Source organism: Variovorax sp. J22G73 (genome assembly GCF_030317035.1).
Taxonomy (GTDB): Bacteria; Pseudomonadota; Gammaproteobacteria; order Burkholderiales; family Burkholderiaceae_C; genus Variovorax.
The window spans coordinates 1121209-1567727 of sequence record NZ_JASZYK010000001.1 but is presented as its reverse complement, the minus strand read 5'-3'; the positions used below and the strand labels follow the sequence as shown (position 1 = coordinate 1567727).

The window sequence follows — 446519 nt, the reverse complement described above, 5'->3', positions numbered from 1 at the left end:
TCATCGAGCACAGCATGCCGCTGGTGATGTCGATCTCGGACACCATCACCGTCATGCACAACGGCGCCTTCCTGGCGCAGGGCTCGCCGCGCGAAATCGAACAGAACCCGGCCGTGGTCGAGGCCTATCTCGGAGGAGGCAAGAGTGGCAAACGCCGTTGAACCCCCAAAGCGCGGCGAGCCCTTGCTGCGCGTGGACAACCTGAGCGCGGCCTACGGAAAGATCCGCGCGCTGCACGGCGTGTCGCTCGAAGTGCCGGCCGCGGGCATCGTGTGCGTGCTGGGCGCCAACGGCGCGGGCAAGACCACGCTGATGCGCGCGCTCTCGGGCCTGCTGCCGGTGGCGGGGGGCACCGCCGTCTTCGACGGCCGCAGCATCGCCAACGTGCCGGCGGAGCAACTGGTGCGCCGCGGCGTGGTGCATGTGCCGCAGGGCCGCATGGTGTTCGCGCAGCTTTCGGTGAAGGAAAACCTGGTGCTCGGCGGCTACACCCGCCCGGCCGGCGAGGTGCGCGAGGACATCGACCGCGTGCTGGGCTACTTTCCGCGGCTGAAGGAGCGCATCACCTCGCGCGCCGGCACGCTGTCGGGCGGCGAGCAGCAGATGCTGGCCATTGCGCGCGGCCTGCTCGCCAAGCCCCGCCTGCTGATGCTCGACGAGCCTTCGATGGGCGTGGCGCCCATCATGAAGGACGCCATCTTCTCGACGCTGCGCGACATCCGGGACCGCGAGCGGCTCACGCTCCTGATCGTGGAGCAGGACGCAGACATTGCGCTGGACATTTCCGACGAAGGCTATGTCATCGAGACCGGCCGCGTCGTCATGCACGGGCCGGCGGCCGAGCTGGCCGGCAACGAAGACATTCGCCGCGCCTACCTGGGCGGCTGAGCCAGGCACCGATTTCCCACTCAATGACAGGAGACAGACCCATGACCATGACCCACTCCGCTCCCCGCCGCACCGCGCTCGCCACCGGCGCCGCGCTGCTCTTCGCAGCCGCCCTGCCGCCGCTGGCCTTCGCCTTCGAGAACAAGGCCGAAGGCGTGCTCGACAAGGAGATCGTGCTCGGCTCGTCGCAGCCGATGTCGGGCACGCTGGCCTACATGGGCAAGGCGGTGGACGAAGGCATTCGCACCTACTTCGACATGGTGAACGAGCAAGGCGGCGTGAACGGCCGCAAGCTCAAGCTGATCACCTACGACGACGAGCTCAAGCCCGCGAAGTCGGTGGCCAACGCCAAGCTGCTGGTGGAGCGCGACAACGTGCTGGCCATGGTGGGCAACATCGGCCACGCCACCAACATCAGCGCCTACGAGTACAGCTCCACGCGCAAGGTGCCGACCATCGGCGCCCTGAGCATCTCCGACCTGACCAGCACGCCGCCGCGCGAGCTGCTGTACGTGCTGCCCTCGCCGCAGTCGACCGAGACCGCCGCCTACATCGACTACGCGGTGGAGAAGCTCAAGGCGAAGAAGATCGCCATGCTTTACCAGAACGACGGCTGGGGCAAGCCGGCCTACGACATCGCCATGAAGCAGCTCGACAAGCACGGGCTGAAGCTGGTGGAGGCGCAGAGCTTCGAGCGCTTCGCCACCGACATCACCTCGCAGGTGTTCAAGCTCAAGCAGGCCGAGCCCGATGTCGTGATCGTCTATGCGCTAGGCCAGGAGGCGGTGCTGTTCTTCCGCGGCGCGGAAAAGCTCGGCTGGAAGCCGACCGTGTTCGGTGCCGGCGGGCTGAACGACCCCAAGTTCGTGGAGCTGCTGGGCAAGAGCCCAGCCAAGCTGTACGTGGCTTCCTACTACGACGCGGTGGAAGGCGACAACCCGGCCATCAAGGCCTTCTTCGCGCGCTACACCAAGCTGTACCCGAAGTCGGCGCCATCCTCCACCGCGCTCATGGGGTACTCGGCCGCGGCCGTGGCGGTCGAGGCGCTCAAGCGCGCCGGCAACGAACCCAGCCGCGCCAAGGTGGTGGCCGCGCTGGACGGCATGAGCGGTTTCGACCAGAAGATCGGTCCGAAGATTTCCTTCCAGCCCCTGAGCGCCGGCGGCTACGCGCGGCGCGGCCAGACCGGCGTGGCGCTGATGGAACTCAAGGAGCAGAAGTTCGTTTCGCTCGGCGGGTACATCGACCCCGTGCAGCGCTGACCCTCCCCCCTCGTCAAGGAACAATTCGCATGACTTCCACAACCTCCCTTCGCAAGACGATGCGCGCGCGCATCACCTCGGGCCCCACCTTCTGGATGGCCGGCGCACAGGACGCGCTCTCCGCGCTGCTGGTCGACCAGTCGGGCTTCGACGGCATCTTCACCACCGGCTTCGGCATCTCGGCCTCGCTGCTGGGCCAGCCCGACGTGGAGCTGTACACGCTGACGGAAAACGTCGGCGTGGTGAACCGCATCGCCAACATCGTGAAGAAGCCGATCTTTGCCGACGCAGACACCGGCTACGGCAACGTGATCAACGTCGCGCGCACCGTGCGCGAGTTCGAGAAGACGGGCGTGGCCGCCATCTCCCTGGAAGACCAGTTCAGCCCCAAGCGCTGCCCGGCCGCGGCCAGCACGATGCCGCTGGTGCCGGTGCGCGACGCGGTCGCGAAGATCCGCGCCGCGGTGGACGCCCGGCAGGACCCCGACTTCCTGATCGTGGCGCGCACCGACGCCATCGACCCGTCGGAGGCCATCGACCGCGCCTGCCAGTACGCCGAGGCCGGGGCCGACCTGATCCAGCCGATCTCGCGCACCTTCAAGGGCTTCGACGACCTGGTGAAGCTCAAGGAAGCCACGGGCCGCCGCCTGTCGCTGCAGCTGATGCAGGGCTTGTGGATGGCCAGGCTGAGCCATGCGCAGATCGAGTCGGTGGCGGCCTTCGCGACCTACCCCATCGTCGCGCTCATGAGCACGGTGCATGCGTTGCAGGCCAACCTGCAGGTGCTGTCGGAGCGCCGCACCGGCGACGTCGACGGCCTGCCGAACGGGCAGACGACGATGCCGGCGTTCAAGGAAGTCATCGGCTGGAACGCCATCGAGGAACGGCAGGCGTACTACGAGCTGGACGCGCCGGCGCTGAAGCGCGCAGCCTGAAGGCCAGGGCCAGGCCTGGAGGACGTAAGGCCCCCAAAAAGCCCAAAGGGCCGGGCGGCTGGCGCGCGAGAATCGCCAGCCTGTCCGGACCTTCGAGGGCCTATTCATGCGACTCCTCCCGCGCCTGTGCGCGACCTCACTGCTGCTGCTCACCCTGGCCTTCACCGCCCCCGCGCCGGCCAGCGCGCAGCCCGCTGCCGACGTGCAACGGCTCGCCGACGTGCCCTACGGCCCTGACGCCGCGCAGCGCATGGACGTCTACCTGCCCAAGCCCGCCCAGCACACCGCCGACACCCGCGGCGCGCCCGTGGTCGTGATGGTCCACGGCGGCGCCTGGATGTTCGGCGACAAGGAGGCCGCCAGCGTGGTGGACCTCAAGGTCGCGCACTGGGTGCGCGAGCAAGGCTTCGTGCTGGTGTCGGTGGGCTACCGCTTCGTGCCGCGGGTCGACGTGATGCAGCAGGCGCAGGACGTGGCGCGCGCCGTGGCGGCCGTGCAGGCGAACGCGGCCTCGTGGGGCGGCGACGCGGCCCGCGTGGTGCTCATGGGCCATTCGGCCGGCGCGCACCTGGTCGCGTTGCTCAGCGCATCGCCCGACATCGCGCGGCAGCAAGGCGCGCGCCCCTGGCTCGGCGCCATCGCGCTCGACAGCGCCGCACTGGACACCGCGGGGCTAATGCAGCGCCGCCACCTGAACTTCTACGACCGCGTCTTCGGCAGCGACCCCGCCTTCTGGCGCAGCGTGTCGCCCACCGACGCGCTCGCGCCCGGCGCGCCGCCGATGCTGCTGGTGTGCTCCACGCAACGTCGCGACGGTTCGTGCACGCAGGCGCAGCAGTTCGCGGCGCGCGTGACGGCCACCGGTGGCCGCGCCGAGGTGCTGCCCGAAGACCTGTCGCACGCGCAGATCAATGCCGAACTGGGCCAGCCGAGCACGTACACGGCGGCGGTGGACGCGTTCGTTCGCTCCGTGGGTGTGGCGGGCCACGTCGCCAAGCCTTGACGCCAGCAAACCCCGATCGAAGCCATGCCCAAGCAGACCGCACTCGACGCCTTGCAACCCCTGTTCGAACTCACCAACGCCGAGCGCGAAAGCGTCGGCCTCGACGCGGTGCCGCCGCATTGGGAGCGCGTGCTGTTCAAGGACACCGTGGCCTTCTTCGAAGGCGACACGCTGCGCAAGTTCTTGCGCGCCAGCGCCGGCGGCTACCTCGAAGTCGACACGGCGCTTGCCACCCGCGAGCGCGCCTGGCTGCTGCCCAAGACCGAGCGCGGCAAGGAGCGCAAGCTCACGGCGGCCGTGCTGCTGGTGGCGGAGCGCGCGAACGGTCGCTGGTTCCAGGCCTCGTTCATCGGCGAGCGGCTGACGCAGTCGAGCGTTGCGGCGCTGAACACGGCGAACATGCGCGCCATCGACTTCTGGAACGACGACGCCCTGCCCGACCACGCCGGTCTGCGCGACTACCTGCGCGCGCGCCTGCAAGGCATGCCCGAGCGGCTGCGCGAGGACATCGCGCTGATGAAATCGGCCCCGCGCCAGCAAGTGAAATACGCCGCGGGCGACGTGTTTCGCTTTCGCATCGACGACATGCGCTACGGCTTCGGCCTGCTGCTGGGCAGCCTGAAGGAGATCCGCGCGGCGGGCCTGCTGCCGGACGGGCATCCCTGGCACCACGTGATGACGGTGCCGCTGGTCGTGCGCCTGTTCGGCGGCGCCTCGAGCGAACCGGCGCCGGGCATCGACGCGCTGTCCGCCTGGCCGCTGCTGCCGGCGCAGACCATGATGGACAACCAGCTTTTCTGGGGCAACTTTCCGGTGGTCGGCCGCAAGATGCTGGTGCCTGGCGACATCGAATTTCCGTGCGGCGTCGGCAATGCGCCTGCGCAGGACCGGCAGGCCTTTTTCTACTGGGGCTTCGGCTGGCACCGGCTTGCGGATGCCGCCATCGGCGGCGGCACCGACAGCGGTCTGGGCATCGGGCAGCTCGACCGCACGCCGTTGCAGGACGCACTGGCAGGCGCGACGCCGATGCGGTCCCGCAGCCTGCGGCACCCCGATCACGCGGAGGCATTCGCAAGCGTGCTGGGCAAGATCGGCTGCGGCGATGTGCCTGACTACGCCACGTACGCGCGATGGGCCGGATGCCTGTCGCCCGAGGCGTTCATCGCGCACGTGCAGCCAGGCGTGCCGGCGGGCCGGGCCAAGGCCAAGACCAGATCGAAGGCCGCCGCCGGCGACCGAACCGGCTAGCTCGCCAGCTGGCTGGCCAGCTCGGCCAGTACCTCGCCCACCGGGCGTTCGACCTTCAGCGTCAGCAGCTCGTCGGCGCGTGTGCGCCCCAGGTTCACCGCCGCCACCGGCTTGCCCGCGGCGGCGGCGGCCTGCACGAAGCGAAAGCCCGAATACACCATCAGCGACGAGCCGGCAACGAGCACCGCGTCGGCCTCTTCCAGCGCCGCGAAGGCGGCGGTCACTCGCTCCTTGGGCACGCTCTCGCCGAAGAACACCACGTCGGGCTTGAGCAGTCCGCCGCAGTGAGTGCAGGCGGGCACGTCGAAACCGGAAAAGTCGTGGCCCTCGAGGTCGGCATCGCCGTCGGGCGCGGCGCGGGCTTCGAGCGCGGCCCAGCGCGGGTTGCGTTCGCGCAGCGCCAGTTGCAGCTCGGCGCGCGTGCTGCGCCGCTCGCAGCCCATGCAGCGCACGGTGTCGATGCGCCCGTGCAGGTCGATGGCGCCCTGGCTGCCGGCGGCTTCGTGCAGTCCGTCGACGTTCTGCGTCAGCAGCAGCCCCACGCGGCCCGCTGCCTCCAGTTGCGCCAGCGCACGATGCGCCGCACCGGGCCGGGCGCCGGCCATGGTCGGCCAGCCGATCAGGCTGCGGGCCCAGTAGCGGCGGCGCGTGCTGTCTTCGCCCATGAAGGCCTGGTAGGTGACGGGAGAAGGCCGCTTCCACTCGCCCTTGGCGTCCCGATAGTCGGGAATGCCCGATTCGGTGCTGCAGCCCGCGCCGGTGAGCACGAAGAGCTTGCGGTGGCGGGTGGCGAAATCGGCGAGCGCGGCGGTGTCGGCTGTCATGCGGGCAGCATAAGTCTGCGGCCCGATTCCTGCTAAGAGCCTCGTTCTTACCCGTCTGCGGAGAACGCCATGCACCACCTTCCCGATCAGCGGCCCACGCGCCGCGCCGCGTTGCAACTGCTGGCCGCCGGCGCCGCCGCGGCCGCCCTTCCTGCGTTCGCAGCCCCTGCGCAATGGCCCGACCACGCGATCAAGATCGTCGTGACCTTCCCGCCCGGCGGCTCCAGCGATGTGCTGGCGCGCGTGATGGCCGAGCAGCTGGCGAAAAAGCTGGGCCAGCCCGTGGTCGTCGACAACAGGCCCGGCGCGGGCGGCACCATCGGCGGCGCGCAGGTGGCCGCGTCGGCGCCCGACGGCTACACGCTGATGCTGTCGAACACCACCCCGATCGCCCTGGGCCCCTTCACGCTCGACAAGCAGCCCTACGACCCGGTGGCGGGCTTCAGCCATGTCGCCTACCTGGGCGCCGCGCCGCTGGTGCTCATGGCGAGCAAGGCCTCGGGCCTGAAGACGTATGCCGAATTCGAGGCCATGGGGCGCAAGGAAGGCCGCATCGACTTCGGCTCCGGCGGGCCGGGCTCGGTGGGCCACATCCATGGCGAGCTGCTGAAGAAGACCACCGGGCTCAACATGGTGCACGTGCCCTATCGCGGCGGCGCCCCCATGACCACCGACCTGATCGCCAACACCATTCCGGTCGGCATCGACGTGATCACCGCCTACGTGCCCTTTTTCAAGAGCGGGCAGCTGGTGCCGCTGGCGGTGACGGGCGCCGCGCGCTCACCGCTGATGCCCGACGTGCCGAGCATGGTGGAGCTGCATCAGCCGAAGCTGGTGCTGGAGAACTTCTTCGGCCTCTCCGGCCCGGCCAAATTGCCACCCGACGTGGTGGCGCAGCTCAACGCTGCGTGCAACGAGGTGCTGGTGATGCCCGAGATCCAGAAGAAGCTGACCGAGCTGGGCATCGTGGCCCAACCCGAAACGGTGGTCATGTTCAACCGCTTCGTGAAGGACCAGGTCGATGTGCTCGGGCCGACGGTGAAGGGCGCGGGCATCAAGCTCTGAGGCTGGCGGCAGCGTCCGGCAGCAGCGGCAACAGCAGCAGCAGCAGCAGCAGCATCAGCAGACGGCCGAATCAGGCCTCGGGCGCGATGGCCTCGGCGTACTCGTAGAGCGCGCCGAGAATTTCCTCGCCGCGCTCGTCGGCCGTCTCGGACAGCGCATCGACCTCGCTGAACAGCATCTCGATGGTGCGCGCCCCGCCCTCGCCCTTGAAGAGCCGCGCCACGCGCAGCGCTTCCCAGCGCTCGGTCTCGTCTTCGTTCAGCAGCTCGGGCCAGTTGCGCGCGCGGTAGCGGAACAGAATTTCGTCGAGCCGGCCGTCGTCGAAGCCGGTGCGGTCCTTGGCCAGTTCTTCGGGCGACAGCGTGCGCAGCTGGTTCAGGCGGCGACGGTCGCCGTTGCCGACGAAGCCGCCGTACAGGTCTTCGTCCACATCGGGCGCGGCCTCTTTGGGGCGGGCGTACACCTGCGACCAGATGGCGCTCATGTCGGGCAGGTCGCGCGCGATGGCGGCGTTGCGCAGGGCGGCGTCCAGGTCGATGTTCCAGCGCTCGGCCATGGCCGGCGCCAGGGTGCGCAGGTTGCCGACCACCATGGGCGACTTGTTCAGGTGAACGCCCTTCACCGGCAGCCGGGTCACGCCTTCGGGCAGGTCGGCGGTGCGGGTGAACAGGCGCAGGCGCAGCGTGTCGGCGTCGAGGTCGCGCAGTTCGCTGGGGTCGTGCGCCAGGTCCCAGGCGAGCAGCTCGTTCTTGTTGGTCGGGTGGCTGGCCAGCGGCCACATCACGGCGATGCAGCCGCGCTCGACCGGGAACATGCCCGACACGTGCAGGAAGGGCTTGGCGGTCTCGCGCATCGCGGGCAGACCGAGCTCGCTGGCCACGCGGTCTTTCTTGTGCAGGCCGAAGGCAAAGTCGAACAGCTTGGGTTGCTTGTCGCGAATGAGCCGGGCCAGCGCGATGGTGGCGCGCACGTCCGACAGCGCGTCGTGCGCCGACTCGTGCAGCAGCCCGTTGGCGCGCGCCAGGTCTTCGAGCTTGAAGCTGGGCTTGCCGTCTTCCTTCTTCGGCCACTCGATGCCGTCGGGGCGCAGCGCGTAGGTGAGCCGCACCACGTCGAGCAGGTCCCAGCGGCCGCAGTCGTTCTGCCATTCACGCGCATACGGATCGATCAGGTTGCGCCAGAACAAAAAGCGCGTGACCTCGTCGTCGAAGCGGATGGCGTTGTAGCCCACGCCGATGGTGCCGGGCTGCGAGAAAGCCTTTTCGATGTGCCCGGCGAACTCGTGCTCGGGAATGCCGCGCTCCAGGCACACCTGCGGCGTGATGCCGGTGATGAGGCAGGCCTCGGGGCTGGGCAGGTAGTCGGGCGCGGGCTTGCAATAGACCATCAGCGGCTCGCCGACTTCGTTCAGGTCGGCGTCGGTGCGGATGGCGGCGAACTGCGAAGGCCGGTCGCGGCGCGGCACGGCGCCGAAGGTTTCGTAGTCGTGCCAGAGAAAGGTGTGGTTCATTCAGAGCAAGGGTGAAGACAAACGCGCAATCGCATCGCCAAGGCGACGCCAGAAACTTTGGGGCCGGTGGGCGCGCACCGCGCCGGCACTGTGCAGGTCGGTCTCGAACTGCGCCGCCAGCGGCCGGGCCAGCTCGGGACCATAGACCACCGCGCACACCTCGAAGTTGAGGCGGAAGCTGCGGTTGTCGAAATTGGCGGTGCCGATCATCGCGCAATGGTCGTCGACCACCAAGGTCTTGGAATGCAGCATGCGCGCCTTGTACTCCCAGACTTTCACGCCGGCGGCGATGAGCTCGTCGTAGTACGAGCGCGCGGCGGCGCTGACGATGGCCGAGTCGCTGCGCCGCGGCACCAGCAGCCGCACGTCGACACCGCGCAAAGCGGCGCTGGTGAGCGCCATGAGCGCGGGCTCGCCGGGCACGAAGTACGGCGTGGTGAGCCAGGCCCGCGTGGTGGCCGAATGAATGGCCTCCACGTGCATGCGGTGGATGGCCTCGAGCGCGTTGTCGGGGCCGCTCGTCACGATCTGCACCGGGATGTCGCCCGCTTCCAGCTGCGGCAGCATGGCGCCCAGGGTGTCGTCCATGCCGCGCGGGTCTTCGCCGGTGGCGTAGGTCCAGTCTTCGAGAAAGGTGGTCTGCAGCCAGCGCACCGCGCTGCCTTCGATGCGCAGGTGCACGTCGTGGTATGCGTCGGGGTTGGTGCGCTTGTCTTCCTCGTCGGTGATGTTCACGCCGCCCGTGAAGCCCACCCGGCCGTCGCACACCACGATCTTGCGGTGGGTTCGGTAGTTGGTCACCGGGCGCAGGCGGCGGCCGATCTTGGTGTCGTGGAACAGCGCCACCTTCACGCCCGCCTCGTGCAGCGGCGCCATGAACTTGCGGCCGATGCGCTTGGAGCCCAGCGCGTCGATCAGCAGGCGCACCGTGACGCCTTGCCGCGCGCGCTCGACCAGCAGGTCGCGCAACGCGGTGCCGATCTTGTCGGGCTCGAAGATGTAGTACTCGAGGTGGATGTGGTCCTGCGCGGCGCGCACGGCCTCGAAGATGGCGTCGAAGGTGCGCGCCCCGCCCGAGAGCAGTTCGACGTCGACCGCGCTCGACACCGGCAGCCCGCAGGTCGCGGTGCCCAGCCTGGCCATCTGCTGCAGCGCCGGCGGCGCGTTCTGCGCCACGTCGCGCAGGCGTGCGACATCGGCCTGTGCGAAGGCGCTCGCGCGGCTGCGCAGCCGCTTGATGCGCTGCTTGCGCAGGCGCTGCGGCCCGAGAAAGTAATAGATGACGAAGCCCGCGAACGGCAGCAGCGCCAGCGACAGGATCCAGCTCATGGTGGACACGGGCGCGCGCTTTTGCATCACGATCCAGATCGACAGCACGGCGATGTAGCCGCTCCAGGCCAGGGAGAGGCCGGTCTTCCATTCGGGGCTGAGGACGGGGAGGATCAAGGCGGAGGAAGCGGTGAGGCGGTTGAGGCTGGCGTGGCGAAGGAGACGGAAGCGAAATCAGGCGCAGGCAGGAGCAGGCAGAAGCGGGAAGGAACAGGAGTGCGGCCCAAAGAAAAAGGCCGGCAGCGCGATGCTACCGGCCTTTGATGGCGCCTTCGAGGGGGGCGGCGGCCTCATCAGCCGCGCGCCGCCCGCCTCTTTCAGCCCGTGGCGGCTTCTTCCGCTTCGGGCTTCGACTTGCCTTCCTTCTTCGGAAGTGGCTGGATGTCGAGCAGCACCTCGTCCTTGTCGTCGAGGTCGACTTCGAGGCGGCCACCGTCGGTCAGGCGACCGAACAGCAGTTCGTCGGCCAGTGCACGACGGATCGTGTCCTGGATCAGGCGCTGCATCGGGCGCGCGCCCATCAACGGATCGAAGCCCTTCTTCGCCAGGTGCTTGCGCAGCTTGTCGCTGAACGTGACTTCCACCTTCTTCTCGCTGAGCTGGGTTTCCAGTTGCAGCAGGAACTTGTCGACCACGCGCAGGATGATGTTCTCGTCCAGCGCCTTGAAGTTGACGATGGCGTCCAGCCGGTTGCGGAATTCAGGCGAGAACAAGCGCTTGATGTCGCCCATTTCGTCGCCCGCCTGGCGCGGGTTGGTGAAGCCGATGGTCGCCTTGTTCATGGTCTCGGCACCCGCATTCGTCGTCATGATGATGATGACGTTGCGGAAGTCGGCCTTGCGTCCGTTGTTGTCCGTCAGCGTGCCGTGGTCCATGACCTGCAGCAGCACGTTGAAGATGTCCGGGTGCGCCTTCTCGATTTCGTCGAGCAGCAGCACCGAATGCGGCTTCTTCGTGACGGCTTCGGTCAGCAGGCCACCTTGGTCGAAACCGACGTAGCCCGGAGGCGCGCCGATCAGGCGGCTCACCGCGTGACGCTCCATGTACTCCGACATGTCGAAGCGGATCAGCTCGATGCCCATGATGTAGGCCAGCTGCTTCGCCGCTTCGGTCTTGCCGACGCCCGTGGGACCGGAGAACAGGAACGAGCCGATCGGCTTGTCGCCCTTGCCCAGGCCCGAACGCGCCATCTTGACCGCGGAGGCCAGCACTTCGAGTGCCTTGTCCTGGCCGAACACCACGCTCTTCAGGTCGCGCTCGATGGTTTGCAGCTTGCCGCGGTCGTCGTTGCTGACGTTGGCCGGGGGAATGCGCGCGATCTTCGCGACGATTTCCTCGACCTCGGTCTTGCTGATGGTCTTCTTGCGCTTGCTCGGCGGCAGGATGCGTTGCGCGGCACCGGCTTCGTCGATGACGTCGATGGCCTTGTCGGGCAAATGACGGTCATTGATGTACTTGGCGCTGAGCTCGGCCGCGGCCTGCAGGGCGGCCACGGCGTACTTCACGCCATGGTGTTCCTCGAAGCGCGACTTCAGGCCCTTCAGGATGTCGACGGTTTCCTGCACCGTCGGCTCGACCACGTCGACCTTCTGGAAACGACGCGACAGGGCCGCGTCCTTCTCGAAGATGCCGCGGTATTCCGTAAACGTGGTGGCACCGATGCACTTCAGCTGGCCGCTGGAGAGCGCCGGCTTCAGCAGGTTCGACGCGTCCAGGGTGCCGCCCGAGGCAGCACCCGCACCGATCAGGGTGTGGATTTCGTCGATGAACAGGATGGCGTTCGGCTTGTCCTTGAGCGACTTGAGCACGCCCTTCAGGCGCTGCTCGAAGTCGCCGCGGTACTTGGTGCCGGCCAGCAGCGCGCCCATGTCGAGCGAGTAGACCTGCGCCTCGGCCAGGATCTCGGGCACGTCGTTCTGCGTGATGCGCCAAGCGAGGCCCTCGGCAATCGCGGTCTTGCCGACGCCGGCTTCACCGACCAGCAGCGGGTTGTTCTTGCGCCGGCGGCACAGGATCTGGATCACGCGCTCGACCTCGTACTCGCGGCCGATCAGCGGATCGATCTTGCCGTCCTTGGCAAGCTGGTTGAGGTTTTGGGTGAACTGCTCGAGCGGCGATGCCTTCTCGTTGCGTTCGCCGCCGCCCTCCTCGCCTTCGCCCGAGGGAGCTTCGCCCGCGCCCTTGACGGCTTCCGGCGGATCGCTCTTCTTGATGCCGTGGGCAATGAAATTGACCACGTCGAGGCGGGTGACGCCCTGCTGGTGCAGGTAGTACACGGCGTGCGAGTCCTTCTCACCGAAGATCGCGACCAGCACGTTGGCGCCGGTGACTTCCTTCTTGCCGTTGCCGGTGGACTGCACATGCATGATGGCGCGCTGGATCACGCGCTGGAAACCCAGGGTGGGCTGGGTGTCTACATCGTCGGTACCCGCCACTTGGGGCGTGTTGTCCTTGATGAAGTTGGTGAGCGACGCCCGCAGGTCGTCGACGTTGGCTGAGCAGGCGCGCAGAACTTCCGCGGCGCTCGGGTTGTCCAGCAAAGCGAGCAGCAGGTGCTCCACGGTGATGAACTCGTGGCGCTGCTGCCGGGCCTCGACGAAGGCCATGTGCAAGCTGACTTCCAGTTCCTGGGCAATCATGTGATTTCCTTTTGCCTTGCTGTAAATAAGTTCTCAGATGGGTTGGAGCTTGCGCAATTCAACTGGTTCATGCAACCGGTTCGCTGACGCATTGCAGCGGATGCCCGGCTTGCTGGGCCGCTTCCATCACCTGGTTGACCTTGGTGGCCGCCATGTCGCGGGAATAAACCCCACAGACGCCGCGGCCATCGAGGTGGATCTTGAGCATGATCTGGGTCGCGGTTTCGCGGTCCTTGCTGAAATATTCCTGCAAAACGACGATCACGAACTCCATGGGGGTGTAGTCGTCGTTCAGCATGACCACCTGGTACATCTGGGGCGGCGCAGTTTTCTGCGGCCGGCGCTCCAGGACGACCGAATCTCCGTCGTCCCCGGCCGGTTTCTGGGCCGGTGGGGTGTTGGGAGTCTTGGGAATTCTCGTTGCCATGAAAAAGATTCTATAGAGCGTGCAAGCACCGTGCCGGCGCAGAAAGACTTGGTGGCGCGTATTCGACAAATCAAGAGCCTTGCGGCGCGTGCGACAACGGAATTGCATATAAAAAAACCGGCTGGCAGCCGGTCGTTTATATATTGCGCAGCACAGCGCCCTTGGGGGCTGGTAATTTCCTGGTGCGTGGCGGTGCGGGCGCCGGGAGATCGGGCGGCAAGGCGTCGATTTCTTCGTCGGTCAATTCCCGTTCGGGCGGTTGAGGGACGACCGCGTGCTCCGGCTCTCGTCGCGGTTCCGGATCAGGCTCGGCTTCCGGTTCATGCCGAAGTGTCGGGCTTGGCCTTGGCGAGCGAACAAGCGTGGGTGCAGGGGCCGCCGGCAGCGCCGTCCTGCCGGCGGTCACCGGCCCGGCGGGCCCTGGTGCCGGGCTGCGCCGCCCGGGCCACTCCGCCAGCAAGGCCTGCCACTCGAGCCGACGCAGCGTTTCCTGCCCCGACTGCCAATGCTGCTGTTCCTGCGCCAGTTCCTTCCACCGCTCCGTTTGCTGCCTGCCCAACAACTCGAACTCCACGCGAACCGCTTGCTGCATCCACTGGGGAACATACGACAAAGCCCGTTGCAAGTCGTGCTCGGCCTTTTGCCGGGCCAGTTCGAAGGCTTTGCGTTGCGCTTTGAAGCGCTCCTCGTAGCCGCGCATGCAGAGCCAGGCACCCAGCACGACGCCCAGCATGCCGACGACGAAGCAGATGATCGGCAATTCGTAAGCGAGGCTCGCGATCACGTCGGCTCCCCTCCCGCATCCCATTTGCGCACCAGGTCGAGCGGAATGGCGTCCGCCACCTCGGAAAACCGCCGACCGACCATCCGCTCGGCCTGCCTGAGGAGGATCGCGACAGGGCTGCTGGGCTCATGGGTTTCGAACCATTCGCGCGCTGCACGGATGTCGTCGCGGACGCCGTCGCGCGAGCGCGTGGAAGAACTGGAAGCCCGCTGTGCCGGCTCGACGGGTTCAAAGCGTTCCCGGGGTTCGGCATCCTCCAGCAATTCGGACTGTTCAAACAGCTTTAGCACCGCCAGCAATGTCTGGAGGCAAGGCGCGTCGTCGCCCAGATGACGCACGCACCACGCGTCGATCTCTCGCAGCGACTTCAACGCTGCCGCAAGCGCTGTCAGCGGCAGCTCGGCGTTGCCCGCGGCCGACCGATGCAATCCGTCCAGTTGCAGTGCCACCGATTCGGGGCTGGAAGCACCAGCCGGCCGGGGCACGGCGTGGGCGCGCTCGACTTCCCTCACCGTCAGGTGCCGGGCGGCATTCGTCGCCACCACGATCTCGCGCACATCACCCAGCAGTCCCTCGGGGTCGGCCAGCGCGGCCAGCGCATTGGCCCGTACCGCGGGATCGCGCTCGCCCTCGACAACCAGCTGCGGGTGGATCGCATCGGGCCAGGCTTGCAGCGCCTGCGCCAGCCCGGCAAGGCACCGGGCAAGCCCCGTCGCCTGGGCGAGCCGTGTGCGGGCGCGGCACAGCCAGACGAGCACGTTGATGTCCCGGGTCCTCGTCAGCAGGCGCCGGCAGTCGCGTTCGATGTCGGTCCAGTTCGGCGCATCCGCCAAGCCGACGAATTCACCGTACTGCGCGTCGGCGCGCGGCGCCATGCGTGCGAGCAGAACCGCGTATTCGGCGTCGTATTCGAGGCTCGGGCCGCACGGCTGCGCAGCATCGAAGGGAGAAAGATCGAACCGGGAATCGGCAGTAGTGATGGCGGGAGCGCTCATGGGTAGGCAAAGAATCCGGATCAGATTGCGGGATGCGGCTGCTCGCCGGAGAAGGAAGCCCGTACGTATTGCTCGGGCTCGAAAACCATGCCGACACTGCAATCGGCGGCCGGCGCGCTGCCTTCGGCACCACCCAGCCAGGTCGACCACCCGAGCTTTTCGCCGTCCTCGAGCCGCGCCGGCGGCGTGCTGTCGTTTCGCACGCGCAGCTCGACCTCCCAGACGAACTCATAGCCGACGAAGGCACGCACCCATTCGACGAGCGCGGGCAGGTCGCGACCTTGGGGCGTAAAGCGCAGGTACTGGCCCAGGTCGAGCGGCCCGAGCACCAGCCGGAACTTGTTCTGCCGGTCGGCCACCACCTCCCCCGCGATCGCCCCCACGCCCATGACGCTCGAAGCACGCGCTTGGCCCAGATGGCTGCGGTCGTCGTCGTCGATGCGAATCCAGTGCAGCACGAACTCCTGCAGTTGCACCGGCACCGCGAAGAATCGGGCCAGCGTGGCGGCGAGCCCGTCCGGGTTGCGCGCCTCCCGCACCAGGTGCGTCGACGCCGCGAGCCGGGCATGGGCTGGGAGCACAGAGTCGCGAATCTCCAGCGGATCGTGTCCCGTCAGGCGCGCGACATAGCAACTGAACACCTCGTCATCGGCCCGGTCGAGCCCCGCCGCAGCCTGGCTTTGCGCCCATGCCCGGTACATGTGCGTGAGGTAGCGGTGGTGGAACAGGTCGAGAAAGTCCGCCAGCGTCGTGTCGCTGTGGTTCTCACTGCGGTCGCGCACGATTTCCGTGTAGTGAAGCGGCAGCGGACCGTTCGGTCCCAGCATGCCCAGGCCGTACACGCGCACCATCGGAAGCAGCGGGTTGTTTCCTGATCGCCGACTGGCGCTGCCGGGGGGCCGGTCGTCTGCCTCGCCGGGCAGCACGGCCTCGGCAATCTCGCGAGGCGCGAAGATCAAGGCAGCCGCCTGCCCCAGCCTGAACGGCTCCTGCTGCGGGCGGCTCGCCAGCCCGATGGGAGGATGTTGGGCGTTCGACGCGCCGAATCGCCGCAACAAGGAAAAAAAGCCAAACCGCCACGGCGCCTGACGCAACCGAGCCAACATCGGTGAAAGAACGTGCGTGGCGTCGGAACTCACGCTGCGCCTTCGCTATCGGAGGTTTTCGTTTCGCCGGAGCGGACGCGCGGCGGACCGATACGCACATGGCTGCCCGACGCTGCTCGCGCCGATGTCGGCTTGCCCTGTGACGACTTCGCGAAGCGCGGCGAAGCGGTTGTCCACGATCTGCTTTTCGAGCCGCTCTTCGGCACGAATGCCAAGACCCCCGCCGATGGCGCTGGTCTGCTTGTTGAGCTCGTCCGTGGCCTTGTCGAGAAAGCCCTTCTCCTCCTGCGCCCGAACAGCCAATGGCCGCGACAGTGTGGTCTCCCGGGCGGCCGCGCGCACCAGCCGCGCCAACGGCGAATCGGGCGCGGCAAACTGCCGCAGCACGTTCAGATCGAAGCCCAGGCTGGTACCGGTGGTGTCGCTACCGCTCACGGTGCGCACCGACTCGAGGAAAGCCTCCCAATGGCGGGCGTACTCGGTGAGGTACTGGCGGCGGACATCTTCCAGCAAGAGATCGTTCTGCTGCTTGCGCGTCGGGTCGTCCACCAAGGCTTCGTTGGGCAGCGACACCGACTGTGCGGGACGCTCGCCGGAGAAAAGGGCCGTCACATGGCCGACCATCGACGCGCGCCCGCCGAATGCTGCGGCGCTGTCGGCCGCCTCCCAGTCCTTGAGCACCCAGTTGCGAACGTCTCGCGCGCCACCACTCATGTACCGATCCCGGTCGTGCAACAGCTTGTAGACCCGCAGCGCTTCATAAGCCGTCTTGGCGTCGCCGTCTTTCACGCTCTGCGTCAACACCGCCTCCATGCGCTTCAGGATCGAGGGCATCAGCATGTGGTCCTGCAACTGGGCGTAGGTTTCATGCGTCGCCTCGAGCACCGGCGGCACCGTGTACAGGCCGTACAGAAAGCCACCCGGCGGATGCGCGATGTCGAGGCCTGGGTAGCCCGGCAGCTCGCTGGCGCCGTTGAGCACATCGGGAACGCCCATCGGCTTGAAGCTGGCGAACAGCGCGCGAACCTGACCGGACAGCAAGTCGACGCGTTGGCCCACCGTGCTCAGGTATTGCTTGTTGTTGCCGAAGCTCAGCGCGAGCGCACTGGCCAACCACAGAAAAATCACGATGCAAAGCGCGTGCCCCGTGAAGCGCAACAGGCGAAACCGGAACTCCCAGCGCAGGTTCGGCCTCACGAGATGAGCCTCGGGAATGATCACCTTGGTCAGCACGTCCTGGAGAAAGTAGCTCTGCCCGCCGCGCGCAGGCGTCGCGCCATCGGCTCGCGACGACGAAATACCCAAGCCGCGTTGAAGCCGCTGGAACACGGTGCCCGGCACGGCCGGCAGGTCCGATTCGGCCTGCGAGCCGCTGGTGAAATAAACACCTCGCAGCATGTCCTGCACCTGCGTGCGGTCGAAGCGCGAGGCCAGGAAAATTTCGTCGAGCATGAGCACCAGCGGCTCGGCCAGGCCGGCGAGTTCTTGCGGTAAGGCGAACAATCGCTTGCGGCGGTCGACGTCGAATTCCTCGTTCAGCCGCGAATGCAACCCGGCGGCCAGTCGGTCGTTGAGCAACGCCAGTTCGGTTTCGACCTGGGCTCTCAAGCCCTCCCGACCCTGCGCTGCAGAACGCTGTCCCTTCATGCCTTGAAAGGCCTCGATGGTCAGCCGCGTGCCGGCCACCAGCAGGTCTCCGGCGCCAACGCAGTTGCGGAACACCACCTCGCCAGTGCAGCCGATTCCCTCGTAGCCGGCCGGCGTAGCGTCACCGCCGGCAAAGGTGCAACCCTCGAACGCCACGCCGGTGCTTCCGTCGCGACCGCCGAAGATCGAGCGGCCCGTCGATCTGCATTGGCTGAAACGCACATTCGCCATCACGCCGAAGTCGTGCCTCGGCGCCAGGAACCTGCAGTCGATGAACGTGCAGTCGGTCATCGAGCTCAGCTTGATGTTTCCGTCACCCGCGAAGTCGCATCCGGTGAACGTGAGGTTCCGCCAGGCAACGCCGACGAAGGCCCCGGGGGCGATGTCCGCGCCGGCAATCGTCATGGCAGCGGCGCTGCCGTCGAGCAGACGGATGTATTCCTTCTGCAGGCTGGTGATGGGGGTCGTCATTGGCGTCTTTGCTCCGTCATTTCTCTCGCACGCCCCAGAGCTCCAGCCGCAGTCCCGGGAACTCTTCCGCGACATGCAATGCCAGGCCACCGTGCTTGACCATGTGCTCCCAGAGCGGGCCCCGCGGGTCGATCTGGAAGTAGACAAAGCCCGCGTTGAAAGGAATCTGGCGCGGCGGCACAGGGAGCGTCTGCAGCGGAATCCCCGGCAGGTGCGAGCGGATGAGCTCGGCGAGCCGGTCGCTCGGACCGACCTTGCAGCGGTCAGGAAACTGGCTTGCAAGTTGCTCGGGAGGCGTGTGTGCCGCCACTGCGAAAACCAGGCTCGAGAAGCTCTGAAGCTCGGACGGTTCGACACTGGCAACACGCACGCCATTCGCACGGTTGGCCAGAGGAATGCTTTGAGCGCTGCGCACCAGCACGTCGTTCAGCATGGCCTGCACGTCGCCGATCAGCTCCCGGAAAGACAGGTACGGGTCCGCATGCTGGTAGGCCGGATGCGCAGCGGGCCGTCGCGTGCTCGGTCGCACGAAGGTGGCAAGTTCCGCACTCAGCGTCCGCAGTGCCGTGTAGACCGCTTCCGGAGAAGTCTCCCGAACGCGTAGCCAGTGCTCGAACAAGGATTCGTATCGATTGAGTATCTGCAGCAGCAGGAAGTCGGACACCTCCGCCGATTCACTCGACTTGCCATCGTTGCCGCTGAGCCGGGCCGCCAGCGACTGGGCGCGCAGCCGGCACAGGCCGTGCAGGTTGGTGACCCAGTCCGTCAACAACGGGCTTGCTCCGTAGCCTGCGACCGGAGGAATCAGGTGCGGATCGATGGCGACGCTGCCGTCGGAGCGAAGCACCGTGATCCTGGCGAGCGGAAGGCCGATCCAGGCGTCGGTGAGTTCCCGCTGCGGCAACAGCCGCAGGCGCAGCCTGGAAAGCTGCACCGTCTTCGGTCCTTGCCCGAGCGAGTTCGCATCGCGCAGTTCGGTGTCGAACACCGAAAAGCGTGCGAGCGACGCCGTCGCATCGTCGAAGGAGGTCTCCTCGCCACTGCGGACAGTGAGCTTCGCTTCCTGCACGTGCTTGCCGGTGAGGCAGTACTTCATGAGGTTGGGGCTTGACCGGTCCACGTAGTGGTCGAACTCCAGGTCTTCCACCGTGGCCTTGCCGGCGCCGCCGCCCGAGCCGGCATGCATGGTTGATTCCTGGAAGGCCTTCCAGTTAAAGGCCAGGACCTCGATCTCGTTCTTGTGGTCGCTGTCCTGCGACTCACCCTCGATGCCGTTGATCTTCAGAAAAATGTCTTGTGCCATGAAAACTCCCTGAACTTTGTTGTGATGTGACAGATGCTCGAGCGCTCTGGTCGGCGCACTGAGCGGTTGGGTCGGAGGCATCTGCGTGCCTCTTCCTCGAATGACGTGCGGTGCCTGAGATCAGCTCAGGCCGCTTCCTTGAGCGACGGCAGCTTGGCGACGAGTCGCAGCGAGACGGTGAGGCCTTCGAGCTGGAAGTGAGGCCGCAGGAAGAACTTGGCGCTGTAGTAGCCCGGGTTGCCCTCGATGTCCTCCACCACGACCTCGGCGGCGGCGAGCGGCCTCCGCGCCTTGGTTTCCTGCGAGGAATTGGCGGGGTCGGCATCGACGTAATGCATGATCCATTCGTTGAGCCAGCGCTGCATGTCCTCGCGCTCCTTGAACGAACCGATCTTGTCGCGCACGATGCACTTCAGGTACCCACGCGCGCTCCACGGCGGCTTCGATGTGATGCGAGAAGTCACTCAGCGAGGTCGCCCCCGAAGGCAGCGTCATCAGTGAAGACGCCAGGTCTTTCTCGACCGTTTGCGAATCGACCTTGTAGTGGCGGCACATCCGATGCAGATCGCTGTCGTTGAGCTGCCAGAGTTGGTGGATCCAATGCGTCAGTTCAACGTAGGGATTGCCTCGCAGCCTCGCGAACGCCGTCGCGGATTCGATGCCGCGAAACAAGGTGAGGTTGAGCTTGCCGAACAAGGCTCGGCGCGCGATCGTCATGGGGCGATTCCCGACACGGCGACCCGGGTCGGCATGCCGGTCGAACGCCGCACCGACGAACCTGCGTTTTCGCTTTTCTTGTCCACTCCGCGCTCCCTATGCTTTCTGGAATGAGCGCGATTCTGGTGGTCTTCCGGTGGTGCAAACCATGCACAATTTCAAGCAATAGTGTCCTCAGGCCGGGAGCAAATCGATCTGTGACGTTTGCCCATTTCCGCCCCTTCCGACCTATCACTAAAGTACTGTTTCAATGCAAAACGAGACAGTCGAGCAGCAAAAGAAAAAGCCCCTGAATTTCCTTTCGGGAATTCAGGGGCTCGGCGGACACCCGAAGGTGTCGGCAAATGCAGGGGCAATTACATGTGGTCGATCATGACCTGGCCAAAGCCGGAGCAGCTCACTTGCGTCGCGCCTTCCATCAGGCGTGCGAAGTCGTAGGTGACCTTCTTGCTGGCAATCGACTTCTCCATCGCACTGATGATGAGGTCCGCGGCTTCCTTCCAGCCCATGTGGCGCAGCATCATTTCTGCGGAGAGGATTTCGGAACCAGGGTTCACGTAGTCCTTGCCGGCGTACTTGGGGGCTGTGCCATGCGTGGCTTCGAACATGGCGACGGTGTCGCTGATGTTGGCGCCGGGCGCGATGCCGATGCCGCCGACCTGCGCGGCCAGTGCGTCGGATACGTAGTCGCCATTCAGGTTGAGCGTGGCGATCACGCTGTACTCGGCCGGGCGCAGCAAGATCTGCTGCAGGAACGCGTCGGCGATGCTGTCCTTGACGGTAATGTCCTTGCCGGTGCGCGGATTCTTGAACTTCATCCAGGGGCCGCCGTCGATCAGCTCGGCGCCGAACTCCTTGGCTGCCAGGTTGTAGCCCCAGTCACGGAAGCCACCTTCGGTGAACTTCATGATGTTGCCCTTGTGCACCAGGGTCACGCTCGGCTTGTCGTTGTCGATGGCGTATTGCAGCGCCTTGCGCACGAGGCGCTCCGTGCCTTCGATGGAAACGGGTTTGACGCCGATGCCCGACGTGTTGGGGAAACGGATCTTCTTGACGCCCATTTCGTCCTGCAAGAACTTGATGAGCTTCTTGGCCTTCTCGCTCTCGGCCTCGAACTCGATGCCGGCGTAGATGTCTTCCGAGTTCTCGCGGAAGATGACCATGTTGGTCTTGTGCGGCTCGCGCACCGGGCTGGGCACGCCCTTGAAGTACTGGATGGGGCGCAGGCACACGTACAGGTCGAGTTCCTGGCGCAGCGCGACGTTCAGCGAGCGGATGCCACCGCCCACGGGCGTGGTCAGCGGGCCCTTGATGGAGATGACGTAGTCGCGCACGGCGTGCAGGGTTTCCTCCGGCAGCCAGACGTCGGGGCCGTAGACCTTGGTCGACTTTTCGCCGGCGTAGACCTCCATCCAGTGGATCTTCTTCTTGCCGCCGTAGGCCTTGGCCACGGCCGCGTCGACCACTTTCAGCATGACGGGGGTGATGTCCAGGCCGGTGCCATCGCCTTCGATGAAGGGAATGATCGGTTCGTCAGGCACATTGAGCGAGTTGTCTGCGTTGACCGTGATCTTCTGACCCTCGGTCGGGACTTTGATGTGCTGATAGCTGGACATGTGGGGGATTGACTCCGGGATTGACTTAATTTTGACAACTGTCAGCGAATTCAGACACGGGGTGGATTCGCTGTACAGCCCGTGAACAAATCGCTGTACATTTTAGACGCAACCCATCAGCAAGCGTTTGTCAACCGTAGGGCCATCGGCCTCGTTAGTGGCTGACCTTCTGCTCGCCGGGAGGCGTTTCCAACCAATTCTCGATAGAGGAATCTTCAATGAGCAAAATTCTCGCAGTCATGATCGCTGGCCTGTTTGCCGCTGGCGCCTATGCACAAAACCCGGCCGGCACCACGCCCGAACAAGGTAACGCCACCAACAGCAAGTCGCAGCAACGTGCCGAAGCCAAGAAGGCTTCCAAGCCCGCTGGCAAGGTTGCAGCTCCCGCTGGCGACGAAGCCAAGACGCCCGAAGGCGGCGCCATCGGTGGCGACAAGGCTGCTGCTTCCGGCGAGAAGCGCGCTGAATCGCGCGACCAACGTCGTCGTAACAAGGACGGCAGCGTGAAGCGCAAGTCGACCCAAGGCGGCACCCCGAAGTAATTCGGCCTGCTCAAAAGAAAGCGCTCCTCGGGGCGCTTTTTTTTCGCCTGTAGTCGTTGTCCGACTGTCAACCACGCGCCGCGGCTTCCGTTGAATGTCTACCTTCCGCGGGAAGGGCAATCCAAATCAACGAATTTCAAAGGATCTCTTCATGAACAAGCTGCTCGCAGCCCTGGTCGCCGGTCTCTTCGCTGCCGGTGCTTTTGCTCAACAAGCCGAACCCACCACGGCCGCTCCCGCCGCCGCGAAGGTTGCCAAGCACGCTTCTGCCAAGAAGCACGTTGCCGCCAAGAAGCACAAGGTTCGCCACGTGGCCAAGGCCCACACGGCCACCGCCAAGAAGGTGTAAGCTTTCTCGCTCTCCGGCAATGCCCGCATCAGCGGGCATTTTCATTTGGCTTTCAATCAGCTTCAATTTTGACTACGGGCCGGGCACCGACCCCACCCTGAAAGAGTTGTCCGATGTTCCAGCGTCTCGCCGCCCTGCTCCTCGTGTCCGCGTCGTTCATGATGTCGGCGCAAGCCCAGCAGCAACCCCAGACCGACCTGCCACGCACGCAGTTGTCGGTCGGCCTCTACAAGATCGACACGCAGATTGCGCAAACGCCTCAGCAGCGCGAGATCGGCCTGATGTTCCGCAAGGAAATGCCGCAGGCCGAGGGCATGATCTTCGTGTTCGAGCAGCCCGCCACCCAGTGCTTCTGGATGCGCAACACCATCCTGCCGCTCACCGCCGCCTTCGTGGCCGACGACGGCCGCATCGTGAACCTGGTCGACATGCAGCCCATGACCGAGAACTCGCATTGCTCGCTGGAGCCCGTGCGCTACGTGCTCGAAATGAACCAGGGCTGGTTCGCCAAGAAGAACATCAAGAAGGGTGCGAAGCTGGGTGGCGAGCTGTTCGCAGCCACCAAACGCTGAGCATTCGCTGGCTGCAGCCCGCAAAAAAGCCGACCCGCGGGTCGGCTTTTTCATTGGCGGAGCGTGTGCTCAGCCACGGTCTTTTCAGCCGAAATTCTTGGCCGCGAAGTCCCAGTTGGCCAGCTTGGCCAGGAAGGTCTCGACGAACTTCGGGCGCAGGTTGCGGTAGTCGATGTAGTAGGCGTGTTCCCAGACGTCCACGGTCAGCAGCGCGGTGTCCGCAGTCGTCAGCGGCGTGCCGGCGGCGCCGGTGTTCACGATGTCCACCGAACCGTCGGCCTTCTTCACCAGCCACGTCCAGCCCGAGCCGAAGTTGCCCACGGCCGACTTCACGAAGGCTTCCTTGAAGGCGTCGTAGCTGCCCCACTTGGCATCGATGGCCTTGGCCAGCGCGCCGGTCGGTGCACCGCCGCCTTGCGGCTTCATGCAGTTCCAGAAGAAGGTGTGGTTCCAGATCTGGGCCGAGTTGTTGTAGATGCCGCCGCTCGACTTCTTGATGATCTCCTCGAGCGTCATCGATTCGAACTCGGTGCCCTTCTGCAGGTTGTTGAGGTTCACCACATAGGCGTTGTGGTGCTTGCCGTAGTGGTACTCGAGGGTTTCCTTCGAATACTCGGGTGCCAGTGCGTCTAGGGCGTACGGCAGGGGTGGGAGCACATGTTCCATGGTTTTTTCTCGTGGGTTGGTTGTGGGGAATCAAGGATTCTAGGAATTAATCATCGAGGACGCGTCGGACGCGTTCCCGTCGCGTCGCCCGGCGTGACGGTCATGTCGACCTCGCCGTCGGCGAGCCGTGCGGTGACCGCATCGCCGGGCGCCAGTTGCGTCGCGCTGACGATCGCATGACCGTCTGTATCGGTGAGCCATGCATAGCCGCGTTGCAGCACCAGCGCCGGGTCGAGCAGCCGCAGGCGCAGCGCGACGCGCTCGAGGCGCTCGCGACGCTGCGTCAACGCCCGGTCGAACTTCACGGGAAAGTCCGCGGCGATGGAGCGCGGCACCTGCGCCAGCCGCTCGCGCCGCGACAACACCGCGTAGTGCAGCCGCTGCGCGTGGTGCGCCAGGCGAAGCTGCTGGCGCGCGACGAGGTTCGACGGACGGCCCAGCCGGCCCGCCGCCTGGTCCAGCCGCTGGCCCAATGCATCGAGCCGCCCGCCCAGCGCATCGCTCAGCCGTTCGTCGAGCAGGTCGATGGCCCCGAGCCACAGGTCGCGCGGCGCGCTGACGAGTTCGGCGGCCGCCGTGGGCGTGGGCGCGCGCAGGTCGGCACAAAAATCCGCGATGGTGAAGTCGGTTTCATGCCCCACGCCGCTGATGAGCGGCACCGGGCTCTGCACGATCGTACGCGCCAGCGTTTCGTCGTTGAAAGCCCAAAGGTCTTCGATGGAGCCGCCGCCTCGAACCAGCAGGATGACGTCCACAGCCGGCTCGAGTTCATAGAGCGATTGCAATGCACGCACCAGGTCCGCCGGCGCGTTGGCACCCTGCACGGCCGCCGGCGCCAGCACGACCGGAATGTGCGGCACGCGACGTCGCAGCGCCGTGACCACGTCGTGCAAGGCCGCCGCGCCCAGCGACGTGACGACGCCGACGGCGCGCGGCATGGCCGGCAACGGCCGCTTGCGCGCGGGATCGAACAGGCCTTCGGCTTCCAGCCGTGCCTTGCGCTGCATGAACTGCTCGAACAGCGCGCCCTGCCCCGCGCGCCGCAGGCTCTCGACCACCAGTTGCAGATCGCCGCGCGGCTCGTAGACCGCGAGCCGGCCGCGCACCTCGACCTGGTCGCCGTCACGCGGCGAAAAGTCGAGCAGGCCGGCTGCGCGGCGAAACATCGCGCAACGCAATTGACCGAATTCGTCCTTGAGCGAGAAATAACAGTGTCCGCTCGTAGCGCGCGAAAACCCCGAAATCTCGCCACGAACCGTGACCGGATTGAAACGCGCGTCGAGCGCATCCGCCACCGCGCGGCACAGCGCGCCCACGGCCCACACGCGAGGGCCTGGCGCGGAATTCGGTTCACGCAGGTTCATGACGCGCACGCACGGCCCAAAGCCACTCTTCCACAACGCGCCTCAAGACGCGTGCTTTGCGCGCTTGCGGCGGAACAGGCGCACGGTTCCACGTGCAAGCCATTGATTTCATTGAAAAAAGTGCTGCTCAAAATTCAGTCGTTCTAGCGAAAAGGCCGTCCCATGCGGGTTCGGACGCCTTGCGCAGCAGGTTAGTCACAAAGTTATCCACAGAATCTGTGCGTCTGTGCCGACATCCAAACAAGGCGCGTGCCGATGGTGGGCTCAGTGGATAATCGCCGCGCATTTGCAGTCTACGGGCCGGAGGATTTTCTTGTTTTCCATCATAGTTGCCGCGGGTTGGCCGATCTGGCCCTTGCTCGCTTGTTCGGTCATTGCGCTCGCGCTGGTTATAGAACGTTTCACGAGTCTGAAAACCGTGAAGGTCCTGCCACCGAAGTTGCTCGACGAAACCATTACCGTGTCGCATACCGCCATTCCGGGGCCCGACGTGGTGACCAAGCTGGAACGCAACTCGATGCTCGGCCAGGTGCTGGCCGCCGGCCTGCGCGCGCTGAACGCGAACCCGCGCTGCACTGAAGACGACCTTCGCGCGGCCATGGAAGCCTCGGGCCGCACCGTGGCGCACAAGCTGGAGCGCTATCTCCCTGCCCTGGCCACCATCGCTTCCGCCGCCCCGCTGCTCGGGCTGCTGGGCACGGTGATCGGCATGATCGAGATCTTCGGGTCGCAGTCGCCCGGCAGCGGTGCCGTCGGCGCGGGCAACCCGGCGCAGCTGGCGCATGGCATCTCGATTGCGCTGTACAACACGGCCTTCGGCCTGATCGTGGCCATTCCGACGCTGATCTTCTGGCGCTACTTTCGCAGCCGCGTCGACGAATACCTGCTGAACCTCGAACTCTCGGGCGAGCGCTTTGCCCGGCACCTGAACGCACTGCGCAAATGACGACGTCCATGCTCGCCACCGCGTGTGCCGCGCTGCCCTGCGAAGGGGCCGCCGCCTCCTTGGGGCAGCTTGGCGGGGGCCTGTCATGACCCGTGCCCGCATGCAGTTCCGCCACGGCGCGCGCGACGAGCCCGAGATCAACCTGATCCCGTTCATCGACGTGCTGCTGGTCATCCTGATCTTCCTGATGCTGTCGACCACCTACAGCAAGTTCACGGAAATGCAGCTGCGGCTGCCGACGGCGGATGTCGATGCGCAGCGCGACTACCCGAAGGAAGTGATCGTGACGGTGTCGGCCGACGGCCGCTACGCCATCAACAAGACCCCGCTGCCCGACCGCAATGTCGAGACCGTGGCCGCCGCGCTCGCCGCAGCAGCCACCGGCGGCAAGGACAGCGTGGTGATCATCAGCGCCGACGCCACCAGCCCGCACCAGGCCGTGATCACGGTCATGGAGGCCGCACGCCGTGCCGGCCTGATGCAGATCACCTTCGCCGCCCAGTCGACGGCACAAGCCGGGCACTGAGTGCCGTCTTCCGAAGGCCACGGCAGCAGCGCCGCGCCGCCGGCCTCGCGGTTGCAGAGTGCCTGGCTGCGGCGTGGCCCCATGGCCTGCCTGCTGTGGCCACTGTCGCTGCTGTACGCCGCCATCTTCGCTGTCCGCACGGGGCTCTATCGCCTCGGGTGGCTGCGAACGGAGCGGGTGCCGGTGCCCGTCATCGTGGTCGGCAACGTGATCGCGGGCGGCGCGGGCAAGACGCCGGTGGTGATGGCCGTGGTTCAGCACCTGCGTGCACGCGGGCTGCAGGTGGGCGTGGTCTCGCGCGGCTACGGGCGACGCACCGACGACTGCCGCGAAGTGCTCGGCGACAGCGATCCGCTGGACGTGGGCGACGAGCCCGCACTGATTCATCACGCAACCCGAGCGCCCGTGTTCGTGGCGCGCAAGCGCATCGAAGCGGCGCGTGCGCTGCTTGCCCGGCATCCGGCCACGCAGGTGATCGTCAGCGACGACGGGCTGCAGCACCTGGCGCTGGCGCGCGACATAGAGATTTGCGTGTTCGACGACCGGGGCATCGGCAATGGCTGGCGGCTGCCTGCCGGGCCGTTGCGCGAAGCCTGGCCGCGCAAGGTCGACCTGGTGCTGCACAGCGGCGCGCGGCCAGCCTTTGCCGGCGGGTTCACCGCGACGAGGCGCCTGGCGAACGAGGCGCTGGCACACGACGGCTCGCGCGTGCCGTTGGATTCACTCGTCGGGCGCCCGGTGATTGCCTTGGCGGCCATTGCGCGGCCCGAGGCTTTCTTCGACATGCTGCGCGCACGCGGCCTGACGCTCGCCGAGACCATCGCCTTGCCCGACCACCACGACTTCGACGGTTGGCAACGCCCGGACGCACCCGGCCACACGCTCGTCTGCACCGAAAAGGACGCCGTCAAACTCTGGCGCCGGGCGCCCGACGCGCTGGCCGTGCCGCTGGAGTTCGCGCCCTCCCCGGAATTCTTCAACGCGCTCGACGCAAAGCTATCATCGCCCGATGGATACCAAGCTGCTTGAACTGCTCGTCTGCCCCGTCACCAAAGGTCCGCTGACCTGGAACCCCGAGAAGCAGGAGCTCTGCTCGCGCAGCGCGCGTCTCGCCTACCCGGTGCGCGACGGCATTCCGGTGCTGCTCGAAAACGAGGCACGCACGCTGTCCGACGAAGAGCTCGGCCTGTGAGCTTCACCGTCCTGGTGCCGGCGCGCCTGGCGTCGACACGGCTTCCCAACAAACCCCTGGCCGATATCGCCGGCCTGCCCATGGTGGTGCGCGTGGCGCAGCGCGCGGCCGAATCGGGCGCCGCGCGCGTGGTGGTCGCCGGCGACGACGCCTCGATCATCGAAGCCTGCAAGGCGCACGGCGTCGAAGCCGTCCTCACCCGCCAGGATCACCCCAGCGGCACCGACCGGCTGGCCGAAGCCTGCGAGCAACTGGGCCTCGACGGCGACGACATCGTGGTGAATGTGCAGGGCGACGAACCGCTGATCGACCCGGCGTTGATCGACGCGGTCGCCTCCACGCTGGCCTCGCACAGCGAAGCGGCCATGAGCACCGCGGCGCACGAGATCGATTCGATCGCAGACTTCATGAACCCGAACGTGGTGAAGGCCGTGCTCGACGCACAAGGCAACGCCATGTACTTCAGCCGCGCCCCCATTCCGTGGTGGCGCGACGGCTCGACGCAGGGCGATGCGCCCGCCGTGCTGCCCACGCCGGCGCCGCTGCGTCACATCGGCATCTACGGCTATCGCGCGGGCTTCGTGCGCAAGTTTCCGTTGCTGCCGGCGGCGCCCGTCGAGGGCACCGAGGCGCTGGAACAGCTGCGCGCGCTGTGGCACGGGCACCGGATCGCGGTGCATGTGAGCCATGTCGCGCCCGGCCCGGGCATCGACACGCCAGAAGACCTCGCGCGCGTGCGCGCCGTCTTTGCCGCTCGGACCAGCGCCTGAGAAAGCCGCCCGGCCTGCGGGAAGTGCGGAGATTTTCTCGAGGGCACGCATGCTATCCTCGAAGCAATTCCGCCTGGCCCAGCCATGAGGCCGACGCTGGGTGCGACACAAAATCTAAGAACCGTCCGAGGACACCATGAGACTAATTTTGCTGGGCGCGCCCGGGGCGGGCAAAGGCACGCAAGCGGCCTTCATTTGCCAGAAATACAGCATTCCGCAAATCTCGACCGGCGACATGCTGCGCGCCGCGGTCAAGGCCGGCACCCCCCTGGGACTGCAGGCCAAGGCCGTCATGGATGCGGGCGCACTGGTCAGCGACGACCTGATCATCAACCTGGTGAAGGAACGCATCGCGCAGGCCGACTGCGCCAGCGGCTTCCTGTTCGACGGCTTCCCGCGCACCATTCCGCAGGCCGACGCCATGAAGGCGGCGGGCGTCAAGCTCGACTACGTGCTCGAGATCGATGTGCCCTTCGGCGACATCATCGAACGCATGAGCGGCCGCCGCTCGCACCCGGCTTCGGGTCGCACCTACCACGTCAAGTTCAACCCGCCCAAGGTGGAAGGCAAGGACGACGTGACCGGTGAAGAGCTGATCCAGCGCGAAGACGACAAGGAAGAAACCGTGCGCAAGCGCCTGGACGTGTACAGCCAGCAGACGCGTCCGCTGGTGGACTACTACTCGGCCTGGGCCAACACCGACCCGGCCGCCGCGCCGAAATACCGCGCCATCAAGGGCGTGGGCACGGTCGACGAAATCACGCAGCGTGCGCTGGCCGCACTGAGCAGCTGATCTCGCAGCCGCCCTCTCGCAGGGCGGCTTTTTTTCGTTACCCGAGCAGTTCCAGCATCAGCGCGATGCGCGCCTTCACGGGCGTCAGCGCGCCCGCATCGCGGAACTGGTCGCCTGCCTTCGGCAGGATGCGCCCGTTCACGCAACGCGTCGCACGAACGATGGCAATTCCGTCGGCCTGCGCCTTCAATGCCGCTTCCTCCAGCGCGTGATGCACCGTGCCGTTGCCGGTGGCGGCCAACACCAGCCCTCGCAGCGGATCGACGCCCTTAGCCTGCACCAGCGCCTCGACCACGGCCCCGCTCGCACCGGCGTGGCTCATCACGATTTCCACGCGCGGCCATTGCACGGCGGCGGCATCGAAGATCTTCGACACCTGCGATGCAGCAGCCTCGGGCCACGCGCGAACCAACCGCACCTCGCCCTCTTCCACGTAGCCCAGCGGCCCGGCATCGCCTGACGCGAACGCATCGAGCCGGTAGGTGTGCGTCTTCTGGATGTCCAGGCCGCCGTGGATCGTTCCGGCGCACACAGCCATCACGCCCCGCGCACCCGGCGTGGATGCGACGCTGATAGCGTCGCGCACGTTCTGAGGCCCGTCGGGCGCCAGCGCCGTCGCGGGCCGCATCGCGCAGGTGAGGACCACCGGCTTGGTCGCGGAGAGCACCGAGTGCAGGAAGAACGTGGTCTCCTCCAGGGTGTCCGTGCCGTGCGTGATGACGATGCCCGCCACGTCAGCCTGCGCCAGCCAATGCGCGCAACGCTGCGCCAGCTTCTGCCAGGTATCGAAGGACATGTCCTTGCTGTCGAGCTGCGCCACCTGCTCCGCCACCAATGCCACGCCCGTGGGTGCATCGATGCCGCCCAGCAGGTCCGCAACACCCACTTGCCCCGCCGTGTAGCCGATGTTGTCGCCGCTGCTGGCGGCCTTGCCGGCGATGGTGCCGCCTGTGCCCAGGACCACCACGCGACGCACTTCAGGCGAAAGGGAATTGACCATCACTTGTCAACTTTAAAAAACTGGTTAAAAATACAGGTACTGGATATCTAGCCAGTGCCGCAAGGAACCACATATGCAGTTCGCAGTGAAGCTTACAGCCCGCCAGCAGCAGATCCTGGACTTGATCCAGAGCGCCATCGCACGCACCGGTGCGCCACCCACGCGCGCCGAAATTGCCAACGAGCTCGGATTCAAGTCGGCCAACGCCGCCGAAGAACACCTGCAGGCGCTGGCGCGCAAGGGTGTCATCGAGCTCGTCAGCGGCACCTCGCGCGGCATTCGCCTGAAGGGTGACGCTCTGCGCTCGCTGAACGAAACACGCCATCGTGAAGGCAGCCAGTTCTCGCTGTCGCTGCCCGGCATGGCCCAGCTGGCGCTTCCGCTCATCGGCCGCGTCGCAGCCGGCTCCCCCATCCTCGCGCAAGAGCATGTCGACCAGACCTACTACGTCGAGAACACGCTGTTCCAGCGCCAGCCCGACTACCTGCTGAAGGTGCGCGGCATGTCGATGCGCGACGCCGGCATCATGGACGGCGACCTGCTCGCCGTGCAGGCCACCAAAGAAGCGCGCAACGGCCAGATCGTGGTGGCGCGGCTGGGCGAAGAAGTGACCGTGAAGCGCCTGAAGCGCAACAAGCAGGTCATCGAGCTGCACGCCGAGAACCCCGACTACCCGACCATCATCGTCCAGCCGGGCGAGCCTTTCGAAATCGAAGGCCTCGCTGTCGGGCTCATTCGCAACACCATGCTGATGTAGGCCTCACGGCTTGCTGCCAGCTGCACCTCATCCGGCCGCGACAGGTGGCGGGCGTATGGCGAAGAGTCGCCATCACCCTGTCGCAGCCGATTCAAGAAATCCTGCCTGTGTTCAACCTCATACTTTTTTGGAGTTCACATGGGAATCGCCCTCCTCGCCATCGCTGATTTCTGGATGCCGCTGCAATCGCTGGCCAACAGACTGATCCCGGCACGCCGGCCCCACGCCAGGGACCATCTCGACCACAACGACAGCTCCGCCGGCTTGCGCTACGTTGCGGTGCGCCCTGCCTGTGCCTCTCGCAACGGTGCCGGCATGACCACGCCTGCGGTGGCCACCGCCCCTGCGCGTCCGCTGCGCGTGGTTCGCGTGGTCGACGGCAAAGGGCAGCAACGCAATGACCGCGTGGTGATCTCGGGCCGCATGGCCGACGTTTGCGCCGAACTCGACCGACTGGCCGCGCTCGAGACCGCGGAAACCCTGGCCACGGCCCACCGCTCGACGCGCCTGCACTGAGCTGGCACCGAGCCAGCACTCGGCCCGGCATTGGGCGGCACTGCCCGCCAAATCCGCAGCGCAAGCGCCCGTGAAGGCGCACGGCAAGCCGCTTGGCAAGGCGTGCGGGCCGGGTATCCAAACGTTCACAGGTGCGTCATGCCGATGCTGCGAGGCACAATGGCACGCCATGAACATTGTGATCCTCGACGACTACCAGGACGCGGTGCGCAAGTTGCGCTGCGCAGCCAAGCTGGACGCGTACGCGGCCAAGGTCTATACCAACACGGTGAAGGGCATCGGGCAGCTGTCGGTCCGCCTGAAAGACGCCGACGTGATCGTGCTGATTCGCGAGCGCTCCCAGATCTCGCGCCAGCTCATCGAAAAGCTGCCCAAGCTCAAGCTCATTTCTCAGACCGGACGCATCGCCGGTCACATCGATGTCGCGGCCTGTACCGAACGCGGCGTGGCCGTAGCAGAGGGCTCCGGCTCGCCGCAGGCCCCGGCCGAACTCACCTGGGCGCTCATCATGGCCGCCATGCGCCGGCTGCCGCAGTACATCAGCAACCTGAAGCACGGGGCCTGGCAGCAGTCGGGGCTCAAGTCGGCGTCGATGCCGCCCAACTTCGGGCTCGGCTCGGTGCTCAAGGGCAAGACGCTGTGCATCTGGGGCTACGGCCGCATCGGCCAGCTGGTGGCGCGCTACGGGCAGGCCTTCGGCATGCAGGTCGTCATCTGGGGCCGCGAAGCCAGCTGCGCCAAGGCGCGCTCCGACGGCTTCCAGGTGGCGCAGAACCGGCACGAATTCTTTGCCGCCGCCGACGTGCTGTCGGTGCACCTGCGGCTCAACGATGAAACCAACGGCCTCATCACGCTGGAAGACCTCTCGCGCATGAAGCCGACGGCGCTGTTCGTCAACACCTCGCGCGCCGAACTGGTCGAAGCCGATGCCCTGCTCGCCGCGCTCAACCGCGGCCGCCCCGGCCTCGCCGCCATCGACGTGTTCGAAAGCGAGCCGCCGCTGCAGGGCCACGCGCTGCTGCGCCTGGAGAACTGCATCTGCACGCCGCACATCGGCTACGTCGAGCAGGAAAGCTACGAGAGCTACTTCGGCCAGGCGTTCGACAACGTCGTGAGCTACATCAACGGCAACCCCACGAACATCGTGAACCCGGGCGCGCTGCAGGTCCGCCGTTGAGCCCGGCCGCGCCACGGCGCGCGTCGCAACGCGCGCTCTGGGCGCTGCTCGTGGGAAATTTCGTGATCGGCACCGGTGTGATGGTGGTGCCGGGCACGCTCAACGAAATCAGCAGTTCGCTGTCCGTCAGCGTTGCCACGGCGGGCCAGTTGATCACGGCCGCCGCGGCGGTGATGTGCGTCGGCGCGCCGCTGCTGGCCGCCGCGGTCGCGGGCTGGGACCGCCGCCAGCTGCTCGCGCTCACCATGCTCTGGTACGCCGCCGGGCACATGCTCGCCGCGCTGATGCCGAGCTTTGGCGCCCTGCTCCCGGTTCGCATGCTCACGGTCATCGCACCGGCCATCTTCACGCCGCAGGCGGCGGCCTGTGCCGGCCTGCTGGTGCCGCCCGAGCAGCGCGGGCGCGCCGTGACCTTCGTTTTTCTCGGCTGGTCGATCGCGTCGGTGCTGGGCCTGCCCATTGGCGCGCTCATCGGCGGGCACCTGGGCTGGCGCGTGGCGTTCATGGTGATCGCGGCACTCAGTGTCGCGAGTGCGACATCGATCTGGCTCACCCTGCCGAACGCCATTCGTCCCGCCGTGCTGAGCGCCGCCGCCTGGTCGCGTGTGCTGCGCAGCCCGGTGCTGATGGGCATCGTCTGCGTCACCGCGCTGCAGGGCACGGGGCAGTTCGTGCTGTCGAGTTATTTCGGGCCGATCCTCAAGCAGAACTACGGCGCGGACGCGACCTCGCTGAGCGTGGTGTGGGCGCTGTTCGGTGCCTTCGGCCTGATCGGCAACATGGTGGTCAGCCGCTACATCGACCGGGTAGGCGCCGGGCGCATGGTGCTGGCGACGACTGCCTTGATCACGCTGAGCCTGCTGCTGTGGCCGCTGGCCTCCTCGCTCGCCTGGCTGGCCGTGGTGCTGGTGCCCTGGGGGCTGGGCTGCTTCGCGACCAACTCGGCCCAGCAGGCCCGACTCGTGGGCCTGGCGCCGGCGCTGGCGCCCGGCTCGGTGGCGCTGAACAGCTCGGGCATCTACACCGGCCAAGCGGTGGGCGCGGCGCTGGGCGGCTGGCTGCTGGCCAACGACGCGGACGCATGGATGAGCTGGGTCGGCTTCGGCGTGCTGCTGGTCGCCATGGTGCTGAGCGTGGCCATCGACCGCAGCGGCCGCACGGCCTGAACCTGCCGAGCCGCTGCCCCTCCCGGGACCCCGGAACAGTGTCCCCGCCAGCGCCTCCTCGTAACACCCGTCACGCCCCTTGCGCGCGGGGCTGCAAAATCGGGGCTTCGCCAGCCACATCGCGGCACCCGCACCGGTGCCCCGTGCGGCGGCCCCGGATACCACTCAACCATTGAAACCCTCCAGCAAATGACAGTGAACTACACCCGAATCGGCGTCATCGGCGCCGGCGCCATGGGTCGCGGCATCGCGCAGATCGCCGCCCAGGCAGGCAGCGAAGTGCTGCTGCTCGACAGCTTCGCCGGCGCCGCCGAGCGCGGGCGCGAAGCCCTCGCCGCCCAATGGAACAAGCTGCACGAGAAGAACAAGATCGACGCCGCCACGCGCGACGCGTACATCGCCCGCGTGAAGGCCGTGGACTCGGCCCAGGCGCTGGCCGGTTGCGACCTGGTGGTCGAGGCCGTCATCGAAGACCTCGAAGTCAAGCGCACGCTGTTCCGCGAGCTCGAAGGCATCGTGGGCGACACGGCCACGCTGGTCACCAACACCTCGTCGCTCTCGGTCACGGCCATTGCCGCCGGCCTGAAGCACCCCGAGCGCTTCGCGGGCTTTCACTTCTTCAACCCCGTGCCGCTGATGAAGGTGGTCGAGGTGGTGGCGGGCTTCAAGACCTCGCCCGAGGTCTGCGCGCAGCTCGCGGGCTACGCCAAGCAGATGGGCCACAGCGCCGTGCAGGCGCAGGACACGCCCGGCTTCATCGTGAACCACGCCGGCCGCGGCTACGGCACCGAGGCGCTGCGCATCGTGGGCGAAGGCGTGGCCGATTTCGCGACCATCGACCGCATCCTGAAAGACCAGGCCGGCTTTCGCCTCGGCCCGTTCGAGCTGCTGGACCTGACCGCGCTCGACGTGTCGCACCCGGTGATGGAGTCGATCTACCACCAGTACTTCGAAGAGCCGCGCTTTCGCCCCAGCGTGATCACCGCGCAGCGCCTGGCCGCGGGCGCGCTGGGCCGCAAGACCGGCGAAGGCTTCTACCGCTACACCGACGGCGTGATACAGCAGACGCCCGAGGCGGCCGCACCCGTGGTCGAGGGCACGCCCTCGGTCTGGGTGTCGCCGCGTGCCGCGCGCCGCGCCGAGCTGCTGCGCCTGGTGAACACGCTGGGCGCGCAGATCGACAGCGGCGCCACGCCCGCCGCGCATTCGCTGATCCTGGTGGCCCCGCTGGGCTTCGACGTGACCACGGTGGCCGCGGTCGAGCGCCTGGACGCCACGCGCACCGTGGGCATCGACATGCTGATCGACGACGCCGCCACCAAGCGCCGCGTGCTCGCCACCAACCCGGCCACGCGCCGCGACATGCGCGACACCGCGCACGCCCTGTTCGCGCGCGACGGCAAGGCTGTGAGCGTGATCCGCGACAGCGGCGGCTTCGTCACGCAGCGCGTGATCGGCGCCATCGTGAACATCGCCGCCGACATGTGCCAGCAGCGCGTGTGCACGCCAGCCGACCTGGAAACCGCCGTGCAGCTGGGCCTGGGCTACCCGCGTGGCCCACTCGCCATGGGCAACCTGTACGGCCCGACCAACATGCTCGAGGTGCTGTTCAACCTGCAGACGGTGTACGGCGACCCGCGCTATCGCCCGAGCCCGTGGCTGCGCCGCCGCGGCGCGCTGGGCCTGAGCCTGCTGCACGAAGAAGAATAAAAGCCGAGGACCACCACGCAATGACCGCCGAACTGAAGAGCACGAGCGAAGGCAGCACCATGGTGCTGACCATCGCCAACCCGACCCAGCGCAACGCCCTGGGCCCCGAGATCTACGCCGCCGGCATCGAGGCGCTCAACGGCGCCGAGGGCAGCGCCGAGATCCGCAGCGTCGTCATCGTGGGCGAAGGCGCATGGTTCTGCGCCGGCGGCTCGCTGCAGCGGCTGCTGGCCAACCGGCAGCTCGACCGCTCGGTGCAGGCCGAGAGCATCGAGGGCCTGCACAACTGGATCGATTCGATCCGTACCTTCCCCAAGCCGATCATCGCGGCGGTCGAAGGCGCTGCCGCCGGCGCGGGCTTCTCGCTCGCGCTGGCCTGCGACTTCGTGGTCGCGGCGCGCGACGCGGTGTTCGCGGCCTCGTACAGCAACGTGGCGCTGTCGCCCGACGGCGGCCTCAGCTGGCACCTGGGGCAGCAGCTGCCGCGCCAGCTGGCCAGCGAATGGCTCATGAACGGCGAACGCATCGGCGCGCAGCGCCTGCATGCGCTGGGCCTGGTCAACGAGCTCACCGAGACCGGGCAGGCGCTGCAAGGCGCGCTGGCCCTGGCCGCCAAGCTCAACGCGCGCGCGCCCAACTCGCTGGCGAGCATCAAGGAGCTGCTGAGCGATGCGCGCGGCGCCACGCTCACCTCGCAGCTCACGCAGGAGCGCGACCACTTCGTGCGCAACCTGCACCACGCGAACGCAGGCATCGGCATTGCCGCGTTTCTCGACAAGAAGCCACCGCAATACGAGTGACGCCCCCCGCGTCGCTCCCGTGACACCCCCCGCCTTTTCAGTCGCCGAGAGGACAGACCAATGGACGACCCCATTCTTACTATCGAAGAACGTGAAGCGATCAACAGTGGTCGCTGGTTTTCTTCCCTATCCCCATCGCTACGGCACGACATCCTCCGATGCGCTTTCGTCAAACGCTACAAGGACGGCGACCTGATCGCTGCCCGCGGCGACCCGCCCGAACACTGGATCGCCTGCGCCAAGGGCGCGGTGCGCGTGAGTTCGACGGCCGTCTCGGGCAAGCAGGTGACGCTGACCTACGTGGAGCCGGGCATCTGGTTCGGCGACGTGGCAATGTTCGACGGGGACCGGCGCACGCACGATGCGTATGCGCATGGGGACAGCACCATCCTGTGCGTGGCTCGCGCCGACTTCCAGAAGATCCTGGCGTCGCACGTGGAGCTGTACGAGGCGCTGATGCGGCTGCAGGCGCGGCGCATCCGCACGCTGTTCGGGCTGGTGGAAGACCTCAACACCCTGCCCCTGCGGGCACGGCTGGCCAAGCAGCTCATTCACCTGGTGCGCAGCTACGGCGTGCCCAACCTGGACGACGGCAGCCAGATGCGCATCGGGCTGCAGCTTGCGCAGGAAGAACTGGCGCAGCTGCTGGGCGCGTCGCGCCAGCGGGTCAACCAGGAGCTGAAGACCATGGAGCGCGAGGGCACCATCCGCATCGAGACGAGCGGGCTCGTCATCCTGGACCGCGCGGCGCTCATGCGCGTGTCGGAAGCTGAAGACTAGAACGCGCACCTGCAAGAAGACCACCGACAAGAACAGACAAAAGACAAGCACCGACATGAGCCAGGACTTCTCCAACTTCATCGGCACCCGTGCCGTCTCGCAACAGCACGCCTTCGACGTCGACGCGCTTGCCGCCTGGCTCGAGAAGAACCTCGAGGGGTTCAAGGGGCCGCTGACGGTCGAGATGTTCAAGGGCGGCCAGTCGAACCCGACCTACAAGCTGGTCACGCCGTCGCAAAGCTACGTGATGCGCGCCAAGCCGGGCCCGGTCGCCAAGCTGCTGCCCTCGGCCCATGCGGTGGAGCGCGAGTTCAAGGTGATGAGCGGCCTGGCCGGCACCGACGTGCCGGTGCCGCGCATGTACTGCCTGTGCGAGGACGAAGGCGTCATCGGGCGGGCCTTCTATGTCATGGAATTCATGCAGGGCCGCGTGCTGTGGGACCAGTCGCTGCCGGGCATGGGCAACGACGAGCGCGCGGCCATCTACGACGAGATGAACCGCGTGATCGCCGCGCTGCACTCGGTGAAGTTCGCCGAGCGCGGCCTGGCCAGCTACGGCAAGCCGGGCAACTACTTCGAACGCCAGATCGGCCGCTGGAGCAAGCAGTACGTGGCGTCCATCACCCAGCCCATTCCCGAGATGGACAAGCTGATGGAATGGCTGCCCGCGCACATGCCGGCCAGCGCGCGTGACGAGAGCATGGTGTCGATCGTGCACGGCGACTTCCGCCTGGACAACATCATGTTCCACGCCACCGAGCCGCGCGCCATCGCCGTGCTCGACTGGGAGCTGTCGACGCTGGGCCATCCGCTGGCCGACTTCAGCTACCACTGCATGTCGTGGCACATCTCGGGCGCCACATTCCGCGGCATCGGCGGCCTGGACCACAAGAGCCTGGGCATTCCGACCGAGAGCGAATACATCCGCAAGTACTGCGAGCGCACCGGCCTCACCACGCCCGAGGCGCTGGCGCCCGACTGGAACTTCTACCAGGCCTACAACCTGTTCCGCATGGCCGCGATCCTGCAAGGCATTGCCAAGCGGGTCGAGGCCGGCACCGCATCGAGCGAGCAAGCCGTGGCCTCGGGCCGCGGTGCACGCCCCATGGCCGAAATGGCCTGGCAGTTCGCCCAAAAGGCGTAACCGCCGTCCTTCAGCGCCACCCCACTCACACAGGACCCACCAGGAGACACAAGATGGACTTCGAATACTCGGCCAAAACCAAAGACCTCCAGAAACGCGTCAAGGCGTTCATGGACGAGAACATCTACCCGGCCGAAGCCGAGTACAGCGCCGAGCTGGCCGCCAACACGGTCGCCGGCAAGCGCTGGAGCGCGCTGAAGACCGTCGAGAAGGTCAAGGAAAAGGCCAAGGCCCAGGGCCTGTGGAACCTGTTCCTGCCGGTCGACAGCGCCTCGGCGTCCGGCTATGCCGGTGCCGGCCTGACCAACCAGGAATACGCGCCCCTCGCCGAAATCATGGGCGCGGTGCCATGGGCGAGCGAAGCCTTCAATTGCTCGGCGCCCGACACCGGCAACATGGAAACCATCGCGCGCTACGGCTCCGAGGAAATCAAGGCACGCTGGCTCAAGCCGCTGCTCGAAGGCGAAATTCGCTCGGCCTTCGCGATGACCGAGCCCGACGTGGCCTCCAGCGACGCCACCAACATCGCGACGCGCATCGAACGCCAGGGCGACGAGTACGTCATCAACGGCCACAAGTGGTGGATTTCCGGTGCGGCCGACCCGCGCTGCGCGGTCTACATCACCATGGGCAAGACCGACCCCGACGCACCCCGCCATTCGCAGCAGAGCATGGTCATCGTGCCGGCGGACGCCAAGGGCATCCGCATCGTGCGCCCGCTCAACGTGATGGGCTACGACGATGCGCCGCACGGCCACGTCGAGATGTACTTCGAGAACGTGCGCGTACCGGTGGGCAACATCCTCCTGGGCGAAGGCCGCGGTTTCGAAATTGCGCAAGGCCGCCTTGGCCCGGGACGCATCCACCACTGCATGCGCCTGATCGGCCTGGCCGAGCGCGCGCTCGAGCTGATGTGCAAGCGCGCCTCGTCGCGCGTGGCCTTCGGCAAGACCGTGGCCTCGCAGACCGTGACGCAGGAGCGCATCGCCGAAGCGCGCTGCAAGATCGACATGGCGCGCCTGCTCACGCTGAAGGCCGCCTGGCTGATGGACGTGGCCGGCAACAAGGTCGCCAAGAACGAGATCGCCATGATCAAGGTCGTCGCTCCGACGATGGCCTGCCAGGTGATCGACTGGGCCATGCAGGTGCATGGTGGCGGCGGCATGTGCGACGACTTTCCGCTGGCCAACGCCTATGCCCACGCACGCACGCTGCGCTTCGCGGACGGTCCGGACGAAGTGCACCGCAACGCGATCGCCAAGTGGGAGCTGGGCCGCTACGCGCCGAACAAGGCCGACGCCGACATGCCGGTGACGCGCTTCTGATCGTTGTATTGCTCCCTCTCCCTTGCGGGGAGAGGCTTGCGACAAGGGCCGACGGCGTTCAACACGCCCCGGCCCTTTTTCTTTGTCAGAGCTTCTTCTGGAGAAAGACAGCGTGGCCGAAGGCCGGGTCGAGCTGGTAGCCCGCGAATCCCTCGCGCTCGTACGCGCGCAATGCGGGCGCGTTGCCCGACAGCACCTCGAGCGTGAGCTTGCAGGCGCCACGGCGGCGCGCCTCCTGCTCCACCAGCGCGAACATCTGCTGGGCCACGCGCTGGCCGCGGTGGCTGGCCAGCACCACCACGTCGTGCACGTTCACCAGCGGCTTGCAGGCGAAGGTCGAGAACCCCTCGATGCAGTTGACCAGGCCCACCGCATGTTCGCCGTCATAGGCCAGCACGCTGAAAGCCTGCGGACGCGCCGCCAACGCGGTGGGGAGCCCCTGGCGCACCGCCGCATCGAGCGGCGTGCCGCCGCCAGCAGGGTCGCGGGCATAGGCATCGAGCAGGCCGACCAGGGCGGCGGCCTGCGCCGCGTCGCGGTAGTCGACGAGACGGACGTCGATCGGCATCACCACATCACTTCGCCGGTTCGAGCGTGGCCGCCAGCCGCTTCGCGCTCGATTCGGCCTGGGCCGCGTCGCGCGCCTCGACCATCACGCGCACCAGCGGCTCGGTGCCGCTCGCGCGGATGAGCACACGGCCCGCGTCGCCCAACTCGGCCTCGATGCGCTCGGTTTCGCTGGCCAGGGCCTGGTTGTCCTTCCAGTTCTGCTCGGGCGCGAGGCGCACGTTGATGAGCGTCTGCGGGAACAGCGTGACGCCGTCGAGTAGCTGCGCCACGGTCTTGCCGCTGCGCACGCAGGCCTGCAGCACCTGCAGCGCGCTGACGATGCCGTCGCCCGTGGTGTGGCGGTCGAGGGCCAGCAGGTGGCCGGAGCCCTCGCCGCCCAGGATCCAGCCGCGCTTGTCGAGCTCTTCGAGCACATAGCGGTCGCCCACCTTGGCGCGCACGAACTCGATGCCCTGCTTGCGCAGCGCGACCTCGACGGCCTTGTTGGTCATCAGCGTGCCGACCACGCCGACCGGCTTTTCGCCGCGCGCGATGCGCTCGGCCACCATGAGGTACAGCAGCTCGTCGCCGTTGAACAGGCGGCCGCTGGCGTCGACCAGCTGCAGGCGGTCGGCGTCGCCGTCGAGGGCGATGCCGTAGTCGGCCCGCTGCGCCGTCACCGCACTCACCAGCGCCTGCGGGTGCGTGGCGCCCACGCCCTTGTTGATGTTCAGGCCGTCCGGCGACACGCCGATGCTGGTCACCTCGGCGCCCAGCTCGTGGAACACGTTGGGCGCCACCTGGTAGGCCGCGCCGTGCGCCGCGTCGACCACCAGCTTCATGCCGCGCAGCGTGAGGTCGTTGGCGAAGGTGCTCTTGCAGAACTCGATGTAGCGGCCGGCCGCGTCGTTGAGGCGCCGGGCCTTGCCCAGGGCGGCGGAGTCGGCCCACACCGGGGCTTCTTCCAGCGCGGCTTCCACCGCCAGTTCCCAGGCGTCGTCGAGCTTGGTGCCCTGCGCGCTGAAGAACTTGATGCCGTTGTCGGGGTAGGCGTTGTGGCTCGCGCTGATCACCACGCCGAGGCTGGCGCGCTGGGCCCGCGTGAGGTATGCCACGCCGGGCGTGGGCAGCGGCCCGAGCAGCACCACGTCGACGCCAGCCGAGTTGAAGCCCGATTCGAGCGCCGACTCCAGCATGTAGCCCGAAATGCGGGTGTCCTTGCCGATCAGCACCGTCGGGCGGGCCTGGGTTTTCTTCAGCACGCGGCCCACGGCGTGCGCCAGGCGCAGCACGAAGTCGGGGGTGATGGGGGCCTGGCCGACCGTGCCACGGATGCCGTCGGTGCCGAAATATTTGCGGGTCATGGTTGTCCGATCTCGTTTTTTGTTTGTTGTGGTTCTTGCGCCTTCATGGCGCGCCATACGGCGATGGCGGCGACCGTGTCGTGCACGTCGTGCACGCGCACCACGGCCGCGCCGCGGTCCACGGCCAGCAGCGCCGCGGCCACGCTGGGCACGATGCGCTCACCTGCCAACTCGATGCCCGTGACCGCGCCGATGGACGACTTGCGCGACCAGCCCAGCAGCAGCGGCAAACCGCCCGCGAGCAGTTCGCGCTGGCGCGCGAGCAAGGCGAAATTCTGCGCCACGGTCTTGCCGAAGCCCACGCCCGGGTCGAGCGTGATGCGCGACGCATCCACTCCGAGCGTACGCAGCAGCTGCAATTGCGCTTGCAGGAAGGACAGCACTTCGGGAATCACATCGCCGGCCATCGGCACGGCCTGCATGGTCTGCGGATCGCGGTGCATGTGCATCAGGCAGATGCCGCACGAAGGGTGCGCCGCCACGGCCTCGCGCGCGCCCGGTCGGCGCAGCGCCCAGATGTCGTTGACGATGTCCGCGCCCAGGTCGAGCACCGCGCGCATGACCTCGGGCTTGTAGGTGTCGACGGAGACCGGCACGTTCAGCTTCACCGCCTCGCGCACCACGGGCAGCACGCGGGCAAGCTCGTCGTCGAGCGACACCGCCGGGCTGCCGGGACGGGTCGATTCGCCGCCGATGTCGAGGATGTCGGCGCCCTCCTCCAGCAACTGTTCGCAGTGCCGCAGCGCGGTGCCGGTGGAGGCGTGGGCGCCACCGTCGGAAAAGGAATCGGGCGTGACGTTGACGATGCCCATCACCCGCGGCAGGGACAGGTCGATGCGAAAGCGCGAGGTTTGCCACACCGGCGCGGCGGCGGTCGGCTCGCCATGAAAAACGGGGCCAGAGGCCCCGTTGTTGCTTGCTTGCAAACCCACCTCAGGCTGCGGTCGGCGCCGGGTCGGGATTGACCGCCGGCGTGCCGCCGCTGCCACCACTGCCCGAAGGCGGAATGCGCGGCGTCCAGTCCTTGGGCGGGCGCGGTGCGCGGCCGGCCATGATGTCGTCGAGCTGTTCGCTGTCGATGGTTTCCCATTCGAGCAGCGCCTTGGCCATGGCGTGCATCTTGTCGCTGTTCTCTTCGATCAGGCCGCGCGCCAGGGCGTACTGCTCGTCGATGATACGGCGCACTTCGGAGTCGACCTTTTCCATGGTCTGTTCGCTCATGTTGGTCGTCTTGGTGACCGAGCGGCCCAGGAACACTTCGCCTTCGTTCTCGGCGTAGACCATCGGGCCCAGCGCATCGGTCATGCCGTAGCGCGTGACCATGTCGCGGGCGATGGAGGTCGCGCGCTCGAAGTCGTTGCTGGCGCCGGTGGTCATCTGGTGCATGAACACTTCTTCAGCGATGCGGCCACCGAACAGCATGCTGATCTGGTTGAGCATGTACTCGCGGTCGTAGCTGTAGCGGTCCTGCGACGGCAGGCTCATGGTCACGCCCAGGGCGCGGCCACGCGGAATGATCGTCACCTTGTGCACCGGATCGCACTTGGGGAGCAGCTTGCCGATGAGGGCGTGGCCGGACTCGTGGTAGGCCGTGTTGCGGCGCTCTTCCTCGGGCATGACCATGCTCTTGCGCTCGGGGCCCATGAAGATCTTGTCCTTGGCCTTCTCGAAGTCCTGCATCTCGACGACGCGCGCATTGCGACGCGCAGCCATCAGGGCGGCTTCGTTGCACAGGTTGGCCAGGTCGGCGCCGGACATGCCGGGCGTGCCGCGGGCGATGACGCTCGGGTTCACGTCCTGGCCCAGCGGGACCTTGCGCATGTGCACGCCGAGGATCTGTTCGCGGCCACGAATGTCGGGCAGCGTGACGTAGACCTGGCGGTCGAAACGACCCGGGCGCAGCAGTGCGGCGTCCAGGATGTCAGGGCGGTTGGTGGCCGCCACCACGATCACGCCGAGGTTGGTTTCGAAGCCGTCCATCTCGACCAGCATCTGGTTGAGCGTTTGTTCGCGCTCGTCATTGCCGCCGCCGAGGCCGGCGCCGCGCTGGCGACCCACCGCATCGATTTCGTCGATGAAGATGATGCAGGGTGCGTTTTTCTTGGCGTTTTCGAACATGTCGCGAACGCGGGCAGCGCCCACGCCGACGAACATTTCAACGAAGTCGGAGCCCGAGATCGAGAAGAAAGGGACTTTGGCTTCGCCCGCGATCGACTTGGCCAGCAAGGTCTTGCCAGTACCGGGAGGGCCGACCAGCAGCAGGCCGCGAGGAATGCGGCCGCCGAGCTTTTGGAAGCGCTGCGGGTCTTTCAGGAAATCGACCACTTCACGGACTTCTTCCTTGGCCTCGTCGCAGCCTGCGACGTCGGCGAAGGTGACCGTGTTGTTGTTCTCGTCCATCATGCGGGCCTTGCTCTTGCCGAAGCTGAACGCCCCGCCCTTGCCGCCGCCCTGCATCTGGCGCATGAAGTAGATCCAGACGCCGATCAACAGCAGCATCGGACCCCAGCTGACCAGCAGCGTCATGAGGAGCGAGCCCTCTTCGCGCGGCTTGACGTCGAACTTGACGTTGTGGTCGATCAGGTCGCCCACGAGGCCGCGGTCGAGCACCGTGGCGGTCGTGCGGATCTTGCGGTCGTCGTTGGTGACGGCGACGATCTCGCCGCCGCCGGCGCCTTCAGGAATGACGGCGCTCTTGACCTGGTTGTTGCGAACCTGGTCCAGAAACTCGGAGTAGCTGACTGCGCCAGAGCCGACGCCACCGCGGGTGTCGAACTGCTTGAACACAGTGAACAACACCATGGCAATGACGAGCCATACGGCAACTTTGGAAAACCACTGATTGTTCAAACGAAGCTCCAGTCGAAAGCGCGTGACGAGGATATGAAAAAACGCGCTATGGGTACGCAATTGCGCCCCATTTTAGGCTTTTCAAGCTGCGAAAAGCGGGCATTTCCCTAATGCAGCCATAGGCTGACAGGGGTTTGCGCCCCGGGCGCACCCTTTGGACGCCTGATTCGGCAAGGTATCAATGCGTATCCTGGGCCTTCAAGCCCGTGCCGACGAGGAAGGTCTCGGACGATTTGTCCCGCGACGCCTTGGGCTTGAAGGGCTTCACGGTGCGGAAATTCGCCTTGAAGAGCTTCACCAGGTCGTCATACCCGCTGCCGTGGAAGAGCTTGGCCACCAGCGCCCCTTCGGGCTTCAGGTGGTGCTGCGCGAAGTCGATGGCCAGTTCGATCAGGTGGGCCACCCGGGCCGCATCGGCCGAATGGATGCCTGAAAGATTGGGTGCCATGTCCGAAACCACCAGGTCGGCCTTGCGGCCTGCCAGCACGCCGAGCAACTGTTGCAGAAGCGCATCTTCCCGGAAATCGCCCTGCAGGAAGGTCACGCCCTCGATCGGCTCCATGGCCAGCATGTCCAGCGCGACGATGGTGCCGTTCAGCGCCCCGGCGGCAGCGCCGTCGGGCGACATGCGCCGGCGCAGGTACTGGCTCCAGGCGCCGGGGGTGGAGCCGAGGTCCACCACCAGCTGCCCCGGCTTGACGAGACCGAGCGACTCGTCGATTTCCTTCAATTTGTAGGCGGCGCGCGCCCGGTATCCCTCCCGCGTGGCGAGTTTCACGTAGGGGTCGTTGATATGGTCGTGAAGCCACGCTTTATTGACTTTTTTGCTTTTGGCTTTGGTGCTCATGAGGGTCTTCGTGTACGCGTCGATAATACGGGGATGCCCGCCATTCAACTTACCCCTGCCGAGCGCAAGGTGCACCGCGCCGAAGCTCACCACCTGGATCCGATCGTCATGGTCGGTGGAGACGGGCTCACCCCTGCCGTAAAAAAAGAAGCCGACGCGGCGCTGAAGGCCCACGGCCTGATCAAGGTCCGCGTTTTCTCCGACGACCGCCTCGCCCGCGACGCCATGCTGCGCGAACTGGCTGACGAACTCGACGCCGCCCCCATCCAGCACATCGGCAAGCTGCTGGTGCTGTGGCGCCCGAAGCCCGAGAAGGAACGCGTGGTCGATGAAGACCGCATGCCCGGCCCGCGCGACGTCAAGATCGTCAAGTACAGCAAGCGCGGCGGCCAACGCCCCGAAATCAAGACCCTGCGCGTGCTCGGCAACCAGCGCCTGACCCCCGGCGGCACCATCAAGCGCGCCAAGGCCAAGCGGCCGCTGTCGGCCAAGAAGCGCAACCAGGCAGACTGAGCTTGGCGGCAGTGCAAGGCGCCCAGCGCCATATCCTCTGCATGAAGTGGGGCACGAAATACGGCCCCGAATACGTCAACCGGCTCTACGCGATGGTGCGCCGCAACCTCCGCGGCGACTTCAAGTTCGTGTGCCTGACGGACGACGGCAACGGCATCCACCCCGAGGTGACCTGCCTCCCCATTCCGCCGCTGAACCTGCAACTGGCCCCCGGCCAGCGCGACGGCGCCTGGAAGAAGCTCACCACCTTCGAGCAGGACCTGCATGGCCTGCGGGGCACCGCACTGTTCCTCGACCTGGACGTGGTGGTCGTGGGCAGCCTGGACGCCTTCTTCGAGCAGCCCGGCGAGTTCCTGATCATTCACGACTATGCGCGCCCCTGGCGCCGCGGCCGGATCACGGGCAATTCGTCGGTCTACCGCTTCGAGCTGGGCGCGCATGCCGACGTGCTGGCGTACTTTCGCGCCAACATGGACAAGGTGCAGGCGGAGTACCGCAACGAGCAGGCCTACCTGTCGGACGTGCTCCACCAGCAAGGCAAGCTCGCCTACTGGCCCGACGGCTGGTGCCCCAGCTTCAAGTACCACGGCATTCCCACCTGGCCGACCAACTACTGGGAAGAGCCCTTCGTGCCCGAGGGCGCACGCATCATGGTGTTCCATGGCGAGTGCAATCCGCCGGACGCGCTGGCGGGTCGCCGCAACCGCGCCTTCCGGTCCATCCGGCCGGCGACGTGGGTCGCCAAATACTGGAAAGAGTAAGGGTGGAGGCGGCAGCTGCCGCCTCTGTCGTTCAGGCGGGCTTGCGCGAGCCCATGCGCCACAGCAGCACGCCGGCGCAAACCCATTGCACCAGGTACATGCCGCTTCCCACGGCATGCCACAGCTTGAGGTTGTCGCGCGCCAGGATGCGCGGCGCCACGGCGTATTGCTGAAGCAGCGCCAGCAGCAGCGCGGCCAGGATCAGGAACATCGACGTCATGACCGGCCCGTCCATGCGCTCGTCCGCCTTGGTCCGGTAGTGAATCAGCAGGATCAGCCCGCAGGCAATCGCGATCCAGCTCTGCGCCTCGAACAGCTGGCCGGCAAAGTTGCCGGCCACCGACGGGTTGCCGAGCCTGGCGAACAGCATCGGCACGACCAGAAAGCCGATCGTGGTTAGGCTGCCCCACCAGAAGGCAGCCAGCATCAGCGCGATACGGTCCTTCATCGAGCGGATCAGATGTAGCGGACGGCCACGATTTCGTAGCGCTTCAGGCCGCCGGGCGCCTGCACTTCGGCGGTGTCGCCCTCTTCCTTGCCGATGAGCGCACGCGCGATGGGGCTGGAAATGTTGATCAGGCCGAGCTTCAGGTCGGCTTCGTCCTCGCCGACGATCTGGTACTTCACCGCCTCGCCCGACTCTTCTTCCTCGAGCTCGACGGTCGAGCCGAACACCACCTTGCCGCCGGCATCGAGCTCGCTCGGGTCGATGATCTGCGCGGCCGACAGCTTGCCTTCGACTTCCTGGATGCGGCCTTCGATGAAGCCCTGGCGGTCCTTGGCAACCTCGTACTCGGCGTTTTCGCTCAGGTCGCCCTGCGCGCGTGCTTCGGAAATTGCATTGATGACCCAGGGACGCTCCACCGTCTTGAGCTGGTGCAGTTCGGCGCGCAGTTTTTCAGCGCCGCGCTTGGTGACAGGTACGGTTGCCATGTTGTTGTTTCTCCATAAAGCGAAACCGCCGAACGCTGCCGTTCGGCGGTCGAGTGAGGGACAGGATCAGACGAGCGTGCGTCCGGTCAGCCGGCTCAGGATCGCGAGCGGGCTCGAGTCGGGATTGTATTGCTTCGATGCAGCCAGATGAAGCGTCTGCTCGAGCATGTACTGCCCCGCCATCACGGCGTGCGAGGTCTGGTCCGAGAAGCACACCCACACCGAACCCGGAGGGAATTTCGCGGTTTCCTGGAGCGACGTTTCCTGGTACGCAATGTCCGACTTCATACCGTCGTGCAGCTGCAGCATCAAGTGGTCGTACTCGCTGCGGAACGACTTCGTCACGCGCAGTGCGCGCAGCAGCTTGGCCTGCCAGCGCGCGTAGGGCTTGGCGCGCGGCAGAAAGCGCTTGGCGATGTCCTCGAAAGGCTCACCCACGCGCCACACGCGCGGCGCGCCTTCCGGATTCACATTCGTGAACACACGCAGGATGCGTTCGCCGTAGTTGGGCCGCGAGGGGAACGCATCGACGTGCAAGCGCCGGTCGTCCGCGCGCCACGACTGCACGCGCGTTTCGACCTGGGCCGGCCGGTAGCTGGTGGGGGCCAGCCGCAAGGCCGGCGTGTAGTGAGGCAGCAGCCCATGGATGAGCTGCTGCGCCTGCGCCCGAAAGCGCCCCACCATCGCCGCTGTCGCGCGCTGCACCGCCTCGTCGCCCACGGCGCCCTTGAGCTTGCCGTTGGCATCGAGGCTGATGTTGCGCACGTCGGGCGACAGCAGGCTGGGCGTGAGCAGGCTGCGCTCTTCAGGCAGCAGCTCGAAGCCCAGGCGCGGAAAGTACAGCACCTTGCCCGCTTCGAGCTCCGCGATCCACGCCTCGTTCGGCGTGGCCGCGGCCCAGTCCGTCAGGCCGAGTTCAACGAGCTGCGTTTCCATGGGGGCGCTCAGGCCGCGGCCGCTTCCAGCTGCGCGTGCATTTCCTGCACCGAGATCACGCCGAGCTCGTCCATGAAGCCCATGCCTTCGACCGCCGCTTCGGCGCCGAAGATGGTGGTGAACGTGGTCACGCGCGCCAGCAGCGCCGACGTGCGGATCTGCCGCGAATCGTTGATGGCGTTGCGGCGCTCTTCCACCGTGTTGATGACCAAGGCAATCTCGTTGTTCTTGATCATGTCCACGATGTGCGGGCGGCCTTCGGTCACCTTGTTCACGGTCGCGCACTCGATGCCGGCGGCGCTGATCGCGGCCGCCGTGCCCTTGGTGGCGGTCAGCACGAAGCCGAGCTTCACCAGGCCGCGAGCCACTTCCACCGCACGTGCCTTGTCGTTGTTCTTCACCGAGATGAAGACCTTGCCCGACTTCGGCAGCAGCGTGCCCGCACCCAGTTGCGACTTCACGAAGGCTTCGCCGAAGGTCTTGCCCACGCCCATCACTTCGCCGGTCGACTTCATCTCGGGGCCGAGGATGGTGTCCACGCCCGGGAACTTGACGAACGGGAACACGGCTTCCTTCACGCTGAAGTACGGCGGCGTGACTTCCTTCGTGACGCCCTGCGACGCCAGCGACTGGCCGGCCATGCAGCGTGCCGCCACCTTGGCGAGCTGGATGCCGGTGGCCTTGCTCACGTAGGGCACGGTGCGCGAGGCACGCGGGTTCACTTCGAGCACGTAGATGACGTCCTTGCCGTCCTTCTGCTGGATGGCGAACTGCACGTTCATCAGGCCGACCACGTTCAGCGCCTTGGCCATGGCAGCGCTCTGGCGCTTCAGCTCGGCGATGGTGTCGGCGTTCAGGCTGTAGGGCGGCAGCGAGCAGGCGGAGTCGCCCGAGTGCACGCCGGCCTGTTCGATGTGTTCCATCACGCCGCCGATCAGCGTGCCGCCTTCGGCGTCGCGGATGCAGTCGACGTCGCACTCGACAGCGTCGTTCAGGAAGCGGTCGAGCAGCACTGGCGAGTCGTTACTCACCTTGACGGCCTCGCGCATGTAGCGCTCGAGGTCGCGCTGCTCGTGCACGATTTCCATCGCGCGGCCGCCGAGCACGTAGCTCGGGCGCACCACCAGCGGGTAGCCCAGTGCCGCGGCCTTTTCGAGCGCTTCGGGTTCGGTGCGCGCGGTGGCGTTCGGCGGCTGGCGCAGGCCCAGTTCGTGCAGCAGCTTCTGGAAGCGCTCACGGTCTTCGGCCGCGTCGATCATGTCGGGCGAGGTGCCGATGATCGGCACGCCGTTGGCCTCGAGGTCGAGCGCGAGCTTCAGCGGCGTCTGGCCGCCGTACTGCACGATCACGCCGAGCGGCTTTTCCTTGTCGACGATTTCCAGCACGTCTTCGAGCGTGAGCGGCTCGAAGTACAGGCGGTCCGAGGTGTCGTAGTCGGTCGACACGGTCTCGGGGTTGCAGTTGACCATGATGGTCTCGTAGCCGTCTTCGCGCATGGCGAGCGCGGCGTGCACGCAGCAGTAGTCGAACTCGATGCCCTGGCCGATGCGGTTGGGACCGCCGCCGAGCACCATGATCTTCTTCTTGTCCGTCGGGTCGGCTTCGCACTCGTCTTCATAGGTCGAGTACATGTAGGCCGTGTTGGTCGCGAACTCGGCCGCGCAGGTGTCCACGCGCTTGTAGACCGGGCGCACGCCCAGGGCGCGGCGCTTCTCGCGGATGGCCGTGTCGGTGGTCTTCAGCTGGCGCGCGAGGCGGCGGTCGGAGAAGCCCTTCTTCTTCAGCGCGAGCAGCGTGTCCTTGTCGATGTCGTCCAGCGACTTGGTTTCCAGCTCGAGCTCGATCTTCACGATTTCTTCGATCTGCACGAGGAACCACGGGTCGATCTTGGTCAGCGCGAACACTTCGTCGACGCTCAGGCCCATGGCGAAGGCATCGCCCACGTACCAGATGCGCTCGGGGCCGGGCTCGCCCAGTTCCTTCTCGAGCACTTCGCGGTCCTGCGTCTTCTCGTTCAGGCCGTCCACGCCCACTTCGAGGCCGCGCAGCGCTTTCTGGAACGATTCCTGGAAGGTGCGGCCCATGGCCATCACCTCGCCCACCGACTTCATCTGCGTGGTGAGACGCGAGTCGGCCTGCGGGAACTTCTCGAAAGCGAAACGCGGAATCTTGGTGACCACGTAGTCGATCGACGGCTCGAACGACGCGGGCGTGGCGCCGCCCGTGATTTCGTTGCGCAGCTCGTCGAGCGTGTAGCCCACGGCCAGCTTGGCCGCGACCTTGGCGATCGGGAAGCCGGTGGCCTTGGAGGCCAGCGCCGACGAACGCGACACGCGCGGGTTCATCTCGATGACGACCATGCGGCCGTCCTTCGGGTTGATGGAGAACTGCACGTTCGAGCCACCGGTGTCCACGCCGATCTCGCGCAGCACGGCCAGCGAGGCGTTGCGCAAGATCTGGTATTCCTTGTCGCTCAGCGTCTGCGCGGGGGCCACGGTGATCGAGTCGCCGGTATGCACGCCCATCGGGTCGAGGTTTTCGATCGAGCAGACGATGATGCAGTTGTCGGCCTTGTCGCGCACGACTTCCATCTCGTACTCTTTCCAGCCGAGCAGCGATTCTTCGATCAGCAGCTCGTTGGTGGGAGAGGCTTCAATGCCGCGCTTGCAGATGGTCTCGAACTCGTCGGGGTTGTAGGCGATGCCGCCGCCGGTGCCGCCGAGCGTGAAGCTGGGGCGGATCACGGTCGGGAAGCCGAGCGTCTTCTGCACGGCCCAGGCTTCGTCCATGGTGTGCGCGATGCCCGAGCGAGCGGAACCGAGACCGATCTTGGTCATCGCGTCCTTGAACTTCAGGCGGTCTTCGGCCTTGTCGATGGCTTCGGGCGTGGCGCCGATGAGCTCGACCGGCTTGTTGGTGGACGCGCCCGTGTACTTGTCGAGCACGCCGTTGCGCCACAGGTCGAGCGCGCAGTTCAGCGCGGTCTGGCCACCCATGGTCGGGAGGATGGCGTCGGGGCGTTCCTTGGCGATGATCTTCTCGACCGTCTGCCAGGTGATGGGCTCGATGTAGGTGACGTCGGCCGTGGCCGGGTCGGTCATGATCGTCGCGGGGTTGCTGTTGATCAGGATGACCTTATAGCCCTCTTCGCGCAGCGCCTTGCAGGCTTGCACGCCGGAGTAGTCGAACTCGCAGGCCTGGCCGATGATGATCGGGCCGGCGCCGATGATGAGGATCGATTTGAGGTCTGTGCGCTTAGGCATTCTTGTTCTCCGTCTTTTCCGTCTTGTTCTTTTCCATGAGTGCCGTGAAGCGATCGAACAGGTAGCCGATGTCGTGCGGACCCGGCGAGGCTTCCGGGTGGCCCTGGAAGCAGAACGCGGGCTTGTCGGTGCGCGCCAGGCCCTGCAGCGTGTTGTCGAACAGGCTGATGTGGGTGGGACGCAGGTTGGCCGGCAGCGACTTCTCGTCGACCGCGAAGCCGTGGTTCTGGCTGGTGATGCTCACGCGGCCGTTGTCGAGGTCTTTCACCGGATGGTTCGCGCCGTGGTGGCCGAACTTCATCTTGAAGGTCTTCGCGCCCGAGGCCAGCGCCATGATCTGGTGGCCCAGGCAGATGCCGAAGGTGGGAATGCCGGTCTCGATCAGTTCCTTGACCGCGCTGATGGCGTAGTTGCAGGGCTCCGGGTCGCCAGGGCCGTTGGCCAGGAAGATGCCGTCGGGCTTCAGCTTGAGCACGTCGGCCGCGGGCGTTTGCGCCGGCACCACCGTGATGCGCGCGCCGCGCTGGGCGATCATGCGCAGGATGTTCTTCTTGACGCCGTAGTCGAAGGCCACCACGTGGAACCGAGGCGTGATCTGCACGCCGTAGCCCGCGCCGAGCTTCCACTCGGTTTCGGTCCATTCGTAGGTCTGCTTGACCGACACCACCTTGGCCAGGTCGAGGCCGGACATGCTCGGCGCGGCCTTGGCGGCGGCGATGGCCTTGTCGATCAACGCCTGCGTCACGGTCTCGCCCTGCGCCAGGCCCAGGATGCAACCGTTCTGCGCGCCGTGGGTGCGCAGGTGTCGCGTGAGCTTGCGGGTGTCGATGTTGGCGATGGCCACGGTGTTGCCCGACACGAGGTACTCGCTCAGCGTGGCGGTCTTGCGGAAGTTGGAGGCGACGAGGGGCAGGTCCTTGATGATCAGGCCCGCGGCATGGATCTTGTCGGCTTCGATGTCTTCCCCGTTGACGCCGTAGTTGCCGATGTGCGGATACGTCAGGGTGACGATCTGCTGGCAGTAGCTCGGGTCGGTGAGGATTTCCTGGTAACCGGACATGGCGGTGTTGAACACCACCTCGCCGGTCGTGGAGCCGGCGGCTCCGATCGAATTGCCTTGAAAGACCGTGCCGTCTGCGAGCGCCAGGATGGCGGGCGGGAAACTTCCCTTGAGAGACAAAAGCACTGGGTTCTCCGAATGGTTACGGTCGCCCGGAGCCCCAGGCGCGTTGCCTGCGGACTGCTGCTTAAGGGGATTTTGGCGTTGAAGGCGGCCGGGCGACGCTATTGCGAGTAAGCCCCCGATTGTAGCTCGGCCGCGTCGCCCTCCTGCCGCAAGGGGGCTGAACGTTACGTGTTCATGCGTGAAAGGCATCGGCAACAAGCGCGCAGCGGCAATCTGGCCGTTGGCGGACCTGCCGCGTGGGCCTACGCCTGGCGAGCCGCCCCGCTTGCATGCAAGCAGATGGCCGCGGCGGCGGCCACGTTGAGCGACTCTTCGCCGCCCGGCTGCGCGATGCGGATGTGGTGCGTCGCCCGGGCCTCCAGCGCGGCCGAAACACCCTGCCCCTCGTGGCCCATCAGCCAGGCGCACGGGTACGGCAGCGCGACCTTGTGCAGCCACTCGCCACGGTGCGAGCTGGTCGCGACCAGCGGCACCTGCAGCGCATCAAGCGCCTCCGCGTCCAGGCCCTCGATCAACCGCAGCCCGAAATGGGCGCCCATGCCCGCGCGCAGCACCTTGGGCGCCCACAGCGCGGCCGTGCCCTTGAGCGCGATCACCTGGGTGAAGCCGAAAGCCGCGGCGCTGCGCAGGATGGAGCCGGCATTGCCGGCGTCCTGCAGGCGGTCGAGCACGACGCTGGGGGCGTCGGGAATCAGCTCGGGCCGCGACGGCAGGTCGAGCACGAAACCCATGGGCGCAGGCGACTCGAGTCCGCTGACGCCGCGCAGCAGGTCGTCGCTCACCACCACGGTCTTGGCGGCACTCTTCGACCACTCGGCCGGCGCACCCGGCCAGAAAGACTCCGAAAACACGGCCACCGCAGGCTTGACGCCCCGTGCCAGCGCCGCGCGGCAGAGGTGGTCGCCCTCGAGCCAGATCCGGCCCAGCTTGCGGTAGGCGCCCGGGTCCTGCGCGAGCTTGCGCAGATCCTTGAGCAAGGGGTTGTCGCGCGAGCTGATGTGGCTCGCGCCGGTGTCGGAGGTCATCGAAAGAGAATGTTCAAGGCGCCGCGCGCAGGTCGAGCCGCACGGGCTCGGCGACGCCGATCACCATGTCCGCAGTCACGCCGCTCACGCCATTCATGCCGTCCACGACCTGCACAGGCAGCATCACGTTCAGCACGCCACCGGTGCGCGCCAGCGCCGCCGCCACCGGACTGAAAGACCGGCGGTGGTGCACGCAGGCGCCGTGGCGCTGCAGCGCCTCCAGGTGTTCCGGCGTGCCGTAGCCCTTGTGGCCGGCAAAACCGTAGTGCGGAAATTCGGTATGCAGCTGCTCGCAGAGTCGGTCGCGGTGCACCTTGGCCAGGATCGACGCGGCGGAAATCGCCTTGACCCGCGCATCGCCCTTGACGATGGCCTCGGCCAGCACGTCGAGCGTGGGCAGGCGGTTGCCGTCGACCAGCACCTTCACGGGCTTCAGCCGCAAGCCTTCGACCGCGCGACGCATCGCGAGCATGGTGGCCTGCAGGATGTTGTGCGTGTCGATTTCTTCGACCGTGGCCTGCGCGATGGAGCAGCACAGCGCCTTGGCCAGGATCTGGTCGTGCAGGCGCTCTCGCTGCAGGGCGGTCAGGGTCTTGGAGTCGGCCAGCCCGCGGATGGGCCGCAGGTCGTCCAGGATGACGGCGGCGGCGACCACAGGGCCGGCCAGCGGCCCGCGGCCGGCCTCGTCGACGCCCGCCATCAAGCCGGGCGCGTCCCACACCAGCGGGGCCTGCTCAGCCTTCAAGAACTTTCTGGATCGCATCGGCGCAAAGTGTCGGCGTATCGCGCTGCAATTGCACATGCAGCTCTGAAAATCTTTGTTGCAGGGCCAGCGTCTTCTCGGGGGCGTCGAGCCAGGCCAGCGTGGCCTGGGCCAGCGCCTCGGGCGACGCGGCTTCCTGCAACAGCTCGGGCACCACGAAGTCGCGGCACAAAATATTCGGCAGCCCCACCCAGGGCTGAAGCTGCTTGCGCTGCATGAGGCGCCACGACAGCGCGTTCATGTTGTAGGCGATGACCATCGGCCGCTTGAACAGCGCGGCCTCGAGCGTGGCGGTGCCGCTGGCGATCAATGTGGCGTCGCAGGCGGCCAGCGCGGTGTGCGACTGGCCATCGAGCAATTTGACCTGGCCCGCCATGCCGCTGGCTTGCAGCAGCGCTTCGACTTCGGCGCGCAGGCTCGGAATGAGGGGCGCGACGAACTGGATGCCCGGGCGCTGCTTGTGCATGAGCGCGGCAGCCGCGAAGAAGCGCGCAGCCAGGTAGCGCACTTCGGAGCGTCGGCTGCCGGGCAGCAAGGCGACGACCTGGGCATCGGGCGCCAGGCCGATTGCGGCGCGTGCGCCGGCGCGGTCGGGCGTCATCGGAATCACGTTGGCCAGCGGATGGCCCACATAGCTGCCCGCCACGCCGTGCTCGGCCAGCAACGCCGGTTCGAACGGAAAGATGCACAGCACATGGTCGGCCGCGGCACGGACTTTTTCGATGCGCTCCGGCCGCCATGCCCAGACCGACGGGCAAATGAAATGCACCGTCTTCATGCCACGGCTGCGCAGGCCGGCTTCGAGATCGAGATTGAAATCGGGCGCGTCGACGCCGATGAACAGCTCCGGCCATTCGCGCAGCAGCCGCGCCTTGAGCTGGCGGCGGATGCCGGCGATCTCGGCGTAGTGCCGCAGCACCTCGACGTAGCCGCGCACGGCAAGTTTTTCTTGCGGCCACCAGCTCTGCAGACCATGGGCCAGCATGCGCGGGCCGCCGATGCCCACGGTTTCGAGTCCGGGCCAGCGGGCCTGCAGCCCATCGAGCAGCAGCCCGGCGAGCAGGTCGCCGGACGCTTCGCCCGCGACCAGCGCGAACCGCCGCTGTCCGTCTTGCTGCATCGCCGTCACGTCAACGCGCGATGCCGCGCGTCGAACTGGCGAGGAAAGCGTCCATCAGCGCGATGTCGCCAGCGGCTTCGGGCATGTCGGTTGCGAGCGCGGCAATGCCGGCGCGCGCTTCGTCCAGCGTCTTGCCCTGGCGGTACAGCAGGCGGTGCATCTGCTTCACGGCCGCGAGCCGCTGCGCCGAGAAATCGCGCCGGCGCAGGCCGACCACGTTGAAGCCGCGTACCGCGAGCGGGTTGCCGTCGACGAGCATGAAGGGGGGCACGTCCTGCGACACCGCGCTGGCGAAACCGACCATGGCATGCGCGCCGACCGAGACGAACTGGTGGATGCCGGTGAGCCCGCCCACCGTCACCCAGTCGCCCAGGTGCACATGGCCGGCCAGCGTGGTGTTGTTGGCCAGCGTGGTGTGGTTGTCGACATGGCAGTCGTGCGCGATGTGCGTGTACGCCATGATCCAGTTGTCGTTGCCCACGCGCGTCACGCCGCCCGCCCCCGGCACGCCGAGGTTGAAGGTGCAGAACTCACGGATCACGTTGCGGTCGCCGATGACCAGTTCGGTCGGCTCACCGGCGTACTTCTTGTCTTGCGGAATCGCGCCAAGCGACGAAAACTGGAAGATTCGGTTGTCGCGCCCGATGGTCGTACGCCCTTCGATCACGCAGTGCGCGCCGATGGTGGTGCCCGCGCCCACCCGCACATGCGGGCCGATCACGGTATAGGGGCCGACCGACACCGAGGCGTCGAGTTCGGCCTGGGGGTCGACGAGTGCTGTCGAATGAACCTGGGTCATGCCTTGTGGTGAGTGCGGCCGGATCAGTTGATCTGGCGCATCGCGCACATCAGCGTCGCTTCGCAAGCGAGTTCGCTGCCAACCAGGGCCCGGCCCTTGAATTTCGAGATGCCCGCTTTCATGCGTTCGATCTCGACTTCGAGCGTCAGCTGGTCGCCGGGTTCCACAGGCCGCTTGAAACGCGCGCCATCGATGGCGGCGAAGTAATAGACCGTGTTGTCGTCGGGCACGATGTCCAGCGAATGGAACGACAGCAAGGCAGCGGCCTGGGCCATTGCCTCGAGCATCAGCACGCCCGGCATCACCGGACGGTGCGGGAAGTGGCCGTTGAAGAACGGCTCGTTCATGGTCACGTTCTTCAGCGCCGTGATGCGCTTGCCCTTTTCCATGTCGAGCACACGGTCCACCAGCAGGAACGGGTAGCGGTGGGGCAGCAGCTTGAGGATTTGGTGGATATCGAGCGCTATCGCTGGCTTTGTCATGATGTTCTGTTCCTGCATCGTCGTCATTTTTTCGAGGGAGCCTTCTCCAGCGCCTTCAGTCGTTCGCGCAGGCTGTGCAACTGCTTGAGCGTTGCCGCATTTTTTTCCCAGTTCACATTGTCATCGATGGGAAACATGCCGGTGTACTGCCCGGCCTTGTGGATCGAACGGGTAACCGTCGTGGCGGCGGACACGTGCACGCCGTCGGCCACCGTCAGATGGCCCAGCACGATGGCACCGCCACCGAAAGTGCAGTTGGCGCCGATGGTGGCGCTGCCGGCCACGCCGACGCACCCCGCCATGGCGGTGTTCTTGCCGACGCGCACGTTGTGGCCGATCTGGATCAGGTTGTCGAGCTTCACGCCGTCTTCGATGACCGTGTCGTCGAGCGCGCCGCGGTCGATGCAGGTGTTGGCACCGATTTCGACGTCGTTGCCGATGCGCACCGCGCCCAGTTGCTCGATCTTGACCCACTGCCCCTCGTGCAGCGCCAGGCCGAAGCCGTCAGCGCCGATGACCACGCCGGGATGCAGCAAGCAGCGCTCGCCAAGGGTGCAGTCTTCGCTGACCGTTACACGCGACTTCAGCACGGTGCCCGCGCCGATGCGTGCGCCCCGCTCCACCACGCACAGCGCGCCGATGCGCGCCGTCGGGTCGACGTGTGCCTCGGGATGGATCACCGCGCTCGTGTGCACCAGGTCTGCATCCGGACGCGCGTGGTTCGCCTTCCAGAGCTGTGTCAGGCGGGCAAAGTAGAAATAAGGATTGGGCGTGACGATGAACGCCCCGCGGGCCTCGGCAGCTTCGCGCATGGCGGGCGACACGATGACACAGGCGGCTTTCGAGGCCGCGAGCTCTTGCTGGTATTTGGGATGGCTCAGGAAACTGAGCGCATCGGGCTGTGCATTCTGCAGCGGCGCAAGCCGCGCGATGGACAGCGCCCTATCGCCATGAAGCTCGCCCCCGAGGGCGTCAACGATGGCTCCAAGCTGCAATGACACGCCGGCTCCCGGCGTTACTTGCCAGCCGCAGGCGCAGAAGAGCTGACCGACGCGTTCAGCGCCTTGATCACCTTGTCGGTGATGTCGTGCTTCGGGTTGATGTAGATGGCCTCCTGGAGGATGGCATCGTACTTTTCGGCCTCGGCCACCTGCTTGACCACGCGGTTGGCTCGCTCGTAGACCTGCTGCAGCTCTTCGTTCTTCCGCGCGTTCAGGTCTTCTTGGAACTCACGGCGCTTGCGTTGGAAGTCGCGGTCCTGGTCGACCAGCGCACGCTGGCGAGTGACGCGCTGGCTTTCCGACAGGGTCGGCGCTTCGCGCTCGAACTTCTCGGACGCGGCCTTCAGTGCATCGCCCTGGCCGGTCAGGTCTTTTTCGCGCTTCAGGAACTCGGCTTCGAGCTTGGCCTGGGCGGCCTTGGCCGGTTGTGCCTCTCGCAGCACGCGGTCCGGATTCACGAAACCGATGCGAAAGGTTTCCTGTGCTTGCGCCTGGGCGGGCGCAGCAACGAACAGCGCTGCGGGAATCAACAACGCGCCGGCCGCGGCGCGAATCAAATGCTTCATTTAGAAAGACGTTCCGATCTGGAATTGGAGGCGCTGGATTCTATCCTTGGGGATGGTGATGAACCCGGTGCTCGGGTCTGTCACTTCCTTCTGGGACTTGATGGGGAAGGCATAGGCCAGGCGCAGCGGGCCCAGCGGCGAGATCCAGCTGACGCCCAGGCCGACCGATGCGCGCAGCTTCTTCTCAGCCTTCCATTGCTCGTCGGTCGAACCGGCCGAGCGCGAACCGAAGACGTTGCCGACGTCGAAGAAGCCGTACAGCCGCAGCGTGCGGTCGTTGCCGGCGCCCGGGAACGGCGTGCTCAGCTCGGCGTTGAAAATCGCCTTCTTGGTACCGCCGATGGCCGCGCCTTCGGTCTGGCCGAACAGCGGCACGTCGCGCGGACCCAGCGAGTTCTGCTCGAAGCCACGGATCGAGCCCAGGCCACCCGCGTAGAAGTTCTTGAAGATCGGGTAGACCTTGCCGCCCAGCGCCTTGGCATAGCCAACTTCGCCGTTGATCGAGAAGGTGTACTGCTTGTTGATCGCGAAGAACTGCTGGTACTGGTAGTTCGTCTTGACGTACTTCATGTCGCCGGCCGCACCCACTTCGAGGTTGGCGCGTTGCAGGCGGCCAGTGGTCGGAATCAACGCGCTGTCGCGGTTGTCGCGGCCCCAGCCGATGCTCAAAGGAACGCCCCAGACGCTCTTCTGGTCGCAACCGATCACCAGGATGCCGGTCGGGTCCTTCTGGCATTGGAAGTACCGCAGGTACGAAGGTGGCGTGGTCAGGCCGGAGAAGGCAGTTGCGCTGTTCGCGTCGAACGCGTAGCGCTCGAGGCCGATGCCGAAGAACACCGTGTCGATTTCGCTGAACGGCACACCAAAGCGGATCGACCCGCCCTGGTTCACCAGCTTGTAGTCGCCGTCGATCGACGAGGAATAAGGGCGCGTGGTGGTGTGGTACAGGCTGATCGTGCGCGAGATGCCGTCCTGCGTGAAATACGGGTCGGTGGTGGTCAGCGACAGCGTGCGGTTGTACTTGCTGGTGTTGACCTGCACGCCCAGGAAGTTGCCCGAGCCGAACACGTTTTCCTGCGAGATACCGAAGGTCAGCGCAACCTTTTCAGCGCTCGAGTAACCGGCGCCCAACTGCAGGCTGCCGGTGGGCTTTTCGGTCACGTTGACAGTCAGGTCGACCTGGTCGGGCGAGCCGGGGACTTCCTGCGTATCGACATTCACTTCGGTGAAGAAGCCCAGGCGGTCCACGCGGTCGCGCGACAGCTTGATCTTGTCGCCGTCGTACCAGGAGGCTTCGAACTGGCGGAACTCGCGGCGAATGACTTCGTCGCGGGTCTTGTTGTTGCCGCCGACCGAAACCTTGCGCACGTACACGCGGCGTGCAGGTTCGGCTTGCAGCGTGAGTGCCACGCGGTTGTTGACACGGTCGATCTCCGGACGCGCCTGCACGCGAGCGAAGGCGTAGCCGAAGGTGCCGAAATAGTCGTTGAAGGCCTTGGTGGTCTCGGTGACCTGGTCGCCGTTGTAGGCCTCGCCGGGCTTGATGGTGATGAGCGACTTGAACTCGTCGTCACGGCCGAGGTAGTTGCCGTCGAGCTTGACGCTCGACACCACGAACTTCTCGCCTTCGGTGATGTTGACCGTCACCGTCAGGTCCTTGCGGTCCGGCGAGATGGCGACCTGGGTCGAATCGATGCGGAACTCGAGGTAACCGCGGGTGATGTAGTACGAGCGCAGCGTTTCGAGGTCGGCGTTGAGCTTGGCGCGCGAATACTGGTTCGACTTGGTGTACCAGCTCATGAAGCCGCCGCTGTCCTGGTCGAACAGGCTCAGCAGGGTCGATTCGCTGAAGGCCTTGTTGCCGACCACATGCACTTCGCGGATGCGGGCCGACTCGCCTTCGGTGACCGTGAACGTCAGGTTGACGCGGTTGCGCTCGATGGGCGTGACCGTGGTCACGACCTGCGCGTTGTAAAGGCTGCGGCTCACATACTGGCGCTTGAGCTCTTGCTCGGCGCGGTCGGCCAGCGCCTTGTCGTAAGGACGGCCATCGGTCAGGCCGACTTCGCGCAGAGCTTTCTGCAGCGCAGCCTTGTCGAATTCCTTGGTGCCGACGAAATCGACGTCGGCGATGGTCGGGCGCTCTTCGACGATGACCACCAGCACATTGCCGTTCACGTCGATGCGCACGTCCTTGAACAACCCCAGGTCGAACAGCGCACGGATCGCGGCCGAACCGCGCTCGTCGCTGTAGGTATCGCCCACGCGCAGCGGCAGCGATGCGAAGATCGTGCCGGCTTCGACGCGTTGCAGGCCTTCGACGCGAATGTCGCGCACCGTGAAAGGCTCGACGGCCCAGGCTGCAGTGGCTGCGAGCGCACTGACAACCACCGCGGCAACGCTACGCAGGCGAAAGCGACTGAAGTTTTTGTTCATCTGTGAATTGAGCCGGCACGGAAAGGGCCGGCAGAAAGTTAACCAAAGAGCCGCGTGACGTCGTTGAAGAGTGCGACCGACATCATGACCAGCAGCAGGGCGACACCCCCGCGCTGAAGCCGTTCCATCCAGGCGTCAGAGACGCTCTTGCCGGTCAGGCCCTCCCAAAGATAATACATCAGGTGCCCCCCATCGAGGACCGGCAGCGGCATGAGATTGAGCACGCCCAGGCTCACGCTGATGAGCGCCAGGAACACCAGATACTGCGTGAAACCGAGGCTCGCCGACTTGCCCGCGTAGTCCGCGATGGTGAGCGGGCCGCTCAGATTCTTGAGCGATGCCTCGCCGATGACCATCTTGGCCATCATGCGCACGGTCAGTGCCGACACCTCCCAGGTGCGCACCACGCCACGCCAGACGCCGTCGACCGGACCCTGGCGCACCGTCAACATCTCGGGGGCGGTGCCCACGTAGGCACCGATGCGCCCGACCTTGGCGCCGCCCTCTTCCCGAACCTCGGGCTTCACGTCGAGCGTGAGCGGCTGGCCGCCACGCTCGAGCTGCCAGGGCTGGATGCGCGGCTGGTCGCCATCGACCGAGGCCCGGATCACTTCGCGCAACTGCTGTCCGTCGACGATGGCCGTGCCACCGATGCTGCGCACCACATCGCCGCTGCGCAGCCCCGAACGCTCGGCCGCGCCGCCAGCCATGACTTCGCCGATTTCGGGGCGCGTCAGGGGTGCGAGCACTCCGATCTTGCGGAACATCTGCGGGTCGGCGTCCCGGGTCTCCATGCGGCTCAGGGGCAGCACGACCTGGCGCGCGGGCTTGCCGCCCTCTCCCGCGATTTCGAGCGTCAGGTCGTGGCCGTCGAGCGCGCCGCGCGTCATGCGCCAGCGCAGGTCTTCGAAGGATTGAACGGGCGACAGGTCGCCGTCGAAGCCGGCCTGGGTGATGTGTTCGCCGCCACGCAAGCCCGCGGCCTCGGCCAGCGACGCCGCCACTGGCCGCGCCAGCTTGGCCACCGGCTCCTGCACGCCGATCCAGTTGACTGCCGTGTAGAGCACCACGGCCAGCAGCAGGTTGGCGATAGGCCCTGCAGCCACGATGGCCGCGCGCGAACGCAAAGGCTGGGTGTTGAAGGCGCGATGGCGCTCTTCAGGCGCGACCGGCCCTTCGCGCTCGTCGAGCATCTTGACGTAGCCACCGAGCGGAAATGCGCCGATGACGAACTCAGTCGATTGCCCCGGATGCTGGCGCTTGGGCTGCCAGCGGATCAGCGCCTTGCCGAAGCCGACCGAGAAACGCTCCACCTTGACGCCGCAAGCCACGGCGACGCGGTAGTGGCCGTACTCGTGCACCGCAATCAGGACACCGAGCGCGACCACGAAGGCTATGACAGTGAGCAGCATCGGAATCCTTGGTTTCCAGGGGGAGCGTCAGGCCGCGAAACGCAGCGCCGCGGCATTGGCCGCCGCGCGCGCGCTGGCATCGAGCGCCAGGAGGTCGGCGAGCGATGCGGGCTTGGAGGGAGAGACCGCCTCCAAAGTTTCCATGTTGACCGCATGAATGCGATCGAAACGCAAACGGCGGTCCAGAAAGGCTTCGACCGCCACCTCGTTGGCCGCATTCAGCACCGCGGTGGTGCCGGGCGCGGCGCGCAGTGCATGCCAGGCCAGGCCCAGTCCCGGGAACAGCGCCGGGTCGGGCGTGTTGAAGGTCAGCGCCGACATCTCGCGGAAATCGAGCCGCGCCGCGCCGCTTTCGATGCGCTCCGGCCATGCCAGGCCGACGGCGATCGGCACCCGCATGTCGGGCGTGCCCAGCTGGGCCATGACCGAGGCGTCGGTGAACTGCACCATCGAATGCACCACGCTCTGCGGATGGATGACCACCTCGATCTGCTCCGGCGACACGCCGAACAGATGGCGCGCCTCGATCACCTCGAGCGCCTTGTTCATCATGGTGGCCGAATCGACCGAAATCTTGCGGCCCATGACCCAGGTCGGATGGGCACATGCCTGCTCCGGCGTGACCGAGCCCAGCGTTTCGGGCGCGCGCGTGCGGAATGGGCCGCCCGAGGCCGTCAGGATGATCTTGTCGATGCGCCGTGCCCAGGTGGACGGGTCTTCGGGCAGCGACTGGAAAATGGCCGAGTGCTCGCTGTCGATGGGCAGCAGCGTGGCGCCGCCCTCGCGCACCGTGCGCATGAACAACTCGCCGCCGACGACGAGCGCTTCCTTGTTGGCCAGCAGCAAGCGCTTGCCGGCACGCGCAGCCGCCAGGCAGGGGCCAAGGCCCGCGGCGCCGACGATGGCCGCCATGACGGCGTCGACCTCGTCGTGCGACGCTATCGTTTCAAGAGCATCGGCGTCGGTCAGCACGACGGTCTTCAGGCCGCTTTGGTTGAGCTTTTCAGCCAGCAAGGCGGCATGCGGCGGGCTTGCCATGACTGCGAACCGTGGCGAGAACTGCGCGCATTGCGCCAGCAGCTCGTCGACCCTGGTGGCCGCGGAAAGCGCGAAAACCTCGAAGCGCTCGGGGTGCCGCGCGATGACGTCGAGCGTGCTCACGCCGACCGAACCGGTCGATCCGAGCACCGTGACGCGTTGTCTGGGAGTGTTCACAGGAAGGCCAGCATCATGGCAATGGGCAGCGCGGGCAAGAGGGCATCCACGCGGTCGAGGACCCCGCCATGGCCCGGCAACAACCGGCTGCTGTCCTTGGCGCCGGCGCTGCGCTTGATCAGAGATTCGACAAGGTCGCCGACGACGCTCATCGCAGAAAGAAACAGCGCGCCCAGCAGCAGGAGCCACCAGCCGCGCTCGTTGAGCCGGGTGTACAGGCTGGCGACTGTCGCGCCGGCGGCCTTGTCGGCCCACACCCAGGCAAAGGCCAGCACCACCACGCCGATCATCCCGCCCCACACGCCTTCCCAGCTCTTGCCGGGGCTGATGGCCGGAGCCAGCTTGTTGCGGGTGAACTTCAGGCCGAAGGCGCGGCCGGCGAAATACGCGAACACGTCGGCCACCCACACAAGCACCAGGATCGACAGCAAGAAATTGATGCCGATCATGCGGGCCTGCACCGCCGCGAGCCACGCGACCCACAGCGCCAGCAGCCCCCCGACCAGTCGCAATCCACGCGGAATGCGCGGCCAGCCCGGCACCGCCACCCTCAGCAACGCCGCGCCGCCCAGCACCCAGGCCGCGCTGGCCAAGGTCCACATGAGCGCAAGCGGCTGCTCCAGCAGGCCCAGCCACCAGGACAGCCCGCACAGCACCACCGTCTCGATGCCCAGGAACACCGAGAGCCGCTGGCCATAGCCGTTCAGCCGCCCCCACTCCCATGCCGCCGCGCCGATCAGCACGAGCATCACGCAGGCAAAGGGAATGTGGTTTCGGTAGAACAGCGCCGGCAGCAGGATCGCGAGCAGCACGATCGCCGTGAGGATGCGTTGTTTGAGCATGCGGGGAAGTGTGTCAGGCCGTGAGGCCTTGTGGGGCCGAGACCTGTGCCGACGTCTGGCCAAAGCGGCGCTCGCGGCCCTGGAACGCGGCAATGGCCTCGTCCAGCGCGGCTTCGTCGAACTCGGGCCACAACTTGGCGCTGAAGAAAAGCTCGGCGTAGGCACTCTGCCAGAGCAGGAAGTTCGACAGGCGCTGCTCGCCCCCGGTGCGAATGAACAGGTCCGGGTCGGGCACATGGGCCAGCGCCATGGCGCGGTCCAGGCTGGCCTCAGTGATGGGCTCGCCCTGCGCCGCTAGCTTGGCTGCGGCCTTTGCGATGTCCCAGCGACCGCCGTAGTTGAAGCACACGTTGAGCTGCATGCGCGTGTTGTGCGCGGTGGCTTCCTCGGCGTCGACCAGGCCCTTCACCATCTTGGGCGAAAGGCCCGCGCGTTCGCCGACGAAACGCAGCCGCACGCCATCTTTGCTGAGCCGGGGCACTTCACGCGCGAGCGCGCCGACCATCAGCTCCATCAGCCCGGAGACCTCTTCGACGGGGCGGTTCCAGTTTTCCGAGGAAAACGCGAACACCGTGAGCACGCCCACGCCGCGGTCGGCGCAGGCCTTGACACAGCGGCGCAGCGACTCCACGCCCTGCTTGTGCCCCGCCACGCGAGGAAGAAAACGCCGCGTCGCCCAACGGCCGTTGCCGTCCATGACGATGGCAACGTGGTGCGGAATGCGCGGCGATGTGGAGGCCATGGCAGGCCTCAAACGGCCATGATCTCCGCTTCCTTGGCCGCGATCAGGCGGTCGATTTCCGCGATGTGGCGGTCGGTGACCTTCTGGATCTCGGCTTCGGCGCGCTTCTGGTCGTCTTCCGAGGCCAGCTTGTCCTTCACCAGCTTCTTGACCGACTCATTCGCGTCGCGGCGCAGGTTGCGCGTGGCGATCTTGGCGCTCTCGCCTTCGTTGCGGACCAGCTTGGTCATTTCCTTGCGGCGCTCTTCGCTCATGGCGGGCAGCGGCACGCGGATCAGGTCGCCCATCGAGGCCGGGTTCAGCCCCAGGTCGCTTTCACGAATGGCCTTCTCGATCTTGGCGCCCATGCCCTTTTCCCAGGGCTGGACGCTGATGGTGCGCGAGTCGAGCACCGACACGTTGGCCACCTGGCTCAGCGGCACCTGCGAGCCGTAGTACTCGACATGAATCGAGTCGAGCAGCGCCGAGTTGGCGCGGCCGGTACGGATCTTGGTGAGGTTGTTCTGGAACGCCGCGAGTGATTGGTTCATCTTCGCGTCGGTCGTGCTCCGAATGTCTGCAATGGTCATCTTATTGGCTCCTAGGCATGCACCAGCGTGCCCTCGTCCTCGCCCATGACGACGCGCTTGAACGCGCCGTTCTTGAGGATCGAGAACACCTTGATCGGCAGCTTCTGGTCGCGGCACAGCGCGAAGGCCGTGGCGTCCATGATGCCGAGATTCTGCGCAATCGCCTCGTCGAACGTGAGCGAGGAATAGCGCGTTGCATTGGGGTTGGTCTTGGGATCGGCGGTGTACACACCGTCGACCTTGGTCGCCTTGAGCACCAGCTCGGCGCCAATTTCGGCACCGCGCAGCGCCGCGGCCGTGTCGGTCGTGAAGAACGGGTTGCCCGTGCCGGCCGCGAACACCACGACCTTGCCCTCTTCGAGGTACTGCAGGGCCTTGGGGCGCACATAGGGCTCGACCACCTGCTCGATGGCAATGGCGGACATCACGCGGGCCACCAGGCCCTGCTTGTCCATCGCGTCGGCCAGGGCGAGCGAGTTCATGACCGTGGCCAGCATGCCCATGTAGTCGGCCGTGGCGCGGTCCATGCCGACGGAGCCTCCCGCGACGCCGCGGAAGATGTTGCCGCCACCGATCACGACCGCCACCTGGACGCCCATGTTCACGACCTCGGCCACCTCCTGGACCATCCGCACGATGGTGGCGCGGTTGATGCCGAAGGCGTCGTCGCCCATCAGTGCCTCTCCCGACAGCTTCAACAAGATTCGCTTGTGGGCTGGGCGGGGATCAGACATGGGCAATTTCCTTTGGTTGGCGGGGGCGAGTGTAAAACGTGGCGGTGAAAAAGCGGCGGCACGCTCTTGCGCACCGCCGCTGTAGTGGCTGCGAGATCAGGCAGCAGCCTTGGCAGCGGCGACTTGCGCGGCCACTTCGGCAGCGAAGTCGTCGACCTTCTTCTCGATGCCTTCGCCGACCACGTACAGGGTGAAACCCTTGATCGAGGTGTCGGCGGCCTTGAGCATCTGCTCGACGGTCTGCTTGTCGTTCTTCACGAACGGCTGGTTGTGCAGCGAGACTTCCTTCAGGTACTTCTGCACGCCACCTTCGATGCGCTTGGCAACGATGTCGTCGGGCTGCGGCTTCTTGCCTTCGGCTTCGGCAACCTTGCGGTCTTCGGCAGCCTTGCCGGCAGCCACGGCGCGTTCTTTTTCGATCAGCTCGGCGGGCACGTCCGATGCCTGGATGGCGACAGGCTTCATGGCGGCGATGTGCATGGCCACGTCCTTGGCGGAGGTGTCGTCGCCTTCGAACTCGACCATCACGCCGATGCGCGTGCCGTGCAGGTACGAAGCGAGCTTGCCGTTGCCGGCGAAGTGCTTGAAGCGGCGGAAGCTCATGTTCTCGCCGATCTTGCCGATCAGGCCCTTGCGCACGTCTTCGAGCGTGGGGCCGAAGCCGTCTTGCTCATAGGCCAGCGCGCCCAGGGCGGCGATGTCAGCGGGGCTGTTCTTCGCGACCAGCATGGCGGCCGCGTTGGCCATGGCCAGGAAGCTGTCGTTCTTGGTGACGAAGTCGGTCTCGCAGTTGATTTCGATCATGCCGCCGGCAGCGCCGTCGACAAAAGCCGTGACCACGCCTTCGGCCGTGATGCGACCCGATGCCTTGCCAGCCTTGTTGCCCAGCTTGATGCGCAGCAGCTCTTCGGCCTTTTCCATGTTGCCTTCGGCCTCGGTGAGAGCCTTCTTGCATTCCATCATGGGCGCGTCGGTCTTAGCGCGCAGTTCGCCAACCATGCTTGCGGTGATTGCAGCCATTTGTGTATCTCCGAAAATCCAAAAATCAGGTTAAAAAAAAGGGGCACCAAGCCCCTTCTTCAGGCGCGTGAAGGCACCCGCTCAGGCCGAAGCGCTTTCTTCGACTTCGACGAATTCGTCGCTGCTGCCTTCGGCAACGGCCTTGACCACATCACCACCGGCGCTGTTGCGACCTTCGATGATCGCGTCGGCGATGCCGCGTGCATACAGCGTGACGGCCTTCGACGAGTCGTCGTTACCGGGAATCACGTAGTCGATGCCTTCGGGCGAGTGGTTGGAGTCGACCACGCCGATCAGCGGAATGCCGAGCTTCTTGGCTTCGGCGACGGCGATTTTGTGGAAGCCCACGTCGATCACGAAGATCGCGTCCGGCAGCGCAGCCATGTCCTGGATGCCACCGATGTCCTTTTCGAGCTTCGCGATTTCGCGCGAGAAGGTCAGTTGCTCCTTCTTGCTCAGCGAGTCGAGGCCGGCTTCTTGCTGGGCCTTCATGTCTTTCAGACGCTTGATGGAGGTCTTGACGGTCTTGAAGTTGGTCAGCATGCCGCCGAGCCAGCGGGTGTCGACGAAAGGCACGCCAGCGCGACGGGCTTCAGCCGCCACGATTTCACGGGCCTGGCGCTTCGTGCCGACCATCAAGATCGTGCCGCGGTTGGCGGTGAGCTGCTTGGCGTACTTCATCGCGTCCTGGAACATCGGGAGCGACTTTTCCAGGTTGATGATGTGGATCTTGTTGCGGTGACCGAAGATGAACGGAGCCATCTTGGGGTTCCAGAAGCGGGTTTGGTGACCGAAGTGGACACCGGCTTCCAGCATTTCGCGCATGGTGGTAGACATTAGAAATTACTCCAAAGGTTGGGTCTAAAATCCAGCCCGTTTTGTGCTCTTTTGAACTGAGTCACAACACCTTGATTGGGCCGGTTTGCGGATGTGTCTGGCTGGATGCAACGGGAGCCGTTGCTCGACCAGCGAAACCCAAAGAGTATAGCACGCCTCCCGCCCTCTCTTTCCTGAACCCGAGCCGCCCGCGCGGCATCTGCAGCCACCCATGAACGACCTCCACGCCACCCGTCTCACCCTTCTGGCAGGTGGCAACGATGCACGCACCGAAATGGAGCGCGTCATCGACATCGCCCGGTCGCCGGCCTGCGACCACGTCTTCACCCGCCCGATGTTCGACGAGGCCCGCCAGGCCGCCGCCGAATCGAACCCGGACAGCCGGCTGTCCGGCCTGGCCTTCACCGCCAAGGACCTGTTCGACATCGAGGGCCAGCCGACCCCGGCCGGCTCGGTGGTCCTGAGCCACGCTCCCGCCGCCCGTTCCGACGCCCTCGCCGTGGCACGGCTGCGTGCAGCCGGCGGGGTGCTGACCGGTCGCACCAACATGACCGAATTCGCCTTCTCGGGCGTCGGCGTCAACCCGCACCACGGAACGCCCGCCAACGTGAGCGACGCCGCCACGCCGCGCATTCCCGGCGGATCGTCCTCCGGCGCCGCGATTTCGGTCGCCAGCGGCGCCGCTTTCATCGGGCTGGGATCGGATACGGGCGGCTCGATCCGCATTCCGGCGGCGCTGAACGGCATCGTCGGGTTTAAGAACACGGCCAGGCTCACCCCCGCCGACGGCGCGCTGCCGCTGTCGACCACGCTCGACACCGTCTGCGCCATGACCCGTTCGGTGCGCGACGCCATCACAGCGCACGAAATCCTGGCCGCCCGGCGCGTCACTGCCGGCAACGCCCCGCTCGCCGCTTACCGCTTGGCCGTGGTGAAGAACGTCTTTTTCGACGCCATCGAGCCGGCTGTGGCCAACGCCTTCGAGCGTTCGCTGAAAACGATGCGCGCCGCCGGCGCCCGCATCCAGGAAATCGAGCTGCCCGAGCTCGCCGAGCTGTCCACCATCAATGCTACCGGCGGCTTCTCCGCTGCCGAGGCCCACGCCTGGCACCGGCTGCTGCTGGAGCGCAGCGGCGCCGGCTACGACCCGCGCGTGGCGCAACGCATCCTGCGCGGCGCCAGCATGAAGGCGCACGAATACATCGACCTCGTCAACGCCCGCCGCGACTGGATCGCCCGCGTCGAGGCCAGGCTGGCGCCCTTCGATGCCGTGCTGTCGCCGACGGTGCCCATCACCGCGCCGTCGATCGCCAGCGTGGCACCGGGTGCCAAGCGCGACGACGAGTTCTTCCGCGTCAACGCCCTGCTGCTGCGCAACCCGTCGATCGTCAACATGCTCGACGGCTGCGCCCTCTCGCTGCCCTGCCACGCTGCCGGTGAATTGCCGGTCGGCCTCATGCTGTGGCACGCCGCGCTGCACGACGACGCCGTGCTGGCCGTGTCGCTCCAAACCGAGCAAGCGCTGCAAAAATAACAGCTGCCGCCGCCGCACCCAATGGGCTTCGGGGCGTCGGCCATCTCCTTTATCTAGAACACTCAATGAAAATCGCGATCGTGGGCGCCGGCATCATCGGCGTCACCACCGCCTGGGAACTGGTTTCCGACGGTCATGAAGTGACCGTGTTCGAGCGCCGAGGCGCCGCCGCAGAAGAAGCCAGCTTCGCCAACGCGGGCGTGGTCGCACCCGGGTATGTCACGCCGTGGGCCGCCCCCGGCATGCGCGGCAAGGTGCTGCGCTCGCTGCTCTCCTCGCACGGCGCCATCAAGCTGCGCTGGCCGCTGAATTCGCGCGACATCGGCTGGATGTCGCGCTGGCAGAAGGCCTGCAAGCTCGAAACCTACCTGGCCAACCGCGCCCGCATGCAGCGCCTGGCCTTCTACAGCCGCACCCGGCTGCACGAGGTGACCGAGGCGCGCGAGCTCAGCTACGAGCGCAGCGACGGCTATCTCGTGCTGCTGCGCTCCAAGCGCGAGAAAAAGCTGGTGCAGCCCGGGCTCGACGTGCTGCGCCAGGCCGGGAGCGTGTTTCGCGAGGTCGATGCCGACGAGGCCCGCCTGCTCGAACCCGCGCTCAACCCCGACACCCCGCTGGCCGGCGCCATCCACCTGCCGGAAGACGAAGTGGCCAACTGCCGCCAGTTCGCGCTGCTGCTCAAGTGGGAGGCGGAGGCCTTCGGCGCGCAATTTCATTTCAACTGCGACATCGCACCGCTGAGCCGCGCAGCCCCCACCTCGCTGTCGCTGGCGAGCGGCTCCGAGCCCGTGCGCTACGACGCGGTCGTGGTGTGCGCCGGCCTGGCGTCCGCTTCGCTATTGCGCCCACTGGGCCTGCGCATTCCGATGGCGCCGGTGTACGGGCATTCGGTCAGCGCGCCCATTCGCGAGCCGCTCAACGCGCCGCGCAGCGCGGTGATGGACGAGCGCTACAAGGTCGCCATCTCTCGCCTGGGCCAGCGCGTACGCGTGGCTGGCAGCGCCGAAATCGGCGGTTCGCTGGACACCATGAGTCCCGCCGCCATCCAGACGCTCTACAAGGTGCTGCACGACTGGTTTCCGGGCGCGGCCACGCTGCAGTCGGGCGTCCAGCAATGGAAAGGCGCGCGTCCGATGCTGCCGGACGGCCCGCCCGTGCTCGGCGCCAGCGGCATTCCGGGCGTGTGGCTCAACCTCGGACACGGCTCGAGCGGCTGGGCGCTGTCGTGCGGCAGCGCACGCGTGCTGGGCGACCTGATCGGCGGGCAGGACCCGGGCGTCGATCTCGAAGGCCTGGGCGTCGAGCGCCTCAGTCTCTAGGGCCCCATCGGCGCAGGCGCTCCGGGCTGGCCGGCTGCTCGACCGGCAGTTCAGGCTCGGGTGCCGGCATCCACTTGCCGGCGATCCATGCCAGCAGCGCCGGAGCCACCAGGCCGAAAAACACGAGGCACAGCAGGCTGGCGCCCATCGCCAGCCAGCGCACGGCGCCTGAACCCGCTTCCGCCGGCACGTCGAGCCAGCGCATCACGCCGAAGCCGTAGCCGAGGTTCGCGGCCCAGGCAATGTCGCGCAGCGGCACGCGGCGCAAGGTCACGGCCAGCAGGAACAGCCCCCACACCACCGCGAGCAAACCGAGCGCCCACCCCGCGCCGCCGATCAGCGCCATGCCCATGCCGGCGAAGCCGGCAAACCAGGCCAGCAGAAGGACCAGCAGCCAGCCAAGGGTCTTGAGCATCATCGTTCGATGATAGGAGGCACGGCGGCACAATGGCTCGATGCACCGCATCACGTCCGCCACAGCCGCCGATCTGTTCGACATCGCCGCCACGCGCCGCATCGAGCAGGCCGCGGCCGCCGCCTTGCCCGCCCACACGCTGATGCAACGCGCAGGCCTCGCGGTCGCGCGGCTCGCGATGGCGATCGCGCCACATGCGCGGACGATCTGGGTGGCGTGCGGCCCGGGCAACAACGGCGGCGACGGTTTCGAGGCGGCGGCGCAGTTGCGGCATCGGGGCTTCTTTCCGGTCGTCACCTTCGCCGGCGACGAAGGCCGCTTGCCACCGGACGCCAAGGCGTCGCTGCAACGGGCTCGCGACGCGGGCGTCACCATCGCAGCACAGCCGCCTTCGCATTGCGACCTGGCGATCGACGCGTTGCTCGGCATCGGCTCGAGCCGACCGCCCGAAGGCGCGATGGCCGAATGGCTCGCGACGATGCATGCCGGTGCACACCCGGTGCTCAGCGTCGACGTGCCCTCGGGACTGAATGCGGACACCGGCACGCTGGCCCATGGCGCCGACCCTGCGCAAGGATCCAGCCGCTCCTGCATCACCTTCCTCACGCTCAAGCCCGGCCTGTTCACCGCCCAGGGCCGCGACGCCGCAGGCACCGTCTGGTTCGACGACCTGGGCTGCGGCACCTCCAAGGACCAACCCACCGCACGCCTGGCCGGCGCGCCCGAGGCGCAGCCGCGCACCCACGCGTCGCACAAGGGCAGCTATGGCGATGTGGCGGTGGTCGGCGGCGCGTCGGGCATGGCGGGTGCGGCGCTGCTGGCCGGCTCCGCGGCCCTGCATGCGGGTGCGGGCCGGGTGTTCGTCGGGCTTCTCGATGCGAGCGCGGCACCGGTCGATGTCTCCCAGCCCGAGCTGATGCTGCGCGACGCCCGCGCGCTGGACCTGTCGGCCATGACCGCCGTTTGCGGCTGCGGCGGTGGAGAGGCGGTGCGCGAACTGCTGCCGCGCGTGCTGTCGACGGCGGCAGCGCTGGTGCTCGATGCGGATGCGCTCAATGCCATCGCGGCCGATGGCGCGCTGCAGGCGCAGCTGGTGTCACGCGGCAAGCGCGCGGCGCCGACCGTGATCACGCCGCATCCGCTGGAAGCGGCGCGATTGCTGGGGTGCACCGCATCCGAGATTCAAGCCGACCGGCTGGCGGCGGCACGTGAGCTGGCGGCACGCTTCGGCGTGGTAGCGGTGCTCAAGGGGTCGGGCACGGTGATTGCCGATGCAGGCAAGGCGTTGCCCGTCGTCAACCTCACCGGCAATGCCCGGCTGGCAACGGCCGGCACCGGCGACGTGCTGGCCGGCATGATCGGCGCGGCACTGGCCGCACTGACCGCACTGGAGGCGCGTCGGCCCGCATTCGACGCGGCGCGCGAAGCGGTCTGGCAGCACGGCCATATCGCTGACACGTGGCCAAGCGATGCGGCCCCGCTCACGGCGGGCACGCTGGCCCGCCGCGCGCCCGTCTGAAAACCGCCTAGCCGCGGCCGACGAAGGGCATCTTCGTCGCCATGATCGTGTGGAACAGCACGTTGGCTTCCAACGGCAGGTTCGCCATGTAGAGCACCGACTGGCCCACGATCTTCACGTCGATCAGCGGCTCGATGGCGAGTTCGCCGTTGGCTTGCGCCACGCCCTTGGCCATGCGCGACGCCAGCTCGGTCATGGCGTTGCCCACGTCCACCTGGCCCACGGCGATGTCGTACTTGCGCCCGTCGAGCGACGCGGTCTTGGTCAGGCCTTCGACCGCGTGCTTGGTGGACGTGTAGGCGGCCGAGTTGGGCCGCGGCGCGGTGGCCGAGATGGAGCCGTTGTTGATGATGCGCCCACCCATCGGGGTCTGCGCCTTCATCGTGCGGAACGCCTGCTGGATGCAGAAGAACATGCCCGTCAGGTTGATGTCGACCACGCCCTGCCATTGCTCGGGCGTCCAGTCCTCGAACGGGCCCGGCGGGTTGCCCACGCCGGCGTTGTTGAACAGCAGGTCGACGCGCCCGAAGCGCTCGACGGTGGCGGCGAACAGGGCCTGCACCGACTCGGCCTTGGCCACGTCGGTGGGCACCGCGAAGGCACGCGCGCCCGCGCCCGATTCCTCGGCCACCTGCTCCAGCGGCTCCAGGCGGCGTCCGGCCAGCACCACGCTCCAGCCGTCGCCCAGCAACGCCAGCGCCGCGGCGCGGCCGATGCCGGAGCCCGCTCCGGTGACGATGGCGATGCGGCCCTTGTTGTCTTCAGCGCTCATGCTCTGTGTCTCTTTCTCTTTTTTCAGGTTGTCGATGTGTCATGCGGCAAGGCTTCAGCGGCGCGGCTTGCGCCCCTTCATCTTGTTGGCGGCCTTCTTGACCGCCGACTTGAAGGCCTGCATGGCCGACTGCGGCCCCACCGCGGCCGAGCCGCCATGGTCCGAGCGCTCCACGCGATCGCCGCGGTCGCTGCGGTCGCCGCGCGGCTCCGCGCCGCCGGCCTCGCCCTTGTGGCGCGACCCGCGCTTGGCCGACGCCTTCACCGTCACGCCGGATGACGTGGCGCCCTTGTCCTTCATAGCGCGCGAGGTCAGGTCCTCGCCTTCGCGCACGAGGCGGAAGTCGATCTTGCGGCCGTCCAGGTCGACGCGGCTCACCTGCACCCGCACGCGCGTGCCGATGGCATAGCGGATGCCGGTGCGCTCGCCGCGCAGCTCCTGGCGCATCTCGTCGTACTTGAAGTACTCGCCGCCGAGCTCGGTGATGTGCACCAGCCCTTCGACATACATCGCGTCGAGCGTGACGAAGATGCCGAAGGTGGTGGCCGCGGTGACCACGCCGCCGTATTCCTCGCCGAGGTGCTCGCGCATGTACTTGCACTTGAGCCAGGCTTCGACGTCGCGGCTGGCCTCGTCGGCGCGGCGCTCGTTGGCGCTGCAGTGCAGGCCGGCGGCCTCCCATGCCAGCACTTCCTTGCTGGGCGCGATGGTGGCTTTCTGCGGCTTGTTGGTCGGCGCCTTCACGCGCGACGCGAGCCGCTTGGCCAGCTTGGCATGCGCCTCGCCAGGGGTGGGCAGCATCGGCAGCTGGTAGCGCGTCTTCGTGAGAATCGCCTTGATCACGCGATGCACCAGCAAGTCGGGATAGCGCCGGATCGGGCTCGTGAAGTGCGTGTAGGCCTCGTACGCCAGCCCGAAGTGGCCGCTGTTGAACGGCGTGTAGATCGCCTGCTGCATGGAGCGCAGCAGCATGGTGTGGATCTGCTGCGCGTCGGGGCGGTCCTTGGTGGCCGTTGCAATCGCCTGGAACTCGCCCGGCTTGGGGTCGTCGGTGATGCTCAGGCCGACACCCATGGCCTTGAGGTAGCCGCGCAGGATTTCCTTCTTCTCCGCCGTCGGGCCTTCGTGCACGCGGAACAGGCCCGGGTGCTTGCCTTCGGCGATGAAGTCGGCGCTGCACACGTTGGCCGCCAGCATGGCTTCTTCGATGAGGCGGTGCGCCTCGTTGCGCGTGCGGGGCACGATCTTCTCGATGCGGCCGGCGTCGTCGCAGATGATCTGCGTCTCGGTGGTCTCGAAGTCGACCGCGCCACGCTTGCCGCGCTGCTTGAGCAGCGCCTTGTAGACGTCGGCGAGGTTCAGCAGGTCCTTCACGCGGTCCTTGCGCTTGGCCGCTTCGGGGCCGCGCGTGTTGCCGAGGATGGCCGCCACTTCGGTGTACGTGAAGCGCGCGTGGCTGAACATGACGGCCGGGTAGAACTGGTAGGCGTAGATCTCGCCGTCGGCCGCGACCAGCATGTCGCACACCATGCACAGGCGTTCGACCTCGGGGTTCAGCGAGCACAGGCCGTTCGACAGCTTCTCCGGCAGCATCGGAATGACGCGACGCGGAAAGTAGACGCTGGTGGCGCGGTCGTAGGCGTCGATGTCGATCGGCGAACCGGTCTTCACATAGGCGCTCACGTCGGCGATGGCCACCAGCAGGCGCCAGCCCTTGCCGCGGCCCACTTTCGCGGGCTCGCAGTACACGGCGTCGTCGAAGTCGCGCGCGTCTTCACCGTCGATGGTGACGAGCGGAATGTCGGTGAGGTCGACACGGCCTTTTTTGTCGGCGGGGCGGACCTTCTCGGGCAGCGCCTTGGCTTCGGCCAGGCACTCCGCGGAAAACTCGTGCGGTACGCCGTACTTGCGCACGGCGATTTCGATTTCCATGCCGGGGTCGTCAATTTCGCCCAGCACTTCCTTCACGCGACCCACGGGTTGGCCGAACAACGCCGGCGGCTCCGTGAGCTGCACGACGACGACCTGCCCCACCTTCGCGGGACCGGTCGCGCCCTTGGGAATCAGGACGTCTTGCCCGTAGCGTTTGTCTTCGGGCGCGACAAGCCAGATGCCGCCTTCATGCAGCAAGCGGCCGATGATCGGTTGCTCGGGGCGCTCGACGATTTCCACGACGCGCCCCTCGGGGCGGCCGCGGCGGTCTTGTCGCACGACGCGCGCCTTGACGCGGTCCTTGTGCAGCACGGCCCGCATCTCGTTCGGGGGCAGATAGATGTCTGCTTCGCCGTCGTCGCGCTGTACGAAACCGTGGCCATCGCGATGACCTTGAACGGTTCCTTCGAATTCATCCAGCAAGCCGCTGGAAGTGACATTATTTTTGATATGATCTCCTTCTTTCCTGAAATTCAAAACATAACTGCTTCGGCAGTTCTGTGGGCCCAGATGGCGGAATTGGTAGACGCACTAGTTTCAGGTACTAGCGAGTAACATCGTGGAGGTTCGAGTCCTCTTCTGGGCACCAAGTTTAAACAGACCTTTACCAGGTCATTCGATTGAAGCCACCGGTCTCCGGTGGCTTTTTTCATGCCCGCTCGATTCATCATCGAATGGACAATGCAGCCAAGTTGCAACACGCCACGCACAAACAAGTGCACGCGAGCGAACTCAGCAGCGAATTTGCCGCAAAAAGTTTGATATGATTGCAGTCTTTGCTGAGAAGCAAAAAAACATGAAAGCTTCGGCTGACATGAAGCCCAGATGGCGGAATTGGTAGACGCACTAGTTTCAGGTACTAGCGAGTAACATCGTGGAGGTTCGAGTCCTCTTCTGGGCACCAAATTCAAGCTGACCCCCGCCAGGTCATCCAAAGAAAGCCACCGGTCTCCGGTGGCTTTTTTCTTGTCCGTTCGAATGCGCATCAAACGGGCAGTGCGATCAGGTCGTGGCCCTCGGCGCCCACGATGCGCGCACGAGTGAATTCACCAACCTTCAACGTCTTGCTGATCTTCTCGGGCGGCAGCAGGCGAACCGTGCCGTCGATTTCCGGAGCATCCGCGTAGGTGCGCCCCACTCCACCCTTGCGGCCCATGCCCGGCGCCGAATCGACCAACACCTGCATCGTGGCACCCACGCGCTTTTGCAGCTTGGCGATCGACACGGCCTCGGCCACTTCCATGAAGCGTGCACGGCGCGCTTCGCGTTCGGCCTCGGGCAGCATGCCTGGAATGTCGTTGGCGGTGGCGCCCTGGACCGGGCTGTAGGCAAAGCAACCGGCGCGATCGATCTCGGCTTCGCGAATGAAGTCGAGCAGGTGCTCGAATTCCTGTTCCGTCTCGCCAGGGAAGCCGGCGATGAAGGTGCTGCGAATCACAAGCTCCGGGCACACCTCGCGCCAGCGCGCCAGCCGCTCCAGGTTTTTTTCACCGCTGGCCGGGCGCTTCATGCGCTTGAGCACGTCAGGATGACTATGCTGCAGCGGCACGTCGAGGTAAGGCAACACGAGGCCGCTGGCCATCAACGGAATGATCTCGTCAACGCTCGGGTACGGGTACACGTAGTGCAGGCGAACCCAGGCGCCATACGGCTCGGCGATTTCGCCCAGCGTGCGCACGAGTTCGAGCATGCGGGTCTTGACGGGCTTGCCGTCCCAGAAGCCGGTGCGGTACTTCACGTCGACACCGTAGGCCGAGGTGTCCTGGCTGATCACCAGCAACTCCCTGACGCCGCCTTCGAACAAGGCCTTGGCCTCGCTCAGCACATCGCCGACCGGCCGCGACACGAGGTCGCCGCGCATCGAAGGAATGATGCAGAAGGTGCAGCGATGGTTGCAGCCCTCGCTGATCTTCAGGTACGCGTAGTGGCGCGGCGTGAGTTTCAGGCCGGCGACGCCGAAAGTGTTCGGCACCAGGTCGATGAAAGGGTCGTGCGGCTTGGGCAGGTTCGCGTGCACCGCATCCATCACCTCTTGCGTGGCGTGAGGGCCGGTCACGGCCAGCACGCTCGGATGCATCTGGCGCACCAGGTTACCGCCCTGGTCGCCGGTCTTGGCACCCAGGCAGCCCGTGACGATCACGCGGCCGTTTTCGGCGAGCGCTTCGCCGATGGTGTCCAGGCTTTCCCTGACCGCATCGTCGATGAAGCCGCAGGTGTTGACGATCACCAGATCGGCACCTTCGAAAGTCTTGGCAGTTTGATAACCCTCGGCACTCAGCCGGGTCAGTATCAATTCGGAATCGGTCAGGGCCTTGGGGCAGCCCAGGCTCACGAATCCGACCTTGGGGGCGGTCGGCGTGGCTGTACGTTCGGGGGAGGCAACTTCGCTCATATGCCTCTATTGTCCCAGCTATCTGCGACAGCCGGGAAACCATTGGACAACCTCCCCTCCGGGTTGCCGTGCACTCGCTTTCGAAGCGCCGAGCGGCGCTCAGGGACGCTTGATGCCAAAGGCCCCCAGTACCTGTTCGGTGTTTTTCTGCATCTGCTCCTGCATCTGGAGAAAAACGTTCTTCGATTGCTCGACGTAGTTGCCCATCAGCCCCTGCAGCATCGGCGACTGCATGCTCATGAAGCGCGACCACATCTCGGGCGTCAGGCCCTCGGCCTTGTCGGCCAACTGCGCCTGCACCTCGGTCATGGCCTGGATGTTCTTCTCGAGGTAAGGGCCCATGTAGCCCTGCATCGCCTGTCCGTAGAAACGGATGATGTGCGAGAGCACCTGCTCGGTGAACATCGGCGCGCCGCCCGCCTCTTCTTCGAGAATGATCTGAAGCAGGATGCTGCGCGTGAGGTCGTCGCCGGTCTTGGCGTCGCGCACCACGAACTGCGCGTTCTGGATGACCAGTTGCTTCACCTCTGCCAAGGTGATGTACGTGGATGTCTCGGTGTCGTAGAGCCTTCGGTTGGGGTACTTCTTGATCACACGCTGTACCGGCTTGACCCCGGACTTCTTGCTCTGCACTGCGGACTCCTTCACATGGACGCCCATGTCATCGGATGATTCTAGGGAGCGGTTTTGCTGCGCCGCGACAAGGTTTACCCTGACCGCGCGTTTTGCACTCAGTCCGGAGATGTAGCGTACTCCGCGCCGCACGAATGGCAGGAGCCCGTTTCGGGCCGCTCATCGACCGCATCGCGAAAATAAAGGGGCGTCTTTTGCCCATAGACCACCCAGCAACGCGGGCAATGCTCTTGCCCGATGGTCGGGAGGTAGGCGCGGGCACGCTGTTCGGCGCGCTCTTCGGTCAACGGTACGCCCTGCCGCTGGGCACGCGCCACTTCGCGCGCCGCCATGGTTTCGGTGCGACCGCCGGCATGGTCGTTGATGCCGTAGACGGCACGCGCAAACTCGAGGGGAGCCTGCTTCAACAATGCGGCAAGGCGCTTGTCGGCATGAGCCCGATCAACCAACGTTGATCGCGTATTCATCAGATCGCTTGTCAAGAAAATTGGAAATGGTTTGCAGTGAGATCAAGGTAGCACAACAAGATGTACCATGGTCTTTTGCTGCATCACCACTGAGGACGATATGGACACCGGGGAACCCGGTGTCTGCTCTGTTCAACTGATCCGGTGGTTGGCCGGGACTGAACAGAAATTGGTAGGCGCGATTGGACTCGAACCAACGACCCCCACCATGTCAAGGTGGTGCTCTAACCAGCTGAGCTACGCGCCTAAGGATGTGTCCGAGAAGCACTTATTGTAGCAGTAGAAATCGCACTTTTTAGCGGCGACGTGCAGATCGCACACCAATTACTGAAATCACTATTCCAAGCACCTGAGTGAGCCGCGCAGCGTCCGCGATTTCGACAGTGAACGTCATCCATGCCGTGCCCTTGATCGACTGCGTCTGCACGCCGATCACATTCATCTTCTCGCGTGCGAACACATCGGAGATATCACGCAGAAGACCCTGGCGATCGGCCGCTTCCACGGACACGTCCACCGCATACACCGGTGCGTCCGCGCCCTTCTTCGGCACACCCCATTCCACCTCGATCACGCGTTCGCTGTTCTTCGACGCCATCGTGCGAAAGTTGCTGCAGTCGCCGCGGTGAACGCTGACGCCATGGCCGCGCGTGACAAAGCCGCGAATCGCGTCCGGCGGCGCGGGCTTGCAGCACTTGGCGAGTTGCGTCATCAATGAAGACACGCCCACCACCAGCACACCGCCCTTGCCCGACTTCTCGCTGCCGCGCGCCTTCTTGATAAGCACGCCATCGTCAGGACCGGGCGCGGGCTCCGGCGGACGCAGCAGCGTCTCGATGTTGCGCAGCGAAAACTCGTCCTTGCCCACCACTTCGAACAGGTTGTCCGCCGACTTGAAGCCCAGCTGTGAAGCGAGGTCTTCCAATCGCACAGACGTCTTCCCCTCGCGCTGCAACAGCTTCTCGACGGCCTCACGTCCGCGCGCCACCGTCTCGTGCGTGATCTGCGCGTTGAACCATGCGCGCACCTTCGCGCGCGCACGGTGGCTGGCCAGATAACCGAGCTCGGCGTTGAGCCAATCGCGCGACGGGCCACCTTCCTTCGCGGCAATGATCTCGACCGTCTGCCCGTTCGACAGCGGCGTGTTCAGCGGCACCATCGCGCCGTCGACACGCGCGCCGCGGCAACGATGGCCCAGCGTGGTGTGCACGGTGTACGCAAAGTCGACCGGCGTCGCGCCCTGCGGCAGCTCGACGATCGCCGCGTCCGGCGTCAGTACATAGATGCGGTCGTCGAACAGGCCCTGCCCTTGCAGGCCGCCCGACAGATCGCGCTCCCACGCCAGCAGCTGGCGCAGCACCGCGATCTTCGCGTCGTACTCACCGCTGGCCCACACACCGGCGTAACCCTTGTGGCCCGCTTCCTTGTAAGCCCAGTGCGCCGCCACGCCATGCTCGGCGTGGTCGTGCATTTCGTCGGTGCGGATCTGGATCTCTATCGGCTTGCCCGCCTTGCCGTCGACCAACTCGCGCACCACGGTGTGCAGCGACTGGTAGCCGTTGGGCTTCGGCCGCGCGATGTAGTCGTCGAACTCTTCGTCGATCGGCTGGAAATGCGAATGCACCCACGCCAGCGCCGCATAGCAGTCCTTGACGTCGCTCACCACCACGCGCAGCGCAAGAATGTCGAAGACCTGCGCGAAGTCGAGCGACTTGCCGCGCATCTTCTTCACGATGCTGTAGATGTTCTTGGGCCGCCCCTGCACGGTGGCCTTGACGCCCTCTTGCTGCAGCTCGCGCTCCAGTTGCGAACGCAGTTGCTCGATGTGCCCTTCGCGCTCGATGCGCTTCTCGTCGAGCAGCCGCGCAATCAGCTTGTAGGTCTCGGGTTCGAGAAAGCGGAACGAAAGATCCTCGATTTCCCACTTCACCTGCCAGATGCCCAGGCGGTTGGCCAGCGGCGCGAACACCTGCAGCGACTCGCGCGCCACGCTCTCGGGCGCCGGTTGCTTGCTCGCGGCCGCGTGCCGCAGCGTCTGCAGGCGCGAGGCCAGGCGCAGCATCACCACACGCAGGTCGCGCGAAAACGCCAGCAGCATCTTGCGCACGTTCTCGGTCTGCGCGCCCGCACCTTCTATCTTGTGGCCCTGCGCGGCCGAGCGCGCCTGCTCCTGCACGCGCACCAGCTTGGTGGTCTCGACCGCGAGCGCCGCGAAGTTGTCGCCGAACACCTTGGCGATCACCTCCTGCGGGCGGTTCAGGTGCTGGCAGGCATACACCAGGTAGCTCGCGGCCTGCATGGCTTCGGAGCCGCCCATCTTGGCGACGATGGCGGCCACCGCGTCGGCGTGCGCCAGCGTGTTTTCGCCGGTGTCCAGCGTTTCATCGGCAATCAGCGGCTCGGCGAACGCACGGGCGCGCGCCAGCATGTTTTCCATCACCGGCGTGCGATCGGCCGTGGCCGCGGACAACGGGTAGTCGACCATGCTCGCGTCGGACAGGGGTGCCGTCTGGAGGCTCGATGAATCGCGCTTCACTCTTCACTCAATCGAACAGGAAGTCGGTCACTGCGGCAATCTGCGCAGGATCGACGAAGGTGGGTGCATGGCCCACGCCATCGAACTCGACGAGTGCGGCATGCGGACCGCGCTGCGTCATGGCCAGGGCCGTGTCGCGCGACAGCAGATCGGACACCGCGCCGCGCGTGACGAGCGTGCGTGCCTCGATGGCGTCGTAAAGGCCCCACATGATCGCGCCGCCCTGCGCCGCCGCCTCGGGGGTGATGGCGCGCAGCGCCACGCCGATGGCAGGGTCGTAATGCAGCACCCAAGCACCGTCAGCGACATCAGCTTGATTGCCAGCGCCTTCGACCTTGGCCGCCCCATCGGCGCTGCGCTGCGACGCCGGCACCACCATGTGCTGCGACAGCGCCAGCCATTGCGCCGGCGTGTGCGGGCCGAAGGTGGTCGACAGCGCCCACATCGCATCGGCCGCCGCCTGCACGCTCGCGTACTGGCCGCTCTTGCCCACGTAGGCGCCAATGCGCTGCACCGCGGCCGGCTCGATGGTCGGACCCACGTCGTTGGCGACAAAGCGGCGAATGGGCCGCGCCAGCGGCAATTCCTTGTGGCCCGCCAGCACGAAGCCGATGAGCCCGCCCATGCTGGTGCCGACGTAGTCGAGCGTGTCGATCGGCTGATCGCGGTGCAATTGCGCTATCAACGCCACCATGTCGGCCGCGTACACGGGCACCTGATAGAAGGTTGGGTCGCGCAGCCAATCGCTGCGCCCGCGGCCCACCACGTCGGGGCAGACCACGCGCACGTCGCCGCCCGCGCGCGCGACGATGGCCTGGGCCAGCGCGTCGAAGTCGCGACCCTGCCGGGTCAGGCCGTGCACGCAGACCACGACCCGGGCGCTGCCGGCGTCGCCCCATTGCCAATAGGCCATGCGATGGCCGCCCTGGGCGTCGTCGCACGCCACGTAATGAAGCGTCGGTTCGGTCATGAAAAACGGGGCGTTCTGGTGCGGATAATGGGTTCGTCGCATCCTAATTCATCCGGAGATTGATCTACATGCTCAAAGGCAAAACCGCGCTTGTCACGGGGTCCACCAGCGGCATTGGCCTCGCCATCGCCAAGTCGCTCGCGCAACAGGGCGCGCACATCGTGCTCAACGGCTTCGGCGACGCCGAAACACCCAGGTCCCAGGTCGAGGCGCTCGGCGTGCGCGCCGAATACCACGGCGCCGACATGAGCAAGCCCGAACAGATCGAGGACATGATGAAGTTCGCCGCGGCCAAGTTCGGCCGCGTCGACATCCTGGTCAACAACGCCGGCATCCAGCATGTCGCCAAGGTCGAAGACTTTCCCACCGAACGTTGGGACGCCATCATCGCAATCAACCTCACCAGCGCGTTTCATACGACACGCCTGGCGATCCCCGCGATGCGCGAGGCCAACTGGGGCCGGGTGATCAACATCGCGTCGGCGCACGGGCTCGTGGCGTCGGCGCAGAAGTCGGCCTACGTGGCGGCCAAGCACGGCATCGTCGGGCTGACCAAGTCGGTGGCACTCGAAACCGCGACCACCGGCGTCACCGCCAACGCCATCTGCCCCGGGTGGGTGCTGACCCCGCTGGTGCAAAAGCAGATCGACGACCGCTCCGCGCGCGACGGCATCTCGGCCGCGCAGGCGCAGAACGAACTGCTGGGCGAAAAGCAGCCTTCGCTGCAGTTCACCACCGTCGAGCAACTGGGCGGCCTGGCCGTGTTCCTGTGCTCGCCGGCAGCCGACCAGGTCCGCGGCGTGGCCTGGGCCATGGACGGCGGCTGGACTGCCCAGTAAGGGTTAGCCCAGCGGTAGGCAGCAGCGTGCGCCGCTGCTGCCTTCAGCTTCTCTCTACTTGAGCTGCACCGAGCCCGACACGCTCACCACCACGCTGGTCTTGCCGGCTTCCACCGGCACTGCCGCATCGGCCGAGAACGACTTGGCCTGCATGGCCATCATGCGCGGACGGATCGGGCCGTTGTCGCTCGCATTCACCGACACCTCGCGCAGCGTGTAGCCGCCGAAGCCGAAGCCCTTGGCCAGTTCGTTGGCCTTCTGCTTGAAGTTTTCGATGGCGATGTTCTGCGCCTCGGTCTCGGTCTTGGCGCGTTGTTCGCGGCTCAGGCCGAAGCCCACGTTGGCCACGGTGAGCGTGTTGATGCGCCCGGCCACCTGGGTGATGCGCGGAAAGTCGCGCCCCTCGAGCACCAGCTCGCTCGAGCCCTGCCAGCCGTTGATCTTGCCGTCCTTGCTGTAGCGCGGCGACAGGCTGAAGTTGCCCGTGTGCACATCGAGCTGGCCCGGCTGCGCGCTCTTCTTCGCTTCGGCCAGCGCGGCATCGAGCGCGGCCTTCAGCTGCGTCTGCACGGTGGCGGCATCGGTCGCGTCGCGCGTGGTCGACAGCGTCATGCTCAGCAGGTCCTGCTGGACCTCGACCGTGCCGGCAGCGGTGAGCTGCAGCACGTTCTGCGGTGCGGGCACGACGGCGTTCTGGGCCATTGCGGTACCGGCGACGGCCAAGGCGGCGCAGGCCGCGAGCAATTGGATTTTCTTCAAGCGAATACTCCCTGGATTGGTATGAAAAGACAGGCCCGCGGCAGCGGGCCGACCGGCGCATTCGCAGTGCCTTCGCACCGCGTGCTTACCGCGTACTCACGACTTCAGCGGCGCTGGCTGCGCGGCGCGGTGAGCGGGTTGGCCACGCTCGACGGCACCGGCGTCGGCATGAGGCGCTCGGCGGGTTGCGATTCTGCAGAATGGCCGAGAGCCCCCGCCGAAGTCGGGGTCGGCGCCAGGCTTCCCGCGGATGGCGGGGTCCATTGGCCGCGCACCTGCTGGCGCAATTCGAACAGCTCGGCCGCGGTGAGCCGGCGCCCCGCGGCGGCCTCTTCGCGCTGCACCTCTTCGCGTTGCGCGGCGCGGTGGGCCGCCACCGCATCCCGGACTTCGTTGCGGCGCACCTCGCCCACCCTGAGGAAATCGCCGGACACCGCCTGCGACGGGCCGCAGGCGAAAACGAGAAGAAATGGCAGTGCGGAAAAAGTGGGTCTCATTGAGCAGAAGTCATAAGGCAAGGGGAACTTTGCCACCTCTGCGCTAACGTCGGATGACCAGACCGCGAGCGTCCGCAAGTTTTGTAACTTAGTGTCAAACCATAAGTAAATCCGGCTCTGCGAAGGCACAACGCCTTCAGAATCGGCGCTGTTACAAATTCATCGTTGTAGAAATGACTCAAGTTCCCGCTCGCACCGACAAGATCGTGATCGTCGACGACGACGCCCGCATCCGCGACCTGCTGCGCCGCTATCTGACGCAGGAAGGATTCGAAGTGATCGTGGCCGAGGACGGCAAGGCGCTCAACCGCATCCTGTTGCGCGACACGGTCGACCTGATCGTGCTCGACCTGATGATGCCCGGCGAAGACGGCCTCTCGGTCTGCCGCCGCCTGCGCGCCGCCAACGACCGCACCCCGATCATCATGCTCACCGCCAAGGGCGAGGACGTCGACCGCATCGTCGGCCTCGAGGTCGGTGCCGACGACTACCTGGGCAAGCCTTTCAACCCCCGCGAACTGCTGGCCCGCGTGCACGCCGTGCTGCGTCGCCGTCCGCCGCTCGAGGCGCCCGGCGCCCCCTCCACGGAGAACGAGACCGTCACCTTCGGTCCGTTCGCCTTCGATCTCGGCTCGCGCACCCTGAAGAAGGATGGCGAAGAACTCTCGCTGACCACCGGCGAGTTCGCGATGCTGAAGGCGCTGGTGCGCCATCCGCGTCAACCGCTGTCGCGCGAAAAGCTGGCCCAGCTGGCGCGCGGGCGCGAGTTCGAGCCCTTCGACCGCAGCCTGGACGTGCAGATCTCGCGCCTGCGCAAGCTGGTCGAGTCCGACGCCGCGGCGCCGCGCTACATCCAGACCGTCTGGGGCGTGGGCTACGTGTTCGTGCCGGACGGCACGGCCTGACGACCCGCTGAAAGGTGGCCATCGGCCAATCCGCCAGACCCGGCTCCGCGCAGGAGGACGGTGCGCAGGTCACGATGCCCAGCCCGCTCGAGGCGAGCGCGCAACGTGACCGCCGCCCCGGCCTAAAGCTCGGCTTCAGCCTTTTCTGGCGCACCTTCTTCCTGCTCGCGCTGCTGCTCATCGGCTGCACGGTCGCCTGGCTGCAGACCTTCCGCTCGCTCGAGTACGAGCCGCGCGCCATCCAGACCGCCCACCAGATCGCCTCGCTCGTGAACCTCACGCGCGCGGCGCTGGTGTATTCGGACGCCATCACGCGCGTGTCGCTGATCAAGACGCTGGCCGACCAGGAAGGCGTGCGCATCCTGCCGCGCGAACCCAACGACCGCTTCGAGCCCTACACCAGCGGCGCGCTCGACCTGCGCGTGACCGACGAGCTCATCGAGCAGCTCGGCGAAGGCACCACCGTGGCCAGCCGCGTGAACGACGAAGCCGGCCTGTGGATCGGCTTCACCATCGAGAGCGACACCTACTGGCTGCTGCTGGACCCCACGCGGTTCAGCCGGCTGGGCGGGCGCACCTGGCTGGTGTGGCTGAGCATGGCCATGGCGCTGTCGCTGGCTGGCGCGGCACTGATCACGCGGCTCATCAACCTGCCGCTCAAGCAGCTTTCACGCGCGACCATGCAGGTGCGCGAGGGTGAATACGAGGCGCACCGGCTCGACGAGCGCGCCCGCACCAACGAGATTCGCGCGGTGAACATCGGCTTCAACCGCATGGCCGACCAGCTCGCCAAGATCGAGCAGGACCGCGCCATCATGCTGGCCGGCATCTCGCACGACCTGCGCACGCCGCTGGCGCGCCTGCGGCTGGAAACCGAGATGAGCGTGGCCGACGAAGACGCGCGCGACCACATGGCGGCCGACATTGCGCAGCTCGACGCGATCATCGACAAGTTCCTGGACTACGCGCGGCCCGACCATGTGGACCCGCGCCCGGTGCTGCTGCGCGACGTGGTCGACGCCTGCACCTACGCCGTGCAGGACTACGAAGAGATGAACATCAAGGTCGAGGTGCCCCCCGACCTGCGCGTGATGGGCGACGAAGTCGAGCTCACGCGCGTCATCAGCAACCTGGTGGAGAACGCGCGGCGCTACGGCAAGACGCCCGCCACCGGCGTGGCCGACGTCACGATCCAGGCGCAGGCCAATAACGACGCGGTGCTCATCAAGGTGCGCGACCATGGCGCGGGCGTGGAGCCCGCCCTGCTCTCGCAGCTGACCAAGCCCTTCTTCCGCGGCGACGCGGCGCGCACTTCGGCCGCGGGCGCGGGCCTCGGGCTGTCGATCGTGGCGAAGAACATCGAGCGCATGGGCGGCACCTTCGCGCTCACCAGCACGCCGGGGCGCGGGCTGGCGGCGCATATACGGATGCCGCGCGCCATGGCGGCGGGCAAGCCGGGCGAGCCTCAAGCGGGCAGGAAGCCGCCGCTGGGCTGACCCCCAGTCAGCTCAGCGGTGCAGCAGCACGGCCGCGCGCGCTTCCATCGCGCGGCCCTCGCCCACCGGCCCCAGCTTCTCGGCCGTCTTGGCCTTCACGTTCACCTGTTCCAGCGCCACGCCCAGCGTGTCGGCGATGCGCTGGCACATCAGCGGAATGTGCGGTGCCAGCTTGGGCGCCTGCGCGATCACGGTGCTGTCGACGTTGCCGATTTCCCAGCCCGCCGCGCGCACCCGGCGCGCCGCCTCGGCCAGCAGCACCGACGAATCGGCGCCGCGAAACTGCGGGTCGGTGTCTGGAAAGTGGCGCCCGATGTCGCCCAGCCCGGCCCCGCCCAGCAGCGCGTCGGTGATGGCGTGCAGCAGCACGTCGGCGTCCGAATGCCCCAGCAGGCCGGTGGTGTGCGGCACCTCGATGCCGCCCAGGATCAGCTTGCGCCCGGCCACCAGCTGGTGAACGTCCCAGCCCTCGCCCACGCGGATGTTGAAAGCGGCCGTCATGCCATGTCCTTCTTGCGGGCGAGCAGCACGGCTTCCGCCAGTGCGAAGTCCTCGGGGAAAGTGACCTTGAAGTTCTGTGCGCTGCCCGGCACCAGCAGCGGCGACAGGCCGATGGCCTCGATGGCGCTGGCCTCGTCGGTCACGGCGTCGCCGGTGCGCTCCAGCGCGTCGAGCAGCATGCCGATGCGGAACATCTGCGGCGTCTGCGCCAGCCATTTGTCGGCGCGCGACAGCGTCTGCGACACCCGGCTCTCGGCGGTCGACACCTTCAGCGTGTCGGCCAGGCGTTGCGCCAGCAGGCCGCCGACGGCGTCGTGCTCGCAGGCGGCGATCAGCGCCTCGACCTGGCTCGACGTGACCAGGCACCGCGCCGCGTCGTGCACCAGCACCCAGTCGTGCGCCCCGGCGCCCTTCTGGCGCAGCGCCGCCAGGCCGTTGCGCACCGTGGCCGCGCGGCTCACGCCGCCCACGCGCAGCAGGTACTCGTTCTCGGCCGGAAAGCGCGGCAGCGCGGCGTCCACCTCGCGGTCGTCCGGCGACACCACCAGCGCCAGCCCGGCGAAACGCCCGGCCAGCGCGCGAAAGGCGTCCAGCGTGTGGGCCACCATCGGCGCGCCGGCAATGCGCCTGTACTGCTTGGGCACGGTGGACTGCGCATGGCCCGCGCGGTGGCCGGAGCCGGCGCATGGGATCAGCACGAAAAGTCGGGAAGAGGACATGGGGGCCCGGCGTCGGCAATGGCCGACAAGCGAATAAAGGGCCGCCATTCTAGAATTGCCCGCTTCGCACACCCCTCGCCAGCCGGCGCGGGGTGTTGTGCATTTTCTAAGCGTTCCATGGACCTCCCCCACCTCACGGCGGGCAAGCGTTTCACGCTGCCGCGTCCCCCCCTGTCGGCCGATGCACTGCTGCTGGCGCAGCTGGCCATGCGCGAGAAAGCCGCAGGGCGCGCCACGGCGATGTTCACGGCCGACGCCAACGACGCCCAGCGCCTCATCGACGAAATCGCGTTCTTCGCGCCCGACCTGCGCTGCGCCCTGTTCCCCGACTGGGAAACGCTGCCCTACGACAGCTTCTCGCCGCACCAGGACCTGATCAGCGAGCGGCTGGCCACGCTCTGGCGCATCAGCCAGAAAGAGGCCGACGTGGTGCTGGTGCCCGCCACCACCGCGCTCTACCGGCTCGCGCCGCCCGCCTTCCTGGCCGGCTACACCTTCCACTTCAAGGCCAAGCAGAAGCTGGAAGAGTCCAAGCTCAAGGCCCAGCTCACGCTGGCCGGCTACAGCCACGTGACGCAGGTGGTGAGCCCGGGCGAATACGCAGTGCGCGGCGGCCTGATCGACCTGTTCCCCATGGGCTCGCTGGTGCCGTTTCGCGTCGACCTGTTCGACGACGAGATCGACTCCATTCGCACCTTCGACCCCGACACCCAGCGCAGCCTGTACCCCGTGCCCGAGGTGCGCCTGCTGCCCGGGCGCGAGTTTCCGATGGACGACGACGCGCGCGGGCGCTTTCGCAGCCGCTGGCGCGAGCTGCTCGAGGGCGACCCGACCAAGAGCCGCATCTACAAGGACATGGGCAACGGCGTGGCCACCGCCGGCATCGAGTACTACCTGCCGCTGTTCTTCGACGAGACGGCCACGGTGTTCGACTACCTGGGCGCCGACGCCACCGTGGTGCTGCACGGCGACCTCGAACCCGCGTTCCAGCACTTCTGGCAGGACACCAACGAGCGCTACCGGCTGGTGCAGGGCGACCCCGAGCGGCCCGCCCTGCCGCCCGAGGCGCTGTTCCTGAGTGCCGAGCAGTTCTACCAGCGCGCCAAGCCCCATGCGCAGCTCGCCATTCGCGGCGACGCGCCCACCGAGGCGCCCTACGCCGAGTTCGACAAGCTCCCGCCCTTCGCCGTGGTGCGCGGCGCCGAAGACCCGCTGGTCGGCCTGAAGGCCCACATCAAGTCCACGCCGCACCGCGTGCTGCTGATTGCCGAAAGCGACGGCCGCCGCGAGAGCCTGCTCGACTTCCTGCGCGCCAGCGGCGTGAGCCCGCCGGCCTTCGACTCGCTGGCCGAGTTCGAAGCCTCCGCCGACGAGAAGATCGGCATCGCCACCGCCGCGCTGGCCTCGGGCTTCGCATGGCGCGAACAGGGCATCGACCTGGTCACCGAAACCGAGCTGTTCGCCACCGCGCCCACCACGCGCCGGCGCAACAAGAAGCAGGAGCAGGTCAGCGACGTCGAGGCGCTCATCAAGGACCTGTCGGAGCTCAACGTGGGCGACCCGGTGGTGCACAGCGCGCACGGCATCGGCCGCTACCGCGGCCTGATCCACATGGACCTGGGCCAGGGCGTGGACGCCGAAGGCAAGCCGCTGCTGCAGGAAATGCTGCACCTGGAGTACGCCGACAAGGCCACGCTCTACGTGCCCGTGAGCCAGCTGCACCAGATCAGCCGCTACACCGGCGTGAGCGCCGACGAGGCCCCGCTGCACAAGCTGGGCTCCGGCCAGTGGGAAAAGGCCAAGCGCAAGGCCGCCGAACAGGTGCGCGACTCGGCCGCCGAGCTGCTCAACATCTACGCCCGCCGCGCCGCGCGCGAAGGCCATGCCTTTCGCTATTCGCCGGCCGACTACGAGGTGTTCAGCAACGACTTCGGCTTCCAGGAAACGGCCGACCAGAAGGCGGCCATCCATGCCGTGGTGCAGGACATGATCTCGCCCCAGCCCATGGACCGCCTCGTGTGCGGCGACGTGGGCTTCGGCAAGACCGAAGTGGCGCTGCGCGCCGCCTTCATCGCCGTCACCGGCGGCAAGCAGGTGGCGTTCCTGGCGCCGACCACGCTGCTGGCCGAACAGCACTACCAGACCCTGGTCGACCGCTTCGCCAAGTGGCCGGTGAAGGTGGCCGAGATGAGCCGCTTTCGCTCGGCCAAGGAAATCACCGCCGCCGCCAAGGGCCTGGCCGAGGGCCAGGTCGACATCGTGGTGGGCACGCACAAGCTGCTGTCGCAGTCGGTCAAGTTCAAGAACCTGGGCCTGCTCATCATCGACGAGGAGCACCGTTTCGGCGTGCGCCACAAGGAGGCGATGAAGGCCATGCGGGCCGAGGTCGACGTGCTCACGCTCACCGCCACGCCCATTCCGCGCACGCTGGGCATGGCGCTCGAAGGCCTGCGCGACCTGAGCGTGATCGCCACCGCGCCGCAGCGGCGCCTGGCCATCAAGACCTTCGTGCGCAACGAAGGCACCGGCGTGATCCGCGAGGCCGTGCTGCGCGAGCTGAAGCGCGGCGGGCAGGTGTACTTCCTGCACAACGAGGTCGAGACCATCGAGAACCGCCGCCAGAAGCTCGAAGAGATCCTGCCCGAGGCGCGCATCGCCGTGGCGCACGGCCAGATGCCCGAGCGCGAGCTGGAGCGCGTGATGCGCGACTTCGTGGCGCAGCGCTACAACCTGCTGCTGTGCTCGACCATCATCGAGACCGGCATCGACGTGCCCACGGCCAACACCATCGTCATGAGCCGCGCCGACAAGTTCGGCCTGGCGCAGCTGCACCAGCTGCGCGGGCGCGTCGGGCGCTCGCACCACCAGGCGTATGCGTACCTGATGGTGCCGGACACCGAGGGCCTGACCAAGCACGCCGCCCAGCGGCTGGACGCCATCCAGCAGATGGAAGAACTGGGCTCCGGCTTCTACCTGGCCATGCACGACCTGGAGATCCGCGGCACCGGCGAGGTGCTGGGCGAGAACCAGAGCGGCAACATGATGGAAATCGGCTTCCAGCTCTACAACGAGATGCTCAGCGAGGCCGTGCGCGCGCTCAAGGCCGGGCAGGAGCCCGACCTGCTGTCGCCGCTGTCGGTCACCACCGAAATCAACCTGCACGCCCCCGCCCTGCTGCCCGACGACTACTGCGGCGACGTGCACCTGCGCCTGTCGTTCTACAAGAAGCTCGCGACCGCGAAGACGCCCGACCAGATCGACACGCTGCTCGAGGAAATCGTCGACCGCTTCGGCAAGCTGCCGCCGCAGGCGCAGACGCTCATCGACACGCACCGCCTGCGCGTGCTCGCGCGGCCGTACGGCGTGGTGAAGGTCGATGCCGCGCCCGGCATCATCAACATCACCTTCAAGAAGGACCCGCCGGTCGACTCGATGGCCATCATCCAGCTGATCCAGAAGAACAAGCACATCAAGCTCGCCGGCAACGAGAAGCTGCGCATCGAGCGCGAGCTGAAGGAGCCGAAGGAGCGGGCGCAGATGGTGCGTGATGTGCTGCGCAGCCTGGGGCAGCCGCTGGTGAAGGAAAGCACTGCCGCCGCCATATAAGTGCGCGGCACTTATATAATTGCGGGTGTAATTTTCGCCAAGGAGAACCCCAATGTCGCAAGTCACCATCTATCTCGAGGACGACACGCTGGACGCGGCCAAGGGCGCCGCCGCCCGCGCCGGGCTGTCGCTGAGTCGCTGGTTCGCGCAGTTCGCCGAGGCTGAAAAACGGCAGCTTGGCAGCGATCGTTCCGCGTTCTGGGCCGAAATCGACCGGCTGCGTGCCGAGGGCGGCGACGATGGGCTGGACTTCTTGCTGGGTCCCGACCGCCACAGCGACCTGGGCGTCGACGCGCCGCGCGAAACGCTCTGATGTTCCTGCTCGACACCAATGCGTTGATCTACGCGTTCAAGGGTCAAGGACGCTATCGGGAGCGCATCGATGCCACCGATCCGGCACGGCTGCACGTCAGCAACATCAGCCTGTTCGAAATCGAGTTCGGCCTGGCGCGCTCCAGCAATCCTGCGCCGATGCGCATCTTCATCGAAGATGCGCGCCGGCGCCATGTCTGGCTGCCGCTGGACCCCACGAGCGCCATTCGCGCCGGGCAACTGCGCCAGGCACTTTCTGAAACCGGGACGCCCATAGGCCCCTACGATCTGCTGATCGCCGGCACGGCGTTGGCCCTCAACCTGATCGTCGTTACTCGCAACATCCGGGAATTCACACGAGTGCCCGGCCTGCGTGTCGAAAACTGGTACGACTGATGACCACTCTTTCACCCTCCGCGGAGCTCGCCTCCGGCCTCGTCCTCCAGCGCGTCACCCCGCCGCTGAAGCTCACCGACTTCAAGCTGATCGCGTTCGACATGGACTCGACGCTCATCAACATCGAGTGCATCGACGAAATCGCCGATGCCGTCGGCAAGAAGGCCGAGGTGGCCGCCATCACCGAGGCCACGATGCGCGGCGAGATCAAGGACTTCAAGGAAAGCCTGCGCCGCCGCGTGGCGCTGCTGCAGGGCGTGCCCGTGGCCGCGCTGCAGCAGGTGTACGACGAGCGCCTGAAGCTCAACCCCGGCGCGGCCGAACTGGTCGCGGCCTGCAAGAAGGCCGGGCTGAAAGTGCTGCTGGTGTCGGGCGGCTTCACCTTCTTCGCGAACCGCGTGAAGGACCGCCTGGGCATCGACTTCGCGCGCTCCAACCTGCTGGACGAAGCCGACGGCAAGCTCACCGGCCAGGTCGTCACGCAGAGCTGGGGCGACATCTGCGACGGCGCCGAAAAGCGCCGCACGCTGCTCGAAGTGGCCTCGCTCATGGGCATCTCCGCGCAGGAAACCATTGCCGTGGGCGACGGCGCGAACGACCTGCCGATGATGGGCGAGGCCGGCCTGTCGGTGGCGTACCACGCCAAGCCGAAGGTGCGCGAGCAGGCCATGGTGGCCATCAACGAAGGCGGGCTCGACCGCGTGCTGGAGATTTTGAAATGACCGACACCCCGGCAGACACGCCCCTCTACCGCGCCGACGCGCTGCGCGACTACGCCAGCGCCCTGCTGCAAAAGGCCGGCCTCGCCGCATCGATGGCCGACAGCGTCGCGCGCACCCTGGTCGAGGGCGACCTGCTGGGCCACGACACGCACGGCCTCGCGCTGCTGGCGGGCTACGTGAAGGAAATCGAGTCGGGCGGCATGGCGCGCGACGGCGCGCCCGAGGTGCTGTCGGACCGCCCCGCCGCCGTGCTGTGGGACGGCAAGCGCCTGCCCGGCCCGTGGCTCATGGACCAGGGCATGGACCTGCTGGTGCCGCGCGCCCGCGAACTGGGCACGGCGTCGCTGGTCATCCGGCGCAGCCACCACATCGCCTGCCTCGCGGTCTACATGCTGCGCGCGCTGCAGGAAGACATGCTGATGCTGCTGGCCTGCTCCGACCCCAACGCGGCCAGCGTCGCGCCCTTCGGCGGCACGCAGGCGGTGTTCACGCCCAACCCGCTGGCCATGGGTTTCCCGCTGTCGCAGGGCGGCGTGATGGTCGACATCTCGGCCTCCATCACCACCAACGGCATGAGCAACCGCAAGCGCGCGGCCGGCGAAACCTTCGCCGAAGAATGGCTCATCGACGCCACCGGCAAGCCGAGCAACGACCCGCAGGTGCTGTTCGACCAGCCGCCCGGCACGCTGCTGCCCGTGGGCGGCCTGAGTCACGGCCACAAGGGCTACGGCATGGCGCTGCTGGTGGAAACGCTCACGGCCGGCCTTGCGGGCCATGGCCGCGCGGACCCGCCCGAGGGCTGGGGCGCGACGGTGCACATCACGCTGCACGACCTGAACGCCTTCGGCGGCAAGGCCGCCTTCCTGCGCCAGATGGACCACGTGGCCGCGCAATGCCGCGGCAATGCGCCCATCGACCCGGCGAGGCCGGTGCGGCTGCCGGGTGAAGGCGGGTTGAAACGTCGGGATGCGCAATCTGCGAACGGGGTGCGGCTGCACCCGTCGATCGCGCGCTCGCTGCAGGATGCGGAGCAGCGGCACGGGCTGGCGCTGGCCCGTGCGCTCTTGAGCTGAAGACTCAGTCCGGAGGCTCAGTCCTCGTCGGACGGGGCTTCGGTTTTTTCGCCTGCCGGGCGCGGCGCGCGCTTGGCCGGCCTGGCGACCACCTCGATGTAGAACTGCTTGCCGGCTTCCTTGACCACGCCGTCGATCAGCCCGGTGATGGCCGACAGGTGGACGACTTCGGCCGATTCCTCGGCCGCGCCGAACTTGCAATCGAAGTCCCAGAAGTCGGAGCCTTCGGGCAGAACGCGACGGCGTTCGCGCTTGATGTACTTGCGGATCTCGTGCTTGATGGCTTCGAGGTGACGGTCGGGGTGCTTGCCCTCGACTTGAAGCTGAAAGGTTTTTCTCATGGGTGATCGTAACTCTGTAGCTCGCCCCGCCGTCCTGTGTACAGTCGGCGGCTCTATGGAAAGCAGGTGAAAGACATGGCGCGCGCAAACGACTGGGCAAGCAAGGTGATGGCATTGATCAACGGTGGCAACCCCACGGCGGCCATCGCGCAGATCAAGGTGGCGCCCACGGTGAAGGACCTGAAGGCGCTGCAGACCATCATGACGCTGTCCAAAATGAAAGGCCGCTATCCGAACGTGGATGCGGCCATTGCGGACAACCTGGACCTGCTCGCAGCGCCCAGGCTGCACCGGTCCCCCTGATACCTCGTACCTGATGCCTGAAACCCCGTCGCCGGGGTTTCAGCGCTCAGAGCGCCTGGCCGAGGCGCTTCACGCCTTCCTCGATCTTGGCCACGTCGGCCGTGGCAAAGCTCAGGCGCAGGGTGGCCACGTCGGGGTTCTCGGCGAAGAACGGCGCGCCGGGCACGAAGGCCACCAGCTTCTCGATGGCGCGCTTGGCCAGCACGTTGGCATCGGCCAGCTTGCCGTTGGCGCCCGTGAGGCGCGCCCAGAAAAACAGCCCGCCGTTGGGCTGCACGAAGCTCACCGCGTCGCCCAGTTCGCGCTTCAGCGCACTGCCCATGGCCTGCGCGCGCTGGCCGTACACCTCGCGCACATGCGCCAGCGTGCCCGGCATGCGGCCGCTCTTCAGGTACTGCGCGGCCGTGGCCTGCGAGAAGGTGCTGGTGTGCGCATCGCTGAACTGCTTGCACATGGTGGCCTTGGCCAGCAGCTCGGCCGGGGCGATCATCCAGCCGATGCGCAGGCCGGGGCTCAGTACCTTGCTCAGGCTGCCGCAATGGGCGATGAGCTCGCGGCTGCCGGGCACGTCCTTGCTGAGCGCCATGATCGACGGCGGCGGTGCCTCGCCGAAGTACAGGTCGCCGTAGGGGTCGTCCTCGACCACCAGCGTCTTGTACTTCACGGCCAGCTCCAGCACCTTCTTGCGGCGCTCCAGGCTCAGCATGGCGCCGCTGGGGTTGCCGAAGGTGGGAATCAGGTAGACGAACTTGGGCTTGTGCTCGGCAATGAGCTTCTCGAGTTCGTCGGTCTTCACGCCGTTCTCGTCGATGGGCGCGCTGATGAGCTGCGCGCCGTACAGGCGAAAGCACTGGATGGTGGCCAGGAAGGTCGGGCCTTCGACGATGACCTTGTCGCCGGGCGAAATCATGGTCTTGCCCAGCAGGTCGAGCGCCTGCTGGCTGCCGGTGGTGACGATGAGGCCGCTGGGGTCGACCTCGACGCCCTTGGTCTTCATGAAGGCGCTGAGCTGCGTGCGCAGCGGCTCGTAGCCTTCGGTGGCGCCGTATTGCAGCGCGCCGCCGGGCTCCTCGGAAAGTGCCTTCTGGCTCGCCTCCTTCAGGCCCTCGACGTCGAACATGGCGCTGTCCGGGAAACCGCCCGCGAAACTGATGATGCCGGGCGTGCCCAGCAGCTTGAAGAGTTCGCGGATGGCGGAGGTTTCGACGTTGTCGAGGCGGGAGGCGAATTGCATGGTCAGTCTCACTTTCTGGGCGCCATTGTCGCGAAAGCGGCTGGCAATAAAGCTGCGTAGGGCTATCGGCTTTCAACGATATATTGCGCTACAGCTGACCCCCGTCCCATGAAAAAAGACAACATTCCCCTCTTCTTCGCCACCCTGCAGGCGGCCAACCCCGAGCCCCGCACCGAGCTCGAATACACCACCCCCTTCGAGCTGCTGGCCGCCGTGCTGCTGTCCGCGCAGGCCACCGACGTGGGCGTGAACAAGGCCACGCGCAAGCTGTTTCCGGTGGCGAACACGCCGCAGGCCATCTACGACCTGGGCGTGGAGGGGCTGGAGGAATACATCAAGACCATCGGCCTGTACCGCAGCAAGGCCAAGCACCTGATCGAGACCTGCCGCATGCTGGTGGAGCTGCACGGTGGCGAGGTGCCCCGCACCCGCGCCGAGCTGGAAGCCCTGCCCGGCGTCGGGCGCAAGACCGCCAACGTGGTGCTGAACGTGGCCTTCGGCGAGGCGACCATCGCGGTGGACACGCACATCTTCCGCATGGGCAACCGCACCGGCCTGGCGCCGGGCAAGACGCCGCTGGACGTGGAACTCAAGCTGGAGAAGCGCGTTCCACTGGAGTACCGCCTGCACGCGCACCACTGGCTCATCCTGCACGGGCGCTATGTGTGCGTGGCGCGCAAGCCGCGCTGCTGGGAATGCGCGGTGCACACCTTCTGCGCGTACAAGCCCAAGACGCCGGCGCCCAAGACAGCATGACCGGCAAGACACCGAACACAGAATGAAGACACAGACAAAGCCCACCGCCACCCTGCTCGCCGGCGCCTTGCTCGGCCCCTTGCTCGCCGCCCTGCTCTGCCCCGCCGCGGCCTGGTCGCAGCAAGCGGCCGGCCCCGACGGCCTCAAGCCCGACGCCATGAACCTCTACGGCGGGCGCTGGTCCACCGCCTGCGCCGACGCCGGCGCACCCACCCTGCAGGTGCGCCAGGACATGCTGATCGCCGAAAGCGGCAAGCGCCGCGTGGTCGGCCGCGCGCCGCAAACGGCCTACAGCTTCTTCGGCAACAGCCCGCCGCCCGCGGGTTTCGACGTGGCGCTGATAGGCGATGCCGGCAAGGCCGGCGCGATGACCTTCCTGGTCTACCGCGACGGGCGCGGCCAGTCGATCACGCTGGACGCCGACAAGCCCATCGCCGGGCAGCTCGGCCCCGAGATGATGAAGCTGCGCTACTGGCGCTGCGACGGCGCCGCCCGCGCCGCGCCACCACCTGCCGAGGCACCGGCCGCCAAGGTGCCGCCGCCGCCCACCGGCAGCCCCGCCGCGCTGGCCCAGGGCCCCGCCATGCAGAAGGCCTGGCGCACCGCGCTGGGCCCGCGCGAGAACGACCGCTGGCTGGTGCGCCGCGAAGGTCCCGCGCCCGAGCCGCAGTGGGTGACGGTCGATGGCACGCGCTACCTGCTGCACGCCTTCTGCAAGCCGCACGACTGCTACGACAACAACGCCATCGCCCTGTACGACCAGGGCTCGGGCCGCATCTACGGGCTGGTGCAGCGCGACGGGCGCAACCGGCTGGTCGGCGCGCCGCCGGCCGCGCTGGCGCCCCAGCTCGACAAGCTCTGGCGCGAGCAGTGGCGCAAGAAAAGTTAAAGGCAGAGCTAGAGCTAAAGGCGCCGAGCACCGCCGTGCGTGAAACCGGCCGCGCGCTCAGCGCAGCTTGAACATGCTCACCGCGTCCACCAGCCCCGCCGCCTGATCGTTCATCGACTGCGCCGCGGCCGAGGCCTGCTCCACCAGCGCCGCGTTCTGCTGCGTGGTGCGGTCCATCTGCTTGATGGCGTCGTTCACCTGCTCGATGCCGGTGGACTGCTCCTGGCTGGCCGAGGTGATCTCGGCCATGATGTCCGTCACCCGCCGCACGCTGCCCATGATTTCCTCCATGGTCTTGCCGGCCTCGTTGACCAGCGCGCTGCCCGCGTGCACCTCGCTCACCGAGTCGCCGATGAGCGTCTTGATTTCCTTGGCCGCCGCCGCCGAGCGCTGCGCCAGGTTGCGCACCTCCGAGGCCACCACGGCAAAGCCGCGCCCCTGCTCGCCGGCGCGGGCCGCTTCCACCGCGGCATTCAGCGCGAGGATGTTGGTCTGGAAGGAAATGCCGTCGATCACGCCGATGATTTCCACCACCTTGCGCGACGACGCGTTGATCGACGCCATTTTCTCCACCACCTGCTCCACCACCGCGCCGCCGCGCGAAGCCACCTGCGAGGCCGAGTCGGCCAGCTGGTTGGCCAGGCGGGCGTTGTCGGCGTTCTGCTTCACGGTGGAGGTCAGCTCCTGCATGGAGGCGGCCGTCTGCTCCAGCGAGCTGGCCTGCTCCTCGGTGCGCGAAGACAGGTCGCGGTTGCCCGTGGCGATCTGGCCGGAGGCCGTGGCGATCGAGTCGGTGCCCGCGCGCACCTGCCCCACCACCTTGGCCAGCTCGTCGTTCATGGAGCGCAGCGCGTTCATCAGCATGCCCGACTCCGAGCGGTCGGCCACCTCGATGCGCGCCGTGAGGTCGCCCGAGGCCACCTGCTGCGCCACCGTCACCGCCTGCCCCAGCGGCAGGGTGATCGAGCGCGTCATGCGAAACGCCAGCAGCAGCCCGCCCACCAGCGACGCGCCGCTGATCGACAGGATGATCCACTTCGCCCGCTGGTAGGCCGCCTGGGCCGAGGCCGCGCTCTCGTCGGCGCTTTTCTTCAGCACCTGCTGAAACGCCGACACATGCGCCAGCACCTGGTTGAGCAGCGGCATGCATTCCTGCGTGAGCACCTTCACCGCCGCCTCGGTCTGGTTGGAGGTGGCCAGCGTCAGCACCTTGGTGGCAATGGGCAGGTACAGCGCCTCCAGCGCGCGCAGCTTCTCCAGCATCTGGCGCTCCTCGGCGCTGGCCGAGGCCGGGTCGGCCATGACGGTGCCCAGCGCCTGCAGGCCGGCGTCGATCTCGCGCTGCGAGCGCGACACCAGCTCGACGTCGCCCTTCTGCGCCGCGGCGTCCGTCACCAGCGCGAGGTTGCGCGCCGCGATGGCCCGCTTGCCGATGGCCGACTGCACGTTGTTCAGCTGGTCGAGCTTGCGCGCCCCGACCTCGGTCGCGAACGCGATGCGGTCCGACAGGTTGGCCATCTCGTGCAGGCCGATGCCCGCGATGACCAGTTGCAACAACAGCAACAGCGCAAAACCCAGTCCGAGGCGGGCACCGATTTTGAGATTCGAGAGATCGAACATATGCAGGGCTCCATGGTGGTTCATCACCTCATCGGCGCCCTTTGTGCGCACCACCCCGCCCTTGAAGGGTGGGGTGGGCAAACCCTCAAATATGGGATACATCTTGCCGGCTGGATGACTGAGAATGCCCGGCAAATGCAACCAGCCCCATTTGCAGGTTCAGCCGCAAGTTCACACGCAGGTGCGCACGCCGGCTCGCTCCCTGGCTCGCCGGCAGTGTCGGCCGGCACGCCCGCGCTGCGCACCCGGAGCCGCCGGCTGCTGGTTCGCCAGGCGCTGCTCCAGCGGCTTTCTCCGGTGCCCGGGCGGCGCTGCATCGTGCTGCGCGCGCCGGCCGGGTTCGGCAAGAGCTCGCTGCTGCTCACCTGGCAGCGCGAGCTGGTGGCCGAGGGCATCGACATCGCCTGGGTGCGGCTGGCCGAGCTTGCCGAGCTGACGGTCAACGGCGAAGGCGACCTGCACTTCATGACCGCGCTGATGGGCGCGCTGGCCGCCGTGGACGCCGCCATCGCGCGCCACGCCGTGGCGCACGCCCAGCCCGACGCCGACGCCATCGAGCGGCTGGTCATCGCCCTGGTGCGCGGCATTGCCGCCCATGGCCGGCAGATCGTGCTGGTGGTGGACGACGTGCACAGCGCGCAAAGCGAAAACGTGCACATCGCCCTGCAGCTTCTGGTCGCGTACGCGCCCCCCAACCTGCTGTGCGTGTTAGCCAGCCGCAACAGCCTGCCCATGACGCTGGCGCCCGCCCCGGGCGCGGGCACCGTGCTGACGCTGGAAAGCGACGACCTGCGCTTCAGCCTGCAGGAGTCGGTCGACTACCTGCGCATGCGGCTGCCCGACCTGGACGAGCGCAGCGCCGCCGCCCTGCACCGTCTGGCCGACGGGTGGCCGGCGCTGCTGCGGCTGGCCAGCGCCGACCTGCGCCGGCGGCGCGGCGCACGGCCGCTGCCGCCCGAAGGCGTGCCCGACCTGGCGCCCTTTGCCGCGTACTTCGGCGCCCACGTGTTCCCGCGGCTCTCCGTCACGCAATTGCGTTTGCTCACGCTGTGCGCGGCGCCCACCCGCTTCAGCGCCGCGCTGTGCGCCGAGCTGGCCGGCACGGGCTACAGCGCGGCCCAGTGCGCGGAGCTGCTCGTGCCCGCGGCGCGCGAGGGCCTACTGCGTGGGGTGACCCCAGGTGCCACGGGCGCCCCAGGTGCTATGGACGCAACGGGCGACCCAGCCGAACCGGGTAGCCCCGTCGGTGCACCGCAGGCCCCGGCCGACGAACGCTGGTGGCAGCTGCACCCGCTGCTGCGCCGCGTGCTGCTGGCGCGCCTGGCATCGTGGCCCGAGGCCGAGCGGCAGAAGCTGCACGCCAAGGCCTGGCCGTCGCTGGCATTGCGCGGCATGCACCACCAGGCCGTGCGCCACGCGCTCGCCGCCCACGACCACGCGGCCGCGGCCCGGCTGGCCGAGCGCGGCGCGGTGGCGCTGTTCGTGCAGGGCAAGCTCATCGAGGCCATCGCCCTGGTGCGCCAGCTCGACCCGGCCACGCTGGGCGACAACCCCAACCTGCGCCTGTGGGCCGCCTGGGTCGAGCTGGCCGACTACCGGCTCGACGACTGCGCCCGCAGCATTGCCGCCCTGCGCGCCGAGCCGGGCGGCATCGAGCCCGCCATGCGCTACCGGCTGACCCTGCTGGAATGCCTGCTCGCCATTCGGCGCGACGACAGCGACGCGCTGCAGCAACTGCTATCGCAGCTTCTGGCGCCACCGGCAGCGGCGGACGATTTCGCGCGGGCCGGGCGGCGCAACGTGCTCACCTGGCTGCACCTGCGCAACGGCGAGTTCGAGCGCGCCCGGCAGATCCAGCGCGACGAGCCGCTGGCCATGATCGGCGCCGAACCCGTGGTCGAGACCCTGTTCGGCTCGCTGGTGGGCCAGTGCCTGGTCGGGCTGTCGTATGCGGCCGAGGGCCAGGTGCACGGCGCGGAGCGCATCTACCGCAACGTGCTGCGCGAGATGCACGAGCGCGGCACCCGCTGCACCGAGGTGCGCCGGCTCACGGCGCAGCTGCTGGCCGAGGTGCTGTACGAGCGGCACGGCCCGCTGGTGGCCGCGCGCTCCATCGAGGAGCAGCCGGGCACGCAGAGCGGCCTGATTCCCGACACCACGCTGCGCATGATCCTGGTGGCGAACCGCGCGCTGCAGGCCGCCGGCCGGTGGCGCGAGGCGCTGGAGCACCTGGCGCAGGCGGCCGCCTTCCTGCAGCGCCAGGGCATCGACCGGGGGCTGGCCTGCGTGCTGCTGGAGCAGTTGCAGGTGCAGCTGACGCGCAACGACGCCGATGCCGCACGCGCCACCCTGCAGGACCTGGAGGCGTTGCACGCGCTGCACCCCGACGTGGAATCGGGCGCGCTGCGGCAGGTGGCCGATTCAATGGCGCAGGCGCGCATCCGGCTGGCCATGCACGACAACCAGCCCGCCCAGTTGCCGTTGCTGCTGTCGCACATCGAGGCCCTGGCGCTGCGCTACCGGCAGCGCGGACAGGTGGGGCTGGGTGTCGCGCTGCAGTTGCAGGCAGCCGAAATCGAACGCCGGCTCGGGCGCACCGAGGCCTCGGGCGCGCGGGTGCGCGCCGCGCTTCGGTTGGGCCACCGGCTGGGGCTGATGCAGACGCTGCTGGGCGCGCACGACAACGCCCTGGCATTGATCCAGGCCGCGCGCGCGGTGCCCAACCTCGACCCGGTGCTGGTGTTCTTCGCCGAGCGCATCGAGGCGCTGGCCAGGCCGCCGCAGCCGCGCGACGAGCACGCCGGCCAGCGCGCCTCGGCGATTTCGCGCGACGACCGCGGCCTGGTGCGCCTGCTCACGCTGCGCGAGGCCGAGGTGGTCGAGCTGCTGGTGCAGGCCATGCCCAACAAGAAGATCGCGCTCACGCTCGGCCTGTCGCTGGACACGGTCAAGTGGCACCTGAAGAACATCTACCTGAAGCTGGACGCGCACGGCCGCGACGCCGTGGCCAAGCGCCTGCGGATGGAGCGCGAAGGCAAGTAGCGAGCGGCGGCCGGCGACACGTGCGCCGCGGCCCGCCCTGCTCAGGCTTGTTCAGCCGGGCGAACGCTCGAAAGTCAGCCAGCCCCCGAAGGCCAGCTCGCCCACGGGCCAGTCCGCCGCGGTCTGCACGCAGCGCATGCCGCGCTGCAGGAGCGTCACCGCGCGCAGCACGCCGGCATGCGTGACCCACAGCGCATCGCCCTCGCCGGCTTGCCATTCGTCATGCGCAGCGGCCACGCGCTGCATGAAGCCGCGCACGCTCTCGCCGTGCGCGCCGGCGGGCGCATCGGCGAAATCGGCCGTCCACGCCTCGAAGTCCTCGCGCGGAATGTCGGCCCAGGGCCGGCCTTCCCAGGCGCCGAAATCCATCTCGGCCAGGCGGGCGTCGTGCCGCACCTGCAGGTCGGGCCGCAACGCGACGATGGCGTCGGCCAGTTCCGCGCACCGCCGCAGCGGCGAGCTGAGCAGGACAAGGCCGGCCGGCAGCAGCGGCGCGATGCGCTGCGCCGCGTCGCGCGTGCCCTGCGCGTGCGCCTGCAGGTTGGTGGCGCCGTAGCACAGGCCGGGTTCGGCGACCACCGGTGCGTGGCGCTGGAGCCAGAGCGTCCTGCGGGCGGTGTTCATACCAGGCGCGGTCATGCGTGTGCCTGCCAGGCCAGCGCGAGGTAGATCGCCAGCTCGCACACCTGCTGGGTCGCGCCCAGGCCGTCGCCGGTAAAGCCCTGCAGGCGCCGCAGGAAGAGCCGCGCCATCCACAGCGCCGCGAGCGCCGCCGCCGCCAGCGCCGCGAGCACGTGCGCCGCGTCGTGTGCCTGCAGCAGCAGCACCACGGCCGGCACCGCCCACACGAAGGCGATGGCCAGGGCGCCGCGGCTGATGGCGTCGGCCAGCGGCTTCGCCTTGCTGGCGCCGCTGTCGCCCACATAGGGCAGCCAGCGAATCAGGAACAGCGGCATCAGCCGCGACAGCACATGCGCGCCGACGATGGCCAGCGCCGCCGCCTGCAGCCCGCGCGCGGCCAGCGCGGCGAGCAGCGCAAACTTCAGGCCCAGCGCCAGCACCAGCGCCACCGCGCCGAAGGCGCCGATGCGCGAGTCCTTCATGATCTCCAGCGCCCGCTCGCGCTGGGCGGAGCCGCCCAGCCCGTCGGCCACGTCGGCCAGCCCGTCTTCATGGAAGGCGCCGGTCAGCATCACCGTGGCGATGGTGCTCAGCACCGCGGCAACCAGCGCGCCCGCCACGCCCGGCAGGCCCATGCCGACGCCCGTGAACACCAATGCGGCCACCGCCCCCACCAGCCAGCCGATGCCCGGCAGGTGCGCCGCGCTGGCGCGCAGCATCTGCGGGCTGAAGCCGACCCACGCCGCGAGCGGCCCGGTGACCGGCACGCGCGTGAAGAACTGCAGCGCCAGGAGAAAGTGTCGAACGCCGTTCATTCGTGGCGTCCCTGGATTTCCGGGGACCTGACCTCAGGCATCCTTGCGCGACACGCCGGCCGCCTCGAAGCTCGCCATCTCGCGCAGGATGCGGCAGGCCGACTCCAGCAGCGGCCACGCCAGCGCGCCGCCCGAGCCCTCGCCCAGGCGCAGCTCCAGGTTCAGCAGCGGGTCCAGCCCCAGGCGCGCCAGCAGCAGCACATGCCCCGGCTCGGCCGAGCAGTGCGCGGCCACGCAGCGCTGCACCACCATCGGCTGCAGCGCCTGCGCCACCAGCACGGCCGAACTGGCGATGAAGCCGTCGACCACGATCACGCGGCGCTCCTCGGCCGCCTGCAGCACGGCGCCCACCAGCGTGGCGATCTCGAACCCGCCGAAGGCGGCCAGCGCCTCCAGCGGCGCCGCCGCCGCCGCCGCCGCGTGCAGCGCCAGCACCTCGCCGAGCACCTCGCGCTTGCGCGCCAGGCCCGCGGCGTCCAGCCCGGTGCCGATGCCGATGCAGTCGTCCAGGTGCAGCGCGCCCAGCCGCGCCAGCAGCAGCGCCGCCGACGAGCTGTTGCCGATGCCCATCTCGCCCAGCAGCAGCGCGTTGCCCGGCAGCGCGCGCACCACCTCGCGGCCGTTGGAGATGGCCTGGGCGCATTGCGCCGCCGTCATGGCCGGGCCGGTGGACGCGTCGGCCGTGCCCGCGGCGATGCGGCGCGACACCAGCCCGGGGCGCGGCTGGAAGTCGCGCCGTACGCCGCAGTCGACCACCGTGAGCGCCAGGCCGTGCTGGCGCGCGAGCACGCTCACGGCGGCACCGCCGGCCAGGAAGTTCTCCACCATCTGCCAGGTCACGTCGCTCGGATACGCCGACACGCCGCGCGCCGCCAACCCGTGGTCGCCCGCGCACACCAGCATCTGCGGCGCCTCGAGCACCGGCTGCTCGCTGCCCAGGATGGCGCCGATGCGCAGCGCCAGCGCCTCGAGCCGGCCGAGCGCGCCCAGCGGCTTGGTCTTGTTGTCGAGCACGTGCTGGAGCCGGGCGACGAGTGGCGCGTCGTACAGGTCGGCGATGGTCGGAATGGCGGGAATGGCGGGAATGGCAGGAGTGGAAAAGGAGGAATCGTTCATGCAATCAGTCCGGCGAGCACGCCGGCGTCGAAGTGGGTGTCGATGAAGTCGGCCAGGCCGTCGAAGGTGGCGTCCAGCGTGGGCGTGGCGGCACCGAACAGCGCGTGCAGCGCGCCCGGGTCTTCGAACAGGCCGTGCAGGTAGATGCCCAGCACGTTGCCGCGCGCGTTCTGCCAGGCCAGCCCGTCGGGCATCACGGCCTGGCCGTCTTGCGCCATCTGCGGGTGCTCGGCGGTCTGGCCGTGATGGATCTCGTAGCCGGCGACGGTGACGCCGGAGAGCGCGCCCCAGGCGCCGCTCTGTTCGCCGTTCAGCTCCCCGCCCAGTTTGTCGAAGCGCGCCGTGCGGTGTCGCACCGTTTTCTCGCGCGCGAACACCGTCACCAGCGGCAGCAGGCCGAGCCCCGGCGCGTTGCCGTCGATGCCGTGCGGGTCGACCAGCGCCTCGCCCAGCATCTGCAGCCCGCCGCAGATGCCCAGCACCGCGCCGCCGCGTTCGGCGTGCGCGGCCACGGCACGGTCCAGCCCCTGCGCGCGAAGCCAGGCCAGGTCGCCGCTGGTGTGCTTGGAGCCGGGCAGCACGATCCAGTCGGCCGCGGCCACGTCCGCCGGCGCGCGCGCCCAGACCAGGCGCACGCCCGGCACGTTCTTCAGCGCCTGGAACTCGTCGAGGTTGCTGATGCGCGGGTACGCCACCACGGCAACGGTGCAAGACACGGCACCGCTGCTGCGGCTGCGGTCGTCGAACACGCCGTCTTCTTCGGGCAGGCCGTGCTGCCACCACATGGGCAGCGTGGCCACGGTGGGCACGCCGGTCAGCGCCTGCAGTTGCTGCGGCGCCGGGGCCAGCAGCGAAGCGTCGCCGCGGAACTTGTTGAGCACGAAGCCGCGCAGCAGCGCGCGGTCGGCTTCGGGCAGCAGCGCCCAGGTGCCGTACAGGTGGGCAAAGGCGCCACCGCGGTCGATGTCGGTCGCCAGCAGGCAGCGCGCCTGCGCATGCCGGGCGATGCGCATGTTGACGATGTCGCTGGCCATCAGGTTGATTTCGGCCGGCGAACCGGCCCCTTCGATGACGACCACGTCGTTCTCGGCGCGCAGCTCGTCCAGCGCCTGCGCAATCTGCGGCCATACGCGCTCGCTGCGCCCGCGCCAGGGCAAGGCCGAGAGTTCTTCGCTGACCTGCCCCATCAGCACCACCTGGCTGTGGGTGTCGCGCTCGGGCTTGAGCAGCAGCGGGTTCATGCGCACGTCGGGCACGGCGTGGGCGGCCAGGGCCTGGAAGTACTGGGCGCTGCCGATTTCGCCGCCGCCCACCACGCGGGCGTTGTTGCTCATGTTCTGCGCCTTGAAAGGCGCCACTTTCAGGCCGCGCCGCGCATACCAGCGGCACAGCGCGGTGGCCAGCCAGCTCTTGCCGGCCCCGCTGGTGGTGCCGAGCACCATGACGCACAGCGCCGGCCCGTTTTTCGCCTTTGAACTCATCGGCGGATTGTCGTTGAGGCCGATTCCTGACGATGGATACCGACGAAATGCGACATTTTTCACACCTGACGCATTGCAAATGCAGTCGATGAATCCAAAAGTACCTGTTGTTGCGTAGACAGGGCATCACACACAACGCATTGCACCCAGGGACCCATGCCAGCTTTGAACGATTTGGCTCTTGCCGTCGAAGAACGTGAACCCGGCCAGTTTTTCTGGACGCTGCTCGAAGCCCACCACGGCGGCGACTCGTCGGAAACGCTCGACTACCGCGTGTACCGCACCGCCACCAAGCCCCAGGCCAGCTACTCGAACGCGCTGGCCATGGGCGTGTCGGAACTGCAAAAAATAAGCGCCGCCGCAGGCCCAGCCTCTCACGGCTGAACCCACGGCGGCGCAAAGACCGCCTTCTCTGGCGTTCAGGCTTTCAAACTTTTCCTTGATTCCTTCGCTTCTTCCCTAGCCGGCCACGGACCACAGACCGCTCAGCGCGCGGCCACGGTCTGCGCGGGCGCGTCCCAGCCCCCGCCGATGGCGCGGATCAGCCCCACGGCCGCCTGGTACTGCGCCGACTTCACCTGCAGCGCCTGGCGGCGGTTGCGCAGCTCGCTGCGGCGCGCGTCCAGCAGGTCGAGCTGGCTGATGTAGCCGTTGCGGTAGCGCGTGTCCGACAGGCTGGTGGCGCGCTGCGCCGACGTGACCGCCTGCGCCTGCACCACCGACTGCTCCTGCAGGATGCGGATGGACGACAGCTGGTCTTCCACTTCCTGGAACGCGGTGAGCACCTGCGTGCGGTAGCTGGCCAGCGCGCCGTCGAGCTGCGCATTGGCGCCCTGCACGCTGGCCTCGCGGCGCCCGCCGTCGAAGATGGGCAGCGACAGCAGCGCGCCCACGCCCCACGAGCGGGCCGACCACTTGAAGAGGTCGCCGATTTCGGGCGAGGCGTAGCCGGCCGCGCCGGTCAGCGAAATGTCCGGAAACCACGCGGTCTGCGCCACGCCCACGCGGGCCTGCGCGGCCATCACCGCGCTCTGCGCGGCCGACACGTCGGGCCGGCGCGTGAGCACGGTGCCGGGCACGCCGGGCGGAATCGACGGCAGGGCCGTCGACCATTCGTCGCTGCGCAGCGCGAAGCTGGAGGCCGAATCGCCCACCAGCACGGCGAGCGCATGTTCGACCTGGGCGCGCTGGCGGTCGAGCGCCAGTGCGTCGGACTCGGTCGACGACACCTCGGTCTGCACGCGCGCCACGTCGAGCTCGGCGATGTCGCCGGCCTGCTCGCGGCGCTGCGACAGGCGCAGGGTGTCGCGGTAGGCCTCGACCTGCTCGCGCACCAGGGCGCGCTCGGCGTCCAGCGCGCGCAGCTGCAGGTAGGTTTGCGCCACCTCGGCCTGCACCGCCAGGCGCGTGCTCTGCAGCAGCGCCTCGCGGCCGGCCGCGTCGAGCTGGGCCGCGTTGCTGGCGCCCGACAGCCGGCCGAACAGGTCGACCTCGTACGAGAAGGTGGCGCCGATGTTGGTGATCGTCGCCGGCCGGGTGCTGGCCGTGGCCTTGTCCAGGCCCGCGCCGCGGTTGGCGCCGGCCCCCAGGCCTATCTGCGGCAGGCGGTCGGCATTGGCGCTGCGCGCCAGCGCGCGGGCCTCGGCCAGCCGCGCGGCCGCGGCCTGGATGTTGTTGTTGTTCACGTCGGCCTTCTCGACCAGCGCATTCAGCGCCGGGTCGTTGAAGGCCAGCCACCAGGCGCCGCGGGCCTTGGCCTCGGCGGGCAGGGCCCGCGTGAAGCCGGCCGGCGGCGTGGCGCCCTGTTCCTTGAACTGCGCCGTGGTCGTGATTTCGGGCACGCCCGAAGGCACGGTGGCACAGCCGGCCAGCACCAGGGCGGCCATCAGCGGCAGCAAAGCCGTGCGGAGCGGTCTCACCAGAGGTTGTACTGAGAATTTCATGATCAGCTTTCTCTTTCTTGTCGATCAGGCGTCATGCGAGGGGCGCGGCGACGCGGGCACCGGGTGCAGCCCGCCACCACCCGAACCACCGTGCGGGCCTTGCGATGCAGGCGCCGCCGGATGCTCCGCCGACACGAACTCGTCGCCATGCGGCACTTCGCCATGCAGCTTCAGCGGCTTGTTGCCCGCCAGGCGGCGCAGCAGCACATAGAACACCGGCGTCAGGAACAGGCCGAAGGCCGTCACGCCGATCATTCCGGCGAACACCGCCACGCCCATGGCCTTGCGCATTTCCGAGCCGGCGCCGGTCGACAGCACCAGGGGCAGCACACCCATCACGAAGGCCAGCGAGGTCATCAGGATCGGGCGCAGGCGCAGGCGGCTGGCCTCGATGGCGGCTTGCACCGGCGTTCGCCCGGCAAACTCCAGCTCCCGTGCGAACTCCACGATCAGGATCGCGTTCTTCGCACTCAGCCCCACCAGCACGATCAGCCCGATCTGCGTGAAGACGTTGTTGTCACCCCCCGATATCCATACGCCCGCCATCGCGGCCATGATGCCCATCGGCACGATCAGGATGATGGCGATCGGCAGCGTCAGGCTCTCGTACTGCGCGGCCAGCACCAGGAACACCAGCAGGATGGCCAGCGGGAACACCAGGAAGGCGGAGTTGCCGGCCAGGATTTCCTGGTACGTCAGCTCCGTCCACTCGAAGCTCACGCCCTTGGGCAGCGTTTCGGCGGCAATCTTGGTGATCGCGTCCTGCGCCTGGCCCGAGGAATAGCCCGGTGCCGGGCCACCGTTGATGTCGGCGGCCAGGTAGCCGTTGTAGCGCATGGCGCGTTCCGGCCCGAAGGTCGAGTTGACCTTCATCAGCGCGGCCAGCGGCACCATCTCGCCCGAGGTCGAGCGCACCTTCAGCAGGCCCACGTCCTCGGCACGGGCGCGGTAAGGCGCGTCGGCCTGCACCCGCACGCTGTACGTGCGGCCGAACTTGTTGAAGTCGTTCGCATACAGGCTGCCCAGGTAGATCTGCATAGTGTCGAAGATGTCCGTCACGGGCACCCCGAGCTGCCGCGCCTTGGTGCGGTCGATGTCCGCGTACAGCTGCGGCACGTTGACCTGCCAGCTCGTGAACATGCCGGCCAGCTCGGGCGCGGCCTGCGCCTTGGCCATGAAGGCCTTCACCGCCTGGTCCATCTGGTCGTAGCCGACCGAGGCGCGGTCTTCCAGTTGCAGCTTGAAGCCGCCCGTGGTGCCCAGGCCCGCCACCGGCGGCGGCGGGAACATGACGATGAACGCGTCCTGGATGCCCGCGAAGGCACCGTTCAGCTGGCCGGCCACCGCGCCGCCGCTCTGGTCGGGGCGCTTGCGCTCGTCGAAGGGCTTGAGCGTGGCGAACACGATGCCCGAGTTGGAGCTGTTGGTGAAGCCGTTGATCGACAGGCCCGGGAACGCGATGGCGTCCTGGATGTTCGGGTTCTTCTTCATGATGTCGCCCATGCGGGTGATCACGTCTTCGGTGCGGTCCAGCGTGGCACCGTCGGGCAGTTGCGCAAAGCCGATGAGGTATTGCTTGTCCTGCGCCGGCACGAAGCCGCCGGGCACCGCCTTGAACAGGCCGAAGGTCACGGCGATGAGCGCCACGTAGATCACCAGCATCAGCGACTTGCGCGAGATGACGCTCTTCACGCCGCCGCTGTAGGCCTCAGAACCGCGATGGAACATGCGGTTGAAGCCGCGGAACAGCCAGCCGAAGGCCTTGTCCATGCCGCGCGTCAGCGCGTCCTTGGGCTGGTCGTGGCCGCGCAGCAGCAAGGCGGCGAGCGCGGGCGACAGGGTGAGCGAGTTGATGGCCGAGATCACCGTCGAGATCGCGATGGTCACCGCGAACTGGCGGTAGAACTGGCCCGTGAGGCCGCTGATGAAGGCCAGCGGCACGAACACGGCCACCAGCACCAGCGCGATGGCGATGATGGGGCCCGACACCTCGCGCATGGCGCGGTAGGTTGCCTCACGCGGCGAGAGTCCCGCCTCGATGTTGCGCTCCACGTTCTCCACCACCACGATGGCGTCGTCCACCACGATGCCGATGGCCAGCACCAGCCCGAACAGGCTCAGCGCGTTGATCGAGAAGCCCAGCACATGCAGCACCGCGAAGGTACCGATCACCGACACCGGCACGGCCAGCAGCGGAATGATGGAAGCACGCCACGTCTGCAGGAACAGGATCACCACCAGCACCACCAGCATGATGGCTTCGAGCAGCGTGTGGATCACCGACTCGATCGACGCGCGCACGAACTGCGTGGGGTCGTAGGCGATGCGGTATTCCAGGCCCTCGGGCATGTTCTTGTTGAGCTCTTCCATGGTCTTGCGCACGTTCGACGAGATGTCGAGTGCGTTCGAGCCCGGTGCCTGGAACACGCCCATGCCCACGGCCGGGTCGTTGTTCAGCAGCGAACGCAGCGAGTAGTCGGCGGCGCCCATTTCGAGGCGGCCGATGTCGCGCAGCCGGGTCACGGCGCCGTCGGTGCCGCTCTTGACGATGATGTCGCCGAATTCTTCTTCGCTCTGCAGGCGCCCTTGCGCATTGATGGAGAGCTGCATGTCCACGCCCGACAGGCCCGGAGAAGCACCCACCACGCCGGCCGCGGCCTGCACGTTCTGGCCACGGATGGCGGCCACCACGTCGCTGGCCGAGAGGCCGCGCTGCGCGACCTTCTGCGGGTCGAGCCACACGCGCATCGAGTAGTCGCCGCCGCCGAAGATCTGCACTTGGCCCACGCCTTCGATGCGCGCGAGCGGGTCCTTCACGTTCAGCACCGCGTAGTTGCGCAGGTAGTTGATGTCGTAGCGGTTGTTCGGCGAGACGAGGTGGACCACCATCGTCAGGTCCGGCGCGCTCTTCACGGTCGTGATGCCGAGCCGGCGCACTTCCTCGGGCAGGCGCGGCTCGGCTTGCGAGACGCGGTTCTGCACCAGCTGCTGCGCCTTGTCGGGGTCGGTGCCCAGGCGGAAGGTGACGGTCAGCGTGAGCACGCCGTCGGTGGTGGCCTGGCTGCCCATGTAGAGCATGCCCTCGACGCCGTTGATCTGTTCCTCGATGGGCGTGGCAACGGTCTCGGCGATCACCTTGGGGTTGGCCCCGGGGTACGTGGCGCGCACCACCACCGAGGGCGGCGCGACTTCGGGGTACTCCGAGATCGGCAGCCCGCGCAGCGCGATCAGGCCGGCTATCAGCATCAATAGCGACAGCACGCCGGCAAAGATCGGCCGGTCGATGAAGAATTTTGAGAGATTCATGTTGGTTCTCCGGCGGGCGCGAAAGCGCCCTCCTCCGAAATCAGGACTTCGCGGCCTCGGCCACGCGTTCCGGTTGTTGTTGCTTGGGGTCGGCCTTGGCGTCCATGGTCACTTGCTGCGGCGCCACCAGCGCACCCGGGCGGATGTGCTGCAGGCCGTTGACCACCACGCGGTCGCCCGCCTTCAGGCCCTTGCTCACGACGCGCAGGCCGTTGATGGAGGCGCCCAGCGCCACTTCGCGGTAGACGGCCTTGTTGTCTTCGCCCACGACCATCACGAACTTCTTGTTCTGGTCGGTGCCGATGGCGCGTTCGCTCACGAGCAGCGCCGTGTCGTTGCGCGCCTGGCCCATGCGGATGCGGGCGAACTGGCCCGGAATGAGCGCGCCGTCCTTGTTGTCGAACGAGGCACGCACGCGCACCGTGCCGCTGCGGGCGTCGACCTGGTTGTCGATGAGCTGCAGCTTGCCGGTGAAGGGCGTGCCCTCGAGGCCGGCGGTGCCCATCTGCACGGGAATGGTGTCGATCAGGCCGCGGGCGCTGGAGCCGCTCGGCAGGTCTTTCAGGGCACGGGTGATGACCTGCTCGTCGGCGTCGAAGCTCGCGTAGATCGGGCTCACCGACACCAGCGTGGTCAGCACCGGGGCGCCCGGACCGGCCGCCACCAGGTTGCCCACCGTGACCTCGATCTTGCCGATGCGGCCCGACACCGGGGCGCGAACCTGGGTGTAGCCCAGGCTCAGGCGCGCCGTTTGCAGCTGGGCCTGCGCCGCGCGCAGGTTGGCGTTGGCCTCGCTGCCGGCGTTCACGCGCTCGTCGTACTCACGCTGGGCAATGGCCTTGTCGTCCCACAGGCGCTTGGCGCGCTCCTGCTCGCTGCGGCTGAACGACTGGCGGGCCTGGGCGGAGGCCACCTGTGCTTCAGCGCGCTCGACCTCGGCCGCGTAGGGCGCGGGGTCGATGGTGACCAGCAGGTCGCCCTGCTTCACCAGCGCGCCTTCACGGAAGTGCACCGACTGCACGGCGCCCGCCACGCGGGAACGCACATCGACGCGCTCCACGGCTTCGAGCCGGCCCGAGAACTCGTCCCAGGCGTTGATTTCGCTCGAGGCCACGGTGGCCACCGACACGGGCGTGGCCTGCGGCGCCGCCGGTGCGCCGGTGGCTTCGGCCTTGAAACTGTGCATGCCCAGCACGGCGGCGGCCACGGCCAGCACCGCGGTCAGGCCGGTCACGGCGGGCCACAGCGCCTTGGGGGCGGTGGAAGACAGCTTTTTTTCGTTGTTCGACATGATGTTTCGTCCTTCTCGATGACTTTTGGGATGCAACAGGCCAGCCCGGCGCTTTTCGGCACCAGGAGGCGAAATTCAGGAAAAAAAGGGCCCTCGCACGCTGCCGCGCTGGCAGCGTGTCGATCAGGCAGCCGGGGCGGGCCGGGTGTTAACTGGGGTGGTTGGGGGCCGTGCGCGAAGCAGCGGCCGATGGCTTGGCAGCGGCCGATGCCGTGGTGCTCGACGCCGCCTGTGGCGAGGTGGCGCTGAAGAACTCACGGAAGTGCCGCTGCACCGTGGCCTCACAGGCCACGCAAGCCGTGTTCTCGGTGTCGTACAGCGCCTTGGGCCAGTTCGAGGCGCTGGGCAGCACGCTGCTCGTCACGTCGATGCCGGCGCCGCGCAGGCGGTTGGCGAAGGCCATGGCCTCGTCGTGCATCGCGTCGTCCGCGCCCACCAGCACCAGGGCCGGTGCCAGCGCCGCCAGCCGCAGCGAACCGCTGGGCACCGCGTAGGGGTGCGTGGCGTTCGAGGGGCAGCTCAGGTACTTTTCCCAGCCGCTGGCCCAACGGCACTCGGGCGCGTCGTTGGTGGCCTTGCGCAGCGAGGCGGTGCCGGCGCACGGGTCGAGCATGGGCGACAGCAGGATCTGCCCGGCGATGGGCGGATGGGCCCGGTCACGGGCAATCAGCGCCACCGCGGCGGCCAGGTTGCCGCCGGCTTCCTCGCCGGCCAGGTACACCTGGGTGCCCTTGCCGCCGAGCTTGGTGCGTTGCTTGTAGAGCCATTCGAGGGCGGCGTAGCCCACCTCGATGGGTTCGGGGAACGGCACCAGCGGGTAGGCCAGCGAAACCACCACCGCGCCCGCGCCCGACAGCAGCCGGGCCACGTTGCGCCCGTTGTCCAGGCCGCCGCACGTGAAGGTGCCGCCATGGAAATGCAGCACCAGCGGCACCACCTCGCCCTTGGCCCGCTGCCCGTACACACGGGCGGCGACCGGCTCGCGGCCGGGCAGCTCGATCGAAAGATCGGCTTCCACGCCTTGCGTGGCGGCGCGGACGGCAGCTTCGGCAGAAAGGGACGATGGAGCGGGTGACATGGGCGACCTCTGGGGAATAGGGTGATCGGACTATTGCGCGATGGATGAAATATAAGGCGCGGGCTGTGACGTTAAACAGGGTTCATGCCCCTACTCTGTTTCCAATCCGCTAACAATCGGATGGTCACTAGGGAAATGCCCTTGCTGTGTAAGAATCCGCCTCCCCCGGTGTGGGCCGGGTACCCCAGAACAGGCATTCGATGGATCAAATCCAGGCCATGCGGATCTTTGTCCGCGTCGTGGAGGCCGGCACTTTCACCCGGGCGGCAGACTCTCTCGCCCTGCCCAAGGGCACGGTCACCAAGCAGATCCAGGCGCTGGAATCGCGCCTGCGCGTGAAGCTGCTCAACCGCACCACGCGGCGCGTCACGGTCACGCCCGACGGCGCGGCCTACTACGAGCGCGCGGCGCGCCTGCTGAACGACTTCGACGACATGGAAGCCAGCATGACCAATGCGCAGGCCAACCCCACGGGGCGGCTGCGCATCGACATCGGCACCTCGGTGGCCAGGCTCATCATCCTGCCCCACCTGGCCAGCTTCTGCGACCGCTACCCCGACATCCAGGTCGACCTGGGCGTGAGCGACCGCACGGTCGACCTCATCAGCGACAACGTCGACTGCGTGATCCGCGCCGGCGAGCTCAACGACCAGTCGCTGGTGGCGCGGCGCATCGGCACCCTGCACTTCGTGACCGTGGCCTCGCCCGCGTACATCAAGCGCTACGGCATGCCGCAGCACCCGAACGACATCGAGAAGCGCCACGTGGTGGTGAGCTACTTTTCGGGCACCACGCGGCGCGTGTACCCGCACGAGTTCAAGAAGGGCGACGAGCACATCGAGCTGAACGGGCACTACCGCGTGTCGGTCAACGAGAGCAACGCGCACATCACGGCGGTGCTGGGCGGCTTCGGCATTTCGCAGTGCATCACCTTCATGGCCGAGCCGCTGCTGGAAAGCGGCGAACTGGTCGAGGTGCTGCCCGACTGGGAGCGCGACCCGCTGCCCATCCACGTGGTGTACCCGCCCAACCGCCACCTGAGCGCCAAGGTGCGGGCCTTCGTGGACTGGGCCGCCGAGCTGTTCGCCAAGAACCCGCGGCTGCAGCGGCGCTGAAGGCCCAGGGTGTCGAAAAGGGGGCGATGAAGCAAATATTTCATCGCCGCCCCCTAAACTTTCGCCCGCCGGTGCCGCTATTGATAGAGAGCCAGACCCGAGAGCGCACCGCCCCGCAATCTCCGGCACGAACGCGCGTGCCGCGGCTTCGCTGAAGACCGCGCACGCAAGAAACTACCTTCCCGCAAACCCATGGAAAACCAGTCGAACGGCCAGGCCGAAGCGCCCGCCCAGACGCACACCCCGCCGGACGAGACCGTCACAGAGAGCGCCAATGAGAGCGCCCACGAAGGCGCCAAGGAGCGCATCGACGAAGGCGCCCACGAATTCGGCCGCCGGAACCCGCTGGAAATCGGCGCGCGGCTGCGCGGCCTGGTCAACGGCAGCGACTTCCTCACCGTGCAGTACGCCGGCGGCCAGCTCGTCACGCAGCTGCTCGACGTGGACGTGCGCGCGCGCACCTTCACCTTCGACTGGGGCTCGTCGCCCGAACAGAACCAGGGACTGCTGGCGGCCACGCGCTGCCAGTTCAGCGCCCAGCCCGAGGGCGTGCGCGTCGAGTTCGCCACCGCCACCCCGCGCGAGACCCGCTTCGAAGGGCTGCCCGCCTTCGAGGTCGACTTTCCCGAGGTGCTGTTCTACCTGCAGCGCCGGGAGTATTTCCGCGTCGACACGCCGCTCGACTCCTTCACCTGCACCGGCCGCTGGCCCAAGGGCGACGCCTTTCGCTTTGAAGTGAACGACCTGTCGCTCGGCGGCGTCGGCATGCGCACCATGGACGAGCGCGTGCTGCACCTGTCGATCGGTACCTTCCTGCGCAACTGCGAGCTGTCGCTGGGCACGATGGGCAAGCTGTCGATCGACCTGGAACTGGTGTCGCGGCGCCACACCACGCTGCCGAACGGCAAGCTGCGCTACCAGCTCGGCTTTCGCTTCATGGCGCTGCCGGGCAGCGTGGAAGGCCGGCTGCAGAAGCTGATCACGCAGCTTGAAATGAAGCGCAACGCGCTGGTGCGCTGAAGCGCTCGTGCGTTTACGCGCTGACACGCTCGTGCGCTGACGCGCTTCGAAAGCTGCTCGCTGCGCCCGGTCAGAACACCGGCTCGCAACGCACCTCGGTCTTCACCGAATTCGCGATGAAGCATTCTTCATGCGCCCGGTGGTGCATGTGCGCTACCTGCTCCCGCGTCGGCAGGTTCTCGCCCGAAAACCTCACCTCGGGCCGTAGCGTGACCACCGTCATCGCCAGCTTGCCCTCGGCGTTCTTTTCCATCACGCCGCTGGCCGCGTCGAAATAGCGGTCGACCACGAACTTGCGCTTCACCGCCATCGTGAGGAACCACAGCATGTGGCAGTTCGACAGCGAGGCGACGAACATCTCTTCGGGGTCCACGGCCGAGGCGTCGGACATGGGCAGCGGCACCACATGCGGCGACGACGAGCCCGGCACCTCGGCGCCGCCGTCGAAGCGCAACGAATGCCGGCGGCTGTAGGTGTTGGCCAGAAAGTCCTGATCGCCCCGTTCCCAGAGGATTTCCGCGGTGTAGTGAGCCATGTGCGTGCCTCGCTAGAAGGTGTCAAAAGGGTGTCAAAGGTAGATGAAGTAGCGGTACTTGGTCAGGCTGCCCTGGCTGGGCAGCGTGAGAAAGCTCTCGGCCAGCACGCCGCCGTTGGCCTCGATCACCTTCCGCGAGGCGATGTTGCCGGGGCTGGTCGTGACCTCGACGCGGCTCAGGCCTTCGCCGGCCGCCAGCGTCAGCATGGCATTGAGCGCGCGCGTGGCGTAGCCCTTGCGCTGCTTCCAGGGCACGACGCTGTAGCCGATGTGGCCCAGGCAGTACGCCGGCAGCGCGATCGTGCCGGGCTGCCAGCGCAGGTCGATGCTGCCGCAGAACTCGCCGTCCCACATCCAGCACTTGTAGCCCGGCAGCCGCGGCACCTGGGTGCCGTCGGGCATGGTGACGGGCGCGCCCCGGGCCTCGCGGTCGACCAGGCTCGCCAGGAACAGCGCGGCATCGGCCTCGATGGCGGCGCGATCCTCGGGGCCCGATTCGGGCCGCGATTCGTCGCGCGCCCAGCCCCGGTTCAATGCCGACACGTAGCTGGGCAGATAAGGCCTGGCCGGCCACACGAGCTCCATGGGTCGCGGGTCGGTGACGGGACGGGAACGGTACAGCGGCATGCGGTTTCGCTCCTTCAGGCGCCCATGAGCTTCACGACGAGCGGCACCAGCAGCGCGGTCGCGATGCCGTTCAGCCCCATGGCCAGCGCCGAGAACGCGCCCGCCGTCTCGTTCACCTGGATGGCGCGCGCCGTGCCGATGCCGTGCGCCGCCATGCCGACCGCGAAGCCGCGCACCGCGGGCTCCTTGATGCGCAGCAGGTTCAGCAGCCCGGTGGCCATGATCGCGCCCGAAATGCCGGCCACCGCCGCCGCCACGGCCGCGAGAGAAGGCAGCCCGCCGATCTTCTCGGCCACGCCCATGGCGATGGGCATGGTGGCCGACTTGGGCGCGAGCGACATCATCAGCTCGTGCGAGCCGCCCAGCACCCACGCGATGCCGATGGCCGACACGATGGCCGCCACCGAGCCCACCAGCAGCGCCACGCCAATGGGCAGCCACAGCCGCCGCAGGCGCCCGACCTGCCCGTACAGCGGCACCGCCAGCGCCACCGTGGCCGGCCCGATGAGGAAGTGCACGAACTTCGCGCCCTCGAAGTAGGTGGCGTACGGCGTGCGCGTGAGCAGCAGCACGCCCACGATGACCACCACCGAGATCAGCACAGGGTTGACCACCGGGTTGCGCCCGCTGCGCGTGTGCAGCCACAGCGCGCCCAGGTAGGCCAGCAGCGTGAGCGACAGCCACAGCAGCGGCGACTGCGCAAGAAACACCCAGATGTCGGCAAGCCTGGCGGGCGCGGTCATTCGGCGTTCTTTCCGGTGACGCGGATCATCCAGCGGAAGGTGAGCGCGGTCACGGTCATGGTGAAGGCCGCGCCGACGATGCCCGCCGCCAGGAAAGGCAGCCACTCGCGCCCCACCCGCTCGAAATGCAGCATGACCCCGGCCACCGCCGGGATGAACAGCAGCATCAGGTTGCGCAGCAGGTGGCCCGAAGTGTCGGCGAGCGCCTGCGGCACGCTGCGGCGCACCAGCAGCCCGGCGAACAGCAGCACCATGCCGATCAGCGGACCGGGAATGGGCAGCCCCAGCCACTGCACCAGCAGTTCGCCGGCAAGCTGGCAGAGAAAGAGCGTGGTGATGGCATAGAGCATGGTCTGTCTCCCTGTGCGGAATGGTGGGCGGAATGGTGTGCGGTCAATGGTCGGCGCGAGCGGCCGCGCGTGTCCATCCCTCTTTCAAGGCGCGCTGGCTCGCGGGCGGCAGCACGCCCAGGCGCACATGGCCCGGCAACCCGAAGGAGGCGCAGTCGCGCAGCTTGATGCCGTCGGCGCGCAAGGCGGCGGCCAGTTCGGGGTACGGGCGCTCTGTGCGTGCGCAGAAAAAGTTGGCGTCACTGGGCAGGCAGTGCCAGCCGAGCGATTCGCAGAGGGCACGTTGCTGCGACTTCCATTCGCCCAAGGTCTGCAGGCTCTGCGCGAGCCAGCGCCGGGCTTCGTCGCCGACCCAGGTGTGGAGCAAGGCCACGCCGTGCGTGCCCAGCGGCCATGAAGGAGCGAGGCGTTCGATGCGCTGCAGCAGGTCGCCCTCCGCCGCCGCCTGCACGGGCGCGATGGCGTAGGCGGCGCGGATGCCGGTCAGGCCCATGGCCTTGTTGGGGGTCCACATCTGCCAGACGCGGTCGCGTTGGGCGGCATCGAGCGACGGGCTTCCTTCCAGGCGCAGCGGCTCGTACGCGAGATCGAGCACGCAGACGCCGCTCTCGCTCGCGGCCTGTTGCGGCAAGTCGGCCTGCGGCTGGCCCAGCGGGCTCGATGGTTCGCAGCACCAGCGCAGCGCGGCTCCCTCCGGTGCCTGCGGCGCGCGCAGCACCTGCAGGCCCCAGGCCCGCGCCGCGCGTTCGTAGTCGCCGTAGCTGTGCGCCGGCAGCCAGGCGGTGCGGCCGCCCTGCTGCATCACGGCGGCGCTGATGCGGTGGATGAATTCGCTGGCGCTCGCCGCGACGACGATGCGCTCGACGGCCACGCCATGGAAGTCCGCGAGCCTCGCGCGCAAGGCCGTGTAGTGCGGGTCGGGGTAGTGCGCGGCGTCGGCCTGCCGCAGCGCGTCCACCGCGACCGGACAAGGCCCGACCGCATTGCCGTTGGTCGAGAAATCGTGCGGTGCCGCGCCAGATGCGTCGGGCCCGCCGTGCATCGCCGTGCTCATGCCCAGCGCCATCCCGTGGTCGCCACGATGAGCAGCGACGCGCCCACGCCCAGCGCCAACGCCGCCCGCTCGCCAAGCTGCGCGGTGCGCTGCATGTCGGCGGCCGAAGGCGCGCGCCCCTCGGCGTTCAGCGCGTACACGCCCGGCTTGGCCAGCCGCACGCCGAGCAGCAGCGCCATCGCCGCCATCGGCCAGCCGCTGTTGGGCGACGGCGTGCGGCGCGCCTCGCCAGACAGCCCCGCGGCTCCGGTGGGCCAGCGCCATGCCGCCAGCGCCAGCAGCACGACGGTGATGCGCGCCGGCACCCACGAGAGCACGTCGTCCGCGCGCGCGGCCCATTTGCCCAGCCAGGTCCAGTCGCGGCCGTTGCGCTCGCCGCGGTAGCCCCACATGGCGTCGGCCGTGTTGGCGAAGCGATAGAGCGCCGCGCCCGGCAGCCCGAACAGCACGAACCAGAACACCGGCGCCACCAGCGAGTCGTTGAGGTTTTCCGCGAGCGATTCGATGGCGCTTTCGCGCACCTCGCGCTCGCTGAGCGAAGACACGTCGCGACTCACCAGCCGCGCGAGCTGCTTGCGCCCGGCATCAAGCGACACGGCCAGCGCGGCCTCGACTGCCAGCACCTCGTCGCGCAGCATGCGCCAGGCGAACAGCGGCTTGAGCAGCAGGCCCAGCAGCAGCGCCACGGCCCACGGCGCGAGCCATTGCACGACCAGCGTCTGCAAGGCCATCGCCACGCCCCAGGCGCAGGCCGCGCCCACGCACCAGGTCAGCGCGCCGATGAAGAACATCGGCAGGTCGACAGGCCGGGCCGCGTGCATGCGCGGCGCCACGCGCGAACCGATCGCGCCGAGGTAGTTGCCCATCCACACGACCGGGTGCAGCGCCGCGGGCGGCTCGCCCAGCCAGCGGTCGACGGCCAGCGCGGTCCACAGCGCGGCGGCCACGGCAAGGGCGTATTCAAGATTCGGGTGGAGCATGGGAGCCGCCATTCTCGCGAATCAGGCGGCCTCCCTGCCCCGGCGCCACTGCACCAGCGCGCCGAATGCGACGAGCAATGCGGCACCGAATGCGACCCACAGCCGCAGCACGACGGTCTCGGGCTGCGGGGCCGGTGCGGCGGCGGGCGTGGGTTCGAGCTTGAGGCCGCTGACCGGCTGGGTGTTTGCCGGCGCGGGCTCAGGCGCGGGCGTTTCAGCCGGTGCGGGTGCAGCAGAAGATTCAGGAGCAGGTACGAACGAAGGCGCCGCAGCAACCACCGGCTCAACCACGCGCCGCGGCTGCGCCTGCACAGGCGCTGTCGCTGTAGCCGGTGCCAGTTCAGCCTGCACAAACCGCTGCACACCCGCATTGCGCTCACGCAGCCCGCTCGCACGCGCGGCCTGCGCATAGGCCTGCGCCAGCTCGCGCCGCGTGTCGGCATCGGGCTTCCAGTAGTTCAGCCGCACCGCGTCGAGCATGCGCTCCAGCGTCTGCGCGAAGGCGGCGCGGTTGTCGCCTTCGAGCCATTCGCGCGTGCCCAGCTTGTATCGATCTCGCACGTACACGTCGTGCAGCGACTGCCACTGGTCTTGCCGCACCGCGGCCGGCGCCGTCACCTGCCAGCCCCAGAGGAACTGCGCGGTCTTCAGCACCTGCAGCGTGCCGCTGTACCCCTCGGCCTTCTGCGCGGCGATCCATTGCGGGTGCAGGTAGCGCGTCTGCATCTCGCGCGCGATGGCGCCGGCGGCGGTGTCGGTGCGCACGGCGCCGCCGTCGCGCAGGTTCTGCACGTAAAGCGCCGGGTCCTTGCCGGTGAGCTGTCGCACCGCCTGCGCGATGCCGCCCAGGTACTGGAACGGGTCGTCGTTGGTCAGCACGCCGTACAGGTTGGAGCTGCGCGCCATCAGCGCCGCATCGACCTGCGCCAGGTTGCCCGCGTACGCGCCGGGCCGCGCCGCGCCGTCGAGGCCCTTGCCGTAGGCGTGGCCCATGCGGTCCATGTAGAGCTGCGCCATCTGCGCGTCTCCGCCGCCGCGCTGCTGGCCCTTCCACATGTCGGTGGCCAGCGCGGCCTCTTCGAGCCCGGCGCCGTAGCTGCCCTGCTCGTTGGAGAACACGCGCGCCGTCGACCAGCGCTGCGCCTCCTGCGCGGAGGCGCCTTGCGCGCGCAGCCTGGCGGCCAGGGCCTCGCTGTGCTGCGCGACCGCATTGACCGCATTGACCACATTGACCGGATCACCGGACCCAGTGGATTCGTGAAGGGCCGCCACCTGCTGCACCGCCTCGTCGAGCCAGCGCATCACGTTCGGGAACTGATCGCGGTACGAGCCGGTGACGCTGACCAGCACGTCGATGCGCGGCCGCTTCAGCACCGCCGCCGGAATCACCTCGATGCCCGCCATGCGCCCGCCTTCGTCCCAGCGCGGCTTCACGCCCAGCGTGTAGAAGGCCTGGCTCTCGAGCACGCCCTGGTGGCGCGAGGCCTCGCCGGCCCAGAGCGTGAACGCGATCTTTTCGGGCGCCTTGCCGCCATGGCTTCTGGCGTGGTCGGCGAGCCAGGCGTCCATCGCGGCCACGCCGGTGTCCCATGCCGCGCGCGTCGGCACGCGGCTGGGGTCGAAGCCGTACAGGTTGCGCCCGGTCGGCAGGCTGTCGGGGTTGCGCACCGGGTCGCCGCCATAGCTGGACTTCAGGTAGCGCCCGTCGAGCGCGGTCAGCAGGCCCTCGATTTCCTCGTTGTGCGCGAGCACCTCGTCCAGCTTGCGGGCGCGCTCGGCCAGCACCTTCAGGCTCTGCCTGTCGTCAGCGGTCTTGCCCATGTCGCTGGCGGCCTGCGCATCGGTGAGCGCCAGTTCGATCCAGCGCGCGGGCCGCGAGCGGGCCACGTTGTTCGCATCGACCAAAAACACCTCGTCGATGTCTTCGCCCAGCGCCTCGGCCAGCGGCTTGCCCAGGATCTGCAGGACCGTCATGCGCCTGCGCTCGGCGCTCGGCGCCTGCCCGAAGGTCGCCAGGCCCAGCGGTTGCGCGGTCTGCGCGAGTTCGTCCAGGTACGGGTGCAGCACGGCGATGAAGCCTGCGAAGTCGGCGCGGATGCGCGCGGGCGTCCACTTCAGGTCGCGGTCGAAATGCTGCGCGGCGAAGTCGGCCGCCAGCTGCCGCTCCATCGCGGCCTTCACCGGCCCGGGCGACAGCGTTTCCCAGTCGTGCATGCGCTCGTGCATCCGCTGAACGCCGGGGCGAAAGCCGGCGGGCGCGAACATCGGTGTCGAGTGGCTCACCATGGTCGCGCGGCCGCGTCGCTTGGCGGTGGTCGCCTCGCCCAGGTTGTCCATGATGTACGGGTACACGTTGGGCAGGTCGCCCAGCGCGAGCAAGGGGTCGTCCTGCACCGACAGCCCGCGCTCCTTGCCGGCGGACCACTCCACGGTGCCGTGCGTGCCCACGTGCACCACCGCGGCGGCGCCGAACTGCGTGCGCAGCCACAGGTAGGTCGCTAGGTAGCTGTGGCTCAGCGGAATGGCCGAGCGGTGGTACACCTGCGCGGCCTTGTCGGCCACCTGTGTGCCGGGCTCGAAGCGCGGCGGCTGGCGCAGCACCACCACGTTGCCGTAGCGCACCCGCGGAATCACGAAGGCCCGCTGGCCCGCGACGTCTCGCAGCAGCGTCGATTGCTCGGGCGGGCCCCAGTAGCCTTCGATGCGGCGTTGCGTTTCAGCCGGCAGCGCGCGGAACCACGCGAGGTAGCGCGCGAGCGGCAGCGCGTCGGCCAGGTTGCCGTCGAGCAAGGGCTGCAAGGCATCGCCCTGCCCGGTCGGGTAGTAGGCCTTCATCGTCGCCTGCACCTGCGCGATGAGCGCGTCGGTGCCCGGCAACTCGGTGCGGTAGCCGGCCGACTGCATCGCCGCCAGCATGTTGTTCACGCTGCGCGGCACGTTCAGAAAGGACGCGCCGAAGTTCGCCTCCCCCGGCGGGTAGTTGTAGACCAGCATCGCCACGCGGCGCTCGGCCGGCGGCGTGCGCTGCAGCCGCAGCAAGGCAGCGGCCTTGTCGGCCACCGCGTCGATCTGCGCGGGCAGCGGCGCCAGCGTGCCGGCGGCGGCATCGCGCGCGCTGACCAGCATCGGGTCGGTCATGCCGGCCAGCTCGCTCGGGCTGTAGTACGCGGCGATGTCGGTCTGCGAGAGGCCGTCCTTGCTCTGCGCCCATTGCGCCGCGTCCATGGCCAGCGAAGGCAGCGTCTGCAGCACCGGCACGCCGATGCGTTCCAGCTCGACCTTGCGTTCGTTCGGGCTGAAGACCAGCGCGGCATTGACGATGGCATCGGCCACGCGCCGCTCGCCGGCATGCGTCATGCGAAAGAACAGGTCTTTCTGCTGGCGCGGGCCGTAGAAAGCGTAGGCGCGCAGGCCGCGCTGCTCGAGCGAGGCGATGAGCGTGTCGAGCCAGCCGGTGTCGTCGCCGGTGACGGTGGCGCTGTTGATGGCGATGGCGATCGTGCCTTTGTCGTTTCCATTGCCATTTCCCTTTCGATTGCCATCCCCTGCACCGGGCAGCCTGTCGATGGCGGTGATGTCGGTCTCTATGCGCGGCCAGCCCGGGTGATACAGGCCCGCCAAGGGCAGCGGAACAGCCGCCGGCAAGCCCGCGAGCTGGCCGGGTTGCGACAGCGCCTTCATCGCCGCCCCCAGGTTGGCCGCCCCGGAAAAGCGCCAGTACTCGCGCAGCCGTTGCGCCCACGCGGGATCGACGCCGCGCTCCGACGCCAGCGGTGGCGCGGCAGACGCCTGGCCCTTCGCCACCAACGCGAATTCGCCGACCAGCACATACGGCGTGGCGCTGCGCGACACCGTGTCGCCGAAGCGCGCCGCGGCGGCCTGCGCCACGCTGATGTGCGGCGCGTCGACGACCAGCAGCCGCGCGCCGTCGAGCGCTGCGGCCAGCGCATCCGGCGAATCCGTGGTGGCCGACACCACCTGGAGCGGCACGCCAGCTTCTCGCGCAGCAGCCTGCAGTCGCACCACGCGTGCCGGCGACACCAGCGAGGTGCTCAGCACCACGACGCGAGACGGCGCCTGTTGCGCGTGCGTCGGTGCGAGCAGCCCCAGCGCCGCGCACGACGCCCACAGCAGCCAAAGGAAAAGCCGCGTCACTTCCCGCCCTGCGCGGGCGGGATTCCCGCAGGCACCGCATCCGCCGGCACATACACCATCGTGCCGTCCTTCAGCCGCCACGCGGTGCCGGCCTTCTCGCCGTCGCCCTGCCCCGTCGCGCCGCTGGCCTTGAAGCGCGTGATCTTCCGGCCCTCGCGCGTGATGATCTCCATGTTCGGCTGCCCCTCGTTGCGGATGACCGTCACCTTGTCCTGCGCGAACGGGTTCATCGGGTTGTTGATGACCGCGATCATCAGCATGCCGATGACGACCATGAACACGTCGATCAGGTTGATGGTGGAGAGCACCGGGTCGTCGTCGTCGCTGTCCAGGCTGCTCAATATCGAGAACTGCCTGCGGCTCATTGGTGCACCCTTGGCGCTGCGCGCCTTCCCGCCAAGCGGGAGCGAGCTTGCTTGGGGCGGCCCGGCGCAGCGCTCATGAGAGGCGATCCCGCGCGTCCAGCACCGTCACCAGTTCACGCATGAGCCAGCGGCGCCGCACGGTGTAGACCACGAAGGTGATCGAGGCCGACGCCAGCGCCACGATCACGCTGGCGAACGCCGGTGCCAGGCTCTGCGCCACGCCTTGCGATTCGCCCGAGGCCACGGCCACCAGCGCGGGGCCCATCGGGATCATGGTGGCGATCAGCCCCAGCATCGGCGCCACGCGGCTGCACAGGCGCACGCCTTCGAGCTGCTTGAGCACCACCAGCTCCATCTGCTCCTGGCTGGCGCCCGCGTGGCGCTGCAGCACCAGCGCGCGCAGCGGGTCGCGGCGGCGCTGCAGGTATTCGATGCCGAAGGCGCCCAGGCAGTACACGGCATACACGAAGGACAGCAGCACGCCCAGCGTCACGGGCCAGAGGAACAGCCGCGCGAGCTCGAAGAGAACGGTGTCGAAAGCGAGCATCAGGTCGGCTCCATGGGAATGGAAGAAGGGGAAGACGAAGAAGAAGAAAGAGGCGAAGCGTCGAACAGGTCCGAAGCCCGCCCCCAGCCTTCGTCGAACACCAGCGACGACAGCGGCGCGCGGCGCGCCCAGCGTTCGCGCTGCAGCATGGGTTCTTCGTAGAACGCGTCCACCGGCCCCAGGCACAGCAAGGCGATGGGCTCGGCGCCTTCGGGCAGGCCGAGCAGCACCGACACCTCGGCCGGGTCGAACAGCGACACCCACCCCATGCCCAGCCCCTCGGCGCGCGCCGCGAGCCACAGGTTCTGGATGGCGCAGGAGGCGGAGGCCAGGTCCATCTGCGGCAGCGTGCGTCGGCCGAACACGTGTTTTTCGCGTCCGTCGGCCAGCGACACCGCCAGCAGCTCGGCCGCGTCGAGCAGGCCCTGCACCTTCAGGCGCATGAACTCGTCTTCGCGCTCGCCGAGGGCGCGGGCCGTGAGCACGCGCTCGTGCTCGACCACGCGGTGCAGTTGCTCGCGCAGCGCCTGGCCGCGAATGCGAATGAAGCGCCAGGGCTGCATGAAGCCGACGCTGGGCGCGTGGTGCGCCGCACCGAGCAGCCGTCGCAGCACCTCGGGCGCGACCTGCCCGCCCGCGAAGTGGCGCATGTCGCGCCGCTCGTGGATGGCGCGGTAGACCGCGCTGGCGTCGCTCGCCTCGAACGCGTGCGCCATGCCGTTCAGTCTTCGATGCCGCGCTGCGCGGGAATGCCGGCCTTGAACGCGTGCTTGACCAGCGTCATTTCGGTGACGGTGTCGGCCAGCTCGATGAGCTCGGGCGGGCAGCGGCGCCCGGTGAGCACCACGTGCACGTGCTTGGGGCGGGCGCGCAATGTTTCGAGCACGCCGTCGAGCGGCAGCCAGCCGTAGATCAGCGGGTAGGTGATCTCGTCGAGCACCACCAGGAAGAACTCGCCGGACATGATCGTCGCCTTGGCCTTTTCCCAGCCGTCGCGCGCCAGTTGGCCGGAGCGTTCGAGGTCCTGGCTCTTCCAGCTGAAACCGTCGCCCAGCCCTTCGATGGGAATGCCGATCTGCTCGAACATGCGATGTTCGCCAAACCGTGCGCTCGGCACTTTCATGAACTGGTAGATCTTCACGGCCTTGCCGCGGCCGTGGGCCCGCAGCGCGAGGCCGAAGGCGGCGGTGCTCTTGCCCTTCCCGTCGCCGGTGTTGACGATGACGATGCCCCGGCGTTCGCCTTCGGGCTTTTTGTACGGCTTTTCGCTGGGAGGGGTTTCTATTTGCATGCTGCTTCCAATTTCAGTGTTCTGTGTTCGGCGGTTTGTTGGGGACGCTGCTGCTGTTCGGGACGGGTGCACTCTTGGTGAACCGCGATCAACGACCGCTGCGCACAACGATCGCGCCCTGAACAGCCAACGCCAAACGCAAAGGCAGTCATCGCGGCAACGCAATCCACTGGTCCGCCACCCGATGCACCCGGATGCGGTGGTCGAACACCTGCTCCAGCGCCGTGTGGGTCGCAGGGTCGCTGCAACCGCCGTGGTGCACGACACGGCCGTGGTTCATCACGACCAGTTCGTCGGCCGCCAGCGCCATCGGCAACTCGTGCAGCACGCTGACCACCGTCTTGCCTTGGGCGACGAGCGCGCGGGCGGTCTGCATCCAGTCGGCCTGGTGCGGCGGGTCGAGGTTGGCGAGCGGCTCGTCCATCAGCAGCAGCTCGGCCTCGACCGCGAGGGCTCGCGCCAGCAACACGCGTTGACGCTCGCCACCCGACAGCTGGCCCAGCGGGCGGTCGCGCCAGTCCCAGGCCTGGGTGCTGCGCAGGGCGCGTTCCACCGCCTCGCGGTCGGCCACGCTGGGGGCGGCCAGCCAGCGCTGGTGCGGCAGCCGGCCGAGCATGGCGACGTCGTAGACCATCAGGTCGTCCGCGCTGCCCTCGCCCGTGCCGCTCTGGCCCAGCCACGACAGGCGTTGGGCACGCACACGCGCCGGCACCTTGCCCTGCATCTCGCCGAAGAGCAACACCTCGCCACGGTGCGCCAGCAGGCCCGCCATCGCTTTCAGCAAGGTCGACTTGCCCGCGCCGTTGGGCCCGACGATGCTGGTCCATCGACCTGCGGACAGCCGCAGGTCGATGTGGTGCAGCACCTCGGTCGCGCCCAGCGTGGCGCTCACGCCGCGGGCTTCGAGCGCGGGGGTGGTGCTGGTGCCGTTCAGGGTGTTCGGGTTCATGCAACGCCGCTCCGCGCGCCGCGCCGGTGCATCAGCCACAGCAGGTAGCTGCCGCCGAGCACCGCGGTCAGCACGCCCACCGGCAGCTCCTGCGGCGCGATGAGCCAGCGCGCCAGCAGGTCGGCGGCCATCAGCAGCAGCCCGCCCATGAGCGCCGACAAAAGAATCAGGCGCGCATGCGTGGTCTTCACGACCGAGCGCACCAGGTGCGGCGCGGCCAGGCCGACGAAGGCGATCAGGCCGGTCTGCGCCACCGCGGCGCCGGTGGCCAGCGCCAGCACCACGACCAGCGCCGCGCGCATCGCGCCCAGCGGCAGGCCCAGGCTGCGCGCGGTGGCCTCGCCCAGCGCCAGGCCGTCGAGCACCGGCGCCAGCGCCCAGGCCAGCAGCAGGCACACGGCGCCGACCATGGCCATCACCGCGCAGGCGCTCCAGCCGACCAGGCCGGTGCTGCCGAGCACGAAGCCCTGCAGCGCCTGCAGGATGTCCGCCGAGGCGATGGTGATCAGGTCTTTGGCGGCGCCCAGCACCACGCCGACGATCACCCCGGCCAGCAACAGGCGCAGCGTCTGCTGCACGCCGCGCGCGAGCATCAGCGTGAGCATCACCGCCAGCACCGCACCGACAAAGGCCGCGCCCGTGAGCCCGAGCCGCATCACCCACTGCGCGCTGGCGGCCGAGCCGCCGAACATCAGCAGCGCCACCGCCACGCCCAGCGAGGCGCCCGACGCGCTGCCCAGCAGGTAAGGGTCGGCCAGCGGGTTGCGGAACAGGCCCTGCGCCACCGCGCCCGCCAGGCCCAGCAGCGCGCCGGCCAGCCACGCGCCCAGCGTGCGCGGCAGGCGGATGTCCCACACGATCTGCAGCGCCACCGGGTCGTGCCGCGCCGACAGCAGGCTTTCGAAACCCGTGCTGCCGATGCCCAGGCCCAGCAGCATCAGCGCGGCGCCCAGCACCAGCAGGCCGGCGCCCAGCAGCACCACGCGTTGCAGGTGGGCCGTGTGCCTGGCCGCCGCGTTCACCGCGGGCCCTTCGCGCCCTGCTCGGCGATGCACTGCGCCATCAGCCGCGCGGCCTCGTCCATGCGCGGGCCGGGGCGCACGAGCACGTCGGACTGCTCGGCGCTGAAGCGGCAGATGCGCCCCTCGCGCACCGCGCGAATGCCGGCCCAGCCGGGGCGCTGCTCCAGCCCCTGCGCGCTGCGCACGCTGACCATGATGAGGTCGGGGTTGGCGCGCACCACGTACTCGGGGTTGAGCTTGGGGAACGGGCCGAGCGCGGCCGGCACGATGTTCTTCACGCCCAGGCGCGCCAGCGTCTCGCCGATGAACGACGACTCGCCCGCCGCGTAAGGTGCGTTGTTCACCTCGAAGTACACGCGCAGGCCCCTGGCACTCGCGGGCAGCGACTGCGCGGCGGCCGACACGCTGGCGTCGATCACCCGCCACACCCTGGGCGCGTCGTGCGTGCCCAGCACCTGGTCGAGCTTGTCGAGCACGCGCCGCACGTCGGCGTGGTTCTTCGGCTCGAGCACCAGCACCTTCATGCCCAGCGCCTCCAGCCGCTGCGTGACGCGCGACGACTTGGCCAGCAGCACCGCGTCGGGCTTCAGCGCGACGATGGCCTCCACGTTGGGGTCGAGCCCGCCGCCGACCTGCGGCAGCGCCTTCACCTGCTCGGGAGAATTCGAATAGCGGTCGATGCCCACCAGCCGGTTGCAGGCGCCCAGCGCGCACACCGATTCGGTGAGCGACGGCAGCAGCGTGACGATGCGTTGCGGCGGCTGCGGCAGGCTGACCGTCACGCCGCGCTCGTCGACCACGTCGAGCGCATGCGCGGCCAGGGCGGACAGTGCCAGGCCCAGGGCGGCCAGCGTCGTGCGTGTCTTCTTCATGCTCATGTCGGTGCGGCGGGCGCTTTCAGGGTCAGGGGCAGGCCTGCGGCCATCAGCGTCACGCGGTCGCACACGGCGGCCACTTCCTGGTTCAGGCGGCCGAGCGCGTCGACGAAGGCGCGCGTTTCGCGGCCCAGCGGGATCACGCCCAGCCCGATTTCGTTGCCCACCAGCACCACCGGGCCGCGCGCCTCGCGCAGCGCCACCAGCAGCATGGCGATGTGCGCCGCGGGCGTGCGCGTGGCGGGCCGTGCAGCCTCGCTGGGCATGGGCATCATCAGGTTGGTGAGCCACAGCGTGAGGCAGTCGACCACCACCAGCGTCTCGGCCGTGCTCTGGGTGACGATGGCGCGCGCAAGCTCGATGGGCTCCTCGATGGTGCGCATGCCCGGCAGGCGCTCGGCGCGGTCGGCCTGGTGGCGCACGATGCGCTCGAGCATCTCGTCGTCGTAGGCCTGGGCGGTGGCGATCATCACGGCGCGGTGGCGCGGCGCGGCGGCGAGCCAGTCGAGCGCGCGCTGCTCGCCGCGGCGCGACTTGCCGCTCTTCTGGCCGCCCAGGATGAACTCGTGCGTGGCGGTCTTCGGCTTATTCGACAGAGGCATGGCGCTCCAACTCGATGGGCATGGCGCTGAACAGGCGCGCGGTCGCTTCCGGGCTGGACGCGAACCACGCATGAAAGTAGCTGGCGCGCACGGGCCCGTGCACGTACAGCGCCTCGCCGCCGCGTGCGCCCACGGCCTGGGTCAGGCCGGGCCGCGCGGTGTGGGCGACGGGCGCCAGCGGCGTGTCGCACAGCGAATAGTGGAAGGTGTGGCCGCGCAGCGTGTGCGCGCCCAGCGTGAGCTGCTGCGGGCCGAGGCCGGCGAGCCGCTTCTGCATGGTGACCTTGCCGGGCAGCAGGCCCCACATGCGGTGCGCACGCGCGCCATTCGGCGTGGCGAGCTCGTCGAACAGCGCCATCATGCCGCCGCACTCGGCCCACACCGGCTTGCCGGCCGCGGCATGCGCGGCGAGCGCCTCGCGCAGCGGCACGCAGGCCGACAGCGCCTCGGCGTGCAGCTCGGGGTAGCCGCCGGGCAGCCACACGGCATCGCAGGCGGGCAAGCCGTCGCCCGCAAGCGGGGAGAAAAAGGAAAGCCGCGCGCCCAGCGACACCAGCACGTCGAGGTTGGCGGGGTAGATGAAGGAGAAGGCCGCATCGCGCGCGATGGCGATGGTGCGGCCGGCGAGCAAGGGCGGCACGGCGTGCGCCCCTTCGTTCTCAGGTTGGGGCTCAGGTGCCCCGAAGCTCGCCTGCGGAAGCTGCGATGTCCGCAGCCGGCCGAGCGGCGTGTCGGCCAGCACGTCGGCCACGGCATCGAGCCGCGCCATTGCATCGCCGAGCTCGGTCGCCAGCACCAGCCCCAGGTGGCGCTCGGGCAGCGTGAAGCCCGCGTCGCGCGGCAACGCACCCATCCATTGCGCGGGCTCGCGCAGCGCGTCTTTCAGCATGCCCGCGTGCCGCTCGCTGGCGACACGGTTGGCCAGCACGCCGGCCCACGGCAGGCCGGGGCGAAAGTTCTGCAGGCCATAGGCCAGCGCGCCGAAGGTGCCGGCCATGGCGTGCGCGTCGATCACGGCCAGCACCGGCAGGCCGAAGCGCTCGGCCAGGTCGGCCGCGCTGGGCGTGCCGTCGAACAGGCCCATCACGCCCTCGACGATCAGCAGGTCGCACTCGGCCGCGGCGGCGCGCAGGCGTGCGCGGCAGTCGGCCTCGCCGGTCATCCAGAGGTCCAGCGAATGCACCGGCGCGCCGGTGGCCAGCGCCAGCCAGTGCGGGTCCAGGAAATCGGGCCCGCACTTGAAGGCGCGCACGCGGCGGCCCTGGCGGGCGTGCAGCCGCGCGAGCGCGGCGGCAACGGTGGTCTTGCCCTGCCCCGAGGCAGGGGCGGCCACCAGCACCGCGGCGCAGGTGAGCGCCGCGGCACCGGAGATGCCGTGGGTTTGCGAAGCTTGGTTTACTGAGGCGTCCACTTGAGGCCGACGTACGCGGTGCGGCCTGCATTGGCGTACAGCCGCGCGTACTGGTAGTCCTTGTTGCCCACATTGTCGACGCGCGCCACCAGGTTCAGGTCGCGCGTGATCTTGGTGCTGGCCGACAGGTTCAGCAGCGTGTAGCCGCCCAGCTTCACGGTGTTGGCCGTGTCGTCGTAGCGCTGGCTCGACGCCTGCACCTCGGCGCCCAGCGTCCAGCCCGCCACGCGCCAGTCGGCGCCCACGGTGCCGTGGCGCTTGGCGCGGCGCGCGAGCAGGTTGCCGGTGGACACGTCCTTCGGGTCCTGGATGTCGAACGAGGCGCGCAGCGTGACGTCGCCCAGGCGCTGGCTGGCCGACAGCGTGGCGCCCTGCAGCGTGGCGCGGCTCACGTTGGTGTAGCAGCCGAACGCCGAGGCGCAGCCCTTGGCGGTGCCCACGAAGTTGATCAGGTCGCGCACGCGGTTGCGGTACACCACGATGCCGGCGGTGGTGTCGGCCTGGGCGTAGTTCAGGCCCAGCTCCACGTTCTGGCTGCGTTCGGGGCGCAGCGTGCCCACGCCGTATTCGCTGAAGCGCTGGTACAGCGTCGGCACGCGAAACGCCGTGCCGGCCGAGGCGCTGAAACGCAGCGCCGGGGTGATGGCGTAGCCGTACGCGGCGCTGCCGGTGGTCTTGCCGCCGAACTCGCTGTCCTTGTCGTGGCGCGCATGCAGCTGCAGCGAATGCGGACCCTGCACGAAGCCGTAGCCCAGCGAGAGCGCGTCCTGTGCGCGGTCGCGCGAGAGCAGCTTCGACGAGGTGGTGGGCGCGTTTTCGAGCGCGTCTTCGCGGCGCTCGAAAGTGGCCGTCACCAGGTGCGGGCCGAAGCGGAACTCGTTCTGGAACAGGTAGCCGCGCAGGTTGGTCTGCGTGCGATAGAACGAAGGCTGCGTCTTGTAGACCGACTGCGAGTCGGTCACCTGCACGCGGGTGCTGTAGACCTCGTTCCACTTCGACGACCAGGTCAGCCCGGCGGTGCGCAGCGTGTTGTTGGAGATGTCGTTGGCGAACAGGATGGGGAGCCGGGTCCGGTACGACACGCTGGCGTCGTAGCCCGCGCTGATGTCGCTTGCGAGCAGCGTGGCGTCAAGGCGCTGGTCGGGCGTGAGCTGGAAGCCCAGCTTCAGGTTGCCCGAGGTGCTGTGGTAGCCGTCGCGGTCGGGGCTGGTGAAGCCGTCCTTGCTGACGGTGCGCTTGTCCACGGGCTGCACGTTGAAGCCCTTGCTCTCTTCGTGCTCGACGCCGAACGAGTAGTCGAGCAGGCCCGACTTGCCGCTCACGCCGCCTTCGATCTTGCGCAGCCCCTTGCTGCCGAAGCCGATGCCCGCGTAGGGGCGCACGCCCTCTTCGCCGCGCCGGGTGAACAGCTGGATCACGCCGCCGATGGCGTCCGAGCCGTACACCGCGGCGGCCGGGCCGCGCAGCACTTCGATGCGGTCGATCTGCGACAGCGGAATACCTTCCCAGCCGGCGCCGCCGGTCGATTGCGAGTCGATGCGCACGCCGTCGAGGTACACGGCGGTGAAGCGCGTTTCCGCACCTCGGATGAACAGGCTGGTGGTGTTGCCCACGCCGCCGTTGCGCGTGATCTCGATGCCGGGCACGCGCGCGAGCACGTCGGCAACGCCGGTGGCGCCGCTGCGCTCGATGGTCTGGCGGTCGATGACCGACACGTCGCCCACCAGTTCGGACAGCGCCTGCGGCGTGCGGTTGGCCGTGACCACCGTTTCGCTCAGGGCCGCGGCCTCCTGGGCATGGGCCGGGCCGCCGAAGGCGGAAGCCAGCGCCACCACCATCGGCAAAGGCAGGCAGGCGAAGCGAACACGGCGCGCGGGTGCGCGGCCGCTGGAAAAGCAAGCGTGGGAAATCATTGAATGGACCGAACGAACGTCTATACCCCTCGCCGGCCTCCCGCCAGCGCCATGGGCACCATGGCCGCCTCATGCGTGTTGCGCATGCGGCGGCCGCCTTGTTGGCCGGTATCCGGGCTGGCAGAGCACCCCTCGCCGCCTTCCCAGGCACCTGTTTCAGGGCGCCCAGTGGCTTGGATGGAAAGGGGGTGGCGCCTTGCGGCGCCGTCTGCTTGACCGTTGCGGGGGCAGCGCAGGTGGCTTCGGCCATGTTCCGACCTGCGTGAACGCGAAGGTCGGGCGGGCTTTGACTCCTGCTTCCCGTTGAACTGCGCCGTGCGAACCACGCCGCGAGCACCAACGGGCGGCATTTTAGGCCCTGCGGACTCGTCTTTAAGTCGAAAGTTGCGCCCCGCCGCTAACATCGGCCGCCATGATGCGGCCTGCCTCGATGTTCCTGAATCTTCGTTCGGCGTTGCAGCGCCTCTTTGGTGTTTCCGGCTGGCAATCGATGCTGCTGTGGTCGATCGTGGCGGGGCTGCTCGGCACGCTGGCCACCGAGCTTTTTCGCGCGGCGCTCTACCACTTCGAGCACCTGCTGCTAGGCCCCGGCGAAGGGCTGGTGGCCATGGCCAAACACCTGCCGTGGTGGGCGCGCATTGCCTGCCCCACGCTCGGCGGGCTGGTGGCGGGCCTGCTGCTGGTGGCGGCACGTCGCGTGGCGGTGCGCAGTGCCACCTCCGACTACATGGAAGCCATCGTGCTCGGCGACGGCCGCATTCCGGTGGCGCAGACGCTGGTGCGCAGCGCCTCGTCGCTGGTGAGCATCGGCACGGGAGGCTCCATCGGGCGCGAAGGCTCGATGGTGCAGCTCGCTGCGCTGGCCGCGTCGCTGCTGGGGCGGGTGTTCCGCTTTCCGGCCGAGCGGCTGCGGCTGCTGGTGGCCTGCGGCGCGGCGGCGGGGCTCACCGCCGCCTACAACGCGCCCATCGCGGGCGCCTTCTTCGTCGCGGAAATCGTGCTGGGCTCCATCGCGATGGAAAGCGTGGGGCCGATCATCATCGCCTCGGTGGTCGCCAACGTCGCGATGCGCGCGCTGCCCGGCTACCAGCCGCCGTATGCGATGCCGGCCTTTCCTGAAACGCACGGCACCGAGGTCGTGCTGTTCTGCGTGCTCGGGGTGCTGCTCGGGTTTGCGGCCATCGGCTTCCTGCGCGCGCTGCAGGGCAGCCGCGCGCAGTTCTCGCGGCTGCCGCTGGCGCTGCCGTGGCGGCTGGCGCTGGGCGGGCTGCTGATGGGCGCCATCTCCGTGCCCATGCCCGAGGTGTGGGGCAACGGCTACAGCATCGTCAACGGCGTGCTGCACACGCCGTGGCCGTGGACGCTCATTGCGCTGGTGCTGGTCGCGAAGCTCGCCGCCACGCTGGCCACGGCCGGCTCGGGCGCGGTGGGCGGCGTGTTCACGCCCGCGCTGTTCTTCGGCTGCATGGTGGGCGCGCTGTTCGGCCAGGGGGTGCAGGCGCTGTGGCCGGCCGCCACGTCGGCACCGTTCGCCTACGCCATCGTCGGCATGGGCGCGTTCCTGGCGGGCGCCACGCAGGCACCGCTGATGGCGATATTGATGATCTTCGAGATGACGCTGAGCTACCAGGTCATGCTGCCGCTGATGGCGGCCAGCGTCATCGCGTACTTCGTGGCGCGCTCGGCCAACGCGGGGTCGATGTACGAGATCACGCTGCGGCGCAACGAGCAGCGCGACACGCAGTTGCGCCTGCGCGGCCTGCACATGCGCGACCTGGCGCAACCGGCCGAAACGGTGGTCGGGCCCGAGGCCGACCGCGAGGCGATGAGCAAGCTCTTCCTGCAGCACCCGGTGAAGTACCTGTACGTGGTCGATGCCGGCAACCGCTACCTCGGCGTGGTGCCGCTCGCGGCGCTGGGCAGCGCGCCCACCGAGACCAGCGCGGGTGCCCTGCTGTCGCAAGCCATCCTGCCGGTCACCGCGGACACCGGGCTCGGCGAGGCGCTGCAGCGCTTTCTCGACCACCTGGGCGAGCGGCTGCCGCTCATCGAGAGCGCCAGCAACCCGGTGCTGCTGGGCGTGGTCGCCAAGAGCGCGCTGCTGGCCACCTACGTGCGGCTGAGCGAAGCCTGAAGACACCACGAAAGCACTGCGCAAGGTTTGATCGGCGGGCCGCGAAGCCGCAGAATCCGGAGCACGCCGGGCACCGCGCCCAGCCTCGGCAGGACCGCTTTCCCAGGAAACTACAATCGCCAACCATGCCCGCCTCCAGCCCCATCGACCAGATCGCCGAGCGCGTCGAACGCCTGCTTGTGCGTCACGAAGAGGTGCAGCGCACCAATGCGCTGTTGCAGGAACAGGTCGATGCGCTCACACGCGAACGCGACGCCCTGAAGTCGCGGCTCGCCGCGGCCCGCACGCGCCTCGATGCGCTGCTCGAACGGTTGCCGGCTGAACCACCTTCCGAAGATTCCCCCGCATGAAGCAGATTGAAGTACAGATCATGGGCCAGAGCTATTTGCTCGGCTGTCCCGACGGCGGCGAGGCGCAGCTGCGCGAAGCCGTCGACCGCGTGGACGCGGCCATGTGCAAGATCCGCGACGCCGGAAAAGTCAAGGCCCGCGACCGCATCGCGGTGCTGGCCTCGTTGAACCTGGCCTTCGACCTGGCCGCGCAGCAGGCCACACAACAGGCCGCCTCACAGGCCACCCCACAGGCCGCCGCGGCAGCGCCGGCCCCCGCGGTGGCGGCCGCCACCGACGCGCAAGCCAGCGCCGAAGCCGACCCCAGGGCCGCCCAGCTCATTCAAAGACTCGATCAGGCCCTGGCCGGCGATGGACATTTGCTCTGAATGAGCGCGGCGGACACATACGGGGCGTAAAATCCGCCTTGTCTGCAGACGTGTCGGGCTTAATATTTCCTTGTTCCAATGCTCTCCGGAGCCGGGCTTGGTACATCGCTAGACGGGCGTGATCATCTCGCGTCAGATGAACCCGAAGTCTTGCTGCCCTCGCCCACCTGAACCCTGGTTCAGGATGCGGGTCCGGCACACCATCTGCAGACACCTTTTCCGGCCACGGCCCCCAGCACCAGTTGCTCGGGGCCGTTGCTTTTTCCAGCATCCGTTTTTTCCGACGCCGACGTGAACCTCTCCGCCTTGCTCGACCCCCTGCTCATCGCCGAACTCGCCGCCCTCGGCCTGGGCACCGGTTTTCTCGCGGGCCTGCTGGGCATCGGCGGCGGCATGCTGATGGTGCCGTTCATCACGATCATCATGGGCCAGCGCGGCGTGCCGGCCGACCTCGCGGTGAAGATGGCCATCGCGACCTCGATGGCCACCATCATCTTCACCTCGGTGTCCAGCGTGCGCGCCCACCACAAGCGCGGCGCGGTGCGCTGGGACATCGTGCAGCGGCTGGCGCCGGGCATCGTCATCGGCAGCCTCGCGGGCAGCCTGGGCGTGTTCGCGCTGCTCAAGGGCACGGCGCTGGCCATCTTCTTCGCGCTGTTCGTGGGCTTCTCGGCCACGCAGATGTTTCTCGACAAGAAGCCCAAGCCCACGCGGCAGATGCCGGGCACGGCCGGCCAACTGGGCGCGGGCGGCGCCATCGGCTTCATCTCGGGGCTGGTGGGCGCGGGCGGCGGCTTTATCAGCGTGCCGTTCATGACGTGGTGCAACGTGGCCATCCACAACGCGGTCGCGACCAGCGCGGCGCTGGGCTTTCCGATCGCGGTGGCCAACGTGCTGGGCTACGTCATCGCGGGGCATTCGGTCGAAGGCCTTCCGGCCGGTTCGTTCGGCTACATCTGGCTGCCCGCGCTGGCGGTGATTGCCGCGTGCAGCGTGTTCACCGCGCCGCTGGGCGCCAAGGCGGCGCACAGCCTGCCGGTGAAGAAGCTCAAGCGGGTGTTCGCGAGCATTCTTTACCTGCTGGCGGCCTACATGCTCTGGAAGGGGCTGCACGGCTGAGGCCGCGCCGGGCGCTGCATCAGTCGCGGCACCGATCACGGCATCAGCTACTGCACCCGCTGCTGCCGCCACTCGCGCGGCGAGCAGCCGAAGCGCTCGCGAAATGCGCGGCTGAAATGCGCCGCGTCGTTGAAGCCGCGGCCATAGGCAATCTCCGCCACCGGCCTTCCCGCGAGGCGCGGCTCCAGCAGGTCGCGGCTGCATGCCTCGAGCCTGCGCTCCCAGATGTACTGCGAGGGCGTGAGCGGCTCGCTCTTGAACACGCGGTGGATGTGGCTCACCGACACCCCCAGCTCCGCCGCCAGCGTGCCCACCGACAGCATCGGGTCGGCCAGCTGCTCGTCGATGCGCCGCTTCACGCGCGCCAGGTGGTACGCCGTGAGGTTGCTCAGCGCCGGCGCGCGCGCCGCCGGCAGCGTCTGCAGCCCCGCCACCAAAATGTTCTGCACCCCGTGCGCCACGGCTAGCGCCGAGGCGGGCTGCAGCGTGTCGATGTCCTCGCGCAGCGTGCGGATCATGCCCAGCAGCAGGTGCCCCGCGCCTTCGCGGCCCGACACGGTGGTGGCCGTCAGCGCCTCGGTGTCGCGCAGCTCGCTGCGCAGGCGCTCGCCGGGCAGCTTGAGCACGATCTGCTCGAACGACTCCTCGAACAGCAGCTCGTACGGCCGCGTGCTGTCGTACAGCGCGAAGTCGCCGGCCGACAACACCGCGTCGCGGCCGTCCTGGCGCACCACGCCATGGCCGCGCGCCTGGATGCTGACCAGGAAGTAGTCGTCGCTCGAATGCGCGATGTGCCCCGGCGTGCGCATCACCCGCTGCGGCCCTGAGGTGACCACCGACATGTCGAGGCTGGGCAGCGTGTGCTGGCGGATGCTGCCCTCGAAGTTGCCGGTGTCGTCCTGCTGCACCGCGTCGCATTCGAGCTGCACGTAGACGTTGCAGATCATGTCGGTCCAGTAGGCGAGCCGCTGGTCGCGCGAGACGGCGTCGGTGCTGAGCAACTGGGTCATCGGAATTCCTCGAAAGGCTACGTATGGCTGAGACGGGCTGTGAGAGCCCGGGAACACGGCATGCAACGCTGGAGCAAGAACGCCGCGAAGCCGGGTCAAGGCGTTCCGGCGGCGCGAATCTACGCTTCAAGCAACCCGCATGCCACAGCGCAAACCCGGTGCGTGCGGCGGGTGACCCGTTACGTCGCTTTCGCTTTCATTGCACTTTCACCGCCCCATTTTTGCGTTTGGAGAAACCACCATGCCGACCACCGTCCACCCCAAGCTGCGCGTTGCTGCCGTGCAGGCCGCGCCCGTGTTCCTCGACCTCGATGGCACCATCGACAAGACCATCGACCTGATGGCGCAGGCCGCCGCGCAAGGCGTGCAGCTCATCGCGTTTCCCGAAACGTGGGTGCCGGGCTACCCGTGGTGGATATGGCTCGACTCGCCGGCCTGGGGCATGCAGTTCGTACAGCGCTACCACGACAACTCGCTGGTCATCGGCTCGCCGGAGTTCGACCGGCTGAAGGCCGCGGCGCGCAAGCACCGCATCTGGCTGTCGTTCGGCTACAGCGAGAAGGCCGCGGGCAGCCTCTACATCGCGCAGGCGCTCATCGACGACCAGGGCAACACCGTGCAGACGCGCCGCAAGCTCAAGCCCACGCACGTGGAGCGCACCGTGTTCGGCGAAGGCGACGGCGCCGACCTGCACGTGGTGCCCACGCCCATCGGCAACATCGGTTCGCTGTGCTGCTGGGAGCACCTGCAGCCGCTGAGCAAGTACGCCATGTACGCGCAGAACGAGCAGATCCACTGCGGCGCGTGGCCCAGCTTTTCGCTGTACCGCGGCGCGGCCTACGCGCTGGGGCACGAGGTGAACAACGCGGCGAGCCAGGTGTACGCCGTGGAAGGCGGTTGCTTCGTGATCGCGCCCTGCGCCACGGTGTCCAAGGCCATGAGCGAGCTGATGTGCACCGACGCGGGCAAGCAGCAGATGCTGGGCACGGGCGGCGGCTACGCGCGCATCTACGCGCCCGACGGTTCGCCGCTGGGCACGCCGCTGGCCGACGACGCCGAAGGCCTGGTCGTTGCCGATATCGACCTCGGCATGATCTCTCTCGCCAAGGCCGCCGCCGACCCGAGCGGCCACTACGCGCGGCCCGACGTCACGCAGCTGCTGCTGAACAAGACCCGCCGCGAGCCCGTGGTGGTGCAGCTCACGCCGGAGCCCGAGGCCAGCGTGCCGCAGCCAGAGCCCAAGGCCAGCGTGCCGCAGGCCGAGGCCGAATCCGCGTCCGTCGCGGCTTGACGCCCGACCCCAGGAGCCACGCCATGGAATCCGCCATCGCCGACCACCTGAAGTGCCCGCGCACGCGCCACCGCCGCGTGGAAGACGACTACACCCCGCCCTACCCCGTGTGGTCGGCCCGCGCGCCCGTCGCCGTCAAGCAGGTGGTGATGGGCTACTTCGGCGTGCAGTCGCGCGGCGCCGCGCTGCAGGGCCGCGCCTGCGCCGCGCTCATGAAGATCGCGCGCGACTTCGCGCTGCCCGACGGGCCGGGCCACCACGACCTGGCGCACTACGTCGACGCCGACGGCTTCGACAACATGGTCGCCATCGCCTACTGGCACGACGCCGCGGCGTACGCACGCTGGTGCGCCACGCCCGAGGTCGATGCGTGGTGGCGCTCGGAAGAACGGCTGTCGGAGGGCCTCGGCTACTTCCGCGAAATCGCGTCGCCGCGCGTCGAGCACTTCGAGACCATGTTCAACACGCCCGACCGCTTCGAGGGCGTCGGCGTGGTCATGGGCGAGCTCAGCGGCGAGCTGCAGGAGCACGGCTACTGGGGGTCGATGCGCGACCGCATCGCGCTGTCGCAGACAGATGCGATGGCGCCCTCGGGCACGCGCGCCGTCATCGCCGGCACGCCGGCGCCGGGCCAGCGCGTGCGCGTGGCCGGCCACGAGAACATCGCGATGATTCGCTCGGGCCAGGAATGGACCGAGACCACCGGCCAGGAGCGCACCCTGTACCTCGACGACATGGAACCGGTGCTGCGCGAAGGCATGGACTTCCTGCGCGACCAGGGGCTGGGCATCGGCTGCTACAGCAACCGCTACATGCACCACCTGGATGCGCAGGGCGCGCCGCTGCAGAAGTCGTTCGGCCTGAGCTACTGGCGCTCGCTGGCCGACATGGAGCGCTGGGCCGAGTCGCACCCCACGCACGTCGCCATCTTCGGCAGCTTCATGCGCTACGTGCAGGCGCTGAACTTCCAGCTGCAGCTGCGCGTGTACCACGAGGTGTCGGTGCTGAAGGCGGACGAGCAGAGCTATGAGTACATCAACTGCCACGCGCGCAGCGGGTTGATGAACGGGCTGGCGCCGGTCGCCTAACGCGGCAGTGTCAGGCGTCAGCCCCCGAACAGCCCCTTGTGCTCCGCCCGCAGCAGCGCCTTCTGCACCTTGCCCATGGTGTTGCGCGGCAGCTCGGGCACCACGAAGCAGCGCTTGGGGATCTTGAAGTTCGCGAGCTTCGACTTCAGGTCGGCCACGATGGCCTCGGCGTCCAGCGACGCGCCCGCCTTCGCGATGACGATGGCCACGCCCACCTCGCCGAAGTCGGGGTGCGGCACGCCGACCACGGCGCTCTCGGCCACGCCAGCCATCTCGTTGATGTAGCCCTCGATCTCGGCCGGGTACACGTTGTAGCCGCCGCTGATGATCAGGTCCTTGCTGCGCCCGACGATGGTGATGTAGCCCAGGCCGTCGATCTTGCCGACGTCGCCGGTCTTGAAGAAGCCGTCGGCGGTGAACTCCTCCTTGGTCTTCTCGGGCATGCGCCAGTAGCCCGCGAACACGTTGGGGCCGCTGACCTCGATGTTGCCGATCTCGTCGGTGGTGCAGTCGCGCCCGCTGTCGTCGCGCACGCGCAGTTGCACGCCCGGCAGCGCGAAGCCCACGGTGCCGCCACGGCGCTCGCCCTGCTCGGGCTTGTACGGGTTGGAGGTGAGCATGGCGGTCTCGCTCATGCCGTAGCGCTCCAGGATGGTGTGGCCCGTGCGCTCGCGCCATTCGTCGAAGGTCTCTATGAGCAGCGGCGCCGAGCCCGCGATGAACAGGCGCATGTTCGCCACCGCCTTGCGCGTGAGGCCGGGCTCCGCCAGCAGCCGCACGTACAGCGTGGGCACGCCCATGAACACGGTGGCCTCGGGCAGCTTCTGCACGATGCGCTTCGGGTCGAACTTGGAAAACCACAGCATCTTGCTGCCGTTGAGCAGCGCGCCGTGCAGCGCCACGAACAAGCCGTGCACATGGAAGATGGGCAGCGCGTGGATGAGCACGTCGCCTTCGGTCCAGCCCCAGTAGTCCTTCAGCACCTCGGCGTTCGACAGCAGGTTGCCGTGCGACAGCATCGCGCCCTTGCTGCGGCCGGTGGTGCCGCTGGTGTACAGGATGGCGGCCATGTCGTCGGCCTTGCGCCGCGCGGGCACGTGCTGGTCGCTGCACAGCGCGGCCACTTCGAGCAGCGTGCCGGTGCGGTCGTCGTCCAGCGTGAAGACGTGCTTCGTGCCCGCCGCGGTGGCAATCGGCGCGACCCACAACGCATTGCGGCTGGTGCACACCACCACGGCCGGCTCGGCGTTGCCGATGAAGTACTCGATTTCGGCGCTCTGGTAGGCCGTGTTCAGCGGCAGGAACACATAGCCAGCGCGCAGCGTGGCCAGGTACAGCAGCATGGCCTCGACCGACTTCTCGACCTGCACCGCGATGCGCGCGCCGGGCTCGAGCTTCAGCGCGTCGAGCAGGTTGGCGATCATGGCGCTCGCGCGTTCGATGTCGCGCCACGAATAGAACAGGCCGCTCTCGGTCTCGACGGCAATGCTGTCGAGCTCGGCGGGGAAAGCCGCGCGCAGGGCGGCGAACAGGTTGGCGTTGGCGGTCTTCTTCATCACTTCTTTGAGCGGGTACTTCAGAAATTCGGGGTGCGCTTGGCAAGGAAGGCGGCGATGCCCTCGCGGTGCTCCGCGGAGTCGGCGTAGTCGTAGGCCGTGGCCAGCAGGCCGTGGAACGCGGGGCTGCCTGCGTTCAACGCGGAAAGGCCGGAAAGGGGGGAAAGAGCGGCAAAGGTCTTCTTGTGCAGGCGCGCGGTCTGCGGCGCCAGCACCGCGATGCGCTCGGCATGGGCCTGCGTGGCGGCGGGCACCTCGTCGTCGGGCAGCACCTTCAGCAGAAAGCCCGCGTCGTACAGGCGCTGCGCGCCGTGCACGCCGGCGGCCAGCAGCATGTCGCGCGCGAGCACGTCACCGATGGCGCCATGCACCAGCGCCGCTTCGCGCGGCGCCATCGGAAAGCCCAGCCTGGCAATGGGCGCGCCGAACCTGGCGGAGGCACCGGCCAGGCGAATGTCGCAGCAGCTCGCCATCTCGACGCCCGCGCCCATGCACGCGCCTTCGATCTGCGCGACCAGGGGCAGCGGGCAGTCGAGCATGGCCTGCAGCGCGGCCCACACCTCGTTCTCGTGGAACTCGCGCAGGCTGGGCTCTTCGAAACGGAACGACGGGTACTCGGAAATGTCGCCGCCCGCGCAGAAGGCACCGCCCTCCCCGCGCACGACAACGCAACGCAGGCCCGCGTCGTCGGTGCGAAAACCGTCGAACACCGCGCGCAGCTCGCGCCACATGGCGCGCGTCATGGCGTTCAGCCGCCCCGCGTTGGCCAGCGTGACGAACGCGATGGCGCCCTCTCGGTGCAGGTCGATGCGGCTCGCGAGCGTCATTCGATCTTGGCGCCCGAGGCCTTCACCACCGTGGCCCAGCGCTTGATCTCGGCGCTGACGAAGCTGCCGTAGGCGGGGCCGGTCAGCGTCGGGATCTCGGAGCCGTTCTGCGCCCAGATGTTCTTGATGTCGTCGGCCGCCAGGATCTTCTTCATCTCGTCGATGATCTGCGGCTGCACCTCGGCCGGCGTGCGCCGGGGCGCCCACAGGCCGTACCAGGTGGTCACGGTGTAGTCGGGCAGCCCGACCTCGGCGGCGCAGGGCACGTCGGGGAACGCGGGGTTGCGCTTGGCGCCGGCGACCATCAGCGCCTTGATGCGGCCGCTCTTGATGTACTGGGCCGACGAGCCCAGGCCGTCGAACATCAGGTCGACGTTGCCGGCAATCAGGTCGGCCAGCGCCGGGCCCGCGCCGCGGTACGGAATGTGGGTGATGAAGGTGCCGGTCTGCAGCTTGAAGAGTTCGCCCGCCAGGTGGTGCGAGGTGCCCGCGCCGGCCGAGCCGTAGTTCAGCTTGCCGGGGTTGGACTTGGCCAGCGCGATGAGCTCCTTGATGCTCGTGGCCTGCACGCGGCGCGGGTTGACCACCACCACCTGCGGCACGTTGGCCAGCAGCATGAGCGGCACGAAGTCCTTCTCGATGTCGTAGTCCAGCCGCGGGTACACCGACGGCGCGATGGCGTGGTGCACCGCGCCCATGAACAGCGAGTAGCCGTCGGCCGGCGCCTTGGCCGCCACGCTGGCTCCCAGCGTGCCGCCGGCGCCGCCGCGGTTGTCGATGATGAGCGACTGGTTGGTCAGCCGCGAGAACTGCCCCGACAGCGGCCGCGCGAACGCGTCGGTGCCGCCGCCGGCCGGGAACGGCACGACCATGGTCACGGGCTTGGTCGGCCAGCTTTGCTGGGCGCGCGCGGCGCCGCTCAGAACAGCGGCACCGGCGGCGGCCACGCGCAGGACGTCGCGGCGTTGAAAACCTGGGTTCATTTGTCTCATCTCCTGTCGTTGTGGATTTTGCCGCCCCGTGCGGCTCTCTCTGACGCGGCCGCCAGCGTGCTGGTTGTTGTAGTGCACGGCTGCCGGCCTGGCGAACGCCCTCAGCCTTTCTTGAAGTACAGGCTTTCGATGTCCCCCGATACAGCGACCTTGCCGTCGGCCAGCCAGGTGCGGTGTTTGTCCAGGCGCTTGAGGTCGTACAGGTAATTGACCATGAGCCCGTACGACTGCTTGTGCCCCTTGGGCGACGGGTCGCCGGCCCAGTTCAGCCGCTCGACGCGGGCGCCGTTGCCCAGGTGGAAGCGCGCGACCGGGTCGGCCGGCGTGCCGTCGACCAGCGCGCGGCCCAGGTACTCGGCCGCGGCCTGCAGCAGCCATTGCCGCAGCGGCGACCTGGCGTCGAGGCTGGTGGCTGCGTCCACCGCCGCGAGCAGGCGCTCGGCGGTCGGCGGCAGCGAGCCGACGAGGCGGCCGATTTCGGCCTCGCGCTTCTCGTCCAGGCGCGGCAGCAGCTCGGCGGCGTTCTTGGCGAGCCAGGTGCGAAAGCCCGGAATCGGCGACAGCGTGGCAAAGGTCTTCAGCCGCGGCAGTTCGTCCTGCAGGGTCTCGACCACGCGCTTGATGAGCGAGTCGCCGAAGCTCACGCCGCGCAGGCCGTTCTGCGTGTTGCTGATCGAATAGAAGATGGCGGTGGTGGCCTTGGCCGGCAGCACCGGCACGGCCGCCTCGTCGAGCAGCGGCGTGATGCCGTCGCTGATGCGGTCGACCAGCGCCACCTCCACGAAGATCAGCGGCTCGTTGGGCAGGCGCGGGTGGAAGAAGCCGTAGCAGCGGCGGTCGCTGTCGTCGAGCCGGTTCTTCACGTCGGACCAGCTTTTGATGTCGTGCACCGCCTCGTAGCGAATGAGCTTTTCGATGAGCGACGCGGGCGAGTCCCAGTCGATGCGGCGCAGCTCGAGGAACGCCACGTCGAACCAGGTGGAAAAGAGCTGCTCCAGCTCGGCGTCGAGCGAGAGCAGGCGCTTGTCGGCCTTCAGGTGCGGCAGCAGGTCGGCGCGCAGGTCGACCAGAAAGCGCATGCCCTCGGGCTCGACCGCGAAGCGCTGCAGCAGCCGCATGCGCGGCGACACCAGCGCGCGGCGCAGGCGCAGCTCGGCCTGGCCTTCGTCGGGCGTGCCGACGGCCGACTGGTGCTGGTCGCGTGCGGTCTTGAGCTTTTGCGCGTCGGCGGCAAAGTGCTCGCTCATCAGCGCCCAGTAGTCGCGCCGCTCCTCGGTGGTGGCGGCGCGGTAGGCCTCGGCGATGGCGTGGGCCCGGCGACCGCCCTCGACCTCGCTCACGCGCGGATCGATCACGGCCTGCAGGTCGGCCAGCACACGGCGCAAGGCGCGCGGCGACAGCGCTTCGTCGGCCTTGCGCAGGGTGACCAGCAGGCGCTCGGCGGTCGAGCGCGCGCTGGGCTTGGGGGCATTCTTCGGCGCGCTCCTGGCCGCCGCTTCAGGCGCCACGGGCACCTTCGACTTTTCGCCGGAACGCAGACGCGCCTGGAACCATTCGGTCGCACTCATCGGGACACCTTCATGTAGAGGGGCGAGCTCATGGCATCACCCTGGATTTTTGCTGGCGCATCACTTCGCGCAGCGCCTCGCGCTGGCGCGTCATGTGCGTGCGCATGGCGGCGTCGGCACCCTCGCTGTCGCGCGCCTTCAGCGCGGCGAACACGGCCAGGTGCTCCGACAGGCTCTGGTCGAGCCGGCCCGGCGCATGCAGCTGCTGCAGCCGCGCGAGCTTCAATATCTTGCGCAGGTCGCCGATCACCTGGGCCAGCCACTTGTTGTCGGCCAGCTGGATGATGGCCTCGTGAATGATGTGGTTGGTGGCGTAGTAATCGTTGATGCGCCGCGCCTTGGCATGGCGCACCAGCCGCTCGTGCAGCGCATCGAGCTCGTGCAGCTCGGCATCGCTGGCGTTGCGCGCCGCCTCGTAGGCGCAGCGCCCTTCGAGCAGCGCGATGACCGGAAAGATCTCGTCGAGGTCGCGCTCGGTCACCTCGTTGACGAAGCAGCCGCGCCGCGGCTCGTGCCGCAGCAGGCCTTCGGCGGTGAGCACCTTCAGCGCTTCGCGCAGCGGCGTGCGCGAGATGGAAAGGCGCTCGCACAGGGCGGCCTCGTCCACGAAGCTGCCGGGCGCCAGAGTGCCGTCGAAGATCTGCTCGCGCAGCGTGGCGGCGACTTCGTCGTGCAGGGAGTTGGGGACCAGGCGCATGGGAGGACTCGTGAGGACTCGTCGGAACGGGCAACGTCGGAATTGAAACCGCGTAATTTCCTGTAATTACGCGTAATTCTGAGCCCGCATCCCATGCGGCGCAAGGGCCGCGCACCCCGTGCGCGGCTGGGATTTACCCTGCGAACTAACGAATCAGGCGCGCGCGGTGCTCGTCTTGGTGGCCGTGCGGCCGAACCAGAACCACAGCGCGATGCCGGCGACGACCATCGGCACGCTGAGCCACTGGCCCTGGCTCAGGCTGAGCGCGCGCAGGCCGAGGAAGTCGTCGGGCTCGCGGAAGTACTCGGCCACGAAACGCAGCACACCGTACCCGATAAGGAACACCGCGGCCACCTGCCCCTGCTTGCGCTCCTTGCGCGCGTAGAGCCACATCACCGCGAACAGCAGCAGCCCTTCGAGCAGGAACTGGTACACCTGCGACGGGTGGCGCGGCAGCATCGAGCCGCTCTGCGGAAACACCATGCCCCACGGCAGGTCGGGGCTGCTGAAGCGGCCCCACAGCTCGCCGTTGATGAAGTTGCCCACGCGGCCCGCGGCCAGGCCGGTCGGCACGCAGGGGGCGACGAAGTCCATCACCTGCCAGAACGGGCGCGCACGCGAATGCGAGAACCACACCATCGCGCCGATCACGCCGAGCAGCCCGCCATGAAAGCTCATGCCGCCCTGCCACACATAGAGAATTTCGAGCGGATGCGTCAGGTAGAACTCGGGCTTGTAGAACAGGCAGTAGCCCAGCCGCCCGCCGACGATGACGCCCATCACGCCGAGAAAAAGAATGTCCTCGATGTCCTTGCGCTGCCAGGCGCCGGCGCCGACCAGCGAGCGGTACGGCTCGTGGCGCAAGCGGCGCGTGCCGAGAAAATAGAACAGCGCGAAGGCGGCCAGGTAGGTCAGGCCGTACCAGTGAATGGCCACCGGCCCGAGTTGCAGGGCGATGGGGTTGATCTGCGGATACATGAGCATGCGCGGATTGTGCCCCGGCCGCGTGTCGGGACCGGCGCGGGGATATTCAGGCCGAATTCAGGCCGAATTCACGGCCGAACCTGGCGCCCGAAGCGCCACCACAGCAGCCCCGCCACCACGGCTGGCACCGCGAAGATCAGCAGGAAGATCGGCAGCTCCTCGGCCACCGAATAGCCCGCCGTGAGCACGCCCACGGCCATGTTGATGCCCGCGCCGACGAACCACGCCGGAACGAACCACTTCGCCGCCGCGGCCAGCGCCACGGCAGAGCCGTCGCCCACGAAGCGCGCGGCCAGCAGGAAAACCGCCAGCAGCACGAAGCCGCCGCCCATCACCAGAACCGTGTGCATGTCGTTTGCCCTCCTGGGGCGCATCTTGCCGGATCAGCGCGCCGGCGCCCTGGGCTCTTGCCGCCCGCGCTCGCGCACGAAGGCCACGAAGCGCGCGAGCGCCGGGTTGTCGGCATCTTCGGGCCACACCAGGCTGGTCTCGCAGGCGGGCAGTACCGGCGCGCTGCGGTGGCGCGCGGCTGGCGCGAATTCGGCGGCACGCCGGTACACCACGCCCGCGCGGCGGAACTGCGTGACGCTCTCGGGCACCCAGGCCACGCCGATGCCGCCCGAGACGAGGTTGACGATGGTCTGCATCTGGATCGCCTCCTGCCCAAGCAGCGGCGTGCGGCCGGCCGCGTGGTACAGGTCGAACACGGCGTCGTGCAGCGAGGGCACGATGCGGCGCGGAAACATCACCAGCGGCTCTTTCAGCACGTCGGCCAGCAGCAGCTTTTTCGTACTCGCCAGCGCGTGCCGCTCGGGCAGCGCGAGCACCAGCGGCTCCTGCGACACCGGCAGCCGCGCGAGCCCCGGCGGCGCGGCGCCGGGCGAATGCAGCATCAGGCCCGCATCGATCTCGCCGCGCGCGAAGGCTTCGAGCTGCACGTCGCCGGTGGCCTCGACCAGCTCGAGCGCCACCTCGGGGCACAGCACGCGAAACTCGCGCACCCAGGCCGGCAGCTGCTCGAAGCCGACCGTCGACACGAAGCCGATGCGCACCCGCCCCACCTGCCCCGCCGCCGCGGCCCGCGCGCGCGCCGGCAGCGCCTGCGCGCGCGCCAACAGCTCGCGCACGTCGGGCAGCAACGCCTCGCCGGCCGGGGTGAGCGCCACGCGCCGTCGGGTGCGGTCGAACAGCACCACGCCCAGCGTTTTCTCCAGCTGGGCAATGGCCTGCGTGACCGGCGGCTGGGTCATGTGCAGGCGCAACGCGGCGCGGCCGAAGTGCAGTTCCTCGGCCACGGCGACGAACTGGCGCCAGGCGCGCAGGTCGATCAGGCTTTCTTTCATATGCCGAGCATATCAATGCACACCCCAAATCGGATTGGAACCAATCAATCAGAAGTCCGATACTTGAGCCCGTCGCGCGCCTGCCGCACCGCGGGCGCCGCGATCCCCACACCCCACGACAGAAGAGACACCATGGACACCAAACCGATCCAGATCAACCGCCGCAGCGCCAACATCGTCGAAGGCAAGAGCCGGGCGCCCAACCGCTCCATGTTCTACGCCATGGGCTACGAGGAAAGCGACTTCAAGAAGCCGATGGTCGGCGTCGCCAACGGCCACAGCACCATCACGCCCTGCAACTCGGGCCTGCAGAAGCTGGCCGACGCGGCCATCGCGGGCATCGAGGAAGCCGGCGGCAACGCGCAGGTGTTCGGCACCCCCACCATCTCCGACGGCATGGCCATGGGCACCGAAGGCATGAAGTACTCGCTGGTGAGCCGCGAAGTGATCTCCGACTGCATCGAGACCTGCGTGGGCGGCCAGTGGATGGACGGCGTGCTGGTGGTCGGCGGCTGCGACAAGAACATGCCCGGCGGCCTGATGGGCATGCTGCGCGCCAACGTGCCCGCCATCTACGTGTACGGCGGCACCATCCTGCCCGGCCGCTACAAGGGGCAGGACCTGAACATCGTGAGCGTGTTCGAGGCCGTGGGCCAGAACGCCGCCGGCAACATGAGCGACGAAGACCTGCACGAGATCGAGAAGCGCGCCATTCCCGGCACCGGCTCGTGCGGCGGCATGTACACGGCCAACACCATGTCCAGCGCGTTCGAGGCGCTGGGCATCTCGCTGCCCTATTCGTCCACCATGGCCAACCCGCACGACGAGAAGGCCAACTCGGCCAAGGAATCGGCCAAGGTGCTGATCGAGGCCATCAAGAAGGACCTGAAGCCGCGCGACATCGTGACCAAGAAGGCCATCGAGAACGCCGTGGCCGTCATCATGGCCACGGGCGGCTCGACCAACGCGGTGCTGCACTTCCTGGCCATCGCGCACGCGGCCGAGGTCGAATGGTCCATCGACGACTTCGAGCGCATGCGCAAGAAGGTGCCGGTGCTGTGCGACCTGAAGCCCTCGGGCAAGTACCTGGCGGTCGACCTGCACCAGGCCGGCGGCATTCCGCAAGTGATGAAGGTGCTGCTGAAGGCCGGCCTGCTGCACGGCGACTGCATCACCATCTCGGGCCAGACCATCGAGGAAGTGCTGAAAGACGTGCCGGACGTGCCGCGCGCCGACCAGGACGTGATTCGCCCCATCGACAAGCCCATGTACGACGAAGGCCACCTGGCCATCCTGAAGGGCAACCTGTCGCCCGAAGGCGCCGTGGCCAAGATCACCGGTCTGAAGAACCCTGTCATCACCGGCCCGGCGCGCGTGTTCGACGACGAGCAGTCGGCGCTCAAGGCCATCCTGGACGGCAAGATCGTCGCGGGCGACGTGATGGTGCTGCGCTACCTGGGCCCCAAGGGCGGCCCGGGCATGCCTGAAATGCTGGCGCCCACGGGCGCGCTCATCGGCGCGGGGCTGGGCGAGAGCGTGGGCCTGATCACCGACGGCCGCTTCTCCGGCGGCACCTGGGGCATGGTGGTGGGCCACGTGGCGCCCGAAGCCGCGGCCGGCGGCACTATCGCGTTCGTGAACGAGGGCGACTCGATCACCATCGACGCGCACAAGCTGGTGCTCGAACTCAACGTGCCCGAAGCCGAGATCGCCAAGCGCCGCGAAGGCTGGAAGGCGCCGGCACCCCGCTACACGCGCGGCGTGCAGGCCAAGTTCGCGTTCAACGCATCGAGCGCCAGCTCGGGCGCGGTGCTCGACAAGTTCTGATGAGGTGAAGGCCGGGCGGCCTTGCGGTCGCCCGCGCGTGCCCCTGCGCCCGCCCTGCTCCGGCTCAGCGCCCGCCCTGCTCCGTCTCCGTGCCCGCCTGCGCTCAGCGGCGCGGGCCGTTGCTGGGCTTCACGCCCATGTTGGTCTTCTGGCGGTTGATGCGGTCTTGCTTGCGCTGCTCTTCGCGCTCCATGATCCGGCGCTTGGTGTAGCCCGACGAATCGGCCCACGCCCACCAGGCGAGCGCCATCGCGAACGGTGACAGCACGATCCACCAGCTCCAGCCGGCGACCATGCCCACTTCGAAATACTTGAGGCCGATACTGAGCAGGCCCAACGCCAGAAACCACATCGCGAATCCCTCCGGGTTGTATTGGCAACGCATCCGGACGCCATGTGTGGCGCTACCTACAATCGCGTTGAGACGAATGTAACTCAGCCTTTAACAAATATTTCCCCATGAAAAGAGTCTTGTTGTCCGCAGCCCTGGGCCTTGGCCTGGTGGTGCTCGCCGCGCCCGCATTCGCCGACCTGGCGCTGGCGACGTCGAAGAACTGCATGAGCTGCCATGCGGTCGAGCGCAAGGTGCTGGGGCCGTCGTTCAAGGACGTGGCCGCCAAGTACAAGGACGACAAGGGCGCGGTCGACACCCTCGCCACCAAGATCATGAAGGGCGGCTCCGGCGTGTGGGGACCGGTGCCGATGCCGGCGAACAACCAGGTCAGCGAAGCAGACGCCAAGAAGCTAGCCGCCTGGGTGCTGTCGACGAAGTAGCGGGAGCCGGAGGGGCACCTCGCCCCTGCCCCGCCGAGCTCAGGCCTGCGGGTTGATGTCCACCGGCAACGGCCGGCGCTCGATGCGGTCCTCGAGCTGGCCGATGTGCGCGGCCACCGTGTTGTCGGTCTGGTCGGAGCGCAGGCGCACCGCGGTCTCCAGCTGGTCCAGGCGCGCCAGCAGCGCGGTCTGGCGGTCGGCATTCTGCCCCATGTGCTTGTTTTCCTGCGCTTCGAGAAAGTTGCGCAGCTCGGTGAAGCGAGAGGCCTCGGCCTTGTCGGCGAGGTCGCGCTGGACCTGCATTTCCCTGGTGTGGCGCTTGGTGTCGATGAGCACCGAGCTATGCAGGTACAGCACGTACACCAGGAAGAACGCGGCCAGCACCACGGTGAGGCCCAGCATGATCAGCCCCAGCGGCGCCGTCACGGTCATGAAGCCCAGCCACACCTCCGAGGGCGCCGACAGCGCGCCCCAGTTCAGCGCGGCGAGCGCCGCGATGAGCAGCACGATGACAAAAAGAAAAGCGGATCTCACGCCCATGGGGGGCCTCCTTCGTAGGGATCGAACACATCGGCAAGGCGCCGCGCGCGTCCGGTAGCGTCCGGGCGCACGGCGTGCCGACCAGTTTTACCCCAGCCGAAGGGTCGCTTCGCCCGCCCGGGGCGAACGGGCGGCCACGTCCTACAGTCGTTCGGACAGCTGGTCGAGGATGGCGGGGTTTTCCAGCGTGGACGTGTCCTGCGTGATCGCCTCGCCCTTGGCGATGCTGCGCAGCAGGCGCCGCATGATCTTGCCGCTGCGCGTCTTGGGCAGGTTGTCGCCGAAGCGGATGTCCTTGGGCTTGGCGATGGGGCCGATTTCTTTCGCCACCCACGCGCGCAGCTCGTTGGCGATCTGCTTGGCCTCTTCGCCGGTCGGGCGGCCGCGCTTGAGCACGACGAAGGCACACACCGCCTCGCCCGTCACGTCGTCGGGCCGGCCCACCACGGCGGCTTCGGCCACCAGGTCGGTCTTGGACACCAGGGCCGACTCGATTTCCATCGTGCCCAGGCGGTGACCCGACACGTTCAGCACGTCGTCGATGCGCCCGGTGATGCGGAAGTAGCCGCGGTCTTCGCTGCGCACCGCGCCGTCGCCGGCCAGGTAGATGGTGCCGCCCATCTCTTCGGGGAAGTAGCTCTTCTTGAAGCGCTCGGGGTCGTTCCAGATGGTGCGGATCATCGAGGGCCAGGGCCGCTTGATGACCAGCATGCCGCCCGCGCCGTTGGGCAGGTCCTTGCCCGTCTCGTCGACGATGGCGGCCATGATGCCCGGCAGTGGCAGCGTGCACGAGCCCGGCACCAGCGGCGTGGCGCCCGGCAGCGGCGTGATGACGTGGCCGCCGGTTTCGGTCTGCCAGAAGGTGTCGACGATGGGGCAACGCTCGCCACCGATATTGCGGTGGTACCACATCCAGGCCTCGGGGTTGATCGGCTCGCCGACCGAACCCAGGATGCGCAGGCTCGTGAGGTCCCAGTTCTTCGGGTGCACCTTCTCGTCGCCCTCGGCCGCCTTGATGAGCGAGCGGATCGCCGTGGGTGCCGTGTAGAACACGCTGACCTTGTGCTTCTCGATCATCTGCCAGAAGCGGCCCGCGTGCGGGAAAGTCGGGATGCCCTCGAACACCACCTGCGTGGCGCCGGCCGCGAGCGGGCCGTAGGCGACGTAGGTGTGGCCGGTGATCCAGCCGATGTCGGCGGTGCACCAGAACACGTCTTCAGGGCGGATGTCGAAGGTCCAGTCCATCGTGAGCTTGGCCCACAGCAGGTAGCCGCCGGTAGCGTGCTGCACGCCCTTGGGCTTGCCGGTGGAACCCGAGGTGTAGAGGATGAACAGCGGGTGCTCAGCGTTCACCGGCACGGGCGCGCACTCGGTGCTCTGGCCCTTCAGCGCTTCGTCGAAGGTCTTGTCGCGGCCTTCCACGCGCGTCCACGCGGTGGGCGTGCGCTCGTACACGAACACGGTCTTGATCGACTCGCAGCCGCCCAGCGCGATGCCGTCGTCCACGATGGCCTTCAGCGGCAGTTCCTTGCCGCCGCGCAGCTGGTAGTTGGCGGTAATGACGGCCACCGCGCCCGCGTCGATGATGCGTTCCTGCAGCGCCTTGGCCGAGAAGCCGCCGAACACCACGCTGTGGGTGGCGCCGATGCGCGCGCAGGCCTGCATGGCGATGACGCCCTCGACCGTCATCGGCATGTAGATGATGACGCGGTCGCCCTTGCGGATGCCCGACGCCTTCAGCGCGTTGGCGAACTGGCTCACGCGCGCGAGCAGTTCCTTGTAGGTGACGTTGGTGACGGTGCCGTCGTCGGCCTCGAAGACGATGGCCGTCTTGTTCTCGACCGGGGTGCCGATGTGCTTGTCGAGGCAGTTGGCGCTGGCGTTGAGCTCGCCGTCGCCGAACCATTCGTAGAACGGCGCCTTGGACTCGTCGAGCGTCTTCGTGAAGGGCTTGGTCCACTGCAGGTTGCCCTGGGCCAGGCGGGTCCAGAAGCCTTCGAAGTCTTGCTCGGCCTCCTTGCACAAGGCGTCGTAGGCGGCCATGCTGGCAATGCGTGCGCCCTGGGTGGCGCGGACGTCGGGCGGGAACACACGGTTCTCGACCAGGACGGATTCAATGTTCTTGGATGCGCTGCTCATGTCTCTTGTCTCCTGGATGGATGCGGCCGTAATGTCGGCTGGCCCACTTACGGGTCACTGACGGTCCGATGTTAGTTCGCAGGGTTATCACGAGTGCGACTTGGGGACACCCCTAGAATCTTTCGTCCTCCACCACCGGCCTGCCGATGTCCGCTCCCGACCCTTTCGACCCCAGGAACCCGCCCACCCCCCGGACCTTTCCGATGGGGCCTTTGCCGCGGCTGATCTTTGCGAGCCGCTGGCTGCAACTGCCCCTGTACCTGGGGCTGATCGTGGCGCAGGCCGTGTACGTGGTGCACTTCCTGGTCGAGCTGCTGCACCTGGTCGAGGCCGCCTTCGGCAGCCAGACCGCGCTGCAGGCGCTCATTACCAGCATCGGCTACAAGACCACCGTGCCGGTCGCCTCGCTGAACGAGACGGTGATCATGCTGGTGGTGCTGGCGCTGATCGACGTGGTCATGATCTCCAACCTGCTGATCATGGTGATCGTGGGCGGCTACGAAACCTTCGTGAGCCGCATGAACCTCGAAGGCCACCGCGACCAGCCCGAATGGCTGAGCCACGTGAACGCCTCGGTGCTGAAGGTGAAGCTGGCCACCGCCATCATCGGCATCAGCTCCATCCACCTGCTGAAAACGTTCATCAACGCGGACAACTACACCGACCGCGTGCTGATCGCGCAAACGGTGATCCACATCACCTTCCTGTTCTCGGCCATCGCCATTGCCTACACGGACAAGCTGATGACCGCGAACGCGAGCCAGGGCGGCGCGCCCCACTGACGGAAGCAGCCCGCGCGCCTCACGCGGTGACGGCAGCGATAGCCGCTGCCGCCGCCGCAGCGGCGCACCGGGCGTCCCACGACGGCACGTCGCTGAAGCGCCCGGCCAGAAAATCGAGCATGGTGCGCAAGGTGGCCGGCATGTGCTTGCGAGATGCGTACACCGCGTACATGCCCACCACCTGCGGCTCGAAATCGTCGAAGAGCCGCACCAGCTCCCCCGCCTGCAGCAAGGGCGCCGCCAGGTAGGTCGGCAGCATCGCCACGCCGGCCCCGGCGCGGGCCAGGTACATCAGGCTGGCCGCGTCGTTGGCCGACACATTGCCCCCCACGGCCACCGAGGCCGGCTCCCCCGTCTCCTTGCGCGTGAAGTTCCACAGGCTGCGCCCGAAGTACGAGTGCGTGAGGCAGTTGCGCTGCGCCAGCTCTTCCACCCGCAGCGGCTGGCCGTGCTCCTTCAGGTACGCCGGCGACGCGCACACCACCGAGCGGCAGTCCGTGAGCCGGCGCGCGATGAGGTTCGGGTCGATTTCGGCGGCCACGCGAATGGCCAGGTCGATGCGCTCGTCCACCAGGTTCACCGCGCGGTCGAGCAGCACCAGGTCGACCGCCACGCCCGGGTACAACCGCACATAGTCGGCCACCGCGTCGGCCAGCTGCGCCTGCGCGAACGAGGTGCTGGCGGTGATGCGCAACTGCCCGCTCGGGGCCTCGGCCGGGTGCCGCACGGCGGCCTGCATGTCGAGCGCCAGCTCCAGCACCTGGCGGCAGCGCGGCAGCAGCTCTTCGCCGGCGGCGGTGAGGCTCAGGCGGCGCGTGGTGCGGTGGAGCAGCCGCGCGCCGGTCCATTGCTCCAGCTCGGCCACATAGCGCGTCACTACGGGGCGGGACATGTCGAGCTTGTCGGCCGCGGCAGAAAGGCTGCCCGCGTCGACCACGTTCACGAACACCCGCATTGCATTCAGTCGGTCCATTCGAACGATTCTAGAAATAAACAAACGCGCAAATCGAGGTATTTCTTTCGGAATCAGAAACCTAAGATGCGGTTCATTCCATCCACTTTCGTCTTTTTCGACAGGAGTTCCTCATGAGCCACATCGCCATCATCGGTGCCACCGGACGCGCCGGCGGCCGCCTTCTGGAAGAAGCGCTGCGCCGCGGCCACACGGTCACGGCCATCGCGCGCAAGGCCAGCGCCAAGCTGGCCGGGCGCGACAACGTGAAGGCGCTGGACCTCGACGTGCTCGACGCCCCCGCGCTGGAAAAAGCCCTCGCCGGCCACGACGCCGTGTTCAGCGCCGCGCACTTCGCCACCGTGCCGCCCGCGGCCATCATCGAGCCGGCCAAGCGCGCCGGCGTGAAGCGCCTGCTGGTGGTCGGCGGCGCCGGCAGCCTGTTCGCCGCGCCCGGCCTGAAGGTGATCGACACGCCGAACTTCCCCGATGCCTACCGCGCCGAAGCCTCGGCCGGCGGCGTGTTCCTGGACGCGCTGCGCAACGAGAAGGACCTCGACTGGACCTTCTTGTCGCCCTCCGCCGAGTTCGTCGACGGCGAGCGCACGGGCAAGTTCCGCCTGGGCAAGGACGACCTGCTGGTGAGCGCCGAAGGCCGCAGCTGGATCAGCTTCGAGGACTACGCGATCGCGTTCATCGACGAGCTGGAAAAGCCCGCGCACTCGCGCCAGCGCTACACCATCGGCTACTGAGCGGACGGCAACGAAAAAGGACCCTCGCGGGTCCTTTTTTCATTGGGAGGCTGAACGGATCAACGACCGGTCATGTTCTCCGGCACCACCCACTGGTCGAACTGCTCGGACGTCAGGTGGCCCGAGGCGATCGCCGCTTCGCGCAGGCTGGTGCCTTCCTTGTGCGCCTTCTTGGCGATGTAGGCCGACTTGTCGTAGCCGATGTGCGTGTTCAGCGCGGTCACCAGCATCAGCGAGCGCTGCACCAGCTCGGTGATGCGTTCGCGGTTGGGCTCGATGCCCACGGCGCAGTGGTCGTTGAAGCTCACCATGCCGTCGGCCAGCAGGCGCACGCTCTGCAGGAAGTTGTGCGCGACCATCGGGCGGAACACGTTCAGCTCGAAGTTGCCCGAGGCGCCGCCGATGTTGATGGCCACGTCGTTGCCGAACACCTGCGCGGCCAGCATCGTGACGGCCTCGCTCTGGGTCGGGTTGACCTTGCCCGGCATGATCGACGAGCCGGGTTCGTTCTCGGGAATGCTCAGTTCGCCGATGCCGCTGCGCGGGCCGCTGGCGAGCCAGCGCACGTCGTTGGCGATTTTGTTCATGCTGGCGGCCAGCGTCTTCAGCGCGCCGTGGGCGTGCACCAGCGCATCGACGCTGGCCATGGCCTCGAACTTGTTCGGCGCGGTGATGAAGGGCAGGCCCGTGAGCCTGGCCAGTTCGGCCGCCACCTGCTCCGCGTAGCCCTTGGGCGCGTTCAGCCCGGTGCCGACGGCCGTGCCGCCCAGCGCCAGTTCGCTCAGGTGCGGCAGCGCGGCGCGCACGTGCGCTTCGCCATGCGCCAACTGCGCCACGTAGCCCGAGAACTCCTGGCCCAGCGTGAGGGGCGTGGCGTCCTGCAGGTGGGTGCGGCCGATCTTCACGATGTCGGCGAAGTCCTTGGCCTTCTGGTCGAGCGTGCCGCGCAGCTTGGCGATGGCGGGCAGCAGCTTGTGCGTGATGGCTTCCACGGCGGCCACGTGCATGGCGGTGGGGAACACGTCGTTGCTCGACTGGCTGCGGTTGACGTCGTCGTTCGGGTGCACAAGGCGCCCTTCCCCGCGCTCGCCGCCGAGGATTTCGCTGGCGCGGTTGGCCAGCACCTCGTTGACGTTCATGTTGGTCTGCGTGCCCGAGCCCGTTTGCCACACCACCAGCGGGAACTCGCCCGGGTGCTTGCCGGCGATGACTTCGTCGGCCGCGGCCACGATGGCCTGGGTCTTCTTCTCGTCCTGCAGGCCCAGCGCGTGGTTCACCACGGCCGATGCGCGCTTCACCTGGGCCAGCGCCTTGATGATCTCGCGCGGCTGCTGCTCGCCCGAGATGTCGAAGTTCTGCAGCGAGCGCTGCGTTTGCGCGCCCCACAGCTTGTCGGCCGGCACGTCGATCGGGCCGAAGGTGTCACGCTCGGCGCGGGTCTTGGGGGAAGTCGTCATGGAAAAAAGCTCCGGGGATCATGAAAGGTCGCGCCCGTGCGGACGCGGTGCCGAGTATCGGCCAATACGAGTAGCTCGCATCTGACGGGGCCATTGCCTCTCCGCTGACATGACGATACGCCTTGCGCCTTGACTTTCATCATGCCGAAAAGTTATGATCAAAGGCTTACGACGACCCACAAGTCATGATGATTCTTCATGGCGACGCGGGCCGGTCACCCCTTCACTACTCGCGGATCCCTGAATCCCGTCGCGGTGCAAGGTGCTTTTGCCGCCGGGCCCAGCCCGGCAAACCGGGCGGATTTGTTCTGCCCCCATTGCCACGTCACGCTCATCCAGGCGGCGCCCCTCGACCAGGCCCGTTGACCTGCGAATGAAGCATCCGGCGGGCACTGGCTTCGTCGCCATGTCGTCTTCAGTGCCTGTCGGCAGCCCTCGAGGCTGCCGGGCCATTGCGCGCGTCTGCCGTCGTCATTTACGACGTTCACGACGTTCACGACGTTCGCGCGCTCCCCCCGGCAACCCATCGGCTGATGGCGCGGTCGCTGTCGCCCTTTCACTTTCGTGAAGAGCGGCGTTCCGTCCACCCTTCAACAAGGAGCCCCTCGCATATGGCCAAAGGAATTCTCATCGACCACGTCTTCAAGGTCTTCGGCGACGAGCCGGAGCAAGCCCTGGAGTTGGTCCGGCAAGGTTTTTCAAAGAAAGAAATCCTCGCGCGCACCGGTCAGTCGATCGGCGTGTTCGACGCCACCTTCGAAATCCAGGCTGGAGAAATCTTCGTCATCATGGGTCTCTCGGGCTCCGGCAAGTCCACGCTGGTGCGGCTGCTGAACCGGCTCATCGAGCCCACGGCGGGGCGCATCGTGATCGACGGCGCCGACATCAACGAGCATTCCGACGCCCGGCTGCGCGCCCTGCGCCGCAAGGACATCAGCATGGTGTTCCAGTCGTTCGCGCTGATGCCGCACATGACGGTGCGTGAGAACACCGCCTTCGGCCTCGAGCTCTCCGGCACCAGCAAGAAAGACCGCCTGGCGCAGGCCGACAAGGCGCTCGCGCAGGTGGGCCTGGCGGGCTGGGGCGCGAGCTACCCCGACGAGCTTTCGGGCGGCATGCAGCAGCGCGTGGGCCTGGCGCGCGCGCTGGCTTCGGACCCGTCGATCCTGCTGATGGACGAGGCCTTCTCGGCGCTCGACCCGATCATCCGCACCGAGATGCAGTCGGAGCTGCTGCGCCTGCAGCAGGAGCAGCGCCGCACCATCGTCTTCATCTCGCACGACCTGGACGAGGCCATGCGCATCGGCGACCGCATCGCGATCATGAAGGACGGCCAGGTGATCCAGGTCGGCACGCCCGACGAGATCCTGCGCAGCCCCGCCGACGACTACGTGCGCAGCTTCGTGCGCGGCGTGGACGCGGCGGCCGTGTTCAAGGCGGCGGACATCGCGCGCAAGTCGCTCACGGTGGTGTCGGAGCACCCCGAGCGCGGCGCGCGCGCGGCGCTGAAGCTGCTCGAGGACCAGGACCGCGACTTCGCCTACGTGACCAGCCCGACCAAGCGCTTCCTGGGCGTGGTGTCGGCCGACACGCTGCGCGGCGCGCTCGACGGGCATTCGGGCCCGCTGGGGCTGCAGCACGCGTTCCTGGCCGACCTGCCGCGCATCGATGCCGAGGCACCGGTGGCCGGGCTCATCGGCCAGCTCGCGCAGGCGCCCTGCGCGCTGCCGGTGGTGGCGAACGACGGCCGCTTCTGCGGCGCGATCAGCAAGACGACGCTGCTGAAGTTCCTCGACCGCGAGACGCCGCCCATCGAGCCCGTGTCGCCGCACGCCGCCCCCGCGCTCGCCGCCGAGCCGCACTGAATCACGAAGGACCCTGAACGATGAACGACACCACATTTCCTTCCGAGCTGGCCACGCCCGACCTGGGCGCGCCTGCGTTGAACACGCCCGCATTGAGCACACCCTCCGCACCTGCTACACCCGACGCCTCTGCCTTCGTCGATCCGTGGCAAGCCATCTCGGCCGCGCCCGACACCTCGGCCACCAGCGCCTGGCTCGACGCGCCGGTCGGCGCCGCGCACCAGCTCGCCGGGCAGGCCGACAGTGCGGCCAGCGGCTTCCAGCTGCACCGCCTGTGGGACGGCTCGCTGCCCATCGAAAGCTGGATCAACCAGGGCCTGGGCTGGGTGGTCGAGCACTTCCGCCCCTTCTTCCAGACCGTGCGCCTGCCCATCGACAGCACGCTGAACTGGGTGCAGGGCCTGCTCACCGGCCTGCCCACGCTGGCGATGATCGCCCTCATCGGCCTGTTCGCCTGGCAGTTCGCCGGCCGCGCGCTGGCCATCGGCACCACCGTGGCGCTGCTGCTGGTGGCCATGCTGGGCATCTGGCCCGAGGCCATGGTGACGCTGTCGCTGGTGCTGACCTCGCTGGTGTTCTGCATGGTCATCGGCCTGCCGCTGGGCGTGCTGCTGGCCAGCAGCGACCGTGCGCAACGCATCATGCGGCCGGTGCTCGACGCGATGCAGACCACGCCCGCCTTCGTGTACCTGGTGCCGGTGGTGATGCTGTTCGGCATCGGCAACGTGCCGGGCGTGATCGTGACCATCATCTTCGCGCTGGCTCCGCTGGTGCGGCTGACCAACCTGGGCCTGCGCCAGGTGCGCCCCGACCTCATCGAGGCCGCGCGCGCCTATGGCGCCTCGCCCTGGCAGATGCTGGTGAAGGTGCAGCTGCCGCTGGCCATGCCGTCGATCATGGCGGGCATCAACCAGGCGCTGATGCTGTCGCTGTCGATGGTGGTCATCGCCTCGATGATCGCCGTGGGCGGCCTGGGCCAGATGGTGCTGCGCGGCATCGGCCGGCTCGACATGGGCCTGGCCACCGTGGGCGGCCTGGGCATCGTGCTGCTGGCCATCACGCTGGACCGCCTGACGCAGGCCATGGGCAAGTCGCGCCGCAGCGCCGGGCGCCGCTGGTGGCACACGGGGCCGGTCGGCTTCGTGCTGCGCCAGCTGCAGCGCCTGGTGAGCCCGACCTCGAGCGAAGGTGCGCAAGCCGCGCCCGCCCTGTCCACGCAAGCCCATTGAGCACCGAAGGAGGAACCCGACGCATGAGAAAGATCAATGCCATCGCGCGCGGCCTGGTGGCCGCCGGCTTCGTCGCCCTCGGCCTGGCCGCGAACGTGGCCCACGCCGCCAACGAGCTGCCCGGCAAGGGCGTGACCGTGCTGCCGCTGAAGAGCTCGCTCGCCGAAGAGGCGTTCCAGACGCTGCTGGTGATGCGCGGGCTGCAGAAGCTCGGCTACACCGTCGAGCCCATGAAGGACCTGGAGCCCGCCACCGAGCACCTGGCCATCGCCAATGGCGACGCCACCTTCATGACCAACCACTGGAGCCTGCTGCACGCCGACTTCTACAAGAACAGCGGCGGCGACGCCAAGCTGTGGCGCAAGGGCGTGTATTCCGACGGCGCGGTGCAGGGCTACCTGATCGACCGCAAGACGGCCGAGCAATACAACATCACCAACATCGCGCAGCTGAAGGACCCGGCCATCGCGAAGCTGTTCGACGCCGACGGCGACGGCAAGGCCGACCTGACGGGCTGCAACCCGGGCTGGGGCTGCGAGCTGGCCATCGAGAACCACCTGGGCGCCTACCAGCTGCGCGACACGGTCACCCACAAGCAGGGCAGCTACGCGGCGCTGATGGCCGACACCATCGCCCGCTTCAAGCAGGACAAGCCGGTGCTGTACTACACCTGGACGCCCTACTGGGTGAGCGCGGTGCTGCGCCCGGGCACGGACGTGGTGTGGCTGCAGGTGCCCTTCTCTTCCTCGCAGGAAGGCGCCGCGGACACGCAGCTGCCCAACGGCAAGAACTACGGTTTCCAGGCCAACCAGGAACAGATCGTCGCCAACCGCGCCTTCGCCGAGAAGAACCCGGCGGCGGCCAAGCTGTTCGAGGTGATGAAGCTGCCCATCTCGGACATCAACGCGCAGAACCTGCGCATGAGCCAGGGCGCGAACACGCAGCAGGACGTGGAGCGCCACACCGACGGGTGGATCCGGGTGCACCAGCAGCTGTTCGACGGCTGGATAGAGCAAGCCCGGGCCGCGGCGCGGTAGGCGCGTCGGCTGAGATAATCGGGGGGCGTTTTCACATTCATAAAAAACTCCCCCCACCATGACGACCACGATCCAGCAGGCCGACCTGATCGAATCGATCAGCGCCGCGCTGCAGTACATCAGCTACTACCACCCCGCCGACTACATCGCCCACCTGGCCAAGGCCTACGAGCGCGAGCAGAGCCCCGCGGCCAAGGACGCCATTGCGCAGATCCTCACCAACAGCAAGATGAGCGCCACGGGCCACCGCCCGATCTGCCAGGACACCGGCATCGTCAACGTGTTCCTCAAGGTGGGCATGGACGTGCGCTGGGGCGGCTTCACCGGCAGCCTGGACGACGCCATCAACGAAGGCGTGCGCCGCGGCTACAACCACCCCGACAACACGCTGCGCGCCTCGGTCGTGGCCGACCCGCAGTTCGACCGCAAGAACACCAAGGACAACACGCCCGCGGTGATCTTCACGGAAATCGTTCCGGGCAACACCGTCGAGGTGACCGTGGCGGCCAAGGGCGGCGGCAGCGAGAACAAGAGCAAGCTGGTCATGCTGAACCCCGGCGACAGCGTGGTCGACTGGGTGCTGAAGACCGTGCCCATCATGGGCGCCGGCTGGTGCCCGCCGGGCATGCTGGGCATCGGCATCGGCGGCACGGCCGAGAAGGCCGCGCTGATGGCCAAGGAAAGCCTGATGGACGACCTCGACATGCACGAGCTGCAGGCCAAGAAGGCCTCGGGCGCGGAGCTGAGCAAGGTCGAGGCGCTGCGCATCGAGCTGTATGAGAAGGTCAACGCCCTGGGCATCGGCGCGCAGGGCCTGGGCGGCCTGGCCACCGTGCTCGACATCAAGATCAAGATGTACCCCACGCATGCGGCCAGCAAGCCGGTCGCGATGATCCCCAACTGCGCGGCCACCCGCCACGCGCACTTCGTGATGGACGGCAGCGGCGCGGTGTACCTCGACCCGCCGTCGCTCGACCTGTGGCCCAACGTCAACTGGGCGCCCGACGAAAAGAAGAGCAAGCGCGTCGACCTCGACAAGCTCACGCCCGCCGAAGTGGCGAGCTGGAAGCCGGGCGACACGCTGCTCCTGAACGGCAAGATGCTCACCGGCCGCGACGCCGCGCACAAGCGCATCCAGGACATGCTGGCCAAGGGCGAGCAGCTGCCGGTAGATTTCACCAACCGCGTCATCTACTACGTCGGCCCGGTCGACCCGGTGGGCGACGAGGCCGTGGGCCCGGCCGGCCCGACCACCGCCACGCGCATGGACGGCTTCACCGAGATGATGCTGGCGCAGACCGGCCTGATCGCGATGATCGGCAAGGCCGAGCGCGGCCCGGTGGCCATCGAGGCCATCAAGAAGCACAAGAGCGCGTACCTCATGGCCGTGGGCGGTGCCGCCTACCTGGTGAGCAAGGCCATCAAGACCGCCAAGGTGGTGGGCTTTGCCGACCTGGGCATGGAAGCCATCTACGAGTTCGACGTGGTCGACATGCCCGTGACGGTGGCGGTCGATGCCGGCGGCACCAGCGCGCACATCACCGGCCCGGCCGAGTGGCAGAAGCGCATTGCCAGCGGCGAGTTCAAGACCATCATGATGGAAGAGGCCTGAGGCCTTGAACCCGATCGGCGTGTTCGACAGCGGCGTGGGCGGGCTCAGCGTGCTGGCCGCGCTGCGCGCCGAGCTGCCGCGCGAGAACTTCGTGTACTTCGCGGACACCGCCTACGCGCCGTACGGCGAGCGCGGGGACGCCTACGTCATCGAGCGCTCGCGCGCGGTGGTCGAGCACCTGGTGCGCGAACACCGCATCAAGGCGCTCGTGGTGGCCTGCAACACGGCGACCACCGCGGCCATCCACCTGCTGCGCGCGGAAAACCCCGCGCTGCCCATCGTGGGGCTGGAGCCCGGGCTGAAGCCGGCGGTGGCAACGAGCCGCACCGGGCACATCTCGGTGATGGCCACGCGCGGCACGCTGGCGAGCGCCAAGTACGCCGCGCTGCGCACCTCCTTCGCCGGCTCGGCCGAAGTGCGCCCGGTGCCCTGCGACGGGCTGGTGAAAGCCATCGAAGGCTTCGACGCCGCGGGCATCGCCGCGCTGTGCGAGCGCTACATGAACGAGGCCGGGCCCTTCGGTGACGGCGCGAACGACGTCGACACCGTGGTGCTCGGTTGCACCCACTACCCGCTCGTGAAGGACGAGTTGCGCAAGCACGCCCCGGCCGCGCTGCGCTTCATCGACACGGGCGTCCCCGTTGCGCAGCACACGCGGCGGCTGCTCGCAGCGGCGGGCCAGCTCGCGCACGACAACCAGGGCGTGGGCATGCTGCGCCTGGAAAGCAGCGGCCAGCTCGCCGTGCTCGAGGTCGCCGCTGCGCGATGGCTCGGGCTGACCGCAAGCGCGACCCCGGCGTCGGCTTGAACCCATTTGCCTTCATGCGCTTTCTTCGCCACGCCGCCCTTCTTCTGTGCCTCTCGGCCGCCGGCCTGAGCCACGCGGCCTGCGAGAGCGGCCTGGCCGAGCGCATGCACGCCAAGCTGCACCCGAACCGCCCGCTCGACGAGCGGCTCGCGGCCTGCAAGATCTGGCCGGCGTTTCCGGGTCGCAGCATCGTCGTGCTGCCGATGCCGCGCGAAACCACCGACCGCGGCGCCAAGGTCTTCGACCTGGAGATCCTGCTGATCCAGCGCCCCGACAACGGCAACACCGAGCGCGACACCGTCATCGGCCGGCTGATGCAGCCCGAAGCGCTCGACGAAGACGCGACCACGTCGATCCAGGACATCCGCATCGACACCTCGCGCTATGTGCTGTCGAGCGAGGCCCGGGCCTTCGGCGTGCGCGTGCGCTACCGCGGCACCAGCGCGCCCGGCAGCCCGCTCGCGAGCGAGACCGTGCGGCTGTACGTGCACCACGGCAAGCAGTTTCGCCAGGTGCTGCAGGAAGTGGAGCTCGACCACGACAACGGCGGCTGGGACGCGACCTGCACCGGCCACTTCGAAAAGCTGCGCACCATGCTCTCGGTGGGCAAGGCCACGAGCAACGGACTGGCCGACCTGCAGCTGTCGCGCACCCTGGTGCAAAGCCGTGCGCAGCAGGAAGAAGACCAAGGCTGCGTCGAGAAGACGCTGCCCGCCAGGTTCAGCACCGTGGTGCTGCGCTACGACGGCGAACGGTACAAGGTGCCGAAGCAATTGCGCCAGCAGACACCCTGAACAGAGCCTGACTTGCGCACGGTCTTTCACGGACCTGTCATGTGCAATCAACAGCATGCGCGGTTTCCTACAGAGAACCACCGCGCACAATGAACCCGCTTCCCAACTCGCTTTCGAGCTCGCTTTTTTCGGCCCGCATTCCCTTCAAGCCCATGCTGCTCGCCAGCACCCTCTCCCTGTTGCTCGCCGCTTGCGGCGGCGGCAGTGACGCCGGCAGCATCGGTGGTTTCTTCCCGCCCGTGGCGACCACGCCGCCGGCCGTGCAGCCCGAACCCGAACCCGTCGTTCAGCCCGAGCCCGACCAGCTCGTTTCCAAGGCGCGGTTCACGCCCAATGCCGGCACCACCGAAGGCTCGTCCGACGCATCGACCGCGCTCGCCCTGCCCGACAAATTCATGATCGTCGCGGACGATGAAGCCAACGTGCTGCGCGTGTACCCGCGCGGCGGCGGCGCGGCGGTGAAAGAGTGGAGCTACAAGCTCGAAGGCCCCAAGCTCGCGAAGGAGCTCGACCTCGAGGCTGGCACGCGCATCGGCGACACGCTGTACTTCACCGGTTCCAACAGCAACAAGAAGGACGGCGGCGACGCCGCGGCCGACCGCTCGCACCTGTTCGCGGTGAAGGTCACGGGCACCGGCGCGAACACCGCGTTCGACTACGTGGGCCAGTTCTCGCTGCTGGAGGCGCAACTGATCGCCTGGGACACCGGCAACACCCACGGCCTGGGCGCCAACCACTTCGGCTTTGCCGTGTCGGCCGCGGCCGGCATCGTGCCCGAGCGCGTGGACGGCTTCTCCATCGAGGGCATGACCAGCTCGCCCGGCGACACCGCCCTGTGGCTGGGCTTTCGCGCGCCGCAGACGGGCGCGCTGGTGCGTGCCAAGGCGCTGATCGTCCCTCTGCAGAACTACGCCGCGCTGATGGCCGGCACGGCCACCCAGGCCAGCTTCGGCGCGTCCATCGAGCTGGAGCTGGGCGGCCGCGGCATCCGCTCCATCGACAAGGGCAGCGACGGCAACTACCTGATCGTGGCCGGTCCGGCGGGCGCCAGCGTGCCCGAGGTCGACCGCAACTTCGCGCTGTTCGCGTGGAACGGCAACGCGAACACCGCGCCGGTGGAGCTGTCGAACGACCTCGAGGCGCTGCGCAAGGAAACGGGCGGCAGCTTCGAGTCGACGGTCGAGGTGCCGGGCCCGGTCAAGGCCGGCACCCAGGTTCAGCTGCTGCTCGACAACGGCGACACCAAGTGGGACGGCAAGACCGCCTCCAAGGACCTGCCCGCGGCCGAGCAGAAGTTCGACGGCTTCGTGGTCCGCCTCGGCGCACCCTGGGTGGACACCGCCGGCCCGACGCTGAAGAAGGCATCGCCGGCGGCAGGCCGCGTGGGCGTGAACCTCGACACCTCGATCACGCTGTCGTTCAACGAAGCCGTGCGCCTGGGCTCGGGCAGCATCGTGCTGCACAAAGCCGACGGCAGCGTGGTCGAGCGCTTTCACACCAACAGCCCGCCCGCGCGCATCCAGGTGGCGTTCAACACGGTGAAGCTGGTGCCGACCGCGAAGCTCGCGATGAGCACGGGCTACTACCTCACCGTGGAGACCAACGCCGTGATGGACGCGGCCGGCAACGCCTTCGCGGGCATCGCCGATGCCACGCAGCTGAGCTTCACGACCGCAGGCACGCCCACGCCGCTGGTGGCCGGCGACCTGCTCTTCATGGCCGCCAACGCCGAAGCGCCCGACGCCTACGCCTTCGTGCTGCTGAAGGCCGTGAACGGCGGCACGCAGGTGCTGTTCACCGACCGCGACCGCAAGGCGGGCGCGGCCGAGTTCGGCGGCATCACCAATGAAACGGCCTTCTTCTGGACCGCGGACCAGAACCTGCCGGCCGGCACCATCGTGACCATCCAGACCGACGTCACGGGCAACCCGATCGCGGACAAGGGCTTCACGCTGGGCTCGCCGGGCGGCATCGGCAAGTCGGAAACCGTCTACGCCATCGCGGGCGGCACCATCGCGGGCCTGGGCGACGGCAAGGCGGGAGAGATCACCGCGGTGGGCAACTACCTGGCGAGCATCACGCTCGGTGGCGCGGCGGGCAGCATTCCCGATGCGCTCACCACGGCGGGCACGGCCTTCAGCTTCACGGTGTCGCCGGCCAACCAGACCAACGCGATCTACACAGGCTCGCTCGACCGCTCGGACCTGGCCGCATTCGCTGCACGCGTGAAGAACCCGGACAACTGGACCAAGCGCTATGCGCCGGAGGTCGGCTACCCGCTGACCAACGACAGCCTGTTCGGCGACAAGCTGCCCTGACCGGCGCCTTGCAGGTCTAGGTGCGCAGCGCGGCCTGCCGGCCGCGCTGCATGTCGATGGGCAGCAGCAGCAACAGCCCCGCCACGAACAGCACCGCCGTCGAAAGAATCGCGATGCGCTGGTTGCCGCCAGTCATCCAGGTGATCGCGCCGAAGCTCAGCGGGCCGATGATGCTGGCGAGCCGCGTGGCGAAGGTCCACAGGCCGAAGAACTCCGCAAGCTGCCGCGGCGGCGCCAGGTAACCGGTCATGGCGCGGCCGGCCGACTGGCTCGAGCCCATCGACAGCCCCGCGATGGCCGCGGCCCACCAGAAGCCGCCCTTGGTGGTCACCAGCGCGGCAATCACGCACACCGCGATCCACGCGACCAGCGTGCCCGCGAGCGAGAGCTTGTGGCCGACGCGGTCCTGCACGTAGCCGAAACCGAAGGCACCCACCGCCGCCGCGATGTTGAGCACGAAGATCAGCACCATCGTCTCGCTGGCGACGAAGCCGATCACCTGCTCGGCGTAGATGGCCGCCAGCGTGATCGCGACCGCCACGCCGCCCTGGTAGAACACCGTGCAGGCCAGCAGCCACATGAAGTCACGGTAGGCCCGCGCCTGGCGGAAGGTGTCGCGCAGTTGCCGCCAGGCGCCGGCTTCGGCATCAGCTTCGAAATTGGCGCTGATTGTTCGCGGCTTGGCGCGCTCGGGCAGCAGCGCGAAGGTGGCGCAAGCGGCGGCGCCGTAGATGGCGGCGGTGATCAGCATCGTGACCGGCACGAAGTGCGCGGCCGGCAGCCCCTTCGATTGCGACCACAGCACGTAGGCCAGGCACACGCCCAGCGCCAGCATGCCGCCGACATAGCCGAAGCTCCAGCCCCAGCCGCTCACCTTGCCCATGCCGTCGGCCGTGGCCAGCTCGGGCAGGAAGGCGCCCGTGAGCGATTCGCCGTAGGAATAGAAAGCGTTGGAAACGATGACCAGCGCCATCGCCAACGCGACGCCCGACGTACCGGTGAAGCGCGGCGTGACGGCCAGCGCGGCGGTGGCCAGCACGCAGCCGAGGGTCGCGAAGACCAGCACGCGCTTCTTGGCGGCGTGCTGGTCGGCCCAGGCGCCGATGGCGGGCATCGTGAGCATCACGATGGCATAGGACACGCTGAGCGCCGCGGTCCATGCAAAAGCGGCCCACGGCGCGCCCTTGGCGATGCCACCCACGAAGTAGGCGGCGAACACTGCGGTGATGACGACGGTGGTGTAGCCCGAGTTGGCGAAGTCGTACATCGCCCAACCGAACACCTCGCGCTTGCGCACGCCAGGGCGCAACGCGGAGGCTGGAAACAGGGCCATGCGGCCTGGTTCTGGAAGAGAGTCGAAGTTCTCAGTGCAGGTGGCGCGGACGGCGACCGCCGCCATGACCACCACCGCTGCCGCCACTGCCGGGGCCGCCCGTGCCGCGCGGGCGCTTGCCGATTTCGAGCGAGTTCACCAACGCGTCGAAACGGTCGCTGAAGAGGCGATCGATCTCGGAGACCACGCCACCCAGCTCGGCGCCATCGAAGTGGCGCTCCATGAGGTTGACGACGTCTTCCACCAGCAGGTCGCGCTGCACCTGCATGATCGCGGCCGGGTTGGGGCCGACGAAGAGCATCAGGAAATCGTCGCGCGATTCTTCGTCGGGGTCGCCCTCTTCCTCGTCGAAATCGGTGTCGTAGAAGGTGACCTCGATGGCCGCGCCGCGGTCCGACAACTCGTTCAGGGCCATGCACATCTCGTCGAGCGCCTGGCGGAAGTCTTCGTCGCCCGGCACGGTCCAGCAGATCTGCAGCGTGTGGTCTTTTTGCTCGAAGCGGATGCCCGGCTCTTCTTCGTAGGTGCTCGTTGCGCCGTCGGCCAGCGACTTGGCGCCGGCATAGGTCCACAGGGGCTTGAGCGCCTCCTGGATCTGGTCGAAGCTCACGTCCGAACGCAACGGCACATCGCCGTGAACGTGGATTTCAAATGGAGCGTTGTAGCGAGGCATCGAGTGCTCCCATGTAAGTTTGGTACCCGGAACGGGGGTCGAACCCGTATGCCCCGATCAAGGAAGCGGCGGATTTTAAGTCCGATGTGTCTACCAATTTCACCATCCGGGCGTCAGGTTGAACATCGACGATAACCCAAACAAAACAAGCCCCGGCAACGTCGGTTGGCGGGGCTTGAAAGTCGGAGTCGAATCTAGTTGAACGAGAAGGTGGAGGCGCGACCCGGAGTCGAACCGGGCTACACGGATTTGCAATCCGTTGCATAACCGCTTTGCTATCGCGCCACGCAGAAATACGAAATCGAACTAGCGAAAAAAAGGGAAGCTGGCGCTTCCCTTTTTCAAAACTGGAGCGGGAAAAGAGTCTCGAACTCTCGACCTCAACCTTGGCAAGGTTGCGCTCTACCAACTGAGCTATTCCCGCGTTTCGAGCCTCAAATTATATACCAATATTTCGAGGCTTCTCAAACTTTCTCTATCGATCAGTGCTTCACCGAGCCTTCGGAAGCAGGAGCCCCTGCCCGCTGCTTTGCCAGCTCGGCCACGGCAGCGGCCGATGCGGCCACTTCTTCGTCGGACAGCGGCACAGGCATCTTCTCGAGCGCAATCTCGAGCACCTTGTCGATCCACTTCACCGGCACGATCTCGAGGCCGTTCTTCACGTTCTCGGGAATGTCCTGAAGGTCCTTGGCGTTCTCTTCCGGGATCAGCACGGTCTTGATGCCGCCGCGCAGTGCGGCCAGCAGCTTTTCCTTCAGCCCGCCGATGGCCGTCACCTCGCCGCGCAGCGTGATTTCGCCGGTCATCGCGACGTCGCTGCGCACGGGAATGCCCGTGAGCGCCGACACGAAGGCCGTCGTCATCGCCGCGCCCGCGCTCGGGCCGTCCTTGGGCGTGGCTCCGTCGGGCACGTGGATGTGGATGTCGCGCTTCTCGAACACCTCGTCCTTGATGCCCAGGCGGCGCGAGCGGCTGCGCACAACCGTGCGCGCGGCCTCGACCGATTCCTTCATCACGTCGCCCAGTGAACCGGTGCGGCTGATCACGCCCTTGCCGGGCATGGTGACCGCCTCGATCGTCAGCAGGTCGCCGCCGACTTCCGTCCACGCCAGACCGACCACCTGGCCGACCTGGTTCTGCTTTTCCGCGAGGCCGAAGCTGTACTTGCGCACGCCCAGGAACTCGTTGAGGTTTGCACCGTCGACGGTCACCTTCGGCTTCAGTTGCTTGAGCAGCAGGCCCTTCACCACCTTGCGGCAGATCTTGGAGAGTTCGCGCTCCAGCGACCGCACGCCGGCTTCACGCGTGTAGTAGCGCACGATGTCGCGCACGGCCTCTTCGGTGACGAGCAGCTCTTCTTCTTTCACGCCGTTGTTCGTCATCTGCTTGGGCAGCAGGTACTTGATCGCGATGTTGGTCTTCTCGTCCTCGGTGTAGCCCGAGAGGCGAATGACTTCCATGCGGTCCAGCAGCGCCGGCGGGATGTTCATCGAATTCGAAGTGGCGACGAACATGACGTCGCTCAGGTCGAAGTCGACTTCCACGTAGTGGTCGCCGAAGGTGTGATTCTGCTCGGGGTCGAGCACTTCGAGGAGCGCGCTCGAAGGGTCGCCACGGAAGTCGGTTCCCAGCTTGTCGATTTCGTCGAGCAGGAACAGCGGATTGCGCGTGCCGATCTTGCTCAGACCCTGCAGCACCTTGCCCGGCAGCGCGCCGATGTAGGTGCGGCGGTGGCCGCGAATTTCGGCTTCGTCACGCATGCCGCCCAGCGCCATGCGGGTGTACTTGCGGCCGGTCGCCTTGGCGATCGACTGCCCCAGCGAGGTCTTGCCGACACCCGGTGGGCCCACGAGGCACAGGATGGGTGCCTTCACCTTGTCGACGCGTTGCTGCACCGCGAGATATTCAAGGATGCGGTCCTTGACCTTCTCGAGGCCGTAGTGGTCGGCGTTGAGCACGGCTTCGGCATTGGCCAGGTCGTGCTTGATCTTTGTCTTCTTGCTCCAGGGCAGCGCAATCAGCACGTCGATGTAGTTGCGCACCACGGTGGCTTCGGCCGACATGGGCGACATGAGCTTGAGCTTCTTCAGCTCGCCCTCGGCCTTCTTCAAGCCTTCCTTGGACATCTTGGCGAGCTTGATCTTCTTCTCGATCTCCTCGATGTCCGCGCCCTCTTCGCCTTCGCCGAGCTCCTTCTGGATGGCCTTGACCTGCTCGTTCAAATAGAAATCGCGCTGGTTCTTTTCCATCTGGCGCTTCACGCGGCCACGGATCTTCTTGTCGACGTTCAGGATGTCGACTTCGCGCTCGAGCTGACCGAACAGGTTTTCCAGGCGCGCCTTGACGTCGTCGAGGTCGAGCACGGCCTGCTTGTTGTCGAGCTTGAGCGGCAGGTGCGCGGCGATGGTGTCCGCCAGGCGGCCCGGATCGTCGATGCTCGAGATCGAGGTGAGGATCTCGGGCGGAATCTTCTTGTTCAGCTTGACGTACTGGTCGAACTGCTGCATCACCGCGCGGCGCAGCGCCTCGACCTCGGTGCCCTTCTCGCCGCCTTCGGACACCGCCACGGGCGTCACGTTGGCCGAGAAGTGGGTCTCGCCGTCATCGATGCGGTTCACGCGGGCGCGCTGCTGGCCTTCGACCAGCACCTTGACGGTGCCGTCGGGCAGCTTGAGCATCTGCAGGATGGTCGAGACGCAGCCGACCTCGAACATGTCCTCGACCGAGGGCTCGTCCTTGGCGGCGGCCTTCTGGGCCACCAGCATGATGCGGCGCTCCGCTTCCATGGCCAGTTCGAGCGCCTTGATGCTCTTGGGGCGACCCACGAACAGCGGGATCACCATGTGGGGAAACACCACGACGTCGCGCAGCGGCAGTAGCGGCAGGTCGAGTGCTTCGGGAGGCAATGGGGTGTGGCCAGACATGCAGATCCTTCGCGTCTTTGGCTTTAGGCCTTTTTCGCCGCTTCGCGGTACACGAGCAGCGGGGGCTTGTTTTCGTCGATGGTCGATTCCTCGACCACCACCTTGTCGACATTGGTCGCGTTCGGCAATTCGAACATGGTGTCGATCAGCGACTGTTCAAGGATCGAACGCAGGCCGCGTGCACCGGTCTTGCGTGCCAGCGCCTTGCGAGCGATCGCCTTGAGCGCCGCGGGGCGAATCTCGAGGTCCACGCCTTCCATCTGCAGCAGCTTGGTGAACTGCTTCACCACGGCGTTCTTGGGCTCGGTCAGGATCTGGACCAGCGCGTCCTCGCTGAGTTCGGCGAGCGAGGCAACCACCGGCATCCGGCCCACCAGCTCGGGGATCAGGCCGAACTTGATCAGGTCTTCGGGCTCCACTTCGCGGAACACCTCGGTGATGCTACGTTGCGCCTTGCTCTTCACCGCGGCGCCGAAGCCGATGCCCGAGGCCTCGGTGCGGTTTTCGATGACCTTCTCGAGGCCCGCGAACGCACCGCCGCAGATGAACAGGATGTTGGTCGTGTCGATCTGCAGGAAGTCCTGGTTCGGGTGCTTGCGTCCGCCCTGGGGCGGCACGCTGGCCATGGTGCCTTCGATGAGCTTCAGCAGCGCCTGCTGAACGCCCTCGCCCGACACGTCGCGCGTGATCGAGGGGTTGTCGGACTTGCGCGAGATCTTGTCGATTTCGTCGATGTAGACGATGCCGCGCTGGGCGCGCTCGACTTCGTAGTTGCAGCTCTGCAGCAGCTTCTGAATGATGTTCTCGACGTCTTCGCCCACGTAGCCGGCTTCGGTCAGCGTGGTGGCGTCGGCCATCACGAAGGGAACGTCGAGCATGCGCGCCAGCGTTTGCGCCAGCAGCGTCTTGCCCGAGCCCGTGGGGCCGATCAGCAGGATGTTGCTCTTGCTGAGCTCCACGTCCTCGCCCTTGGCCTTTTCCTTGTGGCGCAGGCGCTTGTAGTGGTTGTAGACCGCCACCGACAGCATGCGCTTGGCCGGCTCCTGGCCGATCACGTAATTGTCGAGGTTGGTCTTGATCTCCAGCGGCGTCGGGAGGTCGCTGCGCGCGTCGCGCGCTTCTTCGCCCGCGGGGAGTTCGTCGCGGATGATCTCGTTGCAGAGGTCGATGCACTCGTCGCAGATGAAGACCGAAGGGCCCGCGATCAGCTTCTTGACCTCATGCTGGCTCTTGCCGCAGAACGAGCAATAAAGCGTTTTTTCGCTGGAAGAGCCTTTTTTTTCGGCCATGGACTTTTGCCTCGTGACAGGGTGTGGACAATGATAACGAAAGAAAAACGGCGTTTCCCGTGTGGAAAACGCCGTTTTTTGCCATTTGGCGCCATCGGCGCCGGGCGATCTCAACCGCGTTGGCGGCCCGTGGCCACCCGGGCGGGTTTAACCGCGCTTGGCCACGACCTGGTCGACCAGCCCGTAGTCCTTGGCTTCGTCGGCGGTCAGGAAGTAGTCGCGCTCGGTGTCCGACTTGACCTTTTCCAGCGGCTGGCCGGTGCGTTCGGCCAGGATGCGGTTCATCTGGTCCTTGGTGCGCAGGATGTCGCGCGCATGGATCTCGATGTCGGTGGCCTGGCCGCGTGCGCCGCCCAGCACCTGGTGGATCATGATCTTCGAGTTGGGCAGCGAGAAACGCTTGCCCTTTTCGCCAGCCGCCAGCAGGAACGCACCCATGCTGGCCGCGAAGCCCAGGCACATGGTCGACACGTCGGGCTTGATGAACTGCATGGTGTCGTAGATCGCCATGCCGGCGCTCACGCTGCCGCCCGGGGAGTTGATGTAGAACGAAATGTCCTTGTCCGGATTTTCGCTCTCGAGGAACAGCAGCTGCGCCACCACGAGGTTGGCCGTCTGGTCGTTCACCTCGCCCACCAGGAAGATGATGCGCTCCTTGAGAAGGCGCGAGTAGATGTCATAAGACCGCTCGCCGCGGCCCGATTGCTCGATGACCATCGGAACCATGCCGAGGCCTTGAATTTCGTTTGCGATCATGAATTTTCTCTCCGGAAGATGGGATCGTTCACTGCTGTGTGCACTGTACGCCTGAGTGAAATGGGGCTCGTGCCGCAAAGCACAAGCCCCATTGGCGTTGCGGGCGGCTTGGAGAATCAGCCTTGCTGTTGCGCCATCAGTTCGTCGAACGACACCGACTTCTCGTTGACCTTGGCCTTGCCCAGGACGAAATCGGTCACGTTGTTCTCGATGACCACGGCCTCGACTTCGGCCAGGCGGTTGTTGTCGCTGAAGTACCAGCGCACCACGTCGGCCGGCTTTTCGTAGCTGGCGGCCAGCTCGTCGATGTGGGCCTTGATCTGCTCGGGCTTGGCCTGCAGGTCGTTGGCACGCACCAGCTCGGCGACCACCAGGCCCAGGCGCACGCGGCGCTCGGCTTGCGGACGGAACACTTCGTCGGGAATCGGTGCCTTGTCGGCGTCCTTGATGCCGCGTTGCTTCAGCTCGGCGCGGGCGCCTTCGACCATGCGGCTGACTTCCGACTGCACGCTGGCGTTCGGCAGGTCGAGCTCGGCGTTGGCCACCAGGGCGTCCATCACGGCGTTCTTGTTGCGCGCCAGCAGGCGGAACTTCACTTCGCGCTCGAGGTTGCGCTTGATGTCGGCGCGCAGGCCTTCCACCGTGGCTTCGGCGATGCCGAGCGACTTGGCGAGCTGTTCGTTGACTTCGGGCAGGTGCGAGGCTTCGATCTTCTTCACGGTGACCAGGAAGTCGGCTTGCTTGCCGGCCACGTCCTTGCCGTGGTAGTCGGCGGGGAACGACAGCGGGAAGGTGCGGCTGTCGCCCGACTTCATGCCGCGCACGGCGTCTTCGAATTCCTTGAGCATCTGGCCTTCGCCGACGATGAACTGGAAGTCTTCGGCCTTGCCGCCCTGGAAGGGCTCGCCGTCGATCTTGCCTTCGAAGTCGACGGTCACGCGGTCGTCGTCTTGCGCGACGGCGTCTTGCGCGCGCTGGGCGAAGGTGCGGCGTTGCTTGCGCAGGATGTCCAGCGTCTTGTCGATGGCGTCGTCGCCCACTTCGGCCGAGAGCTTCTCGACTTCAGCGCCAGCCAGGTCGTTGATCTTGACTTCGGGGAACACTTCGAACACCGCGTCGAACGCCAGTTCGCCTTCGGGCGACTCTTCTTTTTCGGTGATGCGGGGCTGGCCGGCCACGCGCAGCTTGGCTTCGTTGGCGGCTTGCGAGAAGGCTTCGCCGACCTTGTCGTTCATGACTTCGTAGTGCACCGAGTAGCCATAGCGCTGGGCCACGACGTTCATCGGCACCTTGCCGGGACGGAAGCCGTCCATCTTGACGGTGCGCGCGAGCTTCTTGAGGCGCGAATCGACTTCGTTCTGGATGGTGCCGACCGGCAGGGTCAGCGTGATCTTGCGTTCGAGCTTCTCGAGAGTTTCAACGGTCACGGTCATGATGTCTTCCTGGTAAGGGGGCTGGTGCGCGGGGCCTGCATCTTTTTTTATCAATACAGATCAAGGACTTACACGCGCTGGCGGGATTTATGCGGAGGCACACGTGTGCCGCCTGTAAAACTGGGCAACCTGCGATTCTAATCTGGCGGAAAAGCGGGTTTTCACGGGGTCTCGCCGTGTCGCCGGCGGCGGTCAGGTTTGGCCAATATTGCGCGCCTAGAGTGGATCCATACCGTCCTTACACGCAGGACTGCAGAGGAGATTTTTCATGCTTCAGCGACTGTTCACCGCCCTCGCCTTCACCCTCGTCGTGGCATTCGGGATGCCTTCGCTCGCACAGGCGAAGACCGACGCGCCCGCCTCTGGCGATCCCACCATCCGGCAGATCTACGACACCGCGAACGGCGGCAAGATGGCCGACGCCGACGCGATGATCGCGAAGGTGCTGAAGGACCACCCCAACAGCGCCAAGGCCCATTTCGTGCAGGCCGAGTTGCTTGCGGCGCAGGGCAAGCTCGACGGCGCCCGGAGCGCGCTGGTCAAGGCCAAGGAACTGGCGCCCGACCTCTCGTTCGCCAGGCCCGAAGCGGTCGAACGGTTGACGGCCAAGCTCGACAGGCCCACGGCCGCCCCCGCCCGAACCGAGCCGACCCGTGCCAGCACGCCTGCGGCCCCAACCGTACAGACGCAGGCCAGGACCGGCTCCATCCCCTGGCTGCCGATCGCGCTGGTCGGGCTGCTGGCCGTGGGCTACCTCGCTTTCCGTCGCCGGGTGGCGCCGCCCGCCGCCCCGGCGCAGTCGTACGCGCCTCAACCAGGCACATACGGTGCACCCGGCGCACCCGCTGCACCCGTTACGCCCGGCGGCTACCCGAGCTACGGCCCCGGCGGCGGCAGCTGGATGCCCGCAGCGCCTCCCGCGGCCGCACCAGGCATGGGCCTGGGCTCCGCGCTGGCCACCGGCGCGGCGGTCGGCGTGGGCGCGATCGTGGCGCAAGAGGCCGTGCGCCACTGGATGCACGACCGCTCCGACACCAGCATCAACAACACCACCGAGCGCAACGACACGTCCCACATCAACGACAGCGGCAACGCCGACATGGGCCGCAGCCTGTGGCCGTCGTCTTCGCCCCAGGAGCCCGAGCGCATCGTGGACAACGACTTCGGCATCACCGACACGAGTTCGTGGGACGACGGGGGCAGCGGCGGCGGCAGCGACAACAACGACTGGTAGGCGCCGCCGACACCGCGCACGCTGCACGTACCGGCCAAAGAAAAAGCCCCCGTCTCTTTCGAAACGGGGGCTTCTTCACTGCGCGATAGAACAGGCTATGTAGCAGAGGGCTGGTGCGCGGGGCCGGACTCGAACCGGCACGTTCTTGCGAACGTCAGGACCTAAACCTGGTGCGTCTACCAATTTCGCCACCCGCGCGATGCCAATCTTTCAGGTGAATGCAAAAGCGGACGGCCCCTTTGCGCCATGAGGTTGCATGGGCCAAAGACCATCCGCTTGAAATCGGTCAGCTTTCAATTTTAAACACTAATCGGGGCCACTTTCGGCGCCGGCGATGCGGGCGACGTCTTTGGTTCGTCCGGTTCACGCTTGACGCGGAACGCCGCCGCGTACATCGCCGGCAAGGCGAGCAGCGTGAGCACCGTCGCCACGATCAGCCCGCCCATGATCGCCACCGCCATCGGCCCCCAGAACACGCTGCGCGACAGCGGAATCATCGCCAGCACGGCAGCCGCCGCGGTCAGCACGATCGGCCTCAGCCGCCGCACCGCGGATTCGACGATCGCGTCCCACGCCGGCACGCCCGCCGCGCGGTCGAGCTCGATCTGGTCGATCAGGATCACCGCGTTGCGCTGGATCATGCCCATCAGCGCGATCACGCCCAGCAGCGCGACGAAGCCGAAGGGCCGGTTCAGCAGCAGCAGCGCACCGGCCACGCCGGCGATGCCCATCGGCCCGGTGATGAACACCAGCAGCGAGCGGCTGAAGCTGTGCAGCTGCAGCATCAGCAAGGTGAACACCAGGAACAGCATGATCGGCACGCCCGCCACGATGGACGCCGAGCCCTTGCTGCTTTCCTCCGCCGCGCCCGCCACCTCGATGCGGTAGCCGCCCTGCCCGGCCGCGGCCCAGCCGGCTTCCACCTCGCGCAGCTTCGGCAGCAGCTGCGTCGTCACCGTGGCGCCCTGCAGGCCCTCGATGACGTCGCCCTGCACCGTGATGGCGTAGTCGCGGTTTTCGCGCCACATCACGCCCGGCTCCCAGGTGAACACCGGCTTGGCGATCTGCGTGAGCGGAATCGAACGGCCCGAGCTCGTCGGGATGTAGGCGTTGCCGATGTCCGAGATGGCCTGGCGCTCGTCGGGCGCCTGGCGCAGCACGATGTCGATCAGCTGGTCGTTCTCGCGGTACTGGCCCACGGTGGTGCCGCTGAACATCGTCTTCGACGCCTGCGCGATGGCCTGGCTGGTCACGCCCAGCGCGCGCGCCTTGGCCTGGTCGATTTCCAGGCGAATGACCTTCACCGACTCGTTCCAGTTGTCGTTCACGCCGCGCATGTTGGCGTTGTCGCGCAGCACGGCCTTCACCTCGTCGGCATGGCCGCGCAGCAGCGCCGGGTCGGGCCCGATCACGCGGAACTGCACCGGGTAGGCCACGGGCGGCCCGTTGGGCAGCAGCTTGACGCGGCCACGCACCTCGGGAAACTCCTGCGCCAGCAGCTGCGGCAGCTTCAGGCGCAGCGTTTCGCGCACCTTCAGGTCCTTGGACAGCACGATGAGCTGCGACACGTTGGTCTGCGGGAACACCTGGTCCAGCGGCAGGTAGAAGCGCGGCACGCCCGAGCCGATCCAGGTGCTGACGGTCTTCACGCCCTCTTCCTGCATGAAGCGCTGCTCCACGCGCTTTGCCACCTCTTCGTTGGCCGCGAACGAGGTGCCTTCGGGGAACCAGATGTCCACCAGGATTTCCGGCCGGCTCGAGTCCGGGAAGAACTGCTGCTGCACCTTGCCCATGCCCACGATGCCCAGTGCGAAGATCAGCACCGTGGCGCCGATGGTCGTCCAGCGGTGCGCCACGCACCAGTTCACCGTGCGGCGAAAGGCGTTGTAGAAGGCCGAGTCGAAGAGTTCGTGCGGCGGCGCCTCGGGAGCCGACGGGTCATGCGGCTCCTGCGAAGCCGCGTGCGGCTTCACCTTCAGCAGCAGCGTGCCCAGGTAGGGCACGAAGTACACCGACACGATCCACGACAGCACCAGCGCGATCACCGTCACCGCGAAGATCGCGAAGGTGTACTCGCCCGTCACCGACTTGGCCAGCCCGATGGGCAGGAAACCCGCCGCCGTGATGAGCGTGCCCGTGAGCATCGGCTTGGCTGTCACGTCGTAGGCGTAGGTGGCGGCGCGGGCCTTGTCGTAGCCCTCTTCCATCTTTCGCACCATCATCTCGACCGCGATGATCGCGTCGTCCACCAGCAGGCCCAGCGCGATGATGAGCGAGCCCAGCGATATCTTGTGCAGCCCGATGCCGAAGTAGTTCATGGCCAGGAAGGTCACGGCCAGCACCAGCGGAATGGTGATCGCCACCACCAGCCCCGGCCGCACGTCGATGTACCAGCCGAAGCGCCCGCCCTTGTGCAGCCCGAGCGAGATGATGCTCACCGCCAGCACGATGGCCACGGCCTCGATCAGCACGCCGACGAACTCGTTCACCGAGCTCGCCACCGACACCGGCTGGTCTTGCACCTGCGCCAGCTTCACGCCGGCCGGCAGGCGCTGGTCGATGGTGGCCGTGGTGGCCTTCAGCGCCTTGCCCAGCGCGATGATGTCGCCGCCCTTGGCCATGGACACGCCCAGCGCGATCACTTCCTTGCCCTGGTGGTGCACCTTCACGGCCGGCGGGTCGACGTAGCCGCGGCGAATGTCCGCGATGTCGCCCAGCTTCAGCTGGTTGCCCGAGCTGCCGCGAATGGGCATGTCGCGCAGCTGGTCGACGCTGGTGAACTGGCCCGCCACGCGCACCTGCACCACGTCTTGCGGCGACTGGATGGTGCCCGCGCTCTCGATGGCGTTCTGCGAGCCCAGCTGCGAGAGCACCGCGTTGAAATCGAGCCCCAGCTGCGCCAGGCGCTTCTGCGAAATTTCGATGTAGACCTTCTCGTCCTGCACGCCGAACTGGTCGACCTTGGCCACGTCCTTCACGCGCAGCAGCTGCTGGCGCACGTCGTCGGCCAGCGTCTTGAGCTCGGCGTAGCTGAAGCCTTCGCTCTCCAGCGCGTAGATCACGCCGTACACGTCGCCGAAGTCGTCATTGAAGAACGGGCCCTGCACGCCGGCCGGCAAGGTGGCGCGCATGTCGCCGATCTTCTTGCGCACCGTGTACCAGACGTTGGCCACCTCGGCGGACTTCGACGAGTCCTTGATGTTGAAGATGATCTGCGACTCGCCGGGCTTCGAATAGCTGCGGATCTTGTCGGCGTACGGCGCCTCCTGCAGCGTGCGCTCCAGCTTGTCGGTGACCTGCTCGGCCACCTGCTGCGCCGTGGCGCCGGGCCAGTAGGTGCGCACCACCATCGCGCGGAAGGTGAAGGGCGGGTCTTCGTCCTGGCCGAGCTGGAAGTACGCGAAGGCACCCAGCACCATCAGCACCACCATCAGGTAGCGCGTGAGGGGCGCGTGGTCGAGCGCCCATTTGGAGAGGTTGAAACCGGCGGGCTTGTCGTGGGGGTCTGCTGCGCCGCCGCTCATTTGGAGGCACCCGCGGCGGCCGGAGCGATTTCCTTCTGCGTTGCGGCAACGGCGGAAACGGGCTGCGCCGACTCCTTCGCACCGGCGACGGCGGCGGCATTGGCGGCGGCCGCGGCCGCCTCCTTCGACTGGTAGATGGTGACCTTCTGCCCCGGCGACAGCACATGCACGCCGGCGGCCACGACCATCATGCCGGGCGCGATGCCCGAGGCGATGACGGCTTCATTGCCGTCGGCGGTGGCCACCTGCACCGGCTGCGAGCGCACGGTCATGCTCGCCTTGTCGAGCACCCACACGGCCGAGCCCTTGCCTTCCTGGCGCAGCGCGCTGGTCGGCAGCTTCATCACCGCGGTGCTGGCATGGGCCAGCGCCTGCGGGCGGGCGTACACCGTGGCGCCCAGCGGCGGCGAGGTGGCCGCGTCGATGGCCACCTTGACCGAATACGTGCGCGTGACCGCGTCGGCGCTGGCCGCCACTTCGCGCACCTGGCCTTGCAGCTCGCTGCCGCCCGACCAGCCGCGCACGGCGACGGGCGAGCCGGTCTTGATGAGCGTGGCGCGGTCTTCGGGCACCGCGAACACCACGTCGCGCGCGCCGTCCTGCGCAATGCGAACCACCGGCGTGCCGGCCTGCACCACCTGGCCCGGCTCGGCCTCGATGGCGGTGATGACGCCGGCCACGTCGGCCACCAGCGTCGTGTAGTTGGCCTGGTTGCCCTGCGAGGCGAGTTGTGCCTGCGCCTGCTCGAGCTGGGCCTGCGCGGCCTTCCAGGTGGTTTCGCGGCGCTCGAGTTCGGCGCCGCTGATGAAGTTCTGCTGGCGCAGCTCGGCGTAGCGCTTCAGGTCGGCGGCAGCCAGGTCGCGGTTGGTGAGCGCGGCGGCCTGCTGGGCGCGCGCGGCGTCGGCGGCGAGCTTGTAATCCTGCGGGTCGAGCTGGGCCAGCACCTGGCCGGCCTGCACGCGCTGGCCGAGCTCGGCCTGGCGCCGGGTGATCTTGCCCGCCACGCGAAAGCCCAGGCGGGACTCGACGCGCGCGCGCACCTCGGCCGAGAACTCGGGCTGGGCATCGAAATCGCTGGTGCCCACGGTCACGAACTTGACCGCGCGAACGGGCTCCTCGGCCACGGGTTTCGGCGAACAGCCGGCCAGGACAAAGGCGGGAAGCAGCAGCCAGGCGGCGCTGCGGGCACGAGAAAAAACGGCGGAGGCGGTCATGAGACACCCTAGGGAGGACGAACCAGGTCATTACTGACCCACTGGTTAGTAATCTAGGGTAAACGTTAAATACTGTCAATGACCCGCCGGTCACTAGGCGCACGCCCGCGCCTCGAAAACGCGCTGGCGCTAGGTGCGCTGCCCCATCTCCACCAGCCGGTTGTCGGGCAACTCGAAGTAGTCCGACGCCCGCCCCGCGTTGCGCTGCAGCCAGCCGAACAGCGCGCGCCGTATCGGGTTGAGCCCCGGCAGGTTCTCCTCGCCCACCGAGGCACGCGAGACGAAGTACGAGGTCTTCATCGAGTCGATGGCCAGCGTCTTCTGGTACGCCAGGATGCGGATGAACTCCGGCACGTCGGGCCGCTCCATGAAGCCGTGGCGCGCGGTGACCACCCAGATGCCCTCCATCAGCTGCTCGGCCTCGATGCGGACGCGCGCGTCCACGCGCGGCGTGTCGCAGGGCAGCACGCGCAGCACGATCACCTGCTCGTGCAGCACCTGGTTGTGCTTGAGGTTGTGCAGCAGCGCGTGCGGCACCGCGGTGGCGTCGGGGTTCAGGAACACCGCCGTGCCGCTCACCCGGTGCGGCATGTGCAGCGCCAGCGATTCGATGAAGGGGCGCAGCGGCAGGCTCTCGGCCGCCGCGGCCTCCAGCCCCAGCCGGCGGCCCTTGGCCCAGGTGGTGAAGAGCACCATCACCCCGGCCGCCACGGCCAGCGTGAGCCAGCCACCCTCGGCAACCTTCAGGCTGTTGGCGACCACGAAGGTCAGGTCAACCACCGCGAAGGCGGCCACGCCCACCACCACCGCCACCTTGTTCCAGCGCCACAGCCCCCAGGCCACGATGCCGGCCAGCAGCGTGGTCGTGACCATGGTGATCGACACCGCGATGCCGTAGGCCGCCGACAGCGCGCCCGAGCTGCGAAAGCCCAGCACCAGCAGCAGCACGCCCACCATCAGCAGCCAGTTGACCGCCGGCACATAAATTTGCCCGATGGCCGTGCCCGAGGTCTGGATCACCCGCATGCGCGGCAGATAGCCCATGCGCATGGCGTGCGCCGTGAGCGAGAACGCGCCCGAAATCACCGCCTGCGATGCAATCACCGTCGCCATGGCGGCCAGCACCACCATCGGCAGCACGCCCCATGACGGAAACAGCCGGAAGAACGGGTTGTCGACGGCCGCCGGGTTGCCCAGCACCAGCGCGCCCTGCCCGAAGTAGTTCAGCACCAGCCCCGGCAGCGCGATGAAGATCCAGGCCAGCCGGATCGGCTTGGCACCGAAATGCCCCATGTCGGCGTAAAGCGCCTCGCCGCCCGTGAACGCCAGGAACACCGCGCCCAGCACCGCCAGCGACTGCGCCCGGTGCTCGAACAGGAAGCCCACGGCCCGGCGCGGGTCGAGCGCCGCCAGCACCTGCGGCTGCTGCAAGATCTGCCACAGCCCGGCCGCGGCCAGCACCAGGAACCACAGCAGCATGATCGGCCCGAACACCTTTCCGACCACGCCCGTGCCCTTCTTCTGCACCGCGAACAGCGCCACCAGAATCACCACGGTGATCGGCAGCACCGCGCGCTGCAGCATCGGCGCCTGCACCTCCAGGCCCTCGACCGCCGACAGCACCGAAATGGCCGGCGTGATCAGGCTGTCGCCGTAGAACATGGCCGCGCCCACCAGGCCCAGCATGCCGATCACGTTCCACACCCACGGCTTGGTCTTCGGCCCGGCGACCCCGCTGCGGGCCAGCGCCTGCAGCGCCAGGATGCCGCCTTCGCCGTCGTGGTCGGCGCGCAGCACGAACACCACGTACTTCAGCGTCACCACGAACATCAGCCCCCAGAAGATCAGCGACAGCAGCCCCAGCACCGAATCGGGCGAGAACGGAATGCCGTGCTCGGGGTTCATCGTCTCCTTGAAGGCATAGAGCGGCGAGGTGCCGATGTCGCCGAAGACCACGCCCAGCGCCGCGATCATGAGCGTGGGCCCTGCCGGATGTGCCGCCTCGCCGTACGCGGGAACCTGGGACCCTGGGGCCGGAGCGGATGCTTTCATGAAGCGGGAGTTCGTAGTGGCGACGCTGCGAGCATAGTGCGGGGGCATGGCGTGGTGGCGGACAATCGTGGCGTGTCCGCCACTCCCCCCCACCTCGCCGCCCCGCCGGCCCACTACGAGAACTTTCCGGTCGCCTCGTGGCTGTGCCCGCCGCACCTGCGCCCGCCCATCGCCGCGATCTACCACTTCGCGCGCACCGCGGACGACATTGCCGACGAAGGCGATGCCTCCCCCGACGAACGCCTGGCCCAGCTGCGCGCCTACCGCGAAGAACTCGCTGCAGCGGCGCGAGGTGAGGCGGCGCACGGCGAAGTGGCGTCGTCGTCCCGCTGGCCGCAGGTGTTCGGCCCGCTCGCCTACAGCATCGCGCAGTACGGGCTGCCCGAAGCCCTGCTGGCCGACCTGCTGAGCGCCTTCATGCAGGACATCGAGAAAACCCGCGACCGCGGCACCTACGCCGACCGCGCCGAGCTGCTCGACTACTGCCGCCGCTCGGCCAACCCCATCGGCCGGCTGCTGCTGCACCTGTACGGCGTGCACGACGCGCAGGCGCTCGCGCAGAGCGACGCGATCTGCAGCGCGCTGCAGCTCATCAATTTCTGGCAGGACCCCAGCGTCGACCTGCCGCGCGGGCGCTTTTACTTTCCGCTGACCGATTGCGCCCGCCGCGGCCTGACGCCCGAGAACTTCAAGGTGTTCGCGCCGCTCTCGCGCGCCGAGCCGCCGCAGGAGGCCATCAACCTGGTTTCTGTGCTGTCGCACTGGGCCCGCGAGCTCATGACCGAGGGCGCGCCGCTTGTGCACCGGCTGCCGGGCCGCATGGGCTGGGAGCTGCGCCTGGTGGTGCAGGGCGGCCTGCGCATCCTCGACAAGATCGACGACCTGGGCTTCGACACCTTCTCGCAGCGCCCCACCATCGGCAAGTTCGACGCGCCCGTCTTGCTCTGGAATGCCCTGCGGATGCGGAGACAATGGCGGCCCATGAAAGCAGCGCCTCCCCGATGACCCCCGAGCAATACGTGCAAGACAAGGCCGCCGCCTCGGGCAGCAGTTTCTACTACGCCTTCCTGTTTCTTCCCAAGCCGAGGCGCGCGGCGATCACGGCGTTCTATGCCTTCTGCCGCGAAGTCGACGACGTGGTCGACGAGGTGACCGACCCCGGCGTGGCCGCCACCAAGCTCGCCTGGTGGCGCACCGAGGTCGCCCAGGCCTTTGCAGGCACCCCGCGCCACCCGGTGATGCAGGCGCTGATGCCGCACGCCGCGGCCTACGGCATCGAGGCGCGCCAGCTGCTCGAAGTGATCGACGGCTGCCAGATGGACCTCGACCAGACCCGCTACCTCGATTTCCCCGGCCTTGCGCGCTACTGCCACCTGGTGGCCGGCGTCGTCGGCGAAGTCGCGGCGCGCATCTTCGGCCAGACCGAGGCGCAGACCACCACCTACGCGCACAAGCTGGGCCTGGCGCTGCAGCTGACGAACATCCTGCGCGACGTGGGCGAAGACGCATTGCGCGGGCGCATCTACCTGCCGGTGAACGAGCTGCAGAAGTTCGACGTGAAGGCGCACGAGATACTGAACCGCGTGCACTCCGAGCGCTTCGTCGCGCTGATGAAGTTCCAGGCCGAGCGCGCGCACGCCGCGTACGACGAAGCCTTGTCCCTGCTCCCCCTGGCCGACCGCCGCGCGCAGAAGCCGGGCCTGATGATGGCCAGCATCTACCGCACGCTGCTGCGCGAGATCGAACGCGACGACTTCCAGGTGCTGAACCAGCGCGTGAGCCTGACGCCGGTGCGCAAGCTGTGGCTTGCGTGGAAGGTGCAGGCGCTGGGGCGGATATGAGCGGCACCCGCGCCTTCTCTTGCCTCGCCGCCCTCCGGGGCAGGGTTGGAACGACGGCAACCGCACTCGCCGGGCTCCCGGCCTGACCCGGCGGCCATGAAACTCGCCGTCATCGGCGCCGGCTGGGCCGGCCTCGCCTGCGCCATCGAAGCCACGCGCCTCGGCCATACCGTCACCCTGTACGAGGCCGCTCCCACGCCCGGCGGCCGCGCCCGCCGCGTCGACCACATGCACGGCATGGCGCTGGACAACGGCCAGCACATCCTCATCGGCGCGTACACCGCCACGCTGAAGCTCATGCGCGACGTCGGCGTCGATGTCGACGCCGCGCTGCTGCGCCTGCCGCTCTCGCTGCGCTTCGCCGATGGCGGCGGGCTCAAGCTGCCGCGCCTGCCCGCGCCGCTCGACCTGCTGGCGGGCATCTTCACGGCGCGCGGCTGGACGTGGCGCGACAAGTCGTCGCTGCTGCGCACGGCGGTGGGCTGGCGGCTGGCGGGTTTTCGCTGCGCCGCGGAAACCAGCGTTGCCGACCTGTGCACCGGCCTCACGCCGCGGGTGATGCGGGAGCTGATCGAGCCGCTGTGCGTCTCGGCGCTGAACACGCCCGTCGGCCAATCGAGCGGCCAGGTTTTCTTGCGCGTGCTGAACGACGCGCTCTTCAGCGGCAGCGGCGGCGCCGACCTGCTGCTGCCACGCGCCGACCTGGGCGCCCTGCTGCCCGATGCGGCCGTTCGGTGGCTGGCGGCGCATGGCGCGGCCGTGCGCATCGGCCACCGGGTGCGCGCGATCGCGCCCGAGGCGGGTTCATGGCGTGTGGACGAAGAAAGCTTCGACCACGCCGTGCTGGCCTGCGCACCGTGGGACGCCGCACGGCTGGTCCGCGCGTCAGGCCTGCCGGCGGACGCCTGGTGCGCCACCACCGAAGCGCTGCGCTTCGAAGCCATCGCCACGGTCTACGTGCGCGGCGCCACGCCGCTGGCCGAACCCATGCTCGCGCTGCGCAGCGACACGGCCACGGCGCCCGCGCAGTTCGCGTTCGACAAGGGCCAGCTCTGCGGCCTGCACGGCGTGCTCGCCATGGTCGTCAGCGCCAACGAGACATCGCGCGAGCTGCTGGAAGAACAGGTCATCGCGCAAGCCGCCGAGCAACTGGGCCAGACGACGCTGCAGCTGGTGCAGACCGTGGTCGAGAAGCGCGCCACCTTCGCCTGCACACCCGGGCTGGCGCGCCCGCCCGCCGCCATCGCCCCGGGCCTGCAGGCCTGCGGCGACTACACCGAAGGCCCCTACCCCGCCACGCTCGAAGGGGCGGTGCTCAGCGGGCTGGCCGCCGCCAAGGCATTGACGGCATAAAACGATCACCATGACCACCGAACTGCGCTACCTGGATTTCGACTACAGCGAAGACACCGAAGGCCACGGCACCTTCGACGCGATGGCATCGACCCCGCCCGAAAAGTCGCCGGAGGTGCAGGCCGAGATCGCCCGGGTGCTGGCCTGGGCCGAAGCCGCCTTCCCCGGTGCGCGCGGTGCCCTCGACGAAGGCGCCGTGTGGGACTTCGACCTGCAGCAAACGCGCGAGGACAACCCGCGCTTCGACACCTTCACGCTGTCGCTGAGCGGCACCGAAGACTTCTGCGCGGCCTTGCGCGAGCAGTTCGCGCTGGACTGAAACGGAAAGCGGAAAGCGACCGGAAGGCGCCCCGAGAACGATCAGGCCGTCTTGTTGCGCAGGCGCAGCAGGCTCAGCCCCAGCAGCACGAACGCACCACCCGACAGCTTGTTGAACAGCCGCGTGCGGCGCGGGTCGGCCAGCTGCTTGCGCAGCAGCCGCGCCAGCAGCACGTAGAACGCATGCGACAGCACCGAGGCGGTGGCGAAGGTGGTTGTCAGCACCACGAACTGCATGGCCAGCGGCGCGTCCTGCGTGAGGAACTGCGGGAACAGCGCCGAGAAGAAAAGTATGCCCTTGGGGTTGGTCAGCGCCACCGTCAGGCCGTGGCCGAACAGGCGCCAGCTCGAACGCGGCGAGCCCGCCACCGACGAGCCCTGCACGTCGGCGAACACGCTGCCCTGGCTGCGCCACTGCTTCACGCCCAGGTAGATCAGGTAGGCCGCGCCCGCCACCTTCAGCACCATGAAGGCATGCGCCGAGGTCGACAGCACCACCCCCAGCCCGGCCATGGCGGCGGCCGACACCATGAACAGCCCCGTCGCATTGCCCAGCGAACTGATCATGGCGCGGCGCGGGCCGACCGACATGGAGTTCGACACGGCGAGCAGCACCGCGGGGCCGGGCGTGAACGCGACGAGCAAGGTCACGCCGCAGAAGAGGAGCCAGTTGGAGAAGTGCACTTGGGGTTTCCTGCGCGCCGCGGCGCCGCTAGAGAGTGGGGCTGAAACTATAGTCAGCCCGGCGGATCGCCGCAGCGAGCCGCCTCATTAACCCCCAAAAAGCCTCAACCCCAAAGCCGAAGCAACCCATGGTCACCTGCTACCTGCGCTACATCGTCGACGCCTACAAGCTCAAGGAATTCGAGCACTACGGCAAGCTCTGGATTCCGCTGGTCGAGAAGTTCGGCGGCCAGCACCACGGCTACTTCCTGCCCTCGGAAGGCACCAACAACGTGGCGCTGGCGATGTTCACCTTTCCCAGCCTCGCGGCCTACGAGAAGTACCGCGCCGACTCGATGAACGACGCCGACTGCCAGGCCGCATTCCGCTATGCGGAAGAAACCCGCTGCATCGTGAGCTACGAGCGCAGCTTCTTCCTGCCCGTGTTCAGCTGAGCGCCGCCCAGCAGATCGTTCAGGCGCCCAGCGCCACGCACAGCGCGTGCAGGTTGGGCACGATGAGCTGCGGGCGCGCGTCGTGCGTCCAGGGGCGCTCGTCGCGCACCAGCCATGCGGTCTGCATGCCAGCGTTGAGCGCGCCGACCACGTCCAGCTCCGCGTCGTCGCCCACGTGCAGCACGTCCTTGGGCAGCAGGCCGACCGAGGCGGCCGCGGCCCGGAAGATGGGTGCGTGCGGCTTGCCGCTGCCGAAGGCGCGCGCATTGAAGGCGGTGCGAAACCAGCGGCCCACGCCGGTCTTGTGGATGTCGGCGTTGCCGTTGGACACCGCCACCAGCGGATAGCGTTCGCTGAGCCACTTCAGCGCCGGCAGCGCGTCGTCGTACAGCGTCACGCGCTGGCGCTCCTCGAAGAAAGCCTCGAAGGCCGGGTCGGCCAGCGCCGGGTCTTCGCCCGCGCGCCGCAGCGCGGTGCGTATCGATTCGCGGCGCAGCGCGCTCAGGTCGTGCGCCAGGTCGGAGCGCTCCTTGGCGGTGGCCTCGCGCAGCTCGCGCAGGATGCCGGGGGTCAGCAGCAGCGACGCCGTCTTGGGCGCCTCGCGCAGCAGCCAGGCCTGCAGCACGCCTTCGGCGCGTTCGATGGTCGGCCAGATCGGCCACAGGGTGTCGTCGAGGTCCAGCGTGATCGCGCTGATGCGTTTCACATCGAGCGGCACGAAGCCCGTCGACGCAGGGGGAGCGAAAGTCATGCCCGAGAATATCGCAATGCCTTTTATCCCCGAGACCGCCCTGCCCGGTAACCCTGCACCAGCGTCTGCGTCCGCACATGTGCCCGCGCCTGCGTCCGCGCAAAGCCCGCGCACCGCCGTGCTCTGGTGCAACCTGGGCTCGCCCGACGCGCCCACCGCCGCGGCCGTGCGCCCCTACCTCGCGGACTTTCTCGGCGACCCGCGCGTGGTCGAGATCCCGCGGGCGATCTGGGCGCTGATCCTGCACGGCATCATCCTGCGCACGCGGCCCGCCAAGTCGGCCGCCAAGTACGCCAGCGTCTGGACGCCCGAGGGCTCGCCGCTGAAAGTCTTCACGCAAAAGCAGTCCACGCTGCTGGCCGGCTGGCTCGGGGAGCGCGGCCACCGCGTGGCGGTGCGCGACGCCATGCGCTACGCCAACCCGTCCATCGCCTCGCGCCTCGACGCATTGCAGGCCGAAGGCGCCACGCGCGTGCTGGTGCTGCAGGCCTACCCGCAGTACTCGGCCACCACCACGGCCAGCGTGATCGACGCCGTGAACGACTGGAGCCGCAAGCAGCGCCGCCTGCCGGAGTTCCGCTTCGTCAACGACTACCACGACGACCCCGCCTACATCGACGCACTGGCCCAGGGCATCGAGAAGCACTGGAAGACCGAGGGCCGCGGCGAGGTGCTGCTGATGAGCTTCCACGGCATTCCCGCGCGCAACATCGCGCTGGGCGACCCCTACCAGGCGCAGTGCCTGCAAACCGCGCGCCTGCTCGCGGCGCGGCTGGGCCTGTCGGCCGCGCAGCACCGCGTGACCTTCCAGTCGCGCTTCGGCCGCGCCAAGTGGCTGGAGCCCTACACCGAGCCCACGCTGCGCGAGCTCGGCGCGTCGGGCGTGAAGCGCGTCGACGTGGTGTGCCCGGGCTTTCCGGCCGACTGCCTGGAGACGCTGGAAGAAATCGCCATGGAAGGCCGCGAGGCCTTCATGCACGCCGGCGGCCAGGCGTTCAGCTACATCCCCTGCCTGAACGACAGCCCGGCCTGGATCACCGCGCTCGCGGGCATCGCCGAGCGCAACCTGGCCGGCTGGCCCACGCAGGCGGTGCAATAGACGCGACCTGCGCCTGAATGCAACAGCTGCATCAGGCACATCAGGCACATCAGGTGCATCAGGTTGCAGCCTTGCGCGCCAGCAGCGCCTCGATGGCCGCTTCCATCTCGGCATACTCCCCTTCGCCGAAATGCTGGCGCATCACCTGGCCCTTGCTGTCGACCAGGTAGAACGCCGGCCAGTACTCGTTGTCGTAGGCCTTCCAGGTCGCGAAGCTGTTGTCCTGCGCCACCGGGTAGCGGATGTGGAAGCGCTCGATGGCGTCCTGCACATTGCGCGTGAGCTTCTCGTAGGCGAACTCGGGCGAATGCACGCCCACCACGGCAAAGCCCTGGTCCTTGTACTTCTCGTGCCAGCGCACCACGTGCGGCAGCGTGCGGATGCAGTTGATGCACGAGTAGGTCCAGAAATCGACCAGCACCACCTGCCCAGCCAGCGCCTTCAACGTGAGCGGCGGCGAGTTGAGCCACTTGTCGATGCCCGCGAATTCCGGCGCCTTGCCGTAGTCGCGCAGCCCCGGCGACGCGGCGGCGAATGCGGTGCGCACCGGCCAGCCACCACCGGCCGCCGCAGCGAGCGCGGACGCTCCGGCGGCGAGCCCCGAGAACGCCCTTCTGGACAACATCGTCTTCATGATCGCAACCCCATTCGTGTCAGACCGACAGCGGTCAGGGCGCGATTGTTTGCGGCGCACGCGGGGCGTGCGCATGTGTCACGGCAATTTGAAGTCTGTCACGGCGCCGTGACTGGCGTCGTGTCGGCGCCAACCCTTCAGAACTTGCCCAGGTAATCCAGCTTGCCGATGGGCATGCCCTTGTGGCGCAGCACGTCGTAGGCGGTGGTCACGTGGAAGAAGAAGTTGGGCAGCGCGAACTGCAGCAGGTAGCGCTGCGCGGTGAAGTGCGCCTCGCCACCACCGGCCTTGATGACCACGTCGCGTTCCTCCTGTCCATCGACCTGCGCGCGCTCGACGGTCTTCAGGAAGTCCTGCGTCTTGGCGATGCGCGCCACCAGGTCGTCCCAGGTTTTTTCTTCGTCGGGAAAGCTTGGCGCGGTAAGGCCGGCGATGCGGGCCACGCCCAGCTTCGACGCGTCGCTCGCACGCTGCACCTGGCCGGCCAACGTGAGCATGTCGGGCGCCAGCCGTGCATCGACCAGCGTGGCCGTGTCGATGCCGTTGGCCTTGGCGTGCGCCAGGCTCTTGTCGAGCAGGTGGGTCAGTTGGCCGAGTCCGCGGGTGAAGACGGGCACGGACAGGTCGTACAGCGAGATGGACATGGTGTTCGAAGGCCTTGAGGCTCTGGGTGGGTGAGGGTCGGCGCGATTGTCACGCCGCCCTGCCTCAGGCGCCGGCCGCGCGAATAAACCCTTCGATCGGCTGCAGTTGTTCCAGCACGTTCAGCGCCGGCGCGTGTCCGCAGGCAGGCACTTCGATCACCTGCAGCCTGCCGGCGGCGCCCGGGCCGCGCCCCTGCATCCGCGCGATCACCTCGGGCAGCACCAGGTCCGACTCGGCGCCGCGCAGGCACAGCACCGGCACCTCGATGGCGTCGTAGTGCGGCCAGATCAGGTAGTCGTTGTCGTGCGCGCTGAACTGCCGAACCATGGCCGGGTCGTAGTGCGGCGTGACGCGGCCGTCCGCCAGGCGGCGCGTGGAGGTCTCGGTCAGCCGGCGCCACTGCGCGTCGCTGAGCCAGCCGTAGGGCTTGTAGACCGTGCGAAAGAAGGCCTCCAGCTCGACCACCGTGTCGAACGCCGGCGGCTGGCCGGCATAGGCGCGGATGCGCTCGATGGCCGGCTGCGCCAGCTCGGGCGCGTTGTCGTTGAGCACCAGGCTCGCGATGCGCGCCTTCATGCGCGGCTCGAACAGGCCCGACGCGCACACCGTGCCGATGGCCCCGCCCATCGACGTGCCGACCCAGTGCACGCGCCCCAGCCGCAGCTCGTCGCACAGCGCATTGGCGATGCGCGCGTAGAACTGCAGCTTGTATTCCTCGTCGGGCAGCGGGCTCCACTGGCTCAGGCCGCGGCCGATGGTGTCGGGGCAGATCACGCGAAAGCCGCGCGCTGCAAAGTGCTGCGCCAGCTCGTCCATGTCGCGCCCGGTGCGCGCCAGGCCGTGCCAGGCGATGACCACCGGCGCGTCCTCCGCGCCCCATTCGACCCAGTGGACCTCGCGGCCCGCGAGCTGCGCATAGCGCGACAGTGGCATGTGGTGTTCGCTCATCGCGCGGCCCTTGCTCGCAGTTTGCCGACGATGCCCGTCGGGAAGTAATACACGGACAGCACGAACAGCACGCCCAGCCACAGCAGCCAGCGGTCGGGCGACAGCAGCGCGGCCAGCCATGGCAGGCCGCTGGCGGCCTCGCTGCCCATGCGCAGCAGGTCTTGCAGGTAGCTCTGCGCAATGACGAACAGCACCGCGCCGATGGCCGCGCCGTAGATGGTGCCCATGCCGCCGATCACCACGATCAGCAGCACGTCGATCATGATCTCGAAGCTCAGCGAGGTGTCCGGCCCGTTGTAGCGCAGCCAGATGGCCAGCATGGCGCCGGCCAGCGTGGCGAACAGCGCCGACAGCACGGCCGCCGTGGTGCGGTACACCACCACGCGGTAGCCGATGGCCTCGGCGCGGAACTCGTTCTCGCGAATGGCCTGCAGCACGCGGCCGAAGGGCGAGTTCACGATGCGCAGCAGCGCCAGCACCAGCACCACGGCCGCCACGAACAGCAGGTAGTAGCACAGCAGCCGGCCGTCGAGCGACACGCCCAGGAACGGCTCTTCGGCGAACTCGAAGCTCGGCGAGATCAGCTCGGGCAGCTTGAAGGTCAGGCCGTCTTCGCCGCCGGTGAAGTCCGACAGCTGCGAGGCCAGCGTCTGGAACGCCGAGGCCACGGCCAGCGTGATCATCGCGAAGAAAATCGCGCGCACCCGCAGCGAGAACAGGCCGATGGCGAACGAGAGCACCAGCGACACCGCCAGAGAAGCACCCAGCCCCACCAGCACCGCGCCCCAGTTCGGGCCCAGCCGCGAGGCCGAGATGGCGATGCCGTAGGCACCGATGCCGAAGAACATCGTGTGCGCGAAGCTCACGATGCCGGTGTAGCCCAGCAGCAGGTCGAAGCTGGCCACCAGCACCACGAACACCAGGATCTTGGCCGCGACGCTGAGCGCCTTCACGCCCGGGAAGATGAACGGCGCGAACGCCAGCGCAATGAACAGCACCACCAGCAGCAGCGCCAGCAGGCGGCTGCGCGGCATGTCGTTGGAGAGAAGTCGTTTCAGGAACATGACGGCTTTCTCCTCAACGGTTCGCCACGGGGTACACGCCCTGCGGGCGCCACAGCAGCACGGCCACCATCAGGAAGATGCTCGCGAACTGCGTGAGCGTGGGCACCAGGAAGCCGATGTAGTTGGTCATCAGCCCCACCAGCAGCGCGCCGATGAGCGCCCCGCCCGTCGAGCCCAGCCCGCCGATGATGATGACGATGAAGATCAGCACGTTCACCTGCGCGCCCATCTGCGGCACCAGGTTCTGCTGAAAGAGCCCCCACATCACGCCGCCCAGGCCGGCCAGCGCGCTGCCCACCACGAACACGCCCACAAAGAGCCGGCCGATGCGGTAGCCCAGCGACTCGACCATCTCGCGGTCCTGCACGCCGGCGCGAATGAGCAGGCCGATCTTGGTGCGGCCCAGCGTCCAGGCGAGCACGCCGAACACCACCACGCCGACGGCCACCGCGAGCAGGCGGTACTTGCTGATGGCGGCGTCGCCGATGAGCAGCGAGCCGCGCAGGGCCTCGGGCAGCGGCAGCGGAACCTGCGCCGGCCCCCAGATCACCTTGATGAGCTCCTCGCCGATGATCATGCCGCCCATGGTGATGAGGATCTGCTTCAGGTGCTGGCCGTACACGGGCCGCACGATGAAGCGCTCGAACGCCAGGCCCACGGCGCCGGCCACGAGCATCGCGACCAGCATGGCCGGGAACACCGCCACCAGGTTGCGCCACAGCTCGCCAGAGCCGGTCCAGTCGCCCATCAGGCCGAGCACGCTGCTGGCCACGAAGGCGCCCAGCGCGATGAACACGCCATGGCCGAAGTTCAGCACGTCCATCAGCCCGAACACCAGCGTGAGACCCGAGGCGATGATGAAGATGATCATGCCCATGGCCAGGCCGGCCACCGTGAGCGTGAGCCAGGTCGAGAAGGAGCCGGTGAGGGGCAGCGCGACCAGGGCGAGCACGGGGGCGAGCAGGAGGGGCTTCCAGTCGAAGTCGAGCTTGGTCATGCGCGCGCCCCCTGCTGGTCTTGCTCCCTCTCCCCTTGCGGGGAGAGGGTTGGGGTGAGGGCCAGCGGCACCCACGCGAGGGCGCGGCCATTGCACAGGCCGCCTGCCCTCACCCTAGCCCTCTCCCGCAAGCGGGAGAGGGAACAAGTCATCGAATACGTCATAGCGCCAGGCCCAGAAGAGATTGCTGCAACTGCGCGTCCTCGGAGAACGCCGCCATCGACCCCGCATGCACCACGCGGCCGTTGTCCATCACCGCGACGGAGTCGCCCAGGCGCTGGGCGAAGTTGATGTTCTGCTCGACCAGCAGGATGGTCACGCCGCTGCGCTTCAGCTCCGCGAAGGCGTCGATCATGTTGTTGATCATCACGGGCGCCAGGCCCTTGCTGGGCTCGTCGATGATGAGCAGCTCGCGCGGCTCCACGATGGCGCGCGACACGGCCAGCATCTGCTTCTGCCCGCCCGAGAGCTTGCCCGCCGGGTGGTTCCAGAACTTCTCCACCGCGGGGAACAGCTTGAAGATCCACTTCAGCCGCGTGTCGTCGATCTGCTGCGCGTTCTTGGCGCCGCGCGCGGCCAGCAGCATGTTCTCCTTCACCGTGAGGTCCGAGAAGATGCCCATGTTCTCGGGCACGTAGGCAATGCCCAGGCCGGCGATCTGCGGCGTGTGCTGTGTCGTGATTTCCTTGTCGCCGAAGCGCACCCTGCCCTGCGACGCATGCCACAGGCCCATGATGGTTCGCAGCGTGGTCGTCTTGCCCGCGCCGTTGCGCCCCAGCAGCATGGTGAGCTGCCCGCGCGGCACCGCGAGGTCGACGCCGTGAAGGATGTGGTACGCCCCGATGTGCGTGTGCACGCCCTCGAGGGTCAAGAGGTTGTCGGTGCTCATGCGGCCTCCTTCGCGATGCCCAGGTAGGCCTCCTGCACCACCGGCGAGGCGATCACCTCCGCCGGCTCGCCGTCGGCCACCAGCGTGCCGTTGTGCAGCACGATGATGCGGTCGGCCAGCTCGCGCACCACGTCCATCTTGTGCTCCACCAGCAAAATGGTCTTGGTCTTGTCCTGCTTCAGCTTGCGGATCAGGTCGAGGATGACCGGCGCCTCGGCCGCGTTCATGCCGGCTGTGGGCTCGTCGAACATGAACACCTTCGGCTCCAGCGCCATCAGCAGCGCCACCTCCAGCTTGCGCTGATCGCCGTGCGGCAGGCTGGCCACCGTGGCGTGCTCGCGCGACTTCAGGGCCACATCGGCCAGGATCTGGTCGGCCCGCTCGGTCAGCGCCTTGTGGTCGCTCCAGATGCTCCACAGGTTCAGCCCGCGCCGGTGCGCGCCCTCGCGCGTGGCCTGCACGGCCAGGCGCACGTTCTCCAGCACCGTGAGGTTGGGGAACAGGTTGGTCAGCTGAAACGCACGCCCCAGCCCCGCGTGCGTGCGCGCGGACGGCGACAGGCCCGACAGCAGCTGCCCGTCGAGCGTGACCGTGCCGGCGCTCGCCTTGAGCTGGCCCGAGATCAGGTTGAAGTAGGTGGTCTTGCCCGCCCCGTTGGGGCCGACGATGGCCGTCAGCGTGCCCGGCGCGAAGGCGCAGCTCACGTTGTTGACGGCCACGTGCCCGCCGAAGCGGATGGTCAGTTCTCGGGTCTCAAGCATCGTTGGTCATGCGAATCAGCAAGTCGATAAAAACAAAAGGTGCGCGGCCTCAGCAGCTGCCGATCACGTAGTAGTTGGGGCCGGTCTGCTTCAGCGTGGTGGTCGCGTAGATGTTCCACAGGCCCATCGACTGGTTCGAGCCGTAGGCGTACGTGAGCCCGTACAGCGCGTAGGCCCGCCCGGCGATGGTGTGCGTGTAGTTGCTCGCGGTGAAGCAGGTGCCTCCACCCCCGCCACCGCTGCCGGCCAGCGTGCTGCCGGTGGCCGCGGCGGACATGGCGCCCTCGGCATTGCTGGCGTTCAGCGCGGCCACGGTCCAGCTGTAGGTGGTCGACGCGGCCAGGCCGGTGTCGGTGTAGCTGGTGGCCGTGACGGGCGACGCGTTCACCTTGCTGCCGCCGCGGTACACGTTGTAGCCGGTGGCGCCGCTCACGCCGGCCCAGCCGATCACCATGCTGCTGGCGGTCGCGCCCGAGGTGCCCACGCCCACCGGCGCCGGCAGGCCGCTGCCGCCCGACGTGCCGGTGACGCGGTCGATCATGGCCTTCATGGCCGCCATCTGCGGGCCCGACTTCTTCGAGTAGTTGGCGTTGTCATAGCCCCACCAGTCCCAGCAGCTGTTGGTGGCCGCGGTGCTGGTCTGCGGGTAGACCAGCACGATGTTGTTGGTGTCGGCCCAGCGGTTGTAGCCGGTCTTCTTCACGTACTGGTCGCCCACGTCGGTGTAGTTCTGCTTGCAGCCGTGCAGCACCAGGTGCACGCGGCACGAGGTGGTGGTGCAGGCCTGCGGCACGTAGAGCCAGCCCGTGGCGGCCATGCCGTGGCCGGTGATGAACTCCGACTGGTTGAACTCGGTGAAGGTGCCGCCCAGCGCGCCGTTGTTGCGCGGGTTCAGCGGCCCGTAGAGCTGCGTGAGGATCTCGCCCGCCAGGTCGAGCCCGCAGTTGTTGATGTACGGCGAGGCCGTGGTGCTGCAGGCGCCGCCGTAGTCGTCGGTCACCATGGCGTGGCCCGCGCCCACGTTGTTCCGGTAGACCGTGTTGGCCGCGGGCACGAAGCTCTGGTAGTAGGTCTTCAGGTCGTCCATGACGGCCTGCTTCACCGTGTTGTCGGAGGTGCCCGAGAACAGGTACACCTTGGAGCCGCTCAGGTTCGACACCGGGTCGATCGCGCCGCTGGCGGCCCAGCTGTTGGTGGTGCTCACCAGCGAGGCCACCGGAATGCTCGTGCTGTGCGTCATGCAGCGCCCCGTGGCGTTGAGCACCGAGCCTTCGGCGCAATAGAACGGGCCGCCCGCCACCACGCCGGCGCCGCGCTTGAAGGTGGCCGAGTAAGCCACGTGCAGCTGCACCGACATGAAGCCGCCGGCCGACAGGCCCGACACGCTCACCTCCGCCGGGTTGGCGCCCAGCGCCGGCAGCGGCACCGCCGCCGTCGCGGCATGCGCCGCCACCGCCATGGCCGCGGCTGCGGCAAGTCCCTTCCAGTTGAATCTCATCGCTGGCATCGCTGTCTCCTTCTGTTGTGGGTATAGAACGCTTGCTCTGCAGACTGACGAATCGACCGTGGAAACACGCCGCGCACGCGAACGCACATGGGGATGCGAACGCACATGCGGATGCGAACGCTGGCGCTTCGCCCGGCGGCCATCCGGGGCGAAAGGAAAGCGGCGAAAAGAGGCGGCGCCTTCCGTGCGCCGCGGGGTTCAGTTGGCTTGAAGCGCCGTGGTCAGCGCTTGTTCTTGATGGGAATGTCCATCTCTTCGGGCTTGATCTCGTGCACCAGTTCAGGCACGCCCCAGGCGAACGCCGGGTCCACCTTGATCTTGAAGTGGTACATCGACTGCATGGCCTGGTGGTCTTCCTTGCGGAAGGTCATCTTGCCCTTGGGCGTGTCGAAGCTCATGCCTTCCATGGTGCTGATGAGCTTGTTGGTGCTGGTGTCGCCGTTGGTCTTCTTCAGCGCCGTCACCACCGCCATCGCGGCCGAGAAACCGCCGGCCGTGAAGAAGTCCGGCGGCGTCTTGAATTCCTTGTAGTGCGCCGACACCATCGCGTCGTTCACCGGGTTCTTCGGAATGCCGAAGTAGTAGTACGCCGCGCCTTCCATGCCCGGCAGGCTCTTGTAGGCGGCCATGGCCGGCAGGATGTTGCCGCCCGTGGCGATCTCGATGTTGTAGCGCTTCAGGTCGAGGTCGACGATCTTGAACGGGTTGCCCGCGCCGGCCCACACGATCCAGATGATCTTGCGGCCCGGCTGGTCCTTCAGCTTGTCGATCAGGCGCTGCGCGCCGGCGGTGAAGTCGGTGGTGGCGGGCGGCAGGTATTCCTCGTGCACCAGCTTCGCCTTCTTCAGCGCGGCACCGAAGGCCTTCACGCCGTCGCGGCCGAAGGCGTTGTCCTGGGCCAGCGTGGCCACGGTAACGCCGGCCTTGTCGACCGCCACCGCGTTGGAGATCGCGTCCTGGCTCGAATTGCGGCCGGTGCGGAAGATGTACTTGTTCCACTTGTCGCCGGTGATCGAGTCGGCCACGGCGGGCTCGACCAGCAGGATCTTCTTGTACTCCTCGGCCACCGGCAGCATGGCCAGCGCCACGCCCGAGGCGGTCGGGCCGACGGCCAGCGCGGCCTTGTCGTCGGAGTAGGCGGCAGCCAGCAGCGACTTGCCCAGGTCGGGCTTGCCCTGGTCGTCCTTCTCGATGACCACCAGCTTCTTGCCGGCCACGGTCATGGTGCCTTCGGTGGCGTAGTTCAGGCCCATCATGAAACCGGTCTGGGTCTGCTTGCCGTAGGCCTCCAGCGCGCCGGTCTTGCTGTAGATGTGCGCGATGCGGATTTCGTTGGACTGGGCCCAGGCGGGTGCGGCAGCGGCACAGGCGGCGAGTGCGGCCAGGGCGACGAGGTGGCGACGGTTCATTCTTTGTCTCCTGATAAAGGTGACTGAATATTGCACACTTCGTGCCACCCGGTAACCTATTGATAACAAACGCTTCTTCGCTGGAGGAAAGCGCTCTTCGCCTGAATCCAGAACACTTGCCGTGTCTGAATTTCAGTCGACTGTCTATTTATCAGTCAGGGTTTTCGCGGAGGCTTGGCGTTCGGCGATCCACTGCCTGAACTGCCGCTCGGCCTGCAACCTGAACTCGTTGCGCGCGTGGTTGCAGGCGGCGTGCGCCAGGCGGCGGTGCTTCTGCGAGCGCAGGCCGCCCAGCGTGGCGTCCAGCAGGTGCTCGATGGTCGCGGACTCGGGCCGGCCGTGCGGCTCGTCGAAGTCCATGGGCAGGCCGCACCAGTGGCAGTTGGGCCCGAAGGTGGAGCGCAGGGCCTTCACGCTCACAGGCTTGCGTACTCCAAAATTTCCTGGCCCATCAACGTGCAGTCGTTGCCCGACACGTAGTAGATGAGCCGCATGCGGTAGTCGCCCTTGTAGATGCTGCCCCACACCTCGAGCACCTTGAACTGCTGCTTCTTGTTGGCGGGGTTGCGAATGGGCGCCATCTCCTTCACGTCGGGGCTGATGCGGATGCGGTCGTCCTCGCCGAAGTGGAAGGTCAGCAGCTTCCTGGCGCGGGCGACGGCCTCGCTGGCGCATTGGGGGGCGGCGCTGGCGAGGCTGGAAAAGCCGGCGGTGGCGCAGAAAACGAGGCAAACGGCGGGCCGGGCAATGTGGGCAAGGGCCTTCATGGGTCGTCGGGTCTGGGTTGGGTTTGTGTTCAGGGGCGGGAGTATCGCCCGCTCGATGCGGCCGGGCCGACCCGTGTTCAGACGCTCAGGCATTCAGGCGTCTTGGCTCGTCATGCGCTCATACAGCGTCGCGCGCGAAATGCCCAGCAGCCGCGCCGTCGCCAGCTTATTCCCGCCGTTCGACGCCAGCGCCGCCGCGATCGCCTTGCGCTCCAGCTCGGCCACCTGCTGCGCGAGCGGGCGCAGCAGCGCGGCCTGCTCATCGGCGTCGTGCGCGCTTTGCAGCGTGGCGGGCAGCTCGATCTGCTCCAGCCCGGCCTCGCGCAGGATGCGCTCGAGTTGCGCGGCGTCGATGCGCTGCGAGTCGCTGCGCATGGTCACCTGCTCCAGCACGTTGCGCAGCTCGCGGATGTTGCCGCGCCAGTGCTGGCCGGCCAGCAGGGCGAGCGCGTCGGGCGTGAGCTCGGGCGGGGCTTCGCCGCTGCGCAGGGCCATGTCCTCGCCCAGCGCCTCGACCAGCGCGGGAATGTCGGCGCGCCGGTCGCGCAGCGGCGGCACGCGCAGCGGCAGCACGTTGAGGCGGTAGTACAGGTCTTCGCGGAACTGGCCGCGGCGCACCAGCTCCGGCAGGTCGCGCGAGGTGGCGGCGATCACGCGGGCGTCGAAGGGCACGAGCTTGTTGGAGCCCAGCGGCTCGATCTCCCCCTCCTGCAGCGCGCGCAGCAGCTTGGCCTGCAGGCCCAGCGGCATGTCGCCGATCTCGTCGAGAAACAGGCTGCCGCCGTCGGCCAGCTTGAACTTGCCCTCGCGCCCTCGCCTGTCGGCGCCGGTGAAGGCACCGGGCGCGAAGCCGAAGAACTCGGCCTCCAGCAGGGTGTCGGGCACGGCCGCGATGTTCACGCTGACGAACTGCCCCTTGGCGCGCGCCGACGACGCATGGATGGCATGCGCCAGCAGCTCCTTGCCCGTGCCGGTCTCGCCCAGCAGCAGCACCGGGCTGGCCGACTGCGCGGCGCGGCGCGCATGGCGCTTCACCTCGACCGCCGCGGGGCTGCTGCCGATGAAGCTCGCAAAGGTGTACTTGGAGCGGCGCTGCCCGTCGGCCGCGTGCTGGTACAGCGGGTTGGCGCGCTGGCTCGCGAGCTCGCGGCGCGCGTCGTCGAGGTCGCGCTGCAGCAGCGCGAACTTGCTGATGAGCGGCTGCAGCGTGGTCTCGGGCTGGTCGAACAGCACGATGCCGATGGCGCCGATGACGTCGCCCATTCCCCTTTCGGCGCCTTCGCGCTCCTCGCGCAGCGGAATGCGGCTGACCACGAAGGTGCCGGCCTTGTTGGTCAGCAGGTCGATCAATATCGGCTCGCCGGTCTCGAGCACGCGGCGCATCTGGGTGTTGGGGATCACGTCTTCCACCATGTGCCCCATGAACTGGTCGATGGACGAGAAGCCCAGCGCCGGCAAGAAGCGCCGATAGCCCTCGTTCACCCACACGATGCGCCCGCCCCGGTCGACCAGGAACATGCCCTGGCTGATGCTGGAGAACAGGTGGAACATCGAGCGCGCGGCGAGCGCGAGGATGCCCTCTGCATCGAGGGGCAAGGCGGGCGGTGCGGTGGAGGCGGCGGGCATGGCGGGATCGTAGCGCCCTCGCCCGCCGCCAGCGCCCATGACAAACTGCGGCGCTTCCCCCTCTTTTCTTTCAGGCCGCACGGCCCCGCCTTCCATGAGCACATCCGAGATCTTCCTGATCGCCATGCTGATCATCTTCACCGCGCCCTACCTCGTGTGGCGGCTCGGTCGCACCGAGTATTTCGCGCCGCTGGTGGTGGTGCAGATCGTCACGGGCATCGTGCTCGGGCCGGGCGTGCTGGGCGCGGTGTTTCCGGAGTACTACAAGTTCGTCTTCAACGCGCCGGTGATCCAGTCGCTCAACGCCATCGCGCAGTGGGCGGTGATGCTGTTCGTGTGGATCGCCGGCATCGAGCTCGACCTGCGCAAGGCCTGGGAGCACCGGCGCGAAAGCGGCGTGACCGCGGGGCTGGCGCTGGGCGTGCCGCTGGTGTTCGGCAGCATGGCGGCGCTGGGGATGCTGGCGTTTCCGGGCTGGATGGGGGCGAAGGCGCAGACCTGGCAGTTCGTGCTGGGCATCGGCATGTCGTGCGCGGTGACGGCGCTGCCGATATTGATCCTGTTCATGGAGAAGCTGCAGATCCTGCGCCAGCCCATCGGCCAGCGCATCCTGCGCTACGCGAGCCTGGACGACATCGCGATCTGGGGCGTGCTGGCGCTCATCCTCATGGACTGGGAGCGCGTGGGCAGGCAGCTCGCGTTCCTTGCGCTGTTCGCCGTGGCGAGCGCGGCCTTTCGCTGGGCGATGGTGCGCATTCCCGAAAAAGACCGCTGGTTCCTGGGCCTGGTGTGGCTCGCGGCGTGCGGGCTGGGGGCGGACTGGTCGGGCCTGCACTACATGGTGGGCGCCTTCATCGCCGGCGCGGTGATGGACGCCGACTGGTTCGACCAGAAGCAGCTCGACGGCCTGCGCCACAACGTGCTGCTGGTGGCGATGCCGGTGTTCTTCCTGAGCACGGGCCTGCGCACCAACTGGGAGGTGGGCGGCGCCGCGGTGTTCGTGGCGGCGGCGGTGCTGCTGGTGGCGTCGGTGGGCGGCAAGCTCATCGGCACGCTGCTGGCCGGGCGCATCCTGCGCTGGCAGCCGGGCGAAGGCGCGCTCATCGGCTGGCTGCTGCAGACCAAGGCGCTGATCATGATCATCTTCGCCAACGTGCTGCTCGACAAGGCGCTCATCACCAACGAGGCCTTCACCGCCTTGCTGCTGATGGCGGTGGCGAGCACCATGCTCACGGTGCCGGTTGTTGCGCCGCGGCTGCAGCGGATGAAAGAGATTGTTTTCCGCGCCAGGTAGCGTTGGTGAAGCGTTTGCAGAAAGCGCTTCAGCAAGCCTTAAGTAAATCAATCGTTTGATTTTGTGCGTGGTTTAATGCCACGCATGAAAGCGAGCGATTCCCTCACCGCGGGCAGCCCGGGAAGCCCGGCCCCCCAGCCTCCCCCCCGCCGCGCACCGCGCAGCGACGGCGCCGAGGCACGCCACCGGCTGCTGCACACCGCCTTGCGGCTGTTCGCGCGGAAGGGCTTCGCCAAGACCTCCACGCGCGAGATCGCCCGCGAGGCCGAGGTCAACATCTCGGCCATCAGCTACTACTTCGGCGACAAGGAGGGGCTGTACGCCGCCACCTTCTGCGAGCCGATGGGCGGCGACGCCAACGACCTGATGGCCGCCTGCAGCACGCCCGGCCGGTCGCTGGAAGACACGCTGCGCGTGTGCATGGTGACGATGATCGACCCGCTCAAGCAGGGCGAGATCGTGCGGCAATGCATCCAGCTGCACATGCGCGAAATGCTGGAGCCCACCAGCCGCTGGGCCGAGGAGCTCGACCGAGAAATCAAGGGCCCGCACCGCGCCATCGCCGAGCTGCTGTGCCGCCACCTCGGGGTGGAGCGCGCCGACGACGACATCCACCGCCTGACCTTCGCCATCACCGGGCTGTCGATGCAGCTCTACGTGAGCCAGGACTTCATCGAGGCGATTCGCCCGTCGCTGCTGCGCACGCCGCGCGCCATCGACACCTGGGCCGACCGCCTCACGGGCTATGCACTGGCGCTGGTGGAGGCCGAAGCGGCCCGCCGCCGCGCCGAGAGAAAGCTGAAGAAATGAAAAGAAGCCGACTGAAACTGATCGCCACCTTGTTACTGCCCCTGGGCCTGGGCCTGGCGGGCTGCTCGCTGACGCGACCGCCCGCGCAGGTGGCCGCGCCCTTCCCCGCGCAATGGAACGCGCCGCTGCCGCACGGCGGCTCGCTGGCCGTGCTGGCCGACTGGTGGCGCCAGCTGGACGACCCCTTGCTGGTCGAGCTCATCGGCGCCGCCGAGGCCGCGAGCCCCAACGTCGCCAGCGCCGCGGCGCGCGTGGCCGAGGCGCGCTCCACGCGCGTGCAGGCCGGCGCCGCCCTGCTGCCCAGCCTGGACGGCACGGCGTCGGCCAGCCGCGGCACCTCGGGCTTTTCTTCGGGCGCGCCGAGCACGGGGGGCAGCGCAAGCAGCGGCGAGCTGTCGGCCAGCACGCCCGTCACCACGCTGCAGGCCGGCCTGCAGTCGAAGTGGGAGGTCGACCTGTTCGGCCGCCTGCGCGCCGACCGCGACGCCGCGCAGGCCAAGCAGAACAGCGCCAACGCCAAGTGGCACGACGCCCGCGTGGCGGTGGCCGCCGAAACGGCCAACGCGTACTTCGCCGAGCGCGCCTGCCAGGAGCAGCTGCGCGTGTCGGAGTCCGATGCGCGCTCGCGCTCGGAAACCTCGCGCCTCACCGAGCTGTCGGCCAAGGCCGGCTTCACCGCGCCGGCGGACGCCGCGCTGGCCCGCGCCAGCGCCTCCGACGCCTCGGGCCGCCTGACGCAGCAGCGCGCCACCTGCGCCGTGCAGCGCAAGGCGCTGGTGGCGCTCAGCGGCATCGAAGAGCCCACGCTCGCGCAGAAGCTCGCCGCCGCGCCCACGCAGCGCGTGCTGCCGGCCGTGGGCAGCATCGCCAGCGTGCCGGCCGAGGCGATCTCGCAAAGGCCCGACGTCTACGCGGCCGAACTCGGCGTGGCCTCCGCCAGCGCCGACGTGGGCTCCGCCGAGGCCGAGCGCTACCCGAAGCTCACGGTGTCGGGCAACATCGGCCGCTCGCAGATTCGCGTGAGCGGCTTTCGCCAGTCGCTGGAAACCTGGACCGTGGGCCCCGTGTCGCTCACCGTGCCGCTGCTCGACGGCGGCGCGCGCCAGGCCAACACCGACGCCGCCAAGGCCCGCTACACCGAGGCCGTGTCGCTATACCGCGCCAACGTGCGCCAGGCGGTGCGCGAGGTGGAAGAAGCGCTGGTCAACCTCGACGCCACCGACGCCCGCACCACCGACGCCGACAGCGCGGTGAAGAACTACCAGGCCTCCTTCGACGCCACGCAGGCCCGCTACAGCAGCGGCCTTGCCAGCCTGTTCGAGCTGGAGGATTCGCGGCGCACGCTGTTCACCGCGCAGACCGCGCGCGTCTCGCTGCAGCGCGAGCGCACCGAGGCGTGGGTGGCGCTGTACCGCTCGATGGGCGGGGGCTGGAACCGGGCTGTCGACGCATCTGCGGACGCTTCGGCCGAAGTTCCGTCCACTTCCCCCACGTCCTCCACGTCTTCCTCCTCTTCCGAATCGTCCTCAATGACCACCACCCCGGCCGCCAAGGTCGCGACGTCGCCATGAAATCAATGAAGCGTTCCACCCTTGCCATCGCGCTGATCGCGCTCGTCGCCGTGCTTGCGGCGGTCTTCTTCATGACGCGCAAGCCGGCCGACAAGGCAGGCGAAGCCGCGACCGCCGCCAAGACGAAGGACGGCGCCAACGCGCCCAAGCCCGCGCTGACCGTCACCGTCGCCAAGCCCGAAGCCACCGAGCTCATGCTCACGCTCGCGGCCAACGGCAACGTGGCCGCCTGGCAGGAGGCCGTGGTCGGCTCCGAGTCGAACGGGCTGAAGCTGGCCGAAGTGCGCGTGAACGTGGGCGACGTGGTGAAGAAGGGCCAGGTGCTGGCCGTGTTCTCGCCCGAGACGGTGCGCGCCGACATCGCGCAGAGCCGCGCCTCGCTGGCCGAAGCCCGCGCCACCGCGGCCGACGCCGCCGGCAACGCCGCGCGCGCCCGCACGCTGCAGGCCACCGGCGCGCTGAGCCAGCAGCAGATCAACCAGTACCAGACCACCGAGCAGACCGCCAAGGCGCGCGTCGAGGCCGCCGAGGCCGTGCTGGCCGCGCAGGAAGTGCGCGGGCGCAACACGCAGGTGCTGGCGCCCGACGACGGCGTGATCTCCGCGCGCACCGCCACCGTGGGCAGCGTGGTGTCGGCCGGCACCGAGCTGTTCCGGCTGATCCGCCAGGGCCGCCTCGAATGGCGCGCCGAGGTCACCTCGGCCGAGCTGGGCCGCGTCGCGGTCGGCACCACCGCCTTCGTGGTGAGCGCCAGCGGCGCGCAGGTGCGCGGCAAGGTGCGCAGCATCGCGCCCACGGTCGACCCGCAGACGCGCGCGGCGCTGGTGTATGTCGACCTGCCCGCGGTGCAGCAGAACACCGGCATCAAGGCCGGCATGTTCGCGCGCGGCGACTTCGAGCTGGGCCGCAGCACGGCGCCCACCGTGCCGCAGAGCGCCATCGTGCCGCGCGACGGCTTCAACAACGTCTTCGTGCTCAAGCCCGACAACAAGGTGATGCAGCTGAAGGTGCAGGTCGGCCGTCGGCTGAACGACCGCATCGAGATCACCAGCGCGCTGCCCGACGGCGCGCGCGTGGTGGTGCAAGGCGCGGGCTTCCTGAACGACGGCGACTTCGTGCGCGTGGTGGATGCGCCCGCGCCCGCCGCCGCTGCGCAACCCGCAACCACCGCTGCCCCCGCGGCCCAGCCGGCGGCCTCCGCCGCCGCGGCCAAGTAACCCCTTCAAGGACACGCCATGAACGTTTCCGCCTGGTCCATACGCAACCCGATTCCGGCGGTGATGCTGTTCGTGCTGCTCACCTTCGGTGGGTTGCTGTCGTTCAACGCGATGAAGGTGCAGAACTTTCCGGACATCGACCTGCCGACCGTCACGGTCTCGGCGTCGCTGCCCGGTGCCGCGCCTTCGCAGCTGGAGACCGACGTCGCGCGCAAGCTCGAGAACTCCATCGCCACCGTGCAGGGCCTGAAGCACATCACCACCAAGGTGCAGGACGGCGCCGCCACCCTCATCGTCGAGTTCCGCCTCGAAAAACCCGTGCAGGAGGCCGTGGACGACGTGCGCTCGGCGGTGCAGCGCGTGCGCGCCGACCTGCCGGCCGACGTGCGCGACCCGGTGGTCACCAAGCTCGACCTGGCGGGCCAGCCGGTGCTGGCCTTCACCATCGCCTCCTCGCAGATGGACGACGAGGCGCTCAGCTGGTACGTGGACAACGACATCACCAAGAAGCTGCTCGCGCTGCCCGGCGTCGGCGCGGTCAACCGCGTGGGCGGTGCCACGCGCCAGGTGCACGTGGACCTCGACCCGGTCAAGCTGCAGGCGCTGGGCGCCTCGGCCGGCGACATCTCGCGCCAGCTGCGCCAGGTGCAGACCGAGAGCGCGGGCGGCCGCTTCGACCTGGGTGGCAGCGAGCAGCCGGTGCGCACGCTGGCCACGGTGCAATCGGCCGACCAGCTGCGCGACATGCAGATTGCGCTGAGCGACGGCCGGCGCATCCGGCTCGACCAGGTGGCGCGCATCAGCGACACCATCGCCGAGCCGCGCGCGGGCGCGCTGCTCAACGGCAAGCCGGTGGTGGGCTTCGAGGTGGCGCGCAGCCGCGGCGCCAGCGAGGTCGAGGTGGGCCACGCGGTGCAGAAGGCGCTGGCCGACATGCGCGTGCAGCGCCCCGACATCGAGCTGACCGAGGCCTTCAACTTCGTCGACCCGGTGGAAGAGGAATACAACGGCTCGCTGCACCTGCTGTACGAAGGCGCCATCCTGGCGGTGATCGTGGTGTGGCTGTTCCTGCGCGACTGGCGCGCCACCTTCGTGTCGGCCGTGGCGCTGCCCATGTCGGTCATTCCGGCCTTCATCGGCATGCACCTGCTGGGCTTCTCGGTGAACGTGATCTCGCTGCTGGCGCTGTCGCTGGTGGTCGGCATATTGGTGGACGACGCCATCGTGGAGGTCGAGAACATCGTGCGCCACCTGCGCATGGGCAAGACGCCCTACCAGGCGGCCATGGAGGCGGCCGACGAAATCGGGCTGGCGGTGATCGCCACCACCTTCACGCTCATCGCGGTGTTCCTGCCCACGGCCTTCATGAGCGGCGTGGCCGGCAAGTTCTTCAAGCAGTTCGGCTGGACGGCGTCGCTCGCCGTGTTCGCCTCGCTGGTGGTGGCGCGGGTGCTCACGCCGATGATGGCGGCCTACATCCTGAAGCCCATCGTCACCAAGGAGGTCGAGCCCGGCTGGCTGCGCTGGTACATGCGCGCGGTGGGCTGGACCACGCACAACCGCTTCAAGACCATGGTGCTGGCCACCCTGTTCTTCTTCGGCTCGCTGGCCATGATTCCGCTGCTGAAGACCGGTTTCATTCCGCCGGACGACAACTCGCAGACCCAGATCTACCTGTCGCTGGCGCCCGGCTCCACGCTGGCGCAGACCACGGCCGCGGCCGAGGAAACGCGCCGCCGCGTGATGCAGATCGCGCACGTGAAGAGCGTGTACACCACGGTGGCCGGCGGCAGCGCGGGTGGCGACCCGTTCGCGAGCTTCGGCACGCCCGAGACGCGCAAGGCCACGCTCACCATCAAGCTGGACCCGCGCGGCGACCGGCCACGCAAGCAGGTGATCGAGAACCAGATCCGCACCGCGCTCGAGACGCTGCCCGGCGTGCGCAGCACGGTGGGCCTGGGCGGCTCGGGCGAGAAGTACATCCTGGCGCTCACCGGCGAAGACCCGGTGGCGCTGGCCACGGCCGCCAGCGCGGTCGAAAAAGACCTGCGCACCGTTCCCGGCCTGGGCAACATCACCTCGACCGCGAGCCTGATCCGCCCGGAGATCGCGGTGCGCCCCGACTTCGCGCGCGCCGCCGACCTGGGCGTGACCAGCTCGGCCATCGCGGAAACGCTGCGCGTGGCCACGCTGGGCGACTACGACCAGTCGCTGGCCAAGCTCAACCTCGCGCAGCGGCAGGTGCCCATCGTGGTGAAGCTGGAAGACTCGGCGCGCCAGGACATCGACCTGCTCGGGCGCCTGTCGGTGCCCAGCGCGCGCGGGCCGGTCATGCTGAACCAGGTGGCCTCGCTCACCATGGAAGGCGGCCCGGCCGTGATCGACCGCTACGACCGCTCGCGCAACGTGAACTTCGAGATCGAGCTGTCCGGCGTGGGCCTGGGCGACGCCAAGGCCGCGGTGACCAAGCTGCCGTCCATCGTCAAGCTGCCGCCGGGCGTGCGCATTGCCGAGGTGGGCGACGCCGAGGTCATGACCGAGCTGTTCGCCAGCTTCGGTCTGGCGATGCTCACGGGCGTGCTGTGCATCTACATCGTGCTGGTGCTGCTCTTCAAGGACTTCCTGCACCCGGTGACCATCCTGTGCGCGTTGCCGCTGGCGCTCGGCGGTGCATTCGTGGGGTTGCTGATCGGGCAGAAGGCGCTGTCGATGCCCTCGCTCATCGGGCTCATCATGCTCATGGGCATCGCGACCAAGAACTCCATCCTGTTGGTGGAGTACGCCATCGTGGCGCGCCGCGACCACGGCATGAGCCGCTGGGACGCGCTGCGCGACGCCTGCCACAAGCGGGCGCGGCCCATCATCATGACCACGCTGGCCATGGGCGCGGGCATGCTGCCCATCGCGGTCGGCTTCGGCGCGGCCGACTCCAGCTTCCGCTCGCCGATGGCGATGGCGGTGATCGGCGGGCTCATCACCTCGACCGTGCTGAGCCTGCTGGTGGTGCCGGCGGTGTTCACGTACATCGACGACATCGAGCACTGGATCAAGCGCACGGTGCGCAAGCTGCGCGGGCAGCCGGCGGACCCGCACCTGGACGACGACCTGGTCGAGGAGCCGCGGCCGGCGGCCTGACCGTCGGTTTGCTCGCTCGCCGCCGCGAGGCAGTGAGCGGAAAGTTCAGGCGAAGGTCGTGTCCAGCCAGTCGCCGATGCGCGCCATCGCCAGCCGCTGGGCGCCCACGTGGCAATGCGCCCCGGCACCCAGCGTGTCGTCGAGCGCCATGAAGGTCTTGGGGCAGGTCAGGTGCGCATGCAGCATCTCGGGCTGGCCCTTGAAGAACATGTCGTTCGAGGCGGCGCACACCAGCGTCGGGCACTGGATGCGCTCGGCGATGCCGTCGGCCACGTGGTAGTCGAGCAGCGTCGACAGGTAGCCGCGCGCCGTGCCCTTGCCCGTCACCCATGCGCCGTGGCTGAAGGCCCAGCGCGCCTGCGAGTCGTGCGCGGCCATCTGGGCCAGCGCCTTGTCGATGTCGGGCGCCGAGGGCGCGGTGAGAACGCGCCGCGCCACCTCGCGCTGCCCGCCGAACATCGGCAGCGTCTTCAGGCCCATGTCGTAGATGCCGTCGAGCGCCACCAGCGCACGGATGCGCGGCTCGAACGCCGCCGCGCGCGGCGCCAGCACGCCGCCCAGGCTGTTGCCCAGCAGCGCGACGCGGCGCGCATCGACGTCGGGCCGCGCCAGCACATGGTCGAGCACCGGGCCCACCACGTGTTCCCAATCGGGCCGTAGCACCAGGCCTTCGCGGTGCATCGGGCCGGGCTGGCCGGGGCCGTCGAAGCTCAGCACGTTGTAGCCGCGCTCGGCCAGCGCGACGGCGGCGACGTAGTGCATCTCCTCGACCGAGCCGTCGAAGCCGTTGTGCATGACCACGGTGGGCCGACGCCTGGCCGTGGACTTGCCTGTTGCCTTGCCCTGCCCCTGCCCAGCCGCGCGATAGAAGTAGCCCGGCAGGCTGGTGCCTTCGTAGCGGATGCGCACCGGCTCCACGGCCCCGCCCGTGAGCCGGGCCGCGGCGCGAAAGCTTTGCACGCTGCGGTCGTAGGCCGACGCGATGCGCGGATCACCCGGGTTGCCGTGCAGGAAGAATTCCGCGCTGCGGTAGTAGTTGGAGGCGCGAAGGAAGGCGTCTCGCGCGCTCACGGCGTGGCCGCCGTCCTGGCTCTTCTGCGCTTCGGCGGCGACGCGGTCGGCGGTGAGCTTCCATTCGTCGTGCCAGCTGTCGTAGTCGCCGCTGCGGATACGTTGCGCGGTGGCCAGCACTTCGCCGAAGTCAGCGCCGCCGTAGGCGATGTGGCCGAAGGAGCGAAGCGTTTCGAACCAGAAGGTCTCGTCCTGTTCGAAGACGAAGGGCTTCAGCGTGGGGGATGCGGCCGCCGGTGCGGAAGCGGATGCAGGCGCGGCCTGCGCGGCGGGTGGGAGCGAGCTGCCGGAGGCCTCTTCGGCGGCCCTGGCGCCGAGGGCCAGTGCGCCGGTGGCGGCGAGCAGGGAGCGGGCGAATTGACGGCGTTCCATGGCGTGGTTCCTTTCGTTGGGCCGGTTGCCGAAGACGGGGGTGTCTTCGGAAACGGACTCTAGAAAGGAGCGCCACGCGGCGCAGCCGCGATGCGACGAAACGCCGCCGAGGGGACGCGAGGCGTCGCCTGGCGGGGGTCAGGCGTCAGGCGTCCAGCTGCGCCAGCCGCTTCAGCTTGCGTTCGCTCATGCGCTTGGCCAGTCGCGGCAGCACCAGCACGGCCACCACGATGACCACCAGCGTGATCGACATCGGGCGCTGGAAGAACACCGCGGCGCTGCCCTCGCCGATCGACATGGCGTTGCGCAGCTGCGCTTCGGCCAGCGGGCCCAGGATCATGCCGACCACCACGGGCGCCGTGGGAAAGTCGAAGCGACGCATCACCACGCCCAGCAGGCCGATGGCATACAGCAGGAACAGGTCGAACGCGCTCTGGCGCATGCCGTAGGCACCCACGGTCGCGAAGATCAGGATGCCGGCGTAGAGCTGGGGCTTCGGAATCTTCAGCAGCTTGACCCACAGGCCCACCATCGGCAGGTTCAGCACCAGCAGCATCACATTGCCGATGTACAGCGACGCGATCAGCGCCCACACCAGCGCGGCCGAGGTGGTGAACAGCTGCGGGCCCGGCTGGATGCCGTAGTTCTGGAACGCGCCCAGCAGGATGGCGGTGGTATTCGAGGTGGGAATGCCCAGCGTGAGCAGCGGAATCAGCGCGGCCGTCACCGTGGCGTTGTTGGCGGCCTCGGGGCCGGCCACGCCTTCGATGGCGCCCTGGGTGCCGAACTCGGCCTTGGCGTCCTTGTCCTTGGCGAGCTTCTTTTCCATCGCGTAGCTCAGGAAGGTCGGAATCTCGGTGCCGCCGGCCGGAATGCAGCCGAAGGGCGTGCCGATGGCGGTGCCGCGCAGCCAGGCCGGAATGGAGCGCTTCCAGTCGCGCTTGGTCATGTGCACGCGGCTGAGCTTGTTCTGACCCTCGACCACCTTGCCCTCGTAGAGCACGGCGTACAGCACCTCGGCCACCGCGAACAGGCCGACCGCGACCAGCACGATCTCGATGCCGTCGAGCAGCTCGGGCACGCCGCCGGTGTAGCGGCCCTGGCCCGAGATCTGGTCGAGGCCCACGCAGCCGGCCGCGAGGCCGACGAACAGCGCCGTCATGCCGCGCAGCGTGCTCTTGCCCAGCACCGCGCTCACCGTGGTGAAGGCCAGCAGCATCAGCAGGAAATACTCGGGCGGCCCGAGCTTGACCGCGAACTCGGCCACGAAGGGCGCGAACAGCGTGACGATGACCGTGGCGATGGTGCCGGCCACGAAGGAGCCGATGGCGGCGGTGGCCAGCGCGGCGCCCGCGCGCCCGCTCTTGGCCATCTTGTTGCCTTCCATCGCGGTCACCATGCTGGCGGTTTCGCCGGGCGTGTTCAGCAGGATGGAGGTGGTCGAGCCGCCGTACATGGCGCCGTAGTAGATGCCCGAGAAGAAGATCATCGAGGCCGTGATGTCGACCTTGCCGGTGATGGGCAGCAGCATGGCCACCGCCACGGCCGGGCCGATGCCGGGCAGAACGCCCACGGCGGTGCCCAGGGCGCAGCCGACCAGGCACCACAGCAGGTTGATGGGAGTGATGGCGGTGGCGAAGCCCGCCATGAGTGCGTTGAAGATTTCCATGTCAGAACCACCCGGTCGAGGTCAGGCCCGGCAGGCTGATGGCCAGGAACTGCGTGAACATCCAGAACACCGGGGCGGAGATGAGCGCGCCGGCAATGAAGTCGGTGGCCCAGGTGCGCGGCGAGTTCACGCCGGCCTGCCCGCTCGCGCGGCGCAGCCCCTGCACGGCCAGCACGTAGCACAGCGTGCAGCTCAGGATGAAGCCGAGCGTGGTGATGAGCGCCGCGTTGAGCAGCAGCCCCGCCGACACCCAGATGAAACCGGGCCAGTACGCGTGCTCGGCGCCCGAGGGCGCGTCGAGTTCGCGGAAGCCGCCGGTGCGCGCCTCCCACAGGATCCAGGCGCCGCACAGCACGAGCACCACGGACACCAGCCAGGGCAGGAAGTTGGGGCCGACGCCGCCGTAGCCGGCTTCGGAAGAAATGCCGATGGCGCCGAAGGCCAGCGCCAGGCCGGTCAGCAGCACGCCGGCGCCGACCAGGGTCTGCGGCCATGTGACCGCGGGCTGCGGGGCGACCGAGGAGTCTGGAGTTGTCATTTTTTGTCCCGGGTGTGGCGCCGAGTGCGGAGCCGGATTTGAAAACGGCACGCTGTCCGCTCTTGCGAGGACAGCGCGCCGTGGGCGAGCCAGTGGTGCGCGCGGGGGGTCAGACCATGCCGGACTTGGTCATGATCGCGCGCAGGCTGGCGAAGTCGTCGTCGACGAACTTGGCGAAGGCGTCGCCCGAGATCACGGCCGGCGTCCAGTCGTTCTTCTTCAGCGACTCGGCCCACGAAGCGCTCTTCATGGCGGCCAGCACCATGTCGGTCAGCGCCTTGCGTTGCTCGGCCGAGATGCCGGGCGCGCCGTACACGCCGCGCCAGTTGCCGATCTCGACGTCGATGCCCTGCTCCTTCAGCGTGGGCACGTTGATGCCCGGCAGGCGCTGGGCCGAGGTGACGGCGATGGCCTTCATCTTGCCGGCGGCGATGTATTCGGCGAACTCGCTGTAGCCGCTGCCGCCGATGGTGACGTTGCCGCCCAGGATGGCGGCGGTGGCTTCACCGCCTCCGCGGAAGGCCACGTAGTTGATCTTCGAGGGGTCGGCGCCGACCTTCTGCGCGATCATGGCCGCGGCGATGTGCTCGGTGGAGCCGCGCGAGCCGCCACCCCACTTCACGCTGCCCGGGTCTTTCTTGAGCTGCTCGACCACGTCCTTCATGGTCTTGAAGGGCGAGTTCGACGGCAGCACGAACACGTTGTATTCGGTGGTCAGGCGGGCGATGGGCGTGGCCTGCTCGAGCTTGACCGGCGGCTTGCCGGTGATGATGCCGCCCAGCATGACCGAGCCCATGACCATCAGCGCGTTGGCGTCGCCCTTGGAGCCGTTGACGAACTGGGCCAGGCCCAGCGCGCCGGCGGCACCGCCCTTGTTGTCGTAGGTGACCGTGTCGGCCACCTTGGCGTCGCTCAGGGCCTTGCCCAGGGCGCGGCCGGTGGTGTCCCAGCCGCCTCCGGGATTGGCCGGGATCATCATCTTGACGTTGGCGGCGGCACGGGCCGACAGTGGCAGGGCTCCGGCGGCGGCCAGGGCGGCCAAGGACTTCAGAAAGGTATCGCGACGCATTGTTGTCTCCTGGAAACTGGAAGGAACTTGAAAGGAACCTGACTTGAACCTGAGCGCTATCATGCGCCGCCCCGCTGTCAGTTGGCTGTCCGCCAGACTGGGGAAAACACCGAAGAACGCGTTGCTGCGTACCGCCTTTTCCATCGCCCTGCCCCCCTTATGAAGCTGCTGCTGGTCGAAGACGACCCCTCGATGCAAATCACCCTGCAGCGCACCCTCGGGCGGCGCCGGATCGACGTGCGCATCTGCGGCGACGGCGCCGAGGCCGTGGCGCAGTGGCGCGCCATCGAGCCCGACGTGGTGGCGCTGGACCTGAGCCTGCCCAACCTCGACGGCCTGCAGGTGCTGGCGCAGGCCCGCGCCGAAGGGCTGCGCACGCCCGTGCTGCTGCTGACCGCGCGCGGCACGGTGGGCGACCGCATCGTCGGCCTGAACGCCGGCGCCGACGACTACCTGCCCAAGCCCTTCGACCTCGACGAGCTGGAGGCGCGCATTCGCGCGCTGCGCCGGCGCAGCCATGGCGTCACCGGACAGGACGCGGGGCTGAACCCGCAGGAAATCGGCGGCCTGCGCTTCGAGCCCGACAACGGCGCCATCTACAACCGCGCCGAGCTGCTCGAGCTCACCCCGCGCGAGCTGGCGCTGTTGAAGGCGCTGATGATGAAGCCGGGCCATGCGGTGACCAAGGAGCGCCTGTTCGAGCTGGTGTTCCCGGGCGAGGCCGACGTGCAGTACGAGGCCATCGAGGTGGTGGTGTACCGGCTGCGCAAGAAGCTGGTGGGCACCGGCGCCGTGCTCATGACGATGCGCGGGCTCGGTTACCTGCTGCGCCCCGAGGCGTGAGCGGCCCGGCATGACCCACGTTTCGTCGCTTCGCGCGCGGCTGCTGCTCGGCATCCTCGCGCCGATTGCCGTGTTCATCGTGATCAACAGCGTGAGCCTGTACCGCCAGAGCCTGGCGGCCGCCACCACGGCCTACGACCGCACCCTGCTGGCCTCGGCCAAGACCATCGGCGAGCAGCTGGACGTGGAGGGCTACGACGAGCTGGCGCAGCTGCGCGCCATCGTGCCCTACTCGGCGCTGGAAGCCTTCGAGGCCGACAACCGCAGCCGGCTGTTCTACCGGGTGTCGGCGCTCGATGGCGAAATGGTCTCGGGCTTTGCCGAGCTGCCGTTCTGGCGCGGCCGCATTCCCGACCGCAGCGCCTACGCCGCGCTGGTCGACTTCTACGACGCGCAGTTCCGCAACCAGCCGGTGCGCGTGGCGGTGCTGCTGCAGCCGGTGGCCAGCGCGCGCGGGCGCGGCATGGCGGTGGTGCAGGTGGCCGAGACGCTGGAAATCCGCGAGACGCTGGCGCGCAAGCTGCTGCTGGACACGCTGTGGCGCCAGTTGCTGCTGATGGGCGTGATCGCGCTGGCCACCATCTTCGTGGTGCAGCGCGCCACGCGGCCGGTGCGCGAACTGGGCGAGGCCATCGAGCGGCGCCCGGCCGACGACCTCTCGCCCATCGACGCGCCCGACGCCCCGCGCGAACTGCGCCCGCTGATCGACGCCACCACCCAGGTCATGGGCCGGCTGCAGCGGCTGCTGGACCACCAGAAGCGCTTCGTGCGCGACAGCGCCCACCAGCTGCGCACGCCGCTGGCGGTGCTGAAGGCGCAGGTGCAGTCGGCGCGCCGCGGCGACGTGGCACCGGAGCAGGCGCTGGGCGAGATCAGCCAGACGGTGGAACGCGCCACCGCGCTGGCCAACCAGATGCTGTCGCTCGCCAAGGTCGAGCAGCTGCGCCAGCAGCCCGAGTCGGTAACGTTGGACCTGGGCGAGGTGGTGCGCAACATCGCGCTCGACCTGTCGCCGCTGGTGGCCGACAAGGCGCTCGACTTCGAGCTGGCCATCGACCAGCCGGTGCGCGTGCAGGCACACCAGTGGATGCTGCAGGAGCTCGCGCGCAACCTGCTGCACAACGCGATCAAGCTGAGCCCGGTGGGCGCGGCGCTGTCGGTGTCGGTGCGGCCCGAGGGCGACGAGGCGGTGCTGACCGTGCGCGACAGCGGGCCGGGCATTTCGCCGGAGCTGCGCCAGCGGCTGTTCGCGCCCTTCTCCGCCGGGAGCGCATCGAGCGGCTCGGGGCTGGGGCTGGCGATCTGCCGGGAGATCGTGCTGGCGCTGGGCGGGCGCATCGCGCTCGAGAACCGGGAAGCCACACAGGACGGTGCCGTACAGGTCATCGGGCTCGATGCCGTCGTGCGACTGCCCTTGTCGCGGCACAATTCCTGAATTCCACTCCCGGACCTTTATGGAACGTCTGCGCATCGACAAATGGCTCTGGGCCGCCCGCTTCTTCAAGACGCGCTCGCTGGCCGCGGAGGAAATCGGCAAGAACCGCGTGCAGGTGAACGGCGACATCGCCAAGGCCTCGCGCGAGGTCAAGGCCGGCGACACCGTTGCCATGCGCATGGGCCCGCTCACGCGGACCGTGACGGTGCGCGGCGTGAGCGGCCAGCGCGGGCCGGCGCCGGTGGCGCAACAGCTCTACGAGGAAACGCCCGAGAGCCTCGCCGCCCAGGCGGCGTTTCGGGAGCTGCGCCGCTCGGGCACCGAGCCCGCCCTGGCCATCGAGCAGGGCCGCCCCACCAAGCGCGACCGCCGCGACCTCGACGGTGCGGTGCGCCATGCCGAATGGGACAACCGCTGGAGCGCCTCGCTGGACACGGACGACGACGAGCGCTGACGGCAGAGCGCTGACTGCAGAACGCTTGCTGTGGATCGTCGGTTGCCGATGGCTTAGGCTGTGGGCTTCCTTCGTTCTTCACGGGAGTTCCGCTTCATGGCCAGCTTCAAGAAATACCGCGTCGGCAGCAAGTTCAAGCTGTCGCACATCGACCCCGACGACACGCCCTTCTGCGAAGGCGACGAGGCCTCGCAGCGCACCGAGGTCGAGGCGCTGGCCGTCGAGCTCGACGAACTGCAGGACGTGCTGCACGCCGAGGGCCGGCGCAAGCTGCTGCTGGTGCTGCAAGGCATGGACACCAGCGGCAAGGACGGCACCGTGCGCTGGGTGTTCTCGCGCACCTCGCCGCTGGGCGTGCGCGTGACCGCCTTCAAGGCGCCGAACGACGAGGAGCGCGCGCACGACTACCTGTGGCGCTGCCATGCCGCCGTGCCGCGCACCGGCGAGATCATGGTGTGGAACCGCAGCCACTACGAAGACGTGCTGGTGCCGGTGGTCGAAGGCTGGATCGACAAGGCGGAAGCCAAGCGCCGCTATGCGCAGATCAACGACTTCGAGCGCCTGCTCACCGAGACCGGCACCGTGGTGGTGAAGTGCATGCTGCACATCGACAAGGACGAGCAGCGCGAGCGCCTGCAGTCGCGCATCGACACGCCGGGCAAGCAATGGAAGTTCAGCATAGACGACCTCTCGGTGCGCACCAAGTGGAGCGCCTACCAGCAGGCCTACCAGAGCGCGCTGGGCGCCACCTCGACCGACCACGCACCCTGGCATGTGATACCGGCCAACAGCAAGCGCCACCGCAACGTGATGATTGCGCAGCTGCTGGTGAAGACGATGCGGGCCATGAAGCTCAAGCCGCCGGCACCCGACCCGGCGCTGAAGGGGTTGATCATCAAGTGAGCCGCGCAGGGCCTGCGCAACGGGCCTTCGTGTCCTGTTTGTAAAGTGCGGCTTCGCCTACGGAGCGGGCCGCGGCAGCTCACTTAAGCTGGCCCGCGTACCGATTCAGGTGCACCTGTGCAACCACTCAGAGGACAACTCCAACATGAAAAAAACCATCTTCGTTCTTGCAGCCTGCCTGCTCGCTTCCACCGCCGCCCTCGCCCAGCCGGGCCCGCGCCACGGCCCCGGCCCTGGCTACGACCGCGGCCACCATCGCCCGCACAAGGTGTGGGTGCCGGCGCACCGTGAACACGGTCGCCTGGTGCGCGGCCGCTACGTCTGGCGTTGAACTGCCTGGCGCTCACAGTATTGAACGTTGAACGCCTGCATGCGGAGGCCTTCTTCTTTCCTGGAAGAAGGCCTCTGACATGCCCCGGCTGCTGAGCCTGCGCGAAGCCGTCGAAACACTGGCGGGCTGCCTCGACGACGAGGACATGTACCGCCGCTTCAGCTGGGTCTACGCCAGCGAAGACCTGCCACTGCACCAAGCCCGCTTCTACCTCTCCAGCGACGAAGAGGAAGAAGACCCTGTGGAAGACGAGCTGGGGCGAGAGATGCCCGAATTTGCCGTCGCCCACAAGCTCACGCACTACCTGGAGGCCGCGACCTTCGTCTCCGTGTTGACGGTGCAGAAGGAGCAGCAGCCGCTGTCGTCGCTCGACGATTTTTCCAAGGCGCTGAAGCACTATCACGAGGAAGACGCTTTCCTCGACCTCGGCCATTTCGCAAGCGACGACTGGACGGCCAGGGCGCCCGTCATCGCGGGCATCTCGCGTGAGCTGTTCGCCGAATACGACCTGTGGCTGGAAGACTGCCCTGCGGACCGCGTGGGCGATGCCGCGCGCGCCACCGCGGCGGTGCGCAAGATCAATGTGGGTGCAGCGCTGGCGCTGTGCCGCCAGCTGCCGGTGTCGCTGGGCGCGCGCATCGGCGGACGGGAAAGGGAGCAGATCGAGGAGCGCTTCTCTGCGCTCTCACTGCCCCTGAAGCGAACGACGCACCGGTCGCTCGCATGGTTGCCGTCGGACGACGGCAACTGAATCGAACTGCAGGACGGCGCTTCAGGAACGGCGGATGAGCGCCTGCGCAAGCACCCGGCACTTGCCGAATTCGCAGCGCACGGCCCAGGTGCCGCCGTTGTCGCACGGCACGTTGTAGGTTTCGTAGCCGGGGCCCTTGGCCGTGAGTTCGGCGCGCGGCTGCAGGTTGCAGCGGCCGGCCTTGGCCAGCGTTTCCACGTTGTACGTATCGACGCCGGTGCGCCGCGGCTTGGCGATCACGCCGGGGTCGAAGGTGTTGCCGTAGAAGCTGTCGCGCACGTTGGCGTCGAGGTTGTGATACCCGCGCTTGGCCATGCAATGCACGATGGCGATCTGCTGGTGCTCGGCGATCAGGTCGGCGTCGGGGCGGCCGTTCCAGTCGATGATGGCCGCGGTGATGCCGGTGTAGGAGGCCGCGGCCACGATGCCCTGGCCGTGCACCGTGATCAGCCCGAGGCCCAGCGCGCCCCACATGGCGTCGCCGGTTTCGCTGCGCGCGGTGATGCGGTTGGCCGCGGTGCGGCACTCGGCCACGTCGCTGTCGTAGCGCACCTTGTCCACGCCCTGCATGGCGACCATGGGCACATAGGCCGTGCCCCGGCCCGTTCCGGGCTCGGTGGGGGTCGGTGGCGCGCTGGCACAACCGGCCAGGGCCATGGCAGCGAACGCAATGCTCAGCAACAGCTTCATGCAATCCCTCGTCTTCTTCGCGATAGTTGCGCGGATTTAACCATACATATAGTTACTCTTGTTCGCACTTGTCGCGGGCGCACGACGAAGAGCGAAAGCCAGCGGGGCTACGATCTTCCGCCTGTCAGAGCCCTCATGTCCAAGAACTTCCACGAAAAGCGCTTTCCTCCACTGTTTGCGATTGCTTTGGCATTGTTATCTCTGGCCTTGCATGCCGCCGGTGCCGCAGCGCAGTCGCCGCCCGCCGAACTGGCCGGCAGGAACGGATGCATGGCCTGCCACGGGCTGGTCCACAAACAGGTCGGCCCGGGCTTCGCGCAAATCGCCCAGCGCTACCGCAACGACGGCGAGGCACCGGCGCGCCTGGCCGCGAAGATCCGCAGCGGCAGCGTGGGCACATGGGGACGGGTCATCATGCCGCGGCAGCCCCAGGTGTCGGAGGCGGACGCGCGGTCGCTGGCGCAATGGGTGTTGTCGCAGCCTGCCCCGCCTTGAACCATCGAGGAAAGAGGCCTTTGGCCGGCGTCGGCGCTATTCGTTACAGAATGCGAAAATAGGTTACATCGCCTCAGTGCCTCCCTTGGCGCAACCTATTTCCAGCCTGCGTGAACTACCGACTTGCACCCTTCATCGCCAACGTGGTGCTCGTCCTGTCGATGGCACTGCTGGGCGTCATCGGTGCCTTCTTCGGTGGAACTGCCGGCTTGCGACATGCGGAGTCGGTGCTGCACCTGACGCAGGCCGACTGGCAGGTCGACGACTCGGCCGGCTTCAGCACCCCGCCGCTGAAGCAGGACAGCAGCGCGCTGCCCGCGACCTGGAAGCAGGTCGAGTTGCCGCTGGCGTTGCCCATCGCGCTGTTGCGGCAGGCGGAATCCGCCAAGGCTTCCGACTCCGCAGCGACGACGCGCACCACCTGGGTCCGGCTTTCCACGCGCGACCTGCCGCCCTCGCCTGGCCCGCTGGCGCTGTACGGCATTCGCATCAAGACCGACGGCACCATCGCCGTCTACGTCAACGGGCAGCTGGTTCAGCGGGCGCAGCCGTCGGGGCCGCTGTGGAACAGCACCCGCACCCCGCTGTGGGTGCCGTTGGACCACAGCGCCGACAGCACGCCGCCGCGCGAAATCCTGCTGCGCCTCGAACACACGCAAAGCGCCCAGGTGGCGCTTTCGTCCTTGTGGATCGGCCCCACCGACGCACTGCGCGGGCGCTACGGCATGCGCCAGTGGCTGCAGCAGGAGCTGCCCGCGATGCTCAGCGCCGCGTTCATGGCGGTGGGCGTGTTCGCGCTGTTCGTGTGGTTCCGGCGCCGCGACGAAACCGGCTACCTGCTGTTCTTCAACCTCTCGGCCACCTCCTTCATGCGAGGGCTGCATTTCTACGTGGCGCAGCCCGTGGCCAACGACTGGTTCGCCTGGCTGACAGTCAACTCGCTGTTCTGGCTGGTGATGGTGGTGCACTTCTTCCTGCGCCAGTTGCACGGGCGCCGGCTGAAGTGGCTGAGCCGCGGCGTGGTGCTGGCCACCGCCGCCATCGGCATCGTGACGATGCCCGGGCTGGACCTGGTGGCGAACACGCCGCAGGTCACGCCGCTGATCTACGCGGTCGCCGCGCTGATGGGCATCGCGGTGTGCCTGGTGGGCGGCGTCAGCGCGTGGCGCCGCTCCAATGAAGGCCGGCTGGTGGCGGTGGGCATCGGCATCTGCGTGCTGCTGGGCATCACCGACTGGCTGCTGCAGAACAACTTCATCAGCCCCGAAGGCTGGTACCTGGGGGCGTACACCAACGCCGTGACCTTCAGCGTGTTCGGCGCGCTGATGTACCGCCGCTACGTGCAGGCCATCGGCGCCGTTGAGCAGCTCAACGCGAGCCTGGCCGAGCGCCTGCGCGCGCGCGAAGCCGAGCTCGAGGCGAGCCACCGCAAGCTGCGCGACATCGAGCGCCTGCAGACCATCAGCGACGAACGCCAGCGACTGATGCAGGACATGCACGACGGGCTGGGCTCCTCGCTGATCAGCGCCATCCGCTCGGTGGAAGGCGGCGGCATGAGCGACGACAAGGTCTCGCAGATTCTGAAGAGCTGCCTCGACGACCTGAAGCTCACGCTCGATTCGCTGGAGCCGGTCGAGGCCGACCTGCTGCTGCTGCTCGCCACGCTGCGCTATCGGCTCGAGCCGCGACTGGAGGGCACGGGCGTGTCGCTGCGCTGGGAGGTGCAGGAGCTGCCCGCGCTGGCGTGGCTGGACCCGTCGAGTGCGCTGCACATCCTGCGCATCGTGCAGGAGAGCATCTCGAACGTGCTGCGGCACACGCGCGCCACGGAAATTCGCGTGGGCACGTCGATGGCGGGCGCGGGGGTTCAGGTGACGATCGAGGACAACGGCCAGGGGTTCAACGTGCAGCGCGCAATGAGCGGCAATGCGCCGATGGCGTCGGGGCGCGGGCTGCAGAACCAGCGGCGGCGGGCGCTGGCGATACGAGGCACGGTGAGCTGGGAATCGCGCTCGACGGGAACGAAGTTTGTGCTCTGGCTGCCGCTGGACCGGGACGCGTTGGTGGCGTAGCGGTTGCCGCGTAAGTCAGGCGGCAATGCAAAGACAGAAATGAAAAACGGCCCCGTGAGGGGCCGTTTTTTGCTATCTGGCGGAACCGGAGGGATTCGAACCCTCGATGAGGCTCTACACCCCATACTCCCTTAGCAGGGGAGCACCTTCGGCCACTCGGTCACAGTTCCTGAAAGAAGCCACGATTATGCCATTACTTAGGCGCTCGGTTGGTCCAGATCGAAGGCTTTGTGCAGTGCGCGCACTGCCAATTCCATATATTTTTCATCGATCACGACCGAGGTCTTGATTTCGCTGGTCGAGATCATCTGGATGTTGATGCCCTCTTCGCTCAGCACGCGGAACATCTTGCTCGCCACGCCCACATGGCTGCGCATTCCGATGCCCACGATGCTGACCTTGCAGATCTTGGTGTCGCCCACGATCTCGGTCGCGCCCAGCGACGGCATCACCTTCGACTGCAGCAGGTCGATGGTCTTCGCGTACTCGTTGCGGTGCACGGTGAAGCTGAAGTCGGTCTTGCCGTCCTTGCTGAGGTTCTGGATGATCACATCGACTTCGATGTTGGCATCCGCCACGGCACCGAGGATGTGGTACGCGATGCCCGGCTTGTCGGGCACGCCCAGCACCGAGATCTTGGCTTCGTCGCGATTGAATGCGATGCCGGATACGACGGCTTGTTCCATGTTTTCGTCTTCCTCGAAAGTGATCAGCGTGCCGGACTTGGCCTCTTCATTGATGTCGATGTCCCACGGCGTGAAGCTCGAAAGCACACGCAGCGGCACCTTGTACTTGCCGGCGAATTCCACCGAGCGGATCTGCAGCACCTTGGAGCCCAGGCTGGCCATCTCGAGCATCTCTTCGAAGCTCACGGTCGAGAGGCGGCGTGCGTCGGGTTCCACGCGTGGATCGGTCGTGTAGACGCCGTCCACGTCGGTATAGATCAGGCATTCGTGCGCCTTCATGGCCGCGGCGATGGCCACGGCGGAAGTGTCGCTGCCGCCGCGCCCCAGCGTGGTGATGTTGCCTGCGTCGTCCACGCCCTGGAAGCCGGTGATGACCACCACCTTGCCGGCGTTCAGGTCGCCCATGACGCGCGCGTCGTCGATGCTCTCGATGCGGGCCTTGGTGTACGAGCTGTCGGTGCGCACCGAAACCTGCCAGCCTGCGTAGCTGACCGACTCGACGCCCTCGGCCTGCAGCGCGATGGCCAGCAGCGCCGACGAGGCCTGTTCGCCGGTGGAGGCGAGCATGTCGAGCTCGCGGCTGTGGGCCACGCCGGGCTTGCTGGGCGCCAGTTCCTTGGCCAGGCCGAGCAGGCGATTGGTTTCGCCGCTCATGGCACTCGGAACCACGATCATCTGGTGGCCTGCGCGTGCCCACTTGGCAACGCGCTTGGCGACATTCTTGATGCGCTCGGTCGAGCCCATCGACGTACCGCCGTATTTGTGAACGATCAATGCCATGGGTGAAATCAGAGAAAGAAAAAGGGCCGCTTGAAAGGCGGCGCCCTGCAAGCTGTCAGAGCGAAGTCTTCGGCGAGGGCGGGGCATTGTACCAATGCAGGAAGTCGCCCCGCCGCTCGGCGAAACCGGCCGCCACCTTGAGATGGATCCGGCGGCCCCGCGTGGTGCATGCGCGGAGCTGGTCGAGCAACTGGTCGAGCTGCGCGGCGCTGGGGGCGCAGCCGTGCGAGCGCATCAGCCAATGGCGCAACACGTTGGCCTGCCGGGCGCGCGAAAGCGCCTGCAGCGCGGCGATGCGGGGCGGGTCCCCCACGGCGAGCAGGTCTTGCGCGCCGAGTTCGGACAGCAGCTGCTGGGCCTGCGCGGCATGCCCGGCGCTGCGCGCGAAAGTGGACTGGAACTGCGGAAAAGCCTGCGCCAGCGCGGGCAGCAGCACCGAGCGGATCCGGTTGCGCGTGTAGCGCGCATCGGTGTTGGTCGGATCTTCGATCCATGGCAATTCGCGCCCGGCAAGCCATTCGCGCACCTCGGCACCAGGCACGGTCAGCAGCGGCCGGTAGATGTCGAGCCCGTTGCGTTTCGCATGCGCCGGCATCGCGGCCAGACCCGGAAGACCCGCGCCGCGCGACAGCGCCAGCAGCAGCGTCTCCACCTGGTCGTCGGCGTGATGGCCCAGCGCCACCGACGTGACAGCGGCACCTGCATTACCGGTGCGCGCCATCTCGGCGAATGCTTCATAACGCGCACGGCGCGCAGCGTCTTCAGGGCTGTCGCCCGGCGCATGCCGCGCGTCGACACGGTGCACGACCAGAGGCACGCTGAGGCGCTCGCACACCGCGACGCAATGCTGCTCGAAATCATCGGCTGCAGCCTGCAGCCCGTGGTGCACGTGAAAGGCGACCACCTGCCCCGGCCAGCGCGCTGCGCAGGCGGCCAGCAAGGCGGTCGAATCCGCGCCGCCGCTGAACCCCACCGCCAACGGCCGTTGCGCCGGCTCGAACGCGGCCATGGCGCGTTCGAAGGCGGAGGCCATGGTCGGGGGCGGCCTATCGGCCGTTGTCGGCCTTGGTGTCGTTGAAACGGCCGTAGCTCTGCAGGCGCTCGTAGCGGCGGTCCAGCAGTTCCTTCGGCTTCAGGTCGCTGACCTGGCGGAAGGCGTCGTTCAACGCACGCTTCAGGAAAGCGGCCATCTGGCGATGGTCGCGGTGCGCGCCACCCACCGGCTCGTTCACGATCTTGTCGACGAGGCCCAGCGCCTTCAGGCGATGCGCGGTGATGCCCAGGGCATCGGCCGCTTCCTGTGCCTTCTCACTGGTCTTCCACAGGATGGAAGCGCAGCCTTCGGGGCTGATGACGGAGTAGATCGAGTACTGCAGCATCACCAGCTGGTCGCCGACCGAGATCGCCAGCGCACCGCCGGAACCGCCCTCGCCGATGATCGTGACGATGATCGGCACCTCGAGCTGCGCCATCTCGAAGATGTTGCGGCCAATGGCTTCCGACTGGCCGCGCTCTTCCGCGTCGATGCCGGGGTAGGCGCCGGGCGTGTCCACGAAGGTGAACACCGGCAGCTTGAACTTCTCGGCCGTCTTCATCAGGCGCAATGCCTTGCGGTAGCCCTCGGGCTTGCTCATGCCGAAGTTGCGCGCGGTGCGCTCCTTGGTGTCGCGGCCCTTCTGGTGGCCGAGCACCATGCAGGGCACGCCATTGAAGCGCGCCAGGCCACCCACGATCGACAGGTCGTCGGAGAAGTGCCGGTCGCCGTGCAGTTCGACGAAATCGGTGAAGATTTCGTTGACGTAGTCCAGCGTGTAGGGCCGCTCCGGATGCCGGGCGATCTTGGTGATCTGCCAGGGCGTCAGGTCGCTGTAGATGTCCTTGGTGAGCTGCTGGCTTTTCTTGCCGAGCTGGTCGATTTCTTCAGAAATGTCGACCGCCGATTCGGTCTGCACATAGCGCAGTTCTTCGATTTTGGTTTCGAGTTCAGCAATGGGCTGCTCGAAGTCGAGGAAGGTTCGTTTCGCCAACGTCTTCTCCTGTTATTCAATACGCGACTGGAACCGGGTCCAGCGATCGCCAAATATACCAAGTCGCCACACTGCAATACGGCGCCCAGGCCACGGCGACATCGCGGGCATCGCTGCGGCTGACCGGGTCGCCCGAAAAATAGTTGACGCTGATGCCGTTGAGCAGCCCCACGTCGTCCACAGGCAGCACGTTCGGGCGCATCAGGTGGAAGATGAGGAACATCTCGGCCGTCCAGCGGCCAATGCCGCGGATCGCGACCAGTTCCTCGATGATGAGTTCGTCCGCCATGTCCTTCCACGAATCGACGTGGGCCACGCCGGAATCGAAATGAAGGGCCAGGTCGACGAGGTATTCGATCTTGCGCGCCGACAAGCCAGCCGCGCGCATGTCGTCGACCTTGAGCTTGAGCACGTTGGCCGGCGTCAGCTTGCGCGGCAACGCCACGAACTTGTCCCACACGGTTTGCGCGGCCTTCACCGAGATCTGCTGGCCGACCACGCTGCGCGCGAGCGTGGTGAACGCGTCGCCGCGCGACTCGAGGCAGGCGTTGCCGAACTTGGGAATCAACCGCTTCATGACGCGGTCTTTCTTGGCCAGGTGCTTGCAGGCCTCTTCCCAATAGTCCGGCGTGTAGATCTGGACGCTGGATTTCTTGGTGGCGGGCATGGGGTTGGTCGTGCCGTTCACTGCGCGGCCGCCCAGGTCGTGCCGGTGGGCGAGTCCTTGAGCACGATGCCCTGCCCCAGGAGTTCCTGGCGAATGCGATCGGCCTCGGCGAAATTCTTCGCGGCCTTGGCCGCGGCACGTGCATCGATCTGCGCCTGGATGGTGGCCTCGTCGAGCGTGGTGCCCGCGCGCAGGAACGCCTTCGGGTCGTCCTGCAATATCTGCACGCAGGCGCCCAGCGCCTTCAGCAAGCCGGCCTGCTCGGACGACTTGGTGCGGTTCACTTCGCCGGCCAGGTCGAACAGCACGGCCACCGCTTCGGGCGTCGCGAAGTCTTCGTCCATCGCGGCCTTGAAGCGCGCGGCATAGGGGTCGGCCCAGTCGAGCTTCACGTCGGCCGGCGTGACGAGGTCGAGCGCGGTGTACAGGCGCTTGAGCGAGGCACGCGCGTCGTCGAGGTGCACGTCGCTGTAGTTCAGCGGGCGACGGTAGTGCGCGCGCAGCACGAAGAAACGGATGGTCTCGGCGTCGTACTTCTTGAGCACATCGCGGATCAGGAAGAAGTTGCCCAGGCTCTTGGACATCTTCTCGTTGTCGGTCACGATGAAGCCGTTGTGCATCCAGGTGTTGGCCAGCGGCTTGCCGGTGGCGCCTTCGCTCTGGGCAATCTCGTTCTCGTGGTGCGGGAACTGCAGGTCTTCGCCACCACCGTGGATGTCCAGCGTTTCGCCGAGCAGTTCGCAGGCCATGGCCGAGCACTCGATGTGCCAGCCCGGGCGCCCTGCACCAAACTCGCTGGCCCACTTCACCTCGTCGGGCTCGCTGGCCTTGGCGCTCTTCCAGAGCACCGGGTCCAGCGGGTCGTCCTTGCCGTCGAGCACGGCCACGCGCTCGCCCGCATGCAGTTCGTCGAGCGACTTGCCGCTGAGCTTGCCGTAGCCGGGAAACTTGCGCACCGCGTAGTTCACGTCGCCGTTGCTCGAGCGATAGGCCAGTCCCTTCTTCTCGAGCGTGCCGATCATCGACAGCATCTGCGGGATGTAGTCGGTGGCGCGCGGCTCGTGCGTGGGGCGTTCGATGCCGAGCGCGTCGGCGTCTTCGTGCAGCGCGTCGATCATGCGATCGGTCAGTGCGCGGATGCTCTCGCCGTTTTCGACCGCGCGGCGGATGATCTTGTCGTCGATGTCGGTGATGTTGCGCACGTAGGTCACGGCGTAGCCGCTCACCTTGAGCCAGCGCTGCACCACGTCGAACGCGATCATCGAGCGGGCATGGCCGAGGTGGCAGTAGTCGTAGACCGTCATGCCGCAAACGTACATGCGCACCTGTCCGGGATGCAATGGGGAGAATTCCTCCAATTCACGCGACAGCGTGTTGTAGATGCGCAGACTCATGAGATTCGGAAAGCGTCATTTCGCGCACGTGCGGCACGGGCGACAGACGGTGTTTTTCAGGGGTGACGGGGCTGTGGCGGCAAGGGGTTGGACATGGCCCCTCGGCTACAATCCGGCCAAGTATAAACGGCTGCCGCCGCGCGGCGTCGGGGTGTTCCCCAAGCCCGCATTCCCCCATTTCCAGATCTCCGGATCTCTGCCGAGGCTTCATGAAGCACGCCGCGTTCTCCAGACTCTCCATCGCTTTTGCACTGCCACTGCTGTTCAGCCTGTGGGCACCCGCGGCGTACGCGAACGACTACGACGAGGTCAACCTGCTGCTGCGCCAGGGCAAGCCCACCGAGGCGCTGGCCAAGGCCGACACCTACATCGCCGGCAAGCCGCGCGACCCGCAAATGCGCTTCCTGCGCGGCGTGATCCTCACCGAGCAGAACAAGCAGGCCGACGCCATCGCCGCGTTCACGCAGCTCACGCAAGACTTCCCCGAGCTTTCCGAGCCCTACAACAACCTGGCCGCGCTGTACGCCTCGCAAAGCAAGTTCGACCAGGCCCGTGCCGCGCTCGAGCAGGCCATCAAGCTCAACCCCAACTACGCCACGGCGCACGAGAACCTCGGCGACGTGTACGCCCGCCTCGCGGCGCAGGAATACGTGCGCGCGCAGCAGTTCGCCAGCACCAACGCCAGCGTCGCGCCCAAGCTCTCGCTGATCCGCCAGATCTTCACGTCGAAGGCCGAGGCCGAAGCCGCCGCCCTGCCCGCCGCGCCCGCGGTCATCCGCAAGCCTGTCGGCCGCACCAGCAAGTAGCCGACATGGCCGCCGTGGGTGCCCGCGGCGGCATCCATGCACGGCCACCGCCCCTCACCTGCACATTCGCACGTTCATACATTCGCACTCGGAGCTTCTCTTGACGATCCACGCCTCCTCCAAGTTCAGCCTGCTCAGCCGCCGCGGCGCCCTCGTGCTGGCCGCCGCGCTCACGTTCGCCGCCACCGGCCACGCACAAACGGCCTCCCCTCGCGTCAAGCTGGCCACCACGGCCGGCGACATCGTCATCGAGCTCGACGCGGCCAAGGCGCCCAAGTCCGTCGAGAACTTCCTGCAGTACGTCAAGGACAAGCACTACGACGGAACGGTGTTCCACCGCGTCATCGACGGCTTCATGATCCAGGGTGGCGGCTTCACGGCCGACATGCAGCAAAAGCCCACGCGCGCCGCCATCCCGCTGGAAGCGAGCAACGGCCTGAAGAACGACAAGTACACCGTTGCCATGGCGCGCACCGGCAACCCGAACTCCGCGACCTCGCAGTTCTTCATCAACGTGAAGAACAACGACTCGCTGAACGCGCCGAACCCCGACGGCTACGGCTATGCCGTGTTCGGCAAGGTCGTGGCCGGCACCGACGTGGTCGACAAGATCCGCGGCGTGGCCACCGGCAACAAGGGCGGCATGCAGAACGTGCCGCTCGAAGCCGTCACCATCAAGTCCGCTTCGCTGCTGGCGAAGTGATCCCTGTTTTCCGAAGAAGGAGTCCCTCATGAGCAACCCCCAAGTCGAACTGCACATCAAGAACTACGGCGTGATCACGCTCGAACTCGACGCTGAAAAGGCGCCGAAGTCGGCCGAAAACTTCGTCTCGTACGTCAAGAAGGGCCACTACGACAACACGGTGTTCCACCGCGTGATCCCCGGCTTCATGGTGCAAGGCGGCGGCTTCGAGCCCGGCATGCAGCAAAAGCCCACGGGCGCCGAAATCGAGAACGAGGCCAACAACGGCCTGAAGAACGACAACTACACCGTGGCCATGGCCCGCACCAGCGCGCCCCACTCGGCGACCGCGCAGTTCTTCATCAACGTGTCGAACAACGGCTTCCTGAACCACACCGCCCCCTCGGCCCAGGGCTGGGGCTACGCCGTGTTCGGCAAGGTCATCAACGGCACCGACGTGGTCGACAAGATCAAGGCCGTGAAGACGGGCCGCAAGGGCTTCCACGACGACGTGCCGCTCGAAGACGTGGTGATCGAAAAGGCTGTCGTCATCGCTGAATGACGACCCCGGCGGGTCGGCGTGAAGTTCGCATGGGGCTCGCATGAGCACGGTGGCTAGCCCGGCTTTTCCCGAGTTGGTGGCGCCGCCCGCGTGGCGCACCGTCGACCTCATCTCCGACCTGCACCTGCAGGCCGGCGAGCCCGCCACCTTCGAGGCCTGGCAGGGCTACCTGCAGACCACGCCGGCCGACGCGCTCATCATCCTCGGCGACCTGTTCGAGGTGTGGGTGGGCGACGATGCGGCCGCCCAGCCCGGCTTCGAGGCGCAGTGCGCGGAGCTGCTGCGCCGCACTGCCCAGCGCCTGCCCGTGTTCTTCATGCACGGCAACCGCGATTTCCTGGTCGGCCCCGCGCTGGCGGCGAAAAGCGGCTTCACCCTGCTCGACGACCCGACGGTGCTGGTGCTGCATGGCCAGCGCTGGCTGCTGAGCCATGGCGACATCCTCTGCCTGGAAGACACCGAGTACCTCAAGTTCCGCGCGCAGGTTCGCACGCCTGAATGGCAGGCCGCGTTCCTCGCCAGGCCGCTGGAAGAGCGCCGCGCGCTCGCGCGCTCCATGCGCGTGCAGAGTGAAGACCGCAAGCGCAATCCCTCGACGGTCTGGGCCGATGTCGACAGCGACGCCGCGCGCAACTGGCTGCGGCAGGCCGGCGCCCATGCGCTGGTCCACGGCCACACGCACCGCCCCGCCGACCACGACCTGAGCGATGGCAATGGCGACGGCAATGCCGACGGCCAGGCATTGCGCCGCATCGTGCTGAGCGACTGGGACGCCGCGGCGCACCCGCCGCGCGCGCAATTGCTCTGCCTTTCCCCCGCCGGCGCGCAGCGCGTCGACCTGCGCTAGCCGCGCCGCCGCCACCGATGTTCAAGTGGCTGCGCCGGTTGCGCGCCCTGCCCCCGATCCCAGAAGCCGCCTGGCAGGCGGCGCTCAGGCGCTACGCCTTCCTGGGCGCCCTGCCCGAGCCCGACCGCCAGCGCCTTCGCACCCTGACCGCCGAATTCCTGCGCGACAAGGAATTCCACGGCGCCAAGGGCTTCACCATCACCAACGAAGTGGCGCTGGCCATCGCGGCGCAGGCCGTGCTGCCCGTGCTGCACCTGAAGGGCGGCCTGGACTGGTACGACGATTTCGTCGGCATCGTGGTGCACCGCTCCGAAGTGGTGGCGCGGCGCAAGGTAGTCGACGAGGCCCAGGTGGTGCACGAATACGGCGAGGTGGTCGCCGGCGAGGCGATGGACCGCGGCCCTGTCATGCTGAGCTGGGACGACGTGCTCGCGAGCAGCGTGAGCACCGAGCGCGGCTACAACGTCGTCATCCACGAGTTCGCCCACAAGATCGACATGCGCAACGGCGACGCCAATGGCTGCCCGCCGCTGCCCGCCGGCTTCGCGGGAACGCGCAGCGCCCGCGAGGCCCGCGCCGCCTGGACGGGCGTGCTGCAGCGCGCCTACGACGGTTTCCGCGAGAAAACCATCATGGCCGAACGCTTCGGCGCAGAGCCTCCCTGGCTCGATGCCTACGGCGCCACCTCGGTCAGCGAGTTCTTCGCGGTGGCCTGCGAGGCCTACTTCGTGAACCGCCCGAACTTCGCACGAGACTTCCCGGAAATGCTGCGGATTTTCGATGAATTCTTTCTGCCTAAACGGGCCTGAAGGCCGGCGGATACTGGCTCTCTAGCTATCAATTAGATAGCTGTTCAACCTTTACGATTGACGGGTTATCAACTCGTTCAAAAAGGTAAACAACATGAGGGATTGGATCTATCAGCTCACGGGCAAGGCGTGGCTGGCACTTGTGATCGGCATCGGCATCCTGGGGTGGGCAGGCTATGCGCAGTTCAAGGCCAGCGCGGACACGCATGGCACCGCCGTCGAAGACCTGGTCGCCAAGAGCGGCACCATCGTCGGCGGCAGCGAAGTCACCGAGACCACCAAGCGCCGCCGCGGCGGCAGCAGCACGCGCCGCTACTTCGTGCTCGATGCCAAGGTGGCCGACGGCAGCACCGAGAAGTGGCGCGTCGACTACGCGGTCGGCCGCAAGAAGCTGGAGCCGCTGATCGACGAAGCCGTCGATGTGCGCCTCGATCCGTCCGACAACAACCTGGTCTACGAAGTGAAGCTCAAGGGCCAGCCTGTGGTGACGCTGGCGGAAGTGCAGCAGATCATGGAGGTCAAGGACAAGGCCGCGGCGTCGAGCGCCACCGACAAGGGCACGCTCATCGTGGGCGCCGTCGCGTTGCTGCTGGGCATCGGCGGGCTGTTCCTGCGGCGCAGGATCGCGGCCGGCCACGCCACCGAACAGGCCGGGGCCGTGCAGACGCCTGTGATCGGCGAGCAGGTTTAAGCCGGTCCAGGCTTCTTCGTTTCGAGCTTCCAAAAAAAAGACGCCCCGCGGGGCGTCTTTTTCATGGCCGCTCTCTGCGGCTTACTTGCGCAGCAGCGCCTTCAGCGCGTTCTGCAGGCGGCGTGCGCTGGTGGCGTCGTGCGGCGCAGCCAGCACCTTGCCGGCGTCCTGGCCCCAGGTCTGCACCGGCGCCGGATCGCCGCGCTTGGTCAGCAGCTTCAGTTGCAGCGCGCGGCGCGCGTCGAGTTGCTCGGCAGGCGTCGGCACTTCGGCGGCCATTTCGAGGCGCAGCAGCGCTTCGGCGGCATCGCCGGCAGCAGCCGACGGCGCGGTGCCGATGGCTTGCGACCAGCCGGTGCGCACGGCGGGCGACACCGCACGACCCAGTTCCTGCACGCTCGGCAGGCGGCTGGCATCACGCTGCTCCCAGGCGCCCAGCACCTGTGTCAGCGCTTCGCCGTGGGCTTGCGCCTGCAGCTTGCGCAGGGCCATGTCGGCACGCTCGAGCGCCTCGCGCTGTGCGCGGAAGGCAGCGTCGCCAAGGCGGGGACCGCGATCTTCGAAGCGCGGCGGACGGTCGCCGAAGCGGCCGCCACCCGGCGCGCCGCGATCGCCGCGTGCATCGCCACGAGGCGCACCGCGATCGCCGCGGTCACCACCGGGGCGACCCGGGCCACCGGCACCGGGACGGCCTCCATCGCGGCGGTCGCCGAAACGGCCACCGGCGCCACGCGCCGCGGGTGCGGGCTCGCCCTTCTTGCTGCTCGGGCGGTCGTCGCCGCGCATCGCCACGACGGGCTTGGGCGCGGGCTTCGGCGCTGCGGCCGGTGCTTCGGCGGCGGCGGGCTCGCCGGCGTCGTGCGCTTCGCTGTCGGCGCGGGCCGAGGCATCGGCGCCGTCGGCGGGCGCCACCAGGTCGGCCGAGGCTGCGGGCGCAGCATCGCTGTGGGTGCCGGGCGAGGCTTCCGCGTCGCTCGGGCTCGGGGCCTGCTCGGCGCTTTCACCGAACTCGGCGGCGGCCTGGCCGGGCGCCTCGACTTCGGTCGCGCCGACCGACGGGCCGTCGCTCGAAGCAGCGGCCTTCGGTGCCGGAGCCGGAGCCGGAGCCGATGCTGGCGGCGGTGCTTCACCGCGCAGCGCGCCTTCCAGGCGGGCGATGGCGGCACGGATCTTCTGCGCGTCGCCGCCGGCGTTGGCCGCGTCGAGCGCCTTCGAGGCGTCGAGCACGTAGCGGTCGTGCTCGCTCATGGCGGCCGAGGCCTTCTCGCGCTCGGCGGTCTTGCGGTTGAAGGCTTCGTCGATGGGCGCGCGGAACGCGTCCCACAGCTTCTGTTCATGGCGGCGGTCGAGCGGCACACCCTGTGCCTCGGCCTGCCAGCGCTGCTGCAGCGCCTTCACTGCATCGATGCGCAGCATGGGCTGGGCACCGAGGTCGATGGCCTCGGCGATCATGGCCTGGCGGCGTTCGACGCTGGCCTTCTGCGCCGTTTCGAACGGTGCACGGGCGGCACCGAAAGCCTCGTTCCACTGCGGTTGCAGTTCGGCGAACACCTTTTCGCCCACATGGCCGGCATCGCGCCAGCGGTCGGCGAACTGGTGCAGCGCGCGGTTGTGCGCCTTCAGGTCGGAGGCGCCAGCATGCTCGGCAGCCCAGGCCTTGACCTCTTCGATCAGCGCCACGCGGTGCGCGCGGTGCTCGGCCGCGTCGGCGCGGACCTTTTCGAGCCAGGCCTCGACGACCTTGTGGGCTTCGTTGCACGCTTCGTCGAAGCGCTTCCACAGTGCATGGTTCGGAACGCCGCCCTGGTCGGCCTGCTTCCACTGGTCGCGCAGCGCGCGCAGCGTTTCCTGCATCTTGCGGCCGCCGAGGGCCTGGCCTTCGGGGCGCTTGAGCAGGCCTTCGGCCTTGGCGACCAGGTCTTCGCGGACCTTGTCGGCGCTCCAGCGCTGCCAGCCTTCGAGCTCGCCAGCAGCAACCAGCGCGGCATGCACGCGGGCTTCGAGCGGGGCATCGACCATCTTGCCGTGCTCCTTGAGCACGGCACGCAGCGCAGCGGCGGCGCCGGCGCTGGCCTTGCCGTGGCCTTCGGCGGTTTCCTGCTCGAGCTTGGCGAGCGCGGCCTGCACCGCGTCTTGCGCGGCGGCGCGCACGGCCGGGTCGACCTTGGGAGCGGCCGGGCGCGCGGGCGCGGCAGCGGCCTTGGGGGCGACGACTTCGCCGCGCGCGGCGCGCAACTCGTCGGCCCACACGGGCACGGGCGGCAGCGGGGCCGCGGCATCGGCAGCGGCGGCAATGGCCTGGGCCAGCGCGCTATGGAACGAATCCGACACCACCAGCAGTTGCGACTTCGAGGCTTCGAGCTGCGGAGCGAACTTGGCGTCCAGGCTGGTCCAGTTGGCGTCCGAGGTGATCTCGGTGGCCTGCTGCTGCCAATGCGTGACGTCGGCGCGCAGCGATTCTTCCGCGCCCTGGGCGTCCTGCCAGCCCTTGGTGGACAGCACTTCGAAGCGCTGCGCCAGCAGCACGGCGGCTTCGCGGTGCACCTGCGCGCGGTGCTGCAGGTCTTCGATGCCCTTCACGCGCTCGGCCAGCCTGGCCTTCAGGCCGGCCAGCGGTTCGCGCGACAGCGGTGCGCCGGCCTTGGCGGCATCACGCTGCCAGGCCAGTGCGTCGGCGATGTTGAGCTTGGACTGGCCCAGCAGGGCCTCGGCCTTTTGCGCCCATTCGGCGGCAATGGCCTCCTGGCCCTTGGCGCGCTTGAGCTCGTCGAGCTTTTCGCGCAGCAGGCGCGCGGCGCCCTTGTCGCGACCGCTCAGCTCCTTGAAGACCTCCTGCATCTGCTCGGGCGCGGGGTTGCCCGCGAGCCAGTCGCGGATGCGCGCGGAACGCTCGCCGGAGGTTGGCGCGGTGAAGGCGCCGCCGGTGAGCGTGTCGAGGGCTTGAAGATCGTGTGGCTTGGAAGAAGTAGAGGTCACTGCGCGAAATCGTTGTCTTGGTAGAGAAAGCGAAGGCGCCGGCAAAGGCCGGCGCACATCGACATTTTCACCCACTTGCGGTTGGCCGCTGAATTTCGCCCTGGATGAGGGCGAATGCGGGGTTGTGGGCGGGGAGCTTAACGGACTACATATATAGCAAGCCAGAGGAAAAAACCAAGCCCCCTGCCTGTCCGGCCCTCTTCCGCCCTTCGGTTCTGGTCATTTCATTGTCAGGCTGAGCTCCGCGCCCGGCTTCCAGTCGTTGCCGCTGGCCGTGGTGCGCACGGCCCCGAGGAACAACCGCTCGCTCGGCACGTTCTTGGCGAGCAGGTAGTCGCGCACCGCGGCGCCGCGCTCGACGGCCAGTTGCCGCATCGATTCCTCGTCGACCGGCACGCTGGCGAACAGCAGGTTCTCCATGTCCTTCAGCGGCAGCTCCTTGGCCAACCCCACGAGGTTGCGCGGCTTGGTGATGTCGGCGCGCTTGTACACGGCCGTCAACAGGTCGGGGTATTCGGCATCGGTGACCGGCGGCACTTCGGTGCCGGTCTGGCCGCCGCGCACCGCCACGCGGCGCTTCTCGGCGTAGGTCAGCTGGCGCACGCGCTGGCGCTGGTAGGCGTCGCGCTCCTTGTCCAGGCTGGAGGTGCCGACCACCGTCATCTGCAGCGTGGGCCGGTCGGTCAGGGCCTTGGCGACCTTGTCCAGGCTTTCCTTCGCGGCCGGGCTCAGGTCGGAGCCGCCGGGCTCGAAGGTGATGGCGCTCGACTCGCCGCTGCCGCCGCCCAGGCCGCCGGTCAGCAGGCTGAAGGGCGCCGTCACGGCCTTGACGATCAGGTTGACCACGGCCTTCCAGATCAGCGGGCCGACGCTGAACTGCGGGTCGTTCAGCGAGCCGCTGAGCGGCAGGTCGACGTCGATCACGCCGTTGCGGTCGGCCAGCAGCGCCACGGCCAGCTTCACCGGCAGGCTGGCGGGCGCACCCGCGACCTCGTCGCCGAACTGGAGCTGGTTAAGTACGAGCTTGTTGGTGGCCGTGAGCTGGCCGTCGGGCGCCACCTTGTAGTTGACGTCCATGCTCATCTTGCCGCGCTCGATGCCGTGGCCGGCGTAGCGCACCGAGTACGGCGACAGTGGCGCCAGGTCGAGGTCGCGCATCTTGGCGGTGATGTCGAGCTCGATGGGCTTGACCAGCGGGTTGAGCTTGCCGGTGATTTCCAGCGCGGCGGTCTGCTGCGCCTTGCCGCGCAGTTCGAGGTCGGCCAGCGCGGGCCGGCCGCCCTCGCCCTTCGGCGGGTTCGACGAGAAGGAGCTGAGCTTGCCGGTCAGCTCGCTCAGGTCGGCCGAGTAGTTGGGCTTGACGAACAGGTCGGTGAAGTCGATCTTGCCGTTCACCAGGCTCATCGGGCCGAAGTTGATGACCGGTGCAAGGCCCGCGTCGGCGGCCGGCGCGGCGGCGGGTGCAGCCTGGGCCGTGGCCGCCGGCCTGGCGGGCTCGGGGCTCCCGCCGACCATGGCCTCGGCAGACACCGGCGCACCGCCCGAAGGCCGGGCCGGCGCCGCCCGGGTCGTGGTCGTGGTGCCGCCCGGGCCCTTGCGGGTGGTGGCATCGCCTGTGGCGGCCGCGGAAGCAGCCGCGGCGTTGCCTTCGGCCTCGCCCTTCTTGGTGAGGCTCAGCAGGTTGAGCCGGCCGGTGGGGTCGACGATCACGCGGGCGAAGAAGTCGGTCAGCGTGGTTTCGCGCACGTCGACGCTGGGCGCCGCATTGGGCGCCAGGCTGACCTGCAGGCCGCGCAGGCTCAGCGTCTTCCAGCTCAGCAGCTGGTTGGTGTTGCGGTCGAAGCCGGGCGACTGGGTGAGCGACACGCTGTTGGCGCGGAAGTCGTCCAGCGCGGTGTCGCCGGCCAGCTTGATGCTCATGCCCGCCGGCAGAGTGGCGTAGCGCACGGTGCCGCGGTAGCTCGCGAAGGCACGGCGAATGTCGACGTTGAGCGCGTCGGCGTAGTAGGCCTTGAAGGCATGCGCCGGGAACGACGCCACCTCGAGCCGGCCCTCCGCCGCGAGCGGCTTGAGCACGATGTTGCCCTTGTAGTCGAAGCGGCCCGGGTCGGCCGAACGCCCGGCGGAACCGATGCGCCCCGACACCTGCAGCGGCGAAACGGTGTTGGTGTCCGGCGCGATCTTCTGGGCGTTGAGCTTGAACGCCGTGACCTCGACCGCCACCGGCGTGGTGCTCGCCTTGTCCGAATAGGAAAGGCTGCCGTTGTCCACCGCCAGCGTGCCGATGGTCAGCGCCCACGGCTTGGTGTTGGCGCCGGGCTGCGGCGTTTCGGCGGCGGCGGGCTTGGGCGCGGCGACCTTGGCTTCGGTTTCCCTGGTGCCGCCGCCGGCCGGCGTCTTGAGCCAGCGCTCGAACATCCAGTGCTTTTCGTTGTCGCGCTCGATGCGCACCTTGGGGTTGGTGGCGGTGAACGAGGCCACATTCAATGTGTGCTTCGTCATGTCGGCTTCGGCATCGACCAGCTCGAAGCGCCCGACGCTGGCCAGCGCGGTCTTGGCCTGGGTCAGCGCCAGGCCGTCGGCGGACAGGCGACGCGCCTTGAACTTGAGATCGGGCTGGGCCCAGGCGATGTCGATCTGCCCGCTGAGCTTGCCGTCGAGCGTGGGCTCCAGGCTTTGCGCCAGGTAAGGGGCCGCCAGCGACAGCGGCAGCGCATCGACCTCGGTCTGCACGTCGGCCACCTTGTCGGTGGCGGTGCCGTTGAACTTGAGCGAGGCGCCGGCCACGGCGGTGCTGCCGCTGAACTGGGCCGGCTTTTCCATTGGCCAGGTGACACCGGTGACGTCGAAACCGAGCGCGGTCACGTCGATGGCCGCCGCGGGTTTGACGGTTTCGTCGCGCCAGCCGATGCGCCCGCCGCTCAGGGCGAGCTTGTCGACCTGCACCTTCAGCACGGGCTTTTCGACCGGCTTGCCGGCGGGTGCGCTGGCGGCGGCAGCGGGCAATTGCGCGGCCTTTTCGGTCGCACCGGTCGTGGGGTCGGTCGCCAGCAGGTTGAGCTGGCCGGCCGCGTCGCGCGCCACCGCCAGCTGCGGATTGACCAGGGCAATTTCGCTCAGATGGAACACCGATTCGAGCGGACGCACATCGGCCAGTGCCAGCTTGAGCGACTCGAAGCCCAGCAGGTCGCGGCCGCGCGCGTCGGCCACCTTGGTGGTGTGCGCCTCGACCGTGCCGGTGATCTTCAAGCCGTTGGTGGCGCCATGCTCGAAGGCAATCTTCAGGTCGGCGTCCAGGCTGCCCGCCTGCAGGCGAACCGGCAGGCCGCCGGGGATGTAGCCCAGGTACGGCACCAGGTCCAGGCCCTTGAACTGCACCTGCGCATCGGTCTTGCGGCTGTCTGCAAAGGGCGTGGTGAAGGCGGCCGAATCGAACTTGCTGCCGTTGAGCACGAAGGCCAGCTTGGGCTCGGTGTTGATATCGCGCTTGGAGTCGAGGTTGCTCAGGAACGGCACCTTCAGCACGAAGTCGCGCAGCTCGTGCTTGCGCTTGACGGTCTGGTCGTCGAAGTCGACCGAGCCGCCGTTGATGGCGATGTTGTAGATGGCGAAGCGCGCGGGCTTGGCGTTCGGATCGGCCGGCGGGCCGGCGGAGAGCTTCGCGAGGATGTCGTCGATGTCGTACTTGCCGTCAGCCTGGTGCGTGAGCAGGACGGCCGGCGCATCGATGGTGACGGCGTCGATCACGGGCGCGAGACGCAGGATGGACTGCAGTTCGGCGTCGGCGTAGATGCGTCCGATGGCCAGTTGCGACTTGGCGCCGTCGGCTGTGGCGATGCGCAGGTCGCTCAGCGTGAGTTCGAGCGTCCAGGGCTTGAAATCGATCTTGCCGACGGTCACCTGCCGGCCGAGTTTTTCACTCGCGATCTTCTGGATCTGGCTCTTGGCGATGGGGGGTACCACCAGCCAGGCGATGACCCAGAACGCCAGCAGAACCAGCACCGCGACGATCCCACGTCGCACCCATTTGTTTTGTTTGATCGAAGCTACGTCCATCGCGGGAGTGTGCCGCAAAGAGGTGCGCGCCAGAAGGAAGAAAGGCTTGTCACCCAGGCACGCAAACAAGAAAGCCCGGCGACGCGACTGAATGTCTCGTCGTCGGGCTTGATGGCGGGCACAAGACCCATGCCATCGATTCGCGCGACGGGAAGTCGATGGTTCCCACCGTGCTGGCAGCAAGAGATTGCCACCGTGGTTCCTCGGACGCTGAGCCCTTGACTTGCACCTCGGACTGCGGGACCTCGGAAAAACGCCTGAAACCTCAGGCCCGTTCAGATTAGGCTGCGCACCCTCCGATTGCAAACGCGTTTTACAAAGGGATTTCCCCTAAGCAGAAACGCCTCGAAACTGTCACGTTTTTAGGCATTCATTAGCATAAAGATTCAATTCGTTATGCTTGACCGTGTATTAACCCACGCTAGAATCCGCCCTGCTCCGACCGCCCGACGCGGCGGAGCCTCCCCTGAATCCGCTGCCGAATCCCAACCGGCTTGATCAGGTCGCCGCGCTCCCAACCCCCTTCACTCCATGCGCGGAGCCTGATTCGTACCAATCCAAGCGCCGCTGCCTTCATCCCTCGCCCTCACCGGCGTTGCGTTTCGGGTGCCGCACAGAAAGGAAGAGCGATGAACAAGGCGTTCGATGCCACAGCCCGCGGGCTACGGACCTTCGTGTCCGATGTGGCAGACGGCTTTTTTGAGATCACCCACAACGGGTTTGCACTGGTTGGCCTTGCCATCGTGTTCGCGGCCCTCGCCCTCGTGGCGCGGCCCGATCTGCGCAAGACCGGCGAGGAGCAACTGATGGGCTGGCTGCAATCGCGCAAGCCCGCGCCGGAAGCCACCGACCTGGAGCCGACCGCCATCGAGCGAACCACGGCTGCGAGCCCGAGCGAGCTGCCCAAGCAGCAAGCCGCGGTGGCCTACTGGCTGAGCAAGAAGTACCGCGTGGCCGCAGAGCCGCTGAGCGTGCTGGTGGCCGAGGCCTACGGCATCGGCAAACGCACGAAGATCGACCCGACGCTGATCCTCGCGATCATGGCGGTGGAGTCGAGCTTCAACCCGTTCGCCCAGAGCCAGGTCGGCGCGCAGGGCCTGATGCAGGTCATGACCCGCGTGCACGGCGACAAGTACGAAAGCGCGGGCGGCACGCTCACCGCCTTCGACCCGGTGACCAACATGCGTGTGGGCGTCAAGGTGCTGCAGGAATGCATCGCCCGCGCCGGCTCGCTGGAAGGCGGCCTGCGCTACTACGTGGGCGCGGCCAACCTGCAGGACGACGGCGGCTATGCCAGCAAGGTCATCGCCGAGCACGAGCGCCTGCTGCAGGTGGCCAACGGCCGCGCGCCGTCCACCACCACCGTCACGCCGCCGCCTCCGGGCATGCGCGCGCAGCCGCTGCCCGTGGTGGCGCCGGCCAAGCCCGAAGAAGGCGCCGAGCCGGCCAAGGTCGCCCTGCTTTCCTCGGTGTCCTGACATTCTCCTTGCCGGGTTGCCCGCCGGATGCGGTGCGCTACACTCGGCGGGTACGCGACTGGCGATAGGCGCAGCACCCGAACAAGGTGCCACGCGCTGACGTGGAATACCACTGGGAAGCGTGCCGCCTGACCTCAACAGGCGTTCAGCCGTTCGCCTGGGCAGCCCTTGTTTTGGTTGAAGAACAAGGACCTCGTCTTCAAAGGACTGCCATGTACCAACGCAACATCCTGGTCGAACAGACCGATCCCGAAATCTGGGCCGCGATCCAAGCCGAAAACGCGCGCCAGGAACATCACATCGAGCTGATCGCCAGCGAGAACTACGCCTCGCCGGCCGTCATGGCCGCCCAGGGCTCGCAGCTCACCAACAAGTACGCCGAAGGCTACCCGGGCAAGCGCTACTACGGCGGCTGCGAGCACGTCGACGTGGCCGAGCAGCTGGCCATCGACCGCGTGAAGCAGATCTTCGGCGCCGATGCCGCCAACGTGCAGCCGCACTGCGGCGCCTCGGCCAACGAAGCCGTGATGCTCGCCTTCCTGAAGCCCGGCGACACCATCATGGGCATGAGCCTGGCCGAAGGCGGCCACCTGACCCACGGCATGCCGCTGAACATGAGCGGCAAGTGGTTCAACGTGGTGAGCTACGGCCTGGACGCCAACGAAGCCATCGACTACGACGCGATGGAACGCAAGGCGCATGAGCACATGCCCAAGCTGATCATCGCGGGCGCCTCGGCCTACTCGCTGCGCATCGACTTCGAGCGCTTCGCCAAGGTGGCCAAGGACGTGGGCGCGATCTTCATGGTCGACATCGCCCACTACGCCGGCCTGGTGGCCGCGGGCGTGTACCCCAACCCCGTGCCGCACGCCGACATCGTCACCTCGACCACGCACAAGAGCCTGCGCGGCCCGCGCGGCGGCATCATCCTGATGAAGTCGCAACACGAGAAGGCGATCAACAGCGCCATCTTCCCCGGCCTGCAAGGCGGCCCGCTGATGCACGTGATCGCCGCCAAGGCCGTCGCGTTCAAGGAAGCCATGACGCCCGAGTTCAAGGCCTACCAGCAACAGGTGGTCAAGAACGCGCAGATCGTTGCCGACACCCTCACCCAGCGCGGCCTGCGCATCGTGAGCGGGCGCACCGAAAGCCACGTGATGCTGGTCGACCTGCGCGCCAAGGGCATCACCGGCAAGGAAGCCGAAGCCGTGCTGGGCGCCGCCCACATGACGATCAACAAGAACGCGATCCCCAACGACCCTGAAAAGCCGATGGTCACCAGCGGCGTGCGCATCGGCACCCCCGCCATGACCACGCGCGGCTTCAAGGACGAAGAGGCCCGCGCCACCGCGAACCTGGTCGCCGACGTGCTCGAGAACCCGCGCGACGCGGCGAACATCGATGCCGTGCGCGCCAAGGTGCACGCGCTGACGAGCCGTTTCCCTGTCTACCGCTGATCGTCCCCAAGACCTGACCGCATGAAATGCCCTTTTTGCGGTCATCTTGAAACGCAGGTCGTCGAGACCCGCGTTTCGGAAGACGCCGACTTCGTTCGCAGGCGCCGCCAGTGCAGCGCCTGCGACAAGCGCTTCACTACCTACGAGCGGCCCGACGTCAATTTTCCTGTCGTCGTGAAGAAGGACGGCAGCCGCGCCGACTTCGACTCCACCAAGGTGCGCGCCTCGATGATGCTGGCGCTGCGCAAGCGGCCGGTGAGCATCGAGCAGATCGACAACGCCCTGCTGCGCATCGAGCAGAAGCTGCTGGCCAGCGGGCTGCGCGAAATCGAATCGACCAAGGTTGGCGAACTCGTCATGCGCGAACTCAAGAAGCTCGACAAGGTCGCCTACGTGCGCTTCGCCTCGGTGTACCGCAGCTTCGAGGACGTGGACGAGTTCAGGCAGTTGCTGCGCGACATCTGAGCGCCGGCCGCCGCGGCGTTCGACGCCTGCGCGTTATCGGTTCCAGCAGAGCTGCACCAGCGCTTCCGACGCGCTGGTCTTGTTGCCGGCCAGCTTCACTCCCTGCTGGTTCACCGTGAGCTTTCCGCATTCATCCATCACCGACCCGCCTTGCGGCACTGCTTGCAAGGTGTACGTCGTTTCACTTCTGTCGGCATAGCTGACAAGGTAGTTGGCGGTGCCCGAGGCTGGCGCCTGGCGCAGTCCGTCAGGCAGCGCGACGCTGGCGGGTGGATAGCGGCCGTTGGCGGTCAGGTAACGCTCGCTCCATTGCGCCGCCTGCAGCAGTTGCTGCTTCGCGTCGGCCCGCTTGGCCCGCAGCACATAGCGTGTGTAGCTCGGGTATGCGATGGCGGCGAGGATGGCGATCACCGCCAGCACGATCATCAGTTCGATCAGCGTGAAGCCACGCAGGCGGCCTCGCACGTCGGCCCGTACGTCGGCCCGTACACCGTCCCGCCCCGCGGCCTGCTGGTTCATGCGTTGTCTCGATGCCATGGGTCAGTCCGTTGAAATGAGGTTGCGCCAGCCGAAGCGGCGCACCGCGTCGGGCCGCGTCGTCGTGTGGCATTCGCCCGCGGCGTTGCAGATCACATCCTTCCCCTTCTGGCGGTCCTGAGGCACGAAAACGATGTCGTCCTTGCCCGAGCGGTTGCGAAAGCCGAGAAAGGCATCCGCCGTGCCAGTGCCGTTGTAGGCGATGCCCTGGGGGGCCGAGCCGCTGAAGAAGTCGGCCACCATCGACCAGCCGTCGTCGTCGCTGCCGGCCGTGCAATCGAGCGCGTTGCTGCTGGTGCCGGGAACGGTGGCCGCGAACGTGCCGGCGCTGTTGCTCAGCGCCTTGCCCGGGTAGACGATGCGCTCGCCGCCGGCCGGCAATTGAAGGGACCAGCCACGCCTGGCCTCGGCGCCGGTGTAGCTCACGCTGTGGCGCGAGACGGTGCGGTACTCGGCTGCGTCTCTCTTGACCGGCCGCGTGCCGGCGGTCTGCGCCACCAGGTCGGCCAAGGCCGCAGTTCCGGACGTGCCGTTGGCCGGGTCCCAGATGCCGTACAGGTGATGAGGGGTCGTGGTGCTCTCGTCGCCGACCGCAAACAGCCGCCCGGTGCCGAACGCCACCATGTAGCCGCCTCGCGGGTGGCCGACGACGACCGGCGCCGCTGTGATCGGCTGGCTCGCGCCGGCGGCGAACAGGGGAACGCCATCGAAGTTCACCGCAGCCGCGGGTGCAGGTGCGGATGCAGCAGCAACCGGCGCCAGGTTCATCGTGGCTTTCCATCTGCCGCTGTCCGCATTGCTCAGGTCGAACTTCCACATGTTGCCGAGCAGATCGCCCGCGTAGACGAAATCCGGCTTGCCGTCGCCGTTGCGGTCCACGGGCCTCGGGGCCGAGAGCCCGTTGCCTGCAGCGACGCCCGGCGTGGGGGATGTGGGAATCTTCAACACTTCCCTGTTGCCGTCGAGGTACTGGATCCACAGCACCGCTTTTTCGCTCGCGCTGTTGTAGCCGTTGCCCAGGATCAGCGCCGTGCGGCCGTTGTTGAGTTTTGCCACCTGCACCGCCCGACCGGAGGCGACGTCGAGCGCGGGTTGCTGAAACTGGTGCCCCAGGTCGCGGTCGGGCAACGCTGTGGTGTCGATCAACACCACGTTGGCGGCGTTCTGCTCGGCGACGGACTCGGGCTTGGTCACGTCGAGCACGAAGTAGCCTTTGCCCCCTGCGCCCAGCGTGCCCACCAGCAAGGACTTCCAGCCTGCCGCCTTTTCGGCAACCGTGGCCGTCGGGGCCGCTGTGCCGCCCATGTACGCATCGGCCACGAAGGCGCTGCCATCGACGAAGTAGCGGTGCACGTACGCCCCTTCGCTGAGCCGCTTGAGGATCGGCACCGCCGGCGTGCCGTAGACGCCTTCGGGCACATAGGCGAACGCCTCGTTGCCGGTGCCGGCGTCGAAGGCATGCAGCATGCCGTCGTTGGCGCCCACGTAGACCATCGGCTTGCGCACGGTCGCGGCGAAAGCGGCGTAGCCATCGTGGGTGAAGCCGCTCTGGGGCTGCCCTGCGTACCAGACGCTGGAGCCCACGATGTCGCCGAGCACGTGGCCGCGCTGGCGCAGTCGCATGCCGGCCCCCTCGTTGCTGCGGTCGCCTCGCAGGAAGTCGAGCACGGCCTTGCCGAACGCGATGCTCTCGGTGTCAGTGCCGGTGCGCCCCTGGAGCGCCGTCTTCTGCGCGTCGCTCAAGCGGTCCCAGCGAAAGGGAATGCCCGAACCGACGGTCGTGGTCGTGGTGGCCGTGGCCGCCGCGGTCCCCGAGAAGCTGAGCACCTTGCGGTCGGTGGCATGCGCCCCCACCACCGCCATGCGCCGGTCGAGCAGTTCGCGTGCCGACCAATCGGGCTCGCCTGCAGGCCTGGCGTTCGCGCCGAACTTGGAGGCAGTGAGCTTGCCCGACCAGTCGGCCGTGTCGTAGCCCGCCTGGTAGACCGCGTTGCCGGTCGACAAGCGGGAACTGTTCGCCGATATGGACGTGAGCGGAATGCTGGTGTTGAACAGGATCTGCGACAGGATGGACTTGAAGGCCGCATTCAGCGCCTGGGAATTGGAAGCGGGCGTGAAAGTGCCACGGCTGTTGAGCGCCGCGTGCCAGAGGTCCATGCGCACGGCGGCGGTATCCGCGGGCGGGCTATAGACGTAGCCTAGGTTGGAGCTGTTCCACCCATAGAAGTCCGTGGCCACCAATGGATTCCTCCAACCGATCGTGCCCTCGACCAGGCCCGTATAGCCGCCGCTGTACGTGGGCTGAGCCAGGTTCGTAGACATGGCCGGCGCACCGGACCACGACGAGGCGGCGCCGAAGCCGATGGTGTGGGTGGTCAGGTGCTGCCAGGTGGCCGGGTCGTTCTTGGGATTCCAGTACTCGGGAACAGTGGCCGTGCCGACCCGTGCCTGGCCTGGCTCGACAACGACCTTCTTGAGGTTGTTCGCGATGCCGGGCTGCAGGTCGCTGGCCCAGTAGTGAAAGGCCATGTCGGCCAGCGTCGGACGGTACTCGGCGATCGGCGCCCAGGTGCCGGACGTGCTCTTCCATTTGGCCGGGCCGTTGACGGTGCCCGCGCCGTCCTTGTAAGGCGCCACTGGCGTGTAGACCTCGGCGTCGGGTAGGACGCGGCGCGTTCCGTCCTCGTTGCCGATGTCCGGCATGTTGAGTTGATTCGGCTCCATGTCGAAGCCGAAGAGGTTGTAGTCGCCATCCGTCATGAAGATGTGGAACGACTTGCGGCAGCTCGACTCGGTGGCGTCCTTGATGCCCGGATCGTCCGAATAGGGGCTGTACTGGCCGGAGGTCTTCATGTACTCGCCGGCACGGGTCATCATGGCGTGCAGCGGCGTTCCGCCGTCCGCGATCATGGAATCCACCCAGGTCATGAAATTGGCACGATGCGTCGCGTCGAGCGAACGCATCAGGTTGGCGTTGGCGCGGCCGCCGATGTTGCAGGTGCCAGCCCGATAGCGCCCCGGCGCTGTGTCGCCGAAAAACCCGACGCAGCTGTTCTGGTTGACCTGTACCGCGCCGACATTCATCGCCTGCCAGGCAAGGCGAATCCGGTCATCGGGGATGTTGGCGGTGGAGAAGTTGTCCTTCAACGCGGTCTTCAGTGCCTCCATGCGGTTGGGCGCTCCGAGAGGCGGCGCCTTGTCCCCTTCCGATGCAATCGACGAAAAGGCCATGCTTCCTGAGTTGTCGACCGACACGATCACGTTCGGCGCCGGCTCCCTGACCGCCGCGTTGCGTGGCGTCTGCGCCAACGGGTATTGCGCGGCGTGGCCGACGCTGTGCGCCAGCACCAGGGCGCACGCCATGACACTCCTCGACAGCCCGGTGAATGTCATATCTCTTGTTCTTGCCATGTTCAATTCACCTTGGTGACGGGATCAGGGTCGAAGGCCACCTGCAGCTCGACCCGTGTGCCACCCGCGCTCCCCGCACTGCGGGCGCCGGTGGCCACGGCAGTGATGCGGTACAGCGGGTGCTTGCTGTTCGGGCGGTCGATGACCTCGATCCAGTACCTCGCCTTTTCCAGCGCCGGATTCCCGGCGCCGGGTGCGCCGGTGAACGCCCCGTACAGCGCGTGCTTGTCGGCGTACGCCCTCCGGGACCAGAACCGGTACGCCTCGCTTTCGGAAGCCGCCGCCACCGAATCGATCGCGGCGAAGTAGCAGATGCCCCGCTCGCAGCTGTTCTCTCCGTTCGCCACGTAGGCCGTGACCCAACCGGTGTCGCGGTCGGGAAAGACGCGGCCTTGCTCGGCCTTGCGGCACGGCGAGACCGCGAGCGCGGAGCAAGGCACGTAGCTCTGCTTCGTGGCGTCGAAAGCCAGTTGCCGGATGTCGCGCTCCGCGTCCAGCAGCGCGGCTTCCGCGGCCTCGAAGGCGCGCTGGTGTTCGCGCTGGTTGCCCGCCACCGACTCGAGCAACTGCGCCATGTGCGCACCACCGACCGCGAGCAGCGCCGAGAGCACCAGCATGAGCATCACGATGAACAGCGAAAAGCCGTGCTGCGCCTTGCGAGTGCGGGCAGCTGCAAGGGCACGGCGCGCGCGAAGCCATTCGTCGCGATTCATGGCGCGCCCAGGTTGTTTCGCAAGGCGAACACGGCGGCGTAGACGCGCCGCAGCTTTCCGTCGACGCTCGCCCGCTCGGTGCCGTCGCAGTCGGTGTACCTGCCGTGCGGATTGCCCCTCGAACTGCCAGCGAGCTGCAGGCACACGCGCACCGTGCGGACCAGATCGAAGTTGGCGACGTCGTTGGCGGTCACATAACGCGCGACATGGTCGCCTCCGGTCGCCGCGCCCACGCCATACATGACATCGAAGCGCTCGACGCCGTCGACGATAGGCATCGGCGTGTCACCGCCGCTGCCCTTGCATCGGAGAGTTCCCCTCACAACATCGAACTCGCTGGTGATCAGGCGAACGTTGCCCGGATCGGAGGGTGTCGTGGGGACGTATCCCTGGCGCCCGGCGCTTCGTCCTGCCTGCCCCAGGCAATCCGCGAAGTAGTTCGGATTCGGCGCATACCCGAGCTTCAAGCTGTCATTGCCGGAGCCTCCAGCGGCTTCCGCGCCTTTGACCGCGAAGAAGGCCCGTTCACCCGCAAGATTCGTGGCCCTGTTCGCGTTGGCGTCGAAGTAGAACAGCGGCTCGGTCGGGTCGATCGGGATGTAGCCGGCCTGCCGGATCTGCTGGCCCAGCAGCCTGAACGCAAATGCAGAAGACTGGTGCAGCGCGTTGACGTCGTCGCCCACCATGGCAACGCTGCGCGTGCCGAGCATGCTGGCGATGGAGGCCAGCACCACCAGCATGCCGACGATCATCGCGACGAGCAATTCGACCAGCGTGAAGCCGGCCTGCCGCAGGCGAAATGCGTGGGCGTGCTTCATGGCTGCGGCACCGCGACGGCCACTTCGAGGCAGGCCTTGCGATCAGGGCAGTTCCAACTCGGATCCGGCGGAATCGGGTGCGCGACGGCAGGCTCGTCCCACGCGACGTGCACGAACAGCAAGCCGCCGGCCATCGCCTTACGCTGGATGTTGCTCGCCCCGCCTGGCAGCGCGCTGGCCACCGCGCGCTGCCAGCGGCGCACGTCGTCGGCCGCGAGCTCGGCCGCACTGCAAGTGATCTGGGCGCCCGTGCATGACTTGCCGGAGCCAGCGGAGCCCGCTGGCGTCCAGTCGGCCACGTAGGGTGTTCCGGGCGCGGCGACCGCCACGGGATTGGCGCGGATGCGATCTGCCATGTCGCCAGCCAGTTGCACGGCCATGTTCTGGTTGCTCGCGCTCGAACTGTCGGCGAGCACGCGCAACTGGAAACCCGCGAGCGCCAGCAGCCCGAAAGAGAGCACCAGAACCGCCACCATGGCCTCGATCATCGAGACGCCGGCTTGCGCGATGCGCGAGCCATGGGGATGCAGGCGGTGCATCAGGTTGGACATGTGGTGGTCCCCTTGACGAGCTTGGCGCGCCCGCCCAGCGCGATGCACAACGTGGCGACGTTGGTCGAATTGCTCACGCCCGCGGGCTGGAAGTCAAAGCTGACGAAGCTTGCGGATTGACCCATGGCATCGAACGACAGCGAACCGTGCTTGCTCTTGGTGACCTTCACCCGCGTGTCGGGTTCTTGCCGCCTGAGCGTTTCGATGTCGTCGTCATCGCCGACAACCGTGTCCCAACCGCAACTCCAGTCCTTGGTTGCGCAATTCGTGCGCTGCTGCACGGTCACAGTCTTGCCACGTCGGGCCGCTTCCGAGCGCGCGTGGCTCATGCTCGCCACCAGCGCCGAGGCCATGCCCTCGACGCGGAGCTTTTCGGTCATGCTGCTGAAGCTCGGCAACGCCATCGCCAGCAGGATCGCCATCAACGCGATGACGACCATCAGCTCGACGAGCGTGAAGCCCTTGGGCTTTCCGACGCGGCGCGAGTCCGCCTGCGCGCACGCGCAAAATCCGTGATTCATGTTGTGTTGCGCCGGCCTCGCATCTCTGTGCGTCGGCGAGCGCTGCTCCCTTTTTGCAATACCAAAAATTCTATTTCCCGCTGTCCTCCGATATTCGCAATTGCGACAGACGGTTGAATATCAATAGCTCAACGGTTTCAATCTTCAATTGACCTGCAATTAGCTTTCAATTGACCATTCAAATACACCTTGATTAACAAGAAGAAATGGCAAAGACATCTGTGAATTTCATGACCGACGCGTTGAATCTCGCGCGCCAGGCCGGCTACGACACCGACCCGAACCCCCGCGTCGGCTGCGTGCTGGTCGCCCCCGACAACACCGTGATCGGCCAGGGCCACACACAGAAAGTCGGCGGCCCGCACGCCGAAGTCATGGCCTTGCGTGATGCCGCGGCCCAAGGCCATTCGGTCGAAGGCGCCACCGCGTACGTCACGCTCGAGCCCTGCTCGCACCACGGCCGCACCGGCCCGTGCTGCGACGCGTTGATTGCGGCCGGCGTGCGCCGCGTGGTCGCCTCGCTCGCCGACCCGAACCCGCTGGTCGCGGGCCAGGGCTTCGAGCGGCTGCGCGCGGCGGGTGTCGAGGTCGAGGTCGGCCCCGGCGCGGCCGAGGCGCGCGAGCTGAATCTCGGCTTCTTCAGCCGCATGGTCCGCAAGCAGCCCTGGGTGCGCATGAAGGTGGCGGCGTCGCTCGACGGCAAGACCGGCCTGGCCAACGGCGTGAGCCAGTGGATCACCGCCGAGGCGGCCCGCACCGACGGCCACGCCTGGCGCGCCCGGGCCAGCGCGGTGCTGACCGGCGTCGGCACGGTGCTCGAAGACAACCCGCGGCTGGACGTGCGGCTGGTCGACACGCCACGGCAGCCGCACCTGGTCGTGGTCGACAGCCGGCTGCAGACGCCGCCCGACGCTCACATATTCATAGGGGGTCGCCAGGTCTGGATCTACGCGGCCCACCGAGACGACGAAAAGGCCGCGGCCCTCGAAGCCCGCGGCGCCACCGTCACCTACCTGCCCAACGCCGAGGGCAAGGTCGACCTGCCGGCCCTGCTGAAAGACCTGGCGGCGCGCGGCGTGAACGAGCTGCACGTCGAGTCGGGCCACAAGCTCAACGGCTCGATGCTGCGCGAAGGCTGCGTCGACGAGCTGCTGGTGTACCTGGCGCCCAAGCTGATCGGCAGCGGGCTCGACATTGCGAGCCACCTCCATGCGGCCGGTCCGCTCACGTCACTCGAAGGCGTCGTGCCGCTGGAATTCAGGTCGGTGGACCTGCTCGGCCCCGACCTGCGCGTGGTGGCCCGGGTCGCGGGAAGGGACGCGTTCTAGCGTTTACCCCGAACACCCCGCGTTCTCTGCGAAAATGCGGGAATGTTTACCGGAATCATCACCGGCGTGGGGCGCATCGCCGCCATTCACGACCTCGGCACCTCCTCCTCCTATGGCAAACGACTCAGCATCGCGGTGCCCGACGGCTACCTCGATGACGTCGGGCTCGGCGACAGCATCGCGCTCAACGGCGCCTGCATGACGGTCACCACGCTCGTCCCCGAGCGACAGCTGTTCACCATCGACATTTCCGCGGAGTCCCTCGACAAGACCGCCGGCCTGACCGACGAAGGCAGCCGCATCAACCTGGAGAAAGCGCTGCGCGCCAGCGACCGGCTGGGCGGGCACATCGTGTCGGGCCACGTGGACGGCATCGGCAGCGTGAGCTTCTTCGAGCCGATCGGCGAAAGCTGGGAGCTGCGCGTGGTCGCCCCGCCGGCGCTGGCCCGCTTCCTGGCCTACAAGGGCTCGATCACCATCAACGGCGTGAGCCTCACGGTCAACAGCGTGAGCGACATTGCCGACGGCGCCGAGGTCAGCATCAACCTGATCCCGCACACCGTCGAAAACACCTCCCTCGGCGCCCTGAAGGCGGGCTCGAAGGTCAACCTCGAAATCGATACCGTGGCGCGCTACGTGGAGCGCATGCTCCAGGCCGGCGTGCTGGTGCCCCCCACATCCACGCCCACATCCCCGTATTCCAAGGACACAGCCGAATGAACGCCTCCGTCACGCCGATCGGCGCCCCCCGCGCCGCGCGCGCCCCCGCCCCGATCTCGCCGGTCGAGGAGATCGTGGCCGAGCTCGCCGCGGGCCGCATGGTGATCCTGGTGGACGAGGAAGACCGCGAGAACGAAGGCGACATCGTCGTCGCGGCGGACCACATCACGGCCGAGTCCATCAACTTCATGGCGCGCCATGCCCGCGGCCTGATCTGCCTGACGCTGTCGCGCGAGATGTGCGAGCGGCTGCAGTTGCCGCCCATGGTGCAGCGCAACGGCGCCAAGCACTCGACCGCGTTCACCGTGTCCATCGAGGCGGCCGAAGGCGTCACCACCGGCATCTCGGCCGCCGACCGCGCCCGCACGGTGCAGGCCGCCGTGGCGCCCAACGCCGTGGCCGCCGACCTGGTGCAGCCCGGCCACATCTTCCCGCTGCAGGCAGTGGACGGCGGCGTGCTGATGCGCGCCGGCCATACCGAAGCCGGCTGCGACCTGGCCGCCATGGCCGGCTGCTCGCCCGCCTCGGTGATCTGCGAGGTGATGAACGAAGACGGCACCATGGCCCGGCTGCCCGACCTGCAGATCTTCGCGGCCGAGCACAACCTGAAGATCGGCACCATCGCCGCGCTTATCGAGCACAGGAGCCGTGTCGAGTCGCTGGTCGAAAAGGTCGGCTGCCGCGAAATCCAGACGGCCTGGGGCGCCTTCACGGCCCACGCTTTCGTCGACAAGCCCAGCCGCGGCGTGCACCTGGCATTGGTGCGCGGCAAGTGGAGCCCCGAAGACACGGTGTCGGTGCGCGTGCACGAACCGCTGTCGGTGCTCGACGCGCTCGAAATCAACCGCTCGCTGCACTCGTGGAGCCTGGACGCCAGCCTGTCGCACATCGCCACCGAGGGCAAGGGCGTGGCCGTGCTGCTGAACTGCGGCGAGACCGCCGGCGAGCTGCTCGCGCAGTTCGACGGCACCGCGCGCCCCGCGCAAGCCCCCGAGCGCGGCCGCATGGACCTGCGCAGCTACGGCATCGGCGCGCAGATTCTTCGCGAATGCGGCGTGCACAAGATGAACCTGCTGGGCACGCCGCGCCGCATGCCGAGCATGGCGGCGGGCTACGGGCTCGAGATTGCCGGCTACCTCACGAAAGACTGAACGACCATGCAAGCTGCAAACAAGGGCGAGACCAAGCCGCTCAACGGAAAAGGGCTGCGCATCGGCATCGTGCAGGCGCGCTTCAACGCCGACATCACCGACGCGCTGGCGTCGGCCTGCCTGTCGGAGCTCGAGTCGCTGGGCGTGAGCGCCTCCGACATCCACCACCTGCAGGTGCCCGGCGCGCTCGAAGTGCCCATCGCGCTGCAGGCGCTGGCCGAGCGCGGCGGCTACCACGCGCTGGTGGCGCTGGGCTGCATCATTCGCGGCGAGACCTATCACTTCGAGCTGGTGGCCAACGAATCGGGCGCCAGCGTGAGCCGCGTTTCGCTGGACTACAAGCTGCCCATCGCCAACGCGATCATCACCACCGAGAACCTCGAGCAAGCCGTTGCCCGGCAGACCGACAAGGGCCGCGACGCGGCCCGCGTGGCTGTCGAGATGGCGCAACTGCTGGCCACCCTTTCATGACCGAAGACACCTCCAAGCCCCTGAAGCCAGCCGGCACCAAGCCCCGACAATCGCGCGTCGGCCTCACCAGCACCGGCGCGCGCAAGGCTTCGGCCAAGTCCAACCGCAGCCGCGCGCGCGAGTTCGCGCTGCAGGCGCTCTACCAGCACCTGGTGGGCCACAACGACCCGACCGACATCGACCACTTCACGCGCGACCTCGCCGGCTTCCACAAGGCCGACGCGCTGCACTACGACGCGCTGCTGCACGGCTCCATCGAAGGCGCCGAGCAGCTCGATGCGCTGATCCGCCCGCTGCTGGACCGCAAGTTCGAAGAGATCTCGCCCATCGAGCACGCCGTGATGTGGATCGGCGTGTATGAATTCCAGAACTGCCCCGACGTGCCCTGGCGCGTGGTGCTCAACGAATGCATCGAGCTGGCCAAGGAATTCGGCGGCACCGACGGCCACAAGTACGTGAACGCGGTGTTGAACGGCCTGGCCCCGCAGCTGCGTCCGCTCGAAGTGGAGGCCGACCGGGCTTCGGGGAAAGCGAAGGCATGAGGATCTCGACGCGCGCCCAGCGCATCGAGCCGTTCTACGTGATGGAAGTGGCCAAGGCGGCCGGTGCGCTGGCGCGAGAAGTCGCCCACACCGACCGGCCGATGATCTTCCTGAACATCGGCGAGCCCGACTTCACCGCCCCGCCCCTGGTGCAGGAAGCAGCCGCCCGCGCGGTGCGCGCAGGCGCCACGCAGTACACGCAGGCCACCGGCCTGGACCTCCTGCGCGAACGCATCAGCGCCTGGTACCGCCAGCGCTTCAACGTCGATGTGCCGGCGCGCCGCATCGTGGTCACTGCCGGCGCATCGGCCGCGCTGCAGCTGGCCTGCCTGGCGCTGATCGAATCGGGCGACGAAATCCTCATGCCCGACCCCAGCTACCCGTGCAACCGCCATTTCGTGAGCGCGGCGGACGGCAAGGCGGTGCTGGTGCCGACCACGGCCGAAGAGCGCTTCCAGCTCACGGCCGACAAGGTGAAGGCGGCGTGGACCGACAAGACACGCGGCGTGCTGCTGGCCTCGCCGTCGAACCCGACGGGCACCTCGATCGCGCCCGACGAGCTGCGCCGCATCCACGAGGTGGTGTCGCAGCGCGGCGGCATCACGCTGATCGACGAGATCTACCTGGGCCTGTCCTACGACGACGCCTTCGGGCAGACGGCACTGGCCATCGACGACAACGTCATCAGCATCAACAGCTTCAGCAAGTACTTCAACATGACCGGCTGGCGCCTCGGCTGGCTGGTGGTGCCCGAGGCGCTGGTGCCGGTGGTCGAGCGCCTGGCGCAGAACCTCTTCATCTGCGCGAGCACGGTGTCGCAGTACGCGGCGCTCGCCTGCTTCGAAGACGCCAGCATCGCCGAGTACGAACGACGCCGCGCCGAGTTCAAGGCGCGCCGCGACTGGTTCATTCCGCAGCTCGACGCCCTGGGCCTGAACGTGCCGGTGATGCCCGACGGCGCCTTCTACGCCTGGGCCGACTGCACCGGCTTTGCTGAGAAGCTCGGCATCGAGGGCAGCTGGGACTTCGCGTTCGAGACCATGAAGCGCGCGCACGTCGCCATCACGCCAGGCCGCGACTTCGGCACGGCCGAGACGGCGAAGTTCGTGCGCTTTTCCACCGCCAGCTCGATGGCGCACCTGCAGGAAGCCATCGAGCGCCTGCGCGTCATGGCGAACCAGGCGGACCAGACGAATCAGGCAGGCCACAAGGCGCAATGAGCTACGCGTTCGCCATCCGCGTCTACTGGGAAGACACCGACGCCGGCGGCATCGTGTTCTACGCCAACTACCTGAAGTTCATGGAGCGCGCCCGTACCGAGTGGCTGCGCTCCCTGGGCATCGAACAGCGCAAGCTGCGCGAGGACACCGGCGGCCAGTTCGTGGTGAGCGAAACCCAGCTCAAGTACCACCGGCCCTCGCGGCTGGACGACGAACTGCTGGTTACAGCCGATCTCCAACAATTGGGCACCGCGTCGTTGATAATCGGTCAGCGCGTGCTATCAAAAACAGAGCAAGAGCGAACAGGGGCCGCGGCACCTGTCTTGCTGTGCGAAGGCACGATCCGCATCGGCTGGGTGGATGCCGCCACACTGCGTCCCGCACGCATACCGAAGCAAGTCACGGGAACCCTCGAGCGCTACAGCGGCTCCATGACACAACCTATCAAGCCATGAACCAAGATCTCTCCATCATCAATCTCCTGCTCCATGCGAGCTTCGTGGTGCAGCTGGTCGTGCTGCTGCTCGTGATCGTCTCGATTGCCAGCTGGGCCGCCATCATCCGCAAATACTTCGCGCTGCGGCGCATGCGCGCGCTGAACGACGACTTCGAGCGCGAGTTCTGGTCGGGCACCAGCCTGAACGAGCTGTTCGCCTCGGCCGCGCAGAACGCCAAGTTCGCCGGCCCCATGGAGCGCATCTTCGCCTCGGGCATGCGCGAGTATCAAAAGCTGCGCGAGCGCCACGTGAGCGACGCCCCCACCCTGCTCGACGGCGCCCGCCGCGCCATGCGCGCGAGCTTCCAGCGCGAGCTGGACGCGGCCGAGCAGAACCTGTCGTTCCTGGCCACCGTGGGCTCGGTGTCTCCGTACGTGGGCCTGTTCGGCACGGTCTGGGGGATCATGCATGCCTTCACCGGCCTGGCCGCCCTCACGCAGGTGACGCTGGCCACCGTGGCCCCCGGCATCGCCGAGGCGCTGGTGGCCACGGCCATCGGCCTGTTCGCCGCCATTCCGGCGGTGGTGGGCTACAACCGCTTCGCCCGCGAGATCGACAAGATCGCCATTGCCCTGGAGACCTACATCGAGGAGTTCTCCAACATCCTGCAGCGCAACCTCTCGGCCAACCCGAACGCGGGTGGCGCCGCGTCGTCGGTTTCGCCGGCCAACCGCTGAGCGGAGGCGCAACGCATGCCCGCCGTTTCTTCCCGGGGCCGTGGACGCCGGACGATCAACGAGATCAACATGGTCCCGTTCATCGACGTGATGCTGGTGCTGCTGATCATCTTCATGGTCACCGCGCCGCTCATCACGCCGAGCGTGATCAACCTGCCCACGGTCGACCGCGCCAACAAGCAGCCCGACAAGCCCATCGAGATCGTCATCAAGAGCGACGACGAGGTGCAGATCAAGAAAGACCCGTCCACCGGCACCGGCGGCACATCGATCCCCATGACGCAGATCGGCGCCGCGGCCAAGCAGGCCCAGGGCGGCGACAACGACCGCCCGGTGGTCATCAGCGCCGACAAGTCGGTGAAGTACGAGACCGTCGTGAAGGCCATGAACCAGCTCAAGCGCAGCGGCGTGGAGCGCGTGGGCCTGTCGGTGACGACCACGGGCGGCAAATAAGGCATGTCGCTCGCACTGGATCGCCCCGAGTTCGCGCCGCCGCCGCAGCGCGGCACGCCGCGTGCCGTCGTGCTGGCCCTCATCGCGCACGGCTTGCTGATTGCCGCGCTCACCTGGGGCGTGCGCTGGAAGAGCGAGGCCGACGAAGGCGCCGTCGATGCGGAGCTGTGGTCGTCCACGGTCCAGCAGGCCGCGCCGCGGTTGCAGGCACCGCAGGCGCCTACCCCCGTTCCCACCCCGCCGCCGCCCGTGCCCGCACCCGTGCCGCCCACACCGGCGCCCACGCCCGCGCCGCCGCCTCCACCGCCGCCCCCGGTGGCGAAGGCGCCAGAGCCCGCGCCCGCACCGAAGGCCCCCGACATCGCCCTGGAGCGTGAAAAGAAGCTCAAGGAGCAGAAGGAACAGAAAGAGCGCGAGCTCGAAAAACAGCAGCAGCAGAAGAAGAAAGAGCTCGAGGCCAAGCAGCGCGCCGAGGACGAGGCCGAGAAAAAGCAGGCCCAGCTGAAAGAGCAGCAGAAGAAACTGGCCGATCAGAAAAAGCAGCAGGAAGCCGACGCCAAGCAAGCCGAAGCGAAGAAGGCCGAGGCCGCCGCCAAGCAGGCCGCGGCCGACCGCGCCGCCACGCTCAAGCGCATGCAGGGCCTGGCCGGTGCCAGCGGCGCCGACGACGCCAAGGGCACGGCGCAGCGCACCTCGGGTCCGTCGAGCGGCTATGCCGGGCGCATCGCTGCCGCCGTGCGTCCGAACATCACCTTCCCCGATGCCGACACCGTCAACGGCAACCCGGCGGCGGAGTTCGAGGTGAGCCTGGCGCCCGACGGCACCATCGTCGGCGTCAAGCTCAGCAAGTCGAGCGGCCTGCCGGGTTGGGACGAAGCTGCCGAGCGCGGCCTGCGCAAGACCGACAAGCTGCCGCGCGACACCGACGGGCGCATCTTTCCGTCGCTGATCGTGTCGCTGCGACCCAAGCGCTGATCTTGGCGCGCGCCTGCCGAGCGTTGGTTCTCCCCTAACGCGCAGCTAAGAAAACGGCCCCGTTCCGGGTGACTTGCACGTCACCCGGAACTCGATAATCGGGGCTCATGAATCCCACCGGCCGCATCCGCTACGGCAGCAGTCCACTGCTCGCCAGCCCCACCCCCGTGTGGCGCAGCAAGTTCATCGTGGCCAGCATCGCCTTCGGCTTCACGCTGCTGGCGGCCCGCGCGGCCTACGTGCAGATCTTCAACAACGACTTCTTCCAGCACCAGGGCGAGGTGCGCTATCAGCGCACGCTGGAGCTGCCGGCCAACCGCGGGCGCATCCTCGACCGCAACGGGTTGATCCTGGCGTCGGACATGCCCGCGCCCAGCATCTGGGCCATTCCGGAAGACATCGAGCGCGACGACCCGGCCACGCAAGACAAGCTCAGGCAGGCCGCCAAGCTGCTCGGCATGCCGCTGAAGGACATCGACAAGAAGCTCGAGGACGAGGACAAGAGCTTCGTGTGGCTCAAGCGCCAGGTCGACGAGCCCGTCGCCAAGCAGGTGGCCGCGCTCGGCATCAAGGGCGTGTACCTGCGGCGCGACTACCGGCGCCAGTACCCCGAGGGCGAAGCCGCGGCCCACCTGGCCGGCTTCACCAACGTGGAAGACATCGGCCAGGAAGGCGTGGAGCTGGCCTTCAACAAGGAGCTGGCGGGCAAGTCGGGCTCGCGCCATGTGCTGAAAGACCGGCTGGGCCACATCGTGGAAGACACCGAGGACCAGGTGCCGCCCACCCCGGGCCACGACATCCAGCTGAGCATCGACGACCGCGTGCAGTTCGTGGCCTACGAGAAGATCCGCGACGCCGTGGTCGCGAACAAGGCGCGCGCGGGCAGCGTGGTGGTGGTCGATGCGCAGACGGGCGAGCTGCTGGCCATGGCCAACTACCCGAGCTACGACCCCAACGACCGCCACGCCCTCACCGGCGAGCAGCTGCGCAACCGCGCCATGACCGACGTGTTCGAGCCCGGCTCGACCATGAAGCCCATCACCGTGGCCACCGCGCTGCAGCTGGGCCGCGTCACGCCCAACACCATCATCGACACCAACCCGGGGCGCATCACCGTGTCGGGCGCGACCATCCACGACGACGAGAACTTCGGCGTGCTCACGGTGCAGGGCGTGATCCAGAAGTCGAGCAACGTGGGCGCCACCAAGATCTCGCAGCGCATGTCGGCGCAGGAAATGTGGAACTCGCTCACCGCCGTGGGCATCGGCCAGAAGCCGCAGACGCCGTTCCCGGGCGCGGTCACCGGGCGGCTGCGGCCGTGGAAGTCGTGGCGGCCCATCGAGCAGGCCACCATGTCGTACGGCTACGGGCTGTCGGCCTCGCTGTTCCAGATCGCGCACGCGTACACCGCCTTCGCGCACGACGGCGAGGTGATTCCGGTGAGCCTGCTGAAGAACACCGGCGAGGAGCCTGCCGGCATGCGGGTGTTCTCGCCGCTGGTGGCCAGCGAGGTGCGCCAGATGATGCACCTGGCCGCCGCGCCTGGCGGCACCGCGCCGCTGGCGCAGACGCAGGGCTACTCGGTGGGCGGCAAGACCGGCACGGCGCACAAGCAGGTCGGCAAGGGCTACGCGAGCAACAAGTACCGCGCCTGGTATACGGGCATGTCGCCCATCGACAAGCCGCGCATCATCGTCGCGGTGATGGTCGACGAGCCCGGCGCGGGCAAGTACTTCGGCGGCCTGGTGGCCGCGCCGGTGTTCAGCCAGGTGGTGCAGCAGACGCTGCGCATCCTGAACGTGGTGCCCGACCTGGCGGTGGCGCCGATGGCGCATTGAGCTTGTTGCCCTGAGCCTGCACATCTGACCGGCCCCGGCCTGGCGCTGTCAGCCGAAAGTGGCTGGAATGCACACGCGCGGATAGAATGCGAACTATTCTCATCTTCTCGCATTCCGCCGCAGCCCCGTGTCCGCACTCCCGCTTCCGTCCGAGCCGGCATCCATCGATGCGATCTACCGCGAACACCACGGCTGGCTGCTAGGCTGGTTCCGCCGCCGGCTGGGCGGTGCGTCGTGCGCGGCCGACCTGGCCCACGACACCTTCGTGCGGCTCATGGTGTCGCGCGATTCGCCGATGCTGAAAGAGCCCCGCGCGTTCCTGCGCACGCTGGCGCACGGCGTGGTGGTGAACCACTGGCGCCGCATGGACATCGAGCGGGCCTGGCTCGAAGCCTTGGCCGTGCTGCCCGAGCCGCTGGCGCCCTCCCCCGAAGAACGCCTGCTGGCGCTCGAGACGCTGTGCCGCATCGACGCCATGCTCGACCGCCTCAACCCCAAGGCGCGCACCGCCTTCCTGCTGTCGCAGCTCGACGGGCTGGGCTACGCCGAGATCGCCGCCCACCTGAAGGTGTCGCAGCGCATGGTCAAGAAATACATGGCGCAGGCCATGCTGCAATGCCTGCTGCTGACGAATTCATGAGGGGCCTGGCCCTCCCCGCCGCCGAAGCCGCGCAGCTGCCGGCCTTCGAAGACCTGCAGCAAGCCGCTGAATGGTTCGCCGTGCTGCAGGCCGGCGCCGTGAGCGAGGCCGACCGCCGGCGCTGGCAGTCGTGGCTCGATGCCGGTCCGCGCCAGCGCGCGGCATGGCGTCGGGTGGAAAGCATCTCGGGCGAGTTCAGCGGCCTTGCCGGCGTGGCCAGCCTGCCGGCGCGCCGGGTGCTCGAACGCGGCGGCGCCGCCGCCAACCGCCGGCGCTCCGTGCTGCGCGCCCTGGCGCTGGTGCCGGTCGCGGGCCTCACGGGCTGGCTGGCTTCGCGCCACGTGCCCTGGCACGGCTGGGTGGCCGCGCACCGCACCGAGACCGGCGAGCGCCGCGAGGTCGTGCTGTCCGATGGCAGCCGGCTGTGGCTCAACACCGGCACCGCGCTCGACGTCGATTTTTCGCCCCGCCTGCGCCGCATCGTGCTCTACAAAGGCGAGGTGCTGGTCACGAGCGGCCCGGACGATGCCAACCCCTCGAGCAGCCATCGCCCGCTCGTCGTCGACGTGCCCCAGGGCCGGCTGACCGCGCTGGGCACGCGCTTTGCCGTGCGCCATGAAAACGATGACGCGGTGCGTGTCGCGGTGCTGGAAGGCGCCGTCGAGTCGCGTCCCGCCAGCGGCGATTCGCTCACGCTGGTGGCCGGCCAGCAGACGCGCCTGTTCTCCGACCACGTCGAGCCGCCCGAACCCGCGGCGGGCTACGGCGACGACTGGACCCGCGGCATGCTCGTGGCCGACGGCATGCGGCTGGGCGACTTCATCGCCGAGCTGGGCCGTTACCGCACCGGCTACCTGGGCTGCGCGCCCGAGGTGGCCGACCTGCGGCTCGTAGGCGCCTACCCTTTGGCCGACACCGAGCGCATTCTGTCGGCGCTGCAGGCCACGCTGCCGGTGCGCGTGCGCCGGCCGCTGCCGTGGTGGACGGTGGTCGAGGCGAAGCCGCACGCGGCTGCACGCTGATTCGAAAAAAATTTCTGAAAAACCCAGGCGCGCAGGTTCCCTTTTCGCGGCGTCGGTTGGCAACACAGGTACCAACCCTTTCTTCTTGCCCGAAAGCCGCCATGCCCGCGCCCCTGCCGAACCGTTCTCCTTCCAGCCTTTTCAGCCCTTCTTCGCGCCGCCGCCCGCGCACCACGCGCCAGCTCGCGCGCGCCCTGCGCGGCGCCATGGCGGTGCTCCCCGTGGCCGCCGCGGTGCAGGCGCTGCCCGCCATGGCCCAGGCGCAAGCGCAAGCGCAGGCCCAGACGCAAGCCCAGGCCACCGCCCGTGACTACGCCATCCCCGCCGGCCCGCTCGGCACGGTGCTGAGCCAATTCGCCAGCCAGGCCGGCATCCTGCTGTCGAGCGACGCCGCATTGACCGCGGGCCTGAACGGCTCCGGCATCCGCGGCCGCTTCACCGTCGACGAGGGCTTCGCCGTCGCGCTGGCCGGCACCGGCCTGCAGGCCGTGCGCGGCGCGGGCAACGTCTATGCGCTGCAGCGCAACGCCACTTCCGAGACCCTGTCCGAAGTGCGCGTGACGGGCCAGCGCGCGGGCTCGCTCGCGCCGGTCACCGTCACCGCCAGCGCCGAGGAAGAAAGCGGCAAGGGCCCCGGCAAGGGCTTTGTCGCGCAGCGCAGCACCGGCGGCACCAAGACCGACACCCCGCTGCTGGAAACGCCGCAGTCCGTGTCGGTGGTCACGCGCGACCAGATGGACTCGCAGGGCGCCACCACGCTGGTCGAAAGCCTGCGCTACACGCCCGGCATCGTCGCGCAGTACGGCAACACCGACCTGCGGCTGGACTGGCTCACGCTGCGCGGCTTCACGCCGCCGGCGCGCTACCTCGACAACCTGCGCCTGCCCTTCGGCGCGCGCGGCTACTCGCAGCCGCGCATCGAGCCCTGGGGGCTGGAACGGGTCGAGGTGGTGAAGGGGCCGTCGTCGGTGCTCTACGGCCAGTCGACGCCCGGCGGCCTGGTGAACATGGTCAGCAAGCGACCCACGCTGGAAACCGTGCGACAGGTCGAGGTGCAGCTCGGCAGCCACAACCGCCGCCAGACCGCCTTCGACTTCGGCGGCGCGATCGACGACGAGGGCGTGTGGAGCTACCGCCTGGTCGGCCTGCACCGCGAGGCCGACACGTCGTACGACTACGTGTCGGAGAAGAAGAGCTACTTCGCGCCCTCGCTCACCTTCCGCCCCTCCGACGCCACCCGCATCACCCTGCTGGCCCACTGGCAGACGCTCGACTCCCCCGGCGGCGGCGGCGCGCCCGCGCTGCCTTCGGCCGGCACGCTGGACACCAGCCGCTACGCCGCGCTGCCCACGCGCGCCTTCGTCGGCGAGCCGGGCTACGACCGCTTCAACAACCGCCAGCACTTCGTCGGCTACGAGGCCGAGCACAAGCTGGACGACACCTTCACGCTGCGCCAGAACCTGCGCTACGGCAAGGTCGATGCGTACACGCAGCGCGTGCAGGCCTTCTGCCTGGCGGCGTGCAACCCGTCGTCGCTGCTGCGCTATGCGTGGGCCTTTCCCGAAACCGCGAAGCTGCTCACGGTCGACACCCAGGTGCAGGCCGACTTCCACACCGGCCCCGTGCGCCACACGGCATTGGTGGGCGTGGACTACTCCGACGAGAAGTCGGCGTTCGACGAGACCAACCTGCGCATCATCACCACGCCCTTCAACGCCTACCTGCCGGTGTACGGGCGCGACAGCGGCCAGGTGCCTTCGGTGGCCACGCACATCGACCAGCAGCGCCGCCAGACCGGCTTCTACCTGCAGGACCAGATGCACTGGGACCGCTGGAGCCTGGTGCTCGCCGGGCGCACCGACCGCGCCATCACCGACACCCGCACGCTGAACATGGCGCCGCTGCGCCTGGCCAACGCCGACCAGCGCGACGGCAAGTTCACCGGCCGCGCCGCGCTGATGTACAGCTTCGACAACGGCGTGGTGCCGTACGTGAGCTACTCCACCTCGTTCCAGCCCGCCGCCGGCACCGACCGCCAGGGCAACGTGTTCCAGCCGACCACCGGCAGGCAGACCGAGGTCGGCGTGAAGTACCAGCCGGTGGGCTCCAAGGCGCTGCTGACCGCGGCCGCCTACGAGCTCACGCAGCAGAACGTGCTCACGCCCGACCCGCTGAGCCGCGCCTTCAGCGAGCAGACCGGCGAGGTGCGCGTGCGCGGCCTCGAGCTCGAGGCGCGCGGCCAGGTGCTCAGGGGCCTGGACGCCATCGCCTCCTACGCCTACACCGACAGCCGCGTGACGCGCGCCAACCCGAACGCGGCGGGCGTCAGCATCCGCGGCAACCGGTTCGCGTACGTGCCGCAGCGCCAGGCCGCCTTCTGGCTGGAGTACGCCTTCCAGAACGAGGCGCTGGCCGGCCTCACGGTGGGCGGCGGCGTGCGCCACACCAGCGCCACCTACGGCGACAACGCGAACCTGTTCCGCATTCCGGGCGTGACGCTGTTCGACGCCGCCGTGCGCTGGGACCTGGGCCGGCAGTCGCCCGCGCTGAAGGGCGTGCGGCTCGCGCTGAACGTGGCCAACGTGTCCGACAAGACCTATGTGGCGACCTGCCTGTCGTCCACCGGCTGCTACTACGGGGAGCGGCGCAGCGTGTACTTCACGGCGGGCTACAGCTGGTAGGGGCGAGGCACCTGGCGAGCGACTTGGCGAGTGACTTGGCAAGTCGTTCGGCAGGGCGCTCGGCAGGCTGTGCGCCCGCTCGCGGGGGCCGCTCGTTTAGGATCGTCGGCCACCCACCGACAACGGCGCTCCCGACATGGTCGACACCTCCCTTGCCACCGACGCCACCCCTGCCGTCCGCCTCGAAGACCTGACCCCGCTGCCCTACCAGCAGGCCCTGGCCGCGCACCTGCAGGCACAGGAGCCCGAGGTCTGGCAATGGGCCGCCTCCGCGCAGGCGCGCGAGCAGCACGCCGCGGCGGTGCGCACCGAGCTGCTGCGCAACTCCTATCGGCTCGACGCAGCCGCGCATCCCGACCTGCACGCCCATGCGCAGCTCGCCGCGCAGCGCCTGGGGGTCACCGCAAGCATCACGCTGTACCAGGCCGGCGACGGCGCGATGAACGCGGCCATCCACTGCGTGCCGGGCGAGGCGCACATCGTGCTCTCGGGCCCGCTGCTGGAGCGGCTCCAGGGCCCCGAGCTGCAGGCCGTGCTCGGCCACGAACTGGCGCATTACCTGCTGTGGGCGCTCGACGGCGGCAAGTACCACGTGGTCGACCGCCTGCTGCACGCCACCGCGAGCGACCCGCGCGCCGACGCCAGCCACCTGCAGGCCGCGCGGCGCTTCGCCCTCTACACCGAGGCCTTCGCCGACCGCGGCGCCTGCGTGGCCTGCGGCGCGCTGGAGCCCGCGGTGAGCGCGCTCATCAAGATCGAGACCGGACTCACGCAGGTCAACGTGGCGAGCTACCTGGCGCAGGCCGAGGAGATCTGCGCCGACCCGACCGCCCGCAACACGCAGACCCGCGGCACCAGCCACCCCGAGGTGTTCGTGCGCGCCCGCGCCCTGCGCCTGTGGACCGAGCTGCAGCACGACGCCCAGGACTGGCTCGCCGCCGCGCTCGAAGGCCCGCTGGCACTGGACACGCTCGACATGCTCGGCCAGCAGCGCGTGAGCGCCGTGACGCGCGCCACCATCGCGCAGTTGCTGCAGCGGCCCTTCCTGCAGTCGGAGCCGCTGCTGGCGCATGCGCGCCGCTTCTTCCCCGACTTCGCGCCGGCCCGATCTCCCACGTCCCTCACCTCTCCCGTGCCGGCGCTGCCGCCACCCGACCCCGTGCCCGCCGGCCTGCACGACTACCTGGCCAGCGTGCTGGTCGACTTCGTCGCGGCCGACCCCGAGCTCGACGACCTCGCGCTCGCCGCCGCGCTCGGCCTGGCCGATGCCCTGGGCTGCGCCGAGCCTTTCGAGCAGCGCGTGCTCAAGGACCTGCGCGTTCCCAAGCGCAGCCTCGCACGCGTGAAGCGCGACGCCGCCGCCCTGCTCGACAAGGCCGCCACCGAACACACCAAGGCCGCCGCCGCATGACCAACGTCACCCCCAACGTCACCCCCAACGCCACCCCCAACGTCACAGCCACCGCCACCGCTCCCCTGCTGCAGCTGCTGGACACCGCCGACGCCCACGGCGGCCTGCAGACCGACGACGTGCTCAAGCTCGTGCTGCCGCTGCTGCGCGAGGTCTCCGCATTGCACGAGCAAGGCAAGGTGGCCGCGCTCGGCAATGTCTTCGCCTACCGCGTGACCGAGGCACCCGCCGCACCGGCCCTCGCCCTTGCCAACCCCGAAGGCGCTGAGCCGCGCCGCCACCCCGAGGCCATCGCGCCGCTGGAGCAACCCGTGGCCTCCGTGCTGCGCGTGGTGGGCGAGCAGCGCGTGACCATCGACGCCGATGCGAGCGTCGCGGTCGAGAACCTCGCGGTGATGGCAAACGCCACGCCCGACACCGTGCCCACGCGCCCCGTCTACCTGCCCGGCTACACCGCGTGGGAGCTGCGCCTGGGGCACCACGACGCGCTCGGCGACATCCTGTGCCTGGGCCAGGTGCTGGCCAGCCTGTCGTGCGGGCTGGACTTCACGCTCGGCGAAGAGCTCGCCCGCTTCGCAGCGCACCGCAGCAACCTGTTCGAGCTGAACCGCCGCCTGCACCCGGTGGTGGCCGCCGTGGTCTTCGAGATGACCGCGCTCGACCGCCACGAGCGCGCGCGCGACCTGCCCTCGGTGATCCGCCGGCTCGAAACCTACCGCGACCAGCCGCTGGACCTGAACTTCGGCCTGGGCTTGGGTATCGGGCACGTCGCCCCCGCGAAGGACGGCGCCAGCCAGCGCCGCCAGGCCATCCAGCTGCACCTGCGCGACCGGCTGTTCGACCTGTCGCGCCGCAACCGCCTGCTGTACTTCAAGCCGACGCAGGCGCACGTGAACCTCACCATCGCCAGCGTGCCGCTGGTGGTGGACATGCACAGCATCCGCGTCGACCAGCTCTGCGTGTGGGACGGCCGCTTTGCCGCCGACATCGCCAGCTGCGACCCGGTGCCGCTCGCGCGCTGGCTGCGCTTCGAAGACCAGCCCTACCTGCCGGGCGCGCTCGACCGCATCCTGCAGGAAGCGCGGCGCGACCGGGCCGAGTACGGCCTGTCGCAGCTGTCGCTGGTCATCGCGTTCCTGCGCTGGCACAACCTGAAGGAAGGCGCGCCCGGCGGGCCCGAGCAGGCCGAGCGCATCGCCTCGCCGCTGCTGATGCTGCCGGTGGAGCTCACGCGCAAGAAGGGCGTGCGCGACCAGTACCTGCTCGAAGCCGCCACCAGCGAGGCGCAGGTCAACCCCACGTTGCGGCACCACCTGCGCCAGCTGTACGGCATCGTGCTGCCCGAGACGGTGGACCTGCGCGAGACCCCCATCGAGCAGTTCCACGCGCAGATCGCGGCGCAGATCGCGCAGAGCGAACCGGGCGTGCAGCTGCGGCTGGTGAAGCAGCCCGAGATCGCGGTCATTCACCAGCGCGCGCGCCAGCGGCTGGAGCAGTTCAAGTGCCGCACGCGGGTGCGCACGCCGTCCGCCGTGCCGGTGGCCGCGCAGGACTTCAGCTACGCGCAGGACGACTTCCGCCCGCTCGGGCTGCAGCTCTTTCATGCGCGCGTGCGCCCGGTGCCCTTGCCGCTGCGCGACGCCGTCGGCGCGCCGCCGCAACCGCGAGCGCCGCAAATGACAGGCACCGCTGCCGCGGAAGAAACCGAGCGCACCACGCTCGCGCTGCGCGAGAGCAGCGGCAACCCCTACCAGTGGGACATCGACCTCACCGCCGTGACGCTGGGCAACTTCAACCACCGCAAGATGTCGCTGGTGCGCGACTACTCGGGCCTGGCCGAAAGCGAACTCGCGAGCGAGGCCTTCGACCGCGTGTTCTCGCTGCAGCCGCGCCAGGTCGATGCCGAGGCGCCCCCCGCGCTGCCGCTGGCCGCGCAGTGGCCGGTGGTGCAGGCAGACGCCACGCAAACCGCCGCCGTGGCGCTGGCGCGCACGGGCACCAGCTACATCATCCAGGGCCCGCCGGGCACGGGCAAGTCGCAGACCATCACCAACCTGATTGCCGACTACGCGGGCCGCGGCCAGCGCGTGCTGTTCGTCTGCGAGAAGCGCGCCGCCATCGACGTGGTGTTCCACCGCCTGCGCCAGCAGGGGCTGGACGAGCTGTGCTGCATGATCCACGACTCGCAGGGCGACAAGAAGTCCTTCGTGCAGAACCTGCGCAAGACCTACGAGCAATGGCTGGAAGCGCCCGAGGCGCTGACGCAGGAATCGGCCGAGCGCACCCGGGTGCTCGATGCCATGGCGCTCGACCTGCAGGCGCTGGAGCGCTTCGACGCCGCCATGCGCGACGTGCCCGCGCACATCGCGGTCACGCTGCGCGAACTGGTCGCGCGGCTCATCGCGCTGAAGGCGCACGACCCCGCGCTCACGCCGCTGCAGGCCGAGGCGCTGCCCACCTATTCAGCCTGGCGCCAGCATGCGGAGCTGGTGTCGCGGCTGCATCTGGCCGTGACCGAAAGCCTGGGCGCGCCCAGCCTCGCGCAGCATGTGTTCGCGCAGCTTGCGCCTGCGCTGCTGAAGCAGGAGAAGCCGCTTGCGCGGCTGGTCGAGCTGAGCGAACGCGCCACCGAGCTGAGTGGTGTTTGCCGCGACGCGCTGGCCGATGCATGGCCACCGCTGGCCGGCGACAAGGTGCTTTGGCGCGACGCACTGGCCGTGGTGGCCGACGCGCGCCGCGTCGCCTCGCTGGCGGCACGCGGCCAGCTGGCCCTGCTCGACGGCACGCACCCGAGCAGCGTGGCGCTCGGCAACGCACTGGCGCAACGCCGCAGCCTGCAGCAGGCGCTGGACGACACGCTGCAGCGCACCGGCCATTGGCGCGACAAGCTCTCGCCCGGCGACACCGAGGCCGGCCTCGCGCAGGCCCGCGCGCAGCAAGGCTCGCTGCTGCGCTGGCTGCAGCCGTCGTGGTGGCGCCTGTCGGGCGAGCTCAAGCGCCGCTACGACTTCGCGGCGTATGCCGTGCGCCCGCAGCCCAGCCAGCTGCTGGAAGACCTGCTGGCCGAGCACAACGCCCGCGCCGCGCTTCAGAAGCAGGCCGCGCAGATCGAGGCCGACTACGGCTGCACCGACGCCGAGGCCTTCGCGCAACAACTGCAGGCGATGCGCCACGCGGACGACAGCACCAGCCTGCGCGCCGAGTTCCAGGTGCACCTGCGCACCGACGCCGCGGGCGCTGCCGGCAAGACCGTCGAAAAGCTCGCCGCGGCCGGCGCGCGCACCGACACGCTCGACGCCCTGTGGCACCAGCTGCTGCACGACGCCGGCGCGCAGCCCTTGAACGCCCTCGAGGCCCTGGCGCGCACGCTGCGCGACCAGGCCGACGCCCTGCCCTCCGTGCTGGTGCCGTTGCAGGAACTGGCCGATGCCGACGCGGCCGTTTCCACCGCGCTGCGCACCCTGGCGCTGCCGCCCGACGCCATCGAGTTCGCCGTGGCGCGCGAAGGGCTGGAGCGCGTGTACCGCGCCGAGCGCTGGCTGCCGCGCTTCGACGGCGCCGTGCTCGCGCGCCATGCGCAGCGCCTGGGCGATGCCGAGCGCCTGCTGCTGGCGCACAACGCACGCACGCTCGCCGCCGCGGTGCGCCAGCGCTTTCGCGACCATGTGCAGAAAAGCGCCCTGCCCGCCAGCCAGCTCGACGCCGACGGCAAGCTCTTCAAGAAGAGCTACAACGCTGGGCGCCGCGAGCTGGAGCACGAGTTCGGCAAGACCATGCGCTACAAGGCGATTCGCGAACTGGCCAGCGGCGACACCGGCCGCGTGGTGCGCGACATGAAGCCCATCTGGCTCATGAGCCCGCTGTCGGTGTCCGACACGCTGCCGCTCGCGGCCGATCTGTTCGACGTGGTCATCTTCGACGAGGCCAGCCAGATTCCCGTGGAAGAGGCCGTGCCCGCGCTGTACCGCGCGCCGCAGATCATCGTGGTGGGCGACGAGATGCAGCTGCCGCCGACCAGCTTCTTCTCGTCGAGCCGCGACGCGGAAGACGACACGATCTCCGTGAGCGGAGACGATAGCGAGGACAGCGAAAGCGGCGAACGGGGCGACCGCATCGCCGTGGTGCTCGACGCCGACAGCCTGCTCAACCAGGGCGCGCGCAACCTGCCGGCCACGCTGCTGGCCTGGCACTACCGCAGCCGCTACGAGTCGCTCATCGGCTTCTCGAACGCGGCCTTCTACGCGGGCAACCTGTACACCATTCCGGACCGCAGCCTGCCCGCGCCCGAGCGCGGCGAGATCGTGGTGCAGTCGCGCAGCCCGACCGACGAATCGGTGAAGGCGCATGCCGATGCGCTGCTCTCGCGCGCCATCAGCTTCCACCGCGTGAGCGACGCGGTGTACGAGAACCGCGTGAACGACGGCGAGGCGCGCCACATCGCACAGCTGGTGCGCGAGCTGCTGAAGCGCGAGACCGGGCGCAGCCTGGGCATCGTGGCTTTCTCCGAAGCGCAGCAAGGCGAGATCGAGGACGAGCTGAACGCGCTCGGCGCCACCGACCCCGACTTCGCGGCCCGCCTCGAGGCCGAGTACGTGCGCGAGGAAGACGACCAGTTCTGCGGCCTCTTCATCAAGAACCTGGAGAACGTGCAGGGCGACGAGCGCGACATCATCATCCTGAGCATCTGCTACGGCCCCAACCCCGAAGGCCGCATGCTGATGAACTTCGGCCCCATCAACCAGCGCGGCGGCGAGAAGCGGCTGAACGTGATCTTCAGCCGCGCCAGGCACCACATGGCGGTGGTCTCGACCATTCGCCACGAGGCGATCACCAACGACCACAACGAGGGCGCGGCGGCGCTGAAGAACTTTCTGCGCTACGCGGAGTGCCTGTCGCGCGGCGACGCCGAGACGGCGCGGCGCGTGCTCGAGGGCATGAACCCGCTCACGCGCGGCGCGGGCGCGGCGGCAGGTCGTTCGCGTCATGCGCACGCTGACGACGTCGCGTCGCAGATCGCGCAGGCGCTGCGCGCGCGCGGGCACGCGGTGGACGAACAGGTGGGCCAGTCGCGCTTTCGCTGCGACCTGGCGGTGCGCGTGGAAGGCAACGGCCACTACGCGCTGGGCGTGCTGGTGGACACCGCCACCCACTACGAGAACCGCAACGTGCTGGAGCGCTACGTGTCGCGCCCGCGCATCCTGGGCGCCTTCGGCTGGCAGGTGATGCAGGTGCTGGCCAAGGACTGGCTGCATGCGCCTGAAGCGGTGCTCGAGCAGATCGAGCAGGCGCTCAAGAAGGCGCTCTGAAAACGGAAGGCCGGCGTCAGCGGACGACGCTGAGCCGCTTCACGTCGAGCTCGGCCTTGCCCACGAGGTCCTTGTCGAATTCGCCCGAGACCTCGACGCGCACCTTGTCGTCGATCTTCACGCCGGGCGGAAAGTGCTTGGCGTCGATCTCCACCTTCATGCGGCCGGTGTCGTCGGCAAAGGTGTAGTGCTCGCCGCCGTCGTGCGAGACGATGAAGCCGCGCAGCGTGGCGTGCTGGTCGTCCTTGCCGGTGTCCAGCAGCTGCTTGACGGTCATGGCGGGCACCGAGCTGGGGCCGACGTACTGGGCCGAGGCCGCGAGCGGCAGGGCCAGCACCGTGGCCAGGCCCAGCGCGCAAACGAGTGACGGTTTTTTCTTCATGGCGAGTTCCTCCTTGAACTGCAGGGGTTGCAATGCGGGAGGAATCGTAGCCAGCGCCCCAATGGGCCCACGCCGGCGAAGCACATGGGACGTACTCGGGAAGTACTTGGGAAGGGCTTGGGAAGGGCTTGGGCCCGATCAGTCGTAGACGATCAGCGCCTTGCCCGCTTCCGCCTGCGCGGTCCAGCTGGCCAGCGCCGCGTCGGTCGGGAAGAACTTGGCGCGCTCGCCCAGTTGCAGCTCGACCTGCGCACCCGCGCGCGCCATCGACAGGCGCACCGGCAGGCCCTGCACCAGGTCGCCCACCTCGGTCTGCTCGGTGCGCGGCGGAAAGGCCTTCAGCAGCCGCGCGATGTCGGGCGCCTTGCCGTTCACCGCCACGCGCAGGAACTTGCCGAAGCGGCAGCGCGCCGTGGCCAGGTCCCACACCTGCTGCACCTGGAAGCGCGCCTCGAAGCCGCCGCGCGCGGGCTGCAGCCGGCCGCTGACGATGACCAGCTCGTCGTCCTTCAGCGTGTTGCGGTTGGCGTTGATGAGCGCCTCGTCGGCGGTGGCGTCGATGGACTCCGACTTGTCGTCGAGCTTGAAGATCGCCAGCCGGCCGCGCTGGCCGTTGATGACGCGAAAGTCGCTCACGATGCCCGCGATGACCTGCTGGTCGCGGCTGTCGAGCAGGTCGCCGATTTCGCGCTTGCAGAAGCGGCGCACCTCGTGCGACACCTCGTCGAACAGGTGGCCCGACAGGTAGAAGCCCACGGCCGTCTTCTCGAGCGTGAGCCGCTCCTTCACGCCCCAGGGCGTGGCGTCGACCAGGTCGGGTTCGGCGGTGGCCGAGCCGTGCTCGGCGTCGCCGAAGATGTCGACCTGCGCCGCATTGGCCGCGGTGGCGTTGGCGAACTCGAAGGCGCGGTCGACCGAGGCAATGAGCGAGGCGCGGTTCTGCTGGATGGCATCGAACGCGCCGGCCTTGATGAGCGCCTCTACCGTGCGCTTGTTGATGCGCTGGCGGTCGATGCGCACGCAGAAATCGAAAAGGCTCTTGAACGGGCCGCCCTCTTCGCGCGCGCGCACCACGGCTTCCACCGCGAGCTGGCCGGTGCCCTTCACGGCGCCCAGCCCATAGCGGATCACCTTGTCGGTGACGGGCTCGAAACGGTAGTTGCCGCGGTTGACGTCCGGCGGCTCGAAGGTGATGCCGAAGTTTTTCTGGGCGTCTTCGAACAGCAGCTTCAGCTTGTCCGTGTCGTCCATTTCCACGGTCATGTTGGCGCAGAAGAACTCGGCCGTGTAGTGGACCTTGAGCCAGCCCGTGTGGTACGCCAGCAGCGAGTACGCGGCGGCGTGCGACTTGTTGAAGCCGTAGCCCGCGAACTTCTCCATCAAGTCGAAGATCTCGTCGGCCTTGTCCTGCGGAATGCCGTGCGTGGCCAGTGCGCCCGCGCGGAATTTCTCGCGGTGCTCGGCCATTTCCTCGAGCTTCTTCTTGCCCATGGCGCGGCGCAGCAGGTCGGCGCCGCCGAGCGAGTAGCCGCCCAGGATCTGCGCGGTCTGCATCACCTGCTCTTGGTAGACCATGATCCCGTAGGTCTCGGAGAGCATTTCGGCCACGGCCGGGTGCGGGTACTCCACGTCTTCGCGGCCGTGCTTGCGCGCCACGAAGCTGGGAATCAGGTCCATCGGGCCGGGGCGGTACAGCGCGTTCAGCGCGATCAGGTCTTCCAGCCGCGTGGGGCGCGCGTCTTTCAGCATGCCCTGCATGCCGCGGGATTCGAACTGGAACACGGCCTCGGTCTTGCCGTCGGAGAACAGGCGGTAGGTGGCCGCGTCCTTCAGCGGAATGTTCTCGAAGGCGAAGTTCTCCTGGCCCTTGTGGCGCTTCATGATGAACTCGCGCGCAATCTCCAGGATGGTGAGCGTGGCCAGGCCCAGAAAGTCGAACTTCACCAGGCCGATGGCCTCCACGTCGTCCTTGTCGTACTGGCTCACGGCCGATTCGCTGCCGGGCTGCTGGTACAGCGGGCAGAAGTCGGTGAGCTTGCCCGGCGCAATGAGCACGCCCCCGGCGTGCATGCCGATGTTGCGGGTCATGCCTTCGAGCTTTTGCGCCAGCTCGACCAGCATGCGCACTTCTTCTTCCTTCTCGATGCGCTCCGCGAGCTGCGGCTCCATCTCGATGGCGTAGTTGTTCTTGTCGCCCTCGATCTTCTTCTCGGGCGGGTACTGCAGCGTGACCGACATGCCGGGCTTGTTCGGAATCAGCTTGCTGATGCCGTCGCAGAACATGTAGCTCATGTCCAGCACGCGGCCCACGTCGCGGATGGCCGCGCGCGCGGCCATGGTACCGAAGGTGGCGATCTGGCTCACGGCGTTGCGGCCGTACTTGTCCTTCACGTAGTCGATCACGCGGTCGCGGTTGCCCTGGCAGAAGTCGATGTCGAAGTCGGGCATCGAGACGCGTTCGGGGTTCAGGAAGCGTTCGAACAGCAGCTTGTATTCGAGCGGGTCCAGGTCGGTGATCTTCAGCGCGTAGGCCACCAGCGAGCCGGCACCCGAGCCCCGGCCCGGGCCCACCGGGCAGCCGTTTTCCTTGGCCCACTTGATGAAGTCGCCCACGATCAGGAAGTAGCCCGGGAACCCCATGTTCAGGATGGTGTTGATCTCGAACTCGAGACGCTCCACGTAGCGCGGCCGTTCGGCGTCGCGCTTGGCCGCGTCGGGATACAGGTGCGCCAGGCGCACCTCGAGGCCCTCGAACGACTCCTGGCGGAAGAAGTCGCCGATCGGCATGCGCACGCCTTCGGCGATGAAGGGCGTCGGAAAGTCGGGCAGCTGCGGCTTGCCCAGCACCAGCGTCAGGTTGCAGCGCTTGGCGATCTCGACCGTGTTGGCCAGCGCGCTCGGCACGTCGGCGAACAGCGCCTGCATCTCGGCGGTCGACTTGAAGTACTGCTCGTCGGTGAACCTGCGCACGCGGCGCGGGTTGCCGAGAATCTCGCCTTCGGAAATGCACACGCGCGCCTCGTGCGCCTCGTAGTCTTCGCGGGCGGCGAACTGCACCGGGTGCGTGGCGACCACCGGCAGCTTCAGGCGGGCCGCGAGCTTCACGGCAGCGATCACGTGCGGCTCGTCTTCAGGACGGCCGGCGCGTTGCAGCTCGATGTAGAAGCGGTGCGGGAACATGCCGGCCAGGCGCAGCGCCAGTTCGGCCGCGCGTTCGTCCTGGCCCTGCAGCAAGGGCTGGCCCAGCGGCCCGGCCTGCGCGCCCGACAGGGCGATCATGCCGCCCGAGAGTTCCTCGAGCCAGTCGAGCTTGCAGGCCGCCTGCGACTGGCCGCGGCTCACGTTCTGCGTCCAGGCGCGCGCCAGCAGCTCGGACAGGTTCAGGTAGCCCTCGGTGCTTTGCACCAGCAGCACGATGCGGGTCAGCGCGCCGGGCTCCTTGCCCAGGCCGTCCACGAACACTTCGGCGCCGATGACGGGCTTGACGCCCTTGCCGCGCCCCTGCTTGTAGAACTTGAGCGCCCCGAACAGGTTGTTCAGGTCGGTGATGGCCAGCGCGGGCTGGTTGTCGGAGGCGGCGGCCTTGACGGCTTCGTCGATGCGGTTGGTACCGTCGACGACGGAAAACTCGGTGTGAAGGCGCAGGTGAACAAACATGGCCTCATTGTAGAAACCAGCGCCTCCACCATGTGGGTTGACGATGGAAACTTCAGCCCCCCGGCTTGCCGCTTGGTGTGCTTCGCCACCCCCCAGGGGGAGGCTCGGCGGCTTGGGGCGGCCCGGCGCCGCCTAGAATCGCCCCCCGTGCAAGAGATTTTGAATATCGCGGCCTACAAGTTCGTAGGCATAGACGACAGCCCCGTGCTGCGTGAAGACCTGCGCGCCCGCGCCCAGGCCCTGGACCTCATGGGCACCATCCTGCTGGCGCCCGAGGGAATCAACCTGTTCCTGGCCGGCTCGGCCGACGGCGTTCGGGCCTTTCTGGCCCATTTGCGCGCCGATGCGCGCTTTGCCAACCTGGAAGCCAAGGAAAGCTGGTCGGCCACGCAGCCGTTTCGCCGCATGCTGGTGAAGCTCAAGCGCGAGATCATCCGCATGGACCACCCCGCCATCCAGCCCGCCGCAGGCCGCGCGCCCGGCGTGGACGCGCCCACGCTCAAGCGCTGGCTCGACCAGGGCCACGACGACGCGGGCCGCGAAATTGCGTTGCTCGACACGCGCAACGACTTCGAGGTCGACGAAGGCAGCTTCGACGGCGCCATCGACTGGCGCATCACCAAGTTCACCGAATTCCCGCCCGCGCTCAAGGCGCACCGCGCCGACTTCGCGGGCAAGACGGTGGTGAGCTTCTGCACCGGCGGCATCCGCTGCGAAAAAGCCGCCATCCTGATGCGCGAAGAAGGCGTGGAAAACGTGCTGCAGCTCGAAGGCGGCATCCTGAAGTACTTCGAGCAGGTCGGCGGCGCGCACTACCACGGCGACTGCTTCGTGTTCGACGGCCGGCGCGCCCTGGCGCCCGACCTGAGCGCGCGCGCGGCCGATGCCAGCGCGCGTGCCGCGGAAGACACCGAACTCACCCTCGGCCTGAAGAAATAAACCGGCAGCCTCCCATGCGCATCCTCCTGGTGGAAGACGAACTGGACATGGCCTCATGGCTGATCCGGGCGTTGACCCAGAGCGGCTTCGTGGCCGACCACGCGCCCGACGCGCGCACCGCCGAGGCCTTCATGGCCGGCACCGAATACGACGCCATCGTGCTCGACCTGCGCCTGCCCGACAAGCACGGCCTGAGCGTGCTGGCCGACATGCGCAACGCCGACGACCGCACGCCGGTGCTGATCCTCACCGCGCAGGGCGCGCTGCAGGACCGGGTGCGCGGGCTGAACCTGGGCGCCGACGATTTCCTGACCAAGCCCTTCGAGCTGGTGGAGCTGGAGGCGCGCCTCTCGGCACTGGTGCGGCGCAGCCGCGGCAAGCAGCACCCGCGCCTGCAGTGCGCGTCGCTCTCGTACGACAGCGAAAGCCACGCCTTCACGCTGCGCGGCACGCTGCTGTCGCTCACGCCGCGCGAGCAGGCCGCGCTCACCGCGCTGCTCATGCGCAGCGGCTCGCCGGTGGGCAAGTCGCAGCTGTTCGCCAAGGTGTTCACCAACGACAGCACCGCGGGGCCCGACGCCATCGAGGTGGTGCTGCACCGGCTGCGGCGCAAGCTGGCCGACAGCGACGTGCGCATCGTGACCGTGCGCGGCCTGGGCTACATGCTCGAGAGCATTGCCGATGGATCTTCAGCGCCCGCCGCCGACCTCGCCGACACCGACTGAGGCCACGGTGCCTGGCGTGGCCGCCACGGCGGCCGAACCCCAGCGCTTCGGCATCCGCGCGCGCCTGCTCGCGCTGCTGCTGCCGGGCATGGTCGCGCTGCTGGCGCTGGACAGCTGGAACGACTACCGCGCCCTCACCGACTCGCTGGTGGTCGCCTACGACCAGAGCCTGCTGGAGCCCGTGCAGGCGCTGGCCAACGGCATCGTGGTGGCCAGCGACGGCAGCGTGCGGGTGCAGGAGCCGTTCTCGATCCAGGCGATGTTCGAGTCCACGCACCTGCGCTACAAGTACCTTCACGTGGGCGTGCAGCGCATTCCCAAGGGCGAGACGCTGGACGTGAACTCGCCCGAGACCACGCTGATGGGCGTGCCCGGCCTGCCCCGCCCGCCCGAGCCGCTGCGAGCAACCCAGCCCGACGGCACGCCGGTGTTCTACGACGCGGTGCACGAGCAGCACCCGGTGCGCGTGGCCGCGCTGCGCCAGACGGTGTTCGACAACGTGCACCCCGGCGTGTCGTACAGCGTGCTCATCCAGGCCGCCGAAGGCACCGGCCCGCGCACCGAGGCACAGGCCGAGTCGCTGCGCCAGGAGCTGCTGCGCGACACGCGCATGGTGCTGGTGATGGCGCTGCTGGTGTGGCTGGGCGTGGCCTGGACGCTGCGCCCGCTGGACCGCCTGCGCCGCTCGCTGCGCGAGCGCTCGCGCGACGACCTGAAGCCGCTGGACGCCGGCGGCGTGCCGCAGGAAGTGGCGCCGCTGGTCGATGCGGTGAACCACCACATCGCGAGCCATCGGCGCATGGTGGCCGAGCAGTCGCAGTTCCTGGCCGATGCCTCGCACCAGCTGCGCACGCCGCTGAGCATCCTGTCGATCCAGGCCGGCTACGCGGTGCGCGAGACCGACCCTGCGCGCATGCGCGAGTCGCTGCACGCCATCGTGGCGCAGCTGTCGCGCACGCGCCGCCTGAGCGAGCAGCTGCTCGCGCTGGCCCACGCCACCACCGAGGACGAGGTGGCGCCCGCCGCGCCCGCGGTGGTCGACCTGAACGCCATTGCGCGCGGCGTGGTGCTGCAGTACCTGCCGCTGGCGCACGAGAACGACCAGGACCTGGGCTGGGTCGACGCGCGCAGCCTCGCGGACGAAGGCGGCGGCGAAGGCCATGACGACGACGACGCGCTCGTGCTGCCAGTGAAGGCCAACGCCGCCGAGCTGCACGAGGTGCTCGCCAACCTCGTGCACAACGCCATCAAGTACACGCCGCGCGGCGGCAACATCACGGTGACCGTGCGGCGCGACGGCGCGCAGGCGCTGGCCGAGGTGTGCGACAGCGGCCCCGGCATTCCGCCCGAGCGGCGCGAGAGCGTGTTCGAGCGCTTTCACCGCGACCCCGCCACGGGCAACGGTTCCGCGCAGGGCGCGGGCCTGGGCCTGACCATCGCGCGCGGCTATGCGCGGCGCAACGCGGGCGACATCGCGCTCGACAGCGCGGGCACGCCGGAGCGTGCGAACGGCGGCGGTTTGCGCGCCACATTGCGACTGCCCTTGCACGTCGCTTAAGCCGACAACCGCTGCGCTCCGCTTGAGCGACATCGCAGCCCCGTTTTTGCAAGGGTTTCACCGGATACGCCGGTACGTGATTACACGTATTTTGAAGCCGCGCAGGGCCTTTGCGACGGGTCCGAAAGGGGATTGAAAGCCTCGATTCCTAGACTCCGCTCCTTCCCAACGAAGGAGACTTATGCAGCACCCGCACGGTGAAGATCCGGCCTCGCACGCGCTTCGGCCCGCATCGAAATTCAAGAAAGACTACTACGGCGGCGCGCTGCTGATCGTCGTCGGCCTGGCCGCCGTCTATGCCGGCATCGGCTACCGCGTCGGCGAGCTCGCGCACATGGGACCGGGCTTCTTCCCGGTCGCGCTCGGCGCGCTGCTGGCGCTCACGGGGCTGCTCATCGCGGTCTCGGCGCGCGGCGACAAGAGCAGCGAAGGCGCGAGCGAAGAAGCCGCTTCGCACGGCCATCCGGGCGGCATGCCCGACATTCGCGGCGGCGTCTGCATCATCCTGGGCATCCTGGCGTTCCTGCTGTTCGGCGAGTACGGCGGCCTGCTGCCCGCGACCTTCGCCATCGTGTTCATCTCGGCGCTCGGCGACCGCGACAACACGCTGACCGAAGCGCTGCTTCTGTCCCTCGCGATGTGCTTCATCGCGGTGGTCGTCTTCTGGTGGGCGCTCAAGTTGCAGCTCCCCCTGTTCCAGTGGGGAGGCTGAAATCATGATCGGTCAATCGCTACACGACCTGTGGTTCGGCTTCGGCGTGGCCTTCCAGGGCTCGAACCTGATGTGGTCCTTCTTCGGCGTGCTGGTGGGCAACCTGATCGGCGTGCTGCCGGGCATGGGCGCGCTGCAGGCCATCTCCATCCTGCTGCCGCTCACCTACGTGATGCACCCGGTGCCCGCCATCCTGATGCTGGCCGGCATCTTCTATGGCTCGCAGTACGGCGGTGCCATCGGCGCCATCCTGATGAACATGCCCTCGCACCCGCCGCATGCGGTCACCTGCCTGGACGGGTACCCCATGACCAAGCAGGGCAAGGGCGGGGTCGCGTTGGGCATCACGATGATCGCGTCGTTCTTCGCGGCGTCGTTCGGCATCATCGTGATGATCTTCGCCTCGCCGCTGCTGGTGCAGATCGCGTTCAAGTTCGGCCCGACCGAGATCTTCTCGATCATGATGCTGGGCCTGCTGGCCGGCTCCACCATGTCGCGCGGCTCGCCGCTCAAGGGCGTGGCCATGACGATCTTCGGCCTGCTGTGCGGCGTGGTCGGCACCGACGTGAACAGCGGCAGCTTCCGCTTCGCGTTCGGCCTGCCTGAACTCAGCGACGGCCTGGAGCTGGTGGCGATCTCGATGGGCCTGTTCGGCGTGGCCGACTTCCTGCTCAACGTTAACCGCATGAAGGCCATCGGCGACACCGGCACGCTCAAGCTGAGCGACATGCGCCCGAGCAAGGAAGAGCTCAAGCGCGCCTTCCCCGCCATGATCCGCGGCACGCTGGTGGGCACGGTGTTCGGCGCGATGCCGGGCACGGGCCCGACCATCACGACCTTCATCGCCTACGCGGTGGAACGCAAGATCTCCAAGACGCCGAACAAGTTCGGCACCGGCATGATCGAAGGCGTGGCAGGCCCCGAGGCCGCGGCCCACTCGAAGACGCAGGTCGACTTCATTCCCACGATGAGCCTGGGCATTCCGGGCGACGCGGTGATGGCGCTGATCCTGGGTGCGCTGCTGATCCAGGGCATCCAGCCCGGCCCGCAGCTCATCACCGAGCATCCGGACATCTTCTGGGGCCTGATCGCCTCGTTCTGGATCGGCAACGTGATCCTGGTGGTGCTGAACGTGCCGCTGATCGGCGTGTGGGTCAAGCTGCTGAAGGTGCCCTACAAGTACCTGTTCCCGGCCGCGATGTTCTTCATTGCCACCGGCGTGTACAGCACGCAGAACAGCCTGTTCCAGATCTGGGAAGTGCTGGTGTTCGGCATCGTCGGCGCCTTGCTGATGTCGCTGGAGTTCTCGGTCGCGCCCATCCTGCTGGGCTTCGTGCTCGGGCCGATGGTGGAAGAGAACTTCCGCCGCGCCCTGCTGCTGTCGCGCGGCGACATGTCGGTGTTCGTCACCCGCCCGATCAGCGGTACCTTCATCGGCCTGTGCGTGCTGCTGCTGGCCGGCGTGGGCTTCTCGGCCTGGCGTGCCCGCGGCGGCCGCAAGGCGGTCGTCGAGCTGCCGAAGGCACCCGCGGGTGCGTCGCCGTCGGAGACCGTGGCCATCGGCAACGAGTGATGCGCTGACAGGGCATGGCGCGCCACTGCGGGCGCCATGCCAAAAGAAAAAAGGCCCGATGCATCGAATGCATCGGGCCTTTTTCGTTGGCGCGAAGCCGGAAATTTCAGACCGGCGTGGTCCCCGTGTCCGGCTCCCGCACGCCGAAGGGCTTGCCCGGCAGCGGAATGAACTCGGTCTCGCCGGGCACGTGGCCCATGCGCTGGGCGGCCCAGTCGGCGCCGGCCTCGAGGATGCGCTCGCGCCGGCTGGAAACGAAGTTCCAGGTGATGTAGCGCGGGCCGTCCAGCGGCGCCCCGCCGATGACCATCAGCCGCGCGGCGGCGGCCGACGTGAGCACCGCGCCCTGCCCGTCGGGCAGCACGGCCATGGTGTGCGCCTGCACCGGCTCGCCGTTCACGGCGATGTCGGCATCGACCGCGTAGACGGCCAGCTCGGGCGCCAGCGCGGGCAACTCGAAGCGCCCGCCGGCCGGCAGCGCGATGTCGAGGTACACGGTCTGCGACAGCGTCTTCACCGGCGAGCGCGCGCCGAAGGCCTCGCCCACCAGCACGCGCACGTCGACGCCCTGCTCCACCAGCTCGGGAATGGCATCGGCCGGCGTGTGCTCGAAGCTGGGCTCCGCTTCTTCATGCGCCTGCGGCAACGCGGCCCACAGCTGCAGGCCGTGGTTGACGTAGGTGTCGGCCTTCAGGCGCTCGGGCTTGCGCTCGGAGTGCACGATGCCGCGGCCCGCCGTCATCCAGTTGATGGCGCCGGGCAAGATTTCCTGCACGCTGCCCAGGCTGTCGCGATGCATCATCGCGCCCTTGAACAGGTAGGTGACGGTGGACAGGCCGATGTGCGGGTGCGGCCGCACATCGTGCTCGCCGCCCGGCTCTTCCGTGGCCGGGCCGAAGTGATCGAAGAACACGAAGGGGCCGACCGAGCGGCGCTGCGCCGCGGGCAGCAGGCGCCGCACCTTGAAGCCCCCGCCCAGGTCCTTGTCGTGCGGGGTGAGCAACTGGGTGTCGTGGGTGGGGTCGGTCATCGTGTTCTCCGTGGCGGGTCTTTGGAATCAGCTGCGCGATCTTGCCACCGTGGCAATGCGTTCGCCGAACGCGCGGGCCGTGTCGAGGTCGCCCTTGGGGATCTCGGCCGGGCTCGCGTCCGACGGCGACTGCGTGAGCAGGCCGCCGTAGCCGCCCACGTAGTTCGTGGAGTCGCGCGTGGCGGCCTTGTTGTTGGTCGGCAGGATGCCCATGCTGACCCAGATGCCGCTGTGCTGCATGGCCAGCGTCCACAGGTAGCCCATGGTGGTGACCTTGTCGCCGTTCATGGTCGCGCTGTTGGTGAAGCCGGCGAAGAGCTTGTCCTTCCAGCCCTGCGTGTACCAGACCTTCGACGACGCATCGGCGAACTTCTTGAACTGCCAGCTCACGCCGCCCATGTAGGTGGGCGAGCCGAACACGATCATGTCGGCCGCGCCCAGCAGCTCCCAGCCGCCTTCGGGCAGGTTGCCGTCGGCGTCGATGGCGAGCAGCTGCGCGCCCGCGCTGTCCGCCACGGCTTGCGCCACGCGTTGGGTGTGGCCGTAGCCGGAGTGGAAGACGACGACGATGTTTGCCATGGTGAAGAGCTCCTGGGTGGGTGGATCGATGGGTCTGTGGGTCAGCAGGTCAGCGAGTCAGCGGTCGGTCAGCGCTTGTCGATGCTGAAGCGGCCGGGGCCGAAGGCGGCGAAGGAAAGCAGTCCGCCGGCGATGGCCATGTTCTTGAAGAACTGGATATTTTGCGTCGCGTCGGCCCAGAACTTGTGGAAGAACAGCGCCGTCGCCACCGTGAAGATCGCCATGATGAGCGCGGTCCAGCGCGTCTTGAAGCCGACCAGCAATGCAATGCCCAGGCCCAGTTCCACGACGATCGCGATCGCCGCGGCCACTTCGGGCAGCGGCAGGCCGGCCACCTTGGTGATGTAGCCGACGGTGCCCGCGAAGCCCATCAGCTTGCCGAAGCCGGCGGGGATGAACAGCGTGCCGATCAGGATGCGGCCGACCAGTGCCAGGGTGTCCTGGGCGGCGGAAAGCGCGGGGGTGGTGTTGTTGGTTGCCATGATTGAAAACTCCTCGGTTGTTGAAATGAAAAAGCGGACAGGGGAACAGGAAAGAAGCCAGGTGCGCGCGGCACCCGGCAGGGGAAACATCAGGCGGCCAGGTCGAACACCAGCACTTCGGCGTCCTTGCCGCCGGCCAGCGCCAGCTGCGACTCGCCTTCGAGCATCGCGGCGTCGCCGCCCACGAGCTTCTGGCCGTTCACTTCGAGCTCGCCGCGCACCAGGTGCACGTAGCTCTTGCGCGCCGGGTCGAGCGCCAGGCTGGCCTTTTCCTCGCCGTCGAGCAGGCCGGCGTACAGGCGGGCGTCGGCATTCACCGTCACCGAGCCGTCGCTGCCGTCGGGCGAGGCCACCAGGCGCAGCTTGCCGCGCTTCTCGGCGTCGCTGAACTGCTTTTGCTCGTAGCCGGGGGCAATGCCGCGCACGTTCGGCTGGATCCAGATCTGCAGGAAGTGCGTGGTCTCGTCGGCCTTGTGGTTGAACTCGCTGTGCATCACGCCGCGGCCCGCGCTCATGCGCTGCACGTCGCCCGGCGGAATGCTTTCCACGTTGCCCATGCTGTCCTTGTGGGCCAGTTCGCCCGACAGCACGTAGCTGATGATTTCCATGTCCTTGTGGCCGTGGGTGCCGAAGCCGGCGCCCGCCGCCACGCGGTCTTCGTTGATCACCCGCAGGTTGCCGAAGCCCATGTGGGCCGGGTCGTAGTAGCCGGCGAACGAAAAGCTGTGGAACGAGCGCAGCCAGCCATGGTCGGCATAACCGCGTTCCTGTGATTTACGGACTTGCAACATCGTGAACTCCTTGGTGGCCCTGCCCCTGGGGGGCGCGTCGGGCCTTCTTCGTATGCCGCGCCGGATGCGCAGCGGATGTAAAGAACTTTAGGTCTGCGCCCCCTTCTGAAAGACGCCGCGCTTTGATGGCACCATTCAAATAATTTGATCAATGGAGCCGCCATGCCCAGCCCCCGCGACGTGCTGACCCCCGACGCCCTCTCGATGCTGCAGACCGTGGCCGCCACCGGCAGCTTTGCCGCCGCCGCCCGCGCGCTCGACCTGGTGCCCAGCGCGCTGAGCTACCGGGTGCGCCAGATAGAAGACGCGCTCGACGTGCTGCTGTTCGACCGCAGCACCCGCCAGGCCAAGGTGACCGAGGCCGGCGCCGAGCTGCTGCGCGAGGCCGACCGCCTGCTGGCCGAAATCGACGCCGTGGCCAACCGCGTGAAGCGCGTGGCCACCGGCTGGGAGCCGATGCTGACCATCGCGGTGGACAGCGTCATCGCGCGCGACCCGCTGCTCGACCTGGCCACCGCCTTCTTCGCGCTGGAGCCGCCCACGCGCCTGAAGCTGCGCGACGAGACGCTGCTGGGCACCATCGAGGCGCTGACCACCGGCGAGGCCGACCTGGCCATCGGCGCGGTGCTCGACGCGGCGGGCCTGGCCTTCACCGCCACGGGCATCCGCAGCCGGCTGATCGGCGAGCTGCGCTTCGTGTACGCGGTGGCGCCGCACCACCCGCTCGCGCGCCTGCCGCAGCCGCTGAGCGACACGGTGCTGCGCCAGTACCGCGCGGTGGCCGCCGCCGACTCGGCCCGCCACGGCACGCCGATGACGGTGAACCTCATGGGCGGGCAGGACGTGCTCACGGTGCCCAGCATGCAGGCCAAGATCGCCGCGCAGCTGCACGGGCTGGGCGGCGGCTTTCTTCCCGAGCCGATGGCGCGGCCGTACATCGAGGCCGGCCACCTGGTGGAGCTGAAGACCGAGCGGCAACCGCCGATGGGCACCATGCATTGCGTATGGCGCGCGCGCAGCAAGGGCAAGCCGGGGCGCGCGCTCGAATGGTGGCTGGCGCAGTTCGAGCATGAAGCCACGCGGCGCGCGCTGCTGGAGCGGCACCGGGGTCGATGAGGATGACGCACATTCGGCACCGCCGCGCTAGGGGTGTGCCCTCAGGCGAAGCCCCTGCCCGACCGATGTAGAGTGCAGACACATCCAACCGCATTCCCTCCAGAAGAAAAGAGTCCGTCATGAGCACTCGCGCCAAAGCCAAAACGGAAAAGTCGGCCAAGCCGGCTGACCGCCACCGAACCTCTTCCACAGCTTCCACCCCACGCCACTTCGCCGTCGTCGGCGCCGGCATCGCGGGCGTGGCCTGCGCCCGCACGCTGGTGCAGGCCGGCCACAAGGTCACGCTGTTCGAACGCGAGAGCGCCGCCGGCGGACGCATGGCGAGCGTGGACACCGCCTTCGGCAAGTTCGACAGCGGCGCGCAGTACTTCACCGTGCGCGACCCGCGCTTCGCGTTGGCGCTGGAAGCCACGCCCGGCCTGTGCAAGCGCTGGAGCGCCAACCTCGTGCGCGTGCTCGACGCCCACGGCCGCGTGGCCGAGGCCGCCCTGCCCTCGCTCGAGCCGCATTGGGTGGCCCAGCCCGGCATGGATGCGCTGGTGGCCCACTGGGCGTCGCCGCTGGGCGCCAGCCTGGTCACCGGCACGCAGGTGACGCAGATCGAGCCCGATGCGCTCGCCCCCCAACGCTGGCAGCTGCGCACCGCGGGCGCCGAAGAATCGCAGCATGTGTACTCCGGCTTCGACGCCGTGCTGCTCGCCGTGCCGCCGTCGCGCACCCGCGCGCTGCTGGGCGACGGCAAGCTGTCGGCCACGCTCAGTCGCAAGGTGGAGCCCGTGCGCATCGCCCCCTGCTGGACGCTGATGGTCGCCTACCCGCAGGCCAACCAGCCCACCATGTCGCACCTGGGTCCGCAATGGAATGCGGCGCGCAGCACCCACCACCGCGTGGCGTGGCTGGCGCGCGAGCCGTCCAAGCCGGGCCGCGAGCCCATCGAACGCTGGACGCTGCAGGCCAGCGCCGCCTGGTCGCAGGAACACCTGCGCGACGCGCCCTCGCGCATCGAGGCCAAGCTGCTGCGCGCCTTCGCTGAAATCACCGGCATCCACGCCACGCCCGCGCACGCCCAGGCGCTGTGCTGGAACGAAGCGCAAACGCAGGTGCCGCTGGGCACCACCCACCTGTGGGACGCCAAGGCGCGCATCGGCGTGGCGGGCGACTGGTGCACCGGCCACCGCGTGGAAGACGCGTTTCTCTCGGGGCTGTCGCTGGCGCTTGCCGTGATCTGACTGCGCGATGGGGGAGACCGGCCGTTTCGCGCCCTCGCCCACCGGGCCGCTGCACGCGGGCTCGCTGGTGGCCGCGCTGGCCAGCTGGCTCGACGTGCGCGCCCGCGGCCCGCGAGCGCGCTGGCTGGTTCGCATCGAAGACGCCGACACCGAGCGCTGCCTGCCCGGCATGGGCGAGCACATCCTCCGGCAACTGGCCGCCTGTGGCCTGCTGCCCGACGAAGCCCCGGTGTGGCAAACGCAGCGCACCGCGCGCTACGAGGCCGCGCTGGCCGCCCTGCAGGCGCGCGGGCTGGCCTACCCCTGCGGCTGCTCGCGCAAGGACATTGCCGAGGCCCTGGCACGGCTCGGCCAGACGCCCGAACGCCACGGCGAGCGCGTGTACCCCGGCACCTGCCGAGACGGCCTGCACGGCAAGCCCGCGCGGGCCTGGCGCTTTGCGACTTTCAAGCTCGATGTCGTTGATGTCGTCCATGCCGCTGATGTCATCGATGCCGTCCATGCCGACGTGCGCTGGACCGACCGCCGCCTGGGCCCGCAACGACAAGACGTGCAGCACGAGGTCGGCGACTTCGTGCTGCGCCGCGCCGACGGCCCGTGGGCCTACCAGCTCGCGGTGGTGGTCGACGACGCCGAACAGGGCGTGAGCGACGTGGTGCGCGGCGAAGACCTGGCCGACAACACCGCGCGCCAGGTGCTGCTGCAGCGCGCGCTGGGCTTTCCCACGCCCAGCTATCTGCATACGCCGCTGGTGCGCGGCGCCGACGGCGACAAGCTGTCGAAGCAGAACGGCGCCACAGCGATCGACACCGGCACGCCCGAGGCCGCGCTGAAGGCCCTGGACCGCGCGGCGCAGGTGCTGGGCCTCTCGCCCATCTCACCACCCGCCTCATCCACCACAGCCAGCGATTGCGCCGCCGCACTGGCCGCCTGGGTGCCCGAATGGCGCGCTCTCTACAATTCGCGGCCCTCATGAACATTCCCGACACCGTGTCCCACGCCCCCCAGAACAGCCACGACCACAGCGAAGACCATGGCGACGGCCACGCTGGCGACGTGCCCGCCCCCGACAACGGCGATGCCGGCGACAGCAGCCCCGACGCGTCCAAGCCGCACCCGCTGCACCGCCGCCTGAAGAGCTTCGTGAAGCGCGCCGGCCGCACCACCGACGGCCAGGCGCGCGCCTTCGCCGAGCTGGGCCCGCTGTTTCTGCTGCCCTACACGCCCGAGCCGCTCGACCTGACGGCGGCCTTCGGCGGACGTGAAGCGCCCACGGTGCTGGAAATCGGCTTCGGCATGGGCGAGGCCACCGCGCACATCGCCACGGTGCGGCCGGACACCAACTTCCTGTGCTGCGAGGTGCACGAGCCCGGCGTGGGCGCGCTGCTGAAGCGCATCGGCGAGCAGTCGATTTCGAACATCCGCATCTGCGCGCACGACGCGGTCGACGTGCTCGACCACATGCTGCAGCCCGGCACCCTGGCCGGCGTGCACGTCTTCTTTCCCGACCCGTGGCACAAGAAGCGCCACAACAAGCGCCGGCTGATCCAGCCCGAGTTCGTGACCAAACTGGCGCAGCACCTGCGCCCCGGCGGCTACATCCACTGCGCGACCGACTGGCAACCCTACGCCGAGCAGATGCTCGAGGTGCTGGCCGCCGAGCCGCTGCTGCGCAACACGGCCGAAGCCTACGCGCCCAAGCCCGAGTACCGCCCGCTCACCAAGTTCGAGAACCGCGGCATCAAGCTGGGGCACGGCGTGTGGGACCTGGTGTTCGAGCGCACCGCCTGACCCACCCTGACTTACCTTGCTTGAAGCGCCGCGAGCCGCTCAGTCTTCCTGCAGGAACCTGAACGGCACGCGCATCCGCTGGCGCACCACGCGGCCGGCGGCATCCCGGGCCGGGTCGTAACGCCACTGCGGCAGCACCGCCTTCACCTCCTTGGTGAACATCGGGTGCGACGACGATTCGATGCGCACGTCTTCAGGCTGCCCCTGCGCGCCGAGGGTGAAGCTCACCACGACGGTGCCGCCCAGTCCCGTTTTGGCGAGGTCGGGTGGATACCGCGGCACGGGCCTGCGCCGCGGAACGGGCTGGGTGACCGCTTCGGATGTGACTTGCGAAGGTGCCGGCGCCGGCACGGCGGGCGCTTCGGCCGCCGGCATGCGAATCGTCGGCGCCACGGCCTCCTGCTGCTGAACGGGCGGCTGCGCGACCTCCAGCGTCTTCGTCGCCGGCACCGGTGCCGTGCAACCGGCCACTTGAATGGCCACCGCGATGGCGAGCGCCGACCCCACCCCCTCGCAACACCATCTGTTTGTATTTGTGAACTGCATGGCGCCGATTCTGTGACAGCGCGTTTTCCTCGCCTTTCGCTTTGGCCTCGAAATTGCTACACTTTTTTACTACTGTTTAAGAAAGTGTCCAATGAGCACATCGCGCAGGGAATGGTTGGCCAAGGCCTTCGGAGCGACGCTGCTGGGAAGCGGCATCGGCGGTATTTCACTTTCGGCGATGGCCCAGGCCACCCGCGCCGCCGCTGGCGGCGCGCCGCGCGTGGTGCTGCTGGGCCAGTCGGTGCCGCTCACGGGCAGCGCCAGTGAAATCGGCAGCGCCTTCGCCGCCGGCAGCCGGCTCGCGGTGACCGACTTCAACGAACGCAACGCCGCCACCGGCCTGCAGCTGAAGCTGCTGCAGCTCGACGACGGCTACGACGCCGCCCGCGCCACCGCCAACGCGCGCACGCTGCTGGGCGCCAACAAGGCCGACATGCTGTTCGGCTTCGTCGGCACGGCCAGCAGCGAGGCCGGTGCCAACGTCGCCACGCAACAGGGCAGCCTGCTGTTCGCGCCCTTCGCGGCGTCGGACAACCTGCGCGGCGCCGACCATCCCAACGTGTTCCATGTGCGCCCCGGCATGATCGACGAGGCCCTCAAGATCGTGCGCCAGTGCGCCACCGTGGGGCAGACCCGCGTGGCCCTGGTGGGCGACGACGACGCCATGGGCCGCGCCGGCCTGGCGGCGGTGGAGCAGGCCATCGCCGAGCTGAAGCTGCCCGCGCTGGTCGCCACCGCGCTGGTGCCGCCCAACGGCGACAAGCTGGACGCCGCGTTGAAGGGCGTGCAGCAGAAGTCGCCGCAGGCCATCGTGCTGGTGTCGCTGTCGGGCACCACGGCCAACGCCATCCGCACGCTGCGCAAGAACGGCTACACGGGCAACTTCATGGCCTTTTCCATCGTCGGCATCGACCCGCTCTACGCCACGCTGGGCAAGGACATCGGCGGCATCGTCATCTCGCAGGTGGTGCCCTCGCCCCGGCCCTCGGCCATTCCCATCGTCAAGGAATACCTGGCCGCGGTGGACACCTCCGACCAGACCGCGTCGTACGAAGGGCTCGAAGGCTTCATCGCGGCCAAGGCGGCCGGCGAGGCGGTGCGCCGCGCGGGCCGCGGCTTCAACACCGCGACGCTGCAGCGCACGATGACCGCCATGACCGACTACGACGTCGGGGGCTTCCGCATCAACCTGCGCCCCGGGCTGCGCGACAACGTGCGGCGCATCGACCTGATCAGCATCTCGGCCGACGGGCGCGTGCTGCGATAGGTCAGTTCGGCGTCTGTTCGGGGCCTGTTCAGGCCCTGCCCGGGCGCGGCTCAGGCCCCGCTCTCGACGAGCAGCTCGGTGAAGCGCTGCTGCACGTACAGCGCCGTCGCGCCCGGCTGCCGCCCCTGCAGCCACAGCATGCGCACCGACAGCCTCGGCAGCGCCAGCGACGGGCAAGGCACTTCGCGCAGCGCCTTGCGGTAGCCCTCGTAGTGCGCGATGTTCACCGGCAGCACCGCCCACCCCAGGTTGTCCGCCACCATCTCGGCGGTGGTGTAGAAGCTGTCGGAGCGCCACACGCGGGGGCTGTAGGCCACCTCGTGCACGTCGTCCGCATGCATCAGCAGCTGGCGGTGGCGCGCCAGGTCCTTGCGGCGCACGGTGCGGCCATCGGCCAGCGGATGGTCCACCGCCACGAACACGCCCTGCGGCACGGTGCCGATGTGGCGCTGGTCGAAGCAGGCGCGCGCCGGCCCGCGGTCGATGTGAAAGGCCACGCTCGCGCGCTCCTGCTCCACGTAGTCGGCCACCTCGGTGGCCGTGCCGTTGAGCAGCGTGAGCTCCAGGCTGGGGAATTTCGCCGAAAGCTCGCGCATCAGCGTGGCGATGGCGGTGTACGGCAAGGCTTCGTCGAGCGCCAGCGACAGCGCCGCCTCGCTGCCCGCGTTCAGGTCGCGCGCCCGCTGGTCGAGCTGCTCGGCCTGCCGCAGCAGCTCGCGCGCCTCCAGCAGCAGCACCTGCCCCGCTGCCGACAACTGCGCGTTGCGGCGCGAGCGGTCGAACAGCGCCACGCCCAGGTCCACCTCCAGCAGGCCGATGGCGGTGCTCACGGCCGACTGGGCCTTGCCCAGGTGGCGCGCCGCGGCGGAGAACGAGCCGCAGTCGGCGGTGGTCACGAACTGGCGGAGCTGTTCGACTGTCCATTCCATGCGGGGCCCTTTCTCGCTCTTATCATCAATTATTCAGATGGATTTCATCTTTATTCATCCATTTTAATGGCGCAACATGGCGCCATGTCCATTACCCGCAATCCCCTCATCCCCGCCACTCCCGCCGCATCCTTCGCCATCACCTGGTGCCACGACCCTGCCCAGGCGCAGGCCATCGTCGATCTGTTCCTGCGACAGCTCAGCCCCCGCTACATCTCGCACGGCGAACTGCAGGGGCCACGCGCCGTCGCCCCCGGCGAATGGCGCACCGACTTGCCCGAGGTGCTGCTGGCCCAGGTGCGCAACGCCCTCGCCCAGCCGGCGCACGGCGCAACCCAGCTCATCGCGACCGCGCACAGCGCCGGTTCGCTCGCCGGCATCGCTTTCGTTTCCATCGATGAAGCCAAGGTGGCCGCGCGCGCCTTCGCCACGCTCGACGACCTTGTGGTCGATGCGCCCTTCCAGCGCCACGGCACCGGCCGCGCGCTGTTCGACTGGGTCTGCGCCGAGCTGCGCCTGCGCGGCGTCGCGCGGCTCTTTCTCGAAAGCGGCATCGACAACCAGGACGCGCATCGCTTCTTCGAGGCGCGCGGCTGCACGCCCGTGTCCGTCACGATGCTCAAGGAACTGGAGCGCTGAGCCATGACGAACCCGACAAGAAAGTGGCTCACGCTGGCCATCGTTTCCATGGCGCTGCTGCTCATCGTGGTCGACATGACCGTGCTGTACACGGCGCTCCCCACGCTCGTGCACGACCTGGGCGCATCGGCCTCGACGAAGCTGTGGATCGTCAACGCCTACACCGTCGTGGTCTCCGGCTTCCTGCTGGGCATGGGCGCGCTGGGCGACCGGCTCGGCTACCGGCGCATGTTCGTCGCGGGGCTGGCCGTGTTCGGCGTGGCGTCGCTGTGCGCGGCCTATGCGCCCAGCGCGGGCGTGCTCATCGCGGCGCGCGCGCTGCTGGGCGTGGGCGCCTCGATGATGATGCCGGCCACGCTGGCCATCATTCGCCTGACCTTCTCCGACGAACGCGAGCGCGCCGTGGCCATCGGCGTGTGGGCCTCGGTGGCCTCCGGCGGTGCCGCGCTGGGGCCGGTGGTCGGCGGCGTGCTGCTGGAGTACTTCTGGTGGGGGTCGGTGTTTCTCATCAACGTGCCGGTGGTGGTGGCGGCGCTGGTGCTCACGCTGTGGCTCATTCCGGCGCACCGCAAGAGCGCCGACGCACCGCGCCGCCCCTGGGACTTCATCGGCTCGTTGCAGGCGCTGGCGGCGCTGGTCTGCCTGGTGCTGACCATCAAGGAATTCGCCAAGGCTTCGCCCTCGTTGGCCATGGCCGCGGCCACCGGCGCGCTGGCGCTGATCGCCATGGTGCTGTTCGTGCGGCGCCAGCGGCGCAGCGCGGCGCCGCTGGTGGACTTTCGCTTGTTCCGCAACCCCTACTTCTCGGGCGGCGTGATCGCGGCCATCGTCGCCTCGGTGGCGCTCATCGGCGTCGAGCTGGTGTTCAGCCAGCGGCTGCAACTGGTGGCCGGCTTCACGCCGCTGCAGGCGGGCCTGGCGATCCTGCCGATTCCGCTGGCCGCGTTCGTGGCGGGGCCGCTGGCGGGCCTGCTGCTGGCGCGCACCGGGTCGCGCCCGATCATCCTGGCCGGCCTGCTCACCACCGCGTTGGCGCTGTGCGCGCTGGCATCGAATGCCGACGTGCAAGGCCTGGGCAAGCTGGCCGTGCTGGTGCTGCTCGGGCTGGGCGTGGGCGCCACCATCACGGCGGCGTCCAACGCGGTGATGAACAACGCGCCGCTGGAAAACGCGGGCATGGCCGCCTCCATCGAAGAGGTGTCGTACGAGCTGGGCGGCGTGCTGGGCGTGTCGCTGCTCGGCAGCGTGCTCTCGTGGCGCTACACGGCCGCGCTGGCCATTCCCGACGGGCTGGGCGCGCCCGCGTCCGCCAGCGACGGCATCGACGCGGCGCTGCTCGCGGCGGAGTCGATGCCGGCGCACGCGGCAACGCAGCTCGTCGCGCTCGCGCACACGGCGTTCGACCAGGCGTTCTTCGCCGTGATGGTGGTGGCCGTGCTGATCGTCGTGGCCGCGGCATGTGCTGTGGTGGCGCTGGGGTGGCGGGCCCGACCGCGGCCGTCGGCGGCCGAAGGGTGCGCGTGACGGTACATCCCGAGCGGCGCGACGCGGCCTAGGCCTGGGCGGCCTTCGCGTCGAATGCGCGCCGCGCGCGCTCGACTTCCTCGAGGTTGTCCGACGCCCACACCCACACGCCGCAGAACGCGCCGCCCAGGCTCAGGCCGAGCGGCGTCAGTTCGTATTCGACACGCGGCGGCACCACCGGAAAAATGGTGCGCGTGACCAGCCCGTCGCGCTCCATCTGGCGCAGCGTCTGCGTGAGCATCTTCTGGCTCACGCCGGTCACTTTTTCGGCGAGGCGGCTGAAACGCAGCGGCGCGTCCTCGGTCAGCACCTCAAGGGTCAGCATCGTCCACTTGTCGGCCACGCGATCGATCAGGTCGTGCGCCAGCATGGTCAGGCGCGGGTCGATCGGGCCGGCGGGGCGCTTCACGGCGTACGACCTGGCGCGGGAGATTTCCTCCTTGGTGAAGCGCGATTTGACAGATGAAGACGTAGTCGGCGCAGCTTTCATTTCACACTCTCTTTTGGGTGGGTATCAAATTTTCCGGTGCCTTCTGTTCATCGGAGAGCATTAATTCTAGGATGCAGCCATCCCCCTCCACCAGCGTCCACCAGCGATACACACCATGCAACTGCGTCAACGAACCATCCTCATCACCGGCGGCACGAGCGGCATCGGCTTCGAGCTGGCGCGCCAGCTGCTGGCCCGCGGCAACACAGTCATCATCACCAGCCGCGACGCCGCCCGGCTCGCCCAGGCGCAGCAGCGGCTTCCTGGTTTGCACGGCTTCGTGAGCGACGTTGCAGACCCCGCCTCCATCGCGGCGCTCTGCGCGAGCGTGACGGCACGCTTCCCCACGCTGGACGTGCTCGTGAACAACGCCGGCATCATGCGCAAGCTGGTTCTCAACGAGGCGCGCCGGCTCGAAGACGTGACGCGCGAGCTCGACGTGAACGTGCGCGGGCCCATGCAGATGGTGCAGCAGTTCCTGCCGCACCTGAGCGCGCAGCCCGCGTCGGCCATCGTCAACGTGTCGTCCGGACTGGCCTTCGTGCCGCTGGCGATATCGCCCATCTACAGTGCCGCCAAGTCGGCCCTGCATGCCTACACGCGGGCATTGCGCATGCAGTTGTCGGGCGGCACGGTGAGCGTCTTCGAGATCGCGCCGCCGGGCGTGGAAACGCCGCTGCTGCGCGGCGAGTTCGAAGCCGAGATGCAAGGCACCAAGGGCATGCCGGTGGCGCAGCTGGCGCGGCGCGCCATCGAAGGCATCGAGCGCGGACAGCCGGAGATTCGCCCCGGCCTGGCCAACGTGCTGATGCTGATGAGCCGCCTCGCGCCCGAGTTCATGTTCCGGCAGATGGCGCGGATGATGAAGCCCAAGGCGGCCGCGCCCGCATCGGCGTAAGCAACATGGCACAGGCCGCGCCACGCGCCTACCCCGTGCTCACCAGCGCCTGCAGCGCGTCGAGCGACAACAGCTCGATGCGCCCGTAGCCCAGCGAGATCACGCCTTCGCTCGCCAGCGCGTTGAGCTCCTTCGACAGCGTTTGCCGCGTCACGCCGAGCATCATCGCCAGCGCCTCCTGCGACAGCTTCACCACATGCCGCAGCAGCACCGACTGCGTGGCGTCGCCGCGCGCCAGCACCAGCAGCCGGTGCGCCACCCGCGCGCGCAGGCTGCGCAGGGTCGCGTCTTCGGTGAGGCCGTAGAGCATGCGCACGCGCGCGGCCAGCATCGCGGCCATGGCGTTGGAGAAGACCACGTCGCGCATCTGCCGGGCAAAGGCCTCGGGCGGCACCACCAGCAGGTCGAGCGCCTCCAGCGCGGTGGCGTCGTGGGTGCGCGGCGAGCCGTCGATGAGCGTGATCTCGCCGAACCAGATGCCCGGCTCCAGCATGGCGAGGATGGCCTCGCGCCCGTCCTGGCGCAGCGACGAGATCTTGATGGTGCCCGCCACCAGCCCGTAGAAGCCGCCGCCGGCCGCCTCGATCGAATCGCCCTGGCGGAACACCATGGCGCCGCGGCGCACGTGGATGAGCTCGGCCGACGCCACCAGCGCGTCGCGCTGCGCGCGCGGCATGCTGGTGAACCAGGGGTTGCGTTCCAGCGCGGCGCGGTGCGGGGCCGACAGGCGCGGCCTGATGGAAGCAGAAGCTGAAGCTGAAGGGGGTGGGGAAGAAGGCATGTCAAAGCGTGCGCCGTCTCCCTGGCGACAGGGGTTAACGAGCACCCCGCATTGTCAAATTTTTGACAGTTGAGCGTCAAGCCGGGGTCTACAGTGACCGGCACCCCACGACACACAAGAACGGAGACCCTCCCGATGAACGCACGCGCAAGTTTCAAGAGCATGCAGGAAAGCACCCGCGAAGACTGGCAACTGATCGGCGGCGAATTCATGCAGTTCACCACCGGCCTGCCCGCGCGCGTGATCAAGCACCTGCAGATCCTGGAGGGCGACTACGGCGGCTTTCCGGTCGACCGCTACACCCATTCGCTGCAGACCGCCACGCGCGCGCTGCGCGACGGCCGCGACGAGGAGTACGTGGTGTGCGCGCTGCTGCACGACATCGGCGACACGCTGGGCAGCTTCAACCACCCCGACATCGCCGCGGCCATCCTGAAGCCCTTCGTGAGCGAGGCCAACCACTGGATGGTGCAGAACCACGGCATCTTCCAGGGCCACTACTTCTTTCACCACATCGGCCTGAACCGCGACATGCGCGACAACTTCAGGGACCACCCGCACTACGAGCGCACGGCCGAGTTCTGCGCGCTCTACGACAACCCCGCCTTCGACCCACAGGCCGAGACGCTGCCGATCGCGGAGTTCGAACCCATGCTGCGCCGCGTGATGGCGCAGCCCAAACAGAGCATCTACAAGGCCGCGCTCTCCGAACCCGCCGCGGCCTGAGCCCCACCACGAAGGACATCCCCGCCATGAACGCTTTTTCCCAACCCGAAGTCCAGAAGCTCGTCTCCGCCGAAGAGTGGCAGCTTCGCGTCGACCTTGCCGCCTGCTACCGCCTGGTGGCGCTGTACGGCTGGAGCGACCTGGTGTTCACCCACATCAGCGCGCGCGTGCCCGGCCCCGAACACCACTTCCTGATCAACCCGTACGGGCTGATGTTCGACGAGATCACCGCCTCCAGCCTGGTGAAGGTCGACCAGCAGTGCAACAAGGTCATCGACTCGCCCTACCCCGTGAACCCCGCGGGCTTCGTGATCCACAGCGCGGTGCATGCCGCGCGCGAAGACATCCAGTGCGTGCTGCACACCCACACCAAGGCCGGCATCGCCGTGAGCGCGCAGAAGAACGGCGTGCTGCCCATCAGCCAGCAGTCGACCTTCGTGCTGGCCTCGCTGGCGTACCACGACTACGAAGGCGTGGCCTTCCGCGACGACGAGAAGCCGCGCCTGCAGGCCGACATGGGCCACGCCAACTTCCTCATGCTGCGCAACCATGGCCTGCTGACCTGCGGCAAGACCATCGCCGACGCCTTCCTGTCGATGTACACCTTCGAGAACACCTGCCAGATCCAGATCGCGGCGCAGTCCGGCGGCAGCGAGCTCACGCACGTGAACCCGAAGATCGTCGAGGGCGTGGGCCAGGCCATGAAGGTGCAGACCGGCGGCCTGGGTGGCAGCTTCGTGTGGCCGTCGCTGATTCGCAAGCTCGACCGCGTGGACGACAGCTACAAGCAGTAAGCGCCGCTCGTTTTTTCGATGGCTGCCGGTGCCTCCGCGACGGGTGCCGGCGGCTATTTTTTTGGGGCGATTCGCTTTCGGCCCAAAATGATGCGCCATGAGCGTTCGAAACCTTGGCTTCGCCGGCCTGATTGCGCTGGCCTCCGTCTCCTTCTCCCCCACCCTTCCCGCCGCCGAAAAAGCCCCTGCCGGGGCACCGCTACAGCCTGTGCCGCCTGCGCCGCCTGCGCTGCCCGCGCTCCCGCTGGCGGCCGGCGTGCGCAGCGAAGCCGACATCGACGCGCTCATCGCCCGCATGACCGTGCAGGAAAAGGCCGGCCAGCTCAGCCTGTACGGCCCCGCCGACATCGACACACCCAACAACCCGCAGGCCGGCTGGCGCAATGCCCAGCAGGAAACGCAGGACGTGCGCACCGGCCGCCTCACCGGCCTCTTCAACAACGCCGGCCTCGAAGGCAAGCGCCGGCTGCAGCAGATCGCGGTGAAGGAGTCGCGCCTGGGCATTCCGCTGATCTTCGGCGCCGACGTGATCCACGGTTTTCGCACCATGTTCCCGATGCCGCTGGCCGAGGCCTCCAGCTGGGAGCCCGCGCTGGCCGAGCGCACCGCGCGCGCGGCGGCGGTCGAGGCCACGGCCGACGGCTTCAGATGGACCTTCGCGCCCATGGTCGACATCGCGCGCGACGCGCGCTGGGGCCGCGGCCTCGAAGGCGTGGGCGAAGACGTGTACCTGGCGCGGCAGTTCGCCGCGGCGCGCGTGCGCGGCTTCCAGGGGCCCGACCTCGCGCGGCCCGATGCCATGCTGGCCACGCCCAAGCACTTCGCGGCCTACGGCGCGGCCGAGGGCGGCCTGGACTACAACGTGAGCGACATCTCGGAGCGCACGCTGCGCGAGGTGTACCTGCCGCCGTTTCGCGCCGCGCTGGACGCGGGGGCGCTGTCGATCATGAGCGCGTTCAACGAAATCGGAGGCGTGCCCTCCACCGCCAACCCCGCGCTGCTCACCGGCGTGCTGCGCGACGAGTGGAAGTTCCAGGGCTTCGTGGTCTCCGACTACACCGCCGACGAAGAGCTGGTGGAGCACGGCTACGCCGCCAACCCGCGCGAGGCCGCCAAGCAGGCCTTCATGGCCGGCACCGACGTGAGCATGCAAAGCGGCCTGTACATGCGCTACCTGCCCGACCTGGTGGCCTCGGGCGAGGTGCCGGTGTCGCGGCTCGACGAGGCCGTGCGCCGCGTGCTGCGCGTGAAGATGAAGCTGGGCCTGTTCGACGACCCCATGCATGGGCTGGACGGCCCGCCCGCCGCGCAACGCGCGGAGAACCCCGCCTTCATCGAACTGGCCCGCGAGAGCGCGCGGCGTTCCATCGTCATGCTGAAGAACGAGCGCATGCTGCTGCCGCTGCCCAAGGCCGGCACCAGGATCGCGCTGGTCGGCCCCTTCGCCGAAGGCACCATCGACCTGATGGGCGCCTGGAGCCTGTTCCCGGGCCAGTCGGCGCCGGTGGGCATCGACCAGGGCCTGCGCGCCGCGCTGGGCCCGGGCTCATCGGTGAACGTGGTGCGCGGCTCGGGCATCGAGAGCGCGCTGCCCGGCGGCATCGACGCGGCCGTGGCCGCCGCGCGCGACGCCGACGTGGTGCTGCTGGCCGTCGGCGAGAGCCAGAAGATGTCAGGCGAGGCCCGCTCGCGCAGCGACATCGGCCTGCCGCAGGCGCAGCAGGACCTGGCCGAGGCCGTGGCCGCCACCGGCAAGCCGGTCGTGGTGCTGCTGAGCAACGGCCGCGCCATGGCGCTGAAGGGCGCGGTGCGCAACGCGCGCGCCGTCCTGGTCACGTGGTTCCTCGGCGTGCAGACGGGCAACGCCATTGCCGACGTGTTGTTCGGCGACTTCAACCCCTCGGGCCGCCTGCCCGTGAGCTTTCCGCAGACCGCCGGCCAGGTGCCCTACTACTACGGCCACAAGCGCACCGGCCGCCCCACGCCCGAGAACGCACCCGACACCGCCTTCAAGGCGCGCTTCATCGACACGACCAACGAGGCGCTGTACCCCTTCGGCTTCGGCCTGGGCTACGCGCCCGTGCGCTACGACAGCGTGGAGCTGAGCCAGGAGCGCATGACCCTGTCGGACACGCTGCGCGTGCGCGCGACCGTGACCAACACCGGCCAGCGCGAGGCCGACGAAGTGGTGCAGCTCTACATTGCCGAGCGCGCCGCCAGCGTGACGCGCCCGGTGCGCGAGCTGAAGGGCTTTCGCAAGATCAGCATCGCGCCGGGTGCCTCGCAGCAGGTGGAGTTCACGCTCACGGCCGACGACCTGAAGTTCATCGGCCGCGACATGAAGCCGGTGGTCGAGCCCGGGGAGTTCGACCTGTGGGTGGCGCCCTCGGCCGCGAGTGGCATCCGCAAGCGCTTCGTGCTGACGCGCGACTGAGCTGCGGCCCGGCCGCGACTGAAGCGCAGGCCCCTCAGTCGAACACGCCCGTCAGCGCCACCCGCGTCACCACGCCCGAGCTGTTCGCGCCCACGCCCAGCGTGACGCTGTAGCGCCCGTCCTGCGTGGTGTGGCGAATGGAGCCGCCCAGCGCGCTTTCGCTGCGGTAGTTGCCCAGGCCCACCGCGTAGCTCAGCTTGCCCGGCACCATCGGCGCGGCTTCCATGGCGGCCACGCTGGCGATGCCGGCGTAGGCGCGGCGTGCGTTGTCGTCGATCTGGCCCTGCAGGCGGGCCGCCGTGGCGTCGGTGTAGGCCTTGCCCAGCGGCAGGCCCTGCGCGGCGATGGTGTCGGTGTAGGCATTGGCCGAGGCCACGCCGTCTTTCACCATGCCCTGCACTTGGCCGACGTTGGTGGCGTCGGTGGCCGCGCTGCCGGGCGCCACGCCCGTGAGCTGCCGGTTGCCCAGCGCCACCTCGCCCACCGACGACTGCACGCTCGCCAGCCCGATGGCCGTGTACGCCGCCTGCGCACCGCGCGTGGTCGTGCTGCCCGCGCCCAGCGCCACGCTGTTCTCGTGGCTGGCCGTGGCGTTGCTGCCCAGCGCAATGGCGTTGTCGGCGCTGGCGCGCGACGACGCGCCCAGCGAAATGCCCTGGCTCGCGTTCACGTACACGCCCGCGTCGTTGCCGATGGCGATGTTGCCGCTGCCGCTCACGTGCTGGCCGGCGCCGTTGCCCTGCGCCAGGTTGCCGTTGCCCACCACGCCCTGGCCGGCCGCGTTGCCGAACGACAGGTTCTGGCTGCCCTGCACGCCGCCGCCGGCGGCCTGGCCGGTCGCGACGTTGTTGTTGCCCGAGACCTGCGCGCCGGCCTGCATGCCGCTGGCCTGGTTGCCCGAGCCCGTCACGCCGGCGCCGGCGCCCTGGCCGGAGGCGATGTTGTTGCTGCCGTTCACGTTGCCGCCCGCGCCGTTGCCGTAGGCCTGGTTGGCGTTGCCCGTCACGTTGCTGCCGGCGCTGGTGCCGTAGGCCTCGTTGTCGGAGCCGCTCACGTGCTGGCCCGCGTTGCTGCCGGTGGCGTCGTTGCGGTTGCCGGTGACGAACTGGCCGGCCGCGTAGCCGGTGGAGTTGTTGTAGTCGCCGGTCACGTTCTCGCCCGCGCTGCGGCCCATGGTCTGGTTCCAGCCGCCGACCACGTTGGTGCCCGCGTAGTAGCCGATCGCCTGGTTGGCGTTCTTGCCCGACACGTTGGTGCCCGCGCCCTCGCCGATGGCCAGGTTCCAGTTGGTGCTGACGTTGTTGCCCGCGCCGTTGCCCAGGCTCACGTTGCTGCTGCCGGTGACGGTCATGCCGGCGTTGGTGCCCATCGCGTTGTTGTCGGAGCCGGTCACGCCGCTGCCGGCGTGAAAACCCATGGCGTTGTTGTGATCGCCGGTGACGTTGTCTCCCGCGCTGCGGCCGATGGCCTGGTTCCAGCCGCCCTTGACGTTGTCGCCGGCCTGGAAGCCGATGGCCTGGTTGGCGTTGCCGCCGCTCACGCCCACGCCCGCACCGTCGCCGATGGCGAGGTTGAAATTGGTGCTCACGTTGTTGCCGGTGCCGGTGCCCAGCGCCTGGTTGTTGGTGCCGGTGACGCCGGTGCTGCCGGTGCCCGTGCCGATGCCGAGGTTCGACTTGGCCGGGTCCCAGGTGGTGGTCTGGGCCTGTACCAGCCCGCTGCCCGAGCCGAGCGCGACGGCCAGCCCGAGCAGGGCTGCGCTGCGCGTGGCGCGCTTGTTGTGCTTCATGGTGTCTGTGCGGGTGAAGGTGGCGGTGCTCAGCCCTTCAGGTGCAGCGCCATCGCGGGGTCGCTCACGCCGGGCTTGCCGGTTTCCACGCGGCCCGAGAAGCGGCGTTCGAAGTTGGCGCCGCTCACGGTGAAGTCGTACCAGTGGCCGCTGTCGTCCAGGTTCCAGTGCAGCGTGCCGGTGCCGCCCGCCGCCACCTCCAGCGGCCAGGGGCCGTCGCCGCGGTAGGCGTTGGAGGTGACCGTGACCGTGCCCGCCGCCGTGCCGGTGTTGTGCACCTTCAGGTAGACCTGGCCGGTGGCCGGCTCGTAGCAGACCTGCGCCTCGGGCTTGAAGGCCGCGGCGTCGGCCGCGAGCGCCTCGCCCTTGAAGGTGCGCACGAAACCGTTGCTGCTGTACACCCACAGCTCGTACTTGCCGCTGTCGGTGGCGCCGGTGTTCCAGTAGTCCGAGAGCTGCTTGCCGGCTTCCACCGTGTAGCGGCGCGGAATTCGGTCGAGGTGCAGCTTGTCGTACACATGGAACACGGCGCCCTGCGTGCCGGTGTTCGAGAAGATCAACTGCAGCATGCCGCGCGCCTCGACGCGCGCGCTGGTGTGAAGCTCGTAGGGCAGCGCGCGAGAAAATCGCGTGCCGGTCTCCTGGAACAGCGGCTGCGGCGTGGTGGGCGCGGTGGTGACCGGAGCCGTGGGCAGCAGCTTTTGCGCCGCATTGATCGCGGGGAAGTTGCTGGTGTCGGGCAGCTTGGGCACCACCGGGTCGTTGGGGCTCACGAAGTCGAAGCACGAGGTCAGGTCGCCGCACACCGCGCGGTGCCACGGGCTGATGGCGTCCACCGTGATGCCGAAGCGCTGCTCCAGGAAGCGGCCCAGCGAGGTGTGGTCGAACACCTGCGAATTGACCCAGCCGCCCTTGCTCCACGGAGACACCACGTACATCGGCACGCGCGAGCTCAGGCCCCAGGGTCGCACCTTGCCGCTGGTGGTGTCGGCCGCGTTCAGGTAGCTGCCCACCGAGGCGTCGAAGTACTCGCCGTCCAGCGGCACGGTCGACTTGCCCATCAGCGTGCCGCTGGCGTCGTACGAAGGCACCGCGGGCATCGCCAGGTGGTCGAAGAAGCCGTCGTTCTCGTCGAACGTGACGAACAGCGCGGTCTTGCTCCACACCGTGGGGTTGGACGTGAGCGCGGCCAGCACGTCGGAGATGAAGTCGGCCGCGCCGGCCACGCCTTCGCTGCTGCCCGGGTGCTCGGCCAGCGCCTGCGTGGGCAGCACCCACGAGACCTGCGGCAGCGTGTCGTTCATGACGTCCTGCTTGAGCTGGGCCAGGAAGTTGACGGCGCCGTCGGCCGCCGCCGGGCCGCCCGTGAGGCCGTGCTCGTAGTTGGGCGAGCCGGGCTGCGCGGTGCGGAAGCTCTCGAAGGCCAGGCAGCCGTTCATGGCGCCCGTCCAGTTGTTGTTCATGTTCTGGTAGATGTGCCAGCTGATGCCGGCCTTCTGCAGCACGTCGGGCAGGGTGTCCCACTTGAACGAGTTGTTGACGTACTTGTAGTTGTACGCGCCCGTGCCCGGGTCTTTCTGGCCGGTGCCGTCGGCCTGCTGCGCGCGGCCCGCGACCCAGTTCGACGGGCTGGGCCAGCAGCGCGAGTTGACGGGCTCCGAGTCGGTGTCGGTGCTGTTGATGCCCTTCTTGCGCAGCTCCGGGTTGAAGTTGGAGCCCGACCAGAACACGATGCGGTTCGGGTCGGTGCCGGTGAGGATGGAGCAGTGGTAGCCGTCGCACAGCGTGAAGGCGTCGGCCAGCGCGAACTGGAACGGAATGTCGTCGCGCAGGTAGAAGCCCATGGTCGCCTGGTTCTTGAACTGGATCCAGCGATCCATCTTCCCCTGGTTCCATGCGCCCTGCATGTCGGGAAAGTTGTGCGGCGTGCCCGAGCCGATCAGCGCGTTGCCCACGCGCGAGTCGCGCCGGAAGGGCTGGATGTCGGGGCCGCCCACGACGGAGTTGGGCTGGTAGTACACCGGCTTGCCGCTGGCCAGCGGAATCGGAAAGCGGTCGCCGAAGCCGCGCACGCCGCGCAGCGTGCCGAAGTAGTGGTCGAAGCTGCGGTTCTCCTGCATGAGGATGACGATGTGCTTCACGTCCTTGATGGTGCCGGTGTCGACCGCGGCCTCGACGGCCAGCGCCTTGCGGATCGACGGCGGCAGCAGCGTGAGGGCCGAGGCCGCGCCGACGGCGCCGGCCGACTTGCGGAAGAAATCGCGACGGTTGGTGGTGTTCATGGGGAGCCTTTCAACGCGGGCAAAAACAAAAAATGGGAGGCAGGTCGATGGATGAAGGCGAACGGCTCAGTGCGCAGAGTTCAGGGCGCGCACTTCAGGGCCGGCGCGGCCGGCTGGTCGGGTTGCTGCGGTGCGGTGGTCGGCGGCGTGGTGCCGGCGGGCGGCAGCACCGGCACACCGCCACCACCCCCGCCGCCGCCACAGGCGGCCAGGCTCAGGCACAGCAGGAGACCGGCCGCGGCCGAAGCGACGAAGCCATGGCGGGAGGCACGTGGGGTCATGACAATTTCCTTTGATCGAAGAGGGGACGTGGGACGAACGACGGGCGAGGCGGGGCCGAGCAGCCCCCTGGGGGTTGCACCGGCGTGAAGAAATTCAGGGGTGTGGCGCGCTGTGGCCCACGGCGACCGTGGGCACTTCCGGCGCGCGAGGACGTCAGGGCTCAGGCATAGCGGCTGCGCAGGCGCGCTGCGAGACGGTCGAGCACCAGCACCGTGAGGAAGATGGCGATGAGGATGGTGCCGACGTGCGCGTAGTTGTACATGTCGTAGCGGCCCTTCAGCTCCTGCCCGATGCCGCCCGCGCCCACCAGCCCCACCACCGTGGCCATGCGCACGTTGCGGTCGAGCACGTACAGCGTGTAGGCGATGAACTGCGGCATCACCTGCGGCAGCACCGCGAAGCGCATCACCTTCAACCTGTTCGCGCCGATGGCGCGCAGTGCTTCCTGCGGCTTGTCGTCGGCGGTCTCGATGTCTTCCGCGTAGAACTTGCCCAGGAAGCCCGCCGAGTGCAGCGCCAGCGCCAGCACGCCGGCGATGGGACCGAAGCCGTAGGCCAGCACCAGGAACAGCGCGCTCACCAGCTCGGGCACCGCGCGGCACAGGCCGACCACGCTGCGCGCCAGCGTGTACACGACGCGGTTCGGCGTGTAGTTCTTCGCGCTGCACCAGGCCAGCGGCGCGCTCAGCACGATGGCCAGCAGCGTGGCCCAGATGGCGATCTCGAAGGTCTCCAGCATCTTCACCGCCACGTGCCAGAGGTAGCCGAAGGGCTCCACCAGCTCTTCGCGGGTGTCGACGCGTTCTTCCATCTGCAGCGTCTGCGGGTTGAGCTTGGGCTCGCGCGTTTCCACCGTTTCCACATGCGAGAACCAGGGCAGCCGGTTGCGGTCGAAGCCCTCGATGCGCGCGACCTCGGTGCGCTCCGAGACCTGCGGCGGAAAGAGCGAGCGCGCGATGGTGCCCAGCCCCGAGAGCACCTGCGACTGCTCGCGCAGGCCGACCGCCGCGAGCACGCCTTCGCCGGTGAGCGACAGCATGCGGCCCATTTCCACGCGCTGGCCGGCGAAGTAGCCGAGCACCAGCACGAGCAGCAGCACGGCAAGGCTGCGCGCGCCGTAGGGGCGCGGCAGGTTCCAGGCGGATGCGGGGCGGTTCATTGCGCCAGCTCCAGGGCGCCGGCGTGCAGCGGGAGCGCGGCCTCGGGTTCCGCGGCATGGTCGCCGGACCTCACGGCAGGTACGGGCACGGGCATGGGCACGGGCACGGGCTCGCGTCCATAGATCGCATCGAACACCTGCGGATCGAAGGCGCCCGGTGCCCCGTCGAACACCACCGCGCCGTGGCGCAGCGCGACGATGCGGTCGGCGAACTCGCAGGCCAGCTCGATCTGGTGCAGGCTGCACAGCACCGTGGTGCCGCGCTCGCGCGCCTGCGTGCGCAGCAGCGAGAGCACGTCGTGGCTGGTCTGCGGGTCGAGGCTGGCCACGGGCTCGTCGGCCAGCACCAGCGGCGGCTCGAGCATGAAGGCGCGCGCAATGCCCACGCGCTGCTGCTGCCCGCCCGAAAGCTCGCTCACGCGGCGCAACAGGTGCTGCTCCTGCAGGCCCACCGATTCGACGAGCTCGCAGGCCTTGCGGCGTGCTTCGTCGGTGAACAGCCCCAGCAGCGCGCGCCAGGTCGGCATGGCCGGCAGCGCACCGGCAAGCACGTTGTCGGCCACCGACGAACGCATGACCAGGTTGAACTGCTGGTGGATCATGCCGATGCGCGGGCGGATGCGGGCCAGCGAATCGGCCGCGATGCGCACGCCCTCGACCTGCACCGTGCCGCGCGTGGGCTTCACCAGCCCGTTGGCCATGCGCAGCAGCGTCGACTTGCCCGCGCCCGAAGAGCCCAGCACCACGCAGAACTGCCCCGCGGGCACCTGCAGCGAGACGCCGCCGAGCGCCTGCGTGCCGTCGGCATAGCGCATGGCGACCGATTCGAAATTCAGCATGGCGTGCCCTGCCCGCTCAGCGCTGCGCGGCCTTGGCCAGGATGCGGCCCTTGAGCTCGTCGGTGAGCAGGCCCAGTTTCTCGGCCGCCACGTTGAACTCGTCTTCGGAAAATTTGGTGTCGTAGCCGTCGATCTTGCCGCCGCCGTAGCCGCGGATCATGTCGGGCGTGATGCCGGGGGCCTTGTTCACGGTCTGGAAGGCGTCCTTCAGCTTCGCCTTCAGCGGCTCGGGCAGCTTCGAGTTGAGCGCGAGCGGCGGGTACGGAATGGCCATGCTCCTGGCAATGACCTTCACCGTCTTCGGATCGACCGCGCCCTGCTTCACCGCCTTCTCGTAAGAGTCGAACGACAGCGAGGCCACGTCGACCTGGTCCTGCACCAGCGCGGCCAGGCTGCTGGCGTGGCTGCCGGTCATGCGAATGGCCGACAGGTCGCGCGCCGGGTCCATGCCCGCGTCCATCAGCATCGCGACCTGGAAGGTGAAGCTCGACGCCGAGTTGACGTCGCCGAAGGCCACGCGCTTGCCCTTCACGTCGTTGATGCCCGCAATGGGCGCGCTCGCCTTGGCGAACATGCCCGCGTAGTACACCGAGGCGCCCTTCTCGACACCCACGGCCAGCAGCTGCGCGCAGCCGCGCTTGTGGGCCTGCACGTAGGCCACCGGACCGAAGAAGGCGATGTCCGCGAGCTGGTTGCACATGCCCTCGACCACGGCGCCATAAGACTGGCCCACCTTCAGGTCGAAGTTCAGGCCCGTGGTGCGCGTGATGGCGTTGAACACCGGCGCGTAGTCGGCCTTGGTGCCCGACTCGGTGCCGCCGTCGGCCGGAATCAGCAGCACGCGCAGCGGATGCGCGGGCGAGCCGTCGGCCACGGACTGGGCCTGCGCCGGCAGGGAGAGCGCGGCGGTCAGCGAGACGGCGGCGGAGGCAAGGGCCAGGAGCTTTTTCATGGTGCGTTTCTTTCGTTTCGGGGGCTGGTTCGGTAGCCGATGCCCGGAACTTTAGAAAACGAAGATGACAAGCAAATGAAATTTGCTCACTCCAAATTCAATAAACCACTGAGCAATGTTCAATACAATCCGCCGCCATGAGCACGAACCCCCTTACACCCGGGACCACCGCAGCCCATGACAGCCGAGGCAGCGTGGTCACCCATGCCCGCCTGGCGCGGGCCCGCCACCTGCTGGTCGACCTCGACGGCACGCTGGTGCGCCAGCAGGAGCCCATTGCGGGCGCGGCCGAGTTGCTGGCGCATTTCGACGGGCGCTACGCCATCGTGTCGAACAACTCCACGCACACCGCGCCAGGCCTGGCGCAACGCCTGCGCCGGCTCGGGCTGCGCGTGCCGCCCGAGCGCATCGTGCTGGCGGGCGAACTGGCGGTGCGGCAACTGGCGCGCGAGCACCCCGGCGCGCGCGTGCTGCTGGCCGCGAGCCCGGCGCTGCAGCGCTTCGCGCGCTCGCTGGGCTGCCAGCAGGTGCAGGCCGGCGCCGAGTTCGTGCTGCTCGCGCTCGACATGCAGTTCAGCCACGCGCGGCTCGCGCTGGTGGTGAACGAGCTGCTGCGCGGCGCGCGCCTGGTCGTGAGCAACGCCGACGCCACGCACCCGGGCCCGCAGGGCCGCGTGGTGCCCGAGACCGGCGCACTGCTCGCGGCCGTGGTGGCGGCCAGCGGCGTGCAGCCCTGGCGCGTGGTCGGCAAGCCCGCGCCGCTGCTGTTCGAGGAAGGCCTGCGTTGCCTGGGCGCAAGCGCCGAAGACACCGTGGTGGTCGGCGACAACCCGCTCACCGACGCCGAAGGCGCCGCGCGGCTGGGCATGGCGTGCGTGCTGGTGGGCACGGCCAGCGGCGCGGTCGCGCCTTCGGTGGCGGGGCTGTTCGCCATGCCGGCGGAAAAAACGGAGGCGGAAAAAACGGAGGCGGTCGAGGCGCCGCCCCACTACCGCTTCAGTCCCGCTTCAGTACCGCTTGAGCGATAGCACGTCGAAGGTCTGGCGCAGCGTGCGCACCGAGGCGTCGTAGTCCGACAGCGCCAGGCAGGCGATGAGCACGTCGATGATGGCCAGCTGCGCGAGCCGGCTGGTCATCGCCTCGGTACGAAAGTTGGTTTCGCGCGCCATGGTGAACAGCAGCACGTCGGCATAGGCCTGGATCGGCGACTTGCCGAAGTTGGTGATGCACACCGTCGACGCGCCCGCCTCCTTCGCCAGCCGCGTGGCCGTCACCGTCTCGTGCGAACTGCCCGAATGCGAAATGGTGAGCACCGCCGTCTTCGCGTCGGTGAGCGATGCGCTGATGGCCTGCACGTGCGAGTCGACCGCCAGCTTCACGTTCAGGCCGATGCGCAGCATGCGGTAGTGCGCGTCCTCGGCGATGGTGGCCGAGCTGCCGATGCCGTAGATCTCGATGCGCTCGGCCTTGCGAAACAGCTTCACCGCGCGCTCCATCGCCTTGGCGTCGAGCGTGGCCTCGGTGTCGTGCAGCGTCTGCACGTTGCTGTTGAAGATCTTGCGGATCACCGCCGTGGCGTTGTCCTGCGGGTCGAGGTCTTCATGAATGAACTGCACCGGGCGCACCAGCTCCTGCGCCAGCGCGATCTTGATCTGCTGGAAGCCGGTGGCGCCCAGGTTCTTGCACAGGCCGACGATGCTGCCTTCGCTGGAGCCCGTGCGCTCGGCCACTTCGCTTACCGACATGTGCACCACCTCGCGCGGGTTCTTCACGATGAAGTCCGCGATGCGCTGGCCCACCGGGCCCAGCGAGGACCACAGGGCCTGGATGCGCGCGAGCACGGCGGACACCTGCACGTCGGGCCCGTCGGGCGATGCCGGGAAAGCGGTGGGGTAAGGAGCGGCGGCGGTCGTCGATGCCGCCGCCGAATTCTTGCTGCTGGCGGCTGATGCCTTGCTGCCGACGGCAGCTGCCTTGCCGCTGGAAGATGCGGGAGTGCCGGGGGTGCTGTTGCGCTTCATGGGCCGCGAGCTTACCCGCCCTCGATGGCGGTTTCGTGCACCGCGGCACCCTGCCGCGGCGCCCTCGCGGCCCTCTTGCGTCGCTCTTGCGCGCAGCCCGCCTATTCGCCGCTGTTGCTTGCCGGCAGGCTTCCCGATGCCACAGGCGCCTGCACCTGCGACTCCAGCACCTCGGTCGGATGCATGCTGTTGTTCGCACGAACGGCTTCGGCCTGCACCTGCGCGCGGTCCAGCCCCGAGACCGGCGTGGCCACTTGCGACTCGAGCACTTCGGTCGAATGCATGCTGTTGTTCGCGCGCATGGCGTCGGCGGCCACCGCGTCGCGCGACATCGTCGAATGCGAGGCCTGCGGATAGTCGGGGTCGGCGAAGCCGTTGGCATGCGCGAACGACGCGAGCACCAGCGCCGGCACGGCGGCGATGCACAGGGTTGCGGTACGGACTCTCATGGTTGTCTCCTTGAGTGATGACGGTGTTTTCACTCTAGGACGCCGCTCTTACCGGCCCGTGAGTGGCAGCTTAGGCACGGGTGACGATTGCATTACGCGCGCGTGACGGAACGCTTAGGCCAGCGTGAGCGGGCCAGAGTGCTGGACCAGGGCGCATACTGGCCCACCTTTGCAGCACTGGGGCCTCGCACGCGAGACCCCGCACCCCTTCGATGCCGGGCTATCTACTCAAGCTGGAGCGCATCGCCATCGCGGGTGCCGACGACCTCGTCATTCGCTCGCTGCTCGACCGCCAGCAGTTCTCCGACCCCCTGGGCATGGCCGCCGCGCAGGGCATCTCTTCGGCGTCGTGGCCCATGTTCGGGCTGCTGTGGCCCTCGGGCGCGCAACTGGCCGCGCGCATGGCCGCGCACCCGGTGGTGCGCGGGGCGCGCGTGCTCGAGATCGGCTGCGGCCTGGGGCTGGCCAGCCTGGTCGGCCACCGCCGCGGCAACGACATGACCGCCAGCGACTGCCACCCGCTCGCCGCCGGCTTCCTGCTGGAGAACCTGCGACTGAACGCCCTGCCGCCCATGAAGTACCGCCGCGGCCACTGGGGCATGCGCGAGACCGGCGCCGACGGCGACGTGCACGGCCTGTTCGACCTCGTGATCGGCAGCGACCTGCTGTACGAGCGCGACGCCAAGGGCCTGCTCGCCGCCTTCATCGGCCGCCACACCAGCCCAGCCGCCGAGGTGTGGATCGTCGACCCCGACCGCGGCAACCGCCCCGCCTTCAACCGCCAGATGGCCGACGAGGGCTTCGGCATGTGCGAGGAGCGGCTGGACCAGCTGGCAAGCGTGAGCCAGGCGGCGTACCGGGGGCGGTTGCTGACGTACCGGCGGGTCGAAGGCTAAAGCCTGAGTGGTCGACGGCTGAAGCGTCGAGCGGTCGAGGGGTGCCCTATATTCCGCAAGGTTCAGCCATGCCGGACCCTCAACGAAAGCACGCATGACCCTCACCCCCCTCCCCCTCCCCTTGCTCGTCGACCACACCTTCGACCTCGTCTCCGACACCCTCGTCAACATCTACCACTTCAACGCCGCCGGCCGCGTGACCGCCATCCTCGGCGAGAAGAACGGCCCCGTGGCAGCGCCGCTGCTCGACTACCGCGTGGTGTCCGAAGACAGCGTCGAGATCCTGCATGGCAACGAACGCGTCGAGCGGTGGAGCCGCATCCGCATCGAAGACGGCCTGCTCCATGTCGAGCGCGACGGCCAGCCGCAAACCTTCGCCATGACGAAGCCCGAGCAATGAAAGTCAAACGCATCGTTGCCAACATCGCGGCACCCGATCCGGCACGCGCCGCCGTGTTCTACAAGGACGTGCTCGGCCTCGACCTGCTGATGGACCACGGCTGGATCCAGACCTATGGCTCGCAGGCGGACATGACGGTGCAGCTCAGCATCGCGTCCGAAGGCGGCTCGGGCACGCCGGTGCCCGACCTGTCCATCGAAGTCGACGACGTGGACACTGCTTTGGCGCGGATGAAAGCGGCAGGCTTCGCGATCGAATACGGCCCCGTCGACGAGCCATGGGGCGTGCGCCGCTTCTACGTGCGCGATCCGTTCGGCAAGCTGGTCAACATCCTCGCGCACGCCTGAAGCGAACCGCACGCCCGCTTAGCGGCGGGCCTCAGTCGAGCCCGTGGAACACGCTGTCGTCCGGCCCGATGTGCGAAGGTGGCGTCCACGCGGCGTCGCGCATCGAGCGGCTCACCAGCTTGTCCACGCCCAGCAGCGTGGCGAAGATGGCCATGCGCACCGGAATGCCGTTGTCGGTCTGGCGAAAGATGGCCAGGCGCGGGTCGTTGTTCAGGTCCACGCTCAGGTCGTGCGAACCGGGGCGGCCGTCGCGCGGCAGCGGGTGCATCACCACCACCTCGGGCTTGCAGGCCGACTCGACCAGCGCAAGGCTCACCTCGAAGGCGTTGTCGAAACCTTCGAGCACCTCGTCGTGCGCGAAGCGCTCCTTCTGGATGCGCGTGGCGTAGATGATGTCGGCGCCGGCCAGCGCCTTCGCCGGCGTGGCGGCCACCTCGACCACGTGCCCGTTGCGGCTCACGGCCTCGACGATTTCCGCGGGCATGGCCAGCGAAGGCGGCGAGATGAGCGTGAACTTCAGCCCCTTGTACAGCGCCAGCAGCTTGATGAGCGAATGCACCGTGCGCCCGTACTTCAGGTCGCCCACCATCGCGATGTGCGCGCCGTCGACCAGCTTGCCCAGGCGCGAGAACTCGCGCTGGATGGTGTACAGGTCGAGCAGCGCCTGGCTCGGGTGCTCGCCCGGCCCGTCGCCGCCGTTGATGACCGGCACGTTGGTGGCGCGCGCGAACTCGGCCACCGAGCCCTGCTCGGGGTGCCGCACCACCATCGCATCGACATAGCCGCTGATGACGCGGCTGGTGTCGTAGATCGACTCGCCCTTGGCCATCGACGAGAAGGTGAAGCCCGTGGTGTCGCACACCGAGCCGCCCAGCCGGCAGAAGGCCGCGCCGAAGCTCACGCGGGTGCGCGTGCTGGCCTCGAAGAACAGGTTGGCCAGCACGGCGCCCTCGAGCACGCGGCTCACCTTGCGGCGCCGGGCAATGGGCTGCATCGCGTCGGCCAGCTGGAACAGCTCGTCGATGGCGTCGCGGTTGAACTGGCTGACCGACAGCAGGTGGTGCGACCCGTCCACCGCCGTGGCCTTGCGCAAGGCACCTTCATGTGCGCTTTGCGTATATTCGCCGCGCAACCCGTCGGACGCCATGATTTCGCTGACAAAGCGCCGCGCCACCTCGGGCATGGCCCGGAATTCGTTCGATTCGTCGGGCAGCAGCCAGGCGTCCAGCGCCCGCCTGCGGCTGCCGATGCGTTCCGCGAAGGCGTCGCGCGTCATGTTGAGTTGACGCATCGCGTCACGGAGTAGCACCTGTTGCGGCATGTTCATGGGCGGCGAATATATACTCAATGCGTATATTTTGAAAGCGCCGACGAAAAAAGCTGCTTCCCTTCGGAGCGCAGCAGCGTCACCAGTCGGCGCGCCGCGGGCGACAGGTAGCCCTCCTTCCGGTAGGTAACGCCCAGGTGGCGGCGCAGCGTGGTCGCCTTCAGCGGCACCTCGCGCAGCGTGCCCTCGCGCCCGGCCGCGCCCAGCGTGTGGCGCGACAAAAAGCTCAGCATGTCGCTGCGCGAAATGAGCCGAGGCAGCAGCGGAATCGAGTTGGCGTTGACCTGCACCGTGGGCAGCGGCAACCCGCGCGACTGGAAGGCCGCGTCCAGCCACTGGCGGCTGGGAATCGGGTCGGCCGGCAGCACCCAGCGCCACTGCAGCAGCGCCTGCATGCTGATCTTCGGCATGTCGAACACCGGGTGCTGCGGGCTTGCGGCCACCACCACCACGTCTTCGACGATGGAATGCGTGACGAAGGCCGGGTCGTGCTCGGGCATGAGGCCGATCAGCAGGTCGATGGCACCTTCGCGCAGCCGCTCGCGCAGCGCCATGCTGGGCGCCACGGTGATGTCGATGCGCGTGTCGCCCGCCTCGGCCAGCAGCAGGTTGCACACTTCGGGCAGCACATGGTCGGCCGCGATGGGGCCGCTGCCGATGCGCACATGGCCCGCGTTGCCCTTGGCGAAATCGCTCACCTCGCGCAGCGCCTCTTCCGTAGCGCCGCGCAGCAGCCGCGCCCGCGCCAGCAGCACCTCGCCCACCGCCGTGAGCTGGATGCCGCGCCCCTTGCGCTCGAACAGCGCGCTGCCGAAAGCTTCTTCGAGCCGCTGCACGGCCTTGGTGAGCGCGGGCTGCGTGCGGCCCAGCTTGTCGGCGGCCTGGCCCAGGTGGCCGGTGTCGGCCACCACCTCGAAGTACTTCAGGTCGCGCAGCTGGATGTCCATTCATAGCTCCGAGGAATCGTTGGATGAACATTATCGATTGGACGGAATGAATGGCGCTTTTCACAATCCGCCTCACATCGAAGACCGAACCTTCAGGAGACACATGAAACCCACCGTCCTGGTGACGGCGCCGAAGCTCGCCAAAGCCGGCGCCGACCTGCTCGCCGAAGCCGGCGCGCGCGTCATCTACCTCGCGAACCCCGACAGTGCCGAGAGCACCGCAGAAGTCGAGCAGCTCATGGCCCGCGAGCCCATCGACGCGGTCATCTCGCGCACCGTGCAGCTGTCGGCCAGGGCCATTGCCGCGTGCCCCACGCTCAAGGTCATTTCCAAGCACGGCGTGGGCGTGAGCAACATCGACGTCGACGCGGCCACGGCGCGCGGCATTCCGGTGTACGTCACGCCCGGCGCCAACGCGCAGTCGGTCGCGGAGATGACGCTGGGCCTGATGCTCGCCGCCGCCCGCCGCATCGGCTGGATGGACCGCGAACTGCACGAAGGCCGCTGGTCGCGCGCGCAAGACGGCGTGGAGCTGCAAGGCAAGACGCTGGGCCTGGTCGGCTTCGGGCAGGTCGGCCAGCGCGTGGCGCGCGTGGGCCTGGCGCTGGGCATGCAGGTGGTCGCCTTTGATCCCGCTGTCCGCCCCGCCCTGCACTCCACCACCGGCGACGGCGTTTCGCCCGTGGCCGGCGTGCGCCTGCTGCCCTCGGTCGATGCGCTGCTGCCGCTCGCCGACGTGCTGAGCCTGCACGTGCCGCTGAACAGGCACACGCGCCAGATGCTCGGCGCGGCGCAGTTCGCGGCGCTGCCGCGCGGCGCGATCGTGGTCAACACGGCGCGCGGCGAAGTCATCGACGAGCCCGCGCTCGTTGCCGCGCTGCAAAGCGGCCACCTGTACGCCGCCGGCCTCGACACGATGGCCGACGAACCCCTTCCCGCGCACAGCCCGCTGGCCGCGCTGCCCAACGTGGTGCTTACGCCGCACGTGGGCGGCTCCACGCCCGCCGCGCTCGCGGGCATGGCCAGCGGCGCCGCGCGCAACGTGCTGGGCTGGCTGCAAGGGCAACCGGCAGACGCTTCCGCCTGCGTGAACCCGCAGGTTCTTTCTTCACACGCAATCGTTCACGGAGTTACCGCATGACCACGCCTCTTCAATGGCCGCCCGGCTACCGCATCAACCCGCGCGCCGCCGGCCCCGACGCCGCCGTGGTCGACGCCTTCAAGACGATGCCCGTGGCCGCCATCGGCGACGCGATGAGCCGCAACATCGGCACCGTCGGCCTGCGCCAGTACCACGCGCGGCTGGACACGGTGCTGTGCGGCCCGGCCGTCACCGTGCGCGTGCGCCCCGGCGACAACCTGATGATCCACAAGGCGCTGATGATGGTCGAGCCGGGCGACGTGCTCGTCATCGACGGCGGCGGCGACCTCACGCAGGCGCTGGTCGGCGGGCTGATGCGCACCACCTGCATCGCGCGCAGGCTGGGCGGCCTGGTCATCGACGGCGCGGTGCGCGACCTGTGCGAATGGGCCGAAGACGGCATGCCCATCTTCGCGCGCGGCCACACCCACCGCGGCCCCAGCAAGGACGGCCCGGGCGAGGTGAACGTGCCCGTGTCCTGCGCGGGCCTGGTCGTGCTGCCGGGCGACCTGGTGGTGGGCGACGCCGACGGCGTCATCGCCGTGCCGGCCGCCGAGGCGGCCAGCGTGCTCGAGAAGACGCGCGCGCACCTCGCCAAGGAAGAAAAGATCCGCGAGACCAACCGCGCCGGCACCGCCGACCCCGAGCGCTTTGACGCCGTGCTGCGCGCCAAGGGCCTGCCGGTCTGACCCGGCGGCGCCACCCGAACCCGACAAGAAACTCAAGGAGACAAGACATGAACCGCAGAGACTTCCTGCAGGCCACCTCCCTCGCCTCGCTCGCCGCGCTGGCGCAGGCCGCCGGCGTGGCGCACGCACAAGGTGGCTGGCCGCAGAAACCCGTGCGCCTGGTGGTGCCCTTCACCCCCGGCGGCGGCACCGACGCCACCTCGCGCCTGATCGCCGAGCGGCTTACCGTGCTGGAGCACTGGACCGTCATCATCGACAACAAGCCCGGCGCCGCCGGCAACATCGGGCTGGACGCCGTGGCCAAGGCCACGCCCGACGGCTACACGCTGGGCATGGGGCAGACGTCGAACCTCACCATCAACCCGTGGCTGTACCCGAAGATGCCCTTCGAGGCGCTGAAAGACTTCACGCCCATCGCAGAAGTGGCCGCGCAGCCGGTGGTGCTTTCGGTGCGCGCGGACTCGCCGATGCGCACGCTGGCCGACTTCATCGCCGCGGCCAAGGCCAAGCCGGGCGAGTTCAGCATCGCGCAGGCCGGCAACGGCACGGTGGGCCACCTGGCCGGCGAAATGCTCGCGCGCCGCGCGGGCATCAAGGTGCTGCAGGTGCCGTACAAGGGCGCGGGCCCGGCCATGACCGACCTGCTCGGCGGGCAGATCGGCCTGTACTTCGGCAGCAGCGTGTCGGTGATGCCGCAGCTCACGGGCGGCAAGGTGCGCGCGCTGGCCGTGACCTCGGCGCAGCGCCTGCCCGCGCTGCCCAACGTGCCGACCGTGGCCGAGCAAGGCTTCCCGGGGTTCGAGGCGACGACATGGGTCGGCCTGGTGGGGCCGGCGGGGTTGCCTGCCGACGTGGTCGCGCGCATCAACGCCGCGGTGGTGAAGGTGGTGGCGCGCAAGGACGTGCAGGACAAGCTCGCGCTGGAGGGCAGCGTGCCCGCCACCGGCACGCCGCAGCAGTTCGACGCCTACATCCGCGCGGAGCACGCCAAGTGGGGCGCGCTGATTCGCGAAGCCAACGTCAAGCTGGACTGAAGCGCATGGACAAGATCGATTGCGTCGTCATCGGCGCCGGCGTGGTGGGGCTGTCGGTCGCGCGCTCGCTCGCCATGGCGGGGCGCGAGGTGGTGGTGCTCGAGGCCGAGAACGCCATCGGCACGCAGACCAGCGCGCGCAACTCGGAGGTGATCCACGCGGGCATCTCGTACGCGCCCGGCTCGCTGAAGGGCCGGCTGTGCGTGGCAGGCAAGGCCGCGCTGTATGCATACTGCGCCGAGCGCGGCATCGGCCACCAGCGCATCGGCAAGCTGATCGTGGCGGTGCAGGAAGCCGAGCTGCCCGAGCTCGACAAGTACGTGAAGCTGGGCGCGGCGCACGGGGTGACCGACCTGCGCATCATCGGCGCGGCCGAGGCGCGCGACATGGAGCCCGAGGTGGCCTGTGTGGGCGCGCTGCATTCGCCATCGACCGGCATCGTCGACAGCCATGGGCTGATGCTGTCGTACCTAGGCGATGCCGAGCGCGCAGGCGCTTCGCTGGCGTTGCAGAGCCGCGTGCTGGCGGCGCGGCCCACCGCGGACGGCATCGTGCTCGACGTGGGCGGTGCCGAAGAAACGAGCGTGCTGTGCAACACGGTGGTGAACGCGGCCGGGCTGGGCGCGCAGCAGGTCGCATCGCGCATCGAAGGCATGCCGGCCGAGCATGTGCCGCCGCTGTACTACGCGATAGGCCACTACTTTTCGCTGGCGCGCAAATCGCCGTTTCGCCATCTCGTGTACCCGACCGGGCGCGAAGGCGCCCTGCGCGCGCACGTGACGCTCGACCTGGGCGGCCAATGCAAGTTCGGTCCCGACCTGAGCTGGCGCGATGGCATCGACTACAGCTTCGACCCGTCGCGCGAGGCGGCTTTCTACCAATCGGTGCGTCGCTACTTCCCCGGCCTGCGGGACGGCGAGCTGCAGCCGGGCTACACCGGCATCCGCCCGCGGCTCGCGGGGCCGGGCTCGTCGATGCACAACACGGCGACGGACTTCGTCATCCAGGCGCCGCAGGTGCACGGCATCGCGGGGCTGGTGAACCTGTTCGGCATCGAGTCGCCGGGGCTCACCGCATCGCTTGCCTTGGGCGCGCATGTGGCACAGCTCGTGTCGAACATGCAGGCGTAAAAAAACGGGCCTTCGCGGTTGCGCAGGGCCCGTTCTTCATGCAGCCGGCGTGCCACGCATCAAGCGTCGCGCATCGGCTTGCCGGTGTGGCTTACAGGCCAGCTTGGCGCGTGAACGACACGCTGGGCTTCTTGTAGGCTTGCGGCACTTCGTCGCGGTAGAAAGCGCGGCGGTCGAGGCTGGCGAGCGGGTCGTGGGCCTTGGCAACGGCTTCGGCTTGCACGGTCGCGCGGTTGGCGGTCGACGTGAAGGCTTGGGCACCGGCGCCGGAGGCATCGCTGTACTCGTTGCCGGCGCGGGCGGCGGCAGCGGCTTGCGGTGCGACTTCGGAGCGCGACACGGAAGAGTTCACGACGTGCACGCCGTCGTAGGTTTCTGCATGGGCTCCGGCGGCAGCCAGGAGCGAGAGAGCAGCAGCGGCGAGGATCTTCGAGGCATTCATTTCAATCTCCTTCAGGTGTTTGGTTGGTGAGGAGAAGTTTGATCCTGAAGACCCCGAATAAACCGCCGCAAAAGGAACCGCGGCGTTCACGGTATTGAAACAATGCCGGGTCTTGAAATTCGACCCGTCAACAGGGTTTGCCCCAAAAAAGCGGCTATCCACCCGTCGTTTCAGCGCCTTCCCGGTTCCACCATCCCCCGCCCAGCGCCTGGAAGAGCGCCGCGGTATCGCCCAGCCGCGTGGCCTGCGCCTGGGCCAGCGCGAGCGCGGCCTGGTGGTGCGCCTGTTCGGCATTGAGCAGCGCCAGCCGGTCGACGTAGCCCTTGCCGAGCTGGCGGCGAATCAGCTCCATCGACGTGCGCGTGGTGCGCTCCAGCGCCAGCGCGGCGGCCAGGGAGCGTGCGTCCGCGTGAATGGCCTGCAAGGTGTCCGCCACGTTCTGGAAGGCGGTGATGACGGTGGCGCGGTATTGCGCGTCGGCCTGGCGCAGGCCCTCTTCCGCGGCGCGCTGGCGGTGGCGCAGCACGCCGCCGTCGAACAACGGTTGCGCCACGTTGGCCGCCAGGCTGAAGAAACGCCCCGAGTCCAGGAACATCTGGCCGAAGCGGCTGGCCGCCCCGCCCCAGGTGGCGTCGATGGAAAACTGCGGCAGCCGGTTGGCAATGGCCACGCCGACCTGCGCGCTGGCGGCATGCAGCTGCTCTTCCGCCGCGCGCACGTCCGGGCGCTGCGCGACGAGCTGCGACGGCAGGCTCAGCGGCAGCTCGCGCGGCAAGCTCAGCGAGGCGAGCTCGAAGGACTCGGGCAGCTCCACGTCCTGCACGCCGCCGGTGAGCGCACGCAGCAGGTTGCGGGTCTGCTCGAACTGCTTTTCCAGCGGCGGCAGCAACTGGCCGGCCTGCGCCAGAGCGCTCTCCTGCACCGCGAGGTCCAGCCGCGAGGCGTAGCCGGCCTTCAGCTGGCGTTGCAGCAGCGCCACCGACTGGGTGTTCGCCTCGACGATCTCGCGCGTGGTGGCGATCTGCTGGCGCAGCGAGGCCTCCTGGATGGCCGCGGCCACCACGTTGGCAGCGAGCGTGAGGTACGTGGCCTCCAGCTGCAGCTGCTGGTAGGTGGCCTGCGCCTGCAGGGCCTCGACCTGGCGGCGGTTGCCGCCGAACACGTCGGGCGCATAGCCCACGGTGAGCTGCGCCGTCTGGAAGTTGTAGATCACCGGTGCATTGAAGGGCGCGCTGCCGCCCTCGCTCGCGGGCGGGTTCTCGGTGGTGGCGATGACGGTGCCATTGCCTTGCACGCCGGGCAAATTGCCGCCCAGGTTGCCCGCGATCTTGGTGCGCGACGGCGTGTAGCTGGCCTGCACCGAAGGAAAGAAGAAGCCGCGTTGCGCGCGCACGTTCTCCTGCGCCACGCGCAACGCGGCCTGCGCGGACGCCAGCGTCGGGTTCGCCGCGAACGCCTTGCGCACCACGGCGTCCAGCGGCTTGGAGCCGAACAGCGTCCACCAGTCGGCGCGGATGTCGCGCGCGGGCACGAAGTGCTGCGCCGTGCCAGCCGTGGTGTCCGCCGCGGCAGTCGCCAGCGGCAACGGCACCGGAGAAAAACCCTGCGAAGCCGGCAAGGCCGGGCGCGTGTAGTCGGGCCCCACGGCGCAACCCGCGAGCAGCACGGCGCACGCCAGGGCCGTCGCGCGCCGAAGGGCCGCAGGAACGGCGAGCACGGCAGGCTCGGCACGGGTGGTGTGGTTCGCTCTTGTCATCGCGCGCCCTCCGGCAGCTGCACGGCCGATGCATCCGGCGCGTCCTGCATGCCCCGCACGTCCTGCACGTCCTGCGCCTCGTCGTAGAAATTGCCGAACAGCCAGATCGCCAGCGGCAGCACCAGCAGCGTGAACAGCGTGCCGCTCACGATGCCGCCCACGATCACGCACGCGAAGGGCCGCTGCGTTTCGCTGCCGATGCCGTGCGACAGCGCCGCGGGCAGCAGCCCCAGCCCGGCCATCAGCGCGGTCATCAAGATCGGGCGCAACCGCACCGCCGCGCCTTCCACGATGGCGCGCGTCACGGCCGCGCCGTCGCGCACGCGCTGCGTCACCTCTTCCACCAGGATCACGCCGTTCTGCACCGAGATGCCCGCCACCGCGATGAAGCCCACCGCCGCCGACACCGACAGGTGCAGCCCCGCCAGGCCGAGCGCCGCCAGCCCGCCCACCAGCGTGAACGGGATCATGCCGAGCACCAGCCCCGCCAGCCGCACCGAGCGAAAGGCCCAGAACAGCAGCGAGAAGATCAGCAGCGCCGTCAGCGGCACGATCACCATCAGCCGCTTGGCCGCGCGCTGCGAGTTCTCGAACTGCCCGCCCCACGCCAGCTCGTAGCCCGGCGGCAGCTTCACCTGCTCGGCCACGGTACGCTGCGCCTCTTCCACGAAGCTGCCCTGGTCGCGCCCCAGCAGGTTGACCTTGACGATCACCATGCGCGAGCCGGCTTCGCGAAAGATGCGCGACGCGCCTTCGCGCACCTCGATGGAAGCCACGTCGCCCAACGCGATGGTGCCCGGCCCGTTGCCGCTCTGCGTGCCGGGCAACGCGAGCTGCAGGCCCGCGATGGCGTCCACGCTGTTGCGGTGCTTTTCGCCCACGCGCACCACCACGTCGAAGCGCTTGTCGCCGTCGTAGAAGCCCGTCACCGAGGTGCCCGACATGGCTTCGTTCACCAGCGTGTTCACGTCGTTGATGGCCAGGCCGTAGCGCGCCAGCCGCGCGCGATCGGGCGTGACGACCACTTCGGTCTGCCCGCCGATGCGCGTGGCGTCCACGTCGCTCGCGCCGCGGATGCCCTTGATGACGGCCGCCACCTGCGCCCCCTTGTCGTCGAGGATGTCCAGGTTGTTGCCGATGATCTTGGCGACGATCTCGCCGCGAAAGCCCGACAACGCCTCTTCCACGTTGTCCTGGATCACCTGAGAGAAGTTCGCGCTGATGCCTGGAATCGCCTCCAGCTTGGCCGACATGCTGGCCACCAGCGCGTCTTTCGATTCGAAGCGCCATTGGTCGCGCGGCTTCAGGTCGACCAGTATCTCTAGGTTGTTGGGCCCCTTCGGGTCGGAGCCGTCGTCGGGCCGACCGACCTGCGCAATGACGCGCGCCACCTCGGGGTAGCCCAGCAGCCGCGCGCGCACCGCGTGCTCCACCTCTTGCGTGGTCTCCAGCGCGGCCGAGGTCGGCAGCGTGATGGTCAGCCAGATGTTGCCCTCGTCGAGCTTCGGTAGAAATTCGCTCCCCAGCCGCGGCGCCAGCAGCAGCGCCAGCACCACCGGCAGCGCCGACAGCGTCAGCGTCGCGCGGCCGCGCCGCATGGTGAACATCACCAGCCGGCGGTAGCGCAGCTGCAGCCAGTCGAGCCAGGGCTTGTGCTTCTCGGCCAGCGTGCCGCGCTGCAGGGCGTACGACAGCAACGTGGGCAGCAAGGTGAAGGTGAGCAGCACCGCGCCCAGCAGCGCGAAGCTCAGCGTGAGCGCCACCGGCGTGAAGATCTTTCCCTCCACGCGCTGGAAGGTGAAGATCGGCACGAAGGCCAGGATGATGATGGCCTTGGAAAACAGCACCGGGTGCGCCAGCTCGCCCAGCGTGCGGTGCAGCACGCCCATGCGCTGGTGCCGCGCCGCGCCCGAGGCCAGGTCGGCCATGCCGAATTCGGACACTTTCCTGGCGGCCAGCCGCACCATGAGCGCCTCCACGATCACCACCGCGCTGTCGATGATGATGCCGAAGTCCACCGCGCCCAGCGAGATCAGGTTGGCCGACACACCGCGTGCGTTCATCAGGATGAAGGCGAACAGCAGCGCCAGCGGAATCACCGTGGCCACGATGAGCGCGGCGCGCCAGCTCGACAGGAACACGATCAGCACCGCCATCACCAGCAGCGCGCCCACCACCAGGTTCTCGGCCACGGTCGACACCGTGTGGCGGACCAGCTCGGTGCGGTCGTACACCGGCACGATGCGCACGCCCGGCGGCAGCTTGCCCTGAAGCTGCGCCACGCGCGCCTTCAGCTCGGCGTTGATCTTGGCGGGGTTGCCGCCCTTGGTCATCGAGACGATGCCCTCGACCACGCTGTCGCGGGCGTCCACCGCCACGATGCCGAAGCGCGGGCGCACGCCCGCGCGCACCTCGGCCACGTCGGCCACCGAGATAGCGCGGCCCTGGCGCGAGGCGATCACCACGTTGCGGATGTCAGCCAGGCTCGCGAACAGGCCGGCGGAGCGCACCACCAGAGACGCGTCGCCCTGGCGCATCAGGCCGCCGCCGGCGCTCCCGTTGCCGTTGCCCACGGCCTGGTTGAGCTGGTCGAGCGTCACCTGGTACTTGCGCAGCGCGAGCGGGTCGACCTCGATCTGGTACTCGGTGATGGCGCCGCCGAAGCTCACCACGTCGGCCACGCCCGGCGTCATGCGCAGGAAAGGGCGCACCGTCCAGTCCTGCAGGGTGCGCATCTGCGCGTCCGACAGGCCGCCGCCCTCGATGGTGTAGCGGTAGACCTCGCCCACCGCGGTCGACAGCGGCGCCAGCTGCGGCTGCACGCCGGTGGGCAGGCTCACGGTCGAGAGCTTTTCCGTGACCTGCTGGCGCGCGAAGTAGTCGTCGGTGCCGTCGGCGAAGGTGAGCGTGACGATCGACAGGCCGGTCATGGTCACCGAGCGCACGTTCGAAAGCTTCGGAATGCCCGACACCTCGCGCTCGATCGGCAGCGTCACCGTGCGCTCCATGTCCTCGGGCGCCTGCCCCGGCAGTTGCGAAATGACGCGCACCTGCACGTCCTGCACGTCCGGAAAGGCCTCGATTGGCAGGTTGGACAGCGCATAGGCGCCGAAACCCACCAGCGCCGCCACGAGCACCAGCACGAACACCCGCTGCGTGAGCGAGAACGCGATGAGCCGGTCGATCACGTCTTGTCACCCGCGCGCGCGGTGAGCTCGGCGTCCAGCAGCAAGGCTCCCTTCACCACCACCTGCTCGGTGCCGCGCAGGCCCTCGCCCACGTAGCTGGCCTCCCCGCCCTGCGTGATCAGCGCCACCTTGCGGCGGCGGAATTCGCCCGGCGCCTCCTGCACGAACAGGTAGGCATACACGCCATGGTTGACGATGGCGCTGTTGGGCACGCGCACGCCCGAGCCCTCGGCCTGCAGCAGGCGGGCGCGCACGAACATCTCGGGCAGCAGCGCCATGCGCGGGTTGTCCAGCACGGCGCGCACGGTGGCGCGGCGGGTGTTGGTGTCCATCACCTGGCCGAGCTGCACCACCCTGGCGGCGAACTGCTCGCCGGGGAAGGCGTCGCTCTCCACGCTCACGTCGCTCTTCAGCCGCACGCGGCCCAGCAGCTTCTCGGGCAGGTCGATCATCAGCCACAGCCGCTTCGGGTCGCTCACCACGAACAGCGGCGCGCCCGCCCCGGGGCTCACCTCGAGCGCGGGCGTGGCGGTGCGGTCGGTCACCACGCCGTCGATGGGGCTGGTGAGCTTCACGCGCTGGCCGCTGATGGGCAGGCCGCGCGGGTTCAGGTTGCGCAGGCGCTGCTCGGCGCGCTGCGTTTCCGCGCCGGCCTGCGCCAGGTCGGACTGCAGCGACTCCCATTCCTTGACCGGAATCGCGTCGCCCGAGACCAGGTCCCTGGCGCGCTCCACGGCCAGGCGCTTGCGCTGCTCGTCGGCCTTGGCCTTGCGCAGGTCGGCCGCGGCGGTGCCGAAGTCGGGCGAGTCGATTTCGGCCAGCACCTGCCCGGCCTTCACGCTGTCGCCCGGCGCCACCTTGATGTCGACGACGCGGCCCGACACACCCACGCCGATGCGCGCCGTCACGTCTTCGTCGTAGGTGACGCGCGCGCTCAGCACGTCACCCAGCGGCACGCGCGACGGCGCGATGACGCGCGCGCCGATCATCGCCAGCTGCGGCGCGCCGTCGGCATAGCGCAGCGTGTCGGGGGCCAGTTGGCCGGCGGGCGGCGCGGGCTTGGGCGTGTTCGCGCGCGCCTCGGCCGGGCCGTGCGCCGCTGACGACCATGCGAACAGGCCTGCGCAGATCACGACGAAAAGCCCCGACAGGGCCAGCGCGGTCCATTTCTTTGTCATGCGAATTGCGGGCACCGCGGCTCGGCACGGCACCGTTAAACTGAAAGTGCACGCGAGCCTAGGTTTGCAAGCTTGCAAGAACCTATCAATCCATTTCCGCCGAAGCGATGCGCCTGCTACTGGTCGAAGACGATGCCGTCATTGCGCATGAACTGGTCCTTCGCTGGGAACGCCACCCCTGGGCGGTGGACGTCGCAGGCACGCTGCAGGCCGCCGACGCGGCGCTCGCGCAACGCGCGGTCGACCTGGTGGTGCTCGACCTGGGCCTGCCCGACGGCGACGGCCTGCAATGGCTGGCCCAGCTGCGCCGCGCCGACCGCACGACCCCGGTGCTGGTGCTCACCGCGCGCGACCGCGTGGTCGACCGCGTCGAGGGCCTGCGCACCGGCGCCGACGACTACCTGGTGAAGCCCTTTGCCGTGGAAGAGCTCGACGCGCGCGTCGAGGTGCTCACGCGCCGGGCCCAGCGCGCGCGCGACGACCGCGTGCAGTACGGCCCCCTCAGCTGGTACGGCGACGAGGGCCGCGTCGACATCGCGGGCCAGTCGCTGGTGCTACTGCCGCGCGAGTTCGAGGTGCTCGGCCTGCTGGTGCGCCGCGCGCCGCGGCTGGTGCCCAAGCGCGCGCTCATCGACGCATTGGCCGAGCGCAACCTGGAGCTGAGCGACAGCGCCGCAGAGGTGTACGTGTCGCGGCTGCGGCGCAAGCTCGCGGGCTCGGGGCTGGCGATTCGCACGTTGCGCGGCTTCGGCTACGTGCTGGAGATGGAGGCGCAGGCGTGAGCACCGGTACGAGCACGAGCACGAGCAGCGGCACCGCCACGCGCTCCGCGCCTCGCCGCGCCTGGTGGCTGCGCCGCGACCTGCTGGTCTGGCTGATGCTGCCGCTGCTCGCCGTGGTGGCGGCCACCGGCGCGGTGGGCACCTTCACCGCGCAGCGCCTCACCGACAAGGCCTTCGACCGCTGGCTGCTGGACACCGCGCGCTCGGTGGCGGCGCAGGTGCGCATCAGGGACGGCAAGTCCAGCCTCGACCTGCCCGCCGCCACCGAGGCGGTGCTGGGCTACGACGAGATCGACCAGGTGTATTTCAGCGTGAACGAGGCCGGCCGCCTGCTGGCGGGGCAGCCCGGCATTCCGCAGTCGGGCACGCGCGAGTCCAGCTACCGCGCCGGCCTGGCCTATGACGCCTTCTATGCCGGCCACGCCGTGCGTGTGGCCGCCGCCACGGTCAGCGGCGCGAGCGACGGCGAGGTGCTGGTGCTGGTCGCCGAAACCACGCGCAAGCGACAGCGCGCGCAGGGCGAGGTGCTGATGATGCTGCTGCCCGTGGGCGGCCTGCTGCTCGCGGCCGCAGCGGCCATCGGCTTCGCGGTGCGCCGCACGCTCGACCCGCTGGAGGCGATCGCCGCGCGCTGGAACGAGCGCTCCCACGCCTCGCTGCAACCCATTGCCGCCGACGACATGCCGCGCGAGCTGATGCCCTTCGCCACCGCGCTCAACGACCTGCTGGCACGCATCCGCGCGATGCTGGCACGCGAGCAGCAGTTCGCGGCCACGGTCGCGCACCAGCTGCGCACGCCGCTCGCGGGCCTGCAGCTGGGCGTCACGCGCGCCGCCGAGGCCGGCACCCTGGCCGGCAGCCGCGAAGTGCTCGGCGAGCTCGGCCACACGGTGCAGCGCACGGCGCGCCTGGTGCAGCAACTGCTGGCGCTGGGCCGGCTCGACCCCGAGGTGCGCGGCAGCCTGGCGTTCGTGCCGACCGACATCGCGGCGCTGGCGCACGACGTGGGCAGCACCTTTCTGGAGTTCGCGGCCGCCAGGTCGGTCACGCTGGAGCTCGACGCGCCCGCGCAGGCGCTGGTGGTGCCGCTGCAGCCCGAACTCTTCAGCGAGGCGCTGGGCAACCTGCTGGACAACGCGCTGCGCTACACGCCGCCGGGCGGACAGGTGTTGATCGGCTTCGACGCCGCGCCGCCCGCCATCCGGGTGTCGGACACCGGCCCCGGGGTGCCCGACGAGCTGCGCGACACGGTGTTCGAGCGCTTCGTGCGCGGCCAGCATGCGGACGGCCAAGGAAGCAACCAGGGCAGTGGCCTCGGCCTGGCGATCGTGCGCGACATCGTGGCGCTGCATGGCGCCACGGTGGCGCTGTCGCGCAGCGCCTCGGGTGGTGCCTGCGTCACCATCCGCTTCAGCGCCGAAGGCGTGGTCAGTGGCTGATCATCCAAGGCCGCCTCGACGGCGCCGACTTCGCGCCGCTCGGCGCCGTCACCGTGGCGCCGCGTTTCGATGAAGACCCGCAGCAGCCGCACCCCGCCGGGTGCTTGAACCGCGCGTAGTCCCGCGAGCTGCCCGGCTCGTGCCGCGCGCGCTCGTTCGTTTCCATGGCGCGGCGCGTGCCCGAGGCCATCAGCGCCAGCCGCGGCGCCGCGGTCAGCACGCGCGGCGAGGCGCATCCGCAATCGGGGCAGGCGGCGGGCTCGTCGCGCAGGCCCGACGGCCGCAGCGCCTCGAAGCCGCCGCACTGCCCGCAGGCGTAGTCGTAGGTGGGCATGGCGCGTGCCGCCTTCAGCGCAGGTCGGGCGACAGCGGCATGTCGACGCTGCCGTCGAGCATCTTCACCGGGCCCAGCGCGTTGGGGTTGATGTCGAAGTCGAAGATGCCCGTGGGCAGCCACAGCGTGGCGCACGAGTTGGGCACGTCGACCACGCCGCTGATGTGGCCCTGCACAGGCGCGGTGCCCAAAATGGAATAGGCCTGCGCGCCCGAGTAGCCGAACTTCTTCAGGTACTCGATGGCGTTCAGGCAGGCCTGGCGGTAGGCCACGTTCACGTCGAGGTAGTGCTGCTTGCCGCTCTCGTCGACCGAGATGCCTTCGAAGATGAGGTAGTCGTTGTACTGCGGCGTGATGGGGCTGGGCTTGAAGATGGGGTTCTTGATGCCGTACTTGGCCATGCCGCCCTTGATGAGCGTGACCTTCATGTGCACCCAGCCCGCCATCTCGATGGCGCCGCAGAAGGTGATTTCGCCGTCGCCCTGGCTGAAGTGCAGGTCGCCCACGCTCAGGCCCGCGCCATCGACGTACACCGGAAAGAACACCTTCGAGCCGCGCGACAGGTCCTTGATGTCGCAGTTGCCGCCGTGCTCGCGCGGCGGCACGGTGCGCGCGCCCTCGGCGGCGGCTTTGGCGCGCGCGTCGCCCGTCATCTTGCCCATGTGCGCGGTGCCGGCGAAAGGCGGGTTGGCCAGGCCGGGCACGCGGTCCGGGTCGGTGGCGATGAGCTTGCCTTCGCGCTCGTTCCACATGTCGAGCATGGGCTTGTCGGGCAGGCAGCCGATGAGGCCGGGGTGGATCAGCCCCGCGAAGTTCACGCGCGGAATGTGGCGCGAGCTGGTGAACATGCCCTTGAAGTCCCAGATCGATTTCTGCGCTTCGGGAAAGTGGTCGGTGAGGAAGCCGCCGCCGTTCTGCTTCGAGAAAAATCCGTTGAAGCCCCACAGGCTGTCCTGCTTGGCGCCGATGTCGAGCAGGTCGACCACCAGCAGGTCGCCCGGCTCCGCGCCCTTCACGCCCACGGGGCCCGACAGGTAGTGCACGGTGCTCAGGTCGATGTCGCGCACGTCGTCGGCGCTGTCGTTGTTCTTGATGAAGCCGCCGGTCCAGTCGAAGGTCTCGAGAATGAAATCGTCACCCGGGTTGACCCAGCAGGCCATCGGAATGTCGGGGTGCCAGCGGTTGTGGATGTTCTCGTTCTCGGTGGGTGGCTTGGTCAGGTCGACCTTGATCAGCGTGTCCGTCATGTGCAGTGGCTCCTGGTGGGTGGTGGTTAAACGGAGAGATAGGCCTTGATGTGGTCCACATCGGTCTTGTCGCGCGCGGTCTCGTGCACGAGCCGCCCGCCTTCGATGACGAACAGCCGGTCGGCCACGTCCATCGCGAAGCTCAGCACCTGCTCGGACACGACGATGGTGATGCCGCGCAGCTTGCGGATCTCGTTCAGCGCCTTGGCGATGTCCTTGATGATCGAAGGCTGGATACCCTCGGTGGGCTCGTCGAGCAGCAGCACCTTGGGGTCCGTGACAAGTGCGCGTGCAATGGCGAGCTGCTGCTGCTGCCCGCCGGAAAGGTTGCCGCCCTTGCGGCCCTTCATGTCCCACAGCACAGGGAACAGGGCATAGATTTCCTCGGGGATGCGGCGCGTCTTGGAGTTCTCAAGCCCGGTCTGGATGTTCTCTTCCACTGTCAGCGTCGGGAAAATCATCCGGCCCTGCGGCACGTAGGCGATGCCCTTGGCCACGCGCCTGAAGCTCTCGTCGCGCGACACGTCCTGCCCCGCCACTTCGATGCGCCCGCTCTTCAGCGGCAGGATGCCCATGAGGCTCTTGAACAGCGTGGTCTTTCCCATGCCGTTGCGGCCCATGATGGCGATGGTCTCGTTGGCCTGGCCCTCGAACGAAATGCCGTGCAGGGCCTCGCTCTGGCCGTAGGCTACGTGCAGGTCTTCGACCTTCAGCATGGTGTTGCTCATCTTCATGGCTCCTGGATGCGTTCTTGATGCTCTTGTTCAGGGCGTGTGATCTGCGCTCAACGACTGCACTGCCCAACGATCACGACGGCGGGGTATCTGCGTCACTCAATGCCCCAGGTAGACATCGATGACTTTGGGATCCGCCTGCACCTTCTCCATCGGCCCTTCGGCGAGGATCTTTCCCTGGTGCATCACGGTGACCTTGTGCGCGATCTGCTTCACGAACGCCATGTCGTGTTCGATGACGATCACCGCGCGGTTCTGGCAGATGCGCTTGAGCAGGTCGGCGGTGAGTTCGCGCTCGCGCGCGCTCATGCCGGCAATGGGTTCGTCGAGCATCAGCAGCTCGGGCTCCTGCATCAGCAGCATGCCGATCTCCAGCCACTGCTTCTGTCCATGGCTCAGCAGGCCGGCCTCGGCGTCGAGGCGGTCGGCCAGGCCGATCTCCATGGCAATGGCCTGTACCTTGGTCTTGACCTCGTCGTCGCACCTGAACGCCAACGCGCCGAACACCGAGCGGCCCTTGGGGAAGGACACCTCCAGGTTCTGGAACACGCTGAGGTTCTCGTAGATCGATGGTGTCTGGAACTTGCGGCCGATGCCCAGCCGCACGCGCTTGTGCTCGGCCATCTTCGTGAGCTCGGTGTTCTTGAACTTGATGCTGCCGGCGCTCGCGCGGGTCTTGCCGCAGATGAGGTCGAGCAGCGTGGTCTTGCCCGCGCCGTTCGGGCCGATGATGACGCGCAGCTCGTTGCGGTCGATGTACAGCGTGAGGTCGTCGATGGCCTTGAAACCGTCGAAGGACACGGTGAGGTCTTCGACAGCGAGCGCGAAGTCTGTGTTGCTCATGGGGGTGTGGCTCCGGGTCAGGCGCGCTGGCTGCCGACACCGTCGGGCAGTTCATGCAGCGCGGGTTCGGGTGGCTGTGTCGCCGGTAGAGCGACCGCTGCCATGGTGGCCGGCGGCTTCACCGCCGCATCGCGCAACGCCTGCCGGCGCGACTTCCACCACGGGCGGATCTTTTCTTCCCACACGCCGGCCAGCCCCATCGGAAAGGCCATGGTCACGCCGATGAACAGGCCGGCCATCAAGAACAGCCACAGGTCCGGGAAGCTCTCGGAGAACAGCGTCTTGCCCGCGTTGACCAGCAGCGCGCCGTACACCGCGCCCACCAGGCTCATGCGGCCGCCGACGGCGCAGAAGATCACCATCTCGATGGAGGGCACGATGCCCACGAAGCTCGGCGACATGAAGCCCACCTGCAGCGCGAACATCGCGCCGCCGATGCCCGAGAGCCCGGCCGCCAGGCAGAAGGTGAACACCTTGAAGTTGGACACGTCGTAGCCCGAGAAGCGCACCCGGTCTTCCTTGTCGCGCATGGCCAGCAGCAGCGTGCCCAGCTTGCTGGTCTGCACCCAGCGGCACAGCAGGATGCTCGCCACCAGCAGCCCCACGCACACGTAGTACAGGACGTACTTGGCGCTGTCGGTGCGGGTGTCCCAGCCCAGCAGCGTCTTCAGGTCGGTCATGCCGTTCACGCCGCCGGTATAGCCCTGTTGGCCGATGATGAGCACGGTGCAGATCAGCGCCACGGCCTGCGTGATGATCGCGAAATACACGCCGCCCACGCGCCGCTTGAACATCGCGAAGCTCACGAGCCAGGCCAGCGCCATCGGCGCCAGCACCACCAGCGCCAGGCTCAGCGGCAGGCTCTTGAAAGGCAGCCACAGCGCGGGCAGCTCGGTGATCTGGTTCCAGTCCATGAAGTCCGGAATGCCGGGCGTGGTCTGGATCTTGGTCGACACCGGGTCGGAGGCCTCGAGCTTGAGAAACATCGCCATCGCATAGCCGCCGATGCCGAAGAACACGCCCTGCCCCAGGCTCAGCACGCCGCCGTAGCCCCACACCATGACGAGCCCCACGGCCACGAACGCATAGGTGAGGTACTTGCCCACGAGGTTGAGGCGAAAGATGTCGAGCGACAGCGGCAACACCACCGCCAGCAGCAGCACCAGAAGCAGCAGGCTGCCGAGCTGGTAGCGCTGTACCGAGGCCTTGATGAAATTCATCGGAACGTTCTCCTGGAATCAATCGGGTTCATCAACGGCGCACCTTCACGGCGAACAGGCCCTGCGGCCGCATCATCAGGATCAGCACGATCAGCGACAGCGTCAGCACCTTGGCCATCGAGCCGGTCATGAAAAATTCGGAGATCGACTGCGTCTGCGCGATGCCGAAGGCCGAGACCACGGTGCCGAACAGGCTGGCCGCGCCGCCGAAGGTGACGACCAGGAAGGCATCGACGATGTAGAGCGAGCCCGAGGTGGGCCCGGTCGAGCCGATGGTGGTGAAGGCCGCGCCGGCCACGCCGGCGATGCCGCAGCCGATGGCGAACGTCAGGCGGTCGGTCTTCATGGTGTCGATGCCGGTGGCGTTGGCCATGGTGCGGTTGGCCACGGTGGCGCGCACGCGCAGGCCCCAGCGGCTCCTGTGCAGCGCGATGAGCACGCCGCTGGTCACCAGCGCGGTGAGCACCAGCACGAACAGGCCGTTGATGGGAATGTCGAGCCCCTCGTGCGGCGTCCAAGAGCCCATGAGCCACTCGGGCAGCGTGGGGCTCACCTCTTTCGGGCCGATGAAGGTGCGAAAGACCTGCTGCAGCCCCAGGCTCACGCCCCAGGTGGCGAGCAGCGTGTCGAGCGGGCGCTTGTAGAGGTGGCGAATCAGCACCCACTCCACGATCCAGCCCGTGATGAAGGCGAACACGAAGGCCAGCGCGATGGCGATCGGAAAGTAGTACGGCATGAACGCCGGCGCCAGGCTTTCGGTGACGCGCGCGGCCAGGTAGATCGAGTAGGCGCCGATGGTCATGAACTCGCCATGCGCCATGTTGATGACGCCCATCTGGCCGAAGATGATCGCCAGGCCCAGCCCCATGAGCAGCAGCACCGCGAAGAGGCTCAGCCCCGCGAAGCCCTGCATGAGGCCGATGTTCATCATGTCCGACAGAGTCATGGCAAGGTGTTCCGGTGTTTGGGGGTATTGGCTCCTTCCCCCTCTGGGGGAAGGCTGGGATGGGGGCACAGCGGCGCTCGCAAGCGCAAGGCTTCATCGACCGCCGCTTGCCCCCACCCCTGCCCTCCCCCAGAGGGGGAGGGAGCAAGTCAGGGGAGCAAGCCAGCGCTTACTGGTAGCCCTTCGGAAACGGATCCGGCTTGATCAGCTCCGCCGACTCCGCCACCACCTTGAACGTGCCGTCCAGCTGCCCCTGCCCGATGCGCGCCTTGCTCCACAGGTGGTGGTTCGCGTCCAGCTTCACGTAGCCTTCGGGCGCCGTCTTCAGCTCGATGCCGGGCGAGCCGGCAACCACCTTGTCGACGTCGAAGCTGCCCGCCTTCTCCACCGCCGCCTTCCACAGCCATGGCCCGAGGTAGCCGGCCTGCGTGACGTCACCGATCACCGCGTCCTTGCCGTACTTGGCCTTGAAAGCCGAGACGAACTTCTTGTTGTTCTCGTTGTCCAGCGACTGGAAGTACTTCATCGACGAATAGAAGCCGGCGAAGTTCTCGCCGCCCACGCCGGTCATCTCGTCCTCGGTGACGGCCAGCGTCAGCAGGAACTGCTTGTCGCCGGTGATGCCCGCGGCCTTCAGCTGCTTGTAGAAGGCCACGTTCGAGCCGCCCACCACCGCCGCGAAGATGCAGTCGGGCTTGGCCACCTTGATCTTGTTGATGAGCGAGTTGAAGTTGGTGTGGCCCAGCGGGTAGTACTCCTCGCCCTTGACCGAACCCTTCTGGAAGTTCTCGATGTGCTTGCGCGCGATCTTCATGGAGGTGCGCGGCCAGATGTAGTCGGAGCCCACCAGGAAGAAGGTCTTGGCCTTCTTCTCCTTCGCGCCCCAGTCCAGGCCCCAGATGATCTGCTGCGTGGCTTCCTGCCCGGTGTAGATCACGTTCTTGCTCTGCTCCAGGCCTTCGTAGAAGGTGGGGTAGTAAAGCAGGCCGTTCTCTTTTTCGAACACCGGCAGCACGGCCTTGCGCGAGGCGCTGGTCCAGCAGCCGAACACCGCGGCGCAGTGGTCGTTCACGAGCAGCTTCTTCGACTTCTCGGCGAAGGTGGGCCAGTCGGAGGCGCCGTCTTCCTTGATGACCTTGATCTTGCGGCCCAGCACGCCGCCCATGGCGTTGATCTGGTCGATGGCCAGTTGCTCGGCCTGGATGGAGCCGGTTTCCGAGATGGCCATGGTGCCGGTGGACGAATGCAGCTGCCCCACCGTGACCTCGGTGTCGGTCACCGCGAGCCTGGTGGTGTTGACCTTGGCGGTGGGGAACTGCCCCTGGCCGAAGCTCAGGCCGCTCAGGCCCATCACGGGCAGCGCGGCGGCGCCCTGCAGCAGGCGGCGTCGGCGCAAGGCCAGGGCATCGAGAGAAGTATCGGAATCACGCGACATCAGGAAACTCCAGCAGGTTGAGGAACGGGGGTGAATGAAAAAGAGCGATAGAGAGGCCGAGGAGCCAAGGAGCCAAAGAGGCCGCGCACCATCGAAGTGCACCGCCCGGCGCCTCGAGCACCATGGCTGGCACTTTAGAAATCGGCCGCGTGTTCGCGAATACGTCATTCAACGTAGCGGCGTGCGCACGCCCTGCCCGCAGACTCGCGGGCCAGACCACGAGGTCGATGACCATGGAATGGACGCAGGGAGCGCTTCTTGCTGTGTCCGCATCCATGCCACCGCCGCCGCGAGAACCCACCATGCAACCCGCTTCCGTCTCCGTGTCCGGACAGAAGATCTTTCGCATCCGCCGCGACTACAACGCCTGGGTCGCGAACGAGACGCTGGAGGACTACGCGCTGCGCTACACGCCGCGCAGCTTTCGCAAGTGGTCGGAGTTCCGCGTGGCCAATGCGGCCTTCGGTGCCACCTCGTTCCTGGCGCTGGAGGCCATCGGCGGGGCCATCGCGCTGAGCTACGGCTTCTCGAACGCGCTGTGGGCCATCCTGGTGGTGGGGCTCATCACCTTTCTGACCGGCCTGCCGATTTCGTACTACGCCGCGCGCCACGGCGTGGACATGGACCTGCTCACCCGCGGCGCGGGCTTCGGCTACCTGGGCTCCACGCTCACCTCGCTGATCTACGCGAGCTTCACCTTCATCTTCTTCGCGCTGGAAGCCGCCATTCTTTCGCTGGCGCTGCAGATGTACCTCGACTGGCCGCTGTGGCTGCTGTACCTGGTGTCGTCCATCGTGATCATTCCGCTGGTGGCGCGCGGCATCACGCTCATATCGGGCTTGCAGCTGTGGACGCAGCCGATCTGGATCGTGCTGTTCGTCTGCCCCTTCATCGCGGTGCTGGTGAAGAAGCCCGAGCTGTACGCCGACTTCACCGGCCTGGTGGGCCGCACGTCGGACAGCAGCGGCTTCGACCCGCTCATGTTCGGCGCCGCCGCCACGGTGGCCTTCTCGCTCGTGGTGCAGATCGGGGAGCAGGTCGACTACCTGCGCTTCCTGCCCGAGAAAACCGCCGCCAACCGCGGCCGCTGGTGGGCCGCGGTGCTCATCGCCGGGCCGGGCTGGATCGTGCCGGGCATGCTGAAGATGATGGGCGGCGCCTTTCTCGCCTTTTTGGCGCTGCAGCACGAGATACCGGCCAACCACGCGGTCGAGCCCACGCAGATGTACCTCACGGGCTTCTCGTACGTGCTGCGCGACCCGGCCTGGGTGCTGGGCATCACGGTGCTGTTCGTGGTGGTCTCGCAGATGAAGATCAACCTGACCAACGCCTACGCGGGCTCGCTGGCGTGGTCGAACTTTTTCGCGCGGCTCACGCACAGCCACCCGGGGCGCGTGGTGTGGCTGGTGTTCAACGTGGCCATCGCCATACTGCTGATGGCGCTGGGCGTGTTCGCCGCGCTGGAGCATGTGCTGGGCGTGTACAGCAACATCGCCATCGCATGGGTGGGCGCGCTGGTGGCCGACCTGGTCATCAACAAGCCGCTGGGCTGGAGCCCGAAGACCATCGAGTTCAAGCGCGCGCACCTGTACGACATCAACCCCGTCGGGCTGGTTGCCATGCTGGTGGCCGCGGCGCTGGCCATGCTGGCGTACTCGGGCGCGCTGGGCCAGTGGGCCAAGGCCTTTTCTCCCTTCATCGCGCTGGCCACGGCCATGGCGGTGTCGCCGCTGCTGGCATGGCGCACGCGCGGGCGCTACTACCTGGCGCGCACCGACATCGACCGCTGGGCGCCGGGCCAGAGCGTGAAGTGCTCGGTGTGCGACAACAGCTTCGAGTCCGAGGACATGGCCCACTGCCCGGCCTACAGCGCGCCCATCTGCTCGCTGTGCTGCACGTTGGAGTCGCGTTGCCACGACCGCTGCAAGACCGACTCGCGCGCGGCCGAGCAGATGAGCGGCTGGCTGCAGGCGATGCTGCCGCCGGCGCTGTCGGCCAAGCTCAACTTCCGGGTGGCGCACTACCTGCTGGTGGCGGCCTCGCTCATCGCGCTGCTGGCCACGGTGGTGGGCGTGGTGTACGCGCAGGAGGCACTGGCCGGCACCAGCGACGCGGTGATGGCCACGGCCTTCCTGAAGGTGTTCGCGCTGCTGTCGGTGGTGGCCGCGGTGGCCGCCTGGTGGGTGGTGCTGGGCAGCGAAAGCCGCCAGATGGCGCAGGAAGAATCGAACCGCCACAACAACCTGCTCGCGCTCGAAATCGAGGCGCATCGCCGCACCGACGCGGCCCTGCAGACCGCCAAGGAAGCCGCCGAGGCCGCCAACCAGGCCAAGACACGCTACGTGGCCGGCATGACGCACGAGCTGCGCACGCCGCTCAACAGCATCCTGGGCTACTCGCAGATCCTGTTGAAGGGCGACGCCGCCGCGCCGCCGCGCGAGGCGGTGCAGACCATTCACCGCAGCGGCGAGCACATGCTCGGGCTGATCGACGGGCTGCTCGACCTGGCGCGCATCGAGGCCGGCCGGCTGCAGCTGGAGCCCGCGCCGCTGGCGCTGCCGGCCTTTCTGGACCAGCTGGTGCACATGGTGCGCCCGCAGGCCGAGAACAAGGGGCTGGCCTTCGTCTACACGCACGCGGGCCGGCTGCCGCCGTGGGTGCATGCCGACGCCAAGTGGCTGCGGCAGGTGCTCATCAACCTGCTGACGAACGCGGTGCGCTTCACCGACAGCGGCAGCGTCACGCTGCATGTGGACGCGCGGCGCGAGGTGCTGCGCTTCGACGTGGTCGACACCGGCATCGGCGTGGCGCCGCAAGACCACCAGCGCATCTTCCTGCCCTTCGAGCGCGGGGCCGCGGGCCGCCGGCGCGGCGAGCCGGGCACGGGGCTGGGCCTGACCATCACCGGGCTGCTCACGTCGCTGATGGGCGGCGAGCTGAAGCTGGCCAGCACCTCGTCGCAGGGCAGCACCTTCAGCGTGCGCGTGTACCTGCGCGCGGTGGCCGACCCCGGCCCGCAGGCCAAGGGGCCGAACTTCAGGCAGCCCGTGTCGGGCTACGTCGGCGCGCGGCGCACGCTGCTGGTGGTCGACGACCAGCCCGTGCAGCGCCAGATGCTGGCCGGCATGCTTGCACCGCTGGGCTTCGCGGTGCGCGAGGCCGCCAGCGGCACCGAGTGCCTGGACAGCCTGCGCGAAGAACTGCCCTCGGCCATCCTGCTCGACCTGACCATGGACGACATGGACGGCTGGCAGACCGCCGCGTCGGTGCGGGCCTCGGGCTTTGCCGACATTCCCATCGTCATCGTCTCGGCCAACATGTTCGAGAACCAGCCCGAGCGCCTGCTGGCCGCGGGCTGCCAGGCCTTCGTGGGCAAGCCGGTGATCGAGTCGGAGCTGATCGCCACGCTGGAGCGGCACCTCGGGCTCGAATGGCTCTCGGCCGCCGACGCGCTGCCGCCCGCCACCGACGAGGCCGCGCCGCAGCGCCCCGCGTCGCTGGCGCTGCCGGAAGACGACCGCGCCGAACTCATGCGCCTGGTGCAGATGGGCCATGTGCGCGGCCTGCACACCGCGCTCGACCGGCTGGCCGCCGCCTCGCCCGGCGCGGCGGCCACCTGCACCTGGCTGCGCGGCATGGTCACGCGCTTCGAGCTCGACAACCTTCGCAACGCACTGGCTGAAGATGCAGACACCCTCGCCCCCTGAATCCCCTGAATCCGCTGCGTCCCCCGGTTCTCTCGATGCGGCCGCCCGCCCCGAGGCCGAACGGCCCGTGGTGCTGGTGGTCGACGACGCCCCCAGCAGCCTCGGCATGCTGTGCGACACGCTGGAGGCCAGCGGCTACACCGTGCTGGTGGCCGCCGACGGCGAGGCTGCGCTGCAGCGGCTGGAGCTGGTGGTGCCCGACGCGATATTGCTCGACGGCCTGATGCCCGGGCTCTCGGGCTTCGAGACCTGCAGGCGCATCAAGGCCAACCCGGCGCTGGCGCACATTCCGGTGCTGTTCATGACGGGGCTGTCCGAAACCGCGCACGTGGTCGAGGGCTTCGAGTGCGGCGGCGTCGACTACGTGGTGAAGCCCATCCGCGCGCAGGAGGTGCTGGCGCGGCTGCACACGCATGCGCGCAACGCCCGCATCACGCGCATGGCACGCGACGCGGTCGACGTGGCCGGCATGGGCGTGGTGTTCGTCGACACACGCGGGCGCATCGCCTGGCGCTCGCCGCAGGCCGCGCTGTGGCTGCATGCGCTCGAAGACCCGGTGGCGCCAGGGCTGCTGCCCGCGTCCATCGAACCGGCGCTGGTGGCGGGTGCGTCGATGGCCATCGGCACCGCCACGGGCATGCGCCTGTCGGTGCGCAACCTGGGCGCGGCGGCGCTGGGCGAGACGATGCTGCTGTTCGCGCTGCAGCGCGACGTCGGCGCGGGCACCACGTCGGCGCGGCTGGCCGATGCGGCGCTGACCCCGCGCGAAACCGAGGTGCTCTCCTGGCTCGCCAAGGGCAAGACCAACCGCGACATCGGCGAGATCCTGGGCACCAGCCCGCGCACGGTGAACAAGCACCTGGAGCACATCTTCGAGAAGCTGGGCGTGGAGACGCGCGCGGCGGCGGCGGCGCTGGCGAGCGGGCAGCTGGCGTGAGGTGCCCTGGGCACTTGGCGTGAGGTGCCGCGGGCAAGGCGCCGTCCTTTCCCCCTTCCTGCTGCGTGGGCGTGTAAACAGAATGTGAGCTGCCCTCGCCGATAGACTGCCCCGGCCTTTTTTCCAGGGAGTCCTTCATGCACATTGCGCACAGACGCATCTTCTGCTCGGCCACGTTGTGGGCCGCCGGCCTCGGCACATCCTTCGCGGCCGAGCCCACTGCAACACCCATCCCCCTCCACGCCTTCGCCGAGCTGCCCGCCATCGAGCAGCCCCAGCTCTCGCCCGACGGCCGCGGCGCGGTGATGGTGCAGACCATCGACGGCAAGAGCTACGTGGTGGTCAGCGGCTTCGGCGAGAAGCCACGGATCGTGCTGAAGTCCGACGGCGACAAATACACCATCGGCATGGTGCGCTGGGCCGGCAATCGGCGCGTGCTGGTGGGCGCGCGGTTCCAGGAAGACCGGCGCGGGGTTCGCACCTTCGAGTCGCGGCTGATCGCCGTCGACCGCGACGGCGGCAACCTGAAGGGCGACTTGACGCTGGGCATCCAGCAGGGCAAAGCCTTCGAGCGGGCGCGGCGTGTTCCGCAGTTTCAGGACCGCATCGTCGGCGCGCTGCCCGACGAGCCGGAGACGGTGCTCATCGCCCTCGACGCGAGCGCACCCGGGCAGCCCGACGTGTACCGGCTTGACACGCGCACCGGCCGTTCGCGCCTGGTGCAGCGCAACCTGGGCGGCATCCGCCAGTGGATGGCCGATGCACAGGGCGAGGTGCGCCTGGGCTACGGCGTGACGCGCACGGTGCTGCGCGTGATGGTCAGGCCGCCCGCCGCGCCTGCCGAAAACAAAAGCGAAAACAAGGACGAAATCGGCTCGGGCTCCGGCAGCTGGCGCCCCCTCATGAGCTACGAAGGCACCGACCCCGCCGAAGCGCGGCGGCTGGCGCTGAGGCCGCTGGGCTTCGACGCCGACCCGCGCTGTCTCTACGCGCTGGCCCCGGTCGGCGGCCGCGACGCGCTCGTGCGCATCGACCTGCAAGACCCGGCCTTTCCGCGCGAGACCCTGCTGGCCAATGCGCGTTTCGACGTGCGCGGCGAGTTGCTGCGCGAGCCGCGGACGCGGCGCGTCGTCGGCTTCGACTACCGCACCGACGTGTCGCGCATCGTGTACTGGAACGACGCGGCCCGCCAGCGGCAGGAGGCACTGGACCGCGCCTTGCCCCAGCGCGGCAACCGCATCGTGAGCGACGACGAAGCCGGCCAGCAAAGCATCGTGCTGTCGGTCGCGGGCTCGCGGCCTCCGCAGTACTTCACGATGAACTGGACGAACCGGCAGCTTGTGCGCCTGGCCGACACGCACCCCAGCCTCGAGGGCCTGCCGCTGTCCACGCCGAAGCGCATCGCACTGACCAGCCGCGACGGGCTGGCGCTGGAGGGCTACCTGACACTACCGCCCGCACGCGAAGCCAATGCCAAAGATCACGTCAAGGCAGTGCCCTTGCCGACCGTGCTGCTGCCCCACGGTGGCCCCGCGTCTGCCGACACCGGCCGCTACGACTACTGGGCGCAATTCCTGGCAAGTCGCGGCTGGGCCGTGCTGCAGCTCAACTTTCGCGGCTCCATCGGCTACGGGCAAGACTTTCGCGAGGCCGGCCGCAAGCGCTGGGGCCTGGAGATGCAGGACGACCTGGCCGACGGCCTGCGCTGGCTGATCGACCAAGGCATTGCCGACGCTCGGCGCGTGTGCATCGTGGGCGGAAGCTACGGCGGCTATGCCGCGCTGATGGGCGCGGTGAAAGACCCCGCGCTGTACCGCTGCGTCGTCAGCTTCGCTGGCCCCAGCGACCTGCACGACCTGCTGAGCTTTTCGCAGCGCTTCATGGACTACGAACTCGGCGCCGAGGCGCAGATCGGCACCTGGTGGGGCGACCGCGACAAGCTGCGCCAGACTTCTCCCGCCCTGCGCGCGGGCGAGATCAAGGTGCCGGTGCTGCTCATTCACGGCGCGCAGGACGCGGTGGTGCCGGTCGAGCAGTCGCGCGACATGGCCGAGGCTCTGAAGAAGGCCGGCCACTCCGACACCCGCTACGTGGAGTTGCCGCTGGGCGACCACACGCTCAGCCGGGAGGAAGACCGCGTGCGCGTGATGACGGAACTGGAAACCTTCCTGAAGAAGAACCTCGACGAGAACACCGACGCGCAGGCAACGCGCGGTATGTAACCCCTACGGGGTAACCGCCACCACCGCACATGGTTTTACGTCTTGAATACTTTGGTTGCCATCAGAATGAACGGGCCACCGGAGACATACAACATGCTGTCCAGCCTTCTGCAGTTCCCGCCGCGCGAAAGCGCGTACCGGCGCAAGTTCCTGAGCAACACGGACGAGAACCTCTTCATGGGGTCCTTCGACAGCTTCGCGGCGGCCGAGGCCGGTGCGCCGCCCAGCAAGGCCGTGGGCTACGCCAACGCCGACGCGGGCGAGCTCTACAGCCCGCAGATCTACTTCTACGACTACCCGGGCCTGTTCTGGCTGGGCCGCTCCATCGATGCGGGCATGACGCGCATCTTCGACCTGGGCGGGCATGTGGGCATCAAGTACTACGCGTTCCGGCGCGTGCTGAGCTACCCCGACACCCTGCGCTGGACCGTGTGCGACGTGCCCGGCGTGGTGGAGGCCGGCCGCGCGATGGCGGTGAAGCGCGAGGCCACCGGGCAGCTCGACTTCACCACCGACTACCGCGACGCAACCGGCTGCGACGTGCTGTACGCCTCGGGCAGCCTGCAGTACCTGCCCACGCGCATGGACGCGATCTTGTCGTCGCTGCCGGTGAAGCCGCGCCGCATCGTCATGAACACCACGGCCGTGCACCCCGAGCGCACCATCTTCACGCTCAACAGCATCGGCGTGGCCGTGTGCCCCTACCGCATCCAGCACCACGACGAGCTGCTGGCCGACCTCGCGCGCTCGGGCTACAAGAAGCGCGACGTGTGGCGCAACGAGGGCAAGCCCATCGAGGTGCCCTTCGTGGACGGCGGCGACAAGCCCTACTACGCGGGCTGCTGCTTCGACCTGGCGTCTTGAGCCCTTGAGGGCCCTTGAGGCCCCATCCGCCCGCGCGGCGCGAACTCAGGGAATGACCGCCGGCAGGTTCTGGTCGGCGATGTGCCGCTGCTCGGGCGTCATGGTCTCGTAGAGCGCCGACAACGCATCGCCCACCGCCTGCATGCGCCGCGTGCGGTCCTGCGCCAGCGCCACGCGCTGCTCCACGAACTGCACGGCCGTCTGGTCGTCCGCAGGCGGCGCGCTGGCCATGCCGCCGTGGCCGACCGTGTCCCACACCGCATCGGCGAAGCGGTCCCACGCCGCGGACTGCGCGGGCTCGATCATCAGTTGCAGCCGCAGGTCGTAGAGCTTGTCGCGCACCTTGCCCGCGGCGGTGGCGGGCGTGGAGAGGTTGTCGCCGCGCGGGCTGGCAGACGTGTCGGGCCGCGCGCCGCGCCTTCCACCGCCCATGCCGCCCATGCCACCGCCGCCACCACCACCGAATTGCGCAAAGCTGTAGCCGCTGACAGCAAGCAGGGCCGCGGCGAGCGCGAACCGTGGCAGGGGGTGTTTCATGATGCTGGGTCTTTCAAATGGAATGGCCGCAAGGGGCCGGCATGCATTTCAGGCGCGCGGGCTGAACAGCGCGTTGCGCGTGGGTAAACACGGCGTAAAGCAAACGGGCTTTACATGCACCGGCTGTGCCGGCTGGGTACTAACCCCGAGCTTCCTGAAGGCTGAATGACAGCCCCGGCTTCCAGAATGGCTCTTTCCGCTGGAGACATGCACCGATGAAGCACCCGACCACCCTGGCCACCCTGGCCGCCTTGAGCACGCTGACGCGCCGCGCCGCGCTCCCCCTTCTCGCTGCCCTCGCCCTCGCCGGCTGCACCGGCGTCGGCAGCCCCGGCACGCCTCCGCCTGACAAGGCCGACATCCACGTCATGACCTCCGGCGGCTTCACCGCCGCCTACAACGACCTGCGCCCGGGGTTCGAGCGCAGCAGCGGGCGCAGCGTGAAGACGGCCTACGGCGCCTCCATGGGCAATGCCGACGATTCCATTCCCAGCCGGCTCGCGCGCAACGAACCCGCCGACGTGGTGATCCTCGCGCGCCCCGCGCTCGACGCGCTGGTGGCGCAGGGCAAGGTGCTGCCCGGCAGCCAGGTCGACCTGGTGCGGTCGGCCATCGGCTTCGCGGTGCGCAAGGGCGCGCCGCGGCCCGACATCAGCACCGTGGCCGCGCTGAAGCGCACGCTGCTCGCGGCGCCGTCCATCGCCTACTCGGCCAGCGCCAGCGGCACCTACTACGAGACCGAGCTGCTGAAGACGCTGGGCATCGAAGACCAGGTGAAACCGAAGAGCAAGCGCATCCTGAGCGAGCGCGTGGGCACCGTGGTGGCGCGCGGCGACGCGGCGCTGGGGCTGCAGCAGGTGAGCGAGCTGTTGCCTGTGGCGGGCATCGACTACATCGGCCCGCTGCCCGCCGAGGTGCAGCGCGTGACGGTGTTCTCCGCCGGCGTGGCCACCGCGTCGAAGCAGCCCGATGCCGCGCGGCAGCTGATTCGCTACCTCAACTCGCCCGCCGCGGCGCCCACCATCGCGAAGACCGGGCTGGAGCCGCTCACGGCGCGCTGAACCTGCTGTCGTGGGTCAGGCGCGGGTTCGACAACACCGAGCACCAAGCCCCGAACCCCGCCCCTCACAGCGTCCACCCACCCTGCCGAAAGAACGCCACCAGCGCGTCGCCCACCTTGGCCGGCTGGTCGCATTCGAGCAGGTGGCCCGCGTCGGTCACCAGCTCCACCTGCACATGCGGCGCCTGCGCCTGCACGCGCGACCAGGCGTGCATGGGGTCGTACAGCGCCTCGTCGCCGCCGAGCATCAGCAGCGTGTGGCGCGGCAGCACGCGCAGGTCGGCGTCGCTCATGCGCCCGGGCGGCTGCGGATGGCCGCGCTGGCAGCGAACGCGCACCAGCGCGTCGTCCAGCACCCAGGCCGGCGCGGGCGGCGCCGCTGGCGAGCTCAGCAGGCTGCGCAGCCCGCGCACCGTGCGTTCGCTGGGGAACATCGCCGCCATGCCCGCGCGCCACGCATGGCCGACACGCTGCGACGCAAGGTTGGGTGGCGCCAGCAGCGCCAGCCGGGCGGCGCGCCGCGAGGTCTGGCGCAGGTAGGCCGCCGCGAGCCAGCCGCCGAACGAGGCGCCGCACAGCCCCACCTTCGGGCGGCCGATGCCGACGAGCACGTCGTCCAGCCAGTTGCAGTACGCGTCTTCCGACGAGGGCCGACGCCCCTCGGTGCGCCCCGCGTCGCCGATGACATCGACCGCGTACACCTGCAGTGCCTGCGACAGCCGCTCGACCAGGTGGATCCACGCCGTGGCGTTGCCGCCTCCGCCGTGCAGCAGCACCACGGGCGGCGCATAGGCCGGGCCCGAGGCCAGCACGTGCGCGCGGCCGTAGCGCGTTTCCACATAGCTGCTGCGGTACGGCACCGGCCAGCGCGCGAGCATGCGGGCGTAGGCGTCGAGCAGCGCCGACCGGGCTTCGGGCGAGCGGAAGTGCCCGACCTGCCGGGACGGCCCGGTGAAAAGACGTGGGCGTGCGTCGAAGAGCTTCATCGGCTTGGCGCGGGTCCATGGGTGTTGAGGAACACCGCATGGTGAAGCGCCAGCATGAAGACCTGCTGAAAATCCGGCGGCTCGCAGCCGCCGTTTCTTCGGGATTCCTTCAGCTTCGGGTGCTAGATGCCGCGCTTCGCGGCCCCCGGCTACCGGCTCTCGATGAGCTGCTTCACCCGCCGCGCCAGCACGTCCATCTCGAAGGGCTTGGTCATCACGTGCATGCCGGGGTCGAGGTGGCCGTGGCTGAGCACCGCGTTCTCGGCATAGCCGGTGATGAACAGCACCTTCAGCCCCGGTCGCGCGGTGCGCGCCGCGTCGGCCACCTGGCGCCCGTTCATGCCGCCGGGCAGGCCCACGTCGCTCACCAGCAGGTCGATGCGCTGGCGCGGCGCCTGCAGGATGCGCAGCGCCTCGGCGCCGTCGCCGGCCTCCAGCGTGGCGTAGCCCAGCCCCTGCATCACCTCCACGATGATCATGCGCAGCGCCGGCTCGTCGTCGACCACCAGCACGGTGTCGCCCTGGTCGGCGCGCGGCGCCAGCGACGCCTCGGCGGGCGCGGAGGCCACCTCTTCCTGCCGGTCGTGGCGTGGCAGGTAGATGCTCACCGACGTGCCGGTGCCCACTTCGGAGTAGATGCGCACCTGCCCGCCCGACTGCTTGGCGAAGCCGTAGATCATCGACAACCCCAGCCCCGTGCCCATGCCGATGGGCTTGGTGGTGAAAAAGGGGTCGAAGGCGCGCGCCACCACTTCGGGCGGCATGCCCACGCCGTTGTCGCTCACGGTGAGCGACACGTACTGCCCCATCGGCAGGTCGCGCCCGCGCGCGGTGCGCGCGTCGATCCAGCGGTTGGCGGTTTCCACCACCAGCTTGCCGCCCTCGGGCATGGCGTCGCGCGCGTTGATGCACAGGTTGAGCAGCGCGTTCTCCAGCTGCCCGGGGTCGGCGTGCACGTTCCACAGCCCGACCGCGGCCACGTTCTCCAGCTCGATGTGCGGGCCCAGCGTGCGGCGCAGCAGCTCTTCCATGTCGCTCACCAGCCGGTTGGCGTTGATGGGCTTGGGCTCCAGCGTCTGGCGGCGCGAGAAGGCCAGCAGCCGGTGCGTGAGCGCGGCCGCGCGCTTCACCGCGCCCTGCGCCACGCCGATGTAGCGCTCCATGTCGGCCGGCTTTCCCTCCAGCCCGCGCCGGTGCATCAGCTCCAGGCTGCCGCTGATGGCGGCCAGCAGGTTGTTGAAGTCGTGCGCCAGGCCGCCCGTGAGCTGGCCCACGGCTTCGAGCTTCTGGCTCTGGCGCAGCTGCTCGCGCGCGTCGTCCAGCTCGGCCTCGCGCTCCTTCTGCTCGGTGATGTCGCGCGCGGCCGTGTACATCAGGCCGTTGTCGGGCACCGCGGTCCACGAGAGCCAGCGGTAGCTGCCGTCCTTGGTGCGGTAGCGGTTCTCGAAGCCCGTGGTGCGCGCGCCCGCGAGCAGGCGCGCCAGCTCGGCCTCGGTGCCCGCCACGTCGTCGGCATGCACCAGGCCGCGAAACGGCATGGCGCGGATCTCTTCCGCGCTCCAGCCCAGCACGGCCTCCCAGGCCGGGTTCACGCTGACGAAGAAGCCGTCGAGGTTGGCCACGCCCAGCAGGTCCTGGCTCAGCGCCCAGGTGCGGTCGCGCTCGTAGGTGCGGGCCTCGACCTGCAGTTCCAGCGAGTCGGCCAGCGCCCGCAGCTCGATCTGCGCCTCGCGCCGCGACACGGCCGAGCGCACGCGCTCGCCCACTTCGCGCATGAAGTCGATCTCGTCCTTCGACCAGGGGCGCTCCTGCCCGTGGTTGAGGTACAGCAGGCCGACCAGCCCGCCACGTTCGGTGAGCGGCATGTTGACGGCCGCGCGCGCGGTGATGGCCACCAGCGCGTCGGCGTTGTCGCGCGTGCGCTCGTCCACGTGGGCATCGGCAAACACCACGGTCACGCCGCGCTTCAGGTCCTCGATGTAGCTGCCGTAGTCGCGAAAGCGAAGCATGCCCGCCAGGCTGGACACGCCGGGCGCGGTCCAGTCGCGCTCGATGGCGATGGTTTCGGCGTCGGTGTCCACCAGGCCGTAGCCGGCGCGGTCGACGTTCAGCCGGCGCCCCAGCATCTCGGAAGCGACGTAGGCAATTTCGCCGGGGTCGTCGATGTCGCGGATGCGGTCGGCCAGCTCCATCAGCGCCAGGCGGCGCGACTCGGCCTCCAGGATGGCGGCGTTGGCCGCCAGCAGCCGCTGCTCGGCGAGCGCCTTGGCGTTGCGCTCGGCCGTTTCCTTCAGCGCGCGCTCCACCACCACCGGCAGGCGCGCGAGGCGGCCCTTGCTCACGTAGTCGGTGGCGCCGCTTTTCAGCAGCTCCGCCGCGTTGTCTTCGCCGATGACGCCCGAGACGAAGATGAAGGGCGTCTGCGGCGCCATTTGCCGTGCCAGCTCCAGCGCGTGCGCGCCCGAGAAACCGGGCAATTCGAAGTCGGACAGGATGAGCGCGTAGCCGCTGCCCAGCCCGTCTTTCGGCAATTCTTTCTGCCCGTCTTCCAGCGCCTGCACGAAGCCCGGCTCGTCGCGCACCACCCGCGTGCGGGCGGTGGGCAAGGCATGGGACAGCGCCTCGGTCAGCAGCTCGACGTCGAAGCGGGAGTCTTCCAGGATGAGCACGTTCGGCGCGGCGGCCACGGGCAAGGCCGAGGGAGCCGCCACTGAAACTTCTGCGGGCGGTGTCGCGGCGGGGGGCGCCACGGCAAGAGGTGTCGCGGCTGAAACGCCGCCCTGGCTACTCATGCTTGCGCGCTGCCTTCAACGAGCCTGGCGGCGGCTCGTTCAGCACCGCCCAGAACACACCGAGCTCGGCGATGGCCGAGACGAAACGGTCGAAAGCCACCGGTTTCACCACGTAGGCGTTCACGCCCAGCTCGTAGCTCTGCAGCACGTCCGACTCTTCCTGCGACGACGTGAGCATCACCACCGGAATGCTGCGCAGCGACGCGTTGCGACGCACTTCTTCCAGCACCTCCAGGCCCGTGACCTTGGGCAGCTTCAGGTCGAGCAGGATCACCGCCGGGTTGCCCTCGTCGCGGTCGGCGTGCTCGCCCTGGCGCAGCAGGTACTCGAGCGCCTGCGCGCCGTCGCGCAGCACCACCACATCGTTGGCGAGCTGGCTGCGTTCCAGCGCGATCAGGGTGAGTTCGAGGTCGCGCTTGTCGTCTTCGACGAGCAGGATCGGCTTAAGCATGTCCTTCTCCGTTCGCGGCCGGCGATTGCGCCGATGCCGTCTTTTCAATGGTTTCCTGGGGAACGAGTGGCAGCACGAAGCCGAAGCTCGCACCGACGTTCACCTCCCCCTGGGCCTGGACCGTGCCGCCATGGCGCTCCACGATCCGCTTCACACTGGCCAGGCCGATGCCCGTGCCTTCGAAATCTTCGGCCTGGTGCAGGCGCTGGAACACGCCGAACAGCTTGTCGACGTACTTCATCTGGAAGCCCACGCCGTTGTCCTGCACCTCCAGCCCCTCGCCCAGCTCGTTGCGCACCGCGCGCACCGCGATGCGCGCCGGGCTGCGCGTGCGCGAGTACTTGACCGCGTTCGCCAGCAGGTTGCGCACCGCCACCTGCAGCAGCAGCGGGTCGGCGTAAAGCGTGGGCAGGTCGGGCTCCACCTGCCACTCGATGTTGCGCTGCGGCTCCAGCCGCCGCAGCTCGCGCACCAGCCCTTCGACCAGCGAGGCCGTGTCGACCGGGCGCTGCTTGAGCGCGGAGCGGCCCATGCGCGAGAAGTCGAGCAGCGCATCGACCATCTGCCCCGCGAACGCGGCCGCGTCCTTCACGTGCGCCAGGTAGCGATGCGCCCGCTCGCTGAGCTGCTTGCCTTCGGTCTGCGCCACCAGGTCCACGTAGCCCGCGATGTGGCGCATGGGCGCGCGCAGGTCGTGCGACACCGTGTACGAAAACGCCTCCAGTTCCTTGTTGACGCGGCCCAGCTCGGTGGCCACCGCGGCCAGTTCCTCGGCCCGGCGCAGCACCACGCCGATGAGCGCCTGGCGCAGCTCGCCGGCCGCGCCGGTCTCGGCCGGCGTCCACGCGCGCGAATGCCCGCGGATGTTCTCGACCCAGCTCTGGAAGCTCAGCCGCGGGTGAATGCGGCCGCCCTCGCCGCCCATGGGCTTGTGCGGGTCGCCCGCCCAGCGCACGGTGCGCACGATTTCCGGGCGGAACCAGAGGATGAGGTGGCGGTGCACCTGCGAAATGGAAATGGCCAGCACGCCCGCCGCGCGGTCGTGAAAGGCCTGGGCCGGCGCAAAGTGCGTGGCGAGCGCGTCGCTTTCGTACACGTCCACGCCCAGCCCCGCGATCCAGCCGGCCAGCTCCTGCACCTGCGCGCGCTCGGGCACGTCGCCCACCGACCAGACCTCGTCGTCGAGCACCACGGCGGCACCGGTGGCGCGCATCACGCGCAGCATCAACGAGGCCTCGGAGACCAGGTGCTGCAGCGTGGCGTCGCTCTCGGCCAGGTGCGACACGATCTGCAGCGTGAGCTGGCGCAGCGCCAACCGCTCGGCCACCTCGCCGTTGGTTTCCTTCGACTGGATCTGCAGCGACAGCAGCTGGCCCAGGTGCTCGCAGGCCAGCCGCGTGCCGGTGTCGAGAAAGCGCGGCGCATGGTCGTGGCACGACACCAGCCCCCAGAGCCGGCCGTCGACCACGATCGACACCGACATGGACGCCAGCGTGCCCATGTTGCGCATGTACTCGAGGTGAATGGGCGACACGCTGCGCAGCTGCGCCTGCGACAGGTCGATGTCGGCCGCGGTGAGCGACGCGTCGTTCGCGCGCAGCCGCACCGGCCGGTAGTTGGCGTCGGCAATCAGGCGGAAGTGATTCACCAGGTACAGCGCGCGCGCCTGCTGCGGAATGTCGGCCGCCGGAAAGTGGTGGCCGACGTAGCTGTCGTAGCCCGGCTCGGCCTCCTCGGCCAGCACCTCGCCGTGGCCCTCGGGATCGAAGCGGTAGACCAGGCAGCGGCCGAAGCCGGTGAGCCGCTTCATCTCGCGCGCGGCCAGGGCGGCGAGCTCGGGCACGGTGTCCGCGCCCTGCAGTTGAGGCAGGAAGATGCGGCCCAGCGAATAGATCGGTGCCTCGTTGCCGCCCGTGGGCGAGGCAGGCTCGAACTCGACGATCAGGTGCCGATCGCTGCGGTGCACGGCGGCGTCGAACACCTCGCCGATTTCACCGCGCGCGCCCAGCCTGATGGCGCCCAGCGACACCGGGGAACCGCCCGCGTGGCTCGCCTGCACAGCCGGCAAGCTGGCCAGCGACAGGCCGTGCAGCGCGTCTTGCGCAGAGGCGAGCTGGGCGTCGGGCCAGTTCTCGCTCCACGCGACCAGCGCGAGCGAATCGGGCTGCAGCACCAGCAGGCGGCCGTGCGGCTGGATCGAGCCGGGCACGCGAATGGGCTCCACGTCGCAGGAGGAAAGCTCGACCTGCAAGGGCGCGATGGCGCGGGAGTCGGCGGTGATCGTTGTGGGCATGGACACGGTCAATGGGCGGGGTCAAACGGCGCGGTCAGTGGTCGCGGGTGCAGCGCGCTCGGGTTCTTCTGCAAGCAGGTCGAACGATCATGCCCGCGGCCTCGCGGGCACCTCGTCGGCGCTTTCCTACAGTCATGCAGGCTGGCGCCCCGCCAGGCCGAAGCGCGGCAGCAGCGCCTCGAAACCCGCCACCGCGCCGCGCTGCGCCGCGGCCACCGCGGCGGGGTCGCGCAGCACCGCGGCCAGCTGGACCACGAACTCTTTCCATTGCGCGGCCAGGCCCTCGGGCGCATCGATCGGCTGGAAGTAGCGCATCGGGTGCGGCGCCAGCCGCGGGCCCAGGCGCTTGAACATCGACGCGCCACCCAGCTGCGAGCCTTCGAGCACGTAGGCCAGGCCCCAGGCGAAGGCGGGGTCGCGGGCCTTGCCGGCCCAGGGATCGGTGCCTGCGTCGGGGCCCTGGCGGGTGCCAGGCGTTGCGGCCGGTGGCGCTGCGCCCGCGTCTTCCAGGTCGAGCGCGAGCGCCGCCAGGCGGCGTTCGGTGCGATGGGCCACGCGGCCCAGGCCCGCATCGCCCGAGGCGGCCAGCGCGTGGCGCACCGATTCGAGCCAGGGGCGCAGCGCGCGCAGGTGGGCGGCGTAGTCGGCCAGGGAAGCGTCTTCGCGGGCGATGGGCAACTGGCTGTCGAGTGCTTCGTGCAGCGCGTGGGTGGCGGTGCGCAGGGGGCGCAGCACCTCGGCGACGGAAGGAGCCGAAGGGGCGGAGGGCACGGAGGGGCTGGCAGGCGTGGTGCTCATGGTTCCACCGCCTCCAGGGGTTCGCCGCCGCGCGACCTGCCTTCGCGCCCTTCGGCTTCGAGGCCGGCGCACAGCGCGAAAAAGCCGTCGAGGTCGGCGGCCTTGTCGAACACCGCGTCCGCGCCCAGCTCGCGCGCCCAGTCGGCAATCTCGCCGGTGGCGTAGTTGGTCAGCACCACCACGCGCTGGCCGGGGCGGCACTTGCCGCAGCGCTTGACGATGCCCAGGCCCGAGCCTTCCTGCAGGAACAGGTCGACCACCAGCAGGTCCCAGGCGCCGGGGTTGGCGTCGAGCCAGGCGACCGCTTCCGCCTCGGTGATGGCGGTGCCGATCAGGTGAACGTCGACCTCGTCCTCCATGGCGGCGATCAGGTGGTGGCGGATGTGAGGGTTGTCTTCGACGAGAAAAGTGGAAAGCGGCACGGCAGAAGGCGGGTTCTTTTTGCGGATGCAGCGAGCCTACGCGAAGCCGGCGCACGGCCGGTGAGCGTGCTTCCCTACATGCGGTAGGAAATGAGGAAGGAAATACGCAGCGCATCGGGGGCCCCCGTAAACTGGCGCGCCCTCCCCTTTGTCACCTTGCCAGCGCCCTGCGCCAACGCCATGACACAGCCCTCTTCGCCTTCTTCGACTCCGGTTTCCCCCGCCCTCGTCTCAGCCTTCGCTCCCGGCGGCACCCTGCGCGCCTCCATCAACCTGGGCAACCCCATCCTGGCCAACAAGGACGCCGCGACCGGCGAGCCCGTGGGCGTGTCGATCGACCTGGCCCGCGAGTTCGCGCGGCGCCTGGGCGTGGGCGTGGAACTGGTGGTGTTCGAAAAAGCCGCCGCCTCGGTCGACGCGGTGAAGAACGAGCAGGCCGACATCGGTTTCTTCGCCATCGACCCGGCACGCAGCGAGGGGCTGCGCTTCACTGCGCCCTACGTGCTCATCGAGGGCAGCTACCTGGTTCCCGAGGCGTCCGCGCTCACGGACAACGCCCAGGTCGACGCGCAGGGCCACCGCATCTCGGTCGGCGCCGGCAGCGCCTACGACCTGTTCCTGACGCGCGAGATCAAGTCCGCCGACATCGTGCGGCTGCAAGGCGCCGGGCCCGCGCTCGCGGCCCTGCGTTCGGGCGAGGTCGAAGTGGCCGCCGGCATCCGCCAGATGCTGGAAGGCGAAGCGCGCCGCGCCCCCGGCGTGCGCGTGCTGCCGGGGCGTTTCATGGTCATCCAGCAGGCCATGGGCACGCCGGCCAGCCGGGGCGCCGAGGCGCAGGCGCTGCTCGCGGCCTTTGTCGAGGAGATGAAGGCCAGCGGCTTCGTCGCGGATGCGCTGAAGCGCCACCGCATCGAGGGCGCGGGCGTGGCGCCGGCGGCCTGAGCCGGTAACGCGGGCCCTGCGTCGTCAGGCTTTCAAGCCGTCAGGCCAGATGCCCGTCGTACCCGGCCGGCGAATAGATCACCACCAGCGCCGTCGCCGGCCCCGACAGCGCATGCCCGCGGTGCGGAATCCGCGAATCGAAATGCAGCGTGTCGCCAGGCTCGAGGATGAACTTGTCCACCCCCACCTGCCACTCCACGCGCCCGGTCAGCACGTGCATCATTTCTTCGCCCTCGTGCTCGAAGAACACGAACTTGTCGACCTTGTCCGGAAAGGTGAACAGAAAGGGCTGCAGCGCGCGGCCGGTGGTGGCGTCGGTGAGCGACAGGTAGTCGTAGCCGAAGGCGCTGCCGCCCATGACGGTCGGGCGCTTGTCGGCACGCTTGACGAGGCTCGCGCCGCGCCACGACTGCTGGGCCCTCTGGGCCTGGCTGGCCGTCGCGTTGTCCGACAGCAAACTCGCGGCCTCGATGCCCAGCACGCTCGCGATTCGCGCCAGCGAGCCGATGGGCGGCACCTTCTTGCCGTTCTCGATGCGTGACAGGTAGGCCTTGCCGAAACCGGCCTGCTCGGCCAGCGCCGCAAGCGTCAGGCCCGCCTCGAGCCGGCGTTGCTTGAGGCGCACGCCCAGCTCGACATGGGCCGGTACCTCGGCGGGGGCAGCGGGTTGCGCTGCGCGTCTTGTCTTTCTTGCGGGTTTCTTTGTGGCGACCATGTGCCGTCATTTTACGGACCATGTTTCCCCCGCTTGAGCTCGTCATGGCGCGAGTTGCCTGCGCCTTGCGCCGCGGCACAGACAAGCCGCAGCGCCGCGCCGCTCAGTGCTTGCCGGCCTCGAAGCCCGCCGCGTTGAAGAAGATGTTGGGCTTGCGGTAGATCGCCAGGATGGTGCAGCCCTCGTCCGAGCGCGTCTCGTGCAGCGAGCCCGGCTGGCGCCACACGAACTGGCCGGCGCGGCAGATGCCGTCGTGGTCGGAGAACGAGCCTTCGAGCACCCAGCTCTGCTCGATCTCGGGGTGCTTGTGAAACGGCAGCACCGCGCCGGGCTCCCACTTCAGCAGCACCGTCATCTCGCCGATGTCGTCGTTGCGGTAGAGCACCTTCATCTGGATCTTGGGAAACTGCGAGGGTTGCCACTCCAGCTTGTCAGGGTCGATGTAGACGGAGCCGCCGACGGTGGCTTGCAGCTTGCCGGAGAGGCGTTCCTTGAAAACGGTGGACATGTGTGAGCTCCTGGTTTCTGTTGGGATGTTGAGGGCCGGGGTTGAAAGATTCTAGACATTAGTTGCCCATTGGACAACTCAAGCACTGTTCATGAAAGAGCGGCCGTGGACGCGAAGCGCCGGCTGTTGGCGGCGCGCGCCGCGCCGTACTCCATGATTCGCGCCACCTCGTCCACGGCCTGCTTGCCGAAGCGCTTCTCCAGCAGGTACAGCACGGCATCGATGCACAGGGTCACGCCGCCGCCCGTCACCACGCGGCCGTTGTCGACGAGCAGCGCGGTCTCGCTGCGAATGGCCGGGTAACGCTGGCGCAGTTCGTCGAGCGGCGACGGCTCGGGCGGCACCACCTCGAACTTGGTGGTGGCGCGCAGCCCGTCGAGCACGCCGGCTTCCGCGAGGACCATCGCGCCCGTGCACACGGAACACACCAGCGCATTGGCCGCCACGCGCCGCACGAACGCCAGCACGCGCGCATCGTTCGCGGCCGCGCGCCAGCCCGGGCCACCGGGCACCAGCAGCACGTCGACCTTCGAGACTTCGTCGAAGCTCTTGCTCGGCAGCACCTCGAGTCCGTTGGCGAGCAACACCGGCGCCCTGTCGAAAGACACCGTCTCGTAAGACAGCCCGGGAATCACGCGCCGGGCCATCGACATCACGCCGATAGCGGCCAGGTCCACGGGCTCGATGCCCTCGTAAAGCAGAAAAGTCATGTGCACGTCGGTGTTCCTTCCTTGTCGATGCAGGTGGGGGTTCGCAGGCTCGGGCCCGGTGGTTCAGGCCTGGAAAATCAGGCGGTCGCGCTTGGCCTTGTCGAAGGCGTGCGCGTCCGCATCGGGCAACGGCTGCGTGCCGGTGGCAAGCGGCCACTCGGTCGCGAGCCGCGCATTGAGTTCGCGCCACGCGCGCTGGTCTTGCGGCAGGTCGGCCGCGGCGACGATGGCGTTCACCGGGCACACCATTTCGCAGAGGCCGCAGTTGGCGCAGGCACGCGGATCGATGACCACGAAATTCGGCCCTTCATGGAAGGCGTTCTGCGGGCACACCGACACGCACTCGCCGTAGCGGCAAGCGATGCACGATTCGGTGACGACGAAGGTCATGCGTGCTCCCGTGGTGCGTGGGTCAGAGCTCGCTCACGGACCGGTCGCGGGTCTCGTGCGCGAAGAAGGCCGCCACCAGCGTGACGAGCGCCACGCCGATCAGCATGACCGACACGCCCGCCGTGCCGCCCAGCTTGCTCACCAGCACGGTCGCGAGGATAGGCGCCAGCCCGCCCCCGATGGCCGCGGACACCTGGAAGCCGAACGACGCGCCGGTGTAGCGCACCCGCGCACCGAAGAGCTCGGGAAAGTAGGTGGCCTCGGGGCCGAACATGAGGCCGTGGCCGAAGCTCAGCGCCACGGCGGTCGCCGCGATGATGACCCACGGATCGCGCGTGTCCATCAGCCAGAACAGCGGGAACGCGAAGGCGATGGTGAAGAGCGTGCCCGCGAAGTAGAAAGGGCGCCGCCCGATGACGTCCGAGAGCCAGCCGAACAGTGGAATGGTCACCACCTCGATGGCCGCGGCCACCATGATCGCGTTGAGCATCATGCCCTTGGGCAACCCGAGGTTCTTGGTGGCGTAGACCACCATGAACACCGTGAGCATGTAGACCCACGACACCTCGCAGATCTTGAGCCCCACCGCGACAAGGAAGTTCTTCGGGTCGCGGAACACGGCTTCGGCGAACGGGTTCTTCGCGATCTCCTTCTTGGCCTTCATCTCCAGGAACACCGGCGACTCCGACACCCGCGTGCGAATGAAGGTGCCCACCGCTACCAGCACGATGCTCAGCAGGAAGGGCACGCGCCAGCCCCACGCAAGAAAGTCTTCCTCGGGCAACCTGGAGACCAGCGAATACACGCCCGCCGACAGGATGAGCCCGATGGGGAAGCCCACCTGCACCAGGCTGCCGCACAGCCCGCGCCGGTGCTTGGGCGCGTGCTCCAGCACCATCAGCGCGGCGCCGCCCCACTCGCCTCCGAGCCCGATGCCCTGGATGATGCGCAGCGCGACCAGCAGCACCGGCGCCCAGATGCCGATCTGCTGGTACGTGGGCAGCAGGCCGATGGCGAAGGTGCCGAAGCCCATGATGACCAGCGTGAGCAGCAGCATCGACTTGCGGCCCAGCCGGTCGCCGAAGTAGCCGAAGACCGCGCCGCCGAAGGGCCGCGCGAAGAAGCCCACGGCCGCGCTGCCCAATGCGGCGAGCGTGCCCATCAATGGGTCGTCCACGGGGAAGAAGAGCTTGTTGAACACCAGCGCGGCCGCGGTGCCGTAGATCAGGAAGTCGTACCACTCGATGATGGTGCCGACCGAACTTGCGAACACGACACGGCCGACCTCGGAGCTGTCGGCCGCGGGTGCGGCCGGCGGCGCCATCTGCGCGAGCGCGGGACTGACGGGGTGATTCATGGTTTCTCTCCAGTAAGGGAGCACAGCGGGGTGTTGCCGGGATGGTAGTTTTGTTTCCTATTGGGAAACTTATCGCTTACCCTGATGACGCCGGGTGCACCACCCTGCTGCAGCCGGCGGCTCCCAAAGCGTACCAAACACCGGGTGTTGCCCAGTTGTGGTGAATAAGTTTCCCAATGGACTACTCCATTGCAAGCCGCATGCCAGCAACCGGACACGCTGGCGCCGACGTCGCCGCGACGCCGGCCCTTGTCGGAAGAGATGTGGAAGAGGTGAAAAAAGAAACGCGCCCCGCGGCTTGCAGCCGCGGGGCGCGCACAGGAACCCGTCAGCGCTTGCCGCGCGTCAGAGCTTGAAGGCTTCCACCGGCCCCTGCGAATAGACCAGGAAGTAGCCCGTTTCGGTCTTGAAGCTGTTCTTCCGCCAGCCCGGCGCCACCTTGAAGATGGCCAGCTGGTCGCTGGACACGCCGACGAAGGCGGTCTCGGCGCTGTCGGTGGTGATCCTGCGCCAGCGCTTGCGCGTGACCGGCAGCAGTTGCATCCTGGGCTCGCTCCACTCGGGCGTGCGCACCTTGTCGCGCATCACATAGCGATCGCCCTGCCGCTCGATCTTCACGAGCTCCTTGAGCGTGCCGCCCTGCTTCACGGCGTACACGCCGACCAGTTGCGCCTCCGGCTCTCCGGGCGCGCCGCAACCGGCCATGGATGCGGCGGCGACCGCAACCGCCACTGCCAGCCATCTGAATGAAGTGTTCATGGGTGAATCCTCTGGTTCGTCGATGGAGGGGCCTTGGCTTTCAGCGCTTCTCGTTGTCACGCAGCTTCAGGCTGCCCTGGAAGCGCAGCGCGTGCGGGTACTCCTCCGTCTGCGCGCCGGCATCCACCGCCACGCGCTGCTGCTCGCTGGCCTGGGTCTTCGCCAGCAGCGGCGCCGGCAGGTTCACAACGCCCTTGATCTGGTCGTACTGCGCCTGCGTGATGCGGCCCACCGCCAGCAGCCGCGAGGCGTCGCGCTCGATGTTCAGCAGCAGCGGCTTGTTGGCCGCCAGGCTCTGCGCCTTGGCCAGCAGCGCGCTCCACGAGGGCGCGCTGTAGTTGCTCACGTAGTAGTCCTGCCCGGTCGGCCCGGCCAGCACCGCGGTGCAGCCCGGCAGCTCCAGCTGCGTGGTGTTGGTGTTCATCACGAAGGTCTTGCGCTGCTCCATCGCGTCGCCGTAGGCCAGCGTCACGGGAATGGCCCAGGTCGAGGCCGGGAACTGGTTCTGGTTGGGAAAGGCCTCCTGCGCGATGTTCACGAAGGTGCGGTCGCCCGCGCACTGCGCGTCCACCGTGAGCAGCGGAATGCCGGTCTGGCGGATGAAGCTGTCGCCGATCTCGCTCACCTTCTTGCCGCCGCTGGCCTTCTCCAGCGAGGTCCACAGCCGCGTGGGCGTCACGTTGCCGAAGGCGTAGTCCTTCAGGTAGATCTGCAGGCCCTTCTGCATCGCCTCTTCGCCGATGTAGTTCTGGATGGTCTCCAGCACATGGCTGCCCTTGTTGTAGACAAAGATCGACGGGCTGATGAAGCCGAAGGAGCCCGCGTCGTTCAGGTTGCGCTGCACCGGCACCGCCGTGCTGCGCAGGTCGGCCGTGATCACGCTGTGCTTGTCGAGCACGAAGTCGGAAAAGCTGTAGTACTCGGGGTGGAACTTGATGGTGGTGCGCCTTTCGAACCAGCGCGCGAACGACTCGTTGAGCCACACGTTGTCCCACCAGTCGAGCGTGACCAGGTCGCCGAACCACTGGTGCGCGATTTCGTGCGTGACCACCGTCACCGAGTACAGCGTGGGCTTGTCGCCCGGCTTGGTGAGCACCGCGTCGGCAAACTCGAAGATCGCGCCCCAGTTCTCCATGCCGCCGAAGCCGGTGTTGGGCTTGTTGTCGTAGCTGTCGTTGGCGGCGATGGTGTCGAACTTCTTGATCGGCAGCGGGATGCCCGTGTACTTGTAGTAGTAGTCCATGGCCACCTTGGTCCACTCCATCGGAAAGGTGGCCCAGGTGGAGCGGCCCGGCGGCGTGAACCAGCGCAGCGGAATGTCGCTGCCGTCCAGCGGGTTCTTGAAGTTGTCGGGCAGCACGTCGAACTTGCCGCCGCCGAAGAAGGTAAGGTACATGGGCATCACCGGCGTCTTCTCGAACGACACCTGCTGGTAGCCGTCGGGCAGCTTCACCGCCGACAGCTGCGCGCCGTTGGACACCGTTTTCCAGTCGCCCGGCACCTCGGCCGAGATCTCGAAGGTGTGGCGAAACGCCGGCTCGTCCCAGCCCGGGAACCACTGGCGCGCGTAGTTGGTTTCGCCCTGCGTCACGATGGCGTCGCTGCTCACGCCTTCGGGCGTGGAGAGCCCCACCTTGAAGATGCCGGTGGCGGCCGAGCAGAACGGGTTGCGCGCCACTTCGGCGGGCGGGCAGTATTCCGCGTCGGAGAACTGGATCTTGCCGTCCCACTCCATGTGCAGCAGGTACTTGCCCTTGGCGATCTGGCCGTCGTTCAGCCGCAGCTGCACGAAGTCGCCCAGCGTCTGCGGCGTGGGAATGAGCGCGATCGCCTCGCCGGGGTTCGACACCTTGCGCAGCGTGGTGCGGCCCTTGGCGAAGTTCAGGTTGTGCGCGGCCACCACGATGGCGTCGACCGGCTTGAGCACTTCAATTTCGACGTCGCCGCGGCCGGTGAAGGTCTTCAGCGCGGCGTCGGGGCGGAACCACAGCTTGTAGTTGCTGGGCCAGACGGTGTCGGGCAGCTCGATGGGCTTGGCCGAACGGTCCACAGCAGCCACTGCGGCGTCCGCCACATTGGCCACGGCGGGCACGCCGTCATCCGGCGACTTCCTGGTGCTGTCGGACGAGGGCGCCGTGGCCACCGCATCGGACGGTGCCGAAAGGCCCACGCCCGTGCCGCCGAGCGACGCGCCACCGCCGCTGTCTCCACCGCCGCCGCATGCCGTCAGCACGGCAAGGGCCACCGCGGTGATGGCAACATGGTGGAAGACTGCATGCTTGAAGCCAACAGGTGCACTGAGTTTTTTCATGATCGCCTCTAGGTACTCTGGGTAAGAAGAAACATGCGCCGCCCCGCATGCACCAGCGGATAGCCGGCGATGCGCAAGGCGCGCGGTGATGAAATGAACAGCTGAAAAATGCGGGCGACAGGGCGCCCTCCCGGCGAACACGAGGTTCGTCAGGACAACGCGGTCGCAGCCGGTTTCACCGCCTTGAAACAGGCGGTCCCAGGATGCGCGGGGCGAGCCGCTCCATGCCCGTCGACATGCGGGGTCCGAAGAAAAAGCGGTGGCGTGGGGGTGCGGAGCGCTGCGCGGGCTCAGTGCCCGTGAAGCGGTTCGGTGCGTCGCAACCGTGCGGCTGCGGCACCTTCGGAACGTGCGATGACGGTGATGTTCATCGCGACCATGGCAAGACTTTCTGCGGCTCTTCTCGTTGGTTTCACGCGCATTCCCTCGTCCATTGAAGTGCGCCAGTTTTAGCTGAACGAACAAGTCGGCTCAATGAATCGCGGAACTTTTCTCTCTCCAAATGTTCGCGCGGCGTAGCCCGAATGGCGTCATGGCACGCGATGCATGCCCGGCGGTATGAAGATGGTTCTAGCGCCGAAACACCTGCTCACGCAGATGACGGAAACCGGTGGTGCGCGCTGTGACCGCGCGGCCACAGTACGAAGGTACAAGCCTTCGAAATGGCTATGAAAGCTGTGAACCTGAGACTGCTTCGACACTGCGCGCGCGGTCGCGCCACCACAGCAGCAAGCCGCACGCGAACACCACCACCTGCGTGCCGATGAGCAGCGCGAAGCCCGCGAAGAAGCCCGAAGCGGAGGCCGCCGAAGACACAGCCGAACCGGCCGACGCCGATGCGGCCGACCCGTGCGACACCGCTGAGATCACCCCGCCCATCAACACCGGCATGAAGCCCGCCACCAGGCTGCCCGCGCCGTTGGTCACGCCGAAGGCGCTGGCCGTGTGCTCGGGGCGCGAGCAGTACTGCACCGTGCTCGGAATGGCCGGGCTCTGCAGCCCCCAGAAGAAGTTGGCCGCCACCAGGCAGCATGCGGCGGCATACGGGTCGCGCGCGTTGATGGCCATCAGCACCGACAGCGCCACGCCCGCGCTCGCGCCCATGAAGATGAAGGGCACGCGCTCGCGGCCCACCTTGTCGATGAGCACGCCGCCCACGAACACCGCGAGCACGGTGGCGTACTGCGGCAGCGAGGCCAGCCAGCCCATCTCGCGCAGCGAGAAGCCGCGCGCCTCGCGCAGGTAGGTCGGCAGCCAGTTGCTGCTGCCCCACAGGTAGGCCAGCGCGGCCGAGGTCAGCAGCGTGATGAGGAACAGGTGCCGCGTGTGCAGCGCGCCGCGCACGATGCCGCCCACGCGCGCCATCGCCTCGCCGAACGACGACGGCTTCGCGCCGTCGGCATGCGCGGGCGGCATGCGCACGAAGGCCAGCACCAGCGGAATTCCCAGCGCGATGTTCATCACGCCGAGCACGTGGAACGAGGTGTCCCACGCGAACTGCGTGAGCAGGTAGCCCACCAGCGGATACCCCACCGCCAGCCCCAGCCCCGTGCCCATGTTCACGAAGGCGTTGGGCTTGCCGTTCTCGTCGCTGCGAAAGTGCGCCTTGATGTACGCCGAGGCCAGCGAAAACAACGGCCCCTCCGACACGCCCAGCAGGATGCGCGAGGCCAGCAGCAGCCCGTAGCTGTGGAACAGCGGCGAGGCCCAGGTCACCACGCCCCACAGCACCAGCCCGTACACCAGGCTGCGCCGCACCCCGAACAGCGCCGAGCAGAACGGCGTGAGCACGAAGGCCGACACGCCGTAGCCCAGCATGAACGCCGTCGCCAGGAAGCCCTGGCGCACGCGGTCGCCCGCGGCGATGCCGACGTGGTCGAGAAAGGCCTTGTCGGTGATGAGCACCGCGATGTTGATGCGGTCCACATAGGAGATCGCGACGATCACGAACAGCGTGATCACGCCGTACCAACGAAGGTTCTTGCTGTTGCTGCTCTGCATGGTCTTTGCTGCCGGTGTGGGGGGGTGCGCGCGCGGCGCCTAGAACATGTGGCGCATGCCGAACTCGGCACCGCTGGAGGCGCGGTTCGGCGCGGTGATGGCGCCCGAGAGCGCCGCGGTCGCCCCGTTGCTGTTGCTGATGCGCGCGAGGGTGGCGTACACCGCCGTGCGCTTCGACAGGTTGTGCACGTAGCCGATGGCCAGCTTCGACGACGTGGGCTTCAGCAGCGCGCCCGCCGGCTCCAGCCGGTAGCGAGCGTACGACGCCTTGATCTCGCCCGGCCCGATGGGCAGCTGCAGGCCGATGAGCGCGCCCTTCGCGTCGGTGCTGCCTTTCGACTCCTTGTACAGCTCGCTCGTGAGCTTGAGGTTCATCAGCGAGGGGCCGAAGGTGTAGGCCGCGCCCAGGTTGGTCACGCGCAGGTCGCCGCTCGCGTAGCGCGTGCGGCCGGTCGCCAGCGCGATGTTGATGCCGCCGCTCTGGTAGCCCAGGCGCGCGCCGGTGTGGTCGCCGTCGTGCCGGTTCGACACCAGGGTGTTCGGCAGCACCGAGCTGGCGTCGTTCTCGCCCATGGCGTACATCACCTGCCCGTAGAAGCCGCCGAGGCTGGCCGGCAGCAGGTAGCCCACGCTGTTCGATGCGCGCGTGCCGGTCGGTGCCACCAGGCCGCCCAGGCCCGAGAAGTACAGCTGGTTGGCGCCGATGCCGCTGCCCGTGCCGAAGGGGTCGAAGATGGCCGTGTTCCAGAAGGCCGGCACGTAGTCGCGCCCCAGCCGCAACTCGCCGAACTCGCCCGCCAGGCTCACGGTGGAGCGGCGGTTGAAGCTCAACACGCCGGCCGTGCCGTTGCCGCTGGCCTGGTTGTTGGAGTTCGACGGAAAGCCCTGCGCGCTGTCGTTCTGCAGGCCCATCTCCAGCCAGAAGTTGGCCGAGTAGCCGCCGCCCAGGTCTTCGGTGCCGCGAAAGCCCAGGCGGCTGAACATGTTGCCGCTGTTGCTCAGCTGCGTCTTGTGCGCCGAGCCGTTGCCGCTGCCCTGCGTGTAGGTGACGGCGGCGTCGACCACGCCGAAGAGCGTGAGGGAAGATTGGGCCAGCGCTCCGCCAGCCGCGCTGGCCGAAGCCAGCGCGAGTACGAGTTTTTTCATTGGATCTTCAGGGTGGTGTCGTCGGTCGCGTGGGGCTCAGGTGCCTGGTTCGGGCCACGAAAACTGAAACGGGGTTCGTGTGGCCTCGCAGCGTCATGCGCAGTCGTTCTTCAGCGGGCGCCTCGTGAGCGCCGAGTCCGCGAAATCGAACGCGTCGTTCTGCGACGCAGCAATGACGGACCTGTGGTTGTTGCCGGGGTATTGCTTGAACCGCACGGTCGCACCGCGTGCGCAAAGGCTTCGAACCATCTGCGCCGTGGTTTCTGACGTAACGGTCGTCTCGTCGTTCTCGGCCTGCACGATCGAAACCGGAACCCGCATGGTCAGCGCGGAGGCATCCTGTTCGTCGAGTAATTTCGCGTACATGTCGTAGTCGGCACCGGCATTCAGGTAGCGGCCGGGCGGCAGCGGCGGCAACGAAAAGAGTTGTGGGACGCAGCCGGAGCGAAGCACGTCGAGATGCGGCTGCAGTTGCGGCGAAACCAGCTTCTGGAGGTCGATGGCCGGGTTCAAGGCCTTCGCGTTGAGCGCGGTCAACGCGACGAAGGGCAAGCCCGACGTGGCCACCGGTTCGCCCTTCATGACACCGCTCATGAACTTGGGAACACCCGGGCCGGTCGGCGCGATGGCGATGGCCCCCCTGAGCGGGTAGCGGCCTTCGGTGCGCTCGGGCAAGCCCGCCACCCACAGCACGGCACCGCCACCCTTGCTGTGGCCCACGGCGATCCAGTCATTGCTCAGGCGGGCATCCACCGAATGGGCCGCAGTCACGGCGTCGATCAGGTTCTGGGCGTTGCTTCGGCCGTGCAGGTCAGGCAAGGGACCGAATGCACCCCACCCTGCGTAGTCGGTGCGCACCACGGCATAGCCACGCTTCACCCATTCGTTCAGCGATGCGTCCCTGGCGCTGTTGGCGCTGGTCGACGGCGCGCACTGCGGCGCGAGGCCCGTCGAGCCGCTCGCCCACGCGATCACCGGGTAGCCCTCGGCGGGCGGCGGCGTTCGCGGAATGGCGACCTGCCCCGCCACGATGGCGTTGGAGCCATCGAACGACGACGACACGTACGAGATGACCAGGTTGCGCGATGCATCGGGCAACCGGTTCACACGGTCCGGCGCGACGGTGATCAGGCGGCCGGGCTTGGGCAGGGCATCTTGCGAAACAGACGTACCGGGGGCTGCGCACCCGATCAGCACCAACGGAGCGCCGATCAGCACCGCAAGGCGCTTGATCAGCGGATGGACACAAGACATCGATCTCATTTTTTTCTCCCTTGAAAGGACATGAATGCGTGCGCTGGCAAGCTTCTAGAACACATGGCGCATGCCGCACTCGGCGCCGGTGGAAGCCTGATTTCGCGCGGTGACAGCGCCCATAAGGGCCTGAGAAGCGCCATCGCTGTTGCTGACGCGTGCCACGGTCGCATACAGCGCGGTGCGCTTCGACAGGTTGTGCACGTAGCCCAAGGCCAGCTTCGACGATGCGGGCTTCAGCGCCGCATGTCCGGGATCGAGCCGGTAGCGGGAGTACGCGCCTTTGATTTCGCCAGCGCCGATGGGCAGATGAAAGCCGACCAACATTCCCTTGCCCTCGGCCACGCCCTTCGAATCGGCGTGGAGTTGACCCACGAGCTTCAGGTTCATCAGCGAGGGGCCGAAGAGGTATGCGGCACCGGCATTGGTCACGCGAAGCGTGCCGTTCGCATAGCGTGTGGTGCCAGAGGCCACCGCGACATTGACGCTGCCGTTGGCGTAGCCCAGACGCCAGCCGGTGTGGTTGCCGTCGCGCCTGCTGGACGCGCCGGTGCCCGGCAGCTCGGAGGTCGAGTCGTTCTCGCCCATGGCGTGCATCACCTGCCCGTAGAAGCCGCCCAGGTCGGGCGGAAGAAAGTAGCCGACGCTGTTCGAAATGCGCGACGGTATGGGCGACATCACGCCGCCGAGGGACGAAAAGAAGATCTGGTTCGCGCCAATGCCGCCGACACCGAAAGGCTCGAAGCCGCCCGTGTTCATGAACGTCGGAAGAACGTCGCGCCCCAGGCGCACTTCGCCGAAGCGGCCGGCCAGGCCCACCGTCGAACGTCTGTTGAAGCTCATGACGCCGGGTGCGCCCTTGCCGCTGGCCTGGTTGTTGGTGTTCGAATGAATCCCGGTGCCGGTGTCGACATCCAGGCCGGCTTCGAGCCAGAAGTTCGCCGACAGTCCGCCGCCCAGGTCTTCAACGCCCCTGAAGCCCAGGCGGCTGGGCGCGTTGCCGCTGCTGGCAAGTTGCGTCTTGCGGGTCGCGCCGTTGCCGCTCCCCCGCGTGTGCGTGACGGCCAGGTCGACCCCGCCGAAGACCGTGACCGATGACTGGGCCGGCGCTTCGCCGGCCATGCCGGCTGACGCCAGCATGAGCAAGTACTTTCTCATTGACACTCCCTGGTGGTTTTTTTAGTTGGCCCGCAGGCCTCAGATGTCCAGCACCAGCCGCTCGCCCTTGCAGCGAGACACGCAGATCATCATGGTCTTGTTCGATGCACGTTCGATCTTGGTGAGGATGCCGTCGTGGTGCTCGACCTCCCCTTCGAGCACCGCTGTTTCACAGGCGCCGCACACGCCTTCCTTGCAGCTGTGGTCGGGGTTGAGCCCGGCGTCGATCAGGCTGTCGAGAATCGACTTGCCCGCCGGCACCTCGACGCTCTTGCCGCTCTTCGCGCACTCGACCACGCAGCCTTGCGTGGCGCTCGGCGCTTCGACCTGCACGGCAGCGAAGCGCTCGATGTGGGCGTTGGCGTAGCCCAGCTGCTCGCAGCTCTTCTCGAAGGCATCGAGCATCGGCGTGGGGCCGCAGCAGTAGTAATGGCTGTCGGCGCCCTTGCCGGCCAGCAGCGCGGCAAGTTGCGGCGGCGCGCCGCGCTCGTCGTCGAAGTGCCAGGTGAGCTGCACCTGCCTGTCTTTGGCCAGCGCCTCGATGGCTTCGCAGAAGGCCGCCTCCTTGCGGGTGCGCGCGCAGTACACCAGCTCCACCGGCCGGCCGATGGCCACCAGCCGCTGCAGCATGCTCCAGATGGGCGTCACGCCGATGCCGCCGGACACCAGCACCGAGCGCTCGGCGCCCTCCTGCAACCTGAAGTTGTTGCGCGGCGCGGAGATGGGCAGCGTCATGCCCACGCGCAGCTGCTGGTGCACGTAGCGCGAGCCGCCGCGGCTCTTGCGGTCGTTCAGCACGCCCACCACGTAGCGCTGGCGGTCGCTCGCGGGGTTGCACAGCGAGTAGCTGCGCACCAGGCCGTTGGGCAGGTGCAGGTCGATGTGGGAACCGGCCTCGAAGGCGGGAAAGTCCACGGCCGGCGTGGCCGGCCGAAACTCGACGCTCACGATGCCGTCGGCCTCGTAGCGCATGGTGTGCACGAGGGCGTTGAGCGTGGGGGAAGACATGGCTGCGCTCGCTCCCCGCTCAGGCCGTGGCCGCTTCGGCCGTGTTCGACGATGCTGATTCGGCCAGCTGCGCCACCGCCAGGTTGCGCATGTGCCGCCGCAGCCGCACGATGCCCAGGTCGTGCTGGTACAGGTTCTCGTGCTGGTTGGCGTCGGCCTCCATTTCCTCGAGCATCACGCGGTCCTGCTCCAGCACGTGCCAGTGGCGCGCCTCGAGCCGGTTCTTGTACAGGAAGCGCCAGGTGTCGCGCTGCCAGTCGTTGGGCAGCTTGCGCACGCGCCAGAAGAAGGTGGCCGTCATGCCCTTCACGATGGGCGAGAACGCGCCCACGATGATGAAGTTGCCGCCGGGGCCGCCGGTCTTGGGGTACGGGATTTCGAGGCGCATCCAGTGGATGCCGGTGTCGGCCCACTCGGTCCAGTCGAAGTTGACGTTGCGCTGGCCTTCCTTCTCGAACACGAAGCCGGTGTCGGTGGCGCGAATGCCGAACCTGGCGCTCGAGTCGCCCTCGGCCATCGAGTGCGACTGCTTGTGCAGGTACGTGCCGTGCATCGGGTCCATCACGTTGTCGAGCACGTAGCGGTAGTCGCCCTTCCACTCGGTGTAGCAGAGGAAGGCGCCGTACTCGGCGTCGTCCGTCAGCTGCTCGGGCAGCACCAGCGGCGGCGGCACGTCCACCGGCTCCTTGGCGTTGTAGAGAAACACGGCGCCCGCGCGCTCCTGCACATGAAAGTGGCGCGTGGCCTGCGAGCCTTCGAGCTTGCAGCCGGGGCTGCCGGGCACGCGGGTGACCACGCCGTCGTGCCGCACTTCCACGCCGTGGTACGGGCACGAGAGCCGGTCGCCCAGGATCACGCCCTGCGACAGCGGCGCGCCGCGGTGCGGGCAGCGGTCTTCCAGCGCGTGCAGCACGCCCTCGCCATCGCGCCACAACGCGATCTTGCGGCCGAGACGGCGCAGGGAAACGGGGTTCTCCTTGATGAAGTGCGAGGGGCAGATCGGATACCAGAGATCCTTCAGGCCGATCTCGAGCAGGTGGTCGACCGGGTCTGCATGCGCGGCCGCGGCGGGGTGGATGGCGATGGTCATGGGGGTTCCTCTCAGGCGGCCAGCGCGGCCATTTCCTTGCGGTACAGCGCCTCGGTCCAGGGCTGGCCGCCGGGCGTGGCGAGGCCGCTGTCGTTCAGGCGCTGCACCAGGCCGGGCAGGTCGTGGATGCCGTCGGCGAAGGCGCGTTCGATCACGTCGCCCAGCAGGTCTTCGTAGGTGGTCGCGGGGCGCTGGCGCGCCTGGTGCGGTTGCAGGTAGCGGTCTTGTTGCATCGGGGGCCTCCGTGGGGTGAGGGGGAAATGAATCGGCGCTCAGGCGGGCGCCATAACCGCGTGGGCAGGCGCGCCCAGTGAACCCAGTGGCGCGCTCCATGCGTCGTAGCCGTAGACCCAGTCGGCGTTGCCGCCTTCGCGCAGCCAGTTGTTGCCGCGCGAGCCGAGCTGCACCTGGCTGGCGCGTTCGATGCGGGCGCGCTCGAAGTCTTTCAGCGCGGCGGGCACGTCGGCCATGGCCACGCCCTCGAGGTGGCGCGCGAGCACCACCGCGTCTTCGATGGCCATGCCCGCGCCCTGCGCCATGAAGGGCAGCATCGGGTGCGCTGCGTCGCCCAGCAGCGCCATGCGGCCCTGCGTCCAGGCGGGCATCGGGTCGCGTTCGTACAGCGCGGTCTTCAGCACCGTGTCGCAGGCGTCGAGCAAGGCGCGCGCCTCGGGGTGGTAGGCCACGTACTGCTCGCGCAGCTCGTCGACGCTGCCGGGCGCGGTCCACGACTCCAGGTGCCAGGTGTCTTGCGGCGTGGTCGCGAAGATGAAGATGTCCCTGCCCCGGTTCAGCGGGAAGGTGACGATCTGGCTCTGCGGGTTCGGGCCCCACCACTTGGTGAAGGCGCCCAGGTTGGGCACGCCGGCCACGCGCTCGGCCGGCACCACGGCGCGGTACGCCACGATGCCGGTGAAGCGCGGGCTCTCGGCGCCGAACATGGCGGTGCGCACGCACGAGTGGATGCCGTCGGCGCCGATCAGCGCGCCGACGCGCGCGCCGGTGCCATCGGTGAAGTCCACGGTCACGCCCTGCGCGTCGGGCGTGATCTTCCCGGCGCGCTTGCCCAGCACGACCTGCTCCGCCGGGAACATGTCGGCCAGCGCGGCCAGCAGGTCGGCGCGGTGGATGGTGAGCTGCGGCGCGCCGTAGCGCTGCTCGGCCGAGTCGGCCATTTCGAGCCGCGAGGTTTCTTCGCCCGTGTCGTAGGTGCGGCTGATGCGGTGCGACGGGCGTGCCGCCGTCACGCGGGCCGCCTCGCCCACGCCCAGGCCGTCGAGCGCGCGCACGGCGTTGGGCGTGAGGTTGATGTCCGCGCCCACGCGGGCGAACTGCTTCGCCTGCTCGAACACGACCACGTCGTGCCCCGCGCGTTTCAGCGCAATGGCGGCCACCAGGCCCCCGATGCCGGCACCGACGATGCCGATGGTGGATTCGCTTGTCTTCATGGCGCGGTCCTTACTCGGCAACGATGTTGCGGGCCTTGATGATCCTGGCCCACACGGCCGTCTCATCGCGGATGTAGCTGGCGAACTCGGCCGGCTTCATGGCCGCGTCGGTCATGCCCTGCAGCTTCAGGCGCTCGCGCACCTCGGGCTGCGCGAGCATCTCGGCGGCATCCTTCGCGAGCTGCTCGACCACCGCGGGCGGCGTGCCACTGGGCGCCATCAGCCCGTACCACGAAGTGACGGACACGCCCTGGATGCCCTGCTCCGCCAGCGTGGGAATGTCGGGCGCCGCGGCGCTGCGATGGGCCTCGGTGATGCCGATGGCCACCAGCTTGCCCTGCTTCAGGAACGGCAGCGTCGCCGGCAGGTTGCTGAACATGAGCGGCACCGAGCCGCCCAGCACGTCGTTGAGCGCGGGCGCCGTGCCCTTGTAGGGCACGTGCAGCATGTCGATGCCGGCCTGCTGCTTGAAGAGCTCGCCCGCCAGGTGCAGGCCGCTGCCCACGCCGGGCGAGGCGTACGACAGCGTGTTGGGCCTGGCCTTGGCCTGCGCCACCAGTTCCTTCGCGTTCCTGATGCCCGACGAGGGCGAGGCCACCAGCACGTTGGGCGCCTTGGCCAGCATGGTGATGGGCACGAAGTCTTTCGCCATATCGAACGGAAACGCGGGCATCAGCGTCGGGTTGATGGTGACGTTGCCCGCCGGAATCACCAGCAGCGTGTGGCCGTCGCCCTTGGCGCGCTTGACCTTCTCCATGCCGATGTTGCCGGCCGCGCCGACCTGGTTGTCGACGACGGCCGCCTGGCCGTAGCGCTTGGCCAGGCCGTCGGACAGCACGCGGGCCAGCGTGTCGACCGGGCCGCCGGGCGGGAACGGCGAGATGAGGGTGAAGCGCTCGCTGGCGAGCTGCTTCTGCGCATCGGTCTTCTGTTGCGCGTGCGCGGGAGCGGCCGCGGTGAATGCGGCGAATGCAGTCAGTGCGGCGAACAGGACGGAAAGGTGGAATCGTCGTTGCATGGTGGTCGGGTGGCTGGGGTCTGCGGTCATTTCTTCTCGGTCAGGAAAGCACCTTTGGGGCCTTCCGCGTTCTTCTGGCGGCGCGTGTGGCCGTCGAGCCCGCCGTCGACCGCCCACTCGGCGAACACGGTGGGGCCGGGCTCGAACTCGCGCGGCTGCCAGTCGGCGGTGAGCTGGTCTTCGTCGGCGTAGTACTCGATGAGGCCGCCGGCCGGGTTCTTGAAGTACCAGAAGTACGCGGACGACACCGGGTGGCGCCCCGGGCCCAGTTGTGTCTCCCAGCCCCGCCGCGAAAAGTGCAGGCCGCCGCCAAACACCTCGTGGATGTCGCGCACCGTGAAGGCCACGTGGTTGAGCCCGCGCTTGCCCGAGGGAATCTGCAGCAGGAACAGGTCGTGGTGGCCGCCTTCGGGCGCGCAGCGCATGAAGGCACCGCGGTTGGGGTAGCTGTCGGAGGCGACGAAGCCGAAGCGCTGCGCGTAGAACGCGCTCGTGGCCTTCACGTCGCTCACGAAGAACACCACGTGGCCCACTTCGATGGGCGTGGCGCGCTCGTAGACCGGCGCGGCCTGGTTGATGCGCGGCTTGGCGTTCCAGGTGTTCATGGCGCCGCAATCCACTTGCACCGCGTGCTTGCGGCTGACCTGCAGGCGCACGGCCAGCCCGTTGGGGTCGATGCAGCCGATGCGGCGCGCGCCGTCGACGGTGGTGTCGAAGAAGGCCGGCTCTTGCGCGATGGCGGCGGCGTAGCGGTCGAGGTCGGCATCGCCCTGCACGCCCCACACCACTTCGCGCAAGGTCGGGCCCTCTTCCATAGCGGGCGGCAGCCCCTGCTTGTTCGACGCCGCGACGACGACCTTGCAGCCGTTGAGGCACTCGAACACGAGTTCGTCGGGCGCCTGCGCCTTCAGTGCGAGGCCCCAGTCCTCGAAGAACTGGCGGCATGCGGGCAGGTCGTCCGCGCCGTAGGTGATCTGGTCGATGCCAAGTACGCTCATGGTGTGTCTTGCCTTTCAGTTCGCCCAAGGCAGGGGCTGTTCGTTGGTGCCCCAGTACATGCTCTTCTGCTCCATGTACTGGAAGATGCCTTCGCGGCCCTTCTCGCGGCCCAGGCCGCTGTCGCGCCAGCCGCCGAACGGCGTGGACACGGAAAACTGCTTGTAGGTGTTGACCCATACGGTGCCGGCCTGCACCGCGCGGCCCAGCTTCCACGCGCGCTTGAAGTCGCGGCTCCACACGCCGGCCGCAAGCGCGTACACGCTGTCGTTGGCCTGGGCGATGAGTTCTTCTTCGTTGTCGAAGGGCATCGCGACCAGCACGGGGCCGAAGATTTCTTCCTGCGTGGTGCGCGCGCTGTTGCCCAGGCCTTCGATGATGGTCGGCTTGTAGAAGTAGCCGTGGTCATAGCCGGCGCCATGCGGGCGTACGCCGCCCGTGCGAATCCTGCCGCCTTCGGATACGCCGAGCTCCACGTAGCGCTCGATGCCTTCGCGGTGCTTCGCGGTGATGAGCGGGCCCATCTGCGTGCGTTCCGACGCCGGGTCGCCCACGCGCAGCGCGTTGGCGCCTTCGGACAGGCGGGTGAGAAATTCGTCGTAGATGCCGCGCGCCACGAACAGGCGCGAACCCGCGATGCACGACTCGCCCGACGAACTGAAGATGCCGTACAGCACGCCGTTCACCGCGTGGTCGAGGTCGGCGTCTTCCAGCACCATGGTCGGCGACTTGCCGCCCAGCTCCAGCGACACCGGCATCATCTTGTCGGCCGCGATGTGCGCGATGTGCTTGCCGGTGGTGGTGCCGCCGGTGAACGACACGCGCTTGACCAGCGGGTGCTTGGTGATGGCGTCGCCAATCACCGAGCCCCGGCCCGGCAGCACGCTCACGATGCCCTTGGGCACGCCGGCCAGCTCGCAGATGCGGGCCAGCTCCAGCGCCATCAGCGGCGTCACTTCGGCCGGCTTCACGACCACCGCGTTGCCCGCGGCCAGCGCGGGCGCGAGCTTTTGCGCCTCGCTGGCAATGGGCGAGTTCCACGGCGTGATGGCCGCGACCACGCCCATGGGCTCGTGCACGCTCAGGGTGACGAAGGCGCCACGCGAGGGCGTGATGGTTTCTTCGAGCGTTTCCAGCGCGGCGGCAAAGAACTGGAAGGTGCCCGCGGCGCTGGCCACCAGATTGCGGGTTTCGGTGATGGGCTTGCCGTTGTCCAGGCGCTGCTTCTGCGCCAGCGACTCGCCCTCTTCGCGAATGATCTGCGCCACGCGGTGCAGCACGGCGGCGCGTTCGTGCGGCAGGCGCTGCGCCCAGCCGCTGGTGCGAAAGGCGTGGTCGGCGCGGCTGATGGCCTCTTCCACGTCGGCCAGGCTCGCGGCCTTCAGGCGCGCGATGGGCTCGCCGGTGGCGGGGTACAGGCTTTCGTAGACGTCGCCGCCGCCCAGGCGCCATTCGCCGGCGATGCAGATCGGAAGGAGTTCGGAAGAAATCATGGGGTCACTCGAAGGCTCAGATGGCAAGGGGCGCCACGCGGTTGCGCAGCGCGCGCACGGCGCTGTACACGGTGAGCGCGGAAGTCTTGGGGTTGGCCGCGAGCGGCTTGTTGCGCATGGTCAGCTCGAAGCTGCCGAAGGCGCCTTCGGCTTCGACCGTGTGCACGTTCTCCGTGGTGGCGGGGTCGGCAATGAGGCGCACCAGCGTGCGGTCGAGCCCCAGCCCCGCGAGCGACACGGTGGCCGCCACGTTGGCGTTCTTCGGGTACAGCAGGGCCGCTTCGCGCGCGCTGCCTTCGAAGATGATGGCCGGCTGCGCCAGCGCATCGAGGTCGCGGCCCTGTTCGGCCGGCGTGCCCTTCCATGCCTGCGGCGGCTTGCGTCCGGTGTAGCGCACGCTGTCTAGGCCGCCGATGCGCGCGGCGGCCAGCGCGTCGATGGCGCCGATGGCCCCCGCAATCAGCTGCACCTGCGTGCGGCCCGCGACGGCGGCGGCCTCGAGCTGCTCGGCGAAGCCGGCGGCCGACAGCGCACCGACCGACGCCACGACGCAGGGCGTGCCGCGCGCGAGCGCGGGCAGCACATGCTGCTCGATGGCGGCATGCCCCGCGGTCTCGACCACCAGGTCGATGCCGCTGGCCGGCACGCTGCTGGCCACCTGCACGCCGGGTGCGAGCTGCCGCACGGCGTCTTGCGCCGCGGCCACGCCCTCGGCGGGCACGACGACGGCGACCACCTGCAGCGCGGCGTCGCCCCGCAGCAGTTCGAGCACCGAGGTGCCGATGGCACCGCAGCCGATGAGAGCAATGCGCAGCACGTTCACTTGCCTCACTCCACCGAAGCGGCGGCCTTGCCGAGCGCCGGAATCTGCGTGACGGTGTTGGTCGGCGGACCGGCGAAGGCGCTCTTGAAATCGCCGATGGAGAGCATGTCGATCTCCAGCAGGAACGGGCCCTTCTGCGCCAGCGCCTCGCCCAGCTTGGCCTTCAGCTCGTCGATGCGCTGCACGCGGGTGTGCGGCAGCTGCAGCGACTTGCACAGCAGCGCGTAGTCGGGCGTGTGCAGGTCGGCGTAGCAGCGGCGCCCGCCGTACTGCGCGTCCTGGATGTTCTTGATGACGCCGTAGCCCTTGTCGTTCATGAGCACGATGACCATGTCCGCCTTTTCCTGCACGGCGGTGGCGAGCTCGCCCAGGTTCAGGATGAAGCCGCCGTCGCCGGCCAGGCAGAAGGTCTTGCGGCCCGATGCGGTTTCCGCCGCTCCCACGGCCGCGCCGATGGCCATCGGCATGCCCTGCCCGATGCCGCCGCCCGTGGCGTGCACGCCGGCGCTGGGCGCGAAGATGCGCAGCTCGCGGTTGCCCCAGGTGCTGTTCGACACGGTCACGTCGCGCACCCAGTTGAAGTTGCGCCCGGCCGCCGCTTGCAGCGCCTTCACCAGCTCAGCGTAAGGCCCCAGGCCGTCGGTGAGCGAGGCCACCGCCTGCGCGTGCGCAGCGCGCAGCTCGGTGAGCAGCGCGGGGTCAGCCTGGTAGTTCGCGGCTTCGAGGCGGTCGGCCAGGCCGTCGAGGGCCAGCGCCGAATCGCCGCAGACGAACTGCTCGGTGGCGTAGCCGCGGCCTTCGGCGGCGGCGTCGGCGTCAATGCGCAGCAGCGGGCGCGGCAGCTTCAGCTCGTACTTCAGCGTTTCGTTGCCGCGCAGGCGCGAGCCGACCACCAGCATCGCGTCGCAGCGCTGGTAGAGCGCCTCGACCGGCTTGTGGATGTTGTACGAGCCGAGCGAACCGGCGTCGTCCTCGGGCACCGTGCCGCGGCCCTGCGTGGTCGTGACCACGCCGAAGCCCAGTTTCTGCAGGCGGCGGATGGCCGCGCCCGCATGGCGCGCGCCGCCGCCGACCCACAGCATCGGGCGCCTGGCCGCGGCCAGGCGCGTGGCCAGCGCATCGAGCGCCGCCTTCGACGGCACGGGCAGCTCGATGGGCAGGGGCGACAGGTCGGCCGGCATCGTGGTCAGCGCGGACTGGATGTCGATCGGAATCTCGACGCTCACCGGGCCGGTCGGCGCCGTCATGGCGAGCTGCACGGCGCGCTTGAGCGTGCCCAGCACCGTTTCCACGCTGCGCACGCGCAGGGCCGCCTTGGACACGGCCTTGAGCATGGTGAGCTGGTCGGGCGCCTCGTGGATGTACGACATGCCCTTGTCGAGGTAGGGCGTCTCGATCTGCCCCGTGATGTGCAGCAGCGGCGCGCCGGCCGTCAGCGCTTCGACCAGGCTGCCGGCGATGTTGCCGGCGGCCGGGCCGGTGCTGGTGAGGCACACGCCCAGGCTGGCGGTGGAGCGCGCATAGGCGTCGGCCATGTTGCCCGCGCCGGCCTCGCCGCGCGCCGGCACGAAGCGCACGGCGCCGCGCTGCGCGAAGGCATCGAGGATGGGCATGTTGTGGATCGAGATCACCCCGAAGGCGGCCTTGACGCCGCACTGCTCGAGAAAGGCGGCGACGACGGCGCCGACGGTGACTGTGTTGTTGTTCGTGGGGTTATGCATGGCGCGAAAGGCCTCCAGAGATGTCGATGTGGCTGCCCGTCGTGTACGACGCGAGCGGTGAAGCAAGGAAAAGGATCGCGCGCGCGGCTTCGCCCGGAAGCCCCAGCCGACCCAGCGGGATGTGCTTGTTCCTGGCGAGCTGGCCGCTCCAGGCGGCCCAGTCTTGCGACTTGTCTTCGCGCGCCTCGAAACGGCGGCGCCACTGGCCCGACTCGACCAGCCCGATCAGGATGCCGTTCACGCGCACGCCCTGAGGCGCGAACTCGGTGGCCATGGAGCGCACCAGGTTCAGCAGGCCGGCGCGCGCGGCCGAGGTGGCGACCATGTGCGGCTCGGGCTGGCGCGCCAGCAGCGAGTTGGCGCAGACGATGGACGCATCGCCCAGCGCCGTGCGCTGCGAGGCCAGTTGCGGCAAAAAGGCGCGCGTGGGGTTGATCACCGAGAAGAACTTCAGGTTGAGCTCTTCGGTCCAGGCCGCGTCGTCGGTGTCGGCGAAGGTGGAGACACGGCCCTGCCCCGCGTTGTTGACGAGCATGGCGGCCGGGCCGAGCGCGGCCTCGCTGGCGGCGGCAAAGGCCCGCACCGAGCCGGCGTCGAGCACGTCGCAGGGCTGCGCGAACAGCCTGGCTTTCGGGTGCTGCCTGCGCAGGCCGGCCACGGCGGCGTCGAGCCGCCCGGCATTGCGACCGCACAGCGCCACGGCGGCGCCGCAACCGAGCAGCAGCTCGACGGTGGCCAGGCCGATGCCCGAGGAGCCGCCCGTGACCACGGCCACGCGGCCCGCCAGTGCGTTGGCGGCGAAGAAGGAAGAAGGCGCTGGGGAAGTCATGTCGTCGGAGTGATGCGGTCGGTGTCGTGTCGTGTCGCGACTTTTTTTTCAGGCCGAACGCAGCGGCACCACCTTGGCGGTGCGCGCGGGCGAGTAATTGAGCAGGCCCGAGATCTCGTCGGCGGTGCCGCGCACGCGCTGCACCATCTCGTCGATGCGGCTCTCTTCGATGTGGCTCGCGGTAACGGTCGCGCCCAGCGCCGCCACGATGTGGCCGCTGTGGTCGCGCACGGGGGCGGCCACGCTGGAGATGTTCGATTCGAAGAAGCCCTCGCCCAGCACATAGCCGCGCTGGCGGTCGGCCTGCACCATGTCGAACAGCTCGTTCACGGTCTTGGGCGTGCTCGGCGAAAAGGTTTCCAGCTTGTCTTCGGGGTACAGCGCGCGCAGCTGCGGCAGCGTGAGGTCTTCGAGCAGGATGCGCCCGAGCACCGTGGCGTGGGCCGGCAGCCGCGTGCCCACGCTGACCGAGCTGGCGAAGGGCGTGGGCGGCGCCACCTTGGCCACGTACACGATGGAACGGCCGTCGCGCACCACCAGGTTGCAGGGCGTGCGCAGCTCGTCGCTCAGCCGGTTGAGCAGCGGCGTGCCCAGCTGCGTGAGCTCCAGCGAGGCCAGGTACTCGAAGCCCAGGCGCAGCACGGCCATGCCCAGGCGGTAGTCGCGCCCGCCCTCGGTGCGCTCCAGGAAGCCCATGTTCTCCAGCGTGGTGAGCAGGCGGAACACGGTGGAGCGCGGCAGGTCGAAGCGGCGCGCCAGCTCGGGCGCGGAGAGCGTGCGGTTCTCGCGGCTGAACTCGCACAGCACGCGCAGGCCGCGCTCCAGCGCGGGCACGTTGTAGCGGTCGGCGCCCTCTTCCATCACTTCGCCGTCGTTGTTGTTGTTGGCCATGCCTGTGGTTTCCTTGGATGTCTTGTGTTCGTTGCGGACTCAGCCGGCGAGCGATTCGCGCAGCAGCGTGGCGACGGCCTGTGGTTGTTCCACATAGCCGGCGTGGCCCGCATCGTCCACCAATTCGAGCGGCACGCCGCACTGGCGCGCCACCGTTTCGCAGGCGGCCGGCGGCGTGACCGCGTCGAGCGCGCCGCAGGCCACGCGCACCGGCATGGGCGGCGGCAGGTCGGCCAGCAGGTCGGCGTTGCACAGCAGCTCGACGGCCTGGCGGTAGCCGCGGTCGTTCAGCCGGGCCATGTTCCAGCGCACCCACTGGCGGGCGTGTTCGCTGGCCTTGTCGGACACGAGCCGGCCGGCGCGCCTGGCGGCCATGCCGGCAATGCCGAGTTCGTCGAGCGTGGCCAGGCGCTCGGCGCGGACCTTGGCGCGCGCTTCGGCACGTGCCGGTGCGCCGTAGCCGATGGCGGGGCTCACGAGCACCAGCCGGCGAATGCGTGCGCTGGTTCGTGCATCCGTGCGCGCGGCCGAGGCCGCCACGATGGCGCCCAGCGAATGGCCGGCCAGCACGCACGAGTCGATGTCGAGCGCGTCGAGCAAGGCGCCCAGCCGCGCGGCGTAGTCGGCGGCTGCGGGGGCATCGGCATCGAGCGGTGTCGATTCGCCGTAGCCCGGTGCGTCCCATGCGATGAAGCGCGCCTGCGACGCGAGCAGCGCCGCGGTGTCGATCCACGAGGCCGCGCCGGAGCCGATGCCGTGCAGGGACACGACCACCGGCCCCTTGCCGCATTCGCGCACCGACACCACGGCACCGCCGCCGACCGCGACGTTGCGGGCGGGAAAGCGGGCGTCGAGCCGCGCCAGCTCGGAAGCCGGCAGGGTCTGCGGATCGAATGCGTTCGGTGCGGCGATGTTGCTCATGGCCGTTCTCAGCGCTTGATCTTCGCCAGCGGATGGTCGGCCGGGTAGGTCGGCGTCACGGGCTTCTTCGCGCCGAGCATCACGCACATCAGCGCGTCTTCGTCGCCGATGTTGATCTCTTCGCGGTACACGCCGGGCGGCACGGAGATGAGGTCGCGGTCGGTCATGACGGTCTCGAAGCGCTCGCCGTCTTTCTCGATCACCACCTTGAGCTTGCCGCGGATCAGGAAGAACACCTCTTCCACGTCGGTGTGCAGGTGCGGCGGACCTTCGTGGCCGGCCGGGATCACCATGGTGGAGAAGGTGAAGTGCTCGGCGGGCACGGTGTTGACGTCCTTGGCCACGCCGGTGCCGCCGGTGCCCACGTAGCGCATCTGCGCGCGGCGGAACTTGGGGTCGAAGTCGGCCTGGAACTTCAGCGCGTCCCAGTCGTACTTGCGGGTCTCGTAGCGCGCGATGCGGCTGTTCATCCACTCCGCGAGGCTGCTGCCTTCGGGCTGCGCCAGGGTGGTGGCGGGTGCATCGCTGATCTTCTGTTGCTCGGACAAATCGCTCATGGGGTTCACTCCTTGGTCGGAAAAAATTCGGGGGGCTGCCTCAGTGCATCGCGAAGCCGCCGTTCACGGCCAGCAACTGGCCCGTGACGAAGCGCGACAGGCCGGACAGCAGGAACAGCGTGGCGCCGCACACGTCGGCGGCCTGCTGCTCGCGCGGAATGGCGCGGCCTTCGAGGTATTTCTGGTGGCGCGCCATGGGCACGTACTCGGTGGCCTCGACCAGCGTGAGGCCGGGCGCCACCGCGTTGACGGTGATGTTGTCGCCGCCCCATTCGCGCGCCAACGAGCGCGTCATGGCAATGACGGCGCCCTTGCTCGACGCGTAGGCCAGCAGGTTGGGCGCGCCCCACAGCGCCGTGTCGGACGCCAGGTTGACGATGGCGCCGCGGCCGCTTTCAGCGAGCGCGGCGCGGCAGGCGCGGCCCATGAGCCAGCTGCCGCGCACGTTGACGTTCATCACGCGGTCCCACATGTCGACCTCGAGCTGGTGCGCGTCGCGCCCGCCCGAGTTGGTGATGGCGGCGTTGTTGACGAGGCCGTCGAGCCCGCCGAGCAGGCGAACGGCTTCATCGGCGCAGGCGACGATGGCGTCGGGGTTCGACAGGTCGACCTGCAGCGCATGCGCCGTGCGGCCCGCGTCGCGCAGCGCCTTCGCCTCGGTCTGGGCCAGGTCGCCGAGGATGTCGGCCAGCACCACGCTGGCGCCCGCCGCGGCGATGCACTGCGCAAAGGCCAGGCCCAGCCCGCGCGCGCCGCCGGTGACGAGCACGCGGCGTCCGGCCAGCAGGTTGGCGGGCAGTTCGGCCAGCAGCGCCTGCAGGCTCGATGCGTCGGGAATGGCTTTGGGTTCGGTCATGGGGTCTCTACGGGGGGCTGTTCGTAACGTTCAGTCGGCCTGGATGCCGAGCTCCTTGATGACCTTGCTGAAGCGCGCGTAGTCGGCGGCGTTGGTCTTGGCGAGCACGTCGGCGCTGCCGCCCACAGGCGTGGTGCCGAGCACGGCCATGCGCGCGACGATGTCGGGCATCTTCAGGATCTCGTTGAAGTGGCCGTTGAGCGTCTTCACGATCTCGGGCGAAAGGTTGCGCGGGCCCCAGAGGCCGTTCCAAGCCGTGACCTCGACGCCGCCGTAGCCCTGCTCCGCCAGCGTGGGCACGTGGGGCGCGAGCGGCGAGCGCCGGGCCGAGGCCACCGCCAGCGGGCGCAGCTTGGCGTTGGCGAAGTACGGCGCCACCGGCCCGAGCGTGATGAAGGTGACGGGCACGTGCCCGCCGAGCACGTCGTTGACGGCCGGGGCCACGCCCTTGTAGGGCACGTGCGCAAGGCTGGCGCCCGAGGCGCGCGCGAACATCTCGCCCAAGATGTGCATCGGCGAGCCGCTGCCGGGGCTGGCGTAGCTGAGCGTCTTGCCGTTCGTTGCGGCGGCCACGGCGTCTTTGGCGCTCGCCAGGTTGCTGCCGCCGCCGGCCACCAGGAACAGCGGCTGGCTGCCGGTCTGCACGATGGGCGTGAAGCCGTTGAGCACGTCGTAGCCCGAGGAGCCGTTGGTCTTCAGCACCAGCTGCGCGATGGAAAAAGTGCTGGGCGCGAGCAGCAGCGTGTAGCCGTCGGGCGCGGCCTTGGACACGAAGGCGCTGCCGATGATGCCGCTGGCGCCCGGGCGGTTGTCGACCACCACCGGCTGGCCGACGCGCGTGGCGAGCTTTTCGGCGAAGAGCCGCGCCAGCGCATCGGTGTCGCCGCCGGCCGGATACGCGACGACGAGCGTGATCGGCTTCGACGGATAGTTGTCGGCCCAGGCGAGTCCCCAGGAGCAGGCGGCGACCAAGGACAGGGCGGCAGCGACGGCGTGGCGGCGGGTGTGTTTCATCGGGTCCGTGGGGTCGGAAGGGTTTTCGGTTTGTTTCTCTAATGAAACAACGATTTATTAATGGAACGCCACGAAGAATACCGACGAAGACAACTTCGTGACTAGGTAGAAACCCTGTATGTCGTAACCCAAAGAAAACAGGGCGGCCTTTTGGGGGCCGCCCTGCGTTGCTGGTGCTGTCGAGTGGTGCTGCGCGCTCGCGCCTTCAACCGCCGTAGCGGGCCACGGTGAGGCCTTCCATGTCGATGTCGGGCGCCCTGCCAGAGAGCAGGTCGGCCATCACGCGGCCGGTGCCGGCCGCCATGGTCCAGCCGAGCGTGCCGTGGCCGGTGCTCAGCATCAGGTTGGGAATGCGGGTGGCACCGATGACGGGCGTGCCGTCGGGCGTCATCGGGCGCAGGCCGGTCCAGAACGAGGCGTCGCGCACGTTGCCGCCACGCGGAAACAGGTCGGTGACCACGTGCTCCAGCGTGTCGCGGCGGCCGGCGTCCAGCCGCAGGTCGAAGCCCGAGAGCTGCGCCGTGCCGCCCACGCGTATGCGGTCGCCCAGGCGCGTGACCGCGACCTTGAAGGTCTCGTCCATCACGGTCGATTCGGGCGCGCCGCCGGCATCTGTGATGGGCACGGTGATGGAGAAGCCCTTCACCGGATACACCGGCAGGTCGATGCCCAGCGGCGCGACCAGCGCGGGCGAATAGCTGCCGAGCGCGACCACGTAGCGCTCGGCGGTGAAGCTGCCGGCGTCGGTGCGCACGGCGGTCACGCCCTTGCTCGCATCGCTTGCGTCGTGCTCGATGGCCTGGATGTTCACGCCGAACCTGAAGCGCACGCCCTCGGCCTCGGCCAGCCTGGCCAGCGCCTGCGTGAACTTGAAGCAGTCGCCCGTCTCGTCGCCCGGCAGGCGCAGGCCGCCGACGAACTTGTGCTTCACCGCCGCCAGCGCGGGCTCGTACTGCACGCAGCCTTCGCGGTCGAGCACCTGGTAGGGCACGCCGGACGCCTTCAGCACTTCCACGTCTTTCGCCGTGCCGTCGAGCTGCTGCTGCGTGCGAAAGAGCTGCAGCGTGCCCTGCATGCGCTCGTCGTAGGCGATGCCGGTGTCGGCGCGCAGGGCGATCATGCAATCGCGGCTGTACTCGGCCAGGCGCACCATGCGGCCCTTGTTGAGCTCGTAGCGCGCCTGCGTGCAGTTGCGCAGCATCGACAGGCCCCAGCGCCACATGGCCGGGTCGAGCATGGGCTTGATGACCAGCGGGCTGTGCCGCATGAGCAGCCACTTGACGGCCTTGACCGGCACGCCGGGCCCGGCCCATGGCGCCGAGTAGCCCGGCGACACCTCGCCCGCGTTGCCGAAGCTGGTTTCGAGCGCGGGCGCGGGCTGGCGCTCCAGCACCGTCACCTCGTGCCCGGCGCGCGCCAGGTAGTAAGCCACCGAGGTGCCGATGACACCGCTGCCGAGAATCAGGACCTGCATGAAAAGTACCCTTTCGAAGCCGCCATCCAACGCGATGGCGCCGAGGGTACAGGGCCGGGCGCTAGAGGCCCAGCGCGTCCTGCAATTGCCGTGCCGTCCAGCGCTTGGGCTGTTGCGGCCAGGCCTCGAGCAGCGAGACCATGCGCGCGTTGCGCGGCGCGCTCAGGCCGTGCTCTTGCGCGAGGCGCACGACCTCGCCGCTGAGCGAATCGATTTCGGTGCGCCGGCCCAGCGCCAGATCGTCGGCCATGCTGGAGCGCGCCTTGGCGTCGATGCGCAGCATGCGCGCCGCGACGATGCGAAAGAGCCAGTCGGGCAGCCGCAGCAGGCCCGACAGCCGGTGCGCCGGCACCGCCGCCACCTGCGCGGGCGCGATGCCCGCCACGTTGAGGATGCTCAGCGCCTCGTCGATCAGCGACGCGAAACAGCGGCGGTAGCCGCGCTGCATGAGCTCTTCGCGCAGCGGCAGGCCCGACAGCGCATTCACCGGGTTGTTCAGGTTGAGCATCAGCTTGCCCCACTGCACGGGCAGCAGGTTGGGATGCAGGTCGATGGGAACGCCCGCCCGCTCGAACACGGCGAGCCACGGGCGCAATGCCGCGTCGTCTTCGGCGGCCAGGCGCCCGGGGGTGCCGCGGTGGAAGGCACCGGGGCCGATCTCGGCCACGTTGTAGGGGACCATGCCGGCGCGCACGTTGAGCGAGGGGCCGGTCTGCGAGGCCGAGGCGCAGTTGGACACGCCGTTCTGCAGCGACACCACCGTGGTGCCCGCGGGCAGCGCGAAGGCCAGCTCGCCCGCGGCCTCGGCGGTGGCGCCGCTCTTCACGCACAACAGCACCAGCTCGGGCCGCGCGCCGACGGGCACCTGCTCGCTGAGCTGCAGCGTGGCCGCGGGCAGCCTGCGCGTGGCGCCGTCCATGTCGGTGAGCGTCATGCCGTGCGTGGCGAGCTTGTCGAGCACGCGCGGGCGGCCGACGAAGGTCACGGGCACGCCGGCGGCCGCCAGGCTGCCGCCGATGAAGCAACCGATGGTGCCGGCCCCCATCACGAGCACTTCACCGGGGATGTCTTCTTGCATGAAGTGCGTGTGTCCGGTGGAGCGCTGGTGAGGCCAGTGTGAGGGTCAGGCGCGTTCGGTGACCCAGGCCTGCACCGAGGCCAGCGCGGCCGCGAGGCCCGCCGCGTTGGTGCCGCCGGCCATGGCCATGTCGGCCTTGCCGCCGCCCTTGCCGCCGACCTGCTGGGCCACGAAGTTGACCAGCTCGCCGGCCTTGACCTTGCCCGTGCTGTCGGCCGTGACGCCGGCCGCGATCTGCACCTTGTCGCCGTCGGCAGCGGCCAGCACGATGACGGCGGTCTTCAGCTTGTCCTTGAGCTTGTCCATGGTGTCGCGCAGGGTCTTGGCGTCGGCGCCGTCGAGCTTGGCGACCAGCACCTTCAGGCCCTTGACGTCCACCGCCTGCGACACGAGCTCGTCGCCCTTCGACGATGCGAGCTTGCCCTTGAGCGCACCCACCTCGCGCTCCAGCGCCCTCACCTGGTCGAGCACCTGGGTGAGCCGGCCCTGCAGCTCGGCGGCCGGCGTGCGCAGCGTGGCGGCCACGCTCTGCACGGTCGACTCCAGGTCTTGCAGGTAAGACAGCGCATTGGCGCCGGTCACGGCTTCGATGCGGCGCACGCCGGCGGCTACGCCGCCTTCGCTCACGATCTTGAACAGGCCGATGTCGCCGGTGCGGCCCACGTGGGTGCCGCCGCACAGCTCGCGGCTCGTGCCGATGTCGAGCACGCGCACGGTCTCGCCGTATTTCTCGCCGAACAGCATCATGGCGCCGGTCTTCTGGGCCGACTCCATGTCCATCACGCGGGCCTGCGTGGGCGCGTTGGCCAGCACCTCGGCGTTCACGAGCTTCTCGATCTCCAGGATCTGCTCGCGCGTGACGGCGGCGTTGTGCGCGAAGTCGAAGCGCGTCTTGTCGGCGTCGACCAGCGAGCCCTTCTGCTGCACGTGGTCGCCCAGCACTTCGCGCAGGGCCTTGTGCATCAGGTGGGTGACCGAGTGGTTTCGCATGGTCGCGTTGCGGCGTTCGATGTCGACGGCGGCCTTCACCGCGTCGCCCACCTTCAGCGTGCCTTGCGTCTGCGTGCCGTGGTGGCCGAACACGTCGGCCTTGATCTTCTGCGTGTCTTCCACGCCGAACTGCACGCCTTCGGCCACGAGCACGCCCTGGTCGCCGACCTGGCCGCCGCTCTCTGAATAGAAGGGCGTGGTGTCGAGCACCACGATGCCGGGCTGGCCTTCCTTCAGTTCGTTCACCGCAGCGCCTTCGAAGTACAGCGCCACGACCTTGGCGTTTTCCTCGAGGTGTTCGTAGCCGGTGAAGGTGTTGCCCGCGCCGGCGTATTCGACGTTGCGGTCCATCTTGAACTTGCCAGCCGCGCGGCCCGCGGCCTTCTGCTTTTCCATGGCGGCGTTGAAGCCGGCCTCGTCCACGCTCACGCCGCGCTCGCGGCACACGTCGGCCGACAGGTCGAGCGGAAAGCCGTAGGTGTCGTGCAGCTTGAAGGCCACTTCGCCGGGCAGCGTCCTGGCGTCGCCGGCCAGTGCCGCGTCGAGGATTTCCATGCCGTTGGCCAGCGTTTCGAAGAAGCGTTCTTCCTCGGCCTTCAGCGTGTCGGTGATGCGCTTCTCGTCGGCCACGAGCTTGGGGTACGCGTCGCCCATGAGCTTCACGAGGTCGGGCACCAGCTGGTGGAAGAAGGGCTTCTTCTGGCCCAGCTTGTAGCCGTGGCGGATGGCGCGGCGAATGATGCGGCGCTGCACGTAGCCGCGGCCTTCGTTCGACGGGATGACGCCGTCGGCCACCAGGAACGAGGTGGCGCGGATGTGGTCGGCAATCACGCGCAGGGAGTTGTTGCCCAGGTCTTTTTCGCCGGTTTCACGCGCGGCTGCCTTGATGAGCGCGTCGAAGATGTCGATCTCGTAGTTGCTGTGCACGTGCTGCAGGATTGCGGCCAGCCGCTCCAGGCCCATGCCCGTGTCGACGCAGGGCGCAGGCAGCTTCTTGACCGAGCCGTCGGGCTGCATGTCGAACTGCATGAACACGTTGTTCCAGATCTCGATGTAGCGGTCGCCGTCTTCATCGGGGCTGCCGGGCGGGCCGCCGGGGATCTCGGGGCCGTGGTCGAAGAAGATCTCGGAGCACGGGCCGCAGGGGCCGGTGTCGGCCATCATCCAGAAGTTGTCGGACATGTAGCGTCCGCCCTTGTTGTCGCCGATGCGCACCACGCGCTCGGGCGGCAGGCCGATTTCCTTGGTCCAGATGTCGTAGGCCTCGTCGTCCTCGATGTAGACGGTGGCCCAGAGCTTTTCGGCCGGCAGCTTGTAGACCTCGGTGAGCAGTTCGAAGGCCCACTTCAGCGATTCGCGCTTGAAGTAGTCGCCGAAGCTCCAGTTGCCCAGCATCTCGAAGAAAGTGTGGTGGCGCGCGGTGTAGCCCACGTTCTCCAGGTCGTTGTGCTTGCCGCCGGCGCGCAGGCAGGCCTGGACCGAGGCGGCGCGCACGTAGTTGCGCTTGTCTTCGCCCAGGAACACGTCCTTGAACTGGACCATGCCCGAGTTGGTGAACATCAGCGTCGGGTCGTTGCCCGGCACCAGCGAGCTCGAGGGCACCACCGTGTGGCCCTTGGAAGCGAAGAAATCGAGAAAGGTCTTGCGGATGTCCGCGACCGTGAATGTGGGCTGGCTCATCTTTGGATTCGTCTTCTGTCGAGGGCGGCGCGGCGATGGCGACCCTGTGTCGAACCCACTGCGGCGAACCGGCCTAACTGCTTGATTTGCTTGAACAAACGATTATAGGTTTGGCCATGACACCCGCGCCGCCCCAAGGCAAACTGCAGGCTGCGGGCGCCGCGGCTAATATGTGACCCGGCGCAAAAAACGAGAACCAAATACGGTCGGCGCCATCCGTACTTGTACGGACACAAAAGATCAAGGAGTTCGCATGGCAAGCCAAGAGGCGGAACAACACTGGCAGATCGAAGACCTCGATTTCTCGCGCATCGCGCTCGACAAGGTCCGCCCTGACGAGAACCTCTTCTACCTGGTGACGTCCGCCTCTTTCATCGAAAGCGGCTCCGACCTCTACACCCAGAACCTGGTCGACTACTTCAAGGGCGACGACGAAGTCACCGACTGGCTGTCCAACCACTGGGAGCTCGAGGAACTGCAGCACGGCAAGGCCCTTCGCGCCTACGTGCGCCATGTGTGGCCCGAGTTCGAATGGGACACCGCCTATCAGGGCTTCCTCGAGGAATACGCCACCTACTGCAAGGTCGAGCTGCTGGGCCCGACCCGCGCCCTGGAAATGACCGCGCGCTGCGTGGTCGAGACCGGCACTGCCACCTACTACCGCGCCATGGCGCGCAGCACCGACGAGCCGGTGCTGCAAGACCTGGCCACCCGCATCGCGACCGACGAGGTCAGCCACTACAAGCACTTCTATCGCTTCTTTCGCCGCTACCGCGAGCAGGAGCGCCTGAGCCGCTTCCGCGTCTTCGGCACCATCGGGCGGCGCACGCTGGAGCTGAAGAGCGAGGATGCCGACTGCGCGATCCGCCACGTGGTGAAGGCGCGCTCGCCCGAGCGAGCCACCGACACCGCCTATGTGCAGGCGCTGAGCGCGCGCATGAACAGCACCATCCGCACCAACCTGAGCGCCGCCACCACGCTGAAGATGCTGATGCGGCCGCTGGAACTGCCGGCGAAGGTGCAGACGGTGATCCAGTACCCGATCCGGCAGTTCATGCAGCACGTGTTCCTGCGCTGAAACCGGTCGCCGCACGGTCTCGGGCGGTCTCAAACGGGTGCTGCGTACAACTTACGCGCGCGGTATGCAAACGAAGTCACGCAAAACGAGAAAGCGAGACGGCCGTTCCGGTTTTTGCAACCGTTGGCTCGCTAGTATCCGCCGCTCATACCTTTCTAGAGGCGAGGCCTGAGTCCTTCGGAAGAGCGGCAAGCCGCTCCGTGGCAAGTCGGCTCGCAGCCTTTTGCATGCGAGTCCGATGTTTGAACCCACACCCCACCGCGAGCACCCTTACACCATTCGCCTGGAAGGCTCCGATCTTTCCATTCGCGACCTGATGGAGGTGCGCTTCACTTTCCTGCGACTGCTCGAACAGCACATCGGCGCGCCGCCCCGCGTGATCAAGTGCTACCGGGCCTGGTCCAGCCAGCTTGAATCGGGCGCCGAGACCCTGAGCGAAACACAGAAGGCCCATGCGCGCGTGTGGCGCGAGGCCTGGGACCATGCAACCGAGCGCGCAGCGCCGCTGCTGAGCAGGCCGCATGCGACGGCGTTCCAGTTCGAGTTGCTGAAATAAAAGCCCTAAAAAAAGCCCGGCCTAAGGCTGGGCAGATAAAAAAAACCCAGCACAAGGCTGGGTTGTGAACCTCTTGAGTGCTGTCACACACAGAGAACTCGCACTGAAAAGCGAGTCAACAAAATCTAGGGCTTCGGAAGCCTACCCCTTGTCGGACAGGACCGACACTTCCGAAATGGCCCTTGGAGCGCAAGCCATGCGACGCCAAATAGGCGCCAAAAAACTGCCAAATAGTTCACGTTTCAATGAGTGTCCTACGGCCGCTGACTGTTTCTGACTGACACGCGCGCCCAAGATCCCCATCGACCATTCAGATGCTGTCACGCAACAGGGCCGTACAAAAGAAGAGCTCTCTGTTTTCTTAGAGCGCGCCCCGTCAACGGGCTCCTCCCACCCGCTTCGGCGGGTATTTTTTTGCCCGAAGACTTCTCGACGACTCACGCAGTCAGCTGGCATCGACTGGCATTAACTGGCAGAAGTCAGGCCCGGCTTGCGGCTCGTGTCCAGCGAATACAGCTGCGGCCGGTCGTCGAGGCTTGGGTCGGTGGGCACATGCTCGGTGCTGCGCGAGGACCGGAACAGCTCGTTCTCCAGCCGGGCGACCCGCTCCGCGTACATCCGGGCGAGCGCCGCGTGATGCTCCGCCGCGGCCTGGTGCTCGATGCGCGCCATCTGCGCCTCTTCGAGCAGGGCGGCGGCGCGCCGGAGGTAAGCGGTGTGGGCGGGGCGAAACAGGAAGTCGAACGTCATTTCACGCTCCTTTTTGCGCAACGGTGCGCACGCGCCATGTTCCTCCCGCAAGGCCCCGCAGGTCTGTAGTCGCGCGACTTACCCTCGGGCTACCTTGTTTGCGCCGCTTACCACAGCGCGGTGACGCGTTTTCCCTGCCCGATGGGGACAATGCTGTGGAAAACCATGTGCGAATCGCGCCGAAGCGTTGCCTGGCGTGGCCTGCAACGCGGTGCCTGCGAAAGAGGCACGGCCGAAAATAATTTGCCGAAGGCGGGTGCGGCGGCGTCACCGCGCCACACCACCTTCAGCCGGACTCGATCAATCGCGGTCTTCGTGGTAGCGGCGATAGTGCTCGCGGCGCTCCCATTCGCGACGGCGCCATTCGCGGCGCTCTTCACGGCGTTCTTCGAAACGCGCTTCATGGTCCCATCGACGGCCAGGCTCGTAGTAGACCGGTGCCGGCTCGTAGACCGGCGCCGGGCGATAGCGCACCGGCGGCGGCGGTTGGTAATAGACCGGGGCCGGCGGCGAGTACGCCGGCGCGGGCTCGTAGTACACCGGGGCCGGCGTGCCGACGACGATGCCCGGAACGTTCACGCCGATCGACCAGCTCGTGCCAGCGCTCGCGGCGGCACTGGCGAAGAGCGCACCGACGGCAATCGCACCTGCCACGGCCAACTTGAGGCTGTTTCTATGAAGGGTCACGTCGTCTCCAGAAGTGCGGGAACAATCCCGATGCACAGACAACGCTTGTCGCCCCGGCACCGATCACATCGCTTCGGTGAAGAACGTTCCCAGATGTCACACGACCTGCGCCGAACGACTCGGGCTTCGCCGCTCGAGTCGGTCACGCAGATCAGTCACGCACATCAGTCGCGCGGGCTGGCCCTCCACTCCCTGACGAAGTGGGCGGCCCGAATGCATGCGCGCTCGAAGGCGCCGTCCCAGGTGAGTTGCTGCGTGATCACCAGCGCGCACTTGTCCACGCCCTGCAGGCTCAGCTTGGCGATGCCGGCGTACGAGCCGTGCACCGTTCTCATGATTTCGAAGTCCGCCGACCAGCCGTCGGGAAGGTCCAGATGAGAAGAAGGCGCTCGCATAGGAGCCGAGCATAGGTTTCGAACACACCCAGGCCCAGGAACTAATTCACAAGTATTAACGAAGGATTCCTGCACGCGCTGCGCCTGTGAAATAGTCCCTTGCGTGCCATTTCGCCGAGCTACCATCCCGCCAAACTTGAATGAGGTGGAGATGTCGGGCGCAAGTGAGATGGAGCGGGTCGTGGCGGCGCTGAAGGCGCTGGCGGTCCAGCCGTGGCCGGAGAGCGCACGGCTAGCCTTGAGATGGAACGAAGTCGCGAAGACCCTGCCGGGCGTCGGCTACGAAGCGTTCTTTCACGCGCACCGGCTGGCGACGCGCGTCCTGTTCCAGGGCAACGCGCTGAACACCGCGGCCGTCGACCAACTGCGCGAGCGGGGCTTCACGGTGGTGGTCGACAGCGTGCAGGGCGACGCGGCGTCCTGCGCGCGAATCGAGGTCGGGCCGGCGTGGCTGGACCTTTCGAAAAAGCCGGCCGGCCGCCTGCCCGGCACCGGCATGTACGAGCTGCGCGAAGACGACGGCCATTGCTGAGACGCCGCATCGCGAGCGCCTATACTCGCGGCTTCCGTTTTTTCGCCGCACACGCGTTCGACGGTTGCCCGATGCGGGTGTAGCTCAATGGCAGAGCTGTTGCTTCCCAAGCAACTGACGAGGGTTCGATTCCCTTCACCCGCTCCAAAAAAGCCTCCACGAGGCCTGCGTCCCTCCCCCCTGATCCCTCAAGCCGCCGGCAAGCCCACGCGCCGCGATGCGCCGGCAGCCGCCGCGCAGCCGACTGCACCAGCTCGAACTTCAAAGACCGCGGCGATGTTTCATCACGTAGCATCCGCCCCATGAGCTACACCGTGAAACTGATCGATTTCCCCGACGCGCCGGCCGATGTCATCGCCTCCGCGGAATCGCGCTTCCGCCGCGAACTGGACAAGCTGCTGGGCGAGGACGGCGTCGCGCCCGCACTCAAGGCCTTCGAGAACGCCAGCGAGTCCAGCGCCGACGAGCTCGGCAAGGACGAGCTCGCCCTGGCCGCCACCTGGGCCAAGGCCTACGAGTCGGCCAAGACGGCGGGCTTTCGCGCACTGGGCGAAGCCGACGAGGCGTACTTCGAGATCCGCATCGACTGACCTTTTGAAGCCTTTCGGAGGCTTTTGGAGCCGGCCATGAAACCGCTGTTCGCCCTGCTTCTCTGTGCCCTTCTGACCGCCTGTGCGACGGCCCCGGACACATCGCCCGCTCCATCCCGCGAACCGAGCGCAGCCACGGCACCGGAACCCGCGGCGCAACCCCAGCCCACCGGCGTGCAATGGCGCTACGTGGGCACCAAGTCGTACGACGCGCTGAACGCCGGCCTGGGCCGCAGCCACCGCTTCGAAAGCAGCATCGGCTGGGTCGACGTGTACCTCTACGACATGAAGCGCACCGACTGGCGCCCCGGCGTGGACGACCCGCAGTTCGACGCGCATTTCAAGGGCACCATCGCCGAAGTGCAGCGCGCCGCCGCGCAGGGCGTGTACACCAGCGCCAAGGTCGGCGCCACCCGCGACGTGCGCATCGACGGGCTCACCTTCCGCAGCATTTCATTCCGCCTTGTGAACGCCCGCGACGGCAAGGCCTACGAGTCGTTCACCTACCTCACCGCGCGCGGCGGCCGGCTGCTGAAGTACCGCCTGTCGTTCAACGCGCCGGCACCGGCCAACGTGGAAGCCATCGCGCGCGAGTTCATCGACCGCAACCTGCGCACCGGGCCCGACACGCCCGCCGGCACGCGCGAACTGCGCAACACCTGACCCCCCGCCAGCAGCGCGTTCAGCGCGCGGCCCGCCGCGCCGCACCCGGCAGCTTCGCCACCCGCTGCGCCAGAAAGTCGACCAGCACGCGCACGCGCAGCGGCTGGTGGCGGCGCGGGGCGTACAGCAGGTGCACCTCCTGCGCCGGCCCGGTGTGGCGCGGCAGCACGCGCAGCAGGCGGCGTTGCGCGAGCAGGTCGGCCACCATCCAGGTGGGTTGCAGCGAGATGCCCACGCCGGCGAGCACGCTGTCCAGCATGGCCACGGCGTTGTTCACACGGTAGCGGCTGCGCACCGGCACGCTGACCGCGCCCTCGGGCCCTTGCAGCAGCACGCCGTCGTCGCCGGGCGCGTAGCGCAGGTAGTCGTGCAACTGCAGGTCCTGCGGCTTGCGTGGCTTTCCGCGCGCCGCGACGTAGTCGGGCGAGGCCACCAGCACGCGCGGCCAGGTGCCGATGTGGCGCGCGACCAGGTCCGGCGGCAGCGTGCCGCCGACGCGCAGCGACACGTCGATGCGCTCTTCTCGCGGGTCGATGAAGCGGTCGTCCAGCACCAGTTCCAGCTCGATGTCGGGGTACAGCGCAAGAAACTCCACCGCCATCGCATTCAGGTGCCGCTGCCCCATCGTGACCGGCGCGCTCACGCGCAGCAGGCCGCGCGGCTGCTGCACGGCCTCGCGCGCGTCGGCGACGGCGTCGCCGTAGTCCTCGAGCACTCGCTGCGCGCGCTCGTGGAAACGCTGGCCCTCCTCCGTCAGGCTCAGGCCCGCCGCGGTGCGCCGCAGCAGCCGCACGCCCAGCGAGCGCTCCAGCCCCGCCACCAGCTTGCTGACGGTGGGCTGCGTGGTGTCGAGCGCGCGGGCCGCGCCCGACAGGCTGCCGAGTTCGACGCTGTGCACGAAGGCCGCGAGGGCGCGCAAGGTGTCCATGTCTGTATTCGAATCGGGAATGAGGTGGATGCCATTCTGCCGTCTACCCAATCGAAATTGCATGGATGAAAGTCGGCGCCTCGCTTCCATTTCCTTAGAGGACACCGTTCATGACCGCATCGACATTCGCATCCCTTCTTCGCCATGGCGCGCTGGCGCTCACGCTGGCAAGTACAGCTGGCATCTCTGTCGCCGAGCCTGCCGCCACCTACTGGCGCCCCAGCTGGATGGCCAGCACCCAGCCCGTGTGGTCCGGCGACTTCGTGCTGCCCGCCGGCCTGCCGTTCCAGTTCAACCGCCAGACCGTGCGCCAGGTCGCGCGCCTGAGCATCGGCGGCACGCGGCTGCGCGTGGTGATCAGCAACGAAGGCGGCACCGCGCCGCTGCACATCGGCGCCGCGCGCGTGGCACGCCATGCCGAGGGCTCGGCCACCGTCGAAGGCAGCGACCGGCCGCTGCGTTTCGGCGGGCAGGCCGAAGCGATCGTGCCGCCCGGCGCGCGCCTGGTCAGCGACCCGGTAGACCTCGCCCTGCCCGCGCTGGGCGAAGTCGCGGTGTCGCTCTACCTGCCGCAGCCCAGCCAGCCCGCGGGCTTTCATTTCGACGCGCGCCAGGTCGCCTACGTGGCCGACGGCGACCTCACCGCGGCGCCGCGCATGCCGGCTGGCGCCACCGAATGGAGCACGCGCGTGTACGTCAGCGGGCTCGTCGTGGAAACGCCCACGCCGCCCGTCACCGTCGTCGCCCTCGGCGATTCGCTGACCGACGGCAACGGCGCCACGCCCGGTGCCAACACCCGCTGGCCCGATGCGCTGGCCGAGCGGCTCGCGGGCCGCGGCGTGGCGGTGCTCAACGCCGGCATCTCGGGCGGCCGGCTGCTGAAGGACGGCATGGGCCGCGCTGGCCTGGAGCGCGCGGGCCGCGACGTGTTCGCGCAGCCCGGCGTGCGCGCCATGGTCGTGCTGCTGGGCACCAACGACATCGGCTGGCCCGGCGGCCCGTTCGCACCGGGCGAACCCGCGGTGCGCGCGGAGCAGCTCATCCAGGGCTTTCGCCAGCTCATCGAGATGGCGCACGCGCACAACGTGCGCATCATGGGCGCCACCATCGCGCCGAACGAACACGCGCTGCAGGGCACGCCGCTCGAAGGCCACTTCTCGCCGCAGAAAGACGAGGTGCGCCAGGCCGTGAACCGCTGGATTCGCGAGAGCGGCGCGTTCGACGCGGTGGTCGACTTCGATGCGCTGCTGCACGACCCGGCGCACCCGTCGCGCCTGAGGGCCGCCATGGACTCGGGCGACCACCTGCACCCCGGCGACGCCGGCTACAAGGCGATGGCCGCGGCCATCGATCTGCAGGCGCTGCTGGGGGCATCAGCGCAGCCTTGAAACAGGACGGAACGAAGGCAGAGCGGGTGCTTAACGAACGCAAAACCACCCGGTTTGAAACTGTGAAAATACTGTACATAAATACAGTATTTGCCTAGAATTTGTCGTCTCCAAGAACACCACCGAGGCGACACCATGACCACCGCCAACCCGCCTGCGTCCGCCCCGGCGCAGGCGCTTTTCTTCTCCAGCCTGCAGCAGCTGCAGACGCGTTCGCGCACGGGGCGCCTGTCGACCTGGCCCTTCAAGGTGGCCCGCGAGACGGGCCCCGTCGATATGCATGAAACAAACGATGTGCGCATCCAGGCGGCGCGCGTCATCCGGACGACGGCCGAAAGCTGGTGGCCGTCCGGTTCCTGAACCGCCTTTCGCTTCACCTTCCCCAGGAGAACTGCAATGGACGACTTCGACCCCGCCGACCGGCATCTGCTGATCGCCTTGTTCCCGGACCGCGACGTGCAACTTGCCATCGAGAAGCACCGCGAAGACTGGCTCTGGCCGAAGGGCCACAGCTTTCCCCCAAGCGCGCGCCTGCACCTGACGCTCAACGCCCTGCCCGACACCACCGACGCGCAGAGCCTGGCATGCCTCGACGCAGCGCTGGCCGAAGTCCGGATGGCGCCGCTGGATCTCACGCTGGCCAGTTCGTGCACGTGGAAGAACGACATCTCCGTGGTGCTGCCCGCCGAACACGACGCGCTGCGTGCGTTGCGCAGCGACGTTGCCCGCGCCGTGAAGCGCGCAGGCTACGAAACCCGCCGTGCCAAGTGGACGCCGCACATCACCATCGCACGCCATACGCGCGGCGCGGCGCGCCCTCCGAGGCTAGACCCCGTGCGCTGGATATCGACCGACTTCGCGCTGGTGCGCTCGCACCTCGGGCCGTCGGTGCGGCACGAGGTGCTGAAGTCTTACAGGGCCGACTAAGAGAGTCGCGCTATCGTTGCGGGTCCTCCATCGACCCGTCTTTCCAGTCGGGTGCACACACATGCTGACGCCACCCGACCTTTCGCAAGACGCCATCCGGCAATGCCTGTCCGAGGCCTACGGCCTGAACGACGCACAAGTGCGCTTTATGCCGCTCGGCGCCGATGTGAACTCCGCCGCTTTCCGCATCGATGCCGCTGACGGCGCCGCGTATTTCCTGAAGCTGCGCCGCGGTGAATTCGACCCATCGGTGGTCGCGGTGCCGGCCTTCCTGCACCACGACCAGGGCATCGAGGCCGTGATGGCGCCGCTGCCGACCACGGCCGGCCCGCTGAGCGTGCGACGCGAGGGCTTCGACTGGGCGCTGTACCCCTTCTTCGACGGCGCCAACGGTTTCGAGCGGGCCCTGGGCGATACGCAATGGCGCGCACTGGGCGCCGCGCTGGCCGCCGTTCACCGCACCGAATTGCCCGAAGCGCTGTCCGCCACGCTCCCCAGGGAGCGCTACGCCCACCACTCGCGCGAAGGCGTCAGGCGGTACCAGCGGCGGTTCATCAACGGCGTGAACGACATGAACGGCGACGACATCGTCAAGCGCTTCTTCGCGTTCTGGGAAGCGCACGCCGAAGACATCGACACCATCGTCTACCGCAGCGAGCAGCTCGCCTCCATCCTGCTGGAGCGACCGCCGCGACTGGTGCCGTGCCATGCCGACCTGCATGCGGGCAATGTGCTCACAGGCGATGCTGGCAACGCAAGCGATCACGGGCGCCTGTCGATCGTCGACTGGGACATGCTGATGCTCGCCCCCAAGGAGCGCGACCTGATGTTCATCGGCGGCGGCGTGGGCCATGCGTGGAACCAGCCCGCGCAAGAAGCGCTGTTCTTCGAAGGCTACGGCGCGACCGACATCGACGCGGTGGCGCTCACGCACTACCGTTACGAGCGGATCACGAAAGACATCCTCGAAATCTGCGACCAGGTCTTCGACACCGCTGCCAGCACGCAAGACCGCGAAGAAGCGCTGCGCCAGATGACGGCCCAGTTCCAGCCGGACGACGTGGTGGCCATTGCGCACCGGAGCTACGAAGCGGTGACCTGAAGCGGCGCACTGCTGGCACCGGCACCGGCATTGGCTTGGCGCCGTCAGGCGCCGCCGCGCATCAGATCAGCATGTCCTGCGCGTCGTCCTCGAAGCCGGCAATGGGCTGCGCCTTGGCCAGCGCCAGCCACACCGCGAACGGAATGCGGTCGAACGCGCGGTGCACCGCCGCGCGCGCCACCACCAGGCGCTCGCCCTCGAGCACCATCACGCCGCACTCGGCGGGCACCTCTTCAGGCTTGGCGATGCAGCGGCCCTTGGCGTCGTTGCCCAGCACGTACCAGCACTCGCCGCCCAGGTCGAGGTAGGCCGCGCGCTTGTCGGGCTTGCGCAGGTCGCCCAGCAGGTCGGCGCGGCTCACCTTCACCTCGTGGACGATGGGATGCGCATAGGCCTCCACGCTGGTGTTGCGGATCGAAAAAACATCGGGCCGCGCGATGCACCAGCGCGCCTTGCCGCCTTCTTCCAGCGCCGGCAGCCGCGCGCGCAGGCCGAGCCCGCGCCACGCGATGCGCCCGCCGCGCGTCATCTCGCGCGCCACGCGCTCTACCAGTGCCTCGTGCGGCGACAGGGCCGCGCGGTTGATGGTGAGCGTGGTGGCGATGCGCGCGATGCCGGCGTCGGTCACGCGCAGCGTCTCGTGGCCGTGCGGCGTGCGCACGCGCTCCAGCCAGCCGCCGGCGAGCAGCTCGACCTCGATGGCGTCGCAGCACGGCCACCCGGCCGAGCGGTAGATTTCGCGCAGCCGCCGCGCATGCAGCTTGCCGAAGGGCACCTCGCCCATTGCTTCGCCCATCGCCTCGACCTTCGACTCGCCTTTCACCTCGCCCGTCGGCTTCCCCATGGCCCTTGCCATCGCCCGCTGCAACGGCGGCGGCTCCTGCACCGGCGGCGGAAAGCCCGGGTCGGTGAAAGGCGGCTCGACCGGTGGCGGATCGCCCTCGGGCGGCGGCATGGGCGGCGGCTGCACGGGAATGGGCACGTCGGGCGCGGGCGGCGGCGGGCCGATGGGCATGGCGACGAGCGGGTCGCTCACGAGGGCAACAACGGCGACAGCGGTTGTAGCGGTTGTAGCGGTTGTAGCGGTTGTAGCGGCTGTAGCGGCGGTGGGTTCGGCAAGTTCGGACATGTAGCAACAGGTTAGCGAAAACTCGCGAATGGCGCGAGGCATGGAACGATCGGTTGCATTCAATGGAATGACCGCTGGAATGCTCAATGGAAGTCGCGGCTGGTGTTGCTCTGCGCCAGCCGGCCCAGGAGCGGCGTGAGGTCCTTGAAGCCCGTGGCCACCAGGTGCTGCACCTTGCCGCCGCTGTCGTCGTCGCGCTGCCAGGTGCCCTGCACCGCGAGCAGGTGCGACTTGAGCAGCGGCTCGCGCCAGGCGTCGATGACGTGGTTCCAGACGATCACGTTGACGTTGCCGGTCTCGTCCTCCAGCGTCACGAAGATGGTGCCGTTGGCGGTGCCCGGCCGTTGCCGCCCCTTGACGATGCCGCAGGCGCGCACGGTCTGGCCCGTGGCCATCTCGCGCAGCTCGGTCGCGCTCATGAGCTTCATGCGCGCCAGGCGCGGGCGCAGCAGCGCGAGCGGATGGCGGCGCAGCGTGAGCCCGAGCGCGGCGTAGTCCCCGACGATCTCTTCCCCCTCGGGCGCCGCCGGCAGCAGCAGCGCCTGCTCGTGGATGGGCACGCCCTTGAGCAAGGCCGGCGTGCGAGCGCCCATGCCGCGGGTGGCGGTGGCGTCCCACACTTGCTGGCGCCGATGGCCCGACAGCGACATCAACGCATCGGCCGCGGCCAGCGCGGCCATGTCCTTGGCCTCGAGCTCGGCGCGCAGGGCCAGGTCTTCGGTGCTGGTGAAAGGGGCCTGCGCGCGGGCCGCCAGCAAGCGCTCGGCGCCGGCCGCGCTGAGGCTCTGGACGCGGTTCAGCCCGAGCCGCACCGCCGGCTGGTTGTCGTTGCCCAGGCGACCTGCGTAGCGCGCGTCGGTGCCGTTCGGCATGCGCGGCGCGTCGGGTGCACGGGCTTCGAGCGTGGTGTCCACCTCGCTCACGGCGACGTCGACCGGGCGCACCTCCACGCCGTGGCGGCGCGCGTCCTGCACCAGCTGCGAAGGGCTGTAGAAGCCCATCGGTTGCGAATCGAGCAAGGCGGCGAGAAAGCAGGCGGGCTCGTAGTTCTTCAGCCAGCTGCTCACCGTGACCAGCAGCGCGAAGCTCGCGGCGTGGCTCTCGGGAAAGCCGTAGTCGCCGAAGCCCAGTATCTGCTTGAAGATGGCCTCGGCAAAGCTGGCCTTGTAGCCGTTGTCTACCATGCCGTCGACGAGCTTCTTCTGGAACTTCTCGAGCCCGCCCTTGCGCTTCCATGCCGCCATGGCCCGGCGCAACTGGTCGGCCTCGTCCGCCGAGAACTTGGCCGCGATCATGGCGATCTGCATCACCTGCTCCTGGAAGATCGGAATGCCCAGCGTGCGTTCCAGCGCGGTGCGCAGCTCTTCTTTCTCGTAGTGGATCGGCAAGCCTTTGCGCACCCGCTCGCGCTGCTTGAGGTAGGGGTGCACCATGCCGCCCTGGATGGGGCCGGGCCGCACGATCGCCACCTCGATCACCAGGTCTTCGTAGCAGCGCGGCTTCAGGCGCGGCAGCATCGACATCTGCGCCCGGCTCTCGATCTGGAACACGCCGACGGTGTCGGCGTCGCAGATCATGTCGAACACCCGCGGGTCGTCGTTGGGCACGTGGTGCATCTCCACCATCGAGCCCCGCCAGCGGTTCATGTGGTCGAGCCCGCGGCGAATGGCGCTGAGCATGCCCAGCGCGAGCACGTCGACCTTGAGCATGCCCATGGCCTCGAGGTCGTCCTTTTCCCACTGGATGACGGAGCGGTCTTTCATGGAGGCTTTTTCGACGGGCACCAGCCGCGTGAGCCTGGTGTGGGTGAGCACGAAGCCGCCCACGTGCTGGCTCAGGTGGCGCGGAAAGCCCTTGAGCCGCCTGGTCATCTCCATCCAGTGTTCGAGCTTGAGCTCGTCTTCTCTCACGCCCGCGCGCTCGCAGGCCGCGTTCAGCTGGTCGCCGAGCAAGGTGTCGTCGAACCAGTAGTGGTCCTTCGCGAATTCGTCGATCAGCCGCTCGTCGATGCCGATGGCCTTGCCCACGTCGCGCAATGCGCTGCGCGAGCGGTAGCAGATGACCACCGCGGCAATGGCCGCGCGCTCGCGCCCGTATCTCTCGTAGATGTACTGGATGACCTCTTCGCGCCGCTGGTGCTCGAAGTCGACGTCGATGTCGGGCGGCTCGTTGCGTTCGCGGCTCAGGAAGCGCTCGAACAGCAGCGTGCCCTTGTCGGGGTTGATGGCGGTGATGCCCAGGCAAAAGCACACTGCCGAGTTGGCCGACGAGCCGCGCCCCTGGCAAAGGATTTGCCTCGAGCGCGCGAAGCTCACGATGTTCTCCACCGTGAGAAAGAACATCTCGTAGTGCAGCTCGATGATGAGCGACAGCTCCTTATGGACCTGCTTGCAGACGCTGGCCGGAATGCCCGAGGCGTATTTTTCGAGCGGATATTTGTCGAGCGCGCCCTCCCACGTCTTGCGCACCAGCGTCTGCGCCGGCGTCTCGCCGTTGCCGACGCTTTCGAGCGGGTACTCGTAGTTCTTGCGGATCTCCTGCGGATCGAAGCTGCAGCGCTGCGCCACCACCAGCGTGTTCGCCAGCATGCCGGGCAGGTAAAGCTCGGCCAGCCGCACCCGCGCGCGCAGGTGGCGCTCGGCGTTCGACTGCAGCGCGAAGCCGCACTCGGCCACCGTCTTTCCCTCTCGCACGGCCGTCAGCACGTCGTGCAGCGGCTTGGTCGCGCGCGAGTGCATGTGCACGTCGCCAGCGGCCACCAGCGGCACGCCGGCGGCCTCGCCCGCCTGCACCAGCGTGACGAACCACAGGTCGTCGTCCATCTCGTTGAAAAGCGCCAGCGCCAGCCACAGGTTGTCGCCGTACAGCGCCTTGGCCATCGACAGGTCTTCGTGCAGCGTGGCCGTGTCCGCTGTTTCGCCAGGCACGCGATGCGGCACGAAGAGCACCTGGCAGTGCTGCAGCGAGGCCACCCCGCCGACGCCATCGCGGACGTCCCAGTCCACGTGGTAGTCGCCCTTGGGCAGCTCGGTGGTGGTGCGCGCGGCGGTGATGAACTCGCACAGGTTGCCCCAGCCCTGCGCGTCGTTCGCGATCACCACGAGCCTGAAGCGCTCGAAGCGGAACTCGCTGCCGAACAGCAGGCGAAAGCCGGGGTTGCGCGGGATCTTCGGCTCGTCGGGGTTCTCGCGCTCGTGCTCCTCCAGCTTGGCGGGCAGGTCGCGCAGCGCCACGTAGGCGCGCACGATGCCGGCCACGGAGCATTCGTCGGTGATGGCCAGCGCGTCGTAGCGCAGCTGGTAGGCGCGCTCCACCATCTCTTCGGGCGTGGACGCGCCGCGCTGGAAGCTGAAGTTCGTCAGGCAGTGCAGCTCCGCATAGCCCGGCAGCTCCACCGCCGGCCGCGCCCGCATGGGCACCGGCAGCGCATGCACCTTGGCCGGCTGGCGCTTGCGCTCCTGCTTGTCGCTGAGCTCAGGCATAGAAGCCCTGCAGGTACCAGCGCACCTCGCCCGCGGAAAAGCGCGCGGAGTGCCGCTCGCGAAAGATCCACACCAGCCCGGCCTCGGGGCTCTCGGCGACGTAGTAGTCGCGCAGGGCGGGCTTGCCGCCTTCCTCCATCCCCTCCATCCCCTCCTTGCCTTCCTTGCAGCCCCACCAGCCGGCCTCCACGCGCTGCGGGCCGACCAGCCTGCTCAGCGGCCCGCGGTAGCAGGGACGCTCGCCGTCCATCTCCAGCAGCAGCGGCTCGGGCAGCAACCACGGCGGGTAGAGGGCGTCGGGTTGCGAGGCGGCGGCCTGCGCCTGCCTGCGGGCCTTGTCGGGAGCCTTGCCCTTGTCTTTTTCATTCCCTGCCTGCACCCCTGTCTGTAGCGCCGGCCGCCATGCCTGCTTGCGCTCGGGCCGGTGGTCGGCCAGGGCGCACGGCACCAGCACCTGCCGGGCGCCGAGCCGCACGCTGAGGCGCTCGACCATCTCGTGCAGCTTGTCGCCCTTGCGGTTGTCTTCCGGCAGAAAGCTGGTGCTGGCGCCGGCCCAGGGGTCGGTCTCGAGCGTGCGCAGCTTCAGCCAGCTGGCGGGCGCAGCCAGCGTGGCGAGGGCGAGCTTTTCGGACAGCAGGCGGCGCAGGTGCGCCATGTCCTGCGTGGGCTCGGCCGTGCGCACGGTGACCTGCTGGTGCGGCGGCAGGTTCACGCCGTTGAAGCGCTTCAGGTCGAGCGTCCATTGCAGCTCGAGCGCGCGCGCGCCGCGCTGCCGCGCGCGCAGCCAGATCTGCAGGGCCGACAGCAGCCGGTTGGCCGACCACATAAGCTCGGGCCCGGTCTCGGCCAGCGCGGGCAGCTCCAGCTTCTGCTCGAACACGTCGGGCAGCGTGAGCCAGGCATGGCTTTCGGGGCGCAGGCCCCAGGCGGCGTCGAGCGCCACGCGCAGCTCGGTGCCGAAGCGCCGCGTGAGCCCGCCGCGTGGCAGTGCCGCCACGTCGCCCCAGGTGCAGCAACCCAGGCGCGCGAGCAGGTCGAGGTGGGTGCGCGCGACGCTCAAGGTGTCCAGCGGCAGGCCGGCCGGAAGGTCCTTGGGGCGCGCCGCGCCGCGCACGAACAGGCGCAGCCGCGCCAGCGCGACAAGGCTGGTGGCGCCCTGCGCGCCCAGCATGCGCATGCCGGGAATATCCGGCACGGGGTTGGCCGCGAGCAATTGCCGCATCAGCTGCAGCCGCCCGCCCCACAGGCGCTCGCAGGCCGAGACCTCGAGCATCAGCGCCTCGTCCTGCCAGGCGACGTGGGGCGTGTACTGCAGCGCCCACCAGCCCAGCGCCTCGGGCGGGGGCAAGGCGGGAGCGTCCGCGCCATCCGCAGAATGATCGAGGGCGGCGTCAGGCAACCACCGCAAGGCGATCCAGTGCATCCTGGCCTCCCTTCCATGCGTCGATGCGCACCACCGTGGCCGAGGCTGGGGTGGCATGCCCCTTCATCGAGTTCGCCGAGTTCGCCGTGCCCACCACGCCCACCGTGCCCTGCTGCTGCGAACGCAGCTTGCGCCGCAGCCGGGCGGCCGCCAGCAACGCGGCCATGCGCTCGTTGCGCGCCGGCAGCATCACCGGGGCGGACAGCGGCGGCCCGCGGCGCTTGAGGATGTGCAGCTCGATCTGCGACGCATCCACCGCGCAGCGCTCGGCGCGAATGCGCAGGCGCGCGGGCGAGGCCGACAGCGCCACCGATTCGGGCCGGCACACGAACAGCATCACCTCGTGCTGCGCGGCCGCCAGCTGCAGCCGCCGCAGCTCCCCCACCCGCGCCTGCGGCAGCCAGGCGACCACGGCGGCCACGTCGGCGCAGCGCAGCGCCTGCTCGCAGGCCCACAGGCGCGCGGCCGGCGCATCGCTCTTGACCCACATCAGCGATTCCACCGGCAGCCCCTGCGCCGCCAGCGACGCGCCGCAGGGCTCGTAGGGCGCGCCGACGAGCACCACCGGCCCGCCGCGCGCCTGCACCGCCTGCGCCAGCGCGGGCAGCAGCAGCCGCCAGACATGGGCCTCGGGCGCGGCCTGCAGCAACTCCGTCATGGCGCCCACCGGCCAGCCGCCGCCCGGCAGCTCGGCGTCGAGCGCGGCATGGCCGGTGGCCACCACCTGCGCGTCGGCCAGGCCGAGCTCGTCGGCGTGCCAGACGCCGCGGCCCGCGGCGGTGGCAGAGAAGGAGTCGAGGAAAGGAAGGCCCATGGTGAAAGACTGTTAACTGTATTTTTATACAGTATTTCCCAGGCCGTCGAGAAGAAAGCTGTTTTTCTTCGTCAGCCCCGTCTTCGCATTCCTTTGGCTCATGCGAGTGCGCCCAGAAGTCGGTTGAGCACGGGCAGCGCCTTCGCTCCAATGGCTTCACCCAAGGAGCCACCCCATGACCCACGCCACCACCCCAGCCACCACCGCCGTGCTGCAGGCCTGAACTACCTCGAGCCTTCCGCCCTGCGCCCGTTCAGCTACACCTTCGAGCCCCCGCCCGGCACCCCCTGGGAAAGCGGCAGCTACGCCCTGCACCAAGTGCCCATCGCCGATGCGCGCACCGCCGCCACGCCCAGCGACATCGAGCGCGAAGGCTTCGTGCTGCGCGACGCACCCACGGCCGTGCACGACTTTCTGGACGACGCCGAGGTCGCGGCCGTGTACCACCGCGAGGTGGCCGAACTGGCCCTGGCCGTGACCGGCGGCACGCGCGCCCACGTCTTCGACCACCTGGTGCGCCGGCGCGAGGCCGACCGCGCCGCGCTGAGCTTCGGCCGCCGCGCGGGCGACGGCCGGGCCGCCGCCAACGGCCGCATCCACAACGACTACACCGAAGCCTCGGGCCGCCGCAGGCTGGCGCTGGTGCTGGGCAACGAGCAGGAGGCCGAGGCCGTGCGGCGCTACTGCATCGTGAACGTGTGGCGATCCATCAAGGGACCGGTGCTCGACACGCCGCTGGCCGTGTGCGATGCGCGCTCGGTGATGGCCAGGGACCTTGTAGTCGCCGAGGTGCGCTACCCGCGGCGCACCGGCGAGATCTACCTGGCCACGCATTCGCCTTCGCACCGCTGGTCTTACTTCTCGGCGATGGACCGGCACGAGGCGCTGGTGTTCAAGCAGTACGACTCGCAGCTGAGCGGCGTCTCGCGCTACACGCCGCATGCCGCCTTCGACCACCCCGATGCGCCCGCCGACGCGCCGCTGCGCGAGAGCATCGAGGCCCGCTGCCTGGTGGTGTTCGAATGACCGCGCCCCGCGTCACCACGAGGCCCACGCTCGACCTGTGGTTCGACTTCGGCAGCAACTACAGCTACCTGAGCGTGATGCGCATCGAAGACGAAGCCGCCGCGCACGGCATCGGCATCCGCTGGCAGCCCTTTCTGCTGGGGCCGATCTTCCGATCCTTCGGGTGGGCCTCGTCGCCCTTCGTGCTGCAGAAGGAAAAAGGCGACTACACGTGGAAGGACATGGCCAGGCAGTGCCGCAGATACGGCCTGCCGTGGCAGCAGCCGACAAGCTTTCCGCGCGCCGCCGTGCTGCCGCTGCGCATTGCGCTGGTGGGCGCCAGCCAGCCGTGGATGGGCGAGTTCTGCCGCCGCACCATGCGCATGAACTTCGCCGAAGACCGCGACATCGATTCGCCCGAGGCCATGCGCGACCTGCTCGCCGAACTCGGCCTGCCGGCGCACCGCGTGCTCGAGGAGGCACTGTCGGACGCCAACAAGCTGCGGCTTCGGCGGCAGACCGAGACGGCCGCGGAAAAAGGCATCTTCGGCGCGCCCACCTTCTTCGTGGGCGAAGAAATGTTCTGGGGCAACGACCGGCTCGACGAGGCGATCGCGTTCTGCAAGGCGGGCGGCTCAGGGGGCTGAAGACTCCCCCTTGGGTTTGTCTTCAACTTCAGATCTCGCTTCGGATTTCAGCCACGCCGCCACATGGCGCACGTCCTCGCGCGGCGACGGCTCGGCCTGGATCAGCCAGTAGGCGTGGTCCGTCGCCGGCGCGGGCGTCGGGGCGTCCACGCGCACCAGACGGCGCTCGTCGAGCAGCGGCTGGATCAGCTCCAGCCGCCCCAGCGCCACGCCCTGCCCCGCCAGCGCCGCCTGGATGAGCTGGTCGTACTGGTTGAAGTGCAGCACGGCCTGCGGCCTGGCGTCGGCCCAGCCGACGGCGGCCAGCCAGTCGCGCCATTGCAGCCAGGGGTGCTGCGCGTCTTCGAAGTCGAGCAGGCACAGCGGCGACAGCGCCTCGGCCGAGCCCCACGACAGCGCCCCTTTCGAGCCCATCGACGGGTGCGCCACCGGCGCCACCGTTTCGCCGAACAGCCGCACCGCCCCGGCCGGCGCGAGCGCGGGCGTGGTGTAGCGAATGGCCAGGTCGATGCCTTCGTTGCGCAGGTCGGCCACCCGGTTGTTGGACGACACGCGCACGTCCACGCCCGGGTGCAGCGCCTGCACGTGCCGCAACCGCGGCAGCAGCCACAGGCCCGTCATGCCGATGCTCGCGCTCACGGTCACGGGGCGCTGCTCGCCGGACTGGCGAATGCCGCCCATCACCTCCTGCAGTTGCTGCACCGCGCCGTCGGCGCTGCGAAAGAGGCGCTCGCCCTCGGGCGTGAACGAAATCGCGCGGTGGCCGCGCACCAGCAGCTGCACGCCGAGCTGCGCCTCCAGCGCGTGCACCTGCTTGCTGACCGCCGACTGCGTGAGGCACAGGTCCTGCGCCGCGAGCGAGATGCTCATGCGCCGGCCGACCGCGACAAAGCCGCGCACCAGGTCCAGCGACGGCATGCGAAGCAGCGAAAGTGGCATTCCCATGGTGACTGCGAGAAGCGAAGGAGCCGGAATTTCAGCACAACGCCCCGGCCCACGCGACTGATGCGCCAGCGGCCCGCGCGCCCAACATCGGTTTGCCCGGACGGGGCTGCCGGCATAAGATCAGTTTGTTAACACTTTGTGACCTAATTACACAAAATGATTCGTTCCATCGCTGCCGTCTTTACCGCCCTCGCCGCCGCGTCCGTTCTGGCATTTTGCCTCGCGCCCTCCGCGCAGGCCCAGCCCAGGCCCCTGGTCATCGGCCAGACCTACGTGAAGACCGGGCCGCTGGCCTCGCTGTCGACCGAGCCGCTGGTCGGCATCCGCGCCATGTTCACCGCGGTGAACGCGGCCGGCGGCATCAACGGCCGGGCGGTGGAGCTGCGCCAGCTCGACGACGCCTACGACCCCGCCAAGGGCGCGGAGAACGTCAAGGCTTTCGTCAACGAAGGCGCGGTCGGCATCCTGATGCCCATCGGCACCTCGTCGTCGGTCGGCGCGCTGAAGACGGCCAACGAGCTGAAGATTCCGGTGGTCGGGCCCTACACCGGCGCCGGCCCGGTGGTGAAGTTCTCGGAGTACGGCTTTCCGGTGCGCATCAGCTTCGACGAGGAATACAGCCGCATCGTGAACCACCTGTTCACCATCGGCCTGTCGCGCATCGCCTTCGCCCACAACGACAACCCGGGCGCGCGATCGGCGATGGAAAGCACGCAGAAGTTCATTGCCGAGCGCGGCGACAAGATGGTCGGCAGCGTGGCCATCAAGAACGACGGCTCCGACGCCACCGAACGCGCGCAGGAACTCGCCAAGCTCAAGCCCAAGGCGGTGGTGCTGTCGGCCACCAACGACGTGGCCGCGAAGTTCATCACCGCCTACCGCGCGGCGGGCGGCGAGACGGCCTTCTATTCGTTCTCCTTCCTGAACGGGCAGAAGCTGTTCCAGGACATCAGGAAGGACGCCGCCGGCGTGGTCATCTCGCAGGTGGTGCCCTACCCGTGGAACAGCGCGATGCCGGTCATTGCCGAGTACCAGGCGGCCATGAAGAAGATCGGCGCCACCGAGTTCAGCTACGCCAGCCTCGAGGGCTACGTCACGGCCAAGGTGATGGTCGAGGGGCTCAAGCGCGCGGGCGCGAACCCGACGCCGGACTCGCTGCAGAAGGGCCTCGAGTCGTTCAAGACGCTGGACCTCGGCGGCATTGCCGTGGCCTACCGGCCCGGCGAGCACCGCGGGCTGACTTTTTCCGAGCTGTCGATGCTGAAGGCGGACGGCAAGTACCTGCGCTGATCGGCACGGGCTGATCTATCTCTTCGACAGTTCACCCTTTCAACCTCTTCAGCCCCCCGCCTGCACCGTGCGCGCCACCGCCTGCAGCGCCTGGGCAAAGGCCTGTGCCGCGGGCGTGAGCGCCGCGCGGTCGCGCATCAGCAGCGACACCTGCACGTTCGGCAACCTGTCGGCCAGGCGCAGCGCCACCAAGCCCCTGGAGGCGGCCGCCCGCGCGAACAGCGACGACGACGCCAGCGTGAGCGCGCCCGCCCGCTTCACCAGCGTCATGCCCAGCTGCCACGAATGGCAGACCACGATGTCGCGCGGCGGCGCCTCGCCGAGCTGCGCGAAGCAGCGCCGCAACAGCTCTGCGCCGTAGCTGGGCACCACCCACATCGCCTCGTGCAGCTTGCCCATCGTGCGCGCGCGCGCCAGCGGATGACCGGCCTTGGCGACCACGGCCAGGGGAAAGTCGAGCAGCAGTTCCCTTTGCAGCCCGTCGTCGGCCACGGGCTCCAGCTCGCCGAGGATGGCGAAGTCGAACTCGCTGCGCTTCCACAGCCCGTTCACGTCGGTGCCGCTGAGCTCCTGCAGCTCGAGCGCCACGCCGGGCCAGCGGGCGCGAAAGTCGAGCAGCGCGTTCGGCAGCAGCCGCTCGACCGCGAACGAGCTGAAGGCCACGCGCAGCGAGCCGCCCGCGCCATCGCGCAGCTGGGCAATTTCTTCTTCGGTGCGGCGCACCTCGTCGGCCAGCAGGCGCGCGCGCCGCAGCAGCGCCTCGCCGATGGGCGTGAGCACCACGCCCTTGGCGCTGCGCACCAGCAGCTGCGCGCCCACGCTGTGCTCCAGCTCGCGAATGGCGTAGGTCATGGCGGGCTGCGTCAGCTCGCAGCCGCGCGCGGCGGCACGGATGCTGCCGGCCGCGGCGACCGCTTCGAAGATCTTCAGGTGCTTCAGGTTCATGGCGTGCAGGCGAGCGGACAGCGGACAGCGGAAAGGGGCGATCAGCAATTTTGATCGCCCTGGAGTTTTCCGGATCTTTTCCTTCACCCCCGCTTTCGCTAAGGTCCGCGGCGGTTCTTTCACTTTCCTTGCAGAACACCATGAACATCCGCTCCCGCCTCGCCCTGCTGATGCTGTCCGGCAGTTTCCTGAACAGCGCCACCTTCGCGCAGTCGGCGCCGGACGCTGGCAACGCCCTCGCCACCCGCGCGCTGGCGCTGGCGGACGCCTCCGAGGCGCAGGTGGTCGAATGGCGCCGCCACATCCACCAGCACCCCGAGCTCTCCTACCAGGAGGTGCAGACCGCCGCCTACATTGCCGCCGCGCTCGCGAAGATGCCCGGCATCGAGGTGCAGCCCGGCATCGCCAAGACCGGCCTCAAGGCCGTGCTGCGTGGCGGCAAGCCGGGCCCGGTGGTGGCGCTGCGCGCCGACATGGACGCGCTGCCCGTGCTCGAGCGCAACGACCTGCCCTTCAAGTCGACCGACAAGGCGCCCTGGCTCAACGGCGAAGTGCCGGTGTCGCACGCCTGCGGCCACGACACGCACGTGGCCATGCTGCTGGGCGCCGCGCAGGCCTTCTCGAAGATGCGCGCGGAGCTGCCCGGCACGGTCGTGTTCCTGTTCCAGCCGGCCGAAGAGCAAGGCCCCGGCCCCGTGCTCAGCGGCGCGCCCGCCATGGTGAAGGCCGGCGTGCTCGACAACCCGAAGGTCGACGTGGTGATGGGCCAGCACATCAACGCGCGCGGCCCCTCGGGCACTATCAGCTACCGCCGCGGCGGCTTCATGGCCAGCGGCGATGCGTTCAAGATCTCGCTCAAGGGCAAGGGCGGGCACGGCTCGTCGCCCTGGACCGCCAAGGAACCGACCATTGCGGCGGCCGAGATCGTGCTGGCGCTGCAGAACATCGTGAGCCACCAGATCGACCCGCTGGACGGCCCCACCGTGGTCACCGTGGGCCTGCTGCAGAGCGGCAACCGCGTGAACATCCTGCCCGACACGGCCGAGATTGCCGGCACCGTGCGCTCGCTGTCGGCGAAGAACCAGAAGGTGGCGCACGACAACATCCGCCTGAAGGCGCAGAAGATCGCCGAGAGCCACGGCCTCACGGCCGAAGTGACCATCGACACCGGCTACGAGGTGCTGGTGAGCGACCCCGCCGCCACGCAGGCCGTGGCGCAGGCGCTGGAAGCCGCCGCCGGCGCGGGCAAGGCGCGCGAGTCGCAGCCCAGCATGGGCTCGGAAGACTTCGGCTCCTTCGGCAAGAACATTCCGGTGGTGTTCTGGCACCTGAACGCCTCGCCGTTCGGCGACAGGCACGGCGCGCCCAACCACTCGTCGGAGTTCGTCATCGACGAGTCGGCGATGAAGGTGGGCGTGCGCGCGCTGGTGGGCAGCACGCTGGCGTACATGAACAAGCCGGCGGGCGCCGGAGGCACCGTCAGCGGCAGCGGCAACTGATCGCCCTGGGCCGAGCGCGGCGATGCGCCGGCGCATCGGCTTTCCAGGGCCGCGGTGCTAAGGTGGCGCGCATCCATGACACCCCCCGGCCTGCTCAACGCGAAGCCTTCCGGCCTTTCACGCGCCCGGTTCCTGCGGCTCCTCGCGGTCCTCGCGACGGTGCCGGCGGGCGCGGCGCTACCGTCCTTCGCGCAGCAGCAGCAGCAGCCACAGTCACCGCCACCGCCCATGCCGATGAACACCCGCCCCATCCCCGCCACGCAAGAAGCCCTGCCCGTCGTCGGCTGCGGCACCTGGATCGGCTTCGACCAGCGCCCCGGCACCGACGACTACAAGCGCCTGCCCGGCGTGCTCGACGCGCTGTTCGCGGCCGGCGGCAAGGTCATCGACAGCTCGCCGATGTACGGCCGCTCCGAGGAGACCACGGGCGAGCTGCTGGCGGCCTCGGGGCACACAGCGCGCGCCTTCCTCGCCACCAAGGTCTGGACCTCGGGCCGCGAGGCCGGCATCGCGCAGATGGAGCAGTCGTTCCAGCGGCTGCGCACCCCGCGCATCGACTTGATGCAGGTGCACAACCTGGTCGACTGGCGCACCCACCTCGCCACGCTGCGCGGCTGGAAGGACAAGGGCCGCGTGCGCTACATCGGCATCACGCACTACACGGCGTCGGCCTATGCCGAGGTCGAGGCGGTGCTGCGCGCCGAGAAGCTCGACTTTCTGCAGATCAACTATTCGGCCGACGCGCGCGACGCCGAAAAGCGCCTGCTGCCGCTGGCGGCCGAGCGTGGCGTGGCGGTGATCGTCAACCTGCCCTTCGGCGGTGGCGGCCTGCTGCGCCGGCTGCGCGACAAGCCGCTGCCCGGCTGGGCCGCGGACATCGGCTGCGCCAGCTGGGCGCAGGTGCTGCTGAAGTTCGTGCTGAGCCACCCGGGCGTGACCTGCGTGATTCCGGGCACCAGCCGCGCGCAGCACATGGCGGACAACGCCGCGGCGGGCACCGGTGCGTACGGCGACGCGGCCTTCTGGCGCGCGCACGCCGGCGAACTGGCCAGCTGAAGAAGCTCAGTCGCTCAGCACGATGTCGGCGGCGGGCACCGCGCGAATCGGCACCCCGAAGCTGGTGATGTCCGACAGCGTGGCGTTGTGGTGCGCGCGTATCTGCGCGCCCGTGGCGTGCACCTTGTCGTGCGAGGTGTGCGCGTCGGCCGCCAGCACCACTTCGTAGCCCAGCGCGGCGGCGCGGCGCGTGGTGGTGTCCACGCAGAACTCCGACGAATAGCCGCAGACCACCACGCGCTTCACGCCGTGCTGCGCGAGCCAGGCTTCCAGCGGCGTGCGCAGGAAGGAGTCGGGCGTGGTCTTGCGGATCTTCGCGTCGCGCGAATCGGTGTCCAGCGCGCTGGCGAGCTGCCAGCGCTCGGAGTCGAACTCCAGGTCGACCGCGTTCTCATGCTGGATGAAGGCCACCGGCACGCCGCTTGCGCGGGCCCGCCCGGTGAGCGCGTTGATGCGTTGCATCACGGCTTCGGCTTCATGGGGGCGCGGCGGGTCATCGCAGAGACCGCGTTGCACATCGATGACGAGTACGGCAGTTTTCATGGCGCCATCGTAGCGGCCTGATCGCACGCGCTGTACAGGGGGCACCCCGGACAGCCGCACCAAAAGCCAAGGAACAAAAACAAAAGAACAAAAGCCCTCCCCCGCGAATGTTTCTGCCGCTGAAACCATTGAAACGCCTGCCATGGCTAATCTCCGGCCATCCGACAAACACAATCAAGAAGGCGCTCCCATGGCTGATGAATCAGGCTCGCAAGGCTCCTACCTGCCCCAACTGCTGCGCCGCGGCACCGCATTGGCCGCGGCCGGCTGCGCCTTCGTGGCGGGCTGCAGCGCCGCCAGCGGCGAGGCGCGCTACGACAACTCGCCCCAGTTCAAGGACGGCGGCTTCCACAACATGGCCAACCCCGGCCTGCCTGCGCAGGCCAGCGCATGGCGCATCTGGTCGCGCTTCATCGTGGGCAGCAAGATCGACAGCGTGCCCGTCGACCCCATTCCCGTGAAGCCGCTGGACAGGGCCACGCTCGACGCGCTCGACACCGGCACCAACCACGTCGTGCGGCTGGGCCACTCGTCGCACCTGCTCAAGCTGCGCGGCAAGTACTGGCTCATCGACCCCGTGTTCAGCGAGCGCGTGTCGCCGGTGCAATGGGCCGGGCCCAAGCGCTTTCACAAGCCGCCCATCGCGCTGGAGCAGCTGCCGCCCATCGAAGGCGTGATTCTTTCGCACGACCACTACGACCACCTCGACCTGGCCACCATCGAGTACCTGTCGAAGAGCGTGCAGCACTACTTCGTGCCGCTGGGCGTGCGCTCGCGGCTGGTGGTGATGGGCGTGCCGGCCGAGCGCGTGAGCGAGCTCGACTGGTGGCAGGGCGCCGAACACGACGGCGTGAAGCTCACCGCCACGCCCGCGCAGCATTTCTCGGGCCGCACGCTGGGCGACCGCGACCGCACGCTGTGGGCCTCGTGGGTGGTGCAAAGCGGCGACCAGCGCATTTTCTACAGCGGGGATTCGGGCTACTTCCCCGGCTTCAAGCAGATCGGCGATCGCTTCGGCGGCTTCGACATCGCGCTGATGGAAAACGGCGCCTACGACGCCATGTGGCCCGCCGTGCACATGACGCCCGAGCAGAGCGTGCAGGCCTTCGAAGACCTGCGCGGCAAGGTGTTCTTCTCGGTGCACAACAGCACCTTCGACCTTGCCTTCCACACCTGGCACGACCCGCTGGACCGCATCGCCAACCTCACCGAGGCGAAGAAGATCGAGCTGGCCACGCCGGTGATCGGCGAGGTGGTCACGGTGGGGCAGGCGCGCACCAACACGCGCTGGTGGGTGGGCCTGCACTGAGCAGGCGCGCCAGGCCTCAGGCCGGGTTGCGAAAGTGCAGCTCGATGGCACGCACCGTGTCGAGCAGCTTCGGGCGAATGTCCTGCATGAAAACCTCCGGCGCCATCGAACGCGGCCCCGCCGCGCTCAGCACCATCAGCGGCATGCCCTTGCCCACGCGCAGCGGCGAGGCAATGGCATTGACCTCGCCGCGCCAGTCGCCGAAGGAGCTGCAGCAGCCGTACTGGTCGATCTCGCTCACGGCCTGGCGAATGCCCGGCTCGATGCGCGGCCAGCCCGCCAGGTCGAGCGTGCGAATGCGCTCCTCCAGCCCCCGGCGCGCGCCTGGCTTGGCACCGGCCAGGTAGGCCCGCCCCATGGCCGTGGTGGCCAGCGGAATGCGCGAGCCGATGTTCAGCCGAATGGTCACGATCGAGTCGCTGCGGCAGGTTTCCACGTAGAGCATCGACATGCCGTCGCGCATGCCCAGCGCGATGAGGCAGCCGGTGTCGTTGGCCAGCTGCTGCATGAGCGGACGGCTCACCTCCTTGGCATCGAGCCGCGACAGCGTGGTGCCGCCCAGCGTCAGCGTGGCCATGCCGAGCCGGTAGCGGCCCGACTCCGCCACGTGGTGCAGGAAGCCCAGCTTGGTCAGCGTGTAGGTCAGCCGCGTGACCGTGGACTTGGGCAGCCCGCAGCGCTCGGCCAGCTCCTGGTTGCCCAGCCGCTCTTCGCCCGAGGCGAAGCACTGCAGCACCTGCAGCCCGCGCGCCAGGGCGGTCACGAAGTGCCGGTCTTCCTTGGCGTTGACCTTGGGCACGGCGTCTTCGTACTCGCCGAGCGCCCGCTTGGAGTGGATTTCTGCGCGCTTCATGCGCCCGACTCTAGAGCAGCCGCGCCAGCCGTTGCGAGACGATGGCCTCGGCCTCGCGCATGATGCGCGCGACCAGTTCGGCCACGCTCGGCACGTCGTGGATCAGGCCGGCCACCATGCCGCAGCTCCAGGCGCCGGCGTCCATGTCGCCGTCGACCATCACCCTCGGGTACACATTGCCCACGAACGCGCGGATGTCTTCTATCTGCGTGTGCGCGCCCTTCTCGCGCTCGATGGCGAGCAGCGCCTGCACGCCCGCGTTGTCCAGCACGCGCTCGGTGTTGCGCAGCGGGCGCATCACCAGCCGCGTGTCGAGCTCGGAGGCCGCGACGATGGCGGCCTTGACGTTCGCATGCACGGGCGCCTCCTGCGTCGCGATGAAGCGCGTGCCCATGTTGATGCCCTCGGCACCGAGCGCGAGCGCGGCCACCAGGCTGCGGCCGTCGGCCATGCCGCCGGAGGCGACGAACGGAATGTCGAGCGCCTCGGCCGCGCGCGGCAGCAGGATGAAGTTGGGCACGTCGTCTTCGCCCGGGTGGCCGCCGCACTCGAAACCGTCGACGCTCACCGCGTCGCAGCCGATGGCCTGCGCCTTGAGCGAATGCCGCACCGAGGTGCACTTGTGGATGACCTTCACGCCCGCTTTCTTCAGCTGCGGCATGTAGGGCTCGGGACTGCGCCCGGCCGTCTCGACGATGCGCACGCCGCCTTCGACGATGGCGTCGATGTACTCGGGGTACGGCGGCGACGCGAAGGTCGGCAAGAAGGTGAGGTTCACGCCGAATGGCTTGTCGGTCAGGTCCCTGCAGCGGGCGATTTCCCTGGCCAGGCGTTCGGGCGTCTTCTGCGTGAGCCCGGTGATGACGCCCAGGCCGCCCGCGTTGGACACCGCCGCGGCCAGTTCGGCGAAGCCGACGAAATGCATGCCGCCCTGGACGATGGGGTGCGCGATGCCGAAGAGTTGGGTGATTCTGGTTTTCATGGTGAAGCGTGCAGAGGCTGTCAGCGGTTGCGTTGGGAAACGATTTCTTCCTCGACCTCGCGCAGCCGGTCCTTGCCGAAGAACATCTGGTCGTTCACGAAGAAGGTGGGTGAACCGAAGGCGCCCTGCTCGAAGGCGCCTTGCGTGTTGGCCATGAGCGCCTGCTTGACCTCTGCGGTGCCCATGGCCGCGAAGAGCTCGGCCGCGGGCAGGCCTGCGTCGCTCAGCGCGGCAGCCACCACGTTCGCGTCGGCCATGTTCAGGCTGCGCTCCCACATGCACGAGAAGACCGTGTCCACGTACGGCGCGAAGCAGCCGAGCGCTTGCGCCGCGACGGCACCTCGCATGATGGTCAGCGTGTTGACGGGAAAGAATTCGTTGCGGCGGTAGGCCGTGAGCCGGTGCTTCTCGAGGAAGCGCCGGAACTCCAGCGCGTCGTAGGCGCGCTTGTTGGGAATGTCGGCGAAGGCCTCGGCCGGCGAGCGGTTGTTGGTGAGCTTGAAGAGCCCGCCCAGCAGGATCGGCTCGTACGCCGCCGCCACACCGGTGCGCGCCGCCATCGCGGGTAGCACCTTGTGGCACAGGTAGGCGTTGGGGCTGCCGAAGTCGAAAAGAAACCGGAGCTTCACGGTGTCTGCCTTGTCCATGCTCACCATGCCTCCATCCAGGGGCGCAGCTCCATCTCGTGCGTCCAGGCATCGCGCGGCTGCCGGTGGATTTGCCAGTAGGCCTCGCCGATGCTTTCCGGCGACACGATGCCGCCCTGGTCCAGCAGCGCATAGCGCTCGGGAAAGTTGGTGCGAATGAACTCGGTGTCGATGGCGCCGTCCACCACCGGGTGCGCCACGTGGATGCCCTTGGGCCCCAGCTCGCGCGCCATGCTCTGCGCCAGCGCGCGCAGCGCGTGCTTGGCGCCGGCGAAGGCGGCATAGCCGTCGCGCCCGCGCAGGCTGGCGGTGGCGCCGGTGAAGATGATGGTGCCGCGCCCGCGCGCCAGCATGCGCTTTGCCACCTCGCGGCCCATGAGGAAGCCGCCGAAGCAGGCCATTTCCCACACCTTGAAGTACACGCGCGCGGTCGTCTCGGTGATGCCGAAGCGCACGTTGGCGCCGATGTTGAACACCGCCACCTCGATGGGCGCGATGTTCTTCTCGATGTTCTCCACCAGCGAGACCATCTCTTCCTCCTTGCGGGCGTCGCTGCCGAAGCCGTGCGCCTGGCCGCCCGCGGCCTCGATCTCCTGCACCAGCGGCTGGAGCTTGTCGGCGCTGCGCCGGGTGACGCAGGCGATGTAGCCCTCGCGGGCGAATCGCCTGGCAATGGCGCCGCCGGTGGCGTCTCCGGCGCCGATCACGAGGATGGCTTTCTTGTCGTTCATGCGGTGTCTTTCGTCGGTCGGTCTGTGAATGCGCACGCGGCTTGGCGCGGCCTCTTCATTCTGGGATGCCGCACCGCCGAACAGCGCACGCCGGGCCGAACTGAAAACTGCATTGCGGAACTTCAAGCTGCATGCCGGTTTGTGATTTTTCTCGAATGAGAGAGGCGGGATTGCCGGTGTTTTCACTGGGGAAATCCCTGCTTTGTGTTCTGCAGTGCAGTTTTCAAAACCGCCGCCGAAGACCCCTTGCTTCATAGACTCGCCGCCATTCGAAACACCGGACCCACCGAACAATGACGACCGAGACACACACCCCGCCCCTTCGGGTGCACCACCTTCTGTCCCCCTGGATCGCCGCCCAGCCCGACGCGCTGGCGCTGCGCGACGCCAGCGTGTCGCTGAGCTATGGCGAGCTCGGCGCGCAGATGGACGCCACCGCGCGGCGGCTTGCGCAAGCGGGCGTGCGTGCGGGCGACCGCGTGCTCATCGTCGGGGAGAACTGCGCGGCACTGTGCGTCGTCTTCCTGGCGCTGAGCAAGCTCGACGCATGGACCGTCGCGGTGAATGCACGCCTGTCCGCGCGGGAGATCGACGCGTTCATCGCGCACGCCGGGGCTCGTCGCGTTCTTTACCTGTGCCACGTCTCGCCCGAGGCGCGCGGCCATGCGCAGCGGCACGGGGCCTCGCACTTGGCGGGCGAGCTGGGCGAGCTGGGCGAGGTCGCCATCGGCCCGCTCTCTGAAAGCACGCAGCCCGAGCCCTGCGAGGCCGACCCGGCAGCGCAGGTGGCGGCCATGGTCTACACCTCGGGCACCACGGGCGCGCCCAAGGGCGTGATGCTGACGCACGCCAACCTGATGTTCGTGGCCACCGCCGCGCGCGACCTGCGCCGGCTCGGGCCGCGCGACGTGGTCTACGGCGTGCTGCCGATGGCGCATGTGGTGGGCCTGTCGACGCAGTTCCTCGGTGCGATGTGCGCGGGCGCGGCGCTGCTGCTGGAGCCGCGCTTCGCGCCGGAGAACGCGGCCAGGGCGCTGCAGCGCGACGGGGTGACCGTGTTCACCGGCGTACCGGCGCTGTTCGCGCGCCTGCTGGAGTGGGCGCGCAAGAGTGGCCATGACGGCAAGAACGGCAAGAACGGGGATAGCGACCGAGGTGGGGTGGCCATCGAGGCGCCAGCCCTGCGCCTGATCACCGTGGCCGGCTCGCCGCTCACGCCCCGCCTGAAGGCCGAGGTCGAGCAGGCATTCGGGCTGCCGCTGCACAACGGCTATGGCCTGACCGAAACCGGCCCCACCGTCGCGCAGACGCGGCTGGACGCGCCGCGCGAGGACTGCGCCGTCGGCGTTCTCATTCCGCGCGTGCAGGCGCAAGTGCGAGTGGTGAACGCAGGGGACGGCGTGGCGGGGGCCGGTACCGGTGTCAGTGCCGGCCCCGGCGAAGTCGGTGAGCTGTGGGTGCGCGGGCCCGGCGTGATGAAGGGCTACTACCGCAGCCCCGAACTCACCGCGGCGGTAATCGACGCGGCGGGCTGGTTCAACACCGGCGACCTTGCGCGCATCGACGCGGACGGCGCGCTGTTCATCTCGGGGCGCACCAAGGAGCTGATCATCCGCTCAGGCTTCAACGTCTACCCGCTCGAGGTGGAGCAGGTGCTGAACGCGTACCCGGGCGTGGTGCAGTCGGCGGTCGTCGGGCGCGAGGCGGGGCACAACGAGGAGATCGTGGCCTTCATCGAGACCCGGGAAGGCATCGCCATCGACGACGCACTGCTGCGCGCCCACCTGCGCGCGCACCTGTCGCCCTACAAGCAGCCCGGCGAGATCCGCGCGATGGCGGCACTGCCTTCCGCGCCCAACGGCAAGGTGCTCAAGGGCGTGCTGAAAACGCTCGCGCAAACGCCGCTGCACACCGCTTCATGACCACGCCCAGCTTCGGAACACCCATGCACCACCTTGCCACTTACACCCGTCGCGCCCTCGCCTTCACGCTGTGCGGCATCGCCGCCGTCTGCGCCTCGCAGGCGCTTGCGCAGGAGAAGCCGGGCGCCTATCCCTCGCGGCCCATCCGGATCATGATCGGCTTCGCGCCGGGCGGCTCCACCGATGCGCCGATGCGCGTGCTCGCCGAGAAGGCGGGCGCCATCCTCAAGCAGCCCATCGTCATCGAGAACAAGCCCGGCGTGGGCGGCACCATGCCGGCGCAAAGCCTGCAATCGGCCGCGCCGGACGGCTACACGCTGGCCATCGCCTCGGCCGGCGTGTACCGGCTGCCCTACACCAACGACATCAAGTGGGACCCGGCCAAGGACCTGAGCTACGTGATCGGGCTGACCGGCTATGCCTTCGGCATCGTCGTGCCGGCGAGCTCGCCCATCAGGACCTTGAAGGACTACGTGGCGCAGGCCAGGGCCAACCCCGGCAAGCTGACCTACAGCACGCCCGGCATCGCCACCACCAACCACCTGACGATGGAGCAGCTCTCGCGGCTGTACAAGATCGAGCTCAACCACATTCCGTACAAGGGCAGCGCCGAATCGCTGCAGGCCATCGTGGGCGGCCAGGTCGACTCGGCCGCGGAAACATCGGCGTTCGTGCCCTATGTGGACGCCGGCAAGCTGCGGCTGATTGCCGTGTGGGGCGACAAGCGCATGGCGCGCTACCCCGAGGTGCCCACGCTGAAGGAGAGCGGCGCGAACATCGTGCAGACCTCGCCCTGGGGGCTGGTGGGCCCCAGGGGGCTCGACCCCGCCATTGCCGCCCGGCTGCACGACGCGTTCAAGCAGGCGATGGAAACGAAGGAGTTCAGGGAGACGCTGGCCCGCTACGAGATGGAGCCGGCCTACATGAGCGCGAAGGACTACCGCGCGTTCGCGGTGGATGCGATGAAGCGCGAGAAGGAGATCCTCGACGCGCTGGGCCTGTCCCGCAAGTAGGCGGGAGGTAGGAGGCGGGAGGTAGGAGGCGGGCGGCGTGGCAACGTGGCGAATGGCGCCACTTCGCGACGCCGCCTGGCCCGGTGTGCTTACCCGCCGCGCTCCTTGCGCTCGCGGGCGCGGCGCACCTGCCGCGTCTCGTTGGCCTGCGAGGCGATGCGCTCCTTCTCGCGCTTCTTCGCGGCCCGCTTCTCGCGCATGCGCTTGCCCAGCACATAGCTGCCGAGGCCGGTGACCACGGCGATGAACAGGCCGATGACGCTGACGTCGATGCCGCCCATCACAGCACCCGCACCACGCCGGTCGGCTTGAAGCCCAGGTCGGCGGCCTTGCCCTTGCGCGCGCGGCTGCCGCGCGCGTTGTTCAGCGTGCGGATCTCCAGCGTTTCCTCTCGCTCCTTGGCACCGCGGCCGATGCCCTCGATGCGCACGCTGCGCGTGTAGGCCGCTGCACCCGCGAGCGTGTCCTTCGGTTCCAGGTCGATCAGCGTCAGGCCGCGCCCGCCCTTGGGCAGGCTCTTGAGCTCGGCGATCTCGAAGGTCAGGATGCGACCGCCCGTCGAGGCGCAGGCCACGTGCGTGGCCGCGGGCATGGGTTCGGCGCCGCTCGCGCCACCCACCAGCGAAGGCCGGCAGATCTGCTCGCCCTCGCCCACGTCGATGAAGGCCTTGCCGCCGCGCTGGCGCGACATCATGTTCTCGACCGTGGCGATGAAGCCGTAGCCGCCGGTGTTGGCCAGCAGCACGCTGGCGCCCACGGGGCCGGCGAAGAAATGCGTGACGTGCGTGCCGGCGTCCAGCTCGATGAGCGTGGTCACGGGCTGGCCGTCGCCGCGCGCGCCAGGCAGCGAGGACACGGGCACGGTGTACACGCGCACGCTCTTGTCCTTGGCGCTGCCGAACACCAGCAGCGTGTCGACGCTGCGGCATTCGAAGGCGCCGTACAGCGCATCGCCCGACTTGAAGCTGTACTCGGGCGGGGCCGCCTTCTCGCCATTGGCACCGTTCGCTGCGTTGGCGCCATTGGCCTTCTCGCTGGCCCAGCCCTTCTGCGCGCGGACCCAGCCCTTCTGCGACACGATGACCGTGACGGGCTCGTCCACCACCTTCACCTCGGCCACGGCGCGCTTCTCGGCCTGGATGAGCGTGCGGCGCGCATCCTCGAAGCTCTTGGCGTCGGTCTCGATTTCCTTCACCAGCAGGCGGCGCAACGCGGCCGGGCTGCCCAGGATGTCCTCGAGCTTCTTCTGTTCTTCGCGCAGGCCCTTGAGCTCCTGCTCGATCTTGATGGCCTCCAGCCGCGCCAGTTGGCGCAGGCGGATTTCAAGAATGTCCTCGGCCTGGCGTTCGCTGAGGTTGAAGCGCGCGATGAGCGCCGCCTTCGGGTCTTCCGCCGCGCGAATGATCGCGATCACTTCGTCGATGTTCAGCAGCACGAGCTGCCGGCCCTCGAGGATGTGGATGCGCTCCAGCACCTTGTTCAGGCGATGGCGCGAGCGCTTCTCGACGGTGACTTCGCGGAACGCGATCCACTCGTTCAGGATCTGGCGCAGCGACTTCTGCGTGGGCTTGCCGTCGATGCCGACCATGGTCAGGTTGATCGACGACGAGGTCTCCAGCGAGGTCTGCGCCAGCAGCGTGGTGATGAACTCTTCCTGGCTGATGCGCGAGGTCTTGGGCTCGAACACCAGGCGCACGGCGGCGTCCTTGCTGGACTCGTCGCGCACCACGTCGAGCACCGACAGCATCGCGGCCTTCAACTGGGTCTGGTCGGCGCTGAGCGCCTTCTTGCCGGTCTTGACCTTGGGGTTGGTGATTTCCTCGATTTCCTCGAGCACCTTCTGCGTGCTGACGCCCGGCGGCAGCTCGTTGACCACCAGCTGCCACTGGCCGCGCGCGAGCTCTTCGATCTTCCAGCGCGCGCGCACCTTGAGCGAGCCGCGGCCGGTGCGGTAGGCGTCGGCGATGTCGCTGGCGTTGCTGATGATCTGCGCGCCGCCCGGATAGTCGGGGCCGGGCACGATGGCCAGCAGCTCTTCTTCGCTGAGCTTGCCGTTCGACTTGATCAGCGCCACGCAGGCGTCGGCGATCTCGCGCAGGTTGTGGCTCGGAATTTCGGTGGCCAGGCCCACGGCGATGCCGCTGGCGCCGTTGAGCAGCGTGAAGGGCAGCCGCGCGGGCAGCAGGCGCGGCTCCTCGGTGCTGCCGTCGTAGTTGGGAATGAAGTCGACCGTGCCTTCGTCGATCTCGTCGAGCAGCAGGCTGGTGATGCGCGCCAGCCGCGCCTCGGTGTAGCGCATGGCCGCGGCGCCGTCGCCGTCGCGGCTGCCGAAGTTGCCCTGGCCGTCGACCAGCGGGTAACGCTGCGAGAAGTCTTGCGCCATGCGCACCAGCGCGTCGTAGGCGGCCTGGTCGCTGTGCGGGTGGAAGCGGCCGAGCACGTCGCCGACCACGCGCGCGCTCTTCACGGGCTTGGCACCCACGGTGCCGTTGGTGCCGCCGAAGCCCAGGCCCATGCGCGACATCGAATAGAGGATGCGGCGCTGCACCGGCTTCTGGCCGTCGGACACGTCGGGCAGCGCGCGGCCCTTGACCACGCTCAGCGCGTACTCGAGGTAGGCGGTCTGGGCGTAGTCGGCAAGGGTCAGCGTGGTGTCGCCGTCGGTGGGGCCTGCAAGGTCGAGCGGAGGTTGGGAATCCATCGTCTGTCGTTCTCGGAAGATTTCGGTTGCTTGTTTATTCGGTCATGGGCACCGAAGGCGAGCCTGTCGAGGACGAGACGGGCACTTCGGGCATGAAGGGAGAGGTCGGCACGCTGGCGGCATCGGGCACCGCGGGCAAGGCGGGGGCAGAGGACGGCGTTGGTGAAGTTGGGGAGGCTGGCGAATTCGAGGAATTGGTGGACCGCGCCGGGGCCAGCGGCATCCACGGCCGGTCGGGCATGTTGCCGCGGCCGACGGCGCCGCCCATCTCCATGCGGATGCGCCCTGGCGACTTGCCGCCCACCGTGCCGCCGCCGATGCGCCCGCTGACGCCCGGCTTCAGGTACGCATACAGCTGCAGCACGGTCTGCACGTAGTTCTGCGTTTCCTTGTAGTTCGGAATCTTGTTGCCTGCCCGCTGCACGGCGCCCTCGCCCGCGTTGTAGGCAGCCAGCGCCAGCTCGATCTGCCCGGGAAACATCGCGATCAGGTCGCGCAGGTAGCGCGAGCCGGCGGCGATGTTGATGCGCGGGTCGAACAGCTTCTTCTCGATGGTGGTGCGCTTGTCCGCGGCCACGCCGTAGCGCTGCGCGGTGGCGGGCATGAGCTGCATGAGCCCCATCGCGCCCTTGGGCGACACGGCCTGGGCGTCGAAGCCCGACTCGGTGGCGATCAGCGCCTGCAGCAGTTCGTAGTCGATGTCGTGCTTGTTCGATGCGTCGCGCAGCGCGCTCTTGGCGACCTTGTAGCTGGGCGAGGCCTCGAACATGGCGAGCAGGGTCTGCGAGGCGGGCGACACCTTGCCGTCGGCCTTGCGGCCCAATTTACCGAGCGGAGAGAGCCCCTTCGCGGTGTCGAAGCTCTGCCCGCCGCGAAAGAACACCTCGTAGCGCTCGTCGACCTTCTCGGCCGCGAAGTGCGCGATGCCCTTGCTGTCGACGTAGCCGTAGACGTCAGCGGCGCGCGCCAGCCCCTGCTGCGCGAGCAGCAGAAGTGCCACGGGGGCCAATAGCAACGAACGCTTGAAAGCTGACATGCGTGGTGGAGGGCTCAGACATCGATGTCGACATCGTCGGCGCGCAGTTCCATGAGTTCGCGCCGCGCTGCCGCTTCGCCCTTGCCCATGAGCTTGGTGATTTCTCCCTGGGTGGATGTGAAGTCGAACCGGCCCAATTGGACCTGCATCAGGCGCCGGGTGTCCGGATTGAGCGTGGTTTCCCACAATTGTTCCGCGCTCATTTCACCCAGGCCCTTGAAGCGGCTGATGCTCCAGGCGCCTTCGCGCACGCCGTCCTTGCGCAATTTGTCGAGCGTGGCGGTGAGCTCGCCCTCGTCGAGCGCGTAGACCTTGGAGGCCGGCTTCTTGCCGCGCGCGGGCGCATCGACCCGGAACAGCGGCGGCTTCGCGACATACACGTGGCCGGTTTCGATGAGTTTCGGAAAGTGCCGGAAGAACAAGGTGAGCAGCAGCACCTGGATGTGCGAGCCGTCCACGTCGGCATCGCTCAGGATGCAGATCTTTCCGTAGCGCAGGCCGCTCAGGTCGGGCGTGTCGTCGGGGCCGTGCGGGTCGACGCCCACGGCCACCGAGATGTCGTGGATTTCGGTGTTGGCGAACAGCCGGTCGCGCTCCACTTCCCAGGTGTTGAGCACCTTGCCGCGCAGCGGCAGGATGGCCTGGCTTTCCTTGTCGCGGCCCATCTTGGCGCTGCCGCCGGCGGAGTCGCCCTCCACCAGGAACACTTCGTTGTGGCCGATGTCCTTGCTTTCGCAGTCGGTCAGTTTGCCCGGCAGCACGGCCACGCCGGAGCCCTTGCGCTTCTCGACCTTCTGGCCGGCGCGCTGGCGGGTCTGGGCGGCCTTGATGGCGAGTTCGGCCAGCTTCTTGCCGTAGTCGACGTGCTGGTTGAGCCACAGCTCGAGCGCGGGGCGCACGAAGCTGGACACCAGGCGCACGGCGTCGCGCGAGTTCAGCCGCTCCTTGATCTGGCCCTGGAACTGCGGGTCGAGCACCTTGGCGCTGAGCACATAGCTGGCGCGCGCGAACACGTCTTCGGGCAGCAGCTTCACGCCCTTGGGCAGCAGCGAGTGCAATTCGATGAAGCCCTTCACCGCGGTGAACAGGCCGTCGCGCAGGCCGCTTTCGTGCGTGCCGCCGGCGCTTGTGGGAATCAGGTTGACGTAGCTCTCGCGCACCGGCTGGCCGTCTTCGGTGAAGGCCACGCACCAGTCGGCGCCCTCGCCTTCGGCGAAGTTGTCGGCGTTCTTGTCGGCGTGGCCGCCGCCTTCAAACAGCGGAATGACCGGATCACCGTTGAGCGTCTGCATCAGGTAGTCGCTCAGGCCGCCCTTGTAGAGCCACTGCTGGCTTTCCTTGGTCTTCTCGTTGACCAGCGTGACGCTCACGCCGGGCATCAGCACGGCCTTGCTGCGCAGCAGGTGCGTGAGCTCGCCCATGGGCAGCACGGCGGTCTCGAAGTACTTGGCGTCGGGCCAGGCGCGCACGGTGGTGCCCTGCTTGCGTTCGCCGGCCTCGAGCTTGCGCACCTCGAGCGCCTCGATCACGTCGCCGGCGCCGAAGGCCAGCCGCGCGATGGAGCCTTCGCGGTGCGAGGTGACCTCGAGCCGCTTCGACAGCGCATTGGTCACCGACACGCCCACGCCGTGCAGGCCGCCCGAGAAACTGTAGGCGCCGCCGGAGCCCTTGTCGAATTTGCCGCCGGCATGCAGCCGGGTGAACACGAGCTCGACCACGGGGGCGTTTTCTTCGGGGTGCATGCCGAAGGGAATGCCGCGGCCGTCGTCTTCGACGCTGACGGAGCCGTCGGCGTGCAGCGTGACCTTGATCTTCTTGCCGTAGCCCGCGAGCGCCTCGTCGGCGGCGTTGTCGAGCACTTCCTGAATGATGTGCAGCGGGTTGTCGGTGCGGGTGTACATGCCCGGGCGCTGCTTGACGGGCTCGAGGCCCTTGAGCACGCGGATCGAGCCCTCCGAATAGCCGGAGGACGCGGAAGAGGAACTGGGGGGAGTCTTGGGGGGAGTCGCCATGGGGGCGGATTGTAGTCAGTGGCCGGGAAATGACTGGATACCCATACAGGAAAGTCCGGGGAACGTCCGCCCCCCGCTTCAGCGCACTCCGGCGCGCCTCACGGCATGGCCAGGTGCGCGCCCAGGAAATCGATGAACTCCCGCAGCTTGGGCGACGGATGCCGCCCTGAGGGCCACAGCACGCCCACCCCGATGCTGTGCGGGCGCACATGCCCGGCCAGCACGCTGCGCAGCCGGCCCGCGGCCAGCGCCTCGCGCACGCTGAAGTCCGGCAGGCAGGCGATGCCGCGGCCCCGCTGCGCGAAGCACAGCCGGGTTTCCATGTTGTTGCAGACCATGGACACCGGCGGCCGGCATTCGCTGCCATCGGGCATGGGCAGCAGCGGCCAGACCTCCACCTTGCCTGTGGCGGGATAGCGGTAGTGCAGGCAGGTGTGCCCGGCCAGGTCGGCCAGCGACGCAGGCGTGCCGTGGCGTTCCAGGTAGTCAGGCGAGGCGACCAGCAGCTGCGAGAACGCCCCCAGCCGCCGGGCCGAGAGCCGTGAATCGGCCAGCTCGCCGGTACGCACCACGGCGTCGAAACCTTCCTCGATGACGTCGACCAGCCGGTCGCTGAAGTCGAGGTCGAGCTCGATGGCCGGGTGCTCGCGCATGAAGTCGGCCAGCACCGGCAGCACCAGCGAGCTGACCAGCGGCAGGCTCACGCGCAGCTTGCCGCGCGGCGCGCCGGCCGAGTGCGACAGCTCCTGCTCGGCCGCCTCGATCTCGGCCAGCACCCGGCGGCTGCGCGCCAAGAACAGCGTGCCCTCGGCGGTGAGCGTGATGCTGCGCGTGCTGCGGTGGAACAGCCGCACGCCCAGGCGCTCTTCGAGCCGCGCCACGCGCTTGCCCACGGCGGATGCGGACACGCCCAGCGCGCGGCCGGCGGTGACGAAACTGCGCGTTTCGGCGACCTGGATGAAGACGGTGAAGCCGCCGAGGCTGTCCATGCGAATGCTCCATTGCGGACCAGCTTGTCCGTATTGAGCGGAACTGTAGCCCCCTTTTTCCGGAGTCGCCTTGTTCCTATCGTCGGTGGCATGTCATTCACGAACGCCAACCCTTCTTCCTCGCCACGCTCCGCGTCGCTCTGCGCACCGCCAAGGCTTCCCTTGCTGGGCTTGCTCGCCCTCGCGGCCGCCGGCTTCATCACCGTGCTCACCGAGGCCATGCCCGCCGGCCTGCTGCCGCAGATCGGCGCGAGCTTGGGCATCGCGCCCGCGCTGGTCGGCCAGCTCGTCACGGTCTACGCCATCGGCTCGCTGGTGGCGGCGATTCCGCTCGTCGCCCTCACCCGCAGCTGGCGCCGACGGCCCTTGCTGCTGCTGGCCATCGGCGGCTTCGCGATCGTCAACACCGTGACCGCGCTGTCGCACGACTACGCGCTGACGCTGGTCGCGCGCTTCTTCGCCGGCGTGTTCGCGGGCCTGCTGTGGGCGCTGCTGGCTGGGCAGGCGGCGCGCATGGTCGCGCCTTCGCTGCAGGGCCGGGCCATCGCGGTGGCCATGCTGGGCGCGCCGCTGGCGCTGTCGCTGGGCATTCCGGCCGGCACGCTGCTGGGCAACGGCGTGGGCTGGCGGCCGGCGTTCCTGATCATGTCGGCGCTCTCGGTGCTGCTGCTGGGCTGGGTGCGCTGGCAGGTGCCGGACTTTCCCGGCCAGGCCGCCGGCCGCCAGCAGAGCGTGCGGCGCGTGTTCCTGTTGCCGGGCGTGCGGCCGGTGCTGGCGGTGATGCTGGCCTTTGTGCTGGCGCACAACATCCTCTACACGTACATCGCGCCCTTCCTCGCGCACGCCGGCTTGGGCGAGCGGGTGGACCTGGTGCTGCTGGTGTTCGGCGCGGCATCGATCCTCGGCATCTGGGTGACGGGCCTGCTCATCGACCGGTGGCTGCGCGAACTGGTGCTGGCCGGCACGGCGGGCTTCGGGCTGGCGGCGCTGCTGCTCGGTGCAGCGACCGGGTCGCCGGCGGTGGTGTTCGTCGCGGTGGGCGTGTGGGGAGTCGCCTTCGGCGGCGCTGCCACGCTCTTCCAGACCGCGTCGGCGCAGGCCGCGGGCGATGCGGCGGACGTGGCGCAGTCGATGGTGGTCACGGCGTGGAACATCGCCATCGCGGGCGGCGGGTTGGTCGGCGGCGTGCTGCTGCAAAGCCGGGGCGCGGGGGTGTTGCCGTGGTCGCTGGTCGTGCTGCTGGTGCCGGCGCTGTGGCTGGCCTGGCGGGCCTGCGCGCAAGGCTTTCCGGGGGCGCGTGCTGTCGCGGGCGCGACTGCACGATGAAGCCTGAGCGAAGGCGGCGGCTTTGATGCGCAAAGCGCATTGAAACGCCGTCTACAAATCATCAATGGCTTTGGCCGCCAGCGGGGCTGCCGCAGCATGCAAGTCGCTACATTCGACGCCATGCAAGCCCCCGCCCCCACTCTCTCGGTCAAGCAAGTCCTGTTCTGCGGGGCGATGATCGTCACGCTCTCCATGGGCATCCGCCACGGCTTCGGGCTGTGGCTGCAGCCCATCACGCAGGCCCAGGACTGGAACCGCCAGACCTTCTCGTTCGCGCTGGCCATCCAGAACCTGTCGTGGGGCATCTTCGGCGTGTTCGCGGGCATGCTGGCCGACCGCTTCGGCGCGTTCCGGGTGCTGATCGGCGGCGCGGTGCTCTATGCGCTGGGCCTGTTCGGCATGGCGCATTCGCCGACGCCGCTGCTGTTCACGCTGAGCGCGGGCGTGCTCATCGGCGCGGCGCAGGCGGGCTCGACCTACGCGGTGATCTACGGCGTGATCGGGCGGCAGATTCCGGCCGAGCGGCGCTCCTGGGCCATGGGCGTGGCGGCGGCGGCCGGCTCGTTCGGGCAGTTCCTGATGGCGCCCATCGAGGGGCAGCTCATCGGCCACCTGGGCTGGCAGACGGCGCTGGCGGTGGTGGCGGTGCTGGTGCTGGTCATCGTCCCGCTGGCCTTCGGCCTGCGCGAACCGAAGACGGCGGCGCTGGCCGGGCACCGCGAGCAGTCGGTGCTGCAGGCCGTGGGCGAGGCCTTTCGCTACCCGAGCTTCGGGCTGCTGATGGCGGGCTACTTCGTGTGCGGCTTCCAGCTGGCGTTCATCGGCATCCACATGCCGACCTACCTGCGCGACCGCGCGCTGCCGGCCGAGGTGGCGGGCTACGCGCTGGCGCTGATCGGGCTGTTCAACGTGTTCGGCACGTACACGGTGGGGCTGCTGGGGCAGAAGCTGGCCAAGCGCAAGATATTGGCAGCCATCTACCTCGCGCGGGCGGTGTCGATCGCGCTGTTCCTGATGGCGCCGATCTCCCCGGCCAGCGTGTACGTGTTCTCGGCGGCCATGGGCTTCCTGTGGCTGTCGACGGTGCCCGCGACCAACGCCATCGTGGCGGGCATCTTCGGCGTGGCCCATCTTTCGATGCTGAGCGGCTTCGTGTTCCTCAGCCACCAGGTGGGCTCGTTCCTGGGCGTGTGGCTGGGCGGCTACCTGTACGACACCACGGGCAGCTACGACGTGGTCTGGTACATCGCCATCGCGCTGGGCGTGTTCGCCGCGCTGATCAACCTGCCGGTGAAGGAAAACGCCATTGCGCGCGCTCCCCAGCCGGTGGGCGCCGCGGGCTGACTTGCGTATAAAGACAGGCCATGACACCGCAACAGCGCCAACACCTCGTCCACGCCGGCTGGCTCGCCGCGGCGCTGGCGGTGCTGGGCGGGGTGTTCGCCATGTACGTGCACCCGGCTTTCCTGGTGACGCTGGTCGACCAGATCTGGTCGTGCTTTTGAACTTCTTGCCCCTGAAGACCTGTCCATGAAAGATGCAGCGCCGGTGCACGGCATGTCGCACCCTGCCCCGGCTTTCCCGGCTTCCCCACCTTCGGACTGGGTCGTGCGCTGGTCCCACCTGCTGGCCGCCGATGCCACTGTGCTCGACGTGGCCTGCGGCGCCGGCCGGCACATGCAATGGTTTGCCGGGCGTGGCCATGCGGTGACGGGCGTGGACCGCTCACCGGAGGCCATCGCGGCGGCCGGGGCCTTCGGGCGCACCGTGGTGGCGGACATCGAAGCGGGTCCCTGGCCCTTCGCCGGCCAGGTTTTCGGCGCGGTGGTCGTCACCAACTACCTCTGGCGCGCGCGCATGGCCGACATCGTGGCGGCCGTGGCCCCGGGCGGCGTGCTGCTCTACGAGACCTTCGCCGCGGGCAACGAGACGGTCGGCAAGCCGTCTCGCGCCGACTTCCTGCTGCAGCCGGGCGAGTTGCTGGCGGCCTGCGCGGGCCTGCGCGTGGTGGCCTACGAAGACGGTTTCGTGCAGGAGCCGGCGCGCTTCGTGCAGCGCATCGCCGCCGTGCGCCCGGCCGCGCCCGCCGCCGGCGAGCCCGAGCGCCACCTCCTTAAGGGAAACTGAGGGGGCCGGGGCCACTGCCTGCCGGGGCGCCGGAGTAAGTAGAATCGGCGCTTTCGTCCACCGACAAAGAGATTCCCCTTGGAGCAACTGACAGGCAGCATCGTCGCGCTCGTCACGCCGATGCACGACGACGGCAGTGTCGACTACCCCGCCCTGCGGCGGCTCATCGACTGGCACATCGAAGAAGGCACCGACTGCCTCGGCGTGGTCGGGACCACCGGCGAATCGCCGACGGTCGATGTCGAAGAGCACTGCGAAATCATCCGCGTATCCGTCGAGCAAGCCAAGGGCCGCGTGCCCGTCATGGCCGGCTGCGGCGCCAATTCGACCAAGGAAGCCATCGAGCTCGCCAAGTTCGCCAAGGGCGTGGGCGCCGATTCGCAGCTGCAGGTCGTGCCCTACTACAACAAGCCGACGCAAGAAGGCCAGTACCAGCATTTCAAGGCCATCGCCGAGGCCGTGGGCGACCTGCCCATCGTGCTGTACAACGTGCCCGGCCGCACCGTGGCCGATATGGCGCACGACACCGTGCTGCGTCTCACGCAGGTGCCCGGCATCATCGGCATCAAGGAAGCCACCGGCAACATCGAACGCGCCCAGTGGCTCATTCGCGACGTGCCGAAGAACTTCGCCGTGTACTCCGGCGACGACCCGACCGCGGTCGCGCTCATGCTCTGCGGCGGCCAGGGCAACATCAGCGTCACGGCCAACATCGCGCCGCGCAAGATGCACGAACTGTGCGTCGCCGCGCTGGCCGGCGACGTCAAGCGGGCCATGGAAATCCAGTTCGAGCTCATGCCGCTGCACCGCAACCTGTTCGTCGAACCCAACCCGATTCCGCTGAAGTGGGCCATGGCCCGGCTCGGCCTGTGCGGTGGCGCCCTGCGCCTGCCGCTCACCGAGCTCGGCGAAGCCAGCCGTCCGGCAGTCGAGGGCGCCCTGCGCGCCACCGGCCTGCTCAAGGGCTGAGCGCGCTGAACGCTCCTGCCGCGCACCTTCCGGAACAGCCTTTTCCCTGGCCGCAACAAGGTTAAGCAACCTTTTGCCGGAAGCGTGCTCAGAGATGGCGGGCACTGCGGCCCATAGACAGACGACAGACCGAACCATTCCAACAAGGAAGAAGACGTTGAAGAACCTTTCGCGACTTGCACTGCTGGCCCTCGTTGCCAGCCTCGCCGCCTGCTCCGTTCTCGAGAGCGACAAGATCGACTACAAGAGCGCAGGCAAGGCCCCAACGCTCGAAGTCCCACCCGACCTGTCCCAGCTCTCGCGCGACAACCGCTATGCACTGCCAGGCGGCGCCGTGACGGCCAATGCTTATCAAGCCGGCATCGCCAACGCACCGGGCGTCCCCACTGCGGTGAGCGCCCTGGGCGACGTGCGCATGGAGCGCGCGGGCACGCAGCGCTGGATCGTCGTCAACCGCACGCCCGACCAGCTCTGGGACCCGGTGAAAGACTTCTGGCAGGAAAGCGGCTTCCTGCTGACCACCGACCAGCGCAACCTGGGCATCATGGAAACCGACTGGGCCGAGAACCGCGCCAAGCTGCCGCAGGACATCATCCGCGGCACGCTGGGCAAGCTGGTCGACTCGGTCTACTCGACCGGCGAACTCGACCGCTTCCGCACCCGCCTGGAACGCACGCCCACCGGCACCGAGATCTTCATCAGCCACCGCGGCATGCAAGAGGTCTACAACAACTCGCGCCAGGACCAGACCGTGTGGCAGCCGCGCCCGAGCGACCCTGAACTCGAGACCGAATTTCTGCGCCGCCTGATGGTCAAGCTCGGCGTCTCGCAAGAGCAGTCGAAGATCCTGGCCGCCACCACGGCACCGACCAAGACCGCCACCATCGCCAAGATCGGCAGCCAGCCGGTCGTGCAGATCAGCGAAGGTTTCGACCGCGCATGGCGCCGCGTCGGCCTGGCGCTCGACCGCACCGGCTTCACCGTGGAAGACCGCGATCGCAGCGCCGGCCTGTACTACGTGCGCTACGTGACGCCCGATCCGGACAAGAAGGAACCCGGCTTCTTCGGCAAGCTGTTCAGCGGCTCGAAGAAGGACGAGGCACCGATCAAGTTCCGCATCTCGGTGAAGAGCCAGGGCGAAGCCACCACGGTGTCGGTGCTCAACGAAGCCGGCGCGCCCGAAAGCTCGGCCAACGCAGAGCGCATCGTCAAGGTCATCGCCGACGACCTGAAGTAACCCGCATGCTCCGCTTCCGAAGTCTCGGCAGCGGCAGCACGGGCAACGCCGCGCTGGTCGAATCGACCAGCGCCGGCCGCACCTCCCGCCTCCTGGTCGACTGCGGCTTCGGCATCAAGCAGCTCGACCTGCGGCTCGCACAAGCGGGCCTCGTCGCCGGCGACATCGATGCGGTCTTCGTGACCCACGAGCATGGCGACCACATCGGCTGTGCCCACACGCTGTCGCGGCGCAACCGCATTCCCGTCTGGATGAGCGAAGGCACGTGGCTCGCTACGGGCGCTCGCGATTTCGAAGGCCGCCTGAACCTGGCGCGCGACGACGCGGCGTTCTCGGTCGGCGACATCGGCGTGCAGCCCTTCACCGTGCCGCACGACGCGCGCGAACCGCTGCAACTGCGCTGCACCGACGGCAACCGCACGCTCGGCGTGCTCACCGACCTGGGGCATGCCACGGCGCACGTGCTGGCCCGGCTGAGCGGCGTGCATGCGCTGCTGCTGGAGTTCAACCACGACGCAGACTTGCTCGCCAACTCGGCCTACCCGTCGTTCCTGAAGCACCGCGTGGGCGGCAACTACGGGCACCTGTCGAACACGGCCGCGGCGGACATCGCGCGTGCCGTGCTGCACGACGGCCTGCGCCACGTGGTCGCGGCGCACCTGAGCGAGCAGAACAACCGGCCCGACATCGTGCGCCGCTTGATGGCCGATGCACTGGGCGGCGACGAGGCCGAGATGCTCACCGCGACGGCCTCCGAGGGCTCGCCCTGGCTCGACGTGTGAGCTGAACTTTTCACGAACAAAAAAGCCGCCCTGGGGCGGCTTTTTTATTGGCGAATGCCGGGCAGCTGTTACTGCTTGGGCGCTTCGTTCTTCTTTGCGGCTTCGGTCGCGGCGTTGGCGGCGTCGAGTGCCGACGAAGCACCCGGGGCCGGCGTGGCGGCGCCCGAATCTGTAGAGGGTGTGGAGGCCGGTGCGGCAGGCGCCGGTGCGGGTTCGGTCACAGGCGCAGGAGGCGGCGTCACAACCGCCGGCGCGGCGTCCTCCTTCTTTCCGCAAGCGACGAGCGCGGCAGCGGCAATCAGCGAGGCAACCAGGACGGACGTTGACTTCTTCATGGAATCTCCTTTGGCAAAGAATGTCTGGAACGAAAAAATTCTAGACCTGCATCCCTGCCCGAATATGTCTCGCGCCCGGATTCGCGGCATTGGCTTACAAGCCGAGCGTCGATGCCGCAAAGGCCGGTCGCGCAAGGCGCCAGCACTCGTCGATGGACTCGCGCAATGCACGGCGCGATGCTGCGTCGGTGCCGCACACGCCCCGGCTGCGCTCGGGGTCGATGCGGTGCATGAACCACGTGGGCGTCCAGATGGCGCTGGGCACCTCGGCGCCACCGGTCTTGCCGATTGCGCGGCATTCGATGATGTGGTCCCACATGCGCCGCCACGGCACGAAGCGCGCATGCGCGCGCTCCAGCACGTCGTAGCGCCGGGCCAGCAACACCAGCCGCCGGCCGCTCGCGGACCATGCCTGCAGTGCCTCGATGCTCGCGCGTTCGCCCAGCGGCCAGTCCGCGAAATCGGGGTCGCTGAAGACGATTTCTTTCCAGCCTTGCTGCGCCGCGGAAGACAGGGCGCCGCGCAGCATGGTGTCGAAGGCCGCGCGGCCGTCGAAACGGCCCTCGGTCAGCAGCGTGTGTTGCTCCTGCGGATGTTGCTCACTCGGCATGAAGCCAACCTGACTCGCACCACTCGTCGAGCAGCGCCAGCGCGCCTTCGCTGGCGCGGGCCAGTTCGCGCGGCCCGAGCGCGCGCTGGTCGGCCAGCCGGCGCATCAGCGTGGCATCGGCACCGCCCGCGCGAAAGCTCTCGCCGTTGATGAAGATGTGACGCGTGTCGTAGAGCATGCGCGTGCGGCGGTCGAGCGCCACGCGTTGCGCCGCGTCGGGCAGCTCGCCGCCCTCGTCGAACCACACGTTGGCCTTGGGCTCGGTGAGCGATTCGCCGAGCGCGCGGTCGATGGCGTCGGGGTCGCGCAGCGCGGCCTCGACGGCCTTGCGCGCGAAGGCCTGCAAGGCGGCGGGCATCTGGCCCGGCGATGCCACGGCGGATTGCGAGGGGTCGCGGTAGCGCGCCATTTCTGCCGGGCCGGCGTCTTCGAGGTCTTCGGAATAGGCCTGCGCCATGCGCGCCAGCAGGTCGGCGCCCATCTCGCCCACGGCGGAAGACCTCAGGCCGATGGAGCAGGTCATGCAGTCGTCGCCCACGGCCACGCCGTCGTGGGCGTACTTGGGCGGCAGGTAGAGCATGTCGCCGGGCTCGAGCACGAAGGTCTGCTCGGGCTCGAAGTTCTGCAGGATCTTGAGCGGCACGCCGGGCTGCAGGCTCAGGTCGCCCTGCTTGGCGATGGACCACTTGCGGCGTCCCTGCGCCTGCAGCAGGAACACGTCGTAACTGTCGAAATGCGCGCCGACGCCGCCGGTGTCGCTCGCGTAGCTGATCATCAGGTCGTCCAGCCGCGCGTCGGGCAGGAATCGAAACTGCCGCAACAGTTCGTGCACGCCCTCGTGGTGCAGGTCGACGCCCTGCACCAGCAGCGTCCATGCGGGTTGCTTCAGCGGCGGCAAGGCGCGGCGGGCCAGCGGCCCGTGCTTGAGCGACCAGCCGGACTTGCCATGCCGGATAAGGCGCGACTCCACGCCTTCACGCTCCGCCAACGCAAACAGCGCATTGCGCTCGATCGGTGGCACCATGGCGGGTATCGCCTGGCGAACGAGCAAGGGCTTTTTCTGCCAATACCGCCGCATGAACTGCGCGGCACTCAGGCCGCCGAGCAACGGCAGCGGTTGTGTAATCTCCATGGGAGAATTCTGCAATGGAAATCTCTGAACAATGCGTGGTCGGCTTGACCTGGACGATGAAAGACACGCTCGGCGACGTGCTGGACGTGCTCGATGAACCGGTCGAATTCCTGGTGGGTGGCGACGACCTCTTCGACGTGATCGAAGCGGCCCTTCAAGGCCATGAGCCGGGCGCCCGGGTGCAGTTGCAGGTCGAACCCGAGCAGGGCTTCGGCGACTTCAACGACCAGTTGCTGTTTCTCGAACCCCGTTCGCTCTTCCCTGCCGATACGGAAGAAGGCATGACCTTCGACGGTTCCGCCCTGCCCAAGGGCGTGAGCGACACCATTCCCAAGGACACGATCTATACCGTGGCCGAAATCTATCCCGACCACCTGGTGCTCGACGGTAACCATCCGCTGGCGGGCATCGCGATCCGGCTCGACATCGTGGTGCGTTCGGTGCGCGAAGCCACCGAAGAAGAAATCGGTCGCGGCTCGGCAGGCACGGGCTTCTTCAAGGTGGCGCCGATGGCGCCGGGCAACCAGACGCTGCACTGAGAAGGCTGTTTACAAATGAAAAAGCCGGGCAGTGCCCGGCTTTTTTTCGTCCAGAAGAACGGCGCGACTACATGCGCGAGATCTGGCCGTTGTCGATGCGCACACGGTCGCCGATGCGCAGGTCGCCGGGGCTCTGCACGTCGAACGCGCGGTAGCCGCCGCGGTCGGTCTGCACCGACACGCGATAGGTTTCATAGGCACGCGGACCGTTCTGCTGTGCCTCGATGGTGTTGCCCAGCAGGGCACCGCCCACGATGCCCAGCGCGGTGGCTGCGGCGCGGCCGTTGCCACGGCCGAACTGATTGCCCACCACCCCACCGATGACACCGCCGGCGACAGCGCCGCCGCCGGAAGTGCCGGTGCCGGCGGTTTCGCTGCGCAGCACCTCGATGTTGGCGACATGGCCGTACTCGACGTAAGAAGCTTCCTGGTACTGGATGGCGCGCGGCGGCGCCTGGTACGGGTAGCGCGAGGTCTGGTAGACCGGCGCGGGCGCCACGCAGGCCGTGAGCGTGGCCACGGCCAGCACGGAAGCGGTGACGGAAACGAAGCGCATTGAAATCTTCATGTTGAGAGGCTCCTCGAATAGAACGGCGCACAAAGGGTGCGCCTGCGTGTGACTAACGCCGCAGCCCCTGCCGCGATGACGCAAAACACACACTGAAACCTTCGAGGCGAACGAGGCGCCGGCAGTTCCGTTCCAGCACCGTCTTTACCGCTCGGAAACTCAGGTGCCCTTAAGAATCGGGGCGCCCGCCAGTGCAGAAGGGGCTCAGTGCTTGCCCGTGGAGCCGTAGCCGCCCTCGCCGCGTTGCGTGGGCGCAAATTCTGTGACCACCCGAAACTGCGCCTGCACCACCGGCACGATCACCAGTTGCGCCAGCCGCTCCATGGGCTCGAGCACGAAGGGGGTGTCGCTGCGGTTCCAGGCGCTGATCTTCAGCTCGCCCTGGTAGTCGCTGTCGATCAGGCCCACCAGATTGCCCAGCACGATGCCGTGCTTGTGGCCCAGGCCCGAGCGCGGAAGGATCAGCGCGGCGTAGGCAGGGTCGGCCAGGTGAATCGAAATGCCGGTGCCCACCAGCTGCCAGCCGTTGGGCGCCAGCGTGATCGGTGCGTCGAGGCAGGCCCGCAGGTCGAGGCCGGCGCTTCCGGGGGTGGCATACGCGGGCAATTGATCCACCATGCGCGGATCGAGGATACGGACGTCGACTTTCACTTACTTGCTGCCTTGTTTGTGTTGCTGTTCTCTTTGCTTGCGGGCCGCGTCCTCGAGCACCTGCTGCCACTTGGCAACGCCCGGGGTGAGCTTGAAGCCCTTCAACTTGCGCCCGAACCAGACCGCCGCGCCCAGCAGGACGACCAGCGCGCCGAACGGCACGCCGGCGGCCCACAGCACCAGGAAAACCAGCGCGCCGACCACGCCCAGCACCTTGAGCGTCGCGGGGTCGAACGAGCCCGGGGGCGTCTTGGTCACTTCGCCGGTCGATGCCTCGTTGCGCTGCTGCATGGCGGCCGTGACGGGGCCGGAGGGTTGGTTGGGCAAGGTCGTGATGCCGACGTCGAGCCCGGGCTCGCCCTCCTTGGCCGCGCGCTTGGGGAGCAGGGCCTGCGCCGACAGCCGCTCGACATAGCGGGCGAAGTCGCCGTTGGGCGGAGTGTTCCATTGCGGATTCAGGTTCATCAGACCCTCCAGTCGGAAAGACGTGCGGCAATTTCGGTCATCAGTTCGCGCGCCAGCGTGAGCTTGGGCGCGCGGGGCAGCTCGCGCACGCCGTTGGTGTCCACCAGCAGCAACGCGTTGTCGTCCTGCCCGAAAGTCAGCGGGCCGATGTTGCCGACCAGCAGCGGAATGCCCTTGCGCTCGCGCTTGGCCTTGGCGTGCTCGGCGAGGTTCTCGCTCTCGGCGGCAAAACCCACGCAGAAGAGCTTTTTCGACTGGGCCCGCTCGCTCTTGGCCACGGTGAGCAGGATGTCGGCGTTCTCGACGAACTCGAGCACCGGCGTCTTGCCGCTGCCGTCTTTCTTGATCTTCTGGTCGCTGTGCGTGGCTGGGCGCCAGTCGGCCACGGCGGCGGTGGCTACAAAAATGCTAGCAAACTGCGCGGCTCGGGTGGTCGCCTCGAGCATCTCCCGCGCAGACAGCACGTCCACGCGGGTGACGCCGCGCGGGGTCGGCAGGTGCACCGGGCCGGCCACCAGCGTGACCTCGGCACCCGCCTCGCGCGCCGCGCGGGCAATGGCGAAACCCATCTTGCCGGACGAATGGTTGGTGATGCCGCGAATCGGGTCGAGCGCCTCGAAGGTCGGGCCCGCGGTGACCAGCACCTTCTGCCCCGCCAGCAGCTTGGGGCTGAAGAAGGCGGTGATGTCCTCCAGCAGCTGCGCCGGCTCGAGCATGCGGCCGTCGCCGGTCTCGCCGCAGGCCTGCCAGCCGCTGCCCACGCCCAGCACGGTGGCGCCGTCGGCGGCCACCTGCATCAGGTTGCGCTGGGTGGCGGGGTGCGCCCACATCTCGCGGTTCATGGCCGGGGCGATGAGCAGCGGAATGCGCTCCATGGGGCGGGCCAGGCACATCAGGCTCAGCAGGTCGTCGGAGCGGCCCTGCACCAGGCGCGCGATGAAATCGGCGCTGCAGGGCGCCAGCACGATCGCATCGGCCTCGCGGCTCAGGTTGATGTGCGGCATGTTGTTGGGCTCGCGTGTGTCCCACTGCGAGGTGTACACGGTGCGCCCCGAGAGCGCCTGCATGGTCACGGGGGTGATGAACTGCTCCGCCGCCTCGGTCATGACCACCTGAACGGTGGCGCCCGCCTTCACGAACAGCCGGCACAGCTCGGCCGACTTGTAGCAGGCGATGCCCCCCGTGAGGCCCAGGACAATGTGTTTTCCGGCGAAATCTTGCATGGCCCGTATTGTTGCTCATAGGCCATCGAGCCTCGGCCAACAAGCCCTTGGGTCGAAGTGTCGCCAAGGCCACATCTATAATCGCAATTTCCCACTGCCCGGATTCACAGCGTCCGGAACTGGCATGACCAAATTTGTCTTCGTCACCGGTGGTGTCGTCTCTTCCCTTGGCAAGGGAATCGCCTCCGCCTCGCTCGCCGCGATCCTCGAATCGCGCGGCCTCCAAGTCACCCTCATCAAGCTCGATCCGTACATCAATGTCGACCCCGGCACGATGTCGCCCTTCCAGCATGGCGAGGTGTTCGTCACCGACGACGGCGCCGAGACCGACCTCGACCTCGGCCACTACGAGCGCTTCATCAACACGCGCATGCGCAAGGCCAACAACTTCACGACCGGCCAGATCTACAAGACCGTGCTCGAGAAGGAGCGCCGCGGCGACTACCTCGGCAAGACCGTCCAGGTGATTCCGCACATCACCAACGAAATCCAGGAATACATCAAGCGCGGCGCCGGCATCGGCACCTCGCACGAGGTGGACGTGGCCATCGTCGAAATCGGCGGCACCGTGGGCGACATCGAGTCGCTGCCCTTCCTGGAAGCCGTGCGCCAGATGAGCCTGCGCAACGGCCCGAACAATTCGGCCTTCGTGCACCTGAGCTACGTGCCCTGGATCGCCGCCGCCGGCGAGCTCAAGACCAAGCCCACGCAGCACACCGCCAAGGAGCTGCGCGCCATCGGCATCCAGGCCGACGTGCTCCTGTGCCGCGCCGACCGCCCGATTCCTGACGACGAGCGCGCCAAGATCTCGCTGTTCTCCAACGTGCCCGAATGGGGCGTCATCTCGATGTGGGACGTGGACACCATCTACAAGGTGCCCCGCATGCTGCACGAGCAAGGCCTGGACGGCCTGATCTGCGACAAGCTGCGCATCAACACCCCGCCCGCCAAGCTGCAGCGCTGGGACGACCTGGTTTACGAGGTCGAGCATCCGCAAAAGGAAGTGTCGATTGCCATGGTCGGCAAGTACGTCGACCTGTCGGACAGCTACAAGTCGCTGAACGAAGCCCTGCGCCACGCCGGCATGAAGAACCATGCGCGCGTGAAAATCGACTACATCGACTCCGAGACCATCAACGCGCAGGACGTCTCCCGCCTGGCCAAGTACGACGCCATCCTGGTGCCCGGCGGCTTCGGCCAGCGCGGTGTCGAAGGCAAGATCTCGGCGGCACGCTTCGCCCGCGAAGGCAAGGTCCCCTACCTGGGCATCTGCCTGGGCATGCAGGTGGCCACCATCGAATACGCCCGCCACGTGGCCGGCCTGAAGAACGCCAACAGCACCGAGTTCGACCCCGAGACGCCCACCCCCGTGATCGCGCTGATCACCGAGTGGAAGGACGCCGACGGCACCGTGAAGACGCGCGACGAAAAGTCCGACCTCGGCGGCACCATGCGCCTGGGCGCGCAGAGCTCCGACGTCTCGCCCGGCACGCTGGCCCACAGCATCTACGGCGACGTGGTCACCGAGCGCCATCGCCATCGCTACGAAGCCAACGTGAACTACCTCGACCAGCTGCGCAACGCCGGCCTGGTGATCTCCGCGCTCACGCAGCGCGAGCACCTGACCGAAATCGTCGAGCTGCCGCAGGACGTGCATCCCTGGTTCATGGGCGTGCAGTTCCACCCCGAGTTCAAGTCGACCCCCTGGGGCGGCCACCCGCTGTTCAACGCCTTCATCAAGGCCGCGCTGGACCACAAGGAAAAGGGCACGGGCAGCACCAAGGCATTGAAGGCGGTGGCATGAGCGCCGCGCCGGGCCGCCCCAAGCAAGCTCGCACCGCGGTGCGCAGCACGGAGATCGTCCGATGAGCAGCGGCTACGTCATCGCCCACGTCGAGGTGACCAACCCGACGCAGTACGAGGAATACAAGAAGTGGTCGAGCGTTGCCATGCAGGCGCACGGCGCCGAAGTGTGCGTGCGCGGCGGCCAGGTGCAGCCGCTGGAAGGCACCTGGCAGCCCACGCGCGTGGTGGTGCTCAAGTTCGCCAGCTTCGAGCAAGCCAAGGCTTTCTATGAAACCCCCGAGTACCTCAAGGCACGCGAGGCGCGTGCCGGCGCCGCGATCATGAACATGATCGCCGTCGAAGGCGTCTGAGCCTTCCACCCATTCATTTATTCGCCCAAAGAGAACCGAAAGAGAAAGACAAAAGATGAGTGCAATCGTTGACATCGTCGGCCGCGAAATTCTCGACAGCCGAGGCAACCCCACCGTCGAATGCGACGTGCTGCTCGAATCAGGCACCATGGGCCGCGCGGCCGTGCCTTCGGGCGCGTCGACCGGCTCGCGCGAAGCCATCGAGCTGCGCGACGGCGACAAGAGCCGCTACCTCGGCAAGGGCGTGCTGAAGGCCGTGGAGAACATCAACACCGAGATCTCGGAAGCCGTGCTGGGCCTGGACGCCAGCGAACAGGCTTTCCTCGATCGCACGATGATCGACCTGGACGGCACCGACAACAAGGCCCGCCTGGGCGCCAACGCCACGCTGGCCGTGTCGATGGCCGTGGCCCGCGCCGCGGCCGAAGAGTCGGGCCTGCCGCTGTACCGCTACTTCGGCGGCATGGGTGGCATGCAGCTGCCGGTGCCGATGATGAACGTCATCAACGGCGGCGCGCACGCCAACAACAGCCTGGACCTGCAGGAATTCATGATCATCCCCGTGGGCGCCAAGAGCTTCCGCGAGGCCGTGCGCTACGGCGCCGAGGTGTTCCACGCGCTGAAGAAGATCCTGGGCGACCGCGGCATCAGCACGGCGGTGGGCGACGAAGGCGGCTTCGCTCCCAGCGTGGAAAGCCACGAAGCGGCCATCCAGCTGATCCTGGAAGCCATCGACAAGGCCGGCTACACGGCGGGCGAGCAGATCGCCCTGGGCCTCGATTGCGCGGCCAGCGAGTTCTACAAGGACGGCAACTACGTGCTGTCGGGCGAGAACCTCACGCTGTCGGCCGGCAACTGGGCCGACATGCTGGCGACCTGGGTCGACAAGTATCCGATCATCAGCATCGAAGACGGCATGCACGAAGGCGATTGGGACGGCTGGAAGCTGCTCACCGACCGCCTTGGCAAGCGCGTGCAGCTGGTGGGCGACGACCTGTTCGTCACCAACACCAAGATCCTGCAAGAAGGCATCGACAAGGGCATTGCCAACTCGATCCTGATCAAGATCAACCAGATCGGCACGCTCACCGAAACCTTCGCCGCCATCGAGATGGCCAAGCGCGCTGGCTACACCGCCGTCATTTCGCACCGTTCGGGCGAAACCGAGGACAGCACCATCGCCGACATCGCCGTGGGCACCAACGCCGGCCAGATCAAGACCGGCTCGCTGTCGCGTTCGGACCGCATCGCCAAGTACAACCAGCTGCTGCGCATCGAAGAAGACCTGGGCGACATCGCCGTGTACCCCGGCCGCGGCGCGTTCTACAACCTGAAGTAACGCCAGGACGCCACGCGCATGCGCGCCCGCCTCGTTCCACCGATCATCCTGCTGCTCCTGCTGGCCGTCCTGCAGTGGCAGTTGTGGAACGGGCGCGGCAGCGTGCGCGACGTGGCGCAGTTGCGCACCAAGCTGGCCGACGGCAAGGAGGCCAACGCCAAGGCCGCGCTGAACAACGAGCGCCTGACCTCCGAGGTGAACGACCTGAAGGACGGCCTCGAGATGGTCGAGGAACGCGCGCGCGCGGAACTCGGCATGGTCAAGCCGAACGAAGTGTTCGTACAGATCGCACACTGACCCTTCACTTTTTCGCCCGCTGATGACCGAGCTTCTCTCGGCCCCCGCATTCCTGCTGTGGGGCTCTCCTGTCAGCTGGCTCGAATTCGTCGCCGCCCTGCTGGCACTTGCCATGGTCGGCTGCAACATGCGCGAGATCCACTGGGGCTGGCCGCTGGCCATCGTCAGCTCGCTGCTCTACGTGGCCGTGTTCGCCAAGGCGCGCATCTACGGCGACGCCTCGCTCCAGGTGTTTTTCGCTTTCGTCGCCCTGTGGGGCTGGGCGCAATGGCTGCGCGGCCACCGTGCCGACGGCAGCGCGCTGCAGGTGAGCCGGCTGTCGCCGCGCGGCGTCGCGCTCACGCTGGCCGCCTGCGCGTTCGCATGGCCGGCCGTCGCCCTGTTCCTGCGCCGCTTCACCGACACCGACGTGCCCTGGTGGGACGGCTTCGCCACCGGCCTGAGCCTGGTCGGGCAGTTCCTGCTCGGGCGCAAGTTCATCGAGAACTGGCTGGTCTGGCTGGCGGTGAACGTGGTCAGCGTGGGCCTGTTCATCCACAAGGGCCTGTGGCTCACCGTGGGGCTGTACGCGGTGTTCGCGGTGCTGAGCGTGGCCGGCTACCTGGCGTGGCGGCAGCGCCTGCCGGGCGCGACTGCCAAGGCGGCCAAGGCGGTGGCCGCATGACGCCCAGCCTGCCGACCGGTTGCGTCATCGCGCTCGTGGGCGCCGAGAGCACCGGCAAGACCGAGCTCGCGCGCGCCATCGCGCAGCGGCTGCAAGACCGCGGCACGCCGACCACGCTGGTCACCGAATACCTGCGCGAATGGTGCGAGCGCGAAGGCCGCACGCCGCGCCCCGACGAGCAGCAGGCCATCGCCGACGCGCAGACCCGCCGCATCGACACCGCCGCAGCCACCGGCGTGGTGGTGGCCGACACCACCGCCCTGATGACCGCGGTCTACAGCGAGCAGCTGTTCGCCGACACCACGCTGTACGACGGCGCCCTTGCCGCGCAACGGCGCTGCGCCATCACGCTGCTCACCGCGCTCGACCTGCCCTGGGTGGCCGACGACATGCGCGACGGCCCGCATGCGCGCCAACCCACCGACACGCTGCTGCGCGCCGCGCTCGCGGGCGCGAAGCTGTCGTACACCGTGGTGCATGGCAGCGGCGGCGAGCGGCTGGCCAACGCGTGGAACGCCATCAACTCCATCGCAGGCAATGAAGGCCGCGCCCGCACCTCGAGGGCATCGGGCACGCGCAACCGGCTCGGGGTCAAGCCCGCCTCGTGGTCATGGCCTTGCGAGAAGTGCTCCGACCCGGAATGCGAACATAAGCTCTTCAGCGACCTGATGGCGCGCCGCGACTAGCCCCCACGCCATCGCGCCATCGCGCCAGGTCGCGTCCCCGCCCCTTTCACCGGAGACCCGATGCACCTTTCTACCGCCGCTTTCGCCGCCCTGCTGCTGGCCTCGGCCCATGCCATGGCGGCCCCCGTTGCCGCCACCGTGGAAAACGGCACCACCACCACCGCCTGCGCGGAAGAAGACAACGTTTCGCTCACCCTGCGCGGCGACGGCATCCGCCATATGCGCATCGAGGCGCTGCAGCCCGACTACCTCGACAAGATCGGCAACGACGTGACCGCGCCCGACTTCTCGGGCTGCAACTTCGACGGCGGCGCGCACCCCACCGACCCGGCCCACCGCTTCAAGAAGCGCACCGTGGTGCTGATGGACAACGCCCAGTGGCGCATCGTCGGCATGACGCTGCCTACCTTCTGGCGCGCGCAGCGCGTGCCGGTGCAGGTCGGCACGCGCAAGGACAGCGGCTTTCACCTGCTGCAGGTGTTCAAGAAGGAAAACGGCAAGGCGCTCGAGGCCATCGTGCTGTATCCGTCGGACGGCTACTGGCGGCTCAAGCCGCTGCCGGACCCGCGCTTCGGCGACGGCGTGTACGGCTCGTCGTTCCTGCTCGGGCCGGTGCAGGCGACCGCGCGGCCGGTGGTGAACATCGCGTCGATCCGCATCGTGCCCAGGCCGCTGGCGATCCACGTGCGCTTCACCGACGGCGGCAGCGCCGTGGCGCGTGTCGATGAAATCAGCCGCACCCGCACCGCGCTCGACGTGACGCTTTCCAGGCCCACCGCCAGCGCGCAGCCCTTCGCGGTGCTGCGCTCGATGTACGTGACGCCCGACAACGCCGACGTGAGCGAGGTGCGCTGGCAGGCGTCGCCTCAAGCCGCCCAGCAGGTGCTGCCGTTGCCCGAGGTGAAGACCTTGCAGGCCGCGCAGGTGCGCTTCGGGCGCAGCCTGCCGTCTAAGCACAACACCAGCGCGCCGGACATCGCGTTCAGCGGATTCGACGACGCCGCCCGCTGAGCTGAAAGCCCGACGGCCCCGGCGACCTACTGAACGATCGGGCTGCCCGGAATCTGGTCCGTCGGCGGCCTGAAGATCTGCGCGGCGTCGACCGCGTCGAAGCGGTACTGCTTGCCGCAGAAGTCGCAGCCCACCTCGATGTCGCCGCGCTCGGCGAGGATGCTCTCGGCCTCCTCCTGGCCCAGCCCGCGAATCATCTGCGCCACGCGCTCGCGACCGCAGGTGCACGCGAAGTGCGGGCCCAGCGGGCCGGCCTGGGGTTCGAAGCGCAGCAGCTTCTCTTCCCAGAACAGGCGGCGCAGGATGGTCTCGATGTCCAGCGTCAGCAGTTCGTCGCGCGTCAGGCTCGACGCGAGGATGGAGATGCGGTTGTAGTCCTCGTTCAGGCCGATCTGGTCCTCGTTGGCCTGGTCGCGGTCCTTCTCCGATGTGCCTTCGAGGTTGCCCTCGCCCTTCACCGGCAGCCGCTGGATCAGCAGGCCGGCGGCCACCTTGTCGTCGGCCGCGAGCACCAGCGTGGTGTCGAGCTGCTCGCTTTGCAGCATGTAGTGCTGCAGCACCTCGCTGAGCTTGCCCAGCTTTTCGCCGTCGTCGCCGAAGAGCGGCACCACGCCCTGGTATGGCGTGGCACCGGGCATCTTGTCCTTCGGGTCGAGCGTGATCGCGCAGCGGCCCTTGTTGTTCACGTTGACCATGTCGGGCAGGCGCGCGTCGGCCGGCAGGTCGCCAATGACCTTGGCGGTGGCACGCAGGCTCAGGTCGGGCTTGGCCTCGGCCACGGCCACCTTCACCGGGCCGTCGCCGAAGATCTGCAGGATCAACGCGCCGTTGAACTTGATGTTCGACTGCATCAGCGTGGCCGCGGCCGTCATCTCGCCGAGCAGTTCGGCCACCGGCGGCGGGTACGGGCCGGTGGCGGTATTGGAGGCGCGCCGCGCAAGAATCTCCTGCCACGCATCCGTCAGGCGCACGATCATGCCGCGCACCGGCAGGCCATCGAACAGGAATTTGTGCAGCTCGCTCAAAACGTTTTCTTTCTGTGTGTGCCTGCGCCCGCGAGGGTCAGGCGATTTTTCTCAGGCCCTTCGCAAAGCGATGGGCGTTCTCGACGTAGTGCTCCGCGCTCTGGCGCAAGCGGGCGGCCGCTGCGTCGTCGAGGGTGCGCACCACCTTGGCCGGCGAGCCGATGATGAGGGAATTGTCCGGAAACTCCTTGCCCTCGGTCACGACGCTGCCGGCGCCAACGATCGAATTGCGGCCGATCTTCGCGTTATTCAAGATCACGGCCTGGATGCCGATCAACGAGTTGTCGCCCACGGTGCAGCCATGCAGCATCACCTGGTGGCCCACGGTGACGTTGTCACCGATGGTCAGCGGGCAGCCGACGTCGGCGTGCAGCACCGACAGGTCCTGGATGTTGCTGTTGCGCCCGATGGTGAGCGTCTCGGTGTCGCCGCGCAGCACGGCGCCGAACCACACGCTCGCGTTCTCCGCCAGCTTGACGTTGCCCATCACCTGCGCGCTGTCGGCCACCCATGCACCTTCGCCCAGCTGCGGGGCCACACCGTCGAGTTCGTAGAGCGCCATTGTTTTTGTCTCCGGAAATGTCAAAGAAGGTCAAAACTAGAATTGTAGGGATGCACCCCCGATTGAGCGCGCTCGCCGCGCTGCGCCTGACAGACCCCGACGAGAAGGTGGCCGCCACCCGCGCCGCCGCTGCGCTGGTCGCTACCGATTTCATAGCAGCAACCACCCTTCGCACGCCCGATGACGACACCGGCGTGCCCGGCCGCCCCGAAAAGCCGGTGCGCGTGGCCGCCACCGCGGTGCAAAAACGCTCGCCTTTCACGCCCGAGGGCCGGGCCGCGCTGATCCATTCGATCTGCCACATCGAGTTCAACGCCATCAACCTCGCGCTCGACGCGGTGTGGCGCTACGACGGCATGCCCGAGGCCTACTACCGCGACTGGCTGCGCGTGGCCGACGAAGAGGCGCTGCACTTCACGCTGCTGCACACCCACCTGCAGGGCATGGGCTACCGCTACGGCGACTTCCCCGGCCACGACGGCCTGTGGAACATGTGCGAGAAAACGAAGGATGACGTGCTCGCGCGCATGGCGCTGGTGCCGCGCACGCTGGAGGCGCGCGGGCTCGACGCTACGCCGCTCATCCAGGCCAAGCTCAAGCGCGTGAACACGCCCGATGCGCTGCGCGCGGTCGAGATCCTGGACATCATCCTGCGCGACGAGGTGGGCCATGTGGCCATCGGCAACCACTGGTACCGATGGCTGTGCGACGGCGCCGGGCTCGATGCCGAGGCGACCTACCCCGCGCTGGTGGCACGCTACGACGCGCCGCGGCACAAGCCGCCGTTCAACTTCGAGGCGCGCGGGCGCGCCGGCTTCAGCGCCGAGGAGCTGCGCCAGCTCGCGGCCACGCAGGCCAGCCGGGACTGAAGCCGGAGGCCGGCGCGTCGCCTATGCCGGACGCGCGTGCACCACCAGCTTCGGCGTGAAGTGCTGCAGCACCTCGCCGCGCTGGTTGAGCGTCTGGCAGCGCATCGTGACCATCGCGCGGCCGGGCTTGGAGCGCGAGGGCACGATGTCGGTCACCTCGCCCACCACATGCAGCACGTCACCGGGGCGCGTCGGCTGCGGCCACTGCAGCTCGCCGCCCGAGCCGATGATGCCGTCGGCCAGCGGCACGCCGCTCTCGACCAGCAGCTTCATCGTGAGCGCCGCCGTGTGCCAGCCGCTCGCGGCGAGCCCGCCGAAGAAGGTCTTCTTCGCGGCCTCTTCGTCGGTGTGAAAAGGCTGCGGGTCGAACTGCTGCGCAAAGGCCTTGATCTGCGCCACGTCGAGCGCGTGCTCGGCGCTTTCGAAACGGTCGCCGACCTTCAGGTCTTCGAGGTACAGCTTGCTCATGGAGGTCTCCTGGTTGTGACGGGCGTCATTCTCATGCGGTCCAGCGTTCAGGCACCCAGACACTCAAACACGCTCAAGGATGGTCGCGATGCCCTGCCCGCCGCCGATGCACTGCGTGGCCAGCGCATAGCGCCCGCCTTCGCGCGCCAGCAGTGACGCCGCCTTGCCCGTGATGCGCGCGCCGGTCGCCCCCAGCGGATGGCCGATGGCCAGGCCGCCGCCGTCGAGGTTGACCTTGGCGGGGTCCAGCCCCAGGTCGCGGACGCAGGCCAGCGCCTGCGAGGAGAAGGCCTCGTTGATCTCGATCACGTCGAGGTCGGCCGCGCTCAGGCCGGCACGCGCCAGCGCCTTGCGGGTGGCGGGAATCGGGCCGATGCCCATGATGGCCGGGTCCACGCCCACGGTCGCGAACGACCTGATGCGCGCGAGCGCCTTCAGTCCGTGCTTCGCGGCGAACGCGTCGCTGGTGACCAGCACCACGGCGGCGCCGTCGGTCAGCGGCGACGAGGTGCCGGCCGTGACCACGCCGTCGGGACGGAACGCGGGCTTCAGGTTGGCCAGCGCCTCGGCCGACGTGGTCGGGCGGATGCAGCCGTCGGCATCGACGATGTCGCCCGAGGCCAGGCGCACCGGCACGATCTCGCCGGCCAGCCGCCCCTGCGCGCGCGCCTCGGCCGCCTTGCGGTGCGATTCGACGGCCAGCGCTTCCTGGTCGGCGCGGCTCACGTTCCAGCGCTGCGCGACGTTCTCGGCGGTTTCGCCCATCGAGATGTAGGCGTCGGTGCTCTCCTTCAGCTCCGGGTTCGGAGAAAAGTTGAAGCCGCCCTGCGGCACCATCGACATCGATTCCACGCCCACGCACAAAAAGGCCTCGCCCATGCCGGCCTCGATCTGCGCGGCGGCGATGTGCACGGCCTGCATCGACGAGCCGCAGAAGCGGTTCACCGTCATGCCGCCCACTTCATGCGGCAACCCGGCCAGCAGCCCGACGATGCGCGCGAGGTTGTTGCCCTGCGAGGCTTCGGGGTACGCGCAGCCGAGGATGATGTCTTCGAGCAGCGCGGGGTCGAGGTCGGTGCGCTGCAGCAGGCCGCGCATCACGCCGGCGGCGAGCGTGTCGGGCCGCACTTCGGCCAGGGCGCCTTTCTTCGCGAAGTGGAAAGGAGAACGGGCGTAGGCGGAAATGACGGCTTTCATGGGGATGCTCCAGGTGAGTCATGCCTACCATCCAATCGGTAGGCTTAGAGGTCAAAAAATAGGCACGCCGAAGCATGCCTGCGGCAGCCAGGCGGTCAGCCGGGCAATGAACTCCTGAGTTGCGCGATGGCTTCGTCGAAATCTTCCACGCGCCCGGTCATGCGCGCCGACAGCAGCGCGCCCTGGCAGACCGAGAACACATAGGCCGCGAGCGAAGCGACCGAGGTGCGCTTGGTATTGGGGGCTTTGTCTGCCTTGGTGGTTTTGGCAGCTTGGTCGGCTTTGTCGCGCGTGCCCTGTTCGGACGCCAGCGCTCCCAGCACGCCGGTGAGCCACGTCACCTGGGTGTTGCGCAGTTCTTGCACGGCCAGCCGAAGCTCGTCGTTGATCACGCCCCAGCCCGGCGCCAGCGCGCCCGCGGGGCACACGGCGGAGCCGGCCCGCAGCGTGTTGCGGTACATGCGGAAATACGATTCGAGCGCGTCCCTGGGCTCGCGTGCGCGCGCGGCGTCCCAGTCCTTGAAGCCCTGCGTGGCCGCGCGGATCACGGCGATGCCCAGCGCTTCCTTGGTCGCGAAGTGGTGGTACAGGCTGGCCTTGCGCACGCCCACGGCGTCGGCCACGTCCTGGAAGCTGAAGCCCAGGTAGGAGCGCGTTTCGATGAAGCCGCGCGCCACCGCGAGGATCTGCTCGCGGGTACTGCCGGCGGCAAGCGCGGCGGGGGCTGCTGTAGCGGCTGTGGCGGCGTTGGTCATCTACCTACTATAAGGTAGGGAAAATGCCAACGCAAGCCACGCGGTCACTCCGGCGCCAGCCGCGCGGACGGCGGCAGATCGTCTCAGTCGGCCTTGATGTTCGCCGACTTGATGATGCGGCCGTTGCTCTCGTACTCGCTGGCGATTTCCTTCGCGAAGGCTTCCGCGGTGCCGCCGGTCGGCACGTTGTCGGTGGCCGTGAGCTTGGCGCGCAGCTCGGGGCTGGCCAGCGCTTTGTTGATCTCGGCGTTGTACCTCGCCAGCAGCGCGCTCGGCGTGGCGGCCGGCGCGAACACGCCGAACACCGAGTTGATGTTGGCCGCCTTGTAGCCCAGCTCGCCCAGCGTGGGCACCTTGGGCAGGCTGTCGAGCCGCGCCGGTGCGCCCACGGCCAGCGGGCGCAGCTTGCCCGACTGGATGTGCGACGACAGCGTCGGGCTCGCGTTGGTCGACAGGATTTCGAACTGCCCGCCGATCGCGTCGTTCAGCTGCTGGCCGCCGCCCTTGTACGGCACGTGCGTGATGTCCACGCCCGCTGCCGCATGCAGCTGCTCCAGCACGATGTGGCCCAGCGAGGCCGGCCCCGACGTCGCCCAGCGCACCGCGCCCGGGTGCGCCTTGGCGTCGTCGATCAGCGCCTTGAAGTCCTTCGCCTTGCTGGCCGGCGTGGCGATCAGCAGCACCGGCGAATACATCACGCTGGCCACCGGCGCCACGTCCTTCAGCGGATCGAAGGCCAGCTTGCCCAGGTGCGGGCTCAGCACCAGCGGGCTGATGGCCGAGAAGCCCAGCGTGGCGCCGTCGGGCGCGGCCTTGGCCACGGCGTCCATGCCGATGGCGCCGCTGGCGCCGGCGCGGTTGTCCACGATCACCGTGGTGCCCATCTGCGCGGCCAGCCGGTCGCCCAGGGCGCGCGCGACCACGTCGCTGACGCCGCCGGCCGGGTACGCGACGATCAGCCGCACGGTCTTGGGAACCGCCTGCGCGTGGGCTTGGGTGTGCGCGCCGGACGCCGCGCAGAGCGCGGCGGCAGCCAGGAGTCGGGTCGCCGTGCGGCGCGAGTGCTTCGAAGAGGCCAGGAAATTCATGTCGTTCGGTTACGTGGTTTGCATCAGTCCAGCTGCAGCTTGCGCTCCTTGATCAGCCTGGACCACTTCTCATTGTCCGCCTTGACGAAGGCCGCGAACTCCACCGGGCCGAGCGAATGCACCTCGGCACCGGCGGCGGCGAACTTCGCCTTGATCTCGGGCTGCGCCAGCGCCCTGGCCAGTTCGCCGGACAGTTTGTCGACCACGTCCTTCGGCATGTTCGCCGGGCCCACCAGCCCCTGGAAGCCGACCGACTCCATGCCCGCGAGCCCCAGCTCCTTCACGCTCGGCACGTCGGGCAGTTGCGGGTCGCGCTGCGGCCCGGTCACGGCCAGCGCCTTCAGCTTGCCACCCTTCACCTGCGGCAGCAGCACGCTGCCCGCGTCGATGAGGATCTGCGTCTGCCCGCCGAGCAGGTCCTGCACCGCGGGGGCGCTGCCCTTGTAGGGCACGTGCGTCATGTCGAGGCCCGTGACCTGGTTCATCAGCTCGCCGTTCAGGTGCGTCGAGGTGCCGTTGCCGCCCGAGGCGAAGTTGACCTTGCTCGGCTGGCCCTTGGCCCAGGCCACGAACTCCTTGAGGTTCTTCGCCGGATGGTCGGGCCGCGTCACCGCGATGTAGCTGCCCTGGCTGATCTGGCCGATGTACGTGAACTGCCGGATCGGGTCGTACGGCGGCTTGCTCTGCAGGTACGGCGCGATGGCGAAGGGGCCGGTGTTGGCCAGCAGCAGCGTGTAGCCGTCGGCCGGCTGGCGCGTGAGCTCGGTAGCCGCGATCATGCCGCTGGCACCGGGCTTGTAGTCGACCACCAGCTGCTGCTTGAGCGCCTCCTGCAGCGGCAGCTGCACCGTGCGCGCGGCGAAGTCGATGCCGCCGCCGGGCGGGTAGCCGACGATCAGGCGGATGGGCTTGGCGCCGGGGAAGCCTTGCGCGGCGGCGAGGCTGGTGGCTGCGGCCAGGGCAAGGCCTGTGCAGAGTCTGTTGAAGTTCACGTTCTGTCTCCTCTTGTCGATTGTTGATCTTGTAGCTGACGCTGCAGCGTCAGCGCATTGCCGACGGCTTCTCCACCCGCCGTGTTGTCGAACACGCACCAGCACTGCGCGCCCTCTTCCTTCGCGAGCTGCAGTCGCTGCGCGAGCCGCGCCAGCAGCGCGTCGTCGTAGGCCGACCAGTAGCGCCGCGGCGAGCCGTGCAGCCGCAGATAGACCAGGCCCGGCCATCCGCCGGGCGCCGCGGCTTCGTCGAACAGCACCGGGTCCGCGAGCACGCGGGCCACCTCGAAGGCTGCCAGCAACGCGTCGGCCTGCGGCACGAACCAACTGCGATGTCGGGGCTCCAGCACCACCGTGCCCGCGTGCCTGCGCCGTAGCGCGGTGAAAAACCTGCGCACCACGGCGGCATCGAACGCCAGGCTGGGCGGCAGTTGCACGACCAGCGCACCGAGCTTGTCGCCCAGCCCTTCGACCTGCGCGGCGAACTCCTCGAACGCGGGCATGGCATCGACCAGCCGGCGTTCGTGCGTCACCGCCTTCGGCAGCTTGACCGCGAAGC

411 protein-coding genes, 9 tRNA genes, 1 pseudogene and 2 riboswitches (2 of these 423 only partly in view) are annotated in these 446519 nt (G+C 68.2%); of the genes and pseudogenes, 176 read left to right on the top strand and 245 right to left on the bottom strand.

All coding sequences use genetic code 11. The annotated features are described in order from the left end of the window. The 6 genes from QTI51_RS07395 to QTI51_RS07370 form a co-directional block, all read left to right on the top strand. A protein-coding gene (locus QTI51_RS07395; protein ID WP_116908979.1) for an ABC transporter ATP-binding protein crosses the window boundary here: on the top strand, positions 1–161 show its 3' end. Its footprint begins 691 nt before the window's first position; the window shows 161 of its 852 coding nt (coding positions 692–852); its start codon lies beyond the left edge, outside the window; it ends in the stop codon at positions 159–161. Next, entirely contained in the window at positions 145–888 is a 744-nt protein-coding gene (locus tag QTI51_RS07390) for an ABC transporter ATP-binding protein (protein ID WP_286512169.1), read from the top strand. The genes QTI51_RS07395 and QTI51_RS07390 overlap by 17 nt, the downstream gene beginning before the upstream one ends. Before the next feature lie 41 nt (positions 889–929). Then, positions 930–2150 (top strand): ABC transporter substrate-binding protein, encoded by a 1221-nt coding sequence (locus QTI51_RS07385; protein ID WP_286512173.1) that lies wholly within the window; start codon positions 930–932, stop codon positions 2148–2150. A gap of 29 nt (positions 2151–2179) precedes the next feature. Beyond that, on the top strand, positions 2180–3085 hold the full coding sequence (locus tag QTI51_RS07380; protein ID WP_116908977.1) for an isocitrate lyase/PEP mutase family protein: 906 nt from the start codon (positions 2180–2182) through the stop codon (positions 3083–3085). A 106-nt stretch (positions 3086–3191) separates the two neighbouring features. Then, positions 3192–4088, top strand: coding sequence for an alpha/beta hydrolase (locus QTI51_RS07375; RefSeq protein WP_116908976.1), 897 nt, complete (start codon positions 3192–3194; stop codon positions 4086–4088). Between the two features lie 24 nt (positions 4089–4112). Continuing rightward, positions 4113–5336 carry an immunity 26/phosphotriesterase HocA family protein gene (locus QTI51_RS07370; protein WP_116908975.1) on the top strand — a complete coding sequence of 408 codons (1224 nt, stop codon included), beginning with the start codon at positions 4113–4115 and terminating at the stop codon, positions 5334–5336. On the opposite strand, the gene QTI51_RS07365 is transcribed toward QTI51_RS07370, so the two are convergent. Further along, positions 5333–6160, bottom strand: coding sequence for an NAD-dependent protein deacetylase (locus QTI51_RS07365; protein WP_116908974.1), 828 nt, complete (start codon positions 6158–6160; stop codon positions 5333–5335). The genes QTI51_RS07370 and QTI51_RS07365 overlap by 4 nt on opposite strands. A gap of 69 nt (positions 6161–6229) precedes the next feature. Here QTI51_RS07365 and QTI51_RS07360 point away from each other — a divergent pair, with 69 nt between their 5' ends. Further along, on the top strand, positions 6230–7225 hold the full coding sequence (locus QTI51_RS07360; protein WP_116908973.1) for a Bug family tripartite tricarboxylate transporter substrate binding protein: 996 nt from the start codon (positions 6230–6232) through the stop codon (positions 7223–7225). A 70-nt stretch (positions 7226–7295) separates the two neighbouring features. On the opposite strand, the gene sbcB is transcribed toward QTI51_RS07360, so the two are convergent. The 10 genes and pseudogenes from sbcB to QTI51_RS07310 form a co-directional block, all read right to left on the bottom strand. Beyond that, a complete protein-coding gene (sbcB, locus tag QTI51_RS07355; protein WP_116908972.1) occupies positions 7296–8735 on the bottom strand; it encodes an exodeoxyribonuclease I in 1440 nt (479 codons plus the stop codon). Beyond that, a complete protein-coding gene (cls, locus tag QTI51_RS07350; RefSeq protein ID WP_116908971.1) occupies positions 8736–10181 on the bottom strand; it encodes a cardiolipin synthase in 1446 nt (481 codons plus the stop codon). 200 nt (positions 10182–10381) lie between these two features. Next, positions 10382–12703, bottom strand: a complete 2322-nt coding sequence (gene clpA, locus QTI51_RS07345; protein WP_116908970.1) for an ATP-dependent Clp protease ATP-binding subunit ClpA — start codon at positions 12701–12703, stop codon at positions 10382–10384. A 67-nt stretch (positions 12704–12770) separates the two neighbouring features. Further along, a complete protein-coding gene (clpS, locus tag QTI51_RS07340; RefSeq protein ID WP_070060554.1) occupies positions 12771–13130 on the bottom strand; it encodes an ATP-dependent Clp protease adapter ClpS in 360 nt (119 codons plus the stop codon). 136 nt (positions 13131–13266) lie between these two features. Further along, positions 13267–13914, bottom strand: coding sequence for a hypothetical protein (locus QTI51_RS07335; RefSeq protein WP_132749030.1), 648 nt, complete (start codon positions 13912–13914; stop codon positions 13267–13269). Further along, entirely contained in the window at positions 13911–14909 is a 999-nt protein-coding gene (locus tag QTI51_RS07330; RefSeq protein WP_116908968.1) for a type VI secretion system protein TssA, read from the bottom strand. Before QTI51_RS07330 ends, QTI51_RS07335 begins: the two co-directional genes overlap by 4 nt. A 20-nt stretch (positions 14910–14929) precedes the next feature. Beyond that, entirely contained in the window at positions 14930–16015 is a 1086-nt protein-coding gene (gene tssG / locus QTI51_RS07325; protein WP_286513683.1) for a type VI secretion system baseplate subunit TssG, read from the bottom strand. 45 nt (positions 16016–16060) lie between these two features. Then, on the bottom strand, positions 16061–18133 hold the full coding sequence (locus tag QTI51_RS07320; protein WP_286512187.1) for an ImcF-related family protein: 2073 nt from the start codon (positions 18131–18133) through the stop codon (positions 16061–16063). Positions 18134–18149: 16 nt separating this feature from the next. Further along, positions 18150–19436, bottom strand: a complete 1287-nt coding sequence (gene tssK / locus QTI51_RS07315) for a type VI secretion system baseplate subunit TssK (RefSeq protein WP_286512189.1) — start codon at positions 19434–19436, stop codon at positions 18150–18152. 125 nt (positions 19437–19561) lie between these two features. Further along, a pseudogene (locus QTI51_RS07310) lies at positions 19562–19855 on the bottom strand (type VI secretion system contractile sheath large subunit); the annotation flags it as partial. Between the two features lie 139 nt (positions 19856–19994). Between QTI51_RS07310 and QTI51_RS07300 the strand changes: the two are divergent. After that, positions 19995–20267, top strand: coding sequence for a hypothetical protein (locus QTI51_RS07300; protein WP_286512191.1), 273 nt, complete (start codon positions 19995–19997; stop codon positions 20265–20267). 242 nt (positions 20268–20509) lie between these two features. Here the strand turns inward: QTI51_RS07300 and icd are convergent, their stop codons facing one another. Then, a complete protein-coding gene (icd, locus tag QTI51_RS07295) occupies positions 20510–21769 on the bottom strand; it encodes an NADP-dependent isocitrate dehydrogenase (RefSeq protein ID WP_116908955.1) in 1260 nt (419 codons plus the stop codon). Between the two features lie 218 nt (positions 21770–21987). Between icd and QTI51_RS07290 the strand changes: the two genes are divergently transcribed. From QTI51_RS07290 to QTI51_RS07280, 3 genes are all read left to right on the top strand, one after another. After that, a complete protein-coding gene (locus tag QTI51_RS07290; protein ID WP_116908954.1) occupies positions 21988–22311 on the top strand; it encodes a cell envelope biogenesis protein TolA in 324 nt (107 codons plus the stop codon). 151 nt (positions 22312–22462) lie between these two features. Next, on the top strand, positions 22463–22660 hold the full coding sequence (locus tag QTI51_RS07285) for a hypothetical protein (RefSeq protein ID WP_116908953.1): 198 nt from the start codon (positions 22463–22465) through the stop codon (positions 22658–22660). Between the two features lie 113 nt (positions 22661–22773). Continuing rightward, the gene (locus QTI51_RS07280; protein ID WP_116908952.1) at positions 22774–23232 is read left to right on the top strand and encodes a DUF192 domain-containing protein; all 459 of its coding nucleotides are present in this window, start codon (positions 22774–22776) and stop codon (positions 23230–23232) included. Between the two features lie 84 nt (positions 23233–23316). On the opposite strand, the gene QTI51_RS07275 is transcribed toward QTI51_RS07280, so the two are convergent. After that, entirely contained in the window at positions 23317–23898 is a 582-nt protein-coding gene (locus QTI51_RS07275) for a superoxide dismutase (protein ID WP_116908951.1), read from the bottom strand. 50 nt (positions 23899–23948) lie between these two features. Further along, a complete protein-coding gene (xseA, locus tag QTI51_RS07270) occupies positions 23949–25262 on the bottom strand; it encodes an exodeoxyribonuclease VII large subunit (protein WP_116908950.1) in 1314 nt (437 codons plus the stop codon). 313 nt (positions 25263–25575) lie between these two features. Between xseA and QTI51_RS07265 the strand changes: the two genes are divergently transcribed. The 6 genes from QTI51_RS07265 to adk all read left to right on the top strand — a co-directional run bounded on the left by QTI51_RS07265 (position 25576) and on the right by adk (position 29489). Continuing rightward, a complete protein-coding gene (locus QTI51_RS07265; RefSeq protein ID WP_116908949.1) occupies positions 25576–26208 on the top strand; it encodes a MotA/TolQ/ExbB proton channel family protein in 633 nt (210 codons plus the stop codon). Positions 26209–26308: 100 nt separating this feature from the next. After that, positions 26309–26734, top strand: a complete 426-nt coding sequence (locus QTI51_RS07260; RefSeq protein ID WP_503011484.1) for an ExbD/TolR family protein — start codon at positions 26309–26311, stop codon at positions 26732–26734. 81 nt (positions 26735–26815) lie between these two features. Continuing rightward, positions 26816–27763, top strand: a complete 948-nt coding sequence (gene lpxK / locus QTI51_RS07255) for a tetraacyldisaccharide 4'-kinase (RefSeq protein WP_286513686.1) — start codon at positions 26816–26818, stop codon at positions 27761–27763. Continuing rightward, complete coding sequence (locus QTI51_RS07250; RefSeq protein ID WP_007836935.1) at positions 27744–27926, top strand: Trm112 family protein; 183 nt, start codon at positions 27744–27746, stop codon at positions 27924–27926. Before lpxK ends, QTI51_RS07250 begins: the two co-directional genes overlap by 20 nt. Further along, positions 27923–28696, top strand: a complete 774-nt coding sequence (kdsB, locus tag QTI51_RS07245) for a 3-deoxy-manno-octulosonate cytidylyltransferase (RefSeq protein WP_116908946.1) — start codon at positions 27923–27925, stop codon at positions 28694–28696. The genes QTI51_RS07250 and kdsB overlap by 4 nt, the downstream gene beginning before the upstream one ends. Before the next feature lie 136 nt (positions 28697–28832). Beyond that, on the top strand, positions 28833–29489 hold the full coding sequence (adk, locus tag QTI51_RS07240; RefSeq protein WP_093129924.1) for an adenylate kinase: 657 nt from the start codon (positions 28833–28835) through the stop codon (positions 29487–29489). A gap of 37 nt (positions 29490–29526) precedes the next feature. Here the strand turns inward: adk and QTI51_RS07235 are convergent, their stop codons facing one another. Then, on the bottom strand, positions 29527–30489 hold the full coding sequence (locus QTI51_RS07235) for an asparaginase (RefSeq protein ID WP_116908945.1): 963 nt from the start codon (positions 30487–30489) through the stop codon (positions 29527–29529). A gap of 73 nt (positions 30490–30562) precedes the next feature. On the opposite strand from QTI51_RS07235, the gene lexA reads away from it, so the two are divergent. The 9 genes from lexA to QTI51_RS07190 all read left to right on the top strand — a co-directional run bounded on the left by lexA (position 30563) and on the right by QTI51_RS07190 (position 39864). Then, positions 30563–31246, top strand: coding sequence for a transcriptional repressor LexA (gene lexA, locus QTI51_RS07230; protein ID WP_116908944.1), 684 nt, complete (start codon positions 30563–30565; stop codon positions 31244–31246). A 138-nt stretch (positions 31247–31384) separates the two neighbouring features. Further along, complete coding sequence (locus tag QTI51_RS07225; RefSeq protein ID WP_116908943.1) at positions 31385–31762, top strand: hypothetical protein; 378 nt, start codon at positions 31385–31387, stop codon at positions 31760–31762. A 169-nt stretch (positions 31763–31931) separates the two neighbouring features. After that, the gene (locus QTI51_RS07220) at positions 31932–32939 is read left to right on the top strand and encodes a D-2-hydroxyacid dehydrogenase family protein (RefSeq protein WP_116908942.1); all 1008 of its coding nucleotides are present in this window, start codon (positions 31932–31934) and stop codon (positions 32937–32939) included. After that, entirely contained in the window at positions 32936–34105 is a 1170-nt protein-coding gene (locus QTI51_RS07215) for an MFS transporter (RefSeq protein WP_116908941.1), read from the top strand. The genes QTI51_RS07220 and QTI51_RS07215 overlap by 4 nt, the downstream gene beginning before the upstream one ends. 189 nt (positions 34106–34294) lie before the next feature. Next, positions 34295–35815: a 3-hydroxyacyl-CoA dehydrogenase gene (locus tag QTI51_RS07210; protein WP_116908940.1), complete on the top strand. Its 1521-nt coding sequence runs from the start codon at positions 34295–34297 to the stop codon at positions 35813–35815. 20 nt (positions 35816–35835) lie between these two features. Next, a complete protein-coding gene (locus QTI51_RS07205) occupies positions 35836–36615 on the top strand; it encodes an oxepin-CoA hydrolase, alternative type (RefSeq protein WP_116908939.1) in 780 nt (259 codons plus the stop codon). Positions 36616–36675: 60 nt separating this feature from the next. After that, entirely contained in the window at positions 36676–37395 is a 720-nt protein-coding gene (locus QTI51_RS07200) for a Crp/Fnr family transcriptional regulator (RefSeq protein WP_116908938.1), read from the top strand. A 55-nt stretch (positions 37396–37450) separates the two neighbouring features. Further along, a complete protein-coding gene (locus QTI51_RS07195) occupies positions 37451–38539 on the top strand; it encodes a phosphotransferase (protein WP_116908937.1) in 1089 nt (362 codons plus the stop codon). Between the two features lie 53 nt (positions 38540–38592). Next, positions 38593–39864, top strand: a complete 1272-nt coding sequence (locus tag QTI51_RS07190) for an acyl-CoA dehydrogenase family protein (protein ID WP_116908936.1) — start codon at positions 38593–38595, stop codon at positions 39862–39864. 85 nt (positions 39865–39949) lie between these two features. Here the strand turns inward: QTI51_RS07190 and QTI51_RS07185 are convergent, their stop codons facing one another. The 5 genes from QTI51_RS07185 to QTI51_RS07165 form a co-directional block, all read right to left on the bottom strand. Beyond that, the gene (locus tag QTI51_RS07185; protein ID WP_116909106.1) at positions 39950–40432 is read right to left on the bottom strand and encodes a GNAT family N-acetyltransferase; all 483 of its coding nucleotides are present in this window, start codon (positions 40430–40432) and stop codon (positions 39950–39952) included. Positions 40433–40439: 7 nt separating this feature from the next. Beyond that, positions 40440–41777: a phosphoglucosamine mutase gene (gene glmM, locus QTI51_RS07180; RefSeq protein ID WP_116908935.1), complete on the bottom strand. Its 1338-nt coding sequence runs from the start codon at positions 41775–41777 to the stop codon at positions 40440–40442. Then, positions 41774–42589, bottom strand: a complete 816-nt coding sequence (folP, locus tag QTI51_RS07175; RefSeq protein WP_165840307.1) for a dihydropteroate synthase — start codon at positions 42587–42589, stop codon at positions 41774–41776. The genes glmM and folP overlap by 4 nt, the downstream gene beginning before the upstream one ends. Before the next feature lie 121 nt (positions 42590–42710). Continuing rightward, on the bottom strand, positions 42711–44627 hold the full coding sequence (gene ftsH / locus QTI51_RS07170; protein WP_116908933.1) for an ATP-dependent zinc metalloprotease FtsH: 1917 nt from the start codon (positions 44625–44627) through the stop codon (positions 42711–42713). Between the two features lie 178 nt (positions 44628–44805). After that, positions 44806–45474: an RlmE family RNA methyltransferase gene (locus tag QTI51_RS07165; protein ID WP_116908932.1), complete on the bottom strand. Its 669-nt coding sequence runs from the start codon at positions 45472–45474 to the stop codon at positions 44806–44808. Positions 45475–45507: 33 nt separating this feature from the next. On the opposite strand from QTI51_RS07165, the gene QTI51_RS07160 reads away from it, so the two are divergent. Together QTI51_RS07160 and QTI51_RS07155 are read left to right on the top strand one after the other, a co-directional pair. Next, positions 45508–45987: a YhbY family RNA-binding protein gene (locus tag QTI51_RS07160; RefSeq protein WP_116908931.1), complete on the top strand. Its 480-nt coding sequence runs from the start codon at positions 45508–45510 to the stop codon at positions 45985–45987. 2 nt (positions 45988–45989) lie between these two features. After that, positions 45990–46748, top strand: a complete 759-nt coding sequence (locus tag QTI51_RS07155) for a glycosyltransferase (RefSeq protein WP_503011479.1) — start codon at positions 45990–45992, stop codon at positions 46746–46748. Between the two features lie 31 nt (positions 46749–46779). On the opposite strand, the gene QTI51_RS07150 is transcribed toward QTI51_RS07155, so the two are convergent. From QTI51_RS07150 to rpsB, 21 genes are all read right to left on the bottom strand, one after another. Then, positions 46780–47196: a DUF4149 domain-containing protein gene (locus QTI51_RS07150; RefSeq protein WP_116908929.1), complete on the bottom strand. Its 417-nt coding sequence runs from the start codon at positions 47194–47196 to the stop codon at positions 46780–46782. A gap of 8 nt (positions 47197–47204) precedes the next feature. Beyond that, positions 47205–47681: a transcription elongation factor GreA gene (greA, locus tag QTI51_RS07145; protein WP_116908928.1), complete on the bottom strand. Its 477-nt coding sequence runs from the start codon at positions 47679–47681 to the stop codon at positions 47205–47207. 66 nt (positions 47682–47747) lie between these two features. Further along, a complete protein-coding gene (gene kdoO / locus QTI51_RS07140) occupies positions 47748–48617 on the bottom strand; it encodes a Kdo hydroxylase KdoO (protein WP_116908927.1) in 870 nt (289 codons plus the stop codon). Between the two features lie 8 nt (positions 48618–48625). Then, positions 48626–51880, bottom strand: coding sequence for a carbamoyl-phosphate synthase large subunit (gene carB / locus QTI51_RS07135; RefSeq protein ID WP_116908926.1), 3255 nt, complete (start codon positions 51878–51880; stop codon positions 48626–48628). Then, positions 51873–53066, bottom strand: coding sequence for a glutamine-hydrolyzing carbamoyl-phosphate synthase small subunit (gene carA, locus QTI51_RS07130; protein WP_116908925.1), 1194 nt, complete (start codon positions 53064–53066; stop codon positions 51873–51875). The genes carB and carA overlap by 8 nt, the downstream gene beginning before the upstream one ends. Positions 53067–53308: 242 nt before the next feature. Beyond that, positions 53309–54091, bottom strand: a complete 783-nt coding sequence (locus QTI51_RS07125) for a TrmH family RNA methyltransferase (protein ID WP_116908924.1) — start codon at positions 54089–54091, stop codon at positions 53309–53311. A gap of 13 nt (positions 54092–54104) precedes the next feature. Next, entirely contained in the window at positions 54105–54854 is a 750-nt protein-coding gene (rnhB, locus tag QTI51_RS07120) for a ribonuclease HII (protein WP_116909104.1), read from the bottom strand. Next, a complete protein-coding gene (gene lpxB, locus QTI51_RS07115) occupies positions 54826–55974 on the bottom strand; it encodes a lipid-A-disaccharide synthase (RefSeq protein WP_116909105.1) in 1149 nt (382 codons plus the stop codon). The genes rnhB and lpxB overlap by 29 nt, the downstream gene beginning before the upstream one ends. Positions 55975–55984: 10 nt before the next feature. After that, positions 55985–56773 (bottom strand): acyl-ACP--UDP-N-acetylglucosamine O-acyltransferase, encoded by a 789-nt coding sequence (gene lpxA, locus QTI51_RS07110; RefSeq protein WP_116908923.1) that lies wholly within the window; start codon positions 56771–56773, stop codon positions 55985–55987. A gap of 23 nt (positions 56774–56796) precedes the next feature. Beyond that, positions 56797–57282 (bottom strand): 3-hydroxyacyl-ACP dehydratase FabZ, encoded by a 486-nt coding sequence (fabZ, locus tag QTI51_RS07105; protein WP_177206549.1) that lies wholly within the window; start codon positions 57280–57282, stop codon positions 56797–56799. Further along, positions 57279–58256 (bottom strand): UDP-3-O-(3-hydroxymyristoyl)glucosamine N-acyltransferase, encoded by a 978-nt coding sequence (gene lpxD / locus QTI51_RS07100; protein WP_116908922.1) that lies wholly within the window; start codon positions 58254–58256, stop codon positions 57279–57281. Before lpxD ends, fabZ begins: the two co-directional genes overlap by 4 nt. Before the next feature lie 14 nt (positions 58257–58270). Beyond that, the gene (locus QTI51_RS07095; RefSeq protein WP_116908921.1) at positions 58271–58822 is read right to left on the bottom strand and encodes an OmpH/Skp family outer membrane protein; all 552 of its coding nucleotides are present in this window, start codon (positions 58820–58822) and stop codon (positions 58271–58273) included. After that, positions 58823–61258, bottom strand: coding sequence for an outer membrane protein assembly factor BamA (gene bamA / locus QTI51_RS07090; protein ID WP_116908920.1), 2436 nt, complete (start codon positions 61256–61258; stop codon positions 58823–58825). 38 nt (positions 61259–61296) lie between these two features. Next, positions 61297–62670: an RIP metalloprotease RseP gene (gene rseP / locus QTI51_RS07085; RefSeq protein ID WP_116908919.1), complete on the bottom strand. Its 1374-nt coding sequence runs from the start codon at positions 62668–62670 to the stop codon at positions 61297–61299. Between the two features lie 27 nt (positions 62671–62697). Continuing rightward, positions 62698–63885 carry a 1-deoxy-D-xylulose-5-phosphate reductoisomerase gene (gene ispC / locus QTI51_RS07080; protein WP_116908918.1) on the bottom strand — a complete coding sequence of 396 codons (1188 nt, stop codon included), beginning with the start codon at positions 63883–63885 and terminating at the stop codon, positions 62698–62700. Further along, complete coding sequence (locus QTI51_RS07075) at positions 63882–64727, bottom strand: phosphatidate cytidylyltransferase (protein WP_116908917.1); 846 nt, start codon at positions 64725–64727, stop codon at positions 63882–63884. The genes ispC and QTI51_RS07075 overlap by 4 nt, the downstream gene beginning before the upstream one ends. Before the next feature lie 13 nt (positions 64728–64740). Beyond that, positions 64741–65469: a polyprenyl diphosphate synthase gene (gene uppS / locus QTI51_RS07070; RefSeq protein WP_116908916.1), complete on the bottom strand. Its 729-nt coding sequence runs from the start codon at positions 65467–65469 to the stop codon at positions 64741–64743. An 8-nt stretch (positions 65470–65477) separates the two neighbouring features. After that, positions 65478–66038: a ribosome recycling factor gene (gene frr / locus QTI51_RS07065; protein ID WP_116908915.1), complete on the bottom strand. Its 561-nt coding sequence runs from the start codon at positions 66036–66038 to the stop codon at positions 65478–65480. An 11-nt stretch (positions 66039–66049) separates the two neighbouring features. After that, complete coding sequence (pyrH, locus tag QTI51_RS07060) at positions 66050–66772, bottom strand: UMP kinase (protein WP_116908914.1); 723 nt, start codon at positions 66770–66772, stop codon at positions 66050–66052. Positions 66773–66868: 96 nt separating this feature from the next. Next, entirely contained in the window at positions 66869–67792 is a 924-nt protein-coding gene (tsf, locus tag QTI51_RS07055) for a translation elongation factor Ts (RefSeq protein ID WP_116908913.1), read from the bottom strand. Positions 67793–67873: 81 nt separating this feature from the next. Continuing rightward, a complete protein-coding gene (rpsB, locus tag QTI51_RS07050; RefSeq protein ID WP_116908912.1) occupies positions 67874–68629 on the bottom strand; it encodes a 30S ribosomal protein S2 in 756 nt (251 codons plus the stop codon). 211 nt (positions 68630–68840) lie between these two features. Here rpsB and QTI51_RS07045 point away from each other — a divergent pair, with 211 nt between their 5' ends. After that, on the top strand, positions 68841–70163 hold the full coding sequence (locus tag QTI51_RS07045) for an amidase (RefSeq protein WP_116908911.1): 1323 nt from the start codon (positions 68841–68843) through the stop codon (positions 70161–70163). 65 nt (positions 70164–70228) lie between these two features. Further along, positions 70229–71482: a D-amino acid dehydrogenase gene (locus QTI51_RS07040; RefSeq protein ID WP_116908910.1), complete on the top strand. Its 1254-nt coding sequence runs from the start codon at positions 70229–70231 to the stop codon at positions 71480–71482. Here QTI51_RS07040 and QTI51_RS07035 read toward each other — a convergent pair. Beyond that, a complete protein-coding gene (locus QTI51_RS07035) occupies positions 71472–71897 on the bottom strand; it encodes a hypothetical protein (RefSeq protein ID WP_286512240.1) in 426 nt (141 codons plus the stop codon). The genes QTI51_RS07040 and QTI51_RS07035 overlap by 11 nt on opposite strands. A gap of 40 nt (positions 71898–71937) precedes the next feature. Here QTI51_RS07035 and QTI51_RS07030 point away from each other — a divergent pair, with 40 nt between their 5' ends. Next, a complete protein-coding gene (locus QTI51_RS07030; protein ID WP_116908908.1) occupies positions 71938–73416 on the top strand; it encodes an NAD(P)H-hydrate dehydratase in 1479 nt (492 codons plus the stop codon). 7 nt (positions 73417–73423) lie between these two features. Here the strand turns inward: QTI51_RS07030 and QTI51_RS07025 are convergent, their stop codons facing one another. Continuing rightward, positions 73424–74188 (bottom strand): SDR family oxidoreductase, encoded by a 765-nt coding sequence (locus tag QTI51_RS07025; RefSeq protein WP_116908907.1) that lies wholly within the window; start codon positions 74186–74188, stop codon positions 73424–73426. Between the two features lie 54 nt (positions 74189–74242). Next, positions 74243–76543 (bottom strand): ribonuclease R, encoded by a 2301-nt coding sequence (gene rnr, locus QTI51_RS07020; protein WP_503011478.1) that lies wholly within the window; start codon positions 76541–76543, stop codon positions 74243–74245. Between the two features lie 81 nt (positions 76544–76624). Here rnr and QTI51_RS07015 point away from each other — a divergent pair. Both QTI51_RS07015 and QTI51_RS07010 read left to right on the top strand, forming a co-directional pair. Next, a tRNA-Leu gene (locus QTI51_RS07015) sits at positions 76625–76709 on the top strand. 230 nt (positions 76710–76939) lie between these two features. Further along, positions 76940–77024: transfer RNA gene (locus tag QTI51_RS07010), tRNA-Leu, on the top strand. A gap of 81 nt (positions 77025–77105) precedes the next feature. Here the strand turns inward: QTI51_RS07010 and rimO are convergent. From rimO to QTI51_RS06980, 6 genes are all read right to left on the bottom strand, one after another. Beyond that, positions 77106–78512 carry a 30S ribosomal protein S12 methylthiotransferase RimO gene (gene rimO, locus QTI51_RS07005; RefSeq protein ID WP_116908906.1) on the bottom strand — a complete coding sequence of 469 codons (1407 nt, stop codon included), beginning with the start codon at positions 78510–78512 and terminating at the stop codon, positions 77106–77108. A 99-nt stretch (positions 78513–78611) separates the two neighbouring features. Then, entirely contained in the window at positions 78612–79172 is a 561-nt protein-coding gene (gene phaR / locus QTI51_RS07000) for a polyhydroxyalkanoate synthesis repressor PhaR (protein WP_116908905.1), read from the bottom strand. Positions 79173–79243: 71 nt separating this feature from the next. Beyond that, positions 79244–79627: a hypothetical protein gene (locus QTI51_RS06995; RefSeq protein ID WP_286512244.1), complete on the bottom strand. Its 384-nt coding sequence runs from the start codon at positions 79625–79627 to the stop codon at positions 79244–79246. 155 nt (positions 79628–79782) lie between these two features. Beyond that, positions 79783–79859, bottom strand: a tRNA-Val gene (locus tag QTI51_RS06990). A 48-nt stretch (positions 79860–79907) separates the two neighbouring features. Continuing rightward, complete coding sequence (locus tag QTI51_RS06985) at positions 79908–82097, bottom strand: RelA/SpoT family protein (protein WP_286513691.1); 2190 nt, start codon at positions 82095–82097, stop codon at positions 79908–79910. A gap of 58 nt (positions 82098–82155) precedes the next feature. Continuing rightward, the gene (locus QTI51_RS06980) at positions 82156–83160 is read right to left on the bottom strand and encodes an alpha/beta fold hydrolase (protein ID WP_116908902.1); all 1005 of its coding nucleotides are present in this window, start codon (positions 83158–83160) and stop codon (positions 82156–82158) included. Between the two features lie 26 nt (positions 83161–83186). Between QTI51_RS06980 and QTI51_RS06975 the strand changes: the two genes are divergently transcribed. Beyond that, positions 83187–83957: a 3-hydroxybutyrate dehydrogenase gene (locus QTI51_RS06975; RefSeq protein WP_116909102.1), complete on the top strand. Its 771-nt coding sequence runs from the start codon at positions 83187–83189 to the stop codon at positions 83955–83957. A 54-nt stretch (positions 83958–84011) separates the two neighbouring features. Here QTI51_RS06975 and QTI51_RS06970 read toward each other — a convergent pair whose 3' ends face one another. Next, entirely contained in the window at positions 84012–84716 is a 705-nt protein-coding gene (locus QTI51_RS06970; protein ID WP_116908901.1) for an SIMPL domain-containing protein, read from the bottom strand. 104 nt (positions 84717–84820) lie between these two features. Further along, positions 84821–85291 (bottom strand): hypothetical protein, encoded by a 471-nt coding sequence (locus tag QTI51_RS06965; protein ID WP_286547595.1) that lies wholly within the window; start codon positions 85289–85291, stop codon positions 84821–84823. Positions 85292–85386: 95 nt separating this feature from the next. Here QTI51_RS06965 and ompR point away from each other — a divergent pair, with 95 nt between their 5' ends. Further along, the gene (gene ompR / locus QTI51_RS06960; protein WP_007837017.1) at positions 85387–86118 is read left to right on the top strand and encodes an osmolarity response regulator transcription factor OmpR; all 732 of its coding nucleotides are present in this window, start codon (positions 85387–85389) and stop codon (positions 86116–86118) included. A 74-nt stretch (positions 86119–86192) separates the two neighbouring features. Then, the gene (locus QTI51_RS06955; RefSeq protein ID WP_116909101.1) at positions 86193–87614 is read left to right on the top strand and encodes a sensor histidine kinase family protein; all 1422 of its coding nucleotides are present in this window, start codon (positions 86193–86195) and stop codon (positions 87612–87614) included. Positions 87615–87626: 12 nt separating this feature from the next. Here the strand turns inward: QTI51_RS06955 and ispF are convergent, their stop codons facing one another. Together ispF and ispD are read right to left on the bottom strand one after the other, a co-directional pair. After that, a complete protein-coding gene (gene ispF / locus QTI51_RS06950) occupies positions 87627–88115 on the bottom strand; it encodes a 2-C-methyl-D-erythritol 2,4-cyclodiphosphate synthase (RefSeq protein ID WP_116908899.1) in 489 nt (162 codons plus the stop codon). After that, a complete protein-coding gene (gene ispD / locus QTI51_RS06945; RefSeq protein WP_116908898.1) occupies positions 88112–88834 on the bottom strand; it encodes a 2-C-methyl-D-erythritol 4-phosphate cytidylyltransferase in 723 nt (240 codons plus the stop codon). Before ispD ends, ispF begins: the two co-directional genes overlap by 4 nt. 117 nt (positions 88835–88951) lie before the next feature. Here ispD and mfd point away from each other — a divergent pair, with 117 nt between their 5' ends. Genes mfd through QTI51_RS06920 form a run of 5 tightly spaced genes read left to right on the top strand, consistent with a single transcriptional unit; the run spans position 88952 to position 94943 of the window. Then, complete coding sequence (gene mfd, locus QTI51_RS06940; RefSeq protein WP_116908897.1) at positions 88952–92440, top strand: transcription-repair coupling factor; 3489 nt, start codon at positions 88952–88954, stop codon at positions 92438–92440. Positions 92441–92492: 52 nt separating this feature from the next. Beyond that, entirely contained in the window at positions 92493–92753 is a 261-nt protein-coding gene (locus QTI51_RS06935) for a hypothetical protein (protein ID WP_116908896.1), read from the top strand. Beyond that, complete coding sequence (locus QTI51_RS06930; RefSeq protein WP_116908895.1) at positions 92753–93148, top strand: type II toxin-antitoxin system VapC family toxin; 396 nt, start codon at positions 92753–92755, stop codon at positions 93146–93148. The genes QTI51_RS06935 and QTI51_RS06930 overlap by 1 nt, the downstream gene beginning before the upstream one ends. Continuing rightward, entirely contained in the window at positions 93148–93870 is a 723-nt protein-coding gene (gene serB, locus QTI51_RS06925) for a phosphoserine phosphatase SerB (protein ID WP_116908894.1), read from the top strand. The genes QTI51_RS06930 and serB overlap by 1 nt, the downstream gene beginning before the upstream one ends. Next, on the top strand, positions 93867–94943 hold the full coding sequence (locus QTI51_RS06920; protein ID WP_116908893.1) for an Ldh family oxidoreductase: 1077 nt from the start codon (positions 93867–93869) through the stop codon (positions 94941–94943). Before serB ends, QTI51_RS06920 begins: the two co-directional genes overlap by 4 nt. A 17-nt stretch (positions 94944–94960) precedes the next feature. On the opposite strand, the gene QTI51_RS06915 is transcribed toward QTI51_RS06920, so the two are convergent. Next, a complete protein-coding gene (locus QTI51_RS06915; RefSeq protein WP_116908892.1) occupies positions 94961–95284 on the bottom strand; it encodes a DUF6172 family protein in 324 nt (107 codons plus the stop codon). Positions 95285–95359: 75 nt separating this feature from the next. Here QTI51_RS06915 and QTI51_RS06910 point away from each other — a divergent pair, with 75 nt between their 5' ends. Beyond that, positions 95360–95587: a hypothetical protein gene (locus QTI51_RS06910; protein ID WP_116908891.1), complete on the top strand. Its 228-nt coding sequence runs from the start codon at positions 95360–95362 to the stop codon at positions 95585–95587. Positions 95588–95633: 46 nt separating this feature from the next. On the opposite strand, the gene QTI51_RS06905 is transcribed toward QTI51_RS06910, so the two are convergent. After that, positions 95634–96821 (bottom strand): aminotransferase-like domain-containing protein, encoded by a 1188-nt coding sequence (locus QTI51_RS06905; protein ID WP_116908890.1) that lies wholly within the window; start codon positions 96819–96821, stop codon positions 95634–95636. A 108-nt stretch (positions 96822–96929) separates the two neighbouring features. Between QTI51_RS06905 and nth the strand changes: the two genes are divergently transcribed. Together nth and QTI51_RS06895 are read left to right on the top strand one after the other, a co-directional pair. Then, complete coding sequence (nth, locus tag QTI51_RS06900; RefSeq protein ID WP_116908889.1) at positions 96930–97577, top strand: endonuclease III; 648 nt, start codon at positions 96930–96932, stop codon at positions 97575–97577. A gap of 22 nt (positions 97578–97599) precedes the next feature. After that, the gene (locus QTI51_RS06895) at positions 97600–98466 is read left to right on the top strand and encodes an Ivy family c-type lysozyme inhibitor (RefSeq protein WP_116908888.1); all 867 of its coding nucleotides are present in this window, start codon (positions 97600–97602) and stop codon (positions 98464–98466) included. Between the two features lie 57 nt (positions 98467–98523). Here the strand turns inward: QTI51_RS06895 and QTI51_RS06890 are convergent, their stop codons facing one another. After that, positions 98524–100086 (bottom strand): methyl-accepting chemotaxis protein, encoded by a 1563-nt coding sequence (locus QTI51_RS06890; RefSeq protein ID WP_116908887.1) that lies wholly within the window; start codon positions 100084–100086, stop codon positions 98524–98526. A 216-nt stretch (positions 100087–100302) separates the two neighbouring features. On the opposite strand from QTI51_RS06890, the gene QTI51_RS06885 reads away from it, so the two are divergent. Then, positions 100303–103128: a LuxR C-terminal-related transcriptional regulator gene (locus QTI51_RS06885; protein WP_165840302.1), complete on the top strand. Its 2826-nt coding sequence runs from the start codon at positions 100303–100305 to the stop codon at positions 103126–103128. 51 nt (positions 103129–103179) lie between these two features. Here QTI51_RS06885 and QTI51_RS06880 read toward each other — a convergent pair whose 3' ends face one another. From QTI51_RS06880 to QTI51_RS06865, 4 genes are read right to left on the bottom strand one after another with little or no spacing between them, the layout of a single operon-like run. Next, complete coding sequence (locus tag QTI51_RS06880; RefSeq protein ID WP_286512261.1) at positions 103180–103767, bottom strand: histidine phosphatase family protein; 588 nt, start codon at positions 103765–103767, stop codon at positions 103180–103182. Next, the gene (cobS, locus tag QTI51_RS06875) at positions 103764–104564 is read right to left on the bottom strand and encodes an adenosylcobinamide-GDP ribazoletransferase (RefSeq protein ID WP_116908884.1); all 801 of its coding nucleotides are present in this window, start codon (positions 104562–104564) and stop codon (positions 103764–103766) included. The genes QTI51_RS06880 and cobS overlap by 4 nt, the downstream gene beginning before the upstream one ends. Before the next feature lie 33 nt (positions 104565–104597). Then, positions 104598–105680 (bottom strand): nicotinate-nucleotide--dimethylbenzimidazole phosphoribosyltransferase, encoded by a 1083-nt coding sequence (gene cobT, locus QTI51_RS06870; RefSeq protein ID WP_116908883.1) that lies wholly within the window; start codon positions 105678–105680, stop codon positions 104598–104600. After that, a complete protein-coding gene (locus tag QTI51_RS06865) occupies positions 105677–107161 on the bottom strand; it encodes a cobyric acid synthase (RefSeq protein WP_116908882.1) in 1485 nt (494 codons plus the stop codon). Before QTI51_RS06865 ends, cobT begins: the two co-directional genes overlap by 4 nt. A gap of 156 nt (positions 107162–107317) precedes the next feature. Here QTI51_RS06865 and QTI51_RS06860 point away from each other — a divergent pair, with 156 nt between their 5' ends. Then, entirely contained in the window at positions 107318–107545 is a 228-nt protein-coding gene (locus tag QTI51_RS06860) for a hypothetical protein (RefSeq protein ID WP_116908881.1), read from the top strand. 101 nt (positions 107546–107646) lie between these two features. Here QTI51_RS06860 and QTI51_RS06855 read toward each other — a convergent pair whose 3' ends face one another. The 4 genes from QTI51_RS06855 to QTI51_RS06840 form a co-directional block, all read right to left on the bottom strand. Continuing rightward, positions 107647–109104 (bottom strand): efflux transporter outer membrane subunit, encoded by a 1458-nt coding sequence (locus QTI51_RS06855; RefSeq protein WP_286512266.1) that lies wholly within the window; start codon positions 109102–109104, stop codon positions 107647–107649. 24 nt (positions 109105–109128) lie between these two features. Next, a complete protein-coding gene (locus QTI51_RS06850; RefSeq protein WP_116908879.1) occupies positions 109129–112410 on the bottom strand; it encodes an efflux RND transporter permease subunit in 3282 nt (1093 codons plus the stop codon). Positions 112411–112450: 40 nt separating this feature from the next. Beyond that, positions 112451–113701, bottom strand: coding sequence for an efflux RND transporter periplasmic adaptor subunit (locus QTI51_RS06845; protein ID WP_116908878.1), 1251 nt, complete (start codon positions 113699–113701; stop codon positions 112451–112453). A gap of 148 nt (positions 113702–113849) precedes the next feature. Next, on the bottom strand, positions 113850–114779 hold the full coding sequence (locus QTI51_RS06840) for an alpha/beta hydrolase fold domain-containing protein (RefSeq protein ID WP_286512271.1): 930 nt from the start codon (positions 114777–114779) through the stop codon (positions 113850–113852). A gap of 200 nt (positions 114780–114979) precedes the next feature. On the opposite strand from QTI51_RS06840, the gene QTI51_RS06835 reads away from it, so the two are divergent. Beyond that, a complete protein-coding gene (locus QTI51_RS06835) occupies positions 114980–115894 on the top strand; it encodes a LysR family transcriptional regulator (RefSeq protein WP_116908877.1) in 915 nt (304 codons plus the stop codon). A gap of 192 nt (positions 115895–116086) precedes the next feature. Continuing rightward, positions 116087–116914: a flagellar brake protein gene (locus tag QTI51_RS06830; RefSeq protein ID WP_116908876.1), complete on the top strand. Its 828-nt coding sequence runs from the start codon at positions 116087–116089 to the stop codon at positions 116912–116914. 70 nt (positions 116915–116984) lie between these two features. On the opposite strand, the gene QTI51_RS06825 is transcribed toward QTI51_RS06830, so the two are convergent. The 17 genes from QTI51_RS06825 to QTI51_RS06745 all read right to left on the bottom strand — a co-directional run bounded on the left by QTI51_RS06825 (position 116985) and on the right by QTI51_RS06745 (position 134333). Beyond that, a complete protein-coding gene (locus QTI51_RS06825; RefSeq protein WP_116908875.1) occupies positions 116985–117449 on the bottom strand; it encodes an OsmC family protein in 465 nt (154 codons plus the stop codon). Between the two features lie 33 nt (positions 117450–117482). Continuing rightward, positions 117483–118076: a GNAT family N-acetyltransferase gene (locus tag QTI51_RS06820; protein WP_286512274.1), complete on the bottom strand. Its 594-nt coding sequence runs from the start codon at positions 118074–118076 to the stop codon at positions 117483–117485. Between the two features lie 14 nt (positions 118077–118090). After that, positions 118091–118819: an LrgB family protein gene (locus QTI51_RS06815; protein WP_116908873.1), complete on the bottom strand. Its 729-nt coding sequence runs from the start codon at positions 118817–118819 to the stop codon at positions 118091–118093. After that, a complete protein-coding gene (locus QTI51_RS06810; RefSeq protein ID WP_116908872.1) occupies positions 118816–119169 on the bottom strand; it encodes a CidA/LrgA family protein in 354 nt (117 codons plus the stop codon). Before QTI51_RS06810 ends, QTI51_RS06815 begins: the two co-directional genes overlap by 4 nt. Positions 119170–119212: 43 nt before the next feature. Continuing rightward, positions 119213–120223 carry an aminotransferase class I/II-fold pyridoxal phosphate-dependent enzyme gene (locus QTI51_RS06805; RefSeq protein WP_116909100.1) on the bottom strand — a complete coding sequence of 337 codons (1011 nt, stop codon included), beginning with the start codon at positions 120221–120223 and terminating at the stop codon, positions 119213–119215. Beyond that, positions 120220–121203, bottom strand: a complete 984-nt coding sequence (cbiB, locus tag QTI51_RS06800; protein WP_165840301.1) for an adenosylcobinamide-phosphate synthase CbiB — start codon at positions 121201–121203, stop codon at positions 120220–120222. The genes QTI51_RS06805 and cbiB overlap by 4 nt, the downstream gene beginning before the upstream one ends. 21 nt (positions 121204–121224) lie before the next feature. Then, positions 121225–125358, bottom strand: a complete 4134-nt coding sequence (gene cobN, locus QTI51_RS06795) for a cobaltochelatase subunit CobN (RefSeq protein WP_286512281.1) — start codon at positions 125356–125358, stop codon at positions 121225–121227. Next, a complete protein-coding gene (locus tag QTI51_RS06790; RefSeq protein WP_116908870.1) occupies positions 125355–125723 on the bottom strand; it encodes a DUF2149 domain-containing protein in 369 nt (122 codons plus the stop codon). Before QTI51_RS06790 ends, cobN begins: the two co-directional genes overlap by 4 nt. 73 nt (positions 125724–125796) lie before the next feature. Then, positions 125797–126270 carry a MotA/TolQ/ExbB proton channel family protein gene (locus tag QTI51_RS06785; protein WP_116908869.1) on the bottom strand — a complete coding sequence of 158 codons (474 nt, stop codon included), beginning with the start codon at positions 126268–126270 and terminating at the stop codon, positions 125797–125799. Next, positions 126270–126986 (bottom strand): 5,6-dimethylbenzimidazole synthase, encoded by a 717-nt coding sequence (gene bluB / locus QTI51_RS06780; protein ID WP_116908868.1) that lies wholly within the window; start codon positions 126984–126986, stop codon positions 126270–126272. Before bluB ends, QTI51_RS06785 begins: the two co-directional genes overlap by 1 nt. 5 nt (positions 126987–126991) lie before the next feature. Further along, positions 126992–127561: a cob(I)yrinic acid a,c-diamide adenosyltransferase gene (gene cobO, locus QTI51_RS06775; protein WP_116908867.1), complete on the bottom strand. Its 570-nt coding sequence runs from the start codon at positions 127559–127561 to the stop codon at positions 126992–126994. A 148-nt stretch (positions 127562–127709) separates the two neighbouring features. Further along, a complete protein-coding gene (locus tag QTI51_RS06770; RefSeq protein ID WP_116908866.1) occupies positions 127710–128510 on the bottom strand; it encodes an ABC transporter ATP-binding protein in 801 nt (266 codons plus the stop codon). Further along, entirely contained in the window at positions 128507–129532 is a 1026-nt protein-coding gene (locus QTI51_RS06765; RefSeq protein WP_116908865.1) for a FecCD family ABC transporter permease, read from the bottom strand. Before QTI51_RS06765 ends, QTI51_RS06770 begins: the two co-directional genes overlap by 4 nt. Continuing rightward, positions 129529–130410 carry a helical backbone metal receptor gene (locus tag QTI51_RS06760; protein ID WP_116908864.1) on the bottom strand — a complete coding sequence of 294 codons (882 nt, stop codon included), beginning with the start codon at positions 130408–130410 and terminating at the stop codon, positions 129529–129531. Before QTI51_RS06760 ends, QTI51_RS06765 begins: the two co-directional genes overlap by 4 nt. Continuing rightward, positions 130407–131009, bottom strand: coding sequence for a bifunctional adenosylcobinamide kinase/adenosylcobinamide-phosphate guanylyltransferase (locus QTI51_RS06755; RefSeq protein WP_286512286.1), 603 nt, complete (start codon positions 131007–131009; stop codon positions 130407–130409). The genes QTI51_RS06760 and QTI51_RS06755 overlap by 4 nt, the downstream gene beginning before the upstream one ends. Next, positions 130993–132420, bottom strand: a complete 1428-nt coding sequence (locus tag QTI51_RS06750; RefSeq protein ID WP_116908862.1) for a cobyrinic acid a,c-diamide synthase CobB — start codon at positions 132418–132420, stop codon at positions 130993–130995. Before QTI51_RS06750 ends, QTI51_RS06755 begins: the two co-directional genes overlap by 17 nt. Then, on the bottom strand, positions 132405–134333 hold the full coding sequence (locus QTI51_RS06745) for a TonB-dependent receptor domain-containing protein (RefSeq protein ID WP_116908861.1): 1929 nt from the start codon (positions 134331–134333) through the stop codon (positions 132405–132407). Before QTI51_RS06745 ends, QTI51_RS06750 begins: the two co-directional genes overlap by 16 nt. Before the next feature lie 86 nt (positions 134334–134419). Then, positions 134420–134688: riboswitch (cobalamin riboswitch) on the bottom strand. Positions 134689–134745: 57 nt separating this feature from the next. Between QTI51_RS06745 and QTI51_RS06740 the strand changes: the two genes are divergently transcribed. The 4 genes from QTI51_RS06740 to QTI51_RS06725 all read left to right on the top strand — a co-directional run bounded on the left by QTI51_RS06740 (position 134746) and on the right by QTI51_RS06725 (position 138304). Then, the gene (locus QTI51_RS06740) at positions 134746–136467 is read left to right on the top strand and encodes a ClcB-like voltage-gated chloride channel protein (protein ID WP_116908860.1); all 1722 of its coding nucleotides are present in this window, start codon (positions 134746–134748) and stop codon (positions 136465–136467) included. Positions 136468–136592: 125 nt separating this feature from the next. Then, on the top strand, positions 136593–136817 hold the full coding sequence (locus QTI51_RS06735; protein ID WP_116908859.1) for a DUF904 domain-containing protein: 225 nt from the start codon (positions 136593–136595) through the stop codon (positions 136815–136817). Beyond that, on the top strand, positions 136814–137185 hold the full coding sequence (locus tag QTI51_RS06730) for a cell division protein ZapA (protein WP_116908858.1): 372 nt from the start codon (positions 136814–136816) through the stop codon (positions 137183–137185). Before QTI51_RS06735 ends, QTI51_RS06730 begins: the two co-directional genes overlap by 4 nt. A gap of 291 nt (positions 137186–137476) precedes the next feature. Continuing rightward, positions 137477–138304 (top strand): sulfite exporter TauE/SafE family protein, encoded by an 828-nt coding sequence (locus QTI51_RS06725; protein ID WP_116908857.1) that lies wholly within the window; start codon positions 137477–137479, stop codon positions 138302–138304. 47 nt (positions 138305–138351) lie between these two features. On the opposite strand, the gene QTI51_RS06720 is transcribed toward QTI51_RS06725, so the two are convergent. Then, positions 138352–139314 carry an AraC-like ligand-binding domain-containing protein gene (locus tag QTI51_RS06720; RefSeq protein ID WP_116908856.1) on the bottom strand — a complete coding sequence of 321 codons (963 nt, stop codon included), beginning with the start codon at positions 139312–139314 and terminating at the stop codon, positions 138352–138354. Positions 139315–139555: 241 nt separating this feature from the next. On the opposite strand from QTI51_RS06720, the gene QTI51_RS06715 reads away from it, so the two are divergent. Together QTI51_RS06715 and QTI51_RS06710 are read left to right on the top strand one after the other, a co-directional pair. After that, the gene (locus QTI51_RS06715; RefSeq protein WP_116908855.1) at positions 139556–140605 is read left to right on the top strand and encodes a carbon-nitrogen hydrolase family protein; all 1050 of its coding nucleotides are present in this window, start codon (positions 139556–139558) and stop codon (positions 140603–140605) included. 23 nt (positions 140606–140628) lie between these two features. Then, entirely contained in the window at positions 140629–141693 is a 1065-nt protein-coding gene (locus QTI51_RS06710) for a phenylacetaldoxime dehydratase family protein (RefSeq protein WP_116908854.1), read from the top strand. Between the two features lie 17 nt (positions 141694–141710). Here the strand turns inward: QTI51_RS06710 and QTI51_RS06705 are convergent, their stop codons facing one another. The 8 genes from QTI51_RS06705 to QTI51_RS06670 form a co-directional block, all read right to left on the bottom strand. Next, positions 141711–143249, bottom strand: coding sequence for a malonate--CoA ligase (locus QTI51_RS06705; RefSeq protein WP_116908853.1), 1539 nt, complete (start codon positions 143247–143249; stop codon positions 141711–141713). Between the two features lie 20 nt (positions 143250–143269). Beyond that, positions 143270–144076: an enoyl-CoA hydratase/isomerase family protein gene (locus tag QTI51_RS06700; RefSeq protein ID WP_116908852.1), complete on the bottom strand. Its 807-nt coding sequence runs from the start codon at positions 144074–144076 to the stop codon at positions 143270–143272. Continuing rightward, complete coding sequence (locus QTI51_RS06695; protein ID WP_116908851.1) at positions 144073–145059, bottom strand: Bug family tripartite tricarboxylate transporter substrate binding protein; 987 nt, start codon at positions 145057–145059, stop codon at positions 144073–144075. The genes QTI51_RS06700 and QTI51_RS06695 overlap by 4 nt, the downstream gene beginning before the upstream one ends. A gap of 110 nt (positions 145060–145169) precedes the next feature. Next, positions 145170–146636: a malonyl-CoA decarboxylase gene (locus tag QTI51_RS06690; RefSeq protein WP_116908850.1), complete on the bottom strand. Its 1467-nt coding sequence runs from the start codon at positions 146634–146636 to the stop codon at positions 145170–145172. 28 nt (positions 146637–146664) lie between these two features. Further along, complete coding sequence (locus QTI51_RS06685) at positions 146665–147333, bottom strand: GntR family transcriptional regulator (RefSeq protein WP_108135279.1); 669 nt, start codon at positions 147331–147333, stop codon at positions 146665–146667. A gap of 153 nt (positions 147334–147486) precedes the next feature. Further along, positions 147487–148317 (bottom strand): prolipoprotein diacylglyceryl transferase, encoded by an 831-nt coding sequence (gene lgt / locus QTI51_RS06680; protein WP_116908849.1) that lies wholly within the window; start codon positions 148315–148317, stop codon positions 147487–147489. 68 nt (positions 148318–148385) lie between these two features. Then, entirely contained in the window at positions 148386–148667 is a 282-nt protein-coding gene (locus QTI51_RS06675) for a hypothetical protein (RefSeq protein WP_116908848.1), read from the bottom strand. 33 nt (positions 148668–148700) lie between these two features. After that, entirely contained in the window at positions 148701–149660 is a 960-nt protein-coding gene (locus tag QTI51_RS06670) for a LysR family transcriptional regulator (protein WP_116908847.1), read from the bottom strand. A 132-nt stretch (positions 149661–149792) separates the two neighbouring features. Between QTI51_RS06670 and ilvD the strand changes: the two genes are divergently transcribed. Next, positions 149793–151487 carry a dihydroxy-acid dehydratase gene (gene ilvD, locus QTI51_RS06665; RefSeq protein WP_116908846.1) on the top strand — a complete coding sequence of 565 codons (1695 nt, stop codon included), beginning with the start codon at positions 149793–149795 and terminating at the stop codon, positions 151485–151487. A 103-nt stretch (positions 151488–151590) separates the two neighbouring features. Here ilvD and QTI51_RS06660 read toward each other — a convergent pair whose 3' ends face one another. Continuing rightward, positions 151591–151839 (bottom strand): TIGR04438 family Trp-rich protein, encoded by a 249-nt coding sequence (locus QTI51_RS06660; RefSeq protein WP_116908845.1) that lies wholly within the window; start codon positions 151837–151839, stop codon positions 151591–151593. A gap of 107 nt (positions 151840–151946) precedes the next feature. Here QTI51_RS06660 and QTI51_RS06655 point away from each other — a divergent pair, with 107 nt between their 5' ends. Continuing rightward, positions 151947–152261: a c-type cytochrome gene (locus QTI51_RS06655; RefSeq protein WP_116908844.1), complete on the top strand. Its 315-nt coding sequence runs from the start codon at positions 151947–151949 to the stop codon at positions 152259–152261. Between the two features lie 39 nt (positions 152262–152300). Here QTI51_RS06655 and QTI51_RS06650 read toward each other — a convergent pair whose 3' ends face one another. Together QTI51_RS06650 and acs are read right to left on the bottom strand one after the other, a co-directional pair. Beyond that, positions 152301–152801, bottom strand: coding sequence for a LapA family protein (locus QTI51_RS06650; protein WP_116908843.1), 501 nt, complete (start codon positions 152799–152801; stop codon positions 152301–152303). A gap of 141 nt (positions 152802–152942) precedes the next feature. Further along, positions 152943–154940: an acetate--CoA ligase gene (acs, locus tag QTI51_RS06645; protein WP_116908842.1), complete on the bottom strand. Its 1998-nt coding sequence runs from the start codon at positions 154938–154940 to the stop codon at positions 152943–152945. 146 nt (positions 154941–155086) lie between these two features. Between acs and QTI51_RS06640 the strand changes: the two genes are divergently transcribed. Beyond that, positions 155087–155722 carry a YqhA family protein gene (locus QTI51_RS06640; RefSeq protein ID WP_116908841.1) on the top strand — a complete coding sequence of 212 codons (636 nt, stop codon included), beginning with the start codon at positions 155087–155089 and terminating at the stop codon, positions 155720–155722. Between the two features lie 19 nt (positions 155723–155741). Here the strand turns inward: QTI51_RS06640 and QTI51_RS06635 are convergent, their stop codons facing one another. After that, complete coding sequence (locus QTI51_RS06635; RefSeq protein ID WP_116908840.1) at positions 155742–156695, bottom strand: LysR family transcriptional regulator; 954 nt, start codon at positions 156693–156695, stop codon at positions 155742–155744. 113 nt (positions 156696–156808) lie between these two features. Between QTI51_RS06635 and QTI51_RS06630 the strand changes: the two genes are divergently transcribed. Continuing rightward, a complete protein-coding gene (locus tag QTI51_RS06630) occupies positions 156809–157426 on the top strand; it encodes an NAD(P)-dependent oxidoreductase (protein WP_116908839.1) in 618 nt (205 codons plus the stop codon). Positions 157427–157485: 59 nt separating this feature from the next. Here QTI51_RS06630 and fumC read toward each other — a convergent pair whose 3' ends face one another. Continuing rightward, positions 157486–158883 carry a class II fumarate hydratase gene (gene fumC / locus QTI51_RS06625; RefSeq protein WP_116908838.1) on the bottom strand — a complete coding sequence of 466 codons (1398 nt, stop codon included), beginning with the start codon at positions 158881–158883 and terminating at the stop codon, positions 157486–157488. Positions 158884–159494: 611 nt separating this feature from the next. On the opposite strand from fumC, the gene proV reads away from it, so the two are divergent. From proV to QTI51_RS06590, 7 genes are all read left to right on the top strand, one after another. Next, positions 159495–160748, top strand: a complete 1254-nt coding sequence (gene proV, locus QTI51_RS06620; RefSeq protein ID WP_116908837.1) for a glycine betaine/L-proline ABC transporter ATP-binding protein ProV — start codon at positions 159495–159497, stop codon at positions 160746–160748. A 20-nt stretch (positions 160749–160768) separates the two neighbouring features. Next, complete coding sequence (gene proW, locus QTI51_RS06615) at positions 160769–161977, top strand: glycine betaine/L-proline ABC transporter permease ProW (RefSeq protein WP_116908836.1); 1209 nt, start codon at positions 160769–160771, stop codon at positions 161975–161977. Between the two features lie 23 nt (positions 161978–162000). Continuing rightward, entirely contained in the window at positions 162001–163014 is a 1014-nt protein-coding gene (proX, locus tag QTI51_RS06610; RefSeq protein WP_116908835.1) for a glycine betaine/L-proline ABC transporter substrate-binding protein ProX, read from the top strand. Between the two features lie 58 nt (positions 163015–163072). After that, on the top strand, positions 163073–164626 hold the full coding sequence (locus QTI51_RS06605; RefSeq protein ID WP_116908834.1) for a fumarate hydratase: 1554 nt from the start codon (positions 163073–163075) through the stop codon (positions 164624–164626). Between the two features lie 4 nt (positions 164627–164630). After that, positions 164631–165434, top strand: coding sequence for a glutamate racemase (murI, locus tag QTI51_RS06600; protein WP_116908833.1), 804 nt, complete (start codon positions 164631–164633; stop codon positions 165432–165434). Continuing rightward, positions 165431–166228 (top strand): PA3715 family protein, encoded by a 798-nt coding sequence (locus QTI51_RS06595; protein ID WP_286512306.1) that lies wholly within the window; start codon positions 165431–165433, stop codon positions 166226–166228. Before murI ends, QTI51_RS06595 begins: the two co-directional genes overlap by 4 nt. 89 nt (positions 166229–166317) lie before the next feature. Then, the gene (locus tag QTI51_RS06590) at positions 166318–168546 is read left to right on the top strand and encodes an Ig-like domain-containing domain (RefSeq protein ID WP_286512307.1); all 2229 of its coding nucleotides are present in this window, start codon (positions 166318–166320) and stop codon (positions 168544–168546) included. A gap of 16 nt (positions 168547–168562) precedes the next feature. Here the strand turns inward: QTI51_RS06590 and QTI51_RS06585 are convergent, their stop codons facing one another. The 9 genes from QTI51_RS06585 to tig form a co-directional block, all read right to left on the bottom strand. After that, positions 168563–169879 carry an MFS transporter gene (locus QTI51_RS06585; RefSeq protein ID WP_116908830.1) on the bottom strand — a complete coding sequence of 439 codons (1317 nt, stop codon included), beginning with the start codon at positions 169877–169879 and terminating at the stop codon, positions 168563–168565. Between the two features lie 31 nt (positions 169880–169910). Continuing rightward, positions 169911–170552, bottom strand: coding sequence for a DUF6806 family protein (locus QTI51_RS06580; protein WP_116908829.1), 642 nt, complete (start codon positions 170550–170552; stop codon positions 169911–169913). A 20-nt stretch (positions 170553–170572) separates the two neighbouring features. Further along, positions 170573–170664: transfer RNA gene (locus QTI51_RS06575), tRNA-Leu, on the bottom strand. A 99-nt stretch (positions 170665–170763) separates the two neighbouring features. Then, a tRNA-Cys gene (locus QTI51_RS06570) sits at positions 170764–170837 on the bottom strand. Between the two features lie 63 nt (positions 170838–170900). Further along, positions 170901–170976: transfer RNA gene (locus QTI51_RS06565), tRNA-Gly, on the bottom strand. A gap of 58 nt (positions 170977–171034) precedes the next feature. Beyond that, positions 171035–173476, bottom strand: coding sequence for an endopeptidase La (gene lon, locus QTI51_RS06560; RefSeq protein ID WP_116908828.1), 2442 nt, complete (start codon positions 173474–173476; stop codon positions 171035–171037). A gap of 23 nt (positions 173477–173499) precedes the next feature. After that, on the bottom strand, positions 173500–174765 hold the full coding sequence (clpX, locus tag QTI51_RS06555) for an ATP-dependent Clp protease ATP-binding subunit ClpX (RefSeq protein WP_093129807.1): 1266 nt from the start codon (positions 174763–174765) through the stop codon (positions 173500–173502). A 147-nt stretch (positions 174766–174912) separates the two neighbouring features. Then, positions 174913–175521, bottom strand: a complete 609-nt coding sequence (clpP, locus tag QTI51_RS06550; protein WP_093129806.1) for an ATP-dependent Clp endopeptidase proteolytic subunit ClpP — start codon at positions 175519–175521, stop codon at positions 174913–174915. 116 nt (positions 175522–175637) lie between these two features. Further along, on the bottom strand, positions 175638–176954 hold the full coding sequence (gene tig / locus QTI51_RS06545) for a trigger factor (protein WP_116908827.1): 1317 nt from the start codon (positions 176952–176954) through the stop codon (positions 175638–175640). A 268-nt stretch (positions 176955–177222) separates the two neighbouring features. Here tig and QTI51_RS06540 point away from each other — a divergent pair, with 268 nt between their 5' ends. Then, the gene (locus tag QTI51_RS06540) at positions 177223–178188 is read left to right on the top strand and encodes a tetratricopeptide repeat protein (protein WP_116908826.1); all 966 of its coding nucleotides are present in this window, start codon (positions 177223–177225) and stop codon (positions 178186–178188) included. A gap of 111 nt (positions 178189–178299) precedes the next feature. On the opposite strand, the gene QTI51_RS06535 is transcribed toward QTI51_RS06540, so the two are convergent. The 4 genes from QTI51_RS06535 to QTI51_RS06520 all read right to left on the bottom strand — a co-directional run bounded on the left by QTI51_RS06535 (position 178300) and on the right by QTI51_RS06520 (position 184900). Then, positions 178300–178386 (bottom strand) — tRNA-Leu (locus QTI51_RS06535). Between the two features lie 101 nt (positions 178387–178487). Beyond that, positions 178488–181712, bottom strand: a complete 3225-nt coding sequence (locus tag QTI51_RS06530) for an efflux RND transporter permease subunit (protein WP_116908825.1) — start codon at positions 181710–181712, stop codon at positions 178488–178490. Continuing rightward, on the bottom strand, positions 181709–182926 hold the full coding sequence (locus QTI51_RS06525; protein ID WP_116908824.1) for an efflux RND transporter periplasmic adaptor subunit: 1218 nt from the start codon (positions 182924–182926) through the stop codon (positions 181709–181711). Before QTI51_RS06525 ends, QTI51_RS06530 begins: the two co-directional genes overlap by 4 nt. A gap of 129 nt (positions 182927–183055) precedes the next feature. Then, complete coding sequence (locus QTI51_RS06520; protein WP_286513693.1) at positions 183056–184900, bottom strand: potassium transporter Kup; 1845 nt, start codon at positions 184898–184900, stop codon at positions 183056–183058. Between the two features lie 150 nt (positions 184901–185050). Between QTI51_RS06520 and hpnC the strand changes: the two genes are divergently transcribed. The 4 genes from hpnC to QTI51_RS06500 all read left to right on the top strand — a co-directional run bounded on the left by hpnC (position 185051) and on the right by QTI51_RS06500 (position 188491). Continuing rightward, a complete protein-coding gene (gene hpnC, locus QTI51_RS06515; protein ID WP_116909098.1) occupies positions 185051–185983 on the top strand; it encodes a squalene synthase HpnC in 933 nt (310 codons plus the stop codon). Next, complete coding sequence (gene hpnD / locus QTI51_RS06510) at positions 185980–186819, top strand: presqualene diphosphate synthase HpnD (RefSeq protein ID WP_116908822.1); 840 nt, start codon at positions 185980–185982, stop codon at positions 186817–186819. Before hpnC ends, hpnD begins: the two co-directional genes overlap by 4 nt. 96 nt (positions 186820–186915) lie before the next feature. Further along, positions 186916–188172 (top strand): hydroxysqualene dehydroxylase HpnE, encoded by a 1257-nt coding sequence (gene hpnE, locus QTI51_RS06505; RefSeq protein WP_116908821.1) that lies wholly within the window; start codon positions 186916–186918, stop codon positions 188170–188172. Positions 188173–188182: 10 nt separating this feature from the next. Next, on the top strand, positions 188183–188491 hold the full coding sequence (locus QTI51_RS06500) for a hypothetical protein (RefSeq protein WP_116908820.1): 309 nt from the start codon (positions 188183–188185) through the stop codon (positions 188489–188491). A gap of 41 nt (positions 188492–188532) precedes the next feature. Here the strand turns inward: QTI51_RS06500 and QTI51_RS06495 are convergent, their stop codons facing one another. Continuing rightward, positions 188533–189174: a LysE family translocator gene (locus tag QTI51_RS06495; protein WP_116908819.1), complete on the bottom strand. Its 642-nt coding sequence runs from the start codon at positions 189172–189174 to the stop codon at positions 188533–188535. 128 nt (positions 189175–189302) lie between these two features. Here QTI51_RS06495 and QTI51_RS06490 point away from each other — a divergent pair, with 128 nt between their 5' ends. After that, a complete protein-coding gene (locus QTI51_RS06490) occupies positions 189303–189608 on the top strand; it encodes an NIPSNAP family protein (RefSeq protein ID WP_116908818.1) in 306 nt (101 codons plus the stop codon). A gap of 19 nt (positions 189609–189627) precedes the next feature. Here the strand turns inward: QTI51_RS06490 and QTI51_RS06485 are convergent, their stop codons facing one another. Further along, a complete protein-coding gene (locus QTI51_RS06485) occupies positions 189628–190359 on the bottom strand; it encodes an HAD family hydrolase (RefSeq protein WP_116908817.1) in 732 nt (243 codons plus the stop codon). 16 nt (positions 190360–190375) lie between these two features. Between QTI51_RS06485 and hemH the strand changes: the two genes are divergently transcribed. Further along, positions 190376–191458, top strand: coding sequence for a ferrochelatase (hemH, locus tag QTI51_RS06480; RefSeq protein ID WP_286512323.1), 1083 nt, complete (start codon positions 190376–190378; stop codon positions 191456–191458). 58 nt (positions 191459–191516) lie between these two features. Here the strand turns inward: hemH and QTI51_RS06475 are convergent, their stop codons facing one another. The 12 genes from QTI51_RS06475 to QTI51_RS06420 all read right to left on the bottom strand — a co-directional run bounded on the left by QTI51_RS06475 (position 191517) and on the right by QTI51_RS06420 (position 202705). Further along, complete coding sequence (locus tag QTI51_RS06475; RefSeq protein ID WP_116909097.1) at positions 191517–192083, bottom strand: thioredoxin family protein; 567 nt, start codon at positions 192081–192083, stop codon at positions 191517–191519. 146 nt (positions 192084–192229) lie between these two features. Then, the gene (locus QTI51_RS06470) at positions 192230–192736 is read right to left on the bottom strand and encodes a DUF1993 domain-containing protein (RefSeq protein ID WP_116908815.1); all 507 of its coding nucleotides are present in this window, start codon (positions 192734–192736) and stop codon (positions 192230–192232) included. Between the two features lie 64 nt (positions 192737–192800). After that, complete coding sequence (locus tag QTI51_RS06465) at positions 192801–193685, bottom strand: alpha/beta fold hydrolase (protein WP_116908814.1); 885 nt, start codon at positions 193683–193685, stop codon at positions 192801–192803. After that, entirely contained in the window at positions 193682–194749 is a 1068-nt protein-coding gene (locus QTI51_RS06460; RefSeq protein ID WP_116908813.1) for a branched-chain amino acid ABC transporter permease, read from the bottom strand. Before QTI51_RS06460 ends, QTI51_RS06465 begins: the two co-directional genes overlap by 4 nt. 13 nt (positions 194750–194762) lie before the next feature. Further along, on the bottom strand, positions 194763–195746 hold the full coding sequence (locus QTI51_RS06455) for a branched-chain amino acid ABC transporter permease (RefSeq protein ID WP_116908812.1): 984 nt from the start codon (positions 195744–195746) through the stop codon (positions 194763–194765). Positions 195747–195906: 160 nt separating this feature from the next. Next, on the bottom strand, positions 195907–196635 hold the full coding sequence (locus QTI51_RS06450) for an ABC transporter ATP-binding protein (protein WP_116908811.1): 729 nt from the start codon (positions 196633–196635) through the stop codon (positions 195907–195909). After that, positions 196632–197396 (bottom strand): ABC transporter ATP-binding protein, encoded by a 765-nt coding sequence (locus QTI51_RS06445; RefSeq protein WP_116908810.1) that lies wholly within the window; start codon positions 197394–197396, stop codon positions 196632–196634. The genes QTI51_RS06450 and QTI51_RS06445 overlap by 4 nt, the downstream gene beginning before the upstream one ends. A gap of 49 nt (positions 197397–197445) precedes the next feature. Next, positions 197446–198903, bottom strand: a complete 1458-nt coding sequence (locus QTI51_RS06440; protein ID WP_116908809.1) for an extracellular catalytic domain type 2 short-chain-length polyhydroxyalkanoate depolymerase — start codon at positions 198901–198903, stop codon at positions 197446–197448. Between the two features lie 221 nt (positions 198904–199124). Beyond that, entirely contained in the window at positions 199125–200312 is a 1188-nt protein-coding gene (locus tag QTI51_RS06435; protein WP_116908808.1) for a substrate-binding domain-containing protein, read from the bottom strand. A 144-nt stretch (positions 200313–200456) separates the two neighbouring features. Continuing rightward, positions 200457–200732 (bottom strand): hypothetical protein, encoded by a 276-nt coding sequence (locus QTI51_RS06430; protein WP_116908807.1) that lies wholly within the window; start codon positions 200730–200732, stop codon positions 200457–200459. Continuing rightward, on the bottom strand, positions 200729–201079 hold the full coding sequence (locus tag QTI51_RS06425) for a hypothetical protein (protein WP_116908806.1): 351 nt from the start codon (positions 201077–201079) through the stop codon (positions 200729–200731). Before QTI51_RS06425 ends, QTI51_RS06430 begins: the two co-directional genes overlap by 4 nt. 93 nt (positions 201080–201172) lie before the next feature. Beyond that, on the bottom strand, positions 201173–202705 hold the full coding sequence (locus QTI51_RS06420; RefSeq protein WP_116908805.1) for a sigma-54 interaction domain-containing protein: 1533 nt from the start codon (positions 202703–202705) through the stop codon (positions 201173–201175). Between the two features lie 94 nt (positions 202706–202799). Here QTI51_RS06420 and QTI51_RS06415 point away from each other — a divergent pair, with 94 nt between their 5' ends. From QTI51_RS06415 to QTI51_RS06395, 5 genes are all read left to right on the top strand, one after another. Continuing rightward, positions 202800–203999: a cation:proton antiporter gene (locus QTI51_RS06415; protein ID WP_116908804.1), complete on the top strand. Its 1200-nt coding sequence runs from the start codon at positions 202800–202802 to the stop codon at positions 203997–203999. Between the two features lie 75 nt (positions 204000–204074). Continuing rightward, the gene (locus tag QTI51_RS06410; protein ID WP_116908803.1) at positions 204075–204809 is read left to right on the top strand and encodes a TetR/AcrR family transcriptional regulator; all 735 of its coding nucleotides are present in this window, start codon (positions 204075–204077) and stop codon (positions 204807–204809) included. Further along, positions 204806–206380 (top strand): efflux transporter outer membrane subunit, encoded by a 1575-nt coding sequence (locus QTI51_RS06405; RefSeq protein ID WP_116908802.1) that lies wholly within the window; start codon positions 204806–204808, stop codon positions 206378–206380. Before QTI51_RS06410 ends, QTI51_RS06405 begins: the two co-directional genes overlap by 4 nt. Continuing rightward, on the top strand, positions 206377–207597 hold the full coding sequence (locus QTI51_RS06400; RefSeq protein ID WP_116908801.1) for an efflux RND transporter periplasmic adaptor subunit: 1221 nt from the start codon (positions 206377–206379) through the stop codon (positions 207595–207597). The genes QTI51_RS06405 and QTI51_RS06400 overlap by 4 nt, the downstream gene beginning before the upstream one ends. Before the next feature lie 18 nt (positions 207598–207615). After that, positions 207616–210732 (top strand): efflux RND transporter permease subunit, encoded by a 3117-nt coding sequence (locus tag QTI51_RS06395; RefSeq protein ID WP_116908800.1) that lies wholly within the window; start codon positions 207616–207618, stop codon positions 210730–210732. Positions 210733–210777: 45 nt separating this feature from the next. On the opposite strand, the gene QTI51_RS06390 is transcribed toward QTI51_RS06395, so the two are convergent. The 4 genes from QTI51_RS06390 to QTI51_RS06375 all read right to left on the bottom strand — a co-directional run bounded on the left by QTI51_RS06390 (position 210778) and on the right by QTI51_RS06375 (position 215451). Continuing rightward, positions 210778–212175 carry an alpha/beta hydrolase family protein gene (locus QTI51_RS06390; protein ID WP_207786662.1) on the bottom strand — a complete coding sequence of 466 codons (1398 nt, stop codon included), beginning with the start codon at positions 212173–212175 and terminating at the stop codon, positions 210778–210780. A gap of 145 nt (positions 212176–212320) precedes the next feature. Beyond that, a complete protein-coding gene (locus QTI51_RS06385) occupies positions 212321–213844 on the bottom strand; it encodes a tripartite tricarboxylate transporter permease (RefSeq protein ID WP_116908799.1) in 1524 nt (507 codons plus the stop codon). Between the two features lies 1 nt (position 213845). Further along, positions 213846–214382 carry a tripartite tricarboxylate transporter TctB family protein gene (locus QTI51_RS06380; RefSeq protein ID WP_116908798.1) on the bottom strand — a complete coding sequence of 179 codons (537 nt, stop codon included), beginning with the start codon at positions 214380–214382 and terminating at the stop codon, positions 213846–213848. 109 nt (positions 214383–214491) lie between these two features. Then, positions 214492–215451, bottom strand: a complete 960-nt coding sequence (locus QTI51_RS06375; protein ID WP_116908797.1) for a tripartite tricarboxylate transporter substrate binding protein — start codon at positions 215449–215451, stop codon at positions 214492–214494. Between the two features lie 159 nt (positions 215452–215610). On the opposite strand from QTI51_RS06375, the gene QTI51_RS06370 reads away from it, so the two are divergent. The 6 genes from QTI51_RS06370 (at position 215611) to QTI51_RS06345 (ending at position 220168) form a co-directional block, all read left to right on the top strand. After that, positions 215611–216294: a response regulator transcription factor gene (locus QTI51_RS06370; RefSeq protein ID WP_116908796.1), complete on the top strand. Its 684-nt coding sequence runs from the start codon at positions 215611–215613 to the stop codon at positions 216292–216294. A 10-nt stretch (positions 216295–216304) separates the two neighbouring features. Further along, on the top strand, positions 216305–217729 hold the full coding sequence (locus tag QTI51_RS06365) for a sensor histidine kinase (protein WP_116908795.1): 1425 nt from the start codon (positions 216305–216307) through the stop codon (positions 217727–217729). Between the two features lie 19 nt (positions 217730–217748). After that, a complete protein-coding gene (locus QTI51_RS06360; RefSeq protein ID WP_116908794.1) occupies positions 217749–218183 on the top strand; it encodes an RNA-binding S4 domain-containing protein in 435 nt (144 codons plus the stop codon). Positions 218184–218279: 96 nt separating this feature from the next. Next, the gene (locus QTI51_RS06355) at positions 218280–219086 is read left to right on the top strand and encodes a PPK2 family polyphosphate kinase (protein ID WP_116908793.1); all 807 of its coding nucleotides are present in this window, start codon (positions 218280–218282) and stop codon (positions 219084–219086) included. 145 nt (positions 219087–219231) lie between these two features. Continuing rightward, a complete protein-coding gene (locus tag QTI51_RS06350) occupies positions 219232–219417 on the top strand; it encodes a hypothetical protein (protein ID WP_132748840.1) in 186 nt (61 codons plus the stop codon). A 79-nt stretch (positions 219418–219496) separates the two neighbouring features. After that, positions 219497–220168, top strand: a complete 672-nt coding sequence (locus QTI51_RS06345) for a DUF7716 domain-containing protein (RefSeq protein WP_116908791.1) — start codon at positions 219497–219499, stop codon at positions 220166–220168. A gap of 21 nt (positions 220169–220189) precedes the next feature. Here QTI51_RS06345 and QTI51_RS06340 read toward each other — a convergent pair whose 3' ends face one another. Next, on the bottom strand, positions 220190–220858 hold the full coding sequence (locus tag QTI51_RS06340; RefSeq protein WP_116908790.1) for a hypothetical protein: 669 nt from the start codon (positions 220856–220858) through the stop codon (positions 220190–220192). 135 nt (positions 220859–220993) lie between these two features. Here QTI51_RS06340 and QTI51_RS06335 point away from each other — a divergent pair, with 135 nt between their 5' ends. Together QTI51_RS06335 and QTI51_RS06330 are read left to right on the top strand one after the other, a co-directional pair. Continuing rightward, positions 220994–221353, top strand: coding sequence for a c-type cytochrome (locus QTI51_RS06335; RefSeq protein WP_286512342.1), 360 nt, complete (start codon positions 220994–220996; stop codon positions 221351–221353). 110 nt (positions 221354–221463) lie between these two features. Then, positions 221464–223425 carry a sensor histidine kinase gene (locus QTI51_RS06330; RefSeq protein WP_503011477.1) on the top strand — a complete coding sequence of 654 codons (1962 nt, stop codon included), beginning with the start codon at positions 221464–221466 and terminating at the stop codon, positions 223423–223425. A gap of 77 nt (positions 223426–223502) precedes the next feature. Here the strand turns inward: QTI51_RS06330 and QTI51_RS06325 are convergent. From QTI51_RS06325 to cysS, 6 genes are all read right to left on the bottom strand, one after another. After that, a tRNA-Ser gene (locus tag QTI51_RS06325) sits at positions 223503–223595 on the bottom strand. A gap of 27 nt (positions 223596–223622) precedes the next feature. Further along, the gene (locus tag QTI51_RS06320; RefSeq protein WP_116908788.1) at positions 223623–224891 is read right to left on the bottom strand and encodes an aspartate kinase; all 1269 of its coding nucleotides are present in this window, start codon (positions 224889–224891) and stop codon (positions 223623–223625) included. Positions 224892–224946: 55 nt separating this feature from the next. Next, the gene (tilS, locus tag QTI51_RS06315) at positions 224947–225924 is read right to left on the bottom strand and encodes a tRNA lysidine(34) synthetase TilS (protein ID WP_116908787.1); all 978 of its coding nucleotides are present in this window, start codon (positions 225922–225924) and stop codon (positions 224947–224949) included. A gap of 13 nt (positions 225925–225937) precedes the next feature. Then, positions 225938–226918, bottom strand: coding sequence for an acetyl-CoA carboxylase carboxyltransferase subunit alpha (locus tag QTI51_RS06310; RefSeq protein WP_116908786.1), 981 nt, complete (start codon positions 226916–226918; stop codon positions 225938–225940). A gap of 16 nt (positions 226919–226934) precedes the next feature. Next, the gene (locus QTI51_RS06305) at positions 226935–227585 is read right to left on the bottom strand and encodes a DNA-3-methyladenine glycosylase family protein (RefSeq protein WP_116909094.1); all 651 of its coding nucleotides are present in this window, start codon (positions 227583–227585) and stop codon (positions 226935–226937) included. A gap of 17 nt (positions 227586–227602) precedes the next feature. Continuing rightward, positions 227603–228979: a cysteine--tRNA ligase gene (cysS, locus tag QTI51_RS06300; protein WP_116908785.1), complete on the bottom strand. Its 1377-nt coding sequence runs from the start codon at positions 228977–228979 to the stop codon at positions 227603–227605. Between the two features lie 209 nt (positions 228980–229188). Here cysS and QTI51_RS06295 point away from each other — a divergent pair, with 209 nt between their 5' ends. The 6 genes from QTI51_RS06295 to QTI51_RS06270 all read left to right on the top strand — a co-directional run bounded on the left by QTI51_RS06295 (position 229189) and on the right by QTI51_RS06270 (position 233376). Further along, positions 229189–229785: a tetratricopeptide repeat protein gene (locus tag QTI51_RS06295; RefSeq protein ID WP_116908784.1), complete on the top strand. Its 597-nt coding sequence runs from the start codon at positions 229189–229191 to the stop codon at positions 229783–229785. Positions 229786–229885: 100 nt separating this feature from the next. Then, positions 229886–230488, top strand: coding sequence for a peptidylprolyl isomerase (locus QTI51_RS06290; protein ID WP_116908783.1), 603 nt, complete (start codon positions 229886–229888; stop codon positions 230486–230488). Positions 230489–230516: 28 nt separating this feature from the next. Beyond that, entirely contained in the window at positions 230517–231029 is a 513-nt protein-coding gene (locus QTI51_RS06285) for a peptidylprolyl isomerase (protein WP_116908782.1), read from the top strand. A 40-nt stretch (positions 231030–231069) separates the two neighbouring features. Continuing rightward, positions 231070–231876 (top strand): UDP-2,3-diacylglucosamine diphosphatase, encoded by an 807-nt coding sequence (locus QTI51_RS06280; RefSeq protein WP_116908781.1) that lies wholly within the window; start codon positions 231070–231072, stop codon positions 231874–231876. A 17-nt stretch (positions 231877–231893) separates the two neighbouring features. After that, the gene (locus QTI51_RS06275) at positions 231894–232685 is read left to right on the top strand and encodes a M90 family metallopeptidase (protein WP_116908780.1); all 792 of its coding nucleotides are present in this window, start codon (positions 231894–231896) and stop codon (positions 232683–232685) included. A gap of 94 nt (positions 232686–232779) precedes the next feature. Further along, positions 232780–233376 carry a hypothetical protein gene (locus QTI51_RS06270; RefSeq protein WP_116908779.1) on the top strand — a complete coding sequence of 199 codons (597 nt, stop codon included), beginning with the start codon at positions 232780–232782 and terminating at the stop codon, positions 233374–233376. 81 nt (positions 233377–233457) lie between these two features. On the opposite strand, the gene QTI51_RS06265 is transcribed toward QTI51_RS06270, so the two are convergent. Both QTI51_RS06265 and QTI51_RS06260 read right to left on the bottom strand, forming a co-directional pair. Beyond that, on the bottom strand, positions 233458–236352 hold the full coding sequence (locus tag QTI51_RS06265) for a DUF349 domain-containing protein (RefSeq protein ID WP_116908778.1): 2895 nt from the start codon (positions 236350–236352) through the stop codon (positions 233458–233460). Between the two features lie 219 nt (positions 236353–236571). Next, a complete protein-coding gene (locus QTI51_RS06260; RefSeq protein ID WP_116908777.1) occupies positions 236572–240408 on the bottom strand; it encodes a DUF748 domain-containing protein in 3837 nt (1278 codons plus the stop codon). A gap of 629 nt (positions 240409–241037) precedes the next feature. Here QTI51_RS06260 and QTI51_RS06255 point away from each other — a divergent pair. The 3 genes from QTI51_RS06255 (at position 241038) to nrdR (ending at position 243808) form a co-directional block, all read left to right on the top strand. Next, positions 241038–241886 carry a lytic transglycosylase domain-containing protein gene (locus tag QTI51_RS06255; RefSeq protein ID WP_116908776.1) on the top strand — a complete coding sequence of 283 codons (849 nt, stop codon included), beginning with the start codon at positions 241038–241040 and terminating at the stop codon, positions 241884–241886. A gap of 44 nt (positions 241887–241930) precedes the next feature. Next, a riboswitch (ZMP/ZTP riboswitch) is annotated at positions 241931–242056 on the top strand. Positions 242057–242098: 42 nt separating this feature from the next. Continuing rightward, positions 242099–243343: a serine hydroxymethyltransferase gene (glyA, locus tag QTI51_RS06250; protein ID WP_116908775.1), complete on the top strand. Its 1245-nt coding sequence runs from the start codon at positions 242099–242101 to the stop codon at positions 243341–243343. A 21-nt stretch (positions 243344–243364) separates the two neighbouring features. Beyond that, the gene (gene nrdR, locus QTI51_RS06245; RefSeq protein ID WP_116908774.1) at positions 243365–243808 is read left to right on the top strand and encodes a transcriptional regulator NrdR; all 444 of its coding nucleotides are present in this window, start codon (positions 243365–243367) and stop codon (positions 243806–243808) included. A gap of 33 nt (positions 243809–243841) precedes the next feature. Here nrdR and QTI51_RS06240 read toward each other — a convergent pair whose 3' ends face one another. The 6 genes from QTI51_RS06240 to QTI51_RS06215 are packed head-to-tail and all read right to left on the bottom strand — an operon-like array spanning position 243842 to position 250359. Beyond that, the gene (locus QTI51_RS06240; protein WP_116908773.1) at positions 243842–244327 is read right to left on the bottom strand and encodes a type IV pilin protein; all 486 of its coding nucleotides are present in this window, start codon (positions 244325–244327) and stop codon (positions 243842–243844) included. A gap of 21 nt (positions 244328–244348) precedes the next feature. Further along, positions 244349–247708 (bottom strand): pilus assembly protein, encoded by a 3360-nt coding sequence (locus QTI51_RS06235; RefSeq protein ID WP_286512357.1) that lies wholly within the window; start codon positions 247706–247708, stop codon positions 244349–244351. A gap of 50 nt (positions 247709–247758) precedes the next feature. After that, positions 247759–248469: a pilus assembly PilX family protein gene (locus QTI51_RS06230; protein ID WP_116908771.1), complete on the bottom strand. Its 711-nt coding sequence runs from the start codon at positions 248467–248469 to the stop codon at positions 247759–247761. Next, a complete protein-coding gene (locus tag QTI51_RS06225; RefSeq protein ID WP_116908770.1) occupies positions 248466–249287 on the bottom strand; it encodes a PilW family protein in 822 nt (273 codons plus the stop codon). Before QTI51_RS06225 ends, QTI51_RS06230 begins: the two co-directional genes overlap by 4 nt. Continuing rightward, positions 249284–249838 carry a type IV pilus modification protein PilV gene (gene pilV / locus QTI51_RS06220; protein ID WP_286512360.1) on the bottom strand — a complete coding sequence of 185 codons (555 nt, stop codon included), beginning with the start codon at positions 249836–249838 and terminating at the stop codon, positions 249284–249286. The genes QTI51_RS06225 and pilV overlap by 4 nt, the downstream gene beginning before the upstream one ends. Beyond that, positions 249826–250359 carry a GspH/FimT family pseudopilin gene (locus QTI51_RS06215; RefSeq protein ID WP_116908769.1) on the bottom strand — a complete coding sequence of 178 codons (534 nt, stop codon included), beginning with the start codon at positions 250357–250359 and terminating at the stop codon, positions 249826–249828. The genes pilV and QTI51_RS06215 overlap by 13 nt, the downstream gene beginning before the upstream one ends. Before the next feature lie 206 nt (positions 250360–250565). Between QTI51_RS06215 and ribD the strand changes: the two genes are divergently transcribed. From ribD to QTI51_RS06135, 16 genes are all read left to right on the top strand, one after another. Then, complete coding sequence (gene ribD, locus QTI51_RS06210) at positions 250566–251687, top strand: bifunctional diaminohydroxyphosphoribosylaminopyrimidine deaminase/5-amino-6-(5-phosphoribosylamino)uracil reductase RibD (protein WP_116908768.1); 1122 nt, start codon at positions 250566–250568, stop codon at positions 251685–251687. Between the two features lie 42 nt (positions 251688–251729). Beyond that, positions 251730–252407: a riboflavin synthase gene (locus QTI51_RS06205; RefSeq protein WP_116908767.1), complete on the top strand. Its 678-nt coding sequence runs from the start codon at positions 251730–251732 to the stop codon at positions 252405–252407. Next, on the top strand, positions 252404–253558 hold the full coding sequence (gene ribBA, locus QTI51_RS06200) for a bifunctional 3,4-dihydroxy-2-butanone-4-phosphate synthase/GTP cyclohydrolase II (RefSeq protein ID WP_116908766.1): 1155 nt from the start codon (positions 252404–252406) through the stop codon (positions 253556–253558). The genes QTI51_RS06205 and ribBA overlap by 4 nt, the downstream gene beginning before the upstream one ends. 6 nt (positions 253559–253564) lie before the next feature. After that, positions 253565–254029: a 6,7-dimethyl-8-ribityllumazine synthase gene (gene ribH / locus QTI51_RS06195; RefSeq protein WP_116908765.1), complete on the top strand. Its 465-nt coding sequence runs from the start codon at positions 253565–253567 to the stop codon at positions 254027–254029. Continuing rightward, complete coding sequence (gene nusB, locus QTI51_RS06190) at positions 254026–254571, top strand: transcription antitermination factor NusB (RefSeq protein WP_116908764.1); 546 nt, start codon at positions 254026–254028, stop codon at positions 254569–254571. The genes ribH and nusB overlap by 4 nt, the downstream gene beginning before the upstream one ends. Further along, positions 254568–255791 carry a pyridoxal phosphate-dependent aminotransferase gene (locus QTI51_RS06185; protein WP_116908763.1) on the top strand — a complete coding sequence of 408 codons (1224 nt, stop codon included), beginning with the start codon at positions 254568–254570 and terminating at the stop codon, positions 255789–255791. The genes nusB and QTI51_RS06185 overlap by 4 nt, the downstream gene beginning before the upstream one ends. Further along, positions 255788–256246, top strand: coding sequence for a tol-pal system-associated acyl-CoA thioesterase (gene ybgC, locus QTI51_RS06180; protein ID WP_116908762.1), 459 nt, complete (start codon positions 255788–255790; stop codon positions 256244–256246). Before QTI51_RS06185 ends, ybgC begins: the two co-directional genes overlap by 4 nt. Further along, positions 256243–256965 carry a protein TolQ gene (gene tolQ, locus QTI51_RS06175; protein WP_116908761.1) on the top strand — a complete coding sequence of 241 codons (723 nt, stop codon included), beginning with the start codon at positions 256243–256245 and terminating at the stop codon, positions 256963–256965. The genes ybgC and tolQ overlap by 4 nt, the downstream gene beginning before the upstream one ends. A gap of 15 nt (positions 256966–256980) precedes the next feature. Further along, positions 256981–257418: an ExbD/TolR family protein gene (locus tag QTI51_RS06170; protein ID WP_116908760.1), complete on the top strand. Its 438-nt coding sequence runs from the start codon at positions 256981–256983 to the stop codon at positions 257416–257418. Between the two features lie 3 nt (positions 257419–257421). After that, positions 257422–258393, top strand: coding sequence for a cell envelope integrity protein TolA (gene tolA / locus QTI51_RS06165; protein ID WP_116908759.1), 972 nt, complete (start codon positions 257422–257424; stop codon positions 258391–258393). A 107-nt stretch (positions 258394–258500) separates the two neighbouring features. After that, positions 258501–260231 carry a peptidoglycan D,D-transpeptidase FtsI family protein gene (locus QTI51_RS06160; protein WP_116908758.1) on the top strand — a complete coding sequence of 577 codons (1731 nt, stop codon included), beginning with the start codon at positions 258501–258503 and terminating at the stop codon, positions 260229–260231. Positions 260232–260358: 127 nt separating this feature from the next. Beyond that, positions 260359–260871, top strand: coding sequence for a sigma-70 family RNA polymerase sigma factor (locus QTI51_RS06155; protein ID WP_116908757.1), 513 nt, complete (start codon positions 260359–260361; stop codon positions 260869–260871). Beyond that, positions 260868–261893 (top strand): FecR domain-containing protein, encoded by a 1026-nt coding sequence (locus QTI51_RS06150; protein WP_116908756.1) that lies wholly within the window; start codon positions 260868–260870, stop codon positions 261891–261893. The genes QTI51_RS06155 and QTI51_RS06150 overlap by 4 nt, the downstream gene beginning before the upstream one ends. A 101-nt stretch (positions 261894–261994) precedes the next feature. Then, complete coding sequence (locus QTI51_RS06145; RefSeq protein ID WP_207786661.1) at positions 261995–264574, top strand: TonB-dependent siderophore receptor; 2580 nt, start codon at positions 261995–261997, stop codon at positions 264572–264574. A gap of 136 nt (positions 264575–264710) precedes the next feature. Next, on the top strand, positions 264711–265985 hold the full coding sequence (locus tag QTI51_RS06140; protein WP_116908755.1) for a SprT-like domain-containing protein: 1275 nt from the start codon (positions 264711–264713) through the stop codon (positions 265983–265985). Continuing rightward, positions 265982–271291 (top strand): PDDEXK-like endonuclease domain-containing protein, encoded by a 5310-nt coding sequence (locus QTI51_RS06135; RefSeq protein WP_286512377.1) that lies wholly within the window; start codon positions 265982–265984, stop codon positions 271289–271291. Before QTI51_RS06140 ends, QTI51_RS06135 begins: the two co-directional genes overlap by 4 nt. Before the next feature lie 16 nt (positions 271292–271307). On the opposite strand, the gene QTI51_RS06130 is transcribed toward QTI51_RS06135, so the two are convergent. Together QTI51_RS06130 and dnaE are read right to left on the bottom strand one after the other, a co-directional pair. Then, positions 271308–271673 carry a YgiW/YdeI family stress tolerance OB fold protein gene (locus QTI51_RS06130; RefSeq protein ID WP_116909091.1) on the bottom strand — a complete coding sequence of 122 codons (366 nt, stop codon included), beginning with the start codon at positions 271671–271673 and terminating at the stop codon, positions 271308–271310. A gap of 138 nt (positions 271674–271811) precedes the next feature. Then, positions 271812–275330, bottom strand: a complete 3519-nt coding sequence (gene dnaE, locus QTI51_RS06125; protein WP_116908753.1) for a DNA polymerase III subunit alpha — start codon at positions 275328–275330, stop codon at positions 271812–271814. A gap of 147 nt (positions 275331–275477) precedes the next feature. Here dnaE and QTI51_RS06120 point away from each other — a divergent pair, with 147 nt between their 5' ends. The 5 genes from QTI51_RS06120 (at position 275478) to QTI51_RS06100 (ending at position 280837) form a co-directional block, all read left to right on the top strand. Continuing rightward, a complete protein-coding gene (locus tag QTI51_RS06120) occupies positions 275478–276269 on the top strand; it encodes a sulfurtransferase (RefSeq protein WP_116908752.1) in 792 nt (263 codons plus the stop codon). Between the two features lie 14 nt (positions 276270–276283). After that, a complete protein-coding gene (locus QTI51_RS06115; protein WP_116908751.1) occupies positions 276284–276994 on the top strand; it encodes a response regulator in 711 nt (236 codons plus the stop codon). 88 nt (positions 276995–277082) lie between these two features. Then, positions 277083–278552: a sensor histidine kinase gene (locus QTI51_RS06110; RefSeq protein WP_503011483.1), complete on the top strand. Its 1470-nt coding sequence runs from the start codon at positions 277083–277085 to the stop codon at positions 278550–278552. A gap of 181 nt (positions 278553–278733) precedes the next feature. Beyond that, a complete protein-coding gene (locus QTI51_RS06105; protein ID WP_207786660.1) occupies positions 278734–279264 on the top strand; it encodes a tripartite tricarboxylate transporter TctB family protein in 531 nt (176 codons plus the stop codon). Positions 279265–279268: 4 nt separating this feature from the next. Next, entirely contained in the window at positions 279269–280837 is a 1569-nt protein-coding gene (locus tag QTI51_RS06100) for a tripartite tricarboxylate transporter permease (RefSeq protein ID WP_116908749.1), read from the top strand. Positions 280838–280943: 106 nt separating this feature from the next. Here the strand turns inward: QTI51_RS06100 and QTI51_RS06095 are convergent, their stop codons facing one another. The 4 genes from QTI51_RS06095 to QTI51_RS06080 form a co-directional block, all read right to left on the bottom strand. Then, the gene (locus QTI51_RS06095) at positions 280944–281867 is read right to left on the bottom strand and encodes a pirin family protein (protein WP_116908748.1); all 924 of its coding nucleotides are present in this window, start codon (positions 281865–281867) and stop codon (positions 280944–280946) included. A gap of 27 nt (positions 281868–281894) precedes the next feature. Beyond that, a complete protein-coding gene (locus QTI51_RS06090) occupies positions 281895–282446 on the bottom strand; it encodes a flavodoxin family protein (RefSeq protein WP_116908747.1) in 552 nt (183 codons plus the stop codon). A gap of 68 nt (positions 282447–282514) precedes the next feature. Continuing rightward, positions 282515–282928, bottom strand: a complete 414-nt coding sequence (locus tag QTI51_RS06085; RefSeq protein WP_116908746.1) for a DoxX family protein — start codon at positions 282926–282928, stop codon at positions 282515–282517. An 89-nt stretch (positions 282929–283017) separates the two neighbouring features. Next, complete coding sequence (locus tag QTI51_RS06080) at positions 283018–283719, bottom strand: pirin family protein (RefSeq protein WP_116908745.1); 702 nt, start codon at positions 283717–283719, stop codon at positions 283018–283020. Positions 283720–283881: 162 nt separating this feature from the next. On the opposite strand from QTI51_RS06080, the gene QTI51_RS06075 reads away from it, so the two are divergent. The 4 genes from QTI51_RS06075 to trmB all read left to right on the top strand — a co-directional run bounded on the left by QTI51_RS06075 (position 283882) and on the right by trmB (position 287855). Further along, the gene (locus tag QTI51_RS06075; protein WP_116908744.1) at positions 283882–284835 is read left to right on the top strand and encodes a LysR substrate-binding domain-containing protein; all 954 of its coding nucleotides are present in this window, start codon (positions 283882–283884) and stop codon (positions 284833–284835) included. Positions 284836–284954: 119 nt separating this feature from the next. Continuing rightward, on the top strand, positions 284955–286064 hold the full coding sequence (locus QTI51_RS06070) for an NAD(P)/FAD-dependent oxidoreductase (protein ID WP_116908743.1): 1110 nt from the start codon (positions 284955–284957) through the stop codon (positions 286062–286064). 7 nt (positions 286065–286071) lie between these two features. After that, positions 286072–287040: a tRNA glutamyl-Q(34) synthetase GluQRS gene (gene gluQRS, locus QTI51_RS06065; protein WP_116908742.1), complete on the top strand. Its 969-nt coding sequence runs from the start codon at positions 286072–286074 to the stop codon at positions 287038–287040. Then, complete coding sequence (gene trmB, locus QTI51_RS06060; RefSeq protein WP_116908741.1) at positions 287037–287855, top strand: tRNA (guanosine(46)-N7)-methyltransferase TrmB; 819 nt, start codon at positions 287037–287039, stop codon at positions 287853–287855. The genes gluQRS and trmB overlap by 4 nt, the downstream gene beginning before the upstream one ends. A 39-nt stretch (positions 287856–287894) precedes the next feature. Here the strand turns inward: trmB and QTI51_RS06055 are convergent, their stop codons facing one another. After that, positions 287895–288362: an energy transducer TonB gene (locus QTI51_RS06055; protein WP_165840300.1), complete on the bottom strand. Its 468-nt coding sequence runs from the start codon at positions 288360–288362 to the stop codon at positions 287895–287897. Positions 288363–288492: 130 nt separating this feature from the next. Here QTI51_RS06055 and QTI51_RS06050 point away from each other — a divergent pair, with 130 nt between their 5' ends. Beyond that, on the top strand, positions 288493–289668 hold the full coding sequence (locus QTI51_RS06050) for an ABC transporter substrate-binding protein (protein ID WP_116908739.1): 1176 nt from the start codon (positions 288493–288495) through the stop codon (positions 289666–289668). A 50-nt stretch (positions 289669–289718) separates the two neighbouring features. Here the strand turns inward: QTI51_RS06050 and QTI51_RS06045 are convergent, their stop codons facing one another. Further along, entirely contained in the window at positions 289719–290597 is an 879-nt protein-coding gene (locus QTI51_RS06045; protein ID WP_116908738.1) for a LysR family transcriptional regulator, read from the bottom strand. A gap of 84 nt (positions 290598–290681) precedes the next feature. On the opposite strand from QTI51_RS06045, the gene QTI51_RS06040 reads away from it, so the two are divergent. Both QTI51_RS06040 and QTI51_RS06035 read left to right on the top strand, forming a co-directional pair. Next, positions 290682–291236 carry a GNAT family N-acetyltransferase gene (locus QTI51_RS06040; RefSeq protein ID WP_165840299.1) on the top strand — a complete coding sequence of 185 codons (555 nt, stop codon included), beginning with the start codon at positions 290682–290684 and terminating at the stop codon, positions 291234–291236. 3 nt (positions 291237–291239) lie between these two features. Next, on the top strand, positions 291240–292760 hold the full coding sequence (locus QTI51_RS06035; protein ID WP_116908736.1) for an MFS transporter: 1521 nt from the start codon (positions 291240–291242) through the stop codon (positions 292758–292760). 28 nt (positions 292761–292788) lie between these two features. Here the strand turns inward: QTI51_RS06035 and QTI51_RS06030 are convergent, their stop codons facing one another. Continuing rightward, on the bottom strand, positions 292789–293250 hold the full coding sequence (locus tag QTI51_RS06030) for a winged helix-turn-helix transcriptional regulator (protein ID WP_116908735.1): 462 nt from the start codon (positions 293248–293250) through the stop codon (positions 292789–292791). 115 nt (positions 293251–293365) lie between these two features. On the opposite strand from QTI51_RS06030, the gene QTI51_RS06025 reads away from it, so the two are divergent. Continuing rightward, positions 293366–294148, top strand: coding sequence for an SDR family oxidoreductase (locus tag QTI51_RS06025; protein WP_116908734.1), 783 nt, complete (start codon positions 293366–293368; stop codon positions 294146–294148). A 28-nt stretch (positions 294149–294176) separates the two neighbouring features. Here QTI51_RS06025 and QTI51_RS06020 read toward each other — a convergent pair whose 3' ends face one another. After that, positions 294177–294929: a Crp/Fnr family transcriptional regulator gene (locus QTI51_RS06020; RefSeq protein WP_116908733.1), complete on the bottom strand. Its 753-nt coding sequence runs from the start codon at positions 294927–294929 to the stop codon at positions 294177–294179. Positions 294930–295064: 135 nt separating this feature from the next. Here QTI51_RS06020 and QTI51_RS06015 point away from each other — a divergent pair, with 135 nt between their 5' ends. From QTI51_RS06015 to QTI51_RS06005, 3 genes are all read left to right on the top strand, one after another. Continuing rightward, positions 295065–295655 (top strand): HD domain-containing protein, encoded by a 591-nt coding sequence (locus QTI51_RS06015; protein ID WP_116908732.1) that lies wholly within the window; start codon positions 295065–295067, stop codon positions 295653–295655. 26 nt (positions 295656–295681) lie between these two features. Further along, positions 295682–296449, top strand: coding sequence for a class II aldolase/adducin family protein (locus QTI51_RS06010; protein ID WP_116908731.1), 768 nt, complete (start codon positions 295682–295684; stop codon positions 296447–296449). 97 nt (positions 296450–296546) lie between these two features. Then, a complete protein-coding gene (locus QTI51_RS06005; RefSeq protein WP_116908730.1) occupies positions 296547–298883 on the top strand; it encodes a glycoside hydrolase family 3 N-terminal domain-containing protein in 2337 nt (778 codons plus the stop codon). A 34-nt stretch (positions 298884–298917) separates the two neighbouring features. Here the strand turns inward: QTI51_RS06005 and QTI51_RS06000 are convergent, their stop codons facing one another. From QTI51_RS06000 to QTI51_RS05975, 6 genes are all read right to left on the bottom strand, one after another. Next, positions 298918–300672, bottom strand: a complete 1755-nt coding sequence (locus tag QTI51_RS06000) for a YadA family autotransporter adhesin (protein ID WP_286512404.1) — start codon at positions 300670–300672, stop codon at positions 298918–298920. Positions 300673–300701: 29 nt separating this feature from the next. Next, positions 300702–302954: a phosphocholine-specific phospholipase C gene (locus QTI51_RS05995; protein ID WP_286512406.1), complete on the bottom strand. Its 2253-nt coding sequence runs from the start codon at positions 302952–302954 to the stop codon at positions 300702–300704. Positions 302955–303034: 80 nt separating this feature from the next. After that, positions 303035–303235 (bottom strand): hypothetical protein, encoded by a 201-nt coding sequence (locus tag QTI51_RS05990; RefSeq protein ID WP_116908726.1) that lies wholly within the window; start codon positions 303233–303235, stop codon positions 303035–303037. A gap of 161 nt (positions 303236–303396) precedes the next feature. Then, complete coding sequence (phnE, locus tag QTI51_RS05985) at positions 303397–304395, bottom strand: phosphonate ABC transporter, permease protein PhnE (RefSeq protein ID WP_116908725.1); 999 nt, start codon at positions 304393–304395, stop codon at positions 303397–303399. Continuing rightward, positions 304392–305234, bottom strand: coding sequence for a phosphonate ABC transporter ATP-binding protein (phnC, locus tag QTI51_RS05980; protein WP_116908724.1), 843 nt, complete (start codon positions 305232–305234; stop codon positions 304392–304394). Before phnC ends, phnE begins: the two co-directional genes overlap by 4 nt. Positions 305235–305250: 16 nt before the next feature. Continuing rightward, complete coding sequence (locus QTI51_RS05975) at positions 305251–306186, bottom strand: phosphate/phosphite/phosphonate ABC transporter substrate-binding protein (protein ID WP_116908723.1); 936 nt, start codon at positions 306184–306186, stop codon at positions 305251–305253. Between the two features lie 137 nt (positions 306187–306323). Here QTI51_RS05975 and QTI51_RS05970 point away from each other — a divergent pair, with 137 nt between their 5' ends. Then, positions 306324–307214, top strand: a complete 891-nt coding sequence (locus QTI51_RS05970; protein ID WP_116908722.1) for an HAD-IIA family hydrolase — start codon at positions 306324–306326, stop codon at positions 307212–307214. On the opposite strand, the gene QTI51_RS05965 is transcribed toward QTI51_RS05970, so the two are convergent. Beyond that, positions 307194–308207, bottom strand: a complete 1014-nt coding sequence (locus tag QTI51_RS05965; protein WP_286512410.1) for a MurR/RpiR family transcriptional regulator — start codon at positions 308205–308207, stop codon at positions 307194–307196. The two genes, QTI51_RS05970 and QTI51_RS05965, sit on opposite strands and share 21 nt — an antisense overlap. Before the next feature lie 101 nt (positions 308208–308308). Continuing rightward, on the bottom strand, positions 308309–308656 hold the full coding sequence (locus QTI51_RS05960; protein ID WP_116908721.1) for a hypothetical protein: 348 nt from the start codon (positions 308654–308656) through the stop codon (positions 308309–308311). Between the two features lie 212 nt (positions 308657–308868). On the opposite strand from QTI51_RS05960, the gene QTI51_RS05955 reads away from it, so the two are divergent. From QTI51_RS05955 to QTI51_RS05945, 3 genes are all read left to right on the top strand, one after another. Next, entirely contained in the window at positions 308869–309552 is a 684-nt protein-coding gene (locus tag QTI51_RS05955; protein ID WP_116908720.1) for a class I SAM-dependent methyltransferase, read from the top strand. A gap of 94 nt (positions 309553–309646) precedes the next feature. Continuing rightward, entirely contained in the window at positions 309647–309952 is a 306-nt protein-coding gene (locus QTI51_RS05950) for a hypothetical protein (protein ID WP_132748834.1), read from the top strand. After that, positions 309949–310299: a VOC family protein gene (locus QTI51_RS05945; protein ID WP_116908718.1), complete on the top strand. Its 351-nt coding sequence runs from the start codon at positions 309949–309951 to the stop codon at positions 310297–310299. Before QTI51_RS05950 ends, QTI51_RS05945 begins: the two co-directional genes overlap by 4 nt. 31 nt (positions 310300–310330) lie before the next feature. Here the strand turns inward: QTI51_RS05945 and QTI51_RS05940 are convergent, their stop codons facing one another. Both QTI51_RS05940 and QTI51_RS05935 read right to left on the bottom strand, forming a co-directional pair. Then, positions 310331–311626, bottom strand: coding sequence for an aspartate carbamoyltransferase (locus QTI51_RS05940; RefSeq protein ID WP_116908717.1), 1296 nt, complete (start codon positions 311624–311626; stop codon positions 310331–310333). A 17-nt stretch (positions 311627–311643) separates the two neighbouring features. Further along, positions 311644–312573 carry a LysR family transcriptional regulator gene (locus tag QTI51_RS05935; RefSeq protein ID WP_116908716.1) on the bottom strand — a complete coding sequence of 310 codons (930 nt, stop codon included), beginning with the start codon at positions 312571–312573 and terminating at the stop codon, positions 311644–311646. 103 nt (positions 312574–312676) lie between these two features. Here QTI51_RS05935 and QTI51_RS05930 point away from each other — a divergent pair, with 103 nt between their 5' ends. From QTI51_RS05930 to QTI51_RS05915, 4 genes are read left to right on the top strand one after another with little or no spacing between them, the layout of a single operon-like run. Continuing rightward, entirely contained in the window at positions 312677–313714 is a 1038-nt protein-coding gene (locus QTI51_RS05930) for a hydroxyacid dehydrogenase (protein WP_116908715.1), read from the top strand. After that, positions 313711–314403 carry an RraA family protein gene (locus QTI51_RS05925; RefSeq protein ID WP_116908714.1) on the top strand — a complete coding sequence of 231 codons (693 nt, stop codon included), beginning with the start codon at positions 313711–313713 and terminating at the stop codon, positions 314401–314403. The genes QTI51_RS05930 and QTI51_RS05925 overlap by 4 nt, the downstream gene beginning before the upstream one ends. 47 nt (positions 314404–314450) lie before the next feature. Beyond that, positions 314451–315437 (top strand): Bug family tripartite tricarboxylate transporter substrate binding protein, encoded by a 987-nt coding sequence (locus QTI51_RS05920; protein WP_116908713.1) that lies wholly within the window; start codon positions 314451–314453, stop codon positions 315435–315437. Positions 315438–315442: 5 nt separating this feature from the next. Beyond that, positions 315443–316567 (top strand): NAD(P)/FAD-dependent oxidoreductase, encoded by a 1125-nt coding sequence (locus QTI51_RS05915; RefSeq protein WP_116908712.1) that lies wholly within the window; start codon positions 315443–315445, stop codon positions 316565–316567. A 91-nt stretch (positions 316568–316658) separates the two neighbouring features. On the opposite strand, the gene QTI51_RS05910 is transcribed toward QTI51_RS05915, so the two are convergent. From QTI51_RS05910 to QTI51_RS05895, 4 genes are all read right to left on the bottom strand, one after another. Beyond that, positions 316659–317009, bottom strand: coding sequence for an alpha/beta hydrolase (locus QTI51_RS05910; protein WP_116908711.1), 351 nt, complete (start codon positions 317007–317009; stop codon positions 316659–316661). 154 nt (positions 317010–317163) lie between these two features. Further along, on the bottom strand, positions 317164–318765 hold the full coding sequence (locus QTI51_RS05905; RefSeq protein WP_286512421.1) for an efflux transporter outer membrane subunit: 1602 nt from the start codon (positions 318763–318765) through the stop codon (positions 317164–317166). Beyond that, positions 318762–321953, bottom strand: coding sequence for an efflux RND transporter permease subunit (locus QTI51_RS05900; RefSeq protein WP_116908709.1), 3192 nt, complete (start codon positions 321951–321953; stop codon positions 318762–318764). Before QTI51_RS05900 ends, QTI51_RS05905 begins: the two co-directional genes overlap by 4 nt. Continuing rightward, positions 321950–323131 (bottom strand): efflux RND transporter periplasmic adaptor subunit, encoded by a 1182-nt coding sequence (locus QTI51_RS05895; RefSeq protein WP_165840298.1) that lies wholly within the window; start codon positions 323129–323131, stop codon positions 321950–321952. Before QTI51_RS05895 ends, QTI51_RS05900 begins: the two co-directional genes overlap by 4 nt. Before the next feature lie 107 nt (positions 323132–323238). On the opposite strand from QTI51_RS05895, the gene QTI51_RS05890 reads away from it, so the two are divergent. Together QTI51_RS05890 and QTI51_RS05885 are read left to right on the top strand one after the other, a co-directional pair. Continuing rightward, complete coding sequence (locus tag QTI51_RS05890) at positions 323239–323913, top strand: response regulator (RefSeq protein WP_116908708.1); 675 nt, start codon at positions 323239–323241, stop codon at positions 323911–323913. Next, a complete protein-coding gene (locus QTI51_RS05885; RefSeq protein ID WP_116908707.1) occupies positions 323910–325352 on the top strand; it encodes a sensor histidine kinase in 1443 nt (480 codons plus the stop codon). The genes QTI51_RS05890 and QTI51_RS05885 overlap by 4 nt, the downstream gene beginning before the upstream one ends. On the opposite strand, the gene QTI51_RS05880 is transcribed toward QTI51_RS05885, so the two are convergent. From QTI51_RS05880 to QTI51_RS05845, 8 genes are all read right to left on the bottom strand, one after another. Continuing rightward, positions 325342–325686, bottom strand: a complete 345-nt coding sequence (locus QTI51_RS05880; protein ID WP_116908706.1) for a zinc ribbon domain-containing protein — start codon at positions 325684–325686, stop codon at positions 325342–325344. The genes QTI51_RS05885 and QTI51_RS05880 overlap by 11 nt on opposite strands. Positions 325687–325700: 14 nt before the next feature. Further along, a complete protein-coding gene (gene fmdA / locus QTI51_RS05875; RefSeq protein ID WP_116908705.1) occupies positions 325701–326933 on the bottom strand; it encodes a formamidase in 1233 nt (410 codons plus the stop codon). 26 nt (positions 326934–326959) lie between these two features. Continuing rightward, positions 326960–327649, bottom strand: a complete 690-nt coding sequence (gene urtE / locus QTI51_RS05870; RefSeq protein WP_116909087.1) for an urea ABC transporter ATP-binding subunit UrtE — start codon at positions 327647–327649, stop codon at positions 326960–326962. Between the two features lie 117 nt (positions 327650–327766). Further along, positions 327767–328510 carry an urea ABC transporter ATP-binding protein UrtD gene (gene urtD, locus QTI51_RS05865; protein WP_116908704.1) on the bottom strand — a complete coding sequence of 248 codons (744 nt, stop codon included), beginning with the start codon at positions 328508–328510 and terminating at the stop codon, positions 327767–327769. A 17-nt stretch (positions 328511–328527) separates the two neighbouring features. Next, entirely contained in the window at positions 328528–329730 is a 1203-nt protein-coding gene (urtC, locus tag QTI51_RS05860; protein WP_116908703.1) for an urea ABC transporter permease subunit UrtC, read from the bottom strand. A 31-nt stretch (positions 329731–329761) separates the two neighbouring features. Further along, on the bottom strand, positions 329762–330676 hold the full coding sequence (urtB, locus tag QTI51_RS05855; protein WP_116908702.1) for an urea ABC transporter permease subunit UrtB: 915 nt from the start codon (positions 330674–330676) through the stop codon (positions 329762–329764). Positions 330677–330845: 169 nt separating this feature from the next. Next, on the bottom strand, positions 330846–332111 hold the full coding sequence (urtA, locus tag QTI51_RS05850; protein ID WP_116908701.1) for an urea ABC transporter substrate-binding protein: 1266 nt from the start codon (positions 332109–332111) through the stop codon (positions 330846–330848). Further along, complete coding sequence (locus QTI51_RS05845) at positions 332101–332346, bottom strand: hypothetical protein (RefSeq protein WP_132748832.1); 246 nt, start codon at positions 332344–332346, stop codon at positions 332101–332103. The genes urtA and QTI51_RS05845 overlap by 11 nt, the downstream gene beginning before the upstream one ends. A gap of 40 nt (positions 332347–332386) precedes the next feature. On the opposite strand from QTI51_RS05845, the gene QTI51_RS05840 reads away from it, so the two are divergent. The 4 genes from QTI51_RS05840 to QTI51_RS05825 all read left to right on the top strand — a co-directional run bounded on the left by QTI51_RS05840 (position 332387) and on the right by QTI51_RS05825 (position 339841). Further along, on the top strand, positions 332387–335818 hold the full coding sequence (locus tag QTI51_RS05840) for a hybrid sensor histidine kinase/response regulator (protein ID WP_116908700.1): 3432 nt from the start codon (positions 332387–332389) through the stop codon (positions 335816–335818). Continuing rightward, complete coding sequence (locus QTI51_RS05835) at positions 335796–336755, top strand: response regulator transcription factor (RefSeq protein WP_286512432.1); 960 nt, start codon at positions 335796–335798, stop codon at positions 336753–336755. The genes QTI51_RS05840 and QTI51_RS05835 overlap by 23 nt, the downstream gene beginning before the upstream one ends. Before the next feature lie 137 nt (positions 336756–336892). Further along, entirely contained in the window at positions 336893–338977 is a 2085-nt protein-coding gene (locus tag QTI51_RS05830) for a S9 family peptidase (RefSeq protein ID WP_286512434.1), read from the top strand. 93 nt (positions 338978–339070) lie between these two features. Then, positions 339071–339841, top strand: a complete 771-nt coding sequence (locus QTI51_RS05825; RefSeq protein WP_116908697.1) for a TIGR04325 family methyltransferase — start codon at positions 339071–339073, stop codon at positions 339839–339841. A gap of 45 nt (positions 339842–339886) precedes the next feature. Here QTI51_RS05825 and QTI51_RS05820 read toward each other — a convergent pair whose 3' ends face one another. Beyond that, complete coding sequence (locus QTI51_RS05820; protein WP_165840297.1) at positions 339887–340378, bottom strand: Spy/CpxP family protein refolding chaperone; 492 nt, start codon at positions 340376–340378, stop codon at positions 339887–339889. A 215-nt stretch (positions 340379–340593) separates the two neighbouring features. On the opposite strand from QTI51_RS05820, the gene QTI51_RS05815 reads away from it, so the two are divergent. Beyond that, complete coding sequence (locus tag QTI51_RS05815; RefSeq protein ID WP_116908695.1) at positions 340594–341439, top strand: substrate-binding domain-containing protein; 846 nt, start codon at positions 340594–340596, stop codon at positions 341437–341439. 64 nt (positions 341440–341503) lie between these two features. On the opposite strand, the gene QTI51_RS05810 is transcribed toward QTI51_RS05815, so the two are convergent. The 6 genes from QTI51_RS05810 to QTI51_RS05785 form a co-directional block, all read right to left on the bottom strand. Continuing rightward, positions 341504–342424, bottom strand: a complete 921-nt coding sequence (locus QTI51_RS05810) for an alpha/beta fold hydrolase (RefSeq protein WP_116908694.1) — start codon at positions 342422–342424, stop codon at positions 341504–341506. A gap of 149 nt (positions 342425–342573) precedes the next feature. After that, positions 342574–345135 carry a response regulator gene (locus QTI51_RS05805; protein WP_503011476.1) on the bottom strand — a complete coding sequence of 854 codons (2562 nt, stop codon included), beginning with the start codon at positions 345133–345135 and terminating at the stop codon, positions 342574–342576. A 73-nt stretch (positions 345136–345208) separates the two neighbouring features. After that, a complete protein-coding gene (locus QTI51_RS05800) occupies positions 345209–345667 on the bottom strand; it encodes a response regulator (protein ID WP_116908693.1) in 459 nt (152 codons plus the stop codon). Beyond that, complete coding sequence (locus QTI51_RS05795) at positions 345660–347960, bottom strand: ATP-binding protein (protein ID WP_116909085.1); 2301 nt, start codon at positions 347958–347960, stop codon at positions 345660–345662. The genes QTI51_RS05800 and QTI51_RS05795 overlap by 8 nt, the downstream gene beginning before the upstream one ends. Before the next feature lie 132 nt (positions 347961–348092). After that, complete coding sequence (locus tag QTI51_RS05790) at positions 348093–348758, bottom strand: biliverdin-producing heme oxygenase (protein WP_116908692.1); 666 nt, start codon at positions 348756–348758, stop codon at positions 348093–348095. After that, entirely contained in the window at positions 348755–349180 is a 426-nt protein-coding gene (locus QTI51_RS05785) for a response regulator (RefSeq protein WP_116908691.1), read from the bottom strand. Before QTI51_RS05785 ends, QTI51_RS05790 begins: the two co-directional genes overlap by 4 nt. A 180-nt stretch (positions 349181–349360) precedes the next feature. On the opposite strand from QTI51_RS05785, the gene QTI51_RS05780 reads away from it, so the two are divergent. Continuing rightward, complete coding sequence (locus QTI51_RS05780) at positions 349361–350122, top strand: transporter substrate-binding domain-containing protein (RefSeq protein WP_116908690.1); 762 nt, start codon at positions 349361–349363, stop codon at positions 350120–350122. Between the two features lie 40 nt (positions 350123–350162). Here the strand turns inward: QTI51_RS05780 and QTI51_RS05775 are convergent, their stop codons facing one another. The 29 genes from QTI51_RS05775 to alaS all read right to left on the bottom strand — a co-directional run bounded on the left by QTI51_RS05775 (position 350163) and on the right by alaS (position 382318). Further along, positions 350163–350747, bottom strand: a complete 585-nt coding sequence (locus QTI51_RS05775) for a helix-turn-helix domain-containing protein (protein ID WP_165840296.1) — start codon at positions 350745–350747, stop codon at positions 350163–350165. Between the two features lie 193 nt (positions 350748–350940). After that, positions 350941–351345, bottom strand: a complete 405-nt coding sequence (locus tag QTI51_RS05770) for a cupin domain-containing protein (protein ID WP_116908688.1) — start codon at positions 351343–351345, stop codon at positions 350941–350943. Between the two features lie 89 nt (positions 351346–351434). Continuing rightward, entirely contained in the window at positions 351435–352055 is a 621-nt protein-coding gene (locus QTI51_RS05765; protein WP_116908687.1) for a DJ-1/PfpI family protein, read from the bottom strand. A 63-nt stretch (positions 352056–352118) separates the two neighbouring features. Beyond that, the gene (locus QTI51_RS05760) at positions 352119–352445 is read right to left on the bottom strand and encodes a ferredoxin family protein (RefSeq protein WP_116908686.1); all 327 of its coding nucleotides are present in this window, start codon (positions 352443–352445) and stop codon (positions 352119–352121) included. A gap of 22 nt (positions 352446–352467) precedes the next feature. After that, positions 352468–353802, bottom strand: a complete 1335-nt coding sequence (locus QTI51_RS05755) for an MFS transporter (RefSeq protein WP_116908685.1) — start codon at positions 353800–353802, stop codon at positions 352468–352470. Between the two features lie 345 nt (positions 353803–354147). Further along, positions 354148–354561: a hypothetical protein gene (locus tag QTI51_RS05750; protein ID WP_286512441.1), complete on the bottom strand. Its 414-nt coding sequence runs from the start codon at positions 354559–354561 to the stop codon at positions 354148–354150. A 40-nt stretch (positions 354562–354601) separates the two neighbouring features. Beyond that, entirely contained in the window at positions 354602–356872 is a 2271-nt protein-coding gene (locus QTI51_RS05745; protein WP_116908684.1) for a M1 family metallopeptidase, read from the bottom strand. A gap of 666 nt (positions 356873–357538) precedes the next feature. After that, entirely contained in the window at positions 357539–358873 is a 1335-nt protein-coding gene (locus QTI51_RS05740) for an MFS transporter (RefSeq protein WP_116908683.1), read from the bottom strand. A 39-nt stretch (positions 358874–358912) separates the two neighbouring features. Beyond that, positions 358913–360019, bottom strand: a complete 1107-nt coding sequence (locus tag QTI51_RS05735; protein WP_116908682.1) for a porin — start codon at positions 360017–360019, stop codon at positions 358913–358915. A 93-nt stretch (positions 360020–360112) separates the two neighbouring features. After that, positions 360113–361282 carry an alpha/beta hydrolase family protein gene (locus QTI51_RS05730; RefSeq protein ID WP_286512445.1) on the bottom strand — a complete coding sequence of 390 codons (1170 nt, stop codon included), beginning with the start codon at positions 361280–361282 and terminating at the stop codon, positions 360113–360115. Between the two features lie 45 nt (positions 361283–361327). After that, positions 361328–362431, bottom strand: a complete 1104-nt coding sequence (locus QTI51_RS05725; RefSeq protein ID WP_116908680.1) for a porin — start codon at positions 362429–362431, stop codon at positions 361328–361330. Positions 362432–362470: 39 nt separating this feature from the next. After that, positions 362471–363439, bottom strand: a complete 969-nt coding sequence (locus QTI51_RS05720) for a PDR/VanB family oxidoreductase (RefSeq protein ID WP_116908679.1) — start codon at positions 363437–363439, stop codon at positions 362471–362473. 19 nt (positions 363440–363458) lie between these two features. Continuing rightward, the gene (locus tag QTI51_RS05715; protein WP_116908678.1) at positions 363459–364529 is read right to left on the bottom strand and encodes a Rieske 2Fe-2S domain-containing protein; all 1071 of its coding nucleotides are present in this window, start codon (positions 364527–364529) and stop codon (positions 363459–363461) included. Positions 364530–364540: 11 nt separating this feature from the next. Next, complete coding sequence (locus QTI51_RS05710; protein WP_116908677.1) at positions 364541–364762, bottom strand: recombinase-like helix-turn-helix domain-containing protein; 222 nt, start codon at positions 364760–364762, stop codon at positions 364541–364543. Positions 364763–364801: 39 nt separating this feature from the next. Beyond that, positions 364802–365977, bottom strand: coding sequence for an FAD-dependent monooxygenase (locus QTI51_RS05705; protein ID WP_116908676.1), 1176 nt, complete (start codon positions 365975–365977; stop codon positions 364802–364804). Between the two features lie 10 nt (positions 365978–365987). Then, on the bottom strand, positions 365988–366995 hold the full coding sequence (locus tag QTI51_RS05700; RefSeq protein WP_116909083.1) for a tripartite tricarboxylate transporter substrate binding protein: 1008 nt from the start codon (positions 366993–366995) through the stop codon (positions 365988–365990). A gap of 26 nt (positions 366996–367021) precedes the next feature. Next, positions 367022–367993: a VOC family protein gene (locus QTI51_RS05695; RefSeq protein ID WP_116908675.1), complete on the bottom strand. Its 972-nt coding sequence runs from the start codon at positions 367991–367993 to the stop codon at positions 367022–367024. A gap of 15 nt (positions 367994–368008) precedes the next feature. Beyond that, complete coding sequence (locus QTI51_RS05690; RefSeq protein WP_116908674.1) at positions 368009–369484, bottom strand: aldehyde dehydrogenase; 1476 nt, start codon at positions 369482–369484, stop codon at positions 368009–368011. Between the two features lie 16 nt (positions 369485–369500). Then, positions 369501–370301 (bottom strand): aspartate dehydrogenase, encoded by an 801-nt coding sequence (locus tag QTI51_RS05685; protein ID WP_165840295.1) that lies wholly within the window; start codon positions 370299–370301, stop codon positions 369501–369503. Positions 370302–370312: 11 nt separating this feature from the next. Next, positions 370313–372028, bottom strand: a complete 1716-nt coding sequence (locus tag QTI51_RS05680) for a thiamine pyrophosphate-binding protein (RefSeq protein ID WP_116908672.1) — start codon at positions 372026–372028, stop codon at positions 370313–370315. Continuing rightward, a complete protein-coding gene (locus QTI51_RS05675; protein WP_116908671.1) occupies positions 372021–372857 on the bottom strand; it encodes an SDR family oxidoreductase in 837 nt (278 codons plus the stop codon). Before QTI51_RS05675 ends, QTI51_RS05680 begins: the two co-directional genes overlap by 8 nt. A 48-nt stretch (positions 372858–372905) precedes the next feature. After that, positions 372906–373748, bottom strand: a complete 843-nt coding sequence (locus QTI51_RS05670) for an IclR family transcriptional regulator (protein ID WP_116908670.1) — start codon at positions 373746–373748, stop codon at positions 372906–372908. A 39-nt stretch (positions 373749–373787) separates the two neighbouring features. Beyond that, a complete protein-coding gene (locus tag QTI51_RS05665; protein ID WP_286512456.1) occupies positions 373788–374669 on the bottom strand; it encodes an alpha/beta fold hydrolase in 882 nt (293 codons plus the stop codon). Between the two features lie 8 nt (positions 374670–374677). After that, the gene (locus QTI51_RS05660) at positions 374678–375226 is read right to left on the bottom strand and encodes a cupin domain-containing protein (RefSeq protein WP_116908669.1); all 549 of its coding nucleotides are present in this window, start codon (positions 375224–375226) and stop codon (positions 374678–374680) included. A gap of 40 nt (positions 375227–375266) precedes the next feature. Continuing rightward, a complete protein-coding gene (locus tag QTI51_RS05655; RefSeq protein ID WP_116908668.1) occupies positions 375267–376082 on the bottom strand; it encodes an SDR family oxidoreductase in 816 nt (271 codons plus the stop codon). A gap of 30 nt (positions 376083–376112) precedes the next feature. Beyond that, entirely contained in the window at positions 376113–377096 is a 984-nt protein-coding gene (locus tag QTI51_RS05650) for a Bug family tripartite tricarboxylate transporter substrate binding protein (protein WP_116908667.1), read from the bottom strand. 205 nt (positions 377097–377301) lie between these two features. Then, entirely contained in the window at positions 377302–378570 is a 1269-nt protein-coding gene (locus tag QTI51_RS05645; RefSeq protein ID WP_116908666.1) for a D-amino acid dehydrogenase, read from the bottom strand. A 61-nt stretch (positions 378571–378631) separates the two neighbouring features. Continuing rightward, positions 378632–379648 carry a 2-dehydropantoate 2-reductase gene (locus QTI51_RS05640; RefSeq protein ID WP_116908665.1) on the bottom strand — a complete coding sequence of 339 codons (1017 nt, stop codon included), beginning with the start codon at positions 379646–379648 and terminating at the stop codon, positions 378632–378634. Positions 379649–379693: 45 nt separating this feature from the next. Further along, positions 379694–382318, bottom strand: coding sequence for an alanine--tRNA ligase (gene alaS, locus QTI51_RS05635; RefSeq protein WP_286512459.1), 2625 nt, complete (start codon positions 382316–382318; stop codon positions 379694–379696). A gap of 253 nt (positions 382319–382571) precedes the next feature. On the opposite strand from alaS, the gene QTI51_RS05630 reads away from it, so the two are divergent. After that, on the top strand, positions 382572–383396 hold the full coding sequence (locus QTI51_RS05630; RefSeq protein WP_116908663.1) for a ferritin-like domain-containing protein: 825 nt from the start codon (positions 382572–382574) through the stop codon (positions 383394–383396). 238 nt (positions 383397–383634) lie between these two features. Next, positions 383635–383952, top strand: a complete 318-nt coding sequence (locus tag QTI51_RS05625) for a hypothetical protein (protein ID WP_116908662.1) — start codon at positions 383635–383637, stop codon at positions 383950–383952. Positions 383953–384417: 465 nt separating this feature from the next. Here the strand turns inward: QTI51_RS05625 and QTI51_RS05620 are convergent, their stop codons facing one another. The 3 genes from QTI51_RS05620 to QTI51_RS05610 all read right to left on the bottom strand — a co-directional run bounded on the left by QTI51_RS05620 (position 384418) and on the right by QTI51_RS05610 (position 385724). Beyond that, positions 384418–384702, bottom strand: a complete 285-nt coding sequence (locus QTI51_RS05620; protein ID WP_116908661.1) for a hypothetical protein — start codon at positions 384700–384702, stop codon at positions 384418–384420. A 300-nt stretch (positions 384703–385002) separates the two neighbouring features. Further along, a complete protein-coding gene (locus QTI51_RS05615) occupies positions 385003–385389 on the bottom strand; it encodes a hypothetical protein (RefSeq protein ID WP_116908660.1) in 387 nt (128 codons plus the stop codon). A 164-nt stretch (positions 385390–385553) separates the two neighbouring features. After that, the gene (locus QTI51_RS05610; protein WP_286512462.1) at positions 385554–385724 is read right to left on the bottom strand and encodes a hypothetical protein; all 171 of its coding nucleotides are present in this window, start codon (positions 385722–385724) and stop codon (positions 385554–385556) included. A gap of 241 nt (positions 385725–385965) precedes the next feature. Here QTI51_RS05610 and QTI51_RS05605 point away from each other — a divergent pair, with 241 nt between their 5' ends. The 4 genes from QTI51_RS05605 to QTI51_RS05590 all read left to right on the top strand — a co-directional run bounded on the left by QTI51_RS05605 (position 385966) and on the right by QTI51_RS05590 (position 387569). Next, positions 385966–386316 carry a hypothetical protein gene (locus QTI51_RS05605; RefSeq protein WP_133251713.1) on the top strand — a complete coding sequence of 117 codons (351 nt, stop codon included), beginning with the start codon at positions 385966–385968 and terminating at the stop codon, positions 386314–386316. Between the two features lie 73 nt (positions 386317–386389). Further along, positions 386390–386463: transfer RNA gene (locus tag QTI51_RS05600), tRNA-Gly, on the top strand. Between the two features lie 155 nt (positions 386464–386618). Then, positions 386619–386906: a hypothetical protein gene (locus tag QTI51_RS05595; RefSeq protein WP_116908657.1), complete on the top strand. Its 288-nt coding sequence runs from the start codon at positions 386619–386621 to the stop codon at positions 386904–386906. Positions 386907–387080: 174 nt separating this feature from the next. After that, the gene (locus QTI51_RS05590; protein WP_286512471.1) at positions 387081–387569 is read left to right on the top strand and encodes a hypothetical protein; all 489 of its coding nucleotides are present in this window, start codon (positions 387081–387083) and stop codon (positions 387567–387569) included. Positions 387570–387588: 19 nt separating this feature from the next. Here QTI51_RS05590 and QTI51_RS05585 read toward each other — a convergent pair whose 3' ends face one another. Next, positions 387589–388497 (bottom strand): LysR family transcriptional regulator, encoded by a 909-nt coding sequence (locus tag QTI51_RS05585; protein ID WP_116908655.1) that lies wholly within the window; start codon positions 388495–388497, stop codon positions 387589–387591. A gap of 110 nt (positions 388498–388607) precedes the next feature. On the opposite strand from QTI51_RS05585, the gene QTI51_RS05580 reads away from it, so the two are divergent. The 4 genes from QTI51_RS05580 to QTI51_RS05565 all read left to right on the top strand — a co-directional run bounded on the left by QTI51_RS05580 (position 388608) and on the right by QTI51_RS05565 (position 391914). After that, a complete protein-coding gene (locus QTI51_RS05580; RefSeq protein ID WP_116908654.1) occupies positions 388608–389885 on the top strand; it encodes an SGNH/GDSL hydrolase family protein in 1278 nt (425 codons plus the stop codon). 135 nt (positions 389886–390020) lie between these two features. Next, positions 390021–390245 (top strand): DEAD/DEAH box helicase family protein, encoded by a 225-nt coding sequence (locus QTI51_RS05575; protein WP_116908653.1) that lies wholly within the window; start codon positions 390021–390023, stop codon positions 390243–390245. 36 nt (positions 390246–390281) lie between these two features. Next, the gene (locus QTI51_RS05570) at positions 390282–390812 is read left to right on the top strand and encodes a 2'-5' RNA ligase family protein (protein ID WP_116908652.1); all 531 of its coding nucleotides are present in this window, start codon (positions 390282–390284) and stop codon (positions 390810–390812) included. 61 nt (positions 390813–390873) lie between these two features. Further along, positions 390874–391914, top strand: coding sequence for a phosphotransferase enzyme family protein (locus QTI51_RS05565; protein ID WP_116908651.1), 1041 nt, complete (start codon positions 390874–390876; stop codon positions 391912–391914). A 61-nt stretch (positions 391915–391975) separates the two neighbouring features. On the opposite strand, the gene QTI51_RS05560 is transcribed toward QTI51_RS05565, so the two are convergent. The 4 genes from QTI51_RS05560 to imuA all read right to left on the bottom strand — a co-directional run bounded on the left by QTI51_RS05560 (position 391976) and on the right by imuA (position 398762). After that, positions 391976–392929 carry a hypothetical protein gene (locus QTI51_RS05560; RefSeq protein WP_116909082.1) on the bottom strand — a complete coding sequence of 318 codons (954 nt, stop codon included), beginning with the start codon at positions 392927–392929 and terminating at the stop codon, positions 391976–391978. Positions 392930–393126: 197 nt separating this feature from the next. Beyond that, positions 393127–396525: an error-prone DNA polymerase gene (locus QTI51_RS05555; RefSeq protein WP_116908650.1), complete on the bottom strand. Its 3399-nt coding sequence runs from the start codon at positions 396523–396525 to the stop codon at positions 393127–393129. Beyond that, positions 396518–397948, bottom strand: a complete 1431-nt coding sequence (locus QTI51_RS05550; protein ID WP_116908649.1) for a Y-family DNA polymerase — start codon at positions 397946–397948, stop codon at positions 396518–396520. The genes QTI51_RS05555 and QTI51_RS05550 overlap by 8 nt, the downstream gene beginning before the upstream one ends. Further along, positions 397917–398762, bottom strand: a complete 846-nt coding sequence (gene imuA / locus QTI51_RS05545) for a translesion DNA synthesis-associated protein ImuA (protein ID WP_116908648.1) — start codon at positions 398760–398762, stop codon at positions 397917–397919. Before imuA ends, QTI51_RS05550 begins: the two co-directional genes overlap by 32 nt. 150 nt (positions 398763–398912) lie before the next feature. Between imuA and QTI51_RS05540 the strand changes: the two genes are divergently transcribed. Together QTI51_RS05540 and QTI51_RS05535 are read left to right on the top strand one after the other, a co-directional pair. Beyond that, positions 398913–399788, top strand: a complete 876-nt coding sequence (locus QTI51_RS05540) for a CmcJ/NvfI family oxidoreductase (RefSeq protein WP_286512479.1) — start codon at positions 398913–398915, stop codon at positions 399786–399788. Continuing rightward, positions 399785–400414 (top strand): 2-hydroxychromene-2-carboxylate isomerase, encoded by a 630-nt coding sequence (locus tag QTI51_RS05535; protein ID WP_116908646.1) that lies wholly within the window; start codon positions 399785–399787, stop codon positions 400412–400414. The genes QTI51_RS05540 and QTI51_RS05535 overlap by 4 nt, the downstream gene beginning before the upstream one ends. On the opposite strand, the gene QTI51_RS05530 is transcribed toward QTI51_RS05535, so the two are convergent. Beyond that, positions 400403–401353 (bottom strand): LysR substrate-binding domain-containing protein, encoded by a 951-nt coding sequence (locus tag QTI51_RS05530; RefSeq protein WP_116908645.1) that lies wholly within the window; start codon positions 401351–401353, stop codon positions 400403–400405. The genes QTI51_RS05535 and QTI51_RS05530 overlap by 12 nt on opposite strands. Positions 401354–401515: 162 nt before the next feature. Here QTI51_RS05530 and QTI51_RS05525 point away from each other — a divergent pair, with 162 nt between their 5' ends. Further along, positions 401516–402649 (top strand): ABC transporter substrate-binding protein, encoded by a 1134-nt coding sequence (locus QTI51_RS05525; protein ID WP_116908644.1) that lies wholly within the window; start codon positions 401516–401518, stop codon positions 402647–402649. Between the two features lie 48 nt (positions 402650–402697). Here the strand turns inward: QTI51_RS05525 and QTI51_RS05520 are convergent, their stop codons facing one another. Beyond that, positions 402698–403594 carry a LysR family transcriptional regulator gene (locus QTI51_RS05520; RefSeq protein WP_116908643.1) on the bottom strand — a complete coding sequence of 299 codons (897 nt, stop codon included), beginning with the start codon at positions 403592–403594 and terminating at the stop codon, positions 402698–402700. A 140-nt stretch (positions 403595–403734) separates the two neighbouring features. Between QTI51_RS05520 and QTI51_RS05515 the strand changes: the two genes are divergently transcribed. Continuing rightward, positions 403735–405093: a M20 metallopeptidase family protein gene (locus QTI51_RS05515; RefSeq protein WP_286512482.1), complete on the top strand. Its 1359-nt coding sequence runs from the start codon at positions 403735–403737 to the stop codon at positions 405091–405093. Between the two features lie 75 nt (positions 405094–405168). Further along, entirely contained in the window at positions 405169–406149 is a 981-nt protein-coding gene (locus QTI51_RS05510) for an aldo/keto reductase (RefSeq protein WP_116908642.1), read from the top strand. 6 nt (positions 406150–406155) lie between these two features. On the opposite strand, the gene QTI51_RS05505 is transcribed toward QTI51_RS05510, so the two are convergent. Next, positions 406156–406692 (bottom strand): cysteine hydrolase family protein, encoded by a 537-nt coding sequence (locus QTI51_RS05505; protein ID WP_116908641.1) that lies wholly within the window; start codon positions 406690–406692, stop codon positions 406156–406158. A 190-nt stretch (positions 406693–406882) separates the two neighbouring features. Here QTI51_RS05505 and QTI51_RS05500 point away from each other — a divergent pair, with 190 nt between their 5' ends. Next, a complete protein-coding gene (locus tag QTI51_RS05500) occupies positions 406883–408001 on the top strand; it encodes an MBL fold metallo-hydrolase (RefSeq protein ID WP_116908640.1) in 1119 nt (372 codons plus the stop codon). Positions 408002–408017: 16 nt separating this feature from the next. Here the strand turns inward: QTI51_RS05500 and QTI51_RS05495 are convergent, their stop codons facing one another. Genes QTI51_RS05495 through QTI51_RS05480 form a run of 4 tightly spaced genes read right to left on the bottom strand, consistent with a single transcriptional unit; the run spans position 408018 to position 411214 of the window. After that, positions 408018–408854 carry an IclR family transcriptional regulator gene (locus QTI51_RS05495; RefSeq protein ID WP_116908639.1) on the bottom strand — a complete coding sequence of 279 codons (837 nt, stop codon included), beginning with the start codon at positions 408852–408854 and terminating at the stop codon, positions 408018–408020. 10 nt (positions 408855–408864) lie between these two features. Beyond that, positions 408865–409836, bottom strand: coding sequence for an NAD(P)H-dependent flavin oxidoreductase (locus tag QTI51_RS05490; RefSeq protein ID WP_116908638.1), 972 nt, complete (start codon positions 409834–409836; stop codon positions 408865–408867). A 20-nt stretch (positions 409837–409856) separates the two neighbouring features. Beyond that, the gene (locus QTI51_RS05485; RefSeq protein WP_116909080.1) at positions 409857–410483 is read right to left on the bottom strand and encodes a 2-hydroxychromene-2-carboxylate isomerase; all 627 of its coding nucleotides are present in this window, start codon (positions 410481–410483) and stop codon (positions 409857–409859) included. Positions 410484–410485: 2 nt separating this feature from the next. Then, positions 410486–411214, bottom strand: coding sequence for an SDR family oxidoreductase (locus tag QTI51_RS05480; protein WP_116908637.1), 729 nt, complete (start codon positions 411212–411214; stop codon positions 410486–410488). A gap of 293 nt (positions 411215–411507) precedes the next feature. Between QTI51_RS05480 and QTI51_RS05475 the strand changes: the two genes are divergently transcribed. Both QTI51_RS05475 and QTI51_RS05470 read left to right on the top strand, forming a co-directional pair. After that, complete coding sequence (locus tag QTI51_RS05475) at positions 411508–413136, top strand: class I adenylate-forming enzyme family protein (protein WP_116908636.1); 1629 nt, start codon at positions 411508–411510, stop codon at positions 413134–413136. Between the two features lie 23 nt (positions 413137–413159). Next, positions 413160–414149 carry a tripartite tricarboxylate transporter substrate binding protein gene (locus QTI51_RS05470; protein WP_116908635.1) on the top strand — a complete coding sequence of 330 codons (990 nt, stop codon included), beginning with the start codon at positions 413160–413162 and terminating at the stop codon, positions 414147–414149. An 89-nt stretch (positions 414150–414238) separates the two neighbouring features. Here the strand turns inward: QTI51_RS05470 and QTI51_RS05465 are convergent, their stop codons facing one another. The 5 genes from QTI51_RS05465 to QTI51_RS05445 all read right to left on the bottom strand — a co-directional run bounded on the left by QTI51_RS05465 (position 414239) and on the right by QTI51_RS05445 (position 420887). Beyond that, positions 414239–414430, bottom strand: a complete 192-nt coding sequence (locus tag QTI51_RS05465) for a hypothetical protein (RefSeq protein ID WP_116908634.1) — start codon at positions 414428–414430, stop codon at positions 414239–414241. Beyond that, on the bottom strand, positions 414430–416850 hold the full coding sequence (parC, locus tag QTI51_RS05460; RefSeq protein WP_116908633.1) for a DNA topoisomerase IV subunit A: 2421 nt from the start codon (positions 416848–416850) through the stop codon (positions 414430–414432). Before parC ends, QTI51_RS05465 begins: the two co-directional genes overlap by 1 nt. A gap of 34 nt (positions 416851–416884) precedes the next feature. Next, a complete protein-coding gene (locus QTI51_RS05455) occupies positions 416885–417886 on the bottom strand; it encodes a lytic transglycosylase domain-containing protein (RefSeq protein ID WP_116908632.1) in 1002 nt (333 codons plus the stop codon). Positions 417887–417900: 14 nt separating this feature from the next. Continuing rightward, positions 417901–419898 carry a DNA topoisomerase IV subunit B gene (locus tag QTI51_RS05450; RefSeq protein WP_116908631.1) on the bottom strand — a complete coding sequence of 666 codons (1998 nt, stop codon included), beginning with the start codon at positions 419896–419898 and terminating at the stop codon, positions 417901–417903. Between the two features lie 98 nt (positions 419899–419996). Next, positions 419997–420887 carry a LysR family transcriptional regulator gene (locus QTI51_RS05445; RefSeq protein WP_116908630.1) on the bottom strand — a complete coding sequence of 297 codons (891 nt, stop codon included), beginning with the start codon at positions 420885–420887 and terminating at the stop codon, positions 419997–419999. Between the two features lie 90 nt (positions 420888–420977). Here QTI51_RS05445 and QTI51_RS05440 point away from each other — a divergent pair, with 90 nt between their 5' ends. From QTI51_RS05440 to QTI51_RS05410, 7 genes are all read left to right on the top strand, one after another. Next, the gene (locus QTI51_RS05440; protein ID WP_116908629.1) at positions 420978–422213 is read left to right on the top strand and encodes an MFS transporter; all 1236 of its coding nucleotides are present in this window, start codon (positions 420978–420980) and stop codon (positions 422211–422213) included. 120 nt (positions 422214–422333) lie between these two features. After that, positions 422334–423557: an MFS transporter gene (locus tag QTI51_RS05435; protein ID WP_116908628.1), complete on the top strand. Its 1224-nt coding sequence runs from the start codon at positions 422334–422336 to the stop codon at positions 423555–423557. 20 nt (positions 423558–423577) lie between these two features. Further along, positions 423578–423718: a hypothetical protein gene (locus QTI51_RS05430; RefSeq protein ID WP_165840294.1), complete on the top strand. Its 141-nt coding sequence runs from the start codon at positions 423578–423580 to the stop codon at positions 423716–423718. A 25-nt stretch (positions 423719–423743) separates the two neighbouring features. Then, positions 423744–424340: a class I SAM-dependent methyltransferase gene (locus QTI51_RS05425; protein WP_207786658.1), complete on the top strand. Its 597-nt coding sequence runs from the start codon at positions 423744–423746 to the stop codon at positions 424338–424340. Between the two features lie 78 nt (positions 424341–424418). Beyond that, positions 424419–425309 carry a 4-hydroxy-tetrahydrodipicolinate synthase gene (gene dapA, locus QTI51_RS05420; RefSeq protein ID WP_116908627.1) on the top strand — a complete coding sequence of 297 codons (891 nt, stop codon included), beginning with the start codon at positions 424419–424421 and terminating at the stop codon, positions 425307–425309. A 157-nt stretch (positions 425310–425466) separates the two neighbouring features. Next, on the top strand, positions 425467–426546 hold the full coding sequence (bamC, locus tag QTI51_RS05415; RefSeq protein WP_116908626.1) for an NlpB/DapX family lipoprotein: 1080 nt from the start codon (positions 425467–425469) through the stop codon (positions 426544–426546). Positions 426547–426551: 5 nt separating this feature from the next. Continuing rightward, entirely contained in the window at positions 426552–427328 is a 777-nt protein-coding gene (locus QTI51_RS05410; protein WP_116908625.1) for an MBL fold metallo-hydrolase, read from the top strand. A 68-nt stretch (positions 427329–427396) separates the two neighbouring features. Here QTI51_RS05410 and QTI51_RS05405 read toward each other — a convergent pair whose 3' ends face one another. The 3 genes from QTI51_RS05405 to QTI51_RS05395 all read right to left on the bottom strand — a co-directional run bounded on the left by QTI51_RS05405 (position 427397) and on the right by QTI51_RS05395 (position 429405). Continuing rightward, positions 427397–427663, bottom strand: coding sequence for a hypothetical protein (locus QTI51_RS05405; RefSeq protein ID WP_116908624.1), 267 nt, complete (start codon positions 427661–427663; stop codon positions 427397–427399). Positions 427664–427757: 94 nt separating this feature from the next. Continuing rightward, complete coding sequence (locus QTI51_RS05400; protein WP_116908623.1) at positions 427758–428273, bottom strand: hypothetical protein; 516 nt, start codon at positions 428271–428273, stop codon at positions 427758–427760. Next, positions 428263–429405 carry a JmjC domain-containing protein gene (locus QTI51_RS05395; RefSeq protein WP_116908622.1) on the bottom strand — a complete coding sequence of 381 codons (1143 nt, stop codon included), beginning with the start codon at positions 429403–429405 and terminating at the stop codon, positions 428263–428265. The genes QTI51_RS05400 and QTI51_RS05395 overlap by 11 nt, the downstream gene beginning before the upstream one ends. A 14-nt stretch (positions 429406–429419) precedes the next feature. On the opposite strand from QTI51_RS05395, the gene QTI51_RS05390 reads away from it, so the two are divergent. Further along, positions 429420–429944 carry an FKBP-type peptidyl-prolyl cis-trans isomerase gene (locus QTI51_RS05390; RefSeq protein WP_116908621.1) on the top strand — a complete coding sequence of 175 codons (525 nt, stop codon included), beginning with the start codon at positions 429420–429422 and terminating at the stop codon, positions 429942–429944. A 67-nt stretch (positions 429945–430011) separates the two neighbouring features. Here QTI51_RS05390 and QTI51_RS05385 read toward each other — a convergent pair whose 3' ends face one another. The 4 genes from QTI51_RS05385 to coaBC all read right to left on the bottom strand — a co-directional run bounded on the left by QTI51_RS05385 (position 430012) and on the right by coaBC (position 432851). Continuing rightward, a complete protein-coding gene (locus tag QTI51_RS05385; RefSeq protein ID WP_116908620.1) occupies positions 430012–430512 on the bottom strand; it encodes an outer membrane lipoprotein in 501 nt (166 codons plus the stop codon). A 204-nt stretch (positions 430513–430716) separates the two neighbouring features. Beyond that, complete coding sequence (dut, locus tag QTI51_RS05380) at positions 430717–431163, bottom strand: dUTP diphosphatase (protein WP_116908619.1); 447 nt, start codon at positions 431161–431163, stop codon at positions 430717–430719. Continuing rightward, positions 431164–431628 (bottom strand): hypothetical protein, encoded by a 465-nt coding sequence (locus tag QTI51_RS05375; protein ID WP_286512497.1) that lies wholly within the window; start codon positions 431626–431628, stop codon positions 431164–431166. Next, complete coding sequence (gene coaBC / locus QTI51_RS05370) at positions 431628–432851, bottom strand: bifunctional phosphopantothenoylcysteine decarboxylase/phosphopantothenate--cysteine ligase CoaBC (RefSeq protein WP_116908618.1); 1224 nt, start codon at positions 432849–432851, stop codon at positions 431628–431630. Before coaBC ends, QTI51_RS05375 begins: the two co-directional genes overlap by 1 nt. Before the next feature lie 124 nt (positions 432852–432975). Here coaBC and pyrG point away from each other — a divergent pair, with 124 nt between their 5' ends. The 7 genes from pyrG (at position 432976) to QTI51_RS05335 (ending at position 439004) form a co-directional block, all read left to right on the top strand. After that, positions 432976–434655, top strand: coding sequence for a CTP synthase (gene pyrG / locus QTI51_RS05365; protein WP_116908617.1), 1680 nt, complete (start codon positions 432976–432978; stop codon positions 434653–434655). 61 nt (positions 434656–434716) lie between these two features. Beyond that, a complete protein-coding gene (locus tag QTI51_RS05360) occupies positions 434717–435007 on the top strand; it encodes a DUF1330 domain-containing protein (protein ID WP_116908616.1) in 291 nt (96 codons plus the stop codon). A 55-nt stretch (positions 435008–435062) separates the two neighbouring features. Next, positions 435063–436346 carry a phosphopyruvate hydratase gene (gene eno / locus QTI51_RS05355; RefSeq protein ID WP_116908615.1) on the top strand — a complete coding sequence of 428 codons (1284 nt, stop codon included), beginning with the start codon at positions 435063–435065 and terminating at the stop codon, positions 436344–436346. An 18-nt stretch (positions 436347–436364) separates the two neighbouring features. Next, positions 436365–436643 (top strand): septum formation initiator family protein, encoded by a 279-nt coding sequence (locus QTI51_RS05350; protein ID WP_116908614.1) that lies wholly within the window; start codon positions 436365–436367, stop codon positions 436641–436643. Between the two features lie 22 nt (positions 436644–436665). Next, positions 436666–437307: a nicotinamide riboside transporter PnuC gene (gene pnuC / locus QTI51_RS05345; protein WP_116908613.1), complete on the top strand. Its 642-nt coding sequence runs from the start codon at positions 436666–436668 to the stop codon at positions 437305–437307. After that, complete coding sequence (locus QTI51_RS05340; RefSeq protein ID WP_116908612.1) at positions 437304–437993, top strand: AAA family ATPase; 690 nt, start codon at positions 437304–437306, stop codon at positions 437991–437993. Before pnuC ends, QTI51_RS05340 begins: the two co-directional genes overlap by 4 nt. Before the next feature lie 60 nt (positions 437994–438053). Next, the gene (locus tag QTI51_RS05335; protein ID WP_116908611.1) at positions 438054–439004 is read left to right on the top strand and encodes a hypothetical protein; all 951 of its coding nucleotides are present in this window, start codon (positions 438054–438056) and stop codon (positions 439002–439004) included. Between the two features lie 26 nt (positions 439005–439030). On the opposite strand, the gene hslO is transcribed toward QTI51_RS05335, so the two are convergent. Together hslO and QTI51_RS05325 are read right to left on the bottom strand one after the other, a co-directional pair. Beyond that, complete coding sequence (gene hslO / locus QTI51_RS05330) at positions 439031–440029, bottom strand: Hsp33 family molecular chaperone HslO (protein ID WP_116908610.1); 999 nt, start codon at positions 440027–440029, stop codon at positions 439031–439033. 37 nt (positions 440030–440066) lie between these two features. After that, a complete protein-coding gene (locus tag QTI51_RS05325) occupies positions 440067–440591 on the bottom strand; it encodes a gamma carbonic anhydrase family protein (RefSeq protein ID WP_116908609.1) in 525 nt (174 codons plus the stop codon). A gap of 50 nt (positions 440592–440641) precedes the next feature. Here QTI51_RS05325 and QTI51_RS05320 point away from each other — a divergent pair, with 50 nt between their 5' ends. Beyond that, the gene (locus QTI51_RS05320) at positions 440642–441460 is read left to right on the top strand and encodes a ferritin-like domain-containing protein (RefSeq protein ID WP_116908608.1); all 819 of its coding nucleotides are present in this window, start codon (positions 440642–440644) and stop codon (positions 441458–441460) included. A gap of 21 nt (positions 441461–441481) precedes the next feature. On the opposite strand, the gene QTI51_RS05315 is transcribed toward QTI51_RS05320, so the two are convergent. The 6 genes from QTI51_RS05315 to QTI51_RS05290 form a co-directional block, all read right to left on the bottom strand. Next, entirely contained in the window at positions 441482–441928 is a 447-nt protein-coding gene (locus QTI51_RS05315) for a MaoC family dehydratase (RefSeq protein ID WP_116908607.1), read from the bottom strand. Between the two features lie 63 nt (positions 441929–441991). Continuing rightward, complete coding sequence (locus tag QTI51_RS05310) at positions 441992–443125, bottom strand: thiolase family protein (RefSeq protein WP_116908606.1); 1134 nt, start codon at positions 443123–443125, stop codon at positions 441992–441994. 95 nt (positions 443126–443220) lie between these two features. Then, the gene (locus QTI51_RS05305) at positions 443221–443880 is read right to left on the bottom strand and encodes a TetR/AcrR family transcriptional regulator (protein ID WP_116908605.1); all 660 of its coding nucleotides are present in this window, start codon (positions 443878–443880) and stop codon (positions 443221–443223) included. Positions 443881–443963: 83 nt separating this feature from the next. Then, positions 443964–444968 (bottom strand): Bug family tripartite tricarboxylate transporter substrate binding protein, encoded by a 1005-nt coding sequence (locus QTI51_RS05300; protein WP_116908604.1) that lies wholly within the window; start codon positions 444966–444968, stop codon positions 443964–443966. Positions 444969–444991: 23 nt separating this feature from the next. Next, on the bottom strand, positions 444992–445960 hold the full coding sequence (locus QTI51_RS05295; protein ID WP_116908603.1) for a Bug family tripartite tricarboxylate transporter substrate binding protein: 969 nt from the start codon (positions 445958–445960) through the stop codon (positions 444992–444994). Beyond that, positions 445957–446519 carry the 3' portion of a DUF72 domain-containing protein gene (locus tag QTI51_RS05290; RefSeq protein ID WP_116908602.1) on the bottom strand. The gene runs 223 nt beyond the window's last position, so the window shows 563 of its 786 coding nt (coding positions 224–786); its start codon lies off the right edge, out of view; it ends in the stop codon at positions 445957–445959. The genes QTI51_RS05295 and QTI51_RS05290 overlap by 4 nt, the downstream gene beginning before the upstream one ends.

What these genes read in the sequence shown, in the direction of transcription:
- QTI51_RS06860 (WP_116908881.1), top strand. Translation starts at nt 107,318, where the DNA reads ATGCCAGCTTTGAACGATTTGGCTCTTGCCGTCGAAGAACGTGAACCC.
- coaBC (WP_116908618.1), bottom strand. Translation starts at nt 432,851, where the DNA reads ATGCAAGATTTCGCCGGAAAACACATTGTCCTGGGCCTCACGGGGGGC.
- dnaE (WP_116908753.1), bottom strand. Translation starts at nt 275,330, where the DNA reads ATGTTTGTTCACCTGCGCCTTCACACCGAGTTTTCCGTCGTCGACGGT.
- QTI51_RS05880 (WP_116908706.1), bottom strand. Translation starts at nt 325,686, where the DNA reads ATGCCCACCTACGACTACGCCTGCGGGCAGTGCGGCGGCTTCGAGGCG.
- hemH (WP_286512323.1), top strand. Translation starts at nt 190,376, where the DNA reads ATGCCTTTTATCCCCGAGACCGCCCTGCCCGGTAACCCTGCACCAGCG.
- QTI51_RS05465 (WP_116908634.1), bottom strand. Translation starts at nt 414,430, where the DNA reads ATGGGCGGCATCGACGTCAGCGTCATCGGCCTGTTCATCGCCGTGGTC.
- QTI51_RS06305 (WP_116909094.1), bottom strand. Translation starts at nt 227,585, where the DNA reads ATGCCCGCCACCAAGAAATCCAGCGTCCAGATCTACACGCCGGACTAT.
- ybgC (WP_116908762.1), top strand. Translation starts at nt 255,788, where the DNA reads ATGAGCTACGCGTTCGCCATCCGCGTCTACTGGGAAGACACCGACGCC.
- QTI51_RS06865 (WP_116908882.1), bottom strand. Translation starts at nt 107,161, where the DNA reads ATGAGTTCAAAGGCGAAAAACGGGCCGGCGCTGTGCGTCATGGTGCTC.
- QTI51_RS05515 (WP_286512482.1), top strand. Translation starts at nt 403,735, where the DNA reads ATGAACATCCGCTCCCGCCTCGCCCTGCTGATGCTGTCCGGCAGTTTC.
- QTI51_RS05550 (WP_116908649.1), bottom strand. Translation starts at nt 397,948, where the DNA reads ATGCACTGGATCGCCTTGCGGTGGTTGCCTGACGCCGCCCTCGATCAT.
- glyA (WP_116908775.1), top strand. Translation starts at nt 242,099, where the DNA reads ATGTACCAACGCAACATCCTGGTCGAACAGACCGATCCCGAAATCTGG.
- QTI51_RS05780 (WP_116908690.1), top strand. Translation starts at nt 349,361, where the DNA reads ATGACACAGCCCTCTTCGCCTTCTTCGACTCCGGTTTCCCCCGCCCTC.
- QTI51_RS06370 (WP_116908796.1), top strand. Translation starts at nt 215,611, where the DNA reads ATGAAGCTGCTGCTGGTCGAAGACGACCCCTCGATGCAAATCACCCTG.
- sbcB (WP_116908972.1), bottom strand. Translation starts at nt 8,735, where the DNA reads ATGAACCACACCTTTCTCTGGCACGACTACGAAACCTTCGGCGCCGTG.
- QTI51_RS06215 (WP_116908769.1), bottom strand. Translation starts at nt 250,359, where the DNA reads ATGAATCACGGATTTTGCGCGTGCGCGCAGGCGGACTCGCGCCGCGTC.
- QTI51_RS05695 (WP_116908675.1), bottom strand. Translation starts at nt 367,993, where the DNA reads ATGAGCGTACTTGGCATCGACCAGATCACCTACGGCGCGGACGACCTG.
- QTI51_RS05690 (WP_116908674.1), bottom strand. Translation starts at nt 369,484, where the DNA reads ATGATTTCTTCCGAACTCCTTCCGATCTGCATCGCCGGCGAATGGCGC.
- ribD (WP_116908768.1), top strand. Translation starts at nt 250,566, where the DNA reads ATGGCAAAGACATCTGTGAATTTCATGACCGACGCGTTGAATCTCGCG.
- QTI51_RS06745 (WP_116908861.1), bottom strand. Translation starts at nt 134,333, where the DNA reads ATGATTTCCCACGCTTGCTTTTCCAGCGGCCGCGCACCCGCGCGCCGT.
- fumC (WP_116908838.1), bottom strand. Translation starts at nt 158,883, where the DNA reads ATGACGACTTCCCCCAAGACCCGCGCCGAGCGTGACACCTTCGGCCCG.
- QTI51_RS05700 (WP_116909083.1), bottom strand. Translation starts at nt 366,995, where the DNA reads ATGCAACGACGATTCCACCTTTCCGTCCTGTTCGCCGCACTGACTGCA.
- QTI51_RS07150 (WP_116908929.1), bottom strand. Translation starts at nt 47,196, where the DNA reads ATGAAGGACCGTATCGCGCTGATGCTGGCTGCCTTCTGGTGGGGCAGC.
- QTI51_RS07035 (WP_286512240.1), bottom strand. Translation starts at nt 71,897, where the DNA reads ATGCTCAAGACCCTTGGCTGGCTGCTGGTCCTTCTGCTGGCCTGGTTT.
- QTI51_RS06075 (WP_116908744.1), top strand. Translation starts at nt 283,882, where the DNA reads ATGCCCAGCCCCCGCGACGTGCTGACCCCCGACGCCCTCTCGATGCTG.
- QTI51_RS06255 (WP_116908776.1), top strand. Translation starts at nt 241,038, where the DNA reads ATGAACAAGGCGTTCGATGCCACAGCCCGCGGGCTACGGACCTTCGTG.
- QTI51_RS06640 (WP_116908841.1), top strand. Translation starts at nt 155,087, where the DNA reads ATGTCCGCTCCCGACCCTTTCGACCCCAGGAACCCGCCCACCCCCCGG.
- QTI51_RS05400 (WP_116908623.1), bottom strand. Translation starts at nt 428,273, where the DNA reads ATGCCGAGTGAGCAACATCCGCAGGAGCAACACACGCTGCTGACCGAG.
- QTI51_RS06295 (WP_116908784.1), top strand. Translation starts at nt 229,189, where the DNA reads ATGAAGCACGCCGCGTTCTCCAGACTCTCCATCGCTTTTGCACTGCCA.
- QTI51_RS06050 (WP_116908739.1), top strand. Translation starts at nt 288,493, where the DNA reads ATGAGCACATCGCGCAGGGAATGGTTGGCCAAGGCCTTCGGAGCGACG.
- QTI51_RS06025 (WP_116908734.1), top strand. Translation starts at nt 293,366, where the DNA reads ATGCAACTGCGTCAACGAACCATCCTCATCACCGGCGGCACGAGCGGC.
- QTI51_RS05520 (WP_116908643.1), bottom strand. Translation starts at nt 403,594, where the DNA reads ATGAACCTGAAGCACCTGAAGATCTTCGAAGCGGTCGCCGCGGCCGGC.
- urtA (WP_116908701.1), bottom strand. Translation starts at nt 332,111, where the DNA reads ATGTCGCGTGATTCCGATACTTCTCTCGATGCCCTGGCCTTGCGCCGA.
- QTI51_RS05835 (WP_286512432.1), top strand. Translation starts at nt 335,796, where the DNA reads ATGCAGACACCCTCGCCCCCTGAATCCCCTGAATCCGCTGCGTCCCCC.
- QTI51_RS06815 (WP_116908873.1), bottom strand. Translation starts at nt 118,819, where the DNA reads ATGACCGCGCCCGCCAGGCTTGCCGACATCTGGGTGTTTCTTGCGCAG.
- QTI51_RS06040 (WP_165840299.1), top strand. Translation starts at nt 290,682, where the DNA reads ATGTCCATTACCCGCAATCCCCTCATCCCCGCCACTCCCGCCGCATCC.
- QTI51_RS06285 (WP_116908782.1), top strand. Translation starts at nt 230,517, where the DNA reads ATGAGCAACCCCCAAGTCGAACTGCACATCAAGAACTACGGCGTGATC.
- clpA (WP_116908970.1), bottom strand. Translation starts at nt 12,703, where the DNA reads ATGATTGCCCAGGAACTGGAAGTCAGCTTGCACATGGCCTTCGTCGAG.
- QTI51_RS06895 (WP_116908888.1), top strand. Translation starts at nt 97,600, where the DNA reads ATGAAGACACAGACAAAGCCCACCGCCACCCTGCTCGCCGGCGCCTTG.
- QTI51_RS06260 (WP_116908777.1), bottom strand. Translation starts at nt 240,408, where the DNA reads ATGGACGTAGCTTCGATCAAACAAAACAAATGGGTGCGACGTGGGATC.
- tolQ (WP_116908761.1), top strand. Translation starts at nt 256,243, where the DNA reads ATGAACCAAGATCTCTCCATCATCAATCTCCTGCTCCATGCGAGCTTC.
- QTI51_RS07225 (WP_116908943.1), top strand. Translation starts at nt 31,385, where the DNA reads ATGGGAATCGCCCTCCTCGCCATCGCTGATTTCTGGATGCCGCTGCAA.
- ribH (WP_116908765.1), top strand. Translation starts at nt 253,565, where the DNA reads ATGCAAGCTGCAAACAAGGGCGAGACCAAGCCGCTCAACGGAAAAGGG.
- QTI51_RS05530 (WP_116908645.1), bottom strand. Translation starts at nt 401,353, where the DNA reads ATGCCACTTTCGCTGCTTCGCATGCCGTCGCTGGACCTGGTGCGCGGC.
- QTI51_RS05930 (WP_116908715.1), top strand. Translation starts at nt 312,677, where the DNA reads ATGAAACCCACCGTCCTGGTGACGGCGCCGAAGCTCGCCAAAGCCGGC.
- gluQRS (WP_116908742.1), top strand. Translation starts at nt 286,072, where the DNA reads ATGGGGGAGACCGGCCGTTTCGCGCCCTCGCCCACCGGGCCGCTGCAC.
- QTI51_RS07280 (WP_116908952.1), top strand. Translation starts at nt 22,774, where the DNA reads ATGTTCCAGCGTCTCGCCGCCCTGCTCCTCGTGTCCGCGTCGTTCATG.
- QTI51_RS05620 (WP_116908661.1), bottom strand. Translation starts at nt 384,702, where the DNA reads ATGACGTTCGACTTCCTGTTTCGCCCCGCCCACACCGCTTACCTCCGG.
- QTI51_RS05430 (WP_165840294.1), top strand. Translation starts at nt 423,578, where the DNA reads ATGACACCGCAACAGCGCCAACACCTCGTCCACGCCGGCTGGCTCGCC.
- QTI51_RS06150 (WP_116908756.1), top strand. Translation starts at nt 260,868, where the DNA reads ATGAGGGGCCTGGCCCTCCCCGCCGCCGAAGCCGCGCAGCTGCCGGCC.
- QTI51_RS05505 (WP_116908641.1), bottom strand. Translation starts at nt 406,692, where the DNA reads ATGAAAACTGCCGTACTCGTCATCGATGTGCAACGCGGTCTCTGCGAT.
- tolA (WP_116908759.1), top strand. Translation starts at nt 257,422, where the DNA reads ATGTCGCTCGCACTGGATCGCCCCGAGTTCGCGCCGCCGCCGCAGCGC.
- QTI51_RS07365 (WP_116908974.1), bottom strand. Translation starts at nt 6,160, where the DNA reads ATGACAGCCGACACCGCCGCGCTCGCCGATTTCGCCACCCGCCACCGC.
- QTI51_RS07380 (WP_116908977.1), top strand. Translation starts at nt 2,180, where the DNA reads ATGACTTCCACAACCTCCCTTCGCAAGACGATGCGCGCGCGCATCACC.
- QTI51_RS06475 (WP_116909097.1), bottom strand. Translation starts at nt 192,083, where the DNA reads ATGTTGTCCAGAAGGGCGTTCTCGGGGCTCGCCGCCGGAGCGTCCGCG.
- frr (WP_116908915.1), bottom strand. Translation starts at nt 66,038, where the DNA reads ATGACCATTGCAGACATTCGGAGCACGACCGACGCGAAGATGAACCAA.
- QTI51_RS05645 (WP_116908666.1), bottom strand. Translation starts at nt 378,570, where the DNA reads ATGCAGGTCCTGATTCTCGGCAGCGGTGTCATCGGCACCTCGGTGGCT.
- QTI51_RS07205 (WP_116908939.1), top strand. Translation starts at nt 35,836, where the DNA reads ATGACCGCCGAACTGAAGAGCACGAGCGAAGGCAGCACCATGGTGCTG.
- QTI51_RS06360 (WP_116908794.1), top strand. Translation starts at nt 217,749, where the DNA reads ATGGAACGTCTGCGCATCGACAAATGGCTCTGGGCCGCCCGCTTCTTC.
- QTI51_RS06520 (WP_286513693.1), bottom strand. Translation starts at nt 184,900, where the DNA reads ATGATCGCGGCGCTGGGCGTGGTCTTCGGCGACATCGGCACCTCGCCG.
- QTI51_RS06720 (WP_116908856.1), bottom strand. Translation starts at nt 139,314, where the DNA reads ATGACCCAGTTGCTCAGCACCGACGCCGTCTCGCGCGACCAGCGGCTC.
- QTI51_RS06350 (WP_132748840.1), top strand. Translation starts at nt 219,232, where the DNA reads ATGAAAAAAACCATCTTCGTTCTTGCAGCCTGCCTGCTCGCTTCCACC.
- QTI51_RS06395 (WP_116908800.1), top strand. Translation starts at nt 207,616, where the DNA reads ATGAACGTTTCCGCCTGGTCCATACGCAACCCGATTCCGGCGGTGATG.
- QTI51_RS06355 (WP_116908793.1), top strand. Translation starts at nt 218,280, where the DNA reads ATGGCCAGCTTCAAGAAATACCGCGTCGGCAGCAAGTTCAAGCTGTCG.
- QTI51_RS06540 (WP_116908826.1), top strand. Translation starts at nt 177,223, where the DNA reads ATGCTTCAGCGACTGTTCACCGCCCTCGCCTTCACCCTCGTCGTGGCA.
- lpxA (WP_116908923.1), bottom strand. Translation starts at nt 56,773, where the DNA reads ATGACCCAGGTTCATTCGACAGCACTCGTCGACCCCCAGGCCGAACTC.
- QTI51_RS05800 (WP_116908693.1), bottom strand. Translation starts at nt 345,667, where the DNA reads ATGCTTAAGCCGATCCTGCTCGTCGAAGACGACAAGCGCGACCTCGAA.
- urtC (WP_116908703.1), bottom strand. Translation starts at nt 329,730, where the DNA reads ATGAATTTCATCAAGGCCTCGGTACAGCGCTACCAGCTCGGCAGCCTG.
- QTI51_RS07165 (WP_116908932.1), bottom strand. Translation starts at nt 45,474, where the DNA reads ATGAGCACCAAAGCCAAAAGCAAAAAAGTCAATAAAGCGTGGCTTCAC.
- ompR (WP_007837017.1), top strand. Translation starts at nt 85,387, where the DNA reads ATGACTCAAGTTCCCGCTCGCACCGACAAGATCGTGATCGTCGACGAC.
- QTI51_RS07095 (WP_116908921.1), bottom strand. Translation starts at nt 58,822, where the DNA reads ATGAAGCATTTGATTCGCGCCGCGGCCGGCGCGTTGTTGATTCCCGCA.
- QTI51_RS07030 (WP_116908908.1), top strand. Translation starts at nt 71,938, where the DNA reads ATGCACCGCATCACGTCCGCCACAGCCGCCGATCTGTTCGACATCGCC.
- cobS (WP_116908884.1), bottom strand. Translation starts at nt 104,564, where the DNA reads ATGAACGGCGTTCGACACTTTCTCCTGGCGCTGCAGTTCTTCACGCGC.
- QTI51_RS06585 (WP_116908830.1), bottom strand. Translation starts at nt 169,879, where the DNA reads ATGGCCCTGTTTCCAGCCTCCGCGTTGCGCCCTGGCGTGCGCAAGCGC.
- QTI51_RS05905 (WP_286512421.1), bottom strand. Translation starts at nt 318,765, where the DNA reads ATGACAAGAGCGAACCACACCACCCGTGCCGAGCCTGCCGTGCTCGCC.
- QTI51_RS07370 (WP_116908975.1), top strand. Translation starts at nt 4,113, where the DNA reads ATGCCCAAGCAGACCGCACTCGACGCCTTGCAACCCCTGTTCGAACTC.
- QTI51_RS06490 (WP_116908818.1), top strand. Translation starts at nt 189,303, where the DNA reads ATGGTCACCTGCTACCTGCGCTACATCGTCGACGCCTACAAGCTCAAG.
- cobT (WP_116908883.1), bottom strand. Translation starts at nt 105,680, where the DNA reads ATGAACGATTCCTCCTTTTCCACTCCTGCCATTCCCGCCATTCCCGCC.
- cysS (WP_116908785.1), bottom strand. Translation starts at nt 228,979, where the DNA reads ATGAGTCTGCGCATCTACAACACGCTGTCGCGTGAATTGGAGGAATTC.
- clpP (WP_093129806.1), bottom strand. Translation starts at nt 175,521, where the DNA reads ATGATCGCAAACGAAATTCAAGGCCTCGGCATGGTTCCGATGGTCATC.
- QTI51_RS06985 (WP_286513691.1), bottom strand. Translation starts at nt 82,097, where the DNA reads ATGGTCGACTACCCGTTGTCCGCGGCCACGGCCGATCGCACGCCGGTG.
- QTI51_RS05710 (WP_116908677.1), bottom strand. Translation starts at nt 364,762, where the DNA reads ATGCAACAAGACCGCTACCTGCAACCGCACCAGGCGCGCCAGCGCCCC.
- tssG (WP_286513683.1), bottom strand. Translation starts at nt 16,015, where the DNA reads ATGTTGGCTCGGTTGCGTCAGGCGCCGTGGCGGTTTGGCTTTTTTTCC.
- QTI51_RS07290 (WP_116908954.1), top strand. Translation starts at nt 21,988, where the DNA reads ATGAGCAAAATTCTCGCAGTCATGATCGCTGGCCTGTTTGCCGCTGGC.
- QTI51_RS05350 (WP_116908614.1), top strand. Translation starts at nt 436,365, where the DNA reads ATGCGCGCCCGCCTCGTTCCACCGATCATCCTGCTGCTCCTGCTGGCC.
- QTI51_RS06115 (WP_116908751.1), top strand. Translation starts at nt 276,284, where the DNA reads ATGCGCATCCTCCTGGTGGAAGACGAACTGGACATGGCCTCATGGCTG.
- QTI51_RS05640 (WP_116908665.1), bottom strand. Translation starts at nt 379,648, where the DNA reads ATGCAAGAAGACATCCCCGGTGAAGTGCTCGTGATGGGGGCCGGCACC.
- QTI51_RS06145 (WP_207786661.1), top strand. Translation starts at nt 261,995, where the DNA reads ATGCCCGCGCCCCTGCCGAACCGTTCTCCTTCCAGCCTTTTCAGCCCT.
- lpxK (WP_286513686.1), top strand. Translation starts at nt 26,816, where the DNA reads ATGGCCTGCCTGCTGTGGCCACTGTCGCTGCTGTACGCCGCCATCTTC.
- QTI51_RS05810 (WP_116908694.1), bottom strand. Translation starts at nt 342,424, where the DNA reads ATGAAGCTCTTCGACGCACGCCCACGTCTTTTCACCGGGCCGTCCCGG.
- QTI51_RS06100 (WP_116908749.1), top strand. Translation starts at nt 279,269, where the DNA reads ATGATCGGTCAATCGCTACACGACCTGTGGTTCGGCTTCGGCGTGGCC.
- alaS (WP_286512459.1), bottom strand. Translation starts at nt 382,318, where the DNA reads ATGAGCCAGCCCACATTCACGGTCGCGGACATCCGCAAGACCTTTCTC.
- QTI51_RS05945 (WP_116908718.1), top strand. Translation starts at nt 309,949, where the DNA reads ATGAAAGTCAAACGCATCGTTGCCAACATCGCGGCACCCGATCCGGCA.
- QTI51_RS07275 (WP_116908951.1), bottom strand. Translation starts at nt 23,898, where the DNA reads ATGGAACATGTGCTCCCACCCCTGCCGTACGCCCTAGACGCACTGGCA.
- QTI51_RS06085 (WP_116908746.1), bottom strand. Translation starts at nt 282,928, where the DNA reads ATGGCAACCAACAACACCACCCCCGCGCTTTCCGCCGCCCAGGACACC.
- QTI51_RS05830 (WP_286512434.1), top strand. Translation starts at nt 336,893, where the DNA reads ATGCACATTGCGCACAGACGCATCTTCTGCTCGGCCACGTTGTGGGCC.
- QTI51_RS06630 (WP_116908839.1), top strand. Translation starts at nt 156,809, where the DNA reads ATGAGCCACATCGCCATCATCGGTGCCACCGGACGCGCCGGCGGCCGC.
- proX (WP_116908835.1), top strand. Translation starts at nt 162,001, where the DNA reads ATGAGAAAGATCAATGCCATCGCGCGCGGCCTGGTGGCCGCCGGCTTC.
- QTI51_RS06070 (WP_116908743.1), top strand. Translation starts at nt 284,955, where the DNA reads ATGAGCACTCGCGCCAAAGCCAAAACGGAAAAGTCGGCCAAGCCGGCT.
- clpX (WP_093129807.1), bottom strand. Translation starts at nt 174,765, where the DNA reads ATGGCCGAAAAAAAAGGCTCTTCCAGCGAAAAAACGCTTTATTGCTCG.
- QTI51_RS07190 (WP_116908936.1), top strand. Translation starts at nt 38,593, where the DNA reads ATGGACTTCGAATACTCGGCCAAAACCAAAGACCTCCAGAAACGCGTC.
- cbiB (WP_165840301.1), bottom strand. Translation starts at nt 121,203, where the DNA reads ATGCTCCACCCGAATCTTGAATACGCCCTTGCCGTGGCCGCCGCGCTG.
- clpS (WP_070060554.1), bottom strand. Translation starts at nt 13,130, where the DNA reads ATGGCAACGAGAATTCCCAAGACTCCCAACACCCCACCGGCCCAGAAA.
- QTI51_RS07360 (WP_116908973.1), top strand. Translation starts at nt 6,230, where the DNA reads ATGCACCACCTTCCCGATCAGCGGCCCACGCGCCGCGCCGCGTTGCAA.
- QTI51_RS05565 (WP_116908651.1), top strand. Translation starts at nt 390,874, where the DNA reads ATGCTGACGCCACCCGACCTTTCGCAAGACGCCATCCGGCAATGCCTG.
- QTI51_RS07210 (WP_116908940.1), top strand. Translation starts at nt 34,295, where the DNA reads ATGACAGTGAACTACACCCGAATCGGCGTCATCGGCGCCGGCGCCATG.
- QTI51_RS07385 (WP_286512173.1), top strand. Translation starts at nt 930, where the DNA reads ATGACCATGACCCACTCCGCTCCCCGCCGCACCGCGCTCGCCACCGGC.
- phaR (WP_116908905.1), bottom strand. Translation starts at nt 79,172, where the DNA reads ATGGGCGTCCATGTGAAGGAGTCCGCAGTGCAGAGCAAGAAGTCCGGG.
- QTI51_RS06830 (WP_116908876.1), top strand. Translation starts at nt 116,087, where the DNA reads ATGGAAAACCAGTCGAACGGCCAGGCCGAAGCGCCCGCCCAGACGCAC.
- parC (WP_116908633.1), bottom strand. Translation starts at nt 416,850, where the DNA reads ATGGATTCCCAACCTCCGCTCGACCTTGCAGGCCCCACCGACGGCGAC.
- QTI51_RS06735 (WP_116908859.1), top strand. Translation starts at nt 136,593, where the DNA reads ATGCCCGCCTCCAGCCCCATCGACCAGATCGCCGAGCGCGTCGAACGC.
- QTI51_RS05475 (WP_116908636.1), top strand. Translation starts at nt 411,508, where the DNA reads ATGACGACCGAGACACACACCCCGCCCCTTCGGGTGCACCACCTTCTG.
- QTI51_RS07320 (WP_286512187.1), bottom strand. Translation starts at nt 18,133, where the DNA reads ATGACGACCCCCATCACCAGCCTGCAGAAGGAATACATCCGTCTGCTC.
- QTI51_RS06825 (WP_116908875.1), bottom strand. Translation starts at nt 117,449, where the DNA reads ATGGCTCACTACACCGCGGAAATCCTCTGGGAACGGGGCGATCAGGAC.
- QTI51_RS06345 (WP_116908791.1), top strand. Translation starts at nt 219,497, where the DNA reads ATGCCCCGGCTGCTGAGCCTGCGCGAAGCCGTCGAAACACTGGCGGGC.
- QTI51_RS05560 (WP_116909082.1), bottom strand. Translation starts at nt 392,929, where the DNA reads ATGCCCATCGGCCCGCCGCCGCCCGCGCCCGACGTGCCCATTCCCGTG.
- QTI51_RS05755 (WP_116908685.1), bottom strand. Translation starts at nt 353,802, where the DNA reads ATGAATCACCCCGTCAGTCCCGCGCTCGCGCAGATGGCGCCGCCGGCC.
- QTI51_RS06440 (WP_116908809.1), bottom strand. Translation starts at nt 198,903, where the DNA reads ATGCCAGCGATGAGATTCAACTGGAAGGGACTTGCCGCAGCCGCGGCC.
- QTI51_RS06095 (WP_116908748.1), bottom strand. Translation starts at nt 281,867, where the DNA reads ATGACCGACCCCACCCACGACACCCAGTTGCTCACCCCGCACGACAAG.
- QTI51_RS05910 (WP_116908711.1), bottom strand. Translation starts at nt 317,009, where the DNA reads ATGAATGCCTCGAAGATCCTCGCCGCTGCTGCTCTCTCGCTCCTGGCT.
- QTI51_RS05955 (WP_116908720.1), top strand. Translation starts at nt 308,869, where the DNA reads ATGCCGGGCTATCTACTCAAGCTGGAGCGCATCGCCATCGCGGGTGCC.
- QTI51_RS06160 (WP_116908758.1), top strand. Translation starts at nt 258,501, where the DNA reads ATGAATCCCACCGGCCGCATCCGCTACGGCAGCAGTCCACTGCTCGCC.
- QTI51_RS05745 (WP_116908684.1), bottom strand. Translation starts at nt 356,872, where the DNA reads ATGAAAAAACTCAGTGCACCTGTTGGCTTCAAGCATGCAGTCTTCCAC.
- QTI51_RS06270 (WP_116908779.1), top strand. Translation starts at nt 232,780, where the DNA reads ATGAGGGATTGGATCTATCAGCTCACGGGCAAGGCGTGGCTGGCACTT.
- tilS (WP_116908787.1), bottom strand. Translation starts at nt 225,924, where the DNA reads ATGGCCTCCGCCTTCGAACGCGCCATGGCCGCGTTCGAGCCGGCGCAA.
- QTI51_RS06785 (WP_116908869.1), bottom strand. Translation starts at nt 126,270, where the DNA reads ATGCTCGCTTTCGACACCGTTCTCTTCGAGCTCGCGCGGCTGTTCCTC.
- QTI51_RS05610 (WP_286512462.1), bottom strand. Translation starts at nt 385,724, where the DNA reads ATGAGAACGGTGCACGGCTCGTACGCCGGCATCGCCAAGCTGAGCCTG.
- ispD (WP_116908898.1), bottom strand. Translation starts at nt 88,834, where the DNA reads ATGTCCTCTTCCCGACTTTTCGTGCTGATCCCATGCGCCGGCTCCGGC.
- uppS (WP_116908916.1), bottom strand. Translation starts at nt 65,469, where the DNA reads ATGGCCTCCACATCGCCGCGCATTCCGCACCACGTTGCCATCGTCATG.
- QTI51_RS06955 (WP_116909101.1), top strand. Translation starts at nt 86,193, where the DNA reads ATGCCCAGCCCGCTCGAGGCGAGCGCGCAACGTGACCGCCGCCCCGGC.
- QTI51_RS05915 (WP_116908712.1), top strand. Translation starts at nt 315,443, where the DNA reads ATGGACAAGATCGATTGCGTCGTCATCGGCGCCGGCGTGGTGGGGCTG.
- QTI51_RS05815 (WP_116908695.1), top strand. Translation starts at nt 340,594, where the DNA reads ATGAAGCACCCGACCACCCTGGCCACCCTGGCCGCCTTGAGCACGCTG.
- QTI51_RS07075 (WP_116908917.1), bottom strand. Translation starts at nt 64,727, where the DNA reads ATGCTCAAACAACGCATCCTCACGGCGATCGTGCTGCTCGCGATCCTG.
- QTI51_RS06930 (WP_116908895.1), top strand. Translation starts at nt 92,753, where the DNA reads ATGTTCCTGCTCGACACCAATGCGTTGATCTACGCGTTCAAGGGTCAA.
- lgt (WP_116908849.1), bottom strand. Translation starts at nt 148,317, where the DNA reads ATGCTCATGTATCCGCAGATCAACCCCATCGCCCTGCAACTCGGGCCG.
- QTI51_RS05670 (WP_116908670.1), bottom strand. Translation starts at nt 373,748, where the DNA reads ATGGCCAACAACAACAACGACGGCGAAGTGATGGAAGAGGGCGCCGAC.
- icd (WP_116908955.1), bottom strand. Translation starts at nt 21,769, where the DNA reads ATGTCCAGCTATCAGCACATCAAAGTCCCGACCGAGGGTCAGAAGATC.
- hpnD (WP_116908822.1), top strand. Translation starts at nt 185,980, where the DNA reads ATGACCCCCGAGCAATACGTGCAAGACAAGGCCGCCGCCTCGGGCAGC.
- QTI51_RS06650 (WP_116908843.1), bottom strand. Translation starts at nt 152,801, where the DNA reads ATGGGCGTGAGATCCGCTTTTCTTTTTGTCATCGTGCTGCTCATCGCG.
- pnuC (WP_116908613.1), top strand. Translation starts at nt 436,666, where the DNA reads ATGACCGAGCTTCTCTCGGCCCCCGCATTCCTGCTGTGGGGCTCTCCT.
- proV (WP_116908837.1), top strand. Translation starts at nt 159,495, where the DNA reads ATGGCCAAAGGAATTCTCATCGACCACGTCTTCAAGGTCTTCGGCGAC.
- hpnE (WP_116908821.1), top strand. Translation starts at nt 186,916, where the DNA reads ATGAAACTCGCCGTCATCGGCGCCGGCTGGGCCGGCCTCGCCTGCGCC.
- QTI51_RS05740 (WP_116908683.1), bottom strand. Translation starts at nt 358,873, where the DNA reads ATGCAGAGCAGCAACAGCAAGAACCTTCGTTGGTACGGCGTGATCACG.
- QTI51_RS06690 (WP_116908850.1), bottom strand. Translation starts at nt 146,636, where the DNA reads ATGAGTGCGACCGAATGGTTCCAGGCGCGTCTGCGTTCCGGCGAAAAG.
- tsf (WP_116908913.1), bottom strand. Translation starts at nt 67,792, where the DNA reads ATGGCTGCAATCACCGCAAGCATGGTTGGCGAACTGCGCGCTAAGACC.
- QTI51_RS06275 (WP_116908780.1), top strand. Translation starts at nt 231,894, where the DNA reads ATGTTCAAGTGGCTGCGCCGGTTGCGCGCCCTGCCCCCGATCCCAGAA.
- QTI51_RS06205 (WP_116908767.1), top strand. Translation starts at nt 251,730, where the DNA reads ATGTTTACCGGAATCATCACCGGCGTGGGGCGCATCGCCGCCATTCAC.
- serB (WP_116908894.1), top strand. Translation starts at nt 93,148, where the DNA reads ATGACCACTCTTTCACCCTCCGCGGAGCTCGCCTCCGGCCTCGTCCTC.
- QTI51_RS06000 (WP_286512404.1), bottom strand. Translation starts at nt 300,672, where the DNA reads ATGAAGCACAACAAGCGCGCCACGCGCAGCGCAGCCCTGCTCGGGCTG.
- QTI51_RS07045 (WP_116908911.1), top strand. Translation starts at nt 68,841, where the DNA reads ATGAACGACCTCCACGCCACCCGTCTCACCCTTCTGGCAGGTGGCAAC.
- QTI51_RS05340 (WP_116908612.1), top strand. Translation starts at nt 437,304, where the DNA reads ATGACGCCCAGCCTGCCGACCGGTTGCGTCATCGCGCTCGTGGGCGCC.
- QTI51_RS05720 (WP_116908679.1), bottom strand. Translation starts at nt 363,439, where the DNA reads ATGTCTTCCCCCACGCTCAACGCCCTCGTGCACACCATGCGCTACGAG.
- QTI51_RS06455 (WP_116908812.1), bottom strand. Translation starts at nt 195,746, where the DNA reads ATGACCAAGCTCGACTTCGACTGGAAGCCCCTCCTGCTCGCCCCCGTG.
- ribBA (WP_116908766.1), top strand. Translation starts at nt 252,404, where the DNA reads ATGAACGCCTCCGTCACGCCGATCGGCGCCCCCCGCGCCGCGCGCGCC.
- QTI51_RS06135 (WP_286512377.1), top strand. Translation starts at nt 265,982, where the DNA reads ATGACCAACGTCACCCCCAACGTCACCCCCAACGCCACCCCCAACGTC.
- QTI51_RS05535 (WP_116908646.1), top strand. Translation starts at nt 399,785, where the DNA reads ATGACCGCGCCCCGCGTCACCACGAGGCCCACGCTCGACCTGTGGTTC.
- QTI51_RS06935 (WP_116908896.1), top strand. Translation starts at nt 92,493, where the DNA reads ATGTCGCAAGTCACCATCTATCTCGAGGACGACACGCTGGACGCGGCC.
- QTI51_RS06375 (WP_116908797.1), bottom strand. Translation starts at nt 215,451, where the DNA reads ATGCGTCGCGATACCTTTCTGAAGTCCTTGGCCGCCCTGGCCGCCGCC.
- QTI51_RS05845 (WP_132748832.1), bottom strand. Translation starts at nt 332,346, where the DNA reads ATGGTCATCGACCTCGTGGTCTGGCCCGCGAGTCTGCGGGCAGGGCGT.
- ilvD (WP_116908846.1), top strand. Translation starts at nt 149,793, where the DNA reads ATGGACACCAAACCGATCCAGATCAACCGCCGCAGCGCCAACATCGTC.
- QTI51_RS05335 (WP_116908611.1), top strand. Translation starts at nt 438,054, where the DNA reads ATGCACCTTTCTACCGCCGCTTTCGCCGCCCTGCTGCTGGCCTCGGCC.
- QTI51_RS06110 (WP_503011483.1), top strand. Translation starts at nt 277,083, where the DNA reads ATGGTCGCGCTGCTGGCGCTGGACAGCTGGAACGACTACCGCGCCCTC.
- QTI51_RS05630 (WP_116908663.1), top strand. Translation starts at nt 382,572, where the DNA reads ATGGCAAGCCAAGAGGCGGAACAACACTGGCAGATCGAAGACCTCGAT.
- QTI51_RS06390 (WP_207786662.1), bottom strand. Translation starts at nt 212,175, where the DNA reads ATGGAACGCCGTCAATTCGCCCGCTCCCTGCTCGCCGCCACCGGCGCA.
- QTI51_RS05315 (WP_116908607.1), bottom strand. Translation starts at nt 441,928, where the DNA reads ATGAGCAAGCTGTACCTCGAAGACCTGAAGGTCGGCGACCGTTTCGAA.
- QTI51_RS05540 (WP_286512479.1), top strand. Translation starts at nt 398,913, where the DNA reads ATGGCTTCACCCAAGGAGCCACCCCATGACCCACGCCACCACCCCAGC.
- QTI51_RS06525 (WP_116908824.1), bottom strand. Translation starts at nt 182,926, where the DNA reads ATGACCGCCTCCGCCGTTTTTTCTCGTGCCCGCAGCGCCGCCTGGCTG.
- rpsB (WP_116908912.1), bottom strand. Translation starts at nt 68,629, where the DNA reads ATGTCTACCACCATGCGCGAAATGCTGGAAGCCGGTGTCCACTTCGGT.
- QTI51_RS05650 (WP_116908667.1), bottom strand. Translation starts at nt 377,096, where the DNA reads ATGAAACACACCCGCCGCCACGCCGTCGCTGCCGCCCTGTCCTTGGTC.
- QTI51_RS07220 (WP_116908942.1), top strand. Translation starts at nt 31,932, where the DNA reads ATGAACATTGTGATCCTCGACGACTACCAGGACGCGGTGCGCAAGTTG.
- QTI51_RS06365 (WP_116908795.1), top strand. Translation starts at nt 216,305, where the DNA reads ATGACCCACGTTTCGTCGCTTCGCGCGCGGCTGCTGCTCGGCATCCTC.
- rimO (WP_116908906.1), bottom strand. Translation starts at nt 78,512, where the DNA reads ATGAGCGAAGTTGCCTCCCCCGAACGTACAGCCACGCCGACCGCCCCC.
- QTI51_RS07125 (WP_116908924.1), bottom strand. Translation starts at nt 54,091, where the DNA reads ATGACCTCCGACACCGGCGCGAGCCACATCAGCTCGCGCGACAACCCC.
- QTI51_RS06705 (WP_116908853.1), bottom strand. Translation starts at nt 143,249, where the DNA reads ATGAAGAAGACCGCCAACGCCAACCTGTTCGCCGCCCTGCGCGCGGCT.
- QTI51_RS06695 (WP_116908851.1), bottom strand. Translation starts at nt 145,059, where the DNA reads ATGAACCCAGGTTTTCAACGCCGCGACGTCCTGCGCGTGGCCGCCGCC.
- QTI51_RS06460 (WP_116908813.1), bottom strand. Translation starts at nt 194,749, where the DNA reads ATGTTCCTGAAACGACTTCTCTCCAACGACATGCCGCGCAGCCGCCTG.
- QTI51_RS06405 (WP_116908802.1), top strand. Translation starts at nt 204,806, where the DNA reads ATGAAAAGAAGCCGACTGAAACTGATCGCCACCTTGTTACTGCCCCTG.
- QTI51_RS06240 (WP_116908773.1), bottom strand. Translation starts at nt 244,327, where the DNA reads ATGAACCAGCAGGCCGCGGGGCGGGACGGTGTACGGGCCGACGTACGG.
- QTI51_RS06320 (WP_116908788.1), bottom strand. Translation starts at nt 224,891, where the DNA reads ATGGCATTGATCGTTCACAAATACGGCGGTACGTCGATGGGCTCGACC.
- QTI51_RS06385 (WP_116908799.1), bottom strand. Translation starts at nt 213,844, where the DNA reads ATGGAAATCTTCAACGCACTCATGGCGGGCTTCGCCACCGCCATCACT.
- QTI51_RS06420 (WP_116908805.1), bottom strand. Translation starts at nt 202,705, where the DNA reads ATGCCCGCCGCCTCCACCGCACCGCCCGCCTTGCCCCTCGATGCAGAG.
- QTI51_RS05750 (WP_286512441.1), bottom strand. Translation starts at nt 354,561, where the DNA reads ATGAACACTTCATTCAGATGGCTGGCAGTGGCGGTTGCGGTCGCCGCC.
- QTI51_RS07285 (WP_116908953.1), top strand. Translation starts at nt 22,463, where the DNA reads ATGAACAAGCTGCTCGCAGCCCTGGTCGCCGGTCTCTTCGCTGCCGGT.
- QTI51_RS05580 (WP_116908654.1), top strand. Translation starts at nt 388,608, where the DNA reads ATGACCGCATCGACATTCGCATCCCTTCTTCGCCATGGCGCGCTGGCG.
- fmdA (WP_116908705.1), bottom strand. Translation starts at nt 326,933, where the DNA reads ATGACGGACACGCTGATCAAGGTCGACCTGACCAAGCCACCCACCGAG.
- mfd (WP_116908897.1), top strand. Translation starts at nt 88,952, where the DNA reads ATGGACCTCCCCCACCTCACGGCGGGCAAGCGTTTCACGCTGCCGCGT.
- lpxB (WP_116909105.1), bottom strand. Translation starts at nt 55,974, where the DNA reads ATGCAGCAAGACGGACAGCGGCGGTTCGCGCTGGTCGCGGGCGAAGCG.
- QTI51_RS05375 (WP_286512497.1), bottom strand. Translation starts at nt 431,628, where the DNA reads ATGAACCTGAATCCGCAATGGAACACTCCGCCCAACGGCGACTTCGCC.
- rseP (WP_116908919.1), bottom strand. Translation starts at nt 62,670, where the DNA reads ATGCTGCTCACTGTCATAGCCTTCGTGGTCGCGCTCGGTGTCCTGATT.
- proW (WP_116908836.1), top strand. Translation starts at nt 160,769, where the DNA reads ATGAACGACACCACATTTCCTTCCGAGCTGGCCACGCCCGACCTGGGC.
- QTI51_RS05310 (WP_116908606.1), bottom strand. Translation starts at nt 443,125, where the DNA reads ATGAAAGCCGTCATTTCCGCCTACGCCCGTTCTCCTTTCCACTTCGCG.
- QTI51_RS05660 (WP_116908669.1), bottom strand. Translation starts at nt 375,226, where the DNA reads ATGAGCGATTTGTCCGAGCAACAGAAGATCAGCGATGCACCCGCCACC.
- QTI51_RS06915 (WP_116908892.1), bottom strand. Translation starts at nt 95,284, where the DNA reads ATGAGAAAAACCTTTCAGCTTCAAGTCGAGGGCAAGCACCCCGACCGT.
- QTI51_RS07330 (WP_116908968.1), bottom strand. Translation starts at nt 14,909, where the DNA reads ATGAGCGCTCCCGCCATCACTACTGCCGATTCCCGGTTCGATCTTTCT.
- QTI51_RS06015 (WP_116908732.1), top strand. Translation starts at nt 295,065, where the DNA reads ATGAACGCACGCGCAAGTTTCAAGAGCATGCAGGAAAGCACCCGCGAA.
- QTI51_RS06675 (WP_116908848.1), bottom strand. Translation starts at nt 148,667, where the DNA reads ATGCACACGGTTCTGGTGATGGGCGGCGGCTTCGTGCTGCTGGCGGTT.
- QTI51_RS05680 (WP_116908672.1), bottom strand. Translation starts at nt 372,028, where the DNA reads ATGCATAACCCCACGAACAACAACACAGTCACCGTCGGCGCCGTCGTC.
- QTI51_RS05965 (WP_286512410.1), bottom strand. Translation starts at nt 308,207, where the DNA reads ATGAAGCGCAACAGCACCCCCGGCACTCCCGCATCTTCCAGCGGCAAG.
- bluB (WP_116908868.1), bottom strand. Translation starts at nt 126,986, where the DNA reads ATGGCGCACGCGTTCGAGGCGAGCGACGCCAGCGCGGTCTACCGCGCC.
- QTI51_RS06485 (WP_116908817.1), bottom strand. Translation starts at nt 190,359, where the DNA reads ATGACTTTCGCTCCCCCTGCGTCGACGGGCTTCGTGCCGCTCGATGTG.
- QTI51_RS07235 (WP_116908945.1), bottom strand. Translation starts at nt 30,489, where the DNA reads ATGGTCAATTCCCTTTCGCCTGAAGTGCGTCGCGTGGTGGTCCTGGGC.
- QTI51_RS05950 (WP_132748834.1), top strand. Translation starts at nt 309,647, where the DNA reads ATGACCCTCACCCCCCTCCCCCTCCCCTTGCTCGTCGACCACACCTTC.
- QTI51_RS06820 (WP_286512274.1), bottom strand. Translation starts at nt 118,076, where the DNA reads ATGCCGCTGTACCGTTCCCGTCCCGTCACCGACCCGCGACCCATGGAG.
- QTI51_RS06790 (WP_116908870.1), bottom strand. Translation starts at nt 125,723, where the DNA reads ATGAGCCGCAGGCAGTTCTCGATATTGAGCAGCCTGGACAGCGACGAC.
- QTI51_RS06700 (WP_116908852.1), bottom strand. Translation starts at nt 144,076, where the DNA reads ATGACGCTCGCGAGCCGCATCGACCTGCACCGAGAGGGCGCCATCGCG.
- QTI51_RS05455 (WP_116908632.1), bottom strand. Translation starts at nt 417,886, where the DNA reads ATGTCAGCTTTCAAGCGTTCGTTGCTATTGGCCCCCGTGGCACTTCTG.
- QTI51_RS05570 (WP_116908652.1), top strand. Translation starts at nt 390,282, where the DNA reads ATGGACGACTTCGACCCCGCCGACCGGCATCTGCTGATCGCCTTGTTC.
- QTI51_RS05770 (WP_116908688.1), bottom strand. Translation starts at nt 351,345, where the DNA reads ATGTCCACCGTTTTCAAGGAACGCCTCTCCGGCAAGCTGCAAGCCACC.
- QTI51_RS06105 (WP_207786660.1), top strand. Translation starts at nt 278,734, where the DNA reads ATGCAGCACCCGCACGGTGAAGATCCGGCCTCGCACGCGCTTCGGCCC.
- QTI51_RS05470 (WP_116908635.1), top strand. Translation starts at nt 413,160, where the DNA reads ATGCACCACCTTGCCACTTACACCCGTCGCGCCCTCGCCTTCACGCTG.
- QTI51_RS06280 (WP_116908781.1), top strand. Translation starts at nt 231,070, where the DNA reads ATGAGCACGGTGGCTAGCCCGGCTTTTCCCGAGTTGGTGGCGCCGCCC.
- tssK (WP_286512189.1), bottom strand. Translation starts at nt 19,436, where the DNA reads ATGGCACAAGACATTTTTCTGAAGATCAACGGCATCGAGGGTGAGTCG.
- QTI51_RS05450 (WP_116908631.1), bottom strand. Translation starts at nt 419,898, where the DNA reads ATGGCGACTCCCCCCAAGACTCCCCCCAGTTCCTCTTCCGCGTCCTCC.
- QTI51_RS06340 (WP_116908790.1), bottom strand. Translation starts at nt 220,858, where the DNA reads ATGAAGCTGTTGCTGAGCATTGCGTTCGCTGCCATGGCCCTGGCCGGT.
- QTI51_RS06770 (WP_116908866.1), bottom strand. Translation starts at nt 128,510, where the DNA reads ATGAACCCGAACACCCTGAACGGCACCAGCACCACCCCCGCGCTCGAA.
- urtD (WP_116908704.1), bottom strand. Translation starts at nt 328,510, where the DNA reads ATGAGCAACACAGACTTCGCGCTCGCTGTCGAAGACCTCACCGTGTCC.
- QTI51_RS06605 (WP_116908834.1), top strand. Translation starts at nt 163,073, where the DNA reads ATGACGACCACGATCCAGCAGGCCGACCTGATCGAATCGATCAGCGCC.
- kdoO (WP_116908927.1), bottom strand. Translation starts at nt 48,617, where the DNA reads ATGGAAACGCAGCTCGTTGAACTCGGCCTGACGGACTGGGCCGCGGCC.
- QTI51_RS07250 (WP_007836935.1), top strand. Translation starts at nt 27,744, where the DNA reads ATGGATACCAAGCTGCTTGAACTGCTCGTCTGCCCCGTCACCAAAGGT.
- QTI51_RS06810 (WP_116908872.1), bottom strand. Translation starts at nt 119,169, where the DNA reads ATGCTCTATGCCATCACCACGCTCTTTCTCTGCCAGCTTGCCGGCGAA.
- QTI51_RS06530 (WP_116908825.1), bottom strand. Translation starts at nt 181,712, where the DNA reads ATGAGCGGCGGCGCAGCAGACCCCCACGACAAGCCCGCCGGTTTCAAC.
- QTI51_RS05440 (WP_116908629.1), top strand. Translation starts at nt 420,978, where the DNA reads ATGTCATTCACGAACGCCAACCCTTCTTCCTCGCCACGCTCCGCGTCG.
- QTI51_RS06230 (WP_116908771.1), bottom strand. Translation starts at nt 248,469, where the DNA reads ATGAATCGCGACGAATGGCTTCGCGCGCGCCGTGCCCTTGCAGCTGCC.
- QTI51_RS05525 (WP_116908644.1), top strand. Translation starts at nt 401,516, where the DNA reads ATGATTCGTTCCATCGCTGCCGTCTTTACCGCCCTCGCCGCCGCGTCC.
- glmM (WP_116908935.1), bottom strand. Translation starts at nt 41,777, where the DNA reads ATGACCCGCAAATATTTCGGCACCGACGGCATCCGTGGCACGGTCGGC.
- QTI51_RS05655 (WP_116908668.1), bottom strand. Translation starts at nt 376,082, where the DNA reads ATGACCGAACCCAAAGCCATTCCCGACGCATCGAGCCTGCAGGCGCTG.
- QTI51_RS05920 (WP_116908713.1), top strand. Translation starts at nt 314,451, where the DNA reads ATGAACCGCAGAGACTTCCTGCAGGCCACCTCCCTCGCCTCGCTCGCC.
- QTI51_RS05510 (WP_116908642.1), top strand. Translation starts at nt 405,169, where the DNA reads ATGACACCCCCCGGCCTGCTCAACGCGAAGCCTTCCGGCCTTTCACGC.
- QTI51_RS05305 (WP_116908605.1), bottom strand. Translation starts at nt 443,880, where the DNA reads ATGACCAACGCCGCCACAGCCGCTACAGCAGCCCCCGCCGCGCTTGCC.
- QTI51_RS06500 (WP_116908820.1), top strand. Translation starts at nt 188,183, where the DNA reads ATGACCACCGAACTGCGCTACCTGGATTTCGACTACAGCGAAGACACC.
- QTI51_RS05425 (WP_207786658.1), top strand. Translation starts at nt 423,744, where the DNA reads ATGAAAGATGCAGCGCCGGTGCACGGCATGTCGCACCCTGCCCCGGCT.
- QTI51_RS06415 (WP_116908804.1), top strand. Translation starts at nt 202,800, where the DNA reads ATGAGCACATCCGAGATCTTCCTGATCGCCATGCTGATCATCTTCACC.
- QTI51_RS06685 (WP_108135279.1), bottom strand. Translation starts at nt 147,333, where the DNA reads ATGCGCCTGGTCCCCAACTCCCTGCACGACGAAGTCGCCGCCACGCTG.
- QTI51_RS05820 (WP_165840297.1), bottom strand. Translation starts at nt 340,378, where the DNA reads ATGAAACACCCCCTGCCACGGTTCGCGCTCGCCGCGGCCCTGCTTGCT.
- QTI51_RS05395 (WP_116908622.1), bottom strand. Translation starts at nt 429,405, where the DNA reads ATGGAGATTACACAACCGCTGCCGTTGCTCGGCGGCCTGAGTGCCGCG.
- QTI51_RS07025 (WP_116908907.1), bottom strand. Translation starts at nt 74,188, where the DNA reads ATGAGCGCTGAAGACAACAAGGGCCGCATCGCCATCGTCACCGGAGCG.
- QTI51_RS05675 (WP_116908671.1), bottom strand. Translation starts at nt 372,857, where the DNA reads ATGACTTCCCCAGCGCCTTCTTCCTTCTTCGCCGCCAACGCACTGGCG.
- QTI51_RS05795 (WP_116909085.1), bottom strand. Translation starts at nt 347,960, where the DNA reads ATGCCCACAACGATCACCGCCGACTCCCGCGCCATCGCGCCCTTGCAG.
- QTI51_RS06655 (WP_116908844.1), top strand. Translation starts at nt 151,947, where the DNA reads ATGAAAAGAGTCTTGTTGTCCGCAGCCCTGGGCCTTGGCCTGGTGGTG.
- QTI51_RS06045 (WP_116908738.1), bottom strand. Translation starts at nt 290,597, where the DNA reads ATGGAATGGACAGTCGAACAGCTCCGCCAGTTCGTGACCACCGCCGAC.
- QTI51_RS05555 (WP_116908650.1), bottom strand. Translation starts at nt 396,525, where the DNA reads ATGCCTGAGCTCAGCGACAAGCAGGAGCGCAAGCGCCAGCCGGCCAAG.
- QTI51_RS05575 (WP_116908653.1), top strand. Translation starts at nt 390,021, where the DNA reads ATGACCACCGCCAACCCGCCTGCGTCCGCCCCGGCGCAGGCGCTTTTC.
- QTI51_RS06410 (WP_116908803.1), top strand. Translation starts at nt 204,075, where the DNA reads ATGCCACGCATGAAAGCGAGCGATTCCCTCACCGCGGGCAGCCCGGGA.
- QTI51_RS05990 (WP_116908726.1), bottom strand. Translation starts at nt 303,235, where the DNA reads ATGACCCCACGTGCCTCCCGCCATGGCTTCGTCGCTTCGGCCGCGGCC.
- greA (WP_116908928.1), bottom strand. Translation starts at nt 47,681, where the DNA reads ATGGCAACCGTACCTGTCACCAAGCGCGGCGCTGAAAAACTGCGCGCC.
- QTI51_RS06380 (WP_116908798.1), bottom strand. Translation starts at nt 214,382, where the DNA reads ATGACAACTCCAGACTCCTCGGTCGCCCCGCAGCCCGCGGTCACATGG.
- QTI51_RS05435 (WP_116908628.1), top strand. Translation starts at nt 422,334, where the DNA reads ATGCAAGCCCCCGCCCCCACTCTCTCGGTCAAGCAAGTCCTGTTCTGC.
- xseA (WP_116908950.1), bottom strand. Translation starts at nt 25,262, where the DNA reads ATGAACCTGCGTGAACCGAATTCCGCGCCAGGCCCTCGCGTGTGGGCC.
- QTI51_RS06400 (WP_116908801.1), top strand. Translation starts at nt 206,377, where the DNA reads ATGAAATCAATGAAGCGTTCCACCCTTGCCATCGCGCTGATCGCGCTC.
- phnE (WP_116908725.1), bottom strand. Translation starts at nt 304,395, where the DNA reads ATGAACCGCCCCGCATCCGCCTGGAACCTGCCGCGCCCCTACGGCGCG.
- QTI51_RS06465 (WP_116908814.1), bottom strand. Translation starts at nt 193,685, where the DNA reads ATGAGCGAACACCACATGCCACTGTCGCGCTATGCGCAGCTCGCGGGC.
- QTI51_RS07185 (WP_116909106.1), bottom strand. Translation starts at nt 40,432, where the DNA reads ATGCCGATCGACGTCCGTCTCGTCGACTACCGCGACGCGGCGCAGGCC.
- QTI51_RS06450 (WP_116908811.1), bottom strand. Translation starts at nt 196,635, where the DNA reads ATGAGCACCGACAACCTCTTGACCCTCGAGGGCGTGCACACGCACATC.
- QTI51_RS05625 (WP_116908662.1), top strand. Translation starts at nt 383,635, where the DNA reads ATGTTTGAACCCACACCCCACCGCGAGCACCCTTACACCATTCGCCTG.
- pilV (WP_286512360.1), bottom strand. Translation starts at nt 249,838, where the DNA reads ATGTCCAACCTGATGCACCGCCTGCATCCCCATGGCTCGCGCATCGCG.
- cobO (WP_116908867.1), bottom strand. Translation starts at nt 127,561, where the DNA reads ATGCAAATAGAAACCCCTCCCAGCGAAAAGCCGTACAAAAAGCCCGAA.
- QTI51_RS05925 (WP_116908714.1), top strand. Translation starts at nt 313,711, where the DNA reads ATGACCACGCCTCTTCAATGGCCGCCCGGCTACCGCATCAACCCGCGC.
- QTI51_RS06130 (WP_116909091.1), bottom strand. Translation starts at nt 271,673, where the DNA reads ATGAAGAAAAAACCGTCACTCGTTTGCGCGCTGGGCCTGGCCACGGTG.
- QTI51_RS05490 (WP_116908638.1), bottom strand. Translation starts at nt 409,836, where the DNA reads ATGAAAACCAGAATCACCCAACTCTTCGGCATCGCGCACCCCATCGTC.
- QTI51_RS06730 (WP_116908858.1), top strand. Translation starts at nt 136,814, where the DNA reads ATGAAGCAGATTGAAGTACAGATCATGGGCCAGAGCTATTTGCTCGGC.
- QTI51_RS06185 (WP_116908763.1), top strand. Translation starts at nt 254,568, where the DNA reads ATGAGGATCTCGACGCGCGCCCAGCGCATCGAGCCGTTCTACGTGATG.
- QTI51_RS06005 (WP_116908730.1), top strand. Translation starts at nt 296,547, where the DNA reads ATGAGCGTTCGAAACCTTGGCTTCGCCGGCCTGATTGCGCTGGCCTCC.
- QTI51_RS06740 (WP_116908860.1), top strand. Translation starts at nt 134,746, where the DNA reads ATGATGCGGCCTGCCTCGATGTTCCTGAATCTTCGTTCGGCGTTGCAG.
- QTI51_RS06880 (WP_286512261.1), bottom strand. Translation starts at nt 103,767, where the DNA reads ATGACCGCGCCTGGTATGAACACCGCCCGCAGGACGCTCTGGCTCCAG.
- nth (WP_116908889.1), top strand. Translation starts at nt 96,930, where the DNA reads ATGAAAAAAGACAACATTCCCCTCTTCTTCGCCACCCTGCAGGCGGCC.
- QTI51_RS05485 (WP_116909080.1), bottom strand. Translation starts at nt 410,483, where the DNA reads ATGGACAAGGCAGACACCGTGAAGCTCCGGTTTCTTTTCGACTTCGGC.
- lexA (WP_116908944.1), top strand. Translation starts at nt 30,563, where the DNA reads ATGCAGTTCGCAGTGAAGCTTACAGCCCGCCAGCAGCAGATCCTGGAC.
- QTI51_RS06590 (WP_286512307.1), top strand. Translation starts at nt 166,318, where the DNA reads ATGAACCCGCTTCCCAACTCGCTTTCGAGCTCGCTTTTTTCGGCCCGC.
- urtB (WP_116908702.1), bottom strand. Translation starts at nt 330,676, where the DNA reads ATGACTCTGTCGGACATGATGAACATCGGCCTCATGCAGGGCTTCGCG.
- QTI51_RS05995 (WP_286512406.1), bottom strand. Translation starts at nt 302,954, where the DNA reads ATGAACACCACCAACCGTCGCGATTTCTTCCGCAAGTCGGCCGGCGCC.
- QTI51_RS05585 (WP_116908655.1), bottom strand. Translation starts at nt 388,497, where the DNA reads ATGGACACCTTGCGCGCCCTCGCGGCCTTCGTGCACAGCGTCGAACTC.
- QTI51_RS05895 (WP_165840298.1), bottom strand. Translation starts at nt 323,131, where the DNA reads ATGACAAAGAAATGGACCGCGCTGGCCCTGTCGGGGCTTTTCGTCGTG.
- QTI51_RS05300 (WP_116908604.1), bottom strand. Translation starts at nt 444,968, where the DNA reads ATGAATTTCCTGGCCTCTTCGAAGCACTCGCGCCGCACGGCGACCCGA.
- QTI51_RS05480 (WP_116908637.1), bottom strand. Translation starts at nt 411,214, where the DNA reads ATGAACGACAAGAAAGCCATCCTCGTGATCGGCGCCGGAGACGCCACC.
- QTI51_RS06580 (WP_116908829.1), bottom strand. Translation starts at nt 170,552, where the DNA reads ATGCCTCGCTACAACGCTCCATTTGAAATCCACGTTCACGGCGATGTG.
- adk (WP_093129924.1), top strand. Translation starts at nt 28,833, where the DNA reads ATGAGACTAATTTTGCTGGGCGCGCCCGGGGCGGGCAAAGGCACGCAA.
- QTI51_RS06010 (WP_116908731.1), top strand. Translation starts at nt 295,682, where the DNA reads ATGAACGCTTTTTCCCAACCCGAAGTCCAGAAGCTCGTCTCCGCCGAA.
- QTI51_RS05765 (WP_116908687.1), bottom strand. Translation starts at nt 352,055, where the DNA reads ATGACTTTTCTGCTTTACGAGGGCATCGAGCCCGTGGACCTGGCCGCT.
- QTI51_RS06660 (WP_116908845.1), bottom strand. Translation starts at nt 151,839, where the DNA reads ATGTGGTTTCTGGCGTTGGGCCTGCTCAGTATCGGCCTCAAGTATTTC.
- QTI51_RS07300 (WP_286512191.1), top strand. Translation starts at nt 19,995, where the DNA reads ATGCAGATCGCTGTCGTTGAGCTGCCAGAGTTGGTGGATCCAATGCGT.
- QTI51_RS07260 (WP_503011484.1), top strand. Translation starts at nt 26,309, where the DNA reads ATGCAGTTCCGCCACGGCGCGCGCGACGAGCCCGAGATCAACCTGATC.
- nrdR (WP_116908774.1), top strand. Translation starts at nt 243,365, where the DNA reads ATGAAATGCCCTTTTTGCGGTCATCTTGAAACGCAGGTCGTCGAGACC.
- QTI51_RS06335 (WP_286512342.1), top strand. Translation starts at nt 220,994, where the DNA reads ATGTCCAAGAACTTCCACGAAAAGCGCTTTCCTCCACTGTTTGCGATT.
- QTI51_RS05760 (WP_116908686.1), bottom strand. Translation starts at nt 352,445, where the DNA reads ATGACCTTCGTCGTCACCGAATCGTGCATCGCTTGCCGCTACGGCGAG.
- QTI51_RS05725 (WP_116908680.1), bottom strand. Translation starts at nt 362,431, where the DNA reads ATGAGAAAGTACTTGCTCATGCTGGCGTCAGCCGGCATGGCCGGCGAA.
- QTI51_RS06035 (WP_116908736.1), top strand. Translation starts at nt 291,240, where the DNA reads ATGACGAACCCGACAAGAAAGTGGCTCACGCTGGCCATCGTTTCCATG.
- QTI51_RS06030 (WP_116908735.1), bottom strand. Translation starts at nt 293,250, where the DNA reads ATGAAAGCTGCGCCGACTACGTCTTCATCTGTCAAATCGCGCTTCACC.
- QTI51_RS05790 (WP_116908692.1), bottom strand. Translation starts at nt 348,758, where the DNA reads ATGAGCACCACGCCTGCCAGCCCCTCCGTGCCCTCCGCCCCTTCGGCT.
- QTI51_RS06840 (WP_286512271.1), bottom strand. Translation starts at nt 114,779, where the DNA reads ATGTCACCCGCTCCATCGTCCCTTTCTGCCGAAGCTGCCGTCCGCGCC.
- acs (WP_116908842.1), bottom strand. Translation starts at nt 154,940, where the DNA reads ATGAGCAGCGCATCCAAGAACATTGAATCCGTCCTGGTCGAGAACCGT.
- QTI51_RS07160 (WP_116908931.1), top strand. Translation starts at nt 45,508, where the DNA reads ATGCCCGCCATTCAACTTACCCCTGCCGAGCGCAAGGTGCACCGCGCC.
- QTI51_RS05360 (WP_116908616.1), top strand. Translation starts at nt 434,717, where the DNA reads ATGAGCAGCGGCTACGTCATCGCCCACGTCGAGGTGACCAACCCGACG.
- QTI51_RS06225 (WP_116908770.1), bottom strand. Translation starts at nt 249,287, where the DNA reads ATGAAGCACGCCCACGCATTTCGCCTGCGGCAGGCCGGCTTCACGCTG.
- QTI51_RS06755 (WP_286512286.1), bottom strand. Translation starts at nt 131,009, where the DNA reads ATGCCTCTGTCGAATAAGCCGAAGACCGCCACGCACGAGTTCATCCTG.
- QTI51_RS06470 (WP_116908815.1), bottom strand. Translation starts at nt 192,736, where the DNA reads ATGTCCATCTCGCTGTACGACCTGTCCGTGCCCGTCTTCACCCGCGGA.
- QTI51_RS07200 (WP_116908938.1), top strand. Translation starts at nt 36,676, where the DNA reads ATGGACGACCCCATTCTTACTATCGAAGAACGTGAAGCGATCAACAGT.
- tig (WP_116908827.1), bottom strand. Translation starts at nt 176,954, where the DNA reads ATGACCGTGACCGTTGAAACTCTCGAGAAGCTCGAACGCAAGATCACG.
- QTI51_RS05975 (WP_116908723.1), bottom strand. Translation starts at nt 306,186, where the DNA reads ATGAAAAAGCTCCTGGCCCTTGCCTCCGCCGCCGTCTCGCTGACCGCC.
- QTI51_RS05325 (WP_116908609.1), bottom strand. Translation starts at nt 440,591, where the DNA reads ATGGCGCTCTACGAACTCGACGGTGTGGCCCCGCAGCTGGGCGAAGGT.
- QTI51_RS06090 (WP_116908747.1), bottom strand. Translation starts at nt 282,446, where the DNA reads ATGGCAAACATCGTCGTCGTCTTCCACTCCGGCTACGGCCACACCCAA.
- QTI51_RS05320 (WP_116908608.1), top strand. Translation starts at nt 440,642, where the DNA reads ATGCACCCCCGATTGAGCGCGCTCGCCGCGCTGCGCCTGACAGACCCC.
- QTI51_RS06980 (WP_116908902.1), bottom strand. Translation starts at nt 83,160, where the DNA reads ATGCGACGAACCCATTATCCGCACCAGAACGCCCCGTTTTTCATGACC.
- QTI51_RS07040 (WP_116908910.1), top strand. Translation starts at nt 70,229, where the DNA reads ATGAAAATCGCGATCGTGGGCGCCGGCATCATCGGCGTCACCACCGCC.
- pyrH (WP_116908914.1), bottom strand. Translation starts at nt 66,772, where the DNA reads ATGTCTGATCCCCGCCCAGCCCACAAGCGAATCTTGTTGAAGCTGTCG.
- QTI51_RS06170 (WP_116908760.1), top strand. Translation starts at nt 256,981, where the DNA reads ATGCCCGCCGTTTCTTCCCGGGGCCGTGGACGCCGGACGATCAACGAG.
- QTI51_RS06890 (WP_116908887.1), bottom strand. Translation starts at nt 100,086, where the DNA reads ATGTTCGATCTCTCGAATCTCAAAATCGGTGCCCGCCTCGGACTGGGT.
- QTI51_RS05890 (WP_116908708.1), top strand. Translation starts at nt 323,239, where the DNA reads ATGCGCCTGCTACTGGTCGAAGACGATGCCGTCATTGCGCATGAACTG.
- QTI51_RS06910 (WP_116908891.1), top strand. Translation starts at nt 95,360, where the DNA reads ATGGCGCGCGCAAACGACTGGGCAAGCAAGGTGATGGCATTGATCAAC.
- imuA (WP_116908648.1), bottom strand. Translation starts at nt 398,762, where the DNA reads ATGGGCCTTCCTTTCCTCGACTCCTTCTCTGCCACCGCCGCGGGCCGC.
- QTI51_RS05405 (WP_116908624.1), bottom strand. Translation starts at nt 427,663, where the DNA reads ATGAAGAAGTCAACGTCCGTCCTGGTTGCCTCGCTGATTGCCGCTGCC.
- urtE (WP_116909087.1), bottom strand. Translation starts at nt 327,649, where the DNA reads ATGCTGAAGGTCGAAGACCTGCACGTAGCCTACGGCCAGAGCGAGGCC.
- QTI51_RS05495 (WP_116908639.1), bottom strand. Translation starts at nt 408,854, where the DNA reads ATGAAGCGCGCAGAAATCCACTCCAAGCGGGCGCTCGGCGAGTACGAA.
- ispF (WP_116908899.1), bottom strand. Translation starts at nt 88,115, where the DNA reads ATGACGGCCGCTTTCAACATCCGCGTGGGCGAGGGCTGGGACGTTCAC.
- QTI51_RS06855 (WP_286512266.1), bottom strand. Translation starts at nt 109,104, where the DNA reads ATGAAATTCTCAGTACAACCTCTGGTGAGACCGCTCCGCACGGCTTTG.
- folP (WP_165840307.1), bottom strand. Translation starts at nt 42,589, where the DNA reads ATGGGCATCGTCAACGTCACGCCCGATTCCTTTTCCGACGGTGGCGCC.
- QTI51_RS05960 (WP_116908721.1), bottom strand. Translation starts at nt 308,656, where the DNA reads ATGAGAGTCCGTACCGCAACCCTGTGCATCGCCGCCGTGCCGGCGCTG.
- QTI51_RS05500 (WP_116908640.1), top strand. Translation starts at nt 406,883, where the DNA reads ATGGCTGATGAATCAGGCTCGCAAGGCTCCTACCTGCCCCAACTGCTG.
- QTI51_RS06235 (WP_286512357.1), bottom strand. Translation starts at nt 247,708, where the DNA reads ATGGCGTGCGCCCTGGTGCTGGCGCACAGCGTCGGCCACGCCGCGCAA.
- QTI51_RS06020 (WP_116908733.1), bottom strand. Translation starts at nt 294,929, where the DNA reads ATGCCTTCTTCCCCACCCCCTTCAGCTTCAGCTTCTGCTTCCATCAGG.
- QTI51_RS05445 (WP_116908630.1), bottom strand. Translation starts at nt 420,887, where the DNA reads ATGGACAGCCTCGGCGGCTTCACCGTCTTCATCCAGGTCGCCGAAACG.
- QTI51_RS06635 (WP_116908840.1), bottom strand. Translation starts at nt 156,695, where the DNA reads ATGGACCGACTGAATGCAATGCGGGTGTTCGTGAACGTGGTCGACGCG.
- QTI51_RS06975 (WP_116909102.1), top strand. Translation starts at nt 83,187, where the DNA reads ATGCTCAAAGGCAAAACCGCGCTTGTCACGGGGTCCACCAGCGGCATT.
- QTI51_RS06905 (WP_116908890.1), bottom strand. Translation starts at nt 96,821, where the DNA reads ATGCAATTCGCCTCCCGCCTCGACAACGTCGAAACCTCCGCCATCCGC.
- rnhB (WP_116909104.1), bottom strand. Translation starts at nt 54,854, where the DNA reads ATGCGATCCAGAAAGTTCTTGAAGGCTGAGCAGGCCCCGCTGGTGTGG.
- QTI51_RS05705 (WP_116908676.1), bottom strand. Translation starts at nt 365,977, where the DNA reads ATGAAGACAAGCGAATCCACCATCGGCATCGTCGGTGCCGGCATCGGG.
- QTI51_RS05825 (WP_116908697.1), top strand. Translation starts at nt 339,071, where the DNA reads ATGCTGTCCAGCCTTCTGCAGTTCCCGCCGCGCGAAAGCGCGTACCGG.
- QTI51_RS05390 (WP_116908621.1), top strand. Translation starts at nt 429,420, where the DNA reads ATGGAAATCTCTGAACAATGCGTGGTCGGCTTGACCTGGACGATGAAA.
- QTI51_RS06080 (WP_116908745.1), bottom strand. Translation starts at nt 283,719, where the DNA reads ATGTTGCAAGTCCGTAAATCACAGGAACGCGGTTATGCCGACCATGGC.
- phnC (WP_116908724.1), bottom strand. Translation starts at nt 305,234, where the DNA reads ATGCTGAATTTCGAATCGGTCGCCATGCGCTATGCCGACGGCACGCAG.
- eno (WP_116908615.1), top strand. Translation starts at nt 435,063, where the DNA reads ATGAGTGCAATCGTTGACATCGTCGGCCGCGAAATTCTCGACAGCCGA.
- nusB (WP_116908764.1), top strand. Translation starts at nt 254,026, where the DNA reads ATGACCGAAGACACCTCCAAGCCCCTGAAGCCAGCCGGCACCAAGCCC.
- QTI51_RS05970 (WP_116908722.1), top strand. Translation starts at nt 306,324, where the DNA reads ATGAGCACGAACCCCCTTACACCCGGGACCACCGCAGCCCATGACAGC.
- QTI51_RS06445 (WP_116908810.1), bottom strand. Translation starts at nt 197,396, where the DNA reads ATGCTTGAGACCCGAGAACTGACCATCCGCTTCGGCGGGCACGTGGCC.
- QTI51_RS05730 (WP_286512445.1), bottom strand. Translation starts at nt 361,282, where the DNA reads ATGAGATCGATGTCTTGTGTCCATCCGCTGATCAAGCGCCTTGCGGTG.
- QTI51_RS06425 (WP_116908806.1), bottom strand. Translation starts at nt 201,079, where the DNA reads ATGAAGGCCCTTGCCCACATTGCCCGGCCCGCCGTTTGCCTCGTTTTC.
- QTI51_RS05410 (WP_116908625.1), top strand. Translation starts at nt 426,552, where the DNA reads ATGCTCCGCTTCCGAAGTCTCGGCAGCGGCAGCACGGGCAACGCCGCG.
- fabZ (WP_177206549.1), bottom strand. Translation starts at nt 57,282, where the DNA reads ATGACGACGATGCAGGAACAGAACATCATGACAAAGCCAGCGATAGCG.
- QTI51_RS06835 (WP_116908877.1), top strand. Translation starts at nt 114,980, where the DNA reads ATGGATCAAATCCAGGCCATGCGGATCTTTGTCCGCGTCGTGGAGGCC.
- QTI51_RS07375 (WP_116908976.1), top strand. Translation starts at nt 3,192, where the DNA reads ATGCGACTCCTCCCGCGCCTGTGCGCGACCTCACTGCTGCTGCTCACC.
- carB (WP_116908926.1), bottom strand. Translation starts at nt 51,880, where the DNA reads ATGCCTAAGCGCACAGACCTCAAATCGATCCTCATCATCGGCGCCGGC.
- QTI51_RS05715 (WP_116908678.1), bottom strand. Translation starts at nt 364,529, where the DNA reads ATGACCATCGCCATCCACCCCGCCGCGGCCGCGCATGCAGACCCGGTC.
- QTI51_RS06850 (WP_116908879.1), bottom strand. Translation starts at nt 112,410, where the DNA reads ATGAATCTCTCAAAATTCTTCATCGACCGGCCGATCTTTGCCGGCGTG.
- QTI51_RS06435 (WP_116908808.1), bottom strand. Translation starts at nt 200,312, where the DNA reads ATGAACCGTCGCCACCTCGTCGCCCTGGCCGCACTCGCCGCCTGTGCC.
- pyrG (WP_116908617.1), top strand. Translation starts at nt 432,976, where the DNA reads ATGACCAAATTTGTCTTCGTCACCGGTGGTGTCGTCTCTTCCCTTGGC.
- QTI51_RS06805 (WP_116909100.1), bottom strand. Translation starts at nt 120,223, where the DNA reads ATGAGCACGGCGATGCACGGCGGGCCCGACGCATCTGGCGCGGCACCG.
- QTI51_RS05385 (WP_116908620.1), bottom strand. Translation starts at nt 430,512, where the DNA reads ATGAAGATTTCAATGCGCTTCGTTTCCGTCACCGCTTCCGTGCTGGCC.
- QTI51_RS06715 (WP_116908855.1), top strand. Translation starts at nt 139,556, where the DNA reads ATGCCGACCACCGTCCACCCCAAGCTGCGCGTTGCTGCCGTGCAGGCC.
- QTI51_RS05735 (WP_116908682.1), bottom strand. Translation starts at nt 360,019, where the DNA reads ATGAAAAAACTCGTACTCGCGCTGGCTTCGGCCAGCGCGGCTGGCGGA.
- QTI51_RS05840 (WP_116908700.1), top strand. Translation starts at nt 332,387, where the DNA reads ATGCCACCGCCGCCGCGAGAACCCACCATGCAACCCGCTTCCGTCTCC.
- lon (WP_116908828.1), bottom strand. Translation starts at nt 173,476, where the DNA reads ATGTCTGGCCACACCCCATTGCCTCCCGAAGCACTCGACCTGCCGCTA.
- QTI51_RS06920 (WP_116908893.1), top strand. Translation starts at nt 93,867, where the DNA reads ATGACCGACACCCCGGCAGACACGCCCCTCTACCGCGCCGACGCGCTG.
- QTI51_RS05665 (WP_286512456.1), bottom strand. Translation starts at nt 374,669, where the DNA reads ATGAGCAACATCGCCGCACCGAACGCATTCGATCCGCAGACCCTGCCG.
- QTI51_RS07195 (WP_116908937.1), top strand. Translation starts at nt 37,451, where the DNA reads ATGAGCCAGGACTTCTCCAACTTCATCGGCACCCGTGCCGTCTCGCAA.
- QTI51_RS06760 (WP_116908864.1), bottom strand. Translation starts at nt 130,410, where the DNA reads ATGAGCATGAAGAAGACACGCACGACGCTGGCCGCCCTGGGCCTGGCA.
- QTI51_RS05940 (WP_116908717.1), bottom strand. Translation starts at nt 311,626, where the DNA reads ATGAACATGCCGCAACAGGTGCTACTCCGTGACGCGATGCGTCAACTC.
- QTI51_RS06140 (WP_116908755.1), top strand. Translation starts at nt 264,711, where the DNA reads ATGGTCGACACCTCCCTTGCCACCGACGCCACCCCTGCCGTCCGCCTC.
- QTI51_RS05595 (WP_116908657.1), top strand. Translation starts at nt 386,619, where the DNA reads ATGAGCTACACCGTGAAACTGATCGATTTCCCCGACGCGCCGGCCGAT.
- QTI51_RS06670 (WP_116908847.1), bottom strand. Translation starts at nt 149,660, where the DNA reads ATGAAAGAAAGCCTGATCGACCTGCGCGCCTGGCGCCAGTTCGTCGCC.
- QTI51_RS05935 (WP_116908716.1), bottom strand. Translation starts at nt 312,573, where the DNA reads ATGGACATCCAGCTGCGCGACCTGAAGTACTTCGAGGTGGTGGCCGAC.
- QTI51_RS06845 (WP_116908878.1), bottom strand. Translation starts at nt 113,701, where the DNA reads ATGTCGAACAACGAAAAAAAGCTGTCTTCCACCGCCCCCAAGGCGCTG.
- QTI51_RS06710 (WP_116908854.1), top strand. Translation starts at nt 140,629, where the DNA reads ATGGAATCCGCCATCGCCGACCACCTGAAGTGCCCGCGCACGCGCCAC.
- bamA (WP_116908920.1), bottom strand. Translation starts at nt 61,258, where the DNA reads ATGAACAAAAACTTCAGTCGCTTTCGCCTGCGTAGCGTTGCCGCGGTG.
- trmB (WP_116908741.1), top strand. Translation starts at nt 287,037, where the DNA reads ATGAACATTCCCGACACCGTGTCCCACGCCCCCCAGAACAGCCACGAC.